Annotated in this window: 395 protein-coding genes, 2 tRNA genes and 6 pseudogenes (1 of these 403 running past the window's edge); 184 read left to right on the top strand and 219 right to left on the bottom strand. The window is 73.1% G+C overall.

The annotated features are described in order from the left end of the window. The 6 genes from MQV74_RS39000 to hemC form a co-directional block, all read left to right on the top strand. Positions 1–1007, top strand: the 3' portion of a protein-coding gene (locus tag MQV74_RS39000) for a hypothetical protein (protein ID WP_242728229.1). 70 nt of this gene lie to the left of the window's left edge; the window shows 1007 of its 1077 coding nt (coding positions 71–1077); the start codon falls outside the window, past its left edge; it ends in the stop codon at positions 1005–1007. 166 nt (positions 1008–1173) lie between these two features. After that, a complete protein-coding gene (locus MQV74_RS38995) occupies positions 1174–1659 on the top strand; it encodes a cation:proton antiporter regulatory subunit (protein WP_138965175.1) in 486 nt (161 codons plus the stop codon). A gap of 4 nt (positions 1660–1663) precedes the next feature. Further along, complete coding sequence (locus MQV74_RS38990) at positions 1664–2929, top strand: cation:proton antiporter (RefSeq protein ID WP_242728228.1); 1266 nt, start codon at positions 1664–1666, stop codon at positions 2927–2929. 159 nt (positions 2930–3088) lie between these two features. Further along, positions 3089–4675 (top strand): MFS transporter, encoded by a 1587-nt coding sequence (locus MQV74_RS38985; RefSeq protein ID WP_242728227.1) that lies wholly within the window; start codon positions 3089–3091, stop codon positions 4673–4675. Between the two features lie 10 nt (positions 4676–4685). After that, a complete protein-coding gene (locus MQV74_RS38980) occupies positions 4686–6224 on the top strand; it encodes an MFS transporter (protein ID WP_242728226.1) in 1539 nt (512 codons plus the stop codon). Positions 6225–6577: 353 nt separating this feature from the next. Then, the gene (gene hemC, locus MQV74_RS38975; protein WP_138965169.1) at positions 6578–7513 is read left to right on the top strand and encodes a hydroxymethylbilane synthase; all 936 of its coding nucleotides are present in this window, start codon (positions 6578–6580) and stop codon (positions 7511–7513) included. Positions 7514–7537: 24 nt separating this feature from the next. Here the strand turns inward: hemC and sigJ are convergent, their stop codons facing one another. Then, the gene (sigJ, locus tag MQV74_RS38970) at positions 7538–8506 is read right to left on the bottom strand and encodes an RNA polymerase sigma factor SigJ (RefSeq protein ID WP_374120761.1); all 969 of its coding nucleotides are present in this window, start codon (positions 8504–8506) and stop codon (positions 7538–7540) included. Between the two features lie 240 nt (positions 8507–8746). Between sigJ and MQV74_RS38965 the strand changes: the two genes are divergently transcribed. Next, positions 8747–9220: a carboxymuconolactone decarboxylase family protein gene (locus MQV74_RS38965; RefSeq protein WP_242728225.1), complete on the top strand. Its 474-nt coding sequence runs from the start codon at positions 8747–8749 to the stop codon at positions 9218–9220. Between the two features lie 63 nt (positions 9221–9283). On the opposite strand, the gene MQV74_RS38960 is transcribed toward MQV74_RS38965, so the two are convergent. Next, positions 9284–9670, bottom strand: coding sequence for a hypothetical protein (locus MQV74_RS38960; RefSeq protein WP_242728224.1), 387 nt, complete (start codon positions 9668–9670; stop codon positions 9284–9286). Between the two features lie 197 nt (positions 9671–9867). Between MQV74_RS38960 and MQV74_RS38955 the strand changes: the two genes are divergently transcribed. Genes MQV74_RS38955 through MQV74_RS38935 form a run of 5 tightly spaced genes read left to right on the top strand, consistent with a single transcriptional unit; the run spans position 9868 to position 13784 of the window. After that, positions 9868–10062 (top strand): hypothetical protein, encoded by a 195-nt coding sequence (locus MQV74_RS38955; protein WP_242728223.1) that lies wholly within the window; start codon positions 9868–9870, stop codon positions 10060–10062. Between the two features lie 49 nt (positions 10063–10111). Then, complete coding sequence (locus tag MQV74_RS38950; RefSeq protein WP_242728222.1) at positions 10112–10933, top strand: ABC transporter ATP-binding protein; 822 nt, start codon at positions 10112–10114, stop codon at positions 10931–10933. Next, positions 10930–11712: an ABC transporter permease subunit gene (locus tag MQV74_RS38945; protein WP_242728221.1), complete on the top strand. Its 783-nt coding sequence runs from the start codon at positions 10930–10932 to the stop codon at positions 11710–11712. Before MQV74_RS38950 ends, MQV74_RS38945 begins: the two co-directional genes overlap by 4 nt. Before the next feature lie 17 nt (positions 11713–11729). Continuing rightward, entirely contained in the window at positions 11730–13127 is a 1398-nt protein-coding gene (locus tag MQV74_RS38940; RefSeq protein ID WP_242728220.1) for a sensor histidine kinase, read from the top strand. A 12-nt stretch (positions 13128–13139) separates the two neighbouring features. Then, entirely contained in the window at positions 13140–13784 is a 645-nt protein-coding gene (locus MQV74_RS38935; protein ID WP_242728219.1) for a response regulator transcription factor, read from the top strand. 41 nt (positions 13785–13825) lie between these two features. Here the strand turns inward: MQV74_RS38935 and MQV74_RS38930 are convergent, their stop codons facing one another. Continuing rightward, positions 13826–14707 (bottom strand): septum formation family protein, encoded by an 882-nt coding sequence (locus tag MQV74_RS38930; RefSeq protein WP_242728218.1) that lies wholly within the window; start codon positions 14705–14707, stop codon positions 13826–13828. Positions 14708–14900: 193 nt separating this feature from the next. On the opposite strand from MQV74_RS38930, the gene MQV74_RS38925 reads away from it, so the two are divergent. The 8 genes from MQV74_RS38925 to MQV74_RS38890 all read left to right on the top strand — a co-directional run bounded on the left by MQV74_RS38925 (position 14901) and on the right by MQV74_RS38890 (position 25502). Then, a complete protein-coding gene (locus MQV74_RS38925) occupies positions 14901–17546 on the top strand; it encodes a dynamin family protein (RefSeq protein WP_242728217.1) in 2646 nt (881 codons plus the stop codon). 14 nt (positions 17547–17560) lie between these two features. Continuing rightward, positions 17561–21079: a hypothetical protein gene (locus tag MQV74_RS38920; protein ID WP_242728216.1), complete on the top strand. Its 3519-nt coding sequence runs from the start codon at positions 17561–17563 to the stop codon at positions 21077–21079. Positions 21080–21084: 5 nt separating this feature from the next. Next, positions 21085–22398: a hypothetical protein gene (locus MQV74_RS38915; RefSeq protein ID WP_242728215.1), complete on the top strand. Its 1314-nt coding sequence runs from the start codon at positions 21085–21087 to the stop codon at positions 22396–22398. A 67-nt stretch (positions 22399–22465) separates the two neighbouring features. Then, complete coding sequence (locus tag MQV74_RS38910; RefSeq protein ID WP_242728214.1) at positions 22466–23383, top strand: hypothetical protein; 918 nt, start codon at positions 22466–22468, stop codon at positions 23381–23383. Positions 23384–23439: 56 nt separating this feature from the next. Continuing rightward, complete coding sequence (locus MQV74_RS38905; RefSeq protein WP_242728213.1) at positions 23440–23850, top strand: VOC family protein; 411 nt, start codon at positions 23440–23442, stop codon at positions 23848–23850. 31 nt (positions 23851–23881) lie between these two features. Beyond that, positions 23882–24385 (top strand): helix-turn-helix transcriptional regulator, encoded by a 504-nt coding sequence (locus MQV74_RS38900; protein WP_242728212.1) that lies wholly within the window; start codon positions 23882–23884, stop codon positions 24383–24385. 5 nt (positions 24386–24390) lie between these two features. After that, positions 24391–25050 (top strand): glyoxalase, encoded by a 660-nt coding sequence (locus tag MQV74_RS38895; protein WP_242728211.1) that lies wholly within the window; start codon positions 24391–24393, stop codon positions 25048–25050. A 17-nt stretch (positions 25051–25067) separates the two neighbouring features. Beyond that, the gene (locus MQV74_RS38890) at positions 25068–25502 is read left to right on the top strand and encodes a YdeI/OmpD-associated family protein (RefSeq protein WP_242728210.1); all 435 of its coding nucleotides are present in this window, start codon (positions 25068–25070) and stop codon (positions 25500–25502) included. 82 nt (positions 25503–25584) lie between these two features. Here the strand turns inward: MQV74_RS38890 and MQV74_RS38885 are convergent, their stop codons facing one another. The 4 genes from MQV74_RS38885 to MQV74_RS38870 form a co-directional block, all read right to left on the bottom strand. Beyond that, positions 25585–26349 (bottom strand): protein phosphatase 2C domain-containing protein, encoded by a 765-nt coding sequence (locus MQV74_RS38885; RefSeq protein WP_242728209.1) that lies wholly within the window; start codon positions 26347–26349, stop codon positions 25585–25587. Beyond that, on the bottom strand, positions 26346–27197 hold the full coding sequence (locus MQV74_RS41265; protein ID WP_242728208.1) for a vWA domain-containing protein: 852 nt from the start codon (positions 27195–27197) through the stop codon (positions 26346–26348). The genes MQV74_RS38885 and MQV74_RS41265 overlap by 4 nt, the downstream gene beginning before the upstream one ends. A 2-nt stretch (positions 27198–27199) precedes the next feature. Next, a complete protein-coding gene (locus MQV74_RS38875; protein WP_242728207.1) occupies positions 27200–29158 on the bottom strand; it encodes a caspase family protein in 1959 nt (652 codons plus the stop codon). Positions 29159–29239: 81 nt separating this feature from the next. After that, on the bottom strand, positions 29240–32740 hold the full coding sequence (locus MQV74_RS38870) for a CHAT domain-containing protein (protein WP_242728206.1): 3501 nt from the start codon (positions 32738–32740) through the stop codon (positions 29240–29242). A 523-nt stretch (positions 32741–33263) separates the two neighbouring features. On the opposite strand from MQV74_RS38870, the gene MQV74_RS38865 reads away from it, so the two are divergent. After that, positions 33264–34676, top strand: a complete 1413-nt coding sequence (locus MQV74_RS38865) for a PP2C family protein-serine/threonine phosphatase (RefSeq protein ID WP_242728205.1) — start codon at positions 33264–33266, stop codon at positions 34674–34676. 48 nt (positions 34677–34724) lie between these two features. On the opposite strand, the gene MQV74_RS38860 is transcribed toward MQV74_RS38865, so the two are convergent. Next, on the bottom strand, positions 34725–36224 hold the full coding sequence (locus tag MQV74_RS38860; RefSeq protein WP_242728204.1) for a DNA-binding protein NsdB: 1500 nt from the start codon (positions 36222–36224) through the stop codon (positions 34725–34727). Between the two features lie 235 nt (positions 36225–36459). Here MQV74_RS38860 and MQV74_RS38855 point away from each other — a divergent pair, with 235 nt between their 5' ends. The 3 genes from MQV74_RS38855 to MQV74_RS38845 all read left to right on the top strand — a co-directional run bounded on the left by MQV74_RS38855 (position 36460) and on the right by MQV74_RS38845 (position 40637). Continuing rightward, complete coding sequence (locus tag MQV74_RS38855; RefSeq protein WP_242728203.1) at positions 36460–37647, top strand: aminoglycoside phosphotransferase family protein; 1188 nt, start codon at positions 36460–36462, stop codon at positions 37645–37647. A 228-nt stretch (positions 37648–37875) separates the two neighbouring features. After that, positions 37876–39429 carry an alpha/beta hydrolase gene (locus MQV74_RS38850; RefSeq protein WP_242728202.1) on the top strand — a complete coding sequence of 518 codons (1554 nt, stop codon included), beginning with the start codon at positions 37876–37878 and terminating at the stop codon, positions 39427–39429. Next, on the top strand, positions 39426–40637 hold the full coding sequence (locus tag MQV74_RS38845) for a serine hydrolase domain-containing protein (RefSeq protein WP_242728201.1): 1212 nt from the start codon (positions 39426–39428) through the stop codon (positions 40635–40637). The genes MQV74_RS38850 and MQV74_RS38845 overlap by 4 nt, the downstream gene beginning before the upstream one ends. 52 nt (positions 40638–40689) lie before the next feature. Here the strand turns inward: MQV74_RS38845 and MQV74_RS38840 are convergent, their stop codons facing one another. Then, on the bottom strand, positions 40690–41760 hold the full coding sequence (locus tag MQV74_RS38840) for a PP2C family protein-serine/threonine phosphatase (protein ID WP_242728200.1): 1071 nt from the start codon (positions 41758–41760) through the stop codon (positions 40690–40692). A 589-nt stretch (positions 41761–42349) separates the two neighbouring features. On the opposite strand from MQV74_RS38840, the gene MQV74_RS38835 reads away from it, so the two are divergent. Next, positions 42350–44326 (top strand): N-acetylmuramoyl-L-alanine amidase, encoded by a 1977-nt coding sequence (locus MQV74_RS38835; protein ID WP_278194316.1) that lies wholly within the window; start codon positions 42350–42352, stop codon positions 44324–44326. 94 nt (positions 44327–44420) lie between these two features. Here the strand turns inward: MQV74_RS38835 and MQV74_RS38830 are convergent, their stop codons facing one another. The 3 genes from MQV74_RS38830 to MQV74_RS38820 form a co-directional block, all read right to left on the bottom strand. Then, on the bottom strand, positions 44421–44771 hold the full coding sequence (locus tag MQV74_RS38830; RefSeq protein WP_138965118.1) for a hypothetical protein: 351 nt from the start codon (positions 44769–44771) through the stop codon (positions 44421–44423). Positions 44772–45101: 330 nt separating this feature from the next. Beyond that, the gene (locus MQV74_RS38825; protein ID WP_030675137.1) at positions 45102–45602 is read right to left on the bottom strand and encodes a hypothetical protein; all 501 of its coding nucleotides are present in this window, start codon (positions 45600–45602) and stop codon (positions 45102–45104) included. Positions 45603–45733: 131 nt separating this feature from the next. Beyond that, complete coding sequence (locus MQV74_RS38820; protein WP_242728198.1) at positions 45734–46393, bottom strand: CGNR zinc finger domain-containing protein; 660 nt, start codon at positions 46391–46393, stop codon at positions 45734–45736. A 158-nt stretch (positions 46394–46551) separates the two neighbouring features. On the opposite strand from MQV74_RS38820, the gene MQV74_RS38815 reads away from it, so the two are divergent. The 4 genes and pseudogenes from MQV74_RS38815 (at position 46552) to MQV74_RS38805 (ending at position 50068) form a co-directional block, all read left to right on the top strand. Then, positions 46552–47277 (top strand): leucine-rich repeat domain-containing protein, encoded by a 726-nt coding sequence (locus tag MQV74_RS38815; protein ID WP_242728197.1) that lies wholly within the window; start codon positions 46552–46554, stop codon positions 47275–47277. Positions 47278–48161: 884 nt separating this feature from the next. Continuing rightward, on the top strand, positions 48162–49538 hold the full coding sequence (locus MQV74_RS38810) for a hypothetical protein (protein ID WP_242728196.1): 1377 nt from the start codon (positions 48162–48164) through the stop codon (positions 49536–49538). Further along, positions 49508–49708 (top strand): annotated as a pseudogene (locus MQV74_RS41495) (tetratricopeptide repeat protein); the annotation flags it as partial. The gene MQV74_RS38810 and the pseudogene MQV74_RS41495, both read left to right, overlap by 31 nt. Before the next feature lie 165 nt (positions 49709–49873). Beyond that, positions 49874–50068, top strand: coding sequence for a flavin reductase family protein (locus tag MQV74_RS38805; protein WP_242728195.1), 195 nt, complete (start codon positions 49874–49876; stop codon positions 50066–50068). On the opposite strand, the gene MQV74_RS38800 is transcribed toward MQV74_RS38805, so the two are convergent. Then, positions 50033–51391 carry a lysine N(6)-hydroxylase/L-ornithine N(5)-oxygenase family protein gene (locus MQV74_RS38800; RefSeq protein WP_242729376.1) on the bottom strand — a complete coding sequence of 453 codons (1359 nt, stop codon included), beginning with the start codon at positions 51389–51391 and terminating at the stop codon, positions 50033–50035. The two genes, MQV74_RS38805 and MQV74_RS38800, sit on opposite strands and share 36 nt — an antisense overlap. A 756-nt stretch (positions 51392–52147) precedes the next feature. Between MQV74_RS38800 and argB the strand changes: the two genes are divergently transcribed. Next, a complete protein-coding gene (gene argB, locus MQV74_RS38795; protein ID WP_242729375.1) occupies positions 52148–52957 on the top strand; it encodes an acetylglutamate kinase in 810 nt (269 codons plus the stop codon). Here the strand turns inward: argB and MQV74_RS38790 are convergent. After that, the gene (locus MQV74_RS38790; protein ID WP_374120760.1) at positions 52941–53462 is read right to left on the bottom strand and encodes a GNAT family N-acetyltransferase; all 522 of its coding nucleotides are present in this window, start codon (positions 53460–53462) and stop codon (positions 52941–52943) included. The genes argB and MQV74_RS38790 overlap by 17 nt on opposite strands. A 138-nt stretch (positions 53463–53600) precedes the next feature. Continuing rightward, a complete protein-coding gene (locus tag MQV74_RS38785; RefSeq protein ID WP_242728194.1) occupies positions 53601–53813 on the bottom strand; it encodes an MbtH family protein in 213 nt (70 codons plus the stop codon). Between the two features lie 168 nt (positions 53814–53981). Here MQV74_RS38785 and MQV74_RS38780 point away from each other — a divergent pair, with 168 nt between their 5' ends. After that, complete coding sequence (locus MQV74_RS38780; RefSeq protein ID WP_242728193.1) at positions 53982–55094, top strand: alpha/beta hydrolase-fold protein; 1113 nt, start codon at positions 53982–53984, stop codon at positions 55092–55094. A gap of 178 nt (positions 55095–55272) precedes the next feature. Here MQV74_RS38780 and MQV74_RS38775 read toward each other — a convergent pair whose 3' ends face one another. The 7 genes from MQV74_RS38775 to MQV74_RS38745 form a co-directional block, all read right to left on the bottom strand. After that, complete coding sequence (locus MQV74_RS38775; protein WP_242728192.1) at positions 55273–56973, bottom strand: ABC transporter ATP-binding protein; 1701 nt, start codon at positions 56971–56973, stop codon at positions 55273–55275. Continuing rightward, entirely contained in the window at positions 56960–67924 is a 10965-nt protein-coding gene (locus tag MQV74_RS38770; protein ID WP_242728191.1) for a non-ribosomal peptide synthetase, read from the bottom strand. Before MQV74_RS38770 ends, MQV74_RS38775 begins: the two co-directional genes overlap by 14 nt. A 59-nt stretch (positions 67925–67983) precedes the next feature. Beyond that, positions 67984–69771, bottom strand: coding sequence for an ABC transporter ATP-binding protein (locus tag MQV74_RS38765; protein WP_242728190.1), 1788 nt, complete (start codon positions 69769–69771; stop codon positions 67984–67986). A 2-nt stretch (positions 69772–69773) separates the two neighbouring features. After that, positions 69774–70826 carry an iron-siderophore ABC transporter substrate-binding protein gene (locus MQV74_RS38760; protein ID WP_242728189.1) on the bottom strand — a complete coding sequence of 351 codons (1053 nt, stop codon included), beginning with the start codon at positions 70824–70826 and terminating at the stop codon, positions 69774–69776. A 334-nt stretch (positions 70827–71160) separates the two neighbouring features. Next, on the bottom strand, positions 71161–72003 hold the full coding sequence (locus tag MQV74_RS38755) for an ABC transporter ATP-binding protein (RefSeq protein ID WP_374120759.1): 843 nt from the start codon (positions 72001–72003) through the stop codon (positions 71161–71163). Positions 72004–72048: 45 nt separating this feature from the next. Next, positions 72049–73110, bottom strand: coding sequence for a FecCD family ABC transporter permease (locus MQV74_RS38750; RefSeq protein WP_242728187.1), 1062 nt, complete (start codon positions 73108–73110; stop codon positions 72049–72051). Positions 73111–73124: 14 nt separating this feature from the next. Then, a complete protein-coding gene (locus MQV74_RS38745; protein ID WP_242728186.1) occupies positions 73125–74183 on the bottom strand; it encodes a FecCD family ABC transporter permease in 1059 nt (352 codons plus the stop codon). 348 nt (positions 74184–74531) lie between these two features. Between MQV74_RS38745 and MQV74_RS38740 the strand changes: the two genes are divergently transcribed. After that, complete coding sequence (locus MQV74_RS38740) at positions 74532–75479, top strand: methionyl-tRNA formyltransferase (RefSeq protein WP_242728185.1); 948 nt, start codon at positions 74532–74534, stop codon at positions 75477–75479. A 158-nt stretch (positions 75480–75637) separates the two neighbouring features. Here MQV74_RS38740 and MQV74_RS38735 read toward each other — a convergent pair whose 3' ends face one another. Further along, positions 75638–76315, bottom strand: a complete 678-nt coding sequence (locus MQV74_RS38735) for a hypothetical protein (RefSeq protein WP_242728184.1) — start codon at positions 76313–76315, stop codon at positions 75638–75640. An 88-nt stretch (positions 76316–76403) separates the two neighbouring features. On the opposite strand from MQV74_RS38735, the gene MQV74_RS38730 reads away from it, so the two are divergent. Then, on the top strand, positions 76404–77972 hold the full coding sequence (locus MQV74_RS38730) for an amidohydrolase (RefSeq protein ID WP_242728183.1): 1569 nt from the start codon (positions 76404–76406) through the stop codon (positions 77970–77972). A 239-nt stretch (positions 77973–78211) separates the two neighbouring features. Further along, positions 78212–79324 carry a M4 family metallopeptidase gene (locus tag MQV74_RS38725; protein ID WP_278194314.1) on the top strand — a complete coding sequence of 371 codons (1113 nt, stop codon included), beginning with the start codon at positions 78212–78214 and terminating at the stop codon, positions 79322–79324. On the opposite strand, the gene MQV74_RS38720 is transcribed toward MQV74_RS38725, so the two are convergent. Then, complete coding sequence (locus tag MQV74_RS38720) at positions 79317–80066, bottom strand: TetR/AcrR family transcriptional regulator (RefSeq protein WP_242728182.1); 750 nt, start codon at positions 80064–80066, stop codon at positions 79317–79319. The genes MQV74_RS38725 and MQV74_RS38720 overlap by 8 nt on opposite strands. 162 nt (positions 80067–80228) lie before the next feature. On the opposite strand from MQV74_RS38720, the gene MQV74_RS38715 reads away from it, so the two are divergent. Next, entirely contained in the window at positions 80229–82472 is a 2244-nt protein-coding gene (locus tag MQV74_RS38715; RefSeq protein ID WP_242728181.1) for an MMPL family transporter, read from the top strand. Here the strand turns inward: MQV74_RS38715 and MQV74_RS38710 are convergent. The 4 genes from MQV74_RS38710 to MQV74_RS38695 are packed head-to-tail and all read right to left on the bottom strand — an operon-like array spanning position 82421 to position 89492. Continuing rightward, entirely contained in the window at positions 82421–85888 is a 3468-nt protein-coding gene (locus tag MQV74_RS38710; protein ID WP_242728180.1) for an SAV_2336 N-terminal domain-related protein, read from the bottom strand. The genes MQV74_RS38715 and MQV74_RS38710 overlap by 52 nt on opposite strands. Further along, positions 85889–86839 carry an AAA family ATPase gene (locus MQV74_RS38705; RefSeq protein ID WP_242728179.1) on the bottom strand — a complete coding sequence of 317 codons (951 nt, stop codon included), beginning with the start codon at positions 86837–86839 and terminating at the stop codon, positions 85889–85891. It abuts the gene before it with no gap. Then, entirely contained in the window at positions 86836–89103 is a 2268-nt protein-coding gene (locus MQV74_RS38700; RefSeq protein WP_242728178.1) for a VMAP-C domain-containing protein, read from the bottom strand. The genes MQV74_RS38705 and MQV74_RS38700 overlap by 4 nt, the downstream gene beginning before the upstream one ends. Further along, complete coding sequence (locus tag MQV74_RS38695) at positions 89100–89492, bottom strand: CU044_2847 family protein (RefSeq protein ID WP_242728177.1); 393 nt, start codon at positions 89490–89492, stop codon at positions 89100–89102. The genes MQV74_RS38700 and MQV74_RS38695 overlap by 4 nt, the downstream gene beginning before the upstream one ends. 148 nt (positions 89493–89640) lie before the next feature. On the opposite strand from MQV74_RS38695, the gene MQV74_RS38690 reads away from it, so the two are divergent. Then, positions 89641–90939: an aminotransferase class V-fold PLP-dependent enzyme gene (locus MQV74_RS38690; protein ID WP_242728176.1), complete on the top strand. Its 1299-nt coding sequence runs from the start codon at positions 89641–89643 to the stop codon at positions 90937–90939. Between the two features lie 118 nt (positions 90940–91057). Here the strand turns inward: MQV74_RS38690 and MQV74_RS38685 are convergent, their stop codons facing one another. The 5 genes from MQV74_RS38685 to MQV74_RS38665 form a co-directional block, all read right to left on the bottom strand. Beyond that, positions 91058–91306 carry a DUF397 domain-containing protein gene (locus MQV74_RS38685; protein ID WP_138965071.1) on the bottom strand — a complete coding sequence of 83 codons (249 nt, stop codon included), beginning with the start codon at positions 91304–91306 and terminating at the stop codon, positions 91058–91060. A 103-nt stretch (positions 91307–91409) separates the two neighbouring features. Continuing rightward, positions 91410–92576: a thiolase domain-containing protein gene (locus tag MQV74_RS38680; RefSeq protein WP_242729373.1), complete on the bottom strand. Its 1167-nt coding sequence runs from the start codon at positions 92574–92576 to the stop codon at positions 91410–91412. Positions 92577–92583: 7 nt separating this feature from the next. Beyond that, the gene (locus tag MQV74_RS38675) at positions 92584–93636 is read right to left on the bottom strand and encodes a thiolase domain-containing protein (protein ID WP_242729372.1); all 1053 of its coding nucleotides are present in this window, start codon (positions 93634–93636) and stop codon (positions 92584–92586) included. A 17-nt stretch (positions 93637–93653) separates the two neighbouring features. Continuing rightward, on the bottom strand, positions 93654–94613 hold the full coding sequence (locus MQV74_RS38670) for a Zn-ribbon domain-containing OB-fold protein (protein ID WP_242728175.1): 960 nt from the start codon (positions 94611–94613) through the stop codon (positions 93654–93656). 17 nt (positions 94614–94630) lie between these two features. Further along, entirely contained in the window at positions 94631–95440 is an 810-nt protein-coding gene (locus MQV74_RS38665) for a crotonase/enoyl-CoA hydratase family protein (protein ID WP_242728174.1), read from the bottom strand. 172 nt (positions 95441–95612) lie between these two features. Here MQV74_RS38665 and MQV74_RS38660 point away from each other — a divergent pair, with 172 nt between their 5' ends. The 3 genes from MQV74_RS38660 to MQV74_RS38650 all read left to right on the top strand — a co-directional run bounded on the left by MQV74_RS38660 (position 95613) and on the right by MQV74_RS38650 (position 98741). Then, positions 95613–97220, top strand: a complete 1608-nt coding sequence (locus MQV74_RS38660; RefSeq protein ID WP_242728173.1) for an acyl-CoA synthetase — start codon at positions 95613–95615, stop codon at positions 97218–97220. A 79-nt stretch (positions 97221–97299) separates the two neighbouring features. Continuing rightward, complete coding sequence (locus tag MQV74_RS38655; RefSeq protein ID WP_242728172.1) at positions 97300–97878, top strand: carboxymuconolactone decarboxylase family protein; 579 nt, start codon at positions 97300–97302, stop codon at positions 97876–97878. Next, on the top strand, positions 97875–98741 hold the full coding sequence (locus MQV74_RS38650) for an RNA polymerase sigma-70 factor (protein WP_242728171.1): 867 nt from the start codon (positions 97875–97877) through the stop codon (positions 98739–98741). The genes MQV74_RS38655 and MQV74_RS38650 overlap by 4 nt, the downstream gene beginning before the upstream one ends. Positions 98742–98778: 37 nt before the next feature. Here MQV74_RS38650 and MQV74_RS38645 read toward each other — a convergent pair whose 3' ends face one another. After that, entirely contained in the window at positions 98779–99783 is a 1005-nt protein-coding gene (locus MQV74_RS38645; RefSeq protein ID WP_242728170.1) for a MerR family transcriptional regulator, read from the bottom strand. 3 nt (positions 99784–99786) lie between these two features. Further along, a complete protein-coding gene (locus MQV74_RS38640; RefSeq protein ID WP_242729371.1) occupies positions 99787–100458 on the bottom strand; it encodes a HEAT repeat domain-containing protein in 672 nt (223 codons plus the stop codon). A gap of 180 nt (positions 100459–100638) precedes the next feature. On the opposite strand from MQV74_RS38640, the gene MQV74_RS38635 reads away from it, so the two are divergent. Then, positions 100639–101685 carry an LLM class flavin-dependent oxidoreductase gene (locus MQV74_RS38635; protein ID WP_242728169.1) on the top strand — a complete coding sequence of 349 codons (1047 nt, stop codon included), beginning with the start codon at positions 100639–100641 and terminating at the stop codon, positions 101683–101685. Positions 101686–101779: 94 nt separating this feature from the next. On the opposite strand, the pseudogene MQV74_RS38630 reads toward MQV74_RS38635, so the two are convergent. Then, a pseudogene (locus tag MQV74_RS38630) lies at positions 101780–101866 on the bottom strand (MarR family transcriptional regulator); the annotation flags it as partial. Between MQV74_RS38630 and MQV74_RS38625 the strand changes: the two are divergent. Continuing rightward, positions 101863–102084, top strand: a pseudogene (locus MQV74_RS38625) (VOC family protein); the annotation flags it as partial. The pseudogenes MQV74_RS38630 and MQV74_RS38625 overlap by 4 nt on opposite strands. Before the next feature lie 35 nt (positions 102085–102119). On the opposite strand, the gene MQV74_RS38620 reads toward MQV74_RS38625, so the two are convergent. The 5 genes from MQV74_RS38620 to MQV74_RS38600 all read right to left on the bottom strand — a co-directional run bounded on the left by MQV74_RS38620 (position 102120) and on the right by MQV74_RS38600 (position 108073). Next, positions 102120–103334 (bottom strand): epoxide hydrolase family protein, encoded by a 1215-nt coding sequence (locus MQV74_RS38620; protein ID WP_242728168.1) that lies wholly within the window; start codon positions 103332–103334, stop codon positions 102120–102122. Positions 103335–103478: 144 nt separating this feature from the next. Further along, complete coding sequence (locus tag MQV74_RS38615) at positions 103479–104084, bottom strand: cysteine hydrolase family protein (RefSeq protein ID WP_242728167.1); 606 nt, start codon at positions 104082–104084, stop codon at positions 103479–103481. Positions 104085–104282: 198 nt separating this feature from the next. Beyond that, complete coding sequence (locus tag MQV74_RS38610) at positions 104283–106943, bottom strand: caspase, EACC1-associated type (RefSeq protein WP_242728166.1); 2661 nt, start codon at positions 106941–106943, stop codon at positions 104283–104285. Then, complete coding sequence (locus MQV74_RS38605) at positions 106940–107302, bottom strand: effector-associated constant component EACC1 (RefSeq protein WP_242728165.1); 363 nt, start codon at positions 107300–107302, stop codon at positions 106940–106942. Before MQV74_RS38605 ends, MQV74_RS38610 begins: the two co-directional genes overlap by 4 nt. Positions 107303–107434: 132 nt before the next feature. Next, positions 107435–108073: a chorismate mutase gene (locus MQV74_RS38600; protein WP_374120758.1), complete on the bottom strand. Its 639-nt coding sequence runs from the start codon at positions 108071–108073 to the stop codon at positions 107435–107437. A gap of 297 nt (positions 108074–108370) precedes the next feature. Between MQV74_RS38600 and MQV74_RS38595 the strand changes: the two genes are divergently transcribed. Next, positions 108371–110176, top strand: a complete 1806-nt coding sequence (locus MQV74_RS38595; protein ID WP_242728164.1) for a B12-binding domain-containing radical SAM protein — start codon at positions 108371–108373, stop codon at positions 110174–110176. Positions 110177–110187: 11 nt separating this feature from the next. On the opposite strand, the gene yddG is transcribed toward MQV74_RS38595, so the two are convergent. Beyond that, positions 110188–111048, bottom strand: coding sequence for an aromatic amino acid exporter YddG (gene yddG / locus MQV74_RS38590; protein ID WP_242728163.1), 861 nt, complete (start codon positions 111046–111048; stop codon positions 110188–110190). A gap of 428 nt (positions 111049–111476) precedes the next feature. Here yddG and MQV74_RS38585 point away from each other — a divergent pair, with 428 nt between their 5' ends. From MQV74_RS38585 to MQV74_RS38555, 7 genes and pseudogenes are all read left to right on the top strand, one after another. Continuing rightward, positions 111477–111839, top strand: coding sequence for a DUF6086 family protein (locus tag MQV74_RS38585; RefSeq protein ID WP_242728162.1), 363 nt, complete (start codon positions 111477–111479; stop codon positions 111837–111839). A 322-nt stretch (positions 111840–112161) separates the two neighbouring features. After that, positions 112162–112437, top strand: a pseudogene (locus MQV74_RS38580) (cupin domain-containing protein); the annotation flags it as partial. Between the two features lie 397 nt (positions 112438–112834). Then, a complete protein-coding gene (locus MQV74_RS38575) occupies positions 112835–112945 on the top strand; it encodes a keywimysin-related RiPP (RefSeq protein WP_138965032.1) in 111 nt (36 codons plus the stop codon). A gap of 137 nt (positions 112946–113082) precedes the next feature. Then, positions 113083–114957, top strand: a complete 1875-nt coding sequence (locus MQV74_RS38570) for a lasso peptide isopeptide bond-forming cyclase (RefSeq protein ID WP_242728161.1) — start codon at positions 113083–113085, stop codon at positions 114955–114957. Positions 114958–115026: 69 nt separating this feature from the next. Then, on the top strand, positions 115027–115299 hold the full coding sequence (locus MQV74_RS38565) for a lasso peptide biosynthesis PqqD family chaperone (protein ID WP_242728160.1): 273 nt from the start codon (positions 115027–115029) through the stop codon (positions 115297–115299). Further along, on the top strand, positions 115296–115712 hold the full coding sequence (locus tag MQV74_RS38560) for a lasso peptide biosynthesis B2 protein (RefSeq protein ID WP_242728159.1): 417 nt from the start codon (positions 115296–115298) through the stop codon (positions 115710–115712). Before MQV74_RS38565 ends, MQV74_RS38560 begins: the two co-directional genes overlap by 4 nt. Positions 115713–115717: 5 nt before the next feature. Next, a complete protein-coding gene (locus MQV74_RS38555) occupies positions 115718–117517 on the top strand; it encodes an ABC transporter ATP-binding protein (protein ID WP_242728158.1) in 1800 nt (599 codons plus the stop codon). Here MQV74_RS38555 and gap read toward each other — a convergent pair. Continuing rightward, complete coding sequence (gene gap / locus MQV74_RS38550; RefSeq protein ID WP_242728157.1) at positions 117474–118484, bottom strand: type I glyceraldehyde-3-phosphate dehydrogenase; 1011 nt, start codon at positions 118482–118484, stop codon at positions 117474–117476. The two genes, MQV74_RS38555 and gap, sit on opposite strands and share 44 nt — an antisense overlap. Positions 118485–118661: 177 nt before the next feature. Between gap and MQV74_RS38545 the strand changes: the two genes are divergently transcribed. Continuing rightward, a complete protein-coding gene (locus MQV74_RS38545; RefSeq protein ID WP_242728156.1) occupies positions 118662–119159 on the top strand; it encodes a MarR family winged helix-turn-helix transcriptional regulator in 498 nt (165 codons plus the stop codon). Positions 119160–119204: 45 nt separating this feature from the next. On the opposite strand, the gene MQV74_RS38540 is transcribed toward MQV74_RS38545, so the two are convergent. Further along, complete coding sequence (locus tag MQV74_RS38540) at positions 119205–120341, bottom strand: PQQ-dependent sugar dehydrogenase (protein WP_242728155.1); 1137 nt, start codon at positions 120339–120341, stop codon at positions 119205–119207. Between the two features lie 227 nt (positions 120342–120568). Next, positions 120569–121330 carry a maleylpyruvate isomerase family mycothiol-dependent enzyme gene (locus MQV74_RS38535; RefSeq protein WP_242728154.1) on the bottom strand — a complete coding sequence of 254 codons (762 nt, stop codon included), beginning with the start codon at positions 121328–121330 and terminating at the stop codon, positions 120569–120571. Between the two features lie 64 nt (positions 121331–121394). Here MQV74_RS38535 and MQV74_RS38530 point away from each other — a divergent pair, with 64 nt between their 5' ends. Next, complete coding sequence (locus MQV74_RS38530; RefSeq protein WP_242728153.1) at positions 121395–122315, top strand: MerR family transcriptional regulator; 921 nt, start codon at positions 121395–121397, stop codon at positions 122313–122315. Between the two features lie 7 nt (positions 122316–122322). Here MQV74_RS38530 and MQV74_RS38525 read toward each other — a convergent pair whose 3' ends face one another. Beyond that, positions 122323–123231: an amidohydrolase family protein gene (locus MQV74_RS38525; protein ID WP_242728152.1), complete on the bottom strand. Its 909-nt coding sequence runs from the start codon at positions 123229–123231 to the stop codon at positions 122323–122325. Positions 123232–123512: 281 nt separating this feature from the next. Further along, the gene (locus tag MQV74_RS38520) at positions 123513–124316 is read right to left on the bottom strand and encodes an alpha/beta fold hydrolase (RefSeq protein ID WP_242728151.1); all 804 of its coding nucleotides are present in this window, start codon (positions 124314–124316) and stop codon (positions 123513–123515) included. A gap of 143 nt (positions 124317–124459) precedes the next feature. On the opposite strand from MQV74_RS38520, the gene MQV74_RS38515 reads away from it, so the two are divergent. Beyond that, positions 124460–125068, top strand: a complete 609-nt coding sequence (locus tag MQV74_RS38515) for a TetR/AcrR family transcriptional regulator (RefSeq protein WP_242728150.1) — start codon at positions 124460–124462, stop codon at positions 125066–125068. A gap of 207 nt (positions 125069–125275) precedes the next feature. Next, positions 125276–127915, top strand: coding sequence for an AfsR/SARP family transcriptional regulator (locus MQV74_RS38510; RefSeq protein ID WP_242728149.1), 2640 nt, complete (start codon positions 125276–125278; stop codon positions 127913–127915). Here MQV74_RS38510 and MQV74_RS38505 read toward each other — a convergent pair. The 5 genes from MQV74_RS38505 to MQV74_RS38485 all read right to left on the bottom strand — a co-directional run bounded on the left by MQV74_RS38505 (position 127912) and on the right by MQV74_RS38485 (position 132325). Then, positions 127912–128115, bottom strand: a complete 204-nt coding sequence (locus tag MQV74_RS38505; RefSeq protein ID WP_242728148.1) for a hypothetical protein — start codon at positions 128113–128115, stop codon at positions 127912–127914. The genes MQV74_RS38510 and MQV74_RS38505 overlap by 4 nt on opposite strands. A gap of 178 nt (positions 128116–128293) precedes the next feature. Continuing rightward, positions 128294–128470, bottom strand: coding sequence for a hypothetical protein (locus tag MQV74_RS38500; RefSeq protein ID WP_242728147.1), 177 nt, complete (start codon positions 128468–128470; stop codon positions 128294–128296). An 89-nt stretch (positions 128471–128559) separates the two neighbouring features. Further along, the gene (locus MQV74_RS38495; RefSeq protein WP_242728146.1) at positions 128560–129558 is read right to left on the bottom strand and encodes a hypothetical protein; all 999 of its coding nucleotides are present in this window, start codon (positions 129556–129558) and stop codon (positions 128560–128562) included. Positions 129559–130260: 702 nt separating this feature from the next. Beyond that, entirely contained in the window at positions 130261–130782 is a 522-nt protein-coding gene (locus tag MQV74_RS38490; protein ID WP_242728145.1) for a hypothetical protein, read from the bottom strand. A 310-nt stretch (positions 130783–131092) separates the two neighbouring features. Then, positions 131093–132325, bottom strand: a complete 1233-nt coding sequence (locus tag MQV74_RS38485; protein WP_242728144.1) for an MFS transporter — start codon at positions 132323–132325, stop codon at positions 131093–131095. Positions 132326–132424: 99 nt separating this feature from the next. On the opposite strand from MQV74_RS38485, the gene MQV74_RS38480 reads away from it, so the two are divergent. The 8 genes from MQV74_RS38480 to MQV74_RS38450 all read left to right on the top strand — a co-directional run bounded on the left by MQV74_RS38480 (position 132425) and on the right by MQV74_RS38450 (position 137386). Continuing rightward, positions 132425–133510: a helix-turn-helix domain-containing protein gene (locus MQV74_RS38480; protein WP_242728143.1), complete on the top strand. Its 1086-nt coding sequence runs from the start codon at positions 132425–132427 to the stop codon at positions 133508–133510. An 80-nt stretch (positions 133511–133590) separates the two neighbouring features. Beyond that, positions 133591–133785, top strand: coding sequence for a hypothetical protein (locus MQV74_RS38475; protein ID WP_242728142.1), 195 nt, complete (start codon positions 133591–133593; stop codon positions 133783–133785). A 14-nt stretch (positions 133786–133799) separates the two neighbouring features. Further along, positions 133800–134492: a UdgX family uracil-DNA binding protein gene (locus MQV74_RS38470; RefSeq protein ID WP_242728141.1), complete on the top strand. Its 693-nt coding sequence runs from the start codon at positions 133800–133802 to the stop codon at positions 134490–134492. Positions 134493–134659: 167 nt separating this feature from the next. After that, positions 134660–135061, top strand: a complete 402-nt coding sequence (locus MQV74_RS38465; RefSeq protein ID WP_242728140.1) for a DUF6479 family protein — start codon at positions 134660–134662, stop codon at positions 135059–135061. 241 nt (positions 135062–135302) lie between these two features. Further along, positions 135303–135437, top strand: coding sequence for a hypothetical protein (locus tag MQV74_RS41010; protein WP_278194312.1), 135 nt, complete (start codon positions 135303–135305; stop codon positions 135435–135437). Positions 135438–135491: 54 nt separating this feature from the next. Next, positions 135492–135818 (top strand): plasmid stabilization protein, encoded by a 327-nt coding sequence (locus MQV74_RS38460; protein ID WP_242728139.1) that lies wholly within the window; start codon positions 135492–135494, stop codon positions 135816–135818. A 79-nt stretch (positions 135819–135897) separates the two neighbouring features. Next, positions 135898–136311: an SRPBCC family protein gene (locus MQV74_RS38455; RefSeq protein ID WP_242728138.1), complete on the top strand. Its 414-nt coding sequence runs from the start codon at positions 135898–135900 to the stop codon at positions 136309–136311. Positions 136312–136351: 40 nt separating this feature from the next. Beyond that, positions 136352–137386, top strand: a complete 1035-nt coding sequence (locus MQV74_RS38450) for a DNA topoisomerase IB (protein WP_242728137.1) — start codon at positions 136352–136354, stop codon at positions 137384–137386. Positions 137387–137390: 4 nt separating this feature from the next. Here MQV74_RS38450 and MQV74_RS38445 read toward each other — a convergent pair whose 3' ends face one another. From MQV74_RS38445 to MQV74_RS38425, 5 genes are all read right to left on the bottom strand, one after another. Then, the gene (locus MQV74_RS38445) at positions 137391–137939 is read right to left on the bottom strand and encodes a 2'-5' RNA ligase family protein (RefSeq protein WP_242728136.1); all 549 of its coding nucleotides are present in this window, start codon (positions 137937–137939) and stop codon (positions 137391–137393) included. A 63-nt stretch (positions 137940–138002) separates the two neighbouring features. Further along, the gene (locus MQV74_RS38440; RefSeq protein ID WP_242728135.1) at positions 138003–140354 is read right to left on the bottom strand and encodes an FGLLP motif-containing membrane protein; all 2352 of its coding nucleotides are present in this window, start codon (positions 140352–140354) and stop codon (positions 138003–138005) included. Positions 140355–140559: 205 nt separating this feature from the next. Continuing rightward, entirely contained in the window at positions 140560–141402 is an 843-nt protein-coding gene (locus MQV74_RS38435; protein ID WP_242728134.1) for an endonuclease/exonuclease/phosphatase family protein, read from the bottom strand. 173 nt (positions 141403–141575) lie between these two features. Further along, a complete protein-coding gene (locus MQV74_RS38430; protein ID WP_242728133.1) occupies positions 141576–143624 on the bottom strand; it encodes a restriction endonuclease in 2049 nt (682 codons plus the stop codon). A 215-nt stretch (positions 143625–143839) separates the two neighbouring features. Next, on the bottom strand, positions 143840–144376 hold the full coding sequence (locus MQV74_RS38425; RefSeq protein WP_242728132.1) for a hypothetical protein: 537 nt from the start codon (positions 144374–144376) through the stop codon (positions 143840–143842). Positions 144377–144733: 357 nt separating this feature from the next. On the opposite strand from MQV74_RS38425, the gene MQV74_RS38420 reads away from it, so the two are divergent. Together MQV74_RS38420 and MQV74_RS38415 are read left to right on the top strand one after the other, a co-directional pair. Continuing rightward, positions 144734–145252: a hypothetical protein gene (locus MQV74_RS38420; protein ID WP_242728131.1), complete on the top strand. Its 519-nt coding sequence runs from the start codon at positions 144734–144736 to the stop codon at positions 145250–145252. A 199-nt stretch (positions 145253–145451) separates the two neighbouring features. Then, the gene (locus MQV74_RS38415) at positions 145452–146324 is read left to right on the top strand and encodes a universal stress protein (RefSeq protein ID WP_242728130.1); all 873 of its coding nucleotides are present in this window, start codon (positions 145452–145454) and stop codon (positions 146322–146324) included. A 13-nt stretch (positions 146325–146337) separates the two neighbouring features. Here the strand turns inward: MQV74_RS38415 and MQV74_RS38410 are convergent, their stop codons facing one another. Further along, positions 146338–147231 carry an ion transporter gene (locus tag MQV74_RS38410; protein ID WP_242729369.1) on the bottom strand — a complete coding sequence of 298 codons (894 nt, stop codon included), beginning with the start codon at positions 147229–147231 and terminating at the stop codon, positions 146338–146340. A gap of 237 nt (positions 147232–147468) precedes the next feature. Here MQV74_RS38410 and MQV74_RS38405 point away from each other — a divergent pair, with 237 nt between their 5' ends. Next, positions 147469–148503, top strand: a complete 1035-nt coding sequence (locus MQV74_RS38405) for a PucR family transcriptional regulator (protein WP_242728129.1) — start codon at positions 147469–147471, stop codon at positions 148501–148503. 46 nt (positions 148504–148549) lie between these two features. Then, positions 148550–149020: a GNAT family N-acetyltransferase gene (locus MQV74_RS38400; RefSeq protein ID WP_242728128.1), complete on the top strand. Its 471-nt coding sequence runs from the start codon at positions 148550–148552 to the stop codon at positions 149018–149020. Positions 149021–149025: 5 nt separating this feature from the next. Here MQV74_RS38400 and MQV74_RS38395 read toward each other — a convergent pair whose 3' ends face one another. Together MQV74_RS38395 and MQV74_RS38390 are read right to left on the bottom strand one after the other, a co-directional pair. Beyond that, positions 149026–149769, bottom strand: coding sequence for a hypothetical protein (locus tag MQV74_RS38395; protein ID WP_242728127.1), 744 nt, complete (start codon positions 149767–149769; stop codon positions 149026–149028). A gap of 100 nt (positions 149770–149869) precedes the next feature. Then, positions 149870–150343 carry an ATP-binding protein gene (locus MQV74_RS38390; protein WP_242728126.1) on the bottom strand — a complete coding sequence of 158 codons (474 nt, stop codon included), beginning with the start codon at positions 150341–150343 and terminating at the stop codon, positions 149870–149872. A 395-nt stretch (positions 150344–150738) separates the two neighbouring features. Here MQV74_RS38390 and MQV74_RS38385 point away from each other — a divergent pair, with 395 nt between their 5' ends. From MQV74_RS38385 to paaK, 4 genes are all read left to right on the top strand, one after another. Then, positions 150739–151614 (top strand): helix-turn-helix domain-containing protein, encoded by an 876-nt coding sequence (locus MQV74_RS38385; protein WP_242728125.1) that lies wholly within the window; start codon positions 150739–150741, stop codon positions 151612–151614. Between the two features lie 21 nt (positions 151615–151635). Continuing rightward, entirely contained in the window at positions 151636–151848 is a 213-nt protein-coding gene (locus MQV74_RS38380) for a DUF397 domain-containing protein (RefSeq protein WP_138967539.1), read from the top strand. 173 nt (positions 151849–152021) lie between these two features. Then, positions 152022–152840 carry an SAM-dependent methyltransferase gene (locus MQV74_RS38375; protein WP_242728124.1) on the top strand — a complete coding sequence of 273 codons (819 nt, stop codon included), beginning with the start codon at positions 152022–152024 and terminating at the stop codon, positions 152838–152840. Between the two features lie 147 nt (positions 152841–152987). Beyond that, a complete protein-coding gene (gene paaK, locus MQV74_RS38370) occupies positions 152988–154289 on the top strand; it encodes a phenylacetate--CoA ligase PaaK (protein ID WP_242728123.1) in 1302 nt (433 codons plus the stop codon). A 32-nt stretch (positions 154290–154321) separates the two neighbouring features. On the opposite strand, the gene MQV74_RS38365 is transcribed toward paaK, so the two are convergent. The 3 genes from MQV74_RS38365 to MQV74_RS38355 form a co-directional block, all read right to left on the bottom strand. Next, positions 154322–154561, bottom strand: coding sequence for a hypothetical protein (locus MQV74_RS38365; protein WP_242728122.1), 240 nt, complete (start codon positions 154559–154561; stop codon positions 154322–154324). Between the two features lie 306 nt (positions 154562–154867). Further along, positions 154868–155206: an SCO0607 family lipoprotein gene (locus tag MQV74_RS38360; RefSeq protein ID WP_242728121.1), complete on the bottom strand. Its 339-nt coding sequence runs from the start codon at positions 155204–155206 to the stop codon at positions 154868–154870. A 126-nt stretch (positions 155207–155332) separates the two neighbouring features. Beyond that, a complete protein-coding gene (locus tag MQV74_RS38355) occupies positions 155333–156841 on the bottom strand; it encodes an acyl-CoA synthetase (RefSeq protein ID WP_242728119.1) in 1509 nt (502 codons plus the stop codon). A gap of 117 nt (positions 156842–156958) precedes the next feature. On the opposite strand from MQV74_RS38355, the gene MQV74_RS38350 reads away from it, so the two are divergent. Further along, positions 156959–157276 (top strand): hypothetical protein, encoded by a 318-nt coding sequence (locus MQV74_RS38350; protein ID WP_242728117.1) that lies wholly within the window; start codon positions 156959–156961, stop codon positions 157274–157276. Between the two features lie 41 nt (positions 157277–157317). On the opposite strand, the gene MQV74_RS38345 is transcribed toward MQV74_RS38350, so the two are convergent. Genes MQV74_RS38345 through MQV74_RS38335 form a run of 3 tightly spaced genes read right to left on the bottom strand, consistent with a single transcriptional unit; the run spans position 157318 to position 159730 of the window. Continuing rightward, positions 157318–157983, bottom strand: coding sequence for a response regulator transcription factor (locus MQV74_RS38345; protein ID WP_242728116.1), 666 nt, complete (start codon positions 157981–157983; stop codon positions 157318–157320). Beyond that, the gene (locus MQV74_RS38340; RefSeq protein ID WP_242728115.1) at positions 157980–159191 is read right to left on the bottom strand and encodes a histidine kinase; all 1212 of its coding nucleotides are present in this window, start codon (positions 159189–159191) and stop codon (positions 157980–157982) included. The genes MQV74_RS38345 and MQV74_RS38340 overlap by 4 nt, the downstream gene beginning before the upstream one ends. A 2-nt stretch (positions 159192–159193) precedes the next feature. Continuing rightward, positions 159194–159730 carry a hypothetical protein gene (locus MQV74_RS38335; protein ID WP_242728113.1) on the bottom strand — a complete coding sequence of 179 codons (537 nt, stop codon included), beginning with the start codon at positions 159728–159730 and terminating at the stop codon, positions 159194–159196. Positions 159731–160077: 347 nt separating this feature from the next. On the opposite strand from MQV74_RS38335, the gene MQV74_RS38330 reads away from it, so the two are divergent. Continuing rightward, positions 160078–161844 (top strand): chitinase, encoded by a 1767-nt coding sequence (locus MQV74_RS38330; RefSeq protein ID WP_374120757.1) that lies wholly within the window; start codon positions 160078–160080, stop codon positions 161842–161844. A gap of 112 nt (positions 161845–161956) precedes the next feature. On the opposite strand, the gene MQV74_RS38325 is transcribed toward MQV74_RS38330, so the two are convergent. Both MQV74_RS38325 and MQV74_RS38320 read right to left on the bottom strand, forming a co-directional pair. Then, positions 161957–162691: a VOC family protein gene (locus MQV74_RS38325; RefSeq protein WP_242728111.1), complete on the bottom strand. Its 735-nt coding sequence runs from the start codon at positions 162689–162691 to the stop codon at positions 161957–161959. Between the two features lie 94 nt (positions 162692–162785). Next, on the bottom strand, positions 162786–165029 hold the full coding sequence (locus MQV74_RS38320) for a helix-turn-helix domain-containing protein (RefSeq protein ID WP_242728110.1): 2244 nt from the start codon (positions 165027–165029) through the stop codon (positions 162786–162788). A gap of 144 nt (positions 165030–165173) precedes the next feature. On the opposite strand from MQV74_RS38320, the gene MQV74_RS38315 reads away from it, so the two are divergent. Continuing rightward, on the top strand, positions 165174–165581 hold the full coding sequence (locus MQV74_RS38315; RefSeq protein ID WP_242728108.1) for a hypothetical protein: 408 nt from the start codon (positions 165174–165176) through the stop codon (positions 165579–165581). 206 nt (positions 165582–165787) lie between these two features. Here the strand turns inward: MQV74_RS38315 and MQV74_RS38310 are convergent, their stop codons facing one another. Continuing rightward, positions 165788–166366, bottom strand: coding sequence for a hypothetical protein (locus MQV74_RS38310; protein ID WP_242728107.1), 579 nt, complete (start codon positions 166364–166366; stop codon positions 165788–165790). Positions 166367–166591: 225 nt separating this feature from the next. Here MQV74_RS38310 and MQV74_RS38305 point away from each other — a divergent pair, with 225 nt between their 5' ends. Further along, entirely contained in the window at positions 166592–168247 is a 1656-nt protein-coding gene (locus MQV74_RS38305; protein WP_242728106.1) for an AfsR/SARP family transcriptional regulator, read from the top strand. A 106-nt stretch (positions 168248–168353) separates the two neighbouring features. Further along, on the top strand, positions 168354–170768 hold the full coding sequence (locus MQV74_RS38300) for a penicillin acylase family protein (RefSeq protein ID WP_242728102.1): 2415 nt from the start codon (positions 168354–168356) through the stop codon (positions 170766–170768). A gap of 149 nt (positions 170769–170917) precedes the next feature. Here the strand turns inward: MQV74_RS38300 and MQV74_RS38295 are convergent, their stop codons facing one another. Beyond that, positions 170918–171292: a hypothetical protein gene (locus tag MQV74_RS38295; RefSeq protein WP_242728100.1), complete on the bottom strand. Its 375-nt coding sequence runs from the start codon at positions 171290–171292 to the stop codon at positions 170918–170920. A 172-nt stretch (positions 171293–171464) separates the two neighbouring features. Beyond that, entirely contained in the window at positions 171465–171776 is a 312-nt protein-coding gene (locus tag MQV74_RS38290; protein WP_242728097.1) for a hypothetical protein, read from the bottom strand. Between the two features lie 378 nt (positions 171777–172154). Between MQV74_RS38290 and MQV74_RS38285 the strand changes: the two genes are divergently transcribed. Next, complete coding sequence (locus MQV74_RS38285; protein WP_242728095.1) at positions 172155–175712, top strand: WD40 repeat domain-containing protein; 3558 nt, start codon at positions 172155–172157, stop codon at positions 175710–175712. A 65-nt stretch (positions 175713–175777) separates the two neighbouring features. On the opposite strand, the gene MQV74_RS38280 is transcribed toward MQV74_RS38285, so the two are convergent. After that, positions 175778–177775 carry an alkyl/aryl-sulfatase gene (locus MQV74_RS38280; protein ID WP_242728094.1) on the bottom strand — a complete coding sequence of 666 codons (1998 nt, stop codon included), beginning with the start codon at positions 177773–177775 and terminating at the stop codon, positions 175778–175780. Between the two features lie 298 nt (positions 177776–178073). Next, the gene (locus MQV74_RS38275; protein ID WP_242728093.1) at positions 178074–178373 is read right to left on the bottom strand and encodes a hypothetical protein; all 300 of its coding nucleotides are present in this window, start codon (positions 178371–178373) and stop codon (positions 178074–178076) included. Between the two features lie 41 nt (positions 178374–178414). Between MQV74_RS38275 and MQV74_RS38270 the strand changes: the two genes are divergently transcribed. Then, positions 178415–179281, top strand: coding sequence for a phosphotransferase (locus tag MQV74_RS38270; RefSeq protein WP_242729367.1), 867 nt, complete (start codon positions 178415–178417; stop codon positions 179279–179281). A gap of 462 nt (positions 179282–179743) precedes the next feature. Further along, the gene (locus MQV74_RS38260; RefSeq protein WP_242728092.1) at positions 179744–181195 is read left to right on the top strand and encodes an amidase; all 1452 of its coding nucleotides are present in this window, start codon (positions 179744–179746) and stop codon (positions 181193–181195) included. A gap of 417 nt (positions 181196–181612) precedes the next feature. Here MQV74_RS38260 and MQV74_RS38255 read toward each other — a convergent pair whose 3' ends face one another. From MQV74_RS38255 to MQV74_RS38235, 5 genes are all read right to left on the bottom strand, one after another. Next, positions 181613–182539: a hypothetical protein gene (locus MQV74_RS38255; protein ID WP_242728091.1), complete on the bottom strand. Its 927-nt coding sequence runs from the start codon at positions 182537–182539 to the stop codon at positions 181613–181615. A gap of 63 nt (positions 182540–182602) precedes the next feature. Then, positions 182603–183028: a peptidase inhibitor family I36 protein gene (locus MQV74_RS38250; protein ID WP_242728090.1), complete on the bottom strand. Its 426-nt coding sequence runs from the start codon at positions 183026–183028 to the stop codon at positions 182603–182605. A 163-nt stretch (positions 183029–183191) separates the two neighbouring features. Next, positions 183192–185000 carry a helix-turn-helix transcriptional regulator gene (locus MQV74_RS38245; protein WP_242728089.1) on the bottom strand — a complete coding sequence of 603 codons (1809 nt, stop codon included), beginning with the start codon at positions 184998–185000 and terminating at the stop codon, positions 183192–183194. Further along, positions 184997–185701 carry a nucleotide disphospho-sugar-binding domain-containing protein gene (locus MQV74_RS38240; RefSeq protein WP_278195454.1) on the bottom strand — a complete coding sequence of 235 codons (705 nt, stop codon included), beginning with the start codon at positions 185699–185701 and terminating at the stop codon, positions 184997–184999. Before MQV74_RS38240 ends, MQV74_RS38245 begins: the two co-directional genes overlap by 4 nt. A gap of 237 nt (positions 185702–185938) precedes the next feature. Next, positions 185939–186151 (bottom strand): hypothetical protein, encoded by a 213-nt coding sequence (locus tag MQV74_RS38235; protein ID WP_242728087.1) that lies wholly within the window; start codon positions 186149–186151, stop codon positions 185939–185941. Positions 186152–186725: 574 nt separating this feature from the next. Between MQV74_RS38235 and MQV74_RS38230 the strand changes: the two genes are divergently transcribed. After that, positions 186726–187736, top strand: a complete 1011-nt coding sequence (locus MQV74_RS38230; protein ID WP_242728086.1) for an aldo/keto reductase — start codon at positions 186726–186728, stop codon at positions 187734–187736. 73 nt (positions 187737–187809) lie between these two features. Here MQV74_RS38230 and MQV74_RS38225 read toward each other — a convergent pair whose 3' ends face one another. Then, positions 187810–188385 (bottom strand): GNAT family N-acetyltransferase, encoded by a 576-nt coding sequence (locus tag MQV74_RS38225; protein WP_242728085.1) that lies wholly within the window; start codon positions 188383–188385, stop codon positions 187810–187812. Positions 188386–188523: 138 nt separating this feature from the next. On the opposite strand from MQV74_RS38225, the gene MQV74_RS38220 reads away from it, so the two are divergent. Beyond that, entirely contained in the window at positions 188524–189216 is a 693-nt protein-coding gene (locus MQV74_RS38220) for a VOC family protein (RefSeq protein WP_242728083.1), read from the top strand. Positions 189217–189465: 249 nt separating this feature from the next. After that, the gene (locus MQV74_RS38215; RefSeq protein ID WP_242728082.1) at positions 189466–190188 is read left to right on the top strand and encodes an N-acyl homoserine lactonase family protein; all 723 of its coding nucleotides are present in this window, start codon (positions 189466–189468) and stop codon (positions 190186–190188) included. A gap of 22 nt (positions 190189–190210) precedes the next feature. Here the strand turns inward: MQV74_RS38215 and MQV74_RS38210 are convergent, their stop codons facing one another. After that, entirely contained in the window at positions 190211–191767 is a 1557-nt protein-coding gene (locus MQV74_RS38210) for an acyl-CoA synthetase (protein ID WP_242728081.1), read from the bottom strand. 161 nt (positions 191768–191928) lie between these two features. Further along, on the bottom strand, positions 191929–193032 hold the full coding sequence (locus MQV74_RS38205) for a nitronate monooxygenase (protein WP_242728080.1): 1104 nt from the start codon (positions 193030–193032) through the stop codon (positions 191929–191931). 199 nt (positions 193033–193231) lie between these two features. Here MQV74_RS38205 and MQV74_RS38200 point away from each other — a divergent pair, with 199 nt between their 5' ends. Beyond that, a complete protein-coding gene (locus MQV74_RS38200; RefSeq protein WP_242728079.1) occupies positions 193232–194464 on the top strand; it encodes an FAD-dependent oxidoreductase in 1233 nt (410 codons plus the stop codon). Positions 194465–194558: 94 nt separating this feature from the next. On the opposite strand, the gene MQV74_RS38195 is transcribed toward MQV74_RS38200, so the two are convergent. Further along, complete coding sequence (locus MQV74_RS38195) at positions 194559–195674, bottom strand: YihY/virulence factor BrkB family protein (RefSeq protein WP_242728078.1); 1116 nt, start codon at positions 195672–195674, stop codon at positions 194559–194561. Positions 195675–195810: 136 nt separating this feature from the next. Here MQV74_RS38195 and MQV74_RS38190 point away from each other — a divergent pair, with 136 nt between their 5' ends. From MQV74_RS38190 to MQV74_RS38170, 5 genes are all read left to right on the top strand, one after another. Beyond that, the gene (locus MQV74_RS38190) at positions 195811–196443 is read left to right on the top strand and encodes a hypothetical protein (RefSeq protein WP_242728076.1); all 633 of its coding nucleotides are present in this window, start codon (positions 195811–195813) and stop codon (positions 196441–196443) included. Between the two features lie 2 nt (positions 196444–196445). Beyond that, the gene (locus MQV74_RS38185) at positions 196446–196874 is read left to right on the top strand and encodes a phage holin family protein (RefSeq protein ID WP_242728075.1); all 429 of its coding nucleotides are present in this window, start codon (positions 196446–196448) and stop codon (positions 196872–196874) included. Continuing rightward, on the top strand, positions 196850–197386 hold the full coding sequence (locus tag MQV74_RS38180) for a DUF3618 domain-containing protein (protein WP_242728074.1): 537 nt from the start codon (positions 196850–196852) through the stop codon (positions 197384–197386). The genes MQV74_RS38185 and MQV74_RS38180 overlap by 25 nt, the downstream gene beginning before the upstream one ends. A 130-nt stretch (positions 197387–197516) precedes the next feature. Continuing rightward, the gene (locus MQV74_RS38175) at positions 197517–197885 is read left to right on the top strand and encodes a YbjQ family protein (RefSeq protein ID WP_242728073.1); all 369 of its coding nucleotides are present in this window, start codon (positions 197517–197519) and stop codon (positions 197883–197885) included. 922 nt (positions 197886–198807) lie between these two features. Continuing rightward, entirely contained in the window at positions 198808–199659 is an 852-nt protein-coding gene (locus MQV74_RS38170; protein WP_242728072.1) for an AfsR/SARP family transcriptional regulator, read from the top strand. An 81-nt stretch (positions 199660–199740) separates the two neighbouring features. Here MQV74_RS38170 and MQV74_RS38165 read toward each other — a convergent pair whose 3' ends face one another. Together MQV74_RS38165 and MQV74_RS38160 are read right to left on the bottom strand one after the other, a co-directional pair. After that, a complete protein-coding gene (locus MQV74_RS38165; RefSeq protein WP_242728071.1) occupies positions 199741–200214 on the bottom strand; it encodes a hypothetical protein in 474 nt (157 codons plus the stop codon). Between the two features lie 65 nt (positions 200215–200279). Then, the gene (locus MQV74_RS38160; protein WP_242728070.1) at positions 200280–201488 is read right to left on the bottom strand and encodes an MFS transporter; all 1209 of its coding nucleotides are present in this window, start codon (positions 201486–201488) and stop codon (positions 200280–200282) included. A gap of 181 nt (positions 201489–201669) precedes the next feature. On the opposite strand from MQV74_RS38160, the gene MQV74_RS38155 reads away from it, so the two are divergent. After that, positions 201670–202302, top strand: coding sequence for a TetR/AcrR family transcriptional regulator (locus MQV74_RS38155; RefSeq protein WP_242728068.1), 633 nt, complete (start codon positions 201670–201672; stop codon positions 202300–202302). 48 nt (positions 202303–202350) lie between these two features. On the opposite strand, the gene MQV74_RS38150 is transcribed toward MQV74_RS38155, so the two are convergent. The 5 genes from MQV74_RS38150 to MQV74_RS38130 form a co-directional block, all read right to left on the bottom strand. Then, entirely contained in the window at positions 202351–204081 is a 1731-nt protein-coding gene (locus MQV74_RS38150) for a pyridoxal-dependent decarboxylase (protein ID WP_242728067.1), read from the bottom strand. 69 nt (positions 204082–204150) lie between these two features. Further along, on the bottom strand, positions 204151–205128 hold the full coding sequence (locus MQV74_RS38145) for a VlmB-like protein (RefSeq protein ID WP_242728066.1): 978 nt from the start codon (positions 205126–205128) through the stop codon (positions 204151–204153). Between the two features lie 34 nt (positions 205129–205162). After that, positions 205163–205747, bottom strand: a complete 585-nt coding sequence (locus MQV74_RS38140) for a flavin reductase family protein (RefSeq protein WP_242728065.1) — start codon at positions 205745–205747, stop codon at positions 205163–205165. Then, entirely contained in the window at positions 205744–206238 is a 495-nt protein-coding gene (locus tag MQV74_RS38135) for a hypothetical protein (RefSeq protein ID WP_242728063.1), read from the bottom strand. The genes MQV74_RS38140 and MQV74_RS38135 overlap by 4 nt, the downstream gene beginning before the upstream one ends. Before the next feature lie 25 nt (positions 206239–206263). Continuing rightward, positions 206264–207400 (bottom strand): acyl-CoA dehydrogenase family protein, encoded by a 1137-nt coding sequence (locus tag MQV74_RS38130; RefSeq protein ID WP_242728062.1) that lies wholly within the window; start codon positions 207398–207400, stop codon positions 206264–206266. 408 nt (positions 207401–207808) lie between these two features. Here MQV74_RS38130 and MQV74_RS38125 point away from each other — a divergent pair, with 408 nt between their 5' ends. From MQV74_RS38125 to serS, 7 genes are all read left to right on the top strand, one after another. Continuing rightward, positions 207809–208822: a DUF2156 domain-containing protein gene (locus MQV74_RS38125; RefSeq protein WP_242728061.1), complete on the top strand. Its 1014-nt coding sequence runs from the start codon at positions 207809–207811 to the stop codon at positions 208820–208822. A 29-nt stretch (positions 208823–208851) separates the two neighbouring features. Next, on the top strand, positions 208852–209037 hold the full coding sequence (locus MQV74_RS38120) for a hypothetical protein (RefSeq protein WP_242728060.1): 186 nt from the start codon (positions 208852–208854) through the stop codon (positions 209035–209037). A gap of 195 nt (positions 209038–209232) precedes the next feature. Continuing rightward, positions 209233–209319 (top strand) — tRNA-Phe (locus MQV74_RS38115). Between the two features lie 55 nt (positions 209320–209374). After that, positions 209375–209464, top strand: a tRNA-Val gene (locus MQV74_RS38110). Positions 209465–209533: 69 nt separating this feature from the next. Beyond that, complete coding sequence (locus tag MQV74_RS38105) at positions 209534–210508, top strand: diacylglycerol/lipid kinase family protein (RefSeq protein WP_242728059.1); 975 nt, start codon at positions 209534–209536, stop codon at positions 210506–210508. Then, complete coding sequence (locus MQV74_RS38100) at positions 210505–212034, top strand: MmgE/PrpD family protein (protein ID WP_242728058.1); 1530 nt, start codon at positions 210505–210507, stop codon at positions 212032–212034. Before MQV74_RS38105 ends, MQV74_RS38100 begins: the two co-directional genes overlap by 4 nt. Before the next feature lie 9 nt (positions 212035–212043). Continuing rightward, positions 212044–213324: a serine--tRNA ligase gene (serS, locus tag MQV74_RS38095; RefSeq protein ID WP_242728056.1), complete on the top strand. Its 1281-nt coding sequence runs from the start codon at positions 212044–212046 to the stop codon at positions 213322–213324. 27 nt (positions 213325–213351) lie between these two features. Here the strand turns inward: serS and MQV74_RS38090 are convergent, their stop codons facing one another. Further along, the gene (locus MQV74_RS38090) at positions 213352–214506 is read right to left on the bottom strand and encodes a S1 family peptidase (RefSeq protein WP_242728055.1); all 1155 of its coding nucleotides are present in this window, start codon (positions 214504–214506) and stop codon (positions 213352–213354) included. 361 nt (positions 214507–214867) lie between these two features. Here MQV74_RS38090 and MQV74_RS38085 point away from each other — a divergent pair. Both MQV74_RS38085 and MQV74_RS38080 read left to right on the top strand, forming a co-directional pair. Continuing rightward, positions 214868–215599 (top strand): annotated as a pseudogene (locus MQV74_RS38085) (glycoside hydrolase family 2); the annotation flags it as partial. A gap of 76 nt (positions 215600–215675) precedes the next feature. Beyond that, positions 215676–215921, top strand: coding sequence for an anti-sigma factor family protein (locus MQV74_RS38080; protein WP_242728054.1), 246 nt, complete (start codon positions 215676–215678; stop codon positions 215919–215921). A gap of 23 nt (positions 215922–215944) precedes the next feature. Here MQV74_RS38080 and MQV74_RS38075 read toward each other — a convergent pair whose 3' ends face one another. Next, positions 215945–216499 carry a sigma-70 family RNA polymerase sigma factor gene (locus tag MQV74_RS38075; protein WP_242728053.1) on the bottom strand — a complete coding sequence of 185 codons (555 nt, stop codon included), beginning with the start codon at positions 216497–216499 and terminating at the stop codon, positions 215945–215947. 659 nt (positions 216500–217158) lie between these two features. On the opposite strand from MQV74_RS38075, the gene MQV74_RS38070 reads away from it, so the two are divergent. Both MQV74_RS38070 and MQV74_RS38065 read left to right on the top strand, forming a co-directional pair. Next, a complete protein-coding gene (locus tag MQV74_RS38070; protein ID WP_242728052.1) occupies positions 217159–218925 on the top strand; it encodes an acetylserotonin O-methyltransferase in 1767 nt (588 codons plus the stop codon). A gap of 181 nt (positions 218926–219106) precedes the next feature. After that, the gene (locus MQV74_RS38065; RefSeq protein ID WP_242729366.1) at positions 219107–219313 is read left to right on the top strand and encodes an antitoxin; all 207 of its coding nucleotides are present in this window, start codon (positions 219107–219109) and stop codon (positions 219311–219313) included. Between the two features lie 140 nt (positions 219314–219453). Here the strand turns inward: MQV74_RS38065 and MQV74_RS38060 are convergent, their stop codons facing one another. After that, positions 219454–220038 carry a TerD family protein gene (locus tag MQV74_RS38060; RefSeq protein ID WP_242728051.1) on the bottom strand — a complete coding sequence of 195 codons (585 nt, stop codon included), beginning with the start codon at positions 220036–220038 and terminating at the stop codon, positions 219454–219456. 243 nt (positions 220039–220281) lie between these two features. Between MQV74_RS38060 and MQV74_RS38055 the strand changes: the two genes are divergently transcribed. Then, on the top strand, positions 220282–221580 hold the full coding sequence (locus MQV74_RS38055) for a TolB family protein (RefSeq protein ID WP_242728050.1): 1299 nt from the start codon (positions 220282–220284) through the stop codon (positions 221578–221580). Between the two features lie 7 nt (positions 221581–221587). Here the strand turns inward: MQV74_RS38055 and MQV74_RS41260 are convergent, their stop codons facing one another. Beyond that, positions 221588–222214 (bottom strand): TetR/AcrR family transcriptional regulator, encoded by a 627-nt coding sequence (locus MQV74_RS41260; RefSeq protein WP_242728049.1) that lies wholly within the window; start codon positions 222212–222214, stop codon positions 221588–221590. 131 nt (positions 222215–222345) lie between these two features. Between MQV74_RS41260 and MQV74_RS38045 the strand changes: the two genes are divergently transcribed. Beyond that, positions 222346–223479: a serine hydrolase domain-containing protein gene (locus MQV74_RS38045; protein ID WP_242728048.1), complete on the top strand. Its 1134-nt coding sequence runs from the start codon at positions 222346–222348 to the stop codon at positions 223477–223479. A 229-nt stretch (positions 223480–223708) separates the two neighbouring features. Here the strand turns inward: MQV74_RS38045 and MQV74_RS38040 are convergent, their stop codons facing one another. After that, complete coding sequence (locus MQV74_RS38040; protein WP_242728047.1) at positions 223709–224245, bottom strand: potassium channel family protein; 537 nt, start codon at positions 224243–224245, stop codon at positions 223709–223711. 217 nt (positions 224246–224462) lie between these two features. On the opposite strand from MQV74_RS38040, the gene MQV74_RS38035 reads away from it, so the two are divergent. Next, positions 224463–227309 carry a hypothetical protein gene (locus MQV74_RS38035; RefSeq protein WP_242728045.1) on the top strand — a complete coding sequence of 949 codons (2847 nt, stop codon included), beginning with the start codon at positions 224463–224465 and terminating at the stop codon, positions 227307–227309. A gap of 39 nt (positions 227310–227348) precedes the next feature. Here MQV74_RS38035 and MQV74_RS38030 read toward each other — a convergent pair whose 3' ends face one another. Next, on the bottom strand, positions 227349–227936 hold the full coding sequence (locus MQV74_RS38030) for a TetR/AcrR family transcriptional regulator (RefSeq protein WP_242728043.1): 588 nt from the start codon (positions 227934–227936) through the stop codon (positions 227349–227351). Between the two features lie 102 nt (positions 227937–228038). Between MQV74_RS38030 and MQV74_RS38025 the strand changes: the two genes are divergently transcribed. The 6 genes from MQV74_RS38025 to MQV74_RS38000 all read left to right on the top strand — a co-directional run bounded on the left by MQV74_RS38025 (position 228039) and on the right by MQV74_RS38000 (position 236717). After that, positions 228039–228464: a nuclear transport factor 2 family protein gene (locus MQV74_RS38025; RefSeq protein WP_242728042.1), complete on the top strand. Its 426-nt coding sequence runs from the start codon at positions 228039–228041 to the stop codon at positions 228462–228464. A gap of 50 nt (positions 228465–228514) precedes the next feature. Next, entirely contained in the window at positions 228515–229525 is a 1011-nt protein-coding gene (locus MQV74_RS38020; RefSeq protein WP_242728041.1) for a zinc-dependent alcohol dehydrogenase family protein, read from the top strand. A 79-nt stretch (positions 229526–229604) separates the two neighbouring features. After that, positions 229605–230228, top strand: coding sequence for a TetR/AcrR family transcriptional regulator (locus MQV74_RS38015; protein ID WP_242728040.1), 624 nt, complete (start codon positions 229605–229607; stop codon positions 230226–230228). 665 nt (positions 230229–230893) lie between these two features. Continuing rightward, entirely contained in the window at positions 230894–233185 is a 2292-nt protein-coding gene (locus tag MQV74_RS38010; protein WP_242728039.1) for a YcaO-like family protein, read from the top strand. Continuing rightward, positions 233185–234915, top strand: a complete 1731-nt coding sequence (locus MQV74_RS38005) for an ABC transporter ATP-binding protein/permease (RefSeq protein WP_242728038.1) — start codon at positions 233185–233187, stop codon at positions 234913–234915. Before MQV74_RS38010 ends, MQV74_RS38005 begins: the two co-directional genes overlap by 1 nt. A 56-nt stretch (positions 234916–234971) precedes the next feature. Continuing rightward, a complete protein-coding gene (locus MQV74_RS38000) occupies positions 234972–236717 on the top strand; it encodes an ABC transporter ATP-binding protein (protein WP_242728037.1) in 1746 nt (581 codons plus the stop codon). Positions 236718–236861: 144 nt separating this feature from the next. Here MQV74_RS38000 and MQV74_RS37995 read toward each other — a convergent pair whose 3' ends face one another. The 3 genes from MQV74_RS37995 to MQV74_RS37985 form a co-directional block, all read right to left on the bottom strand. Continuing rightward, positions 236862–237365, bottom strand: coding sequence for an RICIN domain-containing protein (locus MQV74_RS37995; RefSeq protein WP_242728036.1), 504 nt, complete (start codon positions 237363–237365; stop codon positions 236862–236864). A gap of 101 nt (positions 237366–237466) precedes the next feature. Next, the gene (locus MQV74_RS37990; protein ID WP_242728034.1) at positions 237467–238432 is read right to left on the bottom strand and encodes an FG-GAP repeat domain-containing protein; all 966 of its coding nucleotides are present in this window, start codon (positions 238430–238432) and stop codon (positions 237467–237469) included. Positions 238433–238669: 237 nt separating this feature from the next. After that, positions 238670–239479 (bottom strand): methyltransferase domain-containing protein, encoded by an 810-nt coding sequence (locus tag MQV74_RS37985; RefSeq protein ID WP_242728033.1) that lies wholly within the window; start codon positions 239477–239479, stop codon positions 238670–238672. Between the two features lie 229 nt (positions 239480–239708). Between MQV74_RS37985 and MQV74_RS37980 the strand changes: the two genes are divergently transcribed. Next, positions 239709–240965 carry an SLC13 family permease gene (locus tag MQV74_RS37980; RefSeq protein ID WP_242729365.1) on the top strand — a complete coding sequence of 419 codons (1257 nt, stop codon included), beginning with the start codon at positions 239709–239711 and terminating at the stop codon, positions 240963–240965. A gap of 43 nt (positions 240966–241008) precedes the next feature. Here the strand turns inward: MQV74_RS37980 and MQV74_RS37975 are convergent, their stop codons facing one another. From MQV74_RS37975 to MQV74_RS37960, 4 genes are all read right to left on the bottom strand, one after another. After that, a complete protein-coding gene (locus MQV74_RS37975; protein ID WP_242728032.1) occupies positions 241009–241464 on the bottom strand; it encodes a Crp/Fnr family transcriptional regulator in 456 nt (151 codons plus the stop codon). Positions 241465–241602: 138 nt separating this feature from the next. Then, entirely contained in the window at positions 241603–242106 is a 504-nt protein-coding gene (locus tag MQV74_RS37970) for a hypothetical protein (RefSeq protein WP_242728031.1), read from the bottom strand. A gap of 22 nt (positions 242107–242128) precedes the next feature. Further along, entirely contained in the window at positions 242129–244129 is a 2001-nt protein-coding gene (locus MQV74_RS37965; protein ID WP_242728030.1) for a carboxypeptidase-like regulatory domain-containing protein, read from the bottom strand. A 363-nt stretch (positions 244130–244492) separates the two neighbouring features. Further along, positions 244493–245623 (bottom strand): GDSL-type esterase/lipase family protein, encoded by a 1131-nt coding sequence (locus tag MQV74_RS37960; RefSeq protein WP_242728029.1) that lies wholly within the window; start codon positions 245621–245623, stop codon positions 244493–244495. Between the two features lie 186 nt (positions 245624–245809). Between MQV74_RS37960 and MQV74_RS37955 the strand changes: the two genes are divergently transcribed. Further along, positions 245810–246301: a MarR family winged helix-turn-helix transcriptional regulator gene (locus MQV74_RS37955; protein WP_242728028.1), complete on the top strand. Its 492-nt coding sequence runs from the start codon at positions 245810–245812 to the stop codon at positions 246299–246301. A 63-nt stretch (positions 246302–246364) separates the two neighbouring features. Beyond that, a complete protein-coding gene (locus MQV74_RS37950; protein ID WP_242728026.1) occupies positions 246365–246976 on the top strand; it encodes a TetR/AcrR family transcriptional regulator in 612 nt (203 codons plus the stop codon). Positions 246977–247068: 92 nt separating this feature from the next. On the opposite strand, the gene MQV74_RS37945 is transcribed toward MQV74_RS37950, so the two are convergent. From MQV74_RS37945 to MQV74_RS37920, 6 genes are all read right to left on the bottom strand, one after another. Next, positions 247069–247245, bottom strand: a complete 177-nt coding sequence (locus tag MQV74_RS37945; RefSeq protein ID WP_242728025.1) for a hypothetical protein — start codon at positions 247243–247245, stop codon at positions 247069–247071. Positions 247246–247412: 167 nt separating this feature from the next. Next, on the bottom strand, positions 247413–247748 hold the full coding sequence (locus tag MQV74_RS37940) for a hypothetical protein (protein ID WP_242728024.1): 336 nt from the start codon (positions 247746–247748) through the stop codon (positions 247413–247415). A gap of 476 nt (positions 247749–248224) precedes the next feature. Continuing rightward, positions 248225–250438: an Hsp70 family protein gene (locus MQV74_RS37935; protein WP_242728023.1), complete on the bottom strand. Its 2214-nt coding sequence runs from the start codon at positions 250436–250438 to the stop codon at positions 248225–248227. Beyond that, positions 250435–251352: a hypothetical protein gene (locus tag MQV74_RS37930; protein WP_242728022.1), complete on the bottom strand. Its 918-nt coding sequence runs from the start codon at positions 251350–251352 to the stop codon at positions 250435–250437. The genes MQV74_RS37935 and MQV74_RS37930 overlap by 4 nt, the downstream gene beginning before the upstream one ends. Further along, on the bottom strand, positions 251342–255316 hold the full coding sequence (locus MQV74_RS37925) for an Hsp70 family protein (RefSeq protein ID WP_242728021.1): 3975 nt from the start codon (positions 255314–255316) through the stop codon (positions 251342–251344). Before MQV74_RS37925 ends, MQV74_RS37930 begins: the two co-directional genes overlap by 11 nt. Positions 255317–255424: 108 nt before the next feature. Beyond that, the gene (locus tag MQV74_RS37920; RefSeq protein ID WP_242728020.1) at positions 255425–257419 is read right to left on the bottom strand and encodes a dynamin family protein; all 1995 of its coding nucleotides are present in this window, start codon (positions 257417–257419) and stop codon (positions 255425–255427) included. A 302-nt stretch (positions 257420–257721) separates the two neighbouring features. On the opposite strand from MQV74_RS37920, the gene MQV74_RS37915 reads away from it, so the two are divergent. From MQV74_RS37915 to MQV74_RS37900, 4 genes are all read left to right on the top strand, one after another. After that, entirely contained in the window at positions 257722–258144 is a 423-nt protein-coding gene (locus MQV74_RS37915; protein ID WP_242728019.1) for a CATRA system-associated protein, read from the top strand. Beyond that, positions 258141–259646: a CATRA conflict system CASPASE/TPR repeat-associated protein gene (locus tag MQV74_RS37910; RefSeq protein ID WP_242728018.1), complete on the top strand. Its 1506-nt coding sequence runs from the start codon at positions 258141–258143 to the stop codon at positions 259644–259646. The genes MQV74_RS37915 and MQV74_RS37910 overlap by 4 nt, the downstream gene beginning before the upstream one ends. A gap of 19 nt (positions 259647–259665) precedes the next feature. Beyond that, on the top strand, positions 259666–262095 hold the full coding sequence (locus MQV74_RS37905) for a CHAT domain-containing protein (protein WP_242728017.1): 2430 nt from the start codon (positions 259666–259668) through the stop codon (positions 262093–262095). Positions 262096–262369: 274 nt separating this feature from the next. Further along, complete coding sequence (locus tag MQV74_RS37900) at positions 262370–262885, top strand: hypothetical protein (RefSeq protein ID WP_242728016.1); 516 nt, start codon at positions 262370–262372, stop codon at positions 262883–262885. Here MQV74_RS37900 and MQV74_RS37895 read toward each other — a convergent pair. From MQV74_RS37895 to MQV74_RS37845, 12 genes are all read right to left on the bottom strand, one after another. Continuing rightward, positions 262866–264416 (bottom strand): alpha/beta fold hydrolase, encoded by a 1551-nt coding sequence (locus tag MQV74_RS37895; protein WP_242728015.1) that lies wholly within the window; start codon positions 264414–264416, stop codon positions 262866–262868. The genes MQV74_RS37900 and MQV74_RS37895 overlap by 20 nt on opposite strands. 467 nt (positions 264417–264883) lie before the next feature. Continuing rightward, positions 264884–266284, bottom strand: coding sequence for an MDR family MFS transporter (locus MQV74_RS37890; RefSeq protein ID WP_242728014.1), 1401 nt, complete (start codon positions 266282–266284; stop codon positions 264884–264886). After that, positions 266281–276246: a non-ribosomal peptide synthetase gene (locus MQV74_RS37885; RefSeq protein ID WP_242728013.1), complete on the bottom strand. Its 9966-nt coding sequence runs from the start codon at positions 276244–276246 to the stop codon at positions 266281–266283. Before MQV74_RS37885 ends, MQV74_RS37890 begins: the two co-directional genes overlap by 4 nt. Position 276247: 1 nt before the next feature. Continuing rightward, positions 276248–277033, bottom strand: coding sequence for an ABC transporter ATP-binding protein (locus MQV74_RS37880; protein WP_242728012.1), 786 nt, complete (start codon positions 277031–277033; stop codon positions 276248–276250). After that, complete coding sequence (locus tag MQV74_RS37875; protein WP_242729364.1) at positions 277030–277971, bottom strand: FecCD family ABC transporter permease; 942 nt, start codon at positions 277969–277971, stop codon at positions 277030–277032. Before MQV74_RS37875 ends, MQV74_RS37880 begins: the two co-directional genes overlap by 4 nt. Before the next feature lie 98 nt (positions 277972–278069). Next, the gene (locus MQV74_RS37870) at positions 278070–279113 is read right to left on the bottom strand and encodes a FecCD family ABC transporter permease (RefSeq protein WP_242728011.1); all 1044 of its coding nucleotides are present in this window, start codon (positions 279111–279113) and stop codon (positions 278070–278072) included. Continuing rightward, positions 279110–280105, bottom strand: a complete 996-nt coding sequence (locus MQV74_RS37865; protein WP_242728010.1) for an ABC transporter substrate-binding protein — start codon at positions 280103–280105, stop codon at positions 279110–279112. Before MQV74_RS37865 ends, MQV74_RS37870 begins: the two co-directional genes overlap by 4 nt. 63 nt (positions 280106–280168) lie before the next feature. Continuing rightward, positions 280169–281023, bottom strand: coding sequence for a siderophore-interacting protein (locus MQV74_RS37860; RefSeq protein ID WP_242728009.1), 855 nt, complete (start codon positions 281021–281023; stop codon positions 280169–280171). Beyond that, positions 281020–281259, bottom strand: coding sequence for a phosphopantetheine-binding protein (locus tag MQV74_RS37855; RefSeq protein ID WP_242728008.1), 240 nt, complete (start codon positions 281257–281259; stop codon positions 281020–281022). The genes MQV74_RS37860 and MQV74_RS37855 overlap by 4 nt, the downstream gene beginning before the upstream one ends. 128 nt (positions 281260–281387) lie before the next feature. Beyond that, on the bottom strand, positions 281388–281513 hold the full coding sequence (locus MQV74_RS40995; RefSeq protein ID WP_278194310.1) for a hypothetical protein: 126 nt from the start codon (positions 281511–281513) through the stop codon (positions 281388–281390). A 486-nt stretch (positions 281514–281999) separates the two neighbouring features. Continuing rightward, the gene (locus tag MQV74_RS37850) at positions 282000–282239 is read right to left on the bottom strand and encodes a hypothetical protein (RefSeq protein WP_242728007.1); all 240 of its coding nucleotides are present in this window, start codon (positions 282237–282239) and stop codon (positions 282000–282002) included. Positions 282240–282286: 47 nt separating this feature from the next. Then, positions 282287–282979 (bottom strand): SGNH/GDSL hydrolase family protein, encoded by a 693-nt coding sequence (locus MQV74_RS37845; protein ID WP_242728006.1) that lies wholly within the window; start codon positions 282977–282979, stop codon positions 282287–282289. Between the two features lie 55 nt (positions 282980–283034). Here MQV74_RS37845 and MQV74_RS37840 point away from each other — a divergent pair, with 55 nt between their 5' ends. From MQV74_RS37840 to MQV74_RS37830, 3 genes are all read left to right on the top strand, one after another. Then, positions 283035–283703, top strand: a complete 669-nt coding sequence (locus MQV74_RS37840) for a TetR/AcrR family transcriptional regulator (RefSeq protein ID WP_242728005.1) — start codon at positions 283035–283037, stop codon at positions 283701–283703. A 106-nt stretch (positions 283704–283809) separates the two neighbouring features. Further along, positions 283810–285018, top strand: coding sequence for a hypothetical protein (locus tag MQV74_RS37835; protein WP_242728004.1), 1209 nt, complete (start codon positions 283810–283812; stop codon positions 285016–285018). Continuing rightward, positions 285011–285541: a hemerythrin domain-containing protein gene (locus tag MQV74_RS37830; protein ID WP_242728003.1), complete on the top strand. Its 531-nt coding sequence runs from the start codon at positions 285011–285013 to the stop codon at positions 285539–285541. The genes MQV74_RS37835 and MQV74_RS37830 overlap by 8 nt, the downstream gene beginning before the upstream one ends. A 50-nt stretch (positions 285542–285591) precedes the next feature. On the opposite strand, the gene MQV74_RS37825 is transcribed toward MQV74_RS37830, so the two are convergent. The 5 genes from MQV74_RS37825 to MQV74_RS37805 form a co-directional block, all read right to left on the bottom strand. Then, a complete protein-coding gene (locus MQV74_RS37825) occupies positions 285592–286215 on the bottom strand; it encodes a TetR/AcrR family transcriptional regulator (protein ID WP_242728002.1) in 624 nt (207 codons plus the stop codon). Between the two features lie 116 nt (positions 286216–286331). Then, positions 286332–287888, bottom strand: a complete 1557-nt coding sequence (locus tag MQV74_RS37820; protein WP_242728001.1) for a phytoene desaturase family protein — start codon at positions 287886–287888, stop codon at positions 286332–286334. A gap of 108 nt (positions 287889–287996) precedes the next feature. After that, entirely contained in the window at positions 287997–290282 is a 2286-nt protein-coding gene (locus MQV74_RS37815) for a serine/threonine-protein kinase (protein WP_242728000.1), read from the bottom strand. Beyond that, the gene (locus MQV74_RS37810) at positions 290255–291190 is read right to left on the bottom strand and encodes an oxygenase MpaB family protein (protein WP_242727999.1); all 936 of its coding nucleotides are present in this window, start codon (positions 291188–291190) and stop codon (positions 290255–290257) included. The genes MQV74_RS37815 and MQV74_RS37810 overlap by 28 nt, the downstream gene beginning before the upstream one ends. A 129-nt stretch (positions 291191–291319) precedes the next feature. Further along, positions 291320–292132, bottom strand: coding sequence for an ArsR/SmtB family transcription factor (locus MQV74_RS37805; protein ID WP_242729363.1), 813 nt, complete (start codon positions 292130–292132; stop codon positions 291320–291322). 420 nt (positions 292133–292552) lie between these two features. On the opposite strand from MQV74_RS37805, the gene MQV74_RS41255 reads away from it, so the two are divergent. Further along, the gene (locus MQV74_RS41255) at positions 292553–292981 is read left to right on the top strand and encodes a peptidase inhibitor family I36 protein (RefSeq protein WP_242727998.1); all 429 of its coding nucleotides are present in this window, start codon (positions 292553–292555) and stop codon (positions 292979–292981) included. Between the two features lie 262 nt (positions 292982–293243). Next, positions 293244–294761, top strand: a complete 1518-nt coding sequence (locus MQV74_RS37795) for an FG-GAP-like repeat-containing protein (RefSeq protein WP_242727997.1) — start codon at positions 293244–293246, stop codon at positions 294759–294761. A gap of 145 nt (positions 294762–294906) precedes the next feature. Here MQV74_RS37795 and MQV74_RS37790 read toward each other — a convergent pair whose 3' ends face one another. From MQV74_RS37790 to tkt, 7 genes are all read right to left on the bottom strand, one after another. Beyond that, positions 294907–295656, bottom strand: coding sequence for a nucleotidyltransferase family protein (locus MQV74_RS37790; protein ID WP_242727996.1), 750 nt, complete (start codon positions 295654–295656; stop codon positions 294907–294909). Positions 295657–295930: 274 nt separating this feature from the next. Next, complete coding sequence (gene gnd, locus MQV74_RS37785; protein ID WP_242727995.1) at positions 295931–296815, bottom strand: phosphogluconate dehydrogenase (NAD(+)-dependent, decarboxylating); 885 nt, start codon at positions 296813–296815, stop codon at positions 295931–295933. A gap of 6 nt (positions 296816–296821) precedes the next feature. Then, positions 296822–298483: a glucose-6-phosphate isomerase gene (gene pgi / locus MQV74_RS37780; protein WP_242727994.1), complete on the bottom strand. Its 1662-nt coding sequence runs from the start codon at positions 298481–298483 to the stop codon at positions 296822–296824. Beyond that, positions 298476–299417, bottom strand: coding sequence for a glucose-6-phosphate dehydrogenase assembly protein OpcA (opcA, locus tag MQV74_RS37775; RefSeq protein ID WP_242727993.1), 942 nt, complete (start codon positions 299415–299417; stop codon positions 298476–298478). Before opcA ends, pgi begins: the two co-directional genes overlap by 8 nt. Then, on the bottom strand, positions 299414–300949 hold the full coding sequence (zwf, locus tag MQV74_RS37770; protein WP_242727992.1) for a glucose-6-phosphate dehydrogenase: 1536 nt from the start codon (positions 300947–300949) through the stop codon (positions 299414–299416). The genes opcA and zwf overlap by 4 nt, the downstream gene beginning before the upstream one ends. Beyond that, on the bottom strand, positions 300946–302091 hold the full coding sequence (tal, locus tag MQV74_RS37765; RefSeq protein ID WP_374120756.1) for a transaldolase: 1146 nt from the start codon (positions 302089–302091) through the stop codon (positions 300946–300948). The genes zwf and tal overlap by 4 nt, the downstream gene beginning before the upstream one ends. Before the next feature lie 37 nt (positions 302092–302128). Beyond that, a complete protein-coding gene (gene tkt / locus MQV74_RS37760) occupies positions 302129–304213 on the bottom strand; it encodes a transketolase (protein ID WP_242727990.1) in 2085 nt (694 codons plus the stop codon). Between the two features lie 205 nt (positions 304214–304418). Between tkt and MQV74_RS37755 the strand changes: the two genes are divergently transcribed. Beyond that, positions 304419–305333, top strand: coding sequence for a helix-turn-helix transcriptional regulator (locus tag MQV74_RS37755; RefSeq protein ID WP_242727989.1), 915 nt, complete (start codon positions 304419–304421; stop codon positions 305331–305333). Between the two features lie 27 nt (positions 305334–305360). Here MQV74_RS37755 and MQV74_RS37750 read toward each other — a convergent pair whose 3' ends face one another. Further along, positions 305361–305855, bottom strand: coding sequence for a hypothetical protein (locus MQV74_RS37750; RefSeq protein ID WP_242727988.1), 495 nt, complete (start codon positions 305853–305855; stop codon positions 305361–305363). A gap of 46 nt (positions 305856–305901) precedes the next feature. Between MQV74_RS37750 and MQV74_RS37745 the strand changes: the two genes are divergently transcribed. Then, positions 305902–306438 (top strand): dihydrofolate reductase family protein, encoded by a 537-nt coding sequence (locus MQV74_RS37745; protein ID WP_242727987.1) that lies wholly within the window; start codon positions 305902–305904, stop codon positions 306436–306438. A gap of 53 nt (positions 306439–306491) precedes the next feature. Here the strand turns inward: MQV74_RS37745 and MQV74_RS37740 are convergent, their stop codons facing one another. The 6 genes from MQV74_RS37740 to MQV74_RS37715 all read right to left on the bottom strand — a co-directional run bounded on the left by MQV74_RS37740 (position 306492) and on the right by MQV74_RS37715 (position 315676). Next, on the bottom strand, positions 306492–307682 hold the full coding sequence (locus MQV74_RS37740) for an acyl-CoA dehydrogenase family protein (RefSeq protein WP_242727986.1): 1191 nt from the start codon (positions 307680–307682) through the stop codon (positions 306492–306494). A 171-nt stretch (positions 307683–307853) separates the two neighbouring features. Then, complete coding sequence (locus MQV74_RS37735) at positions 307854–309119, bottom strand: extracellular solute-binding protein (protein WP_242727985.1); 1266 nt, start codon at positions 309117–309119, stop codon at positions 307854–307856. Then, a complete protein-coding gene (locus tag MQV74_RS37730) occupies positions 309116–310054 on the bottom strand; it encodes a hypothetical protein (RefSeq protein WP_242727984.1) in 939 nt (312 codons plus the stop codon). The genes MQV74_RS37735 and MQV74_RS37730 overlap by 4 nt, the downstream gene beginning before the upstream one ends. Further along, entirely contained in the window at positions 310051–311523 is a 1473-nt protein-coding gene (locus tag MQV74_RS37725; RefSeq protein ID WP_242727983.1) for a VWA domain-containing protein, read from the bottom strand. Before MQV74_RS37725 ends, MQV74_RS37730 begins: the two co-directional genes overlap by 4 nt. A gap of 50 nt (positions 311524–311573) precedes the next feature. Continuing rightward, complete coding sequence (locus MQV74_RS37720; RefSeq protein WP_242727982.1) at positions 311574–313976, bottom strand: serine/threonine-protein kinase; 2403 nt, start codon at positions 313974–313976, stop codon at positions 311574–311576. Further along, positions 313973–315676 carry a trypsin-like serine peptidase gene (locus MQV74_RS37715; RefSeq protein ID WP_242727981.1) on the bottom strand — a complete coding sequence of 568 codons (1704 nt, stop codon included), beginning with the start codon at positions 315674–315676 and terminating at the stop codon, positions 313973–313975. The genes MQV74_RS37720 and MQV74_RS37715 overlap by 4 nt, the downstream gene beginning before the upstream one ends. Before the next feature lie 78 nt (positions 315677–315754). Between MQV74_RS37715 and MQV74_RS37710 the strand changes: the two genes are divergently transcribed. After that, on the top strand, positions 315755–316051 hold the full coding sequence (locus tag MQV74_RS37710; RefSeq protein ID WP_242727980.1) for a trypco2 family protein: 297 nt from the start codon (positions 315755–315757) through the stop codon (positions 316049–316051). Between the two features lie 59 nt (positions 316052–316110). Here the strand turns inward: MQV74_RS37710 and MQV74_RS37705 are convergent, their stop codons facing one another. The 12 genes from MQV74_RS37705 to MQV74_RS37650 form a co-directional block, all read right to left on the bottom strand. Then, positions 316111–317403 (bottom strand): GNAT family N-acetyltransferase, encoded by a 1293-nt coding sequence (locus MQV74_RS37705; RefSeq protein ID WP_242727979.1) that lies wholly within the window; start codon positions 317401–317403, stop codon positions 316111–316113. Beyond that, complete coding sequence (locus MQV74_RS37700) at positions 317400–318227, bottom strand: amino acid ABC transporter permease (protein ID WP_242727978.1); 828 nt, start codon at positions 318225–318227, stop codon at positions 317400–317402. The genes MQV74_RS37705 and MQV74_RS37700 overlap by 4 nt, the downstream gene beginning before the upstream one ends. Beyond that, positions 318224–319051 (bottom strand): ABC transporter substrate-binding protein, encoded by an 828-nt coding sequence (locus tag MQV74_RS37695; RefSeq protein ID WP_242727977.1) that lies wholly within the window; start codon positions 319049–319051, stop codon positions 318224–318226. Before MQV74_RS37695 ends, MQV74_RS37700 begins: the two co-directional genes overlap by 4 nt. Beyond that, positions 319045–319755: an SDR family NAD(P)-dependent oxidoreductase gene (locus tag MQV74_RS37690; RefSeq protein ID WP_242727976.1), complete on the bottom strand. Its 711-nt coding sequence runs from the start codon at positions 319753–319755 to the stop codon at positions 319045–319047. The genes MQV74_RS37695 and MQV74_RS37690 overlap by 7 nt, the downstream gene beginning before the upstream one ends. Beyond that, positions 319752–321173 carry a B12-binding domain-containing radical SAM protein gene (locus tag MQV74_RS37685; RefSeq protein WP_242727975.1) on the bottom strand — a complete coding sequence of 474 codons (1422 nt, stop codon included), beginning with the start codon at positions 321171–321173 and terminating at the stop codon, positions 319752–319754. Before MQV74_RS37685 ends, MQV74_RS37690 begins: the two co-directional genes overlap by 4 nt. Further along, a complete protein-coding gene (locus MQV74_RS37680) occupies positions 321121–322206 on the bottom strand; it encodes a radical SAM protein (RefSeq protein WP_242727974.1) in 1086 nt (361 codons plus the stop codon). The genes MQV74_RS37685 and MQV74_RS37680 overlap by 53 nt, the downstream gene beginning before the upstream one ends. A 27-nt stretch (positions 322207–322233) precedes the next feature. Further along, positions 322234–322665, bottom strand: coding sequence for an S-adenosylmethionine decarboxylase family protein (locus tag MQV74_RS37675; protein ID WP_242727973.1), 432 nt, complete (start codon positions 322663–322665; stop codon positions 322234–322236). A gap of 66 nt (positions 322666–322731) precedes the next feature. After that, the gene (locus MQV74_RS37670; protein WP_242727972.1) at positions 322732–323955 is read right to left on the bottom strand and encodes an MFS transporter; all 1224 of its coding nucleotides are present in this window, start codon (positions 323953–323955) and stop codon (positions 322732–322734) included. Then, on the bottom strand, positions 323952–326909 hold the full coding sequence (locus tag MQV74_RS37665) for a helix-turn-helix transcriptional regulator (RefSeq protein ID WP_242727971.1): 2958 nt from the start codon (positions 326907–326909) through the stop codon (positions 323952–323954). The genes MQV74_RS37670 and MQV74_RS37665 overlap by 4 nt, the downstream gene beginning before the upstream one ends. A 119-nt stretch (positions 326910–327028) precedes the next feature. After that, positions 327029–328294 (bottom strand): ATP-grasp domain-containing protein, encoded by a 1266-nt coding sequence (locus tag MQV74_RS37660; RefSeq protein WP_242727970.1) that lies wholly within the window; start codon positions 328292–328294, stop codon positions 327029–327031. 127 nt (positions 328295–328421) lie between these two features. After that, positions 328422–328934, bottom strand: coding sequence for a YbaK/EbsC family protein (locus MQV74_RS37655; RefSeq protein WP_242727969.1), 513 nt, complete (start codon positions 328932–328934; stop codon positions 328422–328424). A gap of 142 nt (positions 328935–329076) precedes the next feature. Continuing rightward, on the bottom strand, positions 329077–329529 hold the full coding sequence (locus tag MQV74_RS37650) for a MarR family winged helix-turn-helix transcriptional regulator (protein WP_242727968.1): 453 nt from the start codon (positions 329527–329529) through the stop codon (positions 329077–329079). A gap of 64 nt (positions 329530–329593) precedes the next feature. Between MQV74_RS37650 and MQV74_RS37645 the strand changes: the two genes are divergently transcribed. Both MQV74_RS37645 and MQV74_RS37640 read left to right on the top strand, forming a co-directional pair. Beyond that, positions 329594–329971, top strand: a complete 378-nt coding sequence (locus MQV74_RS37645) for a hypothetical protein (protein ID WP_242727967.1) — start codon at positions 329594–329596, stop codon at positions 329969–329971. 255 nt (positions 329972–330226) lie between these two features. Further along, positions 330227–331180 (top strand): hypothetical protein, encoded by a 954-nt coding sequence (locus MQV74_RS37640; RefSeq protein WP_242727966.1) that lies wholly within the window; start codon positions 330227–330229, stop codon positions 331178–331180. Between the two features lie 11 nt (positions 331181–331191). On the opposite strand, the gene MQV74_RS37635 is transcribed toward MQV74_RS37640, so the two are convergent. Then, positions 331192–332694, bottom strand: a complete 1503-nt coding sequence (locus tag MQV74_RS37635) for an FAD-dependent monooxygenase (RefSeq protein ID WP_242727965.1) — start codon at positions 332692–332694, stop codon at positions 331192–331194. Between the two features lie 127 nt (positions 332695–332821). Between MQV74_RS37635 and MQV74_RS37630 the strand changes: the two genes are divergently transcribed. After that, entirely contained in the window at positions 332822–333463 is a 642-nt protein-coding gene (locus MQV74_RS37630) for a TetR/AcrR family transcriptional regulator C-terminal domain-containing protein (protein ID WP_242727964.1), read from the top strand. Positions 333464–333493: 30 nt separating this feature from the next. Here the strand turns inward: MQV74_RS37630 and MQV74_RS37625 are convergent, their stop codons facing one another. From MQV74_RS37625 to MQV74_RS37600, 6 genes are all read right to left on the bottom strand, one after another. Beyond that, on the bottom strand, positions 333494–333970 hold the full coding sequence (locus MQV74_RS37625; RefSeq protein WP_242727963.1) for a VOC family protein: 477 nt from the start codon (positions 333968–333970) through the stop codon (positions 333494–333496). A 123-nt stretch (positions 333971–334093) separates the two neighbouring features. Then, the gene (locus tag MQV74_RS37620) at positions 334094–334561 is read right to left on the bottom strand and encodes an NUDIX domain-containing protein (protein WP_242727962.1); all 468 of its coding nucleotides are present in this window, start codon (positions 334559–334561) and stop codon (positions 334094–334096) included. Beyond that, positions 334558–335193, bottom strand: coding sequence for a maleylpyruvate isomerase family mycothiol-dependent enzyme (locus MQV74_RS37615; RefSeq protein ID WP_242727961.1), 636 nt, complete (start codon positions 335191–335193; stop codon positions 334558–334560). Before MQV74_RS37615 ends, MQV74_RS37620 begins: the two co-directional genes overlap by 4 nt. A gap of 65 nt (positions 335194–335258) precedes the next feature. Beyond that, positions 335259–336242: a universal stress protein gene (locus MQV74_RS37610; RefSeq protein ID WP_242727960.1), complete on the bottom strand. Its 984-nt coding sequence runs from the start codon at positions 336240–336242 to the stop codon at positions 335259–335261. Between the two features lie 124 nt (positions 336243–336366). Then, complete coding sequence (locus MQV74_RS37605) at positions 336367–338775, bottom strand: phosphoketolase family protein (protein WP_278195436.1); 2409 nt, start codon at positions 338773–338775, stop codon at positions 336367–336369. A gap of 187 nt (positions 338776–338962) precedes the next feature. Further along, positions 338963–339832, bottom strand: coding sequence for a universal stress protein (locus MQV74_RS37600; protein WP_242727958.1), 870 nt, complete (start codon positions 339830–339832; stop codon positions 338963–338965). Positions 339833–340202: 370 nt separating this feature from the next. Here MQV74_RS37600 and MQV74_RS37595 point away from each other — a divergent pair, with 370 nt between their 5' ends. After that, a complete protein-coding gene (locus MQV74_RS37595; RefSeq protein WP_242727957.1) occupies positions 340203–340781 on the top strand; it encodes an Rv1733c family protein in 579 nt (192 codons plus the stop codon). Between the two features lie 47 nt (positions 340782–340828). On the opposite strand, the gene MQV74_RS37590 is transcribed toward MQV74_RS37595, so the two are convergent. Further along, positions 340829–341752, bottom strand: a complete 924-nt coding sequence (locus MQV74_RS37590; RefSeq protein ID WP_242727956.1) for an NAD-dependent epimerase/dehydratase family protein — start codon at positions 341750–341752, stop codon at positions 340829–340831. Further along, positions 341692–342276 carry a zinc-binding dehydrogenase gene (locus tag MQV74_RS37585; protein ID WP_374120755.1) on the bottom strand — a complete coding sequence of 195 codons (585 nt, stop codon included), beginning with the start codon at positions 342274–342276 and terminating at the stop codon, positions 341692–341694. Before MQV74_RS37585 ends, MQV74_RS37590 begins: the two co-directional genes overlap by 61 nt. A gap of 211 nt (positions 342277–342487) precedes the next feature. On the opposite strand from MQV74_RS37585, the gene MQV74_RS37580 reads away from it, so the two are divergent. After that, positions 342488–342772 (top strand): helix-turn-helix domain-containing protein, encoded by a 285-nt coding sequence (locus tag MQV74_RS37580; protein ID WP_242729403.1) that lies wholly within the window; start codon positions 342488–342490, stop codon positions 342770–342772. Here the strand turns inward: MQV74_RS37580 and MQV74_RS37575 are convergent. Then, positions 342744–343712, bottom strand: a complete 969-nt coding sequence (locus tag MQV74_RS37575) for a MarR family transcriptional regulator (protein WP_441349361.1) — start codon at positions 343710–343712, stop codon at positions 342744–342746. The genes MQV74_RS37580 and MQV74_RS37575 overlap by 29 nt on opposite strands. Positions 343713–344416: 704 nt before the next feature. Here MQV74_RS37575 and MQV74_RS37570 point away from each other — a divergent pair. Next, positions 344417–344629, top strand: a complete 213-nt coding sequence (locus tag MQV74_RS37570) for a hypothetical protein (protein WP_242727955.1) — start codon at positions 344417–344419, stop codon at positions 344627–344629. Positions 344630–344730: 101 nt separating this feature from the next. Here MQV74_RS37570 and MQV74_RS37565 read toward each other — a convergent pair whose 3' ends face one another. The 6 genes from MQV74_RS37565 to MQV74_RS37540 form a co-directional block, all read right to left on the bottom strand. Next, complete coding sequence (locus tag MQV74_RS37565; RefSeq protein WP_242727954.1) at positions 344731–345198, bottom strand: MarR family winged helix-turn-helix transcriptional regulator; 468 nt, start codon at positions 345196–345198, stop codon at positions 344731–344733. 77 nt (positions 345199–345275) lie between these two features. Further along, entirely contained in the window at positions 345276–346586 is a 1311-nt protein-coding gene (locus MQV74_RS37560; RefSeq protein WP_242727953.1) for an SgcJ/EcaC family oxidoreductase, read from the bottom strand. A 115-nt stretch (positions 346587–346701) separates the two neighbouring features. Further along, complete coding sequence (locus MQV74_RS37555; protein WP_242727952.1) at positions 346702–347358, bottom strand: hemerythrin domain-containing protein; 657 nt, start codon at positions 347356–347358, stop codon at positions 346702–346704. A 257-nt stretch (positions 347359–347615) separates the two neighbouring features. Further along, positions 347616–348503: a LysR family transcriptional regulator gene (locus MQV74_RS37550; protein WP_242727951.1), complete on the bottom strand. Its 888-nt coding sequence runs from the start codon at positions 348501–348503 to the stop codon at positions 347616–347618. 176 nt (positions 348504–348679) lie between these two features. Further along, the gene (locus MQV74_RS37545) at positions 348680–349021 is read right to left on the bottom strand and encodes a hypothetical protein (RefSeq protein ID WP_242727950.1); all 342 of its coding nucleotides are present in this window, start codon (positions 349019–349021) and stop codon (positions 348680–348682) included. Positions 349022–349206: 185 nt separating this feature from the next. Continuing rightward, positions 349207–349923 (bottom strand): TetR/AcrR family transcriptional regulator, encoded by a 717-nt coding sequence (locus MQV74_RS37540; protein WP_242727949.1) that lies wholly within the window; start codon positions 349921–349923, stop codon positions 349207–349209. A gap of 123 nt (positions 349924–350046) precedes the next feature. Here MQV74_RS37540 and MQV74_RS37535 point away from each other — a divergent pair, with 123 nt between their 5' ends. The 4 genes from MQV74_RS37535 to MQV74_RS37520 all read left to right on the top strand — a co-directional run bounded on the left by MQV74_RS37535 (position 350047) and on the right by MQV74_RS37520 (position 352601). Next, entirely contained in the window at positions 350047–350748 is a 702-nt protein-coding gene (locus tag MQV74_RS37535) for an NAD(P)-dependent oxidoreductase (RefSeq protein ID WP_242727948.1), read from the top strand. Positions 350749–350861: 113 nt separating this feature from the next. After that, positions 350862–351629, top strand: coding sequence for an SDR family NAD(P)-dependent oxidoreductase (locus MQV74_RS37530; protein ID WP_242727947.1), 768 nt, complete (start codon positions 350862–350864; stop codon positions 351627–351629). A gap of 27 nt (positions 351630–351656) precedes the next feature. Next, a complete protein-coding gene (locus MQV74_RS37525; protein WP_242727946.1) occupies positions 351657–352028 on the top strand; it encodes a MerR family transcriptional regulator in 372 nt (123 codons plus the stop codon). Between the two features lie 225 nt (positions 352029–352253). Continuing rightward, positions 352254–352601, top strand: coding sequence for a DoxX family protein (locus tag MQV74_RS37520; protein WP_242727945.1), 348 nt, complete (start codon positions 352254–352256; stop codon positions 352599–352601). Positions 352602–352727: 126 nt separating this feature from the next. Here MQV74_RS37520 and MQV74_RS37515 read toward each other — a convergent pair whose 3' ends face one another. Next, positions 352728–353024, bottom strand: coding sequence for a hypothetical protein (locus tag MQV74_RS37515; RefSeq protein ID WP_242727944.1), 297 nt, complete (start codon positions 353022–353024; stop codon positions 352728–352730). After that, positions 353017–353577, bottom strand: coding sequence for an RNA polymerase sigma factor (locus MQV74_RS37510; RefSeq protein WP_242727943.1), 561 nt, complete (start codon positions 353575–353577; stop codon positions 353017–353019). The genes MQV74_RS37515 and MQV74_RS37510 overlap by 8 nt, the downstream gene beginning before the upstream one ends. Positions 353578–353785: 208 nt before the next feature. Here MQV74_RS37510 and MQV74_RS37505 point away from each other — a divergent pair, with 208 nt between their 5' ends. After that, positions 353786–354124, top strand: coding sequence for a hypothetical protein (locus tag MQV74_RS37505; protein ID WP_242727942.1), 339 nt, complete (start codon positions 353786–353788; stop codon positions 354122–354124). Between the two features lie 99 nt (positions 354125–354223). On the opposite strand, the gene MQV74_RS37500 is transcribed toward MQV74_RS37505, so the two are convergent. Continuing rightward, positions 354224–354367 (bottom strand): hypothetical protein, encoded by a 144-nt coding sequence (locus tag MQV74_RS37500; RefSeq protein ID WP_242729402.1) that lies wholly within the window; start codon positions 354365–354367, stop codon positions 354224–354226. 806 nt (positions 354368–355173) lie between these two features. Here MQV74_RS37500 and MQV74_RS37495 point away from each other — a divergent pair. After that, positions 355174–355493, top strand: a pseudogene (locus MQV74_RS37495) (DAK2 domain-containing protein). Between the two features lie 372 nt (positions 355494–355865). Here the strand turns inward: MQV74_RS37495 and MQV74_RS37490 are convergent. From MQV74_RS37490 to MQV74_RS37475, 4 genes are read right to left on the bottom strand one after another with little or no spacing between them, the layout of a single operon-like run. Further along, on the bottom strand, positions 355866–356858 hold the full coding sequence (locus MQV74_RS37490; protein WP_242727941.1) for an ROK family protein: 993 nt from the start codon (positions 356856–356858) through the stop codon (positions 355866–355868). Between the two features lie 31 nt (positions 356859–356889). After that, entirely contained in the window at positions 356890–357942 is a 1053-nt protein-coding gene (locus MQV74_RS37485) for an ROK family protein (protein WP_242727940.1), read from the bottom strand. A 42-nt stretch (positions 357943–357984) separates the two neighbouring features. After that, a complete protein-coding gene (locus MQV74_RS37480; protein ID WP_242727939.1) occupies positions 357985–358758 on the bottom strand; it encodes a hypothetical protein in 774 nt (257 codons plus the stop codon). Further along, a complete protein-coding gene (locus tag MQV74_RS37475; protein ID WP_242727938.1) occupies positions 358755–359267 on the bottom strand; it encodes an RNA polymerase sigma factor in 513 nt (170 codons plus the stop codon). The genes MQV74_RS37480 and MQV74_RS37475 overlap by 4 nt, the downstream gene beginning before the upstream one ends. Positions 359268–359419: 152 nt before the next feature. Here MQV74_RS37475 and MQV74_RS37470 point away from each other — a divergent pair, with 152 nt between their 5' ends. After that, complete coding sequence (locus MQV74_RS37470) at positions 359420–359620, top strand: hypothetical protein (protein ID WP_172381722.1); 201 nt, start codon at positions 359420–359422, stop codon at positions 359618–359620. 423 nt (positions 359621–360043) lie between these two features. Beyond that, a complete protein-coding gene (locus MQV74_RS37465; RefSeq protein WP_242727937.1) occupies positions 360044–361213 on the top strand; it encodes an alpha/beta hydrolase family protein in 1170 nt (389 codons plus the stop codon). Positions 361214–361533: 320 nt separating this feature from the next. On the opposite strand, the gene MQV74_RS37460 is transcribed toward MQV74_RS37465, so the two are convergent. Next, positions 361534–362151: a TetR-like C-terminal domain-containing protein gene (locus MQV74_RS37460; protein ID WP_242727936.1), complete on the bottom strand. Its 618-nt coding sequence runs from the start codon at positions 362149–362151 to the stop codon at positions 361534–361536. 256 nt (positions 362152–362407) lie between these two features. Here MQV74_RS37460 and MQV74_RS37455 point away from each other — a divergent pair, with 256 nt between their 5' ends. The 5 genes from MQV74_RS37455 to MQV74_RS37435 all read left to right on the top strand — a co-directional run bounded on the left by MQV74_RS37455 (position 362408) and on the right by MQV74_RS37435 (position 366750). After that, positions 362408–363901 (top strand): MFS transporter, encoded by a 1494-nt coding sequence (locus tag MQV74_RS37455; protein WP_242727935.1) that lies wholly within the window; start codon positions 362408–362410, stop codon positions 363899–363901. Positions 363902–364066: 165 nt separating this feature from the next. After that, the gene (locus MQV74_RS37450) at positions 364067–364855 is read left to right on the top strand and encodes an SDR family NAD(P)-dependent oxidoreductase (protein ID WP_242727934.1); all 789 of its coding nucleotides are present in this window, start codon (positions 364067–364069) and stop codon (positions 364853–364855) included. An 86-nt stretch (positions 364856–364941) separates the two neighbouring features. Then, the gene (locus MQV74_RS37445) at positions 364942–365733 is read left to right on the top strand and encodes an alpha/beta hydrolase fold domain-containing protein (protein WP_242727933.1); all 792 of its coding nucleotides are present in this window, start codon (positions 364942–364944) and stop codon (positions 365731–365733) included. Positions 365734–365761: 28 nt separating this feature from the next. After that, positions 365762–366256, top strand: coding sequence for a hypothetical protein (locus tag MQV74_RS40985; protein ID WP_278194307.1), 495 nt, complete (start codon positions 365762–365764; stop codon positions 366254–366256). Positions 366257–366309: 53 nt separating this feature from the next. Then, positions 366310–366750, top strand: coding sequence for a VOC family protein (locus tag MQV74_RS37435; protein ID WP_242727932.1), 441 nt, complete (start codon positions 366310–366312; stop codon positions 366748–366750). 116 nt (positions 366751–366866) lie between these two features. Here the strand turns inward: MQV74_RS37435 and MQV74_RS37430 are convergent, their stop codons facing one another. Further along, positions 366867–367415 carry a GNAT family N-acetyltransferase gene (locus MQV74_RS37430; RefSeq protein ID WP_242727931.1) on the bottom strand — a complete coding sequence of 183 codons (549 nt, stop codon included), beginning with the start codon at positions 367413–367415 and terminating at the stop codon, positions 366867–366869. Between the two features lie 68 nt (positions 367416–367483). Here MQV74_RS37430 and MQV74_RS37425 point away from each other — a divergent pair, with 68 nt between their 5' ends. Continuing rightward, on the top strand, positions 367484–367822 hold the full coding sequence (locus tag MQV74_RS37425; protein ID WP_242727930.1) for a DUF3995 domain-containing protein: 339 nt from the start codon (positions 367484–367486) through the stop codon (positions 367820–367822). Here MQV74_RS37425 and MQV74_RS37420 read toward each other — a convergent pair. Further along, positions 367795–368208 carry a nuclear transport factor 2 family protein gene (locus tag MQV74_RS37420; RefSeq protein ID WP_242727929.1) on the bottom strand — a complete coding sequence of 138 codons (414 nt, stop codon included), beginning with the start codon at positions 368206–368208 and terminating at the stop codon, positions 367795–367797. The two genes, MQV74_RS37425 and MQV74_RS37420, sit on opposite strands and share 28 nt — an antisense overlap. A 161-nt stretch (positions 368209–368369) precedes the next feature. On the opposite strand from MQV74_RS37420, the gene MQV74_RS37415 reads away from it, so the two are divergent. Beyond that, positions 368370–368963: an exonuclease domain-containing protein gene (locus MQV74_RS37415; RefSeq protein ID WP_242727928.1), complete on the top strand. Its 594-nt coding sequence runs from the start codon at positions 368370–368372 to the stop codon at positions 368961–368963. A gap of 99 nt (positions 368964–369062) precedes the next feature. Beyond that, positions 369063–370049, top strand: coding sequence for a fibronectin type III domain-containing protein (locus MQV74_RS37410; protein WP_374120754.1), 987 nt, complete (start codon positions 369063–369065; stop codon positions 370047–370049). Between the two features lie 40 nt (positions 370050–370089). Here the strand turns inward: MQV74_RS37410 and MQV74_RS37405 are convergent, their stop codons facing one another. Then, positions 370090–371604: an amidase gene (locus MQV74_RS37405; protein WP_242729360.1), complete on the bottom strand. Its 1515-nt coding sequence runs from the start codon at positions 371602–371604 to the stop codon at positions 370090–370092. A 237-nt stretch (positions 371605–371841) separates the two neighbouring features. Then, positions 371842–372432 (bottom strand): PadR family transcriptional regulator, encoded by a 591-nt coding sequence (locus MQV74_RS37400; protein ID WP_242727927.1) that lies wholly within the window; start codon positions 372430–372432, stop codon positions 371842–371844. Between the two features lie 154 nt (positions 372433–372586). On the opposite strand from MQV74_RS37400, the gene MQV74_RS37395 reads away from it, so the two are divergent. Continuing rightward, positions 372587–373039 (top strand): nuclear transport factor 2 family protein, encoded by a 453-nt coding sequence (locus MQV74_RS37395; RefSeq protein WP_242727926.1) that lies wholly within the window; start codon positions 372587–372589, stop codon positions 373037–373039. Between the two features lie 79 nt (positions 373040–373118). On the opposite strand, the gene MQV74_RS37390 is transcribed toward MQV74_RS37395, so the two are convergent. Genes MQV74_RS37390 through MQV74_RS37380 form a run of 3 tightly spaced genes read right to left on the bottom strand, consistent with a single transcriptional unit; the run spans position 373119 to position 375945 of the window. Beyond that, a complete protein-coding gene (locus MQV74_RS37390) occupies positions 373119–374444 on the bottom strand; it encodes an aldehyde dehydrogenase family protein (protein WP_242727925.1) in 1326 nt (441 codons plus the stop codon). 8 nt (positions 374445–374452) lie between these two features. Then, a complete protein-coding gene (locus MQV74_RS37385) occupies positions 374453–375247 on the bottom strand; it encodes a TetR/AcrR family transcriptional regulator (protein ID WP_242727924.1) in 795 nt (264 codons plus the stop codon). Between the two features lie 2 nt (positions 375248–375249). Beyond that, complete coding sequence (locus MQV74_RS37380) at positions 375250–375945, bottom strand: type 1 glutamine amidotransferase domain-containing protein (protein WP_242727923.1); 696 nt, start codon at positions 375943–375945, stop codon at positions 375250–375252. Between the two features lie 172 nt (positions 375946–376117). Here MQV74_RS37380 and MQV74_RS37375 point away from each other — a divergent pair, with 172 nt between their 5' ends. The 4 genes from MQV74_RS37375 to MQV74_RS37360 all read left to right on the top strand — a co-directional run bounded on the left by MQV74_RS37375 (position 376118) and on the right by MQV74_RS37360 (position 379807). After that, positions 376118–377083 carry a LysR family transcriptional regulator gene (locus tag MQV74_RS37375; protein WP_242727922.1) on the top strand — a complete coding sequence of 322 codons (966 nt, stop codon included), beginning with the start codon at positions 376118–376120 and terminating at the stop codon, positions 377081–377083. Positions 377084–377252: 169 nt separating this feature from the next. Beyond that, entirely contained in the window at positions 377253–377756 is a 504-nt protein-coding gene (locus MQV74_RS37370; RefSeq protein WP_242727921.1) for a hypothetical protein, read from the top strand. Positions 377757–377927: 171 nt separating this feature from the next. Then, the gene (locus tag MQV74_RS37365; protein WP_242727920.1) at positions 377928–378671 is read left to right on the top strand and encodes a sugar phosphate isomerase/epimerase family protein; all 744 of its coding nucleotides are present in this window, start codon (positions 377928–377930) and stop codon (positions 378669–378671) included. Next, positions 378668–379807, top strand: a complete 1140-nt coding sequence (locus tag MQV74_RS37360) for a Gfo/Idh/MocA family protein (protein WP_242727919.1) — start codon at positions 378668–378670, stop codon at positions 379805–379807. The genes MQV74_RS37365 and MQV74_RS37360 overlap by 4 nt, the downstream gene beginning before the upstream one ends. Before the next feature lie 48 nt (positions 379808–379855). Here MQV74_RS37360 and MQV74_RS37355 read toward each other — a convergent pair whose 3' ends face one another. The 3 genes from MQV74_RS37355 to MQV74_RS37345 form a co-directional block, all read right to left on the bottom strand. Continuing rightward, positions 379856–380425, bottom strand: a complete 570-nt coding sequence (locus tag MQV74_RS37355; RefSeq protein WP_242727918.1) for a PadR family transcriptional regulator — start codon at positions 380423–380425, stop codon at positions 379856–379858. A 53-nt stretch (positions 380426–380478) separates the two neighbouring features. Next, positions 380479–382509: an NADPH-dependent 2,4-dienoyl-CoA reductase gene (locus MQV74_RS37350; protein ID WP_242727917.1), complete on the bottom strand. Its 2031-nt coding sequence runs from the start codon at positions 382507–382509 to the stop codon at positions 380479–380481. Positions 382510–382633: 124 nt separating this feature from the next. Beyond that, complete coding sequence (locus MQV74_RS37345) at positions 382634–383167, bottom strand: hypothetical protein (RefSeq protein WP_242727916.1); 534 nt, start codon at positions 383165–383167, stop codon at positions 382634–382636. Positions 383168–383519: 352 nt separating this feature from the next. Between MQV74_RS37345 and MQV74_RS37340 the strand changes: the two genes are divergently transcribed. After that, complete coding sequence (locus tag MQV74_RS37340; protein ID WP_242727915.1) at positions 383520–384017, top strand: methylated-DNA--[protein]-cysteine S-methyltransferase; 498 nt, start codon at positions 383520–383522, stop codon at positions 384015–384017. Further along, a complete protein-coding gene (locus tag MQV74_RS37335) occupies positions 384014–384742 on the top strand; it encodes a 2OG-Fe(II) oxygenase (protein ID WP_242727914.1) in 729 nt (242 codons plus the stop codon). The genes MQV74_RS37340 and MQV74_RS37335 overlap by 4 nt, the downstream gene beginning before the upstream one ends. Before the next feature lie 13 nt (positions 384743–384755). Here MQV74_RS37335 and MQV74_RS37330 read toward each other — a convergent pair whose 3' ends face one another. Next, a complete protein-coding gene (locus MQV74_RS37330; RefSeq protein WP_242727913.1) occupies positions 384756–384974 on the bottom strand; it encodes a hypothetical protein in 219 nt (72 codons plus the stop codon). A gap of 159 nt (positions 384975–385133) precedes the next feature. Between MQV74_RS37330 and dnaA the strand changes: the two genes are divergently transcribed. Next, complete coding sequence (gene dnaA, locus MQV74_RS37325) at positions 385134–386912, top strand: chromosomal replication initiator protein DnaA (RefSeq protein ID WP_242727912.1); 1779 nt, start codon at positions 385134–385136, stop codon at positions 386910–386912. Between the two features lie 13 nt (positions 386913–386925). On the opposite strand, the gene MQV74_RS37320 is transcribed toward dnaA, so the two are convergent. From MQV74_RS37320 to lnt, 5 genes are all read right to left on the bottom strand, one after another. Further along, positions 386926–387588, bottom strand: coding sequence for an alpha-ketoglutarate-dependent dioxygenase AlkB family protein (locus tag MQV74_RS37320; protein ID WP_242727911.1), 663 nt, complete (start codon positions 387586–387588; stop codon positions 386926–386928). Then, positions 387585–388742 carry a methyltransferase gene (locus tag MQV74_RS37315; RefSeq protein WP_242727910.1) on the bottom strand — a complete coding sequence of 386 codons (1158 nt, stop codon included), beginning with the start codon at positions 388740–388742 and terminating at the stop codon, positions 387585–387587. The genes MQV74_RS37320 and MQV74_RS37315 overlap by 4 nt, the downstream gene beginning before the upstream one ends. 91 nt (positions 388743–388833) lie before the next feature. Continuing rightward, positions 388834–389601, bottom strand: coding sequence for a hypothetical protein (locus tag MQV74_RS37310; RefSeq protein WP_242727909.1), 768 nt, complete (start codon positions 389599–389601; stop codon positions 388834–388836). Between the two features lie 64 nt (positions 389602–389665). Further along, complete coding sequence (locus MQV74_RS37305; protein WP_242727908.1) at positions 389666–390139, bottom strand: NUDIX hydrolase; 474 nt, start codon at positions 390137–390139, stop codon at positions 389666–389668. Between the two features lie 10 nt (positions 390140–390149). Then, a complete protein-coding gene (lnt, locus tag MQV74_RS37300) occupies positions 390150–391742 on the bottom strand; it encodes an apolipoprotein N-acyltransferase (RefSeq protein ID WP_242727907.1) in 1593 nt (530 codons plus the stop codon). A 265-nt stretch (positions 391743–392007) separates the two neighbouring features. Here lnt and MQV74_RS37295 point away from each other — a divergent pair, with 265 nt between their 5' ends. Next, the gene (locus MQV74_RS37295; protein ID WP_374120753.1) at positions 392008–392994 is read left to right on the top strand and encodes an O-antigen ligase family protein; all 987 of its coding nucleotides are present in this window, start codon (positions 392008–392010) and stop codon (positions 392992–392994) included. 33 nt (positions 392995–393027) lie between these two features. Here MQV74_RS37295 and MQV74_RS37290 read toward each other — a convergent pair whose 3' ends face one another. Together MQV74_RS37290 and MQV74_RS37285 are read right to left on the bottom strand one after the other, a co-directional pair. Next, positions 393028–393582, bottom strand: a complete 555-nt coding sequence (locus tag MQV74_RS37290; RefSeq protein ID WP_242727905.1) for a hypothetical protein — start codon at positions 393580–393582, stop codon at positions 393028–393030. 203 nt (positions 393583–393785) lie between these two features. After that, the gene (locus MQV74_RS37285; protein WP_242727904.1) at positions 393786–394586 is read right to left on the bottom strand and encodes a glutamate racemase; all 801 of its coding nucleotides are present in this window, start codon (positions 394584–394586) and stop codon (positions 393786–393788) included. Positions 394587–394644: 58 nt separating this feature from the next. Here MQV74_RS37285 and MQV74_RS37280 point away from each other — a divergent pair, with 58 nt between their 5' ends. Continuing rightward, the gene (locus tag MQV74_RS37280; RefSeq protein ID WP_242727903.1) at positions 394645–395826 is read left to right on the top strand and encodes a glycosyltransferase; all 1182 of its coding nucleotides are present in this window, start codon (positions 394645–394647) and stop codon (positions 395824–395826) included. Positions 395827–395866: 40 nt separating this feature from the next. On the opposite strand, the gene MQV74_RS37275 is transcribed toward MQV74_RS37280, so the two are convergent. Continuing rightward, the gene (locus MQV74_RS37275; RefSeq protein ID WP_242727902.1) at positions 395867–397162 is read right to left on the bottom strand and encodes a TerD family protein; all 1296 of its coding nucleotides are present in this window, start codon (positions 397160–397162) and stop codon (positions 395867–395869) included. Between the two features lie 293 nt (positions 397163–397455). Between MQV74_RS37275 and MQV74_RS37270 the strand changes: the two genes are divergently transcribed. From MQV74_RS37270 to MQV74_RS37260, 3 genes are all read left to right on the top strand, one after another. Then, positions 397456–397908, top strand: a complete 453-nt coding sequence (locus MQV74_RS37270; protein WP_138964606.1) for a DUF6643 family protein — start codon at positions 397456–397458, stop codon at positions 397906–397908. Between the two features lie 515 nt (positions 397909–398423). Beyond that, positions 398424–399029, top strand: a complete 606-nt coding sequence (locus tag MQV74_RS37265; RefSeq protein WP_242727901.1) for an Rv1733c family protein — start codon at positions 398424–398426, stop codon at positions 399027–399029. A 132-nt stretch (positions 399030–399161) separates the two neighbouring features. Further along, entirely contained in the window at positions 399162–401564 is a 2403-nt protein-coding gene (locus tag MQV74_RS37260) for a right-handed parallel beta-helix repeat-containing protein (RefSeq protein WP_242727900.1), read from the top strand. On the opposite strand, the gene MQV74_RS37255 is transcribed toward MQV74_RS37260, so the two are convergent. After that, positions 401524–403914 (bottom strand): hypothetical protein, encoded by a 2391-nt coding sequence (locus MQV74_RS37255; RefSeq protein ID WP_374120752.1) that lies wholly within the window; start codon positions 403912–403914, stop codon positions 401524–401526. The genes MQV74_RS37260 and MQV74_RS37255 overlap by 41 nt on opposite strands. A 174-nt stretch (positions 403915–404088) precedes the next feature. Here MQV74_RS37255 and MQV74_RS37250 point away from each other — a divergent pair, with 174 nt between their 5' ends. Further along, a complete protein-coding gene (locus MQV74_RS37250) occupies positions 404089–404916 on the top strand; it encodes a DeoR/GlpR family DNA-binding transcription regulator (protein WP_242727899.1) in 828 nt (275 codons plus the stop codon). Positions 404917–405014: 98 nt separating this feature from the next. After that, positions 405015–405494, top strand: a complete 480-nt coding sequence (locus MQV74_RS37245; RefSeq protein ID WP_242727898.1) for an SRPBCC family protein — start codon at positions 405015–405017, stop codon at positions 405492–405494. Positions 405495–405506: 12 nt separating this feature from the next. Here the strand turns inward: MQV74_RS37245 and MQV74_RS37240 are convergent, their stop codons facing one another. Then, positions 405507–406664 (bottom strand): PLP-dependent cysteine synthase family protein, encoded by a 1158-nt coding sequence (locus MQV74_RS37240; protein WP_278194305.1) that lies wholly within the window; start codon positions 406662–406664, stop codon positions 405507–405509. Positions 406665–407005: 341 nt separating this feature from the next. On the opposite strand from MQV74_RS37240, the gene MQV74_RS37235 reads away from it, so the two are divergent. Both MQV74_RS37235 and MQV74_RS37230 read left to right on the top strand, forming a co-directional pair. Further along, positions 407006–407332 carry a hypothetical protein gene (locus tag MQV74_RS37235; RefSeq protein WP_242727896.1) on the top strand — a complete coding sequence of 109 codons (327 nt, stop codon included), beginning with the start codon at positions 407006–407008 and terminating at the stop codon, positions 407330–407332. Positions 407333–407520: 188 nt separating this feature from the next. Next, positions 407521–408030 (top strand): ATP-binding protein, encoded by a 510-nt coding sequence (locus MQV74_RS37230; RefSeq protein WP_242727895.1) that lies wholly within the window; start codon positions 407521–407523, stop codon positions 408028–408030. A 108-nt stretch (positions 408031–408138) separates the two neighbouring features. Here MQV74_RS37230 and MQV74_RS37225 read toward each other — a convergent pair whose 3' ends face one another. The 3 genes from MQV74_RS37225 to MQV74_RS37215 are packed head-to-tail and all read right to left on the bottom strand — an operon-like array spanning position 408139 to position 411862. Further along, the gene (locus MQV74_RS37225) at positions 408139–410709 is read right to left on the bottom strand and encodes an ABC transporter permease (protein ID WP_242727894.1); all 2571 of its coding nucleotides are present in this window, start codon (positions 410707–410709) and stop codon (positions 408139–408141) included. Beyond that, positions 410706–411581 carry an ABC transporter ATP-binding protein gene (locus tag MQV74_RS37220; RefSeq protein ID WP_242727893.1) on the bottom strand — a complete coding sequence of 292 codons (876 nt, stop codon included), beginning with the start codon at positions 411579–411581 and terminating at the stop codon, positions 410706–410708. Before MQV74_RS37220 ends, MQV74_RS37225 begins: the two co-directional genes overlap by 4 nt. Beyond that, positions 411578–411862: an SHOCT domain-containing protein gene (locus MQV74_RS37215; RefSeq protein ID WP_242727892.1), complete on the bottom strand. Its 285-nt coding sequence runs from the start codon at positions 411860–411862 to the stop codon at positions 411578–411580. Before MQV74_RS37215 ends, MQV74_RS37220 begins: the two co-directional genes overlap by 4 nt. 198 nt (positions 411863–412060) lie before the next feature. Between MQV74_RS37215 and MQV74_RS37210 the strand changes: the two genes are divergently transcribed. The 6 genes from MQV74_RS37210 to MQV74_RS37185 all read left to right on the top strand — a co-directional run bounded on the left by MQV74_RS37210 (position 412061) and on the right by MQV74_RS37185 (position 416668). Further along, positions 412061–412633 (top strand): TetR/AcrR family transcriptional regulator, encoded by a 573-nt coding sequence (locus tag MQV74_RS37210; RefSeq protein WP_242727891.1) that lies wholly within the window; start codon positions 412061–412063, stop codon positions 412631–412633. An 86-nt stretch (positions 412634–412719) separates the two neighbouring features. Beyond that, the gene (locus tag MQV74_RS37205; RefSeq protein WP_242729358.1) at positions 412720–413115 is read left to right on the top strand and encodes a (R)-mandelonitrile lyase; all 396 of its coding nucleotides are present in this window, start codon (positions 412720–412722) and stop codon (positions 413113–413115) included. Between the two features lie 36 nt (positions 413116–413151). After that, positions 413152–413736 carry a DUF4865 family protein gene (locus tag MQV74_RS37200; RefSeq protein ID WP_242727890.1) on the top strand — a complete coding sequence of 195 codons (585 nt, stop codon included), beginning with the start codon at positions 413152–413154 and terminating at the stop codon, positions 413734–413736. Further along, positions 413730–414659: a phosphotriesterase family protein gene (locus MQV74_RS37195; protein WP_242727889.1), complete on the top strand. Its 930-nt coding sequence runs from the start codon at positions 413730–413732 to the stop codon at positions 414657–414659. Before MQV74_RS37200 ends, MQV74_RS37195 begins: the two co-directional genes overlap by 7 nt. A gap of 99 nt (positions 414660–414758) precedes the next feature. Beyond that, positions 414759–415355 carry a TetR/AcrR family transcriptional regulator gene (locus tag MQV74_RS37190; RefSeq protein WP_242727888.1) on the top strand — a complete coding sequence of 199 codons (597 nt, stop codon included), beginning with the start codon at positions 414759–414761 and terminating at the stop codon, positions 415353–415355. A 116-nt stretch (positions 415356–415471) separates the two neighbouring features. Next, positions 415472–416668, top strand: coding sequence for an MFS transporter (locus tag MQV74_RS37185; protein WP_242727887.1), 1197 nt, complete (start codon positions 415472–415474; stop codon positions 416666–416668). 15 nt (positions 416669–416683) lie between these two features. Here MQV74_RS37185 and MQV74_RS37180 read toward each other — a convergent pair whose 3' ends face one another. Continuing rightward, positions 416684–417904 carry an ROK family protein gene (locus MQV74_RS37180; RefSeq protein ID WP_138964318.1) on the bottom strand — a complete coding sequence of 407 codons (1221 nt, stop codon included), beginning with the start codon at positions 417902–417904 and terminating at the stop codon, positions 416684–416686. A 226-nt stretch (positions 417905–418130) separates the two neighbouring features. On the opposite strand from MQV74_RS37180, the gene MQV74_RS37175 reads away from it, so the two are divergent. Next, complete coding sequence (locus MQV74_RS37175; RefSeq protein WP_242727886.1) at positions 418131–419348, top strand: MFS transporter; 1218 nt, start codon at positions 418131–418133, stop codon at positions 419346–419348. A gap of 238 nt (positions 419349–419586) precedes the next feature. Further along, a complete protein-coding gene (locus tag MQV74_RS37170; RefSeq protein WP_242727885.1) occupies positions 419587–420318 on the top strand; it encodes a maleylpyruvate isomerase family mycothiol-dependent enzyme in 732 nt (243 codons plus the stop codon). Between the two features lie 52 nt (positions 420319–420370). Here the strand turns inward: MQV74_RS37170 and MQV74_RS37165 are convergent, their stop codons facing one another. Continuing rightward, positions 420371–420790, bottom strand: coding sequence for a MarR family winged helix-turn-helix transcriptional regulator (locus MQV74_RS37165; RefSeq protein WP_242727884.1), 420 nt, complete (start codon positions 420788–420790; stop codon positions 420371–420373). Positions 420791–420876: 86 nt separating this feature from the next. Here MQV74_RS37165 and MQV74_RS37160 point away from each other — a divergent pair, with 86 nt between their 5' ends. Both MQV74_RS37160 and MQV74_RS37155 read left to right on the top strand, forming a co-directional pair. Continuing rightward, positions 420877–422385 (top strand): MFS transporter, encoded by a 1509-nt coding sequence (locus MQV74_RS37160; RefSeq protein ID WP_242727883.1) that lies wholly within the window; start codon positions 420877–420879, stop codon positions 422383–422385. A gap of 70 nt (positions 422386–422455) precedes the next feature. Continuing rightward, entirely contained in the window at positions 422456–422794 is a 339-nt protein-coding gene (locus tag MQV74_RS37155; RefSeq protein WP_242727882.1) for a DUF6332 family protein, read from the top strand. Here MQV74_RS37155 and MQV74_RS37150 read toward each other — a convergent pair. The 4 genes from MQV74_RS37150 to MQV74_RS37135 form a co-directional block, all read right to left on the bottom strand. Further along, the gene (locus MQV74_RS37150) at positions 422755–423420 is read right to left on the bottom strand and encodes a response regulator (protein WP_242727881.1); all 666 of its coding nucleotides are present in this window, start codon (positions 423418–423420) and stop codon (positions 422755–422757) included. The genes MQV74_RS37155 and MQV74_RS37150 overlap by 40 nt on opposite strands. Before the next feature lie 23 nt (positions 423421–423443). After that, complete coding sequence (locus MQV74_RS37145; RefSeq protein WP_242727880.1) at positions 423444–424721, bottom strand: sensor histidine kinase; 1278 nt, start codon at positions 424719–424721, stop codon at positions 423444–423446. Positions 424722–424818: 97 nt separating this feature from the next. Continuing rightward, the gene (locus MQV74_RS37140; RefSeq protein ID WP_242727879.1) at positions 424819–425400 is read right to left on the bottom strand and encodes a response regulator; all 582 of its coding nucleotides are present in this window, start codon (positions 425398–425400) and stop codon (positions 424819–424821) included. Positions 425401–425630: 230 nt separating this feature from the next. Beyond that, entirely contained in the window at positions 425631–426833 is a 1203-nt protein-coding gene (locus MQV74_RS37135; protein ID WP_242727878.1) for a geranylgeranyl reductase family protein, read from the bottom strand. Positions 426834–427054: 221 nt separating this feature from the next. Between MQV74_RS37135 and MQV74_RS37130 the strand changes: the two genes are divergently transcribed. After that, positions 427055–428413, top strand: a complete 1359-nt coding sequence (locus MQV74_RS37130) for a dipeptidase (protein ID WP_242727877.1) — start codon at positions 427055–427057, stop codon at positions 428411–428413. Positions 428414–428553: 140 nt separating this feature from the next. Here MQV74_RS37130 and MQV74_RS37125 read toward each other — a convergent pair whose 3' ends face one another. After that, on the bottom strand, positions 428554–429225 hold the full coding sequence (locus tag MQV74_RS37125) for a response regulator (protein WP_242727876.1): 672 nt from the start codon (positions 429223–429225) through the stop codon (positions 428554–428556). Next, positions 429222–430541 carry a sensor histidine kinase gene (locus tag MQV74_RS37120; protein WP_242727875.1) on the bottom strand — a complete coding sequence of 440 codons (1320 nt, stop codon included), beginning with the start codon at positions 430539–430541 and terminating at the stop codon, positions 429222–429224. The genes MQV74_RS37125 and MQV74_RS37120 overlap by 4 nt, the downstream gene beginning before the upstream one ends. A gap of 242 nt (positions 430542–430783) precedes the next feature. Between MQV74_RS37120 and MQV74_RS37115 the strand changes: the two genes are divergently transcribed. The 3 genes from MQV74_RS37115 (at position 430784) to MQV74_RS37105 (ending at position 434572) form a co-directional block, all read left to right on the top strand. After that, positions 430784–432136 carry a tannase/feruloyl esterase family alpha/beta hydrolase gene (locus tag MQV74_RS37115; protein WP_242727874.1) on the top strand — a complete coding sequence of 451 codons (1353 nt, stop codon included), beginning with the start codon at positions 430784–430786 and terminating at the stop codon, positions 432134–432136. 113 nt (positions 432137–432249) lie between these two features. Then, positions 432250–432966 carry an MBL fold metallo-hydrolase gene (locus tag MQV74_RS37110; protein WP_242729356.1) on the top strand — a complete coding sequence of 239 codons (717 nt, stop codon included), beginning with the start codon at positions 432250–432252 and terminating at the stop codon, positions 432964–432966. Positions 432967–433576: 610 nt separating this feature from the next. Next, complete coding sequence (locus MQV74_RS37105) at positions 433577–434572, top strand: ArsR/SmtB family transcription factor (RefSeq protein ID WP_242727873.1); 996 nt, start codon at positions 433577–433579, stop codon at positions 434570–434572. A gap of 29 nt (positions 434573–434601) precedes the next feature. Here the strand turns inward: MQV74_RS37105 and MQV74_RS40980 are convergent, their stop codons facing one another. Further along, on the bottom strand, positions 434602–435645 hold the full coding sequence (locus tag MQV74_RS40980) for an NUDIX hydrolase (RefSeq protein WP_308402354.1): 1044 nt from the start codon (positions 435643–435645) through the stop codon (positions 434602–434604). Positions 435646–436006: 361 nt separating this feature from the next. Between MQV74_RS40980 and MQV74_RS37090 the strand changes: the two genes are divergently transcribed. Next, positions 436007–436339 carry an STAS domain-containing protein gene (locus tag MQV74_RS37090; protein WP_242727872.1) on the top strand — a complete coding sequence of 111 codons (333 nt, stop codon included), beginning with the start codon at positions 436007–436009 and terminating at the stop codon, positions 436337–436339. A 247-nt stretch (positions 436340–436586) separates the two neighbouring features. Here the strand turns inward: MQV74_RS37090 and MQV74_RS37085 are convergent, their stop codons facing one another. Beyond that, positions 436587–436994: a MerR family transcriptional regulator gene (locus MQV74_RS37085; RefSeq protein ID WP_242727871.1), complete on the bottom strand. Its 408-nt coding sequence runs from the start codon at positions 436992–436994 to the stop codon at positions 436587–436589. Positions 436995–437052: 58 nt separating this feature from the next. On the opposite strand from MQV74_RS37085, the gene MQV74_RS37080 reads away from it, so the two are divergent. The 4 genes from MQV74_RS37080 to MQV74_RS40975 all read left to right on the top strand — a co-directional run bounded on the left by MQV74_RS37080 (position 437053) and on the right by MQV74_RS40975 (position 439477). Continuing rightward, on the top strand, positions 437053–437967 hold the full coding sequence (locus tag MQV74_RS37080; protein WP_242727870.1) for an NAD(P)-dependent oxidoreductase: 915 nt from the start codon (positions 437053–437055) through the stop codon (positions 437965–437967). Between the two features lie 185 nt (positions 437968–438152). After that, a complete protein-coding gene (locus MQV74_RS37075; protein ID WP_242727869.1) occupies positions 438153–438875 on the top strand; it encodes a dienelactone hydrolase family protein in 723 nt (240 codons plus the stop codon). 95 nt (positions 438876–438970) lie between these two features. Next, complete coding sequence (locus MQV74_RS37070) at positions 438971–439168, top strand: hypothetical protein (protein ID WP_242727868.1); 198 nt, start codon at positions 438971–438973, stop codon at positions 439166–439168. 180 nt (positions 439169–439348) lie between these two features. After that, the gene (locus MQV74_RS40975; protein WP_278194301.1) at positions 439349–439477 is read left to right on the top strand and encodes a hypothetical protein; all 129 of its coding nucleotides are present in this window, start codon (positions 439349–439351) and stop codon (positions 439475–439477) included. A gap of 54 nt (positions 439478–439531) precedes the next feature. On the opposite strand, the gene MQV74_RS37065 is transcribed toward MQV74_RS40975, so the two are convergent. The 3 genes from MQV74_RS37065 to MQV74_RS37055 are packed head-to-tail and all read right to left on the bottom strand — an operon-like array spanning position 439532 to position 442659. Continuing rightward, positions 439532–440461 (bottom strand): carbohydrate ABC transporter permease, encoded by a 930-nt coding sequence (locus MQV74_RS37065; RefSeq protein ID WP_242727867.1) that lies wholly within the window; start codon positions 440459–440461, stop codon positions 439532–439534. Then, a complete protein-coding gene (locus MQV74_RS37060) occupies positions 440458–441372 on the bottom strand; it encodes a carbohydrate ABC transporter permease (RefSeq protein ID WP_242727866.1) in 915 nt (304 codons plus the stop codon). The genes MQV74_RS37065 and MQV74_RS37060 overlap by 4 nt, the downstream gene beginning before the upstream one ends. A gap of 18 nt (positions 441373–441390) precedes the next feature. Continuing rightward, on the bottom strand, positions 441391–442659 hold the full coding sequence (locus tag MQV74_RS37055; RefSeq protein WP_242727865.1) for an ABC transporter substrate-binding protein: 1269 nt from the start codon (positions 442657–442659) through the stop codon (positions 441391–441393). A 276-nt stretch (positions 442660–442935) separates the two neighbouring features. On the opposite strand from MQV74_RS37055, the gene MQV74_RS37050 reads away from it, so the two are divergent. Beyond that, positions 442936–445002, top strand: coding sequence for an NPCBM/NEW2 domain-containing protein (locus MQV74_RS37050; RefSeq protein ID WP_242727864.1), 2067 nt, complete (start codon positions 442936–442938; stop codon positions 445000–445002). A gap of 55 nt (positions 445003–445057) precedes the next feature. On the opposite strand, the gene MQV74_RS37045 is transcribed toward MQV74_RS37050, so the two are convergent. Beyond that, complete coding sequence (locus MQV74_RS37045; protein WP_242727863.1) at positions 445058–446029, bottom strand: ROK family protein; 972 nt, start codon at positions 446027–446029, stop codon at positions 445058–445060. A gap of 333 nt (positions 446030–446362) precedes the next feature. Between MQV74_RS37045 and MQV74_RS37040 the strand changes: the two genes are divergently transcribed. Then, positions 446363–447445: a LacI family DNA-binding transcriptional regulator gene (locus MQV74_RS37040; RefSeq protein ID WP_374120750.1), complete on the top strand. Its 1083-nt coding sequence runs from the start codon at positions 446363–446365 to the stop codon at positions 447443–447445. A gap of 13 nt (positions 447446–447458) precedes the next feature. Here MQV74_RS37040 and MQV74_RS37035 read toward each other — a convergent pair whose 3' ends face one another. Continuing rightward, positions 447459–448766 carry a DUF6986 family protein gene (locus MQV74_RS37035; protein WP_242727862.1) on the bottom strand — a complete coding sequence of 436 codons (1308 nt, stop codon included), beginning with the start codon at positions 448764–448766 and terminating at the stop codon, positions 447459–447461. 285 nt (positions 448767–449051) lie between these two features. On the opposite strand from MQV74_RS37035, the gene MQV74_RS37030 reads away from it, so the two are divergent. Then, entirely contained in the window at positions 449052–449957 is a 906-nt protein-coding gene (locus tag MQV74_RS37030) for an endonuclease/exonuclease/phosphatase family protein (RefSeq protein WP_242727861.1), read from the top strand. A gap of 59 nt (positions 449958–450016) precedes the next feature. Here MQV74_RS37030 and MQV74_RS37025 read toward each other — a convergent pair whose 3' ends face one another. The 4 genes from MQV74_RS37025 to MQV74_RS37010 all read right to left on the bottom strand — a co-directional run bounded on the left by MQV74_RS37025 (position 450017) and on the right by MQV74_RS37010 (position 453136). After that, positions 450017–450979, bottom strand: coding sequence for an electron transfer flavoprotein subunit alpha/FixB family protein (locus tag MQV74_RS37025; RefSeq protein WP_242727860.1), 963 nt, complete (start codon positions 450977–450979; stop codon positions 450017–450019). A 59-nt stretch (positions 450980–451038) separates the two neighbouring features. Then, positions 451039–451827 (bottom strand): electron transfer flavoprotein subunit beta/FixA family protein, encoded by a 789-nt coding sequence (locus MQV74_RS37020; protein ID WP_242727859.1) that lies wholly within the window; start codon positions 451825–451827, stop codon positions 451039–451041. A gap of 229 nt (positions 451828–452056) precedes the next feature. Further along, positions 452057–452563 (bottom strand): flavin reductase family protein, encoded by a 507-nt coding sequence (locus tag MQV74_RS37015; RefSeq protein ID WP_242727858.1) that lies wholly within the window; start codon positions 452561–452563, stop codon positions 452057–452059. A 237-nt stretch (positions 452564–452800) separates the two neighbouring features. Then, a complete protein-coding gene (locus tag MQV74_RS37010) occupies positions 452801–453136 on the bottom strand; it encodes a thioredoxin family protein (RefSeq protein ID WP_242727857.1) in 336 nt (111 codons plus the stop codon). Between the two features lie 260 nt (positions 453137–453396). On the opposite strand from MQV74_RS37010, the gene MQV74_RS37005 reads away from it, so the two are divergent. Next, complete coding sequence (locus MQV74_RS37005; protein WP_242727856.1) at positions 453397–454125, top strand: lysophospholipid acyltransferase family protein; 729 nt, start codon at positions 453397–453399, stop codon at positions 454123–454125. A gap of 26 nt (positions 454126–454151) precedes the next feature. Here MQV74_RS37005 and MQV74_RS37000 read toward each other — a convergent pair whose 3' ends face one another. Further along, positions 454152–454853, bottom strand: a complete 702-nt coding sequence (locus MQV74_RS37000) for a B3/B4 domain-containing protein (RefSeq protein ID WP_242727855.1) — start codon at positions 454851–454853, stop codon at positions 454152–454154. Positions 454854–454966: the final 113 nt, after the last annotated feature.

Here is a 454966-nt window from a genome sequence, read left to right as displayed (position 1 = left end):
GCGCGGCCGACCACGCGCTCGACGCCCTGCTGGCCGCCGCGCACCGTCGCGTCGGCATCGCCGTGCACGACCGGATCATGGGGCAGGGCGGCCCGCCCGAGCTCCGCGACCCCGACCTCGCCCTGGACCGGATGCTCGCGACCACGTACCGGCAGACCGAACTCGCCGTCACCACGCGGCTCGACCGGGAGAGCGAGGCCGCCGGGGAGCCGAGGGCGGCACACGGGCAGGAGGCACCCGCCGACAACGCGTTGCTGCGGCGGCCCGCGGCGGTGCGCCTGAAGTACCGCCTGGAGGCGCTGCGCATCGCCCACTCCTTCGGCCCCGTGGGCCTCCTGGACTCCCTGCGGGCCGCGCTGCGCGAGGCACGGTGCCTCGCTGAACTCCTGGAGGCGGACACGGCGCCCGCCGGGGCGCACGAGTCCGTCCGCCGCCTGGACGCGCGCCTCGCCCAGGTGCGGCTCCCGCCCTCACCCCGGCGGCGCGCCTCCCCCGTGATCGGCAGGAGCTACCTGGCCGCTGTGGAGGACTTCCTCGCGCCGGGAGCCGAACAGCTCGTCCGGGCGGTACGGGACGTACGGCTGTTGCTCGACGAGGAGCTCGCGCCCTGCCTCATGGACGAGCCGGATGAGCGGGATGCAGGGGATGGACCGGACGACCGGGAAAGGACGGGCGAGCATGTCACCGTGCCCGGTTATCCGCTCGGCGCCGACGTCGTGGCGCAGGACCTCGTGGACGACCTGGCCGACGCCCACGACCAGGCCGTGACCCTCTGCCGCGCGATCAGTGACGTGGAACGGGCCTGCACGGACTTCGTCGGGGCCGATCTGCGGGGTGCCAGGCTGGACGGCGTTCAGCTGGAGGGCATCAAGTGGGACGCGGCCACCGTGTGGCCCTCGGAGTGGGAGCCGCTGATCCGGCGGGCGTCGCTGCCGGTCGGCGGGGAGCGGGGCGTGCTGGTGGTCGCGGCGGAGCCGTACGACAGCGTGGTGTCCGCCGACGCGTAGGCGTCCGCCGGGAGCCGGGGCGCCTGGGGCCGCGCGGCCCCCCGCACCCGTGCCACCGCCCACGACCTCCCTCCGCGTACCACCAAGTACCGGCCAAGGATCGGCAAAATCCGGACCGATAGGGTGGCATGAACACGAAGTCACCCACCAGCACCAAGGGAGAGCTGTGTCCGCTTCACGTTTGAGCCGCACTCCGTTGCCCGGCATCGGTACGCGCTACGACCTCGCCACGCGTGAGCAGCGACGGCTGTCCGTCGTGGCGCACCGGGACGGCGGGCGCACGCTCAGCGCCTACCGGTCCGACGACCCGGACGCCTGCGCGCTGTCGCTCCGGCTCACCTCGGGCGAGGCGGCGGCGCTCGGTGACGCGCTGCTGCCCGCGCCGCAGTGCTCCACGGTGCTGCACACCACCGACCTCGGTCTGGTCGCCGAGCGCGTCGAGATCGCCGGCAGCTCGCACTGGAACGGACGGCTGCTCGGCGACACCCGGCTGCGCACCGAGACCGGCACGTCGGTCGTGGCGGTGCTGCGCCGGGCGGAGGCCATTCCGTCGCCCGCGCCGGACTTCCGGCTCGCGGGCGGGGACACCCTCATCGTGATCGGCACCCGCGAGGGCGTGGAGAGCGCCGCGACGATACTCGGCAGGGAGTGAGCGCGTGCACTCTGCTGTCCTACTGATCGAGTTCGGTGCCATCATCCTCGCGCTCGGCCTGCTCGGGCGGGTCGCCGGGCGTTTCCAGTTCTCCCCCATCCCGCTGTACCTCCTCGCGGGGCTCGCGTTCGGCACCGGCGGCGTGCTGCCGCTCGGCGCCAGCGAGGAGTTCGTCGCCATAGGCGCCGAGATCGGCGTCATCCTGCTGCTCCTGATGCTCGGCCTGGAGTACACGGCCAGCGATCTCGTCAGCAACCTCAAGACGCAGTACCCGGCCGGGATCGTCGACTGCGCGCTCAACGCGGTGCCGGGGGCGGCCGCCGCCCTCCTGATGGGGTGGGGTCCGGTCGCCGCGGTCGTCCTCGCCGGAGTCACCTGGATCTCGTCCTCGGGCGTCATCGCCAAGGTGCTCGGCGACCTGGGGCGGCTCGGGAACCGGGAGACCCCGGTGATCCTGAGCATCCTGGTCCTCGAAGACCTCGCCATGGCCGTCTACCTGCCCATCATCACGGCCCTGCTCGCCGGGGTCGGCTGGGCCGCGGGCAGCCTCACCCTCGCGATCGCCCTCGGCGCGGCGGGCGCCGTGCTCTTCGTCGCGGTGCGCTACGGCCGCCTCATCTCGCGCTTCGTCTCCAGCGACGACCCCGAGAAGCTGCTCCTGGTCGTCCTCGGTCTGACCATCCTCGTCGCGGGCATCGCACAGCAGTTGCAGGTGTCCGCCGCCGTCGGCGCGTTCCTCGTCGGCATCGCGCTGTCCGGCGAGGCCGCCGAGGGCGCGCACACCCTCCTCGCGCCGCTGCGCGACCTGTTCGCCGCCGTGTTCTTCGTCTTCTTCGGCCTGCACACCGATCCGGCGAGCATCCCTCCAGTGCTCCTTCCCGCCCTTGCGCTCGCCGTCGTCACCGCCTGTACGAAGATCGCCACCGGGTACTGGGCCGCGCGGCGCGCCGGCATCTCCGTCAAGGGGCGCTGGCGGGCGGGCGGCGCGCTCGTGGCGCGCGGCGAGTTCTCGATCGTGATCGCGGGGCTCGCGGTCTCCGCGGGCATCGAGCCGTCGCTCGGCCCGCTGGCCACGGCGTACGTCCTGATCCTGGTGGTGGCGGGGCCGCTCACGGCTCGCTTCGTGGAGCCCATCGCCGCCTTCGCGGGCGGTGTGTCCCGGCGCCGGGACGACCGGGTGCGGGAGCGGGAGTGCGCCCCCACCGAGCGCCCCGACGAGCGCGCCCCGGTGGCCGAGCCGCGCACCTCCGAAGTCATCGACGTGGACTGAGCGCCGCGCGAACGGCCCGTCGCCGGGGCCGGGGCGGGGGCGGCACGCCCCCGCCCCAGCGGCGGTCCCGGCCCCCTCCCCGCCCAGGTCGCGGCGCCCGCACGGGGCGCTTAGCGTGTGACGGGGGTGTCTTTCGAGGCGGGGGGTCTGGAGGCCACCATGGATCACACGCCCGGCCCCGAGCCCGCGCCGCGGGACACCCCGGACCCGCTACCCCACGGGGCGGAGCCGATCGCGCACACGGCGGACCCGACGCCGCAGTCGGCCGTTCCGCCCCCGGCGCACACCGCGTACCACACGGGCGGCAAGCACGAGCACCGCTGGCTGATCCTCGCGGTCATCGCCATCGCGCAGCTCATGGTGGTCCTGGACGCGACGATCGTGAACATCGCGCTGCCGTCCGCCCAGCGCGACCTGGGCTTCACCGACGGCAACCGGCAGTGGATCGTCACCGCCTACGCCCTCGCCTTCGGCAGCCTGCTGCTGCTCGGCGGACGCATCGCGGACCTGGTGGGCCGCAAGGCCGTGTTCATCGCGGGGCTCGCCGGGTTCGCGCTCGCCTCCGCGCTCGGCGGTGCCGCGACCAGCTTCACCATGCTGGTGCTCGCCCGCGCCCTCCAGGGTGTCTTCGGCGCGCTGCTCGCGCCCGCCGCGCTCTCGCTGCTCACCACCACGTTCACTGACCCGCGCGAGCGCGCCAAGGCCTTCGGCATCTACGGCGCCGTCGCCGGGTCGGGCGCGGCGGTGGGGCTGCTGCTCGGCGGCGTACTGACGGAGTACCTGGACTGGCGCTGGTGCCTGTACGTGAACCTCGCCTTCGCCGCGGTCGCCATCGTCGGCGGCGCCCGGCTGCTGCACCCGGGGGCGCCGCCGGACCGGCCGAAGCTGGACGTGCCCGGCACCCTGCTGGTCTCCGCGGGCCTGTTCTGCATCGTGTACGGCTTCTCCAACGCCGAGACGCACGCCTGGGGCGACTGGATGACGTGGGGCTTCCTCGCCATCGGCGTCGTCCTGGTCGCCGCGTTCGCCTGGTGGCAGACGCGGGCCGCGCATCCCCTGCTGCCGCTGCGGGTGGTGCTCGACCGGGACCGCGGCGCGTCGTTCCTCGCCATGTTCATCTCCGGCGCGGGCATGTTCGGAGTGTTCCTGTTCCTCACGTACTACATGCAGCAGATCCTCGGCTACACACCGATCAAGACCGGTCTCGCGTTCCTGCCGATGGTCGCGGTGATGGTCGTGGTGTCCGTCCTCACGACCAACGTCTTCGTGCCGCGTTTCGGCGCCAAGCCCATCGTGCCGCTCGGCATGGGCCTTTCGGCGGCGAGCATGGTCTGGCTGACGGCGCTCGACACGACCAGTGGCTACGGAGCACACGTGCTGCCGCCGCTCCTGGTCATGGGGCTCGGCCTCGGCCTCGTCTTCGCCCCGGCGATGAGCATGGCCACCTCCGGCGTCGCCGCGCACGACGCGGGCGTGGCCTCCGCGATGGTCAACACCACCCAGCAGGTGGGCGGTTCCATCGGCACCGCGCTGCTCAACACCCTCGCCACCAGCGCCGCGACCAACTATCTGACCGGTAAGAAGCCGACGCCCGCCGTCCAGGCCCAGGCGCAGATGCACAGCTACGAGACCGCGTACTGGTGGTCGGCCCTCTTCTTCGCGATCGGACTGGTCGTGACGTTCGTCCTGTACCGCAGGGGCCGTCCCGCGGGCGGACACCTGAGCGAAGGCGCGGTCCACATGTGAACGGGCACGGATGAGCGGGGAGAAGGCCTCCGCGGACGACAACGCCGGTGTGGCCCTGGCCTCGCCGCGCGGCCGCTGGGTCCTCGCGTGCGCGGTGCTGGCCTCCGGGATGGCCATGCTCGACGGCACGGTCGTCAACGTCGCCCTGCCCACCCTCGGCCGCGACCTCGACGCGTCGATCTCCGGCCTCCAGTGGGTGGTCAACGCCTACATGCTCACGCTGTCCGCGCTGCTGCTCCTCGGCGGCGCGCTCGGCGACCGCATCGGGCGGCGGCGCACGCTCGTCATCGGCGTGGTGTGGTTCGCGCTGGCCTCCGCGCTGTGCGGGCTCGCCCAGGACGCGGGCACGCTGATCGCCGCGCGCGCCCTGCAAGGGGTGGGCGGCGCCCTGCTCACTCCCGGCTCCCTCGCCCTGGTGCGGTCCTCGTTCCGGCCCGACGACCAGGCCAAGGCGGTGGGCGCCTGGTCGGGCCTCGGCGGCGTCGCCGGGGCGGTGGGGCCCTTCCTCGGCGGCTGGCTGATCGACGGGCCGGGCTGGCGCTGGATCTTCCTCATCAACATTCCCCTGGCCGCCGTGGTCCTCCTGGCGGCCCGGCACGTGCCGGAGAGCCGCGACGAGCACACCGCCACCCAGCGGTTCGACGTGCCGGGCGCCGTGCTCGCGGCGCTGTTCCTGGCGGGCGTGAGCTTCGCGCTGATCGGCGCGTCCGGCGACGCGTCGGTCGCCGCCACCGTCCTGCCGGGGATCGGCGGCCTGCTCGCGGGCGCCGCCTTCCTCGCCGTCGAGCACCGGCGCCGCGACCCGATGCTGCCGCTCGGCCTGTTCCGCTCCGGCCTGTTCTCGGCGGCGAACGTCATGACGCTGTGCCTGTACGCCGCCATCGGCGGCATCCTGTTCCTGCTGCCCGTCCAACTCCAGACGACCCTCGGCTACGACGCGCTGCAGGCGGGCACGGCGACGCTGCCCATCACCGTCCTGATGCTGCTCCTTTCGGCGTCGGCGGGCGACCTGGCCCGGCGCGTCGGACCGCGTCTGCCCCTCACCCTGGGCCCGCTCGTCGCGGCCGCCGGGGCCCTGCTGATGCTGCGGATCGGCCCCCGCTCCTCGTACGCCACCGACGTGCTGCCCGCGGTCGTCGTCCTCGGCGTGGGCATGAGCGTGTTCGTGGCGCCCCTGACGGCGACGGTCCTCGCCTCGGTGGACGCCTCCCGGGCCGGGCTCGCCAGCGGCGTCAACAACACGGCCGCGCGCATCGCCCAACTCCTCGTGGTCGCGGCCCTGCCGCTCGCCGTGGGCCTGAGCGGCACGGCGTACGCGGATCCCGACGCGCTGGACACGGCCTTCGGCAAGGCGGCGTGGGGCTGCGCGGGCCTCTTCGTCCTCGCGGCGCTCGCGGCGGCGGCCTTCGTCCGGCCGCGCCCCGCGGACTGGCACGCCGAGGCGGGCAACGAACCGCACTGCAAGGCCAATGTAGCGGTGTCGGCTCCGCCGTTGGAGCCGGGCGTGTGCGGCGGCGAGGGCGACGAGCGCGGCCGACGGCCCACGTGAGACGGGCTGCCGACACCTGCCCGCGTACGGGATCCGGACAGAGATCGCGCGGGGCGGAGAGGTCCTGACGTTCCACGACGGCGGGTGGAGGGTCCTCACGGGCTTGCCTGATGACTACGAGGCCGAGCCACCGGCCTCCTTGGGGGTGCTACGGGCCGGGTCTTCGGGCGCCCGGTCCTGTCCTCCACCTGGATGGTTCTTCGGCACGGGGGCGCGCCCCCGGAGTGGCCGGGTCCGTGCGCCCGGCGCCGTGAGAGCGGACGGTTCGCGTCCGTCAATCGCCAGGTGCCGTAGCCCAGTTAGATGACGCGCCGGTGCCGGGAGCGTGTCCGCGAGGGCCTATCGTGTACGTCATGTCCGCTCCCGAGCTGATCCGCATCGTCTCCCGCTCCTCCCCCATGGCCCTGGCCCAGGTCGAGCGCGTACGCACCGAACTCGCCGCCCTGCATCCCGGAGTCCGTACCGAGGTCCTGCCCGTGACCACCTCCGGGGACCGCTGGATGGGTGACCTGGCACAGCTCGGCGGGAAGGGCGCGTTCACCAAGGAGGTCGACGCGGCGCTGCTTGCCGGTGAGGCGGACCTCGCCGTGCACTGCGTGAAGGACGTGCCCGCGGACCGGCCGCTGCCGCAGGGCACGACGTTCGCCGCGTTCCTCAAGCGGGACGACATCCGCGACGCGCTCATCCACCCGGACGGGCTCACGCTCGACCAACTGCCGCAGGGCAGCCGCATCGGCACGTCGTCCGTGCGCCGCGTCGCCCAGCTCGCCGCGTCCCACCCGCATCTGACGTGCGTACCGATGCGCGGCAACGCGGGCCGCCGACTGCAGAAGCTCGCGGCGGGCGAGGCCGACGCCCTGATGCTCGCCGTGTCCGGCCTGGAGCGGCTCGACTCGATGCACCTGGCGTCCGAGGTGCTGTCCGTGGAGACGATGTGCCCGCCGATCGGCGCCGGGATCCTCGCGCTCCAGTGCCGCGAGGACGACGTCGCGACCATCGACCTGGTGAGCGGGCTCGGGGACCGTGACGCCTGGCGCGAGGCCACGGCCGAGCGGATGTTCCTGCACGTGCTCCAGGGGCACTGCAACTCGCCGATCGCCGGATACGCCCGCTGCGACGCGGGGGGCGATCTGTCGCTGCGCGCACGCGTCTTCACGCCCGACGGCAAGCGGGTCCTCAACGCCCACGAGTGGGCGGGCCCCCTCGACCCCGCGACGCTCGGCACCTCGGTGGCCGTGACCCTGCTGCGGCAGGGGGCGCGGGAGCTGATCGACTCGATCGAGCACTGAGCCCCCGCCGGGTTCCCGCCTGCCTCAGCCCGTCGTCCAGGGCCGCAGCTTCTCGGGGTTCCGCACCGACCAGAAGCGCCTGATCCGGTCGCCCGCGAAGTCGAACGCCACCACCGACGCGACGGCGCCTTCGTGTTCGATCACCAGGCCGGGCTCGCCGTTGACCGTCCGCTCCAGGATCGTCAGGTCCGGCACCCGGTTGATGATCATGACGAGCTGACGCGCCACGTGTTCGCTCCCCACGGTGAGCGGCACGGCGCTGACCAGGCCTCCGCCGTCGGCGACACCCACGGCGTCGGGGTCGAGGAGGCCGACGAGCGCGCCGATGTCCTTGGCCTCCCACGCCTCCTTGAAGCTCCTGACGACGGCCGCCCGTTGCGCCGCCGGGGTCGGCGCGGGCGCGTCCGCGGCGCGGATGCGGCGACGGGCCGACGAGGCCAGCTGGCGGCACGCCGCCGGTGTCCTGCCGACGATCTCGGAAACCTCGGCGAAGGAGTAGCGGAAGACGTCGTGCAGGACGAACGCCACGCGCTCGGCCGGAGTCATCGACTCCAGAACCACGAGGAACGCCATGTTCACCGACTCGTCGAGGGTGACCCGGTCGGCCGGATCGGCCGCCCTGCCGCCTGACCGCGCGTCGGCCCACTCCCTGTGGTCCGGCACCGGCTCCGGAAGCCACTGGCCCACATAGCTCTCGCGCCGGGCCCGCGCCGAGCCGAGCAGATCGAGGCAGATGCGGCTCGCGACCCTCGTCAGCCAGCCGCCGGGCGACGCGATCTCGTCCCGCCGCTCCCGTGGCATCGCGTACCAGCGGGCGTACGTCTCCTGTACGACGTCCTCGGCGTCGGCGAGGGAGCCGAGCAACCGGTACGCGACATTGATCAGCTGCCGCCGCTCGCTCATGATCGCGCTCAGGCCCGGGTCGAGCCGGTCGTCCCGGGGCTCGTACGGGGCCCCCAGGGTGTCGCTGCTCTCGCTGCTCGGGGTGCTCATGGTGTCGCCGCTCCTTTGGCCGTCTCCGCCGTCATCCCTACGACGAAACAGCACGCCGAAATGTGAGATCGGCTCGGGACCTCACATCTCCAAGGGCTGCCTCGTCGGAGGAGTGGAGCGAGCACGGCTCGTACTCGTGGGACGCGTTCGGCCCCGCGACGGGACGCATCCGGTCCCACGAGCAGCGGCTCATCGACTCGGCGCGGCCATGCCTCCGCCGCGCCTACTTAGGAGATCACCATGGAACCCCGTCTCAACTTCCTCACCAACCCGATCTCGGGCAACGCCCTCAAGCACCTCTCCGCGGCGGGCAGGGCGCTCGCCGACTCGGCGCTGCCCGCCGCGACCCGCGAGCTGGTGGCCCTGCGCGCCAGCCAGATCAACGGCTGCGGCTTCTGCGCCGACATCCACACCAAGGAGGCCGCGCACGCCGGGGAGACCCCCACGCGCCTCAACCTCCTCGCGACCTGGCGGGACGCCTCGGTGTACACCGAGGCCGAGCGTGCCGCCCTGGAGCTCGCGGAGCAGGGCACCCGCATCGCCGACGCGGCGGGCGGGGTCACCGACGAGGCCTGGGCCAACGCGGCCAAGCACTACGACGAGGACCAACTGGCCGCGCTGGTGGCGGAGATAGCCCTCATCAACGCCTTCAACCGCCTGAACGTCATCACCGCGAACCCCGGAGGCGACTACAAGGTCGGCCAGTTCGGCTGAGACGGCCCGGGCGGGCGCGGGGCCGCGGCTTCCGCCGGGCCCCGCGCCCGCCCGGTCCCGGCGTCAGCGGATCGGCCGGAACGAGTAGTAGTGGTGGGACGGGTCGTTCCAGGAGAAGCCCGGCTTGACCAGGGCGGTCGCGCTGCCGGAGCAGTTACTGGTGGGCCACAGGTGGACCGTGCGGTTGGTCTTGTTCGTCCCACGGACAGCGCCCGCTGATGACGTGTTGTAGCAGGCACCGACCTCCGGGTCGAACTCGATGGTGCGCGCGCCGTTGTCGCCGTAGTACTCGAAGTAGCAGCTTCCGCCGCCGGGCGGCGGGCAGGCGGGTTCTCGGGCATCGGCCGCCGCTCTCGACCCGGTCGCGCCGCCCGTCTGCGCGATGCCGGTGAGGCCCAGCGCGAGCACGCAGGTCAGGGCGATGCGCAGGGCGGTCTTGGGGTACGTCATGGTTCCACTCCTCGTGTCGCGAGCACGGTGCCGCGAGCACGCTCAGGTGCTCGCCGATACTCGTCCGGACACCTCCGGATCGTGAGGTCCACGCCGTACGCCCGTCCATCACCCACACGAGCGGGAGCGGCGCGCAGGGGGCTCGTTGGCCGGATTGTGGGGGGTGTGACGGCGGAGTCGGTGAGTGCGGCCGTCGTGTGACAGCTGTGATCGCCACCGCCGTGGTCACCACCGTCGTGGTCGCTGTCGCCGTGATCGCCACCGCCGTGGTCACCACCGTCGTGGTCGCTGCCGCCGTGGTGGGCGTCCGGTGGTGGGCGTCTGGGGGAAAACCCCCAGGTCAGTCGGAGGAAATCACCGTTACTGCGGTGCTGGTGGGCGGCCTAGCGTGAGGTGTGTTGACCACGCCGGGCGCAGGCCGGGCTTGCCGCAGGAGTTGTGATGATCGAGGTCCAAGGGCTCACCAAACGGTACGGGCTCACCACTGCCGTGGACGCCTTGAGTTTCGAGGTGCGCCCCGGAGCCGTGACGGGCTTCCTCGGGCCGAACGGCTCGGGCAAGTCGACCACGATGCGCATGATCATGGGCCTGGACAAGCCCGACACCGGCTGGGCCCGGATATCCGGACGCACGTACGACGAGCTGGGCTGGCCCCTGCGTGAAGTGGGGGCGCTCCTGGAGGCGCGCACGTTCCATCCGGGCCGCAGCGCGCGGGCGCACGTGACGGCACTCGCCGCGGGCGGTGGCATCGCACGGGCACGAGTGGACGAAGTGCTGGCTGTCGTCGGCCTGAGCGACGTCGCCGGGCGGCGTGCGGGGACGTTCTCTCTGGGCATGGCCCAGCGGCTGGGGATCGCGGCCGCGCTCCTGGGCGATCCGGAGGTGCTCCTCTTCGACGAGCCGGTGAACGGCCTCGATCCGGAAGGCGTGCGCTGGATCCGGGAGTTGATGCGCTCCCTGGCCGCCGAGGGCCGCACCGTCCTGCTGTCGAGCCATCTCATCAGCGAGATGGCACTCACCGCCGACCATCTGGTGGTGATCGGGCAGGGGCGGCTCCTCGCCGACACCTCGGTGCGGGAGCTCACCGCGGACGGCCGTTCGCTCGAAGAGGCATTCTTCGCGTTGACCAGCGGCTCCGCCGAATACCGCGGCGTCACCACCCACACCGCCGCCCGGCGGCCCCAGCGTGCCACCGATCCCGCACATCCCGACCCGTTCCACGGTGTCACCAAACCCACCGACACCGAGAGGAACCCGCGATGACCACCGCCCCCGTCGCCCCGAGTTACGGCTTCCGGCAGGCCGCCCGCATGGAGTGGGTCAAGCTGCGGACCCTGCGCTCAACGTTCTACGCGCTGCTGCTCACCGTGGTCAGTATGGTCACGATCGGCGTGGTCACCATGGCCAACACCAAGGCGCCGTCGCCGGACAAGGCTGCCGCGTTCGACCCGACGAACAATGTCCTCGCGGGTGTCGCTCTCGGCCAGTTGCTCATCGGCATCCTCGGCGTCCTCATCGTCACCGGGGAGTACTCCTCCGGGTCCATCCGCTCCACGCTCGCCGCCGTCCCGGACCGTCGGCTCCTGCTGACCGCCAAGGCGTCCGTGTACGGCGGAGTGGTGCTCCTGATGGGCGAGGCCGTCGCCTTCCTGACGTTCTTCGCGGGGCGTGCCGCGCTCGCCGAGGGGGTGCCGAGGCCGGGCATCGGGGACTCCGGGGTGCTGCGGGCCGTGCTGATGTCCGGCGCCTATCTGGGGATGATCGGCCTCATGGGCGTGGGAATCGGCGCGATCACCCGGCACACCGCGAGCGCCATCGCCTCGCTCGCCGGCGTCACGTTCGTCCTGCCCGCGCTCATCGGCGGCATATCGGGCCCCGCCGTGGCCCAGTACTTCCCGACCATGATCGCCGGTAACTCCCTGGCGGTCGCCAAGCCCGTCTCCGACATGCTCGCGCCATGGACCGGGTTCGCCGTTCTGTGCCTGTACACGGCCGTCGTCCTCGGCGTGGGTGCGCGGCTGCTGGCCCGACGCGACGCCTGACAGGGAAAATGATCACTATGCACGACTCCAGCAAGACCCCTTCCCGCTCGCCCTCCCCCGCCGCCCGGGCACGTTCCTGCCTCCTCATGGTGCTGCGGGCACCGCTGACCCGGCGCGCCTGGCGCGAAGTGGCGTACTGCCTGCTCGCCTTTCCGCTGGGCCTGGTGGGCGGTGTGGTCCTCACCGTGTTGCTCGCCCTGGGCGCGGGCCTGACGGTGTCGCTGCTGGGCGCGGTCGTCGGCGTCCTGATCCTCGTCACGGGGGTGCGGCTGGCCCGGGCCCTCGGTGGGGTGCACCGGCGCATGGCCTCCGCGTTCCTCGGCGAGCGACTGCCGGCCCTGGAGCGGCCGCTCGCGGGCACGGGGCTCTTCGGACGGCTCGACGCGGGGCTGCGGGACGGCGCGGGATGGCGGGCCGTGTCCTACGTCCTGGTGAAACTGCCGGTGAGCGCGCTCGGGATGTACGCGGTGCTGTGGTGGCTGACCGGTCTGGTCAATGTCACGGCCCCGCTGCGGTGGGCGGTCTTCGGACAGCAGCCGGGCCCCGGTGACGACGGCATGCCCGTCCTCACGCCCGTTCCGGCCGGTGGACTCACCGTGGACACCTTCGCCGGGACGTTCGGGGCCCTCGCGCTCGGCGTGGTGCTGCTGTTGCTAGCGCCCTGGCCCACGCGTCTGGTGGTGGGGGCGGACCGCTGGCTGCTGCGCGCCCTGCTGGGCACCAGTCAACTCGCCGACCGGGTGCGTGACCTGGAGGAAACCCGTGCCCTCGCGGTCGACGACTCGGTGGCGCTGCTGCGCCGCCTGGAGCGCGACCTGCACGACGGGGCGCAGGTCCGGCTCGTCGCGGTGGCCATGAGCCTCGACATGATCAAGGAGCGCCTCGGCCCGCCGGGCGCGGACGACAGACCGGCTCCCTCCGGTGACGGCGGCTCCATCGACCTGGTCCGCGTACGGCAACTCGTGGACGGGGCCCACCGGAACGCCACGGAAGCACTCACCGAGCTGCGCGACCTCGCCCGGGGGCTGCACCCGCCCGCGCTCGACGACGGTCTGCCGGACGCGCTCGCCACGCTCGCCGCCCGCAGCAGCATCCCCGTCGAGCTGACCACCGATGTGCCCCGACGTCCCACCCCCGCCATCGAGACCATCGCGTACTTCTGCGCGGCCGAGCTGCTCACCAATGTGATCAAGCACAGCGGTGCCACGCAGGCGATCCTGACGGTGGACGAGTGCCACGACGGGATGTTGCGGCTCCAGGTCGTCGACGACGGCCGGGGCGGTGCGACGATCGGCGCGGGCAGCGGGCTCACCGGCCTCGTCCAGCGGGTGCGGCCCGTGGACGGCCGACTGCTGGTCCACAGCCCCGAGGGCGGACCGACGACAGCCGTCGTCGAGCTGCCGATGCACGCGTGAGAGCATGCCGCCATGCGTGTAGTGATCGCCGAGGACGCCGCTGTACTGCGGGAATTGCTGGCCCAGATGCTCATGGAGCGGGGCCATGAGGTGTGTGCCACCGTCGGGGACGCGGACGCGCTGCGCGGGGCGGTGGCCGAGCACCGGCCGGACGTCACCGTCGTCGACATCCGGATGCCGCCGTCGCACACCGACGAGGGCCTGCGCGCCGCCATCGACATCCGCCGTACCCACCCGGGCACCGGGGTGCTGCTCTTCTCCCAGTACGTGGAGACGAAGTACGCCACGCGCCTCCTCGCGGACGGCTCGGCAGGGGTGGGCTATCTGCTCAAGGACCGGGTCGCCAACATCGCGGAGTTCACCGACGCCCTGGAGCGCGTGGCGGCGGGCGGCACCGCCCTGGACCCGGAGGTCGTCACTCAGCTCGCGGGGGCAAGCCATCGGGCGGCGGAGCTGGCGTCGTTGACCGAGCGGGAGCGGGAGGTGCTGAAGCTGATGGCGGAGGGCCGATCGAACGCGGCGATCGCGCAGGCCCTCGTGGTGTCGGCGGGCACGGTGGAGAAGCATGTGGCGTCGGTCTTCGACAAGCTGGGGCTGCCCCCGTCGCACGACCACAACCGTCGGGTGCTCGCGGTGATCCGCCATCTTCGGGCATGACGGACCCGCGGGTCCGACGGGCCTGCCCCCTGGTGGGCAGGTCAGTCGGAGGTGTCGAAGCCGGGTGCGTCCGTCACGGCTGAGCCGTACAGCGCTCTCTTCGAGCGTTCCATGAGGTAGCAGACGACGGGGCGGCCCAGGCTCCAGGACGTACGGCTGACGGTGCCCGCGGTCCAGCTCAGCTCGTCCGTGCCGAGGTAGGCGGCGGTGAAGGCCGTGAAGCGCTGTGCGCACTGCTGTCGCGCCTGGGCCTGGGCGAGGGTGTCCCCCGGGTAGGTGTCGGCTCGGTAGCGCGGGGCGGTGGCGAAGAGCTCGAAGTGGTGGGCTTCGTCGCAGTCGACGCGCAGCGCGGTGGAGCGGGCCTCGCGTCCGGCCACGCAGTCACCCACTTCGAGATCCGCCCAGCTGACCGGCGTACCGGAGGGGGTGACGAAGGGCGAAGGGCTGTCGGTGGCCGTGCCGGTTCCTGTACCGGGATCCGTCTCCGTGCCGGGTGTGGTGTCAGTGCCCGAGGGTGTGTCCGTGTCCGAAGGGGTGTCGGTGACCGAGGGGGTGTCGGTGTTCGACGGGGTGTCTCCTCCCCCTGCCGCTGCCGTGGTCGTGTGCGTACCGGTGGAGGCGTGCGGTGTGTGGGTGCGGTCGGGGAACGGTCCCACGCCCCAGGCGGGCAGCCAGTCGTTCGGGAGGGCCTCGCGGCTGAGTGCGGCGGCCGCCGACGTGCCCAGGCCGAGCACCACCACCAGCACGAGGGCGCCGCGTCGTACGCGACGGCGGCGCGGGGTGGCGGAGCGGCCGGGGCCCGGTCCGTCCGCGTGCCGTCCGGTGGGCGCGTCCGGCTCAGGGACCCAGGAGTACGGGATCTGGAACTCCCCCGGGTCCCGCGCGTAGGGGTCCCCCTGATGTCCCTGGCGCGGCGTGGCCATAGTCCGAGGGTGCCAGGTGGATGCCCCGCTGAGTACAACTCCGTGCGAATTCAGGGAAATTGGCACATCCTGTTGCCCAACGGGGGCGTTTCGCGGGACATTGCCCTGAGCGCCGACCACGGCGGGTTCGTCACGGTACCCAGGGGGCCTGCGGCATCACGCGTGGGGCGGCGCAGGGGGGAGGTCCGCTGTCATGGGCGCCAGCACGGACACGTACGCCCAGTGGGCGGTCGGCATGCTCGAGGCACTGGAGCGGGCTCCGGCGCACGAGAGGGACGAGGGCGCCCTCACTTCCCGGCGGGCGGAGTTCCGCTCGGCCGTCGCCCATCTGCTGGGCGAGGCGCGCGATCCGCTGTCGATCGGGATCGTCGGCGAGTTCAGCGCGGGCAAGTCGCTGCTGATCGAGGCGCTGCTCGGGATGCCGGGTCTCCTCTCGGTGAGCCATGTGCCGACCACGGGCAACGTGACGGCCATCCGCATCGACCAGTGCGACGACGAGCCGGGGCCGACCCTCCAGGAACGCTCGGTCGTGTACTGCACGGCGCCCGAGACGGCCGAGCTGATGGCGCATCTGCACCGCAGGATCGGGGAGCTGGCAGGCCTGGAAGGCCTGGGCGAGCGGGAGCTCGACGCGCTGCGCGCGGCACGGCCGGGAGCCGAGGGGTGGCAGCCGCTGGTCGACTGGTGCCATCGCCACGGCCGTTCCGCGCAAGGCTCCAAGATGACCGCGGTGGCCGCGGAGACCCTGCGGCTGCACGCCGCGTACGAAGAGGGCGCGCCGCTGCTCGGGCGGCGCTACGACCTGTCCGACGCGCAGGCCAAGCGGGCCATGTCGCTTCCTGACGCGCCGGCGGACCCGGGCGGCGGCTGGGACCGGCGCGACACGGTGGCGCGGGGCGGCCGGATCCCGGACGACGTGCTCGCCGCGTGCGTACCGCTGATCAGGAAGATCGAGCTGCGGGTGCGGGTGCCGCGGGCCGTGTGGGACCTGGCGGACGTCGGCGCGCTCACGCTCCTCGACTTCCCCGGTCTGAACAGCCAGATGTCGGGTGAGCGGGACCGGTTCCTGAGCCGCCGCGAGCTGCGGGACATCCACACCGTGCTGGTCCTGATGAACGCCCAGCGCGGGCCCGTGGGCAGTGAGCAGGACTTCTTCGACATGCTGCGCGAGCCCACGGCGGACGGGCGCGAGCGCAGGTCGGACGAGGAGCTGCGCGAGAGCATCCTGGTCGCGGGCGGGCGCTTCGACCAGCTGCCGGTCGACGACCCGGCCGGGCTGCGGGCCGCGCTCCTGGACTCGCCCGAGCGGCTGACGGAGCGACGGCTGCGCGGCCAGCCGGACACCGCGATGCTCGACACCATTGTTGAGGCCGCGCAGTCGCTGCTGCCCGCCGGGCAGCACAAGCAGCTCATCCTGGTCTCGCCCATGGTGGGCCTCGCCGCGCTGCGCGCCTCCGGCGTCCTCGGCGGCGAGGGGGCGGGTGGGGCGCGCGCCCGCGTGCGCGAGGCCGACGGCGGCGCCGGGCAACCGGCGCTGACGGGCCTGTGGGCGCGCGTCGCCGACCGGCTCGAAGCCGACGCCCCGGGCAGCCGGCTGATCCGGGCGTTGCGGGAGTACGCCCACGACGGCGGGCTGCGGCTGCTCCGCGGTGAACTCATCGGGCACGCCCGGGAGCACAGCGGCACCCTCAAGGCCAGCGCGGTGCGCCGCCGGGCCGCAGCGGTGGACCGGGCCCGGCTCGCGCTGATCACCGCGGAGCGGTCGGCGCACCCGGGGGTGGAGTACCCGCCCGCGTACCAGGAGATCCAGCGGACCCTGCACGCCACGCGGCAGGCGCTGGCCGCGCTGCGCGAGGTGCTGGTCCTGGAACGGGCCACGGACGGGGCGCGCGGCGACGACGCGCTGCGCCGGTACCTGGTCGACGAGGCGGCCATGGCGGTCGCCGCGTGGCCGCAGTGGAAGGAGCTGTTCGCCGCGGTGGACCGGGAGCGGCACCTGGTCGTGGTGCCGCACGCCACCGAGGGCGACGCGGACTTCGCCCAGCACATCCAGGACGAGCTGGCCCTCCTCGGTCTTTTCACCCAGGAGCCCGCCGCGGAGAGCGATCCGGTGCCAGGCATTCCGGATGGTCCCGAGGAGCTGCTGGTGGCGTTCCGCGCGTCCCACGAGGCGCTCCTGGCCCTCGTCCACGACCGGATCCGGGCCGCGTACGAGGAGCGGCTCGACGACCACGCCGGGGTGTTGGAGGAGCTGCGCCGCGGCTGGATCGAGATCACCGCCGAGGAGCAGCGGCGCGGCGGGCTGCCGCCGCCGCGCCGGGACCGGCTCGGCGCGCTGATCGCGACGACCAACCCTGAGTGGTACCGCGCCGAACTGCGGCAGACGGTGCCCCCGCAACCGGATCCGGCGGACGTCGACGCCGGCTTCCCGCTGCGCCTCGACCGCTGCTTCCCCTGGCATCCGGACCAGCCCGAGGACCGTGACCAGCTGGAGCGCCACGTCGCGCACGTCGTCCGGATGCGGCGCGAGCTGGTGGCCGCGCTCGTGGATCTGGTGCACGGCCATCTGGCCGCCCACCAGGCGGAGTTCGCGCGGCAGGCGGGCAAGGCCCTGGCGCAGGGCGAGCGCTTCGTGAACGCCACGGACACGCCCGAGCTGCTCCTGTCCGGGCTGCGGGCCGACGGCGCGGCCCAGGGCACCGCGCCCCTCGATCTGGCCGCGCGCCTGGAAGCGATGCCTCTGCCCCGGCCGTCACCCCACTCCGGGGCGACCCAGGGCGCACGAGTGTCCACAGTGAAGAGCCCCGCCACACCGCCCGACGCCACGCGCAAGGCCTGACCCACGGAGACGCCATGGGACTGCACGCCCGCTTCGTAGCCTCGGGGCCGTCCTGTGTGGCGGACGCCCGCGGCGGCGGATTCACCCTGCTCGGACCGCTGTCGGCCGTCCAGCTGCCCGACGTGGAGCTGCGGCCGACCGGCGGCGGTGTCGTCGTCAGCAAGGCCGAGGTGCTGCACACGGACCCCGGCCTTCCGGCGCTGGACGCCGCCGCGCTCGACGGGGCGTTCCGCGCCGTCGAAGGCCGGGTCGTCCAGGCGCCGACGACCGTACGGGCACGCGGTCCCGTGGCGCTGGCCGGGCCGCCGGGCGTGACCGCGCTGCCGCTGGTCGTCCGCTTCACTCACCACGAGATCAATCCGGTCACCGGGCGTCCCGTCGGCACCATCCACGCCACCACCGAGCTCGCCACCACGCTCCGGCTGGACATGGCCATGTCCCCGCCCGTCCCTCCGGCCCCACCGGTCTCCCAGGCCGCTCCGGCGCAGGCCTCCGGTTCCGGGCAGTGGTACGACGCCACCCTGTGGTCGCGGACCCCGGCCGGAGCCGCGCCCGAAGGCGACCCCGCGCACGCGGCACCCGGGCCTTCCCCGAGCGTGCCGCCCGCCCCCGCGCCCGGCGGCCCCGGTGCCCGCCGGGTCCCGGAGGGCGCCGTGCGCCACTTCGGCTTCGCGGCGGTGGACTTCGGCACCACGAACTCCACGGTCACCGTCCACGACATGCGCCAGCTGGACGTACGCGCCATGTCACGGCACCAGGAGGCGCGGCTGCGCGAGGAGTTGAGGGAGCTGCTCGCCGATCCGGACGCGTGCGGCGGCGAGCGGGCACAGTGGCGCGAGCTGCTCACCGACGTGGCGCGGCAGTACCTCACGGACGGCGACGCTCCGCGCCCCGGGGCGGACGGCGGCCAGGCGCTCGCCGACGCCCTGGAGAGCGGCCACGGCGGCGACGGCTGGGTGCACGCTCTGTACACCGCGCTCGAACTGCGGGTCGCTTCCCGGGACGAGCGGCTGCGCCGGGCGGCGACACCGCTCCTGCACCAGTGCTACCACCGGGCCTTCGACGTGCTGCCGCTCGACGTGCTCAGGCTGTTCCCCGTGGACCTCGACCAGTCGGGCACCACGGAACTGGCCAGCCGTATCGAGGTCGTCGCCACCGATCCGGAGCTGCGGGTGCGCATGGGACCGGAGCGGATCCCGGTGGGGGGCCTGCCCATGGGCGGGGCCCAGTCGCACCGGGGTGTCAAGCAGTACCTGGGCCGCGACCACGTGATGCCGGGCCTGGAGCCCTTCACGGCCGACGACCTGATCCGCGAGGGGCTGCGCTATCTGCTCGACCAGACCGACGAATACCTCGCCGCCAACCCCAAGGAGTTCCACCAGGGCAGGCTCGACCACGTCGTCATGACGTATCCGACGGTGGCGCCGCCCGCGGTGCGCCGCAGGCTGCGCGAGCTGGTCGGGGCGGGGGCGGGCGGCGCGGGCGACGGGCTCGGCGTCACGCTGGTGGACACCCAGTTCGACGAGGCGGTGGCGGCCGCGCTGTTCTTCATCATGCGGGACTTCGGCGGCGACTTCGTGGCCGGAGTCGAGGCGTTCCGGGCGCGCTGCCGTCCGCTGCCCGGCACGGACCGGGCCTGGCAGCAGAACGTCCTGGTCATCGACATCGGCGGGGGCACCACGGACCTCGCCCTGATCAATCTGCGGCTCAAGGACGCGACGCCCGACCCGGTACCCGGTCAGGACCCCCGGTTCACCGGCCGCCTGTACGTCCTCACGCCCACGCTGCTCGGCTCCACCGGGCACCTCCAGCTGGGCGGCGACCTGATGACGCTGCGGCTCTTCCGCTGGTACAAGGCGGCCTTCGCCGACCATCTCCTCACCAGCCGGCCGGAGCGCTTCGAGCACGTCGTGGGCTCGCTGAAGGGCCCGTACGCCGTGGACGGCCGCTATGTGCCGCGCACCCTGCTCGACCGCGACCCCGAGATGGAGGGCTATCCGGCGGACCTGGTGGACCGCGTGGTGCCGACGCGGTGGAGCGCCGAGACGGTGGTGACGGTCTCCCGGGAGGACGCGGAGCAGACGTTCTGGCTGCTGTGGGAGCTCGCCGAGGACGCCAAGTTCCGGCTCGGCGCGGGCGAGGCCGCGTACCAGCCGCTGCCGGAGACGCTGGAGGTGCTCCTGGGGCGGCTCGGGGCGGCGGGCGCGCACGGCGAGCCGGGCGGGGCGTGGGTGCCGGTGCTCGACGCCGCGACGTTCGCGGGGCTCCTCGCGCCGGACCTCAAGGAGATCATGGATCTCGTGGTCGCCCTCACGAAGAACATCGTGACGGCCACCGAGCTCGACCGGATCTTCCTCACCGGCAAGAGCAGCCGGATGCCGCTGGTGCGCCACACCTTGGAGCGGCGGCTGCGGCAGGAGAGGGAGGTCCGCTGGAACCCCGCGGGCATCGCCGTGGAGGAGGAGTACGGCAAGAAGGCGACGTCCATCGGGGCCTGCTGGGGCCACCACGTCCGCCGCTTCGCCCACACCGTGCGCAACGCCCGGGGCGTCCTCGGCCGCGGCCGCTACGTGCTGCGCATCGAGGTGGACAACCTCAGCTACTACCTGCCGTGCGACTTCGGGCCGACGTACCAGCTGGCGGCCAACGACCCCACGCACGCCCTGCTCCAGGTCGGCGCGCGACTGAGCCCCATCGGCCCCGGCGGCGCCTGGGCCGTGCGCAGCAAGTGGCAGAGCCTGCCCGCGAGCCTGCGCATCCACCGCAACATCGGCACCGGCTGGAAGGAGTGGGGCGCCTTCGACCCGGACGCCTGGGTGCGCCTGGAGGAGCCCGGTTTCCGCCTGAACATGGCGGAGTGGACCCGCGAGGCGACGTTCCAGGTGGAGGTGAACGCCGACCTCGACCTGGCCGTGCACCTGGCGCGCGGCGCGCCGCAGTACGAGGTGGACGGACCGGCCCCGGTCCAGATCGACCTCGGCGGCGCCGGAGGCCAGTGGGTGCCGGTCGAGATCGTCGCCGACAACCGCGTGGCCGGGGACCGTCCGGACAAGGGCGTGGTCGTGTTCAGCCTGCCGCAGGACCCGCGCCGCCCCGGCGCGGCGGGGGCCGAGGCACCGCGCTTCGACCAGGTGTTCCGGGTGCCGGACGCGGGTCCGGGCACGCGGGCGACGCGGGGCATGACGAGCGGCCCGCTCGGCCCGCCCCCGTACGACGGCTGGTCGTTCTACCTGCGCTACCCCGGCGAGCCCGACCGGAAGTGGGACCTGCTCGGCGTCGTGCCGGTGCCCGAGCGGAGCGGCACGGAGGAGGCGTACGGCACGGAAGCGGTGGAGGCCGAGGAAGGGGTCCCGTACGTGGCGACGCTCGACGAGCAGGGGCGGCTGCGGGTGCACCGGGCGCCGGTGCCGTACTGGAGGGCCGACTCGCTCGCCGGGATGTGGGGCGCGCCGGGTTCGGTGTTCCGGGTGGACATGAGCGACACGAAGGCCTCGTACATCGCCGAGCGCGACCCGTTCAACGGCGGGCACTGACCGCCGTGGACGCGCTGCGCAGGCTCAGCCGACTGCCCGATTCGCATCTGGCGGCGCTGGCGCGGGCCCATCTGGCGGGCCTGCAGGCCGCGTTGGGCGTGGCCCTGGAGGCGCTGCCCGACGACACGGGCGCGCGGGAGTGCCGGGCCGCGCTCGCGGAGGTGACGGCGGCGCTGGCGGCGGAGGGAGCCGTCGGCTCGTCTCCGGGGCGGGCCCCCGCATCCGACGAAGCCGCGGAAGGCATGGGCGCCTCCACTGAAGCCATGTGGGCCTCCGCCGAAGCCACGGGCGCCTCCGCCGAAGCCGCGGAGTCCGACGAGAGCACCCCGCCGATGGGCACACCCGTGCCGGTCACGCGGGAGCCGGTCGCCTCGGTGCCCCCGGAGCCGGTCGTGCGGCCCTCCCCGGCCGTCGACCCCGAGCTGGCCGCCCTGGCCGCGGAGTTGACGCGGAGCCAGGAGAGCGCCACCTTCCTCGGCCCGCTGGCCGTGCCCGGGGACGCCGACACGGCCGCGCTGTGGCGGTGGTTCCAGCTGACCCTGCTGCGCCTGCCGGGCGCGTACGCGACGCGGTGGCGCGCGCGGGCGGACCAGTTGGCGGTGGCGGCGCGGGACGCGACCGCGGAGCAGTGGGACGAGTGGCGGGCGCTCGACGGCGTCGAGGTCCTCCTGCCGCCCCTGCCCCGGGCGGGGGTCACCGGCGTGCGTCTCGGCGCGACGGGGTCCCTCGCGGACTGGGCGGTGGCCGCCGCGGACGGCGACCACAGCGCTCCCCGGGCCGCCGGTGAGCTGCGGTCGCCGCTCGCCGCCTGCGTCGTCCTCGCGGGCTGGGTGACCGATCTGGCCTGCCTGGACGTCCAGTTGCACCACTGCCTGGAGAGCGTGACGCGGCGGGGCGTGGCGCCGCTGTCCGAAGCCGAGCACCGCGCGGCCTACCGTCTGGAGCTCGCCCAGCGGCTCGGGCGCCTGGCCCGGCAGCCGCCGGGCTCGCCGGCGGAGCTGCGGGCCGCCCTCGCGGTGGACGAGGCGCTGTGCTCGATCCTCCATCTGCCGCCCGCCGCGCCCGGCAGCTGGTGGGCGCGGGTCGCCGAGGCGTCCCAGCGGGCCGTGCTCGAACTGCGGCGCCGGGTGCGGGACAGCGGCGCGGACGTCGCCGTGCAGGTGCTCGCCCCGACCTATCGCGAGGCCCGCCGCCGCACCGGGGGCAACGACATCCCCCTGGACGCGGGCGGACGCAAGGGCCAGGTGCTCGCCGGGCTGAGGCTGTGGGCGCACGTCGACGGCCGCGAGCTGCCGGGCCGGGCGGTGTACCGGGCATGAGGCGACTGCGGCGCGGTGGTCCCGAGGGGGCGCACGGCAGGAACGGCGGGCCCGCAGGAGGCGCGGCATGAGCCCCGTGCCGGGCCGCCCCGCGCGCTGGCCGACGAAGACCGAGTACGCGGAGGCGGTCCAGGACCCGGCCGCGGCGTTCGCGGAACCGGAGCTGGCCGGGGGCGTCCTCGACCTCAACCGGCTCGGCATGCCGCGCACCAGCTCCGGGCGGAGCGCGGTGGTGTTCCGGCTGCTCGGGCCGCGCGGCGCCTGCGCGGTGCGCTGCATGACGCGGCCGCCCGCCGCGGGCGCCCTGCGCTACGACGCGCTGAGCCGCTACCTCCAGGGCCGCGCCTGCCCCGCGCTGACCCCGGCGACCTGGCTGGAGCGGGGCATCCGCGTGGGCGCCGGCTGGTGGCCGGTGGTCCTGATGCCGTGGGTGCCCGGGGACACCCTCGACATCGCGCTGTCCCGGCGTCTGCGCGAGCCGCGCGCCCTGCGGCACCTGGCGGCCAACTGGCGGGTGGCGCTGCGCCAGTTGGACCGCGCCGGCATCGGCCACGGCGACCTCCAGCACGGCAACGTCCTGGTGGACGACGAGCTGCGGCTCCAGCTGGTCGACCTGGACGGGGTGTGGGTGCCGGTCGGGCAGGAGTGGCCGCGTGCCGACGCCGGTCACCCCGACTACCGCCACCCCAAGGAGGACGGCGAGCTGCGCGGTGTGCGCCTGGACGCCTTCCCCGCCTCCGTCATCTTCCTGTCGACGCTGGCCGTGGCCGCGGACCCGGGCCTGTGGAAGCTGCACACCCAGGAGAACCTGATCTTCCGCGCCGCCGACTTCGCCCGCCCGCGCGGCACTCCCCTGTGGGACCGCCTCGCCCGCTCTCCCGATCCCCGCGTGGCGGCCCTGGCCGCCCGCCTCGCCACCGACTGCGAGCGCGCCCCCGGCCAGGCGGGCACTCCGGAGGAACTGGTGTCCGCCCTGCGCCGGTGACCGATCGATCACGAATCGAGAAGCGCGCTCGGGGAGCTGCGTCTAGCCTGCTCGCCATGGACATCACCATTCATACGGCTTCCCTTCCGCACGACGACCCGGACTCGTCGCTCGCCTTTTACCGCGACGTCCTCGGCTTCGAGGTCCGCAGCGACGTCGGACAGGGCAAGATGCGCTGGATCACGGTCGGCCCCGCCGGTCAGCCGGGCACGTCGATCCTGCTGGCGCCGCCCGCCGCCGACCCCGGGATCACCGAGGACGAGCGCCGCACGATCACCGAGATGATGGCCAAGGGCACCTACGGCTGGATCCTGCTGGCCACCCCGGACCTCGACGCCACGTTCGAGAAGGTGCAGGCCGGTGACACCGAGGTCGTCCAGGAGCCGACCGAGCAGCCGTACGGCGTCCGCGACTGCGCGTTCCGCGACCCCGCGGGCAACCTGATCCGGATCCAGGAGCTGCGCTGAGCCGTGCGGGCATCGAACGAGGGGGGTTCCCATGTGTAAGCCCGAATGGCGGCGCGCACGCGTCCAGGCACAGCGCCTGGACGATCTCGCGCGGCTGCGCCGCGTCCGCGACCGGATCGACAGGGAGTACGCGCAGCCACTGAACGTGGAGGCGCTCGCCCATGCCGTGCACCTGTCCCCCGGGCACCTGAGTCGGTGGTTCCGGGCCGCCTACGGCGAGTCGCCGTACGCGTACCTGATGACGCGTCGCATCGAGCGGGCGACGGCGCTGCTGCGGCGGGGCGACCTCAGCTTCACCGAGGTGTGCTGCGCGGTCGGCTGCGCGTCGCTAGGCACGTTCACCACCCGCTTCGGCGAGCTGGTCGGCATGCCGCCCGGGGTCTTCCGGCGCCAGGCGGCGGATGCGACGGCCGACGGTGCCGGTGCCGCGCGGGCGGCGATCGAGGTGGAGGGGATGCCTGCGTGCGTGGCGAAGCAGGTCTCCGGACCGGTCAGGATTCGAGAAGCCCCGGCCGGGGCGCGGCCCCTAGCGTGAGGGTCATGGCGACCACCACTTCCACCGCGGCCCGCACGTCCCTCGCATCCGTCGCCCTTGAGGTGGCCGACGTCGAGGCCGCTCGCCGCTTCTCCAGCGCCTTCGGCGTGGACGCGTACATACGCCTGCGGGCCTCCGAGGCGCACTCCACCGGATTCCGCGGCTTCACCCTGGGGCTCACGGTGTCCCGGCCCGCCACCGTCGACGGCTTCCTCGGCGCCGCCGTGGACGCCGGAGCCACGGTCCTCAAGCCCGCCGCGAAGTCGCTGTGGGGCTACAGCGGCGTCGTCCGGGCCCCGGACGGGACGATCTGGAAGATCGCGACCTCCGCGAAGAAGGACACCGGCCCCGACACCCGCGCGATCGACGAGGTCGTCCTCCTGCTCGGCGTCGAGTCCGTGAAGGCCACCAAGCAGTTCTACGCCGAGCGGGGCCTGACCGTGGCCAAGAGCGTCGGCGGCAAGTACGTCGAGTTCGCCGCCGGCCAGTCGAGCCCCGTCAAGCTGGCGCTGTACAAGCGCCGTGCCCTGGCCAAGGACCTCGGCGTCCCCGTCGACGGCTCCGGCTCGCACCGCGTCGTCCTCGGCGGCACCGCCGACGCCTTCACCGACCCGGACGGGTTCGCCTGGGAGGCGGCCGCGCCGGACGCCCCTACCCCGTCCTGAACGACAGAAGGAAGACCATGAAGTTTTGGACCCACGTCGAGCCGCCCGAGCCCATGCGGGGCCTGGAGGTCCCGCCCGAGGTGGTGGCGGCGCTCGGCGGAGGCGCGCGGCCCCCGGTGACGATCACGGTCAACGGGCACTCCTGGCAGAGCCGGGTCGCCCTCCTGCGCGGCCGCCACCTGCTCGGCCTCAGCAATGCCAACCGGCAGGCCGCGGGGGTCGCGATCGGCGAGGAGGTCGAGGTCGAGGTGGAGCTCGACACCCGGCCGCGCGTCGTCGTCGAGCCCCCTGACTTCGCCCGGGCCCTGGACGACGACCCCGTCGCCCGCGCCGCGTACGACCACCTCACCCACAGCCGCAAGCGCGAACACGTACGCGCCATCGAGAACGCGAAGAGGCCCGACACGCGCCGACGGCGCATCGAGAAGGCCATCGCCACCCTGCGGGGCTGAAACCCGAGAGGAGTGCCTCCACCGGCGCGATCGTTCCCCGCGCCGACCGCCGTACCGATGGCCCCCGAAGCCGGGGCCCGTCTCACACCCGTGCGACGCGGCAGCGCGCCAACGTGATGTCGTCCTCCTCCAGTTCCCCCCGTCGCCACAGCGCCCGCACCTTCGCCGTGAGGTCGGCCGCGTCGCACCGGCGCAGGAAGCGCCACACGTGCGGGCCGTGCGCGGTCTCGGTCAGGGCCCAGCGGGCCAGGGCGTCGGTCATGACGAGGAGGTCGTCGCCCGCGGCTCCGGCTCCGGTGGTGACGCGGGCGGCGGTCACCGCGTCCGGCAGGGCCGTGGCCGAGGTCGGGAGCAGGGCGGGGGCGGAGGTGAACTGCTCGGGGCGGTGCAGGGGGAACGACAGGGTCGGCGCGTCGGCGCGCAGGGCGACCAGGCAGGTGTCGCCGACGGCCACGGCCTTCCACCGAAGGGTGTCCGCGCCGGGCGGGGCGGGCTCCGCCACGAGCCCCAGGAGGGTGGCGTAGCTGCCGCGTTCGACGGCGTCCCAGAGGTACGGAGGCGCCTGCGGCGACAGGCGTACGCACTGCGACCACTCCTCGGCGGCGGCGCGGACCCAGCCGCGGAGCGCCGGGGCGTCGAAGCCCTCGGGCGGCCGCGCCACGAACCGGCGGACGAGGCAACGCGCCCAGGGCCCTGAGGCGAGGGCGCGCGTCGCGCCGTCGGAGACCGCGATCAGGCCGCGCGCCGGGTCGAGGGCGGCGGCGTCCTCGCTCGGTTCCGTGGCCGACTTGGGCACGGCGAGCACCTCGGCGCCGACGAGCGCGAGCCGTGGCCCGGATCCGGTCACCCGGCCCGCACCCGGCCCGTTGTGGCGGTGCCGATCCGCATGAAGTCGACCAGCTCCGGCACGTCCGCGTTGTACACGAACCCGCGGGCTCCGGGGGCGATGCGGTCGGCGTAGCCCGCCTCCTCCACGAGGCCCGCGGGCAGTTCGCTGGACATCTCGTACAGCAGCGCGGTCGCCGGGTCCGCGCCGCCGACGGGCGCGGACGGGAAGTACACGGCCTGCTCGCCGCGCGCCGACAGGTGGAGGTTGAACAGGAGCAGGCGTCCGTCGGCGGTGCGCAGCTTGCGCAGCCGGGCCGCGGCCCTGCGCGGGTCGCCGTCGGTGGCCATGCCGTCGGTCACGTGCAGCACGACGGGCGGGAAGGAGTCCCGGTGCCGGGCCGCCCAGCGCTTGAGCACCTTGTGCGTGTACTGGAGCGCCGCGCACATCGGTGTCGAGCCGTGCCAGACCGGGTCGAGCCACACCATGCTGCGGCGGCTGACCGGGCGGTAGCGGCCCTCGCCGTCCGGGAGGAGCTTCTCGCGGGTCTCCACGCGCGCGTAGCGCGGCAGATGGGCGCTCGGCACGAGCGGGTCGCGTCCGTCGCCGCCGACGACGGGGACGACCGTGCCGGGTCCGCCGTAGCCGATGACGCCGACGTCGAAGTAGTGCCGGGGTTCCTCCTCGCGCACGTCCTTGGTGCACTCGATGAGCACGGCGTACAGCACGTCGTTGACGGTGTCGCTGAGGGCCTGGCCCTTGCGCACCCGCGCGCTGCCGCCGATGGTCTGCTGCATGGTGCCGGACTGGTCGACGAGGAAGAGGAAGCAGCCGGGCCGCCGCCGGTCGATGCGCTGTTGGTAGGGCACGGTTACCTCCCGGCGTCCGGGTCGTGGGCGGGCGGGCCGGGGCGGCGCCCGTGGTGCAGGAGGAGGTCGCAGCGCGTGACGCGGTAGCGCACCGGGGCCTCCGCGGTCCCGGGTGTGCGGGCGTCGCGGACGCCGGTGAGGACGTCGTCGACGAGGCGTTGGAGGGCCGAACCGCCGGGCCCGCGCCGGGCGATGCCCCGCTGGGCGAGCCGCGTCAGGTCCTGCGGGCGGTCGGTGACGACGGCGACGAGGGTCTCGGGGCGCGGTGCGCCGCGGGGCAGGCCGTCGGGCCAGTACAGCTCGATGCCCGCGAGGCGGTGACTGCCGGGGAGCCGGAACAGCTCGTAGTGGTCGCCGGCGCCGAGGCCGACGCCCGCGGGCTCGGTGGTGGTGAGCTGGGTGACGGCCCCGCGCAGACCGATGTCGAACACGGAGACGTAGCGGCGTTCGGCGGCCCGGTTGTGAAGGCGGATGACGATCTCGTCGCCGTGGAAGACGTGGAAGGCCTGGAGGACGTGGGCGCCGCCGCGGTCCAGGGGCTGTTGGGTGCCGTCGGCGCCCAGCAGCGCGTAGTGGAAGGTGACGTCGTCGGGCAGCGCGGCCGGGCCCGTGCCGGAGGCCAGGGCGCGGACGTGGGCGGCCCGGGCGAGCTGCTGGAGGTCCAGGGTGAGGGAGTCGAGGGCGGTGTCGGTGGTGGGGGTGGCGGCGGTGCGCAGCGGCTCGCCCTCGGCGTCGGCCAGGCGCAGCCCGTCGGCGGTGAGGGTGAGGACGGCCAGGGCGGGCTCGTCGCTCCGGGCGGTCCGCAGGTGGGCGCAGGCGTTGAGCCGCGCGGCCACGCGGGCGTGGTCGGGGTGGTCCGCGGGGGTCAGGAGGACGGGGCGGCGGCCCCAGCAGACGTGGAGCGGGTGGGCCTCGGTGCCCGGGGGCAGCCGCGTCCCGATGCCCGGTGCCTGGTCGGCCATGGGGAGGCGCAGCCGTGCCGTCCCGGCCTCCGCGCGGTCCACCACGGCGGTGGTGAGCGGCCGTTCGGGGTCGCCGCCCGGGGGCACCAGCGCGTACTGGTCGCCCACGGCGATGCCGAACAGCTCCACACCGGTCAGATACGCCCCGTCCCGGTCGGAGCCCACGGGGAGCACGCCGGTGGCCCGCTGCTCGGTGGTGTCGAACAGGAGCCGGTCCGCGGGCCCTTCGACCTCCGGCCGCTGGAAGGGGACGACGTCGAGGACGGCGGGCCGCAGCAGGCCCATCAGGGTGCGCCAGGTCAGCCGGTCGGCGCCGGGGGCGCGCAGCAGCCGGGCGAGGCTCGCGGTGAGCAGGCCGCGCGGGCCGTCGAAGCCGGGCAGCTCGACTTCGTAGGCGCTGGCGTCGGGTTCGCAGGCCACGAGGCGCACGACGGACGGGTTCGACTCGGCGGCGGCGCGGCCCGTGCGGGGCGGGGCGGCCCGCACGGCCGTCCGCCAGGCCCCGTACACCGCCGCCCAGTCGCGGCCGTCCGTACGGGCCTTGGGGACCTGTCGGGCGGTGCGGGCCATGCGGGCGGAGTGGCAGCTGTCGATGATGGTCGTGACGTTCGCGGTGCGGGCGCTCAGCTCGTCCTGGAGCAGGCTCAGCTCGTCGGCGAACAGGCCCCGGAACGCGCCGTGCGGGCCGGGCTCGTCGATGTCGGTGGGGCACAGGTACTGGAGGCGGTCGGGTCGTCCGGAGGCAGTCGGTGCGGGGCGAGGGGCGCGCGCCTGGCCGCCGTGGCCCGAGTAGTAGACGACGGCGGCGTCCCCGGCCTCGGTGGCGTCGACGAGCGCGCGATAGGCCTCGATGAGGCCGCGCCGGGTCGCGCGTCGCCCGGTGGCCCGGGTCACCTCGAAGCCGAGGGGTGCGAGGGTGTCCGCCATCAGCGCGACATCGGCGTCCACGCCGCGCAGCACTCCGGTGCGACAGCCGATGAGCAGTGCCCGTTGACGCATCGCAGCCCCCCGTGACGCGCGCCGTAGCCGCCAGGATGGCACGGCGGACCACCCCGGTCACCCCCGCGTCCGCGGCACGTGTCAGGCGCCGATGTGGACGAACGGAGCCCAGTGGTAGGGCAGTGGGGACGTGTGCCGGGTGAGGGCCGTGGGCGGGCGGCCGTCGCGTGCGCACGCGGCCGCGGCGCCGCCGCCGGTCAGCTCGCGCAGGCGCTCGTACGCCGTGGCGCGCCCGTCGGCGTCCAGGGCACGCAGGCGGCGCTGCGCGGTGGTGAGCGCGTCGGCCACCGGTGTGCCGGGGCGGGCGAGCAGCGCTTCGTAGAAGTACGTCATGAGGACGGCTCCGGAGGCGTCGTCGACGGGCCACAGCGACACGATCGCGTGCCGCGCGCCCGCCGTGACGGCTGCGCGGACCAGGCCGATGACGTCGCCTCCCGCGGTGGCCGTGCCGCGTCCGGTGTGGCAGGCCGAGAGCACGACGAGGTCGGCGGTCAGGTCGAGGCCGGTGACGTCCCCGACGGTCAGCCGGTCGTGTCCGGCGAGCGCGACGTGGCTGCGGTGCGGGCCGCGCTCGTGCAGCACGCCGTGGGTGGCCAGGTGCAGGACGGCGCGGCCGGGGGCGGACGCGGTGACGGCGGCGGCCGTCGCGGCGTCGCCGAGCAGCGGTTCGGTGCCGAGGAGCCGGGCGATGGCCCGCACTTCGGTCGCCGTTCCGGGCAGTCGGGCGAGCCCGCGTCCGGGTGCGTGGGCGGGGTCGCCGACGAGTAGCGCGGGCGCGTCGCGGCGCGGGGGCCGGCCGCCGCCGGGCCGGGTGACGAGGGAGGCCGAGGGCAGCTGGGAGATCACGCACCGCTCCCCCAGCGGCACGTCGCCGAGGGGCAGGACGGCGAACGGCACGAGGGTGAGTGCCCGGTGCGGCACCACGTACAGGCGGCGACGGCTGCGCACGGCGTCCGCGACGGGGTCGAGGAGCAGCCGCGCGAGGGCGCCCGCGTCCGCGGTGTCGTGGTGGCCGCTCGCGCACGCGGAGTGGAATCTCCGTACGGCGCAGGCGAGATCGCGGTGGTGCACGGTCCTGCGGGTGTGGCGGGCGCCGTGCCGGTCGACCGCCCAGGTCACCAGGTCGTCGTCGAACGTCTCGTACATCAGGAGCAGCGCGTCGTCGGGCAGGGCGGCGCGCACCGCGTCCAGGCGGGTGCCGCGGACGCGCCGTTCGCCGTCGGCACGCCCGCGCAGCAGCCCCGGCGCGTGCGTGGCCACGTGGGTCTCGGCGGCCTCCAGCTCGTCCTCGGCGGCGAGCACGGTGGCGCGCAGGCGCGCGGAGGACGGGGTGTGCGCGACGTCGCCGGTCACGCTGTCCACGAGCCCCTCATAGGCGGCCGCCCACGCCGAACCGGCGCGCAGCCAGCGGCGGGCCGCGTCCAGCGGTGGCCCCTGCGGCAGGTCGTCGAGGGTGCGCAGCACGTCGACGGCGATGCCGCGGCAGCGGTCGGAGAGTTCGAAGGCGAGGGCGCGTTCGGCGTCCGGGTCGACGGTGTCGTGGGGCTCTTCGGGGTGCTGGTCGGCCGTGTCGAGGGCTTCGTCGGCCCGGCCGAGGTGGGCGCGGGCCGCGATGTGGTACATCGCCGCGACGTTCACGTCGTCGGTCATGGAGGTGCGCAGGACGTCCCGGACGAGCTGGTCCGACCAGCGTTCGAAGCGGGCCACCGCGTCCTCGCTCATCCGGGCGGCGGCGCTGTGGTCGCCGAAGGCCTCGGCGAGCTCGGCACGGCGCGCCAGGTCCTCCCAGGGGCGCTCCGGGTCGCCGCACCAGGACGTCTCGTCGAGGACGGCCAGGGCGTGGCGGGCGGTGTGCGGGTCACCGAGGCGCAGGAAGAGGCTGACGGCGTGATCGGGGTGCAGGCCGCCGCGCCGGAAGAGGCGGGAGGCGAGGGCATGGGCCTGCTGGCGTCGGCCGAGTTCGTACAGGAGGACGGTCCGCAGCAGCGCGTCGTCCCCCGCCCGGTCCAGCGCGGCGCGGAGCACTGCGTGCGCCTCGTCGCGGAAACCGGCCTCCAGCGCCCTGCGGCCCCGGTGGCGCAGCAGTTGGGCGGGGGCGCGCCGCAGGCTCTCGCGCACGATGTCGATGGCCTCTCGCGCGGGCGGCCAGGATCCGGCGAGCCGTTCGGCCGTGGCGGCCACCTCGCCGAGCCGCGCCTGGGCGACGCCCTTCAGGTCGGGGTCGGCGAGCGCCTCCACGGCCCGGTCGAGCGCCAGGGCGAGTTCGGCGGCGCGCAGCCAGCTCCGCTCGTCGGCGCCCCGTTCGCGCAGCGCGGCCGTGGCGTGCGCGGTGTCGGCGGCGAGGAGCACGGTCGATGCCTGGCGGAAGTTGAGCCGGTCGACGAGGTCGACGTACGCGCGGTCGGTGAGGTCCGCCTCCGGCGGGGCGGTGATCCGGGCGGTGACGAAGCGGGCGGCCCGCAGGCAGCGCAGGGCGGCCAGGGTCAGGCCGTCCCGCTGCCAGGCGGCGGCCCGTGCGAGCAGCAGGCGGACCAGGCCCTTGAGGTAGCTGACGCTGCCGTCGTCGCGGCACCAGCGCGCGAGTTCGTCGAGGTCGCGGCGGTCGGCGTCGTGGCCGTCGGCGAGGCGGTCGAGCAGGTGGTGCGTGGTGGCGAGCGCGGTCAGCGCGCCCGCGCCCGACTGTTCGGCCAGTGCGGCGGCGCGCTCGCCCGCCCGCACGCGGTCGGGCCCGTCGCCGCGCGTGCGGGGCAGGTGGACCAGGCGCAGGGCGACGCGGGCGCGGCCGCGCGGGGCGGGCAGGCGCGCGTAGAGGGCGTCGGCCGCCTCGTAGTGGGCTCGGGCCATGGCAGGGTCGACGCGTACGTCCTCGGGGGCGCTGCCCGGTCGCTCCGCATGCGCCGGGCCGAGGCGCAGGCCCAGGAGGTCGGGGTGGGAGCACGGCGTCAGGGCCGCGTCGCCCTGGAGGAGGTAGACCCGGGCGAGCACCCAGGGGTCGCCGTGTGCGTCGTGCCGGCACCGGTCGAGGGCGGCCAGGACGTCGGCGTCGCGTCCCGCGCGGCGGGCCACGTCGGCGGCGGCGAGGTGGACGTGCGCCCGCACCCAGCGCACCAGCGCGGCATCCGTCCCCGGCACGTCGTTCGCCTGGCGTTCCGTGTCGCGCAACACGTGGGCGATGGCCCAGTGGTCGCCGCTGGTGCGGGCGTTCTCCACGGTGTCGCGGGCCGAGAGGAGCCGGGGCAGGAAGCGGGCGGCCCAGAACTCCACCAGGGCGGCCTCCGGGGCGGGCGTCCGGGGCGCCCCCGCGGCCAGGCGTTCGGCGTCGCCCTCGGCGAGGACGGCGCCCCCGTCGCCGGGGTACCAGTTCAGGTCGAGGGCGTGGGCCGCCATCCGCAGCGCCGCGGCCATGTCGTCGACGGCGCCCGGCTCGCGCACGCCCGCGAGGCGGCGCAGGGCCCGCCGGGGCTCGCCCGCCACGAGGGCCCGGGCGCTCGCGACGAGCGGGTGCTCGGGCCGTGCGGCGTCCCGGCCGAGCCCCGGTTCACCGGTGAGCAGTATGCGGAGCACGTCGTGGGCCATGTCCATGCGCTTCCCCCCCAACACCCCGCCTCTGTACGAGAGTTGGGGCTCCACCCGCGATTTTCGGACACCAGCGTACTGAGCGCGACGACCGAGGACTCCGGCCTCCACCGAAAGCCCGCAGAATGCGCCGGGTGTGGCGAACAAGCCGGAGGACCAGCACCTTCGCGCCATGTTCCGTTCGCGTGGAAGCCGTGCCACCGTCGGGTGTCCATGCCGACGGGCGCGTGCCGGAGCGCGGCGTGGCGGCCCGGATCACCAGGCGCAACCCCCGCCCCGTCGGCCTCGGAGTACGGACGGTCGCCCTTTCACCTAAGGACACTGGCATATGACAACAGCACCACCACATCGGGTGTTGCCAAATCCCTTACGTGCCTGAGTCCGCTGTGCCAGAGTCGTTACCGGTCGAAGAGTTGTTTCTGAAGTCAGCACGGAAGCCGACAGCGCGGCCAGCCAGGAAGCCCGCCGCCCCCACCAGCGCGGCCCCCGCGAGCCGGCCCAGCCGCATCGCATCGCCTACGGAGCCCCCATGCCGTCCCACGTCTTCGCGGACCGAACCGCCCAGCCGCCCGAGCGCGGCCCGGTCGACGCGCTGATCACGCAGACGCGCCGGCTCCGCGGCGAGGTCGACGCCGTGCGCCGCGACGCCACCGCCGACCACAGCGACCCCACGGGCCGCTGGCAGCGTGCCCTGTGCGACCTCGCCGTCCATCAACTCAACGATCTGCACGGACACCTGGCCCAGCTGCGGGACGGCCCGCCGCGCACGCTCCGCCCGCACGGCGGCGCCGCGCGGCCGGAGCCGCCGCCCGGCTCCCTGCTCAGCCGCGTGGGCAGTGCCGAGTGGAACCTCCTCACCGACGAGGCCACCTGGTCCGGCGAACTGTTCCAGATCCTCGGCCGCGACCCGGCCGCGCCGCCGCTGTCCCTCGACGAGCTGCCCTCGCTCGTGCACCCCGACGACCACGCGCTGCTCACCGCGATGGTCACGGACTGCCTGGTCGACGGCAAGCCGATCGACGGCGAGTTCCGCGTCGTGCGCGCCGACGGCAGCGAGCGCCAGGTGCACATGATGGGCGAGCCCGTACTCGCCGCCGACGGCTCCACCGCCTCCATGTGGGCGGTCCTGCGGGACGTCAGCGAGCTGCGCCGCAGCCAGCGGGCGGTCAGCGAGAGCAGCGACTCGCTCCAGCGCCAGCACCACCTCGCCCAGACCGAGCACCGGCTCGCCGTCGAGCTGCAGGAAGCCGTACTGCCGCCGTGGCACGGCTCGCTGCGCTTCCCGCAGGGCGGCCCGGCAGGCCTCGACCTCGCCGCCCACTATCTGCCGTCGTCGTCCAGCGCCCTCATCGGCGGCGACTGGTACGACGCCCTGGAGCTGGCCGACGGCCGGATGCTGCTGAGCGTCGGCGACCTCACCGGCCACGGCGTCACGGTGACGTCGGGCATGGCGATGCTGCTCGGCGCGCTGCGCGGCATGGCCGTCGCGGGCACGCAGCCGGGCCAGCTGATGGCCTGGCTCAACCAACTCCTCGACACCTCGGCGCAGCCCGCCCTCGGCAGCGCCGTCTGCTGTCTGTACGACCCCGAGCGGCACATGCTGACCTGGTCCCAGGCCGGGCACCCCGCCCCGCTGCTGTTCCGTGACGGGACGGGGCGCCCCCTGACGCCTCCGGACGGCGTGCTCCTCGGCGCGACGTCCGGCGCGACGTACGACCAGGCCGACGAGCCGCTGCGCCCCGGTGACCTGCTCCTGCTGCACACGGACGGCCTGGTGCCGCGGCGTTCCCGAGATGCCGCGACCAGCCGACTGCTCGCCCTCGCGCCGCGCTTCGCCGAAGCGAGGACGGCTCAGGACTGTGTGCGCCTCACGGTCGAGGAGTTCGGCGTGGCCCCGCGCGAGGACGACGCCTGTCTGCTGGTGGCCAGGGTCGACACCTAGTGCCACGAAGCCCTGGCCCCGGCTTCCCGCCACCGCGCCCGACGCTCCTCACGCCCGCGCCCATTTCCCTCCCCCGGGCCTGCCCGCGGCCTTGGGAAGGGCGTGCTTGATCTCCTCGCGCAGGTCCTCGATCTTCGGGTAGCCCGCGTACTGGGCGGTCAGCCGGTACATCTCCCGTAGCCGGTCCCATGTGCGGTGCGAGGAGTTCGAGCCCATCGACACCAGTGCGAGCCGGGCGTACCGGTCGGCCTGTTCGGGGTCGTCGGCGATGAAGCAGGCCGACGCCAGCGAGATGTAGTCGAAGATCGTGGAGCGGTCGTGGCCCTGGGTGCGCAGGGCGATGGCCTCCTTCGCGTGGCGCTGGGCGACGTGTGCGGCGGACGGGTCGTGGTCGGCGAGGGTCCGGTAGGCGAGCGCCTGCATGCCGTGCAGGTCCGCCTCGTCGAACATCTGCATCCAGCTGGGCGGCGGCACGTCCCCCTTGTCGGAGACGAACAGGTCCTCGGCGCGGCCGAGCGTGCGCCGCATCGCCTGGCCCTTGCCCATGGACGCCTGGGCCCAGGCCTCGATGGTGTGCAGCATCGCCTGGGTGCGCGGCAGCGTCTGCTCGCCCGAGCCGGACTTGGCGAGCTTCATCAGGTCCAGGGCGTCGTCCGGCTTGCCCAGGTGCACCATCTGGCGTGCCGCGCGGGACAGGGCCTCTCCGGCGCGCGGCCGGTCGCCGCCCTCGCGGGCCGCGTGCGCGGCGATCACGAAGTACTTCTGGGCGGTGGGTTCGAGGCCGACGTCGTGGGACATCCACCCGGCGAGGACGGCGAGGTTGGCGGCGACGCCCCACAGGCGCCGCTGGAGGTGGTCGGGGTGTCGGTAGGCGAGCATGCCGCCCACCTCGTTCAGCTGGCCCACCACCGCCTTGCGCTGGAGACCCCCGCCACGGGACGCGTCCCAGGCGCGGAACACCTCGACCGAGCGCTCCAGTTCCTCGATCTCCTGGGAGCCGATGGGAGCGGCCTCATAGCGGTCGAACCCGGCGGGATCGGCGTACAGGGGATCGTCGAGACGGGGGGCGTCGGCCTTCAGGGTCGGATCGGTGTGCAGCCAGTCGTGCATGGCGCTGGTGAGTGCGGAGCCGGCGGCGAGCGCGGCACCCGCGCCCACCAAGCCGCGTCGGTTGAGCATGAGGTCCATTCCCGTGAATTCGGTGAGGACCGCGGCGGTTCGCTCGGGCGCCCACGGCACGCCGTCCGGGTGCTCCACGCTCCCGTCGGCGCGCTGTTTGCCTACGCGCCCGTGCCGGACCAGACCGAGGTCCTCGATGGTCACGACACGGCCGAGACGCTCGGTGAACAGGACCGCCAGGACCCGTGGCACGGGATCGCGCGGGATCTCTCCCATGTCGATCCAGCGCCGCACCCGTGAGGTGTCGGTGGCCAGCTGCGGATGACCCATCGCGGCCGCCTGCCGGTTCACCAGTCTGGCGAGTTCGCCCTTGGACCAGCCGGCGAGGCCGAAGAGGTCCGACAGGCGGGTGTTGGGTTGTCCGTTCACGTCAAGCCCCCAGGTTCTCGGCTGAGTTGACAGTAACCGTCTGTCAGTTGCTGAGCGACTATTCGCCAGGGTTCGCCAGGGTGCGCCACATGGTGTGCCAGGGGCCTCGGGGTGTCAGGTAGGAGTGCGCCACCCCGACCCGGTCCCCACGGGGCATTCCCCAGGGTGCACCCACGGAAGGCCGGGGCGGGAGGGCGCCGCAACTCGCAGGCACACGAAGGGATCTGTATCGCCCATGTACGCAGCATCGTCCTCCGTGTCCGCCCCGCCCCGGCCGCTGCGCCCCCACTCGCCGTCCCGCGGTCCCGCCCGCCCGGCGGAGGCCCCGCTCCAGGGCGGCGGCCCCTATCTGGCCCCGGCGCGCGCCGCGTCGGGGACGCTCGCTCCCGGCCGGCCGCGGCGCGCGCCGGCGACCGCGAACGGGCCGCTCAGCGGGAGACTCGACTTGTCCGGCCCCCACGGCGCGCAGCTGCGCACGGCCATCGCGTCGGTGCACCGCATCTGTCCGGAGTTCCACCCGGTGCAGGTGCTGCGCCGCAGCGGCCGCACCGTCCTGCTCGTCGGCACGACGGGCCGCAGCACAGCCGTCGCCAAGTGCCTCCTCGACCATTCGTCCGGCTGGACCGAGCGCATCAGGCACGAAATAGCTGCATACCGCTCGTTCGTCAGGCATCGTCCGCCCGTGCGCGCGCCGCGGCTCATCGCGGCCGACCCGGACGACTGCACCCTGGTGATCGAGCGGATGCCGGGCCGGGTCGCGGCGCTGCTGCGGCACCCCACGGAGGCCCCGCCCCGGGCGGACGTGCGGGCGGCGGTGGGCGCCGTGCACCGCCTGAACCAGTGGCGCCCGCCGAACGACGTGTTCGGCAAGCCGCTGGACTATCCCCGGCGGATCGCGCGCTTCCACGAGCTGGGGCTGCTCACGGACCGGGACATGGGCGACCTCCAGAAGCTGCTGCACGGCATAGCGCACGCGTACGCCTCGCAGCCGCAGGCCATGTGGCAGTTCTGCCACGGGGACGCGCTCCTGTCGAACGTACTGCTGTCCCCGGCCGGTCCTGTGCTCGTCGACTGGGAGCACGCGGGCTGGTACCTGCCCGGCTACGACCTGGCGACGCTGTGGGCGGTCCTCGGGGACGCCCCGGTGGCGCGCCGCGACATCAGCCAGCTCGCCCAGCAGGCGGGCCCGGCGGCACGCGACGCGTTCCTCGTCAACCTGATGCTGGTACTCACGCGCGAGATCAGGATGTGCGAGACGGCGGTGCAGCGCACGCTGCACGACGCCGCCCCGACGGCACCGGTGGGCGCGCCCCACCCGGTCGCCGTGCCGTCCGGCGAGGAGCAGCGCCTGCTCCTCCGGCGGCTGCACGACGACTGCCAGATGGCCCGGCGGGCCGTGCGGGCGGCGGTCGGCACGCGCTGACGGGGACGTAGGCCCGTGGGGCGCCCTGCTGGGGGGGCGGGCCACGGGCTTTCGCGTGCGCGCAGGGGCTGCGTGCGCGCAGGGGGCCGTGTGTCGCCGTGCCGCCGTGCCAACTCTCTTCGCCACCCCTGAGGTTCCCCCCAGCCAAGGATCTAGGGGTAGCCCCATGTCGTGGCGCGGCGCGTGCTTCTAGCGTCAAGGCGACACCGCTTGATCCAAAGGAGCACCATGCGCGTCGCACCCGCCGTCACCATCGGCCTCGGCCTGGTCGGCCTGCTGGCCGGAGCCGTCCCCGCAACGGCGTCCCCCGCCCCGCCCCCCGTCCGCTCCGAACAGCACCAGCGCCTCGACTGGCGTGCCTGCCCCGCGGAGCAGAAGGAGCTCAACGAGGCGGGCGCGCAGTGCGCCCACGTGACGGTCCCCCTCGACCACGCCCGGCCCGACGGCCGTACGATCCAGCTCGCGATCTCCCGCATCAAGGCCAAGAACCCCAGCGAGCGGCGCGGCATCCTGCTGTCCAACCCCGGCGGTCCGGGCGGCACGGGGCTCGGCACCACCCTCGCCCTGCGCCCGGCGTTGAAGGACGTGGCGGACCGCTACGACCTGATCGGCTTCGACCCCCGGTTCCTCGGCGACAGCAGCCCGATCGCCTGCACCCCGGCCGGGCCGCCCACACCGCCCGCGCCGAAGACGTCCGCCCGCAAGGACTTCGAGGCCTCGGTGCGGTCCGCGCGGGACCAGGCGCGGCGCTGCCGCGAGTACGGCGACAACGCCGAGCTCCTGCCGCACGCCTCCACCCGCAACGTGGCACGGGACATGGACGCGATCCGGGCCGCCCTCGGCGAGCGCAAACTGTCGTACTACGGGGTCTCGTACGGTGCCGATCTGGGCGCCGTGTACACACAGATGTTCCCGCGCCGCACCGACCGCATGGTCATCGACTCCTCCACGGACCCGGCGGCCACGCAGTACGAACTGTTCCGGCGCTCCGGCGAGCCGCTGGAGAAGTCCCTCGACGAATGGGCCGGGTGGGCCGCCCGGCACCACGGCACCTACCGGCTCGGCCGCACCGCCGCCCAGGTGCGGGCCACCGTGCAGCGGCTGCTCGACCGGGCCGAGCGACGGCCCGTCGCCCTCGCGGGACAGCGGCTCAACGCGCCCGTCCTGCGGCTGATCCTGAAGCAGCCCATCCAGCACCAGGAGAACGATCCGGCCCTCGCGGCCATCGTGCGGGACCTCGTCGACGCCGCCGCGGGAAAGCCGGTCGAGCCGGGGCCCGAACTCGCCGCCATGCTGGAGCTGCTCTCCTCCCCCGAACTGGCGGACAGCTTCGTGGGCGGCGCGGTCTTCATGTGCGGCGACGGCGGCTGGCCCGCGGGCGGCTGGCCCGCGGACCCCGAGACGTACTGGCGCAACAGCGTGCGCAGCCGCACCACCCAGCCGGTCTTCGGCCCGTACGTCAACGGCATGATCGCCCCGTGCGCCTTCTGGGGCGCCGAGCCGCGCGAGCCCGGCACCAGGATCGGCAACAACGTGCCCGTCCTGATGCTCCAGGCCCGCCGTGACAACAACGTTCCCTACGAGGGCGGTCTCGCCCTGCACCGCAAGCTCACCGGTTCCCGGCTGGTGACGGCGGACATCCGCGCGCACGGCGTGTACGGACGCGGTCTCGACGGATACCGCACCGTTCCGTGTGCCGAGCGGGCCGTCAACGACTATCTGCGCGGCGGGGATCTGCCCGCCACCGACATGACCTGCGCCGCCACGGAGGTGACCCGATGACGGGGACCGGCCCGGCGATGAGCCGACGCACCACCATGGCGGCCGCCGCCGGGGCCCTGCTCGCGGGCGCGGCCCCGCAGGCCGTGGCGGCCCCGCTCGACGCCCCGGGGCACGCGCGCCACGCCCTCCAGGCCGATGTCGACGCGGTCCGGGCGACCGGGGCCACCGGAGTCCTCGCCGAGGTGCAGACCGCGCACGGCCGCACCACGGCACGCGCCGGAGTGGCGGACCTGGAATCCGGTCGGCCGGTGCCCTGGGACGCGTACTACCGCATCGGCAGCGACACCAAGACCTTCACCGCCGTGGTCGCCCTCCAGCTGGTCGGCGAGGGCAGGCTCGCGCTCACCGACACGGTCGAGCGCTGGCTGCCCGGCGCGATCCGGGGCCACGGCAACGACGGCAGCAGGATCACCGTCGCCAACCTGCTGCGCCAGACCAGCGGCCTCAACGACTACGTCACGCTCGGGGAAGGGGAGTTCACGCCCGAGGCGTACCGCAAGGGACGGTTCCGGACGCACACGCCCCGGGAGCAGTTGGCGGCCGCGCTCACGAAGCCGCCGCAATGGCTGCCGCGCCGCGACGCCCCGGCGGCCGAGCGGCGCTGGGGCTACGCCAACACCAACTACGTCGTCGCGGGCCTGGTCATCGAGGCGGTGACGGGCCGTCCGTGGGCGCAGGAGGTCCACGAGCGCGTCATCGAACCGCTCGGCCTCCGGCACACGCTGATCCCCGGGACCTCCCCTTACGTCCCGCAGCCGACGGCGACGGCGTACACGCAGTTCCCCGGCAGCACGCGCCTTACCGACACCACGCTCGCCGCCGTCGGCGGTGCGGACGGCGCCCTCATCAGCACGACCCGCGACCACGCCGTCTTCCTGCGCGCCCTGATGGCCGGACGGCTGCTGCGCCCCGCGCAGCTGGCGGCGATGCGGCGCACCGTCCCAGCCGAGGACTGGATCCGGGCGAAGGGCGTCCGCTACGGCCTCGGCATCGCCTGGCGGCCGGTGGCGGGCAGCGGCTCGGGCCTGTGGTTCCACGGCGGGACCCACCTCGGCGTGGTCTCCGAGTCGGGCGTCACCGAGGACGGCACCCGCGCCGTGACGACCGCGACGTTCACCCTGCGCACCGACGAGGCCCGGCAGGAGGCCCAGAACGCCGCCACGCTCCGCCTGGTGGACAACGCGCTGCGGGCAAGAGGCGGCCGCTAGGGCGGCGGGTTCTGCTCGACGCTCCGCGGGCGGCCGGCGGACAGGGTCGTCGTCACGCCGTCCAGGAGCGGCCCGCCGGCCTCGGGGGCGCGTCGCGCGGCCGGCCGAGCGGCGTGGGGGCGGCCTCGGCGAGCAGCAGGGTGAGGTCGTCCGCGAGCGGGGTGCCGCCGGTGTGGCGGTGCAGCAGGTCGGTCAGGCACCGCAGGGCGTCGTGCGGGTCGGGCGCGGTCAGGGCCGCGTGGCACTGCGGGTCGTCGAGTGGGAAGGGAGCGCTGTCGGCGTCGCGGGCGTCGGTGAGGCCGTCGGTGTACAGGAGCAGGCGCTGCCCCGATGCCAGCTGGACCCGTTGCAGACAGGGGGCGGGGCGCAGGCCGAGCGGGGGTGAGGGCCGCGGCGGGGAGAGCAGGTGGAGGCGGCGGCCTGTGCGCAGGGGCGGTGGGTGACCGCAGTTGACGATGCGGGCCTCGCCGGGGTGGAAGTCGACGAGCAGCAGGGTCACGAAGTCCTCCGGGCCGAGTTCGGGGCCCAGGTGCTCGTCGAGGGTCCGGGCGAGCCGGACCGGGTCGGGTTCGGTGGCGGCGGTGCGCCGGAAGGCGGCCAGGACGGCGGCGGCCACCCGCAGGGCCTGGACGCCGTGCCCCTTGACGTCGGCGAGCAGCACGCGCGGGCCCGCGCACGTGAGCACGGCGTCGTGGACGTCGCCGCCGAGGCGGGCATGCGGGTCGGCGGGCCGCGCGTGCACGGCGAGAGCGACGTGGCCGACGCGGTCGGGCAGCGGGCGGGCCAGGGCCTCTTGCACGGTGTCGGCGAGTCGGGTCATCCGGTCGAGCGCGCGCTCGGCGCGCACGCGGGAGTGCGCCGTCACCACGGCCCACACCGAGACCGCCGCGATGTTCAGGAGGGACGCCAGGTCGCGCAGGGAGATCGGCGGCGAGTCCAGCAGGGTCAGGCCGACGGCGAGGGCGCCCAGGACGGCGGTGACGCGCGCCGAGAGCCGTTGGGCCGCAAGGAGCGGACCGATCAGGAGCAGTGCGTGCAGGGGCACGTGGGCGAGGCTCGTGACCGTGGCCACGGCCGCCTGTGCCACTACCGCCGTGGCGAGCCACTTGCCCCGTGTTTCCACTGCGTCCCCCTGGTCGTCTGGTGAAGTTCGGATTCGCGCGCACGACCCCTGCGTGCGGGGTACTGTGCCAGCTTCGATGACGGTCCGTGGCCCATTCGCCACAGCCCGCGCACCGCTGCCCCGGCGCGGGTAGCGTCGAGCGCTGCCCGGGCCGCGCTCGACTTCCGTCTCGCCGAGGGCGACGGGCACGGCGCCCAGGAGCTGAGCGGGTCCCTGTGGTTCGTCTGGTTCGCCTACGGCTTCACCACGGAGGGCCGCCACTCTCTCGACCGGGCCCTGGCCCTGCCGCACAGCCCCGGACCCGCCCACGGAGAACCACCGTCTCGCGGAGGAGGTGACCCGGGCGGCGAAGGGCCGGTAGCCGCAGCCGGGGCCCGGTGCGGCGGCACCCGCGCATTGGTCCATTCCACTGACGCGCAGCAGGCGATCGCGCTACCCGGGGCGAAAACCTGGGGAAACGCCGCTGACATGGGAAATCCCTTCCCCTGGGCCTGATTGACGGATCGTCGGAGAGCGGGTACCACTGACGCACGCCCGGCCCCGCGCACCCCGTCCCGCCGCACCGGCCCAGAGGTCTCAGGAGGCTGCCTTGCGAGGATCCGCCCACCGCTTTGAATCCGCCGCGCACAGACGCACCGTGAGGGCGGCGGGCGCCCTGGCGTCGGCCGCCCTGCTGGTGCCGCTCATCGGCGCCGCCCCGGCGTCGTCCACGGCCGCACCCGCGGGGCCCGACTCCCTCCAGCGCGCCTTCGCGGCGGCCGCCGCCGAGTACGACGTGCCGCAGAGCGTGCTGCTCGGCGTCTCCTACCTCCAGTCCCGCTGGGACGCGCACGACGGCGCCCCCAGCGTGACCGGCGGCTACGGCCCGATGCACCTCACCGACGCGCGCACCGCGCTGGCCTCGGCGCCCCACCACAGCGAGGGCGACGAGGACCCGCGCGGCGACGCGTCCCGCCCGACGCTCAAGCCGCGCCAGGTGCCCGACGAGGCCCAACTGCCCGCCCGGCTCAAGACGTTGAAGCGCGCCGCGCGGCTCAGCGGCATTCCCGAGCGCGAGCTGCGCGAGGACACCGCGGCGAACGTCCGCGGCGGCGCCGCCCTCCTCGCCGCCGCGCAGAAGCGGCTCGACAGGCCGTTCAGCGACGACCCTGCCGACTGGTACGGAGCGGTCGCCGCGTTCTCCGGCGCGGACGAGCAGGCGGGCGCCGCTACGTACGCCAACGAGGTGTTCGCGGTGATCCGCGACGGCGAGCGGCGCACGACCGACGCCGGACAGCGGGTGCGGCTCGCCCCGCGGCCCGGCCTGAGGCCCGACGCGGCGCAGGTCGAGCGCATGGGCCTGCGCAGGGCGCCGGCGGCGCAGACGGACTGCCCCAGGTCCCTCGCCTGCGAGTGGATCCCGGCTCCGTACGAGGAGTTCGGCGACAACGACTACGGCAACCACGACAAGGCCGAGCGGCCCGCCTCCCAGGGCATCAAGTACATCGTCGTGCACGACACGGAGGGCAGGTGGGAGGGCGTCCTCAAGCTCGTCCAGGACCCGACGTACGTGTCCTGGCACTACACGCTCCGCTCGTCCGACGGCCACGTCGCCCAGCACGTGCGCACCAAGGACGTCGCCTGGCACGCGGGCAACTGGTACGTGAACTCCAAGTCCGTCGGCCTGGAGCACGAGGGCTTCCTCACGGCGCCCGACACCTGGTACACGGAGGCCATGTACCGCTCCTCGGCGCGCCTGGTGAAGTACCTCGCCAAGCGGTACGACATCCCGCTGGACCGGCAGCACGTCCTCGGCCACGACACCGTCCCGGGCACCACGGCGGCCACCATCCGGGGCATGCACACCGACCCGGGCCCGTACTGGGACTGGCAGCACTACTTCCAGCTCCTCGGCAAGCCGCTGCACCGCACGGCGGGTCCGAAGGGCGGCCTGGTGACGGTCGCGCCCGAGTTCAGCAGGAACCAGGTGGAGTTCACCGGCTGCGTCAAGCCGGGCGAGAAGTGCGTGCCGCACGGCTCCAGCGCGGTGCGCGTGCACACCGAGCCCCGCGACGACGCGCCGCTCGTCAAGGACATCGGGCTCCGCCCGGGCGGCGAGCCGTCCACGATCGACGTGAACGACATGGGCTCGCGCCTGTCCACCGGCCAGCGGTACGCGGTCGCCGACCGCCAGGGCGACTGGACGGCCGTGTGGTACCTCGGCCAGAAGGCGTGGTTCAAGAACCCGAGGAAGCAGCCGACGGCCGTCGACGCGCGCGGGTGGACGGTGACGCCGAAGGACGGCGCGAGCGAGGTCCCGGTGTACGGCCGCGCCTACCCGGAGAAGGAGGCGTACCCGCCGGAGGTCCCGGTGCAGTCGGTCTCCCCGCTGCCGTACAAGCTGCTCGCGGGGCAGAAGTACGCCATCGGCGACAAGGTGCCCGGTGAGTACTTCTACGCGCCGACGTTCGACCTGAAGCCGCACCGCGTGGTGCGCGGCAAGGACGTCTACTACGAGATCCAGTTCGGCCACCGGGTGGCGTTCGTGCGCGCCGCCGACGTCGAGGTGGTGCCGTCCGGCAGCTAGCCGCGGCGGCCCCGGGAACCGCCGGGCCCGGGCCTGTCGTGGGGGCAGGTCCGGGCCCGGCGCATGCGCTACCGAGGACGTGCGGCCGCGCGGGTCAGCCGGCGGTCTCCGTACACCAGATGGGCTGGCCCTGGTAGTAGATGCACACGTTGCCGTCGTCCTGGACGGACAGGATGGCCCCGTGGCGCCCGGAGGTGTTCGACGCCCACACGGGGCGGTCGTCCTGGGCGTAGACGACGAGGTTGCCGTCACCCTGCATGACCGCGCGGTACCCGTCCGGGCGGGTGTCCGGCGACCACACGGGCTTCTCGACGCTGTCCCGGTAGACGACGAAGTTGCCGTCCTCCTGGAGCCTGAGCAGCGTGTGGCCGTTCCCGGAGGTCCAGGCCATGTTGCGGTAGATCGTGCTCGACGGTGTGTTCGGATAGACGTCGTTGTTGCTCATACGCGACTTCCCTCCCTGTCGAGATGGGCGGACACCCCGCTCCCCCACGACGCTAGGCGCGGTGGCGCCCCGCGCCTGAGAACAAAGCACGCCAGCCTGAACACGGGGGTACGAACAGTAGGAAACCGCCATTCAACAAAAGCTCCCCACCAGCCCGTTGGGCGGTACGGAGCGTCCGCCACGGGGGGACGAGACGGCGCGAATCCTGTGCCGCGCCGACGGGCCCGGGGCCTTGTCCAGGAGCGGTACCGGCCAGGCGGGACGGGGCGGTGTGCCCCGCGCGGACCGAGATGCGTGATGCCGCCGCGCGGGGGCCGGGAGGGCGGTGGGTCAGCCCTGCTGGAACAGCTCGGCGGGCAGGGGCTTGAGGAGTGCGTACAGGTCGTCGGTGATCGGGCGGTCCCAGGCCGCGATGGTCACCAGGACGTTGTCGCTGCGGTCGAACTGGACGCAGGAGATGCGGCTTTCGGAGAGGCGCAGGCGGCGCACGATCAGGAGGTTGTCCCCCTGCATCACCGGCACGTCCTCGCTGGAGACGACGGTGACCTCCTCGTCGTTCTCCAGCGCGAGGAGGAGCTGGGCCACCTCGAAGGGCACCTCGCCGTCGGCGAGCTCGCGGGCCGGGGAGCCCTCCGGCAGATTGCCGATGATCATCGCGGGGCCGCGGCCGCCGAACAGGTCGTAGCGCAGGAAGACGCCCTGGCAGCTGCCGTCGGGGGCGGGCAGCAGGCCGGCACCGAGGTTGCCGGGCCAGTCGCCCGGGTCCATGGCGAGGACATCGAAGTCCGGCCCGGCGGGGGTGGCGGAGCTGCGGCGGCGGAGGAAGGACATGCGGCCATGGTACGTGCCCGCGGAGGCGTTTCCGGCGCGGGGGCCGCGAGGGAGAAACCCGTGGTCACGGCGGGCGCCGGGGGTGTGCGAGATCGCCGCGCGCGCCGTCCGGCCGGGGGCGGCGCGGCGCGTCAGGCCGGGCCGCGGCCGCGCTCGTGGTGGCGGGCCACGCGGGCACGGTTGCCGCAGGACGGCTTGCACCACTCCTGGCGCGGGTGCTCCTTGAGGAAGTACCGCACGCAGCGTGGCGCGTGGCAGGCGCGCAGGCGCTGCCGGTCCGGCCCGGCGAGGAAGGCGTGCGCGGCCCGGGCCAGGGCGGCGTCCAGCAGGTCAGCGCGCCGGTCGGGCGAGGCGGGCCCGGGAGCGGGCACGGGCTCGTCCCGCACGCGGGGAGCGGCGCCGCCCGGCCAGGTCAGCACGGGCACGGTGGACACCTTCGCCGCGGCCTCGTTCAGCCGGGCGACGGCCTCGGCGGGAGGCGGGAGGCGGTGGGCGTCGGCGGGGCTCGGCGCGCCCGGCAGGACCGCCCGGGCGAAGAGCGCGCGGACGGCGGAGCGCACCGCCCGTACGCGGTCGAGCCCGGCGGCGTCCGCGCGGTAGCGGCGCGCCGCCAGGGCTTCGGGCAGCGCGTCGGCGTGCTCGCGCACCCAGGCGGTGAGGCCCTCGGGCGTGTCGAGGTCGTCGGCGACGCCGCCGCGCCCGTCGTGGCGGACGGTGGCGGCGAGGTCGAGCGTCAGCCGGGTGGGGCCGGGCGTCGGCGCCGGTGCGGAGGCCTGGGGCGGAGCGGGCATGGGCTAATGATAGGTTCCGCTGCATCCATTAGGCGGGCTTCCCGCGGAGCCCGCCGGGGGCCGGGTCCGGAGTCCCCGGGGCCGCGCCGGGAGCCCTTCTCGGCGGGCGCCGCCCGGTCGGCGTCAGGGCCGGGGGCACGCCCCGGAAAGAGGTGCCGGTGACCAGCGCGACCGTACTGAACTACTGGAAGGCCGGGCTCACCGACGTACCCGACGAGGTATGGCGCCATCCACGCCTGGACGTGCTGCTGCTGCCCGACAACGCGCTCACGCGGCTGCCCGCCCGCCTCGGCACGCTGGCCTCGCTGCGCACCCTCGACCTCGGCCACAACCGGCTCACGTCCGTGCCGCGCGAGCTCGGCGACCTCACCGCGCTGAGCGACTTCCTGTACCTGCACGACAACCGTCTCACCTCCCTGCCCGCGGAGTTGGGCCGTCTGACGCGCCTGGCCTATCTGAACGTCGGCGAGAACCGGCTCACCGACCTGCCGGACACTCTCGGCGCCATGACAGGTCTGGTCGAGCTACGCGCCCAGCACAACCGGCTCGCCTCGCTCCCCGCCTCGCTCGGCGGCCTGCGCTCCCTGCGGGAACTGTGGCTGCGCGGCAACGCCCTCAGTTCGCTGCCCGCTGCCGTGCGGCAGCTGAGCGCACTGCGCGAACTGGAGCTGCGCGAGAACGCCTTCGCCACGGTGCCCGACGCGCTGCGCGGGCTCCCCCTGCTGCGGCGCCTCGATCTGCGGGCCAATCGACTGCGCGAACTTCCCGGCTGGCTGACCGAGTTGCCCGCACTGGAGAAACTCGATCTCCGCTGGAACGAGGTGCCGGACGACGACCCCACCGTAACGGCCCTGCGCGCCCGCGACTGTGTGGTGCTGCGCTGAGCCGTCCGCGCCGCGCTGAGCGGCCCGCACCGAACGGCCCGCACCGAACGGCCCGCACCGAACGGCCCGCACCGAGAAGAGAATTCCTTGACTTAAAGCGCGAGCGCGTTAACTGTCCAAAGGTATAGGGGGATTTCCGAAGCAGGCCTCCCTTTACCTCTCGGGTCACCTGCACGCCTGCGACCTGCACCTATGCGGGCATGTTGGAGACACCCCAAGAGACTTTGCCCACCGTTGAATTGGCCTCGCGGGGGCGGTATACGGATGCCCGCATTCCCGGGTTGACATCAAAGGCAGCACCCCACCAAGCTGTCCGTGGACCAGTGACGAGGGATCTAGATATGCCACTCCCATCGATTTCACTGGGGTCCTGGCACATTACCCGCGGTGGCTTTCCGCGCCCTTTTTCGATTCGGGGGCGTGCCACCCGGGGCTGCTACTGGAAGAAGGGAACAGCCATGGCGCGTGCCGTCTGGATGCGGCCCTGGACCACTCCGTCCGGAGCCGGCCGCGGCAAGGCACGTTCCACCGAGTGACCTGGCGACGCCGGATCCGGGCGTCATTCCTCTCCGGGCGGCGGAGTTCCCCTCCGCCGCCGACTCCACGGCTCACCGGCTCGCCGGGTGGGCCATCGGCCCCGGCCCGGCCGCCGGCCGCCAGGTCACGTGACCCACCGGGACCAGCCACCGAGAGGAGGAGACCCATGAAGAAGACGCCGATCCGCAAGGCCGGTCCGATCCGTCTACCGACCGCCTGCTACTACGCGTGCGCCGAACACTGAGCACCGCGGAGCCGGGCCCCGGTCCGGGCCCGGCTCCGTCCCCGCCCGCCCCCGGCCGGGCCCGCCCGGCCGCACGGCGGGTGCCTCGCGGTCTCCTTCACCTGTGTGCCGCGGCTGGTCCGGCAGTGCCTGTTCCGTCTCCGGCACCGGCCTCGCCCGGGCCGCCGCGCTGACCTTCTGGCCCACGGCCGTCGACCGGTTCGCCCGTGCGGGGCCGGCGCGCCAAGGCCCGCACCGCCACCGCCTCACGCCGAGGGGCATCATCCGCATGACCGCCCTGCCGCCCCACCACCGGTGGATCCTCACCACCGAAGAGCCGGAGCCGACCGGCGAGCTGCCCGAGCCCCCGCGCCCCGAACTGGAGATCGGCTGCCACCGGCGGCTGCGCGGGCCGTTCACCGGCGGCGGCTCCCTGCTGCGCCACCTCGTGCCCGAACTGCTCGCCCGCGATCCCGAGTCGGTGGCCGCGCGTGCCACGGAGATCACCGTGATCGCCCCGGACCTCGCGCCGCTGGTCCCGCGCACTCCGCAGACGCTCACCCAGTCGGCCGGAGCCAAGGAGCGCACCCGCTTCCACCCCGCGCCGCGCGCCCTGCGCATCGCCCACGGCGTGGCCGAACTCGCCCTGGACCGGGCACGCCTCCTCCGTGCCGAAGGCGCCGTCATCGCCTTCTACGACGTCGACGAGGCCGACCCCACCGACCGCGAGCTCGTGGCCATCCTGCTGCGCCGCTGCGACCCCGCCCGGCTGACCGTGGTCGCGGAGAGCCACGGCGACCGCGACGACGCGCTCACCACGTACACCGTCCGTGCCGCGCGGACGCCCCGGCCTGCGGGCGCCGACCTGGCCCAGCTGTTCATCGACTCCGACGGCACCAGCCGCGACCCGGCCGTGCGGAACGCCTACTACGCGCTGCCGTCGGCGGAGCGGGCCCGCAGGCACACCGCGCGCGCCGATGCCCTGAGGGACGTGGACTATCCGACGCTGCGCCTCGGCGCCGTCCCGTACCACCTGGAGCACGGCTGCGACCCGGCGGGCGCGGGCGTCGCGGCCTTCGTCGAGGCCGTCGACAGCTGCTTCGCCGCGGGCCTGTGCTGTCTTGGGCGCGGCCACGAGGCGTTCGCGTATCTGGAGGAGATGCGCCGCAGCACGGCCGACCCGGATGTGCACATGGGAACGGCCTGTCTGTCGGCCATGCTCCACACCCGCTTCCTGCCCCGGGAGGACCACGACGAGGACCTGGCGCTCGCCTGGGTGAACACGGCCATCGCGCTCGCCGACAGCCATCCCGACCCCGAGCGGCGGCTGCTCGCCCGCGCGTTCATGCGCAAGGACCACACGGCCTCGCTGCGCGACTACGACGACGTGATCCGCCACGACCCGGACCACGGCGACCACTACTTCGACGCGCCGCGCAGTACCGGGCCCTCGGCCGCCACGACGAGGCCCTGCGGGACTACGCCACCGCGATCCGGCTGACCCCGCCGTTCTCCGAGGCCCACTTCAACCGCGCCGATCTGCTGCTCGAACTCGGCGACGACGAGGACGCGTTGCGGGACCTGGACTACGCCCTGGACCTTGAACCGGGCCACCTGGACTGCCTCACGCACCGCGCGGAGCTGCTCCTGGAGCGCGGTGACACGGCCGGGGCCCGCCGCGACGTGGAGCACGGCCTGGCCATCGAGCCGAGGTGCCCTGGCGGACTGGCGCGCCCCTCTGCGGGCCTTCGGCCCGGGCGAGGCGTCGCCGCGCGGCAAGGAGATCGAGCTGCCGGCCGGCGACCTGACCCTCGCGGAGATACGGGAGGGAGTCGGGTGACGCACGGCCTCCCGGGTCCTGGGCGGCTGGCGCTCGCGCCCCTCGACCGCCTCCTGGTGGGCGACCACGCCCTGGTCATCGGTCGGGTGACCAGGGCGTGGCACGCGGCGGACGGATGCCCGCCGGTGCACCACGACGGCGGTCGCGTACGCCTGTCAGACGCTCTGGCGCTGACGGCGGGCGAGGAGTGAGTCCCGGATCTCCCCCGCGCGCACGGCCGTGTTGGAGAGCAGCGTCGAGGTCAGGCCATGGGTGTGCTCGGTGCCACCCTGGAGGTAGACCGCGGCACTGACGTTGGCGTTGGTGGCCACGCGGTGGTCACGGCTGACGACCAGCTCGTCCTCGTCGTCGCGGCGGCACAGCTTGTCGACCTCGCCGAGGCGTTCGCCGAGGCCGCGCGGCCGGTAGCCGGTGGCGTGGACGAGCACGTCGGCGGCCAGCGTCTCGCGCTCCCCGGTGGGCAGGAACTCCACGCCGATGTCCAGGCGGTCCGGGTGCGCGTCGATGCCGCGGATGCGGGTGACGTTCAGCATGCGCAGTCGCTGCCGCCCCTGGACCTTCTCCTGGTACATCGTCTTCGACAGGGACTCGATCAGGTCGATGTCCACGACCGAGTAGTTGGTGGAGCGGTGATAGTCGAACAGCGACTGCTTCACCTCCCGGGGCGCGTGGTAGAAGAGGTCCACGGCCTCGGGGTCGAAGATGCGGTTGGCGAAGGGGCTGTCGTCGGCGGGCGTGTAGCCGTACTTGGCGAACACCGAGCAGACCTCGGCGTCCGGGAAGTTCCGGTGCAGGTAGTCGACGCACTCGGCGGCGCTCTGCCCGGCGCCGAGCACGACGGCCCGGCGCACCGGGGTCGCGGTCTCCTTGAGCGCGGCCACGCGCGGGATCAGCTGGCTGTTGTGGAAGATCCGCTCGGAGTTCTCCATGCCGGGCGGCAGGTGCGGCTCCAGGCCCGTGGCCACGCAGATGCTGCGCGCACGGCGTACGACGGTCCGCTCCGGGTCCTTCGCGTCGCGGCTGACGACCTCGAAGTGCGTGACCTCGCCGTCCTCCGTCACGGGGCGCACGGCGACGACTTCGGCCGAGTAGTCGACGAGGTCGTCGACGCGGGCCGCGGCCCACTCCAGGTAGTCGTGGAACTCGACGCGCAGCGGGAACAGCGTCTTCTGGTTGAGGAAGTCCACCAGCCTGTCGCGCTCCTGCAGGTAGCACAGGAAGCTGAAGGAGCTCTTCGGATCACGCATGGTGACCAGGTCCTTCAGGAAGGACACCTGCATGGTCGCGTCGTCGATCAGCATCCCCCGGTGCCAGCCGAACCGCGGCTGCTTCTCCAGGAATCCGGCGCGTATCCGGTCGCTCTCACCGAGCCGCGCGTTGTGTTCGTGGACCGCGATCGCGAGCGCCAGGTTCGATGGCCCAAATCCGATCCCCAGGACGTCATACATCACGTCCGTCCCCCTGTGCTCATTACGCGTCTCCGGCCCACTGTGCACGGCATTCACCCGCTTCATCGCCTCCTTAAGCAGCCACATGGTAGATAAGGTTAGCCTTACCTTGCAATGTCTGAGGAGGAATCATATGCGGGACGCCGCCTCCGGCCACCGGATCCGGGGGTGCCGGGCGCCGCGGACCTTGCTTGACTCCGAGGGCGCTTCGCCTTGCCCCGAACGGGAAGTAGACCCCGCCGCACCCCACTTCGAGAGCGACGCGTCCGTCCGAAGAAGTGACCACGCACACACGGACCCCAGGGCGACCAGGCGGCCGACCGCGCACCCCGGTTCGATCGCCGCCGAGCGGCGGGACCCTTGAAGGCCGCCGAAGATTTCCGGTCACCGTCACCGCGGCACGTTGAACGTACACGACCCCTCGCCACCCACAGGCGCGGGAGCCCCACCATCGGGCGCGCGGACATACGGCGCACATCGGCCACTTCGCTCGCGCGCACGCGCGGCGGGCGACAGGAAATGAAAAGTCCCTCGATCCGCAAATCCCCCTTCCCGAAAGGCCGTTGAACGCCTTCCCGGACCGCGGGGCAGACCACGGACCCACCATAGAACTTAGGTTAGGCTAAGCTAAACCCAATCTTGATCGGCCCGCCTGAAGAGGCGGGCCCGCCCATGAAATGGAGTGGCTCCGTGAGCGTGACCGCTGCCCGGGGATGGCCCACCAGCGGGGTGCCCGCCAGGATCAGCGAATCCGGCGACCCCCTTCCCTGGCCGGAGGAGCTCCGGGACCGCGCGGTCGTCGTCAAATTCGGCGGCAACGCCATGGTGGACGCGGATCTGCAACGCACGTTCGCCCAGGACGTCGTGGAGCTGTGGCAGGCGGGCCTGCGCCCGGTCGTCGTCCACGGCGGCGGACCGCAGATCAGTGCGATGCTCGACCGCCTGGGCCTGGAGACGCGGTTCGAAGCGGGTTTGCGGGTGACGACGCCGGAGACCATGGACGTCGTCCGCATGGTGCTGACCGGCCGCGTCCAGCGGGAACTGGTCGGCCACATCAACGCCCACGGCCCCTTCGCCGTCGGCATGTCCGGCGAGGACGCCCACACGATGACCGCCGTCCCGCGCCCGGCGTGGGTGGACGGCGAGCCGGTGGACATCGGCCTCGTCGGCGAGGTCGTGGACGTGAACCCGGACATGGTGCGCACGCTCCTGGAGCAGGGGCACATCCCGGTGGTGTCCCCCGTGGCGCGCGGCGAGGACGGGCAGGTCTACAACGTCAACGCCGACCTCGCGGCCTCGGCCCTCGCGGTGGCCCTCGACGCCGAGCGCCTGGTGATGCTCACCGACGTCGAGGGCCTGTACGCGAACTGGCCGCACAGCACCGAGGTCATCGAGCACCTGACGGCCGACGCCCTCAGCGGCCTCCTGCCGGGCCTCGCGAGCGGGATGCTGCCCAAGATGGAGGGCTGCCTGCGCGCCGTCCGCGGCGGGGTCCGCAAGGCGCACGTGGTCGACGGCCGGGTGCCGCACGCGGTACTGCGCAGCGTCCTCGCACCGATGAGCCCCGGCACCACCGTGGTCGCCGACGATGCCTTGGCGCCCGAGCGGCGGGCCGTCACAACGACTTCGTGAGGATCCGGGCGTTGCGGCGCGGATCCAGGGAAGCCGCCCACGACGGAGGCGCCAGGCGCGCCGTCGTGGGCGCGAACCCGTAGCGCAGGAACAGGCCGCCACCGCCGGTGGTGGCCGTGAACAGGGCACCGAGGCGCTCGGCGTGCGCCGTCGCGAGCACGGCCCGCAGGAGGGCGGCTCCCACGCCGCTCCCCTGCCGGTGCCCGGCCACGCAGAAGTTGTACACGACGCCCGCACGGCCGCCGCCCTCCGCCGGAGCCGCCCGGTGCGTACGGAGTCCCACACAGCCCGCGAGGGTGCCGTCGGCCGCCTCCGCCACCAGGAAGTCGGCCGCGTGCGCGGCGTAGAGCTCCACCGGCCGCTCCCGCAGCGCGCCCGAGCGCACGAAGGGGCGGGACAGTTCGGCGAGCGCGGGCGCGTCCTCCTGGCGGGCGGTGCGCACGGCGTGCGGTGGCGCGGGCCGGGCGTGCTCCTGCGGCGCAGGGCGCGGCGTAGCCGTGATCAAGGCTTTCCTTCCTCGGTTCCACGATCGAAGAGCGGCGTGTGGCCGCGTTCCCCTGACGGGGCATCAAAGTAAGGTCAGCCTTACTGTTCACGTGCCCGGTCCGCGCGCACCGGCGGGCGGCCGATCGGCTCGACCTCGTCAGGCGTCCATGGACGCCGCGAGGGAGCGGGGGCGCAGATCGGTCCAGTGGGTCTCGACGTACTCCAGGCACGCGTCCCGGGAGTTCTCCTCGAAGACGACCGCCCAGCCCCCCGGGACCTCGGCGAACGCGGGCCACAGCGAGTGCTGGCCCTCCTCGTTCGCCAGGACCAGGAAGCGGCCTTCGGTATCGTCAAACGGATTCGTGCTCATGTTCGTTGTCTCCTCGGGGTCGACGGGCCGGCGTCAGCCGCGTCGAGCATGCTCTTCAGCTCGTCGGGACGCGCCGGAAAGGGAGAGGCGCGCCACAATTAGGTTAGGCTCACCTAATTAAGATTAGCCTATTCCTTCCCCATCCCTCTCACAAGGAGCGGTCCTGTCGTGACGGAACCTGCCTCCGGCCTCGCCGCCGGAATCGACGCCCCCTTCGCCGAGTTCGGTCTGCCCGGCGCACCCGGCACCGAAGCCTTCTGGGCGGCTGTCGGAGCTCCCGTGTCGGTCCCCGACGGCGACGGCGGCTGGGTGACCCTCTTCCTGTGGCGCGGCTCCCCCGCGACCCTCGAATTCGAGAGCTGGTCGGCACCGGTCCCGCTGCTCCGCCGGGACGACACGGACTGCTGGTACGCCAAGGTGCGCATGCCCGCGCGGCTGCGCGTCACCTATCAGTTCCGCGCGGACGACGCGGCGTACGCCGACCCCTTCAACCCGGCCGGCGCGGGCGGCGACCGCTCCATCGCCGCCACGCCGGACGCCCCGGCCCAGCCGCACTGGCCCGTCGTCGGCCCCGACGACGTACTGCCGCTGCCCCGCACCCGGCTGCGCTGGGCCGGCGAGCGGATCGGCGGGCGGCGCACGGTGCGCGTCCACCCGGTGGCCGGCGGCGGGCCCGTGGTGCTGCTGCTCGACGGGGACGACTGGCTGTACCTGCACCCCGCCATGACCGCGTTCGACGCGGCCGCCGCCGCTGGCGAGATGCCTCCCTGCACCCTCGTCTTCCTGCCCGCCAAGGACAGGGCGGCCGAGTTCGGGTGCCGCAGTGACCTGTGGGAGGCCGTCCGCGACGAACTCCTGCCGCTGGTCGCGGAGTCCGGCGTGCACGCGGAGCCGGAGCGGCTCGTGGTCGCCGGGCAGAGCCTCGGCGGGCTGAGCGCGCTGTACGCGGCCCTGGAGTACCCGGACCTGGTGTCCCGCGTCGCCTGCCAGTCGGGGTCGTTCTGGTGGACGCCCGAGGCCATGGACGCGGCGGACCCGCTGGGCGGCCCGGTCGGCGGCGCCGTCGCCGCGCGGCTGCGGGAGCGCCCCGACCTGTCCGGGCTGCGGGTCGCGTTCGACGTGGGGGAACACGAGACGCGGATGCTGCCCCACTGCGAGCTGACCGAGACCCTGGCCGAACAGGCCGGTGCGACCGTGCGGGTCTCCCGCTCCGCGGCGGACCACGACCGCGCGGGCTGGCGGCAGGCGCTGCTCCGGGACGTCGCCTGGGCGCTCGCCTGACCGGCCGACAGCCTGGGGTTCGGCCGTCTGGCCGTCTGGCCGTCTGGCCGTCTGGCCGTCTGGCCGTCTGGCCGCAGCAAGGGCCCGGTACGACAGCAGCGGTTCCCGGGGAGGTACTCCACCTCCCCGGGAACCGCTGCTGTCGTACCGGGCGTCAGGACGTCACGGCGTCAGGACGTCACCGTGCCACGGCCCGGCAGTACCCCTCGTCCGTGGCGAGCAGGTTCCGGTGGGTGTCCTCGGCCGTGATGACGCCGTCGTCCAGGACGAGCACGCGGTCGGCGGCATCCAGGAGGGCCGGACTGCTGGTGATGACGATGGTGGTGCGGCCCCGGCGCGCCTTCGCCACGTTGCGCGCGATGAGCTGCTCGGTGACCGCGTCCACGGCCGTCGTCGGGTCGTGCAGGACCAGGACCTCGGTGTCGGCGGCCAGGGCCCGCGCCAGGGACAGGCGTTGCCGCTGCCCGCCGGAGAGGTTGGCGCCGCGGTCGCGGACCGTGTAGTCGAGGCCCTCGCGGTGCAGGGCGACGACGTCGGTCAGCATCGACGCCTCCACGGCCTCGTCGACGGACCGGCTGGTGCCCGACGGGTCGATGTTCGTGCGCAGGGTGCCCGCGAAGATCTCCCCGTCGTAGGGGTTCACCAGGATGTGCTCGCGCACGGCCTCCATCGACAGGTCCGCGAGCTCCTGGCCGCTCACCCGCACCACGCCGTCGTACGCGTGCGGCGGGACCTGCACGGCGAGGACCGACGCGAGGTCGGCCGCCGCGCGCGGCTGGTAGGGGGCGATCGCCACGAACTCGCCCGCCGCCACCTGGAACTTCAGCTTGCGCAGCGCGCCGTGGCGGACGCAGTCCACCTCCAGGTCGCCGCCCGGGGCCGGGCGGCCGGGACCCGGTGTCGCCAGCGGCGGGGCGGCGAGCACCAGGGCCATGCGCGCGGCCGAGGCGCGCGCGATCATCACGTACTTGGGCATCTCGGAGAACATCTTGAGCGGCTCGATGATGAACTGCGCGAGGCCCACGGCCATCACGAGCTCCCCGATCGTGATCTGCCCCTCGAACGCCAGCCACCCGGCGGTGATGGACACCGCGGCGGCGAGGATCGCGTTGAGGGCGAGCGCGGTGCCCGCGTACACGCCGTTCACCCGGGCGACGGTGATCGCCTGGTGCTTCGCCTCCGTACTGACCTTCCGGTAGGACCGGAACGCCGCGTGGTTGCCGCCGAAGCCGTGCAGCGGGCGCAGGCCGGTGATCAGGTCGGCGACCTTCGCACCTGCCCGTGCCACGCGGGCCTGCTGCTCCTGGGTGCTGGAGCCGATCCGCTTCGACATCACGCTCAGGACCGACAGGATCGCGACCGTACCCACGACGACCAGGAGGCCGAGCCGGTAGTCCGCGAGGCCGAGGGCGACCGCCGCGACCACCACCGCGACCAGCGAACTGATCAGCAGCGGCACCACTTCGACGATGTCGGCGGTCTGGTCGGCGTCCTCCGTGGCGATGGTGAGGACCTCGCCCGACTTCAGGTCGACGTCCCGGGCCACCGGCTGGAGGCCGCAGGACGCGACCTTCACGCGCCAGCGGTGCGCCTCGGTCGTGTTGGCCTTCTGCAGGACGCGCATGCCGAACCGCCACGACAGCGAGACCGTCGTGATGATCACGGCGAGCGCGCCGATCGACAGGCCGAGGGCACCGAGGCTCCGGTCCCTCATCGTGTGCTCGACGATCAGGCCGAGCGCGATCGGGAAGGCGGTCTCCCCGGCCTGGTACAGGCCCATGAGGACGGTACCGGCGGCCATGGCGCCGACGTTGCGGCGCAGTGCGGTGCGCAGGATGTCTGCCCCGGGGCGGGGCCGCTGCGTATCAGGAGTGGTCATCGAGGTGGCGGGCAATCGCTTCGGGGGTCTTGAGGGTGAACAGGTCGCGGATGGTGATCACAGGTCCGTACTCGCGGCGGAGCAGCCCGATGAGCCGCACCGCCAGCATGGAGTGCCCACCGAGGGACACGAAGTCGCTCACTGCGCTCACCTCGTCATCATCCAGGTCGAGTGCTTCGGCGAAGTACTCGCACACCACGGTCTCGGTCTCGGTCGCCGGGCGCCGCTCCGTCGCCGTGGTCAGCGCGCCGAGCGGCTTGGCCTCCGGCAGTGCCTTGGTGTCCGCCTTCCCGTTGACCGTCAGCGGGATGCTGTCGACCTGGGCATAGTGCGTCGGCCGCAGGAAGTCCGGAAGACCCGTGCCCACTTCGGCGGCCACCGCCGCGAGGTCGGCGCCCTCGAGGACGAGGTACGCGGCGAGCCGGTGGGCGCCGTCGACCTGCGGGTCCGGCTGGGCGACCGCGGCCACGAAGCGCACCGCCGGGTGCGCGGCGAACGCGGCCTCGACCTCGCCGAGTTCGACGCGGTGGCCCCGGATCTTGACCTGCTGGTCGGTGCGGCCCAGGTACATCAGGTTTCCGTCGGGCCGCCGCACCACCAGGTCGCCGGTGCGGTACATGCGCTCGCCGGGCGCGCCGAACGGGCACGCCACGAAGCGGTCCGCGCTCTGGCCCGGCCGGCCGAGGTAGCCGCGGGCGATGCCGATGCCCGCCACGTACAGCTCACCGGGGACGCCGTCCGGCAGCGGCCGCAGCCACGGGTCGAGCACATGGGCGTCGGTGTTGTCGATGGCCACGCCCACCACCGGGTCCTGGCACTCGAAGGTGCCGACGCCGAGGGTGTTGATGGTGTATTCCGTGGGCCCGTAGAGGTTGTAGCCGACCGTGCCCTCGGTCTCGGCGAGCCGCTGCCACAGCTTCGGCGTGACGGCCTCGCCACCGAGCAGCACCAGGGCCGGGCGCCGCTCCGGGTGGTCGAGCAGGCCCTCGGCCACCAGCTGCTGCGCGTAGGTGGGCGTCACGTTGATGACGTCGATCCCGTGCTCGAGGCAGTACTCGACCAGGCGCGGCGCGTCGCGGCGCAGCTCCTCGTCGCAGATGTGCACCTCGTGGCCGTCGGCGAGCCACAGCAGCTCCTCCCACGACATGTCGAACGCGAACGACACGGTGTGGGCGATCCGGAAGACCCGGTGGCCGTGGTCGGCGAGGACCGGCTCGAAGATCCGCCGCTGATGGTTGATCAGCATGTTGGTGAGCCCGGCGTACTCGGTGACCACGCCCTTGGGCTTTCCGGTCGAACCGGAGGTGTAGATCGTGTACGCGGGGTGCCGCAGCCGGTCCGGGTCGTCCGGCGCGAACGTGACGAACGGCTGGGCTGCGGGCAGCGGGCGGTCAAGATCGATCAGGTCGCCGGTGAGGCGGTGCGCCACGGCACTGACGGTGAGGATCACCGCGGGCCGCGCGTCGTCGACGATCGCGGCGATCCGCTCGTCCGGGTGGTCCAGTTCCAGCGGTACGTACGCGGCGCCGACGCGCAGCACGGCGAACAGCGCCACGATCGAGTCGAGGGAGCGCGGGACCGCGAGACCCACGGTCGTCTCGGGGCCGATGTCCCGCGCGGCGAGCACACCCGCCACGGCGCGGCTGCGGTCGCGCAGCTCGGCGAACGTCATGGTCGCGCCGTGGGCGACGAGCGCCACCCGCTGCGGGTCCCGGTCGGCCGCCCGGTCGAAGCGGTCGACGACCGTGTCCGTGCCGATGTCCGTGCGCTCGACGGGCCGGGGGTCCTCGCCCAGGCCCGGCAGGGCGCCGACCGGCCCCGTCGAGCGGGCCAGGTCCTCGAGGACGCGGACGTAGTCGGCGAGGAGGCGACGGGCGTTGTCCGTGTCGCCGTCGCGGTGCTCCAGCTTGACCGTGAGCCGGTCGCCCGGCGTCACGACCCAGGTGAACGGGTAGTGGGTGGAGTCGTCGGCCCGCACGGAGGTGATGCCGTGCCGGGAGTTCATCGCGGCGAACGCGTCCATGTCCAGGAAGTTCTGGAGCACGAACAGGTTGTCGAAGAGGGTGTCGTGTCCGCTGGCGCGCTGGATCTCGCCGAGGCCGACGTGCTCGTGCTCCATCGCCTCGACCCGGGCCCTCTGCACGGCCTCCAGGTAGTCCCGGACGGTGTCGTCGGGGCGGGCCCGCGTCCACTGGGGCACGGTGTTGAGCAGCACGCCGACGATGTCGGACAGCCCCTCGCCGTCACGGCCGGAGACGGTCACGCCGAACACGGCGTCGCTGCGGCCCGTGTGGGCGCCGAGCAGCAGGCCGAACGCGCCGGTGAGGACCGAGTTCAGGGTCACGCCGTGCGTCTTGGCCGCGTCCCGCAGCAGGTCCGACTGCTCGGCGGACAGGGTGTGCACGAGGGCGCGCGGCAGCTCGTCCGACAGGGCCGGGGTCGGCCCGGCGAGCAGTGTCGGGCCTGCCAGGCCCGCCAGGTGCTCCGCCCAGAACCGCTCGGAGGCGGCGGCGTCCTTGGCGTCGAGCGCGCGGGCGTAGTCCTCGAAGCCCGGCGCGGCCGGGGTCGCGTCGAGGGTCCGGCCCGCGCCGATGGCCTCGTAGGCGTCGAACAGGTCGCGCAGCACGATCTCGCGGGACCAGCCGTCCCACAGCAGCAGGTGGTAGCTCAGGAGCAGGCCGTCGCGCCCGTCGGGCCTGCGGACCACGGTGAGGCGGATCAGCGGCGGCTCGGCCGGGTCGAAGCCGGTGTCGCGGTCCCGGGCGCGCAGGTCCTCGACCTCCGCGTCGGTGGCCAGGTCGACCGTGCGGACGTCCACGCGTCGGCCCGCCTTGAGGACCTGGACCGGGTTGCCGTCGTCGTCGGTGGCGAAGCCCGCGCCGACGACCGGGTGCCGCGCGATCACGTGCGCCATGGCGTCGGCCAGGACGTCGGTGTCCAGGCGCCGGTCGAAGGTGAAGTAGCTCTGCGCGACGTAGTGTCCGGCGGCGCCCGCCAGCTGGGCCTGGAAGAACAGGCCGCGCTGGAGCGGGGTGACCGGTGCGGTGCGCTCGGCGGTCGTGGCGGCCTCCGCGACCCGGGCGAGGGCGCTCAGCCAGTGCTCGGTGATCGCGTCGGGGATGCCGTCGGCGAGGGTGAAGGCCGCGTGCAGGCTGCCGGTGGCCGCGTCGGTCCAGGCGTTGACCTCGACGGCGTAGGGGCTGCCCTGGTCGCCGCCGGTGAGGTGCAGGGCCTGGGACTCGCTGCCCCGGCCGAGGTAGTTGAAGAGGACCTGCGGGCGGGCGGTGAGCAGCGGGGCCGTCTGCGGGTTGAGGTACCTGAGCCGGCCGTAGGCGACGTGTCCGTCCTCGTCGGGCTGGCGTTCGGCGACCTCGCGAGCGGCCGCGACGGGGTCGGTGTGGGCGCTCAGCCGCACGGGTGCGATGGCGGTGAACCAGCCGACGGTGCGGGTGTAGTCGTGGTGCTCCTCGACCGGGACCCGGCCGTGCCGCTCCAGCTCGACCGCGAGGTCGGTGGGCGCGGCCTGGATCGCCGTCAGCGCGGTGCGCAGCGTGCCGCACAGCAGCTCGGTGAGGTCGACGCCGAGCGCGGCGGGCGCGGTGCGCGTCACGTGGTCGCTCACCTCGGGCGCGAGCACGACGGTCCGCTCGCGCACCTCCCCCACCGCCGGGACGAGGGCGGGCGCCCGGAGCGTTTCGATCCAGTGCCCGAGGCCGTCGATCGCCTGCGTGGACCGGAGCGCCAGCGCTTCGGCGTACTCGGCGTAGGAGGTGGTCGGCGGCGCCAGGTCCGCCCCGTTCATGGCGGTGGTCAGGTCGTCCAGGAGGACGAGCCAGGACACCGAGTCGACGGCGATGTGGTGCACCGTGACGACCAGGGTCCTGCTGGCCTCCAGCCAGGCGAACGCGATGACGTCCCCGGTCTCGGGGTCGAGGCGTCCGGCGGCGTCGTTCGCCACGGCCGTCGCGTCGGTCGCCGCGGCCGCGGAGGGCCGTACGACGGTGACGTCGCGGGCCGGTTCGGTGTGCAGGGCCCAGGCGCCGTGCTCGGCGCGCAGCCTGAGCCGCAGGGCGGGGTGCGCGGCGACCACGGCGTTCGCGGCGCGCCGGGCGTCGGCGAATCCGGTGCCCTCGGGCGCCACCAGGGTCCTGGCCTGGGCGAATCGGGCGAGGGAGCCGCCCAGTTCGCGCTGGCGCAGGATGATCGGCGTCGGGGTCAGCGGGCCGTCCTCGCGGCGGGCGGGCGTGGCCGCGGCGACCGGGGTCCGCTGCCTGTGCGCGTCCAGGTGCTCGGCGAGCGCGCGCGGCGTCCGGAACAGGAACACGTCGCGGGGCGCGAAGTGCAGGCCGAGCGCCCGGCCCCGGTTGATCAAGGTGATGGCGACGATGCTGTCGCCCCCGGCCTTGAAGAAGTCGGTGTCGGCGTCCACGACGGAGCCGGGCAGCGTCTGGGCGAAGAGGTCGACGAGGGTGGCGAGCACGGAGTCGCCCGCGTCGGCCGGTGCCTCGCCCCGCGCCTCGAGCGGGGCCTCGCCCTCGGCCACCCGCGTGTCGTCCTGGGCGGCGCGGGCGATCAGGGCCTTGCGGTCCAGCTTGCCGTTGACGGTCAGCGGCAGCGCGGCCGCCGTCAGGACCCGGCCCGGCACCATGTGCACGGGCAGCTTCGTGGCGAGGAGCGCGGCGAAGTCGCCGGGCACGCGGCCCACGACGTGGGCGACCAGGTGGTCGCCGGTGTCGGCCACGGTGACGGCCACGTCGACCACGCCGTCGAGCTCCCTGACCGCGGACTCCACCTCGCCGAGTTCGATGCGGAAGCCCTTGAGCTGCACCTGGTCGTCGGCGCGGCCCGCGAACTCCAGCTCGCCGCCGAGGGTGCGGCGGGCGAGGTCGCCCGTGTGGTACATGCGGGAGCCGTCGGCGGCGAAGGGGTCCGCCACGAACCGGCCCGAGGTGAGCCCGGCCCTGCCCAGGTAGCCGAGCGACACCTGGTCACCGGCGACGTAGATGGCGCCCACGCGGCCCGGCGGCACCGGCCGGAGCCGGTCGTCGAGCAGATAGGTCGCAAGGCCGGGGATCGGACCGCCGATGGGGCTGACGTCGTCGCCGGGGCCGAAGTCCGCGTCGGTGAGCACCCGGTGGGTGACGTGCACGGTGGTCTCGGTGATCCCGTACATGTTGACCAGCTCGGGCGCGGCGGTGCCGTGCCGCTCGACCCAGCCGCGCAGGCGTCCGAGGTCGAGGGCCTCGCCGCCGAAGACGATCCGGCGCAGCTCCGTGACCGGCCGCTCGGCGATCCGGTCGGCCTCGATGAACTGGTAGAAGGCCGACGGGGTCTGGTTGAGCACGGTCACCGCGCGCTCGCGGACCAGGCGGTGGAAGTCGACCGGGGAGCGGGTCAGGGCGTACTCGGGCACGAGGAGTTCGCCGCCGTGGACGAGGGCGCCCCACAGCTCCCAGACCGCGAAGTCGAAGGAATAGGAGTGGAACTGCACCCAGACGTCGTCGGGGCCGAAGTCCATGTCGGCGCGGGTGTTGGCGAGCAGCGTCACCACGCTGGAGTGCGGGACGACGACGCCCTTGGGCCGTCCTGTCGAACCGGACGTGTAGATGACGTACGCGGGGTCGTGCCAGCGGGCCTCGGGCGCGGGTCCGGCCGGGGCCTGCGGCAGCTCGTCGCCCTGGACGAGCACGCGGGCCGCCACTCCGGCGCGGGCGAGGAGGTCCGTGAAGCGGTCCCGCTGGCCGGCGTCCACGAGGACGACCTGCGGCGCCGCGTCGGCGAGGACGTACTCCAGGCGGTCGTCCGGGTAGGCCAGGTCCAGCGGTACGTAGGCGCCGCCCGCGCTGACGATCGCGACCAGGGCGACGACCTGCTCGACGGAGCGCGGCACGGCGACGGCGACCCGCTTGCCCGGTCCGACCCCGGCCGCGCGCAGGGCCGTGGCCAGGTCGTCCTTCGCGGCGGCGAGTTCGCCGTAGGTCAGCGACCTGGTGTCGCCGTCGAGGCCGCACTGGGTGACGGCGGTGGCGGCGGGGTCGCGGAGCGCGGCGGCGTCGAACAGGGCGCCCAGGGTGGTCGGAGCGACCGGGTCCTGGCGCCGGTCGCTCTCGGCGGCCAGGTCGTCGACCAGGGCGTCCGGGCGGGTGAGCAGGCCGGTGAGGGTCCGGGCGAAGGTGTGCAGGATGGCCTGCGCGGCCGTCTCGCCCAGGAGTTCGCCGTCGTAGATGAGGTTGAAGCGCGGTCGGCCGTCGAGGGCGCGCTCCACCACCAGCGTCAGCGGGTAGTGCGGGGCGCCTTCGTTCACGATGTCGGCGACGACGAGCGTGTCGTCGGGGCGCCGCAGGGCCTCGACGTCGGTCGCGACGTCGAAGACGACCAGGGTGTCGAACAGGGAGCCGGAGCCCGTCTGGCGGCCGATCCTGGCGAGCGAGACGTGCTGGTGCGGAAGGACCGCGCTCTGGTGCTCGCGCACGGCCGCGAGCAGGTCGCGGGCCGTGGTGTCCCCGGACCAGCGGGCGCGCACGGGAATGGTGTTGATGAACAGGCCCACCATGTCCTCGATGCCGGGCACGTCCGCGTCACGCCCGGAGACCGTGGAGCCGAACACCACGTCCTCGCCGTGCAGGATGCCGCCGAGGGTGATCGCCCAGGCGCTGTGCACGGCCACGCTCAGCGGCACGCCGGCCGAGCGGACGGCCGCGTCGATGTCCTCCTGCGGCTCCACGACGGTGTCGGCGAACCGCTCGGAGGGGGTGTGTCCCTCGGCGACCAGGGAGGCGGCGGGCAGGTCGGCGAGTTCCTCGCGCCAGACCCGGTCGCTCTCGTCGTCGTCGCGTGCGCCGAGCCAGCGCACGTAGTCGGCGAAGCCGCCGAGCGGGTACACGGTGCCGGGCGCGTGGTACTCGGCGAGGAGCGCGCGCAGCATCGGGGGCACCGACCAGCCGTCGGCGATGATGTGGTGCACGGTCTGCACGAGGACGGTGCGGCCGGAGCCCGCGCGGACCAGCGTGTAGCGCATCAGGGGGCCGGTGGCCAGGTCGAAGCCCGCGCGGCGGTCCTGCTCCGCGTACTCCCGGAGCTCGGCGTCGGTGATGCCGGGGCGGTCCAGGGTGGTGAAGGGCGCCTGGACGCCGCCGTCCAGGACGGAGACGACGCGGCCGTCGGCGAGGGCGACGAAGCGCGCGGCGAGGTTCGGGTACAGGGTGAGCAGCCGGGTGGCCGCGGCCGCGAGCCGGTCGGCGTCCACCTCGCCGTCCAGGGTGAGGAGCTGCTGCTCGACGTAGGCGCCCGCGGACTCGTCGTCGAAGACGGAGTGGAAGTAGAGGCCTTCCTGGAGCGGGGTCAGCGGCAGGACGTCCCGCAGCGCCGGTCCTTCCAGGGCGTCGACGTCGGCCTGCGTGAGGGGCACGAGGGGGAAGTCGCTGGGCGTGTGGCCGCCCTCGTCGAGCGCGGCGAGCCCGGCCAGGGCCTCCTGGAAGTAGCCGCCGATGGTGGTGATGTCCTGGTCGGTGAATATCCCGTCGGGCCAGGAGATGGTGGTGACCAGCTCGTACTCGCCGCTCGCGGCGGGTTCGGCGATCGCGTTGAACTCCAGGGCGCGCGGCAGGCGCATCGCGGGGTCGCGCTTCTCGCCCAGCTGCCCGGTGGTGTGCGCGAGCTGCCAGTCCCCGGCGGCGCCCGCGTCGAAGCGGCCCAGGTAGTTGAAGAGGACCTGCGGTGCGGGCGCGTCGAAGGCGGTGTCGGCGAGGTAGCGCAGGGCGCCGTAGGAGACGCCGTTGCTCGGGACCCGGGCGAGGTCCTCCTTGACCGCCTTGAGCGCGGCGGCGAGGTAGCCGGGCGCGGTCGGGTCGGTCGTGGCGCCGGGGTCCACGGTCACCGGGAACAGAGTGGTGAACCAGCCCACGGTGTGCGACAGGTCCGGTTCGAAGCCGACGGCGTCGGCGACGAACTGGCCCTCGCGGCCGTGGCCCTCCAGCTCGATGTGGGCGAACGTCTGGTCCTGCCCGAGGTCGCGGCGCCACCGGGCGAGGGTGACGGCGAGCGCGGTGAGCAGGACGTCGTTGACGCCCGCGTGGAACTTCGCGGGTATCTCGCCGAGCAGCGCGGCCGTGGCCTCGGCGCCGACGGAGACGGTGCGTATGCGCTCCCGTGCGACGGTGTCGGCGGCGGCCAGGGCGCGCCTGCCCACCAACTCGTCGGTGTGCGGCAGGGGCCGCTGGAAGTAGGCGCGGTCCGCGTCGAACCCGGTCCGGCCGAGGAGCTGTGTCCAGCGCCGGAACGAGGTGCCCGTCGGGGGCAGTTCGATCGGCGCGCCCGCGGCGCTCTGCCGCCAGGCGGTGGCCAGGTCCTCCATGAGGACCCGCCAGGACACGCCGTCCATCACGACGTGGTGGGCGACCAGGACCAGCTGGCGGGCCGCGCGGCGCCAGACGGCGCGCAGCATCACGCCGTTCGCCGGGTCCAGGGCCTCGGTGGCGAGTGCGACGCACTCGTCCAGGGGCCGGTCGCTCTCCTGCCAGCCGACGGCGGACCGGTCGGCCTCGGGGATGTCGAAGCTCCAGCGCTCCGCGCGCACCAGCTTGGCGCGCAGCATGTCGTGGTGCCCGGCCACGGCGGCGAGGAGCGCGTCGAGGGTGTCGGCGGTCAGGTCCGCCGGGGTGTTGAGGACGACCGACTGCACGAAGCCGTCGATGGCGTCGGTGGTCTCGCCGAGCCACTGCACGATGGGCGAGCCCACGACGGTGCCGGTGGCGGTGTCGCCGTGGTCCACGGTGGCGACGTCCTCGCGGCTCGCCACCGCGGCGAGGGCACCGAGGACGCTGTTGCTGAAGATCTGCCGTGCCGTGACGAACAGGCCCGCGTCGCGCAGCGCGCTCAGCAGCGAGATCGCCAGGATGCTGTCGCCGCCGAGCTGGAAGAAGTCCTGGTCGGCGCCGACCTCGTCGAGCTGGAGCAGGGCCGCGACCGCCGTGCACACCACGCGTTCGTTGTCGGTGGCGGGCGCGACGAGGGAGCCGGCGGCGAGCACGGGCTCCGGCAGGGCCTTGCGGTCGAGCTTGCCGTTCGCGGTGAGGGGGAACTCCGTCATCACGACGGCGTGGGCGGGCACCATGTACTCGACCATGTGCTCGGCGGCCCACGCCTTGACGTCGTCGGCCGTCAGGTCCTCGCTCCCGGCGGCCGGGATCACGTAGCCCACGAGGTAGGTGCCGCCCGCCGCGTTCTTCTTCGCGACGACGCAGGTGTGCCGCACGCGGGGGTGCTCGGCGAGGCCCGCCTCGACATCCTCGATCTCCAGGCGCATGCCGCGGATCTTGATCTGGTTGTCGGCCCGGCCGAGGAAGTCCAGGGAGCCGTCGGGGGCGAACCGGGCGAGGTCACCGGTCCGGTAGAGACGGGAGCCGTCGGCGGCGAAGGGGTTCGCCACGAACCGGGACGCCGTCAGGCCCGGCGCGTTGACGTAGCCGCGGCCGAGGAGGAATCCGCCCACGTAGAGCTCGCCGCCGACGCCGACCGGCACCGGGCGCAGCTCGTCGTCGAGGACGTACAGCTGGGTGTTGGGGTTGGCCTTGCCGATCGACGTGGAGAGGCGCTCGGCAGCACCCCGGTAGATGACGTGGGAGACGCCGATCGTCGTCTCGGCCGGGCCGTAGCCGTGGTACATGGGGATGTCGAGCCGGGTGCGGAACCGCTCGTACAGCTCCGGGGTGAGGACCTCGCCGCCGCACCACACGTGGCGCAGGCTGTCCAGGCGCCCGGACTCGCCCGCCATTTCGAGCAGCACGTCCAGCATGGACGACACCAGGTACGTGAAGGTGACGCGCTGTTCGGCGATCACGCTCAGCAGGTGGTGCGGGTCGCGTTCGCCGCCGGGCCGCAGGACCACGAGGCGGCCGCCGCACACCAGCGGCAGGAAGATCTCGTTGATGGAGATGTCGAAGGACAGCGGCGCCTTGAAGAGGGAGGCGTCGTCGTGGCCGAAGCCGAGGATCTCACCGACCTGCCACAGCAGGCGCTCGCTGATCGCCTCGTGGCGGATCATCGCGCCCTTGGGCCGTCCCGTCGAACCGGACGTGAAGATGACGTACGCCAGGGCGTCGCCGAGGACGGTGACGCCGGTGCCCCCGGCGGGGTAGGAGCCGTACTTCCAGTCGCCGAGGTCGACGGCGACGGCTTCCGGTTCGCTCGGGTCGTGGGCGCCGGAGTCGCTCAGCTGGAGCACGACCCGGGCGTCGGCGATGACGACGGACCGGCGCGCGGCGGGCCACTGCGGGTCGAGCGGCACGAACGCGCAGCCGGCCTGGAGCACGCCGAGCAGCCCGATGACCATCTCGGCGGAGCGGCCGAGGGAGATGCCGACGACCTGTTCGTGGTCGAGGCCGCGCTCGATGAGGTGGTGGGCGAGCTGGCTGGACAGCGCGGCCGCCTCGCCGTAGGTCAGCGAGCGGTGCTCGTCGACGATGGCGACGGCGTCCGGCCGGGTCCGCGCCTGTTCGAGGAACATCTCCACGATGGTCGGGCGGACCCGGTCGGCGTGGGTGTCGTTCCACTCGGCCAGGGCGGCGAGGCGGGCCGTGGCGCCGGACGGGCTGATGGTGCCCAGCGGCCGGTCCGGGAAGTCGGCCAGGTCGTCGAGCGCGAGCTGCGCCTCGGCGAGCGCGACGCCCTCGGGGACGGCGATGCCGCGGCCGTCCGCGTCGGCCTCCCAGCCGGTGGGCGCGACCCCGCCGTTGTCGACCCAGGCGAGGACGTCGGCGAAGAGCGTGCCCTCGGTCAGGTCGATGCCGTCGGGGCCCTGTCCCGTCGCCCAGTACGAGAGACCGATGGCGCACGCTGCGGCGATGGTCCGGTCGGAGTGGTCACCCGTTCGACGGCGTACGTCGGCCAGGGCCGCGGGGGAAAGCCGTACGCGACGAGCGCCCGGTTCCATCGTCGAAGACTCAGCGTTCATCGAAGACTCAGCGTTTCCTTCCAAGGAACGAACGTTGGCCTGACCGAGGGTCAGATGTGCTAACTACCTTCTCGCCACGCCTGCCACAGCCGTGCGTAGCGGCCGCCCAGGGCCACCAGCTCGCCGTGGGTGCCCAGTTCCACGACGCGGCCCGCGTCCAGGACGGCGATGCGGTCCGCCGCCATGGCCTGGGTGAGCCGGTGGGCCACGAACAGCGTGGTGCGGCCCGCGCACGCGGCGCGCACCGCCCGCTCCAGCTCGGCGGCGCCCTCGCTGCCCGCCTCGGCGGTGGACTCGTCGAGCACGACCACCGGGGAGCGGCTCAGCACCAGGCGGGCCAGGGCGATGTGGGTGACCTTGGTGACGTCCAGGCGCTCGCCGCCCTCGCCGACCAGGGTGTCGAGCCCTTCGGGCAGCGCCTCGACCCAGCCGTCGGCGCCGACCGTGCGCAGCGCGTCGGTCAGTTCGGCGTCGGTGGCCTTCGGCGCGGCCAGGCGCAGGTCGTCGGCGAGCGAGCCGGAGAACACATGGGTCTCCTGCGTCAGGATGCTCACGAAAGCGCGCGCCCCGGCCTCGTCCAGACCGGCGAGGTCCGTCGTGCCGATGCGCACCGATCCGGCCTGCGGGGTCCCGATGCCCGCGATGAGCGCGGCCAGGGTCGACTTGCCCGCTCCGGTAGCGCCGACGAGGGCGAGCGAGCCACCGGCCGGGATCGTCAGGTCGACGTCCTTCAGGACCGGCTGCTCGGTGTCGGGGTAGCGATACGTCAGCCCCTTCACCGTCACCGAGTAGGGCGTGGCGTCCGCCGGGGCGGCGTCCGCGTCGCCGACGAGGCGCTCCTCCGCGGGCTCGCCGAGGACTCCGACGAGCCGGGTCAGGCTGGCGCCCGACTTCTGGGCCTCGTCGAAGGTGAACATGATGGCGCCCAGCGGGGTGAAGAGGCGGTGGAACATCAGCGGGGCCGCCGACACCTCACCCAGGGTCGCGGCGTCGGCCTCCAGGAGCGCGTACCCCACGACGAGGATGAGGACGAGGCCGATGAACTCGGCGCGGTTCTCCCTGCCGACGAAGCGGCCGAAGAACCGGAACACCTCGATGCCGTAGTTGCGCACGCGCCACGACTCGCTGGTGACCTGCTCGCGGACGGAGTCCTCCAGGCGGTACGCCCGGACCGTGTCGATGCCGTCCAAGCCGCTGATCAGCGCCTGTGCGCGGTCGGCCTGGGCCACCCGCTGCTTCTTGTAGAGCGGGGCGGACCGGGGCAGGTACCAGCGCAGGGCCAGGGCGTAGGCGGGCAGCGCGCCCGCGCCCGCCAGGCCGAGCCGCCAGTCGAGGCCGAACATGCCGACCGTGGCGATGAAGACGAGGACGCCCGCGGAGAACACCGTGGGGATGGCCATCCGGATGCCCTTGGACAGGACGGCCACGTCGTCACCGACCCGGGACAGGACGTCGCCGCGGCCGACCTGTTCGATCCGCGCGCTCGGCATTCCGAGCACCGAGCGGACGGCGCCTTCGCGCAGCCGCGCGAGCAGGTCGGCGCCGAGCCGTCCGATCAGATACGTCGACGCCGCGGTGGCCACCGCGCCGAGCAGCGCGGCGGCCCCCATCAGGACGCCGACCGTGAGCAGGACCGAGCGCGACTCGCCCTCGACGACTCCGTCGACGACGCGGCCGAGCAGCAGCACCGGGAGCACCTGGAGTGCCGCGCCGACCACCGTGGTGAGCACGGTGGCCGTCGTCAGCCAGGGGACCTCGCGGCAGTGCGTGGTGACCCATCGGGTGGCCTCACGGCCGCCGGCCGTGCGCAGGGTCGCCGGGGCGACCTTCGTAGCGGTAGTGCTCACACCTAGCCGACCGACTTGACGAGTTCGTCGATCGCGTAGGGCATGGAGAGCAGGGTGCCCTGGGAGATGGCCGCGCCGACCGCGGGACCCTCGCTGTCCAGCAGGTAGGAGACGTTGCCCTTCTTCACGGCGTCCAGGTTGCTGAAGAGCTCGGACTTCTTGAGCGCCTTCTGGTCCGCCTTGTCGTTGATGACGAAGATGCGGTCGGTGTTGACCAGGTCCATGCGCTCGGGCGACAGGACGGTGAAGAACTTGCCGCCCGCGACCTTGTCGATCTTGGTCTGGTACTGGAAGCCGATGCCCGTCACCAGGCGGCCGCGCACGTCGGTGGAGGTGAACGGCGCGACGGAGTCCTTGTACCAGGACAGCGCGACGGCGTTCTTCTTGGCGAACTCGGGGTGCGCCTTCTTGGCGGCGTCGAGCTTGCCCTGGATGTCCTTGACGAGCTTCTCGCCCTTCTCGGCCTGGCCCAGCGCCTTGGCGATGTGCAGGGCGTTGTCCTGCCACGGAGCGCTGAACGGCTCCTTCTCGCCCTTGGTGCGGCCCACGGTCGGGGCGATCTTGGAGAGCTTGTCGTAGGCGGCCTTGTCGATCTCGGAGTACACCGCGATGATCAGGTCCGGCCGCAGGGCGGCGATCTTCTCGTAGTTGGGGCCGGAGTCGCCGTTCTTCATGATGACGTCGGGCTTGGCGTCGCCCCACTTGTCCTTCACCCAGGGCCACTGGGTGTTGATGTCGGGGGACTTGCCCGCCGGGTTCGGGTACTGGTCGGTCATGCCGACCGGCTTGGTGCCGAACGCGAGGACGGTCTGGTCGTCCGTGTAGCCGACGGTGACGACCCGCTTGGGGGCCTTCGTCACCTTCGTGGATCCGAACGCGTGCTCCACGGTCACGGGGAACTTGCCCCCGGCGGCGGCCGGAGCGGCGTCGTCGCCGCCCTTGTCCGACTTCTCCGAGCCGCATCCCGCGAGGAGTCCGACGCCGAGGGCCGCGGCGGACACCACGGCCGCCATCCGCCGCCAGGGCCTCATGGTCGTCGTTCGATGGAGATGCATCCGAGATCCCTTGCTTTCACGCTGTCCGGTGCGCCCCTGTCTCAGGGCAGCCAAACCTTACCTTGCCGTTGTGAGGTAAGCCTAGCCTAACTTTCAACTTGTCTGTGCGCGGGGCCAGTCGGGTCACCCGGGCGCGGACACGGCAGAGCCGCAGGTGGGGGCCGGTCGGGCCGCGGCGAGGCGCTCCGGGGGGCGCGGGAGCGCGCAGGCGCGCCACGCAGGAGGGGGCTCAACCACACCGCGCGCGAGGGGCGGTCGCGCGCCGGGGCAAGCCCGCGCGGAGCGGCCCCGGTGTTCGCGTGGGGAAGGACCGACGGGCCCGCAGGGGCGGGGCTCAGCCCAGCTGCACGTGCGTACGGCCGATGGGCACGATCAGCGGCCGGTCGCCCACCGGGTCGTCGATCACCATGGCGCGCAGCCCGAACGCCTCGTCGAGCAGCTCGGAGGTGATGACGTCGCGCGGGTGCCCCTGCGCCAGGATCGTCCCCTCCTTCATCACGATGAGGTTGTCGCTGTAGCGCGTGGCCAGGTTGAGGTCGTGCAGAACCATGACCACGGCGCACCCCGACTCGTGCAGGTCGTCCACGAGGTCGAGCACGTCGACCGCGTGGGCCAGGTCCAGATAGGTGGTCGGCTCGTCGAGGAGGAGCAGATCGGTGCCCTGGGCCAGGGTCATGGAGATCCAGACGCGCTGGCGCTGCCCGCCGGACAGCGAGTCGACCGGCCGGTCGGCCAGGTCGGACACGCCGGTCATGGCCAGGGCGCGCGCCACGACGTCGGCGTCGTCCGACGACCACTGCCGCAGCCAACTCTGGTGCGGATGGCGGCCCCTGGCGACCAGGTCGGACACCGTCAGGCCCTCGGGCGCGACGGGCGCCTGCGGCAGCAGGCCCATCTTCTTCGCCACGTCCTTGGTCTTGAGCCGGACGATGTCCTCGCCGTCGAGGACGACGGACCCCTTGGTCGGCTTGAGCAGCCGCGAGAGGGTCCGCAACAGCGTCGACTTGCCGCAGCCGTTGGGGCCGATGATCGTGGTGATCACCCCTGGCGGTATCGCCACGTCGAGATCGTCGATGACGGTCTTCGCGCCGTAGCCGACGCTGACGCCCCTGGCCGTGAGCCGTGCGGCGTCGTCGACGACGTCGGACTCGATCTCGGTGATGTACTGAGTGACCACAAGCCCCCCTCTGCGCATTTAGGTATGCCTCACCTTTGTATCAGGCTATTTGAGGTTCGCCCGCACCAGGAGGTAGATGAGGAAGGGTCCGCCCACCGCGGCGGTGACCACGCCGACCGGGAGCGTGCCCGGCAGGGCCGTGCGCGCGAGGAGGTCCGCGCCGATCAGGAGCAGCGCCCCCACCATGCCGGAGGCCACCATCGGCGGCGTGGGGCAGCGCGCGAGGCGCATCGCCACCTGGGGCGCGACCAGGGCGACGAAGGGGACGGGGCCCGCCGCGCTCACCGCCACGGCGGCCAGCAGGACCGCGCAGAGCAGCAGGATCGCCCGTACCGCCTGGAAGCGGACGCCGAGGCCCGCGGCGACCTCGTCGCCGAAGTGCATGGGCTTGAACTGGAAGGCGACGCACGCGACGACGGCCAGCAGCGCGAGCGAGCACCAGAGCGCCACCCAGACCTCGTCCGAGGACCGGTTGTCCAGGGAGCCGACGAGCCAGGACTGCGCCCGGGCCACGTCCTTGATGTCGGCCGTGGTCAGGAGCCAGGTCGTGAGCGCCTCCATCACGGCGCTCACCGAGATGCCGATGAGGATGAGCCGGAAGCCGTCGATCCCCCGCCGCCACGCCAGGAGGTACACGAGCAGGCCGGTGAGGAGACCGCCGCCGAGCGCGGCCGCGGAGAGTCCCACAGAGCCGACGACCGCCGACGACGCCCCGCCCGACACCGTGAGCAGGAACACCGAGACCGCGCTCGCGCCCTGGGTGACGCCGAGGACGTCCGGACTGGCCAGCGGATTGCGGGCGATGGACTGGGTGATCGCGCCGGAGACCCCGAGCGCGATGCCCACGACGAGCCCGGCGAGGGCGCGCGGCAGCCGCAGGTCCATGATCACGAACTCGTCGACCTGCTCGCCCCGGCCGAAGAGGGTGGCGATCACCCGGGACAGCTCCAGGGGGAAGTCCCCGATGCTGATGGACAGGCAGAACACCACGAAGGTCGCCGCCGTGAGCACGAGCGTGACGAACGCGACCCACGGCCGCCACACGAACGACACCTGGCCGATCCGGATGCCCGGCGCCACCGACGACTTCACTTCTGTCCCGTTCACGACGTCCGCCCCGTTCACGCGCTCTTGAACTTTCCACGCCACACCAGCACCGCGAAGAACGGGGCACCGAGCAGGGAGACGACGACCCCCGCGTCCAGCTCGCCCGGCCGCACCACCAGACGCCCCACGATGTCGCAGACCAGCAGGACGACCGCGCCGAGCAGACCCGCGTACGGCACCAGCCAGCGGTAGTCGGGGCCGGTCACATAACGGGCGATGTGGGCCACCATGAGCCCGAGGAAGGCGATGGGCCCGCACGCCGCGGTCGCCGCGCCCGCGAGCAGGGTGATGGCGCCGATGCCGAGGGTCCGGCTCAGCGCGATGTTCACGCCGAGGCCGCGCGCCACGTCCTCGCCCAGGTTGAGCAGGTTGAGCGAGGGCAGGGTGATCGCCGCGAGGACGAGTCCGACGGCGACGAACCCGGCGATCGGCCAGATGACGCCGAACTTCACACCGGCCACGGAGCCCGAGTTCCAGAACCGCAGCGCGTTCAGCGACTTCTGGTCCGACAGCGCGATCGCGGTGGTCATCGCCGTGAGGAACACCGTGATGCCCTGCCCGGCGAGGGCGAGGGTGAGCGGATTGCCCGCCCCTCTGCCGATGCTCGCGAGCGAGAACACGACGACACCGGCGACGGCCGCGCCCAGGAAGGCGAACCACACGTACTGGAACGGGTTGGTGAACCCGAACACGGCGATCGCCGACACCACGGCGAAGGAGGCGCCGGCGTTCACGCCCAGCAGGCCCGTGTCGGCGATCGGGTTGCGCGTGTACCCCTGGATCAACGCCCCGCCGACGCCGAGGGCGATGCCCGCGACGATCGCGAGGACCGTCCGGGGCACCCGCACGGTCTGCACGATGAGCCTGATCTCATTGAGCCGCTGGTCGGCCTCCGGCGAGGCGAAGAGGCCGTGCCACACCTCGGCGGGGCTCAACGCGCGCGCACCGACGGCCAGGGACGCGATCGCCGCGACGACGAGGACCGCCACCAGCACGCCCAGACCGACGACCCGCCGTCGGCGGACCCCTGACGAACCGGTGGGCGCAAGGCGCTCAACTGCAGTTATGCCCATGCGACGTACGTTATCCCTTTGCTCGGGCGGGGACGTACGGCCAGGGGGGCACCTCGCGTCCGGCAAGGAACGCACCCACGGATCCGCCCCCGCCCTGGTCCCCTGGCAGAGCGCTGCGGAGCGCCCGCCACCCTAGCTGGCGGCGGCTCGGGGCCGGTCGGCACCCGGGCAGCCCCCTCTCATTCCACTTAGGCTAGCCTAAGCTAAACTCGTACCGGGGTCGAGAGGCCCGTCGCGGTGCGCGCACACCGGCGGCCATCAACTTCGGCACCCCGTGCGACCATTGCACACCAAGGTAAGCCTTGCTTTACTTACCGCCGGTCAATCCCTGCTCTGAGGAGGAACCCCATGCGGGTCGTCATGTTCGGTTACCAGACCTGGGGGCACCGCACCCTGCAAGCCCTCCTGGACTCCGAGCACGACGTGGTCCTCGTCGTGACGCACCCCAAGAGCGAGCACGCGTACGAGAAGATCTGGAGCGACTCCGTCGCCGACCTCGCCGAGGCGCACGACGTGCCGGTGCTCATCCGCAACCGTCCCGACGACGACGAGCTGTTCGAGCGCCTCAAGGAGGCCGACCCGGACATCATCGTCGCCAACAACTGGCGGACCTGGATCCCCCCGCGCATCTTCGGCCTGCCGCGCCACGGCACGCTGAACGTCCACGACTCGCTGCTGCCGAAGTACGCGGGCTTCTCGCCGCTGATCTGGGCCCTGATCAACGGTGAGACCGAGGTCGGCGTCACCGCGCACATGATGAACGACGAGCTCGACGCCGGTGACATCGTCCGGCAGGAGGCCGTGGCGGTCGGCCCGAAGGACACGGCGACCGACCTCTTCCACAAGACGGTCGACCTCATCGCCCCGGTCACCACCGGCGCGCTCGACCTGATCGCCTCCGGCGAGACGGAGTTCACCAAGCAGGACCGCTCGCAGGCGACCTTCTTCCACAAGCGCGCCACCGAGGACATCCGCATCGACTGGACCTGGCCGGCCGAGGACCTGGAGCGGCTCGTGCGCGCCCAGTCGGAGCCGTACCCCAGCGCCTTCACCTTCCACAAGGGCAAGCGCCTGGAGGTCGTGGCCGCGGTCGTCTCCGAGGGGCGCTACGGCGGCACGCCCGGCCGCATCTTCTACCGCGAGGGCGAGGGCGTGGTGATCGTCGCCGGGGCCGACGCCCGCACCGGCCGCAACCACGGCCTGGCCATCACGCGCGTGCGGACCGAGGACGGCCGCGAGCTGTCCGCGGCCGAGTACTTCACCTCCATGGGCGGCTACCTGACCCAGCGCCCCTGACGGCCGATCCCGCCTTCCCGGTCCCTGGGACCGACCGTCGGCGCCCGCCGCACGGACTCCGGTCCGCGCGGCGGGCGCCGACATATATCCCCAAGTGCTCCCATACATGATTGAGCTCGTCCATATAGGGCTAGAAATGGACGAGTCACCCTGAGGAGCTACGCCTCGGAGGCGGCGGCCGCACTGCCACTGTCGGCGCCGTCACCGTCCGTCCGGTCGGCGCTGACCTCGACGCCCATATCGCCGTCATCCACGCGAACCAGTCGATATCCCCGCTCGAAGCGCGGGCGGCCGCGCCGGTCCGCCTTCTTGGCGCGCGCCCGGCGCGCGGCGGCGAGCAGGGCGGCGACCTCCGGGCTCTTGCGGCGCAGCCGGAGGAAGGACTGCTCGGACCAGCCGCCGAGGACGGCCGCCGACGACTGGACCGAGCCCTCCCTGACGGCCTTGAGGACCACGCGCAGCGCGGCGGGACCGAGCCCGGGGGCGTCGACCGCCGCCGGAGCGGCGCGTTCACGCTCCTGCTCCGCGAGCTGCGCCGCGGCCGTCATGGCGGCCGCGAACGCCGGGTCCTGCTCCTGCCAGTTGCGGAGCATCCGAAGGGAGACGCCCGCCGCCACGGCGCACCCGGCCGGGCCGAGGCCGAGCGCGGCGGCGCGCAGCGCGTCGGCCCGGCGCACGGCGGTCTCCTCGCGCAGGCTCGGGTCGCCCCGCAGGGCCGTGTGTAAGGACCGTTCGACGTCTTCTTGCGCGTCGAGGCCCGCGACCACACCATCGGCCCAGGCGTCGAGTCGATGCGCACAGGCCGCGCGCCGACGTTCCACCCGTCTCTCGTCCACCCCACCCACCACCATTAGAAGTTAGGCTAGCCTCACCTAACAATAGCTCGCGCGGGACGAAGATTCACTCCTCTGAAGGGATCTGTTCGTGCTTTGCTCCAGGATCACCAACGCCACCATCCTCACGATGGATCCGGCCCGTCCCACCGCCCGGGAACTCGGCATCTGGCGGGGCCGGATCGTGGGGCTCGACTCCGACGTGGCGGGGCTCCCGGCGCGGCGCGTCCTCGACCTGGGCGGCGCGACGGTCCTTCCCGGGTTCATCGACAGCCACGTCCACCTCATCTGGGCCGGCCTCAAGGCACGGGCACCGAGCGTCGCGCCCAGCAGGCGGGTCGACGACATCCTCACGGCCGTGGCCGAAGCGGTGGCGGCCGCGCCCGCGGACGGCTGGGTGAGCTTCGGGGGCTACGACCAGCGCACGCTCGACCGGCCGCTGACCGCCGCCGAGCTCGACGTGGTGAGCGCGGGCCGCACGGTGTACCTGGGCCACATCTCCGGGCACGCGTGCCTGGTGAACTCCGCCGTCCTGAGGCAGCTGCCGCCGCACGTCGCGAGCCCGGACGGCTTCCTCGCGGAGGACGCCATGGGCGCCGCCCTCGCCCTGCGCCCGCCGCACACGCTGGCCGAACTCGCCGACGCCGTCGCGGAGTCCGGCCGCGTGTGCCGGTCCCAGGGCATCACGGCCTGCGCCGAGGCGGGCATCGGCAGCGAGCTGTTCGCGCACAGCCCCATCGAGGGCGCGGCCTTCCAGCTCGCCCACGAGACGGGACGGCTGCCGCTGCGGGTCCAGCTCATGGTGGCGGCGGACGCCCTGCGCCCGGTCGAGGCCGCGTGCGAGGACACCACGACGCGGTCGTTCGGCCTCGGACTGCGCACGGGCTTCGGCGACGGGCGCCTCTCGCTCGGCGCCCTGAAGGTCTTCACCGACGGCGGCATGATGGCGCGCACGGCCGCGCTCACCGAGCCGTATGTGGGCGGCGCGTCCAGCGGGCAGCTCCAGGCCGATCCCGAGGTGCTCACGGAGACCATCGTCGAGGGCCACCGGGCGGGCTGGCAGCTCGCGGTGCACGCCATCGGCGACCGCGCCGTCGACCTCGCTCTGGACGCCCTGGCGGCGGCCCGGCGCGCGAAGCCGCGCACCGACGCCCGTCACCGCGTCGAGCACGCGGGCCTCGTCCGGCCGGACCAGCTCGGCCGCTTCGCCGAGCTCGGGGCGATCGCCGTCGTGCAGCCCAGTTTCCTGCGGTACTTCGGCGACGACTACGCCACGATCATGGGGCCCGAGCGAGCGCCGTGGCTGTACCGGGGCCGGGGTTTCCTCGACCACGGGGTGCGTCTCGCGGGCAGCTCCGACCGGCCCGTCGCCGACGGCGCGCCGCTGCGGGCCGTCCAGTTCATGGTCGAGCGGGCCTCCGCCTCCGGCCGCCTCATCGGCCCCAAGGAGGCCATGGGCGTCGACGAGGCGCTGCGCGCGTACACCGTCGACGCCGCGTACGCCTGCCGCTGGGAGGACAGCGCGGGCAGCCTCTCCCCCGGCAAGCGCGCCGACCTCGTGGTCCTCGGCGACGACCCGCGGCGGGTGGACCCGGGGCGCATCGGGGACATCGAGGTGGTGGGGACGTTCGTCGAGGGCGAGGAGCTCGACGCCGCCTGACCGGAGGAGACGGCGGCCGGGTCCCCAGGGCGGCACGGCCCTCACGGCGGCCCAACACCCAGGGCGGCCCGGCACCCGACGGCGGCTGGCGGGGCACCGCGCGGCGGCAGCGCGCCGCGGCGGGTTCCAGCACACCGCGATGGCTTGTCGCGGTCCTGACAATCCATCGCCGTCCTGGCAGGCTCGTTCCGGCCCACTCCCCCACCCGCCCCGCGCACCAGCCGCCGGAAGGAGCCGACATGGCCCCGCCCCGTACTCCCCGCCGTCGCACCCGCCGCACCGGAGCCCGGCTCCTGCTCACCACCGCCGTCGTCGTGGCCTCGGCCCTCCAGGGCGGTCTCGCCGGCGCGAGCCCGGCCGGGCCGCGCGCGGTGGCCGGGGTGGGCTGCGGCACGAACGTGGGCCGCGTCCCGCTCGACACCACGTACAACCCGGCCACCGGGCGCTACGAGCTCAACGACCCCAAGCGCGGCAACCACAAGACGTACGACATGCAGAACGGCACCGGCGGGTCCGGCACCGTGGTGACCGACGACGACAACACCTGGTGCGAGGGCGGCCGTCAGTCCGACGCGGTGGCGGCGCACTACATCCACGCGGTGTTCTGGGACTACCTGCTGGAGGTCCACGGCCGCAAGGGCGTGCGCGGCGACGGCAAGGGCGGGTGCAGCCGCGTCCACTACGGCCGCAACTACGTCAACGCGTTCTACGAGTCCGCCTCCAACTGCGTGACCTACGGCGACGGCACGTCGAACCCCGCCAGGCCCCTGATCCGCATCGAGGTCGGCGCGCACGAGATGGCCCACGGCGTCACGGCGGCCACCGCGGGCCTCGGCTTCTCCGGGGAGCCGGGCGGCCTCAACGAGGCGACGAGCGACATGGTCGCGGCCGCCGTGGAGTTCCGCGCGGCCAACCCGGCCGACCCCGGCGACTACCTCTTCGGCGAGCGCATCGACGCGGGCGGCCAGACCGCCCTGCGCTACATGGACCGCCCGTCCCGGGACGGCCAGTCCAAGGACTACTGGTACGCGGGCATCGGCCAGCTCCCGCCCGCCTACTCCGCCGGGCCCGCCAACCACTTCTTCTATCTGCTCGCCGAGGGCAGCGGCCCCAAGGTCGTGGGCGGCGTCAGCTACGACAGCCCGACGTACGACGGCAAGCCCGTCACCGGCGTCGGCCGGGCCGCGGCGGAGCGCATCTGGTTCCGCGCGCTCACCCTGTACATGACGTCCACCAGCGCCTACCGCTCCGCGCGCACCGCGACGCTCGCGGCGGCCGCGGCCCTGTACGGCACGGACAGCGCCGAACACCGCGCGGTGGGCGCCGCCTGGGCGGCCGTCAACGTCACGTGACGTCCGCACCCGCGGGCGGGATCCGGCGGTGCAGATCCTCGACCATGGTCCGCACCGCCAGGCGGAAGACCTCGGCCTGGTGGTCACCGATGAAGGAGGTGTGCCCGAACACCTCCAGGACGACCAGGCCGTGCAGATGCCCCCACGCGCTCATGAGCAGGGCGATCGCGGGCGGCGGCAGCGAGCCCATGCCGTCCGCGGGCAGCCGCTCGAAGTGTTCCCGGAGCGCGGGCGAGAGCTCCGGCACGTCGGCCGCGGCGAGTTGCTCCGGGGTGAACCCGCCGAACAGCTCGCTCTCGAACATCGCGCCCATGCGGCGCACGGCCTGGGTGGTGGGGCCCTCGGGCGGCGCCGCGTAGTACCGCAGGGGCGTGCCGTACAGGAGTTGGAACCGCTCGGGGTGGTCGATGGCCCACTGGCGGTAGGCCTCGGTCACGGCCACGACGCCCTGTGTGCCCGGCTCGTCGGCCGCCGCGTCGAGGCCCGCCCGCATGGCGGCGGCCAGGTCGTCGTACGTCTTCGCGATGAGTGCGGTGACCAGGTCGTCGCGGCTCGGGAAGTAGTGGTAGAGCGCCTGCACCGTCATGCCGAGGCTCCGGGCGACGGCACGCAGGGACAGGGCCGCGGGGCCGTGTTCGGCGATCTGTGACTCGGCGGCTTCCAGGATCTCCCGGGTGGCCGCGGCGCGGCGCCGCTCGCGCAAGGAGGGCCGGGCCGTGGCGCGTTCGTCCGTTGCGGTCATACGGCGACCGTACGCCGAAGGACTTGGCGGTGTGACGGGATTCATTGAACTGCTCGGAAAATCTAACACTGCCAAATCTTCTTGTATCTCCCTACCGTCGTCCTGCGGCGCCGAAGAGTGCGACACCGCACCCGCTGCCCAGGAGCGCAAAGGAGAGAGCGCGTGTTCGAACGCATAGCCGAGCTGGCGATCCGTCGGTCCCGGCTGGTCCTCATCGTCGCCACCGTGGTGGTGGCCCTCATGGGCGCGCTGGGCGCCGGTGCGTTCGGGAAGCTGCTGGGCGGCGGCTTCGACGACCCGGCCTCCCCGTCGTCCCGGGCCAGGGACGTCATCGACGAGAAGTTCGGCGGGGAGACCAACCTGGTGCTGCTGGTCCGCACCCCCGAGGGCCGCGTCGACGCCCCGGCCGCCCGGCGCGGCGGCCAGGCCCTGGTGGCCGACCTCAAGAAGGAGCGGGACCTCACCAACGTGGTCTCGTACTGGGACACCGACACCCCCGACCTGCGGTCCGAGGACGGCAGCGAGGCCCTCGTGCTCGCCCGTGTGAAGGGCCGTGACGCCGAGCAGCAGGAGAACGCCAAGGGCGTCATCGACACGTACGCGGGCACCCACCAGGGCGGCCTCACGGTCGAGGCCGGAGGCAGCGCCGGGGTGAGCTACGAGATGGGGCCGCAGACCGAGGAGGACCTCGTCCTGGCGGAGACCATCGCGGTACCGCTGATCCTGCTGCTGCTCCTGGTCGTCTTCGGCACAGTGGTCTCCGCGCTGCTTCCGCTGGCCATCGCGCTCATCGCCGTCGTGGGGGTGTTCGCCGAGCTCTACGTCGTCGGCAGCGTCACCGACGTCTCCATCTTCGCGATCAATCTGACCACGGCCCTCGGGCTCGGACTCGGCGTCGACTACGCCCTGTTGATGATCAGCCGGTTCCGCGAGCAGCTCGCGGCGGGGGCGAGCGTGGAGGACGCCGTTCGGCGGACCATGAGCACCGCGGGCCGTACGGTCGCCTTCTCCGCCGCGACGGTGGCGGCCGCCCTCGCGGCGCTGATGGTGTTCCCGCAGTACTTCCTCCGCTCGTTCGGCTACTCCGGGGTGGGAGTCGTCGTCATCGCGGCCCTCGCCACCCTGTTCGTGATGCCCGCGCTGCTCACCGTCCTGGGGCACCGGGTCAACAGCGGACGGATGCCGTGGGCGAAGCCGGAGCGGTCCGGATCCGGGGCCTCGGTGTGGGGGCGCCTGGCCCGCACCGTGATGCGGCGGCCCGCGCTCACCGCCCTGCCCGTGCTCGTGGTGCTCCTCGCGGCGGCGAGTCCACTGCTCGGCATCACCTTCGGCACGGCCGACGAGCGCGTGCTGCCCGAGGACGCCCGCAGCCGCGAGGTCGCCACCGCCCTGCGGGAGAACTTCGACGGCAACGACGCCGCCGCCCTGCACGTCGTCATCGACGAGTCGGTGGACAGGGGCCCGTTGGAGTCGTACGCGGTCGGCCTGTCCGCGCTGGAGGGCGTGGCCCGCGTCGAGACCAGCACCGGGGTCTACGCCGACGGGAAGTCCACGGCGACCGGCCCCGGCAACGCGGCGCTCGGCCGCCCCGGCGCGCAGCAGCTCAACGTGGTGAGCTCCCTGACACCCAAGTCCGACGCGGCCAAGGACCTGGTCGAAGGCGTCAGGACGACCGCGGCGCCCTCCGGGACGCGCCCGCTGGTCGGCGGGGCCGACGCCGAACTCGTCGACTCCAACGACTCCATCGGCAGCAGGCTCCCGCTCGCCATCGGCCTCATCGCCGTCACCACGTTCCTGCTGCTCTTCCTCTTCACCGGCAGCGTCGTGCAGCCGCTGCGCGCGCTGGTCCTCAACCTGGTCAGCCTCGGAGCGACCCTCGGCGTCATGACCTGGATCTTCCAGGACGGCCACCTCTCCGGCCTGCTCGGCTTCACCCCGCAGCCCATGGAGACGTCGATGACCGTGCTGATGTTCTGCGTCGCCTTCGGCCTCTCCATGGACTACGAGGTGTTCGTCACCAGCCGCATCAAGGAACTCCACGACCTCGGCGCGGACAACGAGTCCGCCGTGGCCGACGGCCTCGGGCACACGGGCCGCATCGTCAGCGCGGCGGCCGTCCTGCTCGCGGTGAGCTTCTTCGCCTTCGGCACGGCCGAGATCAGCTTCATGCAGCTCTTCGGCCTGGGCAGCGGTCTGGCCATCCTCATCGACGCCCTCGCCGTCCGCGGCGTCCTCGTCCCCGCCGCGATGCGCCTGCTCGGCCGCTCGGCCTGGTACGCCCCCGGCTTCCTGCGCGCCTTCCACGCCCGGTTCGGCCTCAGCGAGGGCGGGCCCGCCCCGGCTCCGGCGGCGCGTCAGGGGAACATCGCCCGCCGCCCGAGCAGCAGCGCGGCGAGCCGCAGGTAGGCCTTGTACGCGGCCGGGGTCAGCCAGGACAGTTCGATGGTGCTGGCCATGGCGAGGTGGCCGTCGCGAGGGACGGTGACCAGGCCCCGGCAGCGTGAGCGCAGGGCGCGTACGTTGCCCGGGTCGAGGGTCCAACCGGCGGCGGGGCGGCTGTGGTTGAGGACGACGACAGCCTCCTCCACGAGGTCGGGGCGGTTCAGGGTGACGAGGCGGTCCATGGTCTGCTGGGCCTGGGTGAGCCCGGCGGGGTCGGCGCGGGAGACGATGACGACGCGGTCGGCGTGCTCCAGGACCAGGGACACGGGCTTGTCGGAGTCGATCAGGGTGAGGCGGAAGTACTGCCGCGTCGCCCGCACCACCTCGCGGAAGTCCTGGTCGGTGTACTGGCCGCCCGCGGAGGGCCGCGACACCGAGTCGTTCGCGAGGACCATCAGGCCCGAGCGGTGCGGCGACAGGAACAGGCTGAGGTCCTCGAAGCGGCGCACCTCGGGCAGGGAGGCCGCCAGATCGGTCAGGCCCGCGAACGTGCCGCGGAAGACGCGGCCGCCGATGCGCACGTGCCGCCCCGCGTGCTTGTCGGCGTCGATCGCGAGGACCCGCTCCTGACGCTGGTCGGCGAGGACGGCGCCCAGCATCATCGCCGTCGTGGTGCAGCCCGCGCCGTCCTTGACGCCGACGAGCGCGATCCGCAGCGGCTTCGCCAGCGGCGCGCGGACGGTGCGGGTCCAGGTCTCGCTGTCGTCGTCATCGGGCTCCTCGGCGCGCCGCCGCTCCTGCGGCGTCTCGGGGGCGAGCGCGTCGTCGTCGGTCTCCTGCCACGGCTGCGCGCCGGGCAGCCGGGCGCCGAGGGCGTCCGCCACCTCCCGCACCGTGGGCCTGCCCTCCGGTTCGGCCGTGACGCAGCGCAGGAGGAGGTCGGCGAGCTCCCCGTCGAGCGCCCCGAACCACGGGTCGCGCCGCAGGGCGTCGTGCTCGTAGCCCTGCCAGGCGCGGCCGGTCGCGGCGCGCAGCAGCACGGCCCCCAGGGAGTACACGTCTCCGGCCGTGATCCGTGACTCGCCCCAGTACGTCACCTCGGGCGCCCGGTAGGGCGAGGCGGGCGGCATCGCCGCGACCGAGGCGCTCCAGGCCCCGTCGATGCGCGCGGACGTCCAGCTGATGATGTGCAGGGTCGACTCGGTCACCAGGACCGCGCCCGGGGTCAGGGAGCCGTGCACGATGCCCCGGCGGTGGCAGCGGCTCACGGCCCGCGTCAGATGCCAGCCGAGCCACAGGAACAGCGGGGTCCCCGCCAGCGGCCCGGCCGCGTCGAGGACCGCGCGCAGCGTCGGCGCGGGCCGCCCGTCGCCGAGGGTGTCCAGGCGCAGCGCGAGCCAGGGCACGGGCACGTCGCGCAGGTCGCTGGCCACGATGGCCGGGGCGTACACGCCGTCCATGCGGCGCAGCGCGCCGCGCTCGTTGTCCAGCAGTTCCCGCGCCACGGGTGAGGCGGACGAGGAGGACACGCGCAGCAGGACCTGGAGGCCGTCCTCGTCCTCGGCGATGTACGCGGTGGGCGTGCCGCCGGCGCCGTCCCTGCGCAGCAGCGTGTAGGGGCCGAGCGCGTGCAGGTCCTGGAGGCGCAGCGGCAGCCAGGACGGGGCGGCCTCCAGGCCGGAGGGCAGCAGGACCTCCTCCTCGACCGGGGCCCCCTCGGCGGCGGGCGCCGCCATGGGGCGGGCGCCCAGATGGGTCAGGAGGCGGTCCTCCAGCCAGGCGAACGGCCGGGTGCCGGGCAGGAGTTCGCTGGTTCCGGAGGGGTGGGCGAGCCAGGCGGGGAAGTCCGGGGAGCGGCCCACGAGCGCGCGCAGGCGCTCGGTGACGGTCCTGGTGGTGCGGAGCAGGTCGATCGGGGACGCCGTGTCGAGCAGGATGTCCTGGGCGTCGCGGGCGAACCCGAACCTGCGGTGCTGCGCGGGCAGCCGCCCGTCGGCGGGTTCGACCTGCTGCATGAGGCCGCCGAGGAACACCTCGGCGAGGTGCGCGGTGTCCGCCCGCCAGTCCACCGCGGCCTGGACGAGCCGCATCACGGGCACGGTCAGCGGCGACACGGCGGCCAGGTGCGCGGCGAGCCGGAAGGCCTCCGGCGACGCGGCGTCCCGGAACCGCAGCACGGCGGTGGCCGCGTCGGCGCCCCGGGTGTCGGCCCGGCCGCGCGGGGCCGGGGCGTGCGGCGGGACCAGCAGGGGCAGTTCGGTGCTCGCGCCGGGCGAGGCCACGAGCCGGGCCCAGGCGGCGACGGCCGGTGGGTAGGGTTCGAGCACCGGCACGGGGACGTCCGCGAAGTCCTCCCCGAGCCCGGAGGGCAGCAGCGGGTCGGACACGTACCAGGTGTCGTTGGCGGCGCCCCGGCGCCGCGTGGTCACCAGCCAGGGTTCGGAGCGGATGCCCGAGCCGCCCCACAGATGGGCGGGCAGGGCGTGCAGGATGGCGGTCGGCCCCTGGCGCGCCCAGCGGCCGAGGGCCTTGCGCATGCGTCCGTCGCGCCAGCAGGGGCCGACGCCGTCGCTGATGACCAGGACCAGGGTGCCCCCGGAGGGGTCGACGGCCGACGCCGGGGACAGCAGCGGGGAGTGCGCGTCGAAGGGGCGGGAGCGCAGCACCGGTACCCGCCGGGTGCGGGTGTCCAGGCCGAGGACGCGGATGCCGCGGAACGCGCCGAGGCGCTCCAGGAGGGCGCGCAGCTCGGTCGCCAGGCGCCGCCACAGGAGCATCGAGACGCCGTCGTCGATGAGCAGCACCAGGTCGAGCCAGCGCTGCCGGGCGGGCCGGGTCACCACGTCGGGAAGGCCGGTCTCGGCGAGGGCCGCCGCCGTGGCCGCCTCGTCGAACTCGCGCCGGTGCGGATGCGGCTGGGGCTGCTTCAGGAGCCGCAGCGCCCGGCCGAAGCGCAGCTCCTCGTCGCCGAGGGCCTTCTCCTCGGGCACCCGTACCGGCAGCGCTCCGTCGTCCGGGTGAAGCCGGTCGGCCGCGCCGAGGCGGGCGAACTCGGGGGCACTGCGGGCCGCCGCGGCCGCGTGCAGGGCGCCGAGCAGCTGGGCCGGTGGCGGGGGCGGCGCCGGGGTGCCGGGCGCCGGGGTGCCGTCGGCGGGTGGGCCGTCCGTGGCGCGCGGGTCGGCGTCGGGTACGGGTTCCTGCGCCGGGCCGGGCGGCGGGGCGGGCAGTGCGGTGCCGGCGAGCGCCCGGGCGAGGGGCGCGTTCCCGTCGGGGGGCAGGCGCGCCGCGAGCCAGACGGCGTCGAGCAGTTCGTGGATGGACAGGTCGTGCCCGGTCAGTCGGCCGAGCACGCCGAGGACCACGGGGGACGGCTCACCGACGGCGGGCGGCGGCTCGCCGCGGGTCCGCCCGGCCGCGGGGTCCCCGCCACCGGGGGGCATCTACAGCGCTCCGCCGAGCCGGTGCAGCACCGCGTCCAGGAGTCCTTCGGCGTCCAGGTCGACGCCGCCCTTGCGCAGGAACACGGCGTTGAGCAGCTGGTCGGTGGCCAGTTCGCCGGGGGCGCGGCGGTTGAGGAAGGCGTGCAGGAGGTCGTCGACTCCGGCCAGGGCCTCCTCGCCGAGGTGGGCCGACACGATCTCCCGCAGCCGGGCCTCGTCGGGGTCCGGCAGGGCCAGGCGCACGCAGCGGCGCATGAAGGCGGGCGGGAAGTCGCGCTCGCCGTTGCTGGTGATCACCACGACGGGGAACTCGTGGCAGCGCACCCGGCCGCGCGTGACCGTGACCCATTCGCCGTCGGCTCCGTGGGTGAGGACCGGCACCTCGGACTGGTCGTCCGGGAGCCGGGACAGTTCGGGGATCTCGAACTCGCCCTCCTCGAACACGGTCAGGAGGTCGTTGGGCAGGTCCACGTCGCCCTTGTCGAGCTCGTCGACGAGCAGGACGCGGGGCCGGTCGCGGGGCACCAGGGCCGTGCCCAGCGGGCCGAGCCGGACGAAGGTGCCGATGCCCGGCTCCCCCGCGTCGCGCTCCCGGCGCAGATGGGTCTCGCGCAGGCGGCCGATGGCGTCGTACCCGTACAGGGCGTCCTTGAGGGCCGAGCGGCTGTTGACGGCCCACTGGAGCACCGGGCCGAGGGTGAGTTCGTGGGCGACGGCGTGCGCGAGCGACGACTTGCCGGTGCCGGGGTGGCCGGTGACGAGCAGGGGCCGGCGCAGGTGCAGCGCCGCGCTCACCACGTCGGCCTCGGCGCGGCCGATCAGGTACGGGCGGGGCCTGGGGCGGGCGCCGGAGCCGTCGGGGAAGCGGCGCCAGGGCGGGGCCTCGGGCAGCTCCACCCGCCGGGCCACGCGGTCGCCGCGGAACAGCCGCCAGTCGTCGTGCCCGCTCATGTCGCCCGCTCCGTTCCCTCGCCGCCGTCGCCCGGGCCCGCGAGGCCCTCGGCGGGGTCGGCGAGCTGCAGTTCGTCGGGCAGCGGCATCTCGATGTCCTCCCACACCAGCGCGGGGCGGGTGCTGGTCCGCGGATCGGCGTACGCGCGCACCCGGAAGTGCCGGACGCGCTCGGGGAGCTGGTCGACGGGCCCGTCGGGGGTCAGCCCGTCGAGGTCCGGGTCCGCCTCGGGGGCCCGGGGGCCGCGGTCCCACAGCACGATGGGCACGCCCATCACCAGGCAGACGGGGAGCAGTTCGACGCGCTGGGCGGCCGTGCCCTGGACCAGGACGCGGGCGGTGTCCCGGTGGACCGTCTTGAGCAGGCCGATCAGGCCCGCCCGGCCGCCGACGGTGCGGTCGGCGCGCAGCGGGTCGCCGCGGTGGCGCGCGTTCCAGCGCCGGGTGAGGTCGGCGGCGCCGGTGCGGGAGCGCCGCCGCAGCCGCGGACAGCGCAGGATGAGGTGGAAGTCCTCACCGAGCGGTGCGGGGATGTACTCGTCGACGCCCGCCCCGTCCCACTCGTCCACCGGCAGTTCCAGCGCGTCCGGGGGTACGGAGACGGCGACGAGGGCCACGCCGCGTTCGGCGCCCTCGGTGCCGCCCGCGACCTCGCGGATGAGCCGGGCGATCTCGCGTCCCGCGCGGGGGTGTTCGGTGCCGGTGACCGCGCGGGCCGCGGTGCCGTCCGCGCGCAGCCGCCACACCGCGCAGCGGTAGTGGTCGGCGGGGTCCTTGGCGTGCCGGTCGAGCTCCACCAGGATCCGGGCCCCGGCCGGGGCGGACCGCTGCGACCAGCGCTCGGCGTCGGCGCGGCGCTCGCGCAGCGCGGAGGCGTGGATGCCGAGGCGGGCGGCGACCCGGCCGCTCCACTCCTGCAGGGCCCGGCAGGCAAGGCCGCCGGTCTCGGCCGCCACGTACTCGACGACGCGCAGCAGGGCGGGCAGCCGGGGCGTCTCGTCGGGCACCGGGGAGCTGTCGCCGGGCCAGGTCTCCAGCTCGCGCAGCACTCCGTCGACGGCGGCGGGCGCGAGCCGGGCCGCGTGCAGGGAGTGCGGCAGGTCCAGATAGGGCAGGGCGGCGGTCGCCGCGCGGTGGAGCAGGCCCGGGTCGTGTCGGCACAGGTGCTCGAACTTGGCGCGCAGCAGCCGGTGTTCGGCGACCGAGAGCAGACGCGCGGCGCCCGTCAGACGCCCGAGGGCGAGCAGCCGGTCGAGCTCGCCGCGGCCGCGCGGGTCGTCGGCCACGGTGGGCGCGAGGGACTCGGCGAGGGTGGGCAGCGCCCGCTCGGTGCGGGTGAGCAGCTGGGCCAGTTCGGCCACGGAGGGCGCGGTGCCGTCGGTGGGGGCGCGCAGGCCGAGTTCACCGGCGAGCACGGTGGCGTGGGCGGCGCGGGCCGTGGGGTCGCCGAGCAGCAGGTGCAGGGGGCCGACCATCATGTCCCGCACGGTCTCGTGCGCGTCGGACTCGCCGCCCGGCCCCGCGAGCGGCGCCGAGGCCTGCGCGAGACCGGCCAGGTACGGCTCGGGCAGGGCTCCGGCGCGGCGCAGTTCGAGCAGCACGGACTGCCAGCCGAGGCCCCAGCTGCGCCGGACCGTGTGCTGGGCCAAGAGCGCGGTGTCCGGGGCGGTGATGCGGCCCATGACCAGGCCCACGGCGGCGCCGTCGGCGAGGCACCACAGGGGTCCGCCGCTGTAGCCCTCGTCGACGGCGGCGCCCGACAGCTGTCCGTCGAGGTAGCCGACGCCGTCGTCGTAGGAGGCCACGCGCGCGTCGGCGTAGGAGAAGGGCTGCCCGGCGCCGTACCAGGCCCTGACCTCCTGCCCCCGTGTCATCTCCAGCCAGCGGACGGGGCCGACGGGCGGCGGCGGCTCCTCCCTCAGCTCCAGGACGGCCAGGTCGCCCTCCCACTTCAGGGAGCCGTCGGGGACGGGGCCGAGGTGGTGCGCGCGGGGCGGTATCCACGCCACCAGGCGGGCGGGGCGCGTAGTGGCGGCGGAGAGTACGGGGAAGGACACGTCCAGCGTGACGCCGCCGGGGTCCCGCGGGCTGAGCATCCGCTGCCCCAGGGCCGCGTTGACCACGTGGGCGCAGGTCAGGAGGGTGCGTCCGCAGAGGTAGACGCCCGCGCCCGCGGTGCGCGTCCGGTCCGCGCTCAGGACGCGCACCAGTGCCCCGCGGGCGTCCCCGTGCCGGTCGTCCCCGGTCGCCGCGAACCAGTTCATCTCTCGGTCCGCGGGGACAGCTCCCAGGTCGCCGAGACGGTCATGCTCGCCTGGCCGCCCGCGCCGACGATGCCGAGCCGCAGGTCCTGGCCGATCTGGATGCCGAAGTCCACGGAGAGTTCGCGGGGCGGGTCGGGGATGCCGCGCACGGCGTCGTGCACCTGTTGCAGGACGGGGCCCAGCGGGCTCAGGACGGAGCGCAGCGCGTCCGTGGCGAGGGTGCCCACGCGCGCCCCGCTTCCCACGGGGGTCACTCCGGAGATTCCTCTCGGCAGGTCGGCCTCCACTCCGTCGGGCGCGGCGGCGGGGGCTTCCCCCGCGGCTGCCAGTTCGAGACGGACGCGGACTCCGTCGTCAAGGGTGAACTCCAGGTAGTCGTAAGGCGGCACAGAAAGCATTGTGCAGAGCAAGTCCGTTGACAGATAGGGGAGTTGAAGATTCCGCAGGGTCATGAGTGACCGGTTCGCCGACTTGACGGTTCCCCGGCGTTCCGTTCAAGTGCTTACCGTCGGTCGGGAGATTTCTGGAGGTATCAGGATGGATAGGCGGAGTGTGCTGGCGGGTGCGGTCGGATCCGCGGCGGTGGCCGCGTGGGGCGCCGGGGTCGCCGGGGCGGTCGACACCGCACCGGCGAGCGGCCGGCGGCTCCTGGGGCCGGACGGACGGCCGGACTGGGGAGCGGTGCGGGCGCAGTTCCGTCTCGACCCGGCCTGGGTCCATCTGGCGACGTTCTATCTGGCCTCGCAGCCGCGGGCGGTGCGGGCGGCCGTGGACCATCTGGCCCGGCAGCTCGACGCCGATCCGATGCTGGTGCCGACGAAGCTGTCCCTGCCCGACGGGCCGACGGGCTGGGACCGCGTACGGACGGCCCTCGCCGGGTACTTGGGCGGCGAAGCCGACCACATCGCGCTCGCCGCGAGCACCACCATCGGCCTCGGCCTCGTGTACAACGGCGTGCGCGTCCGCCCCGGCCAGGAGTTCCTGCTCAGCGAGGACGACCACTCGGTGCACCAGGGCGCCGCGCGCCTGGCGGCGGAGAAGCACGGGGCCCGGGTGCGCCTCGCCCCGTGGTTCGCCGACTCCGGGGAGGCCACCGCCGAGGAGGTGGTGAGCGCGGTCCGTGCGCAGCTGCGCCCCACGACCCGTGTCCTCGGGATCACTTGGGTACAGTCCAGGACCGGGGTGCGGATGCCGGTCGAGGCCATCGCCAAGGTGGTCCGGGAGGCGAACCGGGGACGCAAGGAGGCCGATCGCTGTCTCCTGGTGGTCGACGGGGTGCACGGGCTCGCCGCGGTGGACGCCGACGCCGCGCGCCTGGGTGCCGACGTGGTGGTCGCGGGCACGCACAAGTGGCTGCTCGGGCCGCGCGGCACCGCCCTGGTGTGGCTGGCTCCGCACGCCCTGGCTCAGGTGCGCCCGACGTTCGCGAGCTTCATGGGGGAGGAAGGCGCCGCCGCGCTGTCACCGGGGGGATTCCTCGCCTACGAGCACGCCTTCGCCCTGCCGGTGTCCGTCGCGTTCCACCAGGCCCTGGGCCGCTCCCGGGTCGCCGGGCGGATCACGGAGCTGTCGACGCGGGCCAAGGAGGGGCTCGCCCGCATCCCGGGCGTACGGCTGCACACGCCCGTGGCGCCCGGGATGTCCGCGGGCATCACCTGCTTCAGCGTGCGGGACCTGCCCGGTTCCGCCGTGGTCGAGAAGGCGGCCGAGCGCGGGGTCCGACTGTCCTCGCTCTACCACGACAGCCTGGGGTACGCGCGGATCGGCACCGGCGTCATGAACTCACCGCGGGACGTGGACGTCGCGCTGCGCGTGGTGCGCGACATCGCGGGCTGACCCGACGAGGGGCGCCCGCCCCCGGGCCGGGTATGCCGGGCCCGGTCTCCTCCGGTCCGCGCCCGCCCGGGGCGGCGCGGCCGACACGTGACCGCCGGTGGCCGACGGCCACCGGCGGTCACGTCAGGTCGAAGCGCCCCTCCCGGGCCCCGTGCACGAACGCCCCCCACTCCGCGGGCGTGAAGATCAGCGAAGGGCTCTCCGGACGCCCGCTGTTGCGCATCGCGATGAAGCCCTCGACGAAGGCGATCTGCACGTCCCCGCGGCCCTCGCTGCTCGACCGCCATTCGGCGGCGCTGAGGTCCAGATCCGGCTTCTCCCAGCCCGCCAGCGGATGCTGCTGAGTGGTGGTGGTGCTGTCGGCCACGTCCGTGCTCCTCCCAGTGCGTCGTCCGCCGCCAGCCTAGCTTTCCGCCCCGGTGCCGCACAGGCCGCGACGAGAGGACGGCGGCGGGGCGGAAGCACACGCGTCAGGTCGCGGGAGGCGCGGACCCGACGAGCCACATCGAGAAGAACTGCGAGCCGCCGCCGTAGGCGTGCCCAAGTGCCCTGCGGGCGCCGTCGACTTGGTGCTCCCCGGCCTGGCCGCGCACCTGGAGCGCGGCCTCCGCGAAGCGGATCATGCCGGACGCTCCGATGGGGTTGGTCGACAGGACACCGCCCGACATATTCACCGGAAGGTCACCGTCCAGTTCTGTCACGCCGGACTCGGTGAGCTTCCAGCCCTCGCCCTCGGCGGCGAACCCGAGGTTCTCCAGCCACATCGGCTCGTACCAGGAGAAGGGCACGTACATCTCCACGGCGTCGATCTGGCGGCGCGGGTCGCCGATGCCCGCCTGCCGGTAGACGTCGGCGGCACAGTCCCGCCCGGCACGCGGCGACACGTAGTCCTTGCCCGCGAACATCGTGGGTTCGCTGCGCATCGCGCCGCCGTGCACCCAGGCGGGCGGGCGGGGCGCGCGGGCGGCCCCGGCGCGGTCGGTGAGCACCATGGCGCAGGCGCCGTCGGACGACGGGCAGGTCTCGGAGTAGCGGATGGGGTCCCACAGCATGGGCGAGGACCGGACCTTCTCCAGGGTGATGTCGTGTTCGTGCAGGTGCGCGTAGGGGTTCTTCAGCGCGTTGCGCCGGTCCTTGTACGCGACCAGGGAGCCGACGGCGTCGGGGGCGCCGCTGCGCCGCATGTACGCGCGCACGTGCGGGGCGAAGAAGCCGCCCGCGCCCGCGAGCAGCGGCTGCTGGAAGGGGATGGGCAAGGAGAGCCCCCACATGGCGTTGGACTCCGACTGCTTCTCGAAGGCCAGGGTGAGCACGGTGCGCTGGACGCGGCTCGCGACGAGGTTGGCGGCGACGAGCGCGGTGGAGCCGCCGACGGAGCCCGCGGTGTGCACGCGCAGCAGGGGCTTGCCGACCGCGCCGAGCGCGTCGGCGAGGTACAGCTCGGGCATCATGACGCCCTCGAAGAAGTCGGGGGCCTTGCCGATGACGACGGCGTCGATGTCGGCCCAGTCCAGCTCGGCGTCGTCGAGCGCGCGGCGGGCGGCCTCGCGGACGAGCCCGGCGAGGGACACGTCGCGGCGGGCGGCGACGTGCTTGGTCTGGCCGATCCCGACGACCGCGACGGGCTCCTTCGACACGGCGGCTTCAGGCACGGGGCTCCCCTTCCAGGACGGCGACCAGGTTCTGCTGGAGGCAGGGGCCTGAGGTGGCGTGGGCGAGCGCGCGGTCGGACGCGCCGCGGTGGATCCGCCCGGCGGCCTCGGCGACGCGGACGAGCCCGGCGGCCATGACGGGGTGGGCGGCGAGCGCGCCGCCCGAAGGGTTGACGAGGACGCCGTCGTCGAGCCGGAGCGCCTTGCGCAGCACGACTTCCTGGGAGGTGAAGGGCGCGTGCAGCTCGGCGGTGTCGACGGGACGCGCGAAGGCTCCGGCGCGCTCGGCGGCCAGGCGCGTGGAGGGCGAGTCGGTGAGGTCGCGGACGCCGAGGGAGTGGGCCTCGACGCGGTGGTCCATGCCGCGGATCCAGGCGGGGCGCGCGCACAGCGCGCGGGCCCGGTCCCCGGCCGCCAGGACCACGGCGACGGCTCCGTCGCCGATGGGCGGGCAGTCGCCGGTGCGCAGCGGGCGGACGACGTACTCCCCCTGCGGGCGCGCGCCGGGCAGCTGCGCGTGGGCGTTGCCGTCGGCCGCGTCCCGGCTGCGGGCGGCCACGGCGGCGAGGGCGGGCTCGTCGGTGTGGCCCGCGTCGATGAGGGCCTGGGCCTGGAGGGCGGCGAGGGCGATGGAGTCGGGCCACAGCGGGGCCACGTAGTAGGGGTCGAGCTGGCGGGTGAGGACGTCCCGCACGGATCCGGGCGAGGACTTGCCGTAGGCGTAGACGAGTGCGGTGTCCGCGTCGCCGGTCAGGAGCTTCACCCAGGCCTCGTACAGCGCCCAGGCGCCGTCCATCTCGACGTGCGACTCGGAGATCGGCGGCCAGGCGCCGACGCCGTCGAGCGCCATGGTGAAGGAGAAGGCCCGGCCCGCGAGGTAGTCGCTGGATCCGGAGCAGGTGAAGCCGATGTCGGCGGTGGTCAGGCCGGTCCGCTCCAGGACCTCGTGCAGGACCGGCATGAGCATCTCCACCTCGGAGAGCTCGTCGGTACGGCGCCGGTGGTCGCTCTGTGCGCAGGCGACGATCGCCACGTCCCTGGGCATGCCGGTGAACTCCCCTGTCACAGCAGCTCCTTGTACGTGTCGTAGTCGGCGTCCGGCTCGCCGGTCGGCCGGTAGTGGTCGGGGTGAAGCCCGTCCTCGGACCACACCGGTTCGACGCGCAGCCCCATGCGGACCTGGTCGTACGGGATGCCGCCGATGCGCCCGTGCAGGGCGAGGTCGGCGCCGTCCAGGGCGATGTGCGCGTACACATAGGGCACCTCGATATCGAGGTTCTTGGCCTTGATGTTGACCACGCAGAAGGTGGTGACGGTGCCGCGCGGCCCGACCTCCACCTGTTCGGTGGTGGCGACCCCGCAGGTGGGGCAGGCGCCGCGCGGCGGTACGTACACCTTGCGGCAGCGCGGGCAGCGCTCGCCGACGGCGCGGCGCTCGGCCAGGGCTGCCAGGTAGCCGGTCTGGGCGCGGCCCGGGGTGTAGGTGTAGTCGAGGCGGGCGGGGGCGACGATCCCGGTCACGGCCTCGCCCGCGAACGTGCCGCTGTGCGCGGGGGTCTGATGATCCGTCGGCTCGCTCTCCCCGGGCTCCCAGGGTTCGAAGCAGGCGATGTCCGTGATGGCGCCGGTGCGTTCGGCGGCCCAGCGGACGCGCACGCGCAGACCGGTGCGGACGGCGTCGGGCCCTGCCGCGTCCAGGGCGTGGAGGAGCGCGGTGTCAGCCCCGTCGAGGCGGACGAGGACCCAGGCGAAGGGGGTGTCGAGGGGCTGGCCGCGCCGGGGTGCGGGGTTCCAGGCCCAGGTGGTGACGGTGCCGGTGGCGGCGACCTCGACCAGGTCCCGTATCTCCTCGGCGGTCTCGGGGTCGTACTCGACGGGCGGGACGAGCACCCGGCCCGCGGCGGTGCGCACGCCGAGCACGGTGCGGGCGCGCAGGCCGGTGAGGAAGGCGGACTGGACGGGGCCGAGGGAGCGGGTGAAGGGGAACTCCACGACCATGGGGGCGCTGAGCGCGTCGGGCATGTCGCCGACTCCTCGGGTCAGGCCCGCCGGTAGACGGGCGGGCGCTTCTCGGCGAAGGCGCGGGCGCCTTCCTTGGCGTCGGCGGTGTCGAAGACGGGCCAGCCGCGCTTGAGTTCGGCGGCGAGCCCGTCGGCCTCGCTCAGGTCGGCGGTCTCGTACACGGAGGCCTTGACCGCCTCGACGGCGAGGGGGCCGCAGGCGTTGATCCGCTCGGCGATGGCGAGGGCCCGCTCCAGGGCGGTGCCGTCCGGCACGACATGGCCGATGAGGCCCACGTCGGCGGCCTCCCGCGCGGTGTACGGGCGGCCGGTGAGCAGCATCTCCAGGGCGTGGGTGCGCGGGATCTGCCGCTGGAGGCGCACCGTGGAGCCGCCGATCGGGAAGAGCCCGCGCCGGACCTCGAAGAGCCCGAAGGTCGCGGACTCGCCCGCCACACGGATGTCGGTGCCCTGGAGGATCTCGGTGCCGCCCGCCACGCAGGGCCCTTCGACGGCGGCCAGGACGGGTTTGCGCGGCCGGTGGTGGCGCAGCATCGCCTTCCAGTGCAGGTCGGGATCCGCCGCGAGCCGCGCGCGGCAGTCGCGGTCCTCGGCGCCCTCCATCCCCTTGCCCGCCAGGGCCTTCAGGTCCATGCCCGCGCAGAACGCCCCGCCCGCCCCGGTGAGGACGACGGACCGCACGCCGTCCTCCGCGTCGGCGGCCAGCCAGCCGTCGTACAGGCCCACGAGCATCGGCAGCGAGAGCGCGTTCCTGGCTTCGGGCCGGTTCAGTGTGAGCACCAGTGTGGCGCCTTCGCGCCGCACGGAGAGATGTTCCGTGCCACCCATGGCCGTCCTCCCGTCATTCAGACCTGGAACAGGTTGCAGGAGGCGAGGTGCCAGTTCAATAGCATTCTGACACTCAGTCAGATTTCTTCCGCGCGGCCCCTTCCGCCTTCCGGGCCCCTCTGCTCTGATGACCGCCACACGGCACGTCACGGCGTCGGGGTCAGGAGGAGCGGTGGAGTACAACCTTGCCGACCTGTTCGAGTCAGTCGTCGACGCGGTGCCGGACCGCGAGGCGCTCGTGCATCTGGACCACCCCGGCACCGGGGCCGAGCGCCGCCTGACGTACGCGGAGCTCGACGCGGCCGCGAACCGCGTCGCCCACCACCTGATCGACAGCGGCCTCGCCCCCGGCGAGCACCTCGGCCTGCACCTGTACAACGGCGTCGAGTACCTCCAGACGGTCCTCGGCTGCCTCAAGGCCCGCCTGGTGCCGGTGAACGTCAACTACCGCTACGTCGAAGAGGAGTTGGCCTATCTCTACCGGGACGCGGACCTGGCCGCGCTCGTCTTCGACGCCGAGTTCGCCGACCGGGTGGCGGCGGCACTCCCCCGCGCGCCCGGGCTACGGCATCTGATCCGGGTCGGCGAGGCCGCCGCGGCCGGGCCGCGGGCGGTGCCCTTCGCCGAGGCGGAGGCGTCCGGCTCGCCCGCGCGCGGCTTCGCGCCGCGCTCTGCGGACGACCTGTTCATCATCTACACCGGCGGCACGACCGGCATGCCCAAGGGCGTGATGTGGCGCCAGGAGGACCTGTTCTTCTCGGGGCTCGGCGGCGGCGCGCCGACGGGCGAGCCGGTCACCCGGCCCGAGGAGGTGGCCGAGCGGGTGGCGGCCGGCGGCGACGGCATCACGTTCTTCCCGACGCCTCCGCTCATGCACGGCACCTCGACGCTGACCGCCTTCATCTGCTTCCACTTCGGCCAGCGCCTGGTCATCCACCGCAGGTTCGCCCCCGAGGAGGTGCTGCGCACCATCGAGCGCGAGCGGGTCACCAGCGTCTCCCTGGTGGGCGACGCGATGCTGCGCCCCCTCGTCGACGCGCTGACCGGGCCCTGCGCGGGCACCGACCTGTCCTCCCTCTTCAGCGTCTCCTCCTCCGGCGCGATCATGTCGGAGACGGTCCGTGCCCAGTTCGCGGAGCTCGCCCCGAACGTCATGCTCCTCAACAACTTCGGCTCGTCCGAGTCCGGCTTCAACGGCACCGCCACGGACGACTCGGGCCCCGAGCGCGGCTTCCGCATCCAGGTCAACTCCCGTACGCAGGTGGTGGACCTGGTGACCCACGAGCCGGTCGCCGTCGGCGAGCCCGGCCGCATCGCCCAGCGCGGCCACGTCCCGCTCGGCTACTACAACGACCCCGTGAAGACCGCCGAGACCTTCTTCCGGCGCGGCGACGAACGCTGGGTCCTGCTCGGCGACATGGCCACGGTCGACACCGAGGGCATCGTCACGGTCCTCGGCCGCGGCTCGCAGTGCATCAACACCGGCGGTGAGAAGGTGTACCCCGAAGAGGTCGAGCAGGCCCTGAAGTCCCATCCCGACGTGTACGACGCGCTGGTCGCCGGGGTCCCGGACGAGCGCTGGGGCACCCGGGTCGCGGCCGTCGTCCAGCTCCGCCCCGGCGCCGCACCACTGGATCTGGGCGCCCTCCAGAGCCACTGCCGCGCCCGTCTCGCGGGCTACAAGATCCCGCGCTCCGCGGTGTTCACCGACCACATCCAGCGCTCGCCCAGCGGCAAGGCGGACTACCGGTGGGCCCGGAAGGTGGCGGCGGAGGCCTGAGCCCGGGTGTCACATCCGCGCGCCCGGCGGTGTCTTCATGTCGAACAGCCGATCAGGCACTCGTACAAGGAGAACCGCCATGGCCCCGCGCATCCCGAAGGCCGAGCTCCCCGCCGAGCTCACCCGGAACATGATCGACCAGCTCGGGGCCGTGCCCGAGAACGTCGAAGTCCTCTGGCACAGCCCCCAGGTCGCCCGGGACAACCTGGAGTTCGGCAGCAAGGTGGGCGCGTGGGACGCGGCCGACGCGAGCCTCAAGTCGTTCGCGCACATGGCCGTCGCGGCCCTCGTCGGGTGCGGCTGGTGCCTGGACGTCGGCTACTTCCAGGCGCACAACGCCCAGCTGGACCTCGCCAAGGCGAGCCAGGTGCCGCGCTGGCGCGAGGCGGAGGTCTTCACCCCGCTGGAGCGGGACGTCATGGAGTACGCCGAAGCCATGAGCAGCACGCCGCTGACCGTCACCGACGAGCTGTACGCGGGCCTGCTCGGGCGGCTCGGCCCGGCGGCGATGACCGAACTCACGGCGTTCATCGCCTTCGTCAACCTGGCGACCCGGGCCAACGTGGCGAACGGGGTGGAGTCGCAGGGCTTCTCGTCCGCCTGCGAGATCCCCCTGGCGGCCCGTGCGTCGCGGTCCGGCGCGGCCTCCGCGTCATGACCGACGACCCCTTCGTCATCCACCGCGGTCTGCTGTTCACCGTCGTCTACGAGATGCTCGGCTCGGCGGCCGACACCGAGGACGTGCTCCAGGAATCCTGGCTGCGGTGGGCCGACGTCGACCGCCAAGGGGTTCGCGACCCCCGGGCCTACCTCGTCCGGCTCGTCACGCGCCAGGCCCTCAACCGGCTGCGCACGCTGGCGCGCAGCCGCGAGGACTACGTCGGCGAGTGGCTGCCGGAGCCGCTCCTCACCAGCCCCGACGTCGCCGAGGACGTCGAACTCGCCGACAGCGTCTCCGTCGCGATGCTGACCGTCCTGGAGACGCTCGCGCCCACGGAGCGTGCCGTGTTCGTCCTGCGCGAGGTCTTCGAAATGCCCTACGGCGAGATCGCCGGGGCCGTCGGGAAGTCCCCGGCCGCGGTGCGGCAGATCGCGCGGCGGGCCCGCGAGCACGTGGCGGCCCGGCGCCCCCGGGTGCGGGTGAGCCGGTCGGAGCAGCAGGCCGTGGTGGACCGGTTCCTGGCCGCGCTGCGCACCGGGCACCTCCAGGAGCTGATGGAGGTCATGGCCCCGGACGTGGTCATGATCGCCGACGGCGGAGGCCTCGTCGCCGCCGCGCTGACCCCGATCCACGGGGCGCACGCGGTAGCGCCCCTGCTGGCCCGCGCCCACCGGGTGGTCACCGCGCTCGACGCGAGGCCGGTCTGGCTCAACGGCGCCCCCGCGGGCCGCGTCGCCTTCGACGGCGAACCCGCCGCGGTGAGCCTCGCGGTGGAACACGGCCGGGTCACCCGGATCTACGTGGTCCGCAACCCGCGGAAGCTGACGCGCCTGGACGAACCGGCCGAACTCGCGCGGTAGGCAGGCGCCTTCCGCACCGGTGCCGAGGCTCGGGCCCTCACCGGGCGTCGCGCAGCTGGAGCAGATACGCCGCGGTCACGGCCACGGCACGGTCCGCGTCGTGCGACAGCTCCACGAGGGCGTGGGAGGCCGTCCCGCCCGGGATGCCCGCCAGTGCCTGGGTGAGCCGTCCGCGTGCGGGCGCCCGGGTCTCCTCGTGCGCGAGGCGGCCGACGAGCGTGCTCGCGATCCGGTCCGCCGCCGCGGTGTCGCTCGCCAGCACGCTCAGCGCGTCGGCCGCGTCCGTGTCGCGCCGTCCCTCCACGATCATGTCGATGAGCGTGGGGACGGCGTCGGCCACGCCGGATGCCCCGAGGGCCAGTGCCGCGTATCCGCGCACCACGGCGTCGGAGCTCGCGAGGGCCTCCCGCAGCCGGGCCGCGGCCTCGTCGCCGGGCATCTCGGCAAGGCACTGGACGGCGCGTTCGCGCACCGCGGCCTCCGGTGCGGCCAGGGCCTCGGCCAGCAGGGCCGGGCCGTCGCCGTCCGAGCGCGCCAGGGCCCATCGAAGGGCCCCGGCGACGTTCGGGTCGGCCTCGCTCAACACCGCTTCGACCAGGGCCTCCACCGGCACCGGAACCTCGTCGGCCGAGGAGAGGGCGGCCCGCTGGCGTACGTCGGCCCGCTTCGACCCCAGCGCCTGGAGCAGCGCGACGGCCTGGAGGACGCCCTCCCAGTCGGCGGGGTCCGCCGCGTCGATCCGGCGCAGCCGCGTGAGCAGCTCGGTCTGTGCCGCGATGCGCTCACGCGTCTGCCGGATGAGGTCGTCGACGAGCGCCGCGGGCGTGAAGCCGGGGTCGTCGAGCGCGCGTCCGATCTCGCGCAGCGAGAGTCCCAGCGACCGCAGGCTCTCGACGTGGAAGATCCGCTGGACGTCCGCCCCGGAGTACTCCCGGTAGCCGGATCCCGTACGCACCGAAGGGCGCACCAGGCCGAGCGACTCGTAGTGCCGGAGCATGCGGGCACTGACCCCGGAGCGGCGCGCCACCTCACCGATCAACACGTCCTACCGTCCCTCCTGGCCGGGCCCTGCGAGGGCCACGACGCGCTTCGCCTCCTCGACCGCGTGCTCGAATCCGGCGTCGGGGTCGCGCAGCAGGCGTTCCGTGGCGAGCGCGTGCGTACGCACGCGCGGGTCAGGGGCCATCGTCGCAGCCCGCAGCGCCGGAACGATCACTTCCCCCAGCGCGGCGAGGGCCCGGCTGAGGCTCAGCTGCGTCTCCCGTCCACCCCGCCCGAGCTGCGTCGCCAACACCGTGGCCAGCGCGGACTCCTCGCCCTCGGGCACGAGCACGACCGCGGCCCGCCAGGCGCTCCGCGCCACCTCGTCGTCTCCGTCGCACAACAGCGTCCGCGTGATCGCGGGCCACCCCCGCCGGTCCCCGATCTTGGACAGCGTGTGCAGCGCCTGGCTGCGCGCCTGCGCGCGCTCCGAACGGGTCTCGCGCAGCAGCGCGGGAAGCGTCACCGCCACCGGGTGGCGGGTGAGCGCCCAGGTCAGCATGTCCCGGACGAAGAACTCCGGCTCGACCGCACACCGCTCGACGACCTGGTCCACCAAGCGGGGGTCGGGCGCCGTCCCCACCTCCAACGCGGCCCGCAGCCGCACGGACGCCCGACCGTCCTCCAGCCCCCGAACCGCGCGCATCCCGTCCGCGTCCTGCCTCGTGACCGTCATCGAGACCACCTCCTGGACGAGCAGTGAAGACCTTGCCACGGTGTCAAGGTCAAGCAGCACCGCTCGGAGGCGTCTCCCCGGTCGGCGGGTGCGGGCCGTGTCCGGGCGCGCGATGTGTGGAAGCGGGCCGGGAGGGGAAGGCCACGTCAGCCACCTCACTCGACGGCGAGGAGAGTCGCCATGCGCACCGGCATCGTCATGACAGCAGGGCCGGGTGTGGAACACCTGGCCGCCCGCGCGGAGGAACTCGGCTTCGACAGTTTCTGGGTGTACGACACGCCGATGGTCCATGGCGACCCGTTCGTGAGCCTCGCCCTCTGCGCCAAGGCCACCCGCCGGATCAGGCTCGGCATCGGTGTCACCTCACCGGCACTGCGTTCCGCGCCCGCCGCGGCGGCGGCCGTCGCCAGCCTCAACGCCCTCGCCCCCGGCCGCGTCGTCTGCGGGGTCGGCACCGGCAACACGGCGCGTCGTACGCTCGGCATGTGGCCCACCAGGATGGCGGAGCTGGAGTCGTTCACGGCCGCCCTGCAAGATCTCACCGCGGGCCGCGAGTCGGACTACCGCGAGGGGACCCGGTCGAGCAGGGTGCGGTTCCTGCACGTCGGGCCGTACGTCGACACCGAGGCTCCGGTGGAGTTCGTCGTGGCCGCGTTCGGCCCGAAGGCCGCCGCGGTCGCCGGTCGGCTCGGCGCGGGAGTGATCTCCTTCGCGCTGCACGACCCCGCGGCCTGGTCCGCCCTCGGCCAGGCCCGGCGGGCGGCGGCGGGGGACGCGGGCAGCGCCGGGAAGGCCCGTTCGTATCTCATGTCCTCCCTGTACGTCCTCGCCGACGGCGAGGACCGCTACGGCGACGCGGTCAAGGACGCGATCGGGCACATCGCGCTGAGCGCACTGATCCTCGGCGCGGAGAGCCCCGCCTTCCGCGCGGGCCTCGCTCCGGAAGAGGCAGCGGCGGTCGACCGTCTGCTCCAGTCGCGCGGCACCACCCCCACCGACCCCCGGCGTCACCAGGCCCTCTACCGCAACTACCTGGGGCCGCTCGCCCCCGAGGACCGCGAGCTCATCGTGCCCTCCCTGGTGGACACGTTCGGCCTGATCGGCACCAGGGACGAGATCACCGAGCGGATCGACGCACTGGCGAAGGCGGGGGTCGACGAGCTGGTGATCCAGCCCGTCATGGATCCGGAGACCGAAATGGCCGCGCTCGCACGGCTGCTGACCTGACCCTCGGCGAAGAACGGCCGCCGGATCGCCCGGCGGACCGCTGAGGACGTTCGGCACCCGCGCTCCTGTCCCGGCGCGACGAGACGGGCGCCGGGGAACGGGCTAGCGGCCGCAGCACCTCCTCCATGGCCGAGCGCAGGACGCTCGACGCCTCTTTCAGCAGGTAGCCCAGTGACGTCACTCCGCGAGGTCCTTCCCGGCACGGATCTCGCCTCCGTTCCCCAGCCCGGCATCGGTGTCACGATCTGGCTCCACGCCACCGGCGTCCAGGCCATCCACGACGCTCTCGTCGCCGACGGCCGCACCGTCGTCTCCGCGCCGATCGACGGCCCCTTCGGCCGCACCTTCACCTTCGCCGACCCCGACGGCTACCACGTCACCCTCCACGAGCGCACCTGACCGCCCACTCGGCTGCCGGTCCGGGGAGCCGGGCTCTAGTCCCGCAGGCTCCGGAAGAATCTCCGGACGTCGTCGACGAGGAGCGCGGGCTGTTCCAGTGCCGGGAAGTGACCGCCCCGGTCGTACTCCGTCCACTGCACGACGTTGTTGGTGCGGTCCGCGATGTGCCGCAGGGGGATGAAGTTGTCGTGCGGGAAGACCGCGAGCGCGGTCGGTGTGGTCGACGGCTCGGGCGGGGCGCCCCAGTAGTCCGCGTGGGCCCGCTCGTAGTAGATGCGGGCGGACGAACCGGCCGTGCCCGTGAGCCAGTACAGCATCACGTTGGTGAGCATCCGGTCGCGGTCGACCGCGTCCTCGGGCCGGTGCTCGGAGTCCGTCCACTCCTTGAACTTCTCGACGATCCAGGCCAGTTGCCCCACCGGGGAGTCGGTGAGGCCGTACGCGAGCGTCTGCGGCCGGGTGGCCTGGATGTCGGCGTATCCCTGACGGTCGCGGCTCCACGCCTGGAAGCGGGCCCAGGAGGCCGCGGCGCGCTCCCGCTCCGCCGGGTCGAGCGCGGCGAGCTCCTGCGGGGTGGGTGCCGTGGCCTGGAACGCGTTCGGCAGCAGATTCAGATGGACGCCCGCCACCCGCTCCGGCCGGGTGCGGCCGAGCTCCCTGGAGACGGCCGCTCCCCAGTCGCCGCCCTGGACGCCGTAGCGCACGTATCCGAGGCGCTCCATCAGCGCGGCGAACGCGGCGGCCACGCGCTTGAGCTCCCAGCCGGTCTGCGCCGTGGGCCCGGAGAAGCCGAAGCCCGGGATGCTGGGGAGCACCAGGTGGAAGGCCTCCGCGTCGGGGGCGTCGTGGTCTCGGGGCCGGGTCAGCGGGCCGATGACGTCGGCGAACTCGACGATCGAGCCGGGCCAGCCGTGCGTCATGAGCAGCGGCGTCGCGTCCGGCTCGGGCGACCGGATGTGCGCGAAGTGGACGTTCGCGCCGTCGATCGTGGTGGTGAACTGCGGCCACTGGTTCAGCTCCGCCTCGGCCGCCCGCCAGTCGTACGTGTGCCGCCAGTAGTGCGCCAGCTCCTGGAGGTAGCCGCGCGGAGCGCCGTAGTCCCAGCCCACCCCCGGGAGCTCGTCCGGCCACCGGGTGCGATCGAGTCGCCCGTACAGATCGTCGAGATCGCTCTGGGGTACGTCAATGCGGAACGGCCGCAATGCCTCGTCGGCCGAGACCGGGACCGAAGATGCCGAAGTCGTCGTCATTCGGGGCATGCTACGTCCGCTCGCGCCGACCCCGCCCACTCGGCCGATCCGGACCGGCCCACGCCGGAGTCCTTGTCGTCGCCCCGGGCGCGGGCACGGTCCTGCCGGGGAAGCCCCTTCAGCTCGGCCTCGTGGGCGGCCTCCTCACGAGGCGATCGCCGTGATCCATTCCTCTGCCGTGAGCACGTCGAACCACTGCGGGAACAGTTTCTCCGTGAGGAAGCGGTGTACTTCGGGGTCGAGGTCGAGGCAGGCGTCGCTGAGGACGGTGAGGTCGAGGTCCAGGTCGTTGCCTCCGCAGACGGTGTGGAGGACGACGCCGCTGGTGGCGATGCCGGTGAGGACGAGGCTGTCGATGTCGCGGGCGCGGAGGACCAGGTCGAGGTCGCTGCCCGAGAAGGCGCTGCCGCGCCGCTTCGTGACGACGACGTCGCCCTCCTGGGGTGCGATGTCCGGGTGGATCTCGTTGCCGGGGTTGCCTTCCGTGAAGAGGCCTGCCTGCGCGACCGTGGTGACTGTCTTGTTGCGCGGGCTCACCTCCGCCTTGTCCGCGCGCAGGCCCATCACGACGTAGATGACAGGGATGCCCGCGGCTCGGGCGCCGTCGATCGCCTTGCCCAGGCGGGAGAGGTACTCCGAGCTGTCACCCGCCCCTCCGTCGTACGCGCCGACGGCGAACTCGCCTCTGCCGTGCGCGATGTCCACCACGTCTCGCTGAACGTCCATCACCAGAAGAGCACTGTTGGCCATGCGGGCCGTCCTTAGGTCATTGAGGAAGGGAAGATCCGGCTTTCCCTACGGGCGTTGCGTGCACTCAAGCGCCTTGTGCGGCACGAGTACCTTGTACGGCACAGGTGTCAGGTGTGTCAGGTGTGTCAGGTGTATTACATGTGGTACTGCGCCGCACGCACCACCCGCGTTACCCGCGTTACCAGGCTCCGCCGAAGGTCACCCCGTACGGCAACGGTCGCCCTGACCGGGCTCCGGGCCCGATGCCGTCCGCGTCCAGGGGGCCGCGCCGCTCTCCCCCTGCCGCTCTGCCCGCGCGGCCCGCGAGGGGTGGGCGATGGCCTGGGTGGACGGGCCCTCCTCGGCGGCGCCGGGGTAGCGGGGCAGCTCGCGGGCCTTGTCCAGGAGGTCCCGGGCCAGCGCGTGGTTCTGCCGCGCCCATTCGATCTTCGCGGCCAGGCGGTAGGCGTAGTTGAGGCTCGCCGGGTCACCGGCCGTCTGGAACTGGGTGAGCGCGCGATAGGCGTGCTGGGCGGCCGCCGGGAGGTCGCCCGCCTTGCGCAGCGCCTCCGCCGCCGAGGCGTGGGCGTGGGCAGCGCCCTCCTTGTCGCTCTGGGCGGCAAGGAGTCCGGCGGCCTGGTCGGCCAGGCCCGCCGCGGCCGGGAACCGCCCGGCGAACGTGTGCAGCGCCGCCTGCCCGACGAGGCACTCGGCCAGGAGCTTGTCGTCGCCCGCCTCCTCGAAGCAGGCGTGGGCCTCGGCCTGGAACCGCATCGCGTCGTCGACGAGCCCGGAGACCAGGGCCCGCTCGGCGAGGTTCATCAACTGATGGCCGAGATCGGCCGGGTCCGCCGTGCCGCCCGGCCGCTGCCGCGCGGTGGCGGCCGCCCGGCGCAGTTCGGCCGTCACCTCTTGCCGCACGGCGGCGACTTCGCGGGCGCGCTGCCGCTGGTCACCGGGCCCGTGCTCACCGCCCAAGAGGGCCAGACAGCCCCGCGCCCGGGCGATGCCCCGGCCGTCGGCGCGGCCCGCCGCGTAGCGGTAGGCGGCCTCGGCCTCCTCCCGGGCCTCGTCGAGGCACCGCTCCTCGCGGAGGGCGTCGGCCACCTCGCAGCTCAGCTCGGTCGCCACGGTCCACCGGTCCCGGCGCGCCGCCCGCGCGGCCGCGCGCAGCTCGGGCAGGGCCGCGACACGCCAGCCCCGGTCGGCGCCGCCCTCGCGCGTGACCTTGAGGCGCCGCCGCAGGTGCAGGTAGAGCCAGGTGCGGCACAGGGCCTGCTCCGCGGCGCTGGTCTGCGAGTAGCTGCGGTAGAGGGCGTGGAACGCGTAGCGCCCGTCGCTGCGCTGGAGCAGCCCCGCGTCGACGAGCTCCTCCAGCATCAGCCCGCAGATCCCGGGCGGCATCCGGCTCAGGGCCGCCGCCGAGTGCCGGTCGAAGTCCGGCCCGGGGTGGCTGACACAGGCGTGCAGGACGTGCCGCTGCCGTTCGTCGAGCGCCTCGTACGACATGGTGTACGCGGCACGGACGCGGTCGTCGTCCCAGCGCAGGTGCTGCAGCGGCCGGTCCGACTCGCGCATGGCGTCCAGCATGAGGTCGGGCGGCGTGCGGCGCAGCCGGGCGGCGACGGAGTACAGGGCGAGCGGGAAGCAGCTCAGCATCCGGGCCATCTCGGCGAGTTCGGTGTCGTGTCCGGTCAGCCCGCACAGGTGCCGCATCATCTCGACCGCGTCCTCCAGGGCGAGCGGAGCGAGCGGATAGCGGCGGGTGCCGGGCCTCGCCTCGGTGAGCGAGGCGCGGCTCGTGACCACGACGAGCGCGTCGGGAGAGGCCTCGACCGCCCGGGCCACTTCGGCGGCGTCCGTGACGTCGTCCAGGAGGACGACGGGGAAACCGGCCTCGGCGTGCCCCGGGCTGCGGCCGGTGAGCCGCTGGTGGAGCTCGGCGGCCAGGGCCGACTTGCCCACGCCCGGCGGCCCGTGGATGACGAGGAGCCCGGGCCCCTTGGCGGCGTCCTCGGCGAGCTCCCGCAGCTCCCGGTCGCGACCGAACAGGCGCTCCGCCGGGGGCGGCTGCGGCGCCGCCGCGTTCCGGTGCTCCTCGGCCGGTGCCTGCTCGACGTAGGCGCGATTGCGGAAGACGGCGATCCGCTCGCCGGAGTTGTGGGTGCCGAGCTGGGGGTGCTGGGGGTGCTGCCGCGCGCTCAGGCGCTGGTGCAACCGCGCGTGGAGCGTGCCGAAGTCGAGTACGGGCCCGGCCTCGGGCACTCCTGTCCGGACCAGGTCGACCAGGGCGCCGGTGAAGGCGGACAGCTCGTCGCCGGGCGGCGCGTAGGCGAGTTCGGTGGCGGCGCTCGAGGTGAGCACGCAGACGCCGTCGATGTCGGCGGCCTGCTTCAGGAGCGCTTCGGGGTGGCTCATGCCTCCCTCGACGGCCGCGCCACTGAAGCAGCAGTCGAGCACCACGGCGCACTTCAGCTGGCGCTGGCGGTGGGCCGCACGCACCTCGTCGCGGATGTAGGCGTACGGCAGCGACCGCCACATCTGCCGCTCGTTGGAGTCGTGCAGGGCCAGGTGGAGTTCGGTCGGCCGGTCGGGGTGGAGCAGGCCGTGCCCGGCATAGTAGACGAAGAGGGTGTCGCTCGCCGCGCGCACCGCCTCGTCGATGGCCCGCATGACGTCACCGCCGGTGGCCTCGGGGCCGAGGACGCGGCAGCTGGCGGACGACAGGCCCCAGCCGACCTCGTCGCACAGGACCTCCCGGAGCGCGCTGATGTTGCGCTGCACCGCGGGTAAAGGGGACAGCCCGGCTTCCTCGGCGTAGGCGTGCACCCCGATCAGGACCGCACGGGAGGACGTGTGGGCCGACAGGCGCACGGTCATGCTTCGGACTGCTGGTGCTCGCGGCGCGCCCGTACGGTGTCGAGCACTTCCTGGGCGGTTCCCTCCACCACCGTTCCGTCGTCCTCGATGACCCGCACCAGGGGTGGCTTGGCGCCGCGCGGGCGGCGCCAGGCGGCGACGGCCACGAGCAGCGAGAGGACGCCGACCGTGCTGTCGAAGACGGCGGTGACCATCTCCACGGCGCCCATCGCGCCGTCCGCGCCGGACGGTTCGGGAGGGACGGTCCCCCCGGACTCGATCTCGATGCCCGACCGCGCCATTCCGGGGTCGCGCCGCAACCATCCGGCGAGCGCACCCGCCCCTGCCGCGTCTCCCGCGTCAACCCAGACTTCGCCCATGCACACTCCCCCACGCTCGGCTCACACCGGCCTCACAACGGCTGATCCCTCAGGGTCGCATTTTCCGTACGTGCTGGGGGAGGTGTATGCCGACGTGCATCCATTCAGGGGTGACTTCTCGCCACCGCTTGCTTATCCGCACACGGACGGCAAGGCTCTCCGCAACGCTGTCGCGTGCAAGGGGTCAAGACCCTTCTCGTGCCGTACGTGCAGGGCGGCTGCCGTCAGCAGCCCGCCGCAGTACGGGGCGGTGCGCGCGGGCGTCGACGCGGCGAGGGCACGCACGAGTTCCCCGTTGACGCGGTTGATCTCCTCGCGGACCTTGCCGAGGTCGGGCCGCTCGGCGGGTGCGGACGAGGGGTCGGCGTCCCACTTGCGGTGCAGGGCGCGCTGGACGAGCTTGTTCGCCTCGATCTGATCGCGGAAGACGCGCACGGTCGTCTCCGGGTCCCCGCCCGCTTCCCCCGCCTGTCGGGCCACGGCGTCCAGGACCTGCTGCTCACGGGCGGGGTCGTCGATGGGGCTGCCGGTGCCGTACTTGGCCGCGGCAACGAGGTCGGCGGTGGCGAGGCGGTCGGCGGAGAGCGCGGCGACGGCGCGGAGTTGACCGTACGGGCCGGAGTGCGCCCCGGCATCGACGGCGGATGCCGTCCACCCTGCGGGCGCGGGCGCAGCGACGGCGGCGCCCCCTCCGAGGACCAGCACGGCGGCAGTACCGCCGACGGCGAGCAGCCGGCCGAGGCGGGAGGCAACGGGAGGGGCGAGGGGCAACGGGGTCTCCCTGGGTCGTTTCTTCCGGGTCATCAGATCCTCGCAGATCAATGGAACAGAGCCACATGCGCTGATTCACGCCATTCGCCGCGGAACCCTGTCCTCACGGTGAGGAGACGGTCACGATCTGAACAAATTCTCCGTTCGAATCGGACAGTTCAAGCGGACAGCAAGTGGAAGATCCAGCGGAAAGATCCAGCGGCGGCCAGGCCGAGAAAGCGGATCAAGCGATCACGTCGATCGGACGGATCAAGCGAACTCACCGGTGACATCATCCTGCGGACAGATGGAGCGCTCATGACGCGAACCGATGCCCATGCGCCCGTGCTCATAGAGAACCCGTCCATCAAGTTCTCCAGTGCGCCCGAACGCGCCGCCCTGCGGCACCTGGGCAGACCCTCCCTGCGTACGTCGAAGACCGGCACCCGGCGGCGCGCCCGCGGGGAATCGCCCCGCGTGCTCCTCCTCGTCCCCTCGTACACCCGCGTCGTGGAGCCCTCCCCGCAACGGAGCAGCTTCCGGACGCTCGGCCTGGACACGTTCGAGGTCATGAAGCGGGCGGGCACACCGATCGGCCTGCTGCGCATCGCGGCGAACGCCCGGCTCTCCGGCTTCGACGTCCGCATCGTCGACTCGCCCTTCGCCGGGTGGGAGCAGGAGCGCCGGCTCGTGGACCTCGGGGGCGGCAGCACCTTGGTGCGCTACGGCCTCGACGACGCGCAACTGCGGGCCGTCATCGAGGAGTTCGACCCCGATGTCGTCGGCGTCCAGTGCATCTACACCGTCCAGTGGGGCAACGCGCGCGCCCTCGCCGACCTGATCAAGGACATCTCCCCGGAGATCGTGACCGTCACCGGCGGCGCGCACCCCAGCGGCGACTGGCAGTACGCCGTGCCGGACTCCCCCTTCGACTACGTGGTCATCAACGAGGCGGACCAGACCTTCACCGCGCTCCTCCAGGCGCTGACCGAGCCGGAGGGTGACGTCGACGCCGTGCCGGGCGTCGCCTACCGGCGCGCCGACGGGACCGTCGTGCGGACGACCGCCATGTCGCCGTACATGCGGATCCTGCCCAAGCGCCAGGGGCTCGACCAGCGGCTCGGCATGATGCCGCTGCCCGACTTCGGCATGCTGGACATGCGCCAGTACGAGCAGGCCTACCACTCCTCGGGCAAGCGGGTGCGCGACCGGGGCTCCTGGGCGCAGATCTTCTCGACCATCGGCTGCAACGTGGGCTGCGACTTCTGCTACATCCCGATGGTGAACGGGCCGTGGCGGGCGCTCGGGACCGACTGGTTCGATCTGCACCTGGCCGAGATACGCAAGCACGGCGTGACCGAAGTCCTCATCGAGGACGACCACTTGCTGCACGACCCGCTGTACGCGATGGAGACCTTCAAGCTGTTGCGCAAGCACGACCTGCCGTGGGTCGAGGAGGGCGGCCTGAGCCTGTTCAACCTCGTACTGCTGCACCTGGGCGCCGAGTTCGCGGACGGCATGGACGAGGCCGAGCGGCGCAACCCCAACTTCCGCAACGTCCTCGCGGCGATGCGGGCCGGGCTCACCTGCCGGGACCTGATCAAGGCCATGGCCGACGGCGGCTGCTACAGCGTCTACCTCGCGGTGGAGAGCGCCAACGAGGACAGCCTCGTCGAGTCGGGCAAGCCCCGGCTCAACGCCTTCCAGAAGGCCACCGGGGAAATCGTGGAGATGTTCACCGAGTACGGCATCCAGGTCACCGGCGGCTTCATGCTCGGGTTCGTCAACCCGCCCGAGCGGCCCGGGGACGAGCCGTACATCGAGTCGCTGGAGCAGATCGAGAAGACCATCGACTACGCGGTCACGCTCATGGGCCACGGCATGGCGTACGCCAACCCCTTCATCGTCACTCCGCTGCCGGGCACGAAGATGTGGGACTTCCAGAAGGACTACGTCGTACGCCACTACGACAACGGCTGGTCGCACGAGAAGGGGACCATGGCCACCGACAAGTGGAGCGCGGAGGACATCGAGCGCGCGCGTCTGGAGCTGCTCGTCCGGGCCAACGGCGCCGACAAGGTCGTGGAGATGGTCCGCCGGGGCACCTGGCCGGTGGACGCCTGACCCGGCCGGGCTCAGCCCCTTCGCGGGCGGCTGGGCCCGGCACGGCCCCGCCTGCGCGCCGCCCGCACGGCGTCCGCCGAGGCCAGTGTGGCACCACCGGCGATCAGCACGCTGGCGGCGGCGACGGGCCAGCTCGCGTCCGCGCGGCCGGTGGCGACGAGGAGGGCGGTGGACAGCAGCGGAGCGAAGTAGGAGAAGGTGCCGAGGAGTTGGATGTCGCCGTGCTTGGTGCCGTGGTCCCAGACGTAGAAGGCGCCGCCGACCGGGCCGAGGCCCAGGGCGAGCACGGCGAGCCACTGCCATCCGTCGGGCCGGACCGTGTCCTCGAACACCAGGTGGCAGACGGCCGCGAGGGCCGCCGTGGCCAGGCAGAAGAAGGCGACCATGTCCGTGGGGACCTGCGGATACCGGCGGTTGGCGACCGAGTACGCCGACCACACCACCGCGCAGACGGCGGCCGCGGTGTACCCGAGCAGGTACTCACCCCGTAGGTGCACTCCCTCGCCGCCGGTGACGAGCAGGAAGGTGCCGCCGAGCCCGAGCACCGCGCCCGCCGTGTGCCACCAGCGCAGCCGCTCACCGGGCAGGGCCGCGGAGAACACGACGATGAGCAGCGGCCACAGATAGGCGATGAGTCCCGCGTCGACCGCCGGGGCGTTGCGCAGGGCCAGGAAGTAGAAGAAGTGGTAGCCGAACAGGCCACCGATGCCGAGTGCCCAGGCGCCGCCGGGCAGCCCGCGGGCGAGCCCGGCGCCGCCGCGGACGGCCGGCGGCGCAGCCCGAGGAGTCCGCCGACCAGGAAGGCCATGGCGGTGAGCTGGAACGGCGGGATCCGCCCGGTCAGCGTGGTGACCAGGGCCAGCGACGCCCACAGCAGGACGGCCACCGCCCCGATCCCGGTGGCTCGCAGCTGACGCGTCGACTGCGACGCGACCGCGTGCCCGTGCCCCGACGCGATGACGTCGGCTCGTGTGTTCCGCGCGTCCACCAGTCCTCCAGTCCCCCGTGCCCGGTAACGGCGCGTCCTCGTACAGCTACCGGGAAATGCTACTGACGCGGCGAACGGCACCCGCACATTCCGGACAGGCGCGAGGAGTTCCGGCGCGGGGTGCGCACCCCCACGCTCGCCGACCGACTCCTCGCAGCGAGAACGACCGCTCACTACAGACAGTGACGGCTTGGTCGTGAGAACTTGGCTTTCCGGGGCGAAGTTCCGAGGTTTGATCACGCTGGGTCGCGGTACGTCGTACGATCTTGGCCGTTGATCCCGCTGCCTGCCACCCGATCCGAAAGGCCCCAGGTGAGCCAGTACTTCGAGATGGGCGACGAGACGCTGTGGAACCCCTCCGGCGGAGCGGCGCGGCTGTTCCTGCGCCAGGTGGAGGTCTTCGAGGCGGAGCTCGGCGTGCCCTCCGGCGTCGGCCCGATGGAGAACGACGAGTCACACATCGACCCCGACGTGTTCGGCGACTTCGTCAACGCCTTGGTGGCCCACCACCGCAGAACCCATCACGCCGTCGTCCTCGCCCTGACGGACGGGTTCCTCGCCACGGTGCTCGCCCTGGCCGAACGGGCCGGTGTCGCGGCGGAGTTGGAGGACGAGGAGTGGTCGGCCCGGCTGCGCGAGCGGGCGCGCGAACTCGACCGGTACATGGCGCGTTGAGCACGCCGCGGGGTGACGCCCTGCGCGCCCTCCGACGGACCGCGCCGCGTGTGGCACAGGTCACCCACCTCGCCCCGTCACAACTGACCGGGTCAGTCCGGTCAGTACTGGTGAACCAGCACTACGGCGACGCGTACAACAGCATCAACCAGCAGCCCGCCGGGGGCTACAAGCCCGGCCGGTTCGGCTGGGACGCCCGCCTGCGCGGAGCCGCCCTTGCCCCCGGGCGGCTCCGCGCGCGTGCAGGGCGCCGGTGGCTCTCGTTCGATGCCGTGACCGGTTCGGCGGACTCAAGTACCCCAGGGGAACCACACTGTTGACCACCGTCCCGCCCGGTCAGGCCACGGGATGGCACTACCACGACGGCACGCTGTACGCCCGCGTCAAGCAGGGAACCCTCAGTCACTTCGACGCCACCTGCGCCTCCAGCGGGGTGCACCCCGAGGGCAGCACTCTCCAGGAACCGCCGGGCGCCGACCACGTGCACCTCGGCCGGAACCTCGGCACCACCGACCTCGTGCTCCAGGTCCTCTACGTACTGCCGCACGGTGCGCCCTTCTCGCAGGACGCGCCCAACCCGGGCTGCGACTTCGAGTAACAACAAGGCCCTGTCGGTGTTTTCCGCACCTCCGCCACCGGCAGTGCGCACGCGGGAGCGCACTCCGGCGGCTCAGGGCGCACGCCCGGCGGAGTGCAACGCGGCACCCTGCGCGACCCATTGTGATGAAGTGGCCCTCTCCCTAACGTAGGGCACCGGAAATTCGGGACAGGAATTCACGGAGCCCGGCACACTTCTCCGGTGGAGTAAGATCCGCGCGGACCGGAGCAAACGGATCCGGAATTCCTGAATCTATGCATCTCCCTGACGCGCAGAAGTACATGCGGCAAGTCGGAGGAAATGCACAGGCGCCGCTCAATTCCCTTCAGAATTTCCATGGCAGGTGACCTGCGGCACGTCCGTCCCCGAAAAAGAGCGAGCAGGAGGGAAGACTCTCATGCGCACCTACGAACGCCCCACACTGGCCAAGGCCGGCGGCTTCCGCAAGGTGACCGGCGCGGGAATCAGGGGTCCGAAGGACCTTCTCGGTCTCAAGCAGCTCCTCTGATCTGATCCGGTCGGCGTTGCGGTCGACCCGAAGCCGGGTGGTGGCCCCAGGCCGCCACCCGGCCCTTCCGCCCCCGCCCATCCGTCGCACGGACCGCCGCTCACCGGCGGTCCGTGCGACCCGCAAAGGGGTATGCCGTGGACTCGCTGTTCTCTCTCCGGGCGGCACCCGCCTGGTTCCTCGTCCTGCCCGACACCGACGCCGCGGCCCCCGCCGCACGCGCCGCCCTCCCCCACGCCACGCGCCGACTGCACCATCCCTCCGGACGGCCGTGGCTGATCGGCCGCTGGGCACCGGGCACCGCGACGTGCGGGGGCCGGGGCCGGGCGCGGATCGTGGTGATCGGTGACCACGCCGTGTCGCCCGGGGAGGCCGCCCGGGCGGCGGCCGTCGCGGAGTCCCCCGCCGCGCTCGACCGCCGCGCCGCCGCCTGGCCGGGCAGCTTCCACCTGGTGAGCTCCGTCGCCGGACAGGTACGCGTGCGGTGCGGCGCCATCGGCGTACGCCGCGTCCACCACGCCAGGACCGGCGCCGCGGGCGACGCGGTGACGCTCGCCTGCGACCGCGCCGATGTCCTGGCGGACCTGATCGGCGCCCCGCTCGACGAGCGGCGCCTCGCGGTGGAGCTGCTCACCCCCGACATGCTGCACCCGCTGTCCGGGCAGCCCCTGTGGCGCGGCGTGCACACGGTCGCGGGCGGCCACAGCCTGACCCTGCCCCCCTGCGGAGCGGCGCGCGAGACCCGTTGGTGGTCCCCGCCCGAGGGCGAGGTGCCCCTCTCCGTGGGGGCCGCCGCCCTGCGGGACGCGCTCGGCGCCGCCGTGCGCGTCCGTACACGCGGCCGCGACCTGGTGACGGCCGACCTGGGAGGCCTCGACTCCACCGCCGTGTGCTGCACCGCCGTCCGCTCCGGGACGCCCGTCGTCGCCTACACCGTGGCCCAGCACGACGCGCTCGGCGACGACGTGCACTGGGCCCGGCGCACCATCGACGCCCTCGGCGCCGTCGTGGCCGTCGACGGGGGCGGCCCCGTCGAGCACCACGTCGTACCCGCCGAGGCGGTGCCGATGACGTACGACGGCCTGGACGCGCTCGACGACGTCCTGGACGGCCCCAGCCCGATCACCGTGGACCGCAACCGGCGCATGTGCCTGCTGGAGCTGGCCGCCGCACGCGGGTCCGGGCTGCATCTGAGCGGCCTCGGCGGGGACGAACTCCTCGCCGGGACCCCCGCCCGGCTGCACGCCCTGCTGCCCGGGCATCCGGCCGTCGCGCTCCGCCAGCTGCGCGGCTACACCGCGAAGTACCGCTGGCCCCGGCGGCGGGTGCTGCGCGCCCTGGGCGACCGGCGCGGCTACGGCTCCTGGCTGCGCCGCGTCGCCGACCACCTCACCGATCCGCCGCCCGCCGTGGACGAACCGCTGCTCGACTGGGCCGTGCCGCCGCGCATGCCGCCCTGGGCGACGCCCGACGCGGTCGATGCCGTACGCGAACTCCTCTTCGCCCAGGCGCCGTCGGCCCGGCCGCTCGGCCGCGGGCACGGCGAGCACCGCGAACTGGCCGCGATGGCCTCCTTGTCCCGGACCGCCCGGTACATCGACCAGATCTCCGCGGCCCACGGCGTGACCTTCGCCGCGCCCTACTACGACGACCAGGTCGTCGAGGCCTGCCTTGCCGTGGCGCCGCGGGAGCGCATCACGCCCTGGCGCTACAAGCCGCTGATCGTGGAGGCGATGCGCGGCACCGTGCCCGAATCCGTGCGCGCCCGCGCCACCAAGGCCAACGCCACCTTCGAGGAGGAGGCCGGTCTGCGGGCGCACCGGGCCGGTCTCCTCGCGCTGTGCGACCAGTCCCGCCTGGCGCGGCTCGGCCTGATCGACGCCCGGGTCCTGCGCGCCTGGTGTGCCCGGCCACTGTCGGCGGAGCTGGAGAGCGGCCTGCTGCACCCGACCGTGGCCTGCGAGGTGTGGCTGCGCTCCCGGCGGACGGCGCCCGCCCCCGCCGGTCCCTGACCGTCCGGCGCGCACGACCCGTACGACCACCACCGTCCGCGGTTCATCCGCACGCCCGAGGAGTGAGACATGGCGCTCGCACTGCGGCCCACCGTCCTGCTGACCGAGACCGAGTACGGTGCCGCGCTGCTCGACCAGCGCAGCGGCGACTACTGGACCCTCAACCCCACCGCCGCCTGCGTCCTGCGCTGCCTCGTCCAGGGCCGCGGCACCGAGGCCGCGGTCCGGGCCCTGACCGGGGAGTACGACGTGACCGCCGAGGCCGCCGCGGAGGACGTCGCCCGCATCGTCGACGAGTTGCGTTCGGCGCGCCTTGTGAGCCTGGAGGGCGAGGACGCATGACCCTGTCCGAAGCGGTTCCCCACGACCCGCGCTCCGTCCCGCTGCCCGGTCGGCTCGCCACTCGCTGCGCGGTGGTGCTGGCCCATCTGCTGGCCGCCCAGCCGCCCGGCCGCATCCGCTCGCTGCTGACCCTGCTGCGCCGCGGCGCCCGGCCCGCGACGGCTGCCGAGGCCGAGGCCGCGCGCACCACGGTGGTCACCGTCAGCCTCTCCTGCGCGGGCCAGAAGGGCTGTCTGCCGCGGTCGTTGGCCACGGTCCTGCTGTGCCGGATGCGCGGCCAGTGGCCCACGTGGTGCGTGGGGGTGCGCGCCCGCCCGCCCTTCGCGGCGCACGCCTGGGTGGAGGCCGAGGGCGTCCTCGTGGGCGAGGGCTGCCCCCGCGACTACTTCCAGCGCTTCTTCACCGTGGAGTAGACGGCGTGCCCCCGGGTCCCGGAGCACCGGCGGCCCCCGCGCGCACCGGCCGCCGGGCCCTGCTGCGCACGCTGCGCCCCCAGCGGGCCGCCCTCGCCACCGGCACCGCGCTCAACCTCGTGGGCGGCGGGCTCGCGCTGCTCCAGCCGCTGGCGGCCAAGTGGCTGGTGGACGGGCTCGCGCAGGGCCACTCCACGGCCGGGCCGCTGGTGCTCCTCGGCGTGCTCGTGCTGTGCGGCGCGCTCGTCGTCGGCGTGGGCTACTACGTCCTCGAACGCGGCGCCGAGGCCGTCCTGTGCGGCACGCGCCAGCGGCTGACGGACCGTCTGCTGCGGCTGCGCGTACCGGAGTGGGAGCGTCATGAGCCGGGCGATCTGATCGCCCGGGCCACGTCCGACACGACGCTGCTGCGCCAGATCGCCGTCGAGGGAACGGTCGCCGCCGTCACCGGAACCGTCCTCACCTTCGCCACCCTCGTCCTGATGGGCCTGCTCGACCTCGTGCTGCTCGGCGTGACGCTGCTGGTGATCGCCCTGGTCGGGCTCGCGGTCGGCGTGGTGGCCCCCCGCATCGGCCGCGCCACCCGCCGGACCCAGGAGGCCGTCGGCGCCCTGGGGTCCGGCCTCGAACGCGCCCTGGGGGCCTTCCGTACGGTGAAGGCCGCGGGCACCGAGCAACAGGAGAGCCACCGTCTGCGCGCGGTGGCGGAGCGCGCGCGGCGGACCGGGGTCAGCGCCGCGGTCTGGCAGTCCACGGCGGCCACCGCCTCCGCCCTGGCCGTCCAGCTGTCGTTCCTGGTCGTGCTGGGGGTCGGCGGCGCACGGGTGGCCTCCGGCGCCGTCCCGGTCGCGACACTGGTCGCCTTCCTGCTGTACCTCTTCTCGCTGGCCCCGCGCGTTGGTCAACTGGCCGAGGCCGTGGGCCAGTTCCAGATGGGCGCGGCGGCGGCCGCGCGCATCCACGAGGTCGAGACGATGGCCACCGAGGCCGTGGACGCCCGCCCCGGCGCCGCCGTGCCGCCCCGGGCGGGCGCGGGGCCCGCGGCCGTGGCCTTCGACCGGGTGTGCTTCGCCTACCGCGACGGCGGGGCGGCCGCCCACCACCAGGTGTCGTTCACCGTGCCCGCCGGTGGCACGACGGCCTTCGTCGGACCGTCCGGAGCGGGCAAGACCACCGTCTTCTCCCTGATCGAGCGCTTCCACGACCCCGACGGCGGGCAGGTCCTCGTCGACGGCGTCGACGTCCGCCACTGGCCGCTGGCGCGGTTGCGCACGGCCATCGGATACGTCGAGCAGGACTCCCCCGTCCTCGCCGGAACCCTGCGCGACAACCTGGTCTACGGCGTCCCGTGCCCCACCGACGCCCAGGTGGACGACGTGGTGCGCCGCACCCGCCTCGACGCCCTGGTGCAGCGGCTCCCCCAAGGCCTCGACACCCCGGTCGGGCACCGCGGGGGCCGGCTCTCCGGCGGTGAGCGGCAGCGGGTCGCCATCGCGCGCGCCCTGCTGCGCCGGCCCCGGCTGCTGCTCCTGGACGAGGCCACGTCCCAGCTCGACGCCGCCAACGAGGCCGCGCTGCGCGACGCCGTGGCCGAGGCGGCGCGCACCACGACCGTTCTGGTGGTCGCCCACCGGCTGTCCACCGTCGCCGCCGCGGACCGGATCGTCGTCATGGAGGAGGGCCGGGTCCGTGCGGTGGGCACCCACCCCGAGCTCCTGGCGGGCGACGCCCTCTACCGGCGACTGGCCGCCACGCAGTTCCTCACGCGGGAAGGGAGCCGCCCACAAGGAGCGCCAGGTCGATGAGCCGGTTCGAGTACCCCCACTCGTTGTCGTACCAGCCGACGACCTTCACCTGCGGACCGACGACCCGGGTGAGTTCGGCGTCGAAGACGCACGAGGCGGGGTCGCCGACGATGTCGGTGCTGACGAGCGGGGCCTCGGTGTAGTTCAGCAGCCCCTTGTACGCGCCCGCCGCGGCCTCCGCGTACGCGGCCTTGACCTCCTCCACCGTGGTGCGGCGGGCGGTGGTGACCGTCAGGTCGGTGACCGAGCCGTTGGGCACGGGCACGCGGAGCGCGAACGCGTCGAGTCGGCCGCGGAGTTCGGGCAGGACGAGGCCGATGGCCTTGGCCGCGCCGCTGGAGGTCGGCACGACGTTGAGGGCGGCGGCGCGGGCGCGGCGCAGGTCCTTGTGCGGGGCGTCCTGGAGGTTCTGGTCCTGGGTGTAGGCGTGGACGGTGGTCATCATGCCGGACTCGATGCCGACGGCGTCGTGCAGCACCTTGGCGAGGACACCCAGGCAGTTGGTGGTGCACGAGGCGTTGGAGATGATCGTGTGGCGCAGCGGGTCGTACGCGTCGTCGTTCACACCGAGCACGACCGTGACGTCCTCGCCGCTGGCCGGGGCCGCGACGATGACCTTCTTGGCGCCGCCGTCGACGTGCGCGCGGGCCTTGGCGGCGTCGGTGAAGACGCCGGTGGACTCGATGACGACGTCCACGCCGAGGTCGCCCCAGGGCAGCGCGGCCGGGTCGCGTTCGGCCAGCACCCGGACGGCGGTGTCCCCGGCGCGGATCACGCCGGGCTCCGCCGTCACCTCACCGGGGAAGCGGCCGAGCAGGGAGTCGTGGGCGAGCAGATGGGCCATGGTGGCCACGTCGCCGAGGTCGTTGACCGCGACGATCTCCAGGTCCTCGCCGCGGGCCGCCGCCGCGCGGAAGACGTTGCGGCCGATCCGGCCGAAGCCGTTGATGCCGATGCGGACAGTCATGGTCTCTCCTTGGTCGTCCTTGCGCGGGGCGCTCCTGCGCGACGGCGTCCCTGGTCGTACGCCAAGACGTGACGCGACGTGCCGAAGCGGCGGGCGCGCCCCGCCACAGGTCACGGCACGAGGCACCCGCCACAACAGCATAAGCAGCTTATATAAGGGGCGCGATATATTTCGGCCGTGGACCACAACTCGCACGCCGACGCCGCGCGGGGCAGCGCCGCCCCGCACACTCCCGACCTGGACGTGGACGCCTTCACCGCGGCCGTCGAGGACTTCAACCGCTTCTACATCCGGCTGCCCACCCTGGAGAAGCACCCCTTCACGACCCTGTCGGTGCTCGACACCCTGGCCTTCGGCGGCAGCCCCCGGCGACTGACCGAGCTGACGCGGACCGAGCAGATCACCCAACCCGCCATCACTCAGCTGATCACCCGCCTGGAGCGCGACGGCCTGGTCGAGCGCCGCCCCGACCCGAGCGACGGGCGCGCCGTCCTCGTCCACATCACCGAGGCGGGCCGGCGCATCGGCCGGTCCCGCCACGACGACCGCACCCGGCACCTGGCCCCGCTCGTCGAACGGCTCGCCCCCGAGGACCGCCAGGCGCTGGCCGCGGCACTGCCCGCGCTGACCCGCCTGGCGGCACTCGGCAGGGCCGAGGAGCACCGGCCCGGATAGCCGGGGCGCTCGGCTACGCGCCGCGTGCGCCCGGAGCTGTGGGCATCACGCCGGGTCGATGCGGTGGATGCTGCCGCCGATGTCGAGCGCGTACAGCTCGCCCTTGCGGCTCTGCACGAACGAGACGACCTCGCCGCCGTTGACGCCGAGGTCGCTCGTGCCCGTCACCTTGCCGTTCTCGATCCTCAGGGTGCGCAGGGTGCCGTCGCAGTAGTCGCTGTAGACGTACTGCCCCCGCAGGGCCGGGACGGCCCGGCCCCGGTAGACGAATCCGCCGGTCACCGAGCAGCCGAGGCCGTTGCGGTCGTACTCGTGGACCGGCGGCACGTGGTTCGCGGGCTCCGTGCCGCCGCGGAACGGGTGGGTGCCCTCCATCTGCGACCAGCCGTAGTTCTCGCCGCCCTTGCTCCTGGCCGGGGCCCAGTCGATCTCCTCCCAGGCGCTCTGGCCGACGTCACCGATCAGCAGGTCGCCCGTGCCCGCGTCGAAGGAGAAGCGCCACGGGTTGCGCAGCCCGTACGACCAGATCTCGTCCCTCGCCTTCGGGTCGTTGACGAACGGGTTGTCCCGCGGGATCGCGTACGGCTTGCCGCCCCTCGGGTCGATCCGCAGCAGCTTGCCGAGCAGGGTGTCGAGGTTCTGCCCGTTGCCGTGCGGGTCGCCGCCCGCGCCGCCGTCGCCGAAGGCGATGTAGAGGTAGCCGTCCGGGCCGAACTTGATGTCGCCGCCGTTGTGGTTCGCGTACGGCTGCGTCTGGGTGAGGACGGTGCGCCGCGTGTCCGGCCGGATCCTGCCGTGCCGTACGGCGAACTCGTCCACGACGCTGGTGCCTTCGAGGTTCGTGAACGAGATGTAGAAGTGCGCGAATCTCTTGTCGAACGCGATGCCCAGCAGGCCGCGCTCACCGTCGGTGGTGGTCTCCTTCGAGATGTCGAGGACGGGCTTGCCGAGGCCCTTGGCGTCCAGGACCCTTACGGTGCCCGCGCGTTCGGCTATCCAGACCGTGCCACCGGGCCCGGCCGTTCCGGCGATGGGGTTCTGGGCCGTGGCCACCTTCGTGAGCGCGACCTTCGGGGCCTGCCCCGGGGCGGCGCGTTCATCGGCGGATGCCGTGGTCAGGGCGAGGGAGGCGACGAGGCAGAGGGCGCCGACGATCGCCGAGCTTCTGGTGCGTACGTTCACCGTGATCCTCCTGGAGGCGGCGAAGGGGGAGGTCACCCGGCTGCTTGGGGCAGATCTGGGGGGTGTCGCCCGTGCCAGCACGCAACCTGGGTGGGGGATGGTGTGCTACTGGCCACGGATGAGGGTACTGGGATCGACGTGATTGGTGTAGACCAAGACCCCCTCCTTCTCGTCCCTTTCAACGAAATCCCTCCCCCGCTCCAGGGGCTCCCCCCCCTAGCCCCAGGTCACAGTGCCGAGTGGGTCAGCCAGTGGTCCAGCAGGGCGCGGTCGCCCGTCACCGTCACGCGGGCGTCCTCCGGCGGGATGCGGCGGTTCACCAGCAGCAGGAGGTCCGCCACAGCGGCCGAGACCACCGTGTCGGCGTCGACGGGGCCGCGCTGCCAGCGCACCCCGTCGGGTGTGCGGGCGATCACCCAGCCCGCTCCGGAAGGCGGCCGGAGTCCGATCCGTTCGCCGTGGCCGCGCAGTTCGGCGACGGCGGGCCTGAGCGTCTCCCACGCCGGTGCGGCGAGGAGCTCCAAGTGTTCGCTGAGCACCTCGGCCGCGAGGTCGTCGGCGACCTCGAACGCGGTGCCCGTCGCGTACGCGGCGTCGTAGTGGTGGACGCAGGTGTCGCTGAGCATCCTGCGCAGCCAGGAGACCGCGGGCCGGGGCCCCAGAAACGTCTGCACCACGGTGTCCGCGCCGGTCTCCCGGAGCGCCTGGATCACGTCGTCGGCGCCCTCGCGCAGCCACCCGGCCCAGTCGTCCGGGTTGCCGGGATCGGCCTCCCACGGGTCGGGGACCGGCAGCTGTTCACCCTTGCGCACCAGTTCGGCCGCCCACCGGTGCTCCTGGCCGACATGCCCTACGAGGGTGCCCAGCGGCCACTGCGGGCAGGTCGGAACCCGCGTGTCCTGGGGCTTTCCCGCGACCGCGCGGATGAACCCTCCGGTCTGCTCCCGCAGGCCCTCCACGAGCCGTGCGGTGTGCAGCGTCGACGACATCACGACATCTCCTCTCATGCGGCTACGCCGGTACGGTAGGAGCTCCAGTCCAGTGGAGGTTCAAGTGCCTTTACTCGATGGCACGCTCGGCATCGGCGACCTGGCACGACGGACCGGCGTGCCGGTGCGGACCGTTCGCTTCTACTGCGACGAGGGCATCGTCGACTCGGTGCGCAGCACGGGCGGTCACCGCAGGTTCGACCCGTCGGCGGTCGAGCGGCTCCATCTGGTCAGAAGGCTGCGCGGGCTCGGCCTCGGCCTGCCGTCCATCAGGAACGTGCTCGTCGGCGAGCGCTCCGTGGCGGAGGTCGTCGCCGCCGAGCGGGCCGCCCTCGACGTACAGCTCGCGGACCTGGCCTGGCGACGGGCCTCGCTGCGCGCGGTCGAGGAGGCCGAACCGGCCGACCGGGCCGCTCGCCTCGAACTGCTCGCCGCCGTGGCGGGCGGGGGCGCGGCCCGCGACGCGCTGATCGACTTCTGGAAGCGCACCAGGGTCGCCCCGGCGTCCGAGGCGACGCTCTCCGCCTTCGTGACCATGGCGGTGCCGGAGCCGCCCGCGGACCCGACGCCGCCGCAGGTCGTCGCGTTCGCCGAGCTGGTCGCCCTGACCGGCGACCGGGTGCTGACCCGCGGCCTGCTGGCCATGGCGCGGGCCAACGCCGAACTCGTCGCCGACGAGGACGTGTTGATCCACGGCATCCGCGAGGCGTGCGCTCTCGCCAAGCCCCGGGTGCAGGCGGGCGAGGCACCCCGCGCGGGCCCCGAACTCGACCGTTTCGTCGCCGTGCACGCGTCGGTGCGCGGCACCACCGACACGCCGCGGTTCCGGCGCCGCCTCCTGTCCGACGTGGCCGCCGACCACGACCGCGGCATGCGCCGCTACTGGCACCTGGTCGCCGAAGCCAGCGGCGACCCCGTCACCTTCGGCGCGTCCCATCTGTGGCTGACGGACTCCCTCGACCTGTGCGTGAGGGCCCGGGGCTGACGTGAACTCAGAGCTGGTACAGGCGCTGAGCGGTGTCGTGGAAGAGCTTCGTCCGGCTCTCCGGCGAGTACCGGGCGGCGGCGCGCCGGAAGAGGCCGTAGATGTCGTTGAACGACATCTGGATGCTGCCGACGGGAAAGTCGCTAGCGAACATCGCACGGTCGGCGCCGAACGCGTTGACGATGGTGTCGATGACGAAGGCGAACGACTCGTCGGTCGGGGCCGGGTCGTAGGTGCCCAGGGCGGAGATCTTGATCGCCACGTTGTCCGCCGCGGCGAGTTCGGCGATGCTGTCCTGCCACGCGGCCAGGGCGACGGGGTCGCGTTCCATGGGGCTGGCGGCGTGATCGACCACCATCGTGACGTCCGGGAAGGCACGAGCCAGGTCGGCGACCTGGTCGGCCTGCCAGGGGAACATCAGGAATTCCACGAGCAATCCGAGTTCGCGTGCCCGCTCGACGCCCTCACGCCAGCCGGGATCGCGGGTGAGGAACTGGTCGGTGACCCAGGACCGCTGGGGGTTGGGATGCCAGCCGATGGTCTGGCGGACTCCGACGACGCGGTCGAAGGCGGCTTGGGCTGACATCGTGCGCTCCGTGGACGGGGTGCCGAAGGGGCAGGCGGCCACGTAGCGCTGTGCGATGCCCCGATGCCTGGGCAGGGTCTCCAGCCATCGCGTCTCGTTGACGGGGTCGTCGGCGGGGTCCCAGAGTGCCTCCACGTGAACGCTCGCCACGACGTTCTGCTCTGCGGCGTCGGCCACGTAGTCGCCGACCAGGTAGTCGTGGTGGAGCTTGTCGATACCAGGCAGGACGCTGAAGTCCGCCGGGGACAGCCACGGGTGGACGTCGGCGGCGAAGTCCCACAGGTGCATGTGCGGGTCCATGACGGGTCCGTCATAGCCGATGTGCGACATGGGCTCCTCCGAGCGTCGAGTGGCGGAACGGCCGGGACCCCGAGCTGCCGGCAACGCGGCGAAGCCTCCGCCGCCGGCGTGGTGATTCCGCTCAACACGCCGACCACGCAAGCTCCGTCGGTTCCGCATTCTGCCAGCCTTGGCGTGCCGCACGAGCTCGTTGAGCGGTTGTCCGGCTGCCGTACGCAGGGACGCTGATCCACGGCCGGGTCGCGTGGTGCCGGACGCCTTCGCCGGTCAGCAGCCGGATTCCGTTCCGCATCCAGGGTGCCCGTGAGGGCTCACGCCCGCTCCCCGCCGCCGAAGAAGCCGGTCAGGACAGGGGCGAGGAGGTCCGGGGCGATGGTGTGCTCCTGGCCGGGGAAGACGTGCAGGGCGAAATTGTCCGCCAGCGCGGCGAGTTCCCGCGCGCCCCTCAGCATCTGCGGTGCGCCCGCGTCGCCGCTGCCGACGAGAACGGGCCCGGTCACGGACCGCCAGCGGTCGGCGGGCAGCGGTCGGCCCGACATGGTGTCGCCCATGACCTGCCCGTCGTAGGGCAGGGTGCGGGCGGTGGCCTCCATGCCGCCCCAGAAGGGGGCCTGGCGCATTCCGGCGACGGCCTCGGCGGGCAGGCCCACGGCCGCGGTCATGAAGTAGGCCACGGCATCGCCGTACGCGCCCTGCCGCACGAGGTCCGTCAGACGGGCGACGTAGTCGGCGGGCAGCGGCGGGCGGCTGTCGTCGGTGATGAACGGCGGTTCGTACACGGCGAGGCGGGAGACGGCGCTGCCCCGCGCCACGGCCTCGAGCGCCAGTACGGCACCGGAGGACATGCCGAAGACCATCGCCTCGCCGCCCACGCTCCCAATCAGCGCGTCCAGGTCCTCGACCTCACGCTGCACGTCGTACTCCGGGCCGTCCCCGCTGTCACCGCGCCCCCGGCGGTCGTACGTGACCACGGTGAAGCGCTCGGCCAGCAGACCGGCGAGCCCGGCGGAGTCGCCGCGCGTCATGAACGCGCCGCCGACGAGCACGACGGCGGGGCCCGAGCCCTGCTGCTCGTAGGCGATGGCCGTGCCGTCGGCGGAGAACACCTTGTCCATGAGAGACCACCCCAAAGGAACTCTGCGCGGTACGCGGGACCGGAAGTCCCGCGCTTCAGTACTGGACCGTACAGTACCCACGCGAGTACTGGTCAGTCCAGTACTCTTCCGGGAGGGACGGGCCGAAGGAGAAGGAGTCGAGGATGGACAGCCGTTCAGCACGCAAGCACGAGGCGATCCGGGAGGCCGCGACCAGCGTCTTCCTGGACAAGGGGTACGCGGGAACGAGCATGGACGACATCGCGAAACTGGCCGCGGTGTCCAAACAGACCGTCTACAAGCACTTCTCCGACAAGGAGAAGCTCTTTGCCGACATCGTCCTGGCCACCACCGACCGGCTCGACACCACCATCGACCTGCTGGCCGACCTCCCGACCGACGACGCCGGCCTGGAAGAGAACCTCACCCGGCTCGCCCGTCAGTTCCTGACCGCCCTCACCGACCCCCGGGTGATCCAGCTGCGGCGCCTGATCATCGCCAACGCCGACGTCTTCCCCGACCTGGGCAGGGAGTGGTACGAGCGGGGCTTCGAACGAGGACTCGCCACGCTGGCGGCGACCTTCCGGCGCCTGTCCGACCAGGGGCTGCTCCGCGTCGACGACCCGCTCCTGGCCGCGAACCACTTCTCCGGCCTGCTGCTGTGGATCCCGGTGAACCAGGCCATGTTCACCGGCAGCGCCCGGCACACCGAGGCCGACCTCGACCGCTACGCCGCCGCCGGCACCCGGGTGTTCCTCGCCGCCTACCGCTGACCACCGCACCGCGAGAGTCGAAGCCCGCCGCCGCTCCGGCCCGCGAGCACGGCGTCAGCCGCGGTGCCGCCCGCGCCGCTGTCACCGCCCCTCGGTCGGCCTCCGGGGCCGGTCCCCTGCCCCGGAGGCAACATGACTTAGAGTCAACGCAGGGAGCCCAACTCATCACCGAGCGGGGCGTGAGAACAGCTCGGCGAGGAACATCAGGTGCACGACCGGCGGGGCGGACTTTCCTTTCGGCTGCTCGGGCCCGTGGACGGCCGGGCCGGTGACGAACCGATCGGTGTGGGATCGCCGCAGCAGCAGGCCGTCCTCGCCATGCTGCTGCTGGCCGAGGGCCGGGCCGTCTCCATGGCGGAGCTGATCGACGGCGTGTGGGGCGAGGAGCTGCCGCGCACCGGGCGCCGCACGGTCCTCACCTACGTCTCGCGGCTGCGGGCCGTCCTCGATCCCGGCCGGCATGCCGGTGAGAGCGGTCAGGTCCTCCTGTCCGTGCTCGGTGGATACGTGCTGCGGGCCGAGGACGTCGAGGTCGACTCCGTCCGGTTCGAGCGGGAGGCGGCCGACCGGAGCGGCAGCGTCCACGCCCGCCACGACCGGCTGGCCGGGGCCTTGGGCCGGTGGCGCGGAGCCGCGCTCGCGGGCGTGCCCGGCCCCTGGGCGCAGCGCGAGCGGGACCGTCTGGAGGAGCTGCGGTCCACGGCGCGCGAGGCGCAGTTCGGCCACGCCCTCGACCTGGGCCTGCACGCGCGGGCCGTGCCGGAACTCCAGACCATGGTCGCCGAGTTCCCGCTGCGCGAGCGCCTGAGCGAACTGCTCATGCTCGCCCTCTACCGCTGCGGGCGCCAGGCCGAGGCCCTGGCCGTCCACCGTGCCGTGCGGCAGGCCCTGCGTACCGAACTGGGAGTCGCGCCCTCCGCCTCGCTCATGGACCTCCAGCAGCGGATCCTCACGGCCGACCCGGGCCTGATGGGGCCCGCGGAGCAGGGCCGGGCCGGTGGCCGGAGGGACTCCTCCGTTCCACCGGCCGCCGTGGCGGCGCCGGTCCGGCCGCTCCCCCAGCAACTCCCGGCGGGCATCGCCGACTTCACCGGCCGCGGCGCCGCGGTCGACGCGATCCGGGCCGTCCTGGCGGGCGGTGGCACGGGCCAGGAACACGCGGTCACGGTGTGCACGGTCAGCGGCACGGCGGGCGTGGGCAAGACCACCGTCGCCGTCCACGTCGCGCACGCCCTGGGCGAGGAGTTCCCCGACGGACGGCTCCATGTGGATCTCGGCGCGGGCAGCACCCCCGCCGACCCCGCCAGCGTCCTCGCGGACTTCCTGGCGGCCCTGGGCACCCCGTCCGACCGGATCCCGCTGGGCCTCCAACAGCGGGCCGCGCTCTACCGCACCCTCCTCGCGGACCGGCGTGTGCTGCTCGTCCTCGACAATGCCCTGGACGCCGAGCAGATCCGCCCCCTGCTGCCGGGCACGGCGGGCTGCGCCGTCCTGGTGACCGGCCGCTCCCGCGATCTGGCGCTCCCGGGCGCGCACCGCTTCGACCTCGACGTACCGTCCGAGTCCGAGGCGTTGGCGCTGCTCGCCGCGATCGTCGGCCCCGCGCGGGTGGCCGCCGAACCGGAGGCCGCGCGGGCCCTCGTGGAGGCCTGCGGGCGGCTGCCGCTCGCCGTGCGCATCGCGGCGTCCCGGCTCGACGGCCGCCCGGGCCGCAGCATCGCCTCGCTCGAACGACGCCTCCAAGACGAGCGCGCCCGGCTCGACGAACTGCGCGTCGGAGGCCTGGCCGTGACGTCGACGTTCCACCTCGGCTACGGGGCGCTGTCCCCCGACGCCGCCCGCGCCTTCCGGCTGCTCGCCCTGTCCGACGCACCCGACCTCCCGCTGGCGGTGGCGGCCGCGCTCCTGGACACGGACGAACGCACCGCGGAGCACCTGGCCGAGACGCTCGTGGACGCGGGCATGCTCGAGTCGCACACCCCGGACCGCTACCGCTTCCACGACCTGCTGCGGCTGTACGCCCGCCACGGCACGGGGCACACGGACCGCCCGGAGGAGTGCGAGGCGGCACTCGTGCGCGTGGCGGAGCTGCTGATCGCCACCGCACTGCGGGCCGCGCGGGCCGTCGTGCCCACCGAGACCCCGCGCGCCTGGCTGCGGCCCGTGCGGCACTCGGGCGTGGCCTTCGCAGGGCCCGAAGAGGTGCGGGAGTGGTTCGGTGCCGAACACGCGCTGCTCACCGCCACGGTCAACCAGCTGCTCCCCTGGGGCCCGCAGGCCCTGCGCACAGCCGTCGAGCTGCTCGGGGTCGTCGGGGTCAGCGGGCACTTCATGGGCCGCGCCCACTACCTGGAGATCAGCAGGATCGCGGGGGCCGCCGCCGAGCGGGCCCGCGCGCACGGGGATCCGGAGTACCGGGCCCGTGCCCTGCACACCCGCGCCTGGCTCTCCTTCCTCGCGGCGCGGCACGAGGCGGCGGAGGCCGATCTGCGCACGGCGCTCGCCTGCGCCGCCGAGACGGACCACGCCCTGCGCCACCACATGTCGGGCATCCTGCTGGCCCTGGTGCTCTGGGCGACGGACCGGCCCGAGGAGGCCGAGCGCACCATGCACGAGGCCGCACGGTTCGCGGGCGACCTCCAGGACCCGGACAGCCCCGCGGCCGTCGCCCAGTACGTGGCACGCCTGTACACGGCGCTCGGCTCCCGGCAGCCCGACGTCACGGTCATGACGCCGCTGATGCGCACGGCGGACGCCACGGGCGAGTCCCTCACCACCACGGAAGGCCTGCAGCGCCTGGGCACCCTGCTGCGACGCCCTGCGCCGGACCCCGCACACGGGACCTAGCGGCGCGCCCGCACCTTGCCGAACTCTCCGTAGACCGCGAGCGCGGCCCCGACCACGAACAGCACGGCGTACCCGGCCGTGGGCACGTCCCACCACTTCTGGATGAGGCCCCAGGAGTCCCCTCCGAAGGCCCGGCCCAGGAACCCCAGGGCGCCCTGGATGCCGACGACCCAACCCACGATGACGATGATGTCTTTCATGCCCTCAGCGTCGCCCGCACCCAGGTCCGGGACATCGTCCACCGGTCGGACCTGCCGGTAGGCCGAAGGATGCACGCCGGCATTCCCGCAGGCAGGGCCATCGCCCCCGTGCCCCCCGGCATTGGCCACGATCGGCAGCTGACAGCCGTGCGCTTCCGGCAGCGGCCGGCCGACGGTGTCAACTGCCGGGGCGCGGGGCGATGTCGGCGAGGAGCCGTGCCGCGTCCTCGTAGCGGCGGATCTCGGCGCTCGTGGCGCGGGCGACGTACGGGACGAAGCAGGGCCCGTTCGCGGAGACGACCTCGTGGAGCAGGTCGGGGCCCGCGCCGTGCCAGACCAGGGCATCAGCCACCACGACGGCCTCGCCGAAGGCCGGTGGGCGCCAGTAGGGCGAGAAGTCGATGACGGCCGGGGCCAGGCCCGGCTCGACCAGAACGTTGCCGGTCAGTTCCGCGGGCCCGGCCCGTGGACGCGGGCGCCTGGCCTCAGTTCGACGCGGACCGTGTCGTCGTCCTCGATGACGAAGGTGGCGTCCCGGTCCTCCCGCCAGCCCAGGGGGAGGACGTAGTACCGGTGGTCGCGCTCCACCAGGAGTCGCAGGCCGCTGTAGCGGTAGCGGTAGCGCAGGCCCTTGCCGAGGTCCTCGGCGACGACGTCGGGGCCGGTCAGGCTGAGGCGTTCGGTGCTGAGGACCACGACGGCCACGCGGTTCACGAGGCGGTGCGAGGTGCGCCGCGCGTCGCGGCGGCCCAGGTCACCGGCCGCCAGGGCCACGACCCACATCAGGAACACCCCGGCGACCACGAGGGAGACGGCCCGTTCCCACGCGCGTCGCCGCCGGGGCGAGCGGGCGGTCGCCGCCGAGGTCTGTCCGAGCAGCAGCCCCACGGCGACGCAGAGGGGTGCGATCCAGTTGAGGCCGCCGAGCAGCGGCCACAGCGCCATGAGGACGGCCCCGGCGACGATGAGGAAGGGGTGAAGGCGCGCGAGGGTGTGGCCGTACTCCCGTACGGCCCGCACCTGGCGCTGCTCCACCCCGAGCAGGGCCATCAGCTCCGGCGTGTACGGGATGAGGACGAGCACCGCGAGGGCGGCGAACACCGGCAGCGTGACGAGCCGCAGGCTCCGCAGGGCGAACTCCAGCGAGTCGAACCCGACGGCGAACGTGCCGAGGTGGAAGTAGCTGTAGAACGCGTCGACGTAGAGGTAGCCCGCGTAGAGCATCAGCGCCACGACGAAGGAGCCCGCGCCGAGCAGGGAGTTGGCGTACTCCAGGTGACCGCCGGTGTCGGCGTCCGGCGGAGTGGCGGGGGGCGTGTCCGGCGACCGGCGCGCCCGGGGCGGGCGCGGGGCCGGGCGGGCCGGGCCGCGTACGCGGGGGCGCGGGCCCCGCAGTGGTGTCGTACGGCGGGATCTGCGCGGCGGCGGGTCCGGTGCTGTCATCGGCGTTTCAGGAGCCGTCGTCCGTCGTGGGCGGACCGCTCTCGGAGGCTTCGGGCGGGGTGGACGGCGGGCAGGTGGCGGCCACGCTGCCCGGGTCACCGCACGGAGGCGGCGGGTCGGTGGTGACGCCACCGGAAAGGCCCCCGGAGGTGGTTCGGGTCCCGCCGTCGGTGCCGCCGGTGTCTCCGCTGGGGTACACGCCGATGCCTCCGACGGAGCCGCCGCCCGTGCCTCCCGGTGCGACGGGTGGTGCGGAGACCGGCGGAATGTCGTCCCCGCCTTCGTCCGCTCCGCCACGGTCCCCGTCGCCCCCGCCGGTGGGCGAGTTCGCGCCGGAGTCACCGGACCGCGCGGAGGTGGGCCGATCGGAGCCACTGTGGGGGTCCGACGGGGCCTCTCCGCCGCCTCCGCAGCCCGACGCCCCACACAGCACGAGGGCCACCGCGAGGCCCACCGCGCTCGCGTCCCTGACGCGTCGCCCTGTCCGCATCGCATCCCCCTGGACAGCCCGTACGTACCTACGCTGCGCTGCCTGCGGAAAGGATCCCACCGGGTCGTGCGGTCCGCAGCTCCGCGTGTGCTCGGCGTAGGGAATCTGCGCCCGTTGACGGACGGGCCGGGCTCTCGACGCCGTACGTCTTCCCGGCGCGGCCGTACCGGTCCGAACGTGCCGACCCGAACGTGCCGGTCGGATCGGAGCGGTCAGGCCGCGCGGCAGAGCACCGCGGGTCCGGCCGGGGCCGCGGCGCGGGCCACCGTCGCCTGCACGGGAGAGGCGGCGGGGGCCGCGGCCCGCGAGCGGTTCCGGGCGAAGACGACCAGGCGCAGCACCACGAACCGCGCGACACCGGCGAGCGCCGAGGCCGACAGATAGACGACCTGCTCCAGCACCGCGCCGGGCGCCGCCACCAGCTGCTGGAGGGCGAACATCGCGACGCAGGTGACGACGTACGCGGCCGCCGCGGATCCGGCCGACTGCATGTGCTGGCTCCAGGTCGCCCGCCCGCCCCTGCCGAAGGTGAAGCGGGCGTGCAGCTCGGTGGCGAGGAGCGTGGAGACCACGGTGATCAGCGCGTTGGCCAGGGCCCAGGGGAGCCAGGAGGCGAGGCCCGCCACGGCGAAGCTGGAGGCGAGCCCCACGCCGCCGCCGCAGAGCACGAAGCGGGCGAAGGCGGTGACGGCGCCCGGCGCTGCCACCTGCTGCTGGCTCTGCGCTGTCTCCATGGTCCGACCCCTTCGATGGTTCTCCGCGAAACGCGCGCCCCTCGGCCGGTGAGACCGAGGGGCGCCCCCTCATGTCGCCATCATGGCACATCCATGGCGCCATTGCGAGCCATTTATGGCGCCACACGCATCACCGATGGCGTCACCACGTCATGGGACCACAAAGACGCAGGTCAGAGCCGCTAGGTCAGCCACACCCCACCTCGGGAGCGCCGCATATGCCACCGCTGTGGCGGAGACTCTGCGGACTGCCGTGGCGCCAGCCTGGCACCAGCCCGCGGGCCGACGGCGCCGGAGGTGGCCCCTCGGTTCATGAGCCGGCTTTCGCCCGGTCCCGCGGGCGCGTTCCGTGGTCCTTCTCCGAGGCGACGGCCGCGGCCGAGACGAGGGTCGCGGCAGTGAGGCTGCCCCAGAGCGCCGTCGGGCCGTGGGGCGCCAGAGCGGTGAGGGCCATCGGGGAGACGGCGAGGCCGAAGCCCGTGGACAGTTCGAAGCGGGCGAGGGCGCGGCCCAGGGCACGGGCCGGGGCGAGGTGGGTGACGAGGGCGGTGGCGCTGCCCGCGTAGATGATCTCGCCGAGGGTGCAGACCACGGAGACCGCGGCGACGGCCGGGGCACCCCAGCCGCGCCCGAAGGACGTGGCCGCGAGGAAGCCGACGTAGGACACGGCGAGGACGACACCGGCGGCGGCCAGCACGGCCCGCCGGGAGTAGCGGGACAGCAGGACGGTGAGCGGAACCTGAAGGGTGACCACCAGCACCGTGTTGGCCACGAAGATGGCCGCCGACCACACCGGGGAGGCGTGCAGCTGCGTCACCAGGACCAGAGGGAGCGCTATCTCGGGGACATTGAGGCAGAAGACGTAGATCACGTTGGCGGCGAGGAGCACACGCATCCGGGGTGCGGGACCGCCGTGCTCGCCCGTGTCGTCGGCGGTCGCCGGACGCGCGTGGAGGTGCACCGACCACGCCAAGGCCGCCGCGGCGAGGTAGGCGAGGCCGGTGACGGCCGCGAGCGCCTGGAGCGCGGCGGTGCCGCCCGCGAGGCACGCGGTGGCGATGAGCGCGCCCACGCCCAGGGCGGCGTTGCGCAGGGCCCGGCCCGCCGCGAGGGCCGCGTCGCGGTCCCGGCCCCGGGCGACCGTGGCCACGAGCGCCGCGTGGGCGGCGGGCCAGGCCTGGTTGCCCACGCCGAGGACGAGCGCGGCCGTCGCGAACAGCCACACGTGCCCCGCCGGGGTGGCCAGGAGCAGCGCCACGCCGAGGACCCGTACCAGCATCGAGGCCGCCACGACCGTGCTGCGCGCGCCCCGGTCCAGCCATCGGCCCACTCCGGGCATGCACACCAGGCCCACGACGACTCCGGCCGTCATGGCGATGCCGGTGGCCGGTGCGGACAGCTTCAGCACCGTCACTCCGTAGAGCAGGAGGAAGGGCCGCAGCAGGCCGGTGCCGAGCGCGTCCACGGCCAGGGCGACGGCGTAACGCGGACCGCCTGAGGCCCGGACGAGGGCGCGGGGCTCGATCTTGGTGGTGGTTGCCATGGCGCCAACGGTGCGGACGGCGACCCGTCCGACCTCGTCGGTTGACGGTGTCCGTCAACCGACGCCGCCGCCCGTAGGCAGGTCGGTGATGATGAGCGGATGACGCTGAGGATCGACATCAGCGGTCTGCCGCCCGAGCGACTGCGGTTCGCCGCCTCCCCGCTGGCCGAACTGACCGCGATGCTGCACGTGCTGGCCGAACCGGGGCACCATCCGCAGTTCGCCGCCTGGGCCGGGGACGTCTGGGCCGGGCTGCGGCCGGAGCTGGCCGAGCGGTTGCGGGAGGCGGAGTTCCTCTGGCGTTCCTCCCAGGCCGACTTCCTGCTTCCCGCCCGGCCCCGGCCGACCCTCGCCGAGGAGCTGGACGACGTGGACCGGATCGACGACGAGGCGTACGTGACCGCCGCGCTCGTCACCACGTGCGGCAGCACCCGGGTCCGCTCCGCCGCGCCGTCGCCCCTCACCGACGCGGCCGCGCGCGAGCGGGCCCTGGACCTGGCCCAGGCCCGCGGCGCGCGGCAGGAGGCCTTCGCGGAGCGGCTGCTGGCGGATCCGGCCGCCGTGCGGGCCCGGGTGCGCCACACCCTCGAACTGTGCGCGGAGGCGTTCTTCGACGCCGCCTGGACGGGTGTCGCCGTGCGGCTCGCCACCGATCTGCGCCTCAAGCACGACCTGCTGCGGCGCCAGGGCGTCGGAGCGGCCCTCGCGTCGGCCTCGGGCGCGGTCGCCCTGGCACCGGACGGCGACTGCATCGTCGTGGACAAGCTCCAGGACAAGGCGACCTCCGCCCACGGCACGGGTGTCACCTTCATCCCCAGCGTCTTCGGCAACCCGCACCTGGTGGTGGTCCACGCGCCCGGGTGGCAGCCGGTGGTGCAGTACCCCGTGGCCGAGCCGGGCCCGGCGGAGCCCGTATCGCTGGAAACGGTCACCCTGCGCCTCGACGCCCTCGCCCATCCGCTGCGCCTGCGGCTGCTGCGCACCCTGGCCCGCGGCCCCCACACCACCGGCGAGCTGGCCCACGCCTGGGAACTCTCCCGCCCGGAGGTCTCCCGCCACCTCGCCGTGCTGCGCCGCGCGGGCCTGCTCGCCTCCCGACGGCACGGCCGCTACGTCCGCCACGCCCTCAACGTGCCGGACCTGTCGGCCCTGGGCACGGACCTGCTGGCGGCCGTGCTGCGCTGAGCCCGTGCGGCCCGCCGCGATCGCGGTGCTCCCCCGCGTCCGGGTCGCGGAGTGCGGGCGCCCGACGTAGACCTGGAGTCATGAGCGAGGAGAAGACGACCTGGCATCCCGGTGAGATCGTGCCCTCCAGCGGGATCTACGAATGCGACTGCGGCGCCGGGCACCACTGGAGCACCGATGTGAAGGGGCACCGGTTCCCTCCGTTCCCCGCGGGCTGCCCGGGCGAGTACTGGCGGCTCCAGACGCAGGCCCACCCCGAGGAATCACTCGGCTGACCCAAGGGGGCACCGTGCCGCGCTCGACCGGGCAGGCTGCCGACAGCGCGCTTCCCTATGTGCCCGCGCGGGGCGGGATCCCGGCGCTGCGGCGCGCCGCCGCCGGCTGCCGCGGCTGCCCGCTGTACGCCGAGGCCACGCAGACCGTGTTCGGCGCAGGTCCCGCCCGCGCCCGCCTCATGCTGGTCGGAGAGCAGCCCGGCGACCAGGAGGACCGGGCCGGCGAACCGTTCGTGGGTCCGGCCGGGCGGCTGCTCCGCTCGGCGCTCGACGAGGCCGGGATCGACGCCGAGCAGGCGTACTTCACCAACGCGGTCAAGCATTTCAAGTTCGCGCCCGTCACCGAGGGCAGGAAGCGCCGCATCCACAAGGCGCCGAGCCTCGGAGAAATGGCCGCGTGCCGCCCCTGGCTCGCGGCCGAGATCAAACGGGTGGACCCGGAACTGGTCGTCGCACTCGGTGCGACCGCCGGGAAATCCCTGCTGGGAAATTCCTTCAAAGTGACCGCATCGCGGGGTGCCCTGCTCTCCCTGGCGCCCGGGACCGATCTGCCGCTCGCCGAGGAGGAGAGCGGCAGCGCCGACGACGCCGATCGCCGGCTGCTGGCCACCGTGCATCCCTCGGCGGTCCTGCGGTCCAAGGACCGCGACGAGGCGTTCGCGGGGCTCGTGTCCGACCTGCGTGTCGCCTCCCGCTTTCTGGGCTGAGACGCCCCCGGTGGCACCGGACGACCGCAACTTCATACCGCCCGGCACATGTGGGCTGCTTCTGAAGCCGGCGGGCCCGGGCACCCGGCCCCTGGAATGTGAATACCCATTCCGAAGCGACTTAGTAAGTGAGAGCGGATTTCCGCCCGGACACATAGGAGGCATACATGACTGGCTATTTTTCGAACGGGGGCGGGTACAACACTCATATGAAGACCATGGAGTGGGAACTCGCTGCTTCCTCCGGCACGGCGTTGTTGATGTGGATTGCCGGTCTTGCCGTGGTCGGCGTTCTCATCGCCGCCTTCATCTGGGGCCGCCGCGTACAGGCCCGGGAGGCCAGGCGGCCGCGTCCGGACGAACAACCGCACCTTCCCGAGGACGGCCCCGTCAGGGAGGTCCGGGAGTACCGGGACCCGGACGAAGTGCCTCACGACGGCGGTTGGCTCACCCCGCACGAGCTGAAAGAGGGCTACGGCCAGTCGAGCACGCACCCCAGCGCCTCACAGGACCCCAAGGACCACAGGAAGGGGCGCGGCAGCAGCTTCGGAGGCGGCGGCCTCGGATAGCGGGCTGCACCCCCGTGTCACCGGGGTCCCACGGGGCCGCCCCTCGACGTCTCGGGAGGCGGCCCCGTCCGTTTGCCCCGAGAGTGGAAGGGCAGACGACCAGCGTGCTTCGGACAGGAGGCGCGTTCGCGAAGCGGCAGCGCCACTGTCGCCTGCGGCTGCTGTCGAAGCCGCACGGTGGCCTCGCCGCGATGTCCCCCGCACGCACGCGTAGGCCGAGGAGCGAGTCCCATGCCCAGGGATGCGTCCGCCAGCAGCCACCCACACCTCGCGCCGCGCCACCGCGCACGCCGCGTCCGCGCGTACGACGCGGGCCCGGTCAGGGGCCGTCAACCGCTACGTCCCCGAGCGCGGCCCCGCGCGCGGACCGGAGTGAGTGACCGGACACGAGCGCCATCGCACAGCAAACAGAACCGAGAGAGGTCGTCCCATGCCTGCTGGATCCAGCAAGAAGCGTGAACGCCAGTACGAGCACATCAAGGAGAGCGCGGAGAAGCGCGGGGAGTCCACGAAGCGCGCGAAGGAGATCGCCGCCCGGACGGTCAACAAGGAGCGGGCGCGCTCCGGCGAGTCCAAGACCGCGAGCAAGACCTCGACGCAGGACAAGAAGTCCGCGTCCCAGCGCGGCGGCGAGCGCTCGCACAGCGGCTCCCAGGGCCCCACCCGTGACCAGCTGTACGAGGAGGCCAAGAAGAAGAACATCGAGGGCCGCTCGTCGATGAACAAGAAGGAACTCAAGCGGGCACTCGGCCACTGAGGCTCCCCAGGGGGCTCATGTCCGCGTACGGCGGGTACTCGTGCCCGCCGTACGGCCGCCACCGGAGGACGGGACCGCCATGACCGAGTACGAGCGTTCGCGCACGATGCCCGCGCCGCCCGAGTACGTCTTCGACCAGGCCGCCAACGTCGACGGGCTCGACAGCTGGCTGCCGGGCGCCCTCCACGTGCGGGCCGGGCACCTTCCCGACGTCACCGTGCACGAGGACCGCACGGACGAGGACACCGCCGCCGAACTGCGCGTGCGACGCGAGCAGATGCGGCTCGAATGGGGCACCCGCGACCAGGACAGCTACGCCGGTTGGCTCCAGGTCACCGGGGTCGACGGGGGCTCCGGCGAGGCGACGGTGCACCTCACCTTCTTCGACGAGAGCCACGACCCGGGCAAGGAGGCCGTCGAGGCCGCGCTGGACGACAGCCTCCGGCGCCTGGAGGAGCAGGTGCGTCTGCGCGTCGACAACGCGGCGGGCTGAAGCGCGCCGACGGCCGCCCGCCGAGGTCCAGGAGGTCCGCGTGCGCCTCTCCCACAGCCGCCCCACCGAGCCGGGCTACGTCCGCCGGCGGCACGGGCGCGGCTTCCGGTATCTCGATCCGCACGGCCGGCCCGTGCGCGACCGCGCCGAGCTGGCGCGCGTCAAGGCACTGGTGATCCCCCCGGCGTGGCAGGACGTCTGGATCTGCGCCAAGGCGAACGGCCATCTCCAGGCCGTCGGCACCGACGCCGCCGGGCGCCGCCAGTATCTGTACCACCCGCAGTTCCGCGCCGAGCAGGAGCGGGCCAAGCACGAGCACGTCCTCGACGTGGCAGCCCGCCTGCCGAAGGTGCGGGAGGCCGTGGAAGCACACCTGGGTGACCGCGGGCTCACCCGGCAGAGAGTTCTCGCCACCGCCGTACGCCTTCTCGACCTGGGGTTCTTCCGGATCGGCAGCGACCGCTACGCCGATCTGAACGACACCTACGGCCTCACCACCCTGCTGCGCGAGCACACCCGCTGCGCGCGCGGCGAGGTGGTGTTCACCTATCCCTCCAAACAGGGCAAGGAGCAGGTCCAAGCGGTCGCCGACCCGCCCGCGTGCCGCAGTCTCAGCGCTCTCGCACACCGCCGCAGCGGCGGTGACCGGCTGTTCGTCTACTGGGAGCGTCCCGACTGGCACGAGCTCAGCAGCACGGAAGTCAACGCCTACCTCAAGGAGTTGGCCGGTCTGGAGATCACGGCCAAGGACTTCAGGACCTGGCACGCCACCGTCATGGCGGCCGTGGCCCTCGCCGTCTCCCAGGGCGCCGCGCACAGCGAGACCGCCCGCAAGCGCGCCATCAGCCGGTCCGTCCAGGAGGTCGCCGCCTACCTCGGCAACACTCCGGCCGTCTGCCGTGCCTCGTACATCAACCCCCGGGTCATCGAGTTGTACGAGGAGGGCGTCACCGTGGCCGCGGTCCTGCCGCGCCTCGGTGCCACCGGCACGTACGGGATCCCGGCGACGCAGGGGCCCGCCGAGCGGGCCGTCCTGCGCATGCTGCGCACCGGGCGCGCGCCCAAGGGGCAGTGAGCCGTCACCCGAGCCGGTACTGGGCTCGGCTCTGCCAGCACGCGCCGTCCCACACGATCAGCTCGACCGCGCGTACGGGGCAGACCAGCGGCAGCGAGGGGGCGAGTTCGCGCTCCAGCTCGTCGTACGCGGCCTCTTGCGCGGCGGGGGCCTCGCTGGTGGCGATCGTCAAGTGCGGATCGAGTCCCGCGCCGAAGATCCCCCGGTACGGGACCGCTTCGGGCCACCGCTGGGTGAGGTCCTTGGTGAGTGCCTGGACCGGGTCGCGCGGCCACGGCTCCAGATAGAGCACCCCGGGATAGCGGCCGAACTCGGCGAACGTCAGGGTGAAGGCGTCGTGCCCGGCGAAGAGCGCGGAGAGTTCCCGCTGGAGCGGCGCGTCGAGGCGGCTCTCGTGCAGGAACGGGTAGAGCACGGTCACATGGGCGGGGAACCCGGCCCGGACCAGCGGATCGGCCTGGGGAACCTTGATGGTGAGTGCCGTGTCACCGGGTGTGTCGGGCCAACCGCCCGCCCCGTGCTCACCTTCGGTGAGGTCCCCCTCTGTGGTCATGACACGCCATGATCGCACGGGCGCCCGGCGGGCCGCGGTCCCGCCCGCCGGGCGCCATCGGCGTCAGGCCGTCCGGGGCCGCCGCTCGACACGCCCCACGTACCACCGCAAGGCCATGGAGAGGGCCCCGAAGGCCAGGAACAGGGCGGTGGCTATGCCGAGCGTCCACCAGCGCAGGTCCCCGTCGACCGCCAGCTCGCTGCCCACCCCCGGGTGCAGGCTGTGCAGCAGGACGTGGAAGAAGAAGGTCAGGCCGACCAGATAGAGGGCGTACCAGGCGGGCTTGCTCCATTCCTTCAGGCTGCGCCCGTCCATGCCGGACAGCGGGAGCAGACCGAACACCACGACCTCTATGCCGGCGACCACCGCGAGCCCCACGGCGTAGGCGAGCACGTACCGGATGCTTCCGGGTTCGGCGTGCTCCTTCTGCGCGGCTTCCAGCACGGGGGCGCCGAGGACCCAGATGAGGACCACGGCGGCCAGTACGCAGATCCCGCCGATCAGGATCGCCTGCCCCTTGGGCAGACCGTCGTCGGGGTCGTCGGCCCTTCGGCGGGGCGACCTGAGGGCCATGTAGACCGCGACCAGGCCGTAGACGTACGGGACCGGGAACTCCAGGAACCGGGACATCGCCGTCATCAGGCCCGCGAGCAGCAGGCCCGCGGGGACCACCCGCAGCTCGGAGCGGACGCCGTCCCTGCGCGGGTGCTGGAGGGAGTCCTTGGTCTTTTCGTAGGCCACCAGGATGACCAGCATCCCTACGGCCGCACCGGCGACCTTGATCGCGGTCGCCGGACCCACCGTGGTGTCCGTGTCGGCCCAGACGGCCAGGGAGCCGCCGAGGAGCGCGAAGCCGCACGCCCTGAGCCACCCGGGCAGTCGCGGCGACCGGGCCCGCCTCTGCTCCTGGCGGCGGAGCCACCAGCGGCTCAGCGCGTTGTCGGCCAGCTGGGAGGGGAAGGCCCTCTCCAGCAGGAGGACCACCACCAGGAACCAGGCGGCCATACCGACCGATCCGGCCAGGTCCTTCAGAGCCCAGGAGACATCGGCCGGGGTGCGCAGGGCACCGACGAGCCCGAGGTCAGGATCCTTGCTGGTCGAGCCGTGCCCGTCATCGTCCTTCGGGTCCTTCTCGTCATCGTCGCGCGGGGAACCCGAGCCACCGTGGTGGTGATCGCCCTTGCCTCCGTTCGGCGTGCCCGAGCCGCCGCCCGGCTTGCGCGTGGGGCTGTTCGACGGCGTCGGCGTGATCGGCCCTGTCTTCCCCTCCGGGAACCGGGTGGACCCTAAGGGCAGTTGGAAGACCGTCAGCTGGTCCCGTGCGGGAAGCGTGATCTCTCCGGCCTTCTCCCGCGCCCGCCCCGGGCAGTCGAGGCCCACGTCGCGGCGGCCCGTCATGGCCGCGGGGATCCGGGCGTGGAGGTCGATCAGCTCCCAGCGGCCCCGCTCGGCCGTGCCCTCGGTCGAGTCGGAGTCCAGCCAGGTGTCCAGTCGGCGCCCGCCGATGACGATCGCGCCGTTGACGCAGGCGGCCGGGTAGCCAGCCATGTGGATCGTGACCTCGCGCGGGTCCTCCGACGGGCCCGACGGCGTGGTGACCGGCCGGTTCACCCTGTAGGCCGCCGAGGCCCGGACGTCTTCCGGGGTGCGACAGGCCGCGGTCACCTCGTGGCCCCCTTCCGCGGCGGAGGCCGGGACGTGGAACGGGACGGTGAAGCCTCCGCTCTCGGAGGGCGTGCCGCCCGCGACGGACTGCCCGTCCCACAGGACGTCCGCTCCGGCTCCCGCGTCACACAAGAAGCCCGTACCCGTGACGGTCACGTGGTCGCCCGGCTCTCCGGCGTCGGACGACAGGGAGATCCGCGGGTCGGGCCGGGCCGCGGCCACGACGTCGAACACGGCCGTGGCGGTGGGTCCGTCGGCCACGGCCGAGCAGAACGCCGTCATCTCGTACCGCCCCGGGGCGGCGTTCGTCGGCACGGAGACCTGCTGCGCGAAGCCCCCGCCGGCGTCGACCGTCACGCTCACGGGCGTCTGTCCCTGCACGGTGAACGTCAGCGGGCCCGCGAGGCTCTCCCCCTCGGAGCAGTCGAAGTCGCTGCCCGTCGCCGTGAACATGCCGCCCTGTGGTACCCGTTCGCCCTGGGGGCCCAGTGAGGGGTCCACGGGATCGGGCGGTGGCTCCGGGTCGCCCGTCTCGGTGTCCGTGGGCTGTGGATCGGGCTGCGGCCCCGAGGGGGACGCGTCCGTGCCCGACGGCCCCGGCGCGGGGTCCGTCCCGGCCGCGGCCACGGCCCGGTCCGCATCGCCGCCCACCAGGGCCACGCAGGGCATCGCCGCTGTGACGACCAGGAGCACCGCCCCCAGGAGCGCCCCCCATGGTCGCCAGTTCCGTACTCGTCCCGTCCGCTTCATGGCCGTGTCCCCCCACGCCCGCACGGCCCCCGGCCGCGCCCCCTCGGCTCCCACTCTTGAGACGAACGACCGGCCCTCAGCCGTTTCCGGCCAGGGGGGCGCAGCGTGGTGCGACCGCGCACTGGACAGGGCCATGCGCTACCAGCGCACGCCCCGCTCACGCCTCCCTCTGCCGCACGCCCCGACGCGCGGCCGCGGCGGCGCGCTAGGTCAGGTCCAGGTCGCTCCGCACCAGGTGGTGGTCCGAGTACGCGCTGGGTTGGACACGATGTGTGAGCGGGGCGATGCCGCGGAGGAAGACGTAGTCGAACTTGAGGTTCCAGTCGGTGGTCGGCTTGCAGGCGCCGACCAGCGAGGGGTGGCACTGGGGATCCGTGTCCGTGGCCAGTGCCCACATCCGGCGGAGCTCGGGAGCGCCCGGCACGGCGTTGAAGTCACCGAGGACGATCGCGCGGTGGTGCCGGGCCACCTCCGTGGCGAGCACACCGGCCTGGTCCGCCCGGACCGCTTCCTGGCTGCGCTGGGCGAGGTGCGTGTTGAAGACCCGGACGGACTTGCCGCCCACCTGGGTGGTGACGGCCATGTACCCGCGGTCCTCGGAGCCGCCGTCGGGGTACTCCACGTTCACGCGGTCCGTCATCGGGGCCGCGGAGAGGATCGCCTGGCCGAAGGCCCCCGGGCTCCACGGCCATCCTCCGCAGCGGCCGCGCTTGCGGAGAACCGAACCGTACTCGACGTGGTAGACGAGCCCGTGCAGGTCCTCCAGATAGTCGCGGATCCTCTCGACGTCCCGCACGCACGCTTCTTGCATGCCGATGACCTGGGGTGCGTGGGCGGCGATCTCCGCTGCCCGGCCGACGTTGTTGTTCTCGCCGCAGGGATTGCAGATGTTCCAGGTCATGACCCGGTTCGGTACGACGTCCCGGACGGCTTCGACGGGCTGGGACCTGCCGAAGACGGCACCGCTCGGTGTGCTGGGGCCGATGAGCACCAGACAGGCCACGACCAGGGCGCCCACGAGCAACCGCATGCCCCTTCCGAGCACCATCGCCTCCTCCAAGGGGTGACACGTGGGAGCTGACGTCTCCCCGCACGAGGTTATGGGACGGACCTGTCGGCACCACGTGAGCCCCGGCGGATCTCGTGGGGCGCGGCCGGATGCCGCCGCCGCGATCAGGCCCCGCGGCGGCAACCGGACACGGGTGGGCCGTCGTAGGAGCCCTACTCCACGGCGATCCCGTAGTCCGGAAGCAGCTGTTCCAGGCCGCCCGGGTATCCCTTGCCTCCCACGACGAAGTCCCAGTCGCCGCTCGCCCGGCGGCGGAAGGACCCCAGGACCAGGGCCGTCTCGCCCGCGCGGCCGTCGGAGACTTCGAGCTGTCCGAGTTCGGTCAGCGCGGGATCCAGCAGGCGGATGCGGGCGTCGGTGAAGCCCGACAGGTCCGCGTCGGGGTTGGTCTCGGGGTCGATCGCGGCCACGAGGGCCAGCCGGTCCGCCGCTGCCGGCAACGCTTCGAAGGAGACGCGGAGGGCGGCCTTGTCGGGCGGCGAGGCGGGGTGCGCGCGGACTGCTCCGTCCGGCGTCCGGGGGTTGTTGAAGAACACGAAGTGGTCATCGCTGAGGACGCGGTGGCCCGAGCAGACGAGAGCGCACACGTCGAGGGCCACGGTGCCGGACCAGGACATGCCCAGCACGTTGTGGTCCTCCGTCTGCGGCGCGGGGGCCGGAGGCGGCGCGGGCGCGGTGCGCTCGCCGAGGCGGCCGTGCAGTCCGTGCCGGTGCAGCAGGTCGACGAGCTCGCTGCCCGATATCAGCTCCAGGGGCTTGCCGTTGGCGAAGGTGTGGGAGCCGGGCCCGAATCCCGACGTGGTGACCAGCACGCCCTTGTTGGCGCCCTGGTCCTGGACGGTGCCGTACAAGTCGCGCACCGCCGTGGGCGGCACGGTGTTGCGGTAGCGCTTCACCTGCACGACGATCTTGCCGCCGCGGATCGGGGCGGGGTCCAGGGCATCGACGTCCACACCGCCGTCGTTCGAGCGCTGCGTCATCACGGCCTGCATGCCCATGGCGCGGAAGAGGTCCGCGACGAGCGACTCGAACACGATCGGATCCATGTCGTACAGATCCGGTTCGTCGCCGTCACCACCGTGGGTCACGACGTGGTTGCCCACGTCGTGGGGCCGGCGTCCGAGGCGCACGGGCACCAGCTGGTCCGGCCGTGCCGTCAGCTGGCCCCTCAGCCCGTCGGCCAGGCAGCTCACCGCGTCCACCTGTTCCAGACGCATCTGCGTGAACGTGGAGCGCGGCGCCATGACGGTGGCCAGGAAGATCTCGGTCTGCCTGCCCGTGGCCGGGTCGTGGTCGTCCACGAATCCGTTCAGGGCCACCGACTCCAGGGCTCCGTGCTCGTCCGCGGCGAAGAGGTCGTGCAGGACGAGCAGCAAGCACTGCGCGAGGACGTCGCGGTACAGGGACCGGCGCTGGGTCACCGGGCGCGGTGTTTCCTTCTCCTCGTCGGCGGTGACCATGAACCGCACGGACTTCGTCTCGGGGACGACGCCGAAGCCCGGGAGCTCCCAGTCGAGGACCAGCTGTCGTGCCGCCGGATCGTAGGCCGCGGAGATCCGGCGCGGGAAGCTCTCGGGCCAGGCGGTGGAGGCGTAGAGGGCGGCGGAGAAGTACTCCACCACGGACTCGGGGTCACCGCGGCGCACTCCCGCGGACACCTCGGCGATGCTCGCGTTGTAGCCGCGCACCTCCGCGAGCTGGCTCTCCGCCCACTGCGCGTACTGGTGGTGGAGCGCCGCGAGTTGCTGTTGGCGCTGGGTCTCCGCCGCCTGTGCGGCCTGCCAGTCGTGTTCGAACCTGGCCCGCGCCTCGGCCTGCGCCTGCGCGCGGCGGCTCGCCGTCCAACCGCCCTGGGCCTGGTACTGGTTCGGGTCCGGCATGGCGACCGGCACGGCCAGGTGCCCCGGCGAGAACGGCTCGACCTCCTCGGCCCGCAGGAGCACGGCCGCCCTGAAGGCGGGCCCGCGACACCCTGACGCCAACAGCCCCTGGAGCGCCTCGACTTGGGCGTCCAGCTCCTCCGTCCGCCGCCTGGCCTCCGCCTGGCGGTACTCCCGGTAGTCGCGGGCCTGTTGGCGCTGCTGGGCACGAGCCTCCCGCTCCCGCTCCCTTCGCAGCCTGGCTTCGGCTTCCCTCTGGCGCTGTTGCTGGCGCTGCGCCTCGGCCCAGACACCGACCAGACCACTAGAGCGACGACTCATGCGCGGCAAGCCCTCCCCAGGACGTCAGTCGTCCACCGACCGCCGTTCGCCCCCTCGACCAGCGGTGATGAATCAAGAGGGAACAACTCTATCCAGCAATCGACGTGCATCTCCAAACGTGCCGGGGGCAAAGTCCCCGGGCCGACCACCTCTGCGGCCCGGCATCCCGACGAGGGCACACGCGACGCCTCAAGGCCCGCCGTCAGGAGCCCTCTTCAGGATCCTTCGCCCGCGGTGGGTGGCGCCATCGCGGACGATCCGGGCGCGGCCGACGGGGCGCACGAACCGCCCCCGCCGCCGGGGTCGCCGCACGGCTGCGGCGGCGAGCTGGAGGTGCTCCCGGTCGTCCCGTCGACGGAGGGGCTGCTGCTGTCGACGCCGCCGATGTCGCCGCCGGGGTACACCCCGATACCGCTGATCTCACCTTCGCCGGGCGCGACGGGGGGCGCGGAGGCCGGCGGGATGTCGTCCCCGCCTTCGCCGCCCTCACGGCCGTCGCCGCCGCCCGCTCCCCCGCCGTCCCCGTCTCCGTCCGCGCCGTGGTCGCCGGTGCCACCGCCCCGGTCTCCGGGCGCGTCCGCGCTCGAACCGCCGGACCGCGCCGAGGTGAGCGGGGACGCCGGTCCGTCGGTGCCGCCCCGCTGATCCGACGGGGTCCGGCCGCCACCGCCACAGCCCGCCGCGCCGCAGACCACGAGAGCCACCACGAGGCCCACCGCGCCCGCACCCCTGAGGCGTCGCCTTGTCCGCATCGCATCCCCCTGGACAGCCGTGGGTACGCTGCCTGCCGAAAGCGTCCCACCGCGCCGCGCGGGCCGCAGCACCGTGCGTGACCGGCGTACGGAATCTGAGCATCTTGGCGGAGCGGCGTGACTCGTGACACCGTATGTCTCCCCCTGCCCGCCCACAGCGATCCACGCGTTCGCCGACGTTCCGCAGCGCGTGGAGGCCGCACCGCGGTCGTCGCGGTCGCCTCGGCCCGGAACGGCCAGAACGCGCCCATAAAACCGCAAAGCGGCCCTCAAGGATCATCTGAGACCTATCGTGCGCATGCGGCCGCGCCAGGTGGCCGCCCTTCTGTCGGCGCCGTACCCGAGCCAGAGGTCCTGATGCTGCGCAACGCCCTCTCCCTGGTCTCTCTCTCCCTCGCCGTGATGGTGGGCGCTCCCGCGTTCGCCGCCACCCCCGCCACCGCCGCCCCCGCCACCGCCGCCACGAACCGAACCGCTCAGGACGATCCGCCGCCGCCCACCTCCTGGGAGAGCGCGGGAGTCTTCGACACGGAGGCCGAATGCACCGCCGCGGGCCGGACCCAGCGGTTCTTCTTCACCTGCCGCCACGAGTGGTGGGAGATCGGTTACCGCTGGCGGCTGTGGATCTACAAGGGTGAACCCGTCACCAGGAGCACCCCAGACCCGGCGGGCGCGCGGCAGCGACCGGACTGGGAGTTCGAGGCCGGCTACTACCGGTACGCCTGGTGCGGTCACGCGGGAGCCGCCGGCGTCCCCCGGTACTGGACCGCGTATCAGTGCCGGACAGTGCACCTCGGCGGCGACGAGTTCCGCTACGACCTGTGGGTGTGCCACAAGGCAGAGTGCCGGACCCGCGCCCGTTCCGACGACTCCTGACCGCTCTGGTGGATGGCGCCCGCGCGTCGCCCCCTCCTGCCGGGACCCGCGCCCCCTGTCCCGATGGCGCATGACACGCGACACTGTCACGAGAAGGGGCCCGGCGAGGTGTCGTCCCGTCAGCGCCTCGGAGGCCGTTCCGCACCGCTCGATGCCCACAGGAACGCACCACTGAGCGTCCTCGGAAGAGGTGAGGTGCATGGAACTCCCCCTCGTCGTAGGCATCGACGGGTCCGAGCACAGCCTGCGTGCCGTCGACTGGGCCGCCGACGAGGCCGCCGTGCGCGGAGTACCGCTGCGCCTCGTGCACGCCGCGTCGCGGGAGGGCGGGAGCGACCTCACGCTCGCGGACGCACGGGGCGAGCCGTCGGCCAAGGAGCTGGCCGACACCGTCGTCGGCGTCGCCGCGCGGCGGGCGCAGCGGCGCGACGAGAACCTCAAGCTCTCCGTCCGGATCAGTGCCGAGGACCCGATCCAGGCGCTCCTGCGCGAGGGCCGCGACGCGGTCGCGCTGGTGACGGCCTCGCGCGGCCGCGGCCGCATCGTGGAACTGCTGCTCGGCTCGGTCAGCCTCGGCGTCGCCGCCCGGTCCGACTGCCCGGTGATCGTGCTGCGTGGCCGCCACGACAACCAGGCCAGGGCCGGGACGCGGCAGCGCGTGGTGGTCGGCGTCGGCGAGGAGGGCCTTTCGGCGGCAGCCGTCCGGTTCGCCGTCGACGAGGCCGAGCGGCGGCACGTCGTCCTGGAGGCCGTACGGGTGTGGCGCCGTCCGCTGTACGGGACCGGCGCCGCCGGTCACCGGGCCGGGGAGCACGCCGACGGCCATGAGCGGCGCGCGGCGGACGGTCTCGCCGCAGCCGTGCGCGACGCCGTGGCCGACCACCCCTCCGTCCACGTGCTGGAGCAAGTCGTCGAAGGCGCCTCGCATCCGGCGCTCCTCGACGCCTCGGCCCGTGCCGACCTGCTCGTCGTCGGAGCCCGGCGAGGGCACGGACCGCACCTCGGCCGGGCCGCCCACACGCTTCTGCACCACTCCGCCTGCCCGGTCGCCGTCGTGCCGCAACCGGCGTGAATCCCGTACGGATTCAGCGGCGCACCCCCGGCAGGCGTTGAAGGCTCTCCTCCAGTTCGTCCAGCGCCCGGCGCGCGGTGGCGATGCGGGCGCGCAGCTCGTGCTCGGCGTCCGCTGCCTCGCCCGGTGGCGCGTCTCCGTCCCGCCGCTGCCGTGCCTCGTGCTGCTCCTCCATCGTGCGCGCCTCGTCGAGGGAGGTGATCACCACTCCGATGAGGACGTTGACCAGGACGAAGGAAGCGATCAGGACGTACGTCGCGTAGTAGACGATGCTCCAGCGGGAGATCTCCAGGCCCGCGCGGACCGCGTCGCCGAGGCCGTCGAGGGTCATCAGGAGGAACAGGGTGAGCACGGCCCGGCCGATGGAGCCGAAGTGTTCGGGGTCGGCGTCGGCGAAGAAGACCCAGCCGACCATCGCGTACACGTAGAGCACGAGGGTGCCGACGAGCAGGAAGCTCACCGTGCCGGGCAGGCTGCGGCCCACCGCGACCAGCACGATGCGCAGTTGGGGCAGGAACCGGGCGGTGCGCAGGACGCGGGCCAGGCGCAGCAGCCGCAGCACCGTGGTGTTCTCGCGCGCGAACGGCAGGAAGGCGCAGAGGACGACGGCGAGGTCGAAGAGGTTCCACGGGTCGCGGAAGAAGTCGCGGGGCCGGTCGGCGTGCGCGCCGAGCCGCAGAAGGACCTCCGCGGTGAACAGCACCAGGAAGCCGTGCTCGACGAGCTTCAGCTCCTCGTGCCAGCGGTGCACGACCCCGGTGTACGTCTCCACGCCCAGGACGGCGGCGTTGGTGAGGATGAGGACGAAGACCGCCAGGCCGAACCAGCGGGCCTCGGTCAGGCTCCGGCAGCGCTCAGCGACCGCTCGTCTGCCGCGTGTTGAGCGCGTGCGCCCGTCGTAGATCATCGGGTATCGCACTGCCCCTCGCCGGAATCCCGTATGCCACTCACCGGAAGTTGATCTTACGATCTCCGGTCGTCCCGGTCCTCCCTCCAGGGCGAGAATGGCCTGGTCGCGCCGCCCGTGCCGCGATCCTTGCCCTCAGCGGGCCGTACGGCCGCCGAACTCGGAGCCGCCGCCCGCTGGATGCGGCACCCGCTCCGTCGGGGGCTGTGCGCCGACCGGCGCTTATTCTCCTGTTTCATGGAGGCACTGGCCGCACGTCTTTCGCAGCTGGATTCGCATGTCGAGGGCGCGATCCGCGTCGTCATGTTCTACGACACGCTGATGCGGCGGCGGGTCGACCTCCCGGCGCTCGCCCGGGCGTCCGCGGGCCTCGCCGAGTGCGCGGCCGGGATCCGGCTGCACGGCGCTGGGCGGCCGATCCGCTTCTCGCCCGACGGCACCGAGGCGACCGGCCCGGCGCCGACGGCGTCCTCCACGGCGCCGATCACGCTCGACGACGAGGAGATCGGCGCGGTGTGGCTGGAGCGCACCGGACCGGCAGGGCCGCTGGACGAGGTGCTCCTCGACCGGCTCGCCATCGCCGCCGCGGCGGTGGTCGAGCGGTACGGTCCGGCCCGTACCACCATGGCCGACCCCGCCCTCGTCGAGCTCGCCATCAGCGGCGACAGCGACGCGGCGGCCAGGGCCCGCGCGCTGCGCCTGCTGGGGTTCGCCACCGGTGTGCCGCTGCGCGTCGTCGCCGTACGCTCGTCCGTTCCGCTCGACCGGATCAGCGCCGCGCTCTGCCCGGACCGCCCGGTGAAGGCGGCCCCGCTCGGTGACGTGGGCGTCGTCCTGGCCGGCGCCGTGGCCGTGGACCGCTTCCCGGCGGGCGTGCGCGCGGGCATCGGCACCGCCGACAGCCCCGAACGGTCCTGGGGCGAGGCCCGGACGGCACTGCGCTTCGCCACCGAGCGGAGGCCAGTCGTCCACTACGACGGCCTCGGCGCGCTCGCGCTCCTCGCGCAGGTGCCGCGGGACGCCGCGCGCGACAATGCGGACGTGACCGCGATCGGCCTCGTCGCCGACGCCCCCGAGGACTTGGAGACGCTGGAGGCCTACTGCGCCACGGGCTCGCTGCGCCGCGCCGCCGACCGGCTCCATCTGCACCACAGCAGCGTCGCCCGTCGGCTCGATCTGATCGGCAAGGCCCTGGACATCGAACTCACCACGCCCGCGGGCCTGATCCGCGCCACCCTCGCCCTCACGGCGTGGCGACTGCTCGACAACTGAGCCCCCCACGGGCACGGGGCGCCCGCGCGCCTGTGACACTGTCCCGATGATCGTCAGACTCGCGACTGAGAACGACTTCCCCGGCTTCCTGAGCCTGGCGGCCCAGGTGGAGCACTGGTTCGGCCCGATGGTGGAGGAGCCCGGCTTCCACCGTGCCGTGCGGGAACACATCGGCGACTCCTCGGCCCTGGCCGTCCCCGCGCCCTCGGGAACGGGCCTGCTGGGCGGGCTCCTGTTCGGCGGAAGTGCCCCGACGTACCACGTCCACTGGCTCGTCGTCTCCACGGAGGCCCGCGGCCAGGGCGTGGGGCAGGCGCTGATGGCGGAGGCCGGGCGCAGGTTCGGCCCCGGGCCGGGCACCGTCGAGGTGATCACCTTCGGGGCCGACCACCCGGGCGCCGTCACCAGCGGTGCGCGCGACTTCTACGCCCGCCTCGGCTTCACCCCGGCCGAGGCCGCGGAGCCGGGGCCGGAGGGCGGCTCGCGGCAGGTGTTCAGGTGCGCCATGCCGGTGTGAGCCGGTCACCAGACGTCCGAAGGGGCCGCGCCCTCCTCGGCGTCCGCGATCCTCTGGAGGTGGAACTGCGGAAACCGTACGCCGTCCGGGTCGAGCAGGTCGACGAGTTCGACCAGCTGGCGCTGTAACGCCCGGAGGCGCGGCGCGGAGGGCGCGCCGTCCGCGGCGATCGTGTCCACGTCGGCCAGCGCCGCGGTGAACCACGCCCTGAAGCGCTCGTCGGCGTCGAGGCGTTCGCAGAACTCCGCGTAGTCGAGGCAGCGCCTGCGGCCCGGTTCGCTGTCGGGGTGGATCATGACGCTGCCGATGGCACGCTGCTGGATCCGGAACAGGCGCAGCTCGTCGTGGTGGGCGGTGGACCTGTTGAGGGTCTCGGCGATCCGGGACAGCTGGTGCATGACGCGGCGGTTGGGGCCGCTGCCACCGAGGTCGAGGAACTGGACGTCCCGCCGCAGGATTTCGACCCAGCCCAGGTATTCGGCGAGGACGTAGACGGTGCTGCGCCGGGCCAGCTCCGCGTCCTGCTCGGTGCCCTGGAGCAGGAAGAAGGCCAGGTATCTGCCGCGGAGGACGTTGTACAGGCGGCTCTGGAGGTCGAAGGCCGCCCAGGCGAGCGACGCCCCGTACTGGTTCATGTAGTTGAGCCGCTCGGCCGCGGCTGTGCGGCGCTGCTGCCAGTAGCCCAGGAACGCCGTCGTCGCGGCACTGGCCAACGCCACGGCCGCCGAGATCCACGTGAGCGCGTCCACGGGGAAAACCTAGGGGTACCGGCACGCGCCTGTCAGGCACGTGCCGGTACCGAAAGCACCGCTCAGGCGTCCGCGGTGCCCCCGGACGTCCGCAAGCCCCTCAGCCGTCCGCGCCGCCGAAGTCCGGTGCCACCGGCGACAGCTCGGCCCAGACGATCTGGCCGGAACCGCCGCCGGTCGGCGTGACGCCCCAGTCCTGCGCCAGCGCGTCCACCAGCGCGAGGCCGCGCCCGCTCTCCCTGTCGAGGTCCGGTGGGCGCTGCGCGGGCACCGTGTCCCCCCGGGCCTGGTCCTCGACCTCGATGCGGAGCCGCTGTCCGGTCACGCACAACCGGCACACCACGTGGTCGCCGAAGGCGTGCGCGATCGCGTTGGTGACGAGCTCGGAGATCAACAGGACGGCGTCGTCGCCGACTTCCGGGGCGAGGCTCCACTCCGCCATCCGCTCGCGTACGTGTATGCGTGCAGCCCGTACGGAGGCCGCGACGGCCGGTAAACGGAACACGGTCGACCGGTGCGCGGGCAGGGGCCCGGGCACGAGATCCGAAGGCGTGGGGTGGGTGGGGGAAACCACGTGGGTCGCCTTTCGTTCGCCGTCGCCTCACCGACGGTGTCGGCCACGCACCTCGGCGTGACGACGCGTACGTGCTCGCCCTCCGCCCGCCGTCGGGCCGCCGGGGCGGTGGCGCCGGATCGGCACCGCCGCAGGCGAGTCATGGCCTGGGCCCGGCCGGGCCCGTTCTGTCATGACGGACCGTCAACTCCGTGATCATCACGGGCTCTTGATGTTCCTGACAGCACATCCACTGTGACATCTGTGAAGAGCGGACTGCAACCGCTGAGTTGAAATTTTCAATTCGTCACGCGCAAGCTGCTCACATCGGCCGATGATCGTGACAGACTGCGATCGAGGCACCGGTGAGACGCCCTGCGCGGGCGCGACCGCGTACAGGTGCGGGGAGGTGGGGCATGGCAGCGCAAACCGCGTGGGGCGGCGCCCCCTCGGTCCTGCGCATGATCCTCGGCAAGCGGCTCGAGGTCCTGCGGACGCGCGCCGGTCTGACGTACGAGCAGGCGGGCGAGACCATCGGCGTCAGCCACTCGACGATCCGCCGCCTGGAAGCCGCCAAGGTGGCGCGGCTGCGCCTCTCCGACGTCGAGAAGCTGCTGCGGACGTACGGCGTCGCGGACCAGCGCGAGATCGACACCTTCCTGCAGTCGGTCCGCGAGGCCAACCAGCGCGGCTGGTGGCACTCGTACCGCGACGTGATGCCCGACTGGTTCGCCGCCTACCTCAGCCTGGAGCAGGCCGCCCACCAGATCCGCGCCTACGAGTCGCAGTTCGTCCACGGCCTGCTGCAGACGGAGGACTACGCCCGCGCGCTGCTGAGCGCGGGCAATCCGCACGCCGCGGCCGAGGTCACGGAACGCCAGGTCGCCCTGCGCATGGAGCGTCAGGACCTGCTGACCCGCGCCGCTCCCCCGCACCTGTGGGTCGTGATGGACGAGACCGTGCTGCGCTGGCCGGTCGGCGGCAGCGCCGTGATGCGCGCACAGATCGACCATCTGATCGCGGTGACGGCGCAACCCCACGTGACCTTGCAGATCATGCCCTTCAAGAACGGCCCCCACCCGGCCATGCGGGCGGGAGCGTTCCACATCTTCCGGTTCAAGGCCCCGGAGCTGCCGGACATCGTCTACGTCAACGGCCTGGTCGGAGCCGTCTACCTCGACAAGGGCGACGACGTGGTGGTCTACCGCGAGGCCCTGGACCGATTGGGCGCCCAGGCGGCGCCCGCCCGGAAGACCGAAGCCCTGCTCGGCGCGATCCGTAAGGAGCTGTGAGTGCACCCCATACGCAACGGCATGCCTTCCCGGGAGCTCGGCGCCCACGGTTGGCGCAAGCCCTGGAGCGATGACGCCGGAGGCGCCTGCCTCGAGGCGAAGAAGCTCGTCGACGGGCGGGTGGCCTTCCGCCAGTCGACCGACCCCGGCGGGCCCGCGCTGATCCTCACGCCGCGTGAAGTGGCCCGCTTCCTCGCGAGCGTGAAGGCCGGCGACGCCGACTTCCTCTGCTAGTACGGCGGCCCCTCGGGGCCTGGCTCTTCCCCGTTGCGCGCACGGCCCCGGGCCGCTCCCGCGAAACGGTTCACCACACGGGAACGCCGCGTAACTCATCGCATCGCACTGCTCACCGCACCGCTCACCGCACCGCTCACCGCACAGCGAGATCACGACTGACAGGAGGGGCCGTGTCGCACGACGACGGATGGCCTGCCGACCGGATCGACACCGCCAGCGCGCACTCGGCGCGCATCTACGACTACATCCTCGGCGGCAAGGACTACTACCCCGCCGACAAGGAGGCAGGGGACGTGATGGCCCAGGAGTGGCCCGCCCTGCCCATCCACATGCGGGCCAACCGCGACTTCATGGATCGCGCCGTGACGTATCTGGCGCGGGAGGCGGGCATCCGGCAGTTCCTCGACATCGGCACCGGCATCCCGACCTCGCCGAACCTCCACGAGATCGCCCAGTCGGTCGCTCCGGCGTCCCGGGTCGTGTACGTCGACAACGACCCCATCGTGCTCACGCTGTCCCAGGGGCTGCTCGCCAGCACCACCGAGGGCATGACCTCGTACATCGAGGCCGACATGCTCGACCCGGACACGATCCTGAAAGCCCCCGAGCTGCGCGAGACCCTGGATCTCGGCGAGCCCGTCGCGCTCACCATCATCGCCATCGTGCACTTCCTCCTCGACGAGCACGACGCCACCGGCATCGTCCAGCGGCTCCTGGAGCCCCTGCCGTCGGGCAGCTACCTGGCGATGTCCGTCGGCACCGCCGACTTCGCGCCGGAAGACGTGGCGCGGGTGGCACGCGAGTACGCGGCCCGGGGCCTGCCCATGCGGCTGCGCACCCGGGCCGAGGCCGGGCGGTTCTTCGAGGGCCTGGACCTGGTGGAGCCCGGGATCGTCCAGGTCCACAAGTGGCGCCCGGACGGCACGGAGGGTGAAATGATCAAGGACGAGGACATCGCCATGTACGGCGCGGTCGCCCGCAAACCCTAGTTTCCCGCCGGGCGCGCTGCGCCCGCTGCTGCGGCTACGGCACGGGGTACGAGACCCTTGCCACAAGCCATGAAAGCTTGAATTACTGACCCCGAAACAAGATCGGCCGATAGCTCGGCCGCCCGGCTCGGACGGGGGTATCCGCCCATGGCGCGTACACCGGCACTCCTGGACGCCGCGGAGCGGCTCGGACGTGAGGAGCTCGGAGCGCTGCAGCTCGAGCGCCTTCAGGACACCTTGCTGCACGCGTACGAGAACGTTCCCTTCTACCGGGCCGCGTTCGACGCGGCGGGGCTCAGCCCCGACGACTGCCATACGCTGCCCGACCTGGCCCGCTTCCCCTTCACCACGAAGGGGGACCTGCGGGCCAACTATCCCTTCGGGATGTTCGCCGTGGAGCAGTCGGAGCTGCGGCGCCTGCACGCGTCGAGCGGCACCACGGGCCGTCCCACGCTCGTCGGCTACACCGAGCAGGACCTGTCGATGTGGGCGGACGTCGTGGCCCGCTCGATCCGGGCCGCGGGCGGCAGGCCCGGCCACAAGGTCCATGTGGCCTACGGCTACGGCCTCTTCACCGGCGGGCTCGGCGCGCACTACGGCGCGGAGCGGCTCGGCTGCACGGTGATCCCCGCGTCCGGCGGCATGACCGCGCGCCAGGTGCAGCTCATCCTGGACCTCCGGCCCGAGATCATCATGGTGACGCCCTCGTACATGCTGACGCTCCTGGAGGAGTTCGAGCGGCAGGGCATCGATCCGCGCAACACGTCCCTCCAGGTCGGCATCTTCGGCGCGGAGCCGTGGACGGAGGAGATGCGGCACGAGATCGAGGAGCGGTTCGCCATCGACGCCGTGGACATATACGGGCTCTCGGAGGTGATCGGCCCCGGGGTCGCGCAGGAGTGCGTCGAGACGAAGGACGGCCTGCACATCTGGGAGGACCACTTCTATCCGGAAGTGGTCGACCCGATCACCGGTGAGGTGCTGCCCGACGGCGAGCTCGGCGAGCTGGTCTTCACCTCGCTCACCAAGGAGGCCATGCCCGTCATCCGCTACCGCACCCGGGATCTGACGCGTCTCCTTCCGGGTACGGCCCGGGTCTTCCGCCGCATGGAGAAGGTCACGGGCCGCTGCGACGACATGGTCATCCTGCGCGGCGTGAACCTCTTCCCCACGCAGATCGAGGAGATCATCCTGCGCACGCCGGGCCTCGCCCCGCACTTCCAGCTCTGTCTCACCCGGGAGGGCCGCATGGACGCCCTCACGGTGCGCGTGGAGTCCCGTGTGGACACGCCGCGCGGGCGCCGCGTCACCGCCGCGCGCGAGGTCGAGTCGGCGGTCAAGGACTCCATCGGCGTCTCCATCTCGGCGGAGGTCGTAGACCCCGAGTCGATCGAGCGGTCGGTGGGCAAGGTGAAGCGGATCGTGGACATGCGGAACCTCAAGCCCTGACAGTGGGCGGCCCACGGGGCCCGCACGCCCTGTCACAGCCCTGCCGGAAAGCCACCCACGGCCCGCGCGAACCCCTCCGGGTCGGTCTCGTGCACGGTGTGCCCGGTGTCCAGCTCCACCAGCCGGACCCGCGCCCGCCGCCGGGCCATGTCCCGCGCCCGCGCGGCGTCGAGGACCCGGCTGCGGCTCCCCCGGACCAGCGGGGCCGGGCAGTCGCTGCCGAGCCAGTCGTCCCAGTGGTCACCGTTCAGCGCCTGCTGGGAGGCGATCATGTCCGCCGGGCCGGAGGCGAGTCCTCAGCCGTCCGAGTACGCGCGTATCGCGTCGGACACGTACGGGCCCGCCCCGCCGAGCTCCCCCAGCAGGGCGGCCCGTGTGGACGCCCGGCGTGGCCAGTCCCGGCAGAAGGAGAAGGCGCCGGGATGTCCTCGGGTGGGGTCTCCCCTGCTCGAACGCAGCTGAGAGCTTGGGGAAGGAGCTACTAGGGCATTTCGGCAACGCGGCGAGCGTGCGTGCCAGGCGTCGCGACGCCGCGCCGACCCATCGGACAGCCCCAGGGGCGAGCCGCCGGGGCCGGGTCACTCCCCGTCCGGTGCGTCGATGATGTCGCCCTTCTTGTCGACGGTGTGTGTACGCCAGTACACGTCCCACTTGTCGTCGACCTTCTGCGGCACCTTGCCCTCGGGGTAACGCGTGTACCCCTTCGGCTCCTTCGTGCCGTTCTTGACGCACCCGGAGCCGGTTCCCCCGATGGTCATGACGGGGTACTCGCCGCCGCTGCAGATGTCGTCCCGCAAGGAAAGGCCGGAACAGCCGCTGAGCGCGACGACTGCGGCGGCTCCCGTGAGCGCGACGACCGCGGCCGTGCGGGTCCGGCGGCGGGAGGCGGTGCGCGGGCGGGTGACGCTGGGGGACATGATCGTCTCCTGTTGGTTGTCCGGTCCGCCCCCCACTGTGGTCGAAAGGGTCCGCCCGGACCTGAGTACGCGTACTCAGGTCCGGGGCCCTGGCGGTCGGCCGGTTCGCGTACCGAGCCGATGGGGTCAGCCGTCGGAGAACCGGTCCCGCAACTCCCGCTTCAGGATCTTGCCGCTGGCGTTGCGGGGCAGTTCGTCCACGAACACGACCCGCTTCGGGGCCTTGAAGGCGGCGAGCTTCTCCCGGGCGTGGGCGATGAGTTCGGCCTCGGTGACCCGCGCCTCGTCGCGGGCCGGGACGACGACGGCCGTCACGGCCTCGATCCAGCGCGCGTCCGGCAGGCCGATCACCGCAGCCTCCGCGACGGCGGGGTGGGTGTAGAGGGCCTCCTCCACCTGGCGTGAAGCGACCAGCACCCCGCCGGAGTTGATGACGTCCTTCACGCGGTCGACGACGGTGAAGTAGCCTTCGGCGTCGCGCACGGCCAGGTCGCCGGAGTGGAACCAGCCGCCGCGGAAGGCCTCCTCGGTCTCGTCCGGCTTGCCCCAGTAGCCGTCGCACAGCTGCGGGGAGCGGTAGACGACTTCGCCTTCCGTCCCGTCGGGCACCTCCTTGCCGGTGGCGTCGACGACCTTGGCCTCCACGAAGAGGACCGGCCGCCCGCAGGAGGCCATCCGCCCCTCGTGCTCGTCGGGCCCGAGGACCGTGGCGAGCGGCCCGATCTCGCTCTGCCCGAAGCAGTTGTAGAAGGCGAGCCCCGGCAGCCGTTCCCGCAGCTTCTCCAGGACCGGCACCGGCATGATCGAGGCGCCGTAGTACGCCTTGCGCAGCGCGCTCAGGTCGCGGGTGGCGAAGCCGGGGTGCTGGGAGAGGCCGATCCACACGGTGGGCGGCGCGAAGAGGCTGTCGGCGCGGCCCGCCGCGACGAGGTCCAGGATCCGCGTGGCGTCGGGCCCGTCGAGGATCGTGTTCTCGGCCCCCACCGCCAGGTACGGCAGCAGGAACACGTGCATCTGCGCGGAGTGGTACAGCGGCAGCGAGTGCAGCGGCCGGTCCGAGGCCTTCAGATCCAGGGCGTGCACCGCGCTGACGTACTCGTGGATCAGGGCGCGGTGGCTCATCATGGCGCCCTTGGGGTGGGCGGTCGTGCCCGAGGTGTACAGGAGCTGCACGAGGTCGCCGCTGTCCGGCTCCTCCCCGTCGTACGGCGCCACGGCGGCGAGCCGCGTGAGCAGCGAGTCGGCCGCGTCGCGCAGGGGCAACACCCGCACGGTGTCCGGGAGTCGGGGCGCGAGGTCCGGGTCGGCGAGCACCACCGCGCTCCCGGACTGCCCGATGATGTATGCCAGGTCGTCGCCGGTGAGGTTCTGATTGATCGGCACGTGCACGAAGCCCGCCCGCGAGCACGCCAGAAAGCCGATCAGGTAGGCATCGGAGTTGTGCCCGTACGCCCCGACCCGGTCCCCCCGCCCGAGCCCGCTCTCCTCCAGAACCCGCGCCGCCCTGGAAACGGCGTCATCCAACTCGGCGTACGTCCACACCCGCTCGCCGTACCGCAGGGCGACACCCTCCGGCGAACGGCGCGCACTGCGCCGCAGGACCCCGTCGACCGTACTGCTGCGGACATCCGTCATGGCGTGATCCTGTGGGCCGCCGGAGCGGGGGTCAAGATGTGGGCCGTGTCCTCTTGGCGACGGCTCGCGGTGTGCTGACCAGGCCGCTCATCAGGGCGTGTTGTTAGGGTCCCGGTCATGGCGCGACTGAAGATCGAGATATCCGTTCCGGAGACGCATGTGGAAGTGGTGGTCGAGGCGCTCCACGCGGCGGGGGCGGGGCGGGTGGGTGAGTACGCGCGGTGTTCCAGCGTGTGGAGCGTGACCGGCAGCTGGCAGCCGTTGCCCGGTGCGCAGCCGTATGACGGGGAGGTGGGTGTGGTGCAGCGCGGCAGGGAATGCAGGGTCGAGTCCGTCTGCGAGGTGGAACAGGCCCGTGCCGTCCGGCAGGCGGTCCGGGATGCCCATCCGTATGAGGAGGCGGTCATTCACTTCCTGCCTCTGTACGAGCCGTGAGGGGGCCGCCTCGGCACCTCCGGAACGGGAGCAGCCCCCCGTCAGGCCAGCCCCGCCTCGATGGCGCGGCGGACGGCGTCGGCCCGGTCGCGGATGCCTGCCTTGGCGAACAGGTTGTTGATGTGGGTCTTGACCGTGGCCTCGCTGATGAAGAGCTTCTCGGCGACGGCGCGGTTGGGCAGGCCCTGGCCGATCAGTGCGAGGACCTCGCGTTCGCGGGGTGTGAGGTCCTCGGGCAGGGCTTGTCCCCGTGTCGGCGCCTTGGTCCTGAGGGTGGCGAGCAGCCGGTCCTGGACCTCGCGGTCGAGCACGGACTGACCGGCGGCAGCGGCCCGGATCGCCCGGGTGATGTCCTGGCGTCCCGCGTTCTTGGTGAGGTAGCCGCGGGCTCCCGCGCCGAGCGCGCCCAGGATCGAGTCGTCGTCGGCGAAGGTGGTGAGGACGACCACCGCCACGTCCGGGTGCTCCTCGTTCAGACGGCGGGTTGCCTCGATGCCGTCCATCACGGGCATTCTCAGGTCCATCAGGACGACGTCCACCGGCCCGGCCGTGACAGCGGTCAGCACCTCGCTGCCGTTCGCGGCGGACGCGACGACGTCGATGTCCTCGGTCAGCCCGAGCACCGCGGCGAGCGGTTCCCTCACGGCGGCCTGGTCGTCGGCGACGACCACCCTCAGCCGCTGCGGCTCCTGTGTCGGTTCACTCATCCCGGGATCACTGCCTCCACTTGCCAGCCGCCCTGGTACGGCCCGTCGGTGACCGGGCCCGCGGTGAGCGTTCCGCCCAGCAGGGCGACGCGTTCGCGCATTCCGATCAGCCCCATCCCACTGCCGACGTCCACGCTCACCTTACGGGTGGCGGGGCGGTTGCGGACGCTCAGCGTGGTCGATGAGGCGGTGAACTCCAGCTCCACGCCCACCTCTCCCCCGGGCGCGTGCCGAGCGGCGTTGGTCAGTGCCTCTTGGGCGATGCGCAGCAGGTTCTGGGTCACCTGGGCCGGCACCGCACGGACGGTCCCGGTGACGGTGAGTACATCGCGTCGGCCCGTCGAGGCGAGCATCGCCGTCAGGCTCTCCAGGAGCGGCAGCGCGTCCTCGCGCAGTGCGTGCACGGTCCACTGTGCCTGTTTCAGGCTCTCCTTGACCAGGTCGTGGGCCTTGTCGTTGGCCTCGCGCACCCGGTCCAGGTCGCCGGTGTCGAGCAGCGCGTCGGCCAGTTCCAACTGCATGTTGATCCCGGCCAACGAGTGCGCCAGGACGTCGTGCACGTCCCGGGCGATGCGGCTGCGCTCGGTCAGCACGGCGGTCCGGGCCTCGGCCCGGGCGGCGCGCTCGGCGGACTCCGCCGCTTCGATCGCCGCCCGTACGGCCCGGCGCTGGCTGCGGTTGATGATGCCGATCAGGACCGGGGTGCCGGTGGTGAGACCGAGCGTCCAGGGCAACAGGTGGTGCCCCGGGCCGAGGTGGAAGTACAGGACGCCACCGCAGAGCAGGCTGCAGGCTCCGGCGAGCACGAGGGCCTGCTTGGTCTCCAGTCGGTATCCGATGTGACCGGCGAGGAAGAAGGCGAAGAGGTAACTCGTGCCGCTGCTGCTGGTGCCGATCAGGGCGGCCGCCGCGACGATGCCGAGCGACAGCCAGACCAGGGCGAGGTGCTGGGGAACCTTGTGCTCGGGCAGGCGCCGGGCCAGCAGCGCCGCCGCGTTGATCACGAAGAGGACGGCGACGGCCAGGCCCCGGCCGCTGAAGCCCATGGGCCGGATGGTCAGGGCGCCGACGGCGATGACGGCGAGGGTCACGGCCCACTGCACCCGCGGGTCCTGCCCGGGAACCGGCCGCGGGCCCGCCTCCTGGTCCGCGGCCTGCTGGGGAGTCGGGGCACTCGGCGTAGCGGACACGGGCAGAACATACTGCATGGTCAGGCCGTACGGTCGGCGGCGGGCACGGGGTGGGTCGCCGTCAGGCCGCGACTCCGGCTCCGGCTCCGTATGAAGATCGTGGCCACGCGCGTCACCACTTCGGTGAGTGCCATCAGCACGAACGCCGTCACCCAGGCCTGCTCGCCGGTGATGTGGTGCGCGAGGCTGAACCGGGCCACGTCGTCGGCGCCGCCGCCGTGCTCGACCCACATCTGGAACCCCATCCGCGCGCCCATGCCCACGACCCACAGGATCGCCGACACCGCCCCCGCCTTGATCAGGACGTGTCCGTCGAGGGCGCGGATCCGGGTGTAGACGCCACCGGCGACGCCGAGCGCGGCTCCCACGCCCATCAGGGCCGCGATCAGCACCAGGTCATGGCCCGCGGTGGGGATGGAGTCCAGGTACGAGTAGGCCACGAAGGCCACGATTCCCAGGGGGACCAGGAAGGTCTTGAGGTCGAGTCGGTCTTCCCGCAGCTGCCGGAAGACGACCAGGATGAGGGCGATGTCGGTGATCCACTCGGTTGTCGTCATGCCCTCAAGGCTCCTGCGACGAGGCCCGGAACACCTGGACCCATGGGTGGAACCGGGGGTGGAGATCAGCTGCCTCGCCGATCTCCACCCTGCCGCGTCAGAACCTGTGCACGGCCGCTGCCTCGGCCCGGCCGATGACGTCGCCGAGGCCACCGCCGCACGGGTCCGCCGAGTGGTCTCGGTCGAGGTGCCGGGCATGACGGCGGCCACGGCTGTCGGGTGCTCCGCCGCAGGTTCTCCTGTCCAGAGGTCTTGACAACTTGATTGGTCTGGACCAACTTTGCGCAACAGCGGTGGCCGCCGTCGTCGCTTGCGTACTTCACCTCTCTCCCCCCAGGAGGCATCCCGTGGACCGTGTACGTCAGGACAGACCCGGCGTCCGCCGGAGGATCAGCGCGGCGATGGCCGTCGGTGCGGCCGCCGCGCTCGCCGTCACCGCGCTCGCCGCGCCCGCGCAGTCGGCGGACACCCACGCGGCCGACAGCAAGGCTGCGCGCACCACAGCGGCCAACGCCCAGGCCGCAGACGTCAACGTCGCCAAGAACGCCGGGTTCGAGGCGGACCTGAGCAACTGGACCTGCGCCGCGAACAGCGGAGCCGCCGTCACGTCCCCCGTGCACGGCGGCGCGAAGGCGCTCAAGGCCACCCCCTCCGGCCAGGGCACCGCCGAGTGTTCCCAGATCGTCGCGGTGAAGCCGAACTCGACGTACAAGCTGACCAGTTGGGTGCAGGGCAGCTACGCCTACCTGGGCGCCCGCGGCACCGGCACCACCGACGTGTCGACCTGGACGCCGAGCGCCTCGTCCTGGCAGCAGCTCTCCACCAGCTTCACCACCGGCGCGAACACCACCTCGGTCACCGTGTACACCCACGGCTGGTACGGGCAGAGCGCGTACTACGTGGACGACGTGAGCGTCTTCGGGCCCGACGGGGGCGGCGGCCCCGACCCGGTCGAGATACCGCCCGTCCCGGCCGGCCTCGCGGCGGGCACGACGACGCCCACGTCGGTGGACCTGTCCTGGACCCCGTCGTCCACGGCGACGGGATACACCGTCTACCGCGACGGCACGAAGGTCGCCTCGGCCGGCGGCGCCTCCACGACCGTCACCGGCCTCACGCCGGAGACCACGTACAGCTTCCAGGTGAGCGCCTCGAACGCGGCGGGCGAGTCGGCGAAGTCGACGGCGGTGTCCGTCACGACCCCCAAGGGCGACGGCGGCGGCGACGGCACCGTGCCGCGGCACGCGGTGACCGGCTACTGGCAGAACTTCAACAACGGCGCGACCGTGCAGAAGCTGCGGGACGTGTCCGCGCAGTACGACATCATCGCCGTGTCGTTCGCCGACGCCACCACCACTCCGGGGCAGATCACCTTCAACCTGGACCCGGCCGTCGGCTACGCCTCCACCGCCGACTTCAAGGCGGACATCGCCGCGAAGAAGGCCGCGGGCAAGTCCGTGATCCTCTCGGTCGGCGGCGAGAAGGGCACCATCTCCGTCAACAGTGACGCCTCCGCCACGGCGTTCGCCAACAGCGCCTACGCGCTGATGCAGGAGTACGGGTTCAACGGCGTCGACATCGACCTGGAGAACGGCCTCAACCCCACCTACATGACGAAGGCGCTGCGCCAGCTCTCGGCGAAGGCGGGCCCGAAGATGGTGCTCACGATGGCACCGCAGACCATCGACATGCAGTCCACGTCCGGCGGGTACTTCCAGACGGCGCTGAACGTGAAGGACATCCTCACGGTCGTCAACATGCAGTACTACAACAGCGGTTCGATGCTCGGCTGTGACGGCAAGGTCTACAGCCAGGGCAGCGTGGACTTCCTGACCGCGCTCGCCTGCATCCAGCTGGAGGGCGGCCTCGACCCGTCGCAGGTCGGGATCGGCGTCCCGGCGTCGACGCGCGGCGCGGGCAGCGGTTACGTGGCCCCGTCGGTCGTGAACAACGCCCTGGACTGCCTGACCCGCGGTACCGGCTGCGGCTCCTTCAAGCCGTCGAAGACGTACCCGTCGCTGCGCGGCGCCATGACGTGGTCGACGAACTGGGACGCGACGGCGGGCCACGCGTGGTCGAACGCCATCGGCCCGAAGGTGCACAGCCTTCCGTAGCGAACGAACGCCCCGGAGGGGCGGGCCGGGCCGAACACGGTCCGCCCGCCCCTCCGGGAAGGTCCGGTCCTGGCCGCCCGGCCTCCGGGGCGGCAGTCACGCACGGGCCGGCTCAGGCCGGTGTGAGGACGCAGAACTCGTTGCCCTCCGGGTCGGCGAGGACCGTCCACGCCATGTCGCCGCCCACGTCGACGCGCGTCGCGCCGAGAGCCTGGAGCCGGGCCACCTCCGCCGCCTGGTCGTCACCGGCGTACGGGCGGAGGTCGAGGTGGACGCGGTTCCACACCGTCTTCGGGTCGGACGAGCGGAGGAACTCGAGGTACGGGCCGACGCCCTCGGCGGAGCGCAGTGCCGCACGGTCGTCGGTCACCTCGTGCACGGTCCAGTCCATCGCCTCGCCCCAGAACCCGGCCATGGCGCGGGGGTCCGCGCAGTCGACCACGACCGCGGCCATCGGTCCGGTGTCCCGGTAGACCTCCCGAGGTTCGAGGACGCAGAACTCGTTGCCCTCCGGATCGGCGAGGACCGTCCACGGGACGTCGCCCTGGCCCACGTCGGCGGGCGTCGCGCCGAGGGCCGTCAGGCGGGCGACCAGTTCCGCCTGGTGGGACGCGGAGGTGGTGGCGAGGTCGACGTGCACGCGGTTCTTCACCGTCTTGGACTCCGGGACCCCGATGACGTCGACGCAGACGGCGGCGGCGTTCGGGTAGGAGAAGCCCTCGGGTTCGACGTTGGTCTCGGCGCCCTTGTCGCCGGTGACCTTCCAGCCGAGTGCCTCGGCCCAGAACCGCCCGACCGCGGAGTTGTCCCGAGCCTGCATCGAAATCTGTACGAGTCGTGTCGCCATGCGGGTGATCATATGCCTGTGCTGATCAGGCGCCACCGGGTTATGCGGGACGCTGGTTTCCGTGCCCTCCGGCGGCCGTCATGTCGCCGTGCCCTCAGTCGTCGGACTCCGGGGAGGGAGGCGTGATCGTGCCGTCGGCGTCCAGTCCGTTGGGCCATCGCGCCGGGAAATCGAACAGCCAGGCGTAACCGGCGTCGGCGGCCTTCAGGGCCACGTGTTCGGCGCCCGCGGGGTCGCCGTCCCGCTCGCGCATCCGGAAGAGGCGGAAGAGGGCGTGGGGATCGCCGTCCTCGGCGGCTCGGCGGTACAGGAGCTCGGCGCCCTCCCCGGCACGCAGGTCCGGGGCCGTGAGAGGGGGGAATCCACCGGCGTCGGCCGCGCTTCGGGCGAGGCGTTCGACACCTTCCGTGTCGCCCGCCCGTTCGTAGGCCTGGGCCAGTCGGAACAGGGCCAGCGGGTCCCCGGCGTCGGCGGCCCGCTGGTACAGCCGCTCGGCGCCTTCGCGGTCGCCCGACCTCTCCGTCAGGGCGGCCTCCGAGTAGAGGGCGACCGTGCCCGCCACGACGGGGCCGCCCAAGTCGGCCGTACGACGGATCAGTTGGTTCGCCCACGTGAGCCGGGCACTCCTGAAGGCCGCCGTGGACAGGGCGAAGAGATCCCGGGCGGGAAGGTGTTCGTAGGCCGCGTGCCAGAAGGAGGAGGGTGGGAACCGCGTCCGGCGCGCGGCGCGGCCGATCTGTACGAGGTAGTCGGCGAGACGGAACGCCCGGTCGGCGGGCGAGGCCTGCGGGTCTCTGCGCTCCCGCGCGGGGCCGGGCCGCAGCGGCCGCAAGGGCGCCATGCGGCCGTGGACGGGCGCGGTGGCTTCGGCGAGCGCGCCCACCGCCCAGTCGCCGGTCAGGCTGTCGTACTCGGAGTCGGTGAGGTAACCGACCGCCGCTTCGGTGAGGAAGGGCAGGGGCAGCGCGGCCCCCGCGCCGTACCGGCGGGCGTCGATCGCGGCGTCCAGGAGAGCGCGCGCGGCCGGGGTGGACGTGTCGTAGCGGCGCAGGAGTTCCGGACCGCCCGCGAGGAACTGCGGCACGCGGCCGGCGCTGCTCCAGGCGAGGGCCTCCGCGAGGGGCGCGTCGCCGTGCCGCGCCAGGGCACCGGCGGACCTCAACGCTTCCTGGTCGAAGGCGTCGGGGACGGAGATGAGCCGTCCGGCGAGCAGGTCGCGGGCCTGCGGGTGCGGATCGGGCGCTCCGGGCGCGGGCGAGGCGGTGTACGGGTGCGCGTACTCGGGCCACAGGGTGCCGAGGACGAGGACCGGGCCGCGCTCGGGCCGTACGAGCAGGTCGTGCAGCGCGGCTGCGAGCCGCTCGCCGTGGCGGGGCTGGCCGAGGTAGTGCTGGGTCTCGTTGAGCCACACCACCGTCCGGGGACGCACGTCGTCGAGGCCGCGCAGTGCCGCCTCGGCGCGCGTGGGATCGACCGGGTGCCACAGACGCCAGCCCTTCGGCGCGAGCGGCTTGACCGCTTCCCAGCAGGCACGGGTCTTGCCGGTGGAGGAGGAACCGACGAGGACCGCCATCCCGCTGGAGCCCTCGGCGGCGGCCGACACCACGCGGGCCAGGGTCCGGTCGTGGTCGCGCAGGACGTATCCCGGCAGCGTCTGTGCGAGGGCCGTGGACGCCGGGCGCAGCGCCGGGTGGACTTCCAGGTCGAGCGGGTCCCACTGACTGATCGGTCGTGCGGTGTGCGGGGCTTCGTCCTGTACGGCAGGTGGGGTGACGGCGGCGCGGGCGGCCCGCAGCACTCCTTGGGTGGCGGGCTCGCGTTCGGCGTCCGGCAGCGTACTGATCAGGGCCTCGGCCACCTGGAGGGCGTGGGGCAGCGCGGGAGCGGGGTCGCGGAGCGCACGCTCGATCGTGGACCTCCCCAGGGGGGTCCCGGCGGCCTCCAGGCGCTGGGCGATCTCGCGCAGGCTGAGCCCGGACTCCTCCTGCAGCACCAGGAGATGGTCGCGCAGATCGCTCCCTCCGGCTGCCCGGCCACCTGTCGCCGCCTCCCCCTCCGCACGTGCCTGGTGCAGCCGCAGCTCCAGAGCCCTCGTCTCGTCCTCGGCCAGGCCGAGGGAGGACGCGAGACGACGCAGATCGGCTTCGCTCACGAGGCGCTCGCCGTTGAACACCCGGGACAGCGAGGCGGGGCTCAGCCCGATGGAGCGGGCGAGTTCGCGCAGGGTGAGCCCCGACTCCGCACGGCGGCGCCGCAGTTCGACGGCGAAGGAGCGGAGCGCGGGCGACAGATCCTGTCGCAGCGCGGCCATGGGACGTCCGGCGCGTCGCGCCGTCATGCTGGATCACCACCCCCGGCATCGCCGTTCAACTGCATTGTTTCCATTGTCTCAGAAACTCTGGGACAGTGGCAGGAGGGGACGCCACAGTCAGCCCTGTTCCCTCGTCGTGCCCGCAAGGCACTTCGCCCCGAGGGGGTCTTCGTGTCCGTCGTCGTCGCCGTGCTCCTGGGGTGCACCGCCCTGGCCGCCGCGGTCTGCGCGCGCGTGGGCTTCCGCCTCGCACTGGCGGACGGCGCCGGTCGCGCCAGGGCCTGGGGCGCGGCCGGGGCGTCCGCCATGGCCGTGATCACCGACGTGTGCACGGTCGCCGCCACCCTTGAGCTCGGGGACGGGCATCCCAGGGCCTCCCGCGTCGCGGTCACGGTGGTCACCGTCGCCCTGGCGCTCTTCCTCGGGTTCGTCGCGTACGACGTCACCGGCCCGGCCCCCGCGCCTGCCGCGGGGCCACCCGCCGCCGCGCTGAGCAGGCCGAAGCGACTTGCCTCCGCGGCCACCGCGTTCACCAGTACGTTCATCGTGCTCGCCCTCGTCCTGCCGCTGCTGAACTGACGCCCGGGGGAAGGGCGCCCGATCAAGGGGCTCCCGGTGGCGGGGCTCCAGTGAAACGGCGCCGGTGAAGGGGCGTCCACCGCCCGGCGGCCGCCCGAGGCGTGGCGTCGGCGGCGGAGACCGGGACGCGTGCGGGGAAGGGACGCGTGCGGGGAAGGGACCTTACAGCACCGCCACTTGAGCCGTCCCCTCCCCGCGGCCGCCCCCTACGGCAGGTCCGCGCGGAACTTCTTCGTCAGGTCCGCTCCCCGGACCACACCGCCCGAGTGGTACTTCAGCGCCCAGGTGTCGATCACCGAGCCGTCGCCGAACATGCAGCCGGGGATCGCCTTCTCCGGGTTCGTCTCGCCCTTCTTGGCCCAGCCGCCGCCGTCCGTCGCCCGGGGGCCGTACATGGCCGTGCCGTTGAGGGCCTTGCAGTAGCCGAGGGACGGGTTGCCGGGGTGGCCGCCCGGGTCGGCGGGCTTGTGGACGTAGGCGAGGGCGGCGAGCGTCGGCTTCGTCGCGGCGAGCGTGTCCGCCGCGATGGTCAGCTTCGAGCCGTCGTCCGCGGTGAACACGCACATCTCCCTCTCGCCGCCGAGGCGCACGATCTGGGTGCCGGTCTTGGTGTAGTACGGCACCTGGACCTGCGCCTTGCCGCCCTGCTTCACGCACCACGCGGCGGCCGGGGACCTGTGGTGGCCGGAGGTCCCTGCCGAGGAGCCGTCGGCGGCACTGGCCGCCACGGCACTGCCCGACAGCAGCAACAGGACACTCATGGCGAGGGCTTGGGGACGCTTCATGTTTCCTCCAGTAGGACTCAAGGGGCTCCTGGGCTCGCACGACATCTTCGGGAGGGGAGTTATCGCAGGTCAACGCGGAAGCGATCGGCAATCGACTCCCCGCGCGACAACGTCGTGATCACGCACCCGGCCCGCCCGTGACGTGCCGCGATGACCAGCGAGTTCCGGCCAGTAATTCACCCGTAACAGGCGTGGCCGTGTGCCCGCCTGGAGAAACTGCACCTCATGAGCACGTCAGCACGCACGTACGCCAGAGGGAGCGGGGCCTTTGAGGACGACGGCGCGGCCGGTGCGGGCGCCGGGCCGCTGCATCTGTATCTCCTCGGCGGTTTCCGCGCCGAGCGCCCCCTGGGCGTACCGCCCGCCGCGCGCTGGCCACGCCCCGGCGCCCGCACCCTGGTGAAGCTCCTGGCACTCGCGCCGGGTCACCAGCTGCACCGCGAGCACGTCATGGCCGCCTGCTGGCCGCACGCCGAGCTGGGCGCCGCGCTGCGGAACCTGCGCGTCGCCCTGCACACCGCGCGCCACGCCCTGGAGCCCGAGCTCAGACCCCGCGCCGCTTCCTCCTACCTCACCACCGACGGAGCACTGCTGCGCCTGGCGCCGGGGGCTGTGCTCGTCGACGCGGACCACGTCGAGTCCCTGGCCGAAAACGCCTTGAGGTCCGGGGGCGTGCCCGAGCTGACCGTCGCGTTCGAGGCGTTCACCGGCGAGCTGCTCCCCGAGGACCGCTACGCCGCCTGGGCCGACGCCCGGCGCGCCCGCCTGGCCGACCTGCGGGCCACGACGGGCCTCGCGCTCGCCGAGCGCCACCTCGCCGAGGGCGATCCGGTGCGCGCGTCGACGGTCGCCCGGCGCGTGCTCGACCAGGCCCCCGCCGACGACCGCGCCCGCCGGGTCCTCCAGGACGCCTCCCGGCGCCGGGAGCACGCGGTTCCGCGCGAGGACGTCGACGTCGAGGCGGCGCGCGTCCGCCTCGACTGGGCGCTCACCCTTGACCGTTCGGGCCGCTACGACGAAGCCATCGGCGTACTGCGGCAGGCCCTGGCCGCGTACGCGCTGTGCGGCCACGCCGACGCCTGCGCCCTCGCCGCCGCCCGCCTCGCGGAGGTGCTCGCCCGCCGCCACCGCCCGGCCGAGGCCCACGCGAGCCTGCGCGCCCACGCGCCGGGCCCGGCGGCCCCGGCAGAGGTCAGGGCCGCGCATCACATGGCACGGTCCCTGGTCCTCTTCTACGAGGGCGCGTACGAGGCGGGACTCGACGCGGCGCGCACCGCCCAGGCCGCGCTGGGCGGTCCCCCGCCGACGGCGACCGCGCGCCTCTCCCCGACGTCTCCCCCGCCCGCGCGCTCCGCGCTCCTGGCCCGCTCCCTCGCTCAGCAGGCCGCCTGCAACGGCCTCCTAGGCCGCTTCGAGCAGGCGGTCGCCCCGGCCGAGCAGGCCCTCGACGCCGCCGGGGCGTCCGGTGACCCGGCCCTGCTCGCCACCGTGCTCTCCGTCCTGCGGGAGAACGCGCGCCGCGCGGGCGACCTCCGCCAGGCCCTGGGCCACGGCCGCCGCGCCCTCGCCCTGGCCGAGCAGGCGGGCCGCCCCACGGCCACCGCGTTCGAGCGGGCCAACCTCGCCGAACTCCAGCTGTCCCTGGGCGATGCGGTCGAGGCGGAGCGTCTGGCGCGAGCCGCCGTCGAGCTGGCCGAGCCCTTCGGCGGCACCGTCCTGGCCTTCGCCCTCACCGCGCTGGCCCGTGTCCGCACGGCCACCGACCCGGCCGGGGCCGCCGCCCTGCTCGACCGCGCCGAGCACTGCGCCCGCGAGGGCGGCCACCGCCAGGCCCTCGACGAGGTGCGTGCCGCCCGCGCGGAGTGGGCCGCGCGGCACTGAAGGAACCGCACGCCCCACGGAACACCTGGCGTACGCCCTCCAGACACGTTACGTACCGGTTGGTACGCTCCAACGGCCACTGCTCTCACCGTAGTTGGGAGGCACGATGCGCATGCGTACCAGACCCGTCGTGGCGTTGGGCACGGCCCTGCTGACCGCCTCGGCCCTGCTGCCGGCCACGGCGGCGGCCGCGCCGGGCGGCAGCGGACGGCCCTCGGGCGGCGGCCTCTCCGCCACCATCCGCTACACCGAGTACGGCGTCCCGCACATCCTCGCCAAGGACTACGCGGGCCTCGGCTTCGGCACCGGCTGGGCCCAGGCCGCCGACCAGGTGTGCGTGCTCGCCCAGAGCTTCACCACCGTACGCGGCGAGCGCTCGCGCCACTTCGGGCCGGACGGCGACCCGGGCGGCGGCCTGTCGTCGGCGACGACGAACCTCGCGAGCGACCTGTACTTCCGGGGCGTACGGCAGGCGGGCACGGTCGAGAAGCTCCTGAAGCAGCCCGCGCCGCGCGGTCCGAGCCGCGCCGCCACGGAGCTGATGCGCGGCCTGGCCGCGGGCTACAACGCGTGGCTGCGGCAGAACCGCGTCACGGACCCGGCGTGCGCGAAGGCCGACTGGGTGCGTCCGGCTTCGGCCCTGGACGTGGCCCGCCTCGGCCACGCGGTGTCGATGCTCGGCGGTCAGGGCCGGGTCGTCGACGGCATCACCGGGGCGAATCCGCCGGGCCCCGGCACGACGCGCCGCTCCCCCGACCCGCGCGGCACCGCCGAGGCGGCGCGGCGGCTGCTCGCGCCCGGCGGCGAGGGCGCCGACATGGGTTCCAACGCCGTGGCCTTCAGCGGCAGGACGACGGCGGGCGGCCGCGGTCTGCTGCTCGGCAACCCGCACTACCCCTGGCAAGGCAGCCGTCGCTTCGTTCAGCTCCAGCAGACCATCCCGGGCGAGCTGAACGTCTCGGGCGGGGCGCTGCTCGGCACCCCCGTCGTCAACATCGGCTTCAACAGCCACGTGGCGTGGAGCCACACCGTGGCGACCGGCGTCCCGTTCACGGTGCACGAGCTGACGCTCGACCCCGCCGATCCCACCGCGTACCTCGTCGACGGCGAGCGGGAGCGGATGACGCGGCGCACGGTCACCGTGCCCGTGCGGGGCGGCGCTCCGGTCACCCGTACCCAGTGGTGGACGCGCTACGGTCCGGTCGTCACCTCGCTCGGCTCCCAGCTGCCCCTGCCGTGGACGGCCAGGACCGCGTACGCGCTGAACGACCCCAACGCCGCGCAGCTGCGCGCCGGTGACACCAACCTGCGCTTCGGCAAGGCCCGTTCGGTCGCGGGCGTGCTGCGTGCGCTGCGCGAGACCCAGGGGCTGCCCTGGGTCAACACCGTCGCCGCGGACCGCGCGGGGCATTCACTGCTCACCCAGTCGCAGATCCTGCCGCGCGTCACCGACGACCTCGCCGCGCGCTGCTCCACCCCGCTCGGCAAGCTGACGTACCCGGTGGCGGGCGTGGCCGTCCTGGACGGCTCCCGGCGCGGCTGCGCGCTCGGCTCGGACGAGGACGCCCTCCAGCCCGGCACGTTCGGTCCTTCGCGCATGCCCACCCTCAAGGACGCCCCGTACGCGGAGAACTCCAACGACAGCGCCTGGCTGTCCAACGCCGACCAGCCCCTCACCGGCTACGAGCGGATCTTCGGCACCATCGGCACCGAGCGGACGATGCGCACGCGCGGCGCCGTCGAGGACGTCGCCGCGATGGCCCGCCGGGGCGGCCTGACGGTCAAGGACCTCCAGCGGCAGCAGTTCACGAACCGCGCGCCCGCCGGTGACCTGGCCGCCGCCGACGCCGCGCGCGCCTGCGCGGCCCTGCCCTCGGGGTCGGCGACGGGCAGCGACGGCAGGGCCGTCGACGTGCGCGCCGCATGTGACGTGCTCAAGGCCTGGGACCGCACGATGAACACCGGGTCACGGGGCGCGCTGCTCTTCGACCGGTTCTGGCGCGCCCTGCGCGCGAAGGTGCCGGACGCCCAGCTGTGGAAGGTGCCCTTCAGCCCGTCCGATCCGGTCCGCACTCCCCGCTCCCTCAACACCGACGCGCCCGGTTTCGCCACCGCGCTCGCCGACGCCGTGGCGGAGCTGCGCGCCGCGGGCATCCCGCTGGACGCCCGCCTCGGTGACCACCAGTTCGTCGTACGCAACGGACAGCGCCTGCCGATCCACGGCGGCACGGAGTCCCTCGGCATCTGGAACAAGATCGAGGGCCGCTGGAATCCGGCGAGCGGCGGCTACACGGAGGTCGGCAGCGGCTCCAGCCACATCCAGGCCGTCGGCTGGGACGCCTCCCCCTGCCCGAGGGCGCGCACGCTCCTGGCCTACTCCCAGTCGTCGAACCCGCGCTCACCGCACTACAGCGATCAGACACGCCTGTACTCCGGCGAGCGCTGGGTGACGTCACGGTTCTGCGAGCGGGACATCCGCAAGGCGCCCGGCCTGAAGGTGGTGAAGGTACGCGAGCGCTGAGGCCGGGGCGAGGCCGTCGACATCGTCACCTGAGCAACTGAGGCGGGGCGGGCGCTTCGAGCGGAGGTTGCGGAAGACCTCGGAGGGCGAGAGGAGAACGCATGCGCCCCTCACCCCCCGAGGCCGAGCTGCACCCGGAAGGGCGCTGGCTACTGGCAGAGCGCGAACGCCGTCAGGTTCTGAGGGCCACTCCCCTTGTTCGTTCCACGGAGGATCCAGGTGGAGCCAGAGGCGTACGAGTCCGTGAAGAAGATGTCGTACGAGCTGGTCGTCCCGCCGCCTCCGGTCGGCGCGGTGCCTGCGGGGCAGGTCGCGCTCGAGGTGAGGTTCTCGCCGGGGTTGAGGGTCACCGTGTTGCCCGTGACGGGCGAACCGGCCTGTGCCGCCCGCGCCTTGACGATCCTGGGCTTGGGCTTGGGCGCGTCGGAGCCGTCGGACCCCGACGACGCCGAGGCCACGGTGGCGAAGCCCACGGCAGCGATGACGGCCGCACCCACGCTGACTGCTTTGAGCCGAGTGGTCATGCGCTCACTCTCCTTCTGTGGCGGTGAGCACCGGGCCTGACTGCCCGGCGCGGTCCACACTCTGCGTGGCTCACCGAGCCTCCAACGAGCGCATTTCCACTCACCGGAACGTTCCGGTGAGTGGGCCGGAGGCTTCTCCTGTGCGGGGTTCAGGGGCATGCTTGGGCATGCCTTACCGGCCGTTGTCGGGCTCCGTCCCGTACCGGACACCTTTCTGCCCGGTGCGGATGACGCCGTAGCCCCAGTACGCGAACCAGCTCACCAACGTGTACAGCGCTCCCCGAACGGCCGAACCGTACGAACGGTGCACGTGTCCCTTCGCTCCGACGCGGTTGCCGCACCACAGCTTGCCGTCGGCGCGCATGGCGCACTTGGGGGACGCGCCCTCTGATGTGCCCGACGCCTCCCCGGCACCAGCGGCGACCAGACTCATGGCCAGCACAGCGATGGCCACGGCAACGTAAAGCTTCTTGCGCAAGGACATGGTTCCTTTTCCTTCCGGTTCCTTCCGGTTCCTTCCGGCCAAGGGCATGTCCAGCCCCGGACCGGAGATGGGCGGTGGTCTCCCGCCACACACTCAGCGTTGGCCCCGGGGGATTGATGAGCAGCCCTACTCCGTGCTGCTCATCATTGCGGCAGAGGTGCCGGTCGCTGGCCGACGTTCGTCAGTGGACCGCACGTTCTTGTCGCGGGTCTGCTGGAATGCCTCGCGGGGTGCACGCTCGGTTCCGAGTCGGCCAGGGGGAGGGCCTGCGTGGGGCGTCGTGAGAAACCGTTGGACCCGGCAGCCGGTCCGGTGGCGGGGTTCGCATGGGCGCTGCGTTCGCTGCGCGAGCAGGCGGGCGAACCCACATATCGGGAAATGGCGCGCCGGACGGCCTACTCCGCCACAGCGTTGTCCCGGGCCGCGTCGGGTGAACAGTTGCCGTCCCTGGAGGTCACTCTGGCCTATGCCGCCGCATGCGGTGCGCGGGCCGAGGAGTGGCAAGAGCACTGGCATCAGGCCAAGGCCGAGGCCACCCGGCTCCCGGCGGAGCCCGCGGATGCTCCGGCGGCGCCCTACCGCGGGCTGGGGCGGTTCGAGCCAGCGGACCAGGACCAGTTCTTCGGCCGCGGTCGTCTCACCGACGAGTTGGTCGAGCTGGCCTGCGCGCAGCGGGTCACGGTGGTGTGGGGCGCGTCGGGCAGCGGCAAGTCCTCTCTCCTGCGGGCGGGGCTCATCCCGCCTCTGCAAAGAGTCGATGACGCGGCACCCCGTCCGGCGGCCATCCGGATCCTCACCCCTGGAGCCCGCCCCTTCGAAGAACATCAGAAGCGGTGCGTGCCGGCGGTCGGGGCAGGAGACACGTGGCTGGTGGTGGATCAGTTCGAGGAGGCTTTCACCATCTGTCAGGACGCGGCACAGCGGCGTGCGTTCATCGACCTCCTGATGCGGGCCCGCGACGCCGGCAGTGGCCTCCGGGTGGTGCTGGGAGTACGGGCGGATTTCTACACCCGCTGTCTCGAGCACGAGGGCCTGGCCGCGGTCCTGGCGAAGGCGAGCCTGCCCGTCGTGCCCATGACCTCCGCGGAGTTGCGCGAGATCATCGTCAAGCCCGCTGCGGCTACCGGACTGATCGTGGAGCGGGCCCTGACGGCACGCCTGATCGAGCAGACAGGCGGGCGACCGGGCAGTCTGCCCCTGCTCTCGCACGTGCTCCTGGAGACGTGGCGCCGACGTCAGGGGCGGACCTTGACGACCGAGGCCTACGAGGCTGCCGGAGGCCTGCACGGCGCGATCGCCCAGAGCGCCGAGGCCCTCTACACCCAGCTCAGCACCGACCAGGCCGAGCTGGCCCGGCTGCTACTGCTCCGCCTCATCACTCCAGGAGAAGGCGCCCAGGACACCCGCCGCTCCGCTCTCCGCGGCGAACTCGACCTCACGGAGACTCCCGCCCACGTCGACCAGGTCCTCGACCAACTGGCCCGCGCCCGCCTCCTCACCCTCGACGACGACACCGTGGACCTCGCGCACGAGGCCCTCATCACCGCCTGGCCGCGCCTGCGCGCCTGGACCCAGGAGAGCCGCGAACACCTGCGCTGCCACCGCCAGCTCACCGAAGCCGCCCGCAGGTGGCGGGAGCTGGACGACGACGCCGGTGCCCTCTACCGCGGGGCTCTTCTGGCCACCGCCGAGGAGCACTTCCCCCAGGCTCACGGGCATCCGGAGCTCACCGCCCTGGAGCGCGCCTTCCTCACCGCCAGCACCACGGCCAGCGACCAGGAACAGCGCGCGACCGCCCGCACCACCCGCCGCCTGCGGCACTTCACGGCGGCCCTGTCCGTCCTCCTCGTCCTGGCCATGGCCGCAGGACTGCTCGCCTGGGAGCAGAGCCGCCGCAGCGAGCGGGAGAGCGACCGAGCCCTGGACGCGCGGCGAGTGGCCCAGTCCCAGCAGCTCGCCGCGCAGTCCGCAGCGCTCCTCGACGAGGATCCCGACCTGGCCTCGCTGCTGGCTGTCCAGGCGCACCGTACGTCCCCTACACCGGAGTCCGCTGCCAGTCTCTATTCCGCCTACGGGCTTCCCTTGCGGCATCGGCTGACCGGACACACCGGCTGGGTCCGTGCCCTGGCCTTCGGCCACAAAGGGCGCACCCTCGTTTCCATCACCGAGGACCGGACGGCGCGCGTGTGGGACACAGCCACCGGCAAGAGCCTCTCTGTCATCCGCGGCTACGCCGACGGGGCGCATGCGATGACTCTGAGTCCCGACGGCCGCACCCTTGCCATCGCGGCCGGCGACGACAACAACATGGTCTGGCTCACCGATGTGGCGACGGGCAAAGTGCGGCACGTCTTCGGCAGAGTGGAGAGTTCCATCGAGTTCGCGTTCACCCCGGACGGGCGGACACTGGCCATGGGCACCGAAGACGGAGTGAGGCTGTGGGACGTCGCCGACAGCAAGGCGCGTGGCACTCTCACCGACCGCCGTATCAAAGCCGCCCAGGAACTCGCCCTGAGCCCGGACGGCCGCACCCTGGCGGCCGCCGGTGCGGACGGCGGGGTGGGGTTGTGGGACGTGGCCACAGGCAAGCCACGTGCCATGCTCACCGGCCGCTTCAGGTCGGCGGACGCACTGGCGTTCAGTCCCGACGGACACACCTTGGCCACCAATGGCAGTGACGGCAGGGTGTGGTTATGGAACACGGCCTCCGGCGACCTGCGCAGGGTTCTCACCGGCGGAGCCGATGTGCTCGCGTTCAGCCCCGACGGCAGGATGCTGGTCACCGGAGGCGGCAGCGCGGTGCGGCTGTGGGACGTGCCCACCGGCAAGAAGCGGGCCACGCTCACCGGCCACACCGGCGGGACGAACGCGGTGATGTTCAGCCCGGACGGACACACCCTGGCCACCGGCAGCGACGACAAGACGGTGCGGCTGTGGGACGTACACGCAGGCGCTACACGAGCAACAACCACCCACCACACCGGCACCCTCTACGCCATGGCGCTGAGCCCGGACCGCCGAACCCTGGCCATGGCCGGCCCGGACCACACTGTGCGTCTGCGGGACGCAGTGCGGGGCAGCCCTCTCTTGAGCCTCACCGGTCACACCCGCGACATCGAATGGGTGGTGTTCAGTCCGGACGGAAAGAACCTGGCCACCGGTAGCGTCGACAGCACCGTACGGCTGTGGGACGTGAGAACAGGGAAGAACCGGCGCGTACTTCCCGGTGATCCTGCCTCCGCGGTGGCGTTCAGCCCCGACGGAAGGACTCTGGCCTCCACGGACATCAACGGACACGTGCAGATGTGGAACACCACCACAGGTGAGAAGTGGACCATTCGGTACCCCCTCACCGAGGCGATGGCGTTCAGCCCGGACGGGCGCACGCTGGCCACAGCCGGCGACGATGACGCGGTGCGGCTGCGAGACGCGACCACTGGCAAAACGCACACCACGCTCCGGGGCCACAACTCGTCAGTGGAATCCATGGTGTTCAGCCCGGACGGACACACCCTGGCCATCGACAGCGACGACAGCACCGTACGGTTGTGGGATGTGGCAACTGGCGAGGCGCGCAAGGCGATCGCCCGCCACTCGGACTCGGCTTCCGCAGTCGCGTTCACACCGGGAGGGCGAGCCCTGGCGGCCACCAGCGGCACTGACACCTCTGTGCGGCTATGGGATGTCGAAACGGGCAACACGTACACCACGTTCACCGGTCACACCGAGGATGTCTCGACCATCATGTTCAGTACCGACGCGAGCACCCTGGTCACCCTCGGCGACGACAAGACGGTCCGGCTATGGAAAGTGGACGTACCCACCCCCGCCAGGTCCATCCGCAAGATATGCCGCCTCATCCACCGAGACCTCACCCCGCTCGAGCGTTCCACGTACTTGCCGAAGGGACCGGCCCGCCCCGTCTGCTCTCCCTGACTTGCCGCGCAGTATCGAGGGGCCCACCTCGCCCGTCCGGTGGCGGGGTGGGCCCCTCGCACAAGTCAGGGAGTGGTGAGACCGAACCAGTACTCGAAGGAGTCCAGGAGCCCGGTGAAGGTGTTCAAGGGGGTGATGGTGCCGGTGGTGATGGTGAGGGTGCCGTCGGTCAGGAGTTGGTCGGGGGTGGTGGCGCCGATGACGAGGTCGTTCAGGCCGGTGCGGGTGAGGGTGTAGACGGCGTCGGCGGAGTCCGGTGCCGTACGAGGGGTGTACACGAGGACGCCGTTGCGGAGCTGGACGGTGCACTGGTCGGGGTCACCGGCCAGACCGCCGGTCACGGTGAAGCCGAGGGTCAGGGGGTGAGTGGCGGCATCGGGCCCGTTGAGGCGGATGCCCAGGTAGTCGAAGACCATCTCCAGGCTCATGGCGTCAATGACGGGCCGGGTGATGATCTGTGGGGAGGGGATGCCGGGCGGGGTGCCGTCGGCGGGCCGGGTGCGCAGCTCGTGCGCTGCGGCGAGGTAGAAGTTGCGCCAGGGGCCGCTCTCGGCCTGGTAGCCGAGCTGTTCGAGAACGTCGGCCTCCAGCCTGCGGGCCTGGTGGTCGGTGGGGTCGGCGAAGACGGCGTGGCTCAGGAGTTCCGCGGCCCACCGGTAGTCGTCCGCGCTCTTGGCGTTGTCGAACGCCTCCCGGGCCAGCGACACGACCTGCGCGGCGCCGCCCATCGCCTCGACGTACCGCGGTCCGGCCTGCTCGGGCGGCAGGGTGTGCAGATGGGCGGCGTTGCCGTCGTACCAGCCGAGGTAGCGCTGGTAGACGGCCTTGATGTCGTGGTTGAGGGTGCCGTAGTAGCCGCGGTTGAACCACTGGCCCGCGAGGCTGCCCGGCACGTTGGTGTCGAGGTCCTCGGCGATCTCGGTCATGGTCCGGCCGTGGTTGGCCAGGCGCAGGGACTGGTCGTGGAGGTAGCGGTACAGGTCGGCCTGGCTGGTGAGGAAGTCGACGATCTCGTTGCCGTCCTCGCTCTTCCAACGGGGCCAGAAGTGGCTGGCGAACAGCACGTCCGAGCGGTCGCCGTACCACTCGACGGACTGAGTGAGGTACTGCGACCACGCCTTGGCGTCGCGGACCTGGGCCCCGCGCAGGCTGTAGAGGTTGTGCAGGGTGGGAGTGGCGTTCTCGGCCATGCACACCGTACGGACGTCGGGGAGGTAGAAGTTCAGTTCCGCCGGGGCCTCGGTGCCCGGGGTGAGCTGGAACTCCATTGTCACCGGCCCGAAGCGGTGGAACTCGTGAGGCTTGGCTTTGGCCGGGGTAACGGTGAACGTCGGGGGCAGCAGACCCGACGAGCCCACGGAGTTGTACTTGCCCAGGCCCGCGTCGACCTGCCCCTGGGCGGAGCGGTCCAGCAGGGCGCCGTACATGAACAGCGCCCGGCGCTGCATGGCGTTGCCGGCGTAGACGTTCTCGCTCACCGAGTGCTCCAGGAACCCTTCCGGAGCGATGATGTCCACGCCCTCCGGCAGCACACCGTCCTCGAACAGCCCCAGCACACCGCCGTAGTGGTCGAGGTGGGAGTGGGTGAAGAGCACGGCGCAGATGGTGCGTTGCTGGCCGCGGTGTTCCCGGTAGAGCTTCAGCGCCGCTGCCGCGCACTCCTCGCTGATCAGGGGGTCGACCACCACGATCTCCTGGGAGGCGCCGGTGGGGTCCTCCAGGAAGGAGATGTTGGACAGGTCCATCCCGCGCACCTGGTAGACGGCGTTCTCGACGACTTCGAACAGGCCGGTCTTCATGTTCAGGAGCGCGTTGCGCCACAGGCTGGGGTTGACCGTGTCGGGTGCCTGGCCGGTCAGGAACGCGTACGGGCCCAGGCTCCACGCAGGGATGTCGCTGCCGTCCCGCTCCACGGTGAAGTCCGCGGGCAGCGACACGAGCTGGCCCTTCGCCGCGAGTGCCGCCTCTGGGTCCTGATCCGTCGGTGGGACGGTGACCGCGGCGTTCAGGTCCCTCGTCAAGGACGTCGCGGGCTGGGCTGCGCTGTGTTCCGAACCAGTCAACGGTCTTTCCCTTCGCTCGGCCGGGCACGCCCGGCACGGACTGGGTGCCCCGTACAACTGCGCTCCGGACCGCCGCGTCGCCGTGCGTGGGCGCCGCGCGGGCTCTCCACCTCAGCGGTCCGGTGGATCGGATCTTTGCAGCCCCCAACCAGTCTCAAAAGGGGGTGAACCGGCCAGGATCGACCGGCCGGGGAGCCCCTCGGCCGAAGGCTCCGCGCCCGAGCTGCGCCCCCATCCGGCGCGTCGCCCAGATCCATGACGGCCGCCTCGCTCCGCACCCCTTCTCGCATGATTCGCCTTACCGATCGTCGAAGGCGGCCCGCAGCAGGTCGCGGTGGGCACGCACGTAGCGGATGTCCGCCTCGTACAGGTCCGTGTGGCCTTCGGCGATGTGTTGCTGGAACGCCTCGTTGCCCAGCGCGGCCTGTTCACGCATCAGGTCCAGGAGGGCCTGAAGCCGTGCGGGAACGGCGTCGATGACCTCGGCGCCCGCGCCCGGGCCGTGGGCCCGGCAGAAGGCGGTTCCGGTGGGTCCGGCCTGCGCCCCCTCCAAGCGGTACGTCGCCGGTGGCGAATCCGGTCCGCTGAGCCGAGGCACGAGAGCTCTCGCGTCATCCGTGCCAAGATCCAGGGGTGGAGATGACCGACGTGACGCGTGCGATCGCGGCTGCGAGGTGGGTTGCCGCATCGCTCGGCCTGCCGACCGACGGTGCGATCGTTCTCCAGAACTCGAACAAGCTGGCGCTGCGGCTGACGCCTTGCGACGTCCTTGCCCGGGTTGCCCCTGTGGGGCAAGAGGTCGCACAGTTCGAAGTCGAGCTGGCTCAACGCCTCGCCGAGGTCGGAGCCCCGGCGTGCCCCTTGGAGTCCAGGTCTGAGCCGCGCGTGTACACGCGCGATGGCTTCGCGGTGACGCTGTGGACCTACTACGAGCCCGTGACACCTCACACCTCACCAGTCGCCTACGCCAAGGCGCTGGAGCGGCTGCACACCGGCATGCGCACGGTCGATGTGCCGAGCCCGAGGTTCACGGACCGCATCACGGAGGCGGAAGACGTTGTCGCCGACCCGGATCGCTCGACGGAGCTCGCCGACGCGGACCGCGTGTTTCTCGGCGGCAGGCTCGCAAGCCTGCGACGGGCGATCGAGGAGCGCGGCGCCGTGGAGCAGCTGCTCCACGGAGAGCCGCATCCAGGCAATGTGCTCAGCACGAGGAACGGCCCGTTGTTCATCGACCTGGAGACGTGCTGCCGTGGACCCGTCGAGTTCGATCTCGCCCACGTTCCCGAGGCGGTCTGCGAGCACTACCCACGCGTTGACCACGGGCTGCTGGAGGAGTGCCGACAGCTTGTCATCGCGATGGTCGCCGCGTGGCGTTGGGAGCTTGGTGACCAGTTCCCGAATGGGAGGCGGTTCGGAGAGGAGTTGCTGCGCGTGCTGCGCGAGGGGCGTCCGTGGCCGACACTCGACACAGTGACCAGGCGACTGGACGGTCTTCGGCAGTGACAGCTCTCGGGCTTCGGCTCATCCACCCCTTGGACAGCCGGGTGTCCTCGTACCGGATCACGTACCGGTCGAACGCATCTGACCGTACGTGACGATCCTGCCGCCCGGTACGTCACCCGTCCCGAGCGGCCCAGCCGGGTGGACGGGGTCGGCATGGCCGGGTTCGGGGGTTCCGGGCGAGCTGGTCGGCTTGCGGGTGGTGCCTCATCCGGCTTCAAGATGCGGTGCACCGCATGCTCGCGGGCGAGAGTGCAGCGCGCGTGACAACGGGCGGAGGCTACCGCGACCAGTCCCCTCTGCGTCACGAGGTCATGGCATTCACCGGCGCCACACCGGTGGCCGTGGCGGACGAGCCCTTTCTGCCCGTGGACGACCGCGCCTGGCCGTGATGATTCAGCCATCAAAACCGTTGCGGGAAATGCCATTTTATGGCTTCTCAGTACGGTCGTTACGGTCGGATTCATGGAGTGGAAATTTTCTACGGCCGAAGAAACCATGGCTGCCCTGCGCGCCGGTGAAGTGACGTCGGTGGAACTCACCGACGAGGTGATCGCCCGCATTGAGCGGGACGACGAGGCCGTCAACGCGATCTGCGTGCCGGACTTCGACCGCGCGCGGGCCGCCGCGCGCGAGGCCGACCAGGCGCGTGCCCGCGGGGAGGACCGGCCGCTGCTCGGCCTTCCGGTGACGGTCAAGGAGTCGTACAACATGGCCGGGCTGCCTACGACTTGGGGCATCCCGCAGTACCGGGACTACCTTCCCACCGAGGACGCGGTGCAGGTGTCGCGCCTCAAGGACGCGGGCGCGGTACTGCTCGGCAAAACCAATGTGCCCTTGGGGCTGCAGGACATTCAGAGCTTCAACGAGATCTACGGTACGACCAACAATCCATGGGATCACAGCCGCACGTCGGGCGGCTCCTCCGGCGGTTCGGCGGCGGCCCTGGCCGTCGGATTCGGGGCGCTGTCCATCGGCTCGGACATCGCCGGTTCGTTGCGCACCCCCGCACATTTCTGCGGCGTCTACGCGCACAAGCCGACGCTCGGCCTCGTGGCGCACCGCGGCATGGTCCCGCCGCCCTCGCCCGCGCTGCCGACCGAGAGCGAACTGGCCGTCGTCGGGCCGATGGCGCGCACCGCCCGCGACCTCACGCTCCTGCTCGACGTCATGGCCGGCCCCGACCCGCTGACGCTCGGTGTGGCACACCAGCTGACGCTCCCGCCCGCGCGCCACGAGCGGCTCAGTGACTTCCGGGTCCTGGTCCTCGACCAGCATCCGTTCCTTCCGACCGGGTCCGCCGTCCGGGCGGGCGTGCAGCGCGTGGCCGACGCGCTCGTCGGCGCGGGCGCCCGCGTCGAACGGCACAGTCCGCTGCTGCCCGACCTGGCCGAAGCCGCCGTGGTCTACATGCAGTTGCTGATCTCGGGCTCGGTCGCACGCTTTCCCATCGACGCGTACGAGATACTGCAGGCCCGGGCCGCGGAGCTGAGCGCGGACGACCAGAGCCTCGATGCGGTGCGGCTGCGCGCCATGGTGTTCACCCACCGCGACTGGATGGAGACCAACAGCCGTCGCGAGCTCCAGCGCCACCGCTGGCGCCAGTTCTTCGCCGAGTTCGACGCCGTGGTGTGTCCGATCACGCCCACTCCCGCGTTCCCCCACGATCACCATCCCGACCCGCTGCGCCGCCGCATCGCCATCGACGGCGTCGAGTACCCGTACTTCGACCAGCTCGTCTGGGCCGGCCTGGCCACCATGCCCGGCCTCCCCGCCACCGCCGTACCGACCGGCCGCTCCTCCGAGGGGCTGCCGGTGGGAGTACAGCTCATCGGCCCGATGTACGAGGACCGCACCCCACTGAGGCTGGCCGAACTGCTTGAGCGGGAGATCGGGGGGTTCCAGGCGCCGGAGTAGGGGCATCCTGCCGCACTCGACCGACCTGCGCACCGGTCGGCGCCCCGAGGGGCCCACCCCTCGGGCGTCGGCACCAGCGTCACCCGGCCCTTCGGAGGGCGGCTTGGAGTCCTCCAGCCTGACGATGCCGTGGTGCACCTCCCTCATGTGCGCACGCGTCATCGCCACCACGACGAGGCCGCTGAGCCCGAACAGCACCAGGAGGGTGACCACGGCGGCGCGGCGAAACCCGCTGCCCTCGGGCGTCTCTCGGAGCGCCGCCACCGGCGACACCGGGTGATCGTGCACGCGGTGAGCGTGGCCGTAATGGTCCACTCTCACCCGGGTGTGGACCACCTGAATGTATTGGGGACGTGAGTGTGAATCGGCCATCCGAACACCCCCCACCGGCACCGGTGCCGGCACCGGCGGAAGTCGTCACCTCGGAGTCGTCCTGCCTGTGACGCGCGCCGCTTCGGCGAGCTGTGCTTGGTTGTTGCGCCTCAGCTTCTCCAGGGTGGTCCGGTTCTCTGTGACCAGGTCTTTCTGGTAGCGCGATTCCACCGCGAACCACACACCGACCAGATTGGTCTTCTTCTTGCAGGTGATATCGGCGTTCGCCGTCTCGATCTGCTGGGCCGTGACACGCGCGGTGAAGCGAGGGTCTCCCGGTGGGTCGAGGGGGGTGGCGTAGTCGTAGCCATGCGCTTTCATGCACCGCGCCCACTGGGTGAGCACCGCGCGTACCCGGGAGTCGCGTTGTGAGCGTGTGAAGCTTTCCGCAGAGAGATTCTGCGCTGTCGACGACTCGCTGTCGGAGAGGGGCGGAGCGCCGGACGACAGCCCGCGCGCCGCCTCACCCGCGCAGCCCTTCTCAGGGATGGGCTTTCCCTTCCACGACCGCTGTCCCTTTCCCAGGAGTACGGACGTCTCCGCGGGGTCATCGCTCGTGGGAGCCGGTTTCGAGGCCGGTGCTTTCCCGGGCGGTGGCGGCTTCGGCTGATAGCCGTACTTCGCGGCCGCTGCCCTGTCGGTCGTCCCGTAGCGCCGCTCGTTGCCGTCCGGTGGTTCGGGCTGAGGCGGCGGGTCCGGCATGCGGAATGCGAAGCCGAAGCGGTGCATGCACCGGGCGACCAGGGTGCTCTGCGCCGCGGCGAGCCGGTCGAACTCGTCCGAGGACAGCTGGTACGCGTCGAGGGGAAGCTTCAGGGAAGCGGCGGCCAGTACGGTCGGCGTCGACTTCACCTCGGGCTCGGCCCCGGCGCCGGCGCCGGAACCTGCATCGGAACCGCTGCTGCAGCCAGTCGCCGCCGACAAGGCGATCAGGAGCAGTGCGGCGGCGACTCGTTCCGTCGTGAGCTGCATGGGGTCTCCGTTCGGTGGAACCGGTTCCCCGCCCGGCGGACCGGGCGGGGAACCGGAGTGGCATCAGCGGAGCAGGCCCGGAGCCGGGGCCACGCCTGCCGGACCGCTTGAGAAGTAGTGCGATTCGAGGTTGGCGAAGTACGGTCGCGCGAACGTCCCGGACGTTCCGGGAGCCGCGACCCCGCGCGTCCCCGTGAAATTGGGTCCGGTAAATGCCTGGACGTACATGGTCAAGTTCCTGTTGTCGCCGGACAGCGCCCTGTTGGCCACCGCCCGGAACTGGCCGACACCGGCGGTGAGGAACGTCTCGTTGCTGTAGTTGGTGTCCCCGCCGCTGTAGTCGTACAGCGACCCACCGAGGTTCACTGAGGCGTACAAGCACCATTCGCGGAACTGGCACACGCCGTCGCCGCCCGCCGCGTCGGCCGGAGCGGAAAGCCCGATGACGGCTGCCGCGGAAGCGATGGCGGTCGCCGTCGCGGCCTTCACTGCTTTGGGGATCCTCATGTCATTTCCCTCTCTCCCGAATTCCTTCGCCTGGTCGTTCAAGGGTCTTTCACAAGGCCCCTTGACAGCACCTTTCCTAGGGGAAAATCGAAGACACAGGGAAGGCTATTCAGTGCGAGTTCGCGATGTCTTGAGTAATCAATACTCAAGTCCGTCCCGGGTGTTGGCCGATGAGCACCGCGAGCGCGGCGCGGCCGGAGACGCCGAGCCTGGCGTACACGCGGCCCAGGTGGTTGTCGACGGTCCGCACCGACAACGAAAGGCGCTCGGCTATGACCTTGCTGGGCAGCCCGGAAGCCGCGAGGAGCGCGACCTCGTGCTCCCGCCGGGAGAGCGCGGACACGCCCAGGCCCCGCTGTGCCACCAGCATGGGCGTACTGGCACCTTCGCACCTGTCGAGCAGCGCGGTCATGCGCGTCCGCGCCGCCACCGCCGCCGCTTGGTTTCCCGCCGTCAGGTGGGCGCGTGCGGCCGCGGCCGCCGTCTCGGCGGCGTGCAGCGCGAGGCCGCGGTCGTCGAGCGCGGTGACCGTCGCGTCGAGGGCGGAGCCGTCCAGGGCGACCAGCGCGTCCGCCGCCCTGGTGAGGGCCGGGACCAGCGGTCCGTGCGCGGTCTCGGCGAGGTCGGCGAGCCGGGGCGTGGCCGAGGAGGGCGCGCCCAGGCGGGCGACGTCGTAGAGCGCGATGGCCTCGGCGTCGTACTGCTTGGTGTCGTCGGCCAGATCGGCCGCCCACCGGGCCTGCCGGGCGGCGCGCTCCAGGTTCCCCTCGGCCGCGATCACCCAGGCGCGGTCGAGTTCGATCCAGGGGTCGACCAGCCTCCGGACCTCCCCCTGCGGGCCGTCCGTGCGCAGGGCGTCGGCGCGCCGCATCCACCGCCCTGCCCCGGCGGCGTCACCGGCGAGGGCCGCGGCTCCGCCCAGGTCGGCGAGCAGCCAGCGGGCGAGCTGGTCGGCACCGCGCCCGTGCAGCGCGGCCACCGCTTCCCGCAGCACCGCCTGGGCGGTCGCCACCTTCCCTTGCGCCTTGGCTATCGCGCCCCGGCATCCGGCCCAGCCGATGGCCACCTCCCTGATTCCCTGGTCGACGGCTCCGCTGTAGCCCGCTTCCGCGAGGTTCCTCGCCTCGTGCAATCGTCCGGCGAGCACCAGGCCGAGACAGTGCGTCCAGCCGAACACGGCCTCGTCCCACAGCGTCGAGGCGGGTTGTCCGAAGCCCGTCGTGCGCTCGGCGGCCCGGTCCCACAGCCACACTCCCTCCCGGCGCACCAGCGCACCGTCTTCGTACGCCTCGACCAGGAGGTCCCTCAGCAACCGGGGCCTGCCCGCCGCCGTCCGGACGATCGCCAGCCGGGTCACCCCTTCCACCTGGGGTCCCAGGGAGCACGTCAGAAGGTCGTCCATCGCTCCTGGTGTCAGCGGTGGGACGAGCATCCGGTGGGCCAGGGCGTCCTTCCAGAGCGCGGTCACCCCATCAGGTGTGGGCTCTCCCGCTCGTACCGTCGCCACCACGGATACGAGGCCGCGCAAGGCGAGTTGGTGGATCACCCACGCCGACTGCTCGTCCAGCAGATGGGCGTCGTCGACTCCCACGACGAGCGGCGGCCGGTGCCGAGCGGCATGCCGGACCGCGTGGTGCAGCACGGCCATCGGATCAGTGCCCGGCGGCTCGTCGCCCGCGACCAGCGGCAGCAGGGCGCCGAACGGGATGCTCGCGCACGTGCGGGTGGCGGCCAGCCAGCAGGTGCCCCGGCCCGCCCGTCGGGCACGGGCCAGGACCGCTCGCGCCAGCCGGGTCCTGCCCACCCCGGCCTCGCCCGCCAGCACCACCCCGCCGCCGGCGTTGCCACCTGAACCGGCGGCCGTGCTCGTGCCGATCACTGCCCCGATCGCGACCAGCTCCCGTGCCCGGCCGACCAAAGGCCAATCGGACGTCTTCGGACCGTTCCCCGTCATTGATTCCTCCCCCAAGAGCGCCACGAAGGCGCCCCCACAGACAACACACAGGCATTCGGACCGCGAAGGGGAGCGGATTGGAACGGGAGAGCGAGAGCCGGTGGAACCGGCGTGGGCCTTCGACGCCACGGGGCGGAGGCCCGACCCCGACACCGGCCCTGCCGGTGATGCCGGATCCTCAGCTCAGCCATCCCGGAGGCGTCGCCGAGCAGGTCGGCGACGACGGAGCGCAGCCGGTCGGCCGTCGCCTCGGCCGGGGCGAGGGTGTGGCCGAGGCCCCGTTCGACGATGCGGTCGGCGGTGGTCCGCGCTTCGGGGGTGTGAGGCAGGGCGAGCATCGGTACGCCCGCCGCGAGGGCCTCCATGGTGGAGTTCATGCCGGTGCGGGTGACGAAGGCGTGGGCGAGTACGGCGGTCTGCGGTACGGACCGGTGGGCCTCGATGGTGCGGGGCAGCCGGCCCGAGGGAGGCCGGATCGCCCCGCGTCCGACGGACATCACGACGTGGTACGGCTGATCGGCGAAGGCCCGGACACAGCAGTGGAAGAAGTCCGGATCGCTGATGATCGTGCCCAGCGCCACGTACACCAGCGGCGCTTCCCCGGAGGAGGACGGGGACGCAGGCGTGGAGCCGCCGGGCGCGGGCAGGTTCGTGAGCGCTCCGACTGCGGTCCGGACTCCCCCCGTAGGAGCCACACCCATCGACGCCCACGCCACCACCGCGGGCACACACCGCGCCCCTCGCGCCACCAGCCCGGCGCCCCGGCACACGCTGCCCCAGCCGTCATCGACGCCATCACGGCCGAACAGCCACCGCTATGCCTCCCTCTGAGCAAGGCCCTATACGGCCTCTGAGAAGTAGCGTGATTCGAGGTTGCAGAGGTAACGCGGGAGTAATGTCCCGGACGCTCCGAGGGTCGCGCACCCGCGATCCCCCGTTCAGTTGGACCAGGTGTATCCCAGGGCGTTCAAGACCTCGTTCTCGTTGTCGATGGACGCCGCGCTGTTTGCCACGATCCGGTCCTTGCCGAGACCGCTGGTGCGCACGTCGTCGTCGCCCGTCGCGCCGGCCGGAGCAGAAAGCCCGATGACGGCTGCGGCGGCAGCGGCGGCGGTCGCCGCCGTGACCTTCGCCGACTTGGCGATCCTCATTCCACTTCCCTCTCTCCCGGATTTCTCCTGCTGGTCGTTCACGGGCCTTTTTCAGGGCCCTTGGCCGCACCGCTCCTCGGAAGATTTCGGAAGACACAGGGAAGTCTAGGACGGCCTGCTCGTGGCGTCCTGAGCAATCAGTGCTCAATTCCGTTCCGGGTGTTGGCCGATGAGCACTTCGAGGAAGCAGTCCAGCGCTCAGTTCACGACCGCCGACGTGGTGCCCAGCGATGCGGCCCGACAGGGACGTCCGTGGAGCGACCGGACTCGAGGACGACCTGACCGCCGAGGAGGATCCCCTCCGACACCCCACCCCTCGGCTGGGGGGCGCGTCCGCCCGTCGCCTCGGAGGCGAGCGCCGTGCAGCACGCCTACCGCCTGAGCCCTTGCGGCAGAGTGCGGCACTCCTTGCATTAGCCCGCGTCTGCAACTATTGTCTACGCATGTAAGGCGCGTCCGCATCTAAATGCGGCGCTCGCGCAACCCGGTGGTCCATCCCTTCCAGCGCCCGGCTCCGTCGACGGAGCCGCCGGCGCACTCACGGACGTCCACCCTCACCTGCGAAGGCACCCTCATGTCACTCAGCGACATCCTGCCCGGGCGGCTGGGTTTCGGTACTGCTCCGCTCGGCAACATGTTCCGCGCGATTCCCGACGACGAGGCCCGCGCCACGGTCGAAGCCGCCTGGGACCAGGGCATCCGCTTCTATGACACCGCTCCCTTCTACGGCGCCGGGCTGGCCGAGACGCGGCTGGGCGAGGTCCTTTCGACCCGTCCCCGGGACTCCTACGTGCTGTCCAGCAAGGTCGGCCGCGTCATTCTCGACGAGCACGAGAGCGCCACCCCCGACTTCGGCGAGAAAGGCGGACTGTTCGAGCACGGCAACCCCAACAAGATCGTCCACGAGTGGACCGCCGACGCCACCGAGCGCTCCATCGAGGACAGCCTCAAGCGGCTGGGCACCGACCGCCTCGACATCGTCTGGGTCCACGACATCGCCCAGGACTTCCACGGCGACCAGTGGCTGAACAAGTTCGAACAAGCCCGCACCGGCGCCTTCCGGGTCCTGTCCCGCCTGCGCGAGGAGGGCGTCATCAAGGCCTGGGGCCTGGGCGTCAACCGCACCGAGCCCATCGAGCTCACCCTGGCCCTGGACGAGCCCCGCCCCGACGCCTTCCTCCTGGCCGGGCGGTACACCCTCCTCGACCACGACCACGCCCTCCAGCGCCTGCTGCCCACCGCCCAGGAACAGGGAGTCGACATGGTCGTCGGCGGCCCCTACAGCTCCGGCATCCTCGCGGGCGGCACCCACTTCGAGTACCAGCAGGCCCCGCCGGAGATCATCGAACGCGTCGGCAAGCTCAAGGCCCTCGCACAGCGCCACGGCGTCAGCATCAAGGCCGCCGCCCTGCAGTTCTCCCTGGCCCACCCCGCCACCGCCGCCGTCATCCCCGGCGCCACCCGCCCCAGCCGCATCGCCGAGGACACCGCCGCCCTGAACGAGGGCATCCCCGCCGCGTTCTGGACCGACCTGCGCACCAACGGCCTGGTCAGCCCCACCGCACCCCTCCCGAACAACGCCTGACCCGCCCGGGAACGGCCGACGGCCGCGCCGGATGCGATCCCGGCGCGGCCGTCCCGTGAGCCTTGAGCGTTCCCTAGCGGCGGGCGCTCCGGGCCTCCTGCCACTCCTCCCGCGTGAGCGCGTACTCGACGGAGCGCAGGTCGGTCCCCGGCGGGAACCAGCCGGCGTCCGCGTCGAAGTCGCGCACGTGGCGCAGCCCGACAGCGGCCATCGTCGCCCGGGAGGCCGCGTTGCCCGCCGAGGTCATGGCGCAGACCCGGTCGAGCCCGAGGTCCTCGAAGCCGTGCCGGATCAGCTCGGCCGAGCCCTCGCTGCCCAGGCCCTTCCGCCAGTGGCGCCGCAGCAGCCTATAGCCGAGTTCGGCCTGGCCTTCCGCGGGCTCCTCGTCGACGTCTCCCGGCGGGCGCAGGATCCAGTAGCCGACGAAGTCCCCCTCGACGAACCCGGCCCAGTACCCCAGGCCCTCGGCCCGCTCCGCGTCCGCGAGGGCCGCCCGGTGCGCCTTCTCCACCACCTGTTCACGGCTGCGGACCCCGCCCAGGTAGCGCATCACCTCGGGGTCGGAGTCGAGCTCGATCTGAAACTCGACATGCTCATCGGACAGCGGGACCAACTCGACCCGTTCGGTACGCAAGATCGCCTGGGACATGGCGCCCAGTATCTCCTACCGCCGGACGCGACCCCCTGGCGGTCCGGTCGCCGCCGTACCCCGGGGAACCCTTCCGATGGGGCCTGTCCGGAAGTACCGGTAGGCGGGGGCCGGCGGTGGGCCTGCGAGGATGCGGTCATGGAGCGGATACTGAGTCGGCAGGAAGCGTCGGAGGCCGTCCAGGACCACGGGTGGCGCTACATGCTGGGCGCCTTGCAAACGTCGGTTCCGGTCGGCACGTTGGCTCAAGCGATCGGCTTGGCAGCGGACGCTGTCGCCGTGTGCGGCGACGACGCCGATCGCCATCTGCGGGTCGATGCCCGCCCTGACCTGGCCGTCTTCACTCTGCAGTCGTTGGACCACGCGGCGGTCACCACCCGGGATGTCGAGCTGGCGCGTCGGATCTCCGCCACCGCTGAAAAGTCCGGGGTGCTGCCGGAGCCCGGACTCGGAACGGGGGCACCCCGGTCCGTCCAGGTCATGGAGATCGCCATCGATGCCCTGGACATCTCCGGGATCCGACCGTTCTGGAAGGCGGTGTTGGGCTATGCCGACGAGGCGGGCGCCGCGGGGCCGGAGGATCCGCTCGTCGACCCGCTCAGGCAGGGCCCGGCCCTCTGGTTCCAGCCCATGGACCGCGCGCGTCCGCAGCGCAATCGCCTCCACATCGACATCAGCGTTCCGCACGACGAGGCACCCCGACGGATCGAGGCCGCGCTGGCCGCCGGCGGCCGACTCGTGTCCGCGACCCGCGCCCCCGCCTTCTGGGTGCTGGCCGACCTGGAGGGGAACGAGGCCTGCGTCACCACTTGGCAAGGCCGGGACGGCTGACCCCATGTGACGGCCCGCACCGCGAGCCTCCACTCGCGCCGGGCAGACAGCCTGTCCGGCACCGATGCCCCCCCCGGGGACGCCGCGGATGATCTCCAGGTTGGTGGTGCCGTCCGCGCCCCACGGCGGCGTCCCGAGAGGCGCTGAGGCACGCATCTTTGCTGAGGCACGCATCTTTTCGGCAGGGGACGGCTCTGCCGACGGCAGACGCGCAGAGCGTCCGCGCCGCCCTCCGGGCAGGATCACCGCATGCCGATCACCACAGCGATACGCCGACTCGACCTCGGGTACTTCGTCCGGCCCGCGTCCGAGGCGGGTGGGGCGGAGCCACGGGTGGAGCCCGTGCTCGCCTATCTCGTACGGCACGAGCGGGGGCTGCTGCTCTTCGACACCGGCATCGGCGAGGCAGGGCCCGGGGCCGAGGCCCACTACCGGCCCCGGCGCCGTCCGCTGCCGGAGGCCCTGGCGGCCGCCGGGGCCCGCCCCGACGACATCACGCTCGTCGTGAACTGCCATCTGCACTTCGACCACTGCGGCGGCAATCCCCTCCTGGCGGGCAGGCCCGTGCTCGTGCAGCAAGCGGAGCTGGCCGCCGCGCGCCGGGGCGGCCACACCGCCGAGCACCTCGTCGACTTTCCCGGCGTGCGCCATCAGGAGCTGTCCGGAGAGGCGGAGGTCTGGCCCGGTGTGTGGATCGTGCCGACGCCCGGGCACACGGACGGGCACCAGTCGCTGGTCGTGCAACGTACGGACGGCGCAGTGGTCCTCGCGGGCCAGGCCAGGGACTTCGCCTCGCAGTTCGCGGGCGACCACCTCGCCCGGCGGGCGGCGCGGGACGGCGCGGGGGCGCTGCTGCCCGCGTACCCGCACTGGCTGGAGCGGCTCGCCGCGTTCGCGCCGCGGAGGGTCTGCTTCGCCCACGACGCCTCGGTGTGGGAATCCGCGCCGGACCGCTCCGGAGAGCCGTGGTAGCCGTGGTGCGCGGGCCGCGGTCTCAGAGCTCCTTGACCCGGCCCTCCCAGTACGGCTCCCTCAGGCGCCGCTTGTAGAGCTTGCCGTTCGGGTCGCGGGGCATCGCCACGACGAAGTCGACGCTCTTCGGCCGCTTGTAGCCCGCCAGGTGCCGTTCGCAGTGGCCCAGGATGTCCGCGGCGAGCGCGTCGCCCGCCGTGTGCCCGGGCGCGGGCTCGACGACGGCCTTGACCTCCTCGCCCCAGTCGTCGTGCGGGATGCCGAACGCGGCGGCGTCCGCGACCGCGGGGTGGGTGAGCAGGGCGGACTCGATCTCGGCGGGGTAGATGTTGACGCCGCCCGAGATGATCATGTCGATCTTGCGGTCGCGGAGGTAGAGATAGCCGTCCTCGTCCAGATAGCCGAGGTCACCGACCGTGAAGAAGTCGCCGATGCGGTTCTTGCGGGTCTTCGCCTCGTCCTTGTGGTACGCGAATCCGCCGGTGGTCATCTTCATGTAGACGGTGCCGAGTTCACCGGGCGGCACCCGGTCGCCGCCGTCGTCGAAGACTGCGAGCTCGCTGATCGGCCAGGCCTTCCCGACCGTGCCGGGCCTCTTCAGCCAGTCGCGGGCGGTCGCGAACGCGCCGCCGCCCTCGCTGGCCGCGTAGTACTCCTCGACGCACTCCCCCCACCAGTCGATCATCGCCCGTTTCACGTGCTCGGGGCAGGGCGCGGCCCCGTGGATGGCGTGCCGCATCGACGACACGTCGTACGCGGCCCTGACCTCCTCGGGCAGCGCCAGCAGCCGGTGGAACTGGGTGGGGACCATGTGCGTGTGCGTGCACTTGTGGCGGTCGATGAGACACAGCATCTCCTCGGGCGTCCACCGGTCCATGAGGACCAGAGGGTGTCCGATGTGCAGGGCGGCGCCCGCGAATTGGAGGACGGCGGTGTGATAGAGCGGGGAGCACACCAGGTGCACGTTGCCGTCGAAGGGCTTGATGCCGAAGATGCCCAGGAAGCCGCCGAGGTGGGCCTCCTCGGGAGGCTTGCCGGGCAGCGGGCGGCGGATGCCGCGCGGCCGTCCCGTCGTGCCCGAGGTGTAGTTCATGACCCAGCCGAGCGTCCGGTCGCGCGGGGGCGATGCGGGTTGCCCGGCGAGGAGTTCGGCGTACGGACGGAATCCGGGGGCGGCGCCGACGGCGTAGCGGCGCGCGGCCGGGAGCCCGGCCTCCTCGGCGGCGGCCGTCGCCGCTGCGGCGAACCGCTCGTGGGCGATGAGCACCTCGGCGCCGGAGTCGGCGACGATCCAGGCGATCTCCGGGCCGACGAGGTGGTGGTTGACGGGGACGAGGTAGAGGCCCGCCTGCGCGGCGGCGAGGTAGGCGGTGAGGAGCTCGACGCCGTTCGGCAGGACGACGGCGAACGCGTCACCGCGCTCCAGGCCCACCGCGCGCAGCCCGTGCACGAGCTGGTTGACGGCGGCGTGCAGGCGGCCCGCCGTCCAGGACGTCCCGTCGTGCGCGGTCAGCACGGTCCGGTCCGGGTCGGCGGTCGCCTGGGCCCAGAAGCCGTTGGGCGGGGCGCTGTTGGTCATCGGGCTGCCTCCTCGGGCGGGGACGGGCCGGGGGGTCGGGTCGGTGGACCGATCCGGTCGGGCTCGTGGGGCGGTGCGGTCGAGCTCCTGGAGCGGTGGGGTCGGGCCCCGGTGGCGTGCGGCGGGGCCCGGGGAGGACGCGGGGTCGCCCGAGCACGCGGTCAAGCGCGCCCGGCGATCCGGTTGAGCCGGGTGACAGCCCTCTCGAAGCCGCTGGTCAGGTCGTCGAAGACGGCCTGGACGCTGCGCTCGGCCGTCATCCGGCCGACGATCTGCCCCACGGGCGTGCCGAGCAGCGGCTCCACCTCGTACTTCTGGATCCGCGAGACGGCCTCGGCGACGAGCAGCCCCTGCAGCGGCATGGGCAGCGTGCCGGGTCCCGCCGGGTCGTCCCAGGCGTCGGTCCACGCGGTACGCAGCTGGCGCGCGGGTTTACCGGTGAGCGCGCGGGAGCGGACGGTGTCGCCGGAGCCCGCGGCGAGCAGCTTGCGCGTGAGGGCCGGGGAGTGCAGGTCGGCCTCGGTCGTGGTGAGCCAGACCGAGCCGAGCCACACGCCCTGCGCGCCGAGGGCGAGGGCGGCGGCGACCTGTTCGCCGCTGCCGATGCCGCCCGCGGCGAGCACGGGCATCGGTGCGACGGCCTCGGTGACTTCGGGCGTGAGGACCATGGAGGCGATCTCGCCGGTGTGGCCGCCCGCCTCGTAGCCCTGGGCGACCACGATGTCGAGGCCTGCTTCGGCGTGCTTGCGCGCGTGCCGGGCGCTGCCCGCGAGCGCGGCGACGAGCACGTCCCGCTCGTGGGCGCGTGCGACGACGTCCGCGGGCGGTGAACCGAGCGCGTTGGCAAGGAGTTTGATCGGGTAGTCGAAGGCGATGTCGAGCTGGCCGCGGGCGACCCGCTCCATCCAGCCGGTGATGCGCCAGCCCGCCGCCTCACCCTCGGCGAGCTCGGGTACGCCGTGCCGAGCCAGGGTGTCCTTGACGAACTGCCGGTGGCTCTCGGGGATCATCGCTTCGACGTCGGCCTCGCTGACGCCCTCGACCTTCTTCGCGGGCATCACCACGTCGAGGCCGTAGGGATGGCCGTCCACGTGGTCCTGCATCCAGTCGAGGTCGCGCGCGAGGTCGTCGGGCGCGGTGTAGCGCACCGCGCCGAGCACGCCGAAGCCTCCGGCCCTGCTGATGGCCGCGGCCACCGCGGGGAAAGGTGTGAAGCCGAAGACTGCGTGCTCGACTCCCAGTCTCTTGCTCAGCTCCGTCTGCATGGGCGCAGGATGCCGCAGGCGTCCGGACGACGGAAGAGATTTTCTGATGCGACGTCAGATCTCCTCGGCGCCGCTTCGGCCGACGCTCCCGACATCTCTTTGACTAACCGACCGGTCAGATATCTGACCGATCGGTTAGAGTGCTGCGTGGCGGCGCCCGGCGACATGAGGCGCCCTACGGAGGGGAAAGGTGCCGGACATGGAACGCGAGCGCACGACGTGCTGTGTGGTGGGCGGCGGACCCGCGGGCATGATGCTCGGCCTGCTGCTGGCCAGGGCCGGAGTCGAGGTGACCGTCCTGGAGAAGCACGGGGACTTCCTGCGCGACTTCCGCGGGGACACCGTCCACCCCTCCACCCTGCGGCTGCTCGACGAACTGGGCCTCGGCGAACGCTTCGCCGAGCTCCCCGCCCGCAAGCTCCAGGAGATGCGGGTGCACATCGACGGGACGACGGTCGTCGCGGGCAGCCTGCGCCGCATCCCCGGCCGTCACAAATACATCGCGATGGTGCCGCAGTGGGACTTCCTCGATCTGCTCGCGGGCGCAGCCGCCGAGGAGCCGGGCTTCACCCTGCGGATGCGCACGACGGTCACGGGCCTGTCCACGGACCGGACGGGCCGGGTCACCGGCGTGACGTACGTCGACGCGCTCGGCGCCCGGGGCGAACTGGCCGCGGACCTCACCGTCGCCTGCGACGGCCGGGACTCACGGGTGCGCCGGGAGGCCGGGCTCGCGCCCGACTACTTCGACGTGCCCATCGACGTGTGGCAGGTACGCGTGCCCGCGCCGCGCGACCCGGTCAAGGACGGCCGCGTGTTCCTCAGCGTCCGCGACGGCCAGGTCGCCGCCACCATGGACCGGGGCGACTACTACCAGACCTCCTACCTCATCGAGAAGGGCGCGGACGCGCGGCTGCGGGCCCACGGCATCGAGTGGTTCCGGGACCGGCTCGCCGACCTCCTCGACTGGGACCGCGATGCGCTGCGCGGGATCGGGTCCTGGGACGACGTGAAACTCCTGGAGGTCACCATGGGCCGACTGCGCCGCTGGTACCGCGACGGCCTGCTGTGCATCGGGGACGCGGCGCACATCATGTCCCCGGTCGGCGGCGTCGGCGTCAACCTCGCGGTGCAGGACGCCGTGGCGGCGGCCCGCATCCTCGCGGCCCCGCTGCGGCGGGGCGACGTCGGCCTGCGGGACCTGGAGCGGGTGCAGAAGCGGCGCTGGCTGCCCATGGCGGTGACCCACGCGTCGCAGCGGGGCGAGCACGAGAAGCTGCTGCGGCCCGCCCTGGCCGGAACGCTCCGCGGCGACCGGCTTCCGCTGCCGCTCAAGCTCCTGCAGAAGGTGCCGCCGCTGCAGACGGTCGCCGGATACCTGGGCGGGGTGGGGGTGCGGCCGGAGCACGCCCCGGGTTTCGCCCGGCGGTGACCGGCCGCCCGCGGCGCCGGTGACCGGCCACCCGCACCATCGGTGACCGGCCGCCGCCCGTCCCGTCCCGGGCCGGGCCCTTCTCGGACCGCTCTCACCCGCCCGCCCGCTCGCCGCCGCTCCCGCGCAGCCGCTTCCGCAGCTCGCGGGGCCACTTCCGGGTGTCACGCGGCTCCACGTACGGCTCCTGCGTCTCCGGCATGCCGCCGCTGATGGCTCGCTGGCGGGCGAGTTCGGCGTCGAACTCCAGGCCGAGGAGGACGGCCAGGTTCGTCAGCCACAGCCAGACGAGGAAGACGATGACACCGGCGAGCGTGCCGTACGTCTTGTTGTAGGAGCCGAAGTTGGCCGCGTACACGGCGAACCCGGCGGAGGCGACCAGCCACAGGACGACGGCCACGGCGCTGCCGGGGCTGATCCAGCGGAAACCGGAGGTGCGGGCGTTGGGCGCGCGCCAGAACAGCAGGGCGATCATCAGGACGACCAGGACGAAGAGCACCGGCCACTTCGCGAGGGACCACGCGGTGACCGCCACGTCGCCCGCTCCGATGGCGTCACCGGCGCGCTCGGCGAGCGGGCCGGTGAACACCACGATCACCGCGCTGACGGCGAGCAGCACCATCAGGACCAGGGTCAGCCCGAGCCGCAGCGGGGTCAGCTTCCACACGGGGCGGCCCTCGGCCACGTCGTAGACGGCGTTGGCCGCGCGGATGAAGGCGGCTACGTAGCCGGACGCGGACCAGACCGCGGCCGCGAGCCCGGCCAGGGCCACCACGCCGCTGACCCCGCCCCGGTCCTGCAACTGCCGTACGGCGTCCGTCAGCAGGTCGCGCACCGGCCCAGGCGCGAGGTCGTCCAGGTTGTCAAGGACGCTGCGCGTGGCGGACTCGCCGATCACCCCGAGGACGGAGACCAGGACCAGGAGCGCCGGGAACAGGGACAGCACGCTGTAGTACGTCAGGGCGGCGGCGCGGTCGGGCAGGTCGTCGTTCAGGAACTCCTTCACCGTGCGGCGCGACACGGCCCACCAGGAACGGGCGGGCAACTCGCCCGGCTCGTCCGGCTCGACCCGCTCGACCTCGCGGCCGGGGCCGGGGCCGGGGCCGGGGCCGGGGCCGGGGCCGGGGCCGGGGGCAGGGTCCTCCTGCTGCTGTCGCGCGTCATCCGCCTCGGTGTCCCGCTGGTGCCTGCGCTCGTCGCCGTCTGTCATACGGGCACGGGTGACCCCATCGGGCCCGGGCCAATCCGGAGTGCGCCGTCGCGTGTCGCGTACGGACGGTGTTCCGATCAGCACCCCGGGTACCCGGCGCGGCGTCCGACATCAAGGCACTGCACAGGGAGAAACCATGGACCGGATGCACAAGCCCGGCCGCGAGGGCCGGTCGACCGGACAGGACGTCGCGGGCGCCGCCCGCGAGGGCGCGGCGGAGGTGGTCCACGAGTCCGTCGCCCAGGGCCGGGACCTGTACGAACGGCTGCGGGAGCAGGCCGCGGACGAGGCCGGCGCGCAGGTGCGACGCCTCGCGGCGGGCCTGCGTCACCTGTCGACGGACCTGTGGCACATGGGCGAGAACGCCAAGCCCGACTCCCCCGCGGCACCGCTCGTGCGGCAGCTGGCGGAGAGCGGCCACCGTATCGCCGACCGCATGGAGCACCGTCGCGCCGACGAACTCCTCGACGACGCGCGGAACTTCGCGCGCAGCCGCCCCGGGATGTTCCTGGCGGGCGCGGCCCTCGCCGGGCTCGCCGTGTCCCGGCTCGGGCGAGGCGTCGGCGCGGCGGGGCAGCGCACCGAGGTGCGGCCCGCCGACGAGGGAGCACCGCTCGAAGCGCCCGAGTCCGTCGCCGCGTACGCGCCCGAGCCCGCCCTGGCCCCCGGCGAAGGGCCCCCGCCCATGCCCCGCCTGGGCGCCTCCGCCGCCCCGGTGACGCCGGAGCCCCCGGCCACGCCGCCGCCCACGACCGGCCGGGGGTGGTGACGGTGCCCGCCCCGCACACCGACCGGCCACCGGCCGCCCGCCCGGCCCCCGCCCCGGACGCGTCCGTCGGTGACCTCGTAGGGGAGATCACCCACGACCTGACCCATCTCGTGCGCACCGAAGTCGACCTGGCCAAGGCGGAGCTGAAGGAACAGGGCGGACAGGCGGGGCAGGCAGCGGGTCTGTACGGGGGCTCCGGATACGCCACCGGCCTCGCCCTCGCGCTCGCCAGCCTCGCGGCGGTCTTCGGCCTCGACCACGTCATGGACCGCGCGTGGGCGGCGTTGATCGTCGCCGCGGTGTGGGCGGTGGTCGGCGCGGTCCTGTACGTCACCGGGCGCAAGCGGATGCACGCGGTGCAGCTCACGCCCGAGCGCTCGATCGACTCGTTGAAGGAGGATGCGAAATGGGCCCGACACCCGACCGGCTGAGGCAGGAGACCGAGGACACCCGGGCACATCTGTCCGACAGCGTGGACCGACTCGCCGAGCGGCTCAGCCCGCCCCGTGTGGCGCGCCGCCGCGCGCGTGCCGTGCGCTCCCGCGCCGAGGGCGTCAGGGACCGGGTCATGGGCACCGCGCGCGCCACCAGCGCGCAGGTCGGCGACACCACCGGGCAGGTGCGGGAGCAGGCCGGGCAGACGCCCGAGCGGATGCGCGCCCGGACCCAGGGCAGCCCGCTGGCGGCCGGGATGGTCGCCTTCGGCGCGGGCCTGCTCGTCGGCGCGCTCTTCCCGCCGACCACCGCCGAGACCCGCGTCGGCCAGCGGGTCCGCGACCACTCCGAGGAGCTCGTCGCCCCCGTGAAGGACGCCGCCCAGGGGGCGGCCCGCGAGGCCGGGGCCGAACTGCGCGAACCGGCCCGCGAGGCCGTGTCGTCGGTCAAGGACACGGCCCAGGAGGCGGCACGCTCCACGGCCCGCCGGGCCCGTACGTCGGAGTGACCGCGGGCGCACCGCCCCGGCCTGAGCCGGCCGGGGCGGTCCTCGGTACCTCTCGGGGCGCACCCGGGCCGGGGCCCACTGGCACGACGCAGCGGAGCAGGCCATGCTGGCGTCGAGGAGGTGCACTCGTATGGGCATCGAGGATTTCGGCGGCGGCCAGGCCGCGCAGTCCGACGTCTTGGTCGTGACCACCAATGACGTTCCGGGGCATCAGGTGCAGCAGGTCATCGGTGAGGTCTTCGGTCTGACGGTGCGCTCGCGGCACCTCGGCTCGCAGATCGGCGCGGGCCTGAAGTCCCTGGTCGGCGGCGAGCTGAAGGGGCTGACGAAAACCTTGGTCGAGACGCGGAACCAGGCCATGGAACGGCTGGTGGAGCAGGCCAGGTCACGGGGTGCGAACGCGGTCCTCATGATGCGCTTCGACGTGACGGAGGCGGCGGACGTGGGCACCGAGGTGTGCGCGTACGGAACCGCCGTGGTCCTCGCCCCCAAGGGATAGCCGCGGAAGCCTCAAGGGATAACCCCCCGGGGGGGCAGTACGCCGCCGTCCACAGGCCTGCCGGCCGATGTACGGTCTGCTGCGCAAGGCCTTGATTTCATGACGCATCCAGTGGCGCGTTCTCAACGTCACGGACGGGCGGGCCAGTTGGCTCTGCTGTAAGGTTCAAAGAGTTTTGTCGCATCGAGATGCGGTCCGCACGGCGCACGTCACCCCCGTACAGCCAGGGCACACCCCCTCCCCTCACGAGCTTTCGCTCCACCGGAGGCAGCATGCATCCCGCGAGGCAGAGACTTCACGCGGCGCTGGGCACCGACGGCATTCCCGGTCGCCCCGCGACCTCGTGCGCGGACCCGCTCGCAGGGTGTCCACCTTGTCGACGCTCGGGAAACAGGGCCGTGACGCCGACGCCCCCGCTCCAGTGAGCCCTCACGTCACGCGCCCGCAGCCGCTCCCCCGCACTCTCTGACCTTGCTTTCATGGATCGCTTCCGACTTGTTGCCACATGATCCATGGCAGGAACTACCTTTGAGTAACGACAAGAAATGGCATCACTGACTGTTATCTGTTGTTGACTCAACGAGTGCCGTGTGCAAGCATCGCGAATGACCGACGGTCGGTCAGTCATGCCCGCGAGGCCACCCCCACACCACCCGACACCACCATGACGTCTTGCCGTCCCACCGACTTCCGAGGCCGACCACCAGAACTCCCCCACTCCCGTGCACGCTTGGGGAAAGGGCCGGACCGAACCGCCGAAAGCGAAGCGCGAGGAATGCGCGGCCGCGCACCACCCTCCTCTCGGCCGCACGCCTTTCCCGCCCTTCAGGGCAATCCACGCATTCCATGTGCCCCGCATGACGAACGCCCCCTCTCCCCGCACGGAGAAGCACCCTCGGCCTCTTCCACCATCGGAGCAGCAATGCTGAAATTCCAGATCCTGGGTGCGATCGAGATCCAGTCTCCCGATTGCACGATCCGCCCCAAGGGCACACTCCAGCGCGCCCTGTTGGCCACGCTTCTGGTCAGCGACGGGCCCCTGGTGCCCACACAGACACTCATCGACGAGATATGGGGAAGCGAGCCGCCCGACGAGGTGGAGAACGCCATCCACGCGCACGTCAGCCGCCTGCGGCGGAAACTCGCACCACTGGAACACGCCTCCTGCGGCTCGCAGTTGGTGACCCACCCCGGCGGCTACCGCCTCGCCCTGGGCGAGGACCAGCTCGACGCCCGTGTCTTCACCCGCGGTTACGAATGGCTGAAGGCGGCCTCCGGAGCCCCCGCGAAGGTCGCCGCGGAGTGCCGCCGCCTGCTGGAGCTGTGGCGGGGCAGCACCTTCGGAGGTCCCGTGGGCGGACCGACCTGCCAGGCCGCCGCCACCCGCTACGAAGAGGCCCGCCTCGCGGTGGAGGAGCGGCTCTTCGACTGCGAGCTGGACGACGGGCAGCACCACCGCATCATCCCCGAGCTGCGCAGGCTCCTGATCGCGCACCCCTTCCGGGAGCGGCTGCACCAGCAGCTGATGGTGGCCCTGTACCGGGCCGGACGCCAGACGGAGGCCCTCCAGGTCTACCGCGACCTGCGCCACGAGCTGGCCGAGGAACTCGGACTCAGCCCCTCCCCGATGATGCAGGCCTACGAAAGGGCGGTGCTCGATCAGAACCCCGCCTTGAACTGGAGCACCGTCATGGAGGCCGTGGACACCCAGCCCCCTTTCCTGCGTTCCGCGCCGATGCGCAACCGGTCTTTACGGGACCCCACTTGCGCTTGACATGTACCCATAAGGCGCGGGTTCCTCCTCGACCGCCGTCGCGGAGGGACCCGCGCCGTTCCGCTGCTCCCGCGCCCCGCCTCAGGCCGAAAGGGCCTCGGCGAGGGCGTCGCGGTGCCCGGGGATGTGCTTGGCCGTCCGCAGCTCGATGAGGGTGTGCCAGCTGAGGACCGAGTCGCTGACGTACTCGCCGTTGCGGTCGTGCATCCGCAGGGTGAGCCGGGCCCGGGCGTCGTCGGTGGTGAACGACTCCAGTACGGAGCGCAGTTCCGCCCAGTTGCGGCGCACGTTGTCGACGCGCTGGGCGTGTGTGGTCGTGTCGATGATCGCCGCGATGCGGCCGGGATCCATCGAGGGCTGGTTGTCGACGGTGGCGGCGCGCCCCTCGATCTGCTCGCCCGCGGCGGTGGCGATGATCCGGTCGGCCAGAGCGATGTGGCACAGCCGCCAGTCCACGTCGGCGCGCGTCTCGGCCCCCAGAGGTGTGGAGCCGTCGATGGCCTCGGCCCGGGCGAGCAGGCCCTCGTAGACGGAAGCGAGTGCGGTGACATCCATGAGTGTGGTCCGCTGTTCTGTAGAAGGTGAAGGCGGGACGCGCCGCGGCCGGGGCCGGTCGCGGCTCACGCGTGGCGGCGGTGCTTGCGCGCCAGCAGGAGCATGTCGAGCAGGCACAGGGCGGCCACGACGGCGGCGAAGAGCTGGACGGCCGCCAGCAGTCCGGTCCCGGTGGCCAGGAGCCCGACGCCGATGACGGGGACGCCGACCCCGAGGTAGACGATGACGTAATAGCTGGAGAGGACGTCGGCGTACCTGCTCTTCGGCGCCAGGCGGTTGATCTCCGTGATGCCGCCCAGGAAGGTCAGCCCCTGCCCGACGCCGCCGATGACGGTGGCGACGAGGAGGAGGGCGAGGGAGGCGATCTCTCCGGCCACGGCAAGCAGCACCAGACCGACGGCCAGCAGGAGCAGGCCCACGATCTGGATCACGAGCGCCGGGCGCCCCGACGCGGCGATCTGGGCGGCCACGGAGCAGGCGAGCATCAGCGTGACCGCTCCCCCTGCCAGGGCCAGGTTGCCGCTCCCGGACAGCTTCGTCACATAGGTCGGCACCAGGCTCAGGAACAGCCCGATCACGGAGAAGGCGAGGAAGCTGGCCGTGCCGCTGGAGACGAACACACCGCGCATCGAGGCGGGGATGGACGGGCGGCGCGGACGCCATGGCGTGGCGGGCCGCGAGGTCGGGAGGGTGGCCATGGCGATGCCCGCGGGCACCAGCAGGACGATCTCCACGACGAAGGGCAGCACACGCGGCCAGGGGGCGTACTCGGCGAGCAGGCCGGCGATCAGCGGCCCCGCCCCCAGGCCGCCGACGGAGGCCACGGTCGACACCAGGGCGGCGCGGCGCCGGTCGCCGTGGGGCTCCAGTTCGTTCAGCGCGGCGGTGAGCGCGCCGGACGCGGCCCCCACGGCCAGGCCCTGGAGCAGCCGGGCGGCGAAGAGCCAGCCGACCCCGTCGGCGAGCGCGAACACCAGGGAGCCGAGCGCGGCGAGGACCACGGCGGGCAGCAGCACCTTGCGGCGCCCGATGGAGTCGGACAGCGGCCCGGCGATCAGCAGGGAGGGGATGAGGGAGGCCACGTACACCGCGAAGATGAGCGTCACCATCAGCGGCGAGAAGTCGAACGACCGCTGGTATCCGCGGTACAGCGGGGTCGGCAGGTTGGTGCCGGTCAGTAAGAAGAGCAGGGTGTAGGCGGTCGCCCAGAAGCGGACCGGGCTTCCCGCGGTGGCCGGGGCGCCGGCGGGGGCCGCCAGTCGTTCCGTCGTCATGTCGTCCTCGGATGTCTCACGTGTGGATCGCGGCGCGGTGGGCCCGCCATCATGACCGGCGGTCAGTCAACCAAATGACCGGCGGTCAGTCAACCAAATGACCGGCGGTCAGTCAACACACTGACCGACGCCCGGTCAGATATGCTGCGCGGAACCGGAACACCGTTCGACGGAGGTGGACATGGAGCCGAAGGCGCGCAGGAAGCGGGTCGCCAAGAGCCCCGACGACCGCAGGGACGACATCCTGCGCGCCGGAGAGCGGGTGTTCGGCACCACCGGTTTCGAGCGGGCCACCATCTCCGAGCTCGCCGACGCGGCCGAGATCGGCAAGGGCACCTTCTACCTCTACTTCGAGTCCAAGGACCATCTGCTCGGCGCCCTCTGGGAACGCTACGTCGACGCCATCGTCTCCACGGCGCAGGAGATCCTCGCCGAGAGCGCCGCCTGGTGGCCGACCATCGACCGCGTGATGACCGCCCTCATCGGGCACGCCCTGAAGAACGCCGAGTTGCACCGGATCGTCTACGGATCGGCCAACGCCAAGGCGCTCGAACTGTGCCGGCAGGCCAACCAGCGCGTCATCGACCTCATGTGCGACTTCGTGGAACAGGGCACCCACGCGGGCGCCTTCCGGGCCATCGACACCCGCCTCGCCTTCCGGATGTCCTACCACGCGGCCGACGGCCTCCTGGACGACCTCGTCGCGGACGGCGACGAGCACATCGACGAAGCGCACGTGACCGCCATGGTCCTGGAGTTGATGCACCGCGCCCTCGGCGACCCCAAGGCCACGCCCTCGCCCGCGTACGCCTGACCCGGCGGCCCGGGGCGCTCCCCCGCGGGGGGGGGAGCGGCGTCGGCGTCAGTGCCGGGCGACAGCTTCCGTCCGGGACGGCGCGGCCAGGGAGTCGACCGCCCCGGCCCAGCCCGGGCCGGTCCCGGCGTCGGGGAAGGCACCCGGCTGGCGCATGTCGCGGACCAGCTCGTCCACGAGCTCCCGCCTGAGGTGGGGAACCGCGTACAGATGGACGTACGTCCGGCGCTCGCCGTCCTCGTGCACGGTCTCGCAGGACAGCGAGTACTTGCGGACGATCTCCGCGCCGGGCCGGCGGAAGCGCACCGTGAGGGCCTGCGGGCTGCGGGCCACCCACAGGTCGACGCCCAGCTTGTCCTGGAGCGCGAGGAGCCGGTCGTGGGCGTACCCCGCGAGCTGGTGGCACTCGGCGGCCAGCCGCACCAGGTCGTCGTAGGAGTGCCGGGAGAGGTAGTCCCACAGGAGCAGCGACGAGAAGCCGTTGCGGGACCCGGCGAACGTGGTGTCGGTCGCCCCGATGTACTCGGAGGACTTCGGCGGGGTCATCTGCAGGCCGGTCCGTGTCATGTAGATGCCGCACGCCCAGGGCGTGCCCATCCACTTGTGTCCGCTCATGGTGAGCGAGTGCACCTCGGGCAGCCGGAAGTCGAAGACGGGCGGCGCCTCGTCGACCATGCCCGCGTCCCTGGCCATGTGCAGATACGGCGCGTACCCGGCGCCGAGCGCGGCGTCGATGTGGATCCAGAAGCCGCTCCGCTCGTCGAAGTCGCTGTCCGTGCCGCGGTCGTGGTAGACGCGCCGCCGGTCGAGGCCGTACTCGGTGCAGATCTCCCGCACGGTGCGCGCCACGGTCGGGACGTCGTCGTAGGCGCCCTTGAACGTCGATCCGTAGTTGAGGCTGACCAGGATCGGGTAGCCCTTGCTCGCGAAGAAGCGGACCAGCGGGGCGAGTCGGCCGACGTCGATGGCGCCGTCCCGCGACGGCACCTCCGTCGGCCACGGGGTGCCCGGCCCGAGCGGATTCTCGTCCGGGTAGCGGGTGCTGCCGATGTGGTGGAAGGTGTTGATCCCCAGCACGCGCACGGCCTTCGTCAGGGAGTAGTGCGTGTCCTGCGAGAAGAACGCCACCGGTTCGTAGGCGTGCGGGCTCTGCCCCTCGCGCCGCAGCGCCTGCGTGTAGACGACCGACGCCGGGTCGTGGCCGGTGTGCTCGCGCTCGCGCAGCAGCAGCTTGCCCGACAGGTGGTCGCGCGCGTTCCACAGGCCGTACAGGTTGCCCTCGCTGGAGCCCATGGTGAGGACGTAACCCCAGTACGTCTCGGGGTCGTTGCCGTCGTGGGGCCACTTGGCGTTCCACAGCGAGGCGAAGTAGTCGAGGACGGCCCGCTCCAGGAGCTTGGAGTTCAGGGTGTAGGAGCTGGACTCGTAGGGGTCGCCGACGTTGTTGAGGTGCCGGTCGAGGTAGTGGCTCAGCCGCTGGAAGTCGAGGTCGCTGGTGACCTGGTAGCCCGCGAAGTTGCGGGTCTGCGCGTCCACATAGCGGCGGAAGAGGCCCTCGGCCTCCGCGTACTGCTGTCCGTTCAGGCCCGCGGGCGGGATCTGGACCTTGGCGAAGGGGACCTCCGGTATGTCCATGTACGTGTCCCGGGGGTCACCGGACGGCGGGGTGACGGCGGGCACCCCGTCCACGACGCGCAGTCCGCTGAAGGTCTTCTGCCAGGGCGTGTCCTCGGGGCCGAAAGGAACGTCCGGCCCCGAGGAGGCGGGGGTGGTCGACAAGGGGGTGTCCTTTCCCGGTGAACGGCGTGGGGCCGCGGCAGCCCACGGGCGCGGCCGCCGCGGTGGGGGTCACGTCAGACGGAGGATCTCCACGGCCTCGTCCAGGCCCATGTACGCGAGGCGCGCGGCGGCCATCTTGTCCGTCCAGCGCTCGGCGGTGGCGTAGCGCTCCTCCGCGGTGGTCTCCAGGAGCGGCCGGCCGGGCCAGACCTCGTAGTCGCCGATGAGGGCGGCGTGCTGGCGCATGCCCTCCTGGAACAGGTGCTCGCGCTCCAGGATGTACTTCTTGTCGGGGATCTCGTCCCACAGCGTGCGGCCCCGCTTGATGATGTCCATCAGCCGGGGCCGGTAGCCGGGGTCGGCCCGCAGGTGTTCGCGCACGATGGAGCTGCCGACGGTGAGGTGGCGGATCTCGTCGATGGCCGCGCCGCGGGCGATGGCGCTGGCCGCGGGGTCGATCAGGCTCCACTTGCGTTCGCTGAGTTCGGCGGCCGGCGCGAGCACCCCTTCGATGATGATGGTGAAGACCGCGACGCCGCCGACGAAGTCGCCCTCGTCGCGCACCGCGCGCACGGCGAAGTCCAGGATCGGGTCGAGCACTTCGCGCTTGTAGTCCGTCGAGAGACCGGCGATGGTGGCGTGCAGTTCACCGGCCGGGACTCCCATCTCGACGAGGTGGTTGCGGAACACCATCGAGTGTCGGGCCTCGTCCATGAGCTGGGTGGCGAAGAAGTCCATCTCCGCGATGCCGGTGGCGTTGGCCACGTAGTGCGCGAGCACGCGGGTGCCCTGTTCCTCGGCGACCGAGCGGCAGCCCAGCTCCAGGATCTGGGCGTCCCGCAGCGGTCCGTCCGCGCGCATGTGCTCGGGGGTGACCTCCGCGTCGGTGTGCCCGGTGCGGGCACGGTCGCGCAGGGTGCCCTGGGCGACGCCGCTGAACCAGTAGGCGAGGTCGCAGCGGCGGGCGGAGAGGTCCAGGTTCATCGCCCCGTCGAGCAGCCCCGGGGCGTGGTCCCAGTCGGTCTCGGGCGGGAGGGTGTGGGTCATGTCGGCTGTGCCTTTCTGCTGGTGGGCGCGCGGCCTACTCCAGGGAGGTGACGGTGCTCGGCCCGTCCCTGCGGACGCGAAGGACGTCGCGCAGCTCGATGTCGTAGAGGTCGCCGCCGAAGTTGAGGAGGGGTCTGCCGGTGCGTCCCTGGCCCTCGACGACGTCGGCGACCAGCAGGTCGTCGCTCGCGCCCAGGGGCAGCAGATCGGCCGGGCGGCAGGTGAAGTGCGCGAGGGCATCGCCGAGGATGGGCATGCCCCCGGTCGGATGCGCCGCCCAGGGGACGTAGGCGAACTGGCGCAGCCCGCGGGGCCGCTCCGGGTTGGCGAACCAGTCGGCCACGGCCGACTGCCCGCTGGACAGCACGTTGACCGCGAACGCGTCGCAGCGCCGGATCAGCGTCGCCAGATAGGACCCGCGGCGCAGGCTGGCGCCGATGCGCAGCGGACGCTGGGTGAGCACGCTGACGGTGCTGACGGTCGCGCCGTGCGCCGCGTCGCCGTCCCGGGCCGTGAGCACGGCCACGCCGGTGGGCAGCCGACGGGTGACGCCGCGCAGCCGCTGTTCGTCGGTCACCGCCCCTGACCGGTCGCGGGCGGCGGTCGCCGGTGTCGTCATCGCCGGGAGCCCACGGCGGGCGCGGTGGCGGCCGGGGCGGAGACCGGTCGCTTGCCGAACAGCTTCTGGGTGAGGCCGGCGAAGTCCTCGTTCACCACGGGTTCGAAGGGCAGGGCGAAGGGCTTCAGGAAGTTCCCGAAGACGCCGCGGTCCGCGCACAGGTGGATGGGGATCACCAGGAGGGCCCACTCCGGGCCGCTGATCCAGATCCACAGGCCCACCACTGCGCCCTGGGTGATGAGGCTGTGCATCGTGTTGTACAGGACGTAGTACGCCTTGTGGACGCGGTGGTCCGGGCTCCTGCGGTGGGCGACGGCGCCGGGGATGTAGCCGATCAGATCGATGTACGCGAACAGCAGGACCGCGGGGATCCAGCGGACGTCGCCGATGTGCGCGATGAAGAGCCCGAGCGAGACCCCCAGTCCGGTGAGGTACTCGCCGCGGTGCAGGCGCGTCGTGGTGGGTGATTCGAAGGCGTTGAGCTGGTCCATGGTCGCTCCCCCTCTCGGGTGGGTGTCAGATGCGCAGCGGTCCGCCGTCGAAGTACTCGACCAGGTGCGGCGAGGAGCTCGTGCGGCCCGGCGGGTGGAAGGCCAGCGGGTGCAGCGCCGACGACAGGTAGGCGATCTCCGGTGCCTTGATGAAGGCGATCCCGCCGAGCAGTTCGACCGCTTGGTCGGACACCGCGGCGAGGGCCTTCTGGATGGCGAACCGCGCGGTCAGGGCCGCCGCGACGGCGTCCTCGCCGGACAGGCCGTCGCGCAGCGCGCGGGCCACGCCCTCGGTCAGCGCCACGGCCGACTCCAGCCGGATGCCGAGGTCGGCCCGGTCGGTCACCGAGCCGCGCTCCCGCTCCAGGACGAGTTCGGTCAGCGCGCTTGCGGCGCCCACGTAGGCGGAGGTGATGAGCAGTTCGAACCAGACGAAGGTGGCGGTCTGGAGGTCGTCGAGCCGGCTGGGGTCGTCGGGGGTGCCCCTGATGATCAGCTGCTCGGGCACGTGGACGTTCTCCAGGCGGACCTCGTTGCTCTGCGATCCGGCCAGGACGGGGCTGTCCCAGAAGGGGTGCACGGTGATGCCGGGCGAGTCGGCCAGGATCAGCGGGACGGCGAGGGAGGGCTGCCCGTCCTCGTCGGGCAGGATCACGCTCGCGGTGAGGATGCTCATGGAGCGCGACAGGCTGCACGGCTTCTTCGACCCGTTGAGCACGAAGCCGCCGTCGACGGGTGTCGCGGTCACCGAGGGGTTCAGGATGTCCTGCTGGGTCCGGCCCTCGGCCCACCCCGAGGCCAGGAGCAGCCCCTCGGGGGCCACCCGGGCGAGCAGCTGCTGCTGTTCGGGGGTGGGCGGGATGACGCGGTCCGTGAGGGCGAAGACCATCGCCGCGGTGAAGTTGTGCATGGTCGCCGCCGCGGCCAGCGAGGGTGAGGAGGCCCCGAGGGCGCGGGTCACCCGCACCGCGTCGAGGGCGTCGGCTCCGCTGCCGCCGTACGCGGAGGGCACGAGCAGCCCCGCCCCGCCGTGCGTGCGGAAGATGTCGAGGACGGGGCTGTCCGGCGACTCCCGCTCCAGGAGGGGGAGTTCCTCCAATGCCTTGATCAGCCCGGGGTGCAGGCGCTCGCACGCTGCACGGGCGGTATCGAGAGAACGCATGCTGAGCCAACCTCCGGCGTCCGTCGGGCAGAATGCGGCTCCCGGGGCGGAATGCCGCGGGAGCGGGGAGAATGCCGTGCGGAAATGGGCGGGTGAAATACCCGGGATTCAACGGCACGTGCCGCAAGTCTCACACAGGCGTCTGACACCTTCCTGACACCCGCTCAAGGCGATGTCGGACGGGGTTCGCTGACATCCGGGTGATAAACACCTGACGTGCCGCAGGAGTTCAGTGCTGCGGGTATTGCGTGCCCGCACCCGGCGCTCCACGATGAGCAGCGGTGTTCCTTGGCCCGTGCGCGTGAGCACGCTTCGCGATGAACCCGTGAGCACGCTTCGCGGCGACGCCGTGAGCTCGCTTCGCGGCGAACCGTAGAAACCAGACCGACAGGCTAGGAGCCTTCCAGTATGAGCAGTCAGACATCACAGGACACCCTGGGCGTCTCTGTCGAGTATGTACTCAACGCGATCCAGGAGTTCAGCGCGTCGGAGAACCCGAGTTCCTTTCTCGCGGTCAACGAGGGGAACTCGTACTTCGCCCTCCCCGGGCGGCCGGGGGTCATCGTCTACCGTCCGGCGGGCGACTTCCTCATCCAGTTCGGCGGGCCCTTCGCGCCCGCTGCGTCCTATGTGGACCTCGTCCGGGCCTTCGCGGACCACGCCACGGCCCGCGGGCGCCGCCTGGCCGTCATCCAGCTCCAGCGGCGGGACGCCGAGATCTACGCCGGCGAGGGCTTCACCGTGAACCAGGTGGGGGCCTCGTACGCCGTCGACCTGACCGCCTTCACCCTGGCCGGCTCCCGCTACATGCAGCTGCGCAACAAGATATCCAGGGCCCTGCGCAGCGGCCTGACCGTCGTCGAGGCCGACTACGAGCAGTGGCGGGACGGCGTCGACGACATCAACACCCGGTGGCTGCCGCTCAAGGGCGAGGGCGCCCGCCCGCTGGAGTACCTGGTCGGCCAGACCGGCGGCCCGATGCAGAAGCACCGGCGCCTGTTCGTCGGCCACATCGACGGCGAGGCCATCGGCTACGTCTCCTACTCCCCCGTGTACGGCGCCAACGAGGGCTGGATGCACGACCTGAGCCGTCGCCTCCCGGACAGCCCGGCGGGGGTCATGGAGGCGGTCAACAAGGCGGCGATCGACGTGTTCCGCTCCGAGGGGGTGCCGTGGCTGCACTTCGGCTTCACCCCGTTCACCAGCCTCAGCGACGAGCGGGAGGTGCCCGGCCACAGCCTCGGCTTCAAGTGGCTGATGCACCACCTGTGGGAGAACCAGGTCGTCTACCCGGCCTCCTCCCAGCTGGCGTACAAGCAGAAGTGGAACCAGAGCCTCGTCCTCACCGAGTACGCCGCGTTCCCCGGCCGGGCGAGCGCCGAAGGGTTCGTCAACATCTGGCGGGCCGCCAACGCCATGTGAGACCGACACACGACAGGACTGGTGCCCGGATGCCCACGCGACAGAACTCCACCACGCCGCTCGACACCACGCTTGAGGAAACGCAGCGGCGCCTCGCCACCCTGTTCGTCCAGCTGTGCGGGGACCCCGACGACCGTGCGGTGGCCGAGGGCGCGGACGAGGCGCTGCGGCGGCTCGACGCCCTTCTCACGGCCGGGGACGACGCTCATGAGTAACTGACTCCCCAACGCGGTGCATTCACCGGGGACGCGGTGCCGACGGCCACCGCGTCCCCGGTGGTGTTCCGAATACCTCGGAAAAAGAAAACGGCGGAGTTCGCCAACGTCAGCGGGACGTCAGGCTGATGTCAGAGGCATGGGGCAGAGTATTCATCAACAGCAGGACGGCGGCGGAAGTCGCGGAAAAGCTGAGGAGAGGTCTCCGTAGCGGCCTATCGGGGACCGGGTGAAAACTCGGTCGGGCTTCGGCCCGCGCAGGTTCGAATCCTGCCCTCTCCGCGCAAGCCGACAGTGTTCCTGACCCCATTCGGGAACGCGTGGTCGGATCGCACAGGGAGAGGTCCCCGTAGCGGCCTATCGGGGACCGAGTCACCACTCGGTCGGGCTTCGGCCCGCGCAGGTTCGAATCCTGCCCTCTCCGCCAAGGCGGCAGCTTCTTCCTCTCGTTGCTCGGGCTTTTCAAAGGACTTTCTCTTCGGAACAGGGTGACCTGGTGGATACCGTGCCTCTTCCATGTGACCGGAAGCCCCGCATCGCCATCATCGCGAACCCGGCGGCGGGCTCGACGACCCGTACGCACGTCGCCTCCGTCGCCTCGCTGTGCACGGACTTCGCCGAAGAGGTGGGCGTGTTCTGGACGCAGCGCCGGGGTCATGCGACCGAGTTCCTCGGTGAGCTGCTCCAGCAGGAGGCGACCGTCTACGGCCACCCGGACGTCCTCGTCTCCGTGGGCGGGGACGGAACCCTGCGGGAGGTCGTCGACGGGGTGCGCCGTGCACCGCACCGTCCGCCGCTGATGGTCCTTCCGGGCGGGACCGGGAACTCCAACTACCGCTTCCTCTGGGACGACATGCCCTGGGATGACGCCCTGCGCGCCGCGCTGAGCGGCGCCGCCGGAGCGCCGCGCCCACTGGACCTCGCCCGCATCGACGCCCCCGAACGGCTGGTCGTCCTCGGCGTCAGCACCGGACTCTTCGCGGCCGCCACGGCCCTGTCCCGCTCCATCGCGACCACCGGGCGCGACCGGTACCAGGAGGCCATCTCCAGGACCCTCGCGGAATACCGGCCCTATCCGGGCCGGGTCCTGGTGGAGGGCAGGGTGGTCCACGAAGGCGCCACGACGCTGGTGAACGTGGGCGGAGGCCGTCACCGTGCCGGTGTGTACGACATCCTGCCGCACTCCCGGCCGGACGACGGGCTCCTGGACGTCTGCGTGCTCGACGCCTCGCTGCCCGTCGAGGACGCCCTCGCTCTCCTGCGCTCCGGCGCCCACGTGGGCCGCGCCGGTGTCGTCTACGCGCGCGGCGCCGAGGTGACGCTGGAGCGCGTCGACGGCAGCCCGCTGCACTTCGAGAGCGACGGGGAGGTCGTGGAGAGCGATCGCCCCGCCATCACGGTCGAGGTTCTGCCCGGCGCGGTGCCGGTGTTCACGAACGGCCGGCACCCGGGGCCCGGTGACCAGTCGTGAACACGACGTCCGGGCCCGGCCGGCACGGCCGGGGCCTGCTGGAGTGCCTCGCCCGCTGGGCGAGCACCCTGCGGCTCGCCGACGTGCCCGCGCGTGTACGGGACTTCGCCGCCAGCCACGTCCTGTCCCAGGTGGCCGCGATCCGCTCCGGCCTCGCCCAGGAGGACGGTCGGCGGCTCGTCCGGGCGCTCGGCCCGCCCTGGCAGCAGGACGTGGCGCAGTCGGCCCGCGTGCTGTCCGCGGCCGGGGCGTGGCTCAACCTCGACGACACCGCGTACGCGGGCCACTTGGGTCCCTCGACCGTGGGCGTGCCGCTCGCCTACGCCCGTGCCCTGGGCCTGTCGGGCGCCGAGCTGCTGCGCGCGGTCGTCGTCGCCGACGAGTGCGCGGCCCGCGTCACCGCGGCGGCGACCCTGGGCCCCTTCCGTGGTCAGACCGCGCTGCACACCCATGTGGTCGGGGCGGTCGCCGGGCGCCTCGCGTGCGAGCGCGCCCCCGCCGAGGTGTGGACCGATGCCCTGGCGCTCGCCCTGAGCACACCGCCGTGGACCTTGATGCGCGGCTTCCTCACGACGGACGCCCGCCTCCTGCACGTGTCGGCGGGCGTCCGCCTGGGCCTCGACGCCTGCGACGCGGCTCAAGGAGGGCTGCACGGGGCGGCGGACCTCCTGGAGCACGAGGACGGATTCCTCCGGCAGTTCGCCGACGTACCGCTGCCCGGGGCGGTTGCGCGTGGGCTCGGGCAGCGGTGGCACACCGAGACCCTGTCCTTCAAGCTCCACCCGGGCGGCCCGGGGATCGACGCGGCGATCGACTGCGCTGTGGACCTGCACGCCCGTCTGAGCGCCGGGGACGTGGACCGGGTCGAGGAGGTCCTGGTCGAGGGCTCGCTGTACACGACGTACGCGGCCCGGAAGGCGGAGCCCTATCTCGACGGCTCGCGCACGCCCATCGGCGCCCTCGTCCTCACCACGCCCTACCCGGTGGCCACCGCCCTGCTGACGGGCGGCCTCTCGATCCACGACTTCACTCCCCCGGCCGTGGAGAAGGCCGACCGCTGGAACCTCGCGGCCAAGGTACGGCTCGCCCACGACCCTGGGATGACCCGCTCGCTGATGCGGGGTGACGCCCCCTTCGGCGAAGCCCTGCGGGAGGCCGGTGACCGGGCGCGCCCCTGGATCGAGAAGTTCGGCGGCCAGGACCTGCTGGAGCTGACCGGGGATCTCGGTCAGCCGCTGGACGACTTCACCCGGGTGACCAAACCCACGCCCGCCCGCGTGACGGTGCGGCTGACCGACGGCAGTCAGTACGTGCAGGAGCGCACGATCCCCCGTGGTGGCATCGGACCCGAGCTCCGGGCGGAGCACCAGGAGCTGGTCGCCGCGAAGTTCCTGGAGGCCGGAGGGCCCGCCCACGTGGTCGCCGCGTGGCCGGGCCTCGCCGACACCGGCCCGGCCCGGCTGGCCGGGCTGATCGCCGGCGCCCTTGCCGACACCGCCGCTGCCGACAGCGCCCGTACCGACTGAGGAGACAGCGTGCACGACCCCCAGGAGTTGCTGCGTCCGGGCGCACGGGCCGCAGAGCGACTGAAGCGACGCCACTACGCCCTCGACACCGACGCGTTGGACAAGGCCGTCCGGCGGCGCGCGGAGGCCATCGCCCACCGCGAGGCCCTCCGGGCGCGGCTCAACGCGGTCACCAAGCAGCTCGGCGGACGCGGGACCAGGACGCAGGAGGACCTCGACGCAGCGAAGGCGCTGAAGGGCCGGATCCGCGAGGCCGACGAGGCACAGCGCACCGCCGAGAGCCACCTCAGGGACCTGCTCCTGCTCGTGCCCAACGTGCCCTCCGACGAGGCGCCCGAGGGCGGCTCCGACGAACCGCCGGTCGAGATCCGGCGCTGGGGCGAACGGCCGGAGTTCGCTTTTGCCCCGCGCGACCACGTCGAGCTGGCCTCCTCGGCCGGTCTCCTCGACCTGCCCCGGGCCACGAAGCTGTCCGGCGCGCGCTTCGCGGTCTTCCGCGGCGCGGGCGCGGCCCTGGAGCGGGCCCTGTGTTCCTTCCTCCTCGATCTGCACACCAAGGAGTACGGGTACACCGAGTACAGCCTGCCGTACCTCGTGACGCCCGAGGCGATGACGGGGACGGGCCAGCTGCCCAAGTTCGCCGACGACCTGTTCGCCACCCGCGTGGCCGACCGCGACCTGTATCTGATCCCCACCGCCGAAGTGCCGCTCGTCAACCTCTACGCGAACGAGGTGCTCGCGGCGGGCGACCTGCCGCTGGGGCTGACCGCGCACACGGCGTGCTTCCGCTCGGAGGCGGGGTCGTACGGCCGTGACACCCGGGGGGTGATCCGCCTCCACCAGTTCGCCAAGGTGGAGCTGGTGCGGCTGTGCCCGCTCGACGACGCGGCCACCCAGCTCCAGCTCCTCCTCGGCCACGCCGAGGAATGCCTGCGCAGGCTCGGTCTGCACTATCGCGTCGTCGACCTCCGCGCCGGAGACCTCGGCTTCTCGGCCCGGCGCACCTTCGACATCGAGGTGTGGCTGCCGAGCCAGCAGGGCTTCCGCGAGATCTCCTCCGTCTCCGACTGCGGGGACTTCCAGGGCCGCAGGGCCGGGGTACGCGTCAAACGCGGCCCGCGGAAGGAGTACGTGGCCACCCTGAACGGCTCGGGGCTGCCCCTGGGCAGGACCGTGGTGGCCCTCCTCGAACAGAACCAGCGCGGTGACGGGTCGATCGCGATCCCTCCGGCGCTCGTGCCGTACACCGGTTTCCACACGATCGAGCCCGACGGGGGCACGCTCCGGTAGGACGCGGGGCCGGTCGGCGTCGACGTGTCAGGCGACGTGCAGCGTCAGCCCGTACCGCGCGAGGATCTCGTTCACCGGCTGGTACCAGGTCTCGCCGCCGCCGGAGCAGTTGCCCCAGCCGCCCGACGTGACGCCCTGCGCCTGGTCTCCGCTGATGAACGAGCCGCCGGAGTCGCCGGGTTCGGCGCAGACGCTGGTCTTGGTCAGCTGGTGCACGACGGTGCCGTCGGAGTAGTTGACGGTCTCGTTCTTGGCCAGGATCTGCCCGCAGTGCCAGTGCGTGGTGGAGCCGGAGCGGCAGATGGACGTCCCCACCGGCATCTCGGTGGAGCCGCGCACCAGCCGGTCGGGGATGGTGCCCCAGCCCAGGACGACCGGCACGGTCCACCAGCCCTGGCCGATGGAGACGTACGCGTAGTCGTCGCCCGGGAACGACGAGCCCTGGAACGTGCCCATCGCGGAGCCGTCCCAGCCGCGCACCGAGGCCCCCGCGCGCCCGCAGTGCCCGGCGGTGACGAAGCCGCCGTGCACGGAGAAGCCTATGGAGCAGCGGACGTTGCCGGTGTAGTACGGGTCCCCGCCGACGGTCCCGGCGGCGAAGGTGCGGGGTGCGTCGGCGACCGTCGCCACCCGCACGGGGGCGGTGGCGCGGGCCCGGCGCACGAAGGCTTCGACGTCCTTGTCGGCGGCGTGGCCCGCGACGACGGAGACGACGATCCGGTTGGCCTTGGGGTCGACGCGCCAACTCGCCACGCCTGACGGTGCCTTGATGCGGTCCACGCGCGCCTTCGCGGCGTCCAGGCGCGCCGCGCTGTGCTCGACGAGCCGGACGGCGGCGCCCGTGCGGCGCACCTCCTCCGCGGCCCGCGGCCGGGTCACGGCCACGGTCAGGCGGTCGCGCCCGGCGTCGAACCAGGATCCGGCGTAGTCGGCGCCCGCCGCCTTACGCGCCGCGCGCTCGACCTTGACGGCCTGCCGCTCGGCGGCGAGCCGGTCACGCGCGGCGCTCGGCGACAGGCCGAAGTCGCGCTCCATCGCGTCGAGGAGCCCGGCGGACGCGGGGGCCTCGGACCCGGGAGTGGTGGAGGTGGAGGTGGCGGCCGTGGCGATGCCGGTGCCGCCGCAGGTCGCCAACAGCAACAGGGCGGACAGGGCCAGACGTGCTCCCGTCTTGCGTCTCACAGGGGACCCTTTCGTCGTTCCGACGGGGTGGGGGTGGAACCGGGGTGGGGGGTCGGACCGGGGTGAGCGTGGAACCGGGGCGGGCGGTCGGACCGGGGCTTCTGAGAGCGCTCTCACTGCGGATGGGGCCGAGAGTAGGCAAGCCGCGATGGCAAGTCCAGACCACGCGGCTTCCGTTCCGTGCCCGCTGCGGCCCGATCGGCGCCCGCTTCCGCCAGGCCCTGGTTCTCGCACCAGAGGTGTGCTCTCGTACCTACGGACAACCTCGCACCGCCGTGCACGGCCGTTCGCCCCTCGCGGCCTCCGTGCCGCCGCCTTCCTCAGCCAAGGAGGATCCGTGCGACTGCGACAGTTCACCGGCGATCGCGTCGGCAGCTACTTCGGCCTGCGCTCCATCGCCGTGGAGAAGGCCGGCGGCACCCCGCGCACGGTGCTCAACGGCACCCGCGTCTATCTGATGGCCACCCTCGACCAGGGCTTCTGGCCGGACGGCTTGCACACCGCGCCGACCGACGAGGCCCTGGCGTACGACCTGCGGACGCACAAGAAGCTCGGCTACAACTCGGTGCGCAAGCACATCAAGGTGGAGCCGGACCGCTGGTTCCACTGGGCGGACCGGCTGGGCCTGCTGGTGTGGCAGGACATGCCCGCGATGACCGCGGGGACGGCTCCGGACGCCGCCGCGCGGGCCCAGTACGAGCGCGAGCTGAAGGAGGTGGTCGACGAGCACGGCTACCCGAGCCCGGCCCAGCCCGCCCCCGACGGCAGGAGGGCCCTGGTCAGCGGCGAGTACGGCGGGCTGGGGCTCGCGGTGCCCGGGCACGCCTGGTCGGTCCAGATGTCGTACGTCGACGTGGACCCGGAGAGGTACACCGACGACCACCTCGCCCGCCTCGCCGAGGTCCGCGCCCTCGCCTGCAAGGGCGGCAACGGCGCCGTGTACACCCAGATCTCCGATGTGGAGGGCGAGTTGAACGGTCTGCTGACGTACGATCGCCAGGTCCTCAAGGCCGACGCCCAGCGCGTCAGGACCGCTCACGAAGACCTGATCAAGGGTGCGCAGGACGGCACCCTGCCCTGTACCGCGCCGTGACCGGCTGAGCGTGGGGTCGGCACCTGGTGTTCCAGCCACCGTGAAAGCCCGTGCACGCGTGAGGAACGGGGGTCGGATGCCCGTGTCGGGCAGTGGGGGCGGCCACGTCGAGCTGCTCCTCGGAGCGTACGTCCTCGGCGGCCTCTCCCCCGTGGAGTGCCGACGCGTGGCCGCCCACATCGCCGCGTGCGACAGCTGCCGCACGGCCCATCGGGAGCTGTCCGACGCCCCGGCGTTCCTGTCTCTGCTCTCCGACGCGGACCTGGCCGACGGACTCGGCCTCGCGGACAGCGATCCACCCGATGGGGCCGCCGGGGCCTGACACGGCGTCGGCCCGGCGGAGTGTCAGTCGGGGGCTGTGAGCCCTCGGCCGCGCAGGCTGTCGCTGAGGGCCCGCATCGCGTAGTACGAGCGTGACTTGACGGTCCCGGCGGGCACACCGAGGGCCTCGGCGGTCTGCGTGACGGTGCGTCCCAGGTAGTACAGGTGCAGCAGCACCTCCCGGTGGCGGGCCGACAGCTCCCGCAGGGCCTCGACCACCACCTGGCGCGTGAGCGTGTGATCGACGCCGTCCGGCACCGGCAGCTGGGCGGGGCCCGGCTCGCCCTCTTCCGGTGGCCGGGCCCGGCGCAGCCGGTAGCCGTCGATCACCAGATTGCGGACGACGGCGAACAGCCAGGGCCGCAGCGTCTCGGCCGTCGGGTCGAGCTCGCCCGAGTGCTGCCACGCGCGGATCGCCGTCTCCTGGAAGACGTCCTCGGCGCGGTGCCAGTCGCCGCCCGTCAGCCCGGCGGCGAAGCGGAGCATGACCGCCCCGTGGCGGTGGTACAGCGCCCTGAGGAACTCCTCCGTCGGCTCCGCCGCCCGGGCGGTGCGCGCACCCCGTGTCCTCGGCGGCATCAAATCCAGCAACGTGCTCCCCCTCCGTCGCGTACGTGAGCGGCAGCGGGCACCGGCGCGTGACTGCGCGGGGTCCCGTGACGTGATGCGCGCCAAGCGGTGCAGGGCGGGGACGGGGCGAACGGCCTCTTCGTCGGCGCCCTGGGCCTCGTGGCGTCCCGACCTCGTCGTCAGGGAACAGCTGCCGCTGGGCGACCCCCCGTATGGGGCCTATTGCGTCTTTCTACCCGCGGTGCGCGGGAACGGAAGCGCCCGTTGTACGACACGTTCGGCCCGAGTGTGCCCGTTCCGTCGCGCCTCTCCCGCTCCGGATGCCTGGTCGACGGCCCGCTCGGGCGGGGCACGGGCCCGCCCGGAGCCCGACAGGGGCCTGCGCCATGCCCGTTCACGGCCCGGTGGGAGGGCGTCGCCGGGGAGCGCCGTCGGCCCCTCGTCGGCTCGAACGAAGCGAAGACTGGCCGGAACGAGGTGCCGGAGCGCGGTGAGGGCGACGTAGTACCGCGTGCCGCTGTCTCCCCAGCGGTGTGCACCGAGAGGAGCTGACCTTGACGGCTCAGCGAGTACCGACGGCCCCGCCCCACCCGACACACCTCGACCTGCGACGCACCGGTCAGGCACGTGCCGAACCCACGTGCTCCGACCCGACACAACCCGACCCGATGGATTCCGACCGGACGGCTCCGGACCCGACGGCTCTGGACCCGACGGCTCTGGACCCGGCAGACCTGCACTTGATCCGTGATTCTCTGGCATGGGTGCGCGGCGCGGACACCGACGGCGTGCTGGCCGGGCTGGTTCCCGCGCTCACGGAGCGGGAGCGGGCGGAGATGGCCGCGCACTGTGCCCTGGCCCACGTGGCGGCGCTGGTGTTTCCGGCCTCGATCGACGCGCTGACCGCCGGGCTGCGCGCCGAAGGACTGACCGTCGGGAAGGCGGTTCCCAGCACCGTCGTGCGCGCGCGGCTCGGCCGGCGGTACGGCGTGCCGCCCGAGTCCCTGGACGTCTCGATCCTGCACGCGGGCCTTCCGGGGGCGGGCGACGGCGCACGTACCGTCGAGGTCTTCGCGCTGGAGCTGCCGCCGGGCTCGCCGCTCGACGGGATCGCCACCCGGGAACGCGCCGAGCGCAACGAATCGCACGTCGCCCTCGACGTGCTGGCACCCAACACGGTGGTGCTGTCCGGACTCCGCGCGCTCCTCGGCGGGCGGGGCGGTCTCGTACCGGACGGCGGAGGGCACAACAGGCACGAGGACTGCACGGTGCTCTACTTCCGCAGCGCCGGAGAGGCAGGACCTGCCGGGCGCGCGCAGCCGCCGCGCTACCGGCGGCTGGAGATCCGGGCCCGCGGGCACCACCCGCTGGCGCTGACCGCGCATCGTGAGGCGACAGCGCCCGAGCCCGCCAAGCGCCTCCTTGAACTGATGACCGGTGCCTGGACCACGCAGGCGATCGCCGTGGCCGCCGAGCTGGACGTGCTCGACCACCTGCCGGTGGGGCGCGGCGCGCAGCCGCGTCCCCTGCCGGTCGCGCGGGTGGCGGCGCGGGTCGGAGCCGACCCGCGGGGTCTGGCCCGGCTGCTGCGCCACCTCGCGGCCGTGGGCCTGGTGGCACCGGCCGGTGAGTCCTACGTGGCCACGGAGATGGGTGCGCTCCTGCGGCAGGACGCCCACCCCTCGCTGCGCCCGCTGGCCCTGCTCTACGGCGGGCCCTTCTACGACTCCTTCGGCGCCCTGGCCCACTCCGTACGGACCGGCGAGGAGTCCTTCGCCGCGCTCTTCGGGAAGGGACACTTCGACTACCTCACCGAACACCCCCGCCTCGCCCGGCTCTTCGACGCCGCGATGGCCGCGAGCGCGGCCATGTTCGCGCCGATCCCCTGGCTCTTCGACTTCCGCGGTGCCCGGGTGGTGGTGGATGTGGCCGGGGGCAACGGCCACCTGCTCGGCCGGATCCTGGAACACATGCCGCATGTGCGCGGTGTGCTGTTCGAGCGGCCCGACGTCCTGACGGCCGCACGGCAGCAGTGGCCCGACACGAGCCGGGCCCACCGGTGCGCGTTCGTCGCGGGCGACTTCCTGGAAGCCGTACCGGAGGGCGGAGACGTCTATCTGCTCTCCCGCGTCCTGCACGACTGGGACGACGACCGGGCCCTGACGATCCTCCGCAGCTGCGCGGCGAGCATGGCGGACGGCGCCGCCCTGCTGATCGTGGAGCGCCTCCTGCCGACCGACGGATCGACCTCCCTGGCCGTCTCCTGGGACCTGCACATGATGTGCAACGTGGGCGGCCGCGAGCGGACCGCCGCCGAGTACGAACGCCTCCTCGCCGCGGCCGGATTCACGCTGGATACCGTGCACGACCTCCCCTTGGACGGCAGCCTGCTGTGCGCCCGCCGAGGCGACGCCCGGCCGGACACCGGGCTCTGACCGGGCACGGTCACGGCTGCGGCGGTGGGGGCGAGCTCCTTCCGCACGGGCACCGACGTCGGCGAGCCCGGCGCACGCCCTCTCGCCCGGCCAACGCTCCGAGAGCCTTCTTGTCCGCTGCCCCTGCCCTGGAAAAATGGTCTCCGACCAGGTGCTTCACCCCGAAGAGACAGGCCCGTACATGTTCGACGCGCTGAAGAACGCCAAGGCAAAGGCCGAAGAACTCACCGAAGCCCACGGGGACAAGGTTTCCGACGGACTGGAGAAGGCCGGCGACCTCGTCGACGACAAGACCGGCGGCAAGCACGGCGACAAGATCGACACTGCCGTCGACAAGGCCCAGGACGTGGTCGAGAAGCTGGGCGAGAAGAAGGAGAACAAGCGCTGAGCCGCCCTGCGAGCTGACCACGGGTCCGGGCGCCGCACCGCCGTCGGGCTCCCGGACCTCCAGCTCTCGCCCACGGGCATCCGGACGACGCCTGCCCGCCCCGGGCCCGGCGCCTTGCGGCGCCGGGCCCCAGAGGCGTGCTACTTGCTCACGGCGAAGCGCATCAGGGCGTGCTCGTCCCCCTGCTTGATCTTCCCCGTCGTGTTGATCACTTCGAGCTTCCACGTGCCACCGACCCGCACGGCCTTGGCGACGGCACAACCGTTGTCCTGGCTGAGCAGACTCGGCCAGATGTCGGCAACCTGCTGAGAGCTGCCCCCGGTCGCGTCGTAGACCTTGAAGCTGATGTTGCGCGCCTTCTGGAAGGAACTGCCCTTCTTGTACGCGGCAGCGACGAACACGATCGCCGTGATGTTGGACGGGAGCCGGGCGAACTCGACCGTGACCGTCTCGTCGTCCCCGTCGCCGTGGCCGGTCTGGTTGTCGCCGCTGTGGACCAGCGAGCCGTTGCCCATCGGGTCCAGTGAATCAAGGCCCGCGAGGCGCACCGGGTCCGCGCCCTGCATGGCGATGGCTATCAGGTCGAGGTCCGTGCCGGTCTTGCGGCGGAGCTTGCCCAGCACCCCGCCGCTGCTGCCGGCGGTGGGGTCCCAGGAAGCTCCGATCGAGAGGTGGGTCACCCCATCGAGGTCCGCCGGGCCGTCTTCCTTGGTGAGCGTGATCACGTGCGTGCCATCCTTTGATCCAACGGGCTACTACACGCAGAGTGTGCCTGGCACCCCGTTGGTTCCCTGGGGCGGGTCCCGGCTGACGTGCGTCGTCTCACATCCCGGCTCGGCCACCGACCGGTTTCGGCCCGCGCCCGAGCGGCGTCGTTGACCCGGCGACTGGCCCACCGGTTGACTCTCCCCGCCGACCGAGCGGCAGCAGCGGCGCGGCCGCCCTGATCGCGGGGAGGACCGATCAGCGTGCGACGTACGAGCAACGGGAGCGGAAGACGGTGGCGGCGCGGCGGCTGTGTGCTCGGGGCCGCCGTTCTCTTGGCGGGACCGACGCCGCAGGCGCGGGCGGAGCCGGAAGGAGACGGGGTCGTCCAGGTCGACCTCGGGCTCGACGGCGGCCGGCCCGACAACTGGTCGCAAGCACGCGGGATCAGCGCCGACGGGAGGTTCGCCCTCTTCACCTCCCTGGCGTCCAACCTCGTGCCGGGTGACACGAACCGCCTGTACGACGTCTTCGTACGGGATCTGCGCTCCGGGCGTACCGAGCGGGTCAGCGTCGGCGACGACGAGGCGCAGCTGGACGGGTCCACGAGCGAGGCCGGCATCAGCGCTGACGGCCGCTACGTGGTGTTCAGCTCCGACGCGCCCGGCGTCGTGCCGGGGCAGCCGACGGGCGGCAGCGAGCAGGTCTTCGTGCGGGACCGTGCGGCCGGGCGCACCGAACTCGTCCCCACCGAGGGGAACTCCGGCAGCCCCGCCATCAGCGGGGACGGCCGTTACGTGGCGTACCACTCGGGTCGGCGTGACATCTCCGTCGCCGATCGCCGGACCGGGGCCACCCGGCTGGTCACGACCGGGACGGACGGTTCCCCGGCCGACGACGCCTCCGCCGACCCGGTCATCAGCGCGGACGGAGCCACCGTCGGCTTCCGCTCCAAGGCCACCGATCTGCTGCCCCGCGGGCAGGCCCGTACCGTGGCGGAGACGGACGGGGCCCCGGCGTCCAAGCCCCCTCCCGCGCGCCACACCTTCCCCTTCTTCACGTACGACTCACGCACCGGCCGCGTCCAGAAGGCCTCCGTCGACACGACCGGCGCGCCCCGCGACGCGCACCCGTACGCGACGCTGAGCCCGGACGGGCACTACGCCCTGTTCAGGGTCTTCGAGCCGAACGGCCCTGACGTGGACGGCTCGCACGTCGAGCTCTACGTCCGTGACCTGCGGCGGGGGGCGACCACGCGGGCCGCGCCGCCGCTGCCGGGCACCCGGACGGTGCACGACGCGTACCGCGGCACGGTGACGGCCGACGGCCGCCGACTGGTCTTCGGCTCGGGTGCCGACAACATCGTGCCCGGTGACACCGATCAGGTCGTGGACATCTTCCGGCGCGACCTGCTCACCGGCCGGATCGAGCGCATCAGCATGACCGAAGGCGGCAGGGAGATCTCCTGGACACCCAACTCCCTCTCCGTGGACGGCCTCGGCACCACCGCGCTCTTCGACGGGGGCGGCAGGGTCTACGCCCTCCGGCTGCCCACCGGCTGATGGGGCGTCAGCGCGCGCGTCGGCACGTGCCCGTGAAGACGCGGTCGAGTTCCTCGTCCAGGGCGGCGAGGACCGCCGCTTCCGGTGTGTTGTCGGGGTCGATGTGCGTGTGCAGGGCGAGTCCCTCCGCGCACGCGACGATCCGCAGGGACTGACCGGTCGCGTCGACGTCCTGGGCGACCTCGCCGCACGCCTTGCCGTTGTCGATGGCCCGGGTGACGCGGGCACGGATGCCCGCGAGGGTCTGCCGCTGGACGGCGGCGAGGCGGCTGTGGTGCGCGGCCTGGTCCGCGAAGGCACGGCGGACGAGGAACTCGGCGCGGCGGTCCGCGTCGAGCGGCACGAGCTCGGCCAGGGCCTGGCGCAGCATCGTGGCGATGGTGCGGCCCTGTGCCTCGCCGCGGTTCACCAGTTCCTCCACGCGCGCGGTGAAGCGCGCGTTGGCACGGGTGAACGTGGCGAGCAGCATCTCGTCCTTCGCCGTGAAGTAGTGCTGCACCAGGCCCACGGACATGCCTGCTTCGGCGGCGGTCCGCGCGACGGTCACGGCGGTCAGGCCGTCCCGCACGATCAGGCGTTGGACGGCATCGGCGATCTGCCCGTTGCGGGCGTCGTGGTCGGCGACTCTCGGCACGTGAATACGGTACCGTGCGCTATAACCGTATGCATATATTGCTACCGGAGAAGGGGCCCACCATGCTTCGACGTCGTTCGACTCGCTTACTGGGACTGCTGATTGCTCTCTTTTCCCTCCTGCCTTCCGGTGTGGCTGCCGCCGACACCGGCGGTGGCGGTCAGGCGGAGGGCCACCGCCGCCCCGCCCGCGATCCGGCCTTGCAGACGCTGGTCGACCGGGTGGCGGCCGACCCGAACCCCAACCCCGGCGCCTTCCTGCTCGCCCGCGACGGCACGAAGACCCGCTTCGGCGCGGCCGGCCTCGCGGACCGGGCCACCGCCGCCCCGATGAGTCCGCACCTGAGGTTCCGCGCCGGAAGCATCACCAAGACCTTCACCGCGACGGTCGTGCTGCAACTCGTGGCCGAGCACCGGCTGCGTCTCGACGACACCGTGCAGCGCCTGCTGCCCGACCAGGTCCGCGCCGACAACGCGCTGTCCGGCGCGCCCGTCACCGTCCGTCAGCTGCTCAACCACACGAGCGGCCTGTACGACTACATCGACGGACTGCTCCCCCACTTCCGCAGCCTCGACCAGTACTGGCCCCGCGACCAGCTCATCGGCATCGGCCTCGCCGAGGACCGGTACTTCCCCGAGCCCGGCACCCGGTTCCGGTACTCCAACACCAACTACCTGCTGCTCGACCTCATCGTCGAGCGGATCACCGACCGCGATCTGCGCACCAACCTGGAGCAGCGCGTCTTCAAGCCTCTCGGCCTGCGGGACACCTCGTACCCCCTGGCGGACACCACCATCGCCGGGCCCCATGTGCACGGCTACGCGGACGTCTCACGGCTGCTGCCGGACGTGCCGGACCCCACGCGGTACGACGTCACCTCCCTCAGCCCGTCCGAGTCGGGGGCGTCGGGCGCCCTCGTGACCACCGCGGCCGACACGGCGCGCTTCTACCGGGCCCTGCTGCGCGGGCGGCTGCTGCCCCCGGCCGTCCTGCGCCGGATGCTCGACGACACCGTCCCCACGACCGGCAGCCCGCGGCCCGCGGTCGGCTACGGCCTGGGCATGTACGTCTACGCCACGGACTGCGGCCCCGCGTACGGCCACGGAGGCAGCGCCGCCGGATATCTGACCTTCGCCCTCAACAGCCGTGACGGCGACCACCAGCTCGTGGCCCACACCAACTGGAACCCGATCGTCGACACCGGGCTCGACGAGCCCTTCTGGGCCGCCTTCCAGGAGGGGTACTGCGCCCGCCGCCCTGGATGACGTCCAGGGCTCCGGCGAAGCCGCCGACGGCGCTGAGGCCGGCGAACAGCTCGTCTTCGCCCGTCAGCGGGCCCTCACCCGGGGAAAGGCGGGCATGCCCGCCGTGACGGCAGCGGCGGCCTTGAACCACGCGTGAGCAGCGCCCCGGAGACGAGAAACGGCCCGGTGTGGAAGCGGGACAGGGCAGCCGGTCGACGCGCGCGGGCACCGGGCTGAGAGCCGTGGGGGGTCACTCAACGCCTCCCTCGGTGTCTTGCGCGACGCCCCTCGTGGTGTCCCGCTCGTCGTCCCCCCGCGTCGCCAGCATCCGTTCGAGCCGGTCGAAGCGTGCGTGCAGGGCGCGGGCGGTGTCGTCGCGCAGGGCGCGCGCCTCCCGCTCGGCACTCCGGGCCAGGTGGTGGCGGCGTCTCTGGTCCCGGCCGACGAACCAGGTGGCCAGCGCGGCGGTGACCATGCCGTACGTGGTGATGCCGATCCCCATCTCGACCGCGCCGACCACGCGGCCCCACAGGGTCACCGGGTAGAAGTCGCCGTAGCCGACGGTGGTCGCCGTCTCGACCGACCACCACAGGGCCTTCGGATACGAGGTGAGGTTGGCGTTCCGCGCGCCGTGCTCCGCGGCGACCACCGCCCAGGAGCCGACCGCCATCGTCACGGCGAGCACGGCGGTGGCCCCGCCCGCCGCCTTCAGATGCAGTGAGCGGCCTGCCCGCCCTTCACGGCCGAGCAGCAGCGCGACCGCCCTGGTGAGGAATCCCGGCAGCATGGCCGGATCCTGCGTGACCCCGTGCGGGCACCGGCGCCGGGCGCGCCCAGGGGTCACACGATCGGGTGATTCCCCCGTACGGCACGGCCGCTGTTCCATTGAGCGGAACGGGCGCTGGCCCCCACCCGCACCCCTCGCCATAGTCGACCTTCCGCGCCCCTGCCTGCACGAGCGCGTGAACACAGCTCTCCAACCCCGCGACTCGGAGGCGGCGCTCATGACCCTCATGCGTCTCACGCTCGACACCGTGTACCTCTTCGAGGAGGAGGAAGCGGGGTCCACCCGCATGGGCCTGTACGTCCGGGTCCTCGACAACTCCGGGAACCAGGTGGACGAGTTCCGCTGGAACCGGCGGAACGGCGAGGTCGAGGACAACTTCCAGTACCCGCTGGACGGCGACCAGGAGTACCCCAGCGTCCTGGTGTTCGACATCGGCGGCGTCCCGGGCGGCATCGGCCGCCTCCACGTCAAGGCGTACACGGACAACGACGAGCGCTGGCCCGACGAGGGCCACCACGAGAACTTCCTCGGCGAGGCGGAGGTCGTCTTCGACACCCGCGAGCCGAGCCAGCTCGGTCAGGTGCTGCTCGGCCCCACCACCACCGACAACGGCCACACCGGCTACGCGGTGACCGGCCTCCTCGAAACCGTGCCGCCGCACGGCTTCCGGCAGATGCGGCTGGTGTTCCGGGACGTGGTGGTCTTCGACGACGAGAACAGCGACTTCACGCACATGGGCCTGTACGTCCGGGCGTTCGCCCCGGCACAGGGCGGCGCCGAGGCCATCGACCAGGAGCTCCTGCGCTGGAACAACGGCGGCGACCGCGTCTTCGACGAGGCGCTCTTCCCGCTCGCCAGCGGCCTCCCCTCCCCCGTCACCACGCTGGCCGTGGGCGGCCCGACCCGGATCTGGGTCGAGGCGTACACCCACGACGACGAATCCTGGCCGAGCGGCGGCGCCTATGAGAACTTCCTCGGCCGCGCGATGATCACCATCGACCCGAACGAGCGCGACACCCTGGGCCGCCACGTCCTCGGCCCCACCCAGACCGACCAGACCCACAACGGCTTCCTGCTCACGATGAGCAGCGAGCTCCTGCCTCCCGACGCCACCCCGAACCTGGAGATCACCGGCGTCGAGGTCACCCAGGCCACCCAGCACTTCACCCCGCCCGCGGGCGGCCCCCAGCACGCCCTCGCGGCGGGCAAGGCCACGCTGGTCCGCGTCTATCTGGACTCCGGCATCGATCCGCGCGAGGGCGGGACCGTGGACGGCGTGGTCGGGACACTGACCCTCAACGGCGGCTCCTTCACCGTCCGTTCGCTGAATCCGATCACGGCCCGGCCCATCGCGCAGGTCGACCGGGGGCAGATCGCGCACACCCTGAACTTCCTCATCCCCGCGGACCGGGTGACGGCCGGCACGGCCAAGATCCAGGTGCAGGCGGAGGTCGCGGGCACCCTCAGCAACCCCATGGAGGTCACGGCCGACTTCCGGGCGACGCGGCCGGTGACCGTCTGGATGGTGCGGGTGTCGACCCCGACGGTCCCGGCCCTGACCGAGGCGCACTACCGCTCCGTCGCAGACACCCTCCCGCGGCGCTACCCCATCGCCGACACCGGCGGGATCGTCTACTACACGGTTCCTGGCCTGACCGAGATCCACACCACCCGCGACCTGACCAGTGAGGACGGGCAGGAGGACTTCATCGACGACCTGGAGGACATCCAGGAGGACCACGGCAACGACGACCAGTTGCTGTACGCGATGATCGACCAGGCCGTCCCCATGGGCGTCCGGGGCAAGGCGCGGTACGACGACCACGTGGCGTTCGGGTACGACTTCGAGACCACGTTCGCCCACGAGGTGGGCCATCTGCTGGGGCTGCTGCACGCTCCCTGCGGCGGCCCGGAGCACGTCGACGAGGACTTCACTCCGCCCGACGGCCGCACCGGCGAGGTCGGCGTGGAACCACTGACCCGCACCATCCACCCGGCCAACCTCGGTGACCTGATGAGCTACTGCGGTCTCGACACCCGCTGGATGAGCGGCTACCACTGGCTGCGGCTGCTCAACACCCTGTCCGTGCGCGGCGAACAGGCCGACGCGGCACCGCCCGAGCGCCCCGTCCACGGCACGGTGCCCGCCACGCTGACCACCACCAGCCGGCCGTTCCCGGGCCAGTACGTGCGGGTGCGCGGCCGGGTCACCCGCTCCGGGGCCGTGCGCTGGCAGCCGTGCCTGCGGACGTTCCGCACACCGTCGCCGCCGCGGACGGTCCCCGGGCCCGTCCACACCGTGTCCGTCGAGGACGCGGCCGGACAGGTCCTGGCCAGCGCGCCGACCGTGGTGGTATTCGACCGCCCCGAGCAGCAGGAAGCAGCGTTCACCACCCGTCTGCCCTACGCCGCGCGGGCCCACCGGGTCGTCCTGCGTCGCGACGGAACGGAGCTGGGCGCGCTGGTCGTACCGTCCGGCGCACCGCAGTTCATCCTCAACACGCCGCTGTCCACGCCGGAGATCGACACCGAGGGCGTCCTGCACCTGCGCTGGCAGCGACTGGACGTCGGGGAGCCCGAACCGCGCCCCGCCTTCACGTACTTCGTGCGGTTCACCAACGCCGACGGAACCTTCGCACCCCGCCCCGGGGTCAACCTCAGCGGCACGTCCTTCGACCTGGACCTGCGCACGATGCCGGGGCACGAGCGGTGCGTGGCGCAGGTCATCGCGACCAACGGCTACCACACGTCGTACGTGCAGACCCCGCCGTTCGCCCTTCCTCCGCAACCGCCCGAGGTGCTGCTCGGCGCCGTCGACGGCCCGCTGTTGAACGCCCAGGGCAGTTCGCCGCAGCACGGCCCGATCACCGGCGCCGACGTGGCGTGGGTCGTCGACGGCCGCGCGGTGGCGACCGGCGGTTCCTTCGACGTCCGCTCCACCGGCTCCGGAGCCCACGCGATCGCGGTCCGGGTCACCGACCGCGACGGCCTGGACACCACGGCGCCGCTCGGGAGGTACGACGGCACGAGCGGGGAGCGCCTGCCGGTCCCGTTCGAACAGTAGCCGGACGGCCGCGCCCGCCGCGCGCGGCCGGGAAACCCGTCAACCGCCCGCCTGCCGGGTCCCGGAGTCGACGACGTACTCGACGAGTTCGCGGGACGCGGCGGCGGGCGGCCGTGCTTCGGGGCGGGACGCGCCCGTGGCGAGCAGGCCGTCGACGAGGAGGAGCAGCTGGTCCGCGCCGACGTCGGGGCGCGTGTGCCCGAGGGCGGTCAGCTCGTTCGCGAACAGGCCGTGGAGGGTGCGCCGGTAGGCCTGGGTGACCTCGTGGGCCGGGTGATCGGGGTCGGTGAGCGCGAGGTCGGCGGCCAGATAGCGGCAGCCGTGGAAGTCCGGGGCCGCGGCGATCTCGGCGAGCCGGTCGACGACCGCGAGGAGCCGGGTACGGGGGTCGGCCCCGGCGGCGTCCATCGTGGCGCGGTACTTGTCCAGGTCCTCGGCGGTGCTGCGGCGCAGCACCTCGGCGATCAGGCCGTCCTTGCCGCCGAAGTGCTCGTACAGCGAACGCCGGGCGGCTCCGGCCGCCTTGAGCAGGGCATCCACGCCGACGGCGACGCCCTGGGTGTAGGTCAACTCCTGAGCGGCGAGCAGCAGTCGTTCGCGGGGGCCCGGTTTGGTGGCGGCGGTCATGGCGTGATTGTGCCAGCCCTTGACGCGGTAGATCAACTGGTCTATCTATATCTCCAGCGACAGCAAATAGACCGAATGGTCTATCTCTTCTGGGGAGGCATCATGTCAGCCGGCCACACCACCGAGGTCACCGACTCCGTACACACCACCACCGAGGTCATCGATCGCTTCAACCGCGCGTTCATCGAGCACGACGCGGGCCTCCTGGACGGCCTGATCGCGGAGGACTGCGTCATGGAGAGCGTCCAGCCCGCGCCCGGCGGGGAGCTGGTCCACGGCCGTGAGGCGTGCACGGCCTGGTGGACGGCCGTCATCGACGACCGCGCCACGCAGTTCACGCCGCAGGAGGTCATCGTGGCGGGCGAGCGCGCGACGATCGTGTGGAGCTACCGCTTCGGGCCGGGTCCCGACCAGTGGGTGCGCGGGGTCAACGTCATGCGCGTGACGGACGGCCGCATCACCGAGGCGTCCGGCTTCAGCAAGACCGCGGGCGAGGTCCCGCTCGCCGCCGAGTCCGACGCCGCGTGACGCACCCCCGCCCCCGGCATTTCCACCCCCGCCACACGAAGGGCCCCTCGATGCGGAGCTACCACCTGTCCCACAGCGGCGCCGGACTTTCCGGCCTCACCGTCCGCGAGCACGACGTCCCCACCCCCGGCCCCGGCCAGGCCGTGGTGGCGGTGCGCGCGACGTCCCTCAGCTTCCGCGAGCTCATGGTCCTCGACGGCACCTACGTCCTGCCCGTCGAGCCGGACGTGGTCCCCGTGTCGGACGGGGCCGGTGACGTCGTCACGGTCGGCCCGGGCGTCGACGCGATCCGCGTCGGCGACCGCGTCGCCGCCACGCTCTTCCCCTCCTGGAAGGACGGCCCGTTCGCCGTGGAACACCTCGCGCAGCGCGGCGGCTCCCTGGACGGCATGCTCACCGAGTACGCCGTCGTCGACGCGGACTCGCTCGTGACCGTCCCCGCCCACCTGTCGTACGAGGAGGCCGCGACGCTGCCCTGCGCGGCGGTCACGGCCTGGAACGCGCTGACCGGTGACGGCCTCGGCCTCCGGCCCGGCGACACCGTCGTCGTGCAGGGCTCCGGCGGGGTGTCCCTCTTCGCGCTCCAGTTCGCCAAGGCGCTCGGCGCGCGAGTGATCGCCACGACCAGCAGCCCGGCCAAGGCAGCACGGCTGCGCGGCCTCGGCGCCGATGACGTCGTCGACTACACGGCCACGCCCGACTGGGCCGACGAGGTCCGCGCCCGCACCGGCGGACGGGGCGCCGACCGCGTCGTCGACGTCGCCGGGCTCCTCCACGAGTCCGTCCGCGCCGTCGCCCTGGCCGGCACCGTCGCGTGCGTCGGCTTCGTCGGCAAGACCGCGGAGCCGCTCGACCCGCGGGCGCTGTTCGCCTCCGGCGCCACGATCCGCGCCGTGGCGGTGGGCAGCCGCGCCCAGTTCACCGCCATGAACGCCTTCATCGAGACCCACGGGCTCCGGCCCCTGATCGACCGGGTCTTCCCCTTCGACGAGGCCGTCGACGCCTACCGTCACTACGCCGCCGGTGGCGCCTTCGGCAAGGTGATCATCAGTACCTCGTGAGTCCGGCCCGAGGCGGTCCGGCCCGCGACCAACTTGATCGGGTGACTTGTTCTACTGACTAGGTCGGTAGGATGGGCGCATGGCTCACGTTTCCGCGGCCGAGCGCCGCCCTCAACTGATCAAAGCGGCCATCGACCTCATGACCAGGGAGGGAGTCGCCGCGGGCAGCACGCGCGCGATCGCTGCCGAGCTCGGTGTCGCGCAGGCCACGGTCCACTACACCTTCGGCACGAAGGCGGATCTGTACCGGGCGGTGATGGAACAGCTCACCACCGACCTGATCGCACACGTCGAGCAGGCGACCCCGCAGGACGCCGGCTTCGAGGACACGATCGTGGCCCTGGTCGGCGTCCTGTGGCGCACCGTGCGGGAGGACGCGATGCGCTACAACCTGCAGACCGAACTGAGCATGGTCGCCCTGCGCACCCCCGAGATGACCGAGGCCCTCGGCAGCTACTACCAGGGCGTGAACGACGTGACGGCGAAGCTGGTGGCCGAGGCGGCGGCGCGGACCGGGTACGAGCTCGCCCACCCGCCGGAGGCCGTCGCCCGCTTCTTCCTCGCGGGCTTCGACGGGCTGACGCTCCAATGCCTCTACACCCCGGACCAGCCCGGCGAGGACCTCGCCCTCCAAGCCCTGGTCTCCGCGACCATCGCGCTGGCGGGCGGCCGCCTGGACCTGGTGGAGGTTCCGACGGACTGAGCCTGCGGCCTCCGCTCCGCCGGGAGGTTCGGCACGGGCGGTTCCGGGGCACGGCTCCCGGGGCCGCCTGCCGCGCTGCCCGATGAGCGGCCCGCCCGCCGCGGCCGCCCCGCAGCGCCGAATCAGCCAATTATGCGCGGAGGGCAAAGCAATCCCACCAGCCTGCTGAGCCACATTCACTTTTCCCGTCCATGGCTGCACTCGGGCAGCGCCGTCATGATTCGGCCGGGATGGCCGAAGCCCGACGGGAATTCCATGGGTCGATCCACATATTTCCATGTCGGACGTCATTGGTTCCACCCGGCCGTTACGCCCCCTCCTGGCATCGGTTAGTTATTGCATTTGTCTTGCAGGAGCGCAATGGCGGCAGCAGTTGGGAATCGGCCGCCCTCTGGGCGCCTACGCTCAAATGCGTATGTGCGGCGCCCCTCCTGACCGGCCACGCTCTCTACTATGCGGCGACATCGGTGATGGGAGCCGTATGTCCGTGAGGAGGACCGAATGATTGTGCACATTGATTTCCACCGCACTCGGAGGATGCTGGCCCCGAGTCATAACCACTCAAGTATCGCTCCTGTGTTCACCTGGAACGACTGAGAAATAGGTGCCGGGTTCCGGGAATCGCCGACCGGCGATTCCCGGATCTTCACGGGTTGGAGGAATCGTTGACGGTCAATGAATCCATCGGAATCGGCTGTCCCCGGATGGTGCGCGTCGAATTACGGCCACTTGTCTGGCCCCGCCCGGGCGCGGCACGGCACACGCTCGCCATCGCCCCCAGAGGCGGTCTTTTCGAGATCAAGGCGGCACCCGAGGACGTCGCGGCGGTCCTGGCCCGCTGTGACGGCGCGACCCCCGTCGAGGAGATCGTCCGCACCACCTCCGACCCGGCGGGCTACCGCGAAGTCCTGGAGAAGCTCACGGAACTCGGTGGGCTCAGCACGGCGGACCCCATCGCGGGCGAGGCCAACTGGCTGCGGTTCGACCAGGGACCACGACCCGATCCCGAGCGGGTGACGGCCACACCTCTGATCCTCACGGGCGACGCGGAGCTCACCGACGTCGCCCGCCTCTGCCCGGCGACGGCGAACTTCGCCTCGGTCGAGGTGACGTCGAGGTCCGGCCTCGCGGACGCCCTGGCGGCGCATCCGGCCGGGAAGCCCGTCGTGCTCGCCCTGCGCGACCGCTTCGACCTCGGCTATCTGGAGTCGCTGAACGACTTCTGCGCCGAGCACCGGGTCCTGTGGTCGTCGTTCCACCTCAGCGAAGGCCGCGGCTGGGCCGGGCCGACCGTCGCCCCCGGCCGTACGCCCGACTACCGGGACCTCCTGGGCCGACGGCTCACGGCGGCCGAACGGCCCGACGTACACGCCGCGTTGACCGGCGAGGCCGTTCTCGGCCCGGGAGGCGGCCCGACGCCGTCCGAACTCCTGTGGATGCTCTCGTACTTGCTGATCGACATCGAGCGCTGGGTCGCCGGGGTCACCGCGTGGTCGCTGTGGGCGGAGATCGAACTCGACCCGGTCGAGCTGACCATCGCTCGCCACCCGGTGCTTCCGCTGCCCGACCGGCCCCTGGACGACGACACCCCGCCGTTCAACGAGCGCCTCCTGCTTGACAACCGCACCGGCCTGATCGCCTCCCACCAGATCTTCCAGCACGACACGTCCGTCCCCGACCGGCTCGTCACGGTGCAGACCAACGTCGCCGACATGCGCCGCCTGTACACCTGGGCCAACAACGTGGTCTGCGGCGGCACCGCGTTCCGCAACTTCCGGGCGGCCCGCAGCGCCGCGATCGGCGAGGCCGTCGAGCGGTACTGCGGCAACTGCATCACCGAGACCGTCGACGTCCGTGAGGCCTCGTACCAGGATCTCCAGCAGGCGGGGGAATCCGCGCTCGACCCGAACCGCCTCGTGCTCTACTCGGACCGGTTGTACGACAGCCCCGGCTTCCCGTTCGTCCGGTTCACGCACGACCGGACCACCCACTGGGTGCGGGGCCGCTCGCTCACCGCCGACCGGCCCGTGTGGGTGCCGGCCAGTCTGGTGTACGTCAACTGGTACATGGACCAGTACGCGGACGTGCCGCCCACCAACTTCCTCTACTATCCGGGGCTCGCCGCGGGGCACACCCTGGACGACGCGCTGGTCTCCGGCATCGAAGAGGTCATCGAGCGGGACGCCACCATGATCTGGTGGATGAACCGCCATCCGCTCCCCAAGGTGGAACAGCCCCCCGAACTGGCCGCGCTGTGGGCCGGGCGGCCCGCCGAACTCGGCCAGCGCGCCTGGCTCATCCAGCTGGACAACGAGTTCGACGTGCCGGTCCTCGCGGGAGTGGTCGAGAACCACATCGAGAAGCTCTTCACCATCGGCTTCGGCGCCCGGCCCGACCCGGTGGACGCCGCCCGCAAGGCGTGGGGCGAGGCGTTGACTCTCCAGGACGGCACCCGGGACTTCGACGACCCGGCGGGCCTGTTCCGGGAGGCGGTCGCGGCAGGCTGGACCAACGCCATGGTCAAGCCCTGGCGCAAGGACCGCGCCTACCTCGACGACTACGCGAAGGACTTCCACGACGTCAACGACCTGCTGTGCCAGCAGCAGCTGTTCCTCGACCCGCGCGCCACCGAGGTGGTGCGGCCCTGGGTGGACACCCCGACGAGCCGGTCGATCGACGATCTGCCGCGGCTGCCCGACCGCGCCCTCGCGACGTACCGGGACGTGGTCGAGAAGCGCGGTTACGAGATCATCTACGTGGACGTGACCACCCACGACGTCGCCAAGACGGGGTTCCGCGTGGTCCGGGTGCTCATCCCCGGTCTGGTCCCCAACTTCCCCGCGGCGTTCCCGTTCCTCGGCAGGAGGCGCATCCAGGACATGGCGGTCACCCTCGGCTGGCGTCAGCGGCCGCTGACGGAGGAGGAGCTCAACTACTTCCCGCTGCCGCACGCCTGATGCTGCTCCACAGCCGGCTCCTCACACTCGCCACCGCTGTCCGCTGGCACATCGCCGCAGCGGTGGCCGTGGGGCTCGGCGTCACCGCCACCTACGTCGGCCAAGGGCTGCTGGTCGCCGCCGTGCTCGAGCAGGTGAGCGACCACAGGCCGTGGACCCACAGCATCGGCCAGGTCGCCGGGGTCCTCGCGCTCGTCGCCGTACGGGCAGGACTGCTGCAACTGCGCGAGCTGTGCGTCAGCCGGACGGCCGCCGCGACCAAACTGCGGCTCCGTCGCCGCCTCTACGCGCACCTGCTCGCCCTGGGCCCCGGCCACCTGACCAGGACCAGGACGGGCACCGTGCAGTCGGCCCTGGTGGACGGCGTGGAGGCGGTCGAGAGCTACTACGCGCGCTATCTGCCGCAACTGGCCGTCTGTCTCCTCGCGCCGGTCGGACTCGTCGCCTACCTGACGTCGATCGACTGGGTCGTCGGGGCGCTGGTGGCGGTCCTCGTGGTGTTCGTCCCGCTGGCGCCGCGCTGGTGGGACCGGCTGCTCGGCGAGCGCGGACAGGCCCACTGGGACGCCTACGCCGCGCTCGACGCCGAGTACCTCGACACCATGCAGGGCCTGACGACGCTCAAGGCCTTCAACGCCGGAGCGCGCCGCCGGGCCGAACTCGGCGACCGGGCCGAGGTGTTGTACCGATCCACGATGGCCCAGATGCGCGTGTCCCTGGTCGACACCGGTCTCACCGCCTTCGGCGTCGCGGCGGGCACCTCGCTCAGCGTGGGCGTCGGCGCGCTGCGCCTGACCCAGGGGGCGCTGGACCTCGCCGGGCTCTACGTCGTCGTGTTCCTGGTGTTCGAGTGCTTCCGCCCGTTCATCGAGCTGTCCCGGTTCTGGCACGCCGGTCACACCGCGGTCTCGGCCGCCGCGGGCATCCACGCCCTCCTCGACGCGGTTCCGCAGACACCCGAGCCGTCGCCTCCCCCGCGGCGCGCGCGGATCGAGCGGCCCCCCGTCGTCGAGTTCGAGCGCGTCACCTTCACCTACGCCGACCGCGCGGCCCCCGCCCTCGACCAGGTGAGCCTCCGGCTCGAAGCGGGCGGGACGCTCGCCGTCGTGGGCCCCTCGGGCGCCGGGAAGACCACGCTGGTCTCCTTGCTCCTGCGCTTCTTCGACCCCGTCGGCGGGCGGGTCCTCGTCGACGGCTCGGACATCCGTGGACTGCCCCTCGCCACGCTCCGGGAGACGATCGCCGTGGTCTCCCAGGACACGTACCTCTTCCACGGCACCATCGCCGACAACCTCCGGCTCGCCCGGCCCGACGCCACCGGGGAGCAGCTGCGGGAAGCGGCCCGCGCGGCCGGAGCACACGCCTTCGTCGAGGCCCTCCCCGCCGGATACGACACGCCGGTCGGTGAACGGGGACTGACGCTCTCCGGCGGCGAACGGCAGCGCATCGCGATCGCCCGCGCCCTCCTCAAGGACGCACCCGTGCTGGTCCTGGACGAGGCCACCTCCAGCGTCGACGCCGCGGCGGAGGCCGACATCCAGCGGGCGCTGGGGAGGCTGAGCAGGGGCCGCACGACACTGGTGGTCGCCCACCGCCTTTCCACGGTCCGCGACGCCGGCCGCATCGCCGTTCTGGCACGCGGGCGGGTCACCGAGGTCGGCGACCACCGGAGCCTGCTGGTCCGCCACGGGGACTACGCCCGCATGGTCGCCGCGCAGGCGGCGCCATGACCCCGGCCGCACGGTCCGCGCCGCACGGCCGAGCGTTGACCGGCCTCTTGCCCTTCATGAAGGGGTTTCGCCGCAGGCTGGCTCTCGCACTGCTCGTCGGGATCGCCGACCAGGCGTGCGGGATCGCCGCGGCGGTCACCGCGGTCTGGCTGGTCGGCCTGGCCGCCACCGGCCACTCGGCGCGGGCCGTCGGCCTCGGCGTGGTGCTGCTCGGCGCGCTCGTGATCGCGCGGGCCGCCGCGGCATGGGCCGAGATGTGGATGGTCCACGACATCGCGTACCGCATCCTGGCGGTCCTGCGGGTCCGGGTGTACGAAGCGCTGGAGCGCCTCACTCCGGCCTATCTCCTCGGCCGCCGCACCGGGGACCTCGCCTCGACGGTGATGGCCGACGTCGAACTGACCGAGGAGTTCTTCGCCCACACCGTGATCAGCTTCCTCGTCGCCGTCGTCGTCCCGTTCGGCGCGCTCGCGGTGCTCGGCACGCTGCATCCCCTGCTCCTGGCGGCCGTGCTGCCCTTCCTCCTGGCGATCGCCACCGTCCCGGTCTGGCTGGCCGCACGGTCCGGCGCGCAGGGAAGGGAGCTGCGCGCGCGGCTCGGCGAGGTCAACGCCGATGTCGTGGACGGTGTGCAAGGGCTGCGGGAACTGGTGGCGTTCGGCCGCGGAACGGCGTGGCTCGACCGGATCGGCCGGGGCGGGGCCGCCCTCTACCGCACCCAGCTCGCCCACGGCCGCAGATCCGGCGCCGAGCACTCCGCGGCGGACGCCCTCGTCACCCTCGGCATGGCCACCGTCCTCGTCACCGGCTCGCTGCTGGTCTCCGACCACCGGCTGCCCGCGACCACCTTGCCGGTCGCCGTGATCCTCGCCGTCTACTGCTTCGCCCCGCTGAACGACATCCTCTCCACCGCCCGCAACTTCGGCGCGGTACGGGCCGCCACGGACCGCGTCTTCACCGTGCTCGACACCCCGCCCACCGTCACCGATCTGGCCTCGCGGCCGCCCCCTCCGCCCGTCGCTCCCCATGTACGGTTCCGCCACGTGACCTTCGGCTACGGCACGAAGGGCCCCGACGTCCTGCACGACGTCGGTTTCGCCGTGGCACCGGGCGAGACGGTGGCGCTGGTCGGCCACTCGGGCGCGGGCAAGTCCACCTGCGCCCACCTGCTCCTGCGGTTCTGGGACGCCCGGCACGGCTCGGTCTCCGTCGGCGGCCACGACGTCCGCGCGTTTCCCCAGGCCGCACTGCGCGAGCTCGTCACGCTGGTGCCTCAGGAGGTGTACCTGTTCAACACGTCCGTGGCCGAGAACATCCGGATCGGCCGCCAGGACGCCACCCCTGCCCAGGTCGTGGCGGCGGCACGGCGTGCCATCGCCGATGACTTCGTCACCGAACTCCCGTACGGCTACGACACCGTCATCGGCGAACGGGGCGCCCAGCTCTCCGGCGGCCAGCGCCAGCGCATCGCGATCGCCCGGGCCTTCCTGCGGGACGCGCCCGTCCTGGTCATGGACGAGGCGGTCTCCAGCCTCGACGCCGAGAACACGGCGCTGCTCCAGGCCGCGATGAAGCGTCTCCAGGCCGGTCGCACGACGCTCCTGGTCGCCCACCGCCTGTCGACGATCCGCTCCGCCGACCGGATCGTCGTCCTCACGGGCGGCCGGGTCGCCGAATCGGGAACCCATGAACACCTGCTCGCCCGCGAGGGCGTCTACGCCCGGCTCATCGCCTCTCAGCACGACGGTGTCATCGGCATCCCGCGGCGGCCCGGCGGGTCTCCGCAGGACGGCGGGTGCTGAGTCGGACCAGCCCGAGCTCGACTCCGATCACCCGGGCGGGCCGGGGGTGCCGCCCTCGTCCCGGGTGATCGTCCCTCACTGCGGCTCCTCGGCCGCTGCGCACGGCGCGGACAGGTCAGCGATGCTGTGCCCGTGGCTCACCGCTCAGGTGGTGTGCCACTGCTGGTGGGAGCCCAAGGTGCAGTCCCAGATGACGACCGAAGCGCCGTTCCCCCAGTTGGCGTTGACGATGGTCAGACACCGGTTGTACGCGGGGTTGCGGAGCCGGGTGCCGTCCCAGACCCACTGCTGGGGAGTCCCGCCGTGGCAGTCCCACATGTTCACGGCGGTACCGTTCTCGCTGTTTCCCGCGGCGACGTCCAGGCACTTGCCGTTGAGGTCACTGCGGATCGTGTTGCCGGCCCAGTACCACCGCTCGCTCGTGCCCCCGAAGCAGTCCCACATGGCGACCAGGGCACCGCTGCCGGGGTTGGCCGATCTGACCTCCAGGCATCTGTTGTTCATGTTCGAGGCGATCATGAAGCCGACCTTGGCCCGCTGGGTGCCGGGCGGCTCCGCGGCCGAGGCCGAGAGGGTGGTCGTGAAGAGGCTGACCAGACCCAGGACCAGGGCCGCGAGGAGGGCGCCGTGCCGTCGTGACGTCTTCACACGTACCTCCAAAGGTTGGATGCAGGCGCTTTCGTCGGCGACGACGCTACGGGGACACGGCTGTGCCCGGTGAGACGCAAACGCGCCGCCCGTCGGCACGGTCAGACCGGGCTGTCCCCCGCCGCGCCGTACTGCCGGACGGTCTGACCGCCGTCCGTCGTGCGCAGGACGTACCACGTGCCGTTCGACGGCCGCCACACGACGAAGTCCGCCCGCCGGTCGCCGTCGAAGTCACCCGGCACGGGCACGTCACCCGCCTCACCCCACCGCTGCGAAGCCGCGCTGCCGTCGCTGCTGCGCAGCACGTACCAGGTGCCGTTCGACGGCCGCCACACGACGAAGTCCGCCCGCCGGTCACCATCGACATCGCCGAGCACCGGAACGTCACCGGAGTCACCCCACCGCTGCGAGGCCGGGTTGCCGTCGCTGCTGCGCAGGACGTACCACGTGCCGTTCGAGGGGCGCCACACACCGAAGTCCGCCCGCCGGTCACCGTCGAAGTCACCCGGCACCGGTACGTCACCCGAATCGCCCCACCGCTGGATCGTCTGGCCGCCGTCGCTGCTGCGCAGGACGTACCACGTGCCGTTGGACGGGCGCCACACGGCGGCGTCGGCCTTGCCGTCGCCGTCGAAGTCCCCGGCCAACGGAACGTCCCCCGACGTCCCGTACTGCTGGGTGGTCTGGCCCCCGTCCGTCGTGCGCAGGACGTACCACGTGCCGTTCGACGGCCGCCACACGGTGAGGTCGGCCTTGCCGTCGCCGTCGAAGTCGGCGGCCACCGGGACATCGCCGGGCCGGCCCCACTGCTGGATGGTCTGGCCGCCGGTCGTCCGCAGGACGTACCAGGTGCCGTTGGAGGGCCGCCACACGGCGGAGTCAGCTCTGCCGTCGCCGTCGAAGTCCGCTCTCAGGCGTTGCGGCGCGCCCCCGTCGAGTGCCGCGCGGGGCTCGGGAGCCTGCTGCGCGTCCGCCGCGGCGGGACCCGCGAGGCCCGTGGTCACCGCGAGCGCCATCGTGCAGATCGCGCCCATGCGGACAGCCGGACTCGTCTTCCTCTTCCTCATGGCATCTCCCGCGTTCCTGTCGTCGCGCTGCTGAACAGCGCGTGTCACTTGGTGAGTTCGCTGAGTCGTATGCGCCTGCGGAACACGGTGACGATGCCTGAAGGGGGCTCCGGGGGTAAGACGAAATTCCGCTGAGCGGAACGCAGGGGTCGCTGTGTCCGATAGGCGACGGGGCGTGGCGGGTTCGCCCCCGCCCGCCCAGCGGAGACCGTCGTCCTCCCCCACGAGGCCCTCGGGCTACGGTCGCTGACCCCATGCGGAGACCATCGGTGCGGTGCCCAGGTCGAGCCCTCCCGCCGCGACGTTGGCCAGGTGGTGGTCGATCTCCTCGTCGGTGGCGAGGCCTCGGTCGACCAGGTGGTGGCGGACCTGCCGCACCGTCGCGTCCTCCAGCACGGCGCACGCGGGCGAGGTGATCGGGAAGTACGCGTCGGCCTGTACGCCGGTGAGGCCGGCCTCGCGCAAGGTTCGGGGCAGGGTCCGCCCGTACGCGAGGTCCGCGCCGCGCTCCGCCATCAGCGTCCGGAAGGCGGACCGCAACCGGTTGGCGAGTCGCTGTCCGGGTCCCGACTCGTCCGGGCACAGCTGTGGTACCAGCATCGGGTCGGCGTCTTCCAGGAGCAGCCAGCCACCGGGCTTCAGTGCCTGCACCATCCGGCGCAGGGCCTCGGCGCGGTCGGCGATGTGCACCAGGACGAGCCGGGCGTGCACGAGGTCGAATCCGCCGGGCGGTGCGGGCGGCGGGTCGGCCGCCACGTCGTGGGTCCGCACCTCGATCACGCCGTCGGCGACGTCCCGGGTCCAGGACACGTCGATGTCGGTGGCGAGCACCGAGCCCGTCGGCCCGACGCGTTCCGCGAGCCCGAGCGGCAGCGAGGGGCCACCGGCGCCGACCTCCCAGCAGCGCATGCCCGCCCCGACCCCGAGCCGGTCCACGTGCCGGAACGTCACCGGGTCGAACAGCTCGGCGAGCGCGCCGAAGCGGGTGCCCGCCTCCGATTGCCTGTTGTCCAGAAGGTAGTTGCTGTCGTATTCATGATCAGCCATGGGGCGAGTGTGGCAGACGGTGAAGGGATGCTCTTCGGCTCAGCGGACCCGGTCGTGGACGAGTGCCGGCCTGCCGTGGTCGCCCGCGCCGGGGTCGGGTCCGCGCGGTGCCGAGGGCCTGGCGGGCCCCCGTGGAGTTGGAGGATGACACGGCGGCGGATCATGCTGTTCTGCCGTTCTCCCTCCCCGCGGGGCCTTCGAAGGACTCCGCTGCCGAAAGGTTTCTCTCCTGAACGCCTCCCTCGCCGAAGCGCTCTCCGCCGTGCTGCTCCTGGCGGTCCTGGCCGGTGCGGTGGTCCGGCCGTGGGGCCGGCCGGAGGCGGTCGTCGCCGTCCCGGCCGCCGGGGTGGCCATCGCCACCGGGGCGATCCCGCTGGGTCACGCGGCGGACGAGGCCGCCCGCCTCGGCCCGGTGATCGGCTTCCTCGCGGCGGTACTGGTCCTGGCTCAGCTGTGTGCCGACGAGGGTCTGTTCCAGGCCTGCGGTGCCTGGATGGCCCGGCGGGCGGCCGGGAGTCCGCGCCACTTGCTCGCGCAGGTGTTCGGCGCCGCCTCGCTGATCACCGCGGTGCTCAGTCTGGACGCCACGGTCGTGCTCCTGACGCCGGTGGTGTTCGCCACCGCGGCCCGGCTCGGCGCGCGGCCCGCGCCGCACGTGTACGCCTGCGCCCATCTGTCGAACTCCGCCTCGCTGCTGCTTCCGGTGTCCAACCTCACCAACCTGCTCGCCTTCGCCGCGAGCGGGCTGGGCTTCACCCGTTTCGCCGCCCTGATGGCCCTGCCCTGGCTGGCCGCGATCGCCGTCGAGTACGTGGTCATCCGGAGGTTGTTCGCCACCGACCTGGACGCCGGAACCGAGGCGCCGCCCGTTGACGAGCCGCGCGAGCTGCCGGTGTTCGCGCTGGCCACGGTGGTCGGCACGCTGGTGGGTTTCGTGGTGACCTCCGCGGTCGGGATCGACCCGGCGTGGGCGGCAGCGGCGGGCGCGACCGTGCTCGGGGGCCGCGCCCTGCTCCGGCGCCGCACCACTCCCACCGCCCTGGTACGTGCCGCGGCCCTGCCGTTCTGCGCCTTCGTCCTGGCCCTGGGCGTCGTGGTGCGCGCGGTCGTCGACAACGGCCTCGCCGACGCGCTGGGCCACCTGGTGCCCGACGGCACCGGACTCGCGGCCCTGCTCGGCGTCGCGGCCCTGGCCGCCGTGCTGGCCAACGTCATCAACAACCTCCCGGCCGTCCTGGTCCTGCTGCCGCTGACCGCCCCGGCCGGTCCCGGCCCCGTCCTGGCGGTGCTGCTCGGGGTGAACATCGGCCCCAACCTCACCTACGCCGGATCCCTCGCCACCCTGCTGTGGCGGCGGATCGTCCGCGAACACGACAGTGACGTGCGGCTGGGCGAGTTCACCCGGCTCGGGCTCCTCACCGTGCCCGCCGCCCTGCTCCTGTCGGTGGTGGCCCTGTGGGTCTCACTGCTCGCGATCGGGGGCTGAGGGGCCCGAGGAGGCCCCTTCGGGGCGCTGTCCGACCGCCGCCCTAACGGGGGCTCCCGCTGCCGTAAGGCGCATACAGGTCCAGCAGCCTGGTGCGGGCCGCCTGGAGGCGGTGGGCCAACACCTTGCCGACCCATTGACCTACGGCGGCGCCGAGTTGGGGGTCGCTCTCGCACAGGGATCGTACGGAAGGGGCATCGAATTCGTAGGCGCGTACCGGAGTCGTCGCCACGGCGCCCAGCTGCCACACGTACGGCGGGAACAGCCAGGACCAGCCGACCAGTTCGTCGAAGCCGATGGTCTCGATCACGGGTGAGCGGCGGCCGGGGACGTGCATGTCGAGGGTGACCGTGCCGGTGCGTACGACCCAGAAGCGGTCGGCGCGTCCGCCCTCGTCGAACAGGCGGGTGCCCTCGGCGAGGGGAACTTCACGGGCGACGCGCAGCAGACGTTCCCGGTGGGCGGCGGGCAGGGCCCGCAGCATACGGGTGCTGGACATGGTCATGGTGTTCACCGCTGTGCCTTCCTGTCGTGCCGCGGCGGGCCCGACGCCGTCAGCATCCGCCCCGGCGCCCGCGCGGCACAGTGGCCGGGCGGCGCCCCGGCGCGGGCCGAACGGCCCTACGGGCCGGGCCGGTCAGACGGGTTCGGCGGCCGCGCGGCCGCGCGGTGGGTCCGGCACCGGCGGCGCCTGGAAGCCGTCCCGCGTCCAGGCGACCTCGAAGGGCATGTCCGGGTCGGCGTTGCTGAAGCGCGCGGACACGTCGCGGCCCGCGACGAGCACGGTGACAACGAGGGTGGCGGGCAGGTCGATGCCGTGCCGAGCCGCGAACACCAACGGGTCCGCTGCCGCTTCACGGGCGAGGTCCGGGTCGTCGGCGACGGCTTGCAGCACCTCGCCGACGCGTTCGTTGCGGGCGAGCTCGACGATCCGGTCGTGTTTGGCGATGGCGCGCTCGACACCCGCGAGGTCGCCGCTCAGCACCTCACGTGGCAGCGGCGGCTTCGGGGGCTCGGGCCAGGGCGGCCTGCGGCGCAGCATCTCCCGGAGCCTGCGGGCCTGCTGGTGCAGGTCGGCCAGGGCGGCCTGGTGGAGTTCGGCCAGGCGCTGGAGCGTGGCCTGATGCGGGTTGGCGGGCATGGGCGGTCTCCATCTCGTACTGCTAGAGGGCGGTGTCCCAGGTCCCGGACCGGTAGGTCATGACGGGGTCGACGGTCAGCCCGCCCTGCTCGTCGACGGTGAACCGCGTGACGTACCAGAGCCTGCTCGCGGTGCCGGGGACGTCCGCGACGACCCAGCGGCCGCGCCGCGTGGGCAGTCCGGCGGCGTCGAGGCTGAGCAGCGCCACCGAGGCGCCGGAGGCGGCGAGGGTCTGCTCGCCGGAGAAGTTGTCGACCCAGCAGTGGTACTCGCCGGGGACGAACGCCCCGGCGACCGGGGTGACGGTGATGCGTTCGGGCCCGGTGGCGTCGCGGTCGTCGACGTCGAGGCGTACGAAGTCGACGGGCCGCATGGCGTTGAACAGGCAGTGGAAGCGCCCGTCGCCGCCGTCGGGGCCGGAGCAGTGCAGGTCCAGGTCGCGCGGAAGGGCGCCCCAGTCTAGTTGCAGCACGAACGCCGTGGGCGCTTGGACGGACACGTCGCGGCGCAGCCGCACGGTGAGGATCACGGTTCCGGAGGCCGGGACGGTGGCGGGGACGGTGTTCGGCAGATACCCGGTCATCGTGGCCCGTACCGTGGCGGCACCGGCGGGCTGGACGCGGGCGAAGGTCGCCTGTGGCGGCACTCCACTGGTGGTGGCGGTGCGGGCCGTGCCGCCGACGGTGAGCCGGACGCCGGCCCCGTCGAGCGGCTGGTCGTTGTTGTCGGCGTCGACCACCCGGACGACGACGGTGGCGGCGGTGAGCTGGACGACCAGTTCGACGTGCGCGCCGCGGGGGTCGATGGTCACGGTCCTGTCGGTGCTGGGGTCGTACTCGGTCGAGAGCTTGATCTGCCCGTGCGGGACACAGGCGAACGAGAAGCGGCCCTCCAGGTCGGTCCTGGTCTGGTACGGATTGCCGTCCAGGTCGAGGAGCGGATTGTCCTGGACGTCGGTGAGGAACACCCACTCGCCGGGCATGGGGCTGCCCGCGGAGTCGAGGACGCGCCCGGTGACCATCGTGCAGTCCATCGGGATCCGTACGTCGACGGCGCCCCGGTCGGGGACGGTGTCGCGGACGGTCGCGGTCTGGAAGCGGTCCGCTGTGGCCTGGAGTTCGATCGGCCCGGCGGGTACGCAGTCGCGGACGGCGCCGTCGACGGACGCGGTCAGGTCGGCGCGGCCGTCGGTGGGGCTCGGTCGGGTGTCACCGGCGAAGGGCACGCTCGGCGGCAGCGCGGTGACGTGGGCGCCGGGGATCGGTGTGCCGGTGCTGCGGCGGGTGACGACGGCGGTGACGTGCGCGCAGCGGCGGCACGCGGTGTCCGTGGGCGGACGCCAGCCGAGGTCGGGCCGGACCTCGTTGAACTCGACGGTGAACACGGTGGCGGCCGGGCCGCCGGGCTCGGCGTCACCATCGACCCGACGGGGGCTCGCGTCGTCGCGCAGGCGCCAGAACCGCTCCGGCTGGGCGCGGTTGCGGGTGGCGAAGGCGAACGTCACCTGATCGCCGGTGTCGATCGGCGTACCGACGGGGGAAGGGCTGCCGCCCACCACCCTGGTGACCGTGAACGTCCACTCCCTGGAGTCCCCGGGCTGATAGGCCGGATACCCCGGGCCCAGCGGTGAGGTCACCAGCAGGGGACGGTCGCGGCCGCCGAACTGGTACGTGACCACCTGCGGGTCCTTCTTGCTCTTGCGGGGCAGCACGAGCACCCCGTGGTCGACCCGGACCAGGACGTCCGGCAGCGCCCGCCACGTGCCGTCGAGGGCCCGCAGCACCATCTGGTCCCCGCTGCGGACGGGCCAGGTCGTGGGCTGGTCGATCAGGAAGGTTTCCCAGGTGCCCGGCGCGGAGGAGGTCGGGCCGAGGAACCCGGAGTGGGCGGTGGGGCCGTTGATGGCCTGAAGGTGGCGTCCGTCCGGCGTGCGGATCCGTACGGCGTTGGGCTTGAGCGGCGCCGGCCGGCACCTGCCCTCGACGCATTCACACCATTCCGAGCAGGGAGGCCAACAGCTCATGGGCGCGCCTTTCCGCTGGGGCGGCATCCGGTCCGACCCCGAGGACGGATCCCCGCGCCGCGCTCCGGGCGGTCCCCCCGTCAGGGTGACATCGGCTTGAAGGAGACGTACTTGCGGAACCGACGGCTGTCAAGGCGCCGTCGGTCAGCGGCCGCGGAGCACCCCGCCCCTCCGGTGCGAGGCCCGTGCCCTCCACGTGGGCCGCACCACGGCAACGGCCGAGGCACGTACCCGTCAGGGCCGGCGGGAAGCTCTACGCCCACGGGACCACCACCTGCGCGGTCTTCGCGCTCTGAAGGGCTCCTGAGGGCCCCGCCCGCCGGGGGTGGGCGGGGCCCGTGCGCCGGGTTGAGCGACGTGCCGTCACAGGCGCAGGAGCGCGAGGTCGACGGCGGCGGCCATGGCGTGCGCGCCCGCGTCGTTGAGGTGCAGGTGGTCGCCGCTGTCGAGGTCGGGGCGGATGGACTCCGGCGCCTCCGGGTCCTGGACGGCCGCGGCCACGTCGACGACGGCGTCGAAGACGGTGGAGGTACGGATCCACGCGTTGACCTCGCGCCGCACCGCGCGGCCTTCGGGGGTGTCGACGCCGGGGTAGATGGTGCCCGCGTAGGGGCCCATCGTCATGCCGATGACGGTCAGGCCGTGCGCACGCGCGCGGTCGGCGAGCGCGGTGAAGCCCGCGATCAGGTCCTCGGCGGTGGCCGGGGGCTCGCCGGACATGCCGGGCAGGCCCACGTCGTTGAGGCCGAAGTGGAGGAGCACGTGGGTGGCGCCGGGCACGCGGAGGACGTCGCGCTCGAAGCGGGCCAGGCCGCGCAGGCCGATCTCGTCGGTCAGCAGGCGGTTGCCGCCGATGCCCTGGTTGACGACCCACCCGTGGTCGAGCCGGCGGTTCAGCTGGTCGGGGAAGCGCAGGTTGGCGCCGGTGGAGGTGCCGACACCTTCGAACCAGGAGTCTCCGAACGCGACGGCGACCGCGGTGCCCTCGGGAGCCAGGACGTCGACGCCGGTGACGTAGTAGCGTCCGTCGATCTCCTCGGCGTCCGTGAAGTCCGCCGCGACCGCGTCGCCGGGCAGCAGGTAGGCGTTCTGCGAGGGGGTGTGGGAGTAGGTCGCGAGGCCGGTGTCCTCGGGCAGGTGGAGGGTCAGCGCCAGGTCGTCACCGGCGGACACCGCGAGGTCGACCGGGTCGCTGTGGAGCCGCTCGCCGACGGGGATCACCACCTGCGTCTCCCCGCCGAAACGCAGGGCGGTGTCGGTGGCGGGGTCGACGGCGCCGCCCGTGCTGCGGACTCCTATGCGCGCCACCCCGATGACCAGGGGTTCCTTGCCGTATTCGTTGCTGAGAAGGACGCGCAACGCCTCGCCTCCGCCGTCGAGGTGGAGGATCTGGCGCAGCGTCTGGTCGCGGAAACCGCGGGAGGGCTTGAGCTGGATGGTCTCGTACGGGCTGAGCACGGCGGAGCGGAAGCCTGCGACCCAGGTGGTGGCCATGGTGGTGAACTCCTCGTTCTGGTGGAGGGGGCGCGCGGTCGAGCACCGTCGACGCACGGACCCCATTTAGTTGCTGTGCGGAATTTCCACGCTGCAAGCAGATTTCTACCGCAGCAATATTCCGCACGTCAACTATCTTCATGTCAGCTATCCGCACAGCAATCACTTGGGGTTAGGATGCGGGGCATGGATTCCGATGTCTTCGACGACCCCCGACTGACCGCGGCGGGCTTGTTCTTCGAAGCCCACGCCGGGCTGAGCGCGAAACTGGCGCCGACCCTGGAGAAGTCAGGGCTGTCGTCCTTGGACTTCGACGCCTTGACGCGCTTGAGCCGCTCCCCCGGCAGGCAGTTGCGGATGACCGACCTGGCCGCCCAGCTGTCCCTGTCGACCAGTGGCGTCACACGGGCGGTGGACCGGCTGCAACGCGGCGGCCTCGTGCGCCGCGCGTCCAGCCCCCATGACCGGCGCAGCACCTACGCCGTCCTGACCCCGGAGGGCGCGGAGCGGCTGCAAGGAGTGCTGGGCGAACACCTCACCGAAATCGAGCGCTGGTTCACGGGCCTGTTCACCCCGGAGCAACTGGCCGACCTGGTCACGAGCCTGCGGACGCTCCGCGACGCCGTGCACCCGAACGCGACGAAGAACACCGCCCCGCCTCCAGCCGGGACAGAGTGAGGTCACGGGCCGCCGGGCCGCCGGACCGTAGGGTGGGCTCCTCAGGTACGGAGGGGAGCCGGGATGCCGGAGACGCTGACCGCCAAAGGGCGTGCCACCCGTGGGCGCATCGTCGAGGGGGCGGCCGAGGTGTTGCGCGAGCAGGGTGTCGCCGTGGCGACGCTCGATGACATCCGCGCCCGGACCGGCACCAGCAAGAGCCAGCTGTTCCACTACTTCCCCGAGGGGAAGGACCAACTGCTCCTCGCCGTGGCCCAGTTCGAGGCCGATCGCGTCCTGGAGGACCAGCAGCCGCACCTGGGCCGCCTCGACACCTGGGAGTCGTGGCGGCAGTGGCGGGACGCCGTGGTGGAACGCTATGAACGCCAGGGCGACGAGTGCCCGTTGGGCTCGCTGTTCCTCCAGGTCGGACGGTCGGGGCCGGGCGCTCGGGCGATCGTCACGGAACTCATGCGGCAGTGGCAGCGGGACATCGCCGGCGGCGTGCGCGCCCTCCAGGCGAACGGCCTGGTCCCGCCGTCCCTCGACGTGGACCGGGAGGCCGCCGCGCTCCTCGCGGGCATCCAGGGCGGCGTGACCATCATGATGTCCACCGGCGACTCGACCCACCTCAAGGCGGCGCTCGACAACGGCATCGCCCACCTCCGGGCGACGGGCACTCCCCCACCGGCCTGACGGGCCGACGCGCCGCCCCGGTCCGTCGGGCTCCGTCCCGCCCGGACCTCCCGCTCGGCGGCGGCGCACACGGGCCTGCGGCGGTCGGCGCCTCAGTCGTCACCCCGGACGATGTTCCCCTCCGGGCCCACCCGCGCCGAAGAGCGGGCGCCTTCGTCAGGCAGGGGAGGCAGACAGGTGCGCACGCCCTTGCCGCGCAGGCGGCGGGCCCTGGCCCAGCCGGTCTCGTGCAGACGCAGGACTTTCTCGTTGCTGGTGCGCGCGGTCACGGCGCTTCAACTTCTCTCGCGTTGGAAGACGGGCAGGAGCGGCGGCGGCGCCGACTCTCCTTTGGTGTGCCGGTCGGGTTCCCTCGACGGAGGGCGGGAAACGACGGTGCGCCCGCCCCGGCCCCGGAGGCGGAGCCGGGGGCGGGCGCCCGCCTGCGCCATAGGCCCTAGCCGTGCTGGTGAGGCTGCCGGGAACCCTGGTGAAGGGTGGTGTCCGACGAGCCCCGGGCACCGGACTTGGCCAGTCCCCTGCTGATCAGATAGCCCATGGTCAGCAGGGTGACGTACAGCCACGCCTGATCCGCCGCGAAGCGGTCGCTGCCGTCATCCCCGTCGCCCACTACCGCGGAAGCGATGAGGACGGCGATGACGGAGGCCACGCAGACGAACAACTCCGTTGTCCTGAAAGCGGGCTTGGTCTCCACGCCGGTGTGTCGCGCAACCGGCGCCGTGGCCTGTGACGGGCCGGTCTCCGGGTAACCGGCTGACGAAGCAGCGGTCATCGCGCTCTCCTAGTAGTCGCCTGTCGCCCGGCGGGTCCGCCAGGCCGGCGAGCGAGTACCCGGGCCGCCGGGGCGACACCGTGCGGTTCGGGGCCGTCCCGCCGCCCGCCGCCACCCCGGGGCCGACGGTCGTCCGCGTCGGCTGTGGGACAGCCTTCACTGCCTGGACGGGACGTAGCCCTTCCGGCCGGCGGGCCAACGTGCTCACGGCGACTCCCCGGCCGAGGCGCTCCCGCCGGTGGTCGCAGCCGCCGACGTGCTGCGTACCGTCGCTACGCATCCGTCGTACGTGCGGTCGTCCGAGCGTCGGCGGTATCCGCTTCACCCGGGCGCCCGGCGTGCGGGCGGCGTGGGTTCGGTCCTGCGTAACGGGGCGGGCCCAGCGCGAGGGAGCGGGCCGTCAGCGGCACGTCGTTCCTCGGTACGCCAACCGGAGGTGGAGCGTCCGGTACCGCCTACGCCGACGGGGGCGCGGGTCACGCGCGGCGGTCGATCAGGAGGGCCCCCTCCCGCGCCGCCTTCGTCAGGTGGGCCCCGACCGAGGCGGAGAGGCGGGCGACGATCGTCTCGCGGTGGCTGTCGGCGAAGTGGCGCGCGAAGTCCTCGGCCGCCTTCGCCTCCAGGCGGTCCTCGTCGGCCTGGGTGCGGATCTTCTTGAGGAGGGTCTTCTCGCGGTTGAGCTTGCGCAGCGGACCGGCGATGTCGGCGTTGGAGATCCACTTCATCAGGGCGTCCTTGCCCATCCAGATGCCGATCACCACGGCCACGGCCGCCACGATGGAACCGATGATCCAGCCGATCGGGTTGGACGCCGCGGCGACCGCTCCGGCCCCGGCAGCACCTTGCGACGCCGCCGAGATGACCCCGAGGGCCGCCCCCGCCGTCATGGTGGTCATCCAGGCCGCGACCAGGCCGAGGATCGAGTCCAGCGTCTCAAGCAGCGGTTCGAGGTTGACGTCGGGCCGGGGTGTCGTCGTCGCGGGGCCGAAGGGCGAGACCCGCAGGGGTTCCGTCGGGATCCCGTACCGGTGCGCGATCGCCGCGGCCTCGCGGTCGATCACCGCGGTGACCTCGGCGTACCAGGCGCGGGTGGCCTCTTTCAGCTTCGCCTGCCCGGCGGGGCTCCTGAGGTACGCCTCGCGCTCGCCCGCCACCTCCATGGCGATGTCCGTGAGCAGCCGCAGCTCGCCCTCGCGCCACCGTACGACCGCGGGGCAGACCTGGTCGTCGACGATGCCGTCCACGGTGACCTTGCCGAGGGCCAGGCCGAGGGACTCCAGGTTGTCGCCGATGACGGCGGGCACGCGGTCGCGGGCCAGCACCTCCACCTCCTCCAGGAACCCCTCGACCCGGCGGCGCGTGCGGCCCGCGATGGCCAGCCCCTTGGCGATCGCGTGCTCGGGGCGGACGCCGAGCAGCACCCGGGTGCCGCCCTCCTCCGCCTCGAAGACGTCGAGGCAGATCTCCTGCGCGAACCGCATCCGTGACGCCCCGCCGGTCATCAGCACGACGTCCGGCGGCTTCCCTGTCTCCTTCACCAGCTTGTCGCGCACCCCCTCGACCGCCTCGCGGAACGCCGCGCGCCAGGAACGGCCCAGTGCGTCCAGGCGCCCGTCCAGGATGTCGTCCATCAGTGGCGGCGAGAGCCGGATGGAGACCTCTATCAGCTCCCCCGACCGGGCGACGACGTCGTCGCCCCCGAGACGCCGGGGGCCGGGGTTCAGCCGCAGTTGGTCGGGAGAGAGCCCGAAGTAGCGCTCCTTGGCATGACGGCAGGCGAACTCGAGGCGTGCGCGCTGGAGGGGGTCGTCCGCGAGCGCTTCCTCCAGGAGGGCGCTGTCGCGGTGGTCGGCCACGACGCGGCGCAGCAGCTCCTTCTCGATGAGCGAGGCGCCGAAACGGGAGTTCCAGTCGGCGACGGGCAGCTCGCTCATGCCGGACACGAAGGTGTAGTCCGTCGTCAGGGACCCCATGTCCATCACCAGCACCGTGCCGCGCCCGGCGATGGCCCCCATCAGGTGCTGATCGGCGGTCTTGAACTCCTCGGACTCCTTGGCGTAGAGCATCGCGGCGCGCGATTCGGGCACCAGCTCCACGCTCTGGCCGGGGAAGAGACCGGTCACGGTGGAGCGGAGCAGCCGCTCGTACTCCTCGTACTCCTCCGTGTCCCACCCGGACGGGACGCCGAAGACCCAGTGCAGCCGCGTCCCAGGCGTGATCTTGAGGAGGCCGGAGGTCTCGACGCCCTCGGTGCGTTCCAGGGCGAGTTCCCGGGCGACCTGCCGGATGAACAGGTCCGTCGCCCGCCGCGCCCGCGCGTCGAGCCCGGCGTGTTTGAACGCCATGTAGAACTCCGCGTCGCCCGGTACGAGGCCGTCCGGAGGGGGCTCGGGGACGCGGGCGAGCCGCGCGGGCAACACGGTGAAGCACGGCTCCCCGACCAGGGTCGTGTCGCCGGCGCCGTCCTCCGTCCGGCCGTCGTCCTCCGTCCGGCAGAGGGCGACGACGGTGGGGTGCACGCGGCTGGGGGTGCGGGAGATGTCCTCCACGTGCGGCTCTCCGTCGGTGGTCGACCACAGGGTGGCCACGGCGGTCTCCCCGTGGCCCAGGTCGAACCCGATGACCAGGCTCCTGTCGACCTGCGACTTGCTCTCCGGCCTGTCCTCCGGCGTCGGTTGCAGCAGCGTCATCGGTCGTTCTCCTTGCCCTGAGCGGTGGTCCGAGGGTTCCCCGCGGTGGTCGCGGGCAGGCGCAGGGCCCTGCCCCGCACGAGGACCCGGCGGTCGTCGCCGTCGGGGTGCAGGACGAGGGCGGGCAGGTCCGTCTCGTACCGGCACACGGCGTCCCGCGTCACCTGCTCCAGGTGGAAGGCGTCCGCCTGCCGCTCCGGCCGGAGCTCGGGGTCGTACGCGAGGATCTCGATGCCCTGGGCGCGCAGGAGCTCCTGGAACACGCCGATGCGGTCCCAGACCCGCTCCGCGCGCCCCCGGTCGCGGAGGCTGACCAGGTCCTGGATCAGCTCCATCATGACGTCGTGCTCGTACCAGGGCGGGGCGGGCGGCCCGGTCGTCGGGGGCTGCTTGCCGAAGGCCTTCTCCACGTGCGGCAGCGCCTTGCCGACCGCGTCGAGGGCCGGGGCGGGCGAAGGACGGGGAGCGGCGGACCGCCCGGCCTCTGCGGCCGAGCGGTACTTCCGCTTTCCCCCGCCCCGCCCCCGCCTGTCCCTGAAGCGGCCTTTGGGCTCCTCCTCGTCGACCTGTGGTTCGCGCTCCGCCGCGGGCTGCTGGACGAGGACCGTGCGGACGGTCTCCGTCACCGCGGTGCTCAGCGCGTCGAGCAGGTGGGTGAGCTGGTAGCGGACGTGCGGATCCAGTCGCTTCCCGTCCAGGCCGCGGCGTACGTCGTCGATCGCGTTGCCGACCGTCTGTCCGATGCCGTACGCGGGGCTCAGGTTCGCGGGCCGGACCGCTCTCCTGCGGGCGGTGGCGAACAGGTCCGTCAGGGTGTGCGGGGCCAGCGGCGGGTGACTGCCGGACGCCGGGTGCTCAGCAGCCTGTCCTGGTGCGGGAGTCGGCGTGGGAGTGCGGGCCTCGTCAGGTGTCATGGCTGGTCGGCTCCTGTCGCGGTGCGGTCGGGGCGGCGGGCTCGTCGCTCGCCCGGTGGTGTGCCTCGGTGAGGGCCCATGTGCTGAGTCCGGCGTCGCCCGCGATGTGGAGGTAGTGGCCGTCGGGTGAGAAGGCCAGGGCGACGGGGGTGTCCGGGTAGCGCAGGTGGGTCCACGTACCGCGGCCCTGAGTCCCGCCGACCCAGGCCTGGCCGTCGACCGCGACCGCCGCGGACAGGGCTCCCTGATGCGAGATCGCGACGCCTCGCACCTCCTGAGCGTTGGGGGGCACCAGCTCTTCGTCCCTTCCCAGGTATCGGGCGCGCCCCTGGTCGTCCAAGGTTCCGCCACCTGCCAGGACATTCATGTGCGGCCCCGAGGCCAGAGCCCGGACCTGTGCCGGGAGCAGCGTTGACGACCGCAGCTTGCCGTCTGCGAGGTTGACGAAGTAGGCCACGCCCCGGTGTCCCCGACCTCCAGCGACCACGGCTTCCTCCCCATCTCCACGGACCGCGAGCACCGTCGGGCGGTGCCAGAGCTCAGCAACCGCCCGATCCCGCCCCGTCGTCATGTCGACGCCCCGCAGGACGCCGTCGCCGCCAAGCACCACGACCTCCCGCCCGCCGGGCAGTTGCTCCAGGGCCAGTACCGCGGCGGGCTGCTCCGCCAGCTGCCGCAGCCGCGCCGACGCACCGCCCACGGCCGGGGCGGCCAAGGCGTACACGCCGTGCGCGGACAGCTCGCCCCCTGAGACTCCGAAGACCGGCCACGTCCCCGGGCAGGACCAGGCCGCCGACAGAACCCGTCCGCGGATGCGCAGTTCGTCCCTGGTCTCCCCGGTGAGGGCGTCCAGGAGCCGCAGCACGGAGCCCTCGGGGCCTTCCCGCACGGCGACGGCCACGTGGCGGCCGTCCGGGGCGACGGCCAGCGCGGTGACGACGCCGGGCGAGCGCAGGACTTCCCGCGGGCGCGGCAGGAGGTCGCCCGGGCCCGCCGGGCGCAGTGCCGTGACCAGCCACGTACCCGAGTACAGGGTGTCGCCGGGCCACACGTGGTGCTGCTCGACACGGCCTCCTGTACGCGCGCGCAGGTCGAAGAGGGTGTTGTCGGCGAGACGGACCCGGGCCAGGGCCGCGTCGGGGCGGTAGGCGGCTCCCCCGGCGGTGAACCAGCGCACCAGGGTCGCCCGGCCGCCCGGCAGCGTCCAGGACAGGGGCGCGCGCAGCGAGGACGGGCCGTCGGCGGCGATCCGTCGCTGCGGGATGCCCTCGGCCCAGGTCACGGCTCCCTCCACGACGGCGAGCACCGGGTCCAGGGCGGAGCGGACCGGCACGCGGGTGCCGAGGCGCCGCTCCAGATATGGGCGTACCGACGGCATCTGGGTGCTTCCGCCGACCAGGAGGACGTCGACGTCCCGCGGGTCCACTCCGGTCTCGGCCAGCAGGGTGCGGCAGCAGACGACCGAGTCGGCGAGCAGCTCTTCGGTGAGCCGGCCCAGGCGTTTGCGGCTCAGGCTCTGCGGCGGCATGCCGGGAACGACGGTTTCCACGGGGCAGTCCTCGGCCGCGAGGCCGTGCTTGAGCCGGATGGCCGAGCGGAGGGTGAGGTGGGCCAACTGGTCGCGGTGCGCGGCGTGTTCGGGGGCGGCACGCAGCCAGTCCTCCATGGCCGGGGTCAGGTCGCGCACGATCGCGGCGTCGATGTCCCGGCCGCCGTGGCCGTCGGCGAGGCCCGCGGTGCCGAGGAGGGTGTGGCCGGTCTCGCCGATGCCGACGAGGGCCGCGTCGAAGGTGCCGCCGCCGAGGTCGTACACGAGCACGGTGCTGCCGGGTGGCCAGGGCCCGCCGTCCGACGGGGCGAGGGCGGCGGCCACGGGTTCCTCGAGCAGTTCGACGTCGGTGAAGCCCGCTCGTTCGCCCGCGCGGATCATCGCGTCGCGCCGTCGCCCGGTGGTCCGCGCGGGGACCGTGACGAGCAGCCTGGAGGGAACGCCTCCGGGGAGCGGCGCCGTGCGGCGGCGGAAGGCCGCGAGGACGGCCACCGCGAGGTCCTCCGCCGTGTGGGCGCCCCCGGGGCCGCGCAGCACGGGGACGGGGCTGCCGATCTCGGGTTTGAACTCGGCGCGGAAGCAGTCCGGGCCGCCCGCCCTGCGGGCCTCGGCGACGGAGCCGACGAGCAGCTGCCCGTCGTCGTACACCGCGGTGGGCCACCAGTCCCGTCCGGTGCCCGGCTCCTTCAACAGACGCGTCCTGCCGTCGCCGAGCAGGATCGCCGAGGACGTGGTCGTGCCCAGGTCGACCACGAGGACCGGCTCACCGCCCGCGGGGCCGCCGTCGACGGGGCCGGGAGTATCGGGGAGGGGCGCGGGTGCTGCCGGGGCCCGCTCCTCCTCGTGCGCCGGTACGTCGTCCAGGAGGGCCCGGGCCCTCCGCAGCCGGTGATACACCTCGTCGTAGCGGCGCTTGAGGACGTGGGCCACGGCTCTGCCGCCGGGCTCCCGCGGGGGTCGCGGGCCGTTCCAGTGGGCCAGGCGGTCCAGCGCGGCGCGTTCGAGGGCGGCCAGGCCCGTCTCGGGTGCGAGGCCGAGGCGGGCCGCCACGGTGCTGCCGCGCTCGCCGGTGACGCGTTCCAGTTCCCGCGCATCGCTCTCGGACAGCCGCAACCGTCCGGTGTAGTGCCGCAGCAGGAGGTCGAACTCCATGAAGGCGGGCTCGGAGTGTTCCAGACCCGTGATCGCCTCCACCGCCCGTACGACGAGGTCGCGGTCGCGGTCGGACGTGTCGGGTGCGAGGAGTACCGGAAGGCCGCGTATCTCCTCGATCATCCGGGCCGCCTTGATCAGGTCGCTGCGGGCGGCGAACCGCTCCGTCAGCTCCCGGCGCAGCGCGGTGATCCCGCTGCGCTCTTCGAGTTCCCTGCGCAGCACGGCGGGCCGGTCCACGCCCTCCCGCAGCAGACGGCAGGCCAGGGACACGCCGTAGGGGGTGAAAAGACCGGCGAGGCGGCGCCGCCGGTCGGCGGGCAGGGGCAGGTCGGTGGCGGAGACGAAGCCGGACAGATGGCTGAGACGCAGGTCCAGTGCTGTCTGGGGCACGCCCGTGAGGGCGTGCAGCGCCTCGAAGTCGTCCTCGGGGTGGAACGCCGCCGCGCCCGCCGCCAGCAGGCCGCACAGCGGGCGTACGTCGTGGAACATGCGCGCGGTGTGCGCGGACGCCATGATGCGGCGCGCGTGCTTGCGCGCGGTGTCGCGGGGGTCGTCGACCGGCTGCCCGATCTCTCCGGGCCACAGGAGTTCGACCTTCGTCAGGACGCCGATGGAGGTGACGGGCGTCGGCGAGAAGCCGGTGCCGTCGGCGTCGTGGAACCGGCGCAGCACGTCGGCGTCGGGCGCGGTCACGTCGCTGTTGAGGACGGCTATCACGGCGTCGGCGCCGCGGAGCCCTGCGGCCGACGCGGCGGCCACCGACTCCCGGTCGACGCCCAGGGCGCGCATCGCTTCCTGGGTGTCCTGCGCGTAGGGCGAGTCGAAGCCGGGCGTGTCGACGAGGTCGAACTGCCGCAGACAGGCGTGCGGGCCGAACACCTCCACGTGGTCGACGGGGCGCGGCTTCTCCGCCTGGTGTCCACGGGCCGTGAACTCCTCGATCCGGCCGATGCCTTCGAGGTGCGTGGGCGGCCCGTCCTTGTGGTGCACGGTCAGCGCCGTACGGTCGCCGTGGCGCAGCACGCTGACCACCAGGGTGAGCGGGGCGCTGCCCGTCAGGGCTACGGGGGCGCCGATGAGCGCGTTGACCAGGGTGGACTTGCCGGAGCTGACGCGTCCGGCGACCGCGATCCGCAGCGGGGCGGTGAGCTTCGGCAGCTGGGCTTCCAGGGTCGCGCGTGCGGTGTGCGTGGCCGTGGTGGCGGGGATGCGGGCGAGCGCGTCGCGGACGGCGCGCTCGGCTCTGTGCCGCAAGGTCATGGGGTGCGTCTGTCCGTCCTGTGCGTCCCGTGGGGGCGCGCGGGCGCCGCGCCCCGCTCAACGGCCGGGCGGCACCAATGCGTTGTGCCCCGTGCACGGGCCTCCGTGTCAGTCGTCCCCCGCTGCCGCGAGGCGGCCGCGGAGTTCGTCCACGAGGGCCGTGACGTCGGTCTCGATCCGGCGCAGGCCGTCGCGGCGGGCGATCAGCGGGGCGAGGGCCGCGTCGGCGTCGCTGCGGGCCGCCGCCAGGGCCGCGGCCACCTCGGTCCGGGCCGTCTCGCACTCCGCCCGGCGCTGGGCGATCCGGTCGCGCAGCTCCGCCCGCGCCCGGTCCGCGGAGGCGTCGACGAGGGCCTGCACGGCGTCGTGCAGGAAGGCCCGCTGCTGCGCCTCCCACGGAGCGAACAGCCGGTCCAGGGCGGCGACCTGCTCGGCGTGCGTCGTCCTGCGGATCTCCCGGACCTGCCCGGCGAAGGCCAGGACCGCCCCGACCAGGCCGCCGACGACGCGACCGGCCACGACGCCGGGGGTCGGCGGGCGCGAGCCCTCCCGTCCCTCCGCCATCGTCTGGAGGACGCCGTTCACCACCTTGCCCGTACGGCTGCCGCCCGGGAGCGAGAGACGCACGGCCTGGTCCCAGGCGATGGCGCCGACGACCTCACCCCTGGCCACGCCCAGTCGGGCTCCGCGCGCGGCGGCGTCGAAGGCCGTCGTGAGGCTGGTGACGACGCTCGGCGTGGCCGCCGCGGAGGCCGCGGGCACGGCCGGCGGATCCGGCAGGGGCGGCAGCGGCAGGTCCGTGAACATCGGGCTCCGCAGCGGGATGCCGCTGCGCTCGGCCACCGCCTCGCACGCGGCCCCGGCCAGCTCGGCCGCCGAGCGCCCCAGCTGCCCCGCCAGCACGGCGAGCTTCCCGGCCAGGTCGTCGAGGACGGCCTGGGGATCGTCGAGGAACGCCGGGTCGGTCCGGTAGCGGGCCCGCAGGTCGCGCCACGCCTTGGCGAGGGTGGTGTCGGCGCGGGCCCGCAGCCCGGCGGTGACGTCGTCGAAGGCCGTGTCCAGGTCCGCGGGCCAGGTGGCGGAACCCGCGACCAGGCGCCCGGCTTCGACGCGCCGCGCGGCCGCGGCCGCGGCCAGCTTCTCGCGGGCCGCGGCGTCCTGGGCCTCCAGGACTCCGATGGCCTCCTCGACGGGCGCGAGCAGGCCGCGTACGACGGAGTGCAGTTCGGCGAGTGCCGCGCCCGCGCGCAGCCGCAGCCGGGCGTGGTCGACGGCCTCCCACAGCCGGGCCTCGAACTCCTGGTAGCCGGTGAGGCTTTCGTCCGGCGGCTGGGCCCCGGTGAGCTGGAGCAGTCGGCTGCGGCTCGACACGGCGAGCACCGGGGAGCGCTCGTCGAGCCCCGGAACCGCCGCGAGGCGGGCGCGCGCCTCACCGACCGCCAGGGCGGGGTCTCCCGTCTGGTCGGCCTTCGTCACGGCGAACAGGAGGCGCTCGGGGCACTCGTCGGCTCCCAGGGCGCGCACCACCCGGTCGATGAAGGCGATCTCGGACGGAAGCGGTGGCCGCTTGGCGTCGATCACGTACAGGACGAGGTCCGCCTGGGGCAGCACGCCGAGGGCGGCGGCCGTGTGGCCGCGGTGGACACCGCCGATGCCGGGGGTGTCGACGCACACGACACCGCCGCGGAGCTTCGCGTTCGGCGTGCGGATCGAGGCCCTGACCACCCGCTCGGCGTCCGTCGCGGCGGTGCCGTCCTGCACCTCGGCCTCGCAGATGTAGGCGCGCAACCCGTCGCGGCCCACGTCGCGTTCTTCCGTGTCAGATCCGTGCCGTGCCGCCAGTTCCACCGTGATCGACTCCTGCTCGCCCCACCGCACCGAGGTGAGCACCCGCGTGGAGACGTACGAATCGACGGGAAAGAGCGTCGCGTCCTCCAGGAGCGCGTTGAGCAGCGACGACTTTCCGCTGCTGAACTCGCCGAGCACCACGACCGTCAACTGCGCCTGGCACACGCGCCGTTCGACCTCGTCCAGACGAACGGCCAGGTCCCGTCGCCCCGCTTCGAGCGCGTACCGCGCCACAGCGGGTACCACAGTCATCATTCGATCAGCGAAATCGTCGTTGTCCCACATGTACGCCCCCCAACGGCCGATCGGGCTGAAGCCGCACACCCCCCACGGGTCGGCCGCCCTGACTCCGCCTTCCCGCGCAGTCTCGTCCGGATCGATGTGGTTGGCCAATACCCGTCCCCCACACGGGTGAACATGCCCGTGCTCGCGTACGCCCTGCCGACGCTCCGGAAGCCGTTGACAAAGGATCCGCCGAAGCGGTGTACGGACCGCCCACGGTCGAAGACAATCGGCATCCGTTCCTGTGCGATGGCGGATACGCGGCGGGGGGCAGCGTGACGGATACGGCGACGGGAAACGACTTCGGCGAGGCGGCGCGACAGGCGGCTTCCGCGCTGCGCCGCATCGCGGCGTGGTGGATGCCCGCCGCCCGCTGGGCCGCTGTCGCGGCGGCCCTCGAAGCCATCGGGCAGTCGTGGCAGGCCGGTGACAGCGAGCGGTTGCGCCTGGCGACGGCCCGGCTCGCCCTGGCGGGCCCGCGCCTCGTGGCGACGCGCCACGAGGACGACCCGTTGGTCCCGGCACCGGCAGAGGTGTACGAGCGGTCCAACCTCTTGGTCACCGAGATCCTGAACCGCTCGGAGGCTCCCTCGCCGGGTCGCGGCACGGACGGCTCGTCGGACAGCTCATCGGACGGCTCAAGGGACGACGACGCCTTCGACGACACCTCCGACGGCGAGGGCGGGGCAGGCGCGTGAGCGCGGTGGTCCGCCGGGCCCTGCTGCTCCACGTGTTCTACGCGGTCGGTCCCGGGGGCCTGAGCGAGCGGAGGGCCCGGGTGCAGCGCGTCTGGGACGACTGCGGCCGTCTCGGCCTCGACGCGGCCGTGCCCGGCGAGCCGTCGCTCGACGAGGTACCCGCGATCGGCGGGCCCGCGCCCCGCTACCGCGTCCTGGCGGCCCGGCAGCGGCCCGGCCACGGGCTCCGTCAGGCGCTGCTCTTCCAGAGCCATGACGTCGTCGGGGTCACGCTCCTGCTGGCCCCGGAGCCGGAGAGCGGCTGGGAGTCCCTGGAGCGGCTTGTGCCGTGGCCGTGCCCGGGGAGCCTGGGATCCGTTCAGGTCCTGCTCGGGCTCAGTGCCGGTGCGTTGTTCAGGGAGGACGGCTCGGCCGCCGTGGTGCCGGAGGTGGCCGAGGAGGTGCGCGGCGCGTTCGCGGGGCGGTACCCCGGTGAACCGCACCGCACCCGGGAGGGCTTCGCGCTCTGGGAGGCGCCCGGGGCCTGCCCCCCGGCCGCGCGGAGGTGTCTCGTGGCGCTCGCCTCCGTGGCGCGGGAGCGCGACCTCGACGCCTTCGCCTGGCACGCCCGGGACCGCCCCGCCCCTCTGACGCGCCATGTGCTGCACGCGGCGAAGCTGCGGTACGAACGGGGCGTGCTCGAGCGGAGCCGTCACGCGGAGCTGCGCGACCGCGCCGGTGCGGCGGTACGGCAGGCGTGGGAGGTCACCGGGCGCCTGCTGGGCGGGGACGGGCCCGCGCTGCGGGAGGTCCTCGACGCCCGTGCCGTACTGATCGGGCTGCGGACCGACAGCCAGGGGCTGATCGTGGCGGCGGCCGGGCTCCGGATGATGCGCCGCACGGTGGAGATCGCCGGGGACAACCTGGCGGCGGCCGTGCCCGGGGAGTTCGAGCCGCCGGACACGCCGCCGTCGTCCGCGAGCCCGTTCGCCGGTGACCGGCTCCTCGCGGAGCGGCTGCGGCAGGACATCGACGACGAACTGGAGTACCTCCAGGCGACGGTCGAGTCGGCGGCCGAGGTGTCCCGCGAGGCCCTGGCGGCCACCGAGGTGCATCTGGCCGACCACCGACAGCGCCTGACGCTGCTTCAGACCTCTTTCCTCGGCGCCCTGTTGATGGGTCTCGCCGCCATCCAGGCGTTCGGCTACCACGTGCCGGTGCCCGGCCCGGTCCAGGCGCCGGTGATCGCCCTGCTTGCGGCGCTCGCCCTGACGCTGCCCGTGACCGTGATCGCCTGGTCGCGCGGCACGGTCCGTACGGGCACCTTCGTGGTGCTGCACCACGTCCTCCTGGGGGCCGTGGGCGCGTCGGTGGGGTGGGCCGCGGCGACCCTGGTGGCCGAGGGGACCGAGGGCGGTGCGCAGCAGGCCCGGTGGTCGCTGGTGGGCGCCGGGGCCGGGGCGGTGGTCGCCGTGACGGCCGACGCGCTGTGCCGCAGGCGGCGTACGCGGGACAGGACGTGACCACAGGGGGGAGCATGGCATGGGGATCAGACGACGGCTGCGGGCCGAGGTCAAGCGCATCGACGGGTTGCAGGCGGCGCGCGAGGGGCGCTGGCAGGCCGCCCGGGACGACCTCACCCTGGCTCTTGAGTCACTCACCGCCGAGGGGCTGAGCGCCGAGGTGCCCAAGGTGCTCGAACCCCTGGTCACCGCCTGCATGATGGCGGGCCTCCTGGAGGAGGCGGAGCGGCGTGCCGTGGACTTCCGCGCGTGGGCCGCCGACCACGGCGACCCCGAGGACCGGGCCACCGCCATCGGGAAGTACGGCGAGGTGGTCGCGCAGATCGGACGGCTCGTGGAGGCGGCCGAGGCGTTCCGCGAGGCCCTGGTGGCGCTCGGTGAACCGGCCGACGAGACCGGCGGGGAACTGCGCTGGTCCCTGCTGAGCAACCTGGGCAGCGCCCTCGCCCACGCCGGGCGCTTCGGCGAGGCCGAGCAGGTGCAGCACCGGGCCTTCGAGGTCGCGCGGGAGCTGGACAGCGCCGCCCGGGCGGCGCTCGCCGCGAGCCAGTTGAGCCTGGCCGTGAACGGGGTGGGGCACCGCGAGCGGGCACTGGAGTGGGCCGAGGTCGCCCACCGCTGCGTGCGGCCCGACGATGACGACCTCGTGGTGGCCGAGGTCGAGGGCAACCGCGCGCTGGCCCTCAGCAGGGCGGGGCACACCGCCGAGGCCGAGGAGGCCATGGAGCGGGCGTGGGCCGCCGCCCGGAGCATCCCGCTGATCGCCCAGCAGGCGCGCGTGACGAAGCTGGAAGTGCTCAGCCGGGCGGGACGGCACGACGAGGCCGTGGCCATGGCCGACGCGCTGCTTGCCGCGCTCCCCCCGGGGCAGGCGCGGCAGCGCGCCGTCGCCCTCAACCTCCGGGCCGGGATCCGCCTCCAGGCGGGCCGCCCGGCGGAGGCCGTCGCGGACCTGTTGAGCGCCCTCGAACTGAAGCAGAGCGTCGACGACCACCGGGGGATGGCGACCGGCCACCTCAACCTGGCGCATGCCTTCCTGGGCATCAAAGACCTGCCCGCGGCCCGTCACCACGCGCGGCGGGCCCAGGAGTTGTGGGAGCCCCTGCTGCGGGCGGCCAGTGACGAGGCCGGTTCGGTCGGCCTCTTCGACACGCACGCCACGGCCCTCACCCAGGTCGCCCAGGAGCTGCGGCTCGGCGTCGACGACGTGACCGGGGCGCTGGAGGCGGCCGAGCGGGGACGCTCAGGGCCCTTGAGCGAGCGCATCCGCGCGGCCCGGCCCGCCAGGTCCCAGGTGCCCGCGGAGCCGCCCGGCAGCGAGCGGATGCGGCGCCTGGCCCGCCGCATGGGCGCCACGCTGCTCGTGTACGCCCCGCACTTCGAGATCGAGGCCGTCAGCGGGCAGGCCCCGCTCCTTCGGGAGATCCACATGTGGGTGGTGACTCCCGACGGGGGCATCCATCACGAGGTGCAGCGCGAGGTGACCGACGACGACCGCCTGGACGAGGCACGGCCGGTGGATCTGCTGGAGGCCGTACGGCAGTTGGAGCGCCAGGTCGGTGACGACGCGCTCATGGCGGGGTGGTCCGACGCGCTCCTCGGGAAGGTCGCGCACCTGTTGCCCTCGGGGCCGGACGCGCGCCTGGTCATCGTGCCGCAGCGGGGGCTGTGGTCGGTTCCCTTCGCCGCGTTGCCCGTCGCCGGGGAACCGCTGGTCAGCCGGTGCTCCCTCACCATGGTGCCGTCCCTGCACGCCCTGGAGCTGATCGCCCACGAGGACGTGTGGCGCGGCGAGGCCGCGCCCGGAGGTTCCGGGGCGCTCGTGGTGGGCGGCGTCCGGGACGCGGTGGTGCCGACGCCGGACGGGCGCCTGCTGCCGCTGACCGATCTGCCGCTGACGCTGGAGACCGCGCGCGCCGTCGCCCGTGTGCACAGGGGTTCCGCCCTGGCGGGACCGGCGGCGACCGTACCGGCCGTGCTCGACCGGATGGGCTCCGCGGACCTGCTGCACTTCTCCTGCCACGCCGTGCTCGACGCGCGGCTGCGGCTCGACCAGCTCCCCGGCTGCATCGCCCTGACGCCCGCGGGTGCCGAGCACGGCCAGCTCACCAGCACCCTGCTGGCCAGCACCCCGACCCGGGCCAGGATCGCCGTCCTGGGGTGCTGTGCGACCGGTCAGGGCCTGGTCACCGCCGACGGCGTGCTGGGCCTGGCCCGCACCTTCCTCATCGCGGGCGTCTCCACGGTCGTCGCCACGCTCTGGGAGGTCCCCGAGGAGCCGACCCACGACGCGCTGGTCTGCTTCCACCAGGAGCTGGCGCGGACCGACGACCCCGCCGAGGCGCTGCGCCGCGCGGTCCTCATGACGCGGCGCACGTGGCGGGCCCCGGAGATCTGGGCCGCGTTCACGCTGATCGGCTCGCCGGGGCCGCGGCGGGACGAGGGGTGACGCCGGGGCCGGTACCGACGTCTGCGGGCGGGACCGCCCCCTCATGACGAAAGTTCATTCGATTCACGGCGGGCCGGATCGTCCAGCGCGCGTATCTCGTACGGCGTTGTCCCTGCTCGGCACAGGTTGGCCGAGGTCGGCCTAGGATCCGTGCCCAGCACGCCGTAGGTTCCTCGTGGTCCCGGACCCCGGCCATCGTTGGAGAGGTCAGGCCGCGTGCGGGCAGGCGAGCCCCTCACGGCCGCTCTCGCGGCACCGTAGCTGGAGGGCTGGTATGCCGAGCGCCGTCCACCGTCCCGTGGACCCGCGCCGTGCCCCGGACGCTCGACTTCCGAGGCTGTGCCTCGCCGTCGAGGTCAGTCGCGCGCCCCGCACCCGGATGCTCCTGGGCGAGGCCGCCCAGTGTCTGCTCACCGCGATCGGCGCCCCGCCGGTGCTCGCCCGGCGCGCGGCCGAGGTGGCCCGGCTCGGCGCCGACTACGTGACGGGCCACAGCGAACGGCCGCGCTGTCGCCTGTGGGTGCGCACCGATCCGGACGGCGTCACCCTGACCATCACCGACTATGCGGGCACCAGCCCCAGCGGCCAGCCGGCCTGGCTGCCCGCGACCCCCGCCGACCAGGAGCAGCCCCTGCCGGTGTCCCCGCACCCACAGGTGCGGCGCGAGGCCGTCGCACACGACCTCGCGCTGCACCGCACCCCCGAGGGGCATCTCCGCTTCGCCTTCCACACCTTCTGGCCGACCGCGGCCGGGGGTTCGGCCGACGGCGTCAGCCGCGTACCGGAGTGACCGCGATCGGCGGCAGCGACCGCAGGCAGGAGGTGTCCCCGGGGGTGTTGGAGCGGATGAACTTCGAGGAGACGCCCACCACGCAGCCGCTCAGCTCAAGCTCGGGCACGTGGCCCATGTTGCGGGCCGAGTGGAAGCGGCTGTCGCGGAACTGCTTCGCGGCCTTCTTCCCGCTCGCGTCGGGCGTGTTGGAGTCGAGGTCGCCGGACAGGACGAGGACCGGCACGTTCGGCAGCGCGGGCTTCGTCGGCTGCGGGTCGGGGGTGTCCTTGCCCGGCCAGCCGATGCACACGTCGCCCGCGTCCGTGGTCCCCTCGGTGAAGCCCTTGGCGCTGAACGCCCCGTGCTCACCGGGGCGCACGGCCGCGAGGGCGGCGCGGTACTGGCGCCACCGCGCGGACTTCGACGCGTCCTTCGACCAGTCCCTGCGGTAGTCGTTGCAGACGACCGCGATGTACGGCGCCTGGTCAAGTTCGCTGCCCGTCCTGCCCTCCTCGCGCACCAGCTTGCGCAGCGGCGCGGCGTCACCCTTGACGAAGCGGTTGAGGGCGTGCGGCAGCCTGCCGAGCAGCGAGGGCTTCTGCGGTTCGAAGCCGACCTGGCTGCTGGCCGCCTCGAACAGCAGGTTGGCCAGCTTGTCCTCGGTGAACTTCTTCTTGTAGACGCCGTGGTCGGTGGTGATCGGGATCGTCAGCGGCGCGGTGCGCAGCCGGGCCGCGGTGGTGGCCAGGTCCCGCACCGCCCGCTCGCCGTCGCACGCCGCGGGAACGCTGCGCTGACACACCCGGCGCAGAGTCGTCGAGACCGCCTGGGCGCTGGGCCGCGCCATCGTGTCGAGCGCGAGGGGGTAGGCCCCCGACAGCACGATGTTGCGTACGTGCTCGGGGTGGCGGGAGGCGTAGACCGGCATCAGGTAGGTGCCGTACGACAGGCCGTACAGGCTGAGCTTGCGCACCTTGAGGCGGGCCCGGACGGCGTCGATGTCGTCGGCGGTGGCCGCCGAGGTGAAGCCCGCGGCCTTGGGCCCGAGGTTCTTGCCGCACCGCTCGACGGCGGCCCGCTGCTGGGCCCGCGTGCCGAACCGGTACTCGGCGTCGGTGACTCCGCAGGGGACGCGCTGCGACATGCCGGTGCCGCGCGGGTCGACGAGCAGCACGTCGTGGTCCTTCAGGAGGTCGCCCAGGGCCCAGGTGATCTCCCCGGTCTTGTCGATCAGGGTCTCGCCCGGGCCGCCCGGGTTCATGGCGACGGTGCCCTTGGCGGGGCCGGAGCCGCGGTGGCGCACCACCGCGTAGCTCACCTTGACCGTGCCGAGCTGGGGCTTGCCCGTCACGAGGAGGCGCTTCTCCTGGCCGCAGTCGACCTTGTGGCCGGGCGCGGTCGGACACCAGCCGGGGGCCGCCGCGGCCGTGGGGCCGCTCGTCGGCGCGGCGCCGGTGGCCGTCGCCGTCGCGGTGGGCAGCACCGAGGCCACCACCGCCATCAGGCCCACCGCCAGACCCGCGCGCCGCGCCGTGCTCTTGTACGTCATCGCCCTCTCCTCCGCCTCAAGCCCCTCGGGCTCCCGGGATCCCCGGTGTTCCCCGGGTGCGAGCACCACGATGCAGGGCGTGCCGCACAGCAACGGCAGAGCAACGGCAAAAGCGCGTAAGAAACGGCCGCGCACGGGCATGCTTCTCGCGGGGGAGGACGACCTCGTCGTGGTCTCCCACCTGTCGCCCCACCCCCCCCGGCCGGTCCGGCGAGGTGTATTTGGGCCATCTGCTCGTCGAACCGCGCCGCCACGCCCCCGGGTTGGCCGACCTCACCGACGCGGAGTCCCAGCGCGTCGGGCACTGGTGCGCGCGGGCCGCGCGAGCGCTGCGGGAGGCCGGTGGCGCCGAGCCGCGTCGACGCGGGGCGGGGTGGCGGAGGTCTCCGCGCTGGTCCGGCGGCTGCGGAAGGCCGCGGGCTGAGCCGCCCCCGCACGGGCGGCCCAGCCGGGGATCCGGGAGCTCGTCAGGGCTTCCGGGCGTGGGTGCGGGGCAGGCGCGTCGCCCCCACGGCGGCGAACAGGCAGAAGCCGAGCACCCACCAGAAGGTGTCGCCGAACGCCCAGGAGATGTCGCCGTCGCGGGCGGAGAGCCGGTTCTGCAGGACCACCGCGAGGACGGCGGTGCCGAGCGAACCGCCCACGGTGTTGAGCAGGTTGAGCGCTCCGGAGGCGCGCGGGAGGTGCTCGGGCTCGATGCGGCTGTAGACGATGTTCATCACCGGCGCGCCGATCATGGCCATCCCCACGCCGCGCACGGTGAGGGCGGCGGCGATCACGAGGTCCGGTGGCTCGTGGCCGAGTTGGGTGAACGGGACCGTGCCCGCGAGGATCAGCGCGATGCCCGTGAGCACCAGGGTCCGGGGCGCGACCTTGTCGATGGTGCGGTTGACGAGGACCGAGCCGGCCGCCGCGCCCAGGCCCTGGGGGGCGAGCAGCAGCCCGGCCTCCCACGGCGAGAGGCCACGGCCCGTCTGGAAGTACAGCGGCAGCAGGAACATCGTGCCGAACACCGACGCGCCCAGGACGAGCAGCGCGAGGGCGGCGGCGCCGAACGGCGGCCGGGTGAAAAGGCGCGGGTCGACCAGCGGGGTGCGGCTCGTGCGCAGCCCGTGCACCGTGAAGGCGACGAGCACGGCCAGGCCCACCGAGACGCCGAGCGCGGCGGGCAGGGTGCGGCCGTGGGCGACCTCGGTGAGGCCGAAGACCAGCACGGCGAGGCCGGGCGAGAGCAGGGCCGCGCCGCGCAGGTCGAACGCCGTCCGCCGAGGCGAAGGCGGCACCTCGGGCACGTAACGGCGGGCGAGGAGCACCGCCGCGGCGCCGATCGGCAGGTTCACCAGGAACAGCCACGGCCAGGACGCCACGCCGAGGAGGGAGCCGCCGACCAGCGGGCCGAGGACCGGGGACAGGAGCGGCACGACCGAAACGACGCTGATCACCCGGCCGGTGCGCTCCCGTCCCGCGATCCGGGCGAGCAGCGCCTGCCCGGTGGCGGGCAGCATCCCGCCGCCGAGGCCCTGGACCACCCGGAACACGATGAGGCTGGTCGCCGACCAGGCGAGCGCGCAGAGCGCCGAGCCGAGCAGGAACACGCCGACGGCGGCGAGCCACGTCCGGCGGCCGCCGAACCGCCCGGCCAGCCAGCCGGACGCGGGCACGGCGGCCACCACCGCAAGGAGATAGGCGGTGGAGACCCACTGGATCTCGGTGACCGACGCGCCGAACTCCGCGGACAGGGTGTCGATGCCGACGCTGACGATCGTGGCGTCCACCGTGGCCATGAAGGTGCCGAGCACCAGGATGAACGCGATGCGCAGCAGGTCGGCGTCGACCCGCGCGGGCGGCGGTGCGACCTTCTCGCTCATCGGTGCTCCAGGAGGTCGCGTACGTCGGTGTCGAGGTGGTCGCCCAAGGTGCCCAGCAGGGCGAGGAGTTCGTCGGCGAGGCCGTCGACGTCCACCCCGGCGCGGGGGGCGAGCACGCCCGTCCAGCCGTCGCCGTCCGGCATGACCGTCAGGGTCACCGGGTGGTGGGTGGCCTCGCGGAAGCGGGTGCCGACGACCGTGAGCCCGGGGGCGGGTGCGCGCAGCCGGTCGGGGTCGACCGGATAGTTCTCGAACACCACGAGGCTGTCGAAGAGGCGGTGGCGCCCGGTCAGCCGCTCCAGGTCGGTCAGGGCGACGTGCTGGTGCTCGACCAGGGCCCGCTGCCGGGCCTGGAGGTCGGTGAGCGTGTCGGCGAGCGTGCCGTCGAGCCGGGCACGGACGGGCACGGTGTTGGCGAGCAGACCGATGATCTCCTCGACCCCTTCGAGCTCCGGGGGACGGCAGGCGACCATGGCGCCGAAGCAGACGTCCGCACGCCCGGAGCGCCGGGCGAGAAGCACCGCCCACGCGCCCTGCACCAGCGTGTTCTGGGTCAGGCCCCGGTGCGCGGCCAGCCGGGCGAGGCCGGCCACCAGAGGCGCGTCGAACGCGATGAGCGTGGGCTCCTGCCAGGCCGGGCCCGGCTCGCCGCCGCCCAGGTGGTCGCCCTCGGGCAGGCCGTCCAGCTCCGCGGCCCAGACGGCGAGGTCGGGTTCGTGCTCCGCGCGCCAGCGCAGATAGGCGCCGAACGGCACGGGAGCGGGCAGGTCCGGTTCCTCACCCCGGACGCGGGCGGCGTACAGGCTGAACAGCTCGGTCAGGATGCGCGGGGCCGACCAGCCGTCGGACAGGACGTGATGGGTGGTCAGGACCAGGTCCGCGAGGTCGGGGCCGCGGCGGATCACGGTCAGCCGGACGAGCGGCCCTTCGGCCAGGTCGAACGGCTCGGCCAGATCGGCCGCCAGGGCCTCGTCGGCGGGCCCGTCGGACACCCGGAAGTCCGGCCGGGGTGACTGAGGGATCACCGCGAGGTCCGCGGGGAACACGGCGCCCAGGTTCGGATGCCGGGCCAGCAGGCCGGTGGCCGCGGCACGCAGGGCGTCGACGTCGAGCGGCCCGGCGAGCGTGAACGTCGACTGCACGGTGTACGGGTCGGGGCGCTCGGTGCGCGCGTGCCGCAACATCACCTCCTGCAACGGCGTGAGCGGCTGCACCTCAGCGATCGGCCGGTCCCCGGTGAGCGCGCTGATCTCCGGCGCCGCGGCGGTGCGAAGGAGCGCGGCCCGCAGGTGCTCGGCGAGCTCCTCGATCTCGGCGGCGGTGAACAGCGCGGACGGCCAGGTGATCCGGACCCCCAGCGCGTCGTCGCGCACCAGGGCGTTGACCATCAGGGCGTGCGGCAGGGGCAGTTCGCCGGTGCCGCCGGAGCCGAGCGGGTCGGCGTCCGGGGCCGGCTGCCAGGGCGTCTCCCCGGTCGGGGCGCCGGGGAACTGGCCGAGGTAGTTCCAGGCGACCTCCGGCGCCGCCGGGTCAAGGAGGCCCGCGGCGGTGAGGATGCCGTGGCCGAGGCCGTCGCCCTGGGCGCGCAGGCGTTCCCTGACGGCCCGTACGTCGTCGCGCGCGTCGAGCCGTACGGGGTGCACGGCGGTGAACCAGCCGACGGTCCCCGACAGGTCGACCCGGGTCGGACGGCCGTGGCTCTCCAGGGCGACGAGAACCTCCGGGATGCCGCGCCAGGCGTGGACCGCCTGGGCGAGGGCCGTCAGGAGTACGGCGTCGGGGGTGCTGCGGTAGGCGGCGGGCAGGGTCGTGATCAGGGCGCGGGTCGTGTCGGCGGGGAGCCGGATCTCGTGGTGCGCCGCGGTGGCCACGGTGTCCCGGGCGGGATCGAGCGGCCCGGTGAGCGCCGGGGTGGCGGTCATGCCCTGCCAGTGCGGCAGTTCGGCCCCCCGGTCGGCGTCGCGCAGGGAGCGCGCCCAGGCGAGGAACGACTGGCCGTGCCGGGCCAGGGCGCCACCGGAGTAGGCGTGGCGCACGTCGTCGAGGAGGACGCGCCAGGACACGCCGTCGACCACCAGGTGGTGGGCGACGAGGACGAGCCTGCCCGGCCGTTCGGCTCCGGCGTCGACCCACAGGGCGCGCAGGAGCGGCCCGGTGCGCGGGTCCATGGCCTCGCAGACCTCGGCGATGTGGGCGTCGACCAGGTCCCGCGGCTCGTCGTCCGTCGTCACGCACGTCAGGACGTCGGTGGCGGTCACCGCGCCGACCTGGGGGATGCGCAGGGCGTCGGTCACCAGGCGGGCCCGCAGCACGTCGTGCCGGGCCAGGAGCGCGTCGAGCGCGCCGCGCCAGGTCGCCCCGTCGCCGCCCGGCGGTACGCAGATCTCCACCCACTGGCAGAAGCCGTCGGCGGCGGTGCCCGCGCGGCGCAGCAGGTCCCGCATGATCGGGGTCAGCGGCGCGTCCCCGCTCACGGGACCGGCGGCGTCGTCCAGAGCGCGGGCGCGCGCCGCGATCCCGGCGACCGTCTCGCCCTCGAACACGTCCCGGGCGGTCAGGCCGAGGCCCTTGCGGCGGGCGCGCGAGACCACTTGCAGGGACACGATGCTGTCGCCGCCGATGGCGAAGAAGGCGTCGTCGGGGCCGATGTCCTCGGTGCCGAGGACGTCCTGGAACACGCCGAGCAGGACCGCTTCGGCCTCCGTGGCCGGTGCGCGGCGCGCGGCGGCCGCGGTCTCGGGGGCGGGCAGCGCGGCGGCGTCGAGCTTGCCGCTGGGGCTCAGCGGCAGCCGGTCGAGCTCCACGAACGCGGTGGGCACCATGTGGTCGGGCAGTTCGCCCGCCAGGTACGCGCGCACCTCCTCGGTGTCCAGGTCCGCGCCGTCGGTGGGGATGACGTAGCCGACGAGCCGGTCCTCGCGCACGATCACCGCGCTGGCGCGCACGTCGGGGTGGCGGGTCAGCGTGGACTCGATCTCGCCCAGCTCGACGCGGAAGCCGCGGACCTTGACCTGGTGGTCGACGCGGCCGAGGAACACCAGCTGCCCGTCCGGCCGCCACCGTACGAGGTCTCCGGTGCGGTACATGCGCTCCCCCGGCGCGCCGAACGGGTCGGCGACGAACCGCTCGGACGTCAGGCCGGGGCGGCCGAGGTAGCCGCGGGCCACGCTGGGCCCGCCGAGGTACAGCTCACCCGTGACGCCGACGCCGACGGGCTGGAGCCCGCCGTCCAGGACGTAGGCGCGGACGTTGGGGTCGGGGCGGCCGATCGGCAGCGGGCCGGGGTCATCCGCCTCGTAGTGCCAGGTGACGGAGTTGATGGTGACTTCGGTGGGGCCGTAGGCGTTGAACAGCGCCTTGCGGCCGGTGCCCCAGCGCCGGGCCAGTTCCGGGTCGAGGCGCTCGGCGCCGACGACGAAGAACACGTCGGGGTCGACGGTGCGGTCGTCCGGCATCGCGGCCAGGAACGACGGCAGCAGGTTCACTCCGGTCACCCGGTGCTCGACGATGTAGTCGAGCAGTTCGTCGCCGGGGACGCGGACCTCCTCGGGGGCGATCACCGAGGTGCCGCCGGACAGCAGCGGCACCATCGTCTGCCAGAACGCCACGTCGAAGCTCGTCGACGCGAAGTGCAGATACCGGTCGTGCTCGGTGACGCCGACGACCTCCTCCTGGAGGGCGATCAGATCGGGCACGCCGCGGTGGGTGACGCCGACGCCCTTGGGGCGGCCTGTGGTGCCGGAGGTGTAGATGACGTAGGCGAGCGCGTCGTCGGTGAGCCTCGCGCGCGCCTCGGCCGGGTCGGTGTCGGGGGCGGCTGCGAGCGTGGCCGGGTCGTCGAGCCGCAGGACCGGGACGTCGCGTGCGGCGGGCAGTTCGGCCCCGGTCGTCACGGCGGCGGCCGGGGCGATGTCGTCGAGCATGTACGCCAGGCGCTCGCGCGGATAGCTCGGGTCGAGGGGTATGTACACGGCGCCCGCCTTGGCCACGCCGAACAGGGCCACGGTCATCTCGACGTCACGTCCGAGCAGCACGGCGACCGGGTCCTGGGGCCGTACGCCGCGGGTGATCAGGGCGTGGGCGAGGCGGTTGGCCGCGCGGTCGAGCTCGGCGTAGCTGAGGCTGCGGTCGCGGCAGACCAGGGCCTCCGCGTCGGGCTTGTGGCGCACCCAGGCGGCGAACTCCTCCAGCCAGTGGCCGCGGGCCTTGGCGGGGACGACCTCGGTGCCGGTGCGCAGCATCCGCTGCCGCTCCTCGGGCTCGAGGGCGGGCAGCCGGACGGCGGGGCGCGCCGGGTCGGCGACGATCTCCCGCAGGAGGTTGAGCAGCCAGCGGCCGTAGTCGCGCACGGTCGACTCGGCGAAGGCGCTCGGCTGGTAGCCCAGGCCGATGGTGAGGGCGTCGTCGGGGATCACGATGACGGTCAGCGCGTAGTGCGTGGCGTCGGTGATGTCCACACCGGCCAGGTCGAGGCCGGGGGCGAGCGGGGTGCGCTTGCGGCTGGAGAGCGGGAAGTTCTCCATGACCAGCATCGTGTCGAACAGTTCGCCGACGCCCACTGCGCGCTGGATCGCGGGCAGGCCGACGTGGTGGTGGTCGGCGAGGGCCACGCTCTGGGCGTGCACGTCCGCCATGAGGTCCCGCGCGGTGCGGTCCTGGGGGTGGGCCACGCGCACCGGGACGGTGGTGCCGAGCTGGCCGATCATCGACTCGACGCCGTCGACCTCGGCGGGCCGCCCGGACACCGGGCAGCCGAACACGACGTCGCGGCGCCCGGTGAGCCTGCCGAGCAGCAGGCCCCAGGCCGTCTGGAGCACGGTGGTCAGGGTGACGCCCTGGGCGCGGGCGAAGGCGCGCAGGCGGTCGCTGAACTCCCGGCCGAGGTCGACGCTGACGCGCCCGGGCCGCTCGACGCCGGTGACGGTGCTCGCCGGGGCGAGGCGCGTCGCGTCGTCGACGCCTTCGAGGGCGGTGCGCCACGCGGCCAGGGACGCCTCGTGGTCCCGCCCGGCCAGCCAGCGGAAGTACTCCGAGAGCGGCGGGGCGTCCTGCGCGGCCGGGCCGCCGCCCAGCTCGGCGTAGATCGCGAGCAGGGTGCGGCCGACCAGCGGCATGGACCAGCCGTCGAGCAGGGCGTGGTGATTGGTGATCACCAGCTTGTGCTCGTGCGGGCCGACGCGGGACAGCAGGAAGCGGATCAGCGGCGGGCGCGCCGGGTCGAAGGGCCGCTGGAGCTCGGCGCGGGCGGCGTCCTCGAACCGGTCGTCCTGCCGCCAGTCCAGGGCGACGTCGGCGGGGATCACCTGCACCACGTCGTCCCCGGCCGTGCCGAGGTACGCCCGCAGCGCGGGGTGGCGGCGCAGCAGCTCCCGCGCCGCCTCGGCCATCCGGTCCGGGTCGAGGTCCCCGACCAGGGTCGTCACGGCCTGGACGACGTAGACGTCGGTGTCCTGCTCCTCGCGGACCAACGTGTGGAAGGACAGGCCGAGTTGCAGCGGTGTCGCGGGCAGGACATCGGCGACGCGGCCGGTGCGTTCGAGGGCGTCGATGGCGTCCTGGTCGAGGTCGACGAACGGCAGGTCGGACGGGGTGAGCCCGCCGGAGGTGTGGCGCGCGTGCGCGGCGAGGGCGTCGAGCGCGGCGGCCCAGGCCGTCTGCAGGGCGGTCACGGCGTCGGCGGGGAGCACCTCGGTCGCGGCGGTCCACTCGACGGCCAGGCGCGGTGCGCCCTCCTCGTGGACGAAGCAGTTGAGGGCGAGGACCTGCTCCAGGGCCTTGCCGTCGGGTTCGGTGACGGCGAAGGCGTCCCGCTCCGGCAGACGCCAGCCGGTTCCGGTCAGCTGGGCGAAGCGGCCCAGGTAGTTCAGGAGCACGTCCGGCGGCGGGGTCGCCGCGAGTTCGGGGCCCGTCTGCGGGTCGAGGTGGCGCAGGACGCCGTAGCCGACGCCGCCGTCGGGGACGGAGCGGCGGGCCTCCTTGGCGGCGCGCAGCAGCCGCCCCACGTCGTCGGACGCGGGCACGCGCACCGGGTACTCGCTGGTGAACCAGCCGACCGTGCGGGCCAGGTCGAGGTGTTCGCGGCCGTGGCCCTCCATCGTCACGGTCACCGCGTCGCCGCTGACGCCCCAGGTGCGCAGGGTCAGCACGAGCGCGGCGAGGAGGACCTCGTCGACACCGGCGCGGTAGGCCGCGGGCAGCGTGGTCAGGAGCGCGTCGGTGGTCTCGGGCGAGGCCACGGTGACCGAGCGGTGGGCGGTGGCGACCGTGTCCCGCCGCTGGTCCAGGGGCCGGGCCCCGAGGCGGGGCGCGGCGTCGAGGGCGGTGCGCCAGTGGTCGAGTTCGCCGCGGCGCGCGCCGGAGGCGCCCTGCTCGGCGAGGAGCGTGGCGTGGCGCCGCCAGGACGCGCCGGCCGGGGCGAGGGCGCCGCCGGTGCAGGCCGTGTGCAGGTCGGGCAGCAGGACGCGCCAGGACACGCCGTCCATGGCGAGGTGGTGGACGACGAGGACCAGCCGGTCCGGGGTGCCGTCGCCGGTCCGTACCAGGGTGGCGCGCAGCAAGTCGCCGGAGCGCGGGTCGAGTTCGCCGGCGAGGCGCTCGGCAAGGGCGGTCACGTCCTCGCCGTGCACCTCGTTGACGACGGCACGCACCGCACCGCGGGGCAGCACCTCCAGGACGTCGTCCGCGCGCAGCCGCAGCGCGTCGTGGTGGTCGAGTACGGTCTGGACGCCTCGGGCCAGGTCCTTGTGGGCGAGGTCGCCGACGCGCAGGGCGGTCCACTGGGCGTATCCGGCGACGGTGTCGACGTCCGGGTGCGGGTCGAGCAGGCCGCGCACGATCGGCGGCGCGGGCACGGGCCCGGTCGGGTCGTCCGGGATCCGGGCGCCGTCGTCGACCGCGGCGGCCGAGGCGGCCAGGGCGGCGAAGCTGCGCCGCGCCAGCAGATCGCGGGGTCGCAGCTCGAAGCCCTTGGCCCGCAGTCGGCTGCTGACGGTGATGGCGGTGATGCTGTCACCGCCGAGGGCGAAGAAGTCGTCGTCCACGCCGACGCGTTCGACGTCGAACACCTCGGCGAGGACGGCGCACAGCAGCCGCTCCCGCTCGGTGCGCGGCTCCCGGCCGCCGCCGGTGGCTGCGGGTGCGGGCAGGGCGGCGCGGTCGAGCTTGCCGTTGGGCGTGACGGGCAGGGCGTCGAGGACCACCACGGCCGCGGGCACCATGTGCTCGGGCAGCCGCTCGGCCAGGTGGGCGCGCACGGCGTCGCCGGTGGCCGTGGCGGACACGACGTAGCCGACCAGGCGGGACGAGCGCACCGCGGCGGCCGCCGCGGTGACGCCGGGCACCGCGCCGAGCGCCGCCTCGACCTCGCCGGTCTCCACCCGGTGGCCACGGATCTTGAGCTGTCCGTCGCCGCGGCCCAGGTACTCCAGGCCGCGCCCGGGCACCCAGCGGCCCTGGTCGCCGGTGCGGTACATCCGCTGCCCCGGCGCGCCGAACGGGTCGGCGACGAAACGCTCGGCGCTCGCCCCGGGCCTGCTGAGGTAGCCGCGGGCCAGGTGCGGTCCCGCCAGGTACAGCTCGCCCACGGTACCGTGCGGCACCGGCTGCAGCGCGTGGTCGAGCAGCAGGATCCGGGTGCCGGCGAGCGGGTGGCCGATCGTGGGCTCCTCGCCCGAGATCCGGGCGGTGGTGGCGTCCACGGTCGCCTCGGTGGGACCGTACATGTTGCGCGCGGTGATCCCCGAGGCGGCGACCCGCTGCCACAGGGCGGGCGGGGTGGCCTCGCCGCCGAGGACGAGGAGCGTCGGGCGCAGGTCGAGCAGGCCGCTGTCGACCAGCGGCGCGGCCATCGACGGCGTGGTGTCCACGACGTCGATGCCGTCGCGGGCGTACGCGGCGAGCAGGGCGTCGGCGTCGCGCGCGGTCTCGGCGTCGTAGACGTGCAGGGCGTGCCCGCACAGCAGCCACACCAGGTGGTCGAAGGCGGAGTCGAAGGCGAAGGAGTAGGTGTGGGCGACGCGCAGCCGTCTGCCCGTGGCCCCTTCGGCCTCGGCGACGACCGTCGTCCGCTGGTGGTGCAGGAGCGCGGCGAGGCCGCCGGCCCGGCCGAGGACGCCCTTGGGGCGGCCGGTCGACCCGGAGGTGTGGATGACGTAGGCGAGGTGCTCGGGGTGGCGGGGCGCCGCCAACTCGTCGTCCCGCAGCGGCGCGTCGGACAGGCCGACGGCCTCCTGGAGCAGGGTGGTCCAGGGCAGTCCGTCGAGCGTGCCGTCGGTGAGGACGAGGGCGGGGCGGGTGTCGTCGATCAGTTCGCGCAGCCGCTCGACGGGGTGCGCGGCGTCCAGGGGCTGGAAGGCGGCGCCCGCGTCGAGGACCGCGAGCAGCGCGACCACCAGGTCCGCGGAGCGCGGCAGGGCCAGGGCCACGAGGTCGTCGGGCCCGATCCCGCGGGCCCGCAGCGCGCGGGCGACGCGGTGCACCCGGCCCGCCAGGTCCCCGGCGGTGAGGTGCTCGGCGCCGCACACCAGGGCGGTGTGCGCGGGGTCGGCCGCGGCCATGGCGGCGAAGGCGGTGGGCACGTCCACCGGCGTGCCGGGCAGGGCGGGCGGCGCCCAGTCGGCGAGGAGGCGGTCCACGTCGTCGGTCAGGGCGATCCGCCCGACGGGCAGGCCGTCGGTGAGCCCGGCGAGCAGGGTCCGCAGGCCGGTCAGCTTGCCGTCGACCGTGGCCTGGTCGTTGGTGCGGGCGTCGACCTCGAAGCCGAGCAGGAGGCCGCCGTCGCGGGTGGGCAGGACGCTCAGGCCCATGTCCTCCGGCGGGCCGCCCGCGACGTTGCGCATCACTCCGGTGGACCCGGCGAAGTCGAGGGTGAGGTCGAACGCCTTGAGGTTGATGCCGCGTCCGTGCAGGAGCGCGCCCGCGCCGGGCACGCCGAGGTCGCGGGGCAGGTCCTCGCCGCGGTAGCGCTGGTGGTCGCGCATCTCCTTCATCGCGGCGGCGACCGCGCGGCTCAGCTCGCCGAGGCCGTCGCCGGGGCGCACGGTCACCCGCAGCGGCAGGACGTTCACCGCCATGGCGGGGGTGCGCAGTTCGGTCGAGCCGGTGCGGCACATCAGGGGCAGCGCGAACACCACGTCGGTGCGGCCCAGCATGCGGTGCAGGAACGCCGCGTATCCGGCGATCAGCGCCTCGCCCCAGGTGACGCCCGCCTCGTCGGCGAAGGCGCGCAGCCGGGCGACCTGGTCGGCCGGGACGACGGCGCGGGCGGTCAGGGTGCGCTCGGGCGGGCCCGCGGCGGTGTCGGCGTCGCCGAGGTCGGGCAGCGGGGTGAACCGCTCGACCCAGTACGCGCGGTCCTCGGCGGCCCGGTCGCCGTCCCGGTAGGCCCGGTCGGCGGCGACGAGGTCGGCGAAGGAACCGAAGGTCGCCCCGGGCGGCTCGGTGCCGCGCACCAGGGCGGTGTAGCGGGCGGCGGTGCGCCGGGCGAGCATCGCGGCGGTGTAGCCGTCGAAGACCAGGTGGTGGCCGAGCTGGGTGAACCAGACCTCGCGGTCGGAGAGCTTGATGACGACGCGTGAACAGAGCGTGCGTTCCACCATGCCCCGACACGTCTCGCCCGCCCGCGCGCGCTCGGCGTCGACGAGCGCGGCCGCCGCGGCCGCGGGGTCGGCCGCGCCGCTGACGTCGACCACCTCGGGCGCCGGGACCGGCTCGTCGCTGATCGACTGCCGCGGCCCGTCCGGCGTCTCGCGCACCCGCAGCCGCAGCGTCTCGGCCTCCTCGGTGGTGGCGCGGACCGCCTCGACCACGGCGTCCACGTCGACCGGTGCGTCGCCGGATATCTCCACGACGTCGCCGACCACGTAGTACGGCGAGTCCGGTTCGAGGCGCTGGGCGTTCCAGATGCCCAGCTGGGCCCTCGTCAGGTCGAGCAGCCCGTCCGAGGACACGCGTGCGGTGCTCAATTCACTCTCCTTGCAGTGTGGGGACGACCATCGGCGTGTCCGTCACGGGGTCGGGGACGATGATGCTCGGCAGGTCGAACACGTCCTTGATCAGCGCGGCGTCCACGACGGCGCCGGGCTCGCCCTCGGCGACCACCCGGCCGTCCTTCATGGCGACCAGGTGGTCGGCGAAGCGGCACGCCTGGTTGATGTCGTGCAGGACGGCGATGACCGTGCGGCCCTCGTCGCGCAACCGGGCCAGCAGGCCGAGCAGTTGGTACTGGTGGGTGATGTCCAGGAAGGACGTCGGTTCGTCGAGCAGCAGGTACGGGGTCTCCTGGGCGAGCACCATGGCCATCCAGACCCGTTGGCGCTGGCCGCCGGACAGCTCCTGCACCGGCCGGTCGGCCAGGTCGGCGACGCCCGCGGCGGCCATGGCCGCGGTGACGGCCTCCTCGTCCCGGGGCGACCACAGGGCCAGGAGCGACTGGTGCGGGAAGCGTCCCCGGGCCACCAGCTGGCGGGCCTTGATGTCCTCGGGGGCCAGCGGGTCCTGCGGCAGGAAGCCGAGCTGCTTGGCCAGGGTCTTCGGGGCGTAGCCGCCGACCTCGCGGCCGTCGAGCTCGACGTGCCCGGAGTCGGGGCGCAGGAGACGTACGAGGGCCCGGAGCAGGGTGGACTTCCCGCAGGCGTTGGGGCCGACGATGGCGGTGAACGCGCCGTCGGGGACGTCGAGGCTCAGCCGGGTGGAGACCACGCGGTCTCCGTAGCGCAGGGTGATGTCCCGCGCGGTCAGGCGTGCGGTCACGCGCGCCTCACCTCCTTGGTAAGCAGCCAGATCAGATAGCAGCCGCCGATCGCGGTGCTCACCACTCCGACCGGCAGGGAGACGGGTGCGAGGAGCATCTGGGCGATCAGGTCCGCGCCCTGCAGCAGGACCGCGCCGGTCAGCGCGGCGGGCAGCAGCGGGACACCGGGCGCGCCCGCGAGCCTGCGGCCGATCTGCGGGGCGGCCAGGGCGATGAACGCGATCGGACCGGCGACCGCGGTCACCGTGGCCGTGCAGCCGACGCCCACGACGACCATGAGGAGCCGCAGCCGGTCGAGTCCGACCCCCGTGGTCACGGCGACGGCGTCACCGAGCGACGCCTGGTGCATGGCGTGCGCCCGCGTGACGATCAGGGCCAGCAGGACGCCGATGACCGCGAAGGGGATGCCCACGTCCTCCCAGCCCACGTCGTTGAGGGAGCCCGCGCTCCAGCCGACGGCGGCGATGGCGACCTCCAGCTCGGCGCGCAGCACGATCCACGAGTTGAGCGCGGTCACCATGGCGTTGACGGCGACGCCGATCACCACGAGGCGCAGCCCGGAGAAGCCCCGGTCGTACGCGAGGAGGTAGATCACGGCGGCGACGACGAGACCGCCGAGCACCGAGCCGACGGCCAGTTGCGCGGAGGTGCCCGAGAGGACGGTGAGGGCGACCAGGGCGCCGGTGTAGGCACCCGCGTCGAGGCCGATCACGTCCGGGCTGCCCATGGGGTTGCGGGTGAGGTTCTGGAAGAGGGCCCCGGCCACGCCGAGCGCGGCGCCGAAGACGAGGGCGGCAAGCACCCGCGGCAGCCGCCAGTCCTGGATCACCACGGAGGGCTCGGCCCCGCTGAGCGCGGCGAACACCTCCCTGGGGGTCTTCCAGGACGCGCCGTAGCACAGGCCCAACAGGCCGAGGGCCAGGATCAGGGTGGTCATGACCGCGACGAGCACCACCGTGCGGCGTTCGACCCGCAGTCCGAGCGCGCTCACGGCGCTGGTCCGCCGGGTGCGTTCGGCGGTCGTGTCCGACGTGTTCACAGTGCCCCCGCCCCGTGGCGGCGGACCGCCCAGATCAGCATGGGTCCGCCGAGGAACGCGGTCACGATGGCCACCGGCACCTCGCCGGTGGGCAGCAGGACGCGCGAGCCCATGTCGGCGACGAGGAGCAGGATCGGGCCGAGGACCATCGTGTAGAGGATCAGCCACGGCACGGAGCCCCCGGCGGGCTTGCGGACCAGTTGCGGCACGATCAGGCCGACGAACAGGATCGGCCCGGCCACCGCCGTGGCCGCCCCGCTGAGCACGGTGATCAGCACGAGGGCGGCGGCCCGCACGCGGACCACGCTCGCGCCCAGGGTGTGCGCCACGCTCTCGCCGAGGCTCAGGACGTTCAGCGCCCGGCTCAGCAGCAGCGCGCCGATCAGACACACCGCGATCGCGGTCAACGGCCATGCCAGCGGCGCCTGTTCACGGCCCGCGAGCGAGCCGACCGACCAGAAGCGGTAGGTGTCGAAGGCGTCCGGGAGGATCAGGCGCAGGCCGAGGGCGACGCCGTTGAGGACCGCGGTCAGGGCGACGCCCGCGAGCACCAGGCGCAGCGGTGAGTGCCGTCCGACGGCGGCGACGAGCAGGGCCGCGAGCACGGACCCCGTGACGGCGAAGCCCAGTTCGCCCGCCTGTCCGCCGGCCAGACCGAGCGCGGAGCCGATGGTGATGGCGAACCCGGCGCCCGCGGTGACACCGAGGATGCCGGGCTCGGCCAGGGGGTTGCGGGCCAGCGTCTGGATCAGCGCGCCCGCCACCGCGAGGGCGGCGCCCACCGCGACGGCGAGCAGCGCGCGGGGCGCCCGGACGTCCCGCACGACCAGGTGGTCGTCGGTGCCCTGGAAGTCGAACAGCGCCCGTACGACCTCCGTGGGCGGCACCGAGCGGGCGCCGACGCCGATGCTCAGCACGGCGACGGCCGCGAGCAGCACCAGGCCGCCGACGAGCAGCCCGATCCGCTGCGCGCCCCGCTCGGCGGGTGCCGTCTTCCGGCCGGTGGATGCCGCTCCGGACGCGCGGCCCGCGACGGTCACCGCTTCAGGAGCGGAGCGAACGACTCGTCGATCGCGTCCAGGGTCTGCATGGCCTGTCCGTAGGTCGCGGCCTCGGTGTAGCGGATCGGGAAGGTCTTCTTCGCCTTGACGGCGGGGAGGTTCTTCCACAGCTTCGAGTCCATGACGTACTGGACCGACTTCGGGACGCTGCCGTCGGCCATCACCGAGTACGTGATGGCGTCGGCGTCGCGCAGCGAGGCCGGGAGCTCCTCGATGGAGGGGTACTCGCTGACCGCGCGGGAGCCGGGCCCGGCCTTCTTGACCTTGCCGTAGTACGTGGCGCCGATGTCCTCGGCGATGTTGGTGCCCCAGGAGCGGCCGAACTCGCGCTGGAAGGTGCCCTTGGCGGACTCGCCGTAGGCGCCGACGTGGCCCAGCTTGAGCTGGGGCAGCACGTTCTTGTACTTCTTCTTCAGCTCGGCGGCCTTGGCCTCGTACTTGGACTGGAGGGAGTCGAACTGCTTGAGGGAGCCCGCGGCGTCGGCCTGCTTGCGGGACAGCTCGCGCCACGCGGACGGCACGGTCGGGCCGATCGCCACGACCGGGGCGATGGACTCCAGGCGCTTGACGTCGATGTCGCCGAGGACCGGGGCGGGGACGCCGATGACGATCAGGTCGGGCTCGGCCTCGGCGATGGCCTCGTAGTTGGTCTCGGTCGCCTGCTCGCCCGCGACCTTGGGCACCTTCTTGTAGGTGGCCAGGTCCTTCTTGCTCATCATGGGCTCGCCGCGCTTCCACGACGAGATGCCGACCAGCGGCGCCTGGGCCTCGATCATGACGGGCACGGCGTAGCCGGTGGCGACCACGCGCTTCGGCTCGACCGGGATCTTGATCTTGCCGTTGTCCGCGGCGAACACCCGGGTCTTGCCCTTGTCCGACGCGTCCGACCCGTCCTTGGACGACCCGCATCCGGTCAGGACCAGGCCCAGCGCGACGGCGCCGACCAGGCCCGACGATCTGCGTATCGACATGTGGAGCTCCTTGCTCTTTCGGGGAGGCCGCCTCGTGAGGCGGCGATGGGGGGGAGGGAACGGTCAGTGGTCGTGCTCGTCGTCGAAGTCGGCGACGCCGCGCTTCCAGTAGCCGGTGATGTCGTGGTCGGCCTTGTCCAGGCGCAGTTCGTCGCGCACCCAGCGGCGCAGCGGCTTGATCTGCCCGGCCTCGCCCGCGACCCATACGTAGATCCGTTCGCCCTCGGGCACGGTCACCTCGGTCACGGCCCGTGCCAGGGCGTCGCCGCTGCCCGGCGGTCGGTCGCCGCGGTGCAGCCAGCGCACCTCGACGCCCTCGGGCGCGGCCAGGTCGATCTCCTGTGCGGCGTCGGCGACTTCGACGAAGGCCCAGCCGCGCGCGCCCCGGGGCAGCTCCTCCAGCCAGCGGGCGATCGCGGGCAGCGCGGTGATGTCGCCCGCGAACAGATAGCGGTCGTAGGCGTGCGGGACGATCAGTCCGCCGGGCGGGCCCGCGACGTGCACGACGGCGCCCGGCTCGACCGCGTGGGCCCAGTCCGACGCGAGGCCGCCCGCGTGCGGGACGATGTCGATGTCGATCTCGCCCGCGTCGGGGTCGTAGCGGCGCACGGTGTACTCGCGCGAGGTGGGCGAGGGGCGCGGCCAGCGCAGCATCGACCCGTCCGGCTCGGGAAGGCGCAGCGTGCCGTCCGGCTCCGGGAAGAGCAGCTTCACGTGCTCGTCCGGGGAGTGGGCCTCGAACCCGGCGGCGCCCGGCCCGCCCAGGGTGAGCCGCAGCAGGCCGGTGCCGACCATGGCTGTGCGGACGACCTCGGTCTCCCGGACGCGGATCGGGTAGCCCACCTTCTCGGCGTGGCGGCCCGCCCTGACCTCCGCGATGCGTTCCAGATGCCGGTCCCTGTGGTCCTTGAGCGTCATGCGGCGCCACCGGTCAACAGCGCGGTCCAGTGGCCGAGTTCGGGCCGCTCGGCCAGGTCGGGGAACTCGACGGCGGCCGCGCCCGCGGCGCGCCAGCGCTCGATGAGGGTCATGATGCGCACCGAGTCCAGACCGTGGTCCATCAGGTTGTCGTCGGGCGCGATCTCGGCGGGGTCGCAGTCGAGCAGCTCCGCGACGTCGGCGCGGATCCTCTCGGGCGACAGGGTCTGGGGCATCGAGTGACTCCTGGGGACATCGGGGCCGACGGCGCGGTCGGCACGGGGTGGGCGGCCTGGCGGCCGAGGGAGGCGGGGCGTCGCGGCGGGCGGCACGGAGGGGGTGCGCCGCCCGCCGCGCACGGCGATCACCGCCACCGCCCCGGCACGCCGACGGCCCGTACCGGCGCCGACGTACGGAACTCGGCCGTGGTCGCCGCCGGTTCACCGCCGGGTCCGGCGACCCGGCGCACCGGTACGGGAGGGAGGGACACGTCAGCGTTTCCTTTCTCGGGCGTGCGCGGTCGCGCCGCCGTCGGCGAGCGGGCTCTGCGGGGTGCCGCACCGGGCGGCAAGTACGCGGGAGGGAACGGGAGTTGCCAGGGGCGGCACCCCTGCCGGACCACGGACACGGTCGACGCGCGGCCACCGTGACCCACCCCCGGACGACGTCACGCCAGCACGTTGGCCGGATCCGGCGGATCCACACCGCGCCGAGACGCCGCAGCCGCCCCCATACCTAAGGCGACCAGCCCTGAAACCCCCGCAATCCACACATACTCCCCCGCTCGCTCAGGTAAGGCTAACCTAACTACTAATCGGCGGAGTGCGCAAGTGATCTTCACGCCGTACGACCTCGCACGAGGCGAACGCGCGCCACAAACGCGGCAGGGCCATATGACGTGTCGTCATATGGCCCTGCTTCATGGCGCTTCGCGGCGCGTCCCGCGCGAACGGTGGACCGCGGCGGCGCCGCGCCCTCACCCCGGCGGCGCCTCCTGGCTGCCACCGCTCCCCTGCCCCCACCCCTCAGGCCCGCCCCCGCGCCACTCGATCAGCGGTGACACGGCGACCTCCACCGGGTCGAGGTCCAGGCCCGCGCGCCGCAGGAACTCGGTCACGTCCGCCACGCTGTGGGCGACGCCGACGTTCTCCCCGTGCACGTCCACCCGTCGACCGCCGGACGGGGACGCGCGGTGCACCACTATCTCTGCTGTCATGCCTCCAGCGTGCGCCCGCGCCGCGGCCGACGCAGGCCGACATGCCGTCACGGCAGGTCGCGACCGGCGAGGCGCTCCGCGAGCGCCCGGACGAGCTCCGCCGCCAGGACGGCCTGGCCCACGGCGGCGAAGTGGATGCGATCCGCGCTGACGAGTCCGGGGCGGGCGTTGACCGGGTGGTCCCACATGTCGACGAGCACGGCGTCGTGCGCGCGGGCCACGTCCCGTACGAGGGCGTTGAGCGCGTGGATCCGGTCTCCCCAGTCGGGGATCGCCGGGACCTGGAACGCCCTGCCCAAGGTGAAGGTGGTCAGTTGGGCACCGGTCGCGGCGGCGCGCTCGTGGACGCGGCGCACGGACCGCTCGACGGCGGCGACGTCGAAGTCCCTCCGGAACAGGTCGTTCGCGCCGCACGCCACATGGACCAGGTCCGGGCCGAAGGCGTCGAGGCGGTCCATCTGCCGGGCGAACGTCCGGCCCGACGTCGCCCCGACCTCCGCGGTGTTGAGGTACTCCAGGCGGGGCCGCACGCGGCGCAGGACGTCGGCGAACCGGTCGGGCCATCCCAGGGACGCGTATCCCGGGCTCGGGTCGCCGGTCCCGGCGGCGAGGCTGTCGCCGACCGCGGCGAAACGGCACCAGGGCGCGCGGGACAGCAGCTGGGCGGCGCGGCCCGGGGCCAGGCAGAAGGGATCGGACTCTTCGGTGAGAGCGTCCGGGGCGCTTGCGGTGGTTGTCATTGAAAGACCGTACGATCGTTCGTACTTCTATGACAAGACGTGCGAGGATGCCGTCATGAACGAGCCCGAGCGCCCCGCGCCCTCCCCCACCGCGCAGGCCGAGAACGCTGCCTCGGAGAACGCGGGGACGACCGACCGGCGGCTCCTGCGCGGCTCCCGCACCCGCCGGGCCGTCGCCCGGCACGCCGTCGACGTGGCATCCCTCGACGGGCTCAACGGCCTGAGCATCGGGCGTCTCGCCACCGACCTGGGCCTCAGCAAGAGCGGCGTCGCCACGCTCTTCGGGTCCAAGGAGAAGCTCCAGCTCGCCGCCGTGGGCGCGGCCCGCGAAGCGTTCGTCGACGCGGTGGTGCGGCCCGCCGCGGACGCGCCGCACGGCGCCGACCGGTTGCGTGCGCTCCTCGACCGGTGGCTCGTGTACGCGAGCGCGCCGCTGTTCACCGGCGGCTGCTTCTGGGCGGCGAACCGGCCCGACTTCGACAGCCGCCCCGGGCCGGTCCACGACGCCCTGTTCAGCCACCACCGGGAGTGGCTGACCCTGCTCGCCGACGAGCTGCGCCACGCCGTCGGCGCCGGTGAGGTCCCGGCCCTGGACGCCGAGCTGACGGCCTTCCAGATCGACGCGGTCCTCACGGCGACGAACACCGCGCTGCGCGTGGGCGACCCCGACGCCGCGCACCGGGCGCGCCTGGTGGTGGAGGGCCTCCTCTCCCCGCGCGGCTGAGCGTCCTAGGCGCGTGGCCGACCGGCACCGGCCCGTCGTTTCGCCCATCGGGCCCCGGGTACCCGGCGCCGGCCTTGTCCGGCACGGCGAAGCCGAGGAGTCCCCGATGACCCTGAACCCCCTGGAACAACGAGGCATCCCGCTGGACCGCCAGATACGCTCCTGGCGCGAACTGAACGTGGAACCGATCGACCCCGACCGCTGCGATCCGTACACCCGGTGCCGCATCATCACGATGAACGGCATCGAGGTCGAAGCGGCGCTCTTCAGCCATCACTTCGCCCGCCACTGCCCCGACCCGGAGGTGCGGCGCCTCCTCGCCGAGGTCCGGTACGTCGAGCAACAGCAGCAGAAGGCCGTCAACTGGCTCCTGCCGGGGCTCGCCTCGGTCCTGGAGACGACCATCGCGTACGAGCAGGTCGCCGTGGACCTCACCGCCTGGGTGGCCCGGTCGGAGCCGGATCCGGCTCTGCGGCAGGCGTACCGGTTCGGCGTCCTGGAGGACTTCGACCACCTGTTCCGGTACGCGAACCTCTACGAGATGATCGAGCACCGCAAGGCCGAAGCGATCGTCGGGCAGCTCACCGAGGTCATGCCGGGCCGCCCCACCGAGCTGCACCACCGGCATCCCGCGGACAACGTCCGCGCGCCGTACGACCGCGCCACCGCGCAGCCGCTGTCCAAGCTGCACGCGCTGACCGTCCTGTCCGCCGAGCAGCAGACCATGAACTTCTACATGAACGTCGGCCCGCAGTACATGGAGCCGATCGCGCGCCAGCTCTACCAGGAGATCGCGCTCGTCGAGGAGGAGCACGTCACCCACTACGAGTCCCTCCTCGACCCCGGCGAGACCTGGTGGGAGCAGCTCGTCACCCACGAGTACAACGAGTGCTACCTCTACCACTCCTTCATGGAGCAGGAGACCGACCCCAAGGTGAAGGCCGTCTGGGAGCTGCACTTGAACATGGAGTTGGAGCACCTGCGCATCGCCTGTGACCTGATGCGCCGTCACGACGGACGCGACCCTCAGGAGATCCTCGCGCCCGAGCTCCCGGCCCCCTTGACCTTCGAGCCCAACAAGGAGTACGTGCGCGATCTCCTCGCCACGGAGATCGACCTGACCACGCTGGGCACCGGCTACGTGCGGGACGCGCACGAGCGGTTCCAGGGCATGCAGGAGCGGATCCACGGCGGCGAGGAGCCGCCGAGCGAGCGCGTCATGGCCCAGCACGCCGACCTGTTCGGGCGCGCGTACCGCTCACAGCCCGGCGACCGCTCCGACACCGCCTCGCGGGTGAGGGGCCGCCATGTCTGACACGCCCGAGGGCGACGGAGACGTCGTCACGCTTCTCCTGCGGCAGCACGGGGACATCCGCACGCTGTTCGACGCGGTGGAACGGGCCGCGGGCGCCGAGCGGCGCGCCGCCTTCCGCCGTCTCGTGCGGCTGCTCGCGGTGCACGAGACGGCCGAGGAGGAGGTCCTGCACCCCTTCGCCCGCGCGGTGTTCACGGGCGGCCGCGACATCGTGCGGGAGCGGCTCACGGAGGAGAAGGAGGCCAAGGAGCTGCTCTCCCGCCTCGACGGCGTGGCCCCGGACGACCCGGCGTTCCTGCCCGCCCTCGCCCTGCTGCGCACCGAGGTGACGCGGCACGCCCGCGCCGAGGAGCGGTACGAGTTCCCGCACGTCCTGCGGCACACCCCGCCCGGCCGTCTCACCGCCATGGCGGCCGGGGTGCGGGCCGCGTGGGCCCTGGCTCCCCGGAACGAGAGCCCCCTCCCGGCACTCGTCGACCGCACCCGTGACGCCGTACGCGAGGCCATGGGCCAGGGCGGGTAGGAGCGCGCGCCGCCGGGCTCCGGCGAGCGCGGCCCGCTTCCTCGGCCGGGTCAGCGTCGGTCGATCGCGTGCAGGGTGAAGGTCACCAGTTCGTCCTCCGCCGCGTTCAGGTCGAGGTCCGGGTGGGCCAGCCAGTGGCTGATGACGCCGTCGATGGCGCCGCCGACGGCCAGGGAGGTCGTGGTGGGGTCGAACGGCCGGAAGTGCCCGGCCTCCTGGCCTGCGGCGAGCAGGTCCGCGAGGGCCTGCCAGCGGCCGGCGGTGTCGTGGCTTCCGGGGTTCTTCAGGCGGGTGCCGCCGTGGTCGTCGAGGAGCATCTCGGTGATGACGCGGACGTGGCGGCGGTTCTCCCGCTGGTAGCCGACCATGGCGCGGACGTAGGCGACCACGGCGGCACGCGGCTCCGGCGCGGCCGCGACCCGCTCGCCGACGTACGCGGTGAACTCCTCCAGAACGTGGGCCAGCGCGGCCCGGGTGAGGTTGTCCTTGGAGGCGAAGTGGTAGAGGACCGCGGCCTTGGACAAGCCCGCCTGCTCGGCGATGGCCGAGAGGGACGTCGACGGGTAGCCCTTGGTGGAGATCAGGTCGATCGTGCACTCGATGAGCTGGCGGCGGCGGGCCTGTTCGGTGAAGGTCGGTGTGTCCGCGCGGCGGCCGTCTCGTCGGGCAGCCATGGTGAGCACCTCTCGTTTCCTTCACACACGCGTGGGGCGCTCCTCCCGGCCCCGCGCCGACCGGGACCGACCGTACACCAGCGCCGATCGCCGCCGATCAGCGCTCCAGCCGCCGATCAGCTCTCCAGGACCGCCATCGCGGCGTTGTGCCCCGCGATGCCGCTGACGCCGCCGCCGCGACGGGCGCCCGCGCCGCAGAGGTGGACGTTCGGGTGGGCGGTGGCCACGCCCCAGCGGTCCTCGTGCCCTTCGACGTCGTCGGCGTACGGGAAGGAGAGGTCACCGTGGAAGATGTTGCCGCCGGGCAGGCGCAGCTCGCGCTCCAGGTCCAGGGGGGTCTTCGCCTCGACGCAGGGGCGGCCGTCCGCGTCCGTGGCCAGGCAGTCGGCGATGGGCTCGGCCAGGTGCGCGTCGAGCTGGGCGAGCGTGGCGGTCAGGAGCGCGTCGCGGGCCGTGGCGTTGGTGGCCTCGGTGAACAGGCGGGCCGGGGTGTGCAGGCCGAACAGGGTCAGGGTGTGGTAGCCGCCCTCGACCAGGTCGGGGCCGAGGATCGTGGGGTCGGTCAGGGAGTGGCAGTAGATCTCGGAGGGCGGCGCCGCGGGCAGCGCGCCGCCCGCGGCCTCGGCGTGGGCCCGCGCCAACTCCTCGTAGCCCTCGGCGATGTGGAAGGTCCCGGCGAAGGCATCGCGGGGGTCGACGGAGGGGTCGCGGAGCTTGGGCAGCCGCTTGAGCACCATGTTGACCTTGAGCTGGGCCCCTTCGGCGGGCGGGGGCGGCGGCTGCCCGGTGAGGGCGGCGAGTTCGTGCGGGGAGGTGCCGACGAGCACGTGCCGGGCGGCGACCGTGCCGTCGCCGTCCGCGGTGCGGTAGGACACCTCGGCGCGCAGGCCGTCGGTCTCGACGCGCGTGACGTCATGGCCGGTGAGCAGTTCGGCGCCCGCGGCCAGGGCGCGGTCGGCCAGGGCGCGGGTGAGCGTGCCCATGCCGCCGACGGGGACGTTCCAGTCGCCGGTGCCGCCGCCGATGACGTGGTAGAGGAAGCAGCGGTTCTGCCGCAGGTCCGGGTCGTGGGCGTCGGCGAACGTGCCGATCAGGGCGTCGGTGAGGACGACGCCGCGCACCAGGTCGTCGGTGAAGCGGGCCTCGACGGCCCGGCCGATCGGCTCCTCGAACAGGGTGCGCCAGACGGTGTCGTCGTCGACCAGGCGCCGCAGCTCCGCCTTGTCGGGCAGCGGTTCCGTGAGTGTCGGAAAGATCCGCCGGGCCGCGTGGGCGGTCAGCGCGTAGAAGTCGCGCCAGGCCTCGTACGCCCGGTCGTCGCCGGTCAGCCGGGCGAAGGAGGCCCGTGTCCGGGACTCGCCGCGGCCCACCAGGAGCCCGGTGGGACGTCCGTCGCGGACGGTCGGCGTGTACGAGGACACGGAGCGGGTGCGGACTCGGAAGTCCAGGTCCAGATCGCGCACGATCTTCCTGGGCAGCAGGCTCACCAGGTACGAGTAGCGGGAGAGCCGGGCGTCGAGGCCGGGGAAGGGGCGGGTGGACACGGCGGCGCCGCCCGGTCGGCCCAGGCGCTCGAGGAGCAGCACGGACCGGCCCGCGCGGGCGAGGTAGGCGGCCGCCACCAGCGCGTTGTGGCCGCCGCCGATCACGACGGCGTCATAGCTGGGTCGCATGCCTCTTCGTAGCACGGATCAGTTTTCGAGGGGGCGTTTCGCGGGGCGGGGAGGCGTTTCGCGCGGCGTGCGCCTCGGGCGCGCGGGGCCACCGGGGCTCCCGGTGGGTCAGTGGCCGCCCGTCGCGCGCTGCTGGCGCAGCGCCGCCACCCTGCGGTAGAGCGCCACCGCCTCCGCGCCGCGCCCGAGCTGCTCCAGGCAGTGGGCCTCGTCGTTGCGGCTGGCGAGGGTGTCGGGGTGGTCGGCGCCGAGGACCCGCTCGCGGGCCGCGGCCACGTGGCGGTAGGCCGTCAGCGCGTCCGCCCAGCGGCCGAGCCAGCCGAGGCCGACGGCGATCTCGCGGCGGCTGACGAGGGTGTCGGGGTGGTCCGCGCCGAGGACGCGCTCGCGCACGGCGCACACGTCGCGGGCCTCGGCGAGCGCCTCTTCCCAGCGGCCCTGGCGGCCGAGGTTGACGCCGAGGCCGTGCCGGGCGCGCAGGGTCTCGGGGTCGGCGGGGCCGTTGACGCGGGCGCGGTCCTCGATGAGGGAGCGGTAGAGCTCCAGGGCCTCGGCGCTGCGGCCGAGGCGGCCGAGGCTGATGCCGACCTCGTAGCGCGCGGCGAGCGTGTCGGGGTGGTCGGCGCCGAGGGCACCGGCGCGGGCCTCGGCAACCTCGCGGTAGGTGTGCAGCGCCTCCGGCCAGCGGCCCAACTGGCCGAGGGTGTAGGCGACTTCGTAGCGGGTGACGAGGGTGTCGGGGTGGGTGGGGCCGAGGACGCGGGCGCGGGCCGCCGCGACGTCGCGGGCCAGCCGGTAGGAGTCCTCGAGGCGGCCCAGGCGGCTGAGGTTGAACGCCAGGTTGTGGCGGCAGCGCAGGGTGTCGGGGTGGTCGGGGCCCGCGGTGCGCTCCCGCACGGCGAGCACCGAGGTGTACACCTGGTGGGCCTCGAAGTGCCGGCCGAGCTGGCCCAGCACGTACGCCGTCTCCTGGCGGACGGCGAGCGTGTCCGCGTGTTCGTCGCCGAGGGCGCGCTCGCGGCCCTCGGCGACGCGGGTGTACTCGCGCAGGGCGTCGGCGGGCCGCCCGGTGCGGCTGAGCGTGAACCCGACCTCGTAGCGGCTGGCGAGGGTGTCGGGGTGGTCGGGCCCGAGGACGTGCTCGCGCTCGGCGGCGACGGCGCGGTGCACCTCGCCCGCCTCCGCCCAGCGGCCGAGGCGGCCGAGGCTCAGGCCCGCGTTGTGGCGGCTGACGAGGGTCGCGAGCACGTCCGGCGACGGGGTGGACCGGGGCCGCGGCTCGCCGGTGGGGCGCCCGGTGGCGCGCGGGATCCACTCGCCGGTGAGGCCCGCGGCCGCGTCGGGCGGGGTCAGGCGCAGGGGGCCCGCGCCGGTCGCCTTGTGGCCGGTGGTCATCCCGCGCGTCCACGACGGCAGGGACGGTTCGGACCTGCCGGGCACGGGCCGCCCCGTGGGCCGCTCGGGGGGCGGGTGCTGGGTGCGGCGCAGGGGCGGGCTGACGACGGTGGGGACGTAGGTGGGGCGGGTCGCCTTGCCGCCGCGGCCCGCGGCGATGCGGCGGCCCAGTTCGCGGGCGTCGCCGGGCCGCTGGTCGGGGTGTTTGGCGAGCAGGTCGAGGACGATCCGGTCGAAGAACTCGGGGAGTTCGCCGCGGCGGCGGCGCGGTGGCTCGGGCTCGGTGTCGCGGTGGCCGACGAGGATCGCCCACGCGTCGTCGAGGTCGAACGGCGGGGCGCCGGTGGCCAGTTCGTACAGGACGCAGCCGAAGGAGTACAGGTCGCTGCGCTGGTCGACCTCGGCGCCGCTGATCTGCTCGGGCGACATGTAGTGCGGGGTGCCCATGGCGATGTTGGTGTTGGTCAGGCGCGAGGTGAAGCCGATGTCGGCGCCGAGCCGGGCGATGCCGAAGTCGCAGATCTTCACGGTGCCGTCGAGCAGCCGCATGATGTTCGCGGGCTTCAAGTCGCGGTGCACGATGCCCTGTTCGTGCGTGTAGGCGAGAGCGGACGCGACCTGGTCGGCGATGTCCACGACGTCGGCGACGGGCAGCGGGTGCCGCGGGTTGTCGTCCAGGAGCTGGCTGAGGTTGCGGCCTTCGAGGAGCTCCATCACCAGGAACAGGACGCCGTCGCACTCGCCGAAGTCGTGCACGACGGTGATGCCGCGGTGCTGGAGCCCGGCCGCGACCCGGGCCTCGCGCCGGAAGCGCTCGCGCAGGACACGGGTGAACGCCGCGTCGTGCTGGGGCCCGAGCGGCTTGAGGCACTTGACGGCGACCCTGCGGCCGAGCGCTTCGTCGCGGGCCCGCCACACCTCGCCCATGCCGCCGCGGCCGATGAGGTCGAGCAGCTGGTACCGGCCCTGGATCAGCCTGGTGTCCCCCGACTCTGGCATCTCGTGCTGTCGCCCCCGTCGCGTCGTCGCGCCCTCCCCGGCCCGTCCAGTATGGCGTCCTGTCCGGCGACTTTGTACGACGCGGGGCGACTGCCCGGGCCGAGCCGGGCCATGGCGCGCAGGATGTGCTTGGGCGGCAACTGCCAGCGCAGACGCGCGGGAACGCAGCGCAGCACGGTACCCGTGGTGACGAGGCGGCGCGTCACCGTCGCGGGCGGCGGCGCGCTCCTGCCGTACAGCTCGTGGGCGTAACGGGGCAGCGACGCGTAGGCGAGGTCCGCCACGCGCCGCCACAGCAGGGCGCGCGCCGGGACCAGCAGGGGCGCGGTGGGCGGCCGCCGCAGGAAGTCGTCGACGACGCGCGCCTCCGCTCCGGCGGCGAGGTCGGGGGCCACCTTCTCGAAGTACGCGGCGAGTTCGGCCGTGGACGCCGGTACGCGGGCGGGGTCGAGGCCCACCAGGCGGGCGCTCTCGCGGTGTTCGGCGACGTACCGGTCGGCGGCCGCGGCGCCGATCCGGAAGCCGGAGCGGCGCACGACGTGGAGGTAGGAGTCGATCTCGGCGCAGTGCACCCACAGGAGCAGCTCGGGTTCGTCGACGCCGTAGCGCTCCCCCGTGTCCGGGTCGGTCGCCGACAGCATCGTGTGTATCTTGCGCACCCGGGCGCCCGCCGCCTCGGCGGCCTCGGTGGTGCCGTACGTCGTCGTGCCGACGAAGCCCGCCGTGCGCATCAGACGGCCCCAGGCGTCCTTGCGGAAGTCGGAGTTCTGCATGACGCCGCGCACGGCGCGCGGGTGCAGCGCCTGGAGGTACAGGGCGCGTATGCCCGCGACCCACATCATGGGGTCGCCGTGCATCTGCCACGTCACCGACGAGGGCCCGAAGAGCCCGGGGTCCGCGTCCCTCATGCCCCCACCTCCCCCGTCAGGCTACCGGCGGGCGGGGGAGGTGGGGGCATGAGGTCGGCGACGGCGAGCGGGACCGCGGCGGACCGCGGAGTCGTCATGCCCCTATGACGCCGCGGGCACCGCCGGGGTTCACGCGTCCTTGCGGTCGGGGTCCGGGAGCTCCTCGCCCGTCTCCAGGAGGGTCTTGAGACTGGAGAGCAGCGCGGCCCAGCCGTCGTGGATCATCTCCAGGACGGCGCTGCCGGGCTCGAAGCCGTCGTGGACGACGGTGAGCTTGACGGTCTCCCCCTGCGGCTCGATGTCGAACGACACCTTGGAGCGCTTCTCGGCGGCGATCTTCGCGAGCGACTCGTCGTCCAGGTTCACGGCCTTGGCGAAGCCGGGCGTGAAGGTGTGCCAGGTGTAGGAGAGCTTCCGGTAGGGGTCGCACTCCAGGACGACCTGCTCGGGGTCGGGGCCGGTCAGACCGTGCCCCTCCCAGGCCATGACCGAGCCGGGCTTCCAGTCGGTGACGAACTCCAGGCCCCAGTAGCGCCGGGTGAAGGCCGGGTCCGTCAGGGCCTGCCAGAGCTTCTCGGGGGTGGTCTTGATGTACGTGGTGTAGACGAACGCGGTGTCGTCGGTGCGGCTCATGGTGCTGCTCTCCAATGCGTGCTTGAGATCGGCGAGCGCGTGGGCCCGCGCCCGGTCGTAACGGCTGATCCAGCGGTCGGCGATGGCGTTGATGGGCTCGGCGTTGAGGTAGTGGAGCTTTTCCCTGCCCCGCCGGACGGTGGTCACCAGACGGGCCTCCTCCAGGAGGGCCAGGTGCTTGCTCACCGACTGCCGGGCCATGTCGAGCCCCGCGCACAGCTCGCGCAGGCTCTGGCCGTTGCGCGCGTTCAGACTGTCGAGGAGCCGTCTGCGGCTGGCGTCGGCCAGCGCCTTGAAGACCTCGTCCATCGGGTGATCCATCCCCGCCCTCCAATAGGCAGCCATTCAGCTGCCTAAAACGATAGGCAGCCATACGGCTGCATGTCAAGGCGGGCCGCAGTATCACCCTCGCCCCGGGGATGGCCACGGGCACGCCGAACGCGGCGGACGGGGTGGCGCGGCCCTGACACCTCCACGACGAGCCCCGGCGGACGGCACCGCACGACTCGGGACGAGCCACGGCATCATGCGCCGAGGGCCAAGCAACCCCGCGCTCAGCGCCAACTCGCCGAGCCTGCCGCACGCCACAATGTGAGGGCAGCCGGAGAGGGAACGGGGGCCCGGCACCGTGCTGTCACTCGCGCCTCGGGTCCCTCACCCTCGCGCCACCACCGGGCTGCCGCTCCATGCGCTTCTCCAGCACAGCACTCCTACCCGAAGGGGAAATTCGTGCGGAAATCGCTAGCCGTGTTCGCCGGTGCCGTCGCACTCGCGGCGGCATTCGTCGGACCGAACGCCGCCAGTGCGTCCGAGACCCAGTTCACCAAGGTCCCCGGGGTCGAGGGTCTGTACCGGGTGACCGGAGCCAACAGCGACGTCATCGCGCAGGACGCCTACGACCGCTGCGGTGCGGGCACGTGCTTCTTCCAGCACTACAACGGCGAAGGGCTGTTCTGGACCGTCCCGAGCTGCGGCCGCCACCACGTCCCGCCCTACCTCGACGGCAAGGCCACCTCCGCCTGGAACAGGACGCCGACGCCCATCATCCTCTACGACGGCACCTACACCGGGCGCCTCGGCAGCATGCCGGGGTGGTTCAAGGGCAACCTCAACCCCGCCCACGACAACAAGTTGAGCTCCGTCGACGCCGCCTGTTGACCCTGCTCCGAACCAGGGGCCCCGGGGCCCCGTGCCGGCCGCCCGCGAGCCGCGCCCCCGAGGGCGCGGCTCGCGGGCGGCCTCGCGCGCCGCGGACAGGCAGGACGGCCCGCCCCGCCCGGTCACTCCCCGGTCACCCACAGAGACCTCCGAGGCGCAGGGCAACCATTGGGCGACGCGGGCGGTCAAGGGAGTGAACCGGCGGTGAACTCCCGTACGGGCGCGCACCGCCGACCCTCGATCAAAGGAATCCGGGAACCTCATGTCTCCAGCACGTCGCCGAGCCCGTCTCACCACGCCCCTGGTCGCCATGTCCCTGCTGACGGGTGGGCTGACGATCTGGTCCCTCGGCCAGAGCCCGGCCGAGGCCGTGACGCCCGCCGCCCAGAAGACCGCCGCCGCCGAGGCCACGGACGACTTCAACGGCGACGGCTACGCCGACCTGGTCGTCGGCGCCCCGGGCGCCACCGTCTCCGGCAAGAAGAAGGCCGGGTACGTGGCGGTGGCCTACGGCTCCAAGAACGGTCTCGACCCCGCCCACAAGAAGATCATCAGCCGCTCCACCGACGGAGTGCCCGGCCCGGCCGCCACCAAGCAGGAGTTCGGCCGCACCTTCACCAAGGGCGACCTGGACGGCGACGGTTACACGGACCTCGTCATCGGCACCGGCTGGCGGGACGCCGGGTCGGTGATCATGTGGGGCTCCGCGTCCGGCCTCACCGACGGCACGAAGATCAACACGTACGGTCACGCCCCGCAGGCGGGCGACTTCGACGGTGACGGCAAGACCGACCTGGCGCTGTTCGCCACCGTGGCGTCCCACGGCGACGACCCGGTCGACCAGCGGGCCAAGCTGTGGAAGGGCCCGATCTCCCGCACCGCCAAGCCCACCGCGACCCTCGACTTCATGGACAAGTCGCAGTGGTGGAGCTACAGCAGCGACGACCGCCCCGACCTCAACTGCTCGCCGCTGCCCGACAAGCCCGAGAGCTGCATCGACGGCCCGCGCTCCGTGAAGGGCCCGGTCGTGCCCCGGGCCGTCGGCGACATCAACGGCGACGGCCGCGCCGACATCGCCATGAACGACTACTACGGCGACGGCGAGTGGGGCAACAGGGTCCTGTACGGCTCGCCCACCGGCTTCAAGCGGGGCCAGGCCGCCGGTTCCGACGGGGCCCTCGCCCTCGGCGACGTCAACGGCGACCACTACGACGACCTGGTGGTCGGCGACAGCGACTACGAGTCCCGGGTCATGGTCGCCTACGGTTCGAAGGACGGCCTGAAGCTCGGCGAGGGCCAGGTCCAGAAGTTCAACCAGGACCTGCCCGGCGTCCCCGGTGCCGAGGAGGACGGTGACGCCTTCGGCGCCTCCGTCGCCGTGGGTGACGTCAACCGCGACGGCTTCGCCGACATCGCCGTGGGCGTGCCCGGCGAGGACGTCGGCCGGGTCACCGACGCCGGTTCCGTCGTCCTGGTCCGCGGCAGCGCCGCGGGCGTGACCGGCGCCGGTGCGCAGGCGTTCCAGCAGGACACGCCCGGGATCCCCGGCGTCGGCGAGAAGGGCGACGCGTTCGGTGCCGCCACGGCCCTGCTCGACGTCACCGGCGACGGCCGCGCCGACCTCGCCGCGTCCTCGGTCAACGAGAACGCGAGCGCGGGCGCCCTGTGGTCGCTGCGCGGCACCTCCGCGGGGCTCACGGCCAAGAAGTCCGTGGCCTTCGGGCCCAAGGACCTGTCGGCTCCGTCCGTGGCGGCACTGTTCGGCAGCGCGTTGCGCTAGCGCTTCGCCTTGAGCCGCGATGGCCGTTGGCCACCTGCGGGTTCGTCGTGGCTTATCGCGCAGTTCCCCGCGCCCCTTCGGGGCACTCCCCGTCGGGGCACGACCGCGTAGGGGCGGAGAGTGCTGTCCTCCGCCCCTACGTCGTTCAGGACGCTGCCGCGAACAGCTTCTCCGCCTCCGCGACCGCTCGCGTCAAGGCCTCCGGGTCCTGGCTCAGGTTCGCCACGATCGTGTCGAGGTCGCGGAGCCCGGCGCGTTCCAGGAGGCGCTTCTCGTTCGTGGTCCATTCGCCGCGCGCCGCGAGGACCGCGTGGGCCGTCTCCATGGCGGCCACGGCGAGTGCCCCCGCCACCTCGGTGGTCCGGCCGCGCCCGGCGTACGCGCCCCGGGCGTACTGGAGTGTCAGGGCGGCCCGGCCGCGCCAGAACACCGGGGCCGCGGCGCGCAGCGCGGACGGGTACGTAGGGCGGGGCAGGGCGCCGCTCAGCACCTGGTTGACGGCGAGTTCGGCGACGAGGAGGTAGCTGGGGATGCCCGCGAGGTGGAACATCAGCGGTTCCCAGTGGAAGCGCCCCTGCCGGGCCTGCGTCAGCTCGTGCTCGACGACGTCGAGGTCGCGGTAGTGGACGTCGACGCGGCGGCCCTCGATGCTGAGCCAGGCCCCGCCGTTGAAGACGCCCCCGCCCCACTCCCCCAGCTCGGACACTTCGCCGTCCCAGCCGACGGCACGCAGGTCCGCCGGGTCGAAGGCGCCCCGGTAGTACACCGCCATGTCCCAGTCGCTGTCGGGTGTGTGGGTTCCCTGGGCGCGCGAGCCGCCGAGGGTGACGGCGTGCACGGCGGGCAGGGCGGCAAGCCGTTCGGTGACGGAGCGCAGGAAGACGTCGTCAGTCATGGGGTTCCGATCGTGTGAAGGGGATGACGGGCGTGCGGGCGCGCCGCGCCGACGCCGGAGCCGGGGCTCGGACGGCGTCGTGCGGATCGGCGCGCGGAGGTCATCACTCACTTCATGGGGCGTGATCGTACGGCCCCTGCCGCGGTGCGGCCAGCGATTTTCCCCGCGGCCTCTCGGGCAGGCCGGCGAAGGGGCCTGCCCGAGAGGCCGCGGGGGCCGAGCGGCTGTGGGTCACAGCCGCTCGGCCCTCGCTCAGCCCTCGCTCAGTGCTCGCTCAGTGCTCGCTCCTGGACTCGACGGCGTGGCCGCCGAACTGGTTGCGCAGCGCCGCGATCATCTTCATCTGCGGCGAGTCGTCCTGCCGCGAGGAGAACCGCGCGAACAGCGACGCCGTGATCGCGGGCAGCGGCACCGCGTTGTCGATCGCCGCCTCCACCGTCCAGCGGCCCTCGCCGGAGTCCGCGGCGAAGCCCCGCAGCTTGTCCAGGTGCTCGTCGTCGTCCAGCGCGTTGACCGCCAGGTCAAGCAGCCAGGAACGGATGACCGTGCCCTCCTGCCAGGACCGGAAGACCTCCCGCACGTCCGTCACCGAGTCCACGGCCTCCAGCAGCTCCCAGCCCTCGGCATAGGCCTGCATCATCGCGTACTCGATGCCGTTGTGAACCATCTTGGAGAAGTGACCGGCGCCGACCTTGCCCGCGTGGACATAGCCGAAGTCGCCTTCGGGCTTGAGGGCGTCGAAGACCGGCTGGACGCGCGCGACGTGCTCGTCGCCGCCGCCGACCATCAGCGCGTAGCCGTTCTCCAGACCCCACACACCGCCGGAGACACCGCAGTCGACGAAGCCGATGCCGCGCTCGGCGAGCTCGGCGGCGTGCTTCTCGTCGTCCGTCCAGCGGGAGTTGCCCCCGTCCACGACGACATCGCCCTCGGCGAGCAGGTCCTTCAGCTCGTCGATCGTGGACTGGGTGGGGGCACCGGCCGGAACCATCACCCAGACCACGCGGGGGCCTTCGAGCTTGTCGACGAGTTCGGCGAGCGAGGCGACGTCGGAGACCTTCGGATCACGGTCGTATCCGATGACGGTGTGGCCCGCGCGGCGGATGCGCTCGCGCATGTTGCCGCCCATCTTACCGAGGCCTACGAGTCCGAGTTCCATGTCGGTTCACACACCTTCCGGGGTACGGCCGCGCAGGGCGCGGTACTTCGCGACCAGGGCCGTCGTGGACGGGTCGAGGCCGGGGACGTCCGCGCCCTCGGTCAGGGCGGGCTCGACGCGCTTGGCCAGGACCTTGCCCAGCTCCACGCCCCACTGGTCGAAGGAGTCGATGTTCCAGATCGCGCCCTGGACGAACACCTTGTGCTCATAGAGCGCGATGAGCTGACCAAGCACCGAAGGCGTGAGCTCCCGCGCCAGAACCGTCGTCGTCGGATGATTGCCCCGGAACGTCTTGTGCGCGACCAGGTCCTCCGGCACGCCCTCGGCCCGCACCTCATCCGGCGTCTTGCCGAAGGCCAGGGCCTGCGTCTGGGCAAAGAAGTTGGCCATCAGCAGATCGTGCTGGGCAACCAGACCCGGCCGCAGACCGGCGACCGGCTCCGCAAAACCGATGAAGTCCGCCGGAATGAGCTTGGTGCCCTGATGAATCAACTGGTAGTACGCGTGCTGACCGTTCGTGCCGGGCGTACCCCACACCACCGGACCGGTCTGCCACTCCACCGCATTCCCGTCCCGGTCCACCGACTTGCCGTTGGACTCCATGTCCAGCTGCTGCAGATACGCCGTGAACTTCGACAGGTAATGCGAATACGGCAGCACCGCATGCGACTGCGCGTCATGGAAATTGCCGTACCAGACACCCAGCAGACCGAGCAGCAACGGCACGTTCTCCTCCGCCGGAGCCGTACGGAAGTGCTCATCCACCAGCCGGAACCCGCCGAGCATCTCCCCGAACGCGTCCGAGCCGATCGCGATCATCAACGACAGACCGATGGCCGAATCGAAGGAGTAACGACCCCCCACCCAGTCCCAGAACCCGAACATGTTCGCCGTGTCGATACCGAAGTCCGCCACCTTCTCGGCATTCGTCGACAACGCCACGAAGTGCTTGGCCACGGCCGCCTCGTCACCGAGGGACGCAAGGAGCCACTCCCGCGCGGACGTGGCATTGGTGATCGTCTCGATCGTCGTGAACGTCTTGGAAGCGATGACGAACAGCGTCTCCGCCGCGTCCAGATCCCGCACGGCCTCATGCAGATCCGCACCGTCCACATTCGACACGAACCGGACCGTCAGCTCACGGTCGGTATAGGCCCGAAGAGCCTCATAGGCCATCGCCGGACCGAGATCGGAGCCACCGATACCGACGTTCACCACGTTCTTGATGCGCTTGCCGGTGTGCCCCTTCCACTCACCCGAACGGACCTTGTGCGCGAAGGCCTCCATCTTGTCGAGCACCGCGTGCACACCCGGCACCACGTTCTCACCATCGACCTCCACCACAGCATCGGCCGGGGCACGCAACGCCGTGTGCAGCACCGCCCGCCCCTCCGTCGTATTGATCTTCTCGCCCCGGAACATGGCATCCCGCAGCCCGAACACGTCGGTGGCGCTGGCCAGTTCCTGGAGGAGCGCGAGGGTCTCGTCCGTGATCAGGTGCTTGGAGTAGTCGATGTGGAGGTCACCGACCTGGGCCGTGTAGCGCTCGGCGCGGCCCGGGTCGGCGGCGAACAGCTCGCGCAGGTGCGTGCCCTCGGACTTGGCGCGGTGGTCCTGCAGGGCGGCCCACTGCGGTCGCTGGGTCAACAGGGGCGTGGTGTCAGGCATGTTGAACGGACTCCTTGGAGCCGGAGGCGTCGCCGTGCAGCGCGACGGCGTACATCTCGTCGGCGTCGAGGCGGCGGAGCTCTTCGGCGATCAGCTCGGCGGTCGAGCGGACCTTCAGGGCGAGGGTGCGCTCGGGCTGGCCGGGCAGGGACAGGGTGGCGAGGGGGCCCTCGGGGCGGTCGATGCGGATTTCTCCGTTCGCCGTGCCGAGGCGGACCGCGGTGACGACGGGTCCCGCGGTGGTGACGCGCTCGACCGGGACGCCGAGCCGGGCGCCGAGCCAGCGCGCGAGCAGCTCGGCGCTGGGGTTCTCGGCCTCGGACTCCACGGCGGCCGACGTGATGTCGACGCGGGCCTGGTCGAGGGCCGCGGCCAGCATGGAGCGCCACGGCGTGAGCCGGGTCCAGGCCAGGTCGGTGTCGCCGGGCGCGTAGGACCTGGCGCGGTCCGCGAGCGCGGCGAGCGGGTCCTCGACGGCGTACGCGTCGGTGATGCGGCGGGCGGCGAGGGCGCCGAGCGGGTCCTTGGCGGGATCGTCCGGGGCGTCGACGGGCCACCACACGACGACCGGGGCGTCGGGGAGCAGCAGCGGCAGGACGACGGAGTCGGCGTGCTGGCCGACCTCTCCGTACAGGCGCAGGAGCACGGTCTCGCCGGTGCCCGCGTCGGCGCCGACCCGGACCTCCGCGTCGAGGCGGTTGCCCTGGCGGTCGCGCGGTGAGCGCGCGGTGCGCTTGATGACGACGAGGGTGCGCGAGGGGTGCTCGCGGGCCGCCTCCTGGGCCGCCTTGGTGGCGTCGTAGGCGTTCTCCTCGTCGGTGACGATGACCATCGTGAGGACCATGCCCACGGCGGGGGTCCCGATGGCGCGGCGCCCTTCGACGAGCGCCTTGTTCACCTTGCTTGCCGTGGTGTCGGTCAGGTCGATCTTCATGGCCTGCGCCAGCTCCGTCCGTCTCGTGCGAGCATTTCGTCCGCCTCGGCAGGGCCCCACGTACCGGCCGGGTACCTTGCGGGCTTGCCATGGTTGTCCCAGTGCCCCTCGATGGGGTCGAGGATGCGCCAGGACTCCTCGACCTCCTCCGTGCGCGGGAAGAGGTTGGCGTCGCCGAGCAGGACGTCCAGGATCAGCCGTTCGTAGGCCTCCGGGCTGGATTCCGTGAACGACTCGCCGTACGCGAAGTCCATCGACACGTCGCGGATCTCCATCGACGTACCCGGGACCTTGGATCCGAAGCGTACGGTCATGCCCTCGTCGGGCTGGACCCGGATGACGATCGCGTTCTGGCCGAGCTCTTCGGTGGCGGCTCCGTCGAACGGGGAGTGCGGGGCGCGCTGGAAGACGACCGCGATCTCGGTGACGCGGCGGCCGAGGCGCTTGCCGGTGCGCAGGTAGAACGGGACGCCCGCCCAGCGGCGGTTGTCGATCTCCAGTTTGACGGCCGCGTAGGTGTCCGTCTTCGAGGTGGGGGCGATGCCGTCTTCCTGGAGGTAGCCCTTGACCTTCTCGCCGCCCTGCCAGCCCTCGGCGTACTGGGCGCGCACGGTGTGCCGGTCCAAGTCGTCCGGAACGCGTACGGATTTGAGGACCTTGAGCTTCTCCAGGACGAGGGACTCGGCGTCGAACGCGGCGGGCTCCTCCATGGCGGTGAGGGCCATGAGCTGGAGCAGGTGGTTCTGGATGACGTCGCGGGCGGCGCCGATGCCGTCGTAGTAGCCCGCGCGGCCGCCGATGCCGATGTCCTCGGCCATGGTGATCTGCACGTGGTCGACGTAACTCCGGTTCCAGATGGGTTCGTACATCTGGTTGGCGAAGCGGAGGGCCAGGATGTTCTGGACGGTCTCCTTGCCGAGGTAGTGGTCGATGCGGAAGACCTGCTCGGGTGCGAACACGTCGTGGACGATCGCGTTGAGCTCCTTGGCCGACGTGATGTCGTGGCCGAAGGGCTTCTCGATGACCGCGCGGCGCCAGGAGCCCTCGGGAGCGTCGGCGAGGCCGTGCTTCTTGAGCTGCCGGACGACCTTCGGGAAGAACTTCGGCGGCACGGAGAGGTAGAAGGCGTAGTTGCCGCTGGTACCGCGCTTCTCGTCGAGCTCGTCGACGGCGTCGCGCAGCTGCTCGAACGCGGTGTCGTCGTCGAAGTCGCCGGGGATGAAGCGCATGCCGTCGGCGAGCTGCTGCCAGACCTCCTCGCGGAACGGGGTCCGCGCGTGCTCGCGCACCGAGTCGTGGACGACCTGGGCGAAGTCCTGGTCCTCCCACTCGCGCCGGGCGAAGCCGAGGAGCGAGAAGCCCGGCGGGAGCAGCCCCCGGTTGGCGAGGTCGTAGACGGCGGGCATCAGCTTCTTGCGGGACAGGTCGCCGGTGACGCCGAAGATGACGAGCCCGGAGGGGCCCGCGATGCGCGGCAGGCGGCGGTCGCGCGGGTCACGCAGCGGGTTGCGCCACGTACTGCTGGGGCTCACTTGGACTCAACTCCCTGACCGCGCAGGCCTTGCAGACGGGAGGCGACGGTGGCGAGGAGGTCGTTCCAGGCGCTCTCGAACTTGGCGACGCCCTCGTCCTCGAGCTGCTGCACGACCTCGTCGTAGGAGATGCCGAGGGCGTCGACGGCCTTCAGGTCGGCGCGGGCCTGCTCGTAGCCGCCGGTCACCGTGTCGCCGGTGATCTCGCCGTGGTCGGCGGCGGCCTTGAGCGTGGCCTCGGGCATGGTGTTGACCGTGCCCGGGGCGACCAGCTCGTCGACGTACAGGGTGTCCTTGTACGCCGGGTCCTTGACGCCGGTCGAGGCCCACAGGGGGCGCTGCTTGTGGGCGCCCGCGGCCGCCAGGACGCCTGCGCGCGCGGAGGCGAAGACCTCCTCGTAGGCCTCGTACGCGAGGCGGGCGTTGGCGAGGGCGGCCTTGCCCTTGAGCTCCTTCGCCGCGTCCGTGCCGAGCCGGTCGAGGCGCTTGTCGATCTCGGAGTCGACGCGCGAGACGAAGAAGGAGGCGACGGAGTGGATGGTGGCGAGGTCGTGGCCGCGCTCGTGGGCGAGTTCCAGTCCCTTGAGGTACGCGTCCATGACGGCGCGGTAGCGCTCCAGGGAGAAGATCAGCGTGACGTTGACGCTGATGCCGAGGCCGATGACCTCGGTGATGGCCGGGAGGCCCGCCGTGGTCGCCGGGATCTTGATCATGACGTTCGGCCGGTCGACGAGCCAGGCCAGCTGCTTGGCCTCGGCGACGGTGGCCGCGGTCTCGTGGGCCAGGCGCGGGTCGACCTCGATCGACACGCGGCCGTCACGGCCGCCCGTCGCGTCGTACACGGGGCGCAGGACGTCGGCGGCGGCGCGGACGTCGGCCGTGGTCATCATGCGGACGGCCTCGTCGACGGTGACGCCGCGGACGGCCAGGTCGGCGAGCTGGTCCTCGTAGCCCTCGCCGGAGCCGATGGCGGCCTGGAAGATCGAGGGGTTGGTGGTGACGCCCACGACGTGGCCGTTCGCCACGGTGTCGGCGAGGTCACCGGACTCGATGCGCTTGCGGGACAGGTCGTCCAGCCAGATGGAGACGCCCGCGTCGGCGAGGGCCTGGAGGGGCTGCGAGGTGGGTACGGCGTTGCTCATGTTCTTCATCTTCTTTCGCGTACGTGCTGCGTAGTGATCAAGCGCGGGCGGCGGCCAGGGATTCCCTGGCCCGCGCGGCGACGTTCTCGGCGGTGAAGCCGAACTCGGCGAAGAGCGTGGCGGCGTCCGCGGAGGCGCCGAAGTGCTCCAGGGAGACGATGCGTCCGGCGTCGCCGACATAGCGGTACCAGGTCAGGGCGATGCCCGCCTCGACGGCGACGCGCGCCTTGACGGTCGGCGGCAGGACGCTGTCGCGGTACTCCTTCGGCTGCTCCTCGAACCACTCCACCGACGGCATGGACACGACGCGGGTCGCGATGCCCTCGGCCTCCAGGCGCTCCCGGGCACCGACGGCGAGCTGCACCTCGGAGCCGGTGGCGATCAGCAGGACGTCGGGGGTCTCCTTCGACGCCTCGGCGAGCACGTAACCGCCCTTCGCCGCCGCCTCGTTGGCCTCGTACGTCGGCACGCCCTGCCGGGTGAGGGCCAGGCCGTGCGGGGCGGGGTCGACGGAGCCGCGGCGCAGGATCTCGCGCCAGGCGACGGCCGTCTCGTTGGCGTCGGCGGGGCGGACCACGTTCAGGCCGGGGATGGCGCGCAGCGAGGCGAGGTGTTCGACCGGCTGGTGGGTGGGGCCGTCCTCGCCGAGGCCGACGGAGTCGTGGGTCCAGACGTAGGTGACGGGGAGCTGCATCAGCGCGGACATGCGGACCGCGTTGCGCATGTAGTCGGAGAACACCAGGAAGGTGCCGCCGTAGACGCGGGTGTTGCCGTGCAGGGCGATGCCGTTCATCTCGGCGGCCATCGAGAACTCGCGGATGCCGAAGTGCACGGTGCGGCCGTACGGGTCGGCCTCCGGCAGCGGGTTGCCCTCCGGCAGGAAGGAGCTCGACTTGTCGATGGTGGTGTTGTTGGAGCCCGCCAGGTCGGCGGAGCCGCCCCACAGTTCGGGGATGACCGGGCCGAGGGCCTGGAGTACCTTGCCGGACGCGGCGCGCGTGGCGACCTTGGTGCCGGCCTCGAACGCGGGCAGTGCCTGCTCCCAGCCCTCGGGCAGGCGGCCCGCGATGACGCGGTCGAGGAGCGCGGAGCGCTCGGGGTTGTCGGTGCGCCAGACGGCGATCCGCTTGTCCCAGGCGGTGTGCGCCTCGGCGCCGCGGTCCAGGGCCTCGCGGGTGTGGGCGATGACGTCGTCCGCGACGGCGAAGGACTCCTCGGGGTCGAAGCCGAGGAGGCGCTTGGTGGCGGCGATCTCGTCGGCCCCCAGGGCGGAGCCGTGGGACGCCTCGGTGTTCCGCGCGTTCGGCGCGGGCCAGGCGATGACCGTGCGCATCGCGATGAAGGACGGCCGCTCGGTCTCGGCCTTGGCGGCGGCGAGCGCCTCGTACAGGGCGTGGACGTCGATGTCGCCGTCGGCTCGCGGGGTGATGCGCTGCACGTGCCAGCCGTAGGCCTCGTAGCGCTTGAGGACGTCCTCGGAGAACGCGGTCTGGGTGTCGCCCTCGATGGAGATGTGGTTGTCGTCGTAGAGGAAGACGAGGTTGCCGAGCTTCTGGTGGCCCGCGAGGGACGAGGCCTCGGCGGAGACGCCCTCCTCCAGGTCGCCGTCGGAGACGATCGTCCAGATGGTGTGGTCGAAGGGGCTCGTGCCCCGGGGCGCCTCGGGGTCGAACAGGCCGCGCTCGTAGCGGGCGGCCATGGCCATGCCGACGGCGTTGGCGGCGCCCTGGCCGAGCGGCCCCGTCGTCGTCTCGACCCCGGCGGTGTGCCCGTACTCGGGGTGGCCCGGCGTGCGGGAGCCCTGGGTGCGGAACGCCTTCAGGTCGTCGAGGTCCAGCTCGTAGCCCGCGAGGAAGAGCTGGGTGTACAAGGTGAGGCTGGTGTGGCCGGGAGACAGCACGAAGCGGTCACGGCCGGTCCACTCCGGGTCGGCCGGGTCGTGCCGCATGACCTTCTGGAAGAGGGTGTACGCGGCGGGCGCGAGGCTCATGGCCGTGCCGGGGTGTCCGTTGCCGACCTTCTGCACGGCGTCGGCCGCCAGGAGGCGGGCGGTGTCGACGGCACGCTGGTCGAGGTCGGTCCACTCGAAGGGGCCGAGGGTGTCCGGTGTCTGCGTGCTCATCTGTCTGAATTCCTTCGCATCCGTGAGTCGTCTTCCGTGCCCGAAGGCACTGCCCACCGAGGACCAAAGCCCCTGGTCGAGCCATCTACGAAGGTAAAGGTCATACTTTTGGCGAGGTAGGTGCCCCCGTGCCAGCGTTGGGTGAAAATGGGACACGCACAGCGGTCAGGGTCTCCGTGAGGTCCCTTTGAGCCAAGGACAGTGGATGACGGAGCGGGGCAGCGCACGGACGAGCGCACATCTGGGAGCCGCGGAGCACATCCGTACCTACCCCTTCGACCCGAGCGCGAGCGTCTCCGGGGTCGGGATGCAGGTCGGCCCGATGGGCACCGACGGCCCCTGGGCGGGTGGCGTCGGCCTGTCGCGGCGCGTGCACCGCATCGACTTCCACGTGCTGCTCTTCTTTCGCAAGGGCCCGGTCCGCCACACCATCGACTTCGCGGAGTACGCGGTCGGCGCGGGCGACGTCCTGTGGATCAGGCCCGGCCAGGTGCACAGCTTCTCGGCGACCGACCGGTACGCGGGCACCGCGCTCACCATGCAGCCCGGCTTCCTGCCGCGCGCGACCGTGGAGGCGACCGGCCTGTACCGCTACGACCGCCCGCCGCTGCTGCGCCCGGACGGGGCCCAGCGCGCCGCGATCGACGCCTCACTGGAGCAGTTGCAGCGCGAGTACCTGGACACGGCGACGCTGCCGCCGAGCCTGCACACCTCGGTCCTCCGGCACTCCCTCACGGCCCTCATGCTGCGGGTGGCGCACGTCTCCGCGCAGGCCGCCGCGGACGAGTGCAGGCCGCAGCCGGACACCACGTTCACGCGGTTCCGCACGGCGGTCGAGCAGGGCTTCACGACCAACCACAGCGTCAGCGCCTACGCCGACGAGCTCGGCTACTCGCGCCGCACGCTCGTGCGCGCGGTGCGCGCCGCCACCGGCCAGACCCCCAAGGGCTTCATCGACCGCCGCGTGATCCTGGAGGCCCAGCGCCTGCTCGCCCACACCGACCTGCCGGTGGGCCGCATCGGCGCGGCCGTCGGCTTCGCGGACTCGGCGAACTTCTCGAAGTTCTTCCAGCAGCACACCGGGTGGACCCCGGCGGCGTTCCGCTCGGAACAGGCCTGAGGCGCTCCGGACGGGGCCGGACGGGCCCTACTGCGGCCGATCGCAGAGGAAGCAGCCGTCCCGGAGCGGGAGCGCGCTGAGGACGCGGTGGCGCACGCACGAGGCCATCGCGGCCTCGTCCGGGCCGGGGAAGCCGTGCGCGGCGCTGCTGTCGGCGGGCGGGGCGAAGGACTCCACCATGGCCGTGAACCGGTGCAGGTAGTCATGGACGCGGGGCGGGTGGTAGCCCAACTCGCTCCAGCGGTGTCCGCTCGCCGCGAGTGCTGTGGCACGCAGCACGAAGTCCTTCGCGCGGGCGCGCTCCCGTTCCGTCGCACCCCAGTCGAACTCCGCCAGGTCGAACCCGACGGCACCGCGCCCCATGACGTTCTGGTCCTGCAGGGTCAGCAGCGCCGCGAAGCGGAAGTCCCACTCCTCGGAGGCGAGATCGGACACGGCGAGCGTCAGCACGTCGATGAACACCGCGGTGGCGCCGTTGGACAGGTCCAGGTCGTGGCTGCCGCCGGAGAAGATGTTGCTCACCGGCCTATGATGCGATCCCCGCCCTCCACCTGCTTGGAGACAACGCATGACGGATGCGAGCACCGGCCAGGTGGTCGTGAACAGGGTGATGTCCCTGGACGGCTTCATCGCCGGTCCCGGCCACACGATGGACTGGGTCTTCGAGCACATGACGTCGGCGACGTTCCCGGAGGTCATGGCCGCGACGGGCGCCATGCTCATCGGCCGGGGCACGTACGAGGTCGGCAAGCGCATGTCCGAGGAGAACACCGCCTACGACGGCGGGGCGCGGTTCGTCCTCACCCACCGCCCGCCCGACGAGCCGGACCCCCACGTCACCTTCCTCACCTGCGGCATCGAGGAGGCCGTGACCACGGCACGCCGTGCCGCCGGCGACAAGAACCTGGAGATCCTCGGCGCCGACGTGGCCGCCCAGTGCCTGCGGCGCGGCCTCGTCGACGAGATCCTGGTGTACGTGCTCCCGGTACTGCTCGGCGACGGCATCCGCTTCGCACCACCGGGCCTCGACCGGATCGACCTGGAGCCGCTCGGCAACCTCCACTCGGGCGGGGTCACCATGCTGCGCTTCCAGGTGCGCAAGTAGCGGTCGCGACCAGGCCTGTCCGGGCGGCTCCCGAGGCGAACAGCGAGTTCGTCTCAGCGGCGCACCCGGGGCATGCCCAGCCCGATCCACGAGATGATCTCGCGCTGGATCTCGTTGTTGCCGCCGCCGAAGGTGAAGATGACCGCGGAGCGGTAGCCGCGCTCCAGTTCGCCCTGGAGGACCGCGCCCGCGGAGCCCTCCTTCAGGGCGCCCGCGGCGCCCACGACCTCCATCAGCCAGGCGTAGGCGTCACGGCGCGCCTCCGAGCCGTAGACCTTGACGGCGGAGGCGTCCTGCGGGGTGAGCGTGCCGTCCTGGACGGCGTGCACCATCTGCCAGTTGAGGAGCTTCATCGCGTCCAGCTTGAGATGGGCCCGCGCCAGGCGGCGGCGCACCCAGGGCAGGTCGATGACGCGGCGGCCGTCGGCGAGCTTGGTGCCCGCGGCCCAGTGGCGCACGTCGTGCAGGGCCCGGATCGCCATGGTGCCGTGCGCGGCGAGGGTGACGCGCTCGTGGTTGAGCTGGTTGGTGATGAGCCGCCAGCCCTTGTTCTCCTCGCCGACGCGGCGGCTCGCGGGCACCCGGACGTCCTCGTAGTAGCCGGCCGTGGTGTCGTGCCCGGCGAGGGTGCTGATGACGGTGCAGGAGTAGCCGGGGTCGGTCGTCGGCACGAGGAGCATGGAGATGCCGTGGTGCGGCGGCGCGTCGGGGTCGGTGCGCACGGCGAGCCACACCCAGTCGGCGGTGTCGCCGTTGGTCGTCCAGATCTTCTGCCCGTTGACCGTGTAGTGGCCGGTGGTCTCGTCACCCTCGCGCACCGCCCGCGTCCTGAGGGAGGCGAGGTCGGTGCCCGCGTCGGGCTCGCTGTAGCCGATGGCGAAGTCGATCTCGCCGGAGAGGATCCTCGGCAGGAAGTACGCCTTCTGCTCGTCGGTGCCGTACCGCATGAGGGTCGGGCCCACGGTGTTGAGTGCCATGAGCGGCAGCGGGACACCGGCCTGGGCGGCCTCGTCGAAGAAGATGAACTGCTCCATGGGCGTGAGCCCGCGCCCGCCGTACTCCTCGGGCCAGCCCACGCCGAGCCAGCGGTCGGCGCCGAGGCGGCGGATCGTCTCGCGGTAGAACCGCTTCTGCGCGGCGCGGTCGCCGAACCGGGCGGTCGCGTGGTCGGGCACGAGCTCGGCGAAATACGTACGCAGTTCGGCGCGCAGCCGCTGCTGCTCGGGCGTGTATGCGAGGTGCACGGCCCCTCCTGGCGGTCCGTTGCCGAGGCGGCCTTGAGGCCGCCCCCGGCGCCACCGCACGGCGGCGGCCCGGCTTGACGGCGGTCACAGTAGAACGTGTTCCAGTAAGGGGGAAGAGCGATGACGCGAACCGTCCACCGCCCCGGCGGCACGCGGCTGCGGAAGGGCGGTTCACCCGCCGCCGCACACCGGCAGGTCCTGCACGGCGCGTGCCGCCTCCAGTTCCGTCAGGCGGGCGTCCAGTTGCCTCGGGGCGACGAGGAAGCGCAGGACCGCCTGGTGGAAGGCGTCACGGGTGGTGCGGGGCATGAGGTCGGAGGCGTCCCAGCAGCGGGGCTCTCGCGGTGTGCGCAGGTGCTCTCCGATCTCCCGCGCCGTGCTGTCCTGTCCACCGTCCGGTGCGGCCCCCTTGTTGGCGGTGTACTCCGGCAGCGCCGTGTCGGGGTCGGCCAGGTAGCGGATGAACTGTTCGGCCTCCGGCGAGCGGCCCAGCAGGGTCGCGAGGTCGCCGGACACCTCCCAGGCCCCCGCGTCCGGGCGCGCGCCGGGGACGATCTGGGCGGAGTGGACGTAGTCGCCGCCCGCCCGCCGCCAGTGGGCGGCGCGGAAGGAGCCCTGGTGCTCCAGGCGGCCGGGCCCGCAGTCCGCGCCGAAGCCGGTGGTCAGGGCCTGCTCGACACGGCGGTTCCGGCCGGCGCCGACCAGTTCGCCGAAGGTGGTCCAGGCCTTGCGTACGGCTCCGTCGGTCCAGGGGAGTTCGCCGTTCGCCCAGTCCTCGTACACCCGGGGCCCGGCCTGCTGGAGCAGGATGTCCTCCACCCAGTCGGTGCCCGGCCAGCCGGAGGTCGCGCCGGACTCCATGCCCAGGCACCACCGTGCGGGGGTGCCCGCCGAGCGGGCGTCGGGCCGGTCGCCCGCGTACCACACCATGCTCTTGAGGCCGGTCTTGACGGGGAGCCAGTAGGTGTGGCTGCCCCGGCCGGGGATCGTCACCTCGGGCGCCCAGATGCGGTCGTACTGCCGGGGGTCGAACAGGCCGTCCAAGGACTGGAGCCTGCCGTCGGCCGCGTAGGACAGCAGCTCGCCCGGCCCCGGCAGGATCGCCACGTCAGGGGGGTTCCCGGCCGCCATGTCAGCGGCAAGGACCTGGCTCAGCGCGGAACTGCCCTGGTAGACGACGTCGATCCGGTACGTGTCCTCGAACGGCTCGATGACCTTCTCCTCGAAGTGCTCGCGCTCCGCGCCGCTCCAGTTGGCGAGCAGGGTGACCGAGCCCGTCGCCTCCCGTGCCCAGCGCACCCCGGCGACCACGCCCGCGCCGAGCAGGACCAGACAGACGGCGAAGACGGCGAGGGTGCGGCGCCGCGGACGGCGCGGCGCGGCGCTCGCCCCGGTCCTCTTCCCTGCGCTCGTCCCGGTCCTCTTCCCGGCCCTCATCGCGGTGCCCTGAACCGGTACTCGGCGATCCGCGGCCACAGCCCCCACGCCGTCAACGCCATCACCACGGCCCCTCCCACCAGCACCCAGTCGGACAGCGACGCCCAGAGCCCGGCGTGCGTCATCGCGTCCTGCACCTGCTCCGCGACCCTCGGGATGTCGTCCGGGTCGTCCTTCGGCACGCGGATCCCCGCGACGGAGTCGGTCATCGCGCCATGCGCCTCGACGGTGACCCACGCAAGGAGCGGTACGCCGGCCGCGCACACGACGGTCGCGGCGAGCAGCCGCACCTGAACCGGCCGCCGGAAGCGACGCCGTACGTACCACTGGGCCTCGAACAGCGCGGCGCACAGCGCCACGTACAGCACGGCGACCGCGCTCCAGCCGAGCCACAGCTGCCACGGGAAGGCCGCCTGCTGTCCGGCCTCGTCGAGCTGTCGGTCGCGCAGGGCGTCGAGGCGGCTCGTGATGTTTCCGTCGGAGCCGGGCTCGGCCCGGAGGCCGAGCACCTGTTCGGCGTAGAACAGGTAGGGAGCGCGCAGCGGGGAGCCTTCCGGCTCCTGGCCCCGGCGCTCCACCCAGCCGGAGTAGACGGCGATCAGACCGGTGACGGTCTGCAGGTCCTGGCGGCCCTCCAGGCCGGTGACGTTCTCCGAGGCGGCGAGCGCGAGGCTCTGGTGGGCGACCGAGATCTGAGTCTGGAACTCGCCGCTCTTGTCGCCCTCCGCCCCGCTGTCACGGACCACCTCGTGGGCCTTGCGCATCGCGCTCTGCGCGGTGTCGACGGCCAGTATCCCCGGGGTGCTCGACGAGGACAGCGGCACGGTGTCGTCGTGCACGCCCCGGTAGGCGAGGAACAGCACGACGGTGGTGGCGGCCCCGAGGGCGAGGAGCAGCCTGAGTCTTCGGGTCAGGTCCCGGCCGGTGGTGCTCACGGCAGGGCCTCGAAGGAGTGGCCGCAGGAGGGGCAGAACCGGGCCGCCGCCGGTGCCTTGTGGGAGCAGACCGGGCAGGGCACGGTGGCCCTGCCCGACCCCGCAGCGGCCGCGCTGCCGCCGCCGGGGCCCGTGCCCCCGCCGGCGCCGGTGCCGGACGCGGGGCCGTAGCTGCTGTGGCTGCTGGCGGCGATCAGGTGCTCGAAGTCGACGGCCGTGACATCGGGGCGCAGGGTGACCCGCCCGGCGCTCGCGTCGTCGATCCGCACCAGCCGGGCGAGGCGGTCCAGCTGCTCGTCGGCGCCCATCGCCCGGGCCAGCTGCGCCGCCCGGCCCAACTGGTGCTCGGCGAGGTCGCGTTCGCCGCGGCGGTGGGCGTCGGTCGCGGCGGCGACGGCCTCGCCGAGCCGCTGGTGCTGCTCGAAGTGCTCGACCTGGGCGTCGGTGTGCCGGGACAGGGCCGGGTTGTCGGTCCAGTGCACCAGGCAGGGCTGCGGCTCCGGCAGCCGTGGCTCCTCGGCTCCGGGCACGTCGACGGCGACGACGGCGAGCTGGAGGTCCTCGCGGCGCGGGCGGCCGGCCGGGTCGGCGAACAGGCACAGCTGGTAGCGGCGGGTCTCGTCGCCCCAGGCGCGGGTGACGAACCGTTCGGTCCCGTCCTCGGGGGTCAGCTCCGCCTCGGCCGGGAAGACCTGCTTGAGGTAGCGCACCTCGGCCCCGGGCATCGGCGTCACCGAGATCGCCAGCTCGGGGACCGTCTTGGTGAGGAGACGGCTCACCAGCTTCTCGTACTCCGCAGGCAGGGCCTCCTCCTCGCGCACCGAGGAGGCGGAGCCGTGCAGCCGACGGGTGATGGCGAGCAGCTCCCGGGCGTCCCAGCCGTCGCCGATCCCCCACGCGTCACAGACGAACCGGCCCGCGCACTCCTCCAGAACGCCTGCCAGCGGCATCTGCTCGTCGTGCTCGTTCTTCCCGTCGGTGAGCAGCAGGACGTGCCCGACGGGGGCGCCCTGCTCGGTCAGCAGCCGACGGGCGAGGTCCAGCCAGGCGCCGATGCAGGTGCCGCCGCCCGCGACGAGGCCGTGCACCACGCGCTCCGCCCGCTCCCGGGTCTCGTACGAGGCGCGGGCCATGGTCGCGGTGCCGGGGTAGGCCATGGTCCCCTGCTCGTTGCCCCGCACCACCGCGAACGGCGTGCCGTCGGGCAGTTCACGGATCGCGGCGACGGCCGCCTCCTGGGCGGCGTGCAGCTTCTCCGGCGGCCAGGTCATCGAGCCGGAGCAGTCCAGGGCGAGGACCTGCGCGAGCACCGGGCCGCCGCCTTCGGCGCCGTCCACACGCACGCTGAGGACGGCGTGCATCTGCGGGTCGCTGGCCTCGCCGGAGAGGTACTTCCACTGGCTGACCTCAAGGCCGACGGTGACCTGCCCGGCCGTCCCGCCCGCCCTCGGCGCTCCTGTCTCCACCATGTCCGTGCGCCTCCTCGACCTCGTCGTCGGTCGCCTTCGCCGCCGCTCGCTCACGCCGTACGCCGTCTGCCCCGCAGCAGCTCGCGGACGGTGGCAGGTTCGGGGAGCACCGCGTAGGCCCGGTCAAGCAGGTCGCCGCGCTCGCCGACGCTGCCCGCCTGGTCCGCGAGCCGCTTCAGCGACCGGGAGAGGAGCCCGGCAAGGGCCGACTCGGTGTCCGCCGGGCCGAACAGCTCGCCGGTGGGGAAGCCGCTCCCCCAGCCGTCGGGCGGGCGGCAGCCGAGCGCGTACTCCCTCGCCTCGGTGACCAGGCGGTCCCAGGAGCCGCTGCCGTCCAGGTGCAGCCCCACGAGCCGTTCGGCCGCCTCGCGCAACTCGGCGGCGCCGGGCACGGATCCCCCGGGCAGCCGACCGGCGAGCACCCGGACCGCGGCCACGCGCGCGGCGTCGTAGTGCCGTGAGGTGGTCGGCACCTCGTCCAGGACGGCGACGGCCCGGTGCCGGTCGCCGCGGCGCAGCCGGACGCGGGCCAGCCCGAAGGCAGCGCTGCCTTGGGCGGGGTCCCGGCGCCGTACGGCCTCGTAGTACTCCTCGGCCTGTCGTGCGCGGGCCTCGGCGCGCCGGGCCCGTTGCTTCACGTCGCGCCGGGTCCCGTCCCGGGCCGCCCCGGCTTCGGGTGCCGTGAGCTCCTGCTCGGCCAGGTACTCGGCGCAGTACCCGAGCGCCAGCTTCGGCGCGATCTCGCCCGGCAGGGCGGTGTAGACGGCAACGAACTCACCCTCTGCCGCCTCTACTTGACCTCGCGTCAGATGAATGAGGCCCTGGTGCCAGAAGATCCGCCAGTCGTAGTCGCCGACGCGCTCCTCGGCGATGCGCAGCCACGCCGCGGCCCGGCCGGCGTCGCCCGCCTCCAGATAGGCGCGGCACAGCCACAGCGCGGTCTCCGCGGTGCGCAGCGCCGGGTCGCTCTCCGCCCGCTCGGCGATGCGGTCGGGGGTGTCGGCGGCGAGTCCCCCGAGCAGTACGGCGGCGGCGTCACCGGCGTCGGGCAGGGGCACGGGCAGGGCGCGGGCGGTCTCCCGGGGGTCGGGGGCACCGACGGGCAGCCCTGGGGCGGTGCCGGGGCGGTCGGTGAAGTGGGCGAGGGCGGGGACCGTGCCGAGGGCGGCGCCGAAGAGCGCGGCGGTCGGCTCGAACCGGGTGGACCGCTCCGGGTACGGCTCGTGGCCGCTCAGGGCCTGGTGCTCGCGCAGCACCTCCCACAGCTGGCGGGACATCTCGGCGGCCGAGCGGAAGCGGGCGGCGGGTTCGGGGCGGGTGGCGCGCCGGATCAGCGCGTCGAAGGAGCGGGCGGCAAGGCCTGCGGGCGGCCCTGCCCGCTCGGCGAGGACCTTCAGGGTGCGGCCGACGGCGTACAGGTCGCTGTCGACGTGGAGGCCGCGTTCGTCGCGTTCCTTCTTCGGCGGGGCGTAGCCGAGGGTGTACACCAGACCGGAGGAGCGGTCGTCGATCCGGCGGATGGCGCCGAGGTCGATGACCTTGATCTCGCGGCCGTAGTGGATGACGTTCTCGGGCTTCATGTCGCAGTAGAGCAGGCCCTGGTCGTGCAAGTACTCCAAGGCGCCGAGGATCTTGCAGCCGTACGCGATGACGTGCCCGAACTCGAAGCCCCCGGGCCCGAAGAGCCGGGCCAGGGCCTCGTCCGGGGCGAACCGGATCCAGGCGAGGGAGCGGCCTCCGACGTACTCCATCACGATGTAGCCGGTCGGATCGGTGTCGCCGGGCGCCTGGTGCTGCACGTACGTCACGATCCGGACGATGTCCCGGTGGTGCAGCGTGGTGAGCGAGCGGCGTTCCTCGACGGCGGCCCGCCGGGCCACGGCGTCCCCGGTGTTGATCAGGCCTTTGAGGACGACGTGCAGGCCGGGGACACGAGTGTCCTCGGCGAGGTAGACCCAGCCGTGGCCGCCGACGGCGAGATAGCCGAGCACCTCGTAGTGCCCGGCGATCTGGTCGCCGGGGCGCAGTTTCGGGCGGAAGGAGTACTCCGTGCCGCACTCCGGGCAGAAGCCGTGGTCCGGTGGCAGGTCGTCGTCGTAGGAGACCCCGATCGTGCCCGGGCAGTTGTCGGATCCGCAGCGTCGGCCCCCGGTGGGCGGCCGGGCCGTGATGTCGGCGGCCTCCGAGGGCTCCGGGGAGGGGAGATGGGGCAGCACCAGCAGTCCGTCGCGGTCCAGTTCACCGGTGGCCGGTCCGGCGGGGCGCCCCGCGCGCTCGCCGGTGCCGGTCGGTGCCCCGGTCTCTCGCGCGTCCGGGCCCGGTCCGTCCGGCGCCGACGCGTGCGGCGCCGGAGGGTCGGGGGTGACGGCCCGCCGGAGGCAGGTGTCGCAGAACCCGGTCACCATGATCCAGCCGCCCTGGCAGTCGGCTCTGGCGCAGGCGGTGCCGCTCACGCCGGGCCTCTCTTCCGGCCGGGGCGGCTGTGGTGGGTGTGGTGGGTGTCGACGTGGTGGGTGTAGGCGTCGACTGCCGCCTCGGCCGCGTGGACGTCGCAGGGGCGGGCCTGGAGCAGGTCGTGTGCCCGGAGATAGAGAGCGTCCACCGCCGGGTCCTCCTCACCTCGGGTGGAGTGCTGCCGCAGGACGTGGTAGCTGCGCAGGCGGCCGCCGAGTTCGTCGCGGCGGTCGCTCAGGAGGTCGAGCCGGGCGATGTGGCGGGTGAGGCGGGCGGCGACGCGTTCCGCGAGGCGCTCGTAGCGGGCCAGGTCCGGGCCGTGGTCGCGGCCTGCCGTCCGGAGCACATCCGCGAGGGCGGCATGGGCGGCGACCAGGTCCGAGTCGACGGGCGGAACGCCGTGCGGCACCACGGCCGCACGGCGTTCACTGAGGGTCCCGGCGAGCGGCCCGGTGATCTCTCTCAGCCGCGCCACGAGCCGTTCCCCGCGCTCGCGCGCGGGTCGCACGAGGAGTTCGCGGCGGGCGCGGTGACAGCAGCTGCCCGCCGTGCGGAAGACGAGGAGCAGCCTGCTGCCCCCGGCGCGCAGCACGTCGAGGAGGTCGAGGAGTGCGGGCGGGTCGAGCGCCTCGTCGACGCCGACGACGACCAGGTTGAGGGTGACCCTCGCGGCGCGGATCCGGTCGAGGGCCGAGTCCCCGTGCCGCGGCCACAGGCCCATGCGTGCGGCGATCCGCTCGGCGATCTCCGCGGAGGTGAGCCCGCCGGCGTGCACGGCGAGGTCGTGGCCGCCCGCCGACGGGACGGTGTCCGGCGGGTCCAGCGAGGCCCGGCCGACGGAGGCCGCGGTGCGCAACTCCCGGTCGGCGAGGGTGATGGCGCGGCGCAGCGTGGCGCCGCGGGCGGCGTCGTCGTGCCGGACGACGCTGATCTTCACCTGTCGGCCGTCGTCCCGGAGCCAGGCGGCGAGGCGCTGGGCGAACGGCTCGTCGAGCAGGGCCTCCGCGGCGTCGTCCTCGGTGGAGCGCAGTCGGTCGTCGACGGCGGTGGGCCCCTCCAGGAACGGCTCGACCTGGGGCAGGTGCCGGACGATGGTCTCGGCGGGGCTCATGAACGAGAACCGGTTGCCGTGTGTGTCCTTCTGCCCGGTGAGCACCATGCCGATGACCTCGCCGGTGGCACTGTCGGCGACGCCCGCGCCGCTGCAGCCGGGGCTGGCCAGTTCGCCGGGGCTGGTGGGGCTGAGCTGCACCTGCCCGTCGCGTCCGCAGCTGCCGACGACGGTGGCGCGGAACCAGATGCCGCCGTTGTGGTCGTAGGGGAAGCCGTACATCCGCACCTCGCGGCCCGGCGCGGACAGCCGGTGCAGCCGGACCTCCTCCCCCACGGGCCGGGGCCGCTCCAGCCGCAACAGCGCGACGTCCCCGCAGGGGTCGCCGTCCGCGTCCCGTGTCTCCGGTACGTACGCGTCCCCGTCCACCCGGGCGGCGACCGCGGGCACGCGATGGTCGACGGCGCCCACGAACTCCGCGGTGACCCGGGCCGCCGCCCGGTCCACCACATGGGCGCAGGTGAGGACCTGGTCGGGGCTCAGCAGAATGCCGGCCCCCGCGATCTCCCCGTCAGCGCCGCGGATCCGCACGGCCCAGCTCGGCGTCTCCATCGACGAGGCGGCTCGGACTCCCCCGCCAGCAGCCATACTCCGCAACTATACGGGCGCCCGCCCCCGTCGCATACTGACGCAATACGAGATCAACGGCCTTTCTGAGGAGGCGAGTTGTCGAACGAACCGGGGTTCGTGGGACTGGCCGAGGTGATCCGTCAGATCAGGGGCGAGCTGGCGGCGGCCCGCCTGGAGAGCCAGGGCCAGGACCTGAGCTTCGCCGTGGAGAACGTGAGCCTCACCTTCACCGTCCAGGTCCACCGCGCCGGAACGGGACGTGGTGGGATCCGGATCGGCGTGGTGACGGCCGAACTCAGCGGCAGCGTCGACCGGCAGGCCACCCATCAGATCCAGGTCGACCTGACACCGGAGCTGGCGAGCGGGGGGCGGGTGAGTGTGAGCCGGGACTAGGTCTGCCGGTTCACGACGACGCCGCACGCCACCACCGCACCACCTCTTGACGGCGGACCTTAGAGCCCGCCGGTCCGACCCCACTCCGCGTCCGGCAACTGCGCGCCGAACCCCCGGTACTCCTGCGCCCACTGATCGCGCCGGGCCGCGTTCCACGCGTCCGCCTCCCCCCGTGAGGGGACCCGCGTGCCCTCGGGGGGAAGGAGAAGGGACCACAAGGGCCGGATCAGGGCACCGCGTGCCGCCTTGGCGCGGGAGCCCATGCCGAAGTGCACGGCCCGGTAGCCGTGTCGGATGGCGAAGGCGATGGGCTCGTAGAAGAGGAGGTTGAAGTACGTGCCGTCGTCGCCGGACAGCCGCTCGTAGTCGAACCCGACGTTCCGCGCGTACAGGACCCCTTCCCACGCGAAGTACAGGGCGTAGCCGAGGAGGTCGCCGTCCGGTCCCCGGCACAGGAAGACACGGCTCTCGTCGTCGAGCACGCGGGTGTACTGATCGAGGAGGTCGGTCATCCGGGCCGCGGTGCTCTGGTGGCCGTACTTGCGCTGGACGTTCGCCAGGAGCGGCCCCAGTGCCTCGTGGCACTCGCCGAGCCGGATCACCTCCACCCGTCTGTCCTGCGCGCGGAAGGCCGCGATCTCGCGCCGGACCGCGTGGCGCCGCTTCGAGGACAGATGTCGTACGTAGTCCTCGAATGTCGCGAACTCCACTGGCAGCCAGGTGTCGACGCCGAACGGCGAGAGGAGCAGCGGTGCCCGCTCGTCGTCGCGTGCCTCTTCCTCCGTCAAAGAGGCGGACACGGTCCTCGCGGCGTCCGAGGTCAGATAGAGCAGGGCGGCGCTGCGGGCGCCCCGGGCGGCGGCGAGTTCGCGGAAGCCGCGCAGCAGGCGCCGTGTCGCCTCGCGCTGCCGGGGCTCGCCGAGGGCGGGGTCGAGGAGCGGGTCGGTCACGTATCCGCTGCGGGTGCCGCCGAGCATGCCCGGGTACCAGAGGGCCCTGTCCACCCCGGCCAGGGCGGACAGGCCGCCGTACTGGTCCTGGTAGTCGTAGGCGTCGAGCTCGGCGTCCGGCCAGGCGCAGTCGTAGGCCGGGAGCGCGGCCACCACACGCCCTTGGGCCCGGCAGACGACGTACGCGGCCTCGTCCTGGTGGCACCGCTCGGCATACGCGAGGTACGGGCGGCTGACGTACAGGCTCCGGCCTCGTCCGAGCCGCGCCCACTCGGCGGCGTCGCACGCCTCGACCGACGGCAGGAGGTCCGTGCCGGGGTCCAGCGCGGGAGCCGGAGCAGGTGGTGCCGGGGCGGGCGGGGCCGACTCCCTTCCAAGGCCCGTACGCGGGTGGTCCGTCATGGGTGTCCCCCGCCCTTTCCGCGTCGTGCTTCGAGGCGCCGCACCAGGAAGGCCAGCGGCACCGTCACCAGCAGATAGCAGCAGCCGGCCGCGATGATCGGCGTGCTGTTGCTCTGCGTTCCCGCCGCGTCCTGGCCGAACTTCGCCAGATCGCGCTGGTCCAGGCTCACCCCGAGGAACAGCACCAGGGACGAGTCCTTGAACGCCGCCACCAGTTCGTTGGTGAGGGGCGGCACCATCGTGCGCAGCGCCTGCGGCAGGACCACCGCGGTCATCGCCTGCCGGTCGGACATCCCCAGCGAGAGGGCCGCCTCGACCTGGCTGCGGGGCACCGCGGCGATCCCGGCCCGGAACGTCTCCGCCAGGTACGCGCTCGACACCAGGCCGAGCGCGAGGCCTGCCTGCCCGATCACACCGCCCGGGACGGCGAACCCGGGGAACGCCAACGGCAGGCCCACTCCGATGAACGCGAAGACCAGCAGCGCGGGCAGACCGCGGAAGACCTCGACGTACACGGCGGCGAGCCAGCGGTACGGCGCCACTCTGGAGGTCCGCAACAGCGCGACGCCGAGGCCCAGCGCGAATCCGATCCCGTACCCCGTCGCCGTGTAGAGCACGGTGTTGCGCAGCCCGACGACCACGAGGTCCGGGAACATCGCCCTGGCGATGTGCGGTTCCGCGAAGTTGTGCTGAAGGCCGGACCAGTCGGCCGCGAGCACGACGGCGAAGACCGCGACGGCGAGCGCGAGGTACTGCGCGGCAAGGAGCAGTCCGCGCCGCCGCCGGACGGGCAGCTCGGCCGCCACCGCTTTCGAGGCCGTCATGCGGCCTCCGGGGAGGCAGCCCGGGCCGGGGGCACACCGATCCACTTCCGGTAGAGGCGTTCGTACGTGCCGTCGCGCCGGGCCGCGGCGATCACCTCGTCGATCAGCCGCCGCAGCCCGGGGCGCCCACCCTGGCGGACGGCGAACGCGTAGTCCTGCTCGGCGTCGATGGTCAGGGCCGTGGTGAAGGCGGTGGCGTGCCGGGGGTCCTTCAGCCAGGTGGACACCGCGGGGCAGTCCTGGACGAGGACCTCCACCCGGCCGGAGCGCAGGGCGTCGAGCTGCCCGTCGACCGTGGCGTACGCGCGCGGGTCGATGCCCGCCGCGAGGGTGTGATCGGCCCCGGTCGTACCGGACTGCACGCCGACGCGCAGCTGCCGGTGGCGCACGTCGGCCAGGGAGCTCACCCGGGTGCCGCGGTGGACCACCACGCACAGCACCGCGCGGAAGTACGGCGCCGAGAAGTCGACATAGCGCTCGCGGTCCCGGGTGACCGCCAGGGCCGCCGCGACGATGTCGCACCGCTCGGCGTTGAGCACCGTCCCGGTCTTGAGCACTTCGAAGGGGAAGTCGACGACGCGCTGCCGCACCCCGAGCCGCTTCGCCACCAGGCCCGTGATGTCGATGTCGAAGCCGACGACGCGCCGGTCCTTCTCGTACTCGAACGGAGGGTAGGGCAAATTGGTGCAGGTGGTGAGACGCCCGGCGGCGACCAGCGGAACTCCGGCCACGACCTCGCCGCGCGCGCTGCCACACCCCACCACACTGCCGCACCCCACCACCAGGACGCCCGCGCACAGCAGCGTCGACCAACGCCTCAGCACGGGTCCTCCTCCAGCGGATCGCCGCCGATGCCGTGCCACGGGAACCACAGACGGGTGCTTCCCGGTGCGATCCTGGACAGGGCCGCGAGGCCCGACACCGCCTCGGCGACGTCTGCCGCGCAGGGCGGCTCGTATCCGAACCGTCTTACGAACAGCGCACGTTGACGGGCGTCGAGGGACTCGCCCACCGCGGTGAGGACCAGCGAGCCGAACGACACGCCACGGCGTCGGCAGGTGTCCGCGAGCGCGAACGACATGACCCGGTCCGCCGCCTTCGCCGCCGACACCAGGGCGCCGGTGCGCGACGGAAAGTCCCCGAGCGAGCTGTCGACGCGGACGACGCCGCTGCCCGGCGGGAGCCGCGCCACCATCAGGTCCAGCAGGCGTCCGCGCGCGAGGGAGTTCACCCACAGCACGCGCTCGGCCTCGCTCTTGTCGGTGTGCAGCGGGGCAGGGGTGTACGCGCCGATCGCGTCCACCACGAGGCCCAGGCGCTCGGGCCCCACGGCCCGCAGGGCGGCGGGCCAGGCGTCCTCGTCGGTCACGTCCAGGGGAACGAGGGCGGCGCCCGGAGCGGATCCGGCGCGCCACCGCGACCGGGCGCGGGCCGTGGCGATCACCTCGTCCCCGAGGTCCGAGAACCGCGCGCACAGCGCCGCCCCGAGCACTCCCGTTCCCCCCAGCACCAGGACCGTCCGCCTCACGGGGCCGACTGCATGCTCTCGGCCCGCATGACGCTCGTGATCCGGCGCAGCCCGGCCAGCCACAGGTCGTAGATCTCGGCGGCGGGCAGCTCGACCGTGCTCATCACCGAGGGGATGTCCTCGCGCCACAGCCGCCAGGGCTTGGGCTCGATGGTGACGTTGTACTTGCCGGGGTCGCGGTAGATGGAGGTTCCCGGGTAGGGCGTGCAGATGAAGTAGTCCACGAGGTCCGTCAGGCCCGCGTCGAGCAGCCCGACCATGTCGTCGAGGGTCGCGTCGGCGGACCGGCGCGACTCCCCCGGGGCCCCCACCATCCAGTAGGTCAGGACCGCGAGGTCGTGCTCCTTGGCCCGTTCGCAGGCGGCGTGCAGCTGGTCCGCCGTGATGCGCTTCTGAAGGTTCTGGATGACCTCGGAGTCGGTGCTCTCCGCGCCGATGTTGATGAGGCGGCAGCCCGCGTCCGGCATCTTCGCGAGGAGCTTGCGATCGGAGTCGCGCACCAGCAGGTTGGCTCTGGTCTGGCAGAACCACGGGATGCCCACCTCGCCGAGCAGGTCGATCACGGCCGAGCAGTGGTCGTGGTTGAGGGTGAAGACCTCGTCCCCCACGAAGAGCACGGCCGGGTCGAAGCGCTCCTTCATCCTGGTGAGTTCCCGGCGCAGCCGCTCGGTGTCCTGGAGGTAGGGCTTCATGCCGATCCACAGCGTGTCGGCGCAGAACGAGCAGCGGTAGGGGCAGCCGAGGGTGGCGTAGATCCGGGCGTAGTGCAGGGGGTAGCCGCGGGGCAGGACGCCGTAGTCGGCCTCCATCGTCCAGTAGTCCTGGAACAGTTCGCGCCGCTCCGCGGTTCTCTCCCCCGGGCCCGGCACGAGCAGGCCGGGATAGCCGTTGCCCGGGCGGCGCCCGGCGGACAGCTCGGACAGCAGGTGGGCGAGCGGTGCCTCGCCGCGCCCCACCACGACGTAGTCGAAGCCGTCGCGGAGGCTCTCCTGCGGCAGTTCGCTGACGTGCGGCCCGCCCACGACGACCGTGGTGCGGGGTGCGAGGCGCTTGATCCCGCGGGCGAGCGCCACGGCCAGCTGGTAGTTGGCCGTGTAGGGGGACATCGCCACCAGGGAGGGCGCCGTGGCCCGCACCTGCCCGGCGAGGTCGCCGACGTCGATGTTCCGCTCCGGGCCGGTGTACGAGGCGAAGTCGACGAGCCGGGGCGTCCAGTCGAGGCGTCTGGCGACCGCCGAGAGGCGGGTCACCCACAGCGGGAGCTCCGGGATGGTGTACGCCTCGCCCTGCGGGAAGTCGCGGTCGAAGATCCGCCCCATCACCCGCCAGTACTCGGCGTAGTACGCGTTCTCCTCCGGAGACGGTTCAGGCTTGGTAATCAGCGGGAGCTGTAGGAAGGATATCGACCGCGACGACATTGTTCGGCTTCTCCTCCTGGTAGACCTTGTAGGTCATGCAGCCGCCCTGGCACTTCTGCTTGAGGTGCATCTCGCAGGTCACGCACTCGGGGAAGGAGGGGCGCTGCTTCAGCTCGGCGTCCTGGGCCCGGTGCGCCTCGATCACGGTGGCGAGTTCGGCGCCGGACTGGGGCCGCGGTGCGGTGAAGACGGGCATCGCGGTGCAGTAGCTGACCCGGCCGTCGACGTGGAAGTAGGCGAACGGCTTGCAGCGGCGCACGAGGGCGAACTTCTCGGCGTAGCGCTCCAGGAAGTCCGGCTCGAAGATGCACAGCGGGACCGGCAGGTCCGGTGACGTCTGCACCCCTCGCTCCTCGGCGTGCAGGAGCATGCGCTGGACCGCGGGGCCCAGCTCCCGCATCGCGTGCAGGCCGAGGAAGGGCGTGCCGCCGGACGTCGGCGTGGAGAAGATCCAGGTGAAGGAGGCGCCGTGCTCCGCTGCCAGGTCGACGAGTTCGGTGAAGGGGAAGTCGGGCCCGTCGATCACGCCGATGACCGAGGTCTCGCAGGTCTCCGCCATGGCTGCCAGATTCTCCCGCCAGCGCGGCCGGAGCCAGGCGTACCTCTCGAAGAGGAGCTCGTCGTAGTGGAAGCTCATGCGGGTGACCGCGGGGCTGTTCAGCAGCACGTCCCGGCGCTTGGCGTTGAACCCGCCGTTGGTGTAGACGGTGGTCGACCACCCGCGCCGCTCGATCTCCCCGATGTATCCGGGCAGGTCGGGGACGATGGTGGGCTCGCCGCCCACGAGGTACACCTCGGGGAAGTCGGAGACGTCCTGGAGCATGTCCAGGACCTCGCTGAACAGGGTGAGCGGCATCGTGTGGTGCTCGGTCTTCTGATCGCGCGCGTAGCAGTACGTGCAGATGTCGGTGTTGCACAGCGACGTGATCGACACGTACGCGCCCTTGTAGGTGTGCACCCGCGCCTGCTGGCGCGGTGTCCGGGCGTTCCAGCCATGAGATGTGAACCGGTAGTCCGCTACCTGAGACGTCATTCTCGTTCCCCTCGGCGGCCGGACGCTCTAGCGCGTGGCCGTCCACTCGGTGAGGCGCTCCGTCGCGGGACCGGGCCAGTGCAGGCCGCGGTCGAGCTTGGCTTGTTCGGCGATCTCGAACCCTCCGAAGAAGTCCGCGCAGGTGCCGATGACCACCCGCGTATCGAAGGGGCGGCAGGAGAAGACGTCCAGGAAGAACTGTCCCAACCGCGGATAGGTGTGGATGGCCGCGTGGGATTCCTGGAGAATGACCACGCTGGAGTATCCGTAGTGTGCCGTGTCCCCTTGTTCGGACGCGGTGAGCGGCCCGTCGAGTATGCGCATGCCGATACGCGTGACGAGCTCCCGCAGGAAGTTGCCCACCGTCTGCGGATCGTCGAGCTGATCGGGCCACGCCACCTGCCGCACGCGCAGCATGACGTGTGACCCGTAAACCGAGCCGAACTCCGTTTCTGGCATACCAGCACGGTACTGATGCCTCTCGCCCCGGCCATCCGTAGGATTACCGATCCTCGGCCGCCGGCCTCACACGGGCTCGTGGACGCGGTCCGCGTGCCGGGTCACCAGCACGACGAGCACGCCCGCCGCCAGGAAGAACGCGCCGAACGAGAGCCACCCGGCGTACTCACCGCCGACCAGGACGGCGCCCATCACCACCGGCGCCAGGGCCTGCATCAGCTGGGTGGAGAAGCTCCAGACGCCCAAGTACACGCCGTGGTGGCCTTCTTCCGACAGCGCGAAGGACAGGCCCCAGCTCGACGCGGCGGAGTACAGCTCGCCGAAGGTGATCAGGACGACGCCGAGGACGATGACGAGGGTCGCGGCGACCGGTCCCGCGTCGGCGGACACCGGCATGACGAGACAGCCGCCGAAGAGGACGACGCCCGCGTACAGGCCGGCGCGCGCGGCCCCCTTCAGCGTGTCCGTGCGACGGCTGACGGCCACCTGGAGCGCGATCACCAGGAGGGTGCTGAGCAGCAGGACGAGGGACAGCGTCCACGAGGGCGCATCGGTGCGCGTGACGATCCACAGGGGCAGCCCGACCGTGAAGAACTCCGAACACACCGAGAGCAGTCCGACCAGCAGCGCCAGCGTGAGGTAGGAGCGGTCGCGCAGCACGCCAGCGAGGCCCGTCAGCGAACCGGCCGCGTCCGTGGCCACCTGGGACGGTCCGGCCCGCAGGCGCGTCAGGAGCAGTACCACCAGGACGAAGGCCAGTGCGTTTCCCACGACCAGCGCCTCGATGGCCGCGCGGGAGTCCAGCGCGAGCGCGACGCCCGCGGCCAGACTGCCCACGGCCCAGCCGACGTTCGTCACGGACCTGCTGTAGGCGATGAACGAGATCCGCTCGTCCTTCTCGGCGAGCACCGTGATGTACGCGGGCTGTACCGCGCGCCCGGTGTTCTCCGCGAGGCCGATGCCGCAGGCGACCAGCAGGAAGCCGACGTAGCTCTCCACCAGCAGATAGGACAGGAAGAGCGGGATCCGCACGGCGTAGGAGACCAGCAGGACCCGTCGGTAGCCGTAGCGGTCGCCGAGGAGTCCGCCGGGAACCGCCGTCGCGACGCCGAGCAGCGCGGCCAGGGTCAGGCCGCTGCCCACCTGCGCCGCCCCCAGACCGACGACGCGGATGAAGAAGATCGCGCTGCCCGCGATGAAGAGGCTGTTGCCCGCGGATTCGACGAGCGTGACCAGCGCGTAGGTCCGCAGGGCGGGGCGTGGGGGAAGCAGCTGGGGAAGACGGCTCATGCGTCCACCGCGCGCGTGCCGGGGGCGGGCTCGGGGGCGGCCTGGTGCGTCTGGTGGTAGCGCAGGGCCGCCTCGGAGCGGTTGCGGGCGCCGAGCCGCTCCAGGATGTGCGCGACGTGCGAGTTCGCCGTGCGGGTGCTGATCGTCAGCTCTTCGGCGATCTCCCGGTCGGTCCGGCCGTGGGCGATCAGCCGGAGCACCTCGGCCTGGCGCGGCGTGAGGTCCGCCGGGTGGGGTGCCGTCCCGCCCTGCCCGGGTGCGGCGTGCTCGGCGACGTCCGCTATCCGTCGGCACAGCGGCTCCGCGCCCATCCTGGCGGCGAGGCCGTGCGCGGCCTCCAGGAGCTGACGTGCCCTGCGGTACTCCGTGTGCTGGGCGAGGAGCGCCCGGCCCTGGCCGAGCAGCGCCGGGGCGAGGCGGGCCCGGGCGCCCGTGCGGCGGAAGACCTCGCAGGCGCGCGACCAGTGCTCCGCGCGGTGCACGCCCCGGTGCCGCTCGGCCTGGGCGCGGGACACCTCGATGACGCCGTCGGTCAGTTCCACCTCGGCGACCACGGAGATCCGGGCCCGGGTGTAGGTCTCCTCCGCGACGTCGAGCAGCCGCGGCACGCTGTGCCCGCAGCCGCCCTCGCCGTCGGCGCGGTCGCCGTGCGCCTCGATGACCGCCGCCAGCGCGTGCACGAGAAACAGACCGCCGCCGAGCGACGGCAGGGGGTGCGCGGCCAGTTCGAGCACGCGGTCCGACAGCTCCTCCAGGGCCTGCTGGTGGCCCAGGGCCGAGGCGATGGGGATGAGCAGGCTCAGGAAGTAGGTCTCGTGCACCAGGTTGTCGACCGGCAGCAGCCGCTGGAGCTCGGGCACGCGCTCCCTGGCCACGGGGTGTCCCCGGTGGGCGGCGAGGAAGCAGGAGACCAGGTGTTCCTCGGTCTCCAGGATCGACTTCGGGTTGCTCGGCAGCCGGTCCAGGGTGAGCCCGGCGGCCTCGCCCCAGACGCCGCCTTCGATCAGGTCCTCGACGAGCGCGAGGCGCAGCATCGTTCCGCCGGAGTAGGCCTGGCCGTGCCGGTCGGCGAAGCGGAGCCCTTCCGAGCGGATCCTGATGGAGTCGGCCAGACGCCCGCTCACCAGATACGCCGCGCGCGCCTCGACGAAGTAGGTGCGCAGGGCGACGTCGGCGCAGTCGATGCGGAAGGCCGCGTCGCGCGCGTTCCTGGCGTACTTGATGGAGGTCTCCAGTTCACGGACGCAGCTCGTCGCCTCCGCGAGGTTCATGTCGACGATGGCCTGCAGATGGAGGTCCTCGGAGCGTGCGGCGATGGTGCGGGCGCGCGAAAGGAGGCCCATCCCGTCGGCCGCGCAGCCGGTCGTGACGCGGGAGAGGCCGCAGGAGCACAGGACCCGCGCCCAGGTCCGGGGGCTGTCGGAGGCGGCGAGTTCGCTCAGGGCGCGCTCGTAGCACTCCCGGCACTCCTGCCCCGAGTCCTGGCCGTTGCTGCCTTCCAGATAGCGGCCGAGGTGCTCGTACAGGAGCGCCCGCGAAGGCGCGCCCGGCAGGCCCGCGGCGATCTCACCCAGGGCCTGGTGCACCAGGGTGCGGGCCTTGATGACGTCGCCCGACGAGAAGGCGGACTCCGCGGCGCGCCGGAGCACCTCGGCGCGGCAGGTCCGCGGCACCGGCCACTCCCGCAGGTGGCCGGAGAGGCTCAGGGCCCGTTCGTAGAGGCGCAGCGCGTCCGCCGGGGAGGAGACGTCGATCAGCAGGGCGGCGTGGACGGCGGCCCTCAGGGCGGTGGCCTTCTCGCCCGCCGCGTACCAGTGGTTGGCGATGCGCAGGGCGACCAGGTGGCCGCTGTCGTCGGCGAGCGCCGAGTGGGTCGTGAGGGCCTCGGCCACGCGCCGGTGCAGCCGCGCGAGGTCGCCGGGCAGCAGTTCGTCGAGGAGCGCCTCGCTGATCAGGGAGTGCCGGAACCGGTAGCCGCCGTCGCGCGAGGTCAGCAGTTTCGCGGTGACCGCTTCCCGCAGGGCGGGCCCGAGCGCCCCGCCGTCCCACAGCGCGGCGAGCATGCCCTCGGACGCGGGGTGGCCGACGACCGCGAGGAGTTCCAGCAGGGTGCGCGCACGGGCGGAGACCCGGGACGTGCGGGCGAGCAGAAGGTCCTTGAGGGTGTTGGGCAGGATCTCGCCGGTGCTCCACGCGTCCTGGAGGAACTCGCAGTACAGGGGGTTGCCGCCGGAGCGCCGGTGGATCTCCCGGGCCACGTCGTCGGCCACCTCGCTGCCGCCCCGCGAGGCGAGGAGCAGCCGGATGTCGTCGGCCTGAAGGGACTCCAGTTCGATGATCTCCGCACCGGCGCGGACGAGTTCGGCGACGAGGTGGAGGTGCGTCGGCTGCGGGGACGGCTCGTCGGTGCGGTCCGTGAGCACCAGCAGGACGCGTGCCCGCTGGAGGTTGTGGTGCAGGAACTGGATCAGTTCCCGGGTGGCCGCGTCGGCCCAGTGGATGTCCTCGATCGCGAGGACGACGGGGGCGTCGTGGCTGATCCGGGCCAGGGTGCTGAGCACCTGTTCGGCGATCTGCGCCGCGGAGGGGCGGGCGGCGGCCGGTGCCCGGGCGCCGAGGGAGGAGAGCGCCTCGGTCAGCGTCCGGAGGTCCTGTGCGATCCTGGCGCGCTGGTGGGTCGTTCCGGTCCGGATCACCGGGTGCCGCAGCGCTTGGATGAGGGGCGCGAAGGGGCCGCCGAAGAGCCGCAGCGAGAGGCAGTCGCCCAGGAGCAGGATCCCCTCGCGCCGCTCCGCGATGTCGAGGAACTCCCCGAGTAATCGGCTCTTCCCTATTCCGGCTTCGCCCCGTATCAGCAGGAATCGGGGGCGGTCGGCATCCAGACGTTCATAGTGGTGGACGAGGCCTTTCAGGCAGGCGTCCCGGCCGATCATTACGGAGCTCTTCCTGCGCATGCGGTCCCTCCGACCATGCGTCCGCGTCACGGACCAATCCGGATTTTCGGTGGGTGAGCGCCCTGTCGGCCGGTCGCATCGGTCGGAACGCCGCGCCGGCGGTGGCCGTCGACGCGGCGTCAACAGCCGGGGCGGGGAGCGACGCGGTAGAGGAGCCCACTGGATTCCCAGCTTCGGAGCTGGAGGTAGTCGCGCATGATCTGCTGCTGGGAGTCATGCAGGAGGTACACATGCCCAGGGGAGGAAAGGATGTCGACGGTACGGCGCACGTCGGCGCCCTCGCTGATCTTGCTCAGGATGCCCCAGTACGACGGCAGCCGGTCGAGCAACGACAGGCCATCGGCGCTCTCCACGTACCCGGACCGGTCGGCGATGAGGGAGATCATCGACACCTGTTTCCTGAGTGCGTACGGCAGCGGGATCCGGCGCGCGAACTCCTCCGGGGCCGCGTAGCACTCGGCCGTCAGGGTGGCGTGGTTGTCGCCCGTCGCAGCGGTCACCGCTTCCGGCAGGATGCTGCCGACCGGCCGCGCCGCGGTCTCGATGAGGACGGGACCGGCCGCCGTGACCATGATCTCCGTGTGTGCCGGGCCCCACTTGAGGCCCAGTGCGTCCAGCACGTCGCGTACGTACGCGACGATCGCCTCCTGCCGCTCGCCGGAGCGCGGGAGCAGGTCCTCCCGGTCGGAGACCACCGCCGCGCCCTCGATCTCCTTGGTCTCGTCGGACCAGATCTCGGCGACGTAGTGTCCGCCGTCGGCGCTGACGGTGTTGACGTAGTACTGCTCGCCCTTGAGGTACTGCTGTACGAGCAGTTGGCGGTTGACGCTGCCGACGCGGTTCACCGTGCCCAGAATCTTCTCCGCGGCGGACCTGACGGCCGCGCTGTCGTGGCAGAAGTGCACGTTCTCGGTGCCCGCGCTGTCGACCGGCTTGACGACGACGGGCCACTGGTCCTGCGCGACGGCCCACGCGACGGCCTCGGACGGGTCGGATGCCCGGTGGTCGACCGCGGCGCGCAGCCCGGCTCGGCGCAGGGCCTCGGCCATGCGGCCCTTGTCACGGCGATCACGGCTCTGTGCCGTGCCGTTCGTGGCCAGGCCCAGCCGCTCGCTGAGCGCGTCCGCCAGCTCCACGCCGTTCTCCGTACCGGCGATCACGAACTCGACGTTCCGTGCCGCCAGCCAGGCCGCCGTCTCCGCGACCGCGCCGGTGTGTGCGTGGTGTTCCTGGAAACTGGACGGTTCGAAATCCCGCCGGAAGAACTCCGGGATCTCGGGGGTGCTCTGCACATGCACGCACGCGACGCCGAATTCCCGGAAAGCGGCTGGCAGATAGCGCCCGGTGGAATGGGCGTCCACAATCGCGCCGACGCGCTGGCTCATGACGTACCCGTTCTTCTCGGCCCCGGACAGGGTCGCGGTCCCGGGGCGGCCGGAGCCCGCGGAGACCTCGGTACCGGCAACAGAGCCCGTGCCGCACGGACAAGGCCCCGCGCTCGGCGGACAGCGCTCAGTACTTCACCACGGGATTGTCCGTCTCGGACAGGAGCGCCGCCCACTCCGACGCGCTGACCTCGATGGTCTCGGTCGGTGGGCCGGGCGAGAGGATCAGGCGCGGCTCGTGCTCGATGGCGCTGTCGATCAGCAGGGTGACCTGCGGCGGCAGGCCGAGGGGAACCGCGCAGCCGGGCTCGCAGCCCGTGACGGCCTTCAGCTCGTCCCCGGAGGCGATGGAGAACTTCTCGCCCAGGGCCGCCCGCGCCCTGGCGGTGTCGAGCCGCTGCCCCTCGACGGAGACGAACATCGTGTGGCGCCCGCTCTTGCCGCGCAGGAACAGCGACTTGGTTTCCGTACCGGTCAGCTGGAAGCGCTCCCTGACCTCTGCGGCGGTCTCGTAGTCCAGGACGGCCTCATGCGCGTGGGGCGAGAAGTCGACTCCGGACCGGGCGAACACCTCCGCGACGCGCTGCCGGACGTCGTCGGCGGTGGGTTGCTCATCGGCTGACTTCTGACCGTCCACCATGGGCCATTCATTCCTTTCACACGACCTGATAGCTGATCAGATTACCCCGGAGCCCTACCGTTCTCCAGTCCGTTCATGGTGAACACACCGGGAGGAACAGCCCAGTTGGCCGCCGCGCGCAGCCGTGTCGACGCGCCCTGCCTCAGTGGTCAGGACGCCCCTGGCTCGCGCGGTGGAGGAGGTCCAGGTTGCGGAGGAACGCCTCCCGGTCGGCGGCGGGAATCCGTCCGAGCAGGCGCTCCTCGCCGTCCTGGACGGCGGCCCTGGCGGTGTCCCGGAGGCGGCGCCCCTCGGGGGTGAGGGTGAGCAGGCGCACCCGGCGGTCCTCGGGATCGGGGCGGCGGGTCAGCAGTTCGCGGGACTCCAGGTCGTCGAGTACCGCGATGATCCGCGTCTTGTCGGCGTGGATGGCCTCGGCCAGTGCGGCCTGGGTGCGCAGGGGCGTCTCGTCGAGGTGACAGAGGACCGCGTACGCCCACATCGTCAGGCCGTGCGCGTCGAGGACCGGCTGCTCGGCGGCCATGAGGGCGCGGCCCAAGGGGACGACCATGGCGGCGAGATCGGGGCGGGGCGCGTCCCCGGGAGCGGCGTTCATGTCAGGGACGGTACCCGTTGACAAATAGTACGCCTACGCAGATCGTAGGCGCATGCTTATGAACATGGTGAGGTCCCCCTGGACGCCCGGGCCCGAGCACGGCCGGGACGGTCCCGCCCTGGTCAGCGTCACGGACTTCAGGCTCGACCGGGCGCTGGACCTGCCCGGCGTCCACCGCGCGGGCCGGCGGCTCGGGAGGGGCTGGCCGGAGCTGGAAGGGGCCTACGGAATGTGGCTCTGGGCGCGGCCCTTCGCCCGTCGCTGCGGCGCCGTGGCCGTCTGGCGGGACGAGGCCGCCCTCCACCGGTTCGTCGCCTGGCGGCCGCACGTGGAGATCATGCGCGCGTACCGGGACCGGGGCACCCTGACCTCCACCACCTGGCACTCGGACGCGTTCGACCCGGCACAGACCTGGGCCCGCGCCCGCGCCTGCCTCGCCTGAGACCTTCGGGCCGGGGAGCATCCGAGGGGCGCCCGGGCAGCGTGGCTTGCGGAGGGAGCGGCGAGAGTCCGCAAGTCTCAGTTTCGGACAGCATCGCGATTTAGACATTGTCTCGGTTTGGTCACGAGGCATGAGAGGCCTGAACGCCGCCGGTCGAGGCGCCCGTACTCACGCCACGAAGCCACTCGACAGCTCGGCGTCCACCACCGGCCCGGTGCCGCGACGCACCCGCCGACCGAACCTCAGGAGACCGCGATGCTCAAGAAGACCAAGCCCGCCCTGTTCCTCGCCTCCTTCGCCACCGTCGGGGCCCTCGCCCTGACCGCCTGTGGGGGCGGCGGGAGCGACGACGGCGCCAGGAAGTCCTCGGGCAACGCCCCCGCCGCCAACGCCGACCGCGCGGAAGGCCAGGCCGGCGGCGGCTCCGGATCCGCCGACGGCTCCGGCTACGACCTCTCCCTGCGGTCGGGCACCGCCCGCGAGAACAACGCGCCCCGGCGGACCGGCGATTGGGCCAACCCGCCCGGCAAACCCGCGGCTGAGGCCGTGCAGCGCAAGTGGGTCCAGCTCTCGGCGAGCCGCGCGGGCAAGCTCGACCCCGTAGTCGTCAACGGCTCCGGCTTCACCCTCTACCGCTTCGACAAGGACACCGCGCGGCCCTCCGTGTCGAACTGCTCCGGCGCCTGCGCCACCACCTGGCCCCCCGTCCTCGTGGACCCGGGCAGCAAGATCTTCGTGGACGGCGTGAAGACCTCGGACGTGGGTATCATCAAGCGCGCCGACGGCACCCGCCAGGTGACGATCGGCGGCCGGCCGGTCTACCGCTTCAGCAAGGACCTCAAGCCCGGCGACACCAACGGCCAGGGCGTGGGCGGCACCTGGTTCGGCGTGACGCCGAACGGCCGGAAGGCGGGGCAGCCCGCCGGGGGCGACGCGGGCCAGGGCGGCGGCCAGGGCCAGGCCGACCCGGCGAGCAGCGTGATCCTGTTCGACAACGTGGGCTTCCAGGACCCGGCGCAGGGCGTGGCGGGACCGGGCTGCCAGAACGTGGCGCGCCCCGAGGTCGCCTCGTCCCTGTCCGCCGACGGCTCCCTGAAGCTGTGGTCGCGCCCCGGCTGCAAGGGCGAGTCCAAGGTGGTCTCCGGGGACGTCGCGGACCTGGGCAGGGTCGGCTTCGACAACAAGGTGAGCTCGATCGCGTTCGGCTGACCGGGCAGGCCTCAGGCGGCTTTCCGCGTACGCCCCGGACGGGCTGCGGCCTCCCGCGCCCACCCCACGTGCCCGTCCGGCCGGATCAGCGCGGAGCCCACACCTTCCCAGTCGGCACGGTCCCCGACCGGCGGCCCCTGGTGGACGATCACGTCCGCCGAGGGGCCGTCGGCCTGTCCGGCGAAGTCGAGCAGGACGGGGCGGCCCGCGTGCAGGAGGTCGAAGAGCCGCACGTCCGGGCCGAGTCGGAGGTTCGGCGCGCGGCGGCCGGTCAGCGGATGGTCACCGCCGCCGTCACCGATCCCCGAACCGCCGTCGCGGATCTCGTACGCCTCCGTGTACGCGGTGTCGTACGCGACCCCGAGGCCCGAGAGGCCCTCGGCGAGGCGCCGGGAGAACGCGGGCACGGTGGCGACGGCCGCGTCGAGCACCTCGCGCAGGGCGCGGCCCTCGGCGGAGTAGGCGGTCATCAGTGCCGTCTGGGCGCGGGTGCTGGTGAGCAACTCGGCGCCGACGGGGTGCCGTTCGGCGTGGTAGGTGTCGAGCAGCGCGTCCGGGGCCGCGCCGCGCAGGACGGCGGCGAGCTTCCAGCCGAGGTTGGTGGCGTCCTGCACGCCGACGTTGAGGCCGACGCCGCCCGCCGGGAAGTGCATGTGGGCCGCGTCGCCCGCGAGCAGGACCCGGCCCTTGCGGTAGGCCGACGCCTGGCGCGTCGCGTTGCCGAACCGGGAGAGCCAGCGCGGGTCGCGCATCCCGAAGTCGTCCCCGGCGATGCGCAGGACGGTGGCGCGCAGCTCCTCGAAGGTGAGTTCGCCGGGCCAGTCGGACCGTTGTCCCTCGGGTGTGTGGCCGACGAAGCGGTGGGCCCCATCCGGCAGACGGACACACATCAGCCCGCCCCGGGGCGTGGCCACGCTCAGGACGGGCCGGGCGAACGGCCGGTCGAGGACGACGTCGCCGAGCCAGCCCCAGACCGTGGCGTCGGTGCCGGGGAAGGCGATGTCCGCGGCGGCGCGCACGGTGCTGCGGGTGCCGTCGCAGCCCACGACGTACGCGGCCTCGATGGTGTACGCGCGCTCGGGGGACTCGGCGTCGACGCGGACGCCGGACGCGTGCTCGGCCAGGCCGGTGAGGCGGTGGCCGCGCCGGACGACGGCGCCCGCGGCCCGCGCGCGCTCTTCGAGGAGGGCTTCGGTGCGGGCCTGCGGCAGCGCGAGCGTGAAGGGGTAGGGGGTGTCGAGGACGCCGAAGTCGAGGCGCTGGTCGAGCGCCCCGTAGTGCCCGTCGGGGATGCGCAGGCCTTCGGCGAGGAACGGCTCGGCGGCGCCGCGGAAGGCCAGGACCTCCAGCGTGCGCGGATGCACGGTGAGCGCCTTGGAGTGCGGGGACGGCCCGGGCCGCGCCTCCAGGACGGTCACCCGCACACCGCCCAGGCGCAGTTCGGCGGCCAGCCACAGGCCGACCGGGCCTGCCCCGGCGATGACGACGTGGGGGTCGGGATGGTGTGTGCGCACGGGCGCTCCTCTGCCGGTGGTCTCCAGGGTCCTGCGGGCGGCGGTCGTCGCCGACGGAGGCGTGCGTCACACCTCGCCCCACATTTGGTCACTGACCAATTCAAGATGACCTCAGTAGACTAGGTCAGTGACCAAAAGGCAAGAGCCGCCCGTGCGGGCGGAGAGCAGCTACCGTGCGGGCCTGAGCCCCCGGGCCGTCGCCCGCGCCGCCCTCGGCATGCTGGCCGAGAAAGGCGCCGACGGCGTCTCCGTGCGCGGCACGGCCGAGCGCCTCGGCGTGCGGATGAACACCGTGCTGTGGCACGCCAAGACCAAGACCCGGCTCCTGGAGCTCATGGCCGACGCGATCGTCGGCGAGGTCTCGCTGGAAGGGCTCCCCACCGAGTGGCGGGAGCGCGTGCGCGAGCTGATGGCCCGCTTCCGTCGGGCGCTGCTCGCCCACCGGGACGGCGCCCGGATCGTCACCGGCACGTACGCCGCCGAGCCCGCGACGCTGCGGTTCGCCGAGACGCTCACCGCGGCGCTGCTCGACGGCGGCCTGCCGGGCCGCGAGGCCGCCTGGACGGCGTGGAACCTCCAGTACTTCGTCCTGGGCCTGACGCAGGAGGAGCAGTCCGTGCCGGTCGAGGGGGACCGCCGCTTCACCGAGGCGCTCGCGGCGGGTGACTACCCGTCACTCGACCGGCTTTCGCGGTACTTCGGGGACACCTCCTTCGAGGGCCGGTTCGACCACGGGCTCGACCTGCTGCTGGGGCCCGGGCGGCGGTGAGCGCCCGGGCCCGCGCGGCCCGCGCCGCCCTCAGGCGCTGTCGGCGGCGGCCCGAAGGGCCGCCACGTCGATCTTCTGCATCTTCAGCATGGCCTCCATCGCCCGCTGGGCGCGGCCCGCGTCCGGGTCGGTCATCAGCTCCTGGAGAGCAGCGGGAACGACCTGCCACGAGAGGCCGTACTTGTCCTTCAGCCAGCCGCACTGGCTCTCCGCACCGCCGTCCGCGGTGAGCCGGGACCAGTAGTGGTCGACCTCGTCCTGGTCCGCACAGTTGATCCGGAAGGAGACGGCCTCGTCGAAGGTGAACTCGGGGCCGCCGTTGAGGGCCGTGTACGCCTGTCCGTCCAGCTCGAAGTCGACGGTGAGGACGGTGCCCGCCGGGCGCGGCCCGGCCTCTCCGTAGTACGACACGTTGTTGACCTTCGAGTTCGGGAAGACCGAGACGTAGAACTCCGCGGCCTCCAGGGCCTTCGTGTCGAACCACAGACTGGGGGTGATCTTGGGCATGGAACTCTCCTGTCGCCTGGCCGTCGGCGGCGGCCCGCGAGCCGCCGCTCCATTCCCTGTGTTGACCCTCACCCGGGCCGGAACTCATCGCCACTGGGCGGGGCGACGCGCCTCGAAGGCCGCTCAGCCCGTCAGGAGCGCGGTGAGGCGGTCGAGGAAGGGACGCTGGCCTGCGACGAGCCGGTCGTGGGCCTCGGGCAGGGGCAGCCAGGCCACCCGGTCGAGCTCGGGGAACTCCTGGACGCGGCCCGAGCGGGGCGGCCACTCCATCGTGAAGGTGCCCGGCACGACGGACGCCGGGTCCAGGTCGGCCTCGACGGCCCAGACAGTCACCTTCTTGCCGCCCGCCTGACGCGCCTCGCCCAGCGGGAGGTAGGGGCCGGGCGGGGCCGGGAGCCCCAGTTCCTCCTCGAACTCGCGCACCGCGGCGGCCAGCGGCTCCTCGTCGTCGCCGTACTCCCCCTTCGGGATGGACCAGGCGGCGGCGTCGCGGCGCGCCCAGAACGGCCCGCCCATGTGGCCGACGAGCACCTCCGGGGCCGGGCCAGGGGCGCGGAAGAGGAGCAGTCCGGCGCTGCGGCGGGCGGTCATGACAGCGGGGAGGCCTCCGCCAGTGCGGCGGCCCCCGGCCCTTCGAGCTCGTCCAGTGCGGTCCGTCGCCCGGAGACGGCCAGGAGCAGGGCGAGCGCGGGGCCCTTGGCCTCAGGGCCCGTGCCGATCGCCAGGTCGGTGTCCGTGGCCGTGAGCCGGACGCGGGTCGTCAGCTCCTTGGCCCCGCCGAAGGAGGCCGGTGTGCGGGTCTGCAGGCGCAGCGCCCTGACCACTGCCTGTCGCGGGTAGGAGCGGGTGAGGCCCACGGGACGGCGGATGTCCTCGCCGTGGACGACCTCCTCGACGAGCCTGCTGTCGAGGGGCGCCGGGGGCGTCGAGGTCCGCGCCGCCACCCGGCGCAGCCGTTCCAGCGTCTCCCCCGGTGTGGCGCCGCGCTCGCGCTCCACCCCGCGGGTGTTCTGGCGGTCGAAGTCGAACCGCGCCCGCACGAGACCGGCCACGAAGCCGAGGCGCGTGGTGCGGGCCGTGTCGACCAGGTGGGCGGCCACGTCGTGCACGCTCCAGCCCGCGCACAGGGACGGCGTGCTCCACCGCTCGTCATCGAGGTGCGCGAGGTCGTCGATCAGTGCCGCGCGCTCCGCGTGCACCAGCGCCCAGACGTCGTCCTTCATGACAGTTCCTCCACTCGATCACAGGTTCTGTCAGGGGGACTCGCGGCGCACCCGGAACTCATCGCTCACGCGTACGGCACGACCGCGACGGGGCAGGACACGCGGTGCACCGCCGAGTGCGCCGTGCGGCCCAGGTGCGGGCCCGTCGTGACGCGGCGGCCGATGACCAGGAGCGAGGCCCCGAGCGAGGCCTTCAGGAGGTGGTGGCCCGGACGCCCGAACACCACCTCCGCCACGACCTCGACCTGCGGGAACGCGCGCCGCCACGGGGCAAGGAGGGTGCCGAGCCGGTCCCGTGCGTCCGCCTCCGCGCCGAGGAGGCCCGTCAGGTCCGTCGGTTCGGCGGCGGACGGCGGCGTGGTGGCGGCGGGCCGCCGTACCGTCCAGGCGTGCACCGCGTGCAGGGGCGCGCCCCGGGCCTCGGCCGCGGCGAAGGCGTACGCGAACGCGGGGTCGCCGGGGTGGTCGAAGTCGACGCCGAGCACGACCGGGCGGTACGGCGTGCCGCGCGAGGGCGCCCCGGCGGCGTCGGGGACGTGCGCGTCCTCGGGCCGCTCCCCCGCGCGGACCAGGACCACGGGGCGCTCGGCGCGGGCGGCGACGCCCGCCGCCACCGAGCCGACCAGGAAACCCGCGAACCCGGTCGGGCCCGAGAGCCCCCGGGAGCCGAGGACCAGGGACTCGGCCTGCGCGGACGCGGCGAGGAGCGCGGGCACCGCGGGTCCGCGGGGCTGCTGGGCGTGGATCTCCAGGGCCGGGTGGAGGTACGCCAGCGTGATCGCGGCCCGGTCGAGGACCCCGCGGGCCCGGTCGACGGGCCTCAGGACGCGGTGGCCGCGGGCCGGGGGCGCGGGCGGGGTCCCGGCGTGCACCAGGCGCAGCGGGGCGCGGTGGCGCAGGGCCTCGCGGGCCGCCCAGTCCGCGGCGTCCATGCTGGCGTAGGAGCCGTCGATGCCCACGGTGACGACGTGGGGGACGGCGGTCCGGGCACTGCCGAGGGGGGTGGTGCGAGGAGTGCCGGAGGGGGACGGAGTGCGGTCGTGTTTCATGTCGTGCCCCAGCGGGGTGGAAGGGTGAACGGTCGGTGCGGGTCGGCGCGGGCGGTTCCGGGCGGGCCCGATCGGATCGATCGGGCCCGTGGGACCGGGCGCGGCCCCCGGCCGGGCGGGCCGGTCAGTAGGGCCACGACCAGTCCGCGACCTCCGGCAGGTCGGTGCCGTGCTCGCGGATCCAGGCGTGGTGGCGCGTCCGGGCGTCGGCCATGAGCTGGCGCAGGCCCGTGGCGCGCACGGACAGGTCGGCGACGCGGTCGATCACGTCCATGACCAGGCGGTACCGGTCGAGGTCGTTGCGGACGACCATGTCGAAGGGCGTGGTGGTCGAACCGGTCTCCTTGTAGCCGCGCACGTGCAGGTGGCCGTGGCCCGCACGGCGGTAGGCGAGGCGGTGGATGAGCCACGGATAGCCGTGGTAGGCGAAGATGACCGGCTTGTCGCGGGTGAAGAGCGCGTCGTACTCGAAGTCGGCCATGCCGTGCGGGTGTTCCTCGCGCGGCATGAGGCGGGCGATGTCGACGACGTTCACGACCCGCACCGCGAGGTCCGGCAGGTGCTCGCGGAGCAGGGCCGTGGCGGCGAGGACCTCCTGGGTGGGCACGTCGCCCGCGCAGGCGAGGACGACGTCCGGGTCGCGCAGGCCGTCGTCGGTGCCCGCCCACTCCCAGACGCCCGCGCCGCGCGCGCAGTGGGCGCGGGCCGCGTCCAGCGACAGCCAGTCGAAGCAGGGCTGTTTGCCCGCGACGATGACGTTCACGTAGTCCCTGCTGAGCAGGGCGTGTTCGGCGACGGACAGCAGCGTGTTGGCGTCCGGCGGCAGATAGACGCGCACGACCTCGGGGCTCTTGTTGAGAACGTGGTCGACGAAGCCGGGGTCCTGGTGCGAGAAGCCGTTGTGGTCCTGGCGCCAGACGTGCGAGGTGAGCAGGTAGTTGAGGGAGGGGACGGGGGCGCGCCAGGGCAGGTCGCGTGACGTCTTGAGCCATTTGATGTGCTGGTTGACCATGGAGTCGACGATGTGCACGAACGCCTCGTAGCAGGAGAACAGGCCGTGACGGCCGGTGAGGAGGTAGCCCTCCAGCCAGCCCTGGCAGAGGTGTTCGGACAGGACCTCCATGACGCGGCCGTCGGCGGCGAGGTGTTCGTCGGTCGGCAGCGTCCGCTCCTGCCAGGCCTTGCCGGTGACGGAGAAGAGCGCGCCCAGGCGGTTGGACTCGGTCTCGTCGGGCCCGACGACGCGGAAGTCACGGCGTTCGGCGGTGTCGGCGAGGACCTTGGCGAGCAGCCCGCCGAGCACCCGGGTCGGCTCGTGCAGGGCGGTGCCGGGCTTGTCGACCGCGACGGCGAAGTCCTCCAGGGGGCGCAGGGGGAGGCTGCGGGTGAGCCGGCCGCCGTTGGCGTGCGGGCTCGCGCCGAGGCGCCGGGCGCCGTCGGGGACGCAGGCGAGGACCTGTGCGGTGGGACGTCCTTCGGCGTCGAAGAGCTCCTCGGGCCGGTAGGAGCGCAGCCAGGCCTCCAGCTGCCGCAGGTGCTCGGGGTTGTCGCGGACACCGGCGAGCGGCACCTGATGGGAGCGCCACGTGCCCTCGACGGGTTGGCCGTCGACTTCGGCCGGTCCGGTCCAGCCCTTGGGAGTGCGCAGCACGATCATGGGCCAGGCAGGTCGCTCGGTCGTGGCGTCGTCGCGGGCCGCCCGCTGGATGTGGGTGATGCGGTCGACGGCCCGGTCGAGGGCGGCGGCCAGGTCGCGGTGCACGGCGCTGGGGTCGTCGCCGCTGACGTGGATCGGCTCGTGGCCGTATCCGCGCAGCAGGGAGTCGAGTTCGGGCTCGGGGATGCGGGAGAGCACGGTCGGGTTGGCGATCTTGTAGCCGTTGAGGTGCAGGACGGGCAGGACCGCGCCGTCGTGGACGGGGTCGAGGAACCTGGTGGAGTGCCAGGAGGTGGCGAGCGGTCCGGTCTCGGCCTCGCCGTCGCCGATGACACAGGCCACAAGGAGGTGGGGGTTGTCGAAGGCGGCGCCGTAGGCGTGCGCGAGCGAGTAGCCGAGTTCGCCGCCCTCGTGGAGGGAGCCGGGCGTCTCGGGGGCGACGTGGCTGGGCACGCCGCCGGGGAAGGAGAACTGCCTAAAGAGCCGCGCCATGCCGGTGGCGTCGCGCGTGACGTCGGGGTAGACGTCGCTGTAGCTGCCGTCCAGCCAGGAGTTGGCGAGCACGGCGGGGCCGCCGTGGCCGGGGCCCCAGACGCACAGCGCGTCCAGGCCGCGTTCGCGCACGATCCGGTTGAGGTGGGTGTGGACGAGGTTGAGCCCGGGTGAGGTGCCCCAGTGGCCCAGGAGGCGGGGCTTGATGTGCTCGGGCTTGAGCGGCTCGGTCAGGAGCGGGTTGGCGAGCAGATAGATCTGGCCCGCCGCGAGGTAGTTGGCGGCACGCCAGTGCGCGTCCAGGACGGAGAGCTGGTCCTTGGCCATGGGAAGCCTCGATTCCGTCGGAGTGTCCGGGGGCGGGGTGGCCGGGTTCCACGGCAGGTGCGGTTCAGGCCGGGTGAGTCACCCACGCCGGATGGCCTGCCCCGCGGCGGGGGCGTGCCCCACTTGGGGGCGGCCCGGTCGGGGGTCGGCGGGGAGGGGGTCGGGGGCGGGCCGGGGCCGGGGTGGTGCGGTCCTCCCCTCCCGAGAGGGCCGCACCACGGTCACTCAGGCGTGCGAGATGCGGTCAGGCGTGCGGCACCACCGCCACCGGGCACGCCGCGTGGTGCAGCACCGCGTGGTTCACCGGGCCGAGCTGCATGCCCACCTGGCCCGTGCGGCGGCGGGCGCCGACGACGAGCAGATCGGCGCCCGCGGCCGCGTCGAGCAGCGCCGCGCGCGGGCTGCCCTCGACGACCCTGCGGTGCACGGGTACGGCGCTGTGGGTGCGGGCCAGGCCGCCGATGGCCTCCTCCACCCGGCGCTCGGCGCGCTCCTGGTGGGTGTCCGCGGCGTCGGCCGGGCGGGGCCGCTCGGGGGCCTCGTGCGCGGGGCAGCGCCAGGCGTGCACGACGTCGAGGGCGGCGCCGCGCCGCTGCGCGCAGCGGACCGCGTAGTCGAGCGCGGGCCGCGCGTCGGCGGCTTCGTCCACGCCGACGACGACCCGCCGGTGGGAACCGCCGCGGTGGTCCTCCGCGCCGCGCACCACGGTGACCGGGCATGCGGCACGGGCGGCCACGGCCAGGCCGACCGAGCCGAGCAGCAGGCCCGCGAGCCGGCCGCGGCCCCGGCTGCCGACGAGGATCCCGCTCGCCCGGCGGCTCTCGCGTATCAGCGCGGACGCGGGGTCCTCGTCCAGCGTCTGACTCGTGACCTTGACCGAGGAGCTGCGGCAGTGGGCGCGCTCGGTCGCGTCCGCGACGACGCGGTCCGCCTGTGCCCGCACCAAGGCGCGGTTGATGCCGAAGGACGGCTCGCGCCCCTCGTACCACTCCCAGCTCGACGCGTGCACGATCCGCAGCGGCACCGCCTGGCGGTCGGCCTCGTCGACCGCCCAGTCCAGCGCCCGCAGGCTCGACTCGGAGCCGTCGACGCCCACGATCAACGGATGCTCCACGGGCCATCGCCCCTCTCGTCTGGTCGCGAACTCATCGGAGAAGGCCGCGGCGAAGCCTCCCGGGGCTGCTTCGAGGTGACGTCCGGGAGGATTTCAGGGCCTTCCCGCATGACGCTGACACCGCGACGACGCGGGCGCGAGTGGCGAACAGGCCTGTACGGGGAGGCCGAACGGCCCTGTGGCCGAGACCCGCCCGTCCGCAGGGCCGGGCCGCACGGGGCCGTACGGCCGGGGTGACACGTGAGCGCGGGGCCCGGCGTCCCGTCCGCCCTCCGGAGCCCGCGAGGGCCGTCCGGCCCGCTGCCGAGGGGCGGCCGGGACCGCTACGCTCGAAGACGCGCACCCCTTGCGTGGTGCGGAGGTTGACGCGATGCGCTCTCGGGTTCTGTGCTGGCGCTGGCGACGCGGTCCGCTGCGCCGCCGCTCGGACGTGGTCGAGGCGTGGACGGTGCTCGTGGTGGGCCTCGTCCTGTTCCTGGGCGTTCCCGCGGCCGGGGCCGCCGCCGGGCTCGCCGTGCACGCCCGGGCCGAGGAGACGGCGCGGACCGCCACGGCCACCCGGCACCGCGTGACCGCGACGCTCACCGAGGACGCGCCTCCGCCGGTCCCGGCCGTCGGCACGGTGCCCCTGTACGACGTCCCCGCGCGATGGACCACCCCGGACGGCACCGAGCGCAGCGGCCACGCGCGCGTGGCCGCGGGCAGTCGGCGCGGCGAGCACGCGGCCGTGTGGCTGGACCGGCGCGGTCGCGTGGCCGGGGCGCCGCCGGACGCGGAGGACGTGGCCCTGCGCACGGCGAGCGCGGCCCTGGCCGCGGGCGCGGCCACCGCCCTGGTCGCGCTCCTGGCGCGGCACGCGGTGGGCCACGCCCTCGACCGGCGCCGCCTCGCCGCCTGGGAGCGGGAGTGGCGGCGCACGGGGCCGGAGTGGGGCGGCCGACCGGCCTGACGCGGGCTCAGCTCCCGCTACGAACCGGTCCGCCGGCCCCGGCTGCCTCAGCCGCTCTCCGCCGACGTCAGGCGCTTGCGGATCCACTCCACGGCGGAGTCGTACCGCGGCGTCCAGCCGAGCTCCGCGCGGGCCCGTGCGCCTCGCACCCGGCTGTTGGAGCCGAGGGCGTACACGGCCGGTTCGTAGCCCCACTCCTCGATCGCCGCCTCGATGCTCCACGCCTGCGCGGTGCCACAGCCCAGGACGTCGGCGATGGCCTGCGTCATCTCGCCGAAGGGGGCCTCGCCGTTCTCCACGAAGTAGAAGGCTCCGGCGGGCGCCGACGCCAGGGCCAGCTCGTACAGGTCGGCGACGTCGTCGATGTGGACGTTCGACCAGATGTTGTGTCCCGGGCCGATGTGCCGGGCCACGCCGCTCGCCTCGGCCTGGCGGGTCAGCCGGGGCAGCTGCACGCTGTCGCGCGACAGGCCGTAACCGTGGCCGTAGATCAGGGAGTTGCACAGCACCACGGACCGCACGCCGCGCTCCGCCGCGGCGAGGACGAACCGGTCCAGGTCGACGCGCGGCGCCTTGTCCGGCTCGGCCCGCCAGGGGCTGCCCGGCTCGACGTCGGTCTCGGTGAAGACGCACCGCGCCACCGCGCCGCGCGCGTCGTCGGCCACGATGCTGGAGCCGCTGGTGTGCAACAGGGGCTTGTCGGTGCCTTCGAGCGCCGCGACGAGGGCTTCGACGGCGGGCCGGTGGTCGCTGTCCGCCGCGTTGACCACGGCGTCGGCGGAGCGCGCCGCCGCGCCGAGGACCGACGCGTCGTCGAGGTCGCCGAGGACCGGTGTGATGCCGCGCTCCCGCAGCGCCCGCGCCTTCTCCTCGGTGCGGGCGAGGCCGCTCACGTCGTGGCCCGTCCCCCTCAACCGGTCGGCGAGCGAGCCGCCGATGTAGCCGGTGGCTCCGGTGACGAAGATGCGCATGGTCGACCTCCAGATAACGGGCGTACGCCGTATGCATTGATGTGCGGGACCACGCGCACGCGACTGCCTGGCGTCGTTCCTCGCCCCCCCCAGACCCGGCCGGGGGCGAGGGCGAGCACGCCCACCTTGCCCAGGTGCAGATTGCGCTGGACCAGGCGGGCGGCCTCGGCCGTCTCGTGCAACGGGTACGTGGTGGTCAACGCGGGGCCCAGGCGCCCGAGGTCGAGCAGACGGTGAACGGCGGCCTGTTCGTGCAAGTCGGCGCCGTGACTGCCGATGATCCGCTTCAGCCGCATCCACAGATAGCGGTTGTCGAACTCGTGCCGGTAGCCGGTGCTCGACCCGCAGGTGACGACCGTGCCGACACCGACGAGCATGCGGTAGGCGGTGCCCGCGCGCAGCGGATTGCCGGTCGGCTCCTCGTCGTCGACGTACACGGGCGAGACGACGACCTCGTCGCCGACGCGCCGGCGCCGCGCGCCGGATCCGGCGCGCACGACCACCCCGGCCGCGTCCGAGCCCACCGCACGTCCTTGTCGGCGACGCCGGTGAACCCCTCGGCGTCCTCGGCGCGCAGGTGGACGGCCGTGCAGTGGGCGGGGACGTCGATGCGGGCCAGCTCGTCGGCGGGTGCTCCCGCGACGACCGCTTCGGCGAGCGGGTCCCTTTGTGTTCCTCCTTCGGGGTGGCCGGGGCCGGGATCAGGTCGCGGGCAGGCCGAGGCCCGCCGCGAGCGTGGGCCAGGACGCCTTGGACTCCCGCTGCCAGGACGGCCACGCGTGGGTGCCGCCGGAGTGGACGTGCGTGCGCGCGGACCACTTGGCGACGCTGCTGCTGTTCCACGACGACGCGCTGATCGACGCGCTCGCCGCACGTCACCTCGCGCCCTTGGGCACGGTGCGCTATCGGCTGCGCCGGCTCGACGAGGTCTTCGGCAGCCAGCTGCACGACCCCGCCGCCCAGTTCGAGATGCAGCTGGTGCTGCACGCGCTCAGCCTGCGGCCGCGCCGGGGACGGTGAGGGCCGCCCGCGCGCGGCCGAGCGCCGCGCGCTGCTCCGGGGTGAGCCGCTCGGTCCGGGCGACGACGGTGTACGCACCGTCCGGGGTGCGCCGCAGCTCCAGCGGGTCGGCGACCTCGGGATGCTGCTCGGCGTCGTACAGGGCGCTCGTGACGCGCTCCGGCGACCAGCCGAGCGCCCCCGCCAACCGGCCGCCGTCCAGCGGCGCTCCGGCGTGGGCGAGGGCGGCGAGCACGGTCAGCGCGTCGGCGAACGCGGCCGCCGTGGAGCCCCCGGCCATGTCGTCGCTGAGGCTGGTGAAGAAGCGCCGCATGTGGTCGAGGCGGGCGCCCGCGGGGGTCGCGGCGTCGAGGATCTCCACGCCCGCCCGGGCGGTGTCGGCCATCATCGTGTGGGCGCGGGCGCTCGCCAGCCAGGTCCGCAGCCACATGTCGTCGTCGATGACGTACCGCTCGCGCCGTCCGGTGGGTACGCGCTCGCGCCGCAGCAGGTCGAGCCGTTCGAGATAGCCGACGGCCTTGGACACCGAGGCGGGGCTCACCCGCAACAGAGCCACGAGTTCGGCGGCGGTCAGCGTCCCCGAGTCGGTGGTGACGAGGCTGGCGAGCACCCGGGCCGCCATCCGCGGCACCCCGGTGTGGGCCAGCACCTCCGCGAACCGGGCCACGAAGCGGCGCACGACCTCGGCGTCGCGACCGGGTCCGACGTCGGGCGCCGCGGCTTCCGGGGCGCTCGCCGCGGATCTGCGGGCCCGGCGCGCGGTGGCGTGCTGGGCGTGCTCGGCGCGGTAGCGGCCGGGCCCGCCGTTGCGGGCGACCTCTCTGCTGACGGTCGACGTCGGTCTGCCGAGCCGCCGGGCGATCTCGGCATAGCCGAGCCCGTCGGCGAGCCCGGACGCCACCTGTCGTCGGTCTTCGTGGGTCAGCCTGCCTCCAGGCACCGCGCCCGCCTTCCACTTGCCGGTCCTCACCACCGGCCCACGTTCCGCGCGGGCGGCCCGGCCAGTATGCGTCGGCCGCCAGCTCATTGCAACGGTCAGATAAGGGAATTGCCCTCACGCTTATGCCAGTTGCAATGATCCGCCCTGGACACTCATCTACCCGCCCGCACAACTGCACTTCTGATTGATGTCTTTGTAAACGCAACGTAGCTTTCGAGGCCTCCGAACTTCCTCAACGCCACGGTGAGCTGATGACGACAACCGGCGAAGCCGACGTCGTACTCGATGTCGACGGGCTCCGCATGCGCTACGGCACGACCGACGTGCTGCGCGAGGTGACCTTCCGCGCCCCGGCACGGCGAAGTGCTCGCCCTGCCCGGCCCGAACGGCGCGGGCAAGACGACCACGGACGAGGTCCGCTGGACCCGCGCCGGGCGGCGGTTCACCCGAGCGGGAGTTCGCTACGAGCGGCCCGGGCCTCGGGGTCGCGCGTGGCGGAGCGCCGGGAGAGGGAGCTGCGACGCGTCGGCTAACCACACGTTGCCGACCTCCGCCCGGGGCGAGGCCCGGCCCCCCTCCCCCGGTGATACCCGGCCCGCCCCTCGTACGAGGGACAGGGCGCATCCGCAGGCCTCGGCCTGGGCAGCCATGTCGGCGGCTCCGCCCTCACCCGGGAGGGGCCCCGACCAGCAGAAAGGGAATCCATGCGCCGACGCCTGACCGCAGCCCTCCTCGGAGGCCTGGCCTTGACCGGCATGTCCACCGCCACCGCGGCGGCCGTCGGGCCCGCTCCCACGGCGCGGCACGCCCCGGCGCACCCCTCACCGCTGCTCCCCGCACCCGAGTCGCTGATCACCGAGGGCATCTCGATCGAAGGCCCCCTGATCAACAACCTCGGCCTGCCGAAGCTCCTTTGAGGGCCCGCGCCGACGCGCGCCGCGTACGACCCGTGCCCCCACGACGACTTCGTGGGGGCACGGGCGCTCAAGGCCTGTCGACCTGTCGATCCATCGACTCCTCAGGGCATCGTCCCGCCGGCGTTGCGGATCAGCTGCCCGAGGACCTTCACCGTGGTGACGTAGTCCGCGTCGTCGATGCCCTCGTGGAGAGCCGCGCGGATCGCGGGAGCGCTCCGCGCCAGGTCGACCCGGGCCCGCTCGCCCTCTTCGGTGAGCCACAGCCGGTCCTCGTCGTCCCGTCTCAGCCAGCCGCGCTCGACGAGCACCGCGGACGCTTCCGCCAGGTCGTCCTCGGGCCGGATGTAGAGGCTCATGGCCTCCCGCAGTTCGGGCAGGGTCATCCCCCGGCCGTCGGGCGAGATGTCGTTCACCGACAGGTTGCGCAGCAGCCAGAACTGCGGCTGCGTGTAGCCCTTCTCCAGCTGCCGGGCCCGGGTGAACGCGATCAGCGCCTCGTAGGCGACACCGGTCCAGTAGGCGGCGGGCTGCCCGGCGAGCTCGGCATCGGACATCTGCTGGGTCGTCATGAGAGGGTTCCTTTCAGGTACTTCGGATACGTCGGTGCTTCACGCGGGAAGGACCACACCCCGAGCTGGGCGGGCCTTCAGCCCGCCGCCAGGGTGTTCTGGGCGGCGCCGACGCGCCAGGTGCCGTCCTCCTTGACCAGGATGTAGAACGGGCGGCCCTCGGGCCGGTCGGCGATCCTGGTGCCGTCGGGGAGCACCGGCTGCTGGCGGACGTTCACCGCGGCGACGTCGGGCTTCAGGAACAGCACGCGCTCGACGTCGTAGACGGCGGTGGACTCCGCCGTCGCACCGGGCAGCACCTTCCGGGTGAAGGCCGCGATCTCCTCGAAGCCCGAGAGGCGCTTGCCGTGGCCGGTGGTCCACACCGGGCCCTCCTGGCGGAAGACGGCCAGGAACCGGTCGGCGAGCTCGTTCTGCTGGGCGTGCTCGACCTCGGCGACCAGGCGGCGGATCGCGGCCACCTCGGCGTCGGTCTCCGGCCCTTCGGGAGCGCCGAACACCTCGATCGGCCGGTACGAACCCGACGTCAGCTCCGCCACCATGCCCGGCCGGGCCGGCCGCCAGCCGAGGGCGGTGCGGGCGGCGGCGCCGCTGACGCTCTGGTCGAGGGCGAGGGCGTCCGCGAAGAGCGCGCCGAAGACCTCGGCGCCCTGCTCAACCGGCACCACGCGCGGGGCGGCGAGCACTCCGGCCGCGCGCCCGGCGGCCTGTGCGACGTCACGGACCGCGACGGCCGACTCGCCGACGCCGTGCCACACGGTGCCCGCCTCGGCCCGCTCGACGGCGGCCACGAACAGCTCGGCCAGGTCGTCCACGTGGACGGTCGGCCAGCGCACGCCCTCTTCGCCGTAGTACTCGGGCACCCCCTCCTTGCGGGCCCGGTCGACCAGGAGGGCGGGGATGCCGCCGCCGCGGCCGTACGCAATGGCGGGCCGGACGACGACGGCGCGCACGCCTTCGGCGGCCTCGGCCAGGACCCGCTGCTCGATCTGCGGGCGGTAGCCCACGAGGCCGATCGGGTTGGTCGGGGCCTCCTCACCGACCTCCTGGGCGTCGCCGGTGGCGCCGAGGACCCACACGCCGCTGGTGTAGACGAGGGGGCGGCCGGTACCGCGCAGCGGAGTGGCCAGCGCCTCGATGACGGCGGAGTCGACGTCCGCGTCGCCGCTCGGGGGCGCCAGGTGGATCACGGCCTCGATGTCGGGGGTCACCGCACCGGCGAGCGAAGCCGGGTCCGCCGTGTCACCGATCAACTGGGCGTGCCACGGTCTGCCTGACTGCGGCTCGGCGCTACGGGTGAGCGCGACGACCTGGTGACCGGCGGCGGCAAGGTGCTCGGTGACGGCGGAGCCGATGTAGCCGGTGGCACCGGTGAGCAGAACCTTCATGACTTTCCTATCGTGAGGAACGAGACGTCCTGTCCCGTTCGTTGGCGTACTGACCTGCTTTGGTCAGAACCGGATGTCGGAACCGGATGTCGGAACCGGGTGTCAGAACCGGGTGTCAGAACCGGGTGACGGTCAGTTCGACCCGGGTGCCCCAGCGGTCGAACTCCGCGTAGGCGGGCTGCCATCGGTCCGCGTACGTGCGGTGCGCGGACTCGGGCAGCAGCTGCTCCAGCACGGCGGTCACGGTCCGCTCGGCGGCGCCGTCCAGGAGCCAGGGCAGGATCCGGGCCGCGTCGGCCCCGATCCGCTGGGCGTGGACGCGCCCGAACCGCTCCCACTGCTCCTGGCTCAGAACGGCCTGGACCAGCGGGAAAACGGTCTCCTCCTCATGGCGGAGATGTCCGCGCAGACCGGTGACCAGGGAGCCGGTGAGCTCACCGAACAGGTCGGGACCGGCATCCGGGTCGGTATGCGCCCTGTCGATCGCCTCGAGCAGGCGGGCGAGCGCGGCGTGCTCCGCCTCGATCGCCTCAAGACGCACCAGGGAGACGGGCTGTCCGTGCAGGGCCTGACGCAGGGAGGGCCACAGCGCGTCGTCCTCGGCGGAGTGGTGGGCGTGCAGCGCCGCCCGGAACAGCTCCCAGCCCGCGGTGCGCAGGACGTCCCGGGGATCGGGACCGGCGCGGACCGTGGCCCCGTCGAGTAAGCGCAGCTCCCTGCGCAAGGCGTTGTGCATCGCGTACGTCACGGTCATGTCGAGCGTGTCCGTCATGTCTGTCCGACTCCTGGTTCCGGTGCCCCGGTGAGCCCGTGTCAGGCAGTGGCGGCAGCACGGGTTCCTCCAGGAACAGGGCAGCGCGCAGCCACGCTTGGCGGAGCGGGGCACCAGGGGAAGAGGGACCGGGCGGGGCGACGAGCGGCCTGCCCGGGTGCCTCAAGCCTCCCGCGAGAGCCGTGTCCGGATCAACGCGGACTTCGCACGTTGATCAATAACCCGACGGTTATCGGAGTACGGGACGCGGCGGCGCGTCAGAACCGCAGCGTGCCGAGCTCGCGGACCGTCTCGGCGAGAGCGCCGATCAGCTCGCTCTCCGCCTCGGTCCGCCAGACCAGGGCGTAGGACAGGGGCGCCAGGTCCGTGACGGGCAGCCAGCGGATGTGCGGCATGCCCCAGTGCCGGGTGACGTGGCTGGGGAAGCAGTGGATGATATCCCCCATGCCGACCTGGTTGATCAGCTCCTCCGCGTTGGACACGATGCTTCCGCGCTCGATCTGCCTGCCCTGGGACGTGTGGAAGGGCAGATAGCTGTCCTCCCAGTAGTCAGGCATGTTGGGAGCGACGGCGTGCTGGAAGTCGGCGAACACCTCCAGGTGCGCCGACGTCCGCCGGGCGAGTTCCTGGTCGGCGGCCACGGCGAGGACGCGCGGGTCCGTGCACAGGACCGGGCCGACGGTGAGGTCCGGCTCCTCCACCGGCAGCCAGGTGACGAGCACGTCCATCTCGTTGTCACGGAGCCGCCCGAACGTATCGACGTACGTGAGCTGACGGATCTCCAGTTCCCACTGCGGGAACCGCGAGCGGAAGGCCCTCCAATAGACGTGCATGTCGACGATGTTGAACGGCATCATGCCGACGCGGAGCCTGCCGGTGACGCCGCTGGCGGTCATCCGGGCGCGTTCCAGGGATGCGTGCAGGCCCGCGTAGACCGGCTGGAGGTCGTCGCGCAGCTGGCGTCCGACGTTCGTCAGGCGGACCGTGCGGCTGGTGCGCTCGAACAACGGGGCGCCGATCCGCCGCTCCTGTTTCCTGATGGCCTGGCTGACCCGCGCCTGAGAGACCAGAAGTCGCTCGGCGCTCCTGCCGAAGTGCAGCTCCTCGGCCACGACCAGGAAGATCTCAATGTCCCGCAGCTCCATGACGCCCCCGTGTCCTTCTCCATCGGCAGCGCGGAGGCCGCCGAGCCGCAGAAGTATATGTTGATCAACCCTCAGAGCCACCCCCACCAGCCCTTCCCTGGTACCGGGGGGCAACCCCCGGGGGATCACGGACGGGACGGCCCGGGTTTCCCGGGCTCCCCCTGGGACCGACCTTCTCAGTCGTCGCGCAGGCGTCGCCATGTCTCCTGCGGATCAGCGCTGTGGAGGTAGCAGAAACGGAACTCCACGCTCCCGTCCGTGCCCGCCAGACGTGACAGTGCCAGGTCCGGATCGACCAGCGAACGCGGCTCCCCGTACCCCTCCGGCCCCTCCGCGATGACAGCGAGCGCCACGGCACGAGCCGCGTACGGCTTCTCCACGCCCGGCCCCCCGTACAGCACCCAGGCCGCCCCTCCCGCCACGGAGGCGAGGGGGTAGCGGTCGTCGCCACGGGTGAGGGCGTCGAGGGCCCCGCCGACAGTGATGTCCCCGCGCACGGCGCGAGTCTCACGAATCATGCGGTAAGGAGGGACGTCGTCGTCCCCCGCATGGACCCTGTCACGATCGATGTGCAGCGCGATCGCGTTCGCTGTCATCAGATGGCTCCGTTCAACGTCTCGCCCGGACGGCTTCCCCCGGCGGGAAAGGTGGTCGCCGCAGACCGCCGAACGACCGGCCTTCGGGAGTTCCCGGGCGGAGGCCCTCAGCCCTTCGGCGCGATGCCCAATGACCGCACGAGCTGGGTCAGTTCCTCCTGGAAGAGCTTCTCCGGGTTCGCGGTCTGGGTGCGCAGATGGCCGTAGATCTCCAGCGTCACCAGGCCGTGCAGGTGGCCCCACATGCGCAGCGCGAGGGCCACTCCGGCCGGGGGCAGGTCGGGGAAGGCGGGGCGGACCTTGCCGAGGAGGCCGGGGTCGAAGTCGGCCCACTGGAAGTCGCTGTCCGCGTAGAGGTGTTCGGCGTGCGGCCAGGCCGTGGCGGCGAGGCCGGTCAGGGCCGTGCAGACCCGCTGTGCGGCGTCCGGGGCGGCACCGCCCTCGGGGGCGACGTAGCCGGGCACCGGGTCGCCGTAGATGAGGCGGAAACCTTCGGGATTGGCCAGCGCCCACCCGCGGAAGGCCTGCGCCCAGGCCCGGATCCGGTCGGCCGGGGATGCGGCGGGAGCGGCGTCCTCCGCGGCGTCGACGGTGTCGGCGAGCGAGGTGTACACGTCGTCGATGAGCGTGGTGACCAGGTCGTCGCGGGTCGCGAAGTAGCCGTAGATGGCGTTGGGGGTCATGCCCATCTCGCGGGCGATGGCGCGCAGGGTGATCGCGCCGGGGCCGCCCGAGGCCATCAAGTCCAGGGCCACGCTCTTGATTTCGGCCGTCGTCTCGGCTCGCAGTCGCGCACGCCGCCCAGTGGTCCCCGTCCCTGCCATGCGGCCACTCTACAGCGTCACAACACTGATTGCCGTACCAAAACTTCACGGCGTATAGTTTTCTCATGGCGTCCAGCCGAGTGGCGGCCGCCAGCACGTCTGGGCATGAACAAGGGGAGAACCATGCACATCGGAGTGATCGGTGCCACCGGCACCATCGGCAGTCGGGTCGTCACGGAGGCACTCGGGCGCGGACACCACGTCACGGCGCTCAGCCGCGACGCCTCACAGATCGACGAGAGCCGCGCGAACGTCACCTGGAAGAGCGTGGACGTCCTCGACCCCGCGAGCATCTCCGCGATCCTGCCCGGCCTGGACGTGCTGATCAGCGGGTTCCAGCCGGGCAACGCGGCCAAGGACCTCGCGGACACCGTGCAGCGCTCCATCGCCGACCCCACGGTCCACGCCACCGCGGCCCGGGCCCTGACCAAGGCCCTGGAGAGCCATCCGCGGACCCGGCTCATCATGATCGGCGGGGCCGGCAGCCTGGAGACGGCGCCCGGAGTGGCTCTGGTCGACGACGTCGAGCGGATCCACGAGACCCTCGACCAGCTCGGGCTGCCCCGCGCGTACGCGGCCGCGGCGCGCGGGGCCCGGGACGGCCTGAACGTCTTCCGTACGTCGAACCGGCTCTGGACCTACTTCAGCCCCGCCGAGGAGATCGCCCCCGGCGAGCGCACCGGCCGCTTCCGGGTCGGCGGCGATCAGGTGGTCCGGGACGCCGACGGCCGCAGCCGCGTCTCCGCGGAGGACGCCGCCGTCGCCCTGATCGACGAAGTGGAGCTGCCCCGCTTCGTCCAGCGCCGATTCACCATCGGCTACTGACACACCATCACGGCCGCTTGCGTGTTCCCTGTGGGAGAGCTCTTGGGGGTCTCCCACAGGGTGAGCGCGTGCGGGCGGCTTGTTGACCTTGCCGTTGGCGGCAGGGTTGCACGATGACCGGCATGAACAGCACCGCACCGCAGAGCAGCAGGATCGTCGCCGTCACCGGAGCCGGCACCGGGATCGGCCGGGCCACCGCCCGCGCCTTCGCCGCCGAGGGCGCCCACGTGGTCACGATCGGACGGCGGGCCGAACCCCTTGAGGAGACCGCGGCCGGGCACGACCGGATCACACCGCTGACCGCCGACATCACCGCCGAGGGCGAGCCGGATCGGATCATCCGGGCCGTGCGGGAGGCCCACGGCCGACTGGACGTACTGGTCAACAACGCGGGCATCGTGCGCAGCGGCGTCCTCGGCACGCTGACGCCGGAGATGATCACAGCTCAGCTCGCCACCAACCTCGTCGCCCCCATCCTGCTGGCCCAGGCCGCGCTGCCGCTCCTGGAGGAGTCGGGCGGGGTGATCGTCAACGTCAGTACGTCGGTGGGGCAGCGGGCCTGGCCCGGCAGCTCGGTCTACGCGGCCACCAAGACCGCCCTGGAGCTGCTGACCCGCAGCTGGGCGGTCGAGCTGGCGCCTCGCGGGATCCGGGTGGTGGCGGTCGCCCCCGGCGCGATCGACACCCCCATCGGCGAGCACCAGGGCCTGACGCCGGAGCGGAGGGCAGCGGTGCGGGAGTGGCAGCTGGCGCACACCCCACTGGCCCGGATCGGCCGCCCCGAGGAGGTGGCGTGGGCAGTGACCCGGCTTGCCGCACCGGCCGCGTCGTTCGTCACCGGGGTGGTGCTCCCCGTCGACGGCGGGGCGGTCGTGGCGTGATACAAGTGGCGCCGGAGGTGGGGCGGGGTGCGGATCGGTGAGCTGGCCGGGGCGACCGGGACGACCTCTCGTGCGCTGCGGCACTACGAGCAGGCCGGACTGATCTCCTCGCAGCGGGCCTCCAACGGCTACCGCGTCTACGACGAGCGGGCGGTGGTGCGGGTCCGCAACATCCGCTACCTGCTGGCCGCCGGGCTCACCCTGGACGACGTACGGGTGTTCCTGCCGTGCCTGGACGGCGATGTGGCCGCCGCACCGCCCTCGGACAAGGGCCTGCGGGTCGCGCTGGACCGGCTGGCGGTCCTCAACGAACGGATCGCGGCCCAGACCGAGGCCCGCGACCGGCTCCAGGCCGCGCTGCGACAGGCGACCGGTGACCGGATCCGCCCCGTGGCCTGAACGCCCGCCTCGTCGCGGAAGCCGGACGCGGTACCCACCACGGAGAAGAGTCACTGCTTGAGGCTGGTGGCGACAGCCGCCTGATCAGATCCGCGGGCATTCCGGGTCGTTGACCTGTCACATTCCCCGGCGCAGCCGCGTCAGACCGGTGACGGCGACGCCAGCGCGGCTGGGAGGCCGTCGTCGCCAGCACCTGATCCGCTCAGCAGTCCCCAAGGAGTCCCCATGTCCACCACCGCCGTCGTCGTCACCGTCCTCACCGCCGCCTGGGTCGGCTTCTCCGGCTTCTCCCTGCTGCGCAAGGCCGCCTTCGTCACCGAGCCGCTCGTCCAGTACGGCGTCCCGCAGTCCTGGTGGACCCTGCTCGGCCTGGCCAAGGCCGCCGGAGCACTCGGCCTGCTCATCGGCCTCGCCGTGCCCGCCATCGGGGTGGCGGCCGCGATCGGCCTCATCCTGTACTTCGGCGGAGCAATCATCACCGTGCTGCGGGCCCACTCCTACAAGACCGTCGCCTTCCCCGTCCTCTACCTCGCCCCGGTCGTGGCCACGCTCGTCCTCGCCTACGCCGCCTGACCGCAAATCCCCCTCCCCGCAGCACCCCAGCCCGCGACCGGCCTGCCCCGCCGACCGCGGGCTTTCGCATGGACAGGGCCCTGCGGCGGGGCGCGACGCGGGCAGCGCGGCCGCGACCCGAGGCGCTCAGGGCTGCCTGACGGCGCCGTCGTGTGGCGGGGTGGGCCGGGCGACGGACAGCTGGCAGCTCCCGTCCACGCACGAACGCCGCAGCCGACCGTTCGAGATGGTCTGCAACAGCCCGATCCCCCAGCACAGGGGGCACCCGCGCAAGGCGAGCAGCCCCACGGGTGCCAGCAAGAGGCCGACCAGCCCGATGACCGGGATGAGCAGGACCGATCCGGCCAAGGTGCCGAATCCCAGCGCGCCGCGCGCCAGGTGCCGGGGCAACGACGTGCTGGCGAAGCTCTGTCGGTCAGCCACGGCCGTCTCCCGGTAGGGGACCGGGTGCTTCCTGCAAGGCCTGGCGCACCGCCGCGCGGGCGCGATGCAGCCTCGATTTCATCGCGGCGGTGCTGAGGCCGAGCGCGTCGGCGACCATGCGTCCGCTGTGGCCTTGGATGTCCCGCAGGATCAGTACACGTCGTTGATCGGCGGGCAGGGCGGCGATCGCCCTCGCCACCCGGCCGGCTTCCAGGCGCTGCAGCACCTCGTCCTCGAACGACGGCACGACGGTGTCCGGGACCGGTCCGTGGCTGCGCAGGGTCAGCCGTGCCCTCCGCAGGCACTCGTTGCGGACGATGCGGAACATCCACGACGCCAGCGCACCGGAGGCCCGCAGCATTCCGATCTTGCGATACAGGATGATCAGGGCTTCCTGCGCGGCGTCCTCGGCGTCCTGGGGAGTGGCGCACAGCGAATGGGCGAACCGCTGCACATGCGGGTGCGAGCCGGTCACCAGAGCGGCCGTGGCTTCGACGTCGCCCTCCTGTGCCGCGGCGATCAACTGATCCCCGGGCCATGTGAAGTCAGCCACGCGCGCGCCCCCTCCGACGCCGCACGAGGACACTGCACGCGCAGACGAGCACAGCCGCGACGATGACGGCACCAATGATCACGACAAACCTCCGCTTCCTGTGCAGACGCTCTTGTCCGCACACGTTAGAGAGGCCCGAGCAGCCCCAAAGGATTCACCCCCAACACGGCTCTGCCGTCTGTTCTGTCCCTGTGGAACGATCACCGCCATGGAGATCCTTCGGAACGTGTTCCTCGTCTTCCATCTCTTCGGGTTCGCCGCGATCCTCGGTGGCCTCTTCTTCCAGCTGCGCGCGAAGGACCCGGTGACGGGCAGCTACATGGTGAGCAGCGCGGTCGTCCAACTGGTCACCGGTGTGGGACTCATCTGGACCCGGACTTCCCTGGATCTGCCGGTGGTTCACGCGAAGATGGGCGTGAAACTCGCCCTGGACGTCCTGGTGGCGGTGACAGCCCTGGCGGGCATGCGCACCGAACAACCGTGGGCCTTCTATGCCGTGGGGGTGTTCACGGCGGCTGCGGCCGTCGTGGCCGTTGCGTGGACGTAGCCCCCGACGGGCTCCGGCGCGCGTCTCGATGTCGTCCGCGTCGGGCAAGCCGCCCCGCGCGGCCCTGTGTCCCGTCCGGCGTCGCGGCCTGACGGATAGTCATGACGTGACGCGGACGGCAGCGATCGGCGTCGACAGCAGTGACACCACGATGCCGCCGAGGGCGGGCCCGACGGTCCGGGCCGCGGACCGGCTCCCCTCGAGCGCGCTGTCGTCCCGCAGCAACTGATCGCGTCCTGCCACGGGGGTGACCCGCCCTCAGCAAAGACCCGATGGCCCGTGACGGGGCGGGGGGACGGGAATCTCGGGATGTGAAGGGCCTAGGGGGTGTGCAGGCGGCACGCGCGGGCGTCCCGGCCGTGCACGCATATGCCCCGCGCACACCCTTCTCGTCGCTTTCCTGCGGTTCTTCAATGCCTGGTATTCCGCGGCCGAGACCTGTACGGGAAGTGGTGATGTGCGGTGATCACGATTCTCCTCCGCGGCGCCCCGGAGAGCATGGAGCCGGTTGTCGAGCCGGACGCGCCGGCACTGCCGGAGCGTGTCGCCGTTCCGTACTACGCCGGTTCCCGGGAGGAGTGCAGACTCCGGCTGGACTGTGGCGTCTCTCAGCCGAGAGGAAGTCCACGGTGGGACCGGTACCCACGGGCCGCTCGGACGCCGCGGCACTGGCGGCCGCGCATGATCCGGAGCCGGCGATCCGGGCCGGCCAAGGCTGCTTCCTCCAGGGGGACGTGTGGGCGTGGGATCCCGACTTCTCTCCAACCGAGGATGGCTCGCCCCCGGTGAGCTCCCCAGCATGTTCTTCTTCTCCCTGTCCTACCTGTGGACCGCCGTGCTCGGCGTCGTCCTGCTCCCGGGTGGTCGTGCGGGGGACGCGCCCGTCGCGGGGAAGGCCGCGGTGGTCTCCGGCGGGGGCTCGGGGGGAGCTGCCGCGGCTGTGGGACGCGCCGGTGCGCACGGCGGCGCTGCGCTGGGGCGTGACACACCCGTACCCGCGTCCGCCCGGCGCGGCAACGTCCCGCGAACCCCCGACGCGACGAGGCTCCGTGCTCGACGCCGACTTCTTCCGCCGCTGGCTGGCCTCGGCCGCGGCGGCCGTGGACCGGGAGGCGGACCGGCTCACCGCGTTGGACTCGCCGATCGGCGCCGCACGGGCACGGCGCTCGGCGAAGCGCCGCAGGTCAGCGAGGCGGAGTTCGACGCCGCGCTACGTGCGGGGGTGGCCGCGGCGGCCCGGGAAGCGGCCCGCCAGGGGGCGTCGGCGACGGTCCCGCTCCAGGCCCGCGAGGGCAGGGCGAGCTGTCTGAGCGCGCGCAGCGTCGGCCACCAGGACCGGGGGGCGGCCTCGTCGGCCCTGCTGTTCTAGGCCCTGACCGACGCCGCCGAAGCCACCGCCACCGGGGAGGCGCCCGGTGAGTGACGCCGCCCGGGACCCGGGCCAGCACGCGGACCGGCGCGTCGGCATCGTGCTCGTCTCCCACAGCGCCGCCGTGGCCGAGTCCGTCGCGGCCCTCGCCCGGGCTCTCGCGAGCGGCGGCGGCACTGCCCCCCCCCCGTCGCTCCGGCGGGCGGCACCGCCGACGCCGCCGAAGCCACCGCCACCGGGGAGGCGCCCGGTGAGTGACGCCGCCCGGGACCCGGGCCAGCACGCGGACCGGCGCGTCGGCGGGCCTCACCGCCGTGGCGGCGGTGGCCCAGGAGGTGTACGGCTACCGGAAGGCGTGACGCCCGGCGGAGTTCAGCCGACCGCCGTGCGCTCGGCCTCCAGGCGGTGCGGGCAGAAGCCGTCACGGGCGAGGAGCGCGGCGCCGACCCACCCCGCCCCCGGGCCGCAGCGGGTCAACCGGACGTCCGGCAGGGCGCGGTGGGCGCGCGCGGTGACGTAGCGCTCGAAGCTCGCGCGCACCGGGGTGAGCAGGGGTTCACCGGCATCGGCGACGCCGCCGCCGAGGACGACCAGCTCGACGTCGAAGAGGTTCACGAGGGTCGCGATGCCGATGCCGAGCCAGTGGCCGACCCGGGCGAGGTGCGACCGCGCGGCGGGGTCCCCGGCCTGGGCGGCGGCGGTGACGTCCTCGCCCGTGACGGCGGGCCGACCCGTGGTGTGCCCCGCCGCCGGTGCGGCGTAGCGCGCCAGTGCCGGGCCGGAGGCCAGGGGTTCCAGGCAGCCGACGGTGCCGCAGCCGCAGCGCGCGCTCCCGTGCGGGTCGACGATCATGTGCCCGATCTCGGTGCCGATGCCGGTCCTTCCGCGGAAGAGCCGGTCGTCGAGGACCAGGCCGCCGCCCACGCCGGTGCCGACGGTGACGAACGCCATGTAGGAGGCGCTGTGCCCGAGGTGGTACTCGGCCCAGCACGCGGTGTTCGCGTCGTTGTCGACCACGGTCGGCAGGCCGGTCGCGTCCGCCAGCAGTGCGCGCAGCGGCGCGTCGCGGAACGCGCTGTTGGGGGCCGTGCGGACGCGGCCGCCGGGCCAGTCGACGAGCCCGGCCACGCCCACCCCGACACCCGCGACACCGGGATGCCGGGAGCGCAGCGCCTCGATCAGCCGTACGGCCGTCTTCAGCATCGCTTCCTGGTCGGCCGCGGGGCACGGCACCGCGGGCACGCGTTCCACGACGTGCCCGTCGGCGTCGACGACTCCGGCCGCGATCTTCGTACCGCCGACGTCGAGCCCGACGAACAGACGGGCGGACGGCCCGAGGGAGGGAAGGGAGGGAAAGGGATCCATGGGGTCTTCTCCTAAGGGGGTGGGGCGGCGCTCAGTGGGGTTGGAGCCGCACTCCGAAGCAGTTCTGCAGCGCGATGAGGGCCGCGCCGTGCGCGCCCCGGTCGGCGACCAGTGGCTTGGTGACGAGGTGGCAGTCGCGGTTGTCGTGGAAGGCGTACGAGCGGTACGTGCCGACCGCGCTCAGGAACGCGTTCGCCGCGCGGTGGCCGCGGCCGCTGATGAGCAGGCTGTCGGCGGCGTACAGGACGACGTGGCTCGGGCCGAACAGGGTCAGCAGATGCGCGAGTCCGCGGGCGACCGAGGTGCCCGCCTTGCGGAAGGCGGCGACCGCCGCCAGGGCGTGCGGGTCGTCGCCGTCGGCGAGGTCCACCGCCGCTTCCAGGCCGTCCAGTTCACGGCCCGTGATGTCCTTGATCGCCCCGGACAGCGCCCGGTTGCCTACCTGGCTCTCGATGCAGCCGCGCATGCCGCAGTCGCAGACGCGCCCCTGCGGCCACACCCGCAGGTGGCCGAACTCCATGGGCACGCTGAGGCGTTCGCGCCGCACCACCATGCCCGCGCCCACGCCGTCGCGCACGAGGACGACGCCGAAGGTGTCCGCGCGGCGCCCCACCCCGAGGGTCTGTTCGTAGGCGGCGAAGGCGTGCGCGTCGTTCTCGACGACGGTGTCCCAGCCGGTGGCGGCCATGAGCCGGGGACCGAGCGGGAACTCCACCCACTCGTACGGGGGCGGCTTCTCCGTCCCGTGGTCGTCGGGTCCGTTGACCAGGTGCCGCACCAGGCCCGTGTCCGCGTCGACGGGCCCGCCGACCTGGACGCCGACGCACACCCGGTTCCCGGGGAAGGAGCGACCCAGCTTGCTGTCGGCGAGGGAGCGGATCAGCGCGGCCGCGCGCTGGACGACCGCCTCGGGCTCCATGTCGGACAGGTCCGTCCGGGACCGGGCGGTCACCACTCCCTCGCTGGTGACGATGACACCGGCGAGTTTGTACGGGAGCACCTCGATCCCTATCGCGTAGTGTCCGTGGTCGAGTTCGTACGACCGCCGAAGGACCCGCCGCACCTTCGCGTCGTATCCGTCCATGGTCCGATCCCCCCCGGGTGGTCTCTGCCGTGTGCGGGCGGGTCAGGGCGGGAAGCCGGGGCCGACGATCTCGGGGTGGCGCTCGACCGCGGTGCGGACCGCGCGCCGGGTCAGGGCGACCACCTCGTCCATGTCGTACTCCTCGATGCCTCCGACGCGGCGCAGCCGCGCCCCGCCCTCGGCGGTCGCGGCCGCCCCCACCCGCTGGACGAGGCGCGGCTCGCCCGTGTCCTGGAACGCGTCGTCCGGCGCGCCGATGTCGATGAGCCTGCTCGCCCGGTAGGCGTAGGGCAGGTGCCGCACGCACTCCGTGAGGAACGCGGCCTTCGCCTCCGTGCCCGCCGTGCAGGGCGGGAGCGCGCTCTCCGGCCGTTCCAGCTGGTCGCGGAAGGTGTTCACCGCTCGTGCCACCGTCTCCACGACGAGGTCGCCGACCTCGTCGCGGCGCGGCCCGGCCCCCGCGTACCCGGACGTCGCGATCGCCGCGAGCCAGAGCTGGACGATCTGGAGGCCGTAGACCACCCAGTCGGCGCGGGCGCCGAAGTCGGAGGTGTAGGCCTCCAGTTCGCGTGCCCCGCCCCGGCCGCGCGCGTGCGCGTCCAGGACCGTCCGCAGCCGGGCCTCCACCTCGTCCGACGTGAGGTCCGCGTCGACCTCGGACCGGATCCCCTGGAGATACCGTTCGAACGCGGGGTGCACCTTCAGTTCGGCGCCCGTCCGAGGCGGCGGGCTGACACGGATCGACGTGGGATTCCGGCTGTCCCCCATGCGCATGTGCGCCTCCTCCTTCTCGTTCTTCATGGGCACGGCGGTCACGGCCCGCCTTCCGGCTGGTCGCCCTCGATGCTGCGCCGCAGCGCGGTCCGGGCGTGTCTCAAGTGGCTGCGCACCGTGCTCACTTCCATCTTGAGCAGTTCGCCGATCTCGTCCGTGGAGTAGCCGTCCACGTAGAGGGCCACCACGGCCCGCTGCCGCGGCGGCAGTTCGAGCAGCCGCTGCCGCACCCATTCCTTCTCGTCCGGGTCGTCGTAGTCGTGGACGGCCGGAGGGTGCAGGCAGGCCTGCCACTCGCCGTTGGTCCGTTTGCGGTCGCGTTCCGCGATCTTCAGGTACTTGTGCCAGGCCACCTTGCGGACCCAGCCGTACGGGCGGCGGCAGTTCGGCCATATGCCCGCGAGTTCGAGCATGGCCTCCTGCGCGACGTCCTTGGCCTCCTCCACTGTGGCCCCCGCCGCGGCCAGGCCGCGGACGAGGCGGGGGTATTCCGCTCGGAAGAACTCGGAGAACTCCGGTGGGACGGCCCCGTGGACACCTAGAGGGCTCACGCAGCCACCTCCTCGGGTCGGTCTCCCTATAGGTCCCTCCGGAGGCCGTTCGCGTGCAAGGAAGGCGGCACTTTCCCTCTGCGCGGCAGGAGTTGCACGCCGACGGCTCAAAATCGCCCCCTTTTGACAAGCGTGAAGGAGGCAGGGCACTCATGAAGTGGAAGACCCGTACACGGCACGAGGACGACAACGCGGACCGGCGCTCCCGCCGCCCCTCCCCCGCCGAGGTCGTGAAGCTCGTCAACGGCACGGCCATGGGCGTGGGCGGGGCCTATGTGCTGACGTCGTCGGCGCTGATCGCGGTGCTCGCGGGGGTCCTTGCCGTGGTGTTGGCGGCGCTGTACTTCCTGTAGGGGCCCACCCGGCCCAGGCATCCCGGCACCGGTCCCGGACCTCGGGCGTGAACGTCGACCCGTCGAACGAGGCCCGGTGCGGGGTGGCCCGCAGGTGCGCCCGCTCGGGACCGATGTCCTCGATGCGCACGCCGGGGCCCTCGACCGGCCGCGTCAGGTCGGGGCGGAGAGGCGTCCACGGCTCGTCGGTCGGCCGGCCGATCCCGCCCAGCAGCTCGTCGACCGGGGCGCCCGGCGGCGCCGCCACGTTCACCCGCCCCGCGGGCCGTCCGCGGCTGTTCTTCGCCGGGCCACGGCCTGGCTCTCCAGGGCTACTTCGCGGGTTGGCTCCGCGGCGTGATTCCCTGCGGATCCGACGTTTCTACGGTGGTTCCACCGAGGCCGACAGCCCTGTGCACGGCCACCGAGAGAAGGGTCGTGGACATGTCCTCACGTCGTCGTGGAGCCGTTGCCGTCCTGCTGGCCGGTGCGGTCGCGCTGTCCGCCGGTGGCTCCGGAATCGCCATCGCGGCATCCGGAACGGCCGACGGGGGCGGGAAGCAGGAGGCGCGGCTCGCGCTTCCCGCTCCCACCGGTGCGTACGCGGTGGGCCGGGACTCGCTGCACCTCGTCGACAAGACCCGCCGCGACCCGTGGGTGCCCGAGGCGGGCGCCCGCGAGCTGATGGTGTCGCTGTACTACCCGGCGCGGAGGGCGACCGGTACACCGGCTCCGTACATGAGCACCGAGGGCGCCCGGGCCTTCCTCACGGAGATGGAGGTGGAGCTCCCCGCCGCGGTCCTGAGCACCACCCGCACCCATGCGTTCGCGGGCGCCAGGGCCAGGTCCGGGACGTACCCGCTGGTCGTGCTCTCACCGGGCTTCAGGACGCCGGGTGCCGTCCTCACCGGTCTGGCCGAGGACCTGACCAGCCGCGGTTACGTCGTCGCGGTGGTCGACCACGCCTACGAGGCCGCGGGGGTCGCCTTCCCCGGCAAGGGCATCCTGCCGTGCACGGCGTGCGGGAAGATCGGCCCCACCACCTTCCGGCCCGCCGCGGAGGGGCGCGCCAAGGACCTCCGCTTCGTCCTGGACCGGTTGGTCGGGAAGACCTCGCCGTGGAAGTACGCGGACCGCATCGACAAGGACAGGATCGCCGTCGGCGGGCACTCCCTGGGCGGTGCCGCGGCCGCGGCCACCATGGCGCGGGACCCTCGCGTACGGGCCGGAGTCAACATGGACGGCCCCTTCGTCGACAGCGGTGACGAGTCCGGCCTGTCCGGCCGCCCCTTCCTGATGATGGGCACCGAGGCCGACCACAGCCCCGGCGGCGAGGACGGCAGCTGGGACGTGATCTGGAAGCGCCTCGAAGGCTGGAAGCGGTGGCTCACGCTGTCCGGCGCGGACCACTTCGCGTTCACCGATCTGGCGCCGCTGGCCGGGCAGTTGGGCGAGGACGACCCCGAGGGCCTGCCGGGCAGGCGGGCCGCGGAGATCACACGGGACTACACGAGGGCGTTCTTCGACGCGTGGCTGCGCCACCGGCACACACCGCTGTTCGACGGGCCGAGCGCGGCCAACCCCGAGGTCGTCTTCCAGCACACACCGCGCTGAGGCCGACTGGTCGGCACCACCGCCCCACGGCCCCTCGACGACGGGCTCCGCAACAGGCATACGTGGCGGCGGCGCGCGTCGAGGGGCCAGGAGACCGCGGGTACCCCAGGCGACGAGGCCCGCGGCCTTACGCGGCGCGACTCCAGGCCACGCGCCCGGCCCGGAGCAGCGCTTCCTCGTCCGGACCGGCGCGGCTCAGCGCGACCGGATCCTTCGGAACCGTTCGGCCCTCCGTGTCCCACGCCACGCGTCCACCAGGGGAAACGGCCGCACCGTTCGGGTCCGTTCGGGTCCGTGCGCCGCGCCCGGCCCCGTCGGCGTCACTCCGGCGACGGAGCCCAGACCCCCGCCCGCGCCGCGGTGGCCGCCGCCCGCGCTGCCGCGTCCGCGTCGGCCTCGGTCACGGTCCGTCCCCGGTTGAGCAGGGCGTAGTACAGCGGTGCCGAGACGGCGGCGACGACGGCGTGCGGGTCGGTGCCGGCGGGGAGTTCACCGCGCGCGATCGCGTCGCGGACGCAGCCGGACCACTCCTCGATGCGCACCTCGTAGAAGCGGTGCAGGGCCTGCGCGGCCTGGTCGTCGCAGAGGGACGCGGCGATCAGCGCCGTGAACAGGCGGCCCTGCCGGGGGTCGGTGAGGGTCTTCACGACGAGCCGGGCGTTCGCCCCGAGGTCCCCGTCCAGGCTGCCGGTGTCGGCGCGCCGCAGCGACTGCTCGGCCATGTCGGCCAGCAGGTCGGCGGCGAGCGCGCCGGGGGTGCCCCAGCGGCGGTAGACCGTGGTCTTGCCGACGCCCGCGCGGCTCGCGATCTCGGTGAGGTCGAGCGCGTCGAACCCGTCGGCGGCCAGCGCGTCACCGGCCGCCCGCAGGACGGCCTCGCGTACGCGAGCGGTGCGTCCGCCCGGCCGGACGGTGCCGGGGGCCGGGGCGTCTGGCATGGGTCCCCTCCTAAGGGTGTCGAGCGGTGTTTCACGGCGTGCGCCCCATCGTATCGGGACTCTGGTTCCCTTACCGCCTTCGGCGTGCTAACTTCTCAGCCGTAACGGAACGACAGACCCATTAGGGCAGATCGCTTCAGGATCCCTCCGTCCTGCCCCTGCGCGCTCGCCGCCGTCGGCCCTTCCCGCGCTGCCGCGGTGAAGCCGAAAGGAAGACTTCCCGCGCTGTCGCGGGAAGCCGAAAGGAAGCTCTCCCATGTCCGCACCGAAGCTCGCGGCGCGCCCGGCTCCGCGCCGCACCGACGTCACCGCACCTCCGACCCGGCCTGCGCATCAACCCCAGCGGCTCACCGGCGAGTTGAAGCTGACCCTGGCCGTGCTGCTGGTCGCCCAGTTCATGCTGGCCGTCGACTTCTCGATCCTGAACGTCGCCCTGCCCGCCATCGGTGACGGCCTCGGCTTCTCGCTCTCCAACCTGCAGTGGATCGCCACCACCTTCGCCCTGAGCGCGGCGGGCTTCACCCTCTTCTTCGGCCGCATCGGCGACCTGATCGGCCGGAAGAAGATCTTCATCGGCAGCCTGGCCCTGCTGGGCCTCGCCTCGCTCGTCGGCGGCCTGGCCACCAGCCCGGAGGTGCTGCTCGCCGCCCGCGTCGCCCAGGGACTCGCCACGGCCGCCGCCACCCCCGCCGGGCTCTCGCTGCTCACCACCTCCTTCCCCGAAGGGCCCCTGCGGCAGAAGGCGCTGGGCATCAACGGCGCCCTGATGTCCGCCGGGTTCACCACCGGCGCGATCCTCGGCGGCGTCCTGACCGACCTGCTCTCCTGGCGCTGGGCCTTCTTCGTCAACGTGCCCGTCGCCCTGGCCGTGATCGTCGTCGCCCCCGCCGTCATCAAGGAGTCCAAGCCGGCGGTCCGGCCGAAGCTCGACCTGCCCGGCGCCCTCACCGTCACCCTCGGCCTGCTCGCCCTCGTCTACGGCCTCACCCAGGCGGGCGAACACGGCTGGACCGACGCCCACGCCCTGACCGGCCTCGCCGCGGGCGCCACCCTGCTCGCCGCGTTCTTCGCCGTCGAGCGCAAGGTCGCCGAGCCGCTCGTCCCGCTCAAGACGCTGGGCCGCCGCACCGTCGCCTGGGGCAATGTCCTCGGTCTGCTCGCCTTCGTCACCGAGACCTCGCTGGTCTACCTCCTCACCCTCTACCTCCAGAAGACCCTCGGCTTCACCCCGCTCGCCGCCGGTGTCACCTTCGGCGTCCTGGGCGCAGGCACCGTCGTCGGCGGGCTCCTCGCGCCCCGGGTGATCGCGCGCCGCTCGACACTGACGGCCCTGGTGGCGGGCGGCGTCGTCCAGACGGTGTTCACCGCCGCGCTCCTCTTCCTCGGTACGACGACGGGGGCGTCCCTCGCCCTGCTGCTGCCCGCCACCTTCTTCGGCGGCATCGGCAACATGCTCGTCATCGTCGGCTTCATGGTGACCGCGACCAGCGGGCTGCCGGACGCCGAGCAGGGCCTCGCCACCGGTCTCGCCTCGATGTCCCAGCAGGTAGGCATCACCATGGGTACCCCGATCATGTCCGCGGTCGTCACCGCCGGCACCACGGGCGCGGCCACCGCCTCCGCCGTCCACCACGGCGTCACGGTCGCGATCGCCGTCAACGCCGCCCTCGTGCTCCTCGGAGTCGTGTTCGCGGCGGTGTTCCTCCGGCCGCGGCGGGGGGCCGGGGCGGCCGGGGACGAGAGGGCCTGAGGACCGCAGCCGGGCGGCAGGCGCGTAACGCCTGACGGCGCGGCGGGCACGCATCACCCGGCGGCGGGCACCCGGTACGGCCCCCGTGCTCAAAGAGCCGAGCGCGGCAGGCCGAGGCCCACCCCCACAGTCACCTCCCCATCCCTTTCTCCGAAGGAGCGGTTCATGGACCTCCAGCTCACCGACAAGGTCATCGTCGTCACCGGCGCCACCAGCGGCATCGGCCACGCCACCGCCCGCCTGCTCGCCGAAGAGGGCGCCCACGTCATCGCCGTGGCCCGCGGCACCACAGGCGCCGCCGCCGTGCCCGCGAAGGCCGACTTCCTCGCCGCCGACCTCACGGAGCCGGCGGCCGCCGAGCGGGTCGTCGAGCACGTGCGCTCCGCCCACGGCCGCCTGGACGGCCTGGTCAACAACGCCGCCGCCCTGGTATCCCAGCCGTCCTTCGCCGCCATCGACGACGACCAGTGGCACACCACCTTCGAACTCAACCTGCACGCCGCCGTCCGCCTCACCCGCGCCGCGCTGCCCCTGCTCCAGGACAACCCGCGCGGTGCGAGCGTCGTGCACGTCGCCAGCGAGGCCGCCCGGCTGCCCGACGCCACCATCGCCGACTACGCCGCCTCCAAGGCCGCCCTGCTCTCCGTCTCCAAGTCCCTCGCCACGAGCCTCGGCGCCAGCGGCGTCCGCTCCAACGTCGTCTCGCCCGGCCCCACCCGCACCGCCCTCTTCGACGCCCCCGGCGGCTTCGCCGAACAACTCGCCGAACGCTTCTCCCTGCCCGCGGACCAGGCCGTCGACCACTTCATCCGGCACGAGCGCCGCCTGCCCACCGGCCGCATCGGCGCGCCCGAACAGGTCGCCGATCTGATCGCCTACCTCCTCTCGCCGCGCGCCGCCCAGGTCACCGGCGCCGAGTGGAGCGTCGACGGCGGGGCTCTCCGCCAGCTGTGACCCCCGCAGGATCAGCCACACGGACACGGACACAGGCACGAACACGGGCACCCATGGACACACTTACACCGAGAGGACCCTCCGCCATGATCACAAGTAGCGCAGTCCGCGCGGGCGACCTCGCCTGGCGGCAGCTGACCGTCCCGGCGCCGAGCCCCGTCCCCGTCCGCGTGTACGAGCCCGAGGCCCGCCCCGGCGGCTGGCTCGTCTGGGCGCACGGCGGGAGCTGGCAGTACGGTTCCGCCGCGGACTGGCACCCGGTCACCCACCGCCTCGCCTCCCTGAGCGGATGGACCGTGGTGAGCGTCGACTACCGGCTCGCCCCCGCGCACCGCCATCCGGCCGCGCTCGAAGACGTCCTCGCCGTACTGGACTGGGCGGCCGAACGAACCGACGCCCGGATCGCGGTCGGCGGGGACAGCGCGGGGGCCACCCTGGCCGCGGGCGCCGCCCTCGCACAACGCGACCGCGGCCGCCGCCTGGACGCCCAGTTGCTGGCCTACCCGCCCCTCGACCCGGCCTGCGCCACGCCCAGTCACCTGCGGGACCCGGCCGCCTTCCCCCAGCCCGCCGCGCTGCGCCGGGCCTGGCGCACCTGGCGCGGCACCGGGCCCGCCACGGCTGTCGCGCCCGACGGCACGGCCCTGCACAGCACGCCGTTCGACGCCCCCGACCTACGGGGGGTCGCCCCCGCCGTGCTGGCCGTCGGCGCCCTTGACCCCGTCGCCGACGACGTCCTCGCCTACGCCGACCTCCTGCGGGCCGCGGCCGTCCCCGCCCGCCTCGTCCACGCGCCCGACACCGCGCACGCCGACCTCCTCCACCCGCAAAGCCGCCTCCTGCCCCGCCTGGCCGACGCCCTGCGCCACCTGCCCTGACCGACTCTCCTGGAACGGACGCCCCGCCATGACCACACCCCCCGCCCCCATCGAGGCCCTCGTCCGCCACTTCACCGACCTGCGCGACGGCACCCACGCCGGCCACACCGAACGCCCCGCCAAAGAAGCCGTCTTCGCCACCACGACCGACCTGCTCGACGGCCCCGCCCGCCAGGCCCTCACCGAGTACGACACCCATCTGCTGCTCGGCACCGGCACCCTCCACGCCACCGGCCTCCGCCGCGACCGGCACGGCGGCAGCTACGCCACCTGGCGCCTGACCTGGCCCGAACAAGTCCGCGCCGGCCTCCCCGCCCTCGCCCTCCACGCCCACTACGACGCGGGCTTCCACCACCCCCACCTGCGCGGCGCCACCGTTGCCGAATGGCCCCTGAACGTCTTCACCCCCGCCCAGGCCGCCGAACTCCTCCCCACCTTCCGCACCATCATCGCCGCCGATCTGCACAACCTCGTCTTCCAACGGGACTGGCGCATCGTCCCCGCCCTGCACACCAACCGGTAAGAAGGGACACCAGCGGCCACCACCGGCCGCACCAGGAAGAAGGAGAAACCGGCATGGCGATTCAGCGGATGGACAACGTCGGCATCGTCGTCGAGGACATGGACGCCGCCATCGCGTTCTTCGTGGAACTCGGCATGGAGCTGGAGGGCAGGGGGGAAGTCGAGGGCCCTTTCGCCGACCAGTGCACCGGACTCGACGGCGTCCGCTGTGACATCGCGATGGTCCGGACCCCGGACGGCCACAGCAGGCTCGAGCTGGCGAAGTACCACAGCCCCGCGGCGATCGACGACGGGCCGCGCAACCGGCCGCACAACATCCTCGGCACGCACCGCGTCATGTTCGCCGTCGACGACATCAAGGACACCGTGGCCCGCCTGCGCCCGCACGGCGCCGAACTCGTCGGCGAGATCGCCCGGTTCGAGGACAGCTACCTGCTCTGCTACCTCCGCGGCCCGGAGGGCATCATCGTCGGACTGGCCGAGCAACTGAACTGAGAGCGGCAGCGGCGAAGGCACACCGGTTCACGTGGTCCCCCCGGCCTGCGCGGCGAGCGTCCAGAGGCCGTCGGCGGGGGCGTGCCCCGGGAGGCGCCCCGCTGAAGGCCGTCCAGCTACACGGCCCGCACGGCATCCGCCGGGACCTCGAAGACGAGCACGAGCCCGCCGCGTTCGTCGTCCCGCTCGCCGACACGGGTGAAGCCGAAGCCCGCGATGGTGGCCAGGGACGCGCTGTTGTCGGACCTGATGGTGGCCCGCACGGTCTTGACACCGGGTTCGGCGGCGGCCCGCACGAGCAGCGCCTTCAGCATGGCGCGGGCATAGCCCCGGCGTCGGTGCCCCGGCACCACGGTGTAGCCGACCTCGACCGCACCGGCCGCGTCCGGCGGCCCGTGGAACCCGGCGTCGCCGACGACGGTGCCGTCCGGTACGGACACCGCGGCCCGCGTGATCCACGGCGCGGCCGACGGGTCCCGGACGACCTGGTCCGCGCGATAGGCGAAGATCGACCGGGCCCGGTCGCCGACGAAGTGCGCGTCGAGGGCGACCCCGGCCTCGGCGCTGCCCCCCGCGAGGTCACCGTCGGCAAGCGCCCGCAGTGCCACCGCGCTGAGCTCGACGAAGCGGACGCGTCGGGGTGTGGAGAGAAGTTCGCTGTTCATCGCGGTGATGCTCGCTGAGCGCCAGGGGGCTGTCCAGCGGTTTACGCCTCCGACCAGCGCGGCCAGCCGTGTCAGGGGGCCTCGCGGTTCGACCGGGAGCCGTCTCCGCCGCGCGCGGCGCCCTGCTGGCGCGGGTGCTCGCCCGGCCCGAACCGCGGGGCGCTCCCGCCCGGGTGGCGCGGCGGCTGGGGTGGGCCGTCAGCGCCTTCCTGCTGGTGCGCGGGGTCGGCATCGAAGTGCTGCTCCTGACCGGCGCGGCGCACCTGGACGCCTCCGTGAGCCAGGAGCAGCGGGCCTGGACCCTTGCCCTGGGGAACCCGTGGTTCATCGCCGGAGGGCTGGCCTTCAGCCTCGCCGCCCGCCGGTCCGGCAGGCGTCCTCAGGTCACCAGGCCGGGCGCGAAGTAGTCCCGCAGCCGGGCGATCTTTCCGTCGCGGACACGGAAGATCTGCACCAGCGACACGCTGACGTCGTCCTCCCCCGCGGGCCCGTCGAAGACCGTGTCGATCTCGGCGACGAACACGTCGGGGTCGGCGGTGGTGTGCAGCACGTACCCGGACTTCTCCAGGTTCGGCGCCTGACCGTCCTGCTTCTGCCGTTCGTAGTACGCCGCCATCGCGGTACGGATCTCCGCGCGGCCCACCAGCCTCCTGGGGAAGGCGGAGTCGGCGGGCACGAGCGGCGCCTCGAAGACGCCGTCCTCGGTGAAGGTCTCGGCGACGGCGTCGGCGTCGTGGGTCATGCTTCCGGCGTAGACGTACCGCTCGAAGATCTCCTGCGGCGTTGGGGACATGACGGCCTCCCTGGATTCGGACGCGGACGCCCAGATCATCACAGCGAGACCTCGGAGAAGACGGTTTCCGGGAACCTGTCACCTTCGTCGGACCGCGATGATGAGCACCCGGCCGCGCGCCGAACGGCACGGCCTCCCCGCAGGGCAAGGAGAACGGCACTGTGTCCACCTTCGTGGTTTTCGACCTGGAGTTCACCACGTGGCCCGGAGCACTTCAGGACGACTGGTCGGGTCCCGGGCAGTTGCGGGAGATCGTGCAGATCGGGGCGCTGGGCCTGGACGCGGACCTCTCGGTCGTGGAGGAGTACGAGGCGCTGGTGCGGCCGGTGGTCAATCCGCGGCTCTCGGCGTTCTTCACCGAGCTCACCGGGATCGAGCAGGAGGAGGTCGACCGGGAGGGCCTCTCCCCCGCCCGGGCGATCGGTGACTTCCTGGGGTTCTGCAAGGGCCGGACCGCGCTCTCGTACGGCAACGACATGGTCGTCATCGGGGAGAACGTGGGCTGGGCGCGGGCGCGCGGCGAGCGGATCGACGGCAGCTGTTTCGACACCCCCTTCCTGAACGTGCGGCCCTGGATCAACGCCCTGGCACCGACGACGACCGGCGTGAACGTGGGGCGGCTGTGGCAGGTGCTCGGGCTGCCCAAGCCCGCCGCCGGGCGCGAGCACGCGGCGCTCTTCGACTGCTACTCCTTCGCGGCGGCTCTCAGACACCTCCGGGCCGCCGGAGCCGTCCTGCCGGAGGGCTGCCTCTGAGGTCCGGCGGGGCGGTTGATCCGCCGCACCTCTTGATGTGCCCCGGTCACGCCTGCCAGATTGGTCCGGACCAATTGCCGTCGAGTGGAAGGCACACCCGTGCGACGGACCCCCCACACACGTCATCTGCCGCCCGTCTGTCTCACCGTCACCGTCGCCTGTCTGCTGAGCGCCTGCGCCTGGGGCGGTGAGGAGGACGGGGGTGCGGCGCCGCCGGACGCGCCGCGCGGGGTCACCGTGCAGGCGGGCAGCGCCACGTCCGTGCACGTGATGTGGAACCGCTCCACCGGCCGCGCCGAGATCGACGGGTACGAGGTGTACCGGGGAGCCACCCGCGTCAAGCGCGTCCCGGCCGCGCAGCACATGGTCGACATCACCGGGCTCCGGCCGTCCGCCACGTACACCTTCTCCGTCCGGGCCCGCGACGCCGACGGAAACCTCAGTGCGGACAGCAAGAAGCTGACGGTCACCACGCCCGCCGCGGTCGCGGCCGACACCAAGGCGCCCTCGCGTCCGCGCACCCTGCGCGGCGAGGCCGAGGGCGGGCACGCCGCGACCCTGTCGTGGGGTGCCTCGAAGGACGACCGGAGCGTGGCCTCGTACGAGATCTACCAGGGCACGACGAAGATCCACAGCGTGGGCGGCGGCACCACGGACACGCTCATCACGGGGCTGCGGCCGGGCCGGACGTACACGTTCAGCGTGAAGGCGCGGGACGCCGCCGACAACTTCTCGCCCGCGAGCCCCTCCGCGCGCGTGACCACCTCGGGCAGCAAGGACAGCGGGCGCGGCACCGCGCCGGCCGACCTCCGCGCGACGACGCACCTCAAGGACGGGGCGTACTACATCGACCTGTCCTGGAAGCCGCCGCACACCGGCGGCTCGGTGACGGAGTATCAGATCCATCTCGACGGGGAGAGCGCCACCTCGCTCGTCTTCGGCGGCACGGTTCCGCGGGGCCGGATGAAGCACAGCTTCTACGTGGGCAAGGAGCCCGGCGAGACGCACCGCGTGCGGCTGCGCGCCAAGCTGCCCGACGGCACCTGGGGCGCCTTCTCGGTCCGGCGCACGGTCACCACGCGGTGAGGGGTCGTGCGGTCGCCACGCGGGTGGCGACCGCACGGCCTCAGCGGGTGCTGCCGGAGTCGATCGTCGGCAGGTAGCGCGGGGCGCGCCAGGCCTGCAGGCGCTGCTCCACCGCGGCGCCCAGCGACAGGAGGCGCGCGTCCTGGTGGTCGCCCGCGGTCAGGAGCACGCCGACGGGCAGCTCCTTCACGGTCCCGGCGGGCACCGAAAGGGACGGGTAGCCGGCGACGGCCGCCGGGGTGGAGGACGGGATGACGTCGTTGTCGCCCCGCTTGCAGTCAGTGGTCCAGGCGGGCGGGTTCGTCGGCGCGGCGATCGCGTCGAGGTCGTGGGCGGCCAGGGTCTCGTCGATCGAGCGCCGGGAGAGGTCCTTCAGCTCGGCGCGCATGGCCTTGTAGGTGGGATCGGTGGTGGGCGGCGCCGCGAGCGCCTGCTCGAACAGCTCCTGCCCGGCGAAGCAGGTCCGCTCCGCGGGGTGGGAGCGGTTGAACTCGATCAGACCGGCGAGGTCGCGCGGGCCCTTGCGGGTGCCGAGGTAGGCGTCGATGTCACGGTGGAACTCGCTGAGCAGCGCCGGGAATTCGAGCTCCGCGAGCCGCTTCTGGTACGGGGGCGTCACCTCGACGACCTCGGCCCCGGCGGTCCGCAGCTTCCGGGCGGTGCGCGTCATCACGGCGTCCACGTCCGGGCCGAGCTCGGGCAGCCGCCACAGGCCGATGCGCTTGCCGCGCAGGCCGCCCGGGCGCGGCTGCGCGTCCGGGAGCCCCTGGGACACGGCCGGGCGGTCGCCGTCGGCGCCGCTGAGGACCGCGAGCGTGAGCGCGGTGTCGACGACGTTGCGCGCCATCGGCCCCGCGGTGTCCTGCTCGGCGGAGATCGGGACCACGCCGGTCTGACTGACCACGCCCAGGCTGGGCTTGAGCCCGACCACGCCGTTCATCCCGGCCGGGCACACGATGGAGCCGTCCGTCTCGGTGCCGATGGCCACCTGGGCGAGGGAGGCCGCGAGGGCCGCGCCCGAACCGGCGGAGGACCCGCACGGATTGCGGTCCAGGACGTACGGGTTGTGGGTCTGGCCGCCCACCGCCGACCACCCCGAGGTCGGCTTGGCCGCGCGGAAGTTGGCCCACTCGGACAGATTGGTCTTGCCGAGGATCACCGCCCCGGCCTTCCGCAGCCGCTTCACCAGCGGAGCGTCGGCGTCCGGCGGGCTTCCGGCGAGGGCGAGCGACCCGGCCGTCGTGGGCATGCCGCGGGTGTCCACGTTGTCCTTGAGCAGGACGGGGATGCCGTCGAGCGGGCCGATGACGCGGCCCGCGCGGTGCCGCTCGTCGCTCGCGGCCGCCTGGCGCAGGGCCGTCGGGTCGGTGCGCAGCACCGCGTTGATCCTGGGGTCGACCGTGTCGATCCGCCGCAGATAGGCGGAGGTCAGCGCCTTCGAGGTCAGCGAGCCTTTCGCCATCCGCGCCTGGAGCTGCGGGATCGTCACCGTGTCGAGGTCGACGCCGAGGCCCGCGGCCGACGCCCGTTCCTCGCCGCCGTCCTCGGCGTGCACGGCGGGCGTCCCCGCCCAGAGCGTGCCCGCGACGAGCGCGGCGGCCACGGTGGCAACACCGGTCCTCCGTACGCCCTTTGCGGCCCCCGTCGTCGCTGTGCCTCGTGTGCTTCTCGTACACCTCGCGCTTCGCGTGCTCCTCATGAGGCATAGCCGACTACACGGCGAAGGGCCCGCGCAAGGGCATCACGGGCCGTACTCCCGGGCACGGAGCGCGGGCCCCGGGGGACGGCCGCCTCAGGCCTCCGCCCGGCCGCTCCCCCGCCGCACGGCCCTCTCGCCCCGCGCCGTCAGCAGGTCCGCCGACCGCTCGCACCACTCCCGCGTCTCCCGCTCGAAGGCGAGCCCGCGCAGACACGTCAGATACGGTCCGATCCGCCGTCCGGTGCGCAGGAACTCCTCCTCGTCCAGGTCGCCGCGCAGCCGTCGCAGGAGCGCGGTGAGGACCTCGGTCTTGGCCTCGGCGACCCGGGCGCGCTCCCGGAGCTGCGCGATCACCGGGGTCGCGTCGACCCCGTCGACGGCCTGCACCTTGACCAGCAGGTCGTCGCGGATGAACGACGGCTTGGCGGTGTCCGCCGCGAACCGCTCCAGCTCGGCGACGCCCGCGTCCGTGACCGTGAACAGCCGCTTGTTCGGGCGCCCTTCCTGCACCACCTCGCGCCCGGCGACCAGGCCTTCGCCCTCCAGGCGCGACAGCTCGGCGTACAGCTGCTGCGGCAGCGCGTGCCAGAAGTTGGCGACACCGATGTCGAACCCCTTGGCGAGCTGATAGCCGCTGAACTCGCCGTCGAGCAGCGCCGCGAGCACCGCGTGCCGCAGGGCCATGAGCCACCGCCTCCCCTTCTCCTCGTCGCCTCTTCCCTTTACCGACCGACTCCCCCATCATAGTCAACGATCTGACTAGTCAGATTCTTGACTATGAAGACCGGGGCCCGGCCCCGGCGTCGCCACCACCCCCAGTCCCTCAGGAGGTTCCACCGTGACCGCGCACCCTGCCGCGTCCGCCGTCGACCGCTTCCGATCCGCCGTCGAGAAGCGCGAACTCGCCGCCTTGGAGGATCTGTTCACCCCGGACGTCCGCTTCTACAGCCCGGTGAAGTTCCGCCCCTTCGAGGGCCGCGAGATGGTGCTCGGCCTGTTCGGCGTGCTCCTTCGCACCTTCGAGGACTTCCGGTACGTCGGGTCCTTCGAGGGCACGTCCGAGACGAGTGCCGACGGGGCCGAGGCCCCCTCGGCGGTGCTGCTCTTCCGGGCGACGGTCGGCGGCAAGGAGATCCACGGGATCGACCTGCTGCACGTCGACGACGACGGCCGGATCAAGGAGTTCACGGTGATGGTGCGGCCGCAGTCCGCCGTGGAGCATCTCGGGCAGGCGGTGTACGCGGGCCTGGTCGCCGACGGACTCGTACCGCCGCTGCCCGAGGGGCGGTGAGCCCCGGGGAGACCGGGACAGCACCGGGCTTCCCGGCGTTCCCGGACTCCCCGGCGTTCTCAGGCGTTCTGAGGCGTTCTCAGGCGTCGAGCGGCACGTCCAGGCGCGCCTTGCGGTGGCTGAAGACCGCGATCGAGTGCGGCCCGTGGTAGGCGCCCATGCCGCTCTCGCCGACCCCGCCGAACGGCAGCTCGGGAACCGAGAGATGAGCCATCGGCAGCCCGAAGCCGAGGCCTCCCGACGACGTCTGCGCGGCGATGCGCTCGCGCGTGGCCGCCGAGTCGGTGAAGGCGTACAGGGCCAGCGGCTTGTCCCGGTCGTTGATGAACGCGATCGCCTCGTCCAGGTCCGCCACCTCGACGATCGGCAGGACCGGACCGAAGATCTCCTCCCGCATGACCGGCTCGTCGGGCCGCACCCCGGCGAGCACGGTCGGCGCGATGTACTTCGCGGCCCGGTCGGTCTGCCCGCCGGTGACGACGCGGCCCGAGCCGAGCAGCGCGGACAGCCGGTCGAAGTGCCTTTCGTTGACGATGCGCCCGTACGCGTCCGACGCCGCCGGGTCCGTCCCGTACAGCTCCTCGACCGCCTCGGCCAGGTCGGCCGCGAGCGCGCGGGCGGTCTCCGGGTCGGTGAGGACGTAGTCGGGCGCCACGCAGGTCTGTCCCGCGTTCGCGAACTTGGCGCGGGCCAGGCGCCGTGCGGTCTGTGCGGTGTCGACGCCCGCGTCGACGAACGCCGGTGACTTGCCGCCGAGTTCGAGCGTGACCGGCGTGAGGTGCTCGGCGGCGGCCCGCATGACGATGCGGCCCACGGTGCCGTTGCCGGTGTAGAAGATGTGGTCGAAGCGCTGCGCGAGCAGGGCCGTCGTCTCGGGCACCCCGCCCTCGACGACGGCCACGGCGTCGGTGTCCAGGTAGCGCGGCAGCAGCTCGGCGATCAGCGCGGAGGTGGCGGGGGCCAGCTCGCTGGGCTTGACGACGACCGCGTTGCCCGCGGCGAGCGCCCCGGCGACGGGCACGAGGAGGAGCTGGGCGGGGTAGTTCCAGGGCGCGATCACGAGGACGACGCCGAGCGGGTCGTACTGCGTACCGGCGCGCGCCGCCTCGCCGAAGACGCCGCGCACGTCGACGTCCTGCGGGCGCAACCACTCCTCCAGGTGCTCCAGGGTGTGGTCGATCTCGCGGATCGAGAAGTCCACTTCGGAGCGGTAGGCCTCGGCGCGGGGCTTGCCGAGGTCCGCGTGCAGCGCGTCGGCGAAGTCGTCGCGGTGCTCGCTGAGCAGCGCCCGCAACCGGGTGAGCTGCCGCTCGCGCCAGTCGAGGGGGCGGGTGCTGCCGGTGCGGAAGGTCGCGCGCAGCCGGGCGACGAGGGCCGCGGGGTCGGCGGGGGCGGGGGCGTTCATGAGGTCCTCTACAAGGGTCGGAGCGGTGGGGTGCGGTGGGACAGCAGCCCCGTGAGCAGGGCGTCCGTCGCGGGCCGCAGCAGGCGGGCCGCGTCGGGCGCGGTTTCGAGGCCGACGACGAGGGCGAGACAGATGTCGGCGCACTGTGCGGGGGTGGGGGCGGCGGGGGCCGTGTCGGCAGGCTCTCCCGGGGCGACCCGGACGGCGTCGCGGCCCGCGGCCGCTCGACCATCCGCCACCGCGGCTTCCCGGCCTGCCACCGCTTCATGGGCCTCGGCCGCTTCCCGGCCCGCCGCCGCTTCCCGGTTCACCGCCGCTTCCCGGCCCGCTGTGGCTTCACGGTGCGCCGCCGCTCCACGGCCTGCCGTCGTCTCACGGCCTGCCGCCGCTTCCCGGTCCGCCGCCGCGAACTGCTCCGTCAGGAGCGCCCGTAGCCGGGCCGTGAACGCGTCGCAGATGTCGCCGGAGAGGCGTGCGCGCGGGTCGAGGAGTTCCACGGCGTGCGGAGAGCGGCCGGTGAGGTCGAGGACCAGGTCCAGCTTCGCCGCGAGGATGCCGTGGACGCGCTCGGCGGGCGGGGCCTCGGCGACGGCTGCGGCCTCGGCCCGGGCGAGCGCCCGGTCGTGCAGGCGCATGGCGAGCTTGCGGACCGCGTCGTCCTTGCCGCGCACGTACTGGTAGACCGCCGACCGCGACACCCCCATCTCGCGGGCGATGTCGTCCACCGTGGTGCGCCGCACGCCGTACCTGCTCAGGCACGCGTACGTCGCGTCGAGGGCCTCGGAGAGCCGGTCGGCGGCCACGGTCAGCCCAGCGCCTTGACGATCTCAGCGGCCAGCGGCGCGGCCGACGCCGGGTTCTGGCCGGTGTACAGATTGCGGTCGACCACCACGTACGGGGCCCATGCCTGCCCCTCCTGGAAGTCGACGCCGAGCGCCACCAGCCGGTCCTGGAGCAGCCACGGGGCACGGTCCGCGAAGCCCGACTGGGTCTCCTCGGCGTTGGTGAAGGCGGTGACGCGGTACCCCGCGAAGGGCGATCCGCCCTGCTCGTCGGCGGTGGCGAGAAGCGCCGCCGGGCCGTGGCAGACGATGCCGAGCGGCTTGCCGGAGGCGAGGGCGTCGCCCAGCAGGGCACCGGAGGCGGCGTGCACCGCGAGGTCCTCCATCGGGCCGTGGCCGCCCGGGTAGAAGACGGCGGCGTACTCGTCGAGCCGCACGTCCTCCAGGGCGACGGGCTGCCGCAGGGCGGTGACGCGCGCCAGGTCGGCGGCGATCGCGTCGGCGTTCTCCTGGCCGCCGTTCAGCTCGGGCGCGAGGCTCGCGGGGTCCATCGTCGGTACGACGCCGCCGGGCGTGGCGACCACCACGTCGTGGCCCGCCGCGGTGAAGGCCTGCCAGGGGGCCGAGACCTCCTCGGCCCAGTAGCCGCTCGGGTGCGCGGTGCCGTCCGCCAGCGTCCATACGGCGGAGCCGGTGACCACCATCAGGATCTTCGCCATGTCTGTCTCCTCTGCTGCCGCACGGATCTGTGCCGCGCGGGTCTCCTGCTGTACGGAGCTGCTGCCGCACAGTTCGCCACCGCACGGGCTGACGTTTCGTACGTGAAGTGTCAGTACGTCTCGCCCTCGACGGTAGACCCGCCTCCCATAGAGGGCCAATAGGATCTCCGGCATGGCCCATAGGAATTCCGATGGCACGGGCGTCGAGGGCGCGGGCGCCCCGCAGTCGCCCCGCGCGCCGCTCGACCTGTCGCTGCTGCGCACCTTCCTCGCGGTGCACCGCTCCGGTTCGTTCACCGCGGCCGCACGGCTGCTCGGCCTGTCCCAGCCGACGGTGACGACACAGATCCGGTCCCTGGAGCAGCAGTTGGGCCGGGAGCTGTTCGAGCGGCGGCCCCGCGGGGCCGTGCCCACGTCGGTCGCCGACGAGCTGGCCATCCAGGTGGCGGGCCCGCTGGACGCCCTCGCCGCGGTGGCCGACCGCGGCCCGCTGGCCACCGAGCGGACGCCGGACCCGGTGCACCTGGCGGGCCCCGCCGAGCTGGTGTGCACCCGTGTGCTGCCCGCGCTAGCCCCGCTCACCGACCAGGGGGTGCGCCTGCGGGTCACCGTGGGCCTGACCGACGAACTCCTGGACGGGCTGCGCGGCGGCCGCTTCGACCTGGTGATCTCCACGATGCGGCTGCGCGGCCGCACGCTCAGCGCGGTGCCGCTCGCCGACGAGGAGTTCGTGCTCGTCGCCTCGCCCGCGTGGGCGCGGCGGATCGGCCCGGAGCGGGTCGCGGCCGACGGCGCCGCCGCGCTGCGCGGGGTACCGCTCGTCGCGTACGCCGACGACCTGCCGATCGCCCGCCGCTACTGGTGGCACGTCTTCGGCGAACGCCTGACCGCGCGGCCCGCCCTGACGGTGCCGGATCTGCGCGGGGTGCGCTCGGCGGTCGCGGCCGGGGCGGGCATCTCGGTCCTGCCGCGCTATCTGTGTCTGGAGGAGCTGGCCGCGGGCGCACTGGTGCCGCTGCTCCTTCCGGAGGATCCGCCGATCAACACCGGCTACCTCGCGCAGCGCCCGGGCACGCCGCGCAACCCGCACGTCCTGCTCGTCCGCGACCGGCTGCTGCAGGCGGCCCCGTCCTGGTGACGACCGGTCAGACGTCGGCCGGACGAAGGATCCCGTCACCTGCCCGGAGGCCGTCCGCATGCGGCGCGGCCCGACGGCACGTTGGCTCGTCGTCAGGCAGCACGGGCGCTTCCCCCATTCCGGCGGCGCACGGAACGTACCGCCTCCCGTGCCGCCGGAGGGCAGACTCATGCGTATTCACCGGATATCCCTTCGCTCCGGCCTGACCGTCGCCGCCGTCGCGCTTCCCCTGGCCCTGAGCGCCCCCGCGGCGCTCGCGGCACCGGGGATCACCGTGACCGTCAACGGCACCACCGTGCAGGCCACCACGACCGCCTGTCCCAGCGGGGGCAAGGCCGCACTGCTCAGCAACGGCGCGGCCAACTTCGCCCAGGGCCGGCAGGTGACCCTGGCCGGCGGCAACGCCTCCTGGCAGAACGTGACGGCCGGCACCCATACGGTCGTGGTGATCTGTCAGGACGGTTCGACGGCGGGCTCGCAGACCGTCACGGTCTCGGGCGCACCGACGGCGTCGTCGACGACGGCCCCCGCACGCGGGGTCCGCGGCGGCTTCGGCGGCGCGGTCGAGGACTACGGCACGGTCACGCTCGCCGCGGGCGGTGCCCTGGTCGTCTCGGCCCTGGGCGGCGGCGCGTGGTACCTGCGCCGCCGTACGGTACGCGGCCGCTTCTGACCCCCTTCCCCTCTGGAGCCGGGCAGCCGGTCCGGCTCCCCGAACCACGGCAGGCCGGGCCCTCGGGCCCGGCCTGCCGTCGTGGCGGACCGGTCGCCCTCGTCCCTCCGGTGCCCTTGTTCACGCGGCCCGCGCGCCTTACCGTCCTCCCAGCCGATTGGGAGGGCCGCCATGCCACGACCGCTCAGCGTCCAGCTGTACTCCGTGCGCGACGAGCTCGCCGCCGACCGGGCGGGAACGCTGGAGCGCCTCGCGGCGATGGGGTACGGCGCGGTGGAGGCCTTCGACGTGACCGACGACGCGCCGGGGCTCGCCCGGATCGCCGAAGGCCTCGGGCTCGCCGTCTCCGGCGCGCACGTCGGCCACGCCCTGGCCGGGGACCCGGGCCCCGTCTTCGACGCCGTCGCGGCGCTCGGCACCGACCTCGCCGTCGTCCCCGCGGGCTTCCCGCACCAGGACTTCACGACGCGCGACGGACTCGCCCGGGTCGCAGACCGCCTCACCTCCCTCGCCCAACGGGCCGCCCGGCACGGGCTGCGGCTCGGCTACCACAACCACTGGTGGGAGGTGGAGCCGCGGCTCGACGGCGAGCACGCCCTCGACGTGCTCGCCGGGCTGCTCGACCCGGACGTGTTCCTGGAGGTCGACACCTATTGGGCGGCGGTCGGCGGCGCGGACGTGCCCGCGCTCCTCGGCCGCCTCGGCGACCGCGTGGAGGCCCTGCACCTCAAGGACGGCCCCGGCACCAAGGACGACCCGAACGTCGCCGTCGGCGGCGGCACCATGCCGGTGCCCGAGGTCCTCGCGGCGGCCCCGGACGCCTGGCGGGTGGTCGAGTTCGACGCGTGCGCGGGCGACCTGCTCGGCGAGCTGGCCGCGAGCCGCGTCTACGTCAGCGCCCTGGAGGCGGCGTGAGCACGGGCGGCCCGGTCGGCGTCGCGGTCGTCGGCGCGGGCGTCATCAGCGCGGAGTACCTGCGGACCCTGGGCCGCTTCCCCGACGTGCGGCTCCTTGCCGTCGCGGACCTCGACCGGGAGCGGGCGGCCGCCGCGGCCCGCGCCCACGGCATACCGCTGCACGGCGACGTGCCCACCGTCCTCGCCGAGCCGGACGTCGAGCTCGTGGTGAACCTGACGGTGCCCGCGGCGCACGCACAGGTCGCGGCCGCGGCGCTGCGCGCGGGCAAGCACGTGTACGGCGAGAAGCCCCTGACGCCGACGCCCGTGGAGGCGGAGAAGCTCATCGCCGACGCGTCCGAGCGCGGGCTGCTGCTCGGCGGCGCCCCGGACACGTTCCTCGGCGCGGGCCTGCAGTCGGCCCTCCGCGCCGTCCGGGCCGGTCACATCGGCACGCCCGTGGCGGCGACGACGGCGGTGCAGAGCCTGGGCCCGGAGTCCTGGCACCCGGACCCGGCGTTCTTCTACCAGGCCGGTGCGGGGCCCCTGTTCGACGTCGGCCCGTACTATCTGACGGCGCTGGTGGCGCTGTTCGGCCCCGTGTCGAGGGTCGCGGCGACGGCGGCGCGGGCCCGCGCGCGGCGCACGGTCGGCTCGGGCGCCAGGGCCGGGCAGTCGTTCCCGGTCGACGTGCCGACGCACGTGAGCGCGCTGCTCGCGTTCTCCTCGGGCCCGAGCGCCAACGCGACGTTCAGCTTCGACAGCGCGCTGCCGCGCATCCGCTTCGAGGTCACGGGCACGGAGGGCACCCTCGCCGTGCCGGACCCGAACACCTTCCGCGGCCCGCTGCGGCTGCGGCCGAACGGCTCCGACGACTGGCGCGAGCTGCCCGTCCACGGCCGTACCGACGGCCGCGGCCTCGGCGTCCTGGACATGGCCCGCGCGATCCGTGCCGGCGCCGGGCGGATCGCGCCCGACACCCTGAGCACGCACCGCGCGTCGGGCGCCCTGGCCCTGCACGTCCTCCAGACCATGACGGCGATCACCGAGTCCGCCGAGCGGTCGGCGTTCACCGCGCTCGCCACCCAGGTCGTGCCCCCGGCGCCGCTGCCCGAGGGCTGGGACCCGACGGCGGCGACCCTCACCGGGCCCTGACGTCTGCCGCGTCCCGCTGGTGCCGAGGGGCGACGGGACCTGACCGGGTCACGCCTCAGCCGCGCGGGCCGAGCGGCCGTCGGGCCGGGGCGCGGCCAGTTCGTCGAGCGCCCGGGCCAGCCACTGCGTCCAGAACGTCTCCAGGTCGATCCCGGCCCGCAGCACCAGGTGGCGCAGCCGGTCCTCGACCGCGTCGCTGCCGGGCGGGAAGTCGCGGCGCTCGATCTCCTCGTACTCCGCCAACTGGCGCCGGTGGAGCGCGAGGTGGCGGCGCAGGTCCTCCTCGATGCCTGCCGTGCCGACGACGGCCGCCGCCCGCAGCCGCAGGAGCAGCGCGTCGCGCATCGGCTTGGGGTCCTGGCTCGCCGCGGTCCACCGGGACAGCTCGGCGCGGCCCTCGGGCAGCACCTCGTAACTCTTCTTCTGGCCGCGGCTCGCCGTCGCGGCGGGCAGCGCGCGGATCAGCCCGTCCCGCTCCAGTTTGCCGAGGTCGCGGTAGATCTGCTGGTGCGTGGCGGACCAGAAGTAGCCGATGGACCGGTCGAAGCGCCGGGTCAGCTCCAGGCCCGACGACGGCTTCTCCAGCAGGGCGGTGAGGATCGCGTGCGGCAGTGACATGCGGGCATCCTAGGGACGCGGCGCGGCCGGGCGTCCGGCCGCGCCCGCCCCGCTCACAGCGCGGCGGCCAGCTCCGTGCCCTGCTTGATGGCGCGCTTGGCGTCCAGCTCGGCCGCGACGTCGGCGCCGCCGATGAGGTGCGCGTTCACCCCCGCGGCGAGCAGGGCCTCGTACAGGTCGCGCCGGGGCTCCTGGCCGGTGCACAGCACGACCGTGTCCACGGGGATGGTGCGCGCGGCGCCGTCGACCGTGAGGTGCAGGCCCTCGTCGTCGATGCGGTCGTAGCGGGCGCCCGCGACCATCTCGACGCCTCGGTGGCGCAGCTCGGCACGGTGGATCCAGCCGGTGGTCTTGCCGAGGCCGCCGCCGACCTTGGACGTCTTGCGCTGGACGAGGTGGACGGTGCGCGGCGAGAGCGGCCGCTCGGGCGCGGCGAGCCCGCCGCGTTCCCGGTAGTCCATGTCGACGCCCCAGTGCTTGAAGTACGTCGCCGGGTCCAGGGCGGCCTTGTCGCCGCTGTCGGTGAGGTACTCGGCGACGTCGAAGCCGATGCCGCCCGCGCCGACGATCGCGACCCGGTCACCGACGGGCGCGCCGTCGCGCAGCACGTCCAGGTAGCCGACGACGCTCGGGTGGTCGACGCCGGGGATGTCCGGGGTGCGGGGCGTGACGCCGGTGGCGACCACGACCTCGTCGTACCCGGCGCCGGTGAGCCGGTCCACCGTGACGTGGGTGTTCAGCCGCACGTCCACGCCGCGCAGGTCGAGCTGGGTGCGGTAGTAGCGCAGCGTCTCGTCGAACTCCTGCTTGCCGGGGACCTTGCGGGCCACGTTCAGCTGGCCGCCGATCTCGGCCGCGGCGTCGTAGAGCGTCACGTCGTGGCCGCGCTCGGCGGCGGAGACGGCGCAGGCGAGCCCGGCGGGGCCCGCGCCGATGACGGCGACGCGCTTGGTGCGGCGGGTCGGCGCGAGGACGAGCTCCGTCTCGTGGCAGGCGCGCGGGTTCACCAGGCAGGAGGTGATCTGGAGGTTGAAGGTGTGGTCGAGGCAGGCCTGGTTGCAGCCGATGCAGGTGTTGATGGCGTCGGGCTGCCCCTGGCGCGCCTTGGCCACGAAGTCCGGGTCGGCGAGCAGCGGGCGGGCCAGGGAGACCATGTCGGCGGCGCCGTCGGCGAGCAACTGCTCGGCGAGCTCGGGGGTGTTGATGCGGTTGGTCGTCACCAGCGGCACGGACACCTCGCCCATGACCTTCTGGGTGACGAAGGTGTAGGCGCCGCGCGGCACGGACGTCGCGATGGTGGGCACGCGGGCCTCGTGCCAGCCGATGCCGGTGTTGATGATGCTGGCGCCCGCGGCCTCGATCTCCTTGGCGAGCAGAACGACCTCGTCGAGCGTGGAGCCGCCGGGCACGAGGTCCAGCATGGACAGGCGGTAGACGATGATGAAGTCGTCGCCGAGGCGCTCGCGCGTGCGCCGCACGATCTCGACGGGGAAGCGGATGCGGTTCTCGTAGGCGCCGCCCCAGCGGTCGGTGCGCCGGTTGGTGGGGGCCGCGATGAACTCGTTGATCAGATAGCCCTCGGAGCCCATGATCTCGACGCCGTCGTAGCCCGCGTGCCGGGCGAGTTCGGCGGTGCGGACGAAGTCCTCGATGGTCCGCTCGACCTCGTCGTCCGTCAGGGCGCGGGGCGGGAACGGGCTGATCGGCGCCTGGAGCGCGCTCGGCGCGACCAGGTCCGCGTGGTAGGCGTACCGCCCGAAGTGCAGGATCTGCATCGCGATCCGGCCGCCCTCGCGGTGCACGGCGGCGGTGATCGGCGCGTGCTGCTCGGCCTCGGCCTCGGTGGTGAGCTTGGCGCCGCCCTCCCAGGGGCGCCCCTCCTCGTTCGGCGCGATGCCGCCGGTGACGATGAGGCCGACGCCGCCGCGCGCCCGGGTCGCGTAGAACTCGGCCATGCGCGCGAACCCGCCCGGCGCCTCTTCGAGACCCACGTGCATGGAGCCCATGAGGACCCGGTTGGGCAGCGTGGTGAAGCCCAGGTCGAGCGGGCTGAGCAGATGCGGGTAGCGGCTCGGGGAGTCCATGCGGCCTCTTTCGTCCACGGGTGCGCGAAGTCGTCAGGACAGTTGTAGGCCAGCCCCACCCCTTATGCAACTAGTTGCACAATGGGCGGGACGCAGCTCACACCCGACGGCCGTCCGCCGCCCCTCACTCCCCCTGCGCGTTGTCCTGCAGGAACCGCTCCACCTCGCTGGCCACGCCGGCCTTGGCCGTGGACGCCCTGGCGCCCGCGCGCGTCGACGCCTCGTGCACCCCGAGGCCGCCCACCCACACGTAGCCGAACGACGGCTCGCCGTCGAGGCGCGGGCTGACCTGGACGTCCACCTGCTTGAGCTTGGTCACGGGTGCCGCCGCGTAGAGGGTCGCCGTGACGCGGCGCTGCGGATACAGATTGAAGTCCCGGATGACCACCGAGCCGTACTCGTCGACGAACGCGCCGTGGCCGTCCCGGCCCACGCGCACGTCGAAGTGCCACGGATGGTCGTGCAGATCGATGGTGACGAACTCGGAACCGCGGTTCTCGAAGGTGACGTCGAAGGCGACGTAGGTCAGGCCCTTGGCGTCATCGTCCCGGCCGCGCTTGGGAGTGGCCCGCTTGAGGCCGTGCACCCGCACGCGCAGCCCTGCCAGTTCGTCGGACTGGTACTCCTGCCAGTCCCCGACGACGTTCGGTACGTCCATCATCCCCACCCTTCGGTCGGCACAAGGCTAGAACGAGCTGCCCCTCGGACCCTTTCCCCACTTGATCACTACCGGCCGGAGCGGCAGGTTATCCCCGGGCGCACGCGTGACCGATGACTTCTCGCCGCCGCCGCGGACCACCGCGGCACCCCCGGCGGCCCGCGCCGCGCGGGTCCTCGGCACCGCGCTCGGCCGCCGGTCCTCCGACGTGCGGGGGACCCCGCAAGCGCCGTGTCCGAAAACCGCCAGCCGCGCCCTCGCGCGCGACGCAGACTGATCACAGGGACACGCTCCCCCGATCCCCTCCGAGCCACCGGAGGCGATCCCGGACCCCTCGGAGAGGACAGGCGCGATGACCGTCTACACCACCCTGGACAGCCCGCTGGGCGAACTGCTGCTCGTCGGCGAGCCCTCGGCCACCGCCAAGGGCGGCACGGCACTCGCGTCGCTCTCCATGCCGGGGCAGAAGGGCGCCGCGGCCGTCCGGGACGGCTGGGTCCGCGACGACGAGGCCTTCGCCGCCATCGCCGACCAGCTGCGCGCGTACTTCGCGGGCGCGCTCACTCGGTTCGACGTCGAGTACGCCACCGGGTCCGGCACGGACTTCCAGCGCAGGGTCTGGGAGGCCCTGGACTCCGTGCCGTACGGCACCACCACCACGTACGGGGCGCTCGCCGCGCGGCTCGGCCTGTCGCGCGCCGCCGTCCGCGCCCTGGGCACCGCCATCGGCCGCAACCCGCTGCTCGTGGTGCGCCCCTGCCACCGCGTGATCGGCGCGGACGGCTCGCTGACCGGCTACGCGGGCGGCCTGGACCGCAAGCGCCGGCTCCTGGACCTGGAGGCGGCATGACCGGGGCCGCGCCCGCCACCGCCGGGCCCGCCGCCCGGGTCGCCGCCACGGACTGGGCCGGTGCCGCCGCCGAGCTCGACGCCCACGGCTGCGCCCTCACCCCCCGGCTCCTGGACGCCGACGCGTGCCGGTCGATCGCCGCCCTGTACGACGAGACGGAGCTGTTCCGCAAGACCGTCGACATGGCCCGGCACCGCTTCGGCTCCGGCCAGTACCGCTACTTCGGCCACGACCTGCCGCGCCCGGTCGCGGAGCTGCGCGCCGCCCTCTACCCCGCGCTCCTGCCGATCGCCCGGGACTGGGCGGCCCGCCTCGGCCGCCCCGCCCCGTGGCCCGACAGCCTCGACGAGTGGCTCGACAGATGCCGCGCGGCGGGCCAGTCCCAGTCCTCGCAGATCCTGCTGCGGTACGAGGCCGGCGACTGGAACGCACTGCACCGCGACCTCTTCGGCGACCTGGTCTTCCCGCTCCAGGTCGTCATCGGCCTCGACGTCCACGGCGACGACTACACCGGCGGCGAGTTCCTGCTCGTCGAACAGCGCCCCCGGGCCCAGTCACGGGGCACCGTCACCGTGCTCCCGCAGGGGCACGGCCTGGTCTTCACCACCCGCGACCGCCCGGTGCGCTCCGCCCGCGGCTGGTCGGCGGCCCCGGTCCGGCACGGCGTGAGCACGGTCCGCTCGGGCCTGCGGCGCTCGCTGGGCCTGGTGTTCCACCTGGCCTAGGGCCCCCGCGCGGCTACTCACGGCGTTCGGACGCGCGCGGGTCAGTCGCCTCCCGCTCGTCCGGGGTCCGTGGCGTGCCGTCCTGGCGCTGCCAGGCGGCGTACAGCGTGGAGAGCCCGATCGCGACCGTGGACACCGCCTCGGCCTCGATCCCGCACCGGACGAGGACGACTCCGGTCCCCAGGACCGCGAGGAATACGACGAGATCGATTCGCCGTCGTGGAAGGTGCATCGCTGAGCCTCTCCGAAATCTCTTGTCCCGACTGCCGCCTGATGTCTTGTCAGGCAGCAATCAGGCTGTTGGGGGTGCGGGGTGTTGCGCTAGGCGGCACAGTTGCCACGTGTCGCAACACCGAGCGACAGCAGCCGACAGGGAACACAGGGAGGGGACATGGGCAGCCTGGTGCCGCTCGGCGGGGAACTTCCCGACGAGTCACGGGCGCTCGCCGAGGCGCTGCGCGCCCTCTTCGACGGGCTCGGGCTCAGCGTTCGCCGGTACGCGGCCCGGCGGAGCTGGGACGCCGGGTCCCTGTCCCGCTTCCTCAACGGGACCCGCATCCCCACCTGGGAGTTCATCAACTCCCTCTTCCACGACGTCGCCGAGCACCAGGGCCGCACGCCCACCCCCGAGGCCATGGAACTGCTCCGCCGGCTGCACCGCGAGGCACTGGCCCACAGCGGCTCCCCGCTCCACCGGGTCCAGCTCCTGGAGGACCAACTGGCCGAGGCCGACCGGCAGTCCACCCGCTCGGCGGCGCTGGTCCGGGCGCTCGAAGGGGCGTTGGTCGACACGCAACACCGCGCGGCGGACCTGGAGGTACAGATCGGACAGCTGCGGGCGCACCAGAGCCGCGAGCACGCCGACACGGACACGGTGCTCGAACTGTACGAGGACCAGCTCGCCGGGCTCCGCAGGGAACGGCAGTCCCTCATCCAGCAGGTGGAGGCGCTCGGCGAGGAGCTCCGCGACGCCCACGCCCGCCGCGTCGAGGCGGAGGAGCGCTGCGAGGAGCTGGAGCGCCAGCTGATCACGGCCGAGGAGAACTGGCAGGACGACGACACCGCACCCCGCCCCGAGCCCGAGGGCGGCTTCCTGGACACCGCCCCCGGCGCGGAGGCACCGCCCCGGGCGCGCCCCCGTACGCCCGGCGGGAAGACCCACCCGGGATGGCTCAACCCCGGCTTCGTCTTCGACACCTTCATCGTCGGCGACTCCAACCGCTTCGCCAACGCGGCCGCCCTGGCCGCCGCCAAGCGGCCCGGCCGGGCGTACAACCCCCTGTACATCTACGGCACTTCGGGGATCGGCAAGACGCACCTGCTGCACGCCACCGCGCACCACGTCCTCGCCCTCCACCCCGGCCTCCGCGTCCGGTACGTGCACGCGGAGGACTTCAAGCCCCAGGGCGAGTACCGGAACGCGGACGTCCTGCTGGTCGACGACATCTACTTCCTGATGCACCACAGGGCGACGCGGGAGGGGTTCTTCCGCACCTTCAACGCGCTCCACGAGGCCGGAAAGCAGATCGTGCTGTCCTCCGACCGGCCCCCCAAGCAGCTGCCGAACCTCGAGGACTGGATGCGCAGCCGTCTGGAGTGGGGCCTGATCACCCACGTCCAGCCGCCCGAGCTGGAGACGCGCGTCGCGCTCCTGCGCCGCAAGGCCGCCGCGGACGGGCTCGACACCCCGCCGGAGGTGCTCGAGTTCATCGCCTCCCGCACCCTGCGCAACATCCGCGAGCTGGAGGGCGCCCTGAACCGGGTGACCGCGTTCGCCCACCTCAACCGGCAGCCGGTGGACCTCGGCCTGACCGAGATCGTCCTCAAGGACCTGGTCCCCGACCGCGGGCCGTCGCGCGGGGAGCGCGTCGGGCAGCTGATCATCACCGTGACCTCCGACTACTTCGGCCTGGCGGAGGGCGAGCTGTGCGGCACGTCCCGCAGCCGGGTCCTGGTGACGGCACGCCAGATCGCCATGTACCTGTGCTGCGAACTGACCGACATGTCACGGCCGAAGATCCGCGAGCTCTTCAAGCGGAGCGACCCGAGCACCGTGGACCACGCGGACCGCAAGATCCGCGCGCTGATGGCGGAGCGCCGCTCCATCTACAACCAGATCACCGAACTCACCCTGCGGATCAAGGACGCCGCCGACGAACTGGCCGACTGACCGGGGCGGCGCCTCAGCCGAGCCCGCTCACCCGCAGCGTGACGTTCAGCCGCCCCGTCAGGCCAAGCCCCGGCGGCGCCGTACCCGCGTGGATCCGCGGCACGCCGTGGTACGCGAGGCGGGACGGGCCGCCGAACACCACCAGGTCACCGCTGCGCAGCTCGACGTCCGTGTACGGCCGCGAGCGCGTCTCGGTGCTGCCGAACCGGAAGACGCACGCGTCCCCGATGCTCAGCGACACCACCGGCGCGTCGGACTTCTCGTCGCTGTCGCGGTGCATGCCCATGCGGGCGTCGGCGTCGTAGTAGTTGACGAGCGCGATGTCGTACGCGGGCGCGGCGCCCCCGTCCGCGCCGCGGTCCCCGTACGCGTCCCGCACCGCGGCGCGCCCCAGCTCCGCGAGCCAGGCGGGCATGGGCTTCACGGGTGCGCCGTCGCCGTCGACGACGGTGCGCGCGTAGCCGTACGGGTACCAGTGCCGGCCCAGGCACACCTGCCGGGCGGTCATCGTGCCGCCGCCCGGCAGGTGGACGGTGCGCAGGCCCGCGGGCGGGCGCGCCCAGGCCCGGCAGGCGGCGAGGAGCTCCCGCTGGCGGTCGGGGCCGAGCCAGCCGGGCACGTGCACCGCGCCCGGGGCCACCTCGCCGCGCTCGCGCGGGAACAGCTCGTCGGTCATGGGCGCAGGACCGCCCGCAGGATCACGAACTTGCGGTTGCTCGCGGCGACTTCGACGTTGCCGAAGAGGCGCTTGAGCCGCACGTGGTAGCCGAGGTGGCGGTTGCCGACGACCCACAGCTCACCGCCGGGCCGCAGCGCGGCACGGGCCCCGCGGAACATGCGCTGGGCCGCCGCGTCGGTCGTGGCCTGGTGGCTGTGGAAGGGCGGGTTGTTCAGGACGAGGTCCACGGACGCGGCGGGCATCGCCGTCAGCGCGTCCCCGGCCAGGAACTCCGCCTTCGCGGCGGCCGAGTTGGCGTGGAACGTGGCCTCTGCCGAGGCGACCGCCTGGTACGACTCGTCCACGAACGTGACCCGGGCTTCGGGGTTGGCGACCGCCGCGGCCGTGCCGAGCACGCCGTTGCCGCAGCCCAGGTCCACGACGTGGGCGTCGCCGTGGCTCGCGGGCAGGTGCTGGAGGAAGAACCGGGTGCCGATGTCGAGGCGGTCGGCGCAGAAGATGCCCGCGTGGTTGACGGCGGTCAGGCCCGCGCCCGCCCCGGAGTCGGCGGGCAGGACGTACCGGCGCGGCCAGGGACCGCTGCCGTGGACCCGCTCCGGGTCCGGTGTGGTGTGGATCAGACGGGCCTTCTGCCGGGCCAGCGAGGTGCGGGTCGGGCCGATGATCCGCTCGAAGAGTTCGAGGGTCGAGGTGTGGATCTCGGTGACCATGCCGGTGCCGACGACGACGGTGCCCGCGTGCAGGGACGGGGCGATCCGGTGCAGCTGGTCCTCCAGGAGCGCGAGGCTCTTGGGCACCCGGACCAGGAGCACGTCCACCCGCTCCGGCGGCGCGTCCCGCGTCGTGAGCAGCCGGGTCGGGTCCGGGGCGTGCCCGGCCCGCTCCAGGTTGGCGAGGGTCGCCTGCCTGCCGAGGAAGGAGTCGGTGATCTGGATCGGCCGGTGCGCGGCGAGCACCGTGGTCAGCGCGCCCCAGCGGTCGCCGATCACCGCCACGGCGCCGTCGAGGGCGACCGGCGCACCGCCTTCCTCTCCCGCCAGGTGGCGCAGCAGATAGGCGTCGGCGGCGGACCAGGCCCGCAGCTGGTCGCGGGGGTCCTCCGGGAAGCGTGTGAGGTCGTACGCGCCCCATGACGTGCTCAAACGGTTCATCGTGCCCTCAGGCTACTGGGCCGCGCGCGGCGGCGCGGACCCGGCCGCCGGCGAACGCGCCGGGCCGCCGGTCGTCGTGGGGCGGACCGCCTCAGGAGGAGCGGAGCAGCCGCTGCCGGGGCACGGCGACCCGGGTGCGCTCGGGGTCGGCCGGACGCTCGGTGTCGTACACCGCGAGGACGGGCCGGTCCAGGGCCACGCGGTCCACGACCACCGGCACGGCGTGGCGCGCGCCCCGCCGGTCGTGGAAGACGACGGTGACCTCGCCGCGCCTGCCGCGCACCGGCCGCCAGCCCTCCAACCGGGCCTCGGCCGTGGCGAACCCGGCCCGCACCCGGCGCAGCGCGGCCGTCCTGCGCAGGCTCACGACGGCGCCCCACACCGCGAGGAGCCCGCCCACGGCCGCCACCGACCACAGGAACGTCAGCCAGGCCGCGACGGAGTGCCGTCCGACCGGTGCGAGCAGCATGTAGTCGGTGACCGTGTCGTACGCGACGCGGCCGTCGGCCAGCGCGTCGTACCAGCCCACGGCGGCGGCGAGCGCGCTGAGCGCGATCAGCACGCCGACGGTCGCGCGGTGCAGGAACCGGGCGGCGAGGAAGCCGAGCAGCACGTCCGCGCCGATGCCGAGCTCCGGCGCCAGGGCCACCAGCTGGTCGCTGCCGCAGCCCACGTCGTCGTAGCAGGACCACCCGGCGCTCGTGGCGTCGTACGTGCTCAGGTGCCACACGAGCCAGACCTGCCAGGCGAGGAGCGCGCAGGCGAGCCCCCGCAGCACGACGCCATAGCCCTTCCGCCCCAACTCCCGTCCCTGCCTCAGTGGTTCGGCGACGCCGCGGAGGCGCCGCGCGGAGAGCATCCGTCAATGTCCGTGCAGGCTACACGCTGTCCGGTGCGGCCACCACGGGGCGTGCGGGCGCGGCTCAGCCGCGCGCGAACCAGGTGGGCCCGTCCGCCATGGCCTGCTTGATGCGGAACAGGCCGGTCTCGTGCAGCTCGTCGGGAAGCCGGTCCAGGGCGAACCAGGCGACTTCGAGGGACTCGTCGTCGTTGACGCGGGGCGCGCCGCCCACGGCCCGGCAGCGGACGGTGATGTCCATGAACTGGCAGACGTCGCCGTTGGGGTAGGTGACGGGCTCCAGGGTCTCCACGAGGACCACCCGCTCGGCCACGCACCGCACGGCCGTCTCCTCGAAGACTTCCCGCTCGGCGCACTCGGCGGGCTGCTCCCCGGGCTCCGGGATGCCGCCGATCACCGACCACTTGCCGTTGTCGGCGCGCCGTCCGAGGAGCACCCGGCCCTCGTCGTCGAAGACGATCGCGGTCACTCCCGGGAGCCACAGCAGCTGGTGGCCCACGTCGGCACGCAAGGTCTTGATGAAGTCTGGAGTAGCCATGATCAGCAGCCTAACTGCCGGTGCCCGCCCGCCTGCGCGCGATGACCCAGCCGATTCCGGCCACTCCCAGACCGGCCAGAAACACCTCCGGCCAGATACCGAGCCGCGTCGCGGGCGTCAGCGAGCTGCGCTTGGGCACCTCCGCGACGAGCGACTCCGCGGTGAACATCCCGGTGCGCTGGGCGACCGTCCCGTCCGGGCGGATCACGGCGCTCACCCCGCTGGTCACCGGCACCATCACGGCCCGTCCGTGCTCGACGGCCCGCACCCGGTCGATGGCCAGCTGCTGGTACGTCATCTGGCTGCGCTCGAACGTCGCGTTGTTGCTCGGCACGGACAGGATCTGCGCGCCCTTGTCGACCTGGTCCCGGACCACGTCGTCGAACGCCGCCTCGTAGCAGGTCACGGGTCCGACCTCGGTGCCCGCCATGTCGAACACGACCGGCTTCGTCCCGGGCTGGAAGACACCGGCGCGGTCGACGTCGGAGCTGAAGATCCGGAAGAAGCTCCGGTAGGGCATGTACTCGCCGAACGGCTGGAGGTGCCGCTTGTCGTACGAGGCGCCGGGGCCCGTCCTCGGGTCCCAGAGGATCTGCCGGTTGCGGGGCTTGCCGTCCTTCGCCCCGACGACGGCGCCCACGGAGACGGGGGCGCCGATGGCCTTCGCCGCCTTGTCGATCTCCGCATAGGCGTCGGCGTTGACGAACGGGTCGATGTCGGAGGAGTTCTCCGGCCACAGGACCAGATCGGGCTGCTCGGCCCTGCCCGCCTTGACCTTCGCGGCCAGGCGCAGCGTCTCCCGGACGTGGTGGTCGAGCACGGCCCGGCGCTGGGCGTTGAAGTCCAGGCCCATGCGCGGCACGTTGCCCTGGATGACGGCGACCGTGGCGGTGCCGTGCTCCGCCGCGGTGGACACCAGCGGCAGCGCGGCCGCACCGGCGGCCACGGGTGCGACGGTGAGCGCGGCCGCGGTCAGCACGGCGCGGTCCCGCGCGCGGGGCGCGGCCCTCAGGCGGCGCACGACGTCGGCGAGCCCGAAGCCGCTCAGGACCACGGCGAAGCCGAGCAGCGGCGTCCCGCCGAGCGCGGCGAGGGGCAGGAAGAGACCGGTGGGCTGGCCGAAGGCGACCTTGCCCCACGGGAAGCCCTCGAAGGGGAAGCGCGCCCGCGCCGCCTCCAGCAGGAGCCACACCCCACTGGCCCACACCGGCCACACCGGAAGGCGCGACACCGCGGCGATGCCCAGGCCCGCGAGGCCGATGAACAGCGCTTCGGCGACGGCCAGGGCGAGCCACGGCAGCGGCCCCACGTCGACACCCGTCCAGGACAGGAGCGGCACGAAGTAGCCGAGCCCCATCAGCAGGCCGAGGCGGAACCCGGAGCCGGCCCTCCGGCCGTGCAGGACGAAGCCGAGCAGCGCGAACGCGAAGGGCGCGAGCCACCACAGCTCGCGCGGCGCGAAGCTGAGGTAGAGCAGGACGCCGGAGAGCACCGCGGCGACGGCCGGAATCAGCCGTCGCCGTACCCGCTCCGCGCGGGTTTCCGGTCCGGGCTGCGGTTCGGTCTGCTCCGACGTCTCGGTGGGAGCGGTGGTGGCGGTCACTCGGGGAGTCTACGGCCCGCCACCTGGGCGCGGACAGCGCGGTCGACCCCTGCGCACGGGCGTCCCACGTGCCCCTTCCACACATTTACTAGATCGTTTCTGCGCAAGACATCCACAACCGACGCCATCAGCCGCTACGGTGTGCCGCAGTCCCTGACGTGCGGCTGGAACACGCTGCCACGCCGTCGGGGGCCCGCGGACATCGGGGGGCGGGTTGGGGTCGACGGGGGCGGTGACGGCCGAGCGGACCGGGGAGCGGCACGGGGTGGCCGACGCGAGCGGTCTCGCGATCCTCGCGGCGTGCGCGGCCTGGGCGCTGATCACTTCGGCGGTCGGCGGCGGTCGTCCTGACGGCGTGCTGCTCGCGATCCTCGCGGTCGCCGCCGGGTACGCGGGCGGGCGCATCGCCGGGGCGCTCCTGCCGGTGGCGACCCCGTGCGCCGGGGCCCTCGCGGGGGTCTGCCTCGCCGCCGCGGCCCCGCACGTCACGCCAGGACCCGCCAGCTCCTCACCGCTCGGTCCCATCGGCGCCACCGCCGCGCTCCTGAGCCTGTCGGCGGGCGCGGTCTGCTGTGCGGCGTGGGCGGCGCGCGGTCCCGCGCTCCGGCTGTGTCTGCGCCTGGCCGCCGTCGGTGTCGTGTGCTGTGCGGCGCTGCTGGGCTCCACTGCGGGCTTCCTCGCCTGTGCCGGGATCCTGCTGTGCTCGCTCGCGGGGCCCCTGGCCCGCAGGCCCCTCGGCCTCGCGGGATTCGCCCTCGCCGCCGCGCTGGTGGCCGGGGCGTCCTGGGCCGTCGCCGAGGACGTGCTTCCCCGCGGCCTGACCGCCTCCCTGGAGGGCCAGCTCGGCCCGCACCGGGTGGGTCTGTGGCGCGACGCCGGGGAGCTGGCGGGCACGCATCCGGCCTTCGGGGTGGGCCCGGGGCGGTTCGGGGACGCGTCACCGACCGTGATGGAGGGCCTGCTCCCGGACGGCAAACCGCACTCGGCGCTGCTCCAGCAGGCCGCCGAGCAGGGCTTCACCGGAGTCGTGCTGCTCACGGCGGCCTTCGGCTGGGTCCTGTTCGCGCTGTGGCGCTCGCCGCGCTCCACCGCGGTCGTCCTGACGGCGGGCGCGGCCCTGACCGCCGTCGCGGCGGTGGCCACGCTGGGCAACGCGCTGAGCGTGACGTCCGTGACGGCGGGCGCGGGCCTGCTCGCGGGGCTCGCGACGGCACGGCCGCTGCCCGAGGGCGGGGAGGACGAGGGCGGGTAGCCCGGCCGCCTCAGGAGGGGCGCGCCCGGTCGGTCAGACCGTCGGCGTGGGGCGGGTCGGCCGCAGGTGGTCGCGGATGACGCGGACCGCGCTCTCGGCGTTGTCCACGGTGACCGTGAACTTGTGGCCGTCGCCGAGTTGCAGGACGACGCCCTCGCCGCGCCGCACGATGACGGCGGTGCCCTGCTCCGGCCGCCAGCGGTAGCCCCAGCCGCCCCAGTGACGCGGGGTGACGGCGGGCGCGAAGTCGGCGCCGACGACGTGCGAGAGCGGGATGCGGCGGCGCGGTACGCCGATGTGGCCGCAGCGCACTTCCATGCACTCCTTGTCGACCTTCACCGCGACGTGGACGAACGCCAGCGTGCCGAAGAGCATCAGCAGACCGACCGCGATGCAGCCGACGATGGCCATGACCAGCGGCAGGACGCCCGAGGGCCACAGCGTCTCCACGGCCAGGTCGATGCCCAGCGCGAGGCAGGCGGCGCCGGCGCAGGCCAGCAGCCACTGGACGCGGTTGGACGCGCGTCCGGTCCAGATCTCGGGCTGATCCTCGGCGGCAGCCCGCTCGCCGTGGGCATGGTCCGTCATGGAGTCGAGGTTACTCACGATCCGCGGCGATGGCACCGCGTCCCGGAGAGTTACCTCTCCGGCCGGACCCCCCGAACACCAGGTTCGCCGAGGTGAGGGGCGCCCGGCAGGGCGCGTTCCGCTCGCTGGGCCGCACGGGATGGGTCAGCCGTCGGCCAGGACAGGCCCCCCTTCGGCCGCCGTCCCGGGCCGGACGGCCGGTCTCAGCCCTTCAGGGCCGGGCTCGCCGACGCCAGGAGGCGTCCTTCGGCGTACGTCAGGGCGGCGGGCGGCAGCGCGGCCTCGCGCCCGCTGAGGAGCACGCGGACGCCGCCGTGGCCGTCCCCGGCCGCCGGGCGCGCGCCGGGCACCTCGCCGATGCGGCGCAGCGTCTGGGCGGCGACCGCGCCGGCCGAGCCGTGCAGGACCAGCGGCGTCCGGTCCGCTCCCTGCACGGCGGCGCGGATGCGCTCCGCGACCAGTTCGTAATGGGTGCAGCCCAGGACGACGGCCCTTACCCCGGGCGGCGTGAGGGCGGCGGCCGCCGCGATCGTCCGGTCGATGGCGTCCTCGTCGGCCCACTGCACGGCGTCGGCCAGACCGGGGCAGGGCACCTCGGTGACGTCGACGCCGTCGGCGAACTCCTCGATGAGGCCGCGCTGGTAGGGGCTGCCGGTGGTGGCGGGGGTGGCCCAGATGGCGATCGGTCCGCCCCCGGCCGCGGCGGGCTTGATCGCCGGGACGGTGCCGATGACCGGCAGTTCCGGCTCGAAGCGGGCGCGCAGGGCGGGCAGCGTGTGCACGGTCGCGGTGTTGCAGGCCACGATCAGCGCGTCCGGGCGGTGCGCGGCGGCGGCCGCGGCGACCGCGAGGGACCGCTCCGTGAGGTCCGCCGTGTCGCGGGGACCCCAGGGCATGCCGTCGGGGTCCGAGGAGAGGACGAGATCGGCGCCGGGTGCCAGGCGCCGTACCGCGGCCGCCGCGGCGAGCAGTCCGATGCCGGAGTCCATGAGCGCGATCTTCACCCGGTCACCTTAGTCGATCGGCCGTACGACCCGGTCACCGTGGGGCAGACTGCGGCGGGTGAGTGCCGTTGTGTGGATCTCCGTCGCCTCGCTCGCCGCGTGGCTGTGGCTACTGGTCGGACAGGGCTTCTTCTGGCGCACGGACCTGCGCCTGCCACCCCGGCGCGAGCCGGAGCGGTGGCCGGCGGTGGGTGTCGTCGTCCCCGCTCGGGACGAGGCCGAGGTGCTGCCCGCCAGCCTGCCGTCGCTGCTCGCCCAGGACTATCCGGGGCGGGCCGAGGTGTTCCTCGTCGACGACGGCAGCACCGACGGCACCGGGGCTCTCGCGCGCGAGCTGTCCGAGCGGCACGGCGGCCTCGCGCTGACCGTCGGCTCGCCGGGCGAACCGCCCGCGGGCTGGACGGGCAAGCTGTGGGCGGTGCGGCACGGCATCGGCCTGGCCCGCGCGCACGAGCCGGAGTACCTGCTGCTCACCGACGCGGACATCGCCCATGAGCCCGACAGCCTGCGGGAGTTGGTGGCCGCCGCCGAGTCCGGCGGCTTCGACCTGGTGTCGCAGATGGCCCGGCTCCGCGTGGCCAGCGCGTGGGAGCGCCTGGTCGTCCCCGCGTTCGTCTACTTCTTCGCGCAGCTGTACCCGTTCCGCTGGATCGCGCGCAGGGACGGGCGGACCGCCGCCGCGGCCGGGGGCTGTGTGCTGCTGCGCGCGGACGCCGCCGCGCGGGCGGGGGTGCCGGACGCCATCCGGCACGCGGTGATCGACGACGTGGCCCTCGCGCGGGCGGTCAAGCGGAGCGGCGGGCACATCTGGCTGGGACTCGCCGACCGCGTCGACAGCGTGCGCCCCTATCCGGCCCTCGCGGACCTGTGGCGGATGGTGGCGCGCAGCGCCTACGCCCAGCTGCGCCACAACCCGGCGGTGCTCCTCGGGACGGTCGCGGGGCTCGCCGTGATCTACCTGGTGCCGCCCGTCGCCCTGGCCGTGGGCCTGGCCGCGGGCGACACCACCGCCGCGGTCGTCGGCGGCCTCGCCTGGCTCGTCATGACGGCGACGTATCTGCCGATGCTGCGCTACTACCGCCAGCCGCTGTGGCTCGCGCTCACGCTGCCCGGCACGGCCTTCCTGTACCTGCTGATGACGGTGGACTCGGCGGTGCGGCACTACCGGGGGCGCGGCGCCGCGTGGAAGGGCCGGACGTACGGGGCCGCCCCGGAGGCGGCTCCCGACTCGCGGCCCTGACCGGCGCCTGCCGCGTACCGGGAGGCGCCGGCGTCGGACGTCACTTCCTGCCGGGCGTCCAGTTCATGCCCCAGCCATACGCGTAGTCGATGGTGCGCTGCGGGCTCACGCCGCGCTCGGGCACCAGATAGCGGGCCTCGCGCTGGACGACGAGCTCGCCGCCCTGGTTCGTGATGAGCGCCAGGGCGCACACCGTCGACGGCACCGTGCACTCGTCCAGGGAGAACTCGATCGGCGCGCCGTGCTGCGGCGTCAGCGTGACCGTCGCGTTGAGGTCGGCGAAGCTGCGCGCGCCCTCGTAGATGGTCACGAAGATGACCATGCGCTTGAAGTCCTGCGTACGGTCGAGGTTGACGGTGAGGTTCTCACCGGTCGACACGGCGCCGGTGCGGTCGTCGCCGTCCAGGAGGATGTACGGCGGCTGGTGGAGGGATCCGAAGGCGTTGCCGAGGGCCTGGACGACTCCCTTGCGCCCGTCGGCCAGTTCGAACAGCGCGCACAGGTCGAGGTCCAGGTCGGCGTGCATCGCCACGGCCCGCCCGAGCTTGCTGGCCCAGCCCTTGAACTGCTTGCGCACCTCCCAGTTGAGGTTCACGCGCAGCGCGCCCGAGGTGCCGCCCTGCTTGGTCAGGGAGACCGTGGGCGCCTCCTTGGTGAGCGTGACCTTGGTCAGGCGCACGGGGTGGGCGGGGGCGGCGGCCGGCGGGGGCGGCGTGACGGGGGCGGGCGCGGTCACGGGCGGGGCCGGGGCGGGCGCGGGCGGCGCCACCGGCGCGGCCGGGGGCGGGGTCGGCGCGGCCGTCTGCTGGGGCTCGTCCACCGTGATGCCGTAGTCCGTCGCCAGGCCCTCCAGGCCGCTGCTGTAGCCCTGGCCGACGGCGCGGAACTTCCAGGCGCCCTGGCGCCGGTAGAGCTCGCCGAGGACGAACGCCGTCTCCACGCTCGCGTCGGCGCTGTCGTAACGCGCGATCTCCGCGCCGCTCGCGGCGTCGAGGACCCGGATGTGCAGACCGGGCACCTTGCCGAACGTGCCGCCGTCCGAGGACGCGGCGAGGACCACCGTCTCGACGGCGGGCTCCACGCGCGCGAGGTCGACGACGAGCGCGTCGGTCACGGTGCCGCCCGCGGTCCGCTTGCCCTCGTGGCGCACGGCGCCCGAGGCGTGCGTCGCCTGGTTGTAGAAGACGAAGTCCGCGTCCGAGCGCACCTTTCCGGAGTCCGCGAGCAGCAGGGCGGACGCGTCGGCGTCCGGAACTCCGGGTCCGGAACCCCAGCCCAATTCGACCCGTACGGCAGTTGCCCCCACGGGAACATTCGAACCTTTGGCCATAGACATGTCTGCCCCCATCACCAGTGCCGGGCCCGGCAGGACCGCCGTTCCGTTCCCGCCCAACCTATTACCTGGCATTCGCGGACGCGCACAGGCCCACCCGGACATCGCTCCGCGTCAACCGCCGGTCGACCACCGGTAACCCCCCAGATCCCCGCCTTTTACAGGATCCCTACGCTGCCGCGCGACCGATTTTCCCAGGTTCGCTCGCATTGGGGGTCCGAAGGCACGGGCAACACGGCAAACAACCCTCTTATCGGTCTCCCCAACCAGCACATCAAGGGCTTAACTTATGGAGCATGACCTCCCCCCGCTCCACCTATGGCGGCGGTTACTACTCCGCGCCGTCCTTCCCGGACACTCCGATCTACGACTCTCTGGTCGCCGAGCGGGGCACCCCGCAGATCGCCCCGATCCGGGTGAACCCGTCCCCTTATGACACGGGCAGCCACCTCCCGGCCCTGCCGCCCGCGCTGCCCGCCCTGCCGTCGGCGCCCTCCGGGCCCTCGATGGCCGCTCCTCCGAACGCCGCGTACGGCTACGCGCCCGCCCCGCAGCCCGCACCGCTGCAACAGGCCCCGGCGCCGTACATCCCGCAGCAGGCGGGTCCGCCCCGCGGCTATCCGGGCCCGCAGCAGCAGCGGCCCATGGGGACCACGACGGGCTATGAGGCGATGCGCCCCGCGGCGCCCCGCCCGGCGCCCGCGCCCCACGAGGACCCGTACAACCGGCAGCAGTACCGGGGCTACTGACCGGCCGCGACCGACCGTCAGCGACCACTGACAGCACGGCCGCGCGCCGGGTCCGCCGTTCGACCGCTCCACGTTCATCCGCCGCAGGCGTCCGGGGGGCACGCCTGGCAGTCGCCGTCGACCCATGGGTCGACGGCGACTTTCGTATGCGCGCACACGGCCGGAGCGCCCGGGAACCGTTTTCGGCCTGATGTGCGGGGCCCGCATCTCCCCGCCCGGGCGGACTTCGTCCCGCGGGCGACCGGCGCCATCCGTATCGGTGACCCTCCGAAGATCCCCGAATGAACAGGACGGTCGTGGGGAACTCGAAGGCGGGGCAAGGCCGTTGAGGTTCGGTGGGGACCATCGGGACCGGTGGAAAGGCGCCGGTGCAAGCGCTGTCGGGCCCCGTCGGGACGAGTCCGGAAAGCGACGGGAAACAGGCCGATGTCATCCTCGGTTCTCGTGTCCCATGCGTGAGCCGGGCCGTCCGCGGTTAAGGCCGTGGTGACGGACGCGGAAGGGGGTGCAGGACCGTGCGAGCGATCGCCGGACTCTGGCGCTGGCGCCGCAATCCACTGCGCCGCGCGACGGACCTCGCCGAGGCCTGGGCGGCGCTCGTCGCGCTCGTCCTCATCGTCGTCGGGGCGCCGGTGGTCGGCGCCGTGACGGGCAGTCTGACCAACGACGCGCTGCTGCGCTCGGTGGAGGCCCAGCGCGCGGCCCGCCACGTCGTGACGGCCACCGTCCTGAAGAAGCTCGACCAGCCGCCCCTCGACCCCGACCCGGAGACGTCCTCCGCGCGGGACGCGCACCGCCGCGTGCTCGCCCACTGGAAGGGGCCGGACGGCTCGGGCCACGCGGGCACGGTCGCGTCCGGCCTCAAGTCACCGCACCCCGGCGACCGGTTCACGGTCTGGACCGACCGCACCGGCCGGGTCGTCGGCCGCCCGCTCGACCCGGCCACCGCGACGACCCACGCGGCCCTCGCCGGATTCGGTGCCGCCCTCGCGAGCGCCGGCCTCGTCGAGGGCGCCCGGCGGCTGCTCCTGTGGCGCGTCGTCCGGCGGCGCTACGCCCGCTGGGAGCAGGCCTGGCAGCAGGCGGGCCCGGACTGGGGCAAGACGGGTACCGGCGCCTGAGCTGGTGAGAGCCTGCCCATCAGGTCAACTCCCCCGCGTCGCGCGCGCTACGGTGGAGCGGGCCGACTCTTCGGCCTCCTCGCGCGCGGGCGCGGGGTCCCGCGTACGTCGAGGTGGGGGCAGAGCAACTCCATGGCACAGGGCACGGTCCAGGTGACGCACACCGGTACGTCGCGGTGGCGGCGCCGCACGGGAGAGTACGCATCGCTGACCGCCGCCTTGGAGGCCGCGGGCGACGGGGACGTCCTGACAGTGGCCCCGGGGACGTACCGCGAGAACCTCGTCGTCCAGCGGGCGGTGACGCTGCGCGGCCCCGAGGGCTCCCCCGGCTCGGTGCGCATCGCGCCGGCCGACGGCGTGCCCCTGACGGTGCGGGCCTCCGCCGTCGTCCAGGACCTGCACATCGAGGGCCAGGACTCGGCCGCGCCCGCGCTGCTCGTCGAGGACGGGGCGCCGGAGCTCACGGACCTCCGGGTGATGACGCGCTCGGCGGCCGGCATCGAGGTCCGCGGCGGCGCCCGGCCCACCCTGCGCCGCTGCACGGTCGACAACGCGGGCGGCATCGGCATCGCCGTACTCGACGGCGGCGGCGGGGTGTTCGAGGAGTGCGAGGTCGTCGCGGCGGGCCAGTCCGGGGTCGCGGTGCGCGGCGGCGGGCATCCGCGCCTGGAGCGCTGCCGGGTGCACCACACCTCGGGCGCGGGCCTGTCGGTGACCGGCGAGTACAGCGGCCTGGAGGCCGTCGGCTGCGAGGTGTACGAGGTCAAGGGTGCGGGCGTGCAGATCACCGCGCGCGCCACGGCGCACCTGACGGACTGCGCGGTGCACCGCACGACGTCCGACGGCGTCACGCTCGACACGGACGCGGTCCTCACCCTCGCCGACTGCCGCATCCACGACATCCCGGAGAACGCGGTCGACCTGCGCTCGCGCTCGGTCCTCACGCTGACGCGCACCACGGTGCGCGAGTTCGGCCGCAACGGCCTGTCGGTGTGGGACCCGGGCACCCGCGTGGACGCCAACCAGTGCGAGATCCACGACAGCACGGGCGACTACCCGGCGGTGTGGGTCAGCGACGGGGCGACGGCCGTCCTGGAGTCGTGCCGGGTGCACGACGTGCCGGACGCGCTGTTCGTCCTCGACCGGGGCTCGCGCGTCGACGTCATAGACAGCGACCTGACGCAGGTGCGCAACACGGCGGTGTCGGTGAGCGACGGCGCGACCGCCCAGCTCGACGACGTGCGCATCCGGGAGGCGGCCACCGGCGCGTGGTTCCGCGACCACGGCAGCGGCGGCGTCCTCGCGGACTGCACCGTGGACGGCACGCAGACGGGCGTGATCGTCACCAAGGGCGCCGATCCGACCATCGAGCGGTGCACGGTCACCTCCCCGGCCGAGGCGGGCTTCTACGTCTCCGCGGGCGGGCGCGGCAGCTTCCACCGCTGCAAGGTCGTCGACAGCGGCGGCTACGGCTTCCACGTCCTCGACGGCTGCCGTACGACGCTGAAGCGCTGCCGCACCGAGCGGTGCGCGCGCGGCGGCTACGAATTCGCGGAGGACGGCCCGCTCGTCGAGGACTGCACCAGCGACGAGAGCGCCGGCGTGCGGCCCGCCGCGCCCGAGCCGATCGTGCAGACGGCCACGCAGTCCACGGGGCTGCTCGGCGCGGTGCCCGAGCCGCGCGTCACCGAGCAGCCGCCCGCGCCGCCCGCGCCGCAGTCCTCCCGCACCTCCAAGGCGGTGCTCGGCGAACTCGACACGCTGGTGGGCCTGGACAGCGTCAAGCGCGAGGTGCGGGCGCTCACCGACATGATCGAGGTGGGTCGGCGGCGCCAGGAGGCGGGCCTGAAGGCCGCCTCGGTCCGCCGCCATCTGGTGTTCACCGGCTCCCCCGGCACGGGCAAGACCACCGTGGCCCGGCTCTACGGCGAGATCCTGGCCGCGCTCGGCGTCCTGGAGCGCGGTCATCTGGTCGAGGTGTCGCGCGTGGACCTGGTGGGCGAGCACATCGGCTCGACGGCGATCCGCACCCAGGAGGCGTTCCAGAAGGCCCGCGGCGGTGTCCTGTTCATCGACGAGGCGTACGCGCTCTCGCCGGAGGACTCCGGGCGCGACTTCGGCCGGGAGGCCATCGACACGCTCGTGAAGCTGATGGAGGACCACCGCGAGGCGGTCGTGGTGATCGTCGCGGGCTACACCGAGGAGATGAACCGCTTCCTGTCCGTCAACCCCGGGGTGGCGTCCCGCTTCTCGCGCACCATCACGTTCGGCGACTACGACGCCGAGGAACTCCTGCGCATCGTCGAGCAGCAGGCGGAGGAGCACGAGTACACGCTCGGCACGGGCACCGCCGAGGCGCTCCTGAAGTACTTCACGGCCCTCCCGAAGGGCCCCACGTTCGGCAACGGCCGTACCGCGCGGCAGACGTTCGAGGCGATGGTGGAGCGGCACGCGGGCCGCGTCGCGCAGGTGGCGGCGCCGAGCACCGACGAGCTCACCCTGCTGTATCCGGATGACCTTCCGGAGCTGGTGTAGGAGCCGGTGCGGGGCGCGGCGGCGAAGCGGCCGCGGGGCGCGGCACGGCGGGCCTGAGCCGGGCGAGCAGCCGGGTCCGCTCCTCGGCGAACGCGGGGTCGGCCTGGTAGTCGCCGTGGCCGAGCAGGGGCGCGGGCAGCGGGTGCTCGGCGGTGCGGCCGTAGGCGAGCGGGTCCTTGAGCGCGGCGCGGTCGACCTGCGGGCCGCAGTCGCCGTGCAGCCGCACCGGGCCGCCGATGGGGTCGGTGGCGCGGTGCAGGTTGCGCCAGCAGTCGACCTCGCGGTGCAGGCAGCTGAGCGCGGCGGGCCCGAAGTGCGCGGGGAACCAGCGGCCGTACAGGCGCTCAAGCGGTGAGCCGTAGGTGAGCAGCGCGACGCGTCTGCGCACGGACGGCAGCAGCTGCCAGGCCGCCGCGGCGGCGAGGACGCTGCCCTGGGAGTGGCCGGACAGGACGAGGCGGCCGCCCGTCGCGCGGGTCCAGGTGTCCATGCGCCAGGTCAGGTCGGGCACGGCGCGCTCGGCGTAGCAGGGCGGCGCGAACGGGTGGGCGGCGCGCGGCCAGAACGTGCCGACGTCCCAGAGGATGCCGATGGTGCGGCGGGCGGACGCGTCGCGGTAGGCGCGGCGGCTCCAGGTGACGAACAGTATGAAGCCGAAGCCGATCAGCCAGGAGCCGAGCGCCTGTGCGGTCTGCGCGGTGCCCTCGACGAAGGCGGGCGCGCCCTCGGCGGCCTCGCCGGGGACCTCGTCGCTCGCCCAGGCCCCGACGAGTGCGGCGGCCCCGAGCAGCAGCGTCGTGGCCGAGGTGACGCCGACGATGAGGGGCGCCCGGTCGGTGAGGGTGGCGCCGGCGCGCTTGGCGGCGATGCGGCGGGTGCGGGCGGTGTCGGGGCGCTCGCCGGGGTACTCGCGCGGCACCCGGGCGAGCTCGACGCGCAGGCGCCGCGCGGTGGCGACGGCGAGCCCGGCGCAGAGCACGGCGACGACCACGAGCAGCGGCGGGATGACCGAGGCCTGCCAGGTCAGCAGGGCGGGCGGCCCGTCGATCGTGCCGCCCCTGCCGTCCAGCCAGTCGGCGACGCGCTGCGAGCCGCCGCCGGACATGACGCCGCCGAGCGCGCAGGCCAGCATGGCCACGGCGGGGCCGCCGAGACCGCGTAGGGCGGTGCGCGTGTCGGGCGCCCCGCGGTAGAGCCCGGTGGCGACGGCCGCGAGGGCGAGCACCAGGGCGCCCTGGACGAGGGCGATGCCGCCGAAGGTCGTGTTGCCCGGAAGGCGGCCCGTGGAGGTCCAGTCGGGGCGCGACCACCCGGCGTACAGGACCGCGAGGACGAGCAGGACGACGGCGGTGAGCGGGAGCAGGCGCACCAGGGTGCGGTCGAGCCGCCGGTCGACGCGGTGTTCGCTGCGGCCCCTGCGGCACACCACGCCCACCACGACGGCTCCGCACCCGGCGAGGGCCGCCAGCAGGGCCCAGCCGAGGACGTCCAGGAGCGCGGACCCGCCGGGGCGGCGGTCGTGGCGGGCGGCGGCCGCGCCCACGGCGGCGGCGACCGTGAGCAGGCCCGCGGCCGTGTGGGCGGCGCGCAGCCGGGCGACGATCCGGCGGCCGTACCAGAAGCCGGGCCTGCCGAGGGCGTTGCGGGCGGCCTCCTCGGGGTCCGGCTGGTGCGGGAGCGGCTGCTGCGACTCGTAGGCGCTCCAGGTGCGGTGGGACAGGTACCAGAGCAGGCCGGTGAGGGCGGCGGGCAGGGCCGCGGCGAGGGCGAGGCGGCGACCGGGCTGCGACCACCAGCCGCCGCCTCCGGCCGGACCGGGGGCGAGGAAGCCGAGCCAGGAGTGGTCGGCCGCGCACGCGCGGGTGCCCGCGCACTGCCAGGCCAGCAGGTCGACCGCTATCTCGCAGGCCGCGGCCACGAGCAGCACGGTGAGGCTGAGGGCGACGAGGCGCACCAGGAGGCCGTACGCGCGGACCGCGCGCCGCATGCGGCGCGCGGTGGGGCGCATCCAGTGGGCGAGGTTGGCCACCATGAACGGCAGGAGCAGGAGCCACAGGGCGCGGGAGCCGTTGCCGGAGGTGAGGTTGGACCAGACGTAGGCCTCCGGGACGGGGCGGCCGCGGTAGTCCTCCGGGCGGGACTCGGCCGTCACGTCGTCGGCGCGGCGGTGGACGGCGGCGGTGCCGTCGCCGGAGACGCGGACGGTCCGCGGGTCGTCGAGCATCGCCTGCGGCGTGGCGCCGCCGACGCCGTGGACGAGGAGTTCCAGGGCGATCCGCTCCGCCGGTACGGGCGGGCCGGACGCCGGGTCCTCCGCAGGGGCGGGCTGCCCCGCTGTGGCGCGCTCCACTGTTCCGCTCCCCCGAGGTGTGCGCTGCTGACTGCGGAACCCAAGGATCCCGGCTCGGGGCGCCGCGCGCACCCGCCGTCACGTAATCTCCCCCTTCGTTATCCACTGGTGGCGCATGCGAGGATGAGGCGACCCTGATGACGGGCTTGACGAGGCGAAAGGGCCGGACCTGAGGTGAGTGAGAATCAGCACCTCCTCGCGGAGCAGCGCCGTGCCCTGATCCTGGACGAGGTCCGCCGCCGCGGTGGCGTCCGGGTCAACGAACTCACCAGGAAGCTGGGCGTGTCGGACATGACCGTCCGCCGCGACCTGGACGCGCTCGCGCGCCAGGGCGTCCTGGAGAAGGTCCACGGCGGCGCGGTGCCGGTGGCGGAGGCGAGCACGCACGAGCCGGGGTTCGAGGCCAAGTCGGGGCTCGAGCTCAGCGCCAAGGAGGACATCGCGCGGGCCGCGGCGGCCCTGGTGGCCCCGGGCACGGCGATCGCGCTCTCCGGCGGCACGACGACCTACGCGCTCGCGCATCAGCTCCTGGACGTGCCGGACCTGACGGTGGTGACGAACTCGGTGCGGGTCGCGGACGTCTTCCACTCCGCGCAGCGCAGCTCGGGCCAGCGGCAGGGGGCCGCCACGGTGGTCCTCACCGGCGGGGTGCGCACGCCGTCGGACTCGCTGGTCGGCCCGGTCGCCGACCAGGCGATCGCGGCGCTCCACTTCGACGTGCTGTTCCTCGGGGTGCACGGCATAGCGGCCGACGCCGGTCTGTCCACGCCGAACCTCGCGGAGGCGGAGACCAACCGGCGGCTCGTGCAGTCCGCGCGCCGCGTCGTGGTGGTCGCCGACCACACCAAGTGGGGCACGGTGGGCCTGAGTTCGTTCGCCACGCTGGGGCAGGTGGACACGCTGGTGACCGACGCGGGGCTGCCCGCCGAGGCCCGCGCGGAGGTCTCCGAGCAGCTGCGGCTCGTCGTGGCGGGCGAGCAGGAGAGCGCCGAGGAGGCCTGAGGCCGCCCGGCGGCCGCCGGTCCCTGCCCTTGTCGACCGTGCTCGTCTAAGGTGACCGTACTCGTTCCACCACCACCATCTGCTGGGGGCTGAGTGCGATGCCACGCCGTCTGAGGCCCGTGGGGCTCGACTTCCTCGTGACCGCTCCCGTGCGGCACGTCTTCACCGGTGAGGTGTCCGCGCCGCCGGAGACGGTGTTCCAGGCCCTGGCGGTGGACGTGGCGCAGTGGCCCGCGTGGTTCACGTCGGTCACCCGCGCCCGGCCCACGCGGGACGGCGCGGGCCGGGCGGTCCACCTCCAGGGCGGCTTCCGGCTCCTGGAGACGATCCTCGCCGCGGACGCGCCGACGCGGTACGTCTACCGCGTCGACGTCTCGAACGCGCCCGGGGTCCGCGCCCTGGTCGAGGAGTGGCACCTGACGCCCACCGCCACCGGTACGCGGGTGCGCTGGACCTTCGCGGTCGAGCCCAGGGGCCTGATGCGGTTCCTCTTCCGGCACGGCCGCAGGGGCCTCGGCAAGACCTTCGACGCCTCCGTCAGGAACCTGGACCGCCGGCTGTCGGGCACGAAGGCCTAGCGCAGGACGGGCTCAGGCGTCCGGCCACTCGCCGGTGGCGAGGAGCGTCTCTATGGCCGCCGCGTACGGCCGGATGTCCAGACCCTGCTCGGCGAGCCACGCGTCGGAGTAGTACTTGTCCAGGTAGCGGTCGCCGGGGTCGCAGATGAGGGTCACGACGCTGCCGGTGCGGCCCGCCGCCACCATCTCGGCGACGATCTTCAGGGCGCTCCACAGGCCGGTGCCGGTCGAGCCGCCCGCCTTGCGGCCGATGACCTGCTCCAGGGCGCGGACGGCGGCGACGCTCGCCGCGTCCGGGACCTTCATCATGCGGTCGATGGCGCCGGGCACGAAGCTCGGCTCCATGCGGGGCCGGCCGATGCCCTCGATGCGGGAGCCGCAGTCGCTGGTGGCGTCGGGGTCCTGTCGCGTCCAGCCGTCGAAGAAGCAGGAGTTGTCCGGGTCGGCGACGCAGATGCGGGTGTCGTGCTGCATGTAGTGCACGTAGCGGGCGATGGTCGCCGAGGTGCCGCCGGTCCCGGCCGTGGCCACGATCCAGGTGGGTTCCGGATAGCGTTCGAGGCGCAGCTGCTGGTACATCGACTCGGCGATGTTGTTGTTGCCGCGCCAGTCCGTGGCCCGTTCCGCGTAGGTGAACTGGTCCATGTAGTGGCCGCCGGTCTCGACGGCGAGGGCGGCCGACTCCGCGTACATCGTGCGGGAGTCGTCCACGAAGTGGCACTGGCCGCCGTGGAATTCGATGAGGCGGCACTTCTCGGCGCTGGTCGTGCGCGGCATCACCGCGATGAAGGGCACGCCGATCAGCTTCGCGAAGTAGGCCTCGGACACGGCCGTCGACCCGCTGGAGGCCTCGATCACGGGGCGTCCCGGGCGGATCCAGCCATTGCACAGGCCGTACAGGAACAGCGAGCGGGCGAGCCGGTGCTTGAGGCTGCCGGTCGGATGCGTCGACTCGTCCTTGAGGTACAGGTCGATGCCCCAGTGCTCGGGCAGCGGGAAGCGCAGCAGATGCGTGTCGGCCGAGCGGTTGGCATCGGCCTGGACCTTGCGCACCGCTTCTTTCAGCCAGGAACGGTACTCCGGGTCGCTGCGGTCGACATCGAGAGTGACGGCGGGCTCGCCGGTCGGGTCGTGCTGGGTGGTGCTCACCGCGTGGCTCCTCGCGCTCATGCCGGACGCGGTTCGATCCGGCCGGACCTCTTGATGATAAACACCTACAACACCGCCCTCACCTGCATAAACACTCCTTTTGGTACCTCAAAGGCGCAGCTGTCGCGGCCATCTGGCCCTCTTGTGTTCCTGACGTGGTCACGCACGGAAGTGGCATGTGCGTCGTCGCCGTACGCCCTAGTGCTCGGCGCCGGGCACGTGCACACTGCACCGCACGGGGCAGGGGTAATGTCCCGGACGGGCGCCATCGGGCGGCGCCCGGACAGCGGCAGACGAAGGCCCGCGGCACGCCGCGGCACACCATGCGCGGGACGTCACCGCGCGCGAGGGGGCGGAGCCTCATGGCAGAGCCGGAGTTCAGGGCCACCGGCGTGCGGATCGGGAAGCGGCTGCGCTCCCTGACCCGCGCGGGCCAGGTCCGGATCAACGACGGCAGGCTGGAACTGCTCACCAGTTACGGAACGGAGATCGACAGCGCACCGGTGCAGGCGGTGCGCGCGGGCAAACCGTGGTTCGCCCCGCACGACCGCGCCCTCGCCGAGGTCAACGGCACGCGCTACCGGCTCACGCTCGGCGACCACGATCCGGTGCCCGGGGAGCCGGGCCCACCCTCCGTCCGCGCCTTCCTGGAGGCGCTGCGCAGCGCGGGCGGCCGACGGCACGTCTGACGGGGCCGAGACGGGCGCGAGTTGCACGCCCGCACCCCCTGCGTCACTCTGGTTTCACATCACTCTGGGTTTACCGGCGATAACGCTGCGAACCAGCCGCCGGTCCCACAGCAGGCGGCGGACAGCGCGCGCCCCCTGCTGGATCGGAACGCCGTCTTCTTCCGGACCTCACTTCGGGGAGTCGCACCGTGATCAGCCAGCCAAGCAGGCAGTGCACGGTAGAGCTCCAAGCCCTGCCGTCGCGGATCGGTCAAGTCCGCAGAATCGTATCGGCGCAGTTGCGCTACTGGCATCTCGATCCGTTGATAGACCGGGCCGCGCTCGGCGTGACCGAGTTGCTCACCAACGTCCACCGGCACGCGGAGCCGGACAAGGTGTGCACCGTGGACATCGAGCTGATGCTCGGACGTCTCATGGTCTCCGTCCACGACCACGATCCACGGCTGCCGGAGGTGCGCGAAGCGGAGCAGTTCGCGACCTGCGGCCGCGGGCTCGCCATGGTCGCCGCGGTCAGCGACAGCTGGGGCGTCAGGCCGGAGGGCGAGCACGGCAAGGTCGTCTGGTTCACGCTCGCCGCGCCGTCGCCCACCGTGGACCTGCCGACGTATCCCGCGTACGACGCCGCGAGCACCCGCTCCTTCGTCGCCGCGTCACCCGTCGGCGCGCATACTCCCGCCCGGTCGGCCGTTCCTGGCTGACCGGGCGGTGACTGTTGTCGCTCTGTTCCCCGTCCCTTCCCCCGCTCCTCCTTTCCGCTGATTCCGCTCATTCCGCTGTTTCCGTTCTCCCTTTCCGCCGCGTTCCGCTCACTCCGTCGCGATCGCGCGCAGTACGTCGAGACGTGCCGCGCGCCGCGCCGGGCGCAGGCCCGCGAGGGCCCCCGCGACCACGCCCACCAGGGCGACCACCGTGAGCGGCAGCGGCGGCAGGGCGAACGCGAAGGCGGTGTCGGACGCCCCGTCGGACGCCTTGACCAGGACCCAGCCGAGGAAGCCGCCGAGCGCCAGGCCGCCCGCGGTGCCGAACGCGGCGACCAGGACGGACTCCCAGCGGACCATGGCGCGCAGCTGGGCACGGGTCTGGCCGACGGCCCGCAACAGGCCCAGCTCCCGGGTGCGTTCGTGCAGGGCGAGGGTCAGGGTGTTGGCGATGCCGAGCAGCGCGATGAGGACGGCGAGGGCGAGCAGCGCGTAGACGAGGGTGAGCATCATGTCGATGCCTCCGGCCGAGGACCGCGCGTACTCGTCGCGGGTCTGGACCTCGGGGTTGCCGTACTCCTTCGCCACGGCGGACACCGCGGCCCTGCCGTCGGCGGCGCTCACGCCGTCCTCGAAGGTGACGGAGACAAGGGTGTCGGAGTCCTGGGCGCGGTGCGGGGCCCAGGCCTCGCGGGTGACGACGTAGTCGCCCACGAGTTCCGACCTGCCGTACACGGCGCGGACGGTGAAGGTGTCCTTCTTCCCGTCGGCGAAGGCGAGTTCGGCGCGGCCACCGACCTTCAGGCCGCGCTTGTCGGCCTCGTCCCGGGTGACGGCGATGCCGTCGTCGCCGAGGCGGGCCAGGGAGCCCCGGACGTCGCCGAGGTCGAAGGCCTCGGCGAGGGCCCGGGGGTCGGTGACGGTCAGGGCCCGGCCCTTGCCGTCCACTTCGGCCACTCCCCTGCCGAGGCCGACGGCCGTGGCGACCTCCGGGCGCTCGGCGAGCGCGGGGGCCAGGCGCGGGCTCAGTCCGCTGCCTCCGGCGCCGAAGGCCGGGGTGCTGACCGCGATGTCGCCCGCGAAGGACCGGGACACGGTCTGGTCCATGGTCGCCTTCAGGGACGCGCCGAAGACCGTGAACAGGGAGACGACGGCGACGCCGATCATCAGGGCGCTCGCGGTGGCGGCGGTGCGCTTGGGGCTGCGCAGGGCGTTGCGCCGGGCGAGGGCGCCGGTGACGCCGCGCAGCCGGTCGAGCGGGCCGCCGATGAGCCGGACGGCGCGCGAGGCGGCGACGGGGCCGAGCACCACGAACGAGGCGAGCGCGAGCACGGCGCCGGCCCCGGCCAGCCACACCGACGGGTCGGCGAGGACCCCGGCCAGCGCGAGGGCCACGGCGGTGAGTCCGAGCGCGGTGCCCGCCACGGCCCGCGTCCGCGAGGCGCCGGAGTGGTCGACGGCCGTCTCGCGCAGCGCGGCCAGCGGCGCGGTGCGCCCGGCCCGGACGGCGGGCAGCAGCGCGGAGGCCATGCAGACGACGACGCCGACCGCGAGGGGCAGCAGCATGGCGGTGGCGCTGATCACCAAGTCGCCCTCGGGGAAGGGGAATCCGATGGCGGGGAACAGTGCCTGGAGCCCGGCCGCGACGGCGATGCCGCCCGCGAGGCCCGCCAGGGACGCGACCACGGCGACGGCGCCCGCTTCGAGCAGCGTCGCGCCGGTGACCTGGCGGCGGGAGGCGCCGAGGGCGCGCAGCAGGGCGTTCTCGCGCGTGCGCTGGGCGACGACGATCGCGAACGTGTTGTGGATCGAGAAGGTCGCCACCAGGAGCGCGATGCCGGAGAAGACGAGGAGGAACGTCGTGAACAGGTTCAGGAACTGCCCGGAGATCATCTCGGAGTTCTCCTCCGCGGCCTCCTGGCCGGTGATGGCCTCGACGCCGTCGGGCAGCACGCGGGCCAGCGCGTCGACGAGCTCCGCCTGGCCGGTGCCGGGCCCGGCCCGCACCTGGATGGACGAGGCCCGGCCGGGCTCCGGCGTCAGATGCTTCTCCGCGTCGGCGCGGGTCATGCCGGTGAAGGTCGTCTGCGCCATCCCGTCCTCGCCGCCGAACGTGGCCAAGCCCACGACGGTCACCCGGACCGGGTCGGGCGTGCGCAGGGTCGTGGTGTCGCCGATCTTGAGGTCGCCGCGCTCGGCGGCGCCGCGGTTGACGACGACCTCGCCGGACTTCGCCGGGGCGCGACCCTCGGCGAGCCGGTAGGGGTTGAGCGCGGTGTCCTCGATCCAGTTGCCCGCGAGGGTGGGCGGGCCCTGGCCGCCGATGGGGTCGCCGTCCTTGCCGACGAGCTGGCCGGCGCCCTGGATGCTGGGCTCGGCGGCCGCGACGCCCGCCACGCGCGCGATCCGCTCGGCGAGACCGGAGTCGACGGCCTGGCGGACGCCCTGGCTCTCGCCGGGCGCGGTGATGGTGTTCTCGGCACGCACGACCGCGTCGGTGCCGCGGGTCGCGTCGCCGAACATCGTGTCGAAGCCGGCGCGCAGCGTGTCGCCCATGACGAGGGTGCCCGTGAGGAACGCGACGCCGAGCAGCACCGCGACGAACGTACCGGCGAAACGGCGCTTGTGGCCGCGCAGGGAGGTGAGGCCGAGGCGCGCGGCGGGGGCGAGGGAGCTCATGACGCCGCCCCCTTCGTGGGGTCGTACGCGCCGGAGGCGTCGTACGCCGCTTCGCCGTAGGCGTCGTAGGAGGCCAGGCCGGAGCGGGCCGCGCCCGTGGTCTCGAAGGCCTTCATGCGGTCGAGGACCTTGTCCGCCGTGGGGGCCCGCATGCGGTCCACCAGCCGGCCGTCGGCGAGGAAGACGACCTCGTCGGCGTGGGCGGCGGCCACCGGGTCGTGGGTGACCATGACGACGGTGCGGTCCATCTGGCGCACCGTGCGGCCGAGCAGCCCGAGGACCTCCCCGCCGGAGCGCGAGTCGAGGTTGCCGGTGGGCTCGTCGGCGAAGACGACGTCGGGGCGGCCCGCGAACGCCCGCGCCACGGCGACGCGTTGCTGCTGTCCGCCGGAGAGTTCGGCGGGCCGGTGGTGCAGGCGGTCGCGCAGGCCGACGACGTCGATGAGCGCGTCCGTCCACTCCTGCTGCGCGCGGTCGCGGCGGCGTCCGGCGAGGTTCATCGGCAGGGTGATGTTCTCCGCGACGGTCAGCGTCGGCACCAGGTTGAAGGCCTGGAAGACGAAGCCGATCCGGTCGCGGCGCAGCAGGGTCAGACGCCGGTCGTCGAGGGAGCCGAGGTCCGTCTCGCCGATGAGGGCGGAGCCCGAGGTGAGGGTGTCCAGGCCCGCGGCGCAGTGCATCAGGGTGGACTTGCCCGAGCCGGAGGGGCCCATGATCGCGGTGAAGCGACCGGCGGGGAAGCCGACGCTGACGCCGTCCAGGGCGGTCACCGCGGTCTCGGCGGCCGCGGTCGAGCCGTAGACCTTGACGGCCCGCTCGACCCGTGCGGCGTAGCGGATCCCGGTCGGCTGCGGGGTGGCGGCGGTGCTCATGACCGGCCTCCCTTGATCACACGGCCGAACTCCTCGTTCAGGACGGTGAGGCGGCGCCAGTACTCGTCCTCGTCGATCTCGCCGGAGGCGAAGCGGTGGCCGAGCACGGCGATGGGCGACTTCGGGTCGACGCCCGCGGCGCCCCGCTGCCAGGGCCCGCCCCGGCCGCGCCACACCGTGCGGCGCAGGACCGTGACGACGCCGAACACCACGGCCGCCCAGATCAGCGGGAAGAACAGGATCCATGGGCCGGGCCCGCCGTCGAACGCCAGGGTGTACATGCTGTCCATCTCCTCGAAGGGGGTGCGGAGCGGTGCTTTCCGTCGCTTCCGAGCCTGGTCCGGGGGCGCCGTGAAGTCGTCGTACGGCCAGCGGCAGTGCGCGTACCTCCTGGGGAGTACGAGGGGGCCTCGGGCCTGCTCCCTCGCATGCGGCGGTGCGGTGGATGCCCTCCCACCTGGCACTCTGTACCTATTAGTATGTACAGTAGAAGCATGAGCACTCCGGAGCGTCTGATCGAGTCCACCCGCGAGCTGCTGTGGGAGCGGGGCTATGTGGGCACCAGCCCCAAGGCCATCCAGCAGCACGCGGGCGCCGGGCAGGGCAGCATGTACCACCACTTCTCGGGCAAGCCCGACCTCGCGCTCGCCGCGATCCGGCGCACGGCCCAGGAGATGCGCGCCACCGCCGAGGCCTCGCTGAGCGGCGACGGGTCGGCGTACGAGCGCGTCGCCGGGTATCTGCTGCGCGAGCGCGACGTGTTGCGCGGCTGCCCCGTCGGCCGCCTGACGATGGACCCGGACGTCATCGCGAGCGACACGCTGCGCGCGCCGGTCACCGAGACCCTGGAGTGGCTGCGCGAGCGGCTCGCCGCGATCGTCCAGGAGGGCCTGGACCAGGGCGAGTTCAGCCCGTCGCTCGATGCCCACGAGATCGCGTCGGCCATCGTCGCGACGGTCCAGGGCGGCTATGTCCTGGCCCGCTCCACGGGCTCCCCCGACGCCTTCGACGCGGGCGTACGCGGCCTGCTGGCCCTGCTCGCCCCGCGCTGAGCCCGCCGTACGCACTCCGGCGCCCGCACCCCACCGCCGAGGCGCCGCCTTCCCGCATGTCCCCGTCCTACGCGCAGAGGAACGCCGTGCACATCACCCGCACCCGCCCCGAGAGCCTTCGCGGCCCCGCCGAGCACTTCACCGGCAGCGTCTGGCTCGACGAGATCGCGAGCCCCGAAGCCCCGTCCCGGCTACGGATGTTCAGCGTCCACTTCACTCCGGGCGCGCACACCGCCTGGCACCGCCATCCGCACGGCCAGGTCCTGCACGTCACCGAGGGCGAGGGCCTGGTGCAGCGCGAGGGCGGGCCCGTGGAGCCGATCCGGGCGGGCGACACCGTGTGGATCGCGCCCGGCGAGCGGCACTGGCACGGAGCCGGGCCGCGCACGTTCATGACGCACCTGGCCGTGGTGGAGGCCGCCGACGACGGCACCGCCGCCCACTGGGAGGAACTCGTCGCCGCCGACGAGTACCCGGCCTGAGACCCCGCATCCGACAGAACAGCAGGTACGCACACCATGCACGCTCTGCAGTACGAGATCACCCTGCCCGCCGACTACGACATGGGCGTCATCCGTGACCGCGTGGCGGCCAAGGGGCATCTCCTCGACGCCTTCCCCGGCCTCGGCTTCAAGGCCTACCTCATGCGCGAGCGCGGCGTCGACGGCTCGCCCGTGAACCAGTACGCGCCGTTCTACCTCTGGAACACCGCCGAGGGCATGAACTCCTTCCTCTGGGGGCCCGGATTCCAGGGGCTCACCGACGACTTCGGGCGGCCGGTGGTGCAGCACTGGATGGCGCTCGGCTACGAGGCCGGGCCCGCCGGCGACGCCCCGCCGAGGGCCGCGGTGCGCCGCCGGACGCCGCTGCCGGAGGGCGCACGGATCGTGGACCTCGCCACCGGGCTCCTCGACGAAGCGGCGGCCCTCTCCCGCGCCGACGGGGCGGTCGGCGTGACCGTGGCCGTCGACCCCCGGCACTGGGAGGCGGTGACGTTCTCGCTCTGGGCCCACGAGGCGCCCGCGGAGCGCGGCGAGGTCTTCCAGGTCCTGCACTGCTCGACGCCCGAGCGGGACCGGCTCGTCCGGGGCAGGTCGTGGTGAGCGGGGCGGGCCCCGCGGTCCGTACCGTCACGGGGGACGTCGCGCCGTCCGCACTCGGCGTCTGCGACGCGCACGACCACCTCTTCCTGCGCAGCCCCCGACTCCCGGGCCAGGAGCTGGACTCGGCGCGGGCCGCGGCCGACGAGCTCGCGGCCTTCCGCGCGGCGGGCGGCCGCGGCCTCATCCAGTGGACCCCGCACGGCATGGGCCGCCGCGCGGCCGAACTGCCCGCCCTGGCCCGCGCGACGGACACGCGGATCGTGGCCGCGACGGGTCTGCACCAGGCCGTGCACTACGACGAGGACGCCCTCGCCGCGCTGCGCGCCGGGGGCCTGGCCGCGCTGTTCGTGCGGGAGCTGACCGACGGCATCGCCGACAGCGGCGTACGGGCCGGTCTGATCAAGGTCGCGGGTGGCTTCCACACGCTGGACGCCCATGCCCGCTGGACGATGACGGCGGCGGCCGAGGCCCACCACGCGACGGGCGCGCCCATCGCCGTCCACCTGGAGCTGGGCACCGGCGCCGAGGACGTGCTCGACCTGCTCTGCGCCGATCTGGAGGTGCCGCCCGCCAAGGTGATCCTCGGCCACCTCAACCGCTTCCCCGACCTCGACGTCCACCTGCGGGCCGCGGCGCAGGGCGCCTATCTCGCCTTCGACGGGCCCTCGCGCGCCCACCACGCCACGGACTGGCGCATGCCGGACGCGGTCCGGGCCCTCGCCGACGCGGGCCACGGCGCCCGGCTGCTCCTGGGCGGCGACACCACGACGGCCGCCGCGCGCTCCGTGCACGGCGGGCCCGGCCTGCCGCATCTGCTGCGCGGGGTCCGCCCGCGCCTGGCGCGCGCCGTCGGCGAGGACCTGGTGGACCGGATGCTCACGGCGAACCCGGCCGCCGCCTTCGCCGTGGAGTGGCCCGGCTGACCCCACCGGTGCGGTGCCGCCCGGCACCGCACCGGGAGCCGGGCCCTCACCTGCGCACCCGTATTGCATCGTGCGTTCCAAAACAGGTACGGTTCCGTCATGGCCCGACCGAGGACGTTCGACGAGGAGCGGGCCCTGGACGCGGCGATGCGCGCCTTCTGGGAAAAGGGCTACGAAGCCACTTCGACCCAGGACCTGTGCGACGCCACCGGACTGGGCCGCAGCAGCATCTACAACACCTTCACCAGCAAGCACGACCTGTTCCGCAGGTCGCTGAACCGCTACATCGACATGATGAGCGTCCCGCAGGCGGAGATCCTGGAGGACGGCGAGCGCCCGGGATTCGACCGGATCCGCGCGCTGTACACCCGGATCGTCGACTCCGAGTTCGAGTACCGCGAGGACGACCGCAGCATCGGCTGCCTCACTGTCAACACGGTGGTGGAGCTCGCCCGGCGCGACGCCGACGCGGACGCGCTGATCCAGCGCGACCTCGACCTGCGGCTCCGGCTGCTGCGGACCGCGATCGACGCGGGCAAGCGCGACGGCACCATCACCGCCCGACGGGACACGGAGTCCCTGGCGCGGTTCGTCAACGCCACCATCGGCGGCATGCGCGTCTCCGCCCAGGCGGGCGCCGACCGCGCCGTCCTCGAATCCATCGCCGAGACGGCCCTGGACGCCCTGCGCCCCTGAGCCTCCCCGCCGCACGGGCGCGCCGAATCCACCACGGAGCCCCTTCCGCGGCCACCCCTGTCTTCATTTTGTACTGACCTATCCAAAATTTGCCCCGCTCACCCCGAGGAGCCCCCATGCCCCGCGCCGTATACGTCCTGGCCCTAGGCATCTTCGCCATGGTGACCAGCGAGTTCGTCGTCGCCGGACTCATGCCGCAGATGGCCGACGGACTCGGCGCCACGATCCCCGAGATCGGCTATCTGATCACGGCCTTCGCGATGGCCATGGCCTTCGGCGGACCGTTCCTGACGGCCGCCCTGCTCAAACTGGCGCCGAAGCGGGCCCTGCTGGTCGTCTTCGCCGTCTTCCTCGCGGGCAACGTCCTGGCCGCCCTCGCCCCCGACTACGTGACCATGCTCGTGGCGCGCGTGGTGACCGGCATCGCCTCGCAGGCCTTCTTCGGGGTCGGCATCTCCATGGCCACGCAGCTGGCCCGGCCCGAGATGCGGGGCCGCGCCGTCGCCGTCGCGCTCAACGGGCTGATGCTGGGCACGCTCCTCGGCCTGCCGATGGCCACCGTGGTCGGGGAACACCTGGGCTGGCGCGCCGCGTTCTGGGCCATCACCGTGCTCACCGCCCTCGCCGCGGTCACGACGTTCGTCGGAGTGCCGCACGTCGAGCGCACCGAGGGCGGTGGCGCGCTCCGCGACGAGCTGGGCGCCTTCAAGAGCCCGCGGCTCTGGCTCCTCCTGCTCACCAGCACGTTCGTCATCGGCGCCACCTTCTCCGCCTTCAGTTACCTCAACCCGATCCTCACCGAGATCACCGGCTTCGCCACCGGCACCGTGCCGCTGCTGCTCATCGCCTACGGCGCCGCCACCCTCATCGGCAACACCGTCGTCGGCCGCCTCGCCGACCGGTACACCCTGCCCGTCCTGGCCACGGGCCTGCTGCTGAACCTCGGCTTCCTCATCGGCTTCGCGCTCGTCGCCGACGTGCCGGTCGCTGCCGTGGCGATGATGCTGGGCATCGGCCTGGTGGGCGTCACCATGAACCCGGCGATGATCACCCGCGTCCAGCGCGCCAGCAACACCGGCCCCCTGGTCAACAGCGTCCACTCGTCGTTCATCACGGGCGGCATCATCATCGCGACGTCCGTCGGCGGTCCCGCCATCGACGCCTACGGGCTGCGCGCCCCGCTGTGGATCGGCGCCGGACTCGCCGTGCTCGGACTGCTCTCGCTGATCCCGGACCTGCGCCGACGCAGGGCCGCCGCCCCGGCCGCCGCCGACGTCGTGGCCCCCGTACGGGAACCCGCGCGGGTCGGCTGAGGCGCCCCGGATTCCCTAACCCAGTGCCCCCAGGGGGTCGTCGAGCACCGGCTGCCAGGCCAGCTCGGCGGCCCCCACCAGGCTGTTGTGGTCGAGGGTGCAGGCCAGGATCGGCACCCCGCCGCTGCGGCCCCACAGGCTCCGGTCGGCGACGACCGCGCGCAGCCGCTCCGGGTCCGCGTCGAGCAGCGCGCGGTGCAGACCGCCGAGGACGATGCGGTCGGGGTTGAGGATGTTCACCAGGCCCGCGAGGCCGAGGCCCAGACGGTCGATCAGGGCCTCGGCGGCCACCCGCACCGCGGGGTCGGCATAGTGCTCGGCCAGCAGCGTGCGCGCCTGGTTGAGCAGCCCTTCGGGACCGGGCCTGACCCCGGCCTCCGTCAGGAAGGCGAGCGGGTCGGTCTCCACGTCGAGGCAGCCGCGGCTGCCGCAGTGGCAGGGGCGCCCCTCCGGGTGCACCGTGAGGTGCCCGACTTCGAGGGCGAGGCCCGAACTCCCGGTGTGCAGGCGGCCGTCGAGGACCAGGGCGCCGCCGACGCCCCGGTGTCCGGTCGCCACGCACAGCAGGTCGCGGGCGCCGCGCCCGGCGCCGTGCCGGTGCTCGGCGAGCGCCGCGAGGTTCACGTCGTTGCCGGTGAAGGCGGGGCCCGTGACCCCGGCCCGGCGTACGCAGTCCGCGAAGATCTCCCGCACCGGCGCGCCCGCGGGCCAGGCCAGGTGCAGCGGGTTGAGGGCGGTGCCCTCCGGTTCCGCGACGGCCGAGGGCACCGCGAGTCCGGCGCCGACGCACCGCCTCCCGGTTTCGCGCAGCAGGCGCGCGCCCTCGTCGACGACCGTGCCGAGCACCTGCGCCGGGTCCGCGTCGATCGTCTCGCAGCCGGGCGTCGTGGCGACGATCTCGCCGCCGAGGCCGACGAGCGCCGCGCGGAAGCCGTCGGCGTGCACCTGGGCGGCGAGGGCGACCGGGCCGGTCCCCGCGACGGAGAGGCGGTGCGAGGGGCGGCCCTGCGAGCCCGAGGCCGCGCTCGGCTTCGCGTCGACGCTGATCAGGCCGAGCGCCTCCAACTCGGCCGCGACGGCGCCCGCCGTGGCGCGCGTGACCCCCAACTCGGCGGTGAGGACGGCTCGGGTGGGTGCGCGCCCGGTGTGGACGAGTTCGAGTGCGGGGCCGAGCGCGGTACGCCCTCGCTCCAGGCGCGTACGCGCCTCACCCCCGGTGGCAGCCTTCCCGTTCATGAGGGCGAGTCTCCCATGATCCGTACGCCACCTCGCCGTTCCGTCGCCGCCATCCGGCCTTCCCGCGCCCTTCGCCTGCCCGTGATCCACGGTTTCGTACGCCTCTTTCCGAAGTGCGCCCCTTCGACTCCGCGGCGCACCCTCCTCGCACCGCGCTCACCGCGCGGCGGCCGTGCCCCGGACAACCGCCTTGTCCCCGACCGGGGTGCGGCCCTACGCTGACTTTGTGTCGCTACTAAACAAAACCACGTCAGAGGCGTCCGAGGCCACCTCTCACGACTTCAGCCGGCTGCGTGCCGCCCTCACCGTGTTCTTCGCCCTCGACGGCTTCGTCTTCGCCGGATGGGTCGTCCGCATCCCCGCCATCAAGGAGCAGACCGGGGCGTCGGCGAGCACGCTGGGGCTCGCGCTGCTCGGGGTCTCGGCGGGGGCCGTGGTGACGATGACACTCACGGGGCGGCTGTGTACGCGCTTCGGCAGCCATCCGGTGACCGTGGCGTGCGGCGTCCTGATGCCGCTGAGCGTCGCGCTGCCGCCACTGACGCACTCGGCCCTCGCGCTCGGCCTGGTCCTGCTGCTCTTCGGCGCCGCGTACGGCGGCATCAACGTGGCCATGAACAGCGCGGCCGTCGATCTCGTCCGGGCGCTGCGGCGACCGGTCATGCCCAGTTTCCACGCGGCGTTCAGCCTCGGCGGCATGATCGGGGCGGGCCTCGGCGGCCTGGTCGCCGGGCACCTCTCCCCCACCCGGCACCTGCTCGGGCTCGCCCTGATCGGCCTCCTCGTCACGGCGGTGACCGCGCCGACGCTGCTGCGGTACGAGGTGCCGCAGGCCCCGGCCGCCGCCGAGTCGCGGGCGTCCGCGCAGCCCGGGTCCGGCCGCGGCGGCGCGCGGGTCCTCGTCCTGGTCTTCGGGCTCGTCGCGCTGTGCACCGCGTACGGCGAAGGGGCGTTGGCCGACTGGGGCGCGCTCCACCTGGAGCAGGACCTGGACGCGCACCCCGGCGTCGCCGCGGCGGGCTACTCGTGCTTCGCCCTCGCGATGACGATCGGCCGCCTGTCCGGCACGGCGCTCCTCGAACGCCTCGGCGGCACCCGCACCGTCGTCGGCGGCGGCCTGCTCGCCGCGGCCGGGATGCTCCTCGGCGCGCTCGCCCCGTCCACGGGCGCGGCACTCGCCGGGTTCGCGATCACGGGCCTCGGCCTGGCCAACATCTTCCCCGTGGCGATCGAGCGCGCCGGCGCCCTCGCCGGACCGAGCGGGGTGGCGGCCGCGTCCACGCTCGGCTACGGCGGCATGCTGCTCGGCCCGCCCGCGATCGGTTTCATGGCGGACTGGTTCTCCCTGCCGGTGGCGCTGACCAGCGTGGCACTCCTCGCGGCGCTCGCCGCGGGCATCGCGGGGGCGACGGGCCGCACGCCCGCCGCTCGCGGCAACGCCTGAGCACCGCCGGGGGCGGGTACGGCTCTCCCTCCTGCCCCGCCGGGTCCAACGGCCCCGTCCGCACGCCCACCGCACACAGGCCGCGCCCCGCCGCCACCTGAGGCGGGTGCGGCGCGCCCACCCCCGGGCCCGCCCCCGCGCGAGCCCTCGCGCCCGGCCGCAAGCGCCTTTCGTCCCGGCGCGAACGCGGGCCTCGCTTCCCCCACGCGAGAGCCGGATCGTCCTGCACAATCCCCGCATGGAGATTGCCGAGCACATAGAGATCCTCGACCGCGAAGGGCGGCTGCTCGCCCGCGCCGCCGAGGAGGCGGGGACCGACGCCGCCGTGCCCACCTGCCCCGGGTGGAGCGTGCGTGACCTGGTGCGGCACACGGGCGTGGTGCACCGCTGGGCCGCCGCCTTCGTCGCCGACGCGCACCCCTCGTTCCGCTCCTGGCAGGAGGAGCCGGCCCTGGACGGCGCCGACCTCGTGGCGTGGTTCCGCGAGGGGCACGCACAGCTCGTCGCCGCGCTCACCGCCGCCCCGTCCGACCTGCGGTGCTGGACGTTCCTGCCCGCCCCATCACCGCTGGCCTTCTGGGCCCGGCGGCAGGCGAACGAGACGGCCGTGCACCGCGTGGACGCCGAGTCAGCCCGGGGCGGTACCCCCACGGCCGTCGGCACGGACTTCGCGGTGGACGGCATCGACGAGCTGCTGCGCGGCTTCCACGCCCGGTCCAAGAGCCGGTTGCGCACCCCGGAGCCGCGCGTGCTGCGGATCCGCGCCACCGACGCGAAGGAGGCGTGGACGGTCCATCTGTCCCCGGAGGTGCCCGTCACCGAGCACGGCGACACCGTGCCCGCCGACTGCGAGGTCGCGGGTCAGGCTGCGTATCTGTATCTGGCCCTGTGGAACCGGCTGCCGTTCCCGCAGATCACGGGCGACACCGCACTCACCACGCTGTGGCGCGAGACGGCGGGGGTCGGCTGACAGCCGGGCCGAAGGGGGCCCGGCCCCGGCCGGGCCCGCCCCCGAGCCGCCGTCAGGCGCCCGGCGCCGCCAGCATGCGGGTGAGCACGGCGCGCTGCACCGGCTTCACCTCGGCGTGCAGCGCACGCCCCTTGGCGGTCAGACAGACCAGTACGCCGCGGCGGTCCTCGCTGCACATGCCGCGCTCGACCAGGCCGTCCTTCTCCAGGCGGCCGACGAGGCGGGACAGGGCGCTCTGGCTCAAGTGGACCTGGCAGGCGATGTCCTGGACCCGGAAGCCGCCGCCACCGCCTGCGGAGTGCCCCGCGGCGAGCACGTCGAGCACCTCGAAGTCACTCGCGCCCAGACCGTGCGGATGCAGCTCCCGGTCCAGCTCGCAGAGGGTGCGCGCGTGCACCGCGAGGATCTCCCGCCACTCGTCCACGAGCCCTTGCTCGGCCTCCGCCGGGGGCTCGGCCTTCGTCGCCGCCATGGCGGCACCGTAGCAGAATTCCGGGGATTATTGCATCGGAATTAAATGCACTTGCAGTCAATGCATATGCATGTACTGTGCTCCGCATGACTTCACCGGTCCCCCCTGTCCCCCTTGCCTCCGCCTCGGCGGAGCGCTGGACCCCACGTCTGTGGGGCACGCTGCTCGTCCTGTGTGCCGCGATGTTCCTGGACGCCCTCGACGTCTCGATGGTCGGTGTCGCCCTGCCCTCCATCGGCTCGGACCTGGACCTCTCCACCTCGTCCCTGCAGTGGGTCGTCAGCGGCTACATCCTCGGCTACGGCGGTCTGCTGCTGCTCGGCGGCCGCGCCGCCGACCTCCTCGGGCGCCGCGAGGTCTTCCTCATCGCCCTCGGCGTCTTCGCCGTCACCTCCCTGTTCGGAGGGCTCGTCGACTCCGGGCCGCTGCTCATCGCCAGCCGCTTCGTGAAGGGCCTGAGCGCCGCGTTCACCGCGCCCGCGGGCCTGTCGATCATCACCACGACCTTCGCCGAGGGACCGGTCCGCAACCGTGCCCTGTCCATCTACACCACCTGCGCCGCCACCGGCTTCTCGCTCGGCCTCGTCCTGTCCGGCGTCCTCACCGAGGTCAGCTGGCGCCTGACCATGCTGCTGCCCGCGCCGATCGCCGTCATCGCGCTCGTCGCCGGTCTCAAGCTCATCCCGCGCTCCGCCCGCGAGGCGAACCGCGGCGGCTACGACGTGCCGGGCGCCGTCACCGGCACGGCGTCGATGCTGCTGCTCGTCTTCACCGTCGTCCAGGCCCCCGAGGCCGGCTGGGCCTCCGCCCGCACGCTGCTGTCCTTCCTGGCCGTGGCGGTGCTCCTCGCCGCCTTCGTCGCCATCGAGCTGCGCACCGCGAGCCCGCTGATCCGCCTCGGCGTCCTGCGCTCGGGAGCGCAGGTCCGCGCCCAGCTCGGCGCGGTGACGTTCTTCGGCGGCTACGTGTCCTTCCAGTTCATCGCCACCCAGTACCTCCAGTCGCTGCTCGGCTGGTCGGCCCTGGAGACGGCACTCGCCTTCCTGCCCGCGGGCGTGATCGTGGCCCTGTCCGCCACGAAGATCGCCGGGGTCATCGACCGGTTCGGTACCACCCGGGTCATCGTGACCGGCTTCGCGCTGCTCGTGGCGTCGTACGCGCTGTTCCTGCGCATCGATCTGACGCCGACGTACGTCGCGGTCATCCTGCCCTCGATGGTGCTGCTCGGCGTCGCGTGCGCCCTGGTCTTCCCCTCGCTCAACATCCAGGCCACCAACGGCGTGGCCGACCACGAGCAGGGCATGGTCTCGGGGCTGCTCAACACCTCGATCCAGGTGGGCGGCGCGGTCATCCTCGCGATCACCACCGCGGTCATCACGGCCTCCGGCGAGGGTTCGCCCGAGACCGGCGCCTCGCCCGCGGACGTCCTCGACAGCTACCGCCCGGGCCTGGTCCTGGTGACGGCCTTCGCCGTCGCCGGTCTGCTCATCAACCTCACCGGCCTGCGCGCGCGGCGCAAGCAGCGGACGATTCCCGTCGCCTCGTCGCAGCCGCGCACGGACGCCCCGCGCGAGCAGGTCACCGTCGGCGACTGACCACGGCCGGCCCCTGGGCCCGGCGGGCGGTTCCTTGCCCGCCGGGCCCTCGTCCTGTGACACTCCCCGTATGAATGACATGGGGGACACGGTCGGACAAGGCCGACGGAACCAGGCCGAGCGGGACGCGGTCACGGTCGAGATCGGGTACGCGCTCGCGAGCGCGGTGGCGGCCGCCGCGCTCGTCTTCATGGCCCTCGCGGGCGGGCCCATCCTCGTCTTCGGCCTGTCGGGCGGCGCCGCCCGGACGCTCACGGTCGTGGGCGTGACGCTCGCCGCCCTCGTGTTCGTCGTCCGCGTCGTCACCGTCCTGTGGCGCTTCACCGAGCGGTGGCGGGCACGCCGCGCGGCCCTTCCCGGTCTGCCCGCTCAGCCCAGCCAGCCGGGGCGGACCAGGCCCGACTCATAGGCCAGGACGACCAGTTGGGCGCGGTCGCGGGCGCCCAGTTTCACCATCGTGCGGCTCACGTGCGTCTTGGCGGTGAGCGGGCTGACGACGAGACGGCGCGCGATCTCCTCGTTGGACAGGCCGATCCCCACCAGGGCCATCACCTCCCGCTCGCGCTCGGTGAGGTCGGCGAGTGCCCCGGCGGCCGCCGGTTCCTTGGAGCGCGCGGCGAACTCCCCGATGAGGCGGCGCGTCACCCCCGGCGAGAGCAGCGCGTCGCCCGCGACCACCGCCCGCACCGCGCGCAGCAGTTCGTCCGGCTCGGTGTCCTTCACCAGGAAGCCCGAGGCGCCGGAGCGGATCGCCTCGAAGACGTACTCGTCGAGCTCGAACGTGGTGAGCATGACCACCCGGACCCCGTCGAGGTCCGGCTCGCCGGTGATCCGCCGGGTGGCCTCCAGGCCGTCGAGCAGCGGCATGCGGATGTCCATCAGGACGACGTCGGGCCGCAGCGCCCGCACCTTGCGCACCGCCTCCTCGCCGTCCGCGGCCTCGCCCGCCACCTCGATGTCCGCCTGGGCGTCGAGCAGCGCCTTGAACCCCGCGCGGACCAACGACTGGTCGTCGGCGAGCAGTACGCGGATCACGGGGCCTCCTGGGGGTGGGGTGCTCACTGGTCGTCGTGCCGGTCCCGGCCTTGCCGCGCGGCACCGGTGGTGGGCAGCACCGCCGTCACGCGGAAGCCGCCGTCGGGGCGCGGGCCCGCCTCAATGGTGCCCTTGAGCGCGGCGGCCCGCTCCCGCATGCCGGCGAGGCCGTTGCCGCTGCCGCCCGCGTCCGCGCCGGTGGCGGGGCCGTCGTCGTCGACGCGCAGGGTCACCGAGCCCGGGGCGTGGCGCACCAGGACGCGGGCCCGCCGGGAACCGGAGTGGCGTACGACGTTGGTGAGCGCCTCCTGGACGATGCGGAAGGCGGCCAGGTCCACGCCGGGCGGCAGGGGGCCGCGGCGGCCCTCGGTGCTGACGGTCACCGTCAGGCCGGTGCTCCCCGCCTGTTCGACGAGTTCCGGCAGCCGGTCGAGGCCCGGTGCCGGGGCGCGCGGGGCGGCTCCCGGGGCCCGCAGGGTGTCGAGGACCTGGCGGACCTCGCCGAGGGCCTCCTTGCTGGCGGCCTTGATCGTGGTCAGGGCGGTTCTGGCCTGCTCGGGGTCGGAGTCGAGCAGGGCGAGGCCCACACCGGCCTGCACGTTGATCACGGAGATGCTGTGGGCGAGGACGTCGTGCAGCTCGCGGGCCATCCGCAGGCGCTCCTCGTCGGCGCGCCGCCGGGCCGCGAGCGCGCGCTCGGTGCGCTCCTTGGCCCACTGCTCGCGGCGGGTGCGGGCCAGCTCCGAGACCGCGAGGAGCGCCACCACCCAGACGGCGATGACCAGTTCCTCGCCCCAGCCGAGCGCGGCGTCCCCGTCCGGCGGCAGCCAGCGGTACAACACCTGGGTGACCAGGATCTGCCCGGCCCACCACAGGCCGACGGCGCCCCACGCCGCCCGCCGGTGCCCCGCGACGACCGCCGCGAAGCAGCCGACCGCGACCGTGAGGAGCACGGGCCCGTACGGATATCCGGCGCCGAGGTAGACCACGGTGACCCCGGCGGTGACGTAGGCCACGGCCACGGGGTGGCGGTGGCGCAGCAGCAGGGAGCCCGACGCGACCAGGAGCAGCGCCCGCGCGAAGCCGTCGACCCCTTCCCGCTCGGGCTGGCCGTGCGCCGCGAAGCCCGTGCCGATCTGGATGAACGCCGTGAGGAGCACGGTCGTCAGCCAGGGCAGGCGGCGCCCGGCCGCGGCGGGCTCGTCGGCGCCCCGGAACCGCCACCACGGCGGCCCCTGCCGCCACAGTGCCGGTCCGCTCCGGGGCGGGCCGGGGCACCCGCGTCCGCGCTGTTCGTCCATGGCGGCCACGCTAGACGGCGGCCGGGGCGCCGGGCGTCCGCCAGGCGTGGCGATCAGGCGTACTCCCTGGGGAGTACGCCACGCGCGCGCCCGGCGGTCAGTCCTTCGGCAGCGGTCTTCGGCGCGCAGGCCCCTTGGGCTGGGAGGGCACGCGGACCTGTACGGCGTCCGGCGGGGCGGAGGAGTCGGACGGCGTCTTGGGCACGCCCCGGCGGGCCGGGCCGCCCGCGGCGGGGCGCACGCCGTCGAGGCTCCGGGAGCGGTAGCCGTCGAGCTCGGCCTGGAGCGCGCGCAGCCGCTGGTAGGTGTCGTAGAGGTAGCGCACCTTGGTGCGCAGCGTCCACGGGTCGACCGGCTTGACGACGATGTCGGCCACGCCGAGGCGCAGGGCCGTCGCCGACAGCTCCTGGCTCACGTCGAAGCCGGTCAGGAGGATGATCGGCAGGAGCTGCGTCTGCTCCACGCCCCGTACGTAACGCACCACGTCCAGGCCGTCGACGCCGGGCATGCGCACATCCAGCAGGGCCACGGCGATGTGGCCGCGGAGTATCTCCTTGAGGGCATCGTCCCCGTTGGTCGCGCACGTCGTCTCATAGCCGAGCGGAGCCAGCGCGCTTTCGAGCGCGAAGAGGTAATCCTCGTGGTCGTCCACGACGAGGACCTTCGAGTGCGACGGCATGTGTGGAGCCCCCTCATCCGAGCTAACCAGCCTATGCCCATGGCGAGTTGGAGAAACCTTCATCCGAAACGCTAGACGACTTCTCATTCTTCACAAGCCGATCACCGGACTCGGCCGCTCCACGCGTTTCCCGCCAGGGGGCGTGCGGCGCGGGCGCACGGGTGGGGGCGGGGCCGTCGGGACGGGCGCGCGGGACGTCCTTCCGCCCGCCGCCCGCCCCGGTCGCGGCGCTACCGGTCGAGCTTGCCGAGCACCCGGCCCGCCATCGGGTGCGTGCGCACGATCTCGGCGAGGGTCGTCCGGCCGCTGGTGATCTTCGCGAACGCGTTCCACGCCGGGCGGAAGCCGGTGATCGCCGTGTGCAGGAGGCCGGGGCGCCGCTCGAAGACGCCCAGCATGCGCCGCCCGACGCTCATCTCCACGCCGAGGCCCGCCTTGACGGCGAACGCGTAGTTCAGCGCCTGGCGGCGGGCGTCCACCGCGTCGTGCGCCTCCGCGATGCGTACCGCCCACTCCCCCGCGAGACGGCCCGAGCGCAGCGCGAACGAGATGCCCTCGCGGGTCCACGGCTCAAGGAGGCCCGCCGCGTCGCCGCACACCAGGACCCGGCCGCGGGACAGCGGCGAGTCGTCGCTGCGGCAGCGCGTGAGATGGCCGGAGGAGATGCTCGGCTCGAAGCCCGAAAGACCGAGCCGGGCGATGAAGTCCTCCAAATAGCGCTTCGTCGCGGCGCCTTCGCCGCGCGCGGAGATCACACCGACGGTCAGCGTGTCGCCCTTGGGGAACACCCAGCCGTAACTGCCGGGCATCGGGCCCCAGTCGATGAGCACCCGGCCCGCCCAGTCCTCGGCGACCGTCGCGGGCACGGGGATCTCCGCCTCCAGGCCGAGGTCCACCTGGTCCAGCTTCACCCCGACGTGTGCTCCTATGCGGCTCGCGCTGCCGTCGGCGCCCACGACCGCGCGCGCCAGGACCGTCTCCCCGCCCTGGAGGACGACCGCGACCGTGCGCCGGTCCGGCACGGCCGGGCCGTGCTGCTCGACGCGCGCCACGGTGACGCCGGTGCGCACCTCGGCGCCCGCCTTCTCCGCGTGCTCCACGAGCTGCTGGTCGAACTCCGGCCGGTTGATGAGCCCGAAGAGCGTCTTCCGCGAACGGCGGGTGCGGGAGAACTTGCCGTCCAGGGTGAACGTGACCGCGTGCACCCGGTCCCGCAGGGGCAGGTCGAAGCCCGGGGGCAGCGCGTCCCGCGAGGGACCGATGATGCCTCCGCCGCACGTCTTGTACCGCGGCAGTTCGGCCTTCTCCAGGACCAGGACGCTGCGTCCGGCGACGGCCGCCGCATAGGCCGCGGAGGCTCCCGCGGGGCCCGCGCCGACCACGACGACGTCCCACACCTGCCGCGGGTCGTCCGCTGACTTCTCGCTGCTCACGTTGGTCTTCCGCTCCTGATCCCCGTCTTGGCCGCGCTGTCCTTGCACTCTGGAGGGCATCCTACGGCGCACACCCGCGCGACCCTCCTGTGGGAGGATCAGCAACGTGCACACCGCACGCACCGTGCCCACAGGCCACGCGCGCGGCGCGCACCCGAGACCACCGCGAACCGCGTCACCCGTCCCCCAGGGACAACGTCGCACCTACGAGGAGCGTGCCCATGCCGTCGAATCCGATCGCCGAGACCGTCGCTTCGCTCATGCCGCGGGCGAAGGCGGAGCTCACCGAGCTGGTGGCCTTCAAGTCGGTGGCGGACTTCGAGCAGTATCCGAAGAGCGAGAGCGAGGCCGCCGCGCACTGGGTGGCCGACGCCCTGCGCACCGAGGGCTTCGAGGACGTGGCGCTCCTGGACACCCCGGACGGCACGCAGTCGGTGTACGGCTACCTGCCGGGCCCCGAGGGCGCCCCGACGGTGCTCCTGTACGCGCACTACGACGTCCAGCCCCCGCTCGACGAGTCCGGCTGGAGCACGCCTCCCTTCGAGCTGACCGAGCGCGACGGCCGCTGGTACGGCCGCGGCAGCGCCGACTGCAAGGGCGGCGTGATCATGCACCTGCTCGCGCTGCGCGCCCTGAAGGCCAACGGCGGCATCCCCGTGGCCGTGAAGTTCATCGCCGAGGGCTCGGAGGAGCAGGGCACGGGCGGTCTGGAGCGGTACGCCGAGGCGCACCCCGACCTGCTGCGCGCCGACACCATCGTCATCGGCGACGCGGGCAACTTCCGCGCCGGACTGCCGACGGTCACCGCGACCCTGCGCGGCATGACCCTGGTGCGCGTGGAGGTCGACACGCTCGAAGGCAACCTCCACTCCGGGCAGTTCGGCGGCGCGGCCCCGGACGCGCTCGCGGCCCTCGTGCGCGTCCTGGACTCGCTGCGCGCCGAGGACGGCTCGACGACGGTCGACGGCCTCGACAGCGCCGGCGTCTGGGAGGGCCTGCAGTACGCGGAGGACGACTTCCGCAGGGACGCGAAGGTCCTCGACGGGGTGGGCCTCATCGGCGAGGGCACGGTCGCCGACCGCATCTGGGCGCGCCCGGCGGTCACCGTGCTCGGCATCGACTGCCCGCCCGTCGTCGGCGCGACCCCGTCCGTGCAGGCGGGCGCGCGGGCGCTGATCAGCCTGCGGGTGCCGCCGGGCGTGGACGCCGCCGAGGCGACGAAGCTGCTGCGCGCCCACCTGGAGGCGCACACGCCGTGGGGCGCCCGGGTGCGCACGGAGCAGGTCGGCCAGGGCCAGGCCTTCCGCGCGGACGTCACCAGCCCCGCGTACGAGGCCATGGCCGCCGCCCTCAGCGAGGCGTACGACGGCCGGCAGATGCAGGCCTCCGGCATGGGCGGCTCGATCCCGCTGTGCAACACGCTGGGCGCGCTGTACCCGCAGGCGGAGATCCTCCTCATCGGCCTGAGCGAGCCCGAGGCGCAGATCCACGCCGTGAACGAGAGCGTGTCGCCGGACGAGCTGGAGCGCATGTCGGTCGCCGAGGCCCTGTTCCTGCAGCGGTACGCGACCGGGGCCTGACCCCACCCCGATGCCCGGGGCCACGAACACGGCCCCGGGCTCCGGCTCCCCCTCCAAAGCCCTACCGTGCCCGGCCGCACCCCCTCATGTCGTCGGCACGGAGCGCAGGAATCCTTGACCCCCAGCGCAAGCCACGGGGCCTACAGCAGACCGTGGTCGCGGGCGTACAGCGCGGCCTGGGCGCGGCCGCGCAGGCCGAGGCGGGTCAGAACGCGCGAGATGTGGTTCTTGACGGTGCCCTCGCTGAGGTAGAGCTCCGCCGCGATCTCGCGGTTGGTGGCCCCGGCGGCGACGAGCCGCAGGATCTCGACCTCACGGGCGGTGGGCGAGGCGCCCGGTTCCGCGACGGGCCCGGGCGGCCGGGTGGGCGGCGGCGCGGCCGCGAGGCGGCGGGTGACCGCCGGGTCGAGCTGGGCCACGCCTCGGTGGGCGAGCCGTACGGCGTCGGCGAGTTCGGCCGCGGGCAGGCTCTTGAGGAGGTAGCCGACGGCCCCTGCCCGCAGGGCGCGCACCACGTAGTCCTCGTCGTCGAACGTCGTCAGCATGACGACCTTGCAGGCCGGAGCGCGGCCGCTGACGGCGGCGACGGCCGCGACGCCGTCCATGCCCGGCATGCGCACGTCCATCAGGATCACGTCGGGCGCCAGCGCGAGCGCGGCGTCGACCGCCCCGGCGCCGTCGGCGGCCGTGCCGACCACCCGGATGCCGGGCTGGATGCCGAGCAGGGACGCGATGCCCTCACGGACCAGTTCCTGGTCGTCGACGACGAGGACGCGCACGGCATCGGGGCCTTCGGGGGTCCGGGGGTTCATCGGGAGCGTCCGGTCGGCGCCGGAGGGTCGACGGCGCCCGCCGCCTCGGGGATCGGCAGGGCGCGGGGCACCGTCGCCGTGAGCGTGGTGCCGTCACCCGGTGCGCTCCGCACGCGCAGTGCGCCCCCGAGCGGCTGGAGCCGTTCGCGCAGGCCGCGCAGGCCGACGCCGGGGGCGGCCCGCTCGACGGCCGGTTCGGGAAGGCCGCGGCCGTCGTCGGTCACGGTCAGGCGCGCCGCGGCCGGTCCGTACGCCACGTGGAGGTGGACGTGCGCCGCGTCCGCGTGGCGGCGGGCGTTCGTCAGGGCTTCCTGGGCGGCGCGGTACAGCGCGGTCAACTGGCCTTCCCCGTAGCCCGTTTCCTGCCCGGTGATGTCGAGGGTGACGTGCGGTCCGCCGCCGTCGGCTCCGTTCCGGACGAGGTCCGTGAGCGCGTCGGAGAGCGAGAACGGCTCCGGCTCGTCCCGCAGGGCCCGCACCGAGCGGCGGGCCTCGTCCAGGGCGCGCCGCGCCGACCAGCGGGCGGCGGCCAGGGCCAGGTCGGACTCTGCGCGGTCGAGGTCGCGGAAGGCCTCCGCCTTCTCCACCTGCACGGCGACGGCCGTGAGGTGGTGGCCGATGCTGTCGTGGATCTCGCGGGCGAGCCGGTTGCGCTCCTCGGCCGTGGACAGTTCGGCGACCCGGGCGGCGTAGGCACGCAACCGGCGCTGGGAGTCGGTGAGTTCACGCACCGTCGACTCCAGGCGCCACCGGGCGTCCTGCTCCCCCGTCGCGACGGCCGCCATGGACACCGTGAGGACCAGGACGAGGGCGAACATCAGCAGGTCGGAGATCGCTTCGGCGTCCGTGTACCAGCCGTCGGAGGCCAGCGCGCAGCGGCCGAGCAGCGCGCCCGCACAGCCCGCACCGAGCGCGATGCTCACGCGCCGCCCGAAGGCGAAGTACGCCGTGAACGGCACGAGGACGAACAGGGCCCGCGACAGGCCCGCGCTGTCGCAGGCCGTCACCGCGACGAAGAGGCCCACGCGCGCAAGGAGCACACCCGCCGCGACGCCGCGCGCGACGCCTGCACGCCGGTCGAGCCCGACGCCCGTACGCCGGTGGAGCCGCCGCTCGGCCGCGTCCAGGGCGAACAGCGCGGCCAGCGCCGCGACGAATCCGGCGGTGCGCGCGGGCGGCTGGGGCTCGTCCCCGACGAGGTCGTAGTACACGCCCGCGAACAGGACGGCCGCGTAGAGCACGGAGGCCACCCAGGGCGGTGCGTGGCCCGGTCGCACCGGCGACGGCTTCCTCGGGTGCCACGGCGTGGTCGTCATCCGCCCCTCCCCCAAACAACCTGCGGGTCACGGTACTTGGGGCGGTCGGCGGGCCACGACCCCAAGGGAGCTCCCGCAGGAGCTCTGGCCGTTCGGCACGTGCCGAACGGACGGCTACCGCCCGGCAGAGTGGCCGCCGATCCGGCCGTACGGCACTGCCCGCCCCCCCGCCCGCTCCCTACGGTCTCCCTGCCCCGCCGTTGTCCGCGGCCGGGCCACGACGAGAACCGGGAGCCCCACGCATGATCCGTCATCTGGCCGCCACCACCGCGGCGCTGCTGCTCGCGACGCTTGCCCCCGCCGCCACGGCCGCGCCGCCGCCAGGAGCCTGCCCCGGCGGGCGGCTGCGCGTCCCCGGCGCCGAGAAGACCGTCGCCGCCTGTCTGAGCGACCTCACCACGGCCGGTACGGTCGCCTCCGGCCACACCGACCCGGCGGACTGGGCGGGCCTGGTGGCACCGGGCACCCGCAGCCCGTCGGGCGTGCCCGGCGTCCAGCTCGACGGCTACTTCCCCGACTCGTCGCACACCAACGGCACGCACGGCTGGAACCACGACAGCCAGTTCGTGATCCGTCTGCCCGAGCGCTGGAACGGCGGCCTCGTCGTGGCCGCTCCGCCGGGCATCCGGGAGCAGTACGCCAACGACCGCACCATCGGCGACCACGTCCTGGCACGGGGCTACGCGTTCGCGGCCACCGACAAGGGCAACACGGGGCCCGCGCTGTACCGCGACGGCGCACGCCCCGGCGACGCCATCGCCGAGTGGCACCGGCGCCTGACCCAGCTGACCGTCGCCGCCGAGCGGGTCGCGGCACGGCACTACGGCAGCGCGCCCCGGCGCACCTACGCGGCGGGCATGTCCATGGGCGGCTACCTGGTTCGCCGGCAGCTGGAGAACGTCCCGTGGTTGTACGACGGCGGGCTCGACTGGGAGGGCGTCCTGCTGACCCGCGACGCGCCCAACCTCCTCACGACGCTGCCGCCCGCGCTGCGTGCCTACCCGCGGCTCCGCGCGGGCGAGCCGGGCGCACGCGAGGCGATGGCCGCCGCGGGGTACCCGCCGGAGTCCGAGCCCCTGTGGGACACGCACTACAGGACGCAGTGGGACACCTTCCAGCGGCTGATCCGCGAGGAGGTCGACCCCGGTTACGACGGCGACGCCGAGGCCGGTACGCCGTTCTGCCCCGAGGGCACCGGCCGTGGCTGCGACACGGACTACGACTACGCGGCGCGCCCCCGCGCGGTGCACGACACCATGGGCAGGCTCGCGCTGAGCGGCCGCATCGCCCGGCCGCTCCTGACCGTGCACGGCACCCTGGACGCCCTGATCCCCATCGGGCCCGGCTCCGACACCTACGCGCGGCTCGTCGAGAAGGCCCGGCGCAGCCCCCTCCACCGCTCCTACCGGATCGTCGGCGGCAACCACACGGACGGCCTGTACGCCGCGCACCCGGACCTGGTCCGCCCCCTGCTGCCGTGCGTCCGCGACGCCTTCGACGCCCTGACGGCCTGGGTGGAGGACGGCACGGCGCCCCCGCCCGGCCGCACGGTGCCGCGCCCGGACGGCGACCCGGTGCACACGTGCGCGCTCTGATCCCGGCGCGGGCTCCGACCAGGCCGCTCTGCCGGAGGCAGAACCCGTACGCCCCGGGCGAAGAGCCCTCGCTCCGCAGGCCGCGCCGTCCCTACGGTCGCCGTATGAACCCGATCGAGATCATCGAACTCCGGCCCCGGCTCCACCTCTTCCGCTTCTCCGTCGGCCAGGCCTATCTGTGGCGCGACGGCGACGAGCTGACGCTCGTGGACGCGGGCACCCCCGGTTCGGGCCCGGCCGTGGTCGAGGCGATCGAGGGCCTCGGGCTCCGCGCCCGCGACGTACGGCGCGTCGTCCTCACGCACTTCCACAGCGACCACGTGGGCGGGGCGGGCGAGGTGGCGGCCCTCACCGGCGCCACGGTCCTCGCGCACCACCTGGACGCGCCCATGGTCCGCGGCGAGGTCCCGGGCCCGGCACCGGTCCTGGAGGACTGGGAGGTGCCGATCTTCGCGGAGACGTCGAAGGACGTGCCGAAGCCGACCGAGCAGCGGGTGTACGCCGCCGAGGTGCAGGAGGTGACGGACGGCGACGTGCTGCCCTTCGGCGGGGGCGCCCACGTGGTCGGCGCCCCCGGGCACACCCGGGGCAGCATCGGCCTGCACCTGCCGGAGCACGGCGTCCTGTTCACCGGTGACGCGATCGCCAACACCCCCGAGACGGGTGTGCTCCTCGGCGTGTTCAACCAGGACGCGGGCCAGGCCGTCGCCTCGTTCCACCGGCTCGCCGCGCTGGACTCCGACATGGCGTGTTTCGGTCACGGCGATCCGGTCCGCGCGGACGCGTCGGCGGTGCTGCGGGAGTCGGCGGCGCGATATGCGCGCACCTGACACCGCCTGGGCGGGGCGGCCGGGAGCGGCGGCCCGCGGCGGACGATGACCGCCTCCGCCCGTGCCAGGGCCACGGCCCGGACGCGAGTGGGCTCGGCGAGCTGCACGCGGTCCCTCTCCAGAAGGGAGGACACGAGCCCCCTGCGTCCCGCCCAAGCGGCCTGAGGCGAGCGCGCTTTGAGCGCGCATTCACCGTCCGCGACCGCGATGACGCGCTCCCGCCGCCGGAATGCACCGTTCGGCTTCCCGCCGCATTCTTCCGCCCTGAATTCCCGTACGTGTCCACCGGGTTCTCCCGCGCCTTTTCGGGGGCCGGAAAAGGATGGCCGCGTTCCGTCATCCACACGCGCCGACCGGAGAGTGCCGGGACATCACCGGGCTGCCGGGGCACCTGGGGATCCAGACGCCCGCTGAGCGCCTGGTGACACCTAGTCCATGCACCCAGGCGACGTACACCGGACTCGCGCTGGACTTCGTGCCGAAAAGAGCCTCCTGCATTCACCGGGCCGAATGGTAGAAGTGTGCGCCTGGACGCAAAAACGGGGTACGAGGCGGTCTCGCCGCACGTGCCGTCGGGGGAGCAATCGCAGGAGAAGTGCGGGGCAGCGGAATGCTCAGGATCCATTTCAGTTCTGACGATCTGGCGCGCACCCGTTTCGCCGAAGAGCCCGATCCGATGTGGGAGTTGAACATCAGCCTGCACCGGCTCCAGCGCCGGGACGCCTCCGTGCTCTTCGGCCCCTGGCGCAGGGAGGTCGCGTCCTCCCTGCTGGGTGCCACACGGCTGCTCTCCGCGCTGTCCCCGGCCCGGGGCTACACCTGCGACTTCCTCACTCCCCCTGCCGACCGCGACCTGGCCGTCCAGACCGAGGCACTGCGGGCCACCCCACGGCGGCGCTTGCGTATCGAGCTGGAGACCTTCGAGCGGCTGAACCCGGGCACCCGGCTGCCCGCCTGGTCGGCGGAGCTGGCCACGGGCTCGACGCGGCTCCTCGGCCGGCTCGCCGACACCGCGCACGCGTACTTCGACGCCGGTCTGCGCCCGTACTGGCACACCGTCCATGACGCCGTGCGCCACGACGTGATGCTGCGCGCCAGACAGCTGGCCCACGGCGGCTGGGAGGCCGTCCTCGGCACCCTGCACACCACCGCGCGCTGGGAGTACCCGGTACTCAGCCTCGGCTTCCCGGTCGAGCAGGACCTGCACCTCGGCGGCCGCGGGCTGCTGCTCCAGCCGTCCTTCTTCTGCCGCTACGGCCCCACCGCCCTCTTCGACCCCGGCCTCGCACCCGTCCTCGTCTACCCCATCGAGCACCGACCCGGCTGGGAGCGCCCGTGCCCCGACTCCCCTGCCCGGCGGTCGCTCACCGCGCTCCTCGGCCGGGCCCGGGCGCTCCTCCTCGAAGCCGCGGCCGACGGCACGTTCACCACCACGGAACTGGCCCGGCGCACGGGTCTCACCCCGTCCAACGCCAGCCGCCACCTCACGGCGCTGCGCGAGGCGGCCCTCGTCTCCAGCCGTCGGCACCGCAACACGACCCTGCACACGGTCACGGCCCTGGGGGTGTCGCTCCTCGACGGCTGTCCGCTGCCCCTGCCCGCCTGACCTGCCGTGCGCCCGGAGCCCGCGCGGGCTCAGTCGCCCACCGGCTCCCCGGCCTCCAGATACAGCGGAACGCCCCGCTCCCGGGCGCGCAGGGCCCAGCGCAGGCGCTCGTAGCGCACCGGCGGAAGGAGCCGGGCGGCCTCCTCCTCGGTGACGAAGCGCCAGTCACGCAGTTCGGGGCCGGGCAGCAGCAGGCGCTCGGCCTCCACGCCGTCGAGGACGCCCCCGTCGAAGAGGAAGCGCATCCCGCCGTAGCCGGGCGGCAGCGGCGGCTCCCAGTCGGCGACGAGCAGCCGGGGAGTCCCGGTGAGCCGGATGCCGGTCTCCTCGGCGACCTCGCGCACACCGGCGTGCGCGGGCGCCTCGCCGCGCTCCACGACCCCGCCCGGGAACTCCCAGCCCGCCTTGTACGTGGGGTCGACGAGCAGTACCCGGTCCCGTTCGTCGAAGAGCAGCACGCCCGCGGCCAGGGTCTCGGCGGTGGGCTGCGGGGTCTGCACGATCTCGCAGACGGGGGCGGCTCCGGTGCGCACCGCGTCGGCGATGTGCTCGGCCGTCTCGTACGGCGTCAGGGCGCTGGTGTCGACGCGATGGGCGTCCGCCCCCAGCCAGACGGCGAGCGCCGAGTGGAAGGGCTCGATGTGGTCGAACGACCATTGGCGAATGCGCAGTTCGCCATCGGGGAGTTCCGGGGGGACTTCGCGTCCGGCTATGCGATTGCGCAGGATCGTTTCGTCCGGGGCGAGCACCACATGGCGTATCGGTATCCGCCGCGAGGCGAGCCCCCCGAATATCTCGTCCCGGTACTCCTGGCGCAGGAGTGTCATCGGCACCACGAGGACCCCGCCGAGCTCCGCGAGCAGTCCGGCCGCCGTGTCCACCACGAGGCGTCGCCAGATCGGCAGGTCCTGGTAGTCGCTCACCTCGGCGAGTCGCTTGGCGGGCAGCAGCTGCGGCAGGGCGCCGCCGATGACCTCAGGGTCGAAGAGCGCGCTGTTCGGGATCAGCTCGATCAGTTCCCGCGCGGCCGATGTCTTTCCCGCACCGAACGCCCCATTGATCCAGACGATCACGTTTCCCCCTCTTCTGTTGGCCCCAAGTGGCTTGCCCGCTACACAGTGCCACGGAAACCAGCACTTGATGAGGGCCGCCGACGCCAGACCAAAAGCCGCCAGATCATGTCAAGTCTCTCGCGACAACTTCGCCCCATCGAGTGGCACCGCCACCCCACGAATCGTTCCCGCACTGCAGGACGGGCCCCCGCCCGCTACCGTGATCCGCCAGGCACCCCGGCCCCTGGTGACCTCCTCATTCCGGTTGCTTCACGGCATCCACCCCGGCCTCGCAGACCGACCGGGGCCCGCCCTGGGGGGATTAGTGCATCAGGACGAACTGCGCGAATTCGCGTGCGAGATTCCGGACTTACCGCCTCGGGTGTACGAGTCCGGGGGCGGCGTCGTGGTGGAACTGCGCGGCGAGGTCGACCTCGTGGGCTTCCAGCAGGCGGCGCCCGTACTCGATCCCGTCACCGCGGGCTCCGCGGAGACCGTCGTCATCGACCTGACCCACACGACGTTCATCGACTGCTCCGGCCTCGCCCTGCTCATGCGGGCGCGGCGCCGCCTCGCGTCGAGGGGCGCCGAGCTGCGGGTCGTGTGCCGCGATCCGATGGCGCTGCGCGTCATGGGCATCACCGGCCTGCGGGTGATTCTCGAGCCGGTGGCGTCGGTGCGCGAGGCGCTGGAGCAGCCGGGGCCCGGCACGTAGCCGTCGGACCGGGCGGGGGCGGCCCGGAGCCGCCCCGGCCGGGTCAGGACTGCGGACGCTTTCCGTGGTTGGCCGCGAGCTTGCGGCGGGCCTTCTTCTTACGGCGTCGCTTCGAGGACATGCGGGCTCCTCTCCCTGCTGGTCGGGGCCTGTGCCCGAGCCGGAGTGCGTCTCCACCGTGGCACACCCCCGCCCCACCCGCGATTCGCCGCCCCCTCGGGCCCCGGCACCACGGAGAGCACACACGTCACACGGGGCCCGGCGCGACGCCCGCGTAACAGGCGTCCGGGTCGGCCGGCGCGCCCGGCACCGTCGCGTTGATGATCCCGTCGAGACGGGCACGCGCGGCGAGCAGACCGGCGACGGCCTCGTCGATGCGGTCGCGCTCCTTGGTGAGGTCCGGCAGCATCCCGGAACAGCCGGGGGCGAGCGCCCCGTCGTCGTCGATCATGCAGGGCAACAGCTCAGCGATGGTGGCCGTGTTGAGGCCCGCGGCCAGCAGGACACGGATGCCGCGCACGGTGACCACGTCCTCTTCCGTGTACTCGCGGTATCCGCTCGGGCGCCGCGCGGGAGCGAGCAGGCCCTGCTCCTCGTAGTAGCGCAACAGCCGCTGGCTGACGCCGGTCCGCCGGGAGAACTCACCCATGCGCATGTGATCACCACCACGTCCGTTGACTCTCACATCGATGTGAGAGAGCAGTCTAGGCCGCATGACGAACCACGAAACATCAGCAAGCACGACTCCCGCGGCCCCCGTCTCCGTCGTCGGCCTCGGCCCCATGGGCCTGGTCCTCGCCGAGGTCCTCCTGGCCAAGGGCCACCCCACGACCGTCTGGAACCGCACCCCGGAACGGGCGAGCGGCCTCGTCGCCCAGGGCGCGCGGCTCGCCGGGAGCATCGCGGACGCGGTGTCCGCGAGCCCCGTCACCCTCATGTGCCTCAACACCTACGACACGATGTACGAGGTCTTCGCCCCCGCCCACGACGCCCTGCGGGGCCGGGCCCTGGTGAACCTCAACTCCGGTACACCGCAAGAGGTCCGCGCGGCCGTCACCTGGGCGGCCGAGCTGGGCGCCGGCTATCTCGACGGTGCCGTCATGGTGCCGCCGCCGCTGGTCGGGCGGCCCGACGCGGTGTTCCTGTACAGCGGCGACCACGCCGTCTTCGACGAGCACCGGGCGCCCCTCGCGAGCCTCGGCGACCCGCGCTTCCTCGGCACGGACCCGGCCCTGGCCGTCCTGTACAACACGGCCCTGCTGCACATGATGTACGCGAGCGTCAACGGTTTCCTCCAGGCCTCCGCCCTGGTCGGCTCCGCCGGGGTGTCCGCGGTCGACTTCTCGAAGCTCGCACTCGGCTGGTTCGCACCCACGGTCGTCGACCCGATGCTCGCCCGGTACGCGCCCGCCCTGGACGAGGCCGACTACCCCGGCGAGCTCGGCACGCTGGTCATGAACGCGAACGCCCTGGAACACATCACGCGAGCCAGCGCGGAACAGGGCGTCCACACCGATCTGCCCCGGCTGATGCACGAGGTCGCCGAACGCGCGATACGCCAGGGCTACGGCGAGCACAACTACCTCGCTGTCTACGAGGTCTTCAAGCAGGCGTCGCCCACGCCCTGACAGCGGCCCCGGCGAAAACCCGTTGGCTGGCCATCGCGGCCGCTGCTACGTTTCCGGAGGCCGTGCGAGAGAGTGAGGAGGTGGTACCCGTGAACGTATCGACATGGGTGCTCCCCTCCGGGGTCACGGTCGGGCGGTAGGTCGTCCGGGAGCGCCGATCCAGCGCACTCCCGAAAGGCACGACCATGCACATCACTTCCGAACAGCGCCTCGACGACGGCGTCCTCGAGCGCGAGTTCACCCTCGGCGAGATCCCCGGCACCCTGTGGACACCCGAGTCCGCCGCACCGGCCCCGCTGATCCTGATGGCCCACAACAACGGCCTGCCCAAGAAGGAACCGCGGCTGGTGGCCCGCGCCCGGCACTCCGCCGCGCAGGGCTACGCGGTGGCCACCATCGATGCCGCCGGGTGCGGGGAAAGGCCCCGCTCCGCATCCGACGAGCGGGCCCGAGCCGACCTGCGCCGGGCGATGCGGGCCGGTGAGCCGGTCGACGACATCTTCGAGTCCTTGGTCGGCCCGCTCGTCGCCCAGGCGGCTCCGGAATGGCGGACCACCCTGGACGCCCTCCTCCAGCTGCCCGGGATCGGCGGCCCGGTCGGGTACTCGGGGTGGACCGCCCTCGGCATCCGCCTCGCGGTGACCGAGCCGCGCATCGCGGCCGCCGGTCTCTTCGCCGGGGGTTACGTGCCCCGCGCCCAGCGCGAGGAGGCCCGGCAGGTCACCGTTCCGCTGCTGCTCCTGTTGCAGTGGGACGACGAGGGCAACCCCCGGCAGCGGGCCCTGGACCTGTTCGACGCCTTCGGCACCGAGGAGAAGACGCTGCACGCCAATACGGGCGGGCACACCGGCACCCCGTGGTTCGAGATGGAGGACGGGGGCCGCTTCTTCGACCGGCACCTGAAGTAGGGCCGGTGCCGGACCGCCACGCCCGGTGAAACGCCTCCTCACCCCGGCGGGATCTTCGTGGTAGTCGTGGAGGTCCAGTCGTCGAGAGGGATGTCATGGCTGACGAGCCTGTGCCTGGCCGGTTGGGCGTGGAGATGCGGGAGGCGGTGTTCCCCGACGGAACGAAGGGCGTGATCACGGTGCGGGCGGGCCTGCCCCAGGCCGAGGTGGACGCCCTCGCGGCCCGGATCTGGACCGAAACCCCCACCAAGCCGGACCCCGCCCCGGCCCCCCGCGGCCGGTCCGCCCCCTGACGGTGGCCGCCGTCCACGCCTGACCCGGACGGCGGTCACCCCCGCGGCTTCGGCCTCCGGTTCGACCTCGGGGTCAGGGGGTGTCAGGGGCTGGCTGAGCCGCCTGCCCGCGTCGACGCTGTCGTACGCATCAGGGACCATGGGCTCGCACGAGCCGCGACCGAGACGAGGACGCCCCCCGTGAACTCCCTGGCCCTCTTCCTCCCCGAAGCGGGAGCCATCCCTCCGTGGCTGCGGATCACGGCCGGGGTCGTGGTTCTCGGCCTGGCGGCCCTCCGCGTCTGGTTCTTCGTCCGGCGCCGACGGTAGCCCGCTCGCCCGGCCGGTCAGCTCGCCACCGACGCCTCAAGCACCAGGTCGGCCTCAGCCCTTGCTCGATCCCAAGGTCAGCCCCGCGATGAAGTGGCGTTGCAGGAGGAGGAACACCAGGATCGTCGGGAGGGCGACCAGGACGGAGCCTGCCGCGAGGAGGTTGTAGTCGGTGAAGAACTGGCCGCGGAGGTTGTTCAGGGACGAGGTGATGGGGAGCTTGTCGGGGTTGGAGATGAAGATGAGGGCCCAGAGGAAGTCGTTGTAGATCCAGGTGAATTCGAGGGTGGCCAGGGCCGCGAGGGCCGGGCGGCACAGCGGCAGGGTGATGCGCCAGAACTGGGTCCACACCCCGGCCCCGTCGACGACCGCGGCCTCCAGGATCTCCTTGGGCAGGGTGCGCATGAAATTGGCGAGGACGAAGACGCAGAAGCCCACCTGGAAGCCGATGTTGACGACGATGACCGCCCAGTACGAGTCGTAGAGGGTCATCGAGTCGGACATCCACCAGGGCAGGTCGATCTTCAGGAAGAGGACGTAGAGCGGGGTCACGAGGACCTGCGGCGGGAGCAGGTTGCCCGCCGTGAAGAACATCAGCAGCGCGAGGCCGCCGCGGATGTTCAGGCGGGAGACCGCGAAGGCGACGAAGGCCGCGAGGAACAGCGTGACGAGCACCGCGGGCACGGCGATGATCAGCGTGTTGGTGAAGTACTTGCCCATGCCGGAGGCGGTGTAGGCCTCGCGGTAGTAGGCGAAGGACAGCGTGTCCGGCCAGGAGAAGTAGCCGTCCCGGGCGGTCTCCTCGTACGGGCGCAGGCTGGCGTAGACGGCGAGGAGCAGCGGGGCGACGAACGCCAGGCAGACCGCCGACAGGAAGATGTGGACGCCGAATCTGCCCCGGCGCGGGCGGGGGTGCGGCGCGGCGCCCCGGAGGGTCGGCGTCACGGCGCCGTCCCGGGTCGTGGACTTCAGGTCCGCGGTCATTTCTCGCGCGCTCCTCTCAGCTCCTGGACCAGGAACGTCACGACGAAGCCCAGCGAGACGCCGAGCAGGACGACCGCGATGGCCGAGCCGAAGCCGATGCGGCTGGCCTCCCCGATGATGTTGTCGGTGATGAGGACGGAGAGCAGTTCCAGGCCGTTGCGGCCCTTGTTCACCGCGTAGACGATGTCGAAGGCACGCAGCGCTTCGATGACCGTGATGACACCCACGATGACGTTGACGGGGCGCAGGGTGGGGAAGGTGACGCGGAAGAAGGTCTGGCGTTCGTTCGCGCCGTCGATCGCCGCGGCCTCCTTCAGCTCGGGGTCGACGGACTTCAGCCCGGCCAGGTACAGGATCATCACGTAGCCGGTGTGCCGCCAGCTCGCGGCGAGCATCATCATCCACAGGTTGATGTCGGAGTCGCCGAGCCAGTCGACGGGGTCCTGCTCGTTGCCGAGGATGGTGTTGACCACGCCCTGGTCGGTGCCGAGCAGCAGTTGCGCCATGAAGCCGACGACGGCGAGCGAGAGCACGACCGGCATGTAGAGCACGGACTGGTAGAAGCGGCTGAAGCGGACGCCCCGGTCGATGAGGACCGCGAGGAGGAGCCCGAAGGGCGTCGCGACGAGTCCGAGGAAGGCGGTCCACAGCAGGTTGTGGCGGACGGCGGGCCAGAACGCGGGATAGTCCTGGACCAGGTTCTCGTAGTTGTCGCCGCCCACCCAGTGGAGGTCCCCGATGCCGTCCCAGGACGTGAAGGACAGGCCGACGGAGGCGAGGGCGGGTCCCCAGACGATGAGGACGTCCAGCAGGACGGGCAGGCCCAAGAGCGCGCCGAGGACGGCGATGTCGCGGCGGGTGAAGCGCCGTGTCGTACGCCGTCCGGCGCGCCGCGCGGTGTTCTGCGGCACGGAGTGCGCTCCCCTGAATCAGCTCACGGACGTGGAGAAGATGTCCTTCTTCTGCCGTTCGATCCTGTGGCACAGGCCGTCGACGTCCTTGGGGTCGTCGATGAAGTCCTGCAGCGCCTTGATCATGACGGTCTGCGCGAAGTCGGGGCGGGTGTCGCGGTCCAGGAACTGGGAGATCTGTTTCGCCTTGGAGACCAGTTCGGCGGATTTCTTCTGCAACGGGCTGTACTTGCTCGTGTCCGCGTCCTCGTTGACGGCGACGTTGTTCGGGTCGCCCTTGAGATAGACGTCCTCGGCCTCCGCCGTGCCGAGCCACTTCATGAAGTCCTTGGCGGCTTCCACGTTCCTCGACTTCTTCGGGATGAGGAATCCGTCGATGGGGGCCTCCACGGCGTCCTGGCCGTACTGCGGGTCGATCTCGGGGAAGGGAAAGAAGTCGATGTCGCCGCGCTCGCCCTCCGGGAACTGGCTGCCGGGGTGCGGCATGCCGAACACCGCCATGCCGGTCCTGCGGCGCTGGAGGCCCTGTCCGGCCTCCTCCCAGGTCCGGCCGAGGGCGCCCTTCTGGTAGTACGGCATGAGTTCGCGCCACAGGTCGAAGACCATCTTGACCTTCCGGTCGGTCCACGCCTCCTCGCCCGCCATCAGGCGCTTGTGGAAGTCGTAGCCGTTGAGCCGCAGGTCGATGTAGTCGAAGGTGCCCATCGCCGGCCAGCCGTCCTTGTCGCAGAAGGCGACGGGAGTGCCGTCCTTGTGCATCTTCTTGGCGAGCGCGATGAACTGGTCCCAGTTCCCGGCCTGTTCGTACCCCTGCTTCTCGAAGAGGCTCTTCCGGTGGAAGACCGCCCACGGGTAGTAGTAGTACGGCACGAAGTACTGCTTCCCGTCGTGCGTGGACTGGTCCTTCAGCGCCTGGGAGAAGCCCTGGAAGCCCTTCCACACGTCGCTGATCTCGACCAGCAGGCCCTTCTCGGCGAAGTACTGCATGCGGTAACCGGCGAACCACATGAAGACGTTGTCGGGTGACCCTTGCAGATAGCGCGTGATGTTCTGCTGGAATTCGTTGTGCTCTGTGGTGTTGACCTCGACGCGCTTGTCGCTCTCCTTCTCGTACGCCTTGAAGGCCTGCGCGAAGGCCGCCTTGGGCACGGCGTCCGACGCGTTGGAGCCCACCGTCACCTCGTTCTTGTCGCCGCCGGGCCCGTCGCCGCAGGCGGTGAGCAGGGCGGGGAGCGTCACCGCCCCGGCGCCGAGGGCGGTACCGCGCAGGAGGGTCCGGCGGGACATCGGATGTCCATTCACATTCCGGGGGGCGGTCGGACCGTGGGACCCGGTGAAATCTGACTGTGCCATGTCCCCCTCCTCGGGGTGCAACCCAACACAACCGAACGCAAGGCTTGGATCTCACTCCCAAGACCCCCCGCCGTCAAGGGTTCTGACGCCAGATGCTCGAACCGTTACCCCTCCTCTTCCAACAGACTTCAACACGCTCTACCGTAAGCGCGCACCACTGACTCGGACATGGAGACATCCCATCTTCCGCGAGTACGGAGGAACGTAACGATGCGTCACCTTCCCACCCGCACATCCCGCCGAAGAGTGGTCGGATCCCTCACCGCGGCGCTGCTCTGCGCGGCGGGGCTCGCCGCGCCCGCCGCGGCGGGCGCGGCACCGGGCCCGCAGGCCGCACAGTCCGCACGGACCGCGGACGCCGACGGGCCCCGGCTGCCCGACGGCCTCGCGCCGACCCCGCCGATGGGCTTCAACAACTGGAACGCCACCCACTGCCGCGCCGAGTTCGACGAGGCGATGGTCAAGGGGATCGCTGACCTCTTCGTGTCCAAGGGCCTCAAGGACGCGGGCTACCAGTACGTCAACCTCGACGACTGCTGGGCCCTGCCGCAGCGCGACGCGCACGGCAAGCTCGTGCCCGACCCCCAGAGGTTCCCGGGCGGCATCAAGGCCGTCGCCGACTACGTGCACGGCAAGGGCCTCAAGCTCGGCATCTACACCAGCGCGGGCACCAAGACCTGCAACCAGGCGGGCTTTCCCGGAGCGCTCGGCCACGAGCGCAGCGACGCCCGGCAGTTCGCGGAGTGGGGCGTCGACTACCTCAAGTACGACAACTGCAATAACCAGGGCGTGGACGCCAAGGAGCGCTACATCGCCATGCGCGACGCGCTCAAGGCCGCGTCCGAGAGCACGGGACGCCCCATCGTCTACAGCATCTGCGAGTGGGGCGAGAACAAGCCCTGGGAGTGGGCCTCCGACGTCGGCCACCTGTGGCGCACGACGGGCGACATCAGCGACAACTGGAACTCCATGCTCTCCATCATGAAGCGGAACCTGCCGCTCGCGCGCTACGCGGGCCCCGGCCGCTGGAACGACCCGGACATGCTCGAAGTCGGCAACGGCGGCATGACCGACACCGAGTACCGCACGCACTTCTCCATGTGGTCGATCATGGCCGCACCGCTGCTCATCGGCTCCGACCTGCGCAAGGTCTCGCCCCAGACCTTCGAGATCCTCGGCAACAAGGAAGTCGTCGCCGTCGACCAGGACCCGCTCGGCAAGCAGGGCGCCGTCGTCTCGTCCACCGGCGGGCGCTGGGTCGTCGCCAAGGAGATGAAGGACGGCAGCCGCGCGGTCGCGCTGTTCAACGAGACCGGGAGCCCGCAGCGCGTCGCCACGACCGCGGGGGCCGTCGGCCTGCCGAAGGCCTCCGGCTACACGCTGCGCGACCTGTGGAAGCACGAGAGCTTCAACACCGCGGGGGCCATCTCCGCGACCGTGCCCGCGCACGGCACCGTCCTGGTGCGCGTCGCCGCCGACGGCACGTGGGCCGACAAGCCCCCGGCCGTCGAACTCGGCCTCGACACAGGCGCGTTGGTCGAGGCGGGCAAGCCCGACAAGCTCACCACCCGTGTCACCAACCTCGGCCGCACCCCCGCGCGCGACGTCCGCGTGCGCCTCAGCGGCCCCGCGGGCTGGCAGGTCAAGGCGACGTCACCCACGAGTACGGCGGGCCTGCCCACCGGCAAGGCCCTCACCACCTCCTGGACCGTGACGGCGCCCGCGGGCACGCCCACCGGCGCGTACGCCCTCGGCCTCAAGGCGACCCACCGCGGCCCGGGCGGCCGCCAGGTCGAGAGCGCGCTGCCCCTGACGGCCCAGGTGGTGACCGCGCCTCCGGCGGGCCGCTCCGCGCTGAGCGACCTGCCGTGGATCTCCACCACCAACGGCTGGGGCCCCGTCGAGAAGGACACCAGCAACGGCGAGAGCCGGGCGGGCGACGGCAATCCGCTCACCATCGACGGCAAGGTGTACGCCAAGGGGCTCGGCGTCCACGCCGAGAGCGACGTCGCCTACTACGCGGGCGGCGCCTGCGAACGGCTGACCGCGCAGGTCGGCCTCGACGACGAGAAGCTCCTCAAGGGCACCGTCGCCTTCGAGGTCTGGGCCGACGGCGAGAAGGCCGCGTCGACCGGCGTCCTCACCAACCAGACGCCCGCGCGGACCGTTTCCGCCGACGTCAGCGGCGCCGAGGTGGTGCGCCTCGTCGTCACCGACGGCGGCGACGGCATCGACTCCGACCACGCGGACTGGGCGGAGCCGGTACTCAGCTGCTGAGCGACCCGCCAGGCGCCGGAGCCCGGTCACGCGGCGCGACCGGGCTCCGGTCCGCTCAGCCGTTGACGGCCGACCGCAGCCGCGGCACCGCCGGGTCGGGGAAGGCCCGCAGCGCGGCCGCCGCCGCGCCCACCAGACCCGCGTCCGTGCCCATCAGGGCCGGGGCGACCGTCAGTTGGCGTACGAAGGACAGCGCGGCGTAGTCCCGCAGGGCGCGGCGCAGCGGCGCGAACAGGACGTCGCCCGCCATCGCCACGCCCCCGCCGATCACCGCGATGTCGATCTCGACGAGGGTGGCGGTGGCGGCGATGCCGGCCGCGAGCGCCTGGGCGGCCCGGTCGAAGGACGCCGTGGCGACGGGGTCGCCCGCACGGGCCGCGAGCGCCACGGCCGCCGCCGAGGTGTCGCCGTCCGGGCCCGGCCGCCAGCCCGCCTCCAGGGCGCGCCGGGCGATGTTCGGGCCGCTCGCTATCCGCTCGACACAGCCGCGGGCGCCGCAGGGACACGGGTCGCCGTCCAGGTCGACACAGATGTGGCCGATGTGGCCCGCGTTGCCGGTGGGGCCCGGGTGCAGCGAGCCGCCCAGGATCAGGCCGCCGCCGACGCCGGTGGACACCACCATGCACAGGGCGTTGTCGTGGCCCCGGGCGGCACCTTGCCAGTGCTCGGCGGCCGTCATGGCCACGCCGTCGCCCACCAGTTCCACCGGCAGGCCGTCGGTGGCGGCGCGCACCCGCTCCACCAGGGGATAGCCGCGCCAGCCGGGCACGTTGACGGGGCTGACCGTGCCCGCAGAGGCGTCCACGGGGCCCGCGCTGCCGATGCCGACGGCGCGCACCTGGGCCCACGGCTCCCCCGCCGCGAGCTCGCCGAGCACGTCCCGGACCGCCCGCATCACGGTGTCGCCGTCCTCGCGCGCGGGCGTCGGCCGCTGGGTGCGCAGCAGGATCCGGCCGCGGCCGTCCACCAGGGCTCCGGCGATCTTGGTGCCGCCGATGTCGAGTGCGGCGACGAGGTCCGTGGGCATCACTGTCAGATCTCCTGGTGAAAGGGCAGGCCGGAGAGTGCGGAGGGACAGTCTCTCGTGCTTCTGACAACGTTGTCCAGGTTCTATGCTCGATGCCACACGGCGAGCCCTTGCGCCCACCGCCGGAACCGCGACCCCCACATCGGCAGCGCAGCACGCTACCCCCGGGTAAACACCGGACATCCAACCCCCCGTATACATAGTGGACGTCATATGAGCCCGTACACAGTGGAAACCTGAACTTCCGCACGCGAACCGGCCTCCGTTACGCAGACTGGGTCCGCGACCCGCGCAGCACAGCCCCGTAGTGGACGACAGACAGGACAGCGCACCGTGGCAGAGACCGCCCGCACCCCCGTCTCCCACCGCCGCCCCGACGGCAGTTCGGACCCCGCGGACCCCAGGAGCCGCTACGGCAACCGGCCGACCATGAAGGACGTCGCCGCCCGCGCGGGCGTGGGCCTCAAGACGGTCTCCCGCGTGGTGAACGGCGAGCCGGGGGTCACGCCCGACACCGAGCGGCGCGTCCAGGAGGCCATCGACGCCCTCGGCTTCCGGCGCAACGACAGCGCGCGGGTACTGCGCAAGGGCCGCACGGCCAGCATCGGCCTCGTCCTGGAGGACCTGGCCGACCCGTTCTACGGCCCGCTGAGCCGCGCGGTCGAAGAAGTGGCGCGGGCGCACGGGGCGCTGCTCATCAACGGTTCGAGCGCCGAGGACCCGGACCGCGAGCAGGAGTTGGTGCTCGCGCTGTGCGCGCGGCGCGTCGACGGTCTCGTGGTGATCCCCGCGGGCGACGACCACCGCTATCTGGAGCCGGAGATCGCCGCGGGCGTCGCCACGGTGTTCGTGGACCGGCCGCCGGGGCGGATCGACGCGGACGTGGTCCTCTCCGACAGCTTCGGCGGCGCGCGGGACGGCGTCGCGCACCTGATCGCGCACGGCCACCGCCGCATCGGGTTCATCGGTGACCAGCCGCGCATCCACACCGCCATAGAGCGCCTGCGGGGCTACCGCACGGCGATGGCGGACGCGGGCATCGACGTCGACGAGTCCTGGGTGTCCCTCGGCCTCACGCACCCCGAGCGCGTCGCCCGCGCCGCCGAGACGATGCTGGCGGGCCCGGCTCCCGTCACCGCGATCTTCGCGGGCAACAACCGCGTGACGGTCACCGTCGTCCGCGTCCTCGCGGGGCTCCCCCGCCCCGTGGCCCTGGTCGGCTTCGACGACATCGAGCTGGCGGACCTGCTCCGCCCCGGGGTCACGGTGGTCGCCCAGGACGCGGCCCAGCTCGGCCGCACGGCGGCGGAGCGCCTCTTCCGGCAGCTGGACGGCGCGTCGGGTCCGCCCGAGCGGGTGGAGCTTCCGACGCGCCTGATCACCCGGGGCTCGGGGGAGCTGGCGCCCGCGGACTGAGCGCGGCGGAGCGCTACTTGGCCGACGGCGTCAGGTCGCCCCGGCGCGGCCCCGCGTAGGTCTGGAGCCCGGCCGGTGTGAGCCCGGTGAGCCGGGTGACCTCGGCGGTGTCGAGCGCGCCGCAGTCCAGGCCGCGCAGCAGATACCCGGCGAGGGCCTTGGCGGTGGCGGGCTCGTCCGCGATGTCGCCCGCGGTCCGGCTGGCGTACGCGGCGAGGCGGGCGGCGGCCTGCTCGAAGCCCTCGCGATAGAAAGCGAACACGGCGGCGTAACGGGTGGGGATGTGGCCGGGGTGCATGTCCCAGCCCTGGTAGTAGGCGCGGGCCAGGGCGCGCCGGGTGAGGCCGTAGTGCAGCCGCCAGGCGTCGTGGACCTTCGCCGTGGGGCCGACCGGCAGGACGTTGGTGGAGCCGTCACAGACGCGTACGCCCGTGCCCGCGGCCGCGACCTGCATGATCGCCTTGGCGTGGTCGGCGGCCGGGTGGTCGCTCGCCTGGTAGGCGGCGGACACGCCGAGGCAGGCGCTGTAGTCGAAGGTGCCGTAGTGCAGGCCGGTGGCGCGGCCCTCGGCGGCGTCGATCATGCGGGCGACGGTCGCGGTGCCGTCGGCGGCGAGGATCGACTGGCTGGTCTCGATCTGGATCTCGAAGCCGATCCGGCCGGGGGCGAGGCCGCGCGCCTTCTCGAACTCCTCCAGGAGCCGCACCATCGCGGTGACCTGCTGCGGATACGTCACCTTCGGCAGCGTCAGGACGAGCCCGTCGGGCAGGCCGCCCGCCTCCATGAGGCCGGAGAGGAAGACGTCGAGGGTGCGGATGCCGCGGTCCCGCACGGCGGCCTCCATGCACTTCATGCGGATGCCCAGGTAGGGGGCCGTGTTCCCGGCGGTGCCGTGCGCGTACGTCTCGGCGATCAGCCGGGCCGCGCGCGCCGCGTGGGTGTCCTCGTCGGCGTCCGTGCGCCCGCCGTAGCCGTCCTCGAAGTCGACGCGCAGGTCTTCCACGGGCTCACGCTCCAGCTTGGCCCGCACGCGCGCGTAGACCGGCTCGGCGAGGTCGTCGGCGAGGCCGAGGGCGGCGGCGAAGGAGGCGGCGTCCGGCGCGTGCTCGTCGAGCGCGGCGAGCGCCCGGTCGCCCCAGGAGCGGATGGTGTCGGCGGCGAAGAGCTCGCCGGGCACGTACACGGTGTGGACGGGCTGGCGGGTGCCGGGGTCTCCGGGGTAGCGGCGCTCCAGCTCCTCGTCCACCGGCGTGAGCGAGGCGCTGATCCGCTCGCTGACGGCGCCCGCGAGACTCGTCGCCACCTTTTCCTGCTGACCCATCCGTGCACCCTCCACATTCATAGTGCGGCGTTCCGTGCTCACGGTGTTCCATGGCGGGGACGCCATTGAACCGTCCATCTAATCTTCCGCTTCACGGAATCAGGAATCCGTATGGCGAAGTTATCCGTGTACCTTCCCACTGGTCAACACCTTCTCGTGTACCGGACCCCGGGCGTTCACGCCTGTCTCAGATGGTGCTTCCACACTCCGATGGGCCCTTTCCGCACGGCCCGGGCCCGCTCGGAGCCCGACAGCGCCGCGCCGCGACCGACCGAAGGAGAACGCGTGCCGACCGACACACCCGTGACCCGCCGCTCCGGCCTGCGTACGGCCGTGGCCACCGCGACGGCCGTCACGGTCCCGCTGCTCGCCACCGCGCTCGCCACCGCGCCCGCGCACGCCGCGGAGCGCCCGGGCCGCCGTCTGGAGGTCATGACCTTCAACCTGCGCTACGCGAGCCCCACGCCGCCGAACGCGTGGCCGGAGCGCCGCCCGGTGACCCGCGAGCTCCTGCACCGGGCGCGGCCCCACGTCATCGGCACCCAGGAGGGCCTCTACCAGCAGGTGCAGGACATCGCCGAGGACCTGGGCCCGCACTACGCCTGGATCGGCACGGGCCGCGCGGGCGGCAGCCGCGACGAGTTCATGACCGTCTACTACGACAGGCGCAGGCTGACGCCCGTCGCGTACGAACACTTCTGGCTCTCCGACACCCCGGAGGTGATCGGCTCCAACACCTGGGGCGGCGGCTCCATCCGCATGGTCACCTGGGTGCGCTTCCACGACCGGCGCACGGAGCGCGAGTTCTACTTCCTCAACACCCATCTGGACAACCACAGTCAGTACGCGCGCACGCGGGCCGCGCATCTGATCTCCGACCGCCTCTCCGCCCTCGACCGCACCGTGCCGAAGGTCGTCACCGGCGACTTCAACGTCGCGGCCCACAAGAACTCGGTGTACGAGACGCTGCTCGAGGCGGGGCTCGTCGACACCTGGGACGCGGCCGACGAACGCGGCAAGCAGTACGCGACCTTCCACGGCTACAAGCCGCTCGTGCCGGACGGCGACCGCATCGACTGGATCCTGGCGACTCCGGCCGCGCGCGTGCACGCGGCGGCCGTCAACGTCTTCTCCCTGGACGGGCAGTTCCCGAGCGACCACCTGCCGGTGCAGGCGAGCCTGACGCTGTGACGCACGAGGCCCCCGGCCCCGCGCGCGGCGGAACCAGGGGCCTCGTGAGGTCGAACAGCTCAGCCCTTGCGGGACTTGACCTCTTCGGTGAGCTGCGGGACGACCTCGAAGAGGTCGCCGACCACGCCGTAGTCGACGAGGTCGAAGATCGGGGCCTCGGCGTCCTTGTTGACGGCCACGATGGTCTTCGACGTCTGCATGCCCGCGCGGTGCTGGATCGCGCCGGAGATGCCGGAGGCGATGTACAGCTGCGGCGACACGGACTTGCCGGTCTGGCCGACCTGGTTGGAGTGCGGGTACCAGCCGGCGTCGACGGCGGCGCGCGAGGCGCCGACGGCGGCACCGAGCGAGTCGGCGAGCGCCTCGATGATCGCGAAGTTCTCCGCGCCGTTGACGCCGCGGCCGCCGGAGACCACGATCGCGGCCTCGGTGAGCTCGGGGCGGCCGGTCGACTCGCGCGGCGTGCGCGCGGTGACCTTGGTGCCGGTGGCCTGGGCGGAGAACGACACGGCCAGGGCCTCGACGGCGCCCGCGGCCGGGGCGGCCTCGACCGGCGCCGAGTTCGGCTTCACGGTGATGACCGGGGTGCCCTTGGCGATGCGGGACTTGGTGGTGAACGCGGCCGCGAACACGGACTGCGTGGCCACCGGGCCCTCGTCGCCGGCCTCCAGGTCGATGGCGTCGGTGATGATGCCGGACTCGACGCGGACCGCGAGGCGGGCGGCGATCTCCTTGCCCTCGGCGGACGACGGCACGAGCACGGCGACCGGGGACACGGCGTCGTACGCGGCCTGCAGCGCGTCCACCTTCGGCACGACGAGGTAGTCGGCGAACTCGGGGGCGTCGGCGGTGAGGACCTTGACCGCGCCGTGCTCGGCGAGCGTGGCGGCGGTGGCCTCGGCGCCGGCGCCGAGCGCGACGGCGACGGGCTCGCCGAGGCGGCGGGCGAGCGTCAGCAGCTCCAGGGTGGGCTTGCGGACGGCTCCGTCGACGTGGTCGACGTAGACGAGAACTTCAGCCATGGGACTTCAATCTCCTGCGGTTACGAAGAAGTTGGGGCGGTTGAGGGAGTGGCTGAAGCTCAGATGAACTTCTGGCCCGCGAGGAACTCAGCGAGCTGCTTGCCGCCCTCGCCCTCGTCCTTGACGATCGTGCCCGCGGTGCGCGCGGGACGCTCGGCGGCGGAGTCGACCTTGGTCCAGGCGCCCTCGAGACCGACCTCTTCCGCGTCGATGTCCAGGTCGTCCAGGTCCAGGGACTCCACCGGCTTCTTCTTGGCCGCCATGATGCCCTTGAACGAGGGGTAACGGGCCTCGCCCGACTGGTCCGTGACGGACACGACGGCCGGCAGGGACGCCTCCAGCTGCTCGGAGGCGGTGTCGCCGTCACGGCGGCCCTTGACGACGCCGTCCGTGACGGAGACCTCGGAGAGCAGCGTGACCTGCGGGACGCCCAGGCGCTCGGCGAGGATCGCCGGGAGCACGCCCATGGTGCCGTCCGTGGAGGCCATACCGGCGATGACGAGGTCGTAGCCCGTCTTCTCGACGGCCTTGGCCAGGACCAGCGAGGTGCCCATCACGTCCGTGCCGTGCAGGTCGTCGTCCTCGACGTGGACGGCCTTGTCGGCGCCCATCGACAGGGCCTTGCGCAGCGCGTCCTTGGCGTCCTCGGGGCCGACGGTCAGAACCGTGATCTCGGCCTCGCCGTCCGCGGCCTCCTTGATCTGCAGGGCCTGCTCGACCGCGTACTCGTCGAGCTCCGAGAGGAGGCCGTCCACGTCGTCACGGTCGACGGTCAGGTCCTCGGCGAAGTGCCGATCGCCGGTGGCGTCGGGCACGTACTTCACACAGACAACGATCCTCAAGCTCACGCCGGCTCTCCTACTGCATCGTCATTACTGGGCTGCTGCCTTGGCTGGGCCACTGCCTTCTTGCAGGCAGCATAGGCGCCTCAAGCGGCGGATCCCGGTCGGGGCGGCCCCCGCCCCAACCGGAATATTACTCATGAGTACACCCACTGCATTCCCGCTGAGCAAGCGCTTTGAACTGTGACCTTCGCAACGCTCCGTAATCGCGCGCACCCCGCGTCATCGGGAACTCTCAGTCACGCAGCGCGTTGAAGCGCCCCTGGTGGTACAGCAGCGGGCGACCCGCCCCCGCGGGGTCGCCGACGACCACCTCCGCGAGCACGAGCCGGTGGTCGCCCGCGGGCACCCGCGCCACGACCCGGCACACCAGCCAGGCGAGGACGCCGTCGAGCACGGGCACGCCGTGCGGCCCCTCGAACCAGCGCGTGGGTGCGCCGAAGCGGTCGGCGCCGCTGCGCGCGAACGTCGCGGCGAGCTCTTCCTGGTGCTCGCCGAGGACGTGGACGCCGACGTACTCGGCCCGGGATATCGCGGGCCAGCTGGAGGCGCCGGTGCCGATGCCGAACGAGATCATGGGCGGCTCGGCGGACACCGAGGTGAGCGAGGTGGCGGTGAAGCCGACGGGGCCTGAGCCCCACGCGGTGATCACCGCGACCCCGGCCGCGTGCCGCCGGAAGACGGAGCGCAGCAGATCGGGCGCGGCGAGCTGGGGAACGTCGAGGTCGGGTGAAGCCGTCATGGAGTTGTCCTTCTGCAGGAGGTACGAGCGGGTCCGTGGCTGCTCAGCAGGACCAACAGCGCGCACTGGCATGACGGGCGAGGTCCACGTGGACGCGCTCGTAGAGAAGGAGCTCCGGTGGCATGGCAGCAGGCTGTCGATAGATGGCCGGTGCAGTCAAGGCCCTGCGGGCGCGGTAAAGATCACTCAGGAACACGGGCCGGAGCACGGGACCTCCTTCCGGGACCGCGGCCCGCCTCATACGGCCGCCCCGAGGGCGGCGATGACGTCGGCCTTGCGCGGCTGTCCCGCCGCGCGCCGCACCACGCGCCCGGCGCGGTCGAGGACGAGCACCGTGGGCGTCTTGTCGATGCGCAGCTCCCGGACGAGGTCCAGGGCGCCCTCTGCGTCGATCTCCACGTGTGCGACGCCGGGCACCATGGCGGCGACGTCGGAGAGGACCCTGCGGGTCGCCCGGCAGGGCTGGCAGAAGGCGCTGGAGAACTGCACGAGCGTGGCCCGCTCGCCGAGCGGTCCGCCCAGGTCCCCCGCGTCCAGCCGCCGTGCGCTGTCGTGTCCGCGCGCCGCTGTCACCCGCGCCTCCCGCCCTTCTCCGTCGCCCGCCCGGGCGCTGTCCGGCCCCCGGCCGGGGGCGCACATACCTCATTCCCTTCAGCACCCGCGCGTGCTCAAAGATTCCGACGTGACGAGAATCTCCCGCACTACGGGCACTAGCGCTGGCCAGTCGCTCGTTCTTGGGGCACGATCTGCGGAGCCGTATACCTACGGATCCGTAACTTGGTTACCTGCCGAAGGTCCTCCTCCTCCGGCAGAGATGAAGGGCCTCCCCACCCATGGCAGAACTCGTGTACCGACCGGTCGTCGGTGTCGCCAAGACCTTCTTCAAGGCACTGGACCTGAAGATCGACTGCAAGGGTTCCGAGAACATTCCGCGCACGGGTGGCGCGGTCCTCGTCAGCAATCACATCAGCTATCTCGACTTCGTCTTCAACGGCCTGGCGGCGCTGCCGCAGAAGCGCCTGGTGCGCTTCATGGCGAAGGAGTCGGTGTTCCGCCACAAGATCTCCGGTCCGCTGATGCGCGGAATGAAGCACATTCCCGTGGACCGCAAGCAGGGCGACCAGGCGTATGCCCACGCCCTGGACTCGCTGCGCTCGGGGGAAATCATCGGCGTCTTCCCCGAGGCGACGATCTCGCAGTCGTTCACCCTGAAGTCGTTCAAGACGGGCGCCGCGCGCCTGGCCCAGGAGGCGGGCGTCCCGCTGATCCCCATGGCGGTGTGGGGCACGCAGCGGGTCTGGACGAAGGGCCACCCGCGCAACTTCAAGCGCCAGCACCTGCCCGTGACGATTCGGGTCGGCGAGCGCGTGGAGGCGCCCAAGGAGCAGTACGCGGGCGCGATCACGCGGCGCCTGCGCGAGCGCTGCCAGGAACTCCTCGAAGCGGCGCAGCGCGCCTACCCCGGCCGCCCCAAGGGTCCGGACGACACCTGGTGGCTCCCTGCCCACCTGGGCGGCACGGCCCCGACCCCGGCCGAGGTCCGCGCCGCCGAGGCGCACTGACGCTGCGGCGAACGGCCCGCCGCGCCTCAGCCGAGCGGCCGGTCAGCCCGCTCGTGGACGACGATCCGCGCGCCGGGGCTGAACTTCTCCAGGAGTTCGACGAGCTCCGCGGCCGCCGCGTCGAGGCCCGCGTGCGGGCCCATGCCTTCGAGCAGGAAGACCGCGTTGACGGTCTGCTCGGTGAGGCGGGTGCGCGGGCCCTGCCGCCAGTTCCAGCGGCGGCAGGTCACGCCCTCGTCGTCGCGCCAGACGACCTCACCCGCTTCGGGGTGCTCGACGGTCCGCTCGCCCCCGGCCATGGTGACGAAGTCCTCGTCCCCGGTGGCGCGGACGAGCCGCATGGCGCCCGTGATGTGGTCCAGGTCCTCGCCGCCGACGGGGACCAGATGCGCCACGCTGATCGCGTTGTAGACGTCGACCAGCGTGTTGATCCGCGGCAGCCCGGCGTCGGTGAGGGCCCTCTTGGCCAGGGCCTCGGCGGAGTTCCGGGTGCGCGAGGGCTTGGCGCCGAAGTCCGTGTAGGCCCCGCGCCAGTCCGCCATGTGCGGGTCCTCGTGCGGGGCGCGGCCGTCGAGGCGCGCGGCGAGGCGCCGGGCCGCGTCGTCGAGGAGGGCCGACGTGCCGTCGGAACTGGGGCCGTTCACGAGGTCGTACGCCTCGACGGCGATGTGGGTGAAGCCGGGCGCGAGCGCCCGCACCTCGTCGGACACGGTGAGCGTGAGCGTCATGATCTGCCTCGGGTCGCGGACGTCATCAGCGGAAGTACAGCATAACGAACCCATTAGTTCACTGCACTGTACTTCCGCTCCACGGCCGCTCGGGGCGGAGCCGCGCCGGGACG

Origin of the sequence: Streptomyces sp. AN091965 (assembly GCF_022698285.1) — a bacterium.
In the GTDB taxonomy this organism is placed as follows: Bacteria; Actinomycetota; Actinomycetes; order Streptomycetales; family Streptomycetaceae; genus Streptomyces.
This window is presented reverse-complemented; position numbering and strand designations above follow the sequence as displayed.

Excerpts from the sequence above, each read along its gene's own strand:
- MQV74_RS38985 (WP_242728227.1), top strand. The coding sequence starts at position 3,089 with ATGGATCACACGCCCGGCCCCGAGCCCGCGCCGCGGGACACCCCGGAC.
- MQV74_RS38980 (WP_242728226.1), top strand. The coding sequence starts at position 4,686 with ATGAGCGGGGAGAAGGCCTCCGCGGACGACAACGCCGGTGTGGCCCTG.
- hemC (WP_138965169.1), top strand. The coding sequence starts at position 6,578 with ATGTCCGCTCCCGAGCTGATCCGCATCGTCTCCCGCTCCTCCCCCATG.
- sigJ (WP_374120761.1), bottom strand. The coding sequence starts at position 8,506 with ATGAGCACCCCGAGCAGCGAGAGCAGCGACACCCTGGGGGCCCCGTAC.
- MQV74_RS38965 (WP_242728225.1), top strand. The coding sequence starts at position 8,747 with ATGGAACCCCGTCTCAACTTCCTCACCAACCCGATCTCGGGCAACGCC.
- MQV74_RS38960 (WP_242728224.1), bottom strand. The coding sequence starts at position 9,670 with ATGACGTACCCCAAGACCGCCCTGCGCATCGCCCTGACCTGCGTGCTC.
- MQV74_RS38950 (WP_242728222.1), top strand. The coding sequence starts at position 10,112 with ATGATCGAGGTCCAAGGGCTCACCAAACGGTACGGGCTCACCACTGCC.
- MQV74_RS38945 (WP_242728221.1), top strand. The coding sequence starts at position 10,930 with ATGACCACCGCCCCCGTCGCCCCGAGTTACGGCTTCCGGCAGGCCGCC.
- MQV74_RS38940 (WP_242728220.1), top strand. The coding sequence starts at position 11,730 with ATGCACGACTCCAGCAAGACCCCTTCCCGCTCGCCCTCCCCCGCCGCC.
- MQV74_RS38935 (WP_242728219.1), top strand. The coding sequence starts at position 13,140 with ATGCGTGTAGTGATCGCCGAGGACGCCGCTGTACTGCGGGAATTGCTG.
- MQV74_RS38930 (WP_242728218.1), bottom strand. The coding sequence starts at position 14,707 with ATGGCCACGCCGCGCCAGGGACATCAGGGGGACCCCTACGCGCGGGAC.
- MQV74_RS38925 (WP_242728217.1), top strand. The coding sequence starts at position 14,901 with ATGGGCGCCAGCACGGACACGTACGCCCAGTGGGCGGTCGGCATGCTC.
- MQV74_RS38920 (WP_242728216.1), top strand. The coding sequence starts at position 17,561 with ATGGGACTGCACGCCCGCTTCGTAGCCTCGGGGCCGTCCTGTGTGGCG.
- MQV74_RS38910 (WP_242728214.1), top strand. The coding sequence starts at position 22,466 with ATGAGCCCCGTGCCGGGCCGCCCCGCGCGCTGGCCGACGAAGACCGAG.
- MQV74_RS38905 (WP_242728213.1), top strand. The coding sequence starts at position 23,440 with ATGGACATCACCATTCATACGGCTTCCCTTCCGCACGACGACCCGGAC.
- MQV74_RS38900 (WP_242728212.1), top strand. The coding sequence starts at position 23,882 with ATGTGTAAGCCCGAATGGCGGCGCGCACGCGTCCAGGCACAGCGCCTG.
- MQV74_RS38895 (WP_242728211.1), top strand. The coding sequence starts at position 24,391 with ATGGCGACCACCACTTCCACCGCGGCCCGCACGTCCCTCGCATCCGTC.
- MQV74_RS38890 (WP_242728210.1), top strand. The coding sequence starts at position 25,068 with ATGAAGTTTTGGACCCACGTCGAGCCGCCCGAGCCCATGCGGGGCCTG.
- MQV74_RS38875 (WP_242728207.1), bottom strand. The coding sequence starts at position 29,158 with ATGCGTCAACGGGCACTGCTCATCGGCTGTCGCACCGGAGTGCTGCGC.
- MQV74_RS38870 (WP_242728206.1), bottom strand. The coding sequence starts at position 32,740 with ATGGACATGGCCCACGACGTGCTCCGCATACTGCTCACCGGTGAACCG.
- MQV74_RS38865 (WP_242728205.1), top strand. The coding sequence starts at position 33,264 with ATGCCGTCCCACGTCTTCGCGGACCGAACCGCCCAGCCGCCCGAGCGC.
- MQV74_RS38855 (WP_242728203.1), top strand. The coding sequence starts at position 36,460 with ATGTACGCAGCATCGTCCTCCGTGTCCGCCCCGCCCCGGCCGCTGCGC.
- MQV74_RS38850 (WP_242728202.1), top strand. The coding sequence starts at position 37,876 with ATGCGCGTCGCACCCGCCGTCACCATCGGCCTCGGCCTGGTCGGCCTG.
- MQV74_RS38845 (WP_242728201.1), top strand. The coding sequence starts at position 39,426 with ATGACGGGGACCGGCCCGGCGATGAGCCGACGCACCACCATGGCGGCC.
- MQV74_RS38830 (WP_138965118.1), bottom strand. The coding sequence starts at position 44,771 with ATGAGCAACAACGACGTCTATCCGAACACACCGTCGAGCACGATCTAC.
- MQV74_RS38825 (WP_030675137.1), bottom strand. The coding sequence starts at position 45,602 with ATGTCCTTCCTCCGCCGCCGCAGCTCCGCCACCCCCGCCGGGCCGGAC.
- MQV74_RS38820 (WP_242728198.1), bottom strand. The coding sequence starts at position 46,393 with ATGCCCGCTCCGCCCCAGGCCTCCGCACCGGCGCCGACGCCCGGCCCC.
- MQV74_RS38800 (WP_242729376.1), bottom strand. The coding sequence starts at position 51,391 with ATGAAGCGGGTGAATGCCGTGCACAGTGGGCCGGAGACGCGTAATGAG.
- argB (WP_242729375.1), top strand. The coding sequence starts at position 52,148 with ATGGTGGACGCGGATCTGCAACGCACGTTCGCCCAGGACGTCGTGGAG.
- MQV74_RS38785 (WP_242728194.1), bottom strand. The coding sequence starts at position 53,813 with ATGAGCACGAATCCGTTTGACGATACCGAAGGCCGCTTCCTGGTCCTG.
- MQV74_RS38775 (WP_242728192.1), bottom strand. The coding sequence starts at position 56,973 with ATGACCACTCCTGATACGCAGCGGCCCCGCCCCGGGGCAGACATCCTG.
- MQV74_RS38770 (WP_242728191.1), bottom strand. The coding sequence starts at position 67,924 with ATGAACGCTGAGTCTTCGACGATGGAACCGGGCGCTCGTCGCGTACGG.
- MQV74_RS38760 (WP_242728189.1), bottom strand. The coding sequence starts at position 70,826 with ATGCATCTCCATCGAACGACGACCATGAGGCCCTGGCGGCGGATGGCG.
- MQV74_RS38745 (WP_242728186.1), bottom strand. The coding sequence starts at position 74,183 with ATGGGCATAACTGCAGTTGAGCGCCTTGCGCCCACCGGTTCGTCAGGG.
- MQV74_RS38740 (WP_242728185.1), top strand. The coding sequence starts at position 74,532 with ATGCGGGTCGTCATGTTCGGTTACCAGACCTGGGGGCACCGCACCCTG.
- MQV74_RS38725 (WP_278194314.1), top strand. The coding sequence starts at position 78,212 with ATGGCCCCGCCCCGTACTCCCCGCCGTCGCACCCGCCGCACCGGAGCC.
- MQV74_RS38720 (WP_242728182.1), bottom strand. The coding sequence starts at position 80,066 with ATGACCGCAACGGACGAACGCGCCACGGCCCGGCCCTCCTTGCGCGAG.
- MQV74_RS38710 (WP_242728180.1), bottom strand. The coding sequence starts at position 85,888 with ATGCCCCCCGGTGGCGGGGACCCCGCGGCCGGGCGGACCCGCGGCGAG.
- MQV74_RS38705 (WP_242728179.1), bottom strand. The coding sequence starts at position 86,839 with ATGAGCGGGCACGACGACTGGCGGCTGTTCCGCGGCGACCGCGTGGCC.
- MQV74_RS38700 (WP_242728178.1), bottom strand. The coding sequence starts at position 89,103 with ATGAACTGGTTCGCGGCGACCGGGGACGACCGGCACGGGGACGCCCGC.
- MQV74_RS38690 (WP_242728176.1), top strand. The coding sequence starts at position 89,641 with ATGGATAGGCGGAGTGTGCTGGCGGGTGCGGTCGGATCCGCGGCGGTG.
- MQV74_RS38675 (WP_242729372.1), bottom strand. The coding sequence starts at position 93,636 with ATGCCCAGGGACGTGGCGATCGTCGCCTGCGCACAGAGCGACCACCGG.
- MQV74_RS38670 (WP_242728175.1), bottom strand. The coding sequence starts at position 94,613 with ATGCCCGACGCGCTCAGCGCCCCCATGGTCGTGGAGTTCCCCTTCACC.
- MQV74_RS38665 (WP_242728174.1), bottom strand. The coding sequence starts at position 95,440 with ATGGGTGGCACGGAACATCTCTCCGTGCGGCGCGAAGGCGCCACACTG.
- MQV74_RS38655 (WP_242728172.1), top strand. The coding sequence starts at position 97,300 with ATGGCCCCGCGCATCCCGAAGGCCGAGCTCCCCGCCGAGCTCACCCGG.
- MQV74_RS38650 (WP_242728171.1), top strand. The coding sequence starts at position 97,875 with ATGACCGACGACCCCTTCGTCATCCACCGCGGTCTGCTGTTCACCGTC.
- MQV74_RS38640 (WP_242729371.1), bottom strand. The coding sequence starts at position 100,458 with ATGACGGTCACGAGGCAGGACGCGGACGGGATGCGCGCGGTTCGGGGG.
- MQV74_RS38635 (WP_242728169.1), top strand. The coding sequence starts at position 100,639 with ATGCGCACCGGCATCGTCATGACAGCAGGGCCGGGTGTGGAACACCTG.
- MQV74_RS38620 (WP_242728168.1), bottom strand. The coding sequence starts at position 103,334 with ATGACGACGACTTCGGCATCTTCGGTCCCGGTCTCGGCCGACGAGGCA.
- MQV74_RS38615 (WP_242728167.1), bottom strand. The coding sequence starts at position 104,084 with ATGGCCAACAGTGCTCTTCTGGTGATGGACGTTCAGCGAGACGTGGTG.
- MQV74_RS38610 (WP_242728166.1), bottom strand. The coding sequence starts at position 106,943 with ATGACCGTGCGCCTGTCGGCCCACACGTCCTCCCGTGCGGTCCTGATC.
- MQV74_RS38605 (WP_242728165.1), bottom strand. The coding sequence starts at position 107,302 with ATGGGCGAAGTCTGGGTTGACGCGGGAGACGCGGCAGGGGCGGGTGCG.
- MQV74_RS38595 (WP_242728164.1), top strand. The coding sequence starts at position 108,371 with ATGACGCGAACCGATGCCCATGCGCCCGTGCTCATAGAGAACCCGTCC.
- MQV74_RS38575 (WP_138965032.1), top strand. The coding sequence starts at position 112,835 with ATGCGCACCTACGAACGCCCCACACTGGCCAAGGCCGGCGGCTTCCGC.
- MQV74_RS38565 (WP_242728160.1), top strand. The coding sequence starts at position 115,027 with ATGGCGCTCGCACTGCGGCCCACCGTCCTGCTGACCGAGACCGAGTAC.
- MQV74_RS38560 (WP_242728159.1), top strand. The coding sequence starts at position 115,296 with ATGACCCTGTCCGAAGCGGTTCCCCACGACCCGCGCTCCGTCCCGCTG.
- gap (WP_242728157.1), bottom strand. The coding sequence starts at position 118,484 with ATGACTGTCCGCATCGGCATCAACGGCTTCGGCCGGATCGGCCGCAAC.
- MQV74_RS38535 (WP_242728154.1), bottom strand. The coding sequence starts at position 121,330 with ATGTCGTCGACGCTGCACACCGCACGGCTCGTGGAGGGCCTGCGGGAG.
- MQV74_RS38525 (WP_242728152.1), bottom strand. The coding sequence starts at position 123,231 with ATGTCGCACATCGGCTATGACGGACCCGTCATGGACCCGCACATGCAC.
- MQV74_RS38520 (WP_242728151.1), bottom strand. The coding sequence starts at position 124,316 with ATGGACAAGGTGTTCTCCGCCGACGGCACGGCCATCGCCTACGAGCAG.
- MQV74_RS38515 (WP_242728150.1), top strand. The coding sequence starts at position 124,460 with ATGGACAGCCGTTCAGCACGCAAGCACGAGGCGATCCGGGAGGCCGCG.
- MQV74_RS38505 (WP_242728148.1), bottom strand. The coding sequence starts at position 128,115 with ATGAAAGACATCATCGTCATCGTGGGTTGGGTCGTCGGCATCCAGGGC.
- MQV74_RS38495 (WP_242728146.1), bottom strand. The coding sequence starts at position 129,558 with ATGACAGCACCGGACCCGCCGCCGCGCAGATCCCGCCGTACGACACCA.
- MQV74_RS38490 (WP_242728145.1), bottom strand. The coding sequence starts at position 130,782 with ATGGAGACAGCGCAGAGCCAGCAGCAGGTGGCAGCGCCGGGCGCCGTC.
- MQV74_RS38485 (WP_242728144.1), bottom strand. The coding sequence starts at position 132,325 with ATGGCAACCACCACCAAGATCGAGCCCCGCGCCCTCGTCCGGGCCTCA.
- MQV74_RS38480 (WP_242728143.1), top strand. The coding sequence starts at position 132,425 with ATGACGCTGAGGATCGACATCAGCGGTCTGCCGCCCGAGCGACTGCGG.
- MQV74_RS38475 (WP_242728142.1), top strand. The coding sequence starts at position 133,591 with ATGAGCGAGGAGAAGACGACCTGGCATCCCGGTGAGATCGTGCCCTCC.
- MQV74_RS38465 (WP_242728140.1), top strand. The coding sequence starts at position 134,660 with ATGACTGGCTATTTTTCGAACGGGGGCGGGTACAACACTCATATGAAG.
- MQV74_RS41010 (WP_278194312.1), top strand. The coding sequence starts at position 135,303 with ATGCGTCCGCCAGCAGCCACCCACACCTCGCGCCGCGCCACCGCGCAC.
- MQV74_RS38460 (WP_242728139.1), top strand. The coding sequence starts at position 135,492 with ATGCCTGCTGGATCCAGCAAGAAGCGTGAACGCCAGTACGAGCACATC.
- MQV74_RS38455 (WP_242728138.1), top strand. The coding sequence starts at position 135,898 with ATGACCGAGTACGAGCGTTCGCGCACGATGCCCGCGCCGCCCGAGTAC.
- MQV74_RS38445 (WP_242728136.1), bottom strand. The coding sequence starts at position 137,939 with ATGACCACAGAGGGGGACCTCACCGAAGGTGAGCACGGGGCGGGCGGT.
- MQV74_RS38440 (WP_242728135.1), bottom strand. The coding sequence starts at position 140,354 with ATGAAGCGGACGGGACGAGTACGGAACTGGCGACCATGGGGGGCGCTC.
- MQV74_RS38435 (WP_242728134.1), bottom strand. The coding sequence starts at position 141,402 with ATGGTGCTCGGAAGGGGCATGCGGTTGCTCGTGGGCGCCCTGGTCGTG.
- MQV74_RS38430 (WP_242728133.1), bottom strand. The coding sequence starts at position 143,624 with ATGAGTCGTCGCTCTAGTGGTCTGGTCGGTGTCTGGGCCGAGGCGCAG.
- MQV74_RS38425 (WP_242728132.1), bottom strand. The coding sequence starts at position 144,376 with ATGCGGACAAGGCGACGCCTCAGGGGTGCGGGCGCGGTGGGCCTCGTG.
- MQV74_RS38420 (WP_242728131.1), top strand. The coding sequence starts at position 144,734 with ATGCTGCGCAACGCCCTCTCCCTGGTCTCTCTCTCCCTCGCCGTGATG.
- MQV74_RS38415 (WP_242728130.1), top strand. The coding sequence starts at position 145,452 with ATGGAACTCCCCCTCGTCGTAGGCATCGACGGGTCCGAGCACAGCCTG.
- MQV74_RS38410 (WP_242729369.1), bottom strand. The coding sequence starts at position 147,231 with ATGATCTACGACGGGCGCACGCGCTCAACACGCGGCAGACGAGCGGTC.
- MQV74_RS38405 (WP_242728129.1), top strand. The coding sequence starts at position 147,469 with ATGGAGGCACTGGCCGCACGTCTTTCGCAGCTGGATTCGCATGTCGAG.
- MQV74_RS38400 (WP_242728128.1), top strand. The coding sequence starts at position 148,550 with ATGATCGTCAGACTCGCGACTGAGAACGACTTCCCCGGCTTCCTGAGC.
- MQV74_RS38385 (WP_242728125.1), top strand. The coding sequence starts at position 150,739 with ATGGCAGCGCAAACCGCGTGGGGCGGCGCCCCCTCGGTCCTGCGCATG.
- MQV74_RS38380 (WP_138967539.1), top strand. The coding sequence starts at position 151,636 with ATGCCTTCCCGGGAGCTCGGCGCCCACGGTTGGCGCAAGCCCTGGAGC.
- paaK (WP_242728123.1), top strand. The coding sequence starts at position 152,988 with ATGGCGCGTACACCGGCACTCCTGGACGCCGCGGAGCGGCTCGGACGT.
- MQV74_RS38365 (WP_242728122.1), bottom strand. The coding sequence starts at position 154,561 with ATGATCGCCTCCCAGCAGGCGCTGAACGGTGACCACTGGGACGACTGG.
- MQV74_RS38360 (WP_242728121.1), bottom strand. The coding sequence starts at position 155,206 with ATGTCCCCCAGCGTCACCCGCCCGCGCACCGCCTCCCGCCGCCGGACC.
- MQV74_RS38355 (WP_242728119.1), bottom strand. The coding sequence starts at position 156,841 with ATGACGGATGTCCGCAGCAGTACGGTCGACGGGGTCCTGCGGCGCAGT.
- MQV74_RS38350 (WP_242728117.1), top strand. The coding sequence starts at position 156,959 with ATGGCGCGACTGAAGATCGAGATATCCGTTCCGGAGACGCATGTGGAA.
- MQV74_RS38345 (WP_242728116.1), bottom strand. The coding sequence starts at position 157,983 with ATGAGTGAACCGACACAGGAGCCGCAGCGGCTGAGGGTGGTCGTCGCC.
- MQV74_RS38340 (WP_242728115.1), bottom strand. The coding sequence starts at position 159,191 with ATGCAGTATGTTCTGCCCGTGTCCGCTACGCCGAGTGCCCCGACTCCC.
- MQV74_RS38335 (WP_242728113.1), bottom strand. The coding sequence starts at position 159,730 with ATGACGACAACCGAGTGGATCACCGACATCGCCCTCATCCTGGTCGTC.
- MQV74_RS38325 (WP_242728111.1), bottom strand. The coding sequence starts at position 162,691 with ATGGCGACACGACTCGTACAGATTTCGATGCAGGCTCGGGACAACTCC.
- MQV74_RS38320 (WP_242728110.1), bottom strand. The coding sequence starts at position 165,029 with ATGACGGCGCGACGCGCCGGACGTCCCATGGCCGCGCTGCGACAGGAT.
- MQV74_RS38310 (WP_242728107.1), bottom strand. The coding sequence starts at position 166,366 with ATGAAGCGTCCCCAAGCCCTCGCCATGAGTGTCCTGTTGCTGCTGTCG.
- MQV74_RS38305 (WP_242728106.1), top strand. The coding sequence starts at position 166,592 with ATGAGCACGTCAGCACGCACGTACGCCAGAGGGAGCGGGGCCTTTGAG.
- MQV74_RS38300 (WP_242728102.1), top strand. The coding sequence starts at position 168,354 with ATGCGCATGCGTACCAGACCCGTCGTGGCGTTGGGCACGGCCCTGCTG.
- MQV74_RS38295 (WP_242728100.1), bottom strand. The coding sequence starts at position 171,292 with ATGACCACTCGGCTCAAAGCAGTCAGCGTGGGTGCGGCCGTCATCGCT.
- MQV74_RS38290 (WP_242728097.1), bottom strand. The coding sequence starts at position 171,776 with ATGTCCTTGCGCAAGAAGCTTTACGTTGCCGTGGCCATCGCTGTGCTG.
- MQV74_RS38285 (WP_242728095.1), top strand. The coding sequence starts at position 172,155 with ATGGCGCGCCGGACGGCCTACTCCGCCACAGCGTTGTCCCGGGCCGCG.
- MQV74_RS38270 (WP_242729367.1), top strand. The coding sequence starts at position 178,415 with ATGACCGACGTGACGCGTGCGATCGCGGCTGCGAGGTGGGTTGCCGCA.
- MQV74_RS38260 (WP_242728092.1), top strand. The coding sequence starts at position 179,744 with ATGGAGTGGAAATTTTCTACGGCCGAAGAAACCATGGCTGCCCTGCGC.
- MQV74_RS38255 (WP_242728091.1), bottom strand. The coding sequence starts at position 182,539 with ATGCAGCTCACGACGGAACGAGTCGCCGCCGCACTGCTCCTGATCGCC.
- MQV74_RS38245 (WP_242728089.1), bottom strand. The coding sequence starts at position 185,000 with ATGACGGGGAACGGTCCGAAGACGTCCGATTGGCCTTTGGTCGGCCGG.
- MQV74_RS38240 (WP_278195454.1), bottom strand. The coding sequence starts at position 185,701 with ATGGGTGTGGCTCCTACGGGGGGAGTCCGGACCGCAGTCGGAGCGCTC.
- MQV74_RS38235 (WP_242728087.1), bottom strand. The coding sequence starts at position 186,151 with ATGAGGATCGCCAAGTCGGCGAAGGTCACGGCGGCGACCGCCGCCGCT.
- MQV74_RS38230 (WP_242728086.1), top strand. The coding sequence starts at position 186,726 with ATGTCACTCAGCGACATCCTGCCCGGGCGGCTGGGTTTCGGTACTGCT.
- MQV74_RS38225 (WP_242728085.1), bottom strand. The coding sequence starts at position 188,385 with ATGTCCCAGGCGATCTTGCGTACCGAACGGGTCGAGTTGGTCCCGCTG.
- MQV74_RS38220 (WP_242728083.1), top strand. The coding sequence starts at position 188,524 with ATGGAGCGGATACTGAGTCGGCAGGAAGCGTCGGAGGCCGTCCAGGAC.
- MQV74_RS38215 (WP_242728082.1), top strand. The coding sequence starts at position 189,466 with ATGCCGATCACCACAGCGATACGCCGACTCGACCTCGGGTACTTCGTC.
- MQV74_RS38210 (WP_242728081.1), bottom strand. The coding sequence starts at position 191,767 with ATGACCAACAGCGCCCCGCCCAACGGCTTCTGGGCCCAGGCGACCGCC.
- MQV74_RS38205 (WP_242728080.1), bottom strand. The coding sequence starts at position 193,032 with ATGCAGACGGAGCTGAGCAAGAGACTGGGAGTCGAGCACGCAGTCTTC.
- MQV74_RS38200 (WP_242728079.1), top strand. The coding sequence starts at position 193,232 with ATGGAACGCGAGCGCACGACGTGCTGTGTGGTGGGCGGCGGACCCGCG.
- MQV74_RS38195 (WP_242728078.1), bottom strand. The coding sequence starts at position 195,674 with ATGACAGACGGCGACGAGCGCAGGCACCAGCGGGACACCGAGGCGGAT.
- MQV74_RS38190 (WP_242728076.1), top strand. The coding sequence starts at position 195,811 with ATGGACCGGATGCACAAGCCCGGCCGCGAGGGCCGGTCGACCGGACAG.
- MQV74_RS38180 (WP_242728074.1), top strand. The coding sequence starts at position 196,850 with ATGGGCCCGACACCCGACCGGCTGAGGCAGGAGACCGAGGACACCCGG.
- MQV74_RS38175 (WP_242728073.1), top strand. The coding sequence starts at position 197,517 with ATGGGCATCGAGGATTTCGGCGGCGGCCAGGCCGCGCAGTCCGACGTC.
- MQV74_RS38170 (WP_242728072.1), top strand. The coding sequence starts at position 198,808 with ATGCTGAAATTCCAGATCCTGGGTGCGATCGAGATCCAGTCTCCCGAT.
- MQV74_RS38165 (WP_242728071.1), bottom strand. The coding sequence starts at position 200,214 with ATGGATGTCACCGCACTCGCTTCCGTCTACGAGGGCCTGCTCGCCCGG.
- MQV74_RS38160 (WP_242728070.1), bottom strand. The coding sequence starts at position 201,488 with ATGACGACGGAACGACTGGCGGCCCCCGCCGGCGCCCCGGCCACCGCG.
- MQV74_RS38155 (WP_242728068.1), top strand. The coding sequence starts at position 201,670 with ATGGAGCCGAAGGCGCGCAGGAAGCGGGTCGCCAAGAGCCCCGACGAC.
- MQV74_RS38145 (WP_242728066.1), bottom strand. The coding sequence starts at position 205,128 with ATGACCCACACCCTCCCGCCCGAGACCGACTGGGACCACGCCCCGGGG.
- MQV74_RS38140 (WP_242728065.1), bottom strand. The coding sequence starts at position 205,747 with ATGACGACACCGGCGACCGCCGCCCGCGACCGGTCAGGGGCGGTGACC.
- MQV74_RS38135 (WP_242728063.1), bottom strand. The coding sequence starts at position 206,238 with ATGGACCAGCTCAACGCCTTCGAATCACCCACCACGACGCGCCTGCAC.
- MQV74_RS38130 (WP_242728062.1), bottom strand. The coding sequence starts at position 207,400 with ATGCGTTCTCTCGATACCGCCCGTGCAGCGTGCGAGCGCCTGCACCCC.
- MQV74_RS38125 (WP_242728061.1), top strand. The coding sequence starts at position 207,809 with ATGAGCAGTCAGACATCACAGGACACCCTGGGCGTCTCTGTCGAGTAT.
- MQV74_RS38120 (WP_242728060.1), top strand. The coding sequence starts at position 208,852 with ATGCCCACGCGACAGAACTCCACCACGCCGCTCGACACCACGCTTGAG.
- MQV74_RS38080 (WP_242728054.1), top strand. The coding sequence starts at position 215,676 with ATGCCCGTGTCGGGCAGTGGGGGCGGCCACGTCGAGCTGCTCCTCGGA.
- MQV74_RS38075 (WP_242728053.1), bottom strand. The coding sequence starts at position 216,499 with ATGCCGCCGAGGACACGGGGTGCGCGCACCGCCCGGGCGGCGGAGCCG.
- MQV74_RS38070 (WP_242728052.1), top strand. The coding sequence starts at position 217,159 with ATGGATTCCGACCGGACGGCTCCGGACCCGACGGCTCTGGACCCGACG.
- MQV74_RS38065 (WP_242729366.1), top strand. The coding sequence starts at position 219,107 with ATGTTCGACGCGCTGAAGAACGCCAAGGCAAAGGCCGAAGAACTCACC.
- MQV74_RS38040 (WP_242728047.1), bottom strand. The coding sequence starts at position 224,245 with ATGCTGCCGGGATTCCTCACCAGGGCGGTCGCGCTGCTGCTCGGCCGT.
- MQV74_RS38035 (WP_242728045.1), top strand. The coding sequence starts at position 224,463 with ATGACCCTCATGCGTCTCACGCTCGACACCGTGTACCTCTTCGAGGAG.
- MQV74_RS38030 (WP_242728043.1), bottom strand. The coding sequence starts at position 227,936 with ATGACCGCCGCCACCAAACCGGGCCCCCGCGAACGACTGCTGCTCGCC.
- MQV74_RS38025 (WP_242728042.1), top strand. The coding sequence starts at position 228,039 with ATGTCAGCCGGCCACACCACCGAGGTCACCGACTCCGTACACACCACC.
- MQV74_RS38020 (WP_242728041.1), top strand. The coding sequence starts at position 228,515 with ATGCGGAGCTACCACCTGTCCCACAGCGGCGCCGGACTTTCCGGCCTC.
- MQV74_RS38015 (WP_242728040.1), top strand. The coding sequence starts at position 229,605 with ATGGCTCACGTTTCCGCGGCCGAGCGCCGCCCTCAACTGATCAAAGCG.
- MQV74_RS38005 (WP_242728038.1), top strand. The coding sequence starts at position 233,185 with ATGCTGCTCCACAGCCGGCTCCTCACACTCGCCACCGCTGTCCGCTGG.
- MQV74_RS38000 (WP_242728037.1), top strand. The coding sequence starts at position 234,972 with ATGAAGGGGTTTCGCCGCAGGCTGGCTCTCGCACTGCTCGTCGGGATC.
- MQV74_RS37990 (WP_242728034.1), bottom strand. The coding sequence starts at position 238,432 with ATGAGGAAGAGGAAGACGAGTCCGGCTGTCCGCATGGGCGCGATCTGC.
- MQV74_RS37985 (WP_242728033.1), bottom strand. The coding sequence starts at position 239,479 with ATGGCTGATCATGAATACGACAGCAACTACCTTCTGGACAACAGGCAA.
- MQV74_RS37975 (WP_242728032.1), bottom strand. The coding sequence starts at position 241,464 with ATGTCCAGCACCCGTATGCTGCGGGCCCTGCCCGCCGCCCACCGGGAA.
- MQV74_RS37970 (WP_242728031.1), bottom strand. The coding sequence starts at position 242,106 with ATGCCCGCCAACCCGCATCAGGCCACGCTCCAGCGCCTGGCCGAACTC.
- MQV74_RS37965 (WP_242728030.1), bottom strand. The coding sequence starts at position 244,129 with ATGAGCTGTTGGCCTCCCTGCTCGGAATGGTGTGAATGCGTCGAGGGC.
- MQV74_RS37960 (WP_242728029.1), bottom strand. The coding sequence starts at position 245,623 with ATGGCCACCACCTGGGTCGCAGGCTTCCGCTCCGCCGTGCTCAGCCCG.
- MQV74_RS37955 (WP_242728028.1), top strand. The coding sequence starts at position 245,810 with ATGGATTCCGATGTCTTCGACGACCCCCGACTGACCGCGGCGGGCTTG.
- MQV74_RS37950 (WP_242728026.1), top strand. The coding sequence starts at position 246,365 with ATGCCGGAGACGCTGACCGCCAAAGGGCGTGCCACCCGTGGGCGCATC.
- MQV74_RS37940 (WP_242728024.1), bottom strand. The coding sequence starts at position 247,748 with ATGACCGCTGCTTCGTCAGCCGGTTACCCGGAGACCGGCCCGTCACAG.
- MQV74_RS37935 (WP_242728023.1), bottom strand. The coding sequence starts at position 250,438 with ATGACGCTGCTGCAACCGACGCCGGAGGACAGGCCGGAGAGCAAGTCG.
- MQV74_RS37930 (WP_242728022.1), bottom strand. The coding sequence starts at position 251,352 with ATGACACCTGACGAGGCCCGCACTCCCACGCCGACTCCCGCACCAGGA.
- MQV74_RS37925 (WP_242728021.1), bottom strand. The coding sequence starts at position 255,316 with ATGACCTTGCGGCACAGAGCCGAGCGCGCCGTCCGCGACGCGCTCGCC.
- MQV74_RS37920 (WP_242728020.1), bottom strand. The coding sequence starts at position 257,419 with ATGATGACTGTGGTACCCGCTGTGGCGCGGTACGCGCTCGAAGCGGGG.
- MQV74_RS37905 (WP_242728017.1), top strand. The coding sequence starts at position 259,666 with ATGGGGATCAGACGACGGCTGCGGGCCGAGGTCAAGCGCATCGACGGG.
- MQV74_RS37900 (WP_242728016.1), top strand. The coding sequence starts at position 262,370 with ATGCCGAGCGCCGTCCACCGTCCCGTGGACCCGCGCCGTGCCCCGGAC.
- MQV74_RS37895 (WP_242728015.1), bottom strand. The coding sequence starts at position 264,416 with ATGACGTACAAGAGCACGGCGCGGCGCGCGGGTCTGGCGGTGGGCCTG.
- MQV74_RS37890 (WP_242728014.1), bottom strand. The coding sequence starts at position 266,284 with ATGAGCGAGAAGGTCGCACCGCCGCCCGCGCGGGTCGACGCCGACCTG.
- MQV74_RS37875 (WP_242729364.1), bottom strand. The coding sequence starts at position 277,971 with ATGACCACCCTGATCCTGGCCCTCGGCCTGTTGGGCCTGTGCTACGGC.
- MQV74_RS37865 (WP_242728010.1), bottom strand. The coding sequence starts at position 280,105 with ATGTCGATACGCAGATCGTCGGGCCTGGTCGGCGCCGTCGCGCTGGGC.
- MQV74_RS37860 (WP_242728009.1), bottom strand. The coding sequence starts at position 281,023 with ATGACGCTCAAGGACCACAGGGACCGGCATCTGGAACGCATCGCGGAG.
- MQV74_RS37855 (WP_242728008.1), bottom strand. The coding sequence starts at position 281,259 with ATGCCCCAGACCCTGTCGCCCGAGAGGATCCGCGCCGACGTCGCGGAG.
- MQV74_RS37850 (WP_242728007.1), bottom strand. The coding sequence starts at position 282,239 with ATGACAGCAGAGATAGTGGTGCACCGCGCGTCCCCGTCCGGCGGTCGA.
- MQV74_RS37845 (WP_242728006.1), bottom strand. The coding sequence starts at position 282,979 with ATGACAACCACCGCAAGCGCCCCGGACGCTCTCACCGAAGAGTCCGAT.
- MQV74_RS37840 (WP_242728005.1), top strand. The coding sequence starts at position 283,035 with ATGAACGAGCCCGAGCGCCCCGCGCCCTCCCCCACCGCGCAGGCCGAG.
- MQV74_RS37835 (WP_242728004.1), top strand. The coding sequence starts at position 283,810 with ATGACCCTGAACCCCCTGGAACAACGAGGCATCCCGCTGGACCGCCAG.
- MQV74_RS37830 (WP_242728003.1), top strand. The coding sequence starts at position 285,011 with ATGTCTGACACGCCCGAGGGCGACGGAGACGTCGTCACGCTTCTCCTG.
- MQV74_RS37825 (WP_242728002.1), bottom strand. The coding sequence starts at position 286,215 with ATGGCTGCCCGACGAGACGGCCGCCGCGCGGACACACCGACCTTCACC.
- MQV74_RS37820 (WP_242728001.1), bottom strand. The coding sequence starts at position 287,888 with ATGCGACCCAGCTATGACGCCGTCGTGATCGGCGGCGGCCACAACGCG.
- MQV74_RS37815 (WP_242728000.1), bottom strand. The coding sequence starts at position 290,282 with ATGCCAGAGTCGGGGGACACCAGGCTGATCCAGGGCCGGTACCAGCTG.
- MQV74_RS37810 (WP_242727999.1), bottom strand. The coding sequence starts at position 291,190 with ATGAGGGACGCGGACCCCGGGCTCTTCGGGCCCTCGTCGGTGACGTGG.
- MQV74_RS37805 (WP_242729363.1), bottom strand. The coding sequence starts at position 292,132 with ATGGACGAGGTCTTCAAGGCGCTGGCCGACGCCAGCCGCAGACGGCTC.
- MQV74_RS37795 (WP_242727997.1), top strand. The coding sequence starts at position 293,244 with ATGTCTCCAGCACGTCGCCGAGCCCGTCTCACCACGCCCCTGGTCGCC.
- MQV74_RS37790 (WP_242727996.1), bottom strand. The coding sequence starts at position 295,656 with ATGACTGACGACGTCTTCCTGCGCTCCGTCACCGAACGGCTTGCCGCC.
- gnd (WP_242727995.1), bottom strand. The coding sequence starts at position 296,815 with ATGGAACTCGGACTCGTAGGCCTCGGTAAGATGGGCGGCAACATGCGC.
- pgi (WP_242727994.1), bottom strand. The coding sequence starts at position 298,483 with ATGCCTGACACCACGCCCCTGTTGACCCAGCGACCGCAGTGGGCCGCC.
- opcA (WP_242727993.1), bottom strand. The coding sequence starts at position 299,417 with ATGAAGATCGACCTGACCGACACCACGGCAAGCAAGGTGAACAAGGCG.
- tal (WP_374120756.1), bottom strand. The coding sequence starts at position 302,091 with ATGAGCAACGCCGTACCCACCTCGCAGCCCCTCCAGGCCCTCGCCGAC.
- tkt (WP_242727990.1), bottom strand. The coding sequence starts at position 304,213 with ATGAGCACGCAGACACCGGACACCCTCGGCCCCTTCGAGTGGACCGAC.
- MQV74_RS37755 (WP_242727989.1), top strand. The coding sequence starts at position 304,419 with ATGACGGAGCGGGGCAGCGCACGGACGAGCGCACATCTGGGAGCCGCG.
- MQV74_RS37745 (WP_242727987.1), top strand. The coding sequence starts at position 305,902 with ATGACGGATGCGAGCACCGGCCAGGTGGTCGTGAACAGGGTGATGTCC.
- MQV74_RS37735 (WP_242727985.1), bottom strand. The coding sequence starts at position 309,119 with ATGAGGGCCGGGAAGAGGACCGGGACGAGCGCAGGGAAGAGGACCGGG.
- MQV74_RS37725 (WP_242727983.1), bottom strand. The coding sequence starts at position 311,523 with ATGGTGGAGACAGGAGCGCCGAGGGCGGGCGGGACGGCCGGGCAGGTC.
- MQV74_RS37715 (WP_242727981.1), bottom strand. The coding sequence starts at position 315,676 with ATGGCTGCTGGCGGGGGAGTCCGAGCCGCCTCGTCGATGGAGACGCCG.
- MQV74_RS37705 (WP_242727979.1), bottom strand. The coding sequence starts at position 317,403 with ATGACGGACCACCCGCGTACGGGCCTTGGAAGGGAGTCGGCCCCGCCC.
- MQV74_RS37700 (WP_242727978.1), bottom strand. The coding sequence starts at position 318,227 with ATGACGGCCTCGAAAGCGGTGGCGGCCGAGCTGCCCGTCCGGCGGCGG.
- MQV74_RS37685 (WP_242727975.1), bottom strand. The coding sequence starts at position 321,173 with ATGTCGTCGCGGTCGATATCCTTCCTACAGCTCCCGCTGATTACCAAG.
- MQV74_RS37680 (WP_242727974.1), bottom strand. The coding sequence starts at position 322,206 with ATGACGTCTCAGGTAGCGGACTACCGGTTCACATCTCATGGCTGGAAC.
- MQV74_RS37675 (WP_242727973.1), bottom strand. The coding sequence starts at position 322,665 with ATGCCAGAAACGGAGTTCGGCTCGGTTTACGGGTCACACGTCATGCTG.
- MQV74_RS37670 (WP_242727972.1), bottom strand. The coding sequence starts at position 323,955 with ATGAGCCGTCTTCCCCAGCTGCTTCCCCCACGCCCCGCCCTGCGGACC.
- MQV74_RS37665 (WP_242727971.1), bottom strand. The coding sequence starts at position 326,909 with ATGCGCAGGAAGAGCTCCGTAATGATCGGCCGGGACGCCTGCCTGAAA.
- MQV74_RS37660 (WP_242727970.1), bottom strand. The coding sequence starts at position 328,294 with ATGAGCCAGCGCGTCGGCGCGATTGTGGACGCCCATTCCACCGGGCGC.
- MQV74_RS37655 (WP_242727969.1), bottom strand. The coding sequence starts at position 328,934 with ATGGTGGACGGTCAGAAGTCAGCCGATGAGCAACCCACCGCCGACGAC.
- MQV74_RS37650 (WP_242727968.1), bottom strand. The coding sequence starts at position 329,529 with ATGAACGCCGCTCCCGGGGACGCGCCCCGCCCCGATCTCGCCGCCATG.
- MQV74_RS37645 (WP_242727967.1), top strand. The coding sequence starts at position 329,594 with ATGGTGAGGTCCCCCTGGACGCCCGGGCCCGAGCACGGCCGGGACGGT.
- MQV74_RS37640 (WP_242727966.1), top strand. The coding sequence starts at position 330,227 with ATGCTCAAGAAGACCAAGCCCGCCCTGTTCCTCGCCTCCTTCGCCACC.
- MQV74_RS37625 (WP_242727963.1), bottom strand. The coding sequence starts at position 333,970 with ATGCCCAAGATCACCCCCAGTCTGTGGTTCGACACGAAGGCCCTGGAG.
- MQV74_RS37620 (WP_242727962.1), bottom strand. The coding sequence starts at position 334,561 with ATGACCGCCCGCCGCAGCGCCGGACTGCTCCTCTTCCGCGCCCCTGGC.
- MQV74_RS37615 (WP_242727961.1), bottom strand. The coding sequence starts at position 335,193 with ATGAAGGACGACGTCTGGGCGCTGGTGCACGCGGAGCGCGCGGCACTG.
- MQV74_RS37610 (WP_242727960.1), bottom strand. The coding sequence starts at position 336,242 with ATGAAACACGACCGCACTCCGTCCCCCTCCGGCACTCCTCGCACCACC.
- MQV74_RS37595 (WP_242727957.1), top strand. The coding sequence starts at position 340,203 with ATGCGCTCTCGGGTTCTGTGCTGGCGCTGGCGACGCGGTCCGCTGCGC.
- MQV74_RS37590 (WP_242727956.1), bottom strand. The coding sequence starts at position 341,752 with ATGCGCATCTTCGTCACCGGAGCCACCGGCTACATCGGCGGCTCGCTC.
- MQV74_RS37570 (WP_242727955.1), top strand. The coding sequence starts at position 344,417 with ATGCGCCGACGCCTGACCGCAGCCCTCCTCGGAGGCCTGGCCTTGACC.
- MQV74_RS37565 (WP_242727954.1), bottom strand. The coding sequence starts at position 345,198 with ATGACGACCCAGCAGATGTCCGATGCCGAGCTCGCCGGGCAGCCCGCC.
- MQV74_RS37560 (WP_242727953.1), bottom strand. The coding sequence starts at position 346,586 with ATGAAGGTTCTGCTCACCGGTGCCACCGGCTACATCGGCTCCGCCGTC.
- MQV74_RS37555 (WP_242727952.1), bottom strand. The coding sequence starts at position 347,358 with ATGACGGACACGCTCGACATGACCGTGACGTACGCGATGCACAACGCC.
- MQV74_RS37550 (WP_242727951.1), bottom strand. The coding sequence starts at position 348,503 with ATGGAGCTGCGGGACATTGAGATCTTCCTGGTCGTGGCCGAGGAGCTG.
- MQV74_RS37545 (WP_242727950.1), bottom strand. The coding sequence starts at position 349,021 with ATGATTCGTGAGACTCGCGCCGTGCGCGGGGACATCACTGTCGGCGGG.
- MQV74_RS37540 (WP_242727949.1), bottom strand. The coding sequence starts at position 349,923 with ATGGCAGGGACGGGGACCACTGGGCGGCGTGCGCGACTGCGAGCCGAG.
- MQV74_RS37535 (WP_242727948.1), top strand. The coding sequence starts at position 350,047 with ATGCACATCGGAGTGATCGGTGCCACCGGCACCATCGGCAGTCGGGTC.
- MQV74_RS37530 (WP_242727947.1), top strand. The coding sequence starts at position 350,862 with ATGACCGGCATGAACAGCACCGCACCGCAGAGCAGCAGGATCGTCGCC.
- MQV74_RS37520 (WP_242727945.1), top strand. The coding sequence starts at position 352,254 with ATGTCCACCACCGCCGTCGTCGTCACCGTCCTCACCGCCGCCTGGGTC.
- MQV74_RS37505 (WP_242727942.1), top strand. The coding sequence starts at position 353,786 with ATGGAGATCCTTCGGAACGTGTTCCTCGTCTTCCATCTCTTCGGGTTC.
- MQV74_RS37490 (WP_242727941.1), bottom strand. The coding sequence starts at position 356,858 with ATGGATCCCTTTCCCTCCCTTCCCTCCCTCGGGCCGTCCGCCCGTCTG.
- MQV74_RS37485 (WP_242727940.1), bottom strand. The coding sequence starts at position 357,942 with ATGGACGGATACGACGCGAAGGTGCGGCGGGTCCTTCGGCGGTCGTAC.
- MQV74_RS37470 (WP_172381722.1), top strand. The coding sequence starts at position 359,420 with ATGAAGTGGAAGACCCGTACACGGCACGAGGACGACAACGCGGACCGG.
- MQV74_RS37465 (WP_242727937.1), top strand. The coding sequence starts at position 360,044 with ATGTCCTCACGTCGTCGTGGAGCCGTTGCCGTCCTGCTGGCCGGTGCG.
- MQV74_RS37460 (WP_242727936.1), bottom strand. The coding sequence starts at position 362,151 with ATGCCAGACGCCCCGGCCCCCGGCACCGTCCGGCCGGGCGGACGCACC.
- MQV74_RS37455 (WP_242727935.1), top strand. The coding sequence starts at position 362,408 with ATGTCCGCACCGAAGCTCGCGGCGCGCCCGGCTCCGCGCCGCACCGAC.
- MQV74_RS37450 (WP_242727934.1), top strand. The coding sequence starts at position 364,067 with ATGGACCTCCAGCTCACCGACAAGGTCATCGTCGTCACCGGCGCCACC.
- MQV74_RS37445 (WP_242727933.1), top strand. The coding sequence starts at position 364,942 with ATGATCACAAGTAGCGCAGTCCGCGCGGGCGACCTCGCCTGGCGGCAG.
- MQV74_RS40985 (WP_278194307.1), top strand. The coding sequence starts at position 365,762 with ATGACCACACCCCCCGCCCCCATCGAGGCCCTCGTCCGCCACTTCACC.
- MQV74_RS37435 (WP_242727932.1), top strand. The coding sequence starts at position 366,310 with ATGGCGATTCAGCGGATGGACAACGTCGGCATCGTCGTCGAGGACATG.
- MQV74_RS37430 (WP_242727931.1), bottom strand. The coding sequence starts at position 367,415 with ATGAACAGCGAACTTCTCTCCACACCCCGACGCGTCCGCTTCGTCGAG.
- MQV74_RS37420 (WP_242727929.1), bottom strand. The coding sequence starts at position 368,208 with ATGTCCCCAACGCCGCAGGAGATCTTCGAGCGGTACGTCTACGCCGGA.
- MQV74_RS37400 (WP_242727927.1), bottom strand. The coding sequence starts at position 372,432 with ATGGCCCTGCGGCACGCGGTGCTCGCGGCGCTGCTCGACGGCGAGTTC.
- MQV74_RS37390 (WP_242727925.1), bottom strand. The coding sequence starts at position 374,444 with ATGAACGCCCCCGCCCCCGCCGACCCCGCGGCCCTCGTCGCCCGGCTG.
- MQV74_RS37380 (WP_242727923.1), bottom strand. The coding sequence starts at position 375,945 with ATGGCGAAGATCCTGATGGTGGTCACCGGCTCCGCCGTATGGACGCTG.
- MQV74_RS37375 (WP_242727922.1), top strand. The coding sequence starts at position 376,118 with ATGGCCCATAGGAATTCCGATGGCACGGGCGTCGAGGGCGCGGGCGCC.
- MQV74_RS37370 (WP_242727921.1), top strand. The coding sequence starts at position 377,253 with ATGCGTATTCACCGGATATCCCTTCGCTCCGGCCTGACCGTCGCCGCC.
- MQV74_RS37365 (WP_242727920.1), top strand. The coding sequence starts at position 377,928 with ATGCCACGACCGCTCAGCGTCCAGCTGTACTCCGTGCGCGACGAGCTC.
- MQV74_RS37355 (WP_242727918.1), bottom strand. The coding sequence starts at position 380,425 with ATGTCACTGCCGCACGCGATCCTCACCGCCCTGCTGGAGAAGCCGTCG.
- MQV74_RS37350 (WP_242727917.1), bottom strand. The coding sequence starts at position 382,509 with ATGGACTCCCCGAGCCGCTACCCGCATCTGCTCAGCCCGCTCGACCTG.
- MQV74_RS37345 (WP_242727916.1), bottom strand. The coding sequence starts at position 383,167 with ATGGACGTACCGAACGTCGTCGGGGACTGGCAGGAGTACCAGTCCGAC.
- MQV74_RS37340 (WP_242727915.1), top strand. The coding sequence starts at position 383,520 with ATGACCGTCTACACCACCCTGGACAGCCCGCTGGGCGAACTGCTGCTC.
- MQV74_RS37335 (WP_242727914.1), top strand. The coding sequence starts at position 384,014 with ATGACCGGGGCCGCGCCCGCCACCGCCGGGCCCGCCGCCCGGGTCGCC.
- MQV74_RS37330 (WP_242727913.1), bottom strand. The coding sequence starts at position 384,974 with ATGCACCTTCCACGACGGCGAATCGATCTCGTCGTATTCCTCGCGGTC.
- dnaA (WP_242727912.1), top strand. The coding sequence starts at position 385,134 with ATGGGCAGCCTGGTGCCGCTCGGCGGGGAACTTCCCGACGAGTCACGG.
- MQV74_RS37320 (WP_242727911.1), bottom strand. The coding sequence starts at position 387,588 with ATGACCGACGAGCTGTTCCCGCGCGAGCGCGGCGAGGTGGCCCCGGGC.
- MQV74_RS37315 (WP_242727910.1), bottom strand. The coding sequence starts at position 388,742 with ATGAACCGTTTGAGCACGTCATGGGGCGCGTACGACCTCACACGCTTC.
- MQV74_RS37310 (WP_242727909.1), bottom strand. The coding sequence starts at position 389,601 with ATGCTCTCCGCGCGGCGCCTCCGCGGCGTCGCCGAACCACTGAGGCAG.
- MQV74_RS37305 (WP_242727908.1), bottom strand. The coding sequence starts at position 390,139 with ATGGCTACTCCAGACTTCATCAAGACCTTGCGTGCCGACGTGGGCCAC.
- MQV74_RS37290 (WP_242727905.1), bottom strand. The coding sequence starts at position 393,582 with ATGACGGACCATGCCCACGGCGAGCGGGCTGCCGCCGAGGATCAGCCC.
- MQV74_RS37275 (WP_242727902.1), bottom strand. The coding sequence starts at position 397,162 with ATGTCTATGGCCAAAGGTTCGAATGTTCCCGTGGGGGCAACTGCCGTA.
- MQV74_RS37270 (WP_138964606.1), top strand. The coding sequence starts at position 397,456 with ATGACCTCCCCCCGCTCCACCTATGGCGGCGGTTACTACTCCGCGCCG.
- MQV74_RS37260 (WP_242727900.1), top strand. The coding sequence starts at position 399,162 with ATGGCACAGGGCACGGTCCAGGTGACGCACACCGGTACGTCGCGGTGG.
- MQV74_RS37245 (WP_242727898.1), top strand. The coding sequence starts at position 405,015 with ATGCCACGCCGTCTGAGGCCCGTGGGGCTCGACTTCCTCGTGACCGCT.
- MQV74_RS37240 (WP_278194305.1), bottom strand. The coding sequence starts at position 406,664 with ATGAGCGCGAGGAGCCACGCGGTGAGCACCACCCAGCACGACCCGACC.
- MQV74_RS37235 (WP_242727896.1), top strand. The coding sequence starts at position 407,006 with ATGGCAGAGCCGGAGTTCAGGGCCACCGGCGTGCGGATCGGGAAGCGG.
- MQV74_RS37225 (WP_242727894.1), bottom strand. The coding sequence starts at position 410,709 with ATGAGCTCCCTCGCCCCCGCCGCGCGCCTCGGCCTCACCTCCCTGCGC.
- MQV74_RS37220 (WP_242727893.1), bottom strand. The coding sequence starts at position 411,581 with ATGAGCACCGCCGCCACCCCGCAGCCGACCGGGATCCGCTACGCCGCA.
- MQV74_RS37215 (WP_242727892.1), bottom strand. The coding sequence starts at position 411,862 with ATGTACACCCTGGCGTTCGACGGCGGGCCCGGCCCATGGATCCTGTTC.
- MQV74_RS37210 (WP_242727891.1), top strand. The coding sequence starts at position 412,061 with ATGTACAGTAGAAGCATGAGCACTCCGGAGCGTCTGATCGAGTCCACC.
- MQV74_RS37200 (WP_242727890.1), top strand. The coding sequence starts at position 413,152 with ATGCACGCTCTGCAGTACGAGATCACCCTGCCCGCCGACTACGACATG.
- MQV74_RS37190 (WP_242727888.1), top strand. The coding sequence starts at position 414,759 with ATGGCCCGACCGAGGACGTTCGACGAGGAGCGGGCCCTGGACGCGGCG.
- MQV74_RS37185 (WP_242727887.1), top strand. The coding sequence starts at position 415,472 with ATGCCCCGCGCCGTATACGTCCTGGCCCTAGGCATCTTCGCCATGGTG.
- MQV74_RS37180 (WP_138964318.1), bottom strand. The coding sequence starts at position 417,904 with ATGAACGGGAAGGCTGCCACCGGGGGTGAGGCGCGTACGCGCCTGGAG.
- MQV74_RS37170 (WP_242727885.1), top strand. The coding sequence starts at position 419,587 with ATGGAGATTGCCGAGCACATAGAGATCCTCGACCGCGAAGGGCGGCTG.
- MQV74_RS37165 (WP_242727884.1), bottom strand. The coding sequence starts at position 420,790 with ATGGCGGCGACGAAGGCCGAGCCCCCGGCGGAGGCCGAGCAAGGGCTC.
- MQV74_RS37160 (WP_242727883.1), top strand. The coding sequence starts at position 420,877 with ATGACTTCACCGGTCCCCCCTGTCCCCCTTGCCTCCGCCTCGGCGGAG.
- MQV74_RS37155 (WP_242727882.1), top strand. The coding sequence starts at position 422,456 with ATGAATGACATGGGGGACACGGTCGGACAAGGCCGACGGAACCAGGCC.
- MQV74_RS37145 (WP_242727880.1), bottom strand. The coding sequence starts at position 424,721 with ATGGACGAACAGCGCGGACGCGGGTGCCCCGGCCCGCCCCGGAGCGGA.
- MQV74_RS37140 (WP_242727879.1), bottom strand. The coding sequence starts at position 425,400 with ATGCCGTCGCACTCGAAGGTCCTCGTCGTGGACGACCACGAGGATTAC.
- MQV74_RS37130 (WP_242727877.1), top strand. The coding sequence starts at position 427,055 with ATGCCGTCGAATCCGATCGCCGAGACCGTCGCTTCGCTCATGCCGCGG.
- MQV74_RS37125 (WP_242727876.1), bottom strand. The coding sequence starts at position 429,225 with ATGAACCCCCGGACCCCCGAAGGCCCCGATGCCGTGCGCGTCCTCGTC.
- MQV74_RS37120 (WP_242727875.1), bottom strand. The coding sequence starts at position 430,541 with ATGACGACCACGCCGTGGCACCCGAGGAAGCCGTCGCCGGTGCGACCG.
- MQV74_RS37115 (WP_242727874.1), top strand. The coding sequence starts at position 430,784 with ATGATCCGTCATCTGGCCGCCACCACCGCGGCGCTGCTGCTCGCGACG.
- MQV74_RS37105 (WP_242727873.1), top strand. The coding sequence starts at position 433,577 with ATGCTCAGGATCCATTTCAGTTCTGACGATCTGGCGCGCACCCGTTTC.
- MQV74_RS37085 (WP_242727871.1), bottom strand. The coding sequence starts at position 436,994 with ATGCGCATGGGTGAGTTCTCCCGGCGGACCGGCGTCAGCCAGCGGCTG.
- MQV74_RS37080 (WP_242727870.1), top strand. The coding sequence starts at position 437,053 with ATGACGAACCACGAAACATCAGCAAGCACGACTCCCGCGGCCCCCGTC.
- MQV74_RS37075 (WP_242727869.1), top strand. The coding sequence starts at position 438,153 with ATGCACATCACTTCCGAACAGCGCCTCGACGACGGCGTCCTCGAGCGC.
- MQV74_RS37070 (WP_242727868.1), top strand. The coding sequence starts at position 438,971 with ATGGCTGACGAGCCTGTGCCTGGCCGGTTGGGCGTGGAGATGCGGGAG.
- MQV74_RS37065 (WP_242727867.1), bottom strand. The coding sequence starts at position 440,461 with ATGACCGCGGACCTGAAGTCCACGACCCGGGACGGCGCCGTGACGCCG.
- MQV74_RS37055 (WP_242727865.1), bottom strand. The coding sequence starts at position 442,659 with ATGTCCCGCCGGACCCTCCTGCGCGGTACCGCCCTCGGCGCCGGGGCG.
- MQV74_RS37050 (WP_242727864.1), top strand. The coding sequence starts at position 442,936 with ATGCGTCACCTTCCCACCCGCACATCCCGCCGAAGAGTGGTCGGATCC.
- MQV74_RS37045 (WP_242727863.1), bottom strand. The coding sequence starts at position 446,029 with ATGCCCACGGACCTCGTCGCCGCACTCGACATCGGCGGCACCAAGATC.
- MQV74_RS37035 (WP_242727862.1), bottom strand. The coding sequence starts at position 448,766 with ATGGGTCAGCAGGAAAAGGTGGCGACGAGTCTCGCGGGCGCCGTCAGC.
- MQV74_RS37025 (WP_242727860.1), bottom strand. The coding sequence starts at position 450,979 with ATGGCTGAAGTTCTCGTCTACGTCGACCACGTCGACGGAGCCGTCCGC.
- MQV74_RS37015 (WP_242727858.1), bottom strand. The coding sequence starts at position 452,563 with ATGACGGCTTCACCCGACCTCGACGTTCCCCAGCTCGCCGCGCCCGAT.
- MQV74_RS37005 (WP_242727856.1), top strand. The coding sequence starts at position 453,397 with ATGGCAGAACTCGTGTACCGACCGGTCGTCGGTGTCGCCAAGACCTTC.
- MQV74_RS37000 (WP_242727855.1), bottom strand. The coding sequence starts at position 454,853 with ATGACGCTCACGCTCACCGTGTCCGACGAGGTGCGGGCGCTCGCGCCC.